General features: G+C 70.8%; 384 protein-coding genes, 4 tRNA genes and 1 pseudogene (2 of these 389 running past the window's edge). 222 read left to right on the top strand and 167 right to left on the bottom strand.

What is annotated here, in order from left to right:
• The 5 genes from OHT77_RS09445 to OHT77_RS09425 all read left to right on the top strand — a co-directional run.
• Positions 1 to 934, top strand: partial view of a DEAD/DEAH box helicase gene (locus tag OHT77_RS09445; RefSeq protein WP_328827686.1) — the 3' portion only. Its footprint begins 1,904 nt before the window's first position; the window shows 934 of its 2,838 coding nt (coding positions 1,905-2,838); the start codon falls outside the window, past its left edge; the stop codon is at positions 932 to 934.
• Positions 931 to 3,162, top strand: coding sequence for an SWIM zinc finger family protein (locus tag OHT77_RS09440; RefSeq protein ID WP_443047967.1), 2,232 nt, complete (start codon positions 931 to 933; stop codon positions 3,160 to 3,162). Before OHT77_RS09445 ends, OHT77_RS09440 begins: the two co-directional genes overlap by 4 nt.
• A 236-nt stretch (positions 3,163 to 3,398) precedes the next feature.
• A complete protein-coding gene (pcaDC, locus tag OHT77_RS09435) occupies positions 3,399 to 4,688 on the top strand; it encodes a bifunctional 3-oxoadipate enol-lactonase/4-carboxymuconolactone decarboxylase PcaDC (protein ID WP_328834195.1) in 1,290 nt (429 codons plus the stop codon).
• Positions 4,689 to 4,782: 94 nt separating this feature from the next.
• Positions 4,783 to 5,418, top strand: coding sequence for an MBL fold metallo-hydrolase (locus OHT77_RS09430; RefSeq protein WP_328827682.1), 636 nt, complete (start codon positions 4,783 to 4,785; stop codon positions 5,416 to 5,418).
• A gap of 30 nt (positions 5,419 to 5,448) precedes the next feature.
• Positions 5,449 to 6,228 carry an exodeoxyribonuclease III gene (locus OHT77_RS09425; RefSeq protein WP_328827680.1) on the top strand — a complete coding sequence of 260 codons (780 nt, stop codon included), beginning with the start codon at positions 5,449 to 5,451 and terminating at the stop codon, positions 6,226 to 6,228.
• A gap of 32 nt (positions 6,229 to 6,260) precedes the next feature.
• On the opposite strand, the gene OHT77_RS09420 is transcribed toward OHT77_RS09425, so the two are convergent.
• Complete coding sequence (locus OHT77_RS09420) at positions 6,261 to 7,526, bottom strand: alpha/beta hydrolase family protein (protein WP_328827679.1); 1,266 nt, start codon at positions 7,524 to 7,526, stop codon at positions 6,261 to 6,263.
• Positions 7,527 to 7,673: 147 nt separating this feature from the next.
• On the opposite strand from OHT77_RS09420, the gene OHT77_RS09415 reads away from it, so the two are divergent.
• From OHT77_RS09415 to OHT77_RS09395, 5 genes are all read left to right on the top strand, one after another.
• Positions 7,674 to 8,081, top strand: coding sequence for a DUF6278 family protein (locus OHT77_RS09415; protein WP_328827678.1), 408 nt, complete (start codon positions 7,674 to 7,676; stop codon positions 8,079 to 8,081).
• A gap of 113 nt (positions 8,082 to 8,194) precedes the next feature.
• On the top strand, positions 8,195 to 8,938 hold the full coding sequence (locus OHT77_RS09410) for an amino acid ABC transporter ATP-binding protein (RefSeq protein ID WP_328827676.1): 744 nt from the start codon (positions 8,195 to 8,197) through the stop codon (positions 8,936 to 8,938).
• A 17-nt stretch (positions 8,939 to 8,955) separates the two neighbouring features.
• Complete coding sequence (locus OHT77_RS09405) at positions 8,956 to 9,867, top strand: glutamate ABC transporter substrate-binding protein (protein ID WP_328827675.1); 912 nt, start codon at positions 8,956 to 8,958, stop codon at positions 9,865 to 9,867.
• Positions 9,868 to 9,878: 11 nt separating this feature from the next.
• Positions 9,879 to 10,523, top strand: coding sequence for an amino acid ABC transporter permease (locus OHT77_RS09400; protein WP_328827674.1), 645 nt, complete (start codon positions 9,879 to 9,881; stop codon positions 10,521 to 10,523).
• A complete protein-coding gene (locus OHT77_RS09395; protein ID WP_328827673.1) occupies positions 10,520 to 11,377 on the top strand; it encodes an amino acid ABC transporter permease in 858 nt (285 codons plus the stop codon). The genes OHT77_RS09400 and OHT77_RS09395 overlap by 4 nt, the downstream gene beginning before the upstream one ends.
• Positions 11,378 to 11,414: 37 nt before the next feature.
• Here OHT77_RS09395 and OHT77_RS09390 read toward each other — a convergent pair whose 3' ends face one another.
• A complete protein-coding gene (locus OHT77_RS09390) occupies positions 11,415 to 12,983 on the bottom strand; it encodes a CocE/NonD family hydrolase (protein ID WP_328827672.1) in 1,569 nt (522 codons plus the stop codon).
• Positions 12,984 to 13,099: 116 nt separating this feature from the next.
• A complete protein-coding gene (locus OHT77_RS09385; protein WP_328827670.1) occupies positions 13,100 to 13,855 on the bottom strand; it encodes a hypothetical protein in 756 nt (251 codons plus the stop codon).
• A 142-nt stretch (positions 13,856 to 13,997) separates the two neighbouring features.
• Here OHT77_RS09385 and ggt point away from each other — a divergent pair, with 142 nt between their 5' ends.
• Entirely contained in the window at positions 13,998 to 15,797 is a 1,800-nt protein-coding gene (gene ggt / locus OHT77_RS09380) for a gamma-glutamyltransferase (RefSeq protein ID WP_328827669.1), read from the top strand.
• A gap of 62 nt (positions 15,798 to 15,859) precedes the next feature.
• Here the strand turns inward: ggt and OHT77_RS09375 are convergent, their stop codons facing one another.
• A complete protein-coding gene (locus OHT77_RS09375) occupies positions 15,860 to 18,409 on the bottom strand; it encodes an ATP-dependent Clp protease ATP-binding subunit (protein ID WP_328827668.1) in 2,550 nt (849 codons plus the stop codon).
• A gap of 343 nt (positions 18,410 to 18,752) precedes the next feature.
• A complete protein-coding gene (gene map, locus OHT77_RS09370; protein ID WP_328827666.1) occupies positions 18,753 to 19,523 on the bottom strand; it encodes a type I methionyl aminopeptidase in 771 nt (256 codons plus the stop codon).
• Between the two features lie 32 nt (positions 19,524 to 19,555).
• Between map and OHT77_RS09365 the strand changes: the two genes are divergently transcribed.
• The 10 genes from OHT77_RS09365 to OHT77_RS09320 all read left to right on the top strand — a co-directional run bounded on the left by OHT77_RS09365 (position 19,556) and on the right by OHT77_RS09320 (position 32,008).
• Entirely contained in the window at positions 19,556 to 19,807 is a 252-nt protein-coding gene (locus tag OHT77_RS09365; protein ID WP_328827664.1) for a helix-turn-helix domain-containing protein, read from the top strand.
• A gap of 34 nt (positions 19,808 to 19,841) precedes the next feature.
• Positions 19,842 to 21,035 (top strand): MFS transporter, encoded by a 1,194-nt coding sequence (locus tag OHT77_RS09360; RefSeq protein WP_328827663.1) that lies wholly within the window; start codon positions 19,842 to 19,844, stop codon positions 21,033 to 21,035.
• A 136-nt stretch (positions 21,036 to 21,171) separates the two neighbouring features.
• The gene (locus OHT77_RS09355) at positions 21,172 to 22,830 is read left to right on the top strand and encodes a hypothetical protein (protein ID WP_328827662.1); all 1,659 of its coding nucleotides are present in this window, start codon (positions 21,172 to 21,174) and stop codon (positions 22,828 to 22,830) included.
• Positions 22,831 to 23,069: 239 nt separating this feature from the next.
• Positions 23,070 to 23,912, top strand: coding sequence for a nitrilase-related carbon-nitrogen hydrolase (locus tag OHT77_RS09350; RefSeq protein WP_328827661.1), 843 nt, complete (start codon positions 23,070 to 23,072; stop codon positions 23,910 to 23,912).
• Positions 23,909 to 25,195, top strand: a complete 1,287-nt coding sequence (locus OHT77_RS09345; RefSeq protein ID WP_328827660.1) for an aspartate aminotransferase family protein — start codon at positions 23,909 to 23,911, stop codon at positions 25,193 to 25,195. Before OHT77_RS09350 ends, OHT77_RS09345 begins: the two co-directional genes overlap by 4 nt.
• Positions 25,196 to 25,223: 28 nt before the next feature.
• The gene (locus OHT77_RS09340) at positions 25,224 to 26,804 is read left to right on the top strand and encodes a PucR family transcriptional regulator (protein ID WP_328827658.1); all 1,581 of its coding nucleotides are present in this window, start codon (positions 25,224 to 25,226) and stop codon (positions 26,802 to 26,804) included.
• Between the two features lie 155 nt (positions 26,805 to 26,959).
• On the top strand, positions 26,960 to 27,802 hold the full coding sequence (locus OHT77_RS09335) for a nitrilase-related carbon-nitrogen hydrolase (protein WP_328827657.1): 843 nt from the start codon (positions 26,960 to 26,962) through the stop codon (positions 27,800 to 27,802).
• A gap of 111 nt (positions 27,803 to 27,913) precedes the next feature.
• Positions 27,914 to 29,317, top strand: a complete 1,404-nt coding sequence (hydA, locus tag OHT77_RS09330) for a dihydropyrimidinase (protein ID WP_328827656.1) — start codon at positions 27,914 to 27,916, stop codon at positions 29,315 to 29,317.
• 11 nt (positions 29,318 to 29,328) lie between these two features.
• A complete protein-coding gene (locus OHT77_RS09325) occupies positions 29,329 to 30,348 on the top strand; it encodes a TIGR03842 family LLM class F420-dependent oxidoreductase (RefSeq protein ID WP_328827655.1) in 1,020 nt (339 codons plus the stop codon).
• Positions 30,349 to 30,475: 127 nt separating this feature from the next.
• Positions 30,476 to 32,008 carry an NCS1 family nucleobase:cation symporter-1 gene (locus tag OHT77_RS09320; RefSeq protein WP_328827654.1) on the top strand — a complete coding sequence of 511 codons (1,533 nt, stop codon included), beginning with the start codon at positions 30,476 to 30,478 and terminating at the stop codon, positions 32,006 to 32,008.
• Between the two features lie 25 nt (positions 32,009 to 32,033).
• On the opposite strand, the gene OHT77_RS09315 is transcribed toward OHT77_RS09320, so the two are convergent.
• Together OHT77_RS09315 and OHT77_RS09310 are read right to left on the bottom strand one after the other, a co-directional pair.
• Positions 32,034 to 32,705 carry a hypothetical protein gene (locus tag OHT77_RS09315; protein WP_328827653.1) on the bottom strand — a complete coding sequence of 224 codons (672 nt, stop codon included), beginning with the start codon at positions 32,703 to 32,705 and terminating at the stop codon, positions 32,034 to 32,036.
• A 163-nt stretch (positions 32,706 to 32,868) separates the two neighbouring features.
• On the bottom strand, positions 32,869 to 33,864 hold the full coding sequence (locus tag OHT77_RS09310; RefSeq protein WP_328827652.1) for a carboxymuconolactone decarboxylase family protein: 996 nt from the start codon (positions 33,862 to 33,864) through the stop codon (positions 32,869 to 32,871).
• Between the two features lie 165 nt (positions 33,865 to 34,029).
• Here OHT77_RS09310 and OHT77_RS09305 point away from each other — a divergent pair, with 165 nt between their 5' ends.
• From OHT77_RS09305 to OHT77_RS09270, 8 genes are all read left to right on the top strand, one after another.
• Positions 34,030 to 35,145: a sensor histidine kinase gene (locus tag OHT77_RS09305; RefSeq protein ID WP_328827650.1), complete on the top strand. Its 1,116-nt coding sequence runs from the start codon at positions 34,030 to 34,032 to the stop codon at positions 35,143 to 35,145.
• A complete protein-coding gene (locus tag OHT77_RS09300; protein WP_328827648.1) occupies positions 35,142 to 35,849 on the top strand; it encodes a response regulator transcription factor in 708 nt (235 codons plus the stop codon). Before OHT77_RS09305 ends, OHT77_RS09300 begins: the two co-directional genes overlap by 4 nt.
• Entirely contained in the window at positions 35,846 to 36,673 is an 828-nt protein-coding gene (locus tag OHT77_RS09295; RefSeq protein ID WP_328827647.1) for a class I SAM-dependent methyltransferase, read from the top strand. The genes OHT77_RS09300 and OHT77_RS09295 overlap by 4 nt, the downstream gene beginning before the upstream one ends.
• Positions 36,674 to 36,787: 114 nt before the next feature.
• Entirely contained in the window at positions 36,788 to 38,785 is a 1,998-nt protein-coding gene (locus OHT77_RS09290; protein ID WP_328827644.1) for a LamG-like jellyroll fold domain-containing protein, read from the top strand.
• Positions 38,786 to 38,820: 35 nt separating this feature from the next.
• A complete protein-coding gene (locus OHT77_RS09285; RefSeq protein WP_328827642.1) occupies positions 38,821 to 40,614 on the top strand; it encodes a gamma-glutamyltransferase family protein in 1,794 nt (597 codons plus the stop codon).
• 125 nt (positions 40,615 to 40,739) lie between these two features.
• Positions 40,740 to 41,582, top strand: a complete 843-nt coding sequence (locus OHT77_RS09280) for an inositol monophosphatase family protein (protein WP_328827641.1) — start codon at positions 40,740 to 40,742, stop codon at positions 41,580 to 41,582.
• 110 nt (positions 41,583 to 41,692) lie between these two features.
• Complete coding sequence (locus tag OHT77_RS09275; RefSeq protein ID WP_328827640.1) at positions 41,693 to 43,102, top strand: phytoene desaturase family protein; 1,410 nt, start codon at positions 41,693 to 41,695, stop codon at positions 43,100 to 43,102.
• Positions 43,099 to 43,608 carry an O-acetyl-ADP-ribose deacetylase gene (locus OHT77_RS09270; protein WP_328827637.1) on the top strand — a complete coding sequence of 170 codons (510 nt, stop codon included), beginning with the start codon at positions 43,099 to 43,101 and terminating at the stop codon, positions 43,606 to 43,608. Before OHT77_RS09275 ends, OHT77_RS09270 begins: the two co-directional genes overlap by 4 nt.
• Positions 43,609 to 43,748: 140 nt before the next feature.
• Here the strand turns inward: OHT77_RS09270 and OHT77_RS09265 are convergent, their stop codons facing one another.
• Entirely contained in the window at positions 43,749 to 45,608 is a 1,860-nt protein-coding gene (locus OHT77_RS09265) for a M1 family aminopeptidase (protein ID WP_328827636.1), read from the bottom strand.
• 290 nt (positions 45,609 to 45,898) lie between these two features.
• On the opposite strand from OHT77_RS09265, the gene OHT77_RS09260 reads away from it, so the two are divergent.
• The 3 genes from OHT77_RS09260 to ppk2 are packed head-to-tail and all read left to right on the top strand — an operon-like array spanning position 45,899 to position 48,245.
• Positions 45,899 to 47,053 (top strand): inorganic phosphate transporter, encoded by a 1,155-nt coding sequence (locus tag OHT77_RS09260; protein WP_328827635.1) that lies wholly within the window; start codon positions 45,899 to 45,901, stop codon positions 47,051 to 47,053.
• A gap of 17 nt (positions 47,054 to 47,070) precedes the next feature.
• Positions 47,071 to 47,304, top strand: coding sequence for a hypothetical protein (locus tag OHT77_RS09255; RefSeq protein ID WP_328827633.1), 234 nt, complete (start codon positions 47,071 to 47,073; stop codon positions 47,302 to 47,304).
• 50 nt (positions 47,305 to 47,354) lie between these two features.
• Positions 47,355 to 48,245 carry a polyphosphate kinase 2 gene (gene ppk2, locus OHT77_RS09250; protein ID WP_266774042.1) on the top strand — a complete coding sequence of 297 codons (891 nt, stop codon included), beginning with the start codon at positions 47,355 to 47,357 and terminating at the stop codon, positions 48,243 to 48,245.
• A gap of 21 nt (positions 48,246 to 48,266) precedes the next feature.
• On the opposite strand, the gene OHT77_RS09245 is transcribed toward ppk2, so the two are convergent.
• Complete coding sequence (locus OHT77_RS09245) at positions 48,267 to 48,653, bottom strand: luciferase domain-containing protein (RefSeq protein WP_328827632.1); 387 nt, start codon at positions 48,651 to 48,653, stop codon at positions 48,267 to 48,269.
• A 112-nt stretch (positions 48,654 to 48,765) separates the two neighbouring features.
• Positions 48,766 to 50,055 carry an aminotransferase class I/II-fold pyridoxal phosphate-dependent enzyme gene (locus OHT77_RS09240; protein WP_328827631.1) on the bottom strand — a complete coding sequence of 430 codons (1,290 nt, stop codon included), beginning with the start codon at positions 50,053 to 50,055 and terminating at the stop codon, positions 48,766 to 48,768.
• A 139-nt stretch (positions 50,056 to 50,194) separates the two neighbouring features.
• Between OHT77_RS09240 and OHT77_RS09235 the strand changes: the two genes are divergently transcribed.
• Positions 50,195 to 51,673, top strand: a complete 1,479-nt coding sequence (locus OHT77_RS09235; protein WP_328827629.1) for an AlkA N-terminal domain-containing protein — start codon at positions 50,195 to 50,197, stop codon at positions 51,671 to 51,673.
• Between the two features lie 16 nt (positions 51,674 to 51,689).
• Positions 51,690 to 52,175: a methylated-DNA--[protein]-cysteine S-methyltransferase gene (locus OHT77_RS09230; RefSeq protein WP_328827627.1), complete on the top strand. Its 486-nt coding sequence runs from the start codon at positions 51,690 to 51,692 to the stop codon at positions 52,173 to 52,175.
• A gap of 54 nt (positions 52,176 to 52,229) precedes the next feature.
• Here OHT77_RS09230 and OHT77_RS09225 read toward each other — a convergent pair whose 3' ends face one another.
• Positions 52,230 to 52,964 (bottom strand): SIR2 family NAD-dependent protein deacylase, encoded by a 735-nt coding sequence (locus OHT77_RS09225; RefSeq protein WP_328827626.1) that lies wholly within the window; start codon positions 52,962 to 52,964, stop codon positions 52,230 to 52,232.
• Positions 52,965 to 53,091: 127 nt separating this feature from the next.
• Between OHT77_RS09225 and OHT77_RS09220 the strand changes: the two genes are divergently transcribed.
• Complete coding sequence (locus OHT77_RS09220) at positions 53,092 to 53,292, top strand: type II toxin-antitoxin system VapB family antitoxin (protein ID WP_019062937.1); 201 nt, start codon at positions 53,092 to 53,094, stop codon at positions 53,290 to 53,292.
• A gap of 120 nt (positions 53,293 to 53,412) precedes the next feature.
• On the opposite strand, the gene OHT77_RS09215 is transcribed toward OHT77_RS09220, so the two are convergent.
• Positions 53,413 to 53,910: an NUDIX hydrolase gene (locus OHT77_RS09215; protein ID WP_328827624.1), complete on the bottom strand. Its 498-nt coding sequence runs from the start codon at positions 53,908 to 53,910 to the stop codon at positions 53,413 to 53,415.
• A 492-nt stretch (positions 53,911 to 54,402) separates the two neighbouring features.
• Here OHT77_RS09215 and OHT77_RS09210 point away from each other — a divergent pair, with 492 nt between their 5' ends.
• Positions 54,403 to 55,521 (top strand): glycerate kinase, encoded by a 1,119-nt coding sequence (locus OHT77_RS09210; RefSeq protein ID WP_328834194.1) that lies wholly within the window; start codon positions 54,403 to 54,405, stop codon positions 55,519 to 55,521.
• 72 nt (positions 55,522 to 55,593) lie between these two features.
• Here OHT77_RS09210 and pssA read toward each other — a convergent pair whose 3' ends face one another.
• From pssA to OHT77_RS09165, 9 genes are all read right to left on the bottom strand, one after another.
• Entirely contained in the window at positions 55,594 to 56,412 is an 819-nt protein-coding gene (pssA, locus tag OHT77_RS09205) for a CDP-diacylglycerol--serine O-phosphatidyltransferase (protein ID WP_266776869.1), read from the bottom strand.
• A gap of 22 nt (positions 56,413 to 56,434) precedes the next feature.
• Positions 56,435 to 57,091, bottom strand: coding sequence for a phosphatidylserine decarboxylase (locus tag OHT77_RS09200; protein WP_266774051.1), 657 nt, complete (start codon positions 57,089 to 57,091; stop codon positions 56,435 to 56,437).
• A gap of 169 nt (positions 57,092 to 57,260) precedes the next feature.
• On the bottom strand, positions 57,261 to 58,466 hold the full coding sequence (locus OHT77_RS09195; RefSeq protein WP_328827623.1) for an acyl-CoA dehydrogenase family protein: 1,206 nt from the start codon (positions 58,464 to 58,466) through the stop codon (positions 57,261 to 57,263).
• Positions 58,467 to 58,468: 2 nt separating this feature from the next.
• A complete protein-coding gene (locus OHT77_RS09190; RefSeq protein ID WP_328827622.1) occupies positions 58,469 to 58,981 on the bottom strand; it encodes a MaoC family dehydratase in 513 nt (170 codons plus the stop codon).
• A 4-nt stretch (positions 58,982 to 58,985) separates the two neighbouring features.
• Complete coding sequence (locus tag OHT77_RS09185; protein ID WP_328827620.1) at positions 58,986 to 59,957, bottom strand: HpcH/HpaI aldolase/citrate lyase family protein; 972 nt, start codon at positions 59,955 to 59,957, stop codon at positions 58,986 to 58,988.
• Positions 59,954 to 61,993 carry a protein meaA gene (locus tag OHT77_RS09180; RefSeq protein ID WP_328827619.1) on the bottom strand — a complete coding sequence of 680 codons (2,040 nt, stop codon included), beginning with the start codon at positions 61,991 to 61,993 and terminating at the stop codon, positions 59,954 to 59,956. The genes OHT77_RS09185 and OHT77_RS09180 overlap by 4 nt, the downstream gene beginning before the upstream one ends.
• 10 nt (positions 61,994 to 62,003) lie before the next feature.
• Positions 62,004 to 63,341, bottom strand: a complete 1,338-nt coding sequence (gene ccrA, locus OHT77_RS09175; protein WP_328834193.1) for a crotonyl-CoA carboxylase/reductase — start codon at positions 63,339 to 63,341, stop codon at positions 62,004 to 62,006.
• A gap of 421 nt (positions 63,342 to 63,762) precedes the next feature.
• A complete protein-coding gene (locus OHT77_RS09170; protein WP_266774057.1) occupies positions 63,763 to 64,590 on the bottom strand; it encodes a TetR family transcriptional regulator in 828 nt (275 codons plus the stop codon).
• 118 nt (positions 64,591 to 64,708) lie between these two features.
• Positions 64,709 to 66,514 carry a 3-hydroxyacyl-CoA dehydrogenase family protein gene (locus OHT77_RS09165; RefSeq protein ID WP_328827618.1) on the bottom strand — a complete coding sequence of 602 codons (1,806 nt, stop codon included), beginning with the start codon at positions 66,512 to 66,514 and terminating at the stop codon, positions 64,709 to 64,711.
• A gap of 338 nt (positions 66,515 to 66,852) precedes the next feature.
• On the opposite strand from OHT77_RS09165, the gene OHT77_RS09160 reads away from it, so the two are divergent.
• Positions 66,853 to 67,428 (top strand): adenylosuccinate lyase, encoded by a 576-nt coding sequence (locus tag OHT77_RS09160; RefSeq protein ID WP_328827617.1) that lies wholly within the window; start codon positions 66,853 to 66,855, stop codon positions 67,426 to 67,428.
• A 71-nt stretch (positions 67,429 to 67,499) separates the two neighbouring features.
• On the opposite strand, the gene OHT77_RS09155 is transcribed toward OHT77_RS09160, so the two are convergent.
• From OHT77_RS09155 to OHT77_RS09140, 4 genes are all read right to left on the bottom strand, one after another.
• Positions 67,500 to 68,033, bottom strand: a complete 534-nt coding sequence (locus OHT77_RS09155; protein WP_328827616.1) for a GNAT family N-acetyltransferase — start codon at positions 68,031 to 68,033, stop codon at positions 67,500 to 67,502.
• A gap of 41 nt (positions 68,034 to 68,074) precedes the next feature.
• Positions 68,075 to 68,503 (bottom strand): RidA family protein, encoded by a 429-nt coding sequence (locus OHT77_RS09150; RefSeq protein WP_328827615.1) that lies wholly within the window; start codon positions 68,501 to 68,503, stop codon positions 68,075 to 68,077.
• Between the two features lie 67 nt (positions 68,504 to 68,570).
• Positions 68,571 to 70,154, bottom strand: coding sequence for an alpha/beta hydrolase (locus tag OHT77_RS09145; RefSeq protein ID WP_328827614.1), 1,584 nt, complete (start codon positions 70,152 to 70,154; stop codon positions 68,571 to 68,573).
• Between the two features lie 147 nt (positions 70,155 to 70,301).
• Entirely contained in the window at positions 70,302 to 71,348 is a 1,047-nt protein-coding gene (locus tag OHT77_RS09140; RefSeq protein WP_328827613.1) for an Rv2578c family radical SAM protein, read from the bottom strand.
• A 168-nt stretch (positions 71,349 to 71,516) separates the two neighbouring features.
• Here OHT77_RS09140 and OHT77_RS09135 point away from each other — a divergent pair, with 168 nt between their 5' ends.
• From OHT77_RS09135 to OHT77_RS09115, 5 genes are all read left to right on the top strand, one after another.
• The gene (locus OHT77_RS09135) at positions 71,517 to 71,960 is read left to right on the top strand and encodes an SRPBCC family protein (RefSeq protein WP_328827612.1); all 444 of its coding nucleotides are present in this window, start codon (positions 71,517 to 71,519) and stop codon (positions 71,958 to 71,960) included.
• Between the two features lie 183 nt (positions 71,961 to 72,143).
• The gene (locus OHT77_RS09130) at positions 72,144 to 74,540 is read left to right on the top strand and encodes an MFS transporter (RefSeq protein ID WP_328827611.1); all 2,397 of its coding nucleotides are present in this window, start codon (positions 72,144 to 72,146) and stop codon (positions 74,538 to 74,540) included.
• A gap of 138 nt (positions 74,541 to 74,678) precedes the next feature.
• Complete coding sequence (locus OHT77_RS09125) at positions 74,679 to 77,141, top strand: ATP-binding SpoIIE family protein phosphatase (protein ID WP_328827610.1); 2,463 nt, start codon at positions 74,679 to 74,681, stop codon at positions 77,139 to 77,141.
• Between the two features lie 162 nt (positions 77,142 to 77,303).
• The gene (locus OHT77_RS09120; protein WP_328827608.1) at positions 77,304 to 78,029 is read left to right on the top strand and encodes a class I SAM-dependent methyltransferase; all 726 of its coding nucleotides are present in this window, start codon (positions 77,304 to 77,306) and stop codon (positions 78,027 to 78,029) included.
• A gap of 136 nt (positions 78,030 to 78,165) precedes the next feature.
• Positions 78,166 to 78,876: a TetR/AcrR family transcriptional regulator gene (locus OHT77_RS09115; protein WP_328827607.1), complete on the top strand. Its 711-nt coding sequence runs from the start codon at positions 78,166 to 78,168 to the stop codon at positions 78,874 to 78,876.
• 15 nt (positions 78,877 to 78,891) lie between these two features.
• Here the strand turns inward: OHT77_RS09115 and OHT77_RS09110 are convergent, their stop codons facing one another.
• The gene (locus OHT77_RS09110) at positions 78,892 to 79,701 is read right to left on the bottom strand and encodes a thioesterase family protein (protein ID WP_328827606.1); all 810 of its coding nucleotides are present in this window, start codon (positions 79,699 to 79,701) and stop codon (positions 78,892 to 78,894) included.
• Positions 79,702 to 79,971: 270 nt separating this feature from the next.
• Between OHT77_RS09110 and OHT77_RS09105 the strand changes: the two genes are divergently transcribed.
• Positions 79,972 to 81,312: a beta-1,3-glucanase family protein gene (locus OHT77_RS09105; protein ID WP_328827604.1), complete on the top strand. Its 1,341-nt coding sequence runs from the start codon at positions 79,972 to 79,974 to the stop codon at positions 81,310 to 81,312.
• A 73-nt stretch (positions 81,313 to 81,385) separates the two neighbouring features.
• Here the strand turns inward: OHT77_RS09105 and OHT77_RS09100 are convergent, their stop codons facing one another.
• The gene (locus tag OHT77_RS09100) at positions 81,386 to 85,666 is read right to left on the bottom strand and encodes a discoidin domain-containing protein (protein WP_328827603.1); all 4,281 of its coding nucleotides are present in this window, start codon (positions 85,664 to 85,666) and stop codon (positions 81,386 to 81,388) included.
• Positions 85,667 to 86,032: 366 nt separating this feature from the next.
• Between OHT77_RS09100 and OHT77_RS09095 the strand changes: the two genes are divergently transcribed.
• The 7 genes from OHT77_RS09095 (at position 86,033) to OHT77_RS09065 (ending at position 93,914) form a co-directional block, all read left to right on the top strand.
• Entirely contained in the window at positions 86,033 to 86,866 is an 834-nt protein-coding gene (locus OHT77_RS09095; protein WP_266774072.1) for a M55 family metallopeptidase, read from the top strand.
• Entirely contained in the window at positions 86,859 to 88,169 is a 1,311-nt protein-coding gene (locus OHT77_RS09090; RefSeq protein WP_328827601.1) for a M20/M25/M40 family metallo-hydrolase, read from the top strand. The genes OHT77_RS09095 and OHT77_RS09090 overlap by 8 nt, the downstream gene beginning before the upstream one ends.
• 15 nt (positions 88,170 to 88,184) lie before the next feature.
• On the top strand, positions 88,185 to 90,137 hold the full coding sequence (locus tag OHT77_RS09085; RefSeq protein ID WP_328834192.1) for a prolyl oligopeptidase family serine peptidase: 1,953 nt from the start codon (positions 88,185 to 88,187) through the stop codon (positions 90,135 to 90,137).
• Entirely contained in the window at positions 90,134 to 91,066 is a 933-nt protein-coding gene (locus OHT77_RS09080) for a S66 peptidase family protein (protein WP_328827600.1), read from the top strand. The genes OHT77_RS09085 and OHT77_RS09080 overlap by 4 nt, the downstream gene beginning before the upstream one ends.
• 148 nt (positions 91,067 to 91,214) lie before the next feature.
• Entirely contained in the window at positions 91,215 to 93,008 is a 1,794-nt protein-coding gene (locus tag OHT77_RS09075) for a CocE/NonD family hydrolase (protein ID WP_328827599.1), read from the top strand.
• Positions 93,009 to 93,099: 91 nt separating this feature from the next.
• Positions 93,100 to 93,342, top strand: coding sequence for a LapA family protein (locus tag OHT77_RS09070; RefSeq protein WP_266774077.1), 243 nt, complete (start codon positions 93,100 to 93,102; stop codon positions 93,340 to 93,342).
• A gap of 20 nt (positions 93,343 to 93,362) precedes the next feature.
• Positions 93,363 to 93,914, top strand: coding sequence for a GNAT family N-acetyltransferase (locus OHT77_RS09065; protein ID WP_328827598.1), 552 nt, complete (start codon positions 93,363 to 93,365; stop codon positions 93,912 to 93,914).
• On the opposite strand, the gene OHT77_RS09060 is transcribed toward OHT77_RS09065, so the two are convergent.
• Entirely contained in the window at positions 93,886 to 94,233 is a 348-nt protein-coding gene (locus tag OHT77_RS09060; RefSeq protein ID WP_328827597.1) for a DUF6204 family protein, read from the bottom strand. The two genes, OHT77_RS09065 and OHT77_RS09060, sit on opposite strands and share 29 nt — an antisense overlap.
• 146 nt (positions 94,234 to 94,379) lie before the next feature.
• Here OHT77_RS09060 and OHT77_RS09055 point away from each other — a divergent pair, with 146 nt between their 5' ends.
• The gene (locus OHT77_RS09055; protein WP_328827595.1) at positions 94,380 to 96,341 is read left to right on the top strand and encodes a DUF5107 domain-containing protein; all 1,962 of its coding nucleotides are present in this window, start codon (positions 94,380 to 94,382) and stop codon (positions 96,339 to 96,341) included.
• A gap of 21 nt (positions 96,342 to 96,362) precedes the next feature.
• On the opposite strand, the gene OHT77_RS09050 is transcribed toward OHT77_RS09055, so the two are convergent.
• The gene (locus OHT77_RS09050) at positions 96,363 to 96,710 is read right to left on the bottom strand and encodes a VOC family protein (protein WP_328827594.1); all 348 of its coding nucleotides are present in this window, start codon (positions 96,708 to 96,710) and stop codon (positions 96,363 to 96,365) included.
• Between the two features lie 141 nt (positions 96,711 to 96,851).
• Between OHT77_RS09050 and OHT77_RS09045 the strand changes: the two genes are divergently transcribed.
• Entirely contained in the window at positions 96,852 to 98,699 is a 1,848-nt protein-coding gene (locus OHT77_RS09045; RefSeq protein WP_328827592.1) for a transketolase, read from the top strand.
• Between the two features lie 87 nt (positions 98,700 to 98,786).
• Here OHT77_RS09045 and OHT77_RS09040 read toward each other — a convergent pair whose 3' ends face one another.
• The 3 genes from OHT77_RS09040 to OHT77_RS09030 form a co-directional block, all read right to left on the bottom strand.
• Entirely contained in the window at positions 98,787 to 98,957 is a 171-nt protein-coding gene (locus OHT77_RS09040) for a hydrophobic protein (protein ID WP_328827591.1), read from the bottom strand.
• Positions 98,958 to 99,000: 43 nt separating this feature from the next.
• A complete protein-coding gene (locus tag OHT77_RS09035; protein WP_328827590.1) occupies positions 99,001 to 99,822 on the bottom strand; it encodes a methyltransferase domain-containing protein in 822 nt (273 codons plus the stop codon).
• A 78-nt stretch (positions 99,823 to 99,900) separates the two neighbouring features.
• Positions 99,901 to 101,418 carry a bifunctional phosphatase PAP2/diacylglycerol kinase family protein gene (locus tag OHT77_RS09030; RefSeq protein ID WP_328827589.1) on the bottom strand — a complete coding sequence of 506 codons (1,518 nt, stop codon included), beginning with the start codon at positions 101,416 to 101,418 and terminating at the stop codon, positions 99,901 to 99,903.
• Between the two features lie 157 nt (positions 101,419 to 101,575).
• On the opposite strand from OHT77_RS09030, the gene OHT77_RS09025 reads away from it, so the two are divergent.
• The 7 genes from OHT77_RS09025 (at position 101,576) to OHT77_RS08995 (ending at position 108,343) form a co-directional block, all read left to right on the top strand.
• Positions 101,576 to 102,247, top strand: a complete 672-nt coding sequence (locus OHT77_RS09025; RefSeq protein ID WP_328827587.1) for a histidine phosphatase family protein — start codon at positions 101,576 to 101,578, stop codon at positions 102,245 to 102,247.
• A gap of 65 nt (positions 102,248 to 102,312) precedes the next feature.
• The gene (locus tag OHT77_RS09020; protein ID WP_328827586.1) at positions 102,313 to 103,932 is read left to right on the top strand and encodes an ABC-F family ATP-binding cassette domain-containing protein; all 1,620 of its coding nucleotides are present in this window, start codon (positions 102,313 to 102,315) and stop codon (positions 103,930 to 103,932) included.
• A 111-nt stretch (positions 103,933 to 104,043) separates the two neighbouring features.
• Positions 104,044 to 104,265 (top strand): DUF6158 family protein, encoded by a 222-nt coding sequence (locus OHT77_RS09015; RefSeq protein WP_328827585.1) that lies wholly within the window; start codon positions 104,044 to 104,046, stop codon positions 104,263 to 104,265.
• Between the two features lie 129 nt (positions 104,266 to 104,394).
• Positions 104,395 to 105,198 carry an RNA polymerase sigma factor SigF gene (locus OHT77_RS09010; RefSeq protein ID WP_328827584.1) on the top strand — a complete coding sequence of 268 codons (804 nt, stop codon included), beginning with the start codon at positions 104,395 to 104,397 and terminating at the stop codon, positions 105,196 to 105,198.
• Between the two features lie 207 nt (positions 105,199 to 105,405).
• Entirely contained in the window at positions 105,406 to 105,993 is a 588-nt protein-coding gene (locus OHT77_RS09005; protein WP_328827583.1) for a hypothetical protein, read from the top strand.
• A gap of 53 nt (positions 105,994 to 106,046) precedes the next feature.
• A complete protein-coding gene (locus OHT77_RS09000; RefSeq protein ID WP_328827580.1) occupies positions 106,047 to 107,294 on the top strand; it encodes an aminotransferase class I/II-fold pyridoxal phosphate-dependent enzyme in 1,248 nt (415 codons plus the stop codon).
• On the top strand, positions 107,291 to 108,343 hold the full coding sequence (locus OHT77_RS08995) for an MBL fold metallo-hydrolase (RefSeq protein ID WP_328827579.1): 1,053 nt from the start codon (positions 107,291 to 107,293) through the stop codon (positions 108,341 to 108,343). The genes OHT77_RS09000 and OHT77_RS08995 overlap by 4 nt, the downstream gene beginning before the upstream one ends.
• 41 nt (positions 108,344 to 108,384) lie before the next feature.
• Here OHT77_RS08995 and OHT77_RS08990 read toward each other — a convergent pair whose 3' ends face one another.
• Together OHT77_RS08990 and OHT77_RS08985 are read right to left on the bottom strand one after the other, a co-directional pair.
• Entirely contained in the window at positions 108,385 to 109,014 is a 630-nt protein-coding gene (locus OHT77_RS08990) for a DedA family protein (RefSeq protein ID WP_328827577.1), read from the bottom strand.
• Entirely contained in the window at positions 109,011 to 109,784 is a 774-nt protein-coding gene (locus tag OHT77_RS08985) for an MBL fold metallo-hydrolase (RefSeq protein ID WP_328827576.1), read from the bottom strand. Before OHT77_RS08985 ends, OHT77_RS08990 begins: the two co-directional genes overlap by 4 nt.
• 85 nt (positions 109,785 to 109,869) lie before the next feature.
• On the opposite strand from OHT77_RS08985, the gene OHT77_RS08980 reads away from it, so the two are divergent.
• From OHT77_RS08980 to dnaK, 6 genes are all read left to right on the top strand, one after another.
• A complete protein-coding gene (locus OHT77_RS08980) occupies positions 109,870 to 110,301 on the top strand; it encodes a hypothetical protein (protein WP_328827575.1) in 432 nt (143 codons plus the stop codon).
• 81 nt (positions 110,302 to 110,382) lie between these two features.
• On the top strand, positions 110,383 to 112,458 hold the full coding sequence (locus OHT77_RS08975) for a phage holin family protein (RefSeq protein ID WP_328827573.1): 2,076 nt from the start codon (positions 110,383 to 110,385) through the stop codon (positions 112,456 to 112,458).
• A gap of 91 nt (positions 112,459 to 112,549) precedes the next feature.
• Positions 112,550 to 113,611, top strand: a complete 1,062-nt coding sequence (locus OHT77_RS08970; RefSeq protein ID WP_328827572.1) for an ATP-binding protein — start codon at positions 112,550 to 112,552, stop codon at positions 113,609 to 113,611.
• Positions 113,608 to 115,413 (top strand): vWA domain-containing protein, encoded by a 1,806-nt coding sequence (locus OHT77_RS08965; protein WP_328827571.1) that lies wholly within the window; start codon positions 113,608 to 113,610, stop codon positions 115,411 to 115,413. Before OHT77_RS08970 ends, OHT77_RS08965 begins: the two co-directional genes overlap by 4 nt.
• Before the next feature lie 54 nt (positions 115,414 to 115,467).
• Positions 115,468 to 115,893, top strand: coding sequence for an OsmC family protein (locus OHT77_RS08960; RefSeq protein ID WP_266774099.1), 426 nt, complete (start codon positions 115,468 to 115,470; stop codon positions 115,891 to 115,893).
• 115 nt (positions 115,894 to 116,008) lie between these two features.
• Entirely contained in the window at positions 116,009 to 117,889 is a 1,881-nt protein-coding gene (gene dnaK, locus OHT77_RS08955) for a molecular chaperone DnaK (RefSeq protein WP_328827569.1), read from the top strand.
• Here the strand turns inward: dnaK and narI are convergent.
• The 7 genes from narI to OHT77_RS08920 form a co-directional block, all read right to left on the bottom strand.
• Positions 117,886 to 118,608 carry a respiratory nitrate reductase subunit gamma gene (gene narI / locus OHT77_RS08950; protein ID WP_328827568.1) on the bottom strand — a complete coding sequence of 241 codons (723 nt, stop codon included), beginning with the start codon at positions 118,606 to 118,608 and terminating at the stop codon, positions 117,886 to 117,888. The two genes, dnaK and narI, sit on opposite strands and share 4 nt — an antisense overlap.
• Positions 118,605 to 119,099 carry a nitrate reductase molybdenum cofactor assembly chaperone gene (gene narJ, locus OHT77_RS08945; RefSeq protein ID WP_328827566.1) on the bottom strand — a complete coding sequence of 165 codons (495 nt, stop codon included), beginning with the start codon at positions 119,097 to 119,099 and terminating at the stop codon, positions 118,605 to 118,607. Before narJ ends, narI begins: the two co-directional genes overlap by 4 nt.
• Positions 119,099 to 120,706 (bottom strand): nitrate reductase subunit beta, encoded by a 1,608-nt coding sequence (gene narH, locus OHT77_RS08940; protein WP_328827565.1) that lies wholly within the window; start codon positions 120,704 to 120,706, stop codon positions 119,099 to 119,101. The genes narJ and narH overlap by 1 nt, the downstream gene beginning before the upstream one ends.
• On the bottom strand, positions 120,706 to 124,389 hold the full coding sequence (locus OHT77_RS08935; protein WP_328827564.1) for a nitrate reductase subunit alpha: 3,684 nt from the start codon (positions 124,387 to 124,389) through the stop codon (positions 120,706 to 120,708). Before OHT77_RS08935 ends, narH begins: the two co-directional genes overlap by 1 nt.
• A gap of 78 nt (positions 124,390 to 124,467) precedes the next feature.
• The gene (locus OHT77_RS08930) at positions 124,468 to 125,283 is read right to left on the bottom strand and encodes an SAM-dependent methyltransferase (RefSeq protein ID WP_328827562.1); all 816 of its coding nucleotides are present in this window, start codon (positions 125,281 to 125,283) and stop codon (positions 124,468 to 124,470) included.
• A 47-nt stretch (positions 125,284 to 125,330) separates the two neighbouring features.
• On the bottom strand, positions 125,331 to 126,194 hold the full coding sequence (locus OHT77_RS08925) for a helix-turn-helix domain-containing protein (RefSeq protein ID WP_328827560.1): 864 nt from the start codon (positions 126,192 to 126,194) through the stop codon (positions 125,331 to 125,333).
• An 86-nt stretch (positions 126,195 to 126,280) separates the two neighbouring features.
• The gene (locus tag OHT77_RS08920; RefSeq protein ID WP_328827559.1) at positions 126,281 to 127,114 is read right to left on the bottom strand and encodes a helix-turn-helix domain-containing protein; all 834 of its coding nucleotides are present in this window, start codon (positions 127,112 to 127,114) and stop codon (positions 126,281 to 126,283) included.
• Positions 127,115 to 127,207: 93 nt separating this feature from the next.
• Between OHT77_RS08920 and OHT77_RS08915 the strand changes: the two genes are divergently transcribed.
• The 3 genes from OHT77_RS08915 to OHT77_RS08905 all read left to right on the top strand — a co-directional run bounded on the left by OHT77_RS08915 (position 127,208) and on the right by OHT77_RS08905 (position 129,445).
• The gene (locus OHT77_RS08915) at positions 127,208 to 128,236 is read left to right on the top strand and encodes an ADP-ribosylglycohydrolase family protein (protein ID WP_328834191.1); all 1,029 of its coding nucleotides are present in this window, start codon (positions 127,208 to 127,210) and stop codon (positions 128,234 to 128,236) included.
• A gap of 110 nt (positions 128,237 to 128,346) precedes the next feature.
• On the top strand, positions 128,347 to 128,652 hold the full coding sequence (locus tag OHT77_RS08910; protein ID WP_328827557.1) for a 4a-hydroxytetrahydrobiopterin dehydratase: 306 nt from the start codon (positions 128,347 to 128,349) through the stop codon (positions 128,650 to 128,652).
• A 43-nt stretch (positions 128,653 to 128,695) separates the two neighbouring features.
• Positions 128,696 to 129,445: a class I SAM-dependent methyltransferase gene (locus tag OHT77_RS08905; protein WP_328827555.1), complete on the top strand. Its 750-nt coding sequence runs from the start codon at positions 128,696 to 128,698 to the stop codon at positions 129,443 to 129,445.
• On the opposite strand, the gene OHT77_RS08900 is transcribed toward OHT77_RS08905, so the two are convergent.
• Positions 129,423 to 129,890 (bottom strand): hypothetical protein, encoded by a 468-nt coding sequence (locus OHT77_RS08900; protein WP_328827554.1) that lies wholly within the window; start codon positions 129,888 to 129,890, stop codon positions 129,423 to 129,425. The two genes, OHT77_RS08905 and OHT77_RS08900, sit on opposite strands and share 23 nt — an antisense overlap.
• The gene (locus tag OHT77_RS08895) at positions 129,887 to 130,390 is read right to left on the bottom strand and encodes a hypothetical protein (RefSeq protein ID WP_328827553.1); all 504 of its coding nucleotides are present in this window, start codon (positions 130,388 to 130,390) and stop codon (positions 129,887 to 129,889) included. Before OHT77_RS08895 ends, OHT77_RS08900 begins: the two co-directional genes overlap by 4 nt.
• 40 nt (positions 130,391 to 130,430) lie before the next feature.
• On the opposite strand from OHT77_RS08895, the gene OHT77_RS08890 reads away from it, so the two are divergent.
• From OHT77_RS08890 to OHT77_RS08880, 3 genes are all read left to right on the top strand, one after another.
• Positions 130,431 to 131,432, top strand: a complete 1,002-nt coding sequence (locus OHT77_RS08890; protein WP_328827552.1) for a helix-turn-helix transcriptional regulator — start codon at positions 130,431 to 130,433, stop codon at positions 131,430 to 131,432.
• Positions 131,433 to 131,471: 39 nt separating this feature from the next.
• Positions 131,472 to 133,370: a rhamnogalacturonan lyase gene (locus OHT77_RS08885; RefSeq protein WP_328827551.1), complete on the top strand. Its 1,899-nt coding sequence runs from the start codon at positions 131,472 to 131,474 to the stop codon at positions 133,368 to 133,370.
• Between the two features lie 122 nt (positions 133,371 to 133,492).
• Positions 133,493 to 133,924, top strand: coding sequence for a hypothetical protein (locus OHT77_RS08880; RefSeq protein WP_328834190.1), 432 nt, complete (start codon positions 133,493 to 133,495; stop codon positions 133,922 to 133,924).
• Between the two features lie 68 nt (positions 133,925 to 133,992).
• Here OHT77_RS08880 and OHT77_RS08875 read toward each other — a convergent pair whose 3' ends face one another.
• The gene (locus tag OHT77_RS08875; RefSeq protein WP_328827550.1) at positions 133,993 to 136,686 is read right to left on the bottom strand and encodes a cellulose binding domain-containing protein; all 2,694 of its coding nucleotides are present in this window, start codon (positions 136,684 to 136,686) and stop codon (positions 133,993 to 133,995) included.
• Positions 136,687 to 136,931: 245 nt separating this feature from the next.
• Complete coding sequence (locus OHT77_RS08870) at positions 136,932 to 139,850, bottom strand: glycoside hydrolase family 48 protein (RefSeq protein WP_328827549.1); 2,919 nt, start codon at positions 139,848 to 139,850, stop codon at positions 136,932 to 136,934.
• Positions 139,851 to 140,127: 277 nt separating this feature from the next.
• On the opposite strand from OHT77_RS08870, the gene OHT77_RS08865 reads away from it, so the two are divergent.
• Together OHT77_RS08865 and OHT77_RS08860 are read left to right on the top strand one after the other, a co-directional pair.
• Positions 140,128 to 141,609 carry a cellulase family glycosylhydrolase gene (locus OHT77_RS08865; RefSeq protein ID WP_328827547.1) on the top strand — a complete coding sequence of 494 codons (1,482 nt, stop codon included), beginning with the start codon at positions 140,128 to 140,130 and terminating at the stop codon, positions 141,607 to 141,609.
• Between the two features lie 82 nt (positions 141,610 to 141,691).
• Positions 141,692 to 143,407: a glycoside hydrolase family 6 protein gene (locus OHT77_RS08860; protein WP_328827546.1), complete on the top strand. Its 1,716-nt coding sequence runs from the start codon at positions 141,692 to 141,694 to the stop codon at positions 143,405 to 143,407.
• Between the two features lie 99 nt (positions 143,408 to 143,506).
• On the opposite strand, the gene OHT77_RS08855 is transcribed toward OHT77_RS08860, so the two are convergent.
• Positions 143,507 to 144,283: a phytanoyl-CoA dioxygenase family protein gene (locus tag OHT77_RS08855; protein ID WP_328827545.1), complete on the bottom strand. Its 777-nt coding sequence runs from the start codon at positions 144,281 to 144,283 to the stop codon at positions 143,507 to 143,509.
• Between the two features lie 150 nt (positions 144,284 to 144,433).
• On the opposite strand from OHT77_RS08855, the gene OHT77_RS08850 reads away from it, so the two are divergent.
• The gene (locus tag OHT77_RS08850; protein ID WP_328827544.1) at positions 144,434 to 145,396 is read left to right on the top strand and encodes a class I SAM-dependent methyltransferase; all 963 of its coding nucleotides are present in this window, start codon (positions 144,434 to 144,436) and stop codon (positions 145,394 to 145,396) included.
• A gap of 127 nt (positions 145,397 to 145,523) precedes the next feature.
• Positions 145,524 to 146,228, top strand: a complete 705-nt coding sequence (locus OHT77_RS08845) for an SDR family oxidoreductase (RefSeq protein WP_328827543.1) — start codon at positions 145,524 to 145,526, stop codon at positions 146,226 to 146,228.
• 95 nt (positions 146,229 to 146,323) lie between these two features.
• Here OHT77_RS08845 and OHT77_RS08840 read toward each other — a convergent pair whose 3' ends face one another.
• The 4 genes from OHT77_RS08840 to OHT77_RS08825 all read right to left on the bottom strand — a co-directional run bounded on the left by OHT77_RS08840 (position 146,324) and on the right by OHT77_RS08825 (position 151,297).
• A complete protein-coding gene (locus OHT77_RS08840) occupies positions 146,324 to 147,016 on the bottom strand; it encodes a glycoside hydrolase family 75 protein (RefSeq protein ID WP_328827542.1) in 693 nt (230 codons plus the stop codon).
• A gap of 188 nt (positions 147,017 to 147,204) precedes the next feature.
• Positions 147,205 to 148,041, bottom strand: a complete 837-nt coding sequence (locus OHT77_RS08835) for an aldo/keto reductase (RefSeq protein WP_328827540.1) — start codon at positions 148,039 to 148,041, stop codon at positions 147,205 to 147,207.
• A gap of 114 nt (positions 148,042 to 148,155) precedes the next feature.
• Positions 148,156 to 149,982 (bottom strand): AMP-dependent synthetase/ligase, encoded by a 1,827-nt coding sequence (locus OHT77_RS08830; RefSeq protein ID WP_328827539.1) that lies wholly within the window; start codon positions 149,980 to 149,982, stop codon positions 148,156 to 148,158.
• A gap of 448 nt (positions 149,983 to 150,430) precedes the next feature.
• Positions 150,431 to 151,297 (bottom strand): LysR substrate-binding domain-containing protein, encoded by an 867-nt coding sequence (locus OHT77_RS08825; RefSeq protein WP_328827537.1) that lies wholly within the window; start codon positions 151,295 to 151,297, stop codon positions 150,431 to 150,433.
• Positions 151,298 to 151,470: 173 nt separating this feature from the next.
• Between OHT77_RS08825 and OHT77_RS08820 the strand changes: the two genes are divergently transcribed.
• Positions 151,471 to 152,487, top strand: coding sequence for a bile acid:sodium symporter family protein (locus tag OHT77_RS08820; protein WP_328834189.1), 1,017 nt, complete (start codon positions 151,471 to 151,473; stop codon positions 152,485 to 152,487).
• Here OHT77_RS08820 and OHT77_RS08815 read toward each other — a convergent pair.
• The 3 genes from OHT77_RS08815 to OHT77_RS08805 form a co-directional block, all read right to left on the bottom strand.
• Positions 152,420 to 153,658, bottom strand: coding sequence for a hypothetical protein (locus tag OHT77_RS08815; RefSeq protein WP_328827535.1), 1,239 nt, complete (start codon positions 153,656 to 153,658; stop codon positions 152,420 to 152,422). The two genes, OHT77_RS08820 and OHT77_RS08815, sit on opposite strands and share 68 nt — an antisense overlap.
• 10 nt (positions 153,659 to 153,668) lie before the next feature.
• On the bottom strand, positions 153,669 to 155,540 hold the full coding sequence (locus OHT77_RS08810) for a sialidase family protein (RefSeq protein ID WP_328827534.1): 1,872 nt from the start codon (positions 155,538 to 155,540) through the stop codon (positions 153,669 to 153,671).
• 172 nt (positions 155,541 to 155,712) lie between these two features.
• The gene (locus tag OHT77_RS08805) at positions 155,713 to 156,639 is read right to left on the bottom strand and encodes a quinone oxidoreductase family protein (protein ID WP_328827533.1); all 927 of its coding nucleotides are present in this window, start codon (positions 156,637 to 156,639) and stop codon (positions 155,713 to 155,715) included.
• Positions 156,640 to 156,722: 83 nt separating this feature from the next.
• Here OHT77_RS08805 and OHT77_RS08800 point away from each other — a divergent pair, with 83 nt between their 5' ends.
• Positions 156,723 to 157,160 (top strand): MarR family winged helix-turn-helix transcriptional regulator, encoded by a 438-nt coding sequence (locus OHT77_RS08800; RefSeq protein ID WP_328827531.1) that lies wholly within the window; start codon positions 156,723 to 156,725, stop codon positions 157,158 to 157,160.
• 19 nt (positions 157,161 to 157,179) lie between these two features.
• Complete coding sequence (locus OHT77_RS08795) at positions 157,180 to 157,728, top strand: isochorismatase family protein (RefSeq protein WP_328827530.1); 549 nt, start codon at positions 157,180 to 157,182, stop codon at positions 157,726 to 157,728.
• Between the two features lie 33 nt (positions 157,729 to 157,761).
• On the opposite strand, the gene OHT77_RS08790 is transcribed toward OHT77_RS08795, so the two are convergent.
• The gene (locus tag OHT77_RS08790; protein WP_328827529.1) at positions 157,762 to 158,481 is read right to left on the bottom strand and encodes an SDR family oxidoreductase; all 720 of its coding nucleotides are present in this window, start codon (positions 158,479 to 158,481) and stop codon (positions 157,762 to 157,764) included.
• Positions 158,482 to 158,609: 128 nt separating this feature from the next.
• Between OHT77_RS08790 and OHT77_RS08785 the strand changes: the two genes are divergently transcribed.
• The gene (locus OHT77_RS08785) at positions 158,610 to 159,419 is read left to right on the top strand and encodes a LysR family transcriptional regulator (protein ID WP_328827528.1); all 810 of its coding nucleotides are present in this window, start codon (positions 158,610 to 158,612) and stop codon (positions 159,417 to 159,419) included.
• A 114-nt stretch (positions 159,420 to 159,533) separates the two neighbouring features.
• Here OHT77_RS08785 and fdhD read toward each other — a convergent pair whose 3' ends face one another.
• Together fdhD and OHT77_RS08770 are read right to left on the bottom strand one after the other, a co-directional pair.
• The gene (gene fdhD / locus OHT77_RS08780) at positions 159,534 to 160,382 is read right to left on the bottom strand and encodes a formate dehydrogenase accessory sulfurtransferase FdhD (RefSeq protein ID WP_328827526.1); all 849 of its coding nucleotides are present in this window, start codon (positions 160,380 to 160,382) and stop codon (positions 159,534 to 159,536) included.
• A gap of 149 nt (positions 160,383 to 160,531) precedes the next feature.
• Positions 160,532 to 161,503 carry a 2-dehydropantoate 2-reductase gene (locus OHT77_RS08770; RefSeq protein ID WP_328827524.1) on the bottom strand — a complete coding sequence of 324 codons (972 nt, stop codon included), beginning with the start codon at positions 161,501 to 161,503 and terminating at the stop codon, positions 160,532 to 160,534.
• Between the two features lie 197 nt (positions 161,504 to 161,700).
• Here OHT77_RS08770 and OHT77_RS08765 point away from each other — a divergent pair, with 197 nt between their 5' ends.
• The 5 genes from OHT77_RS08765 to OHT77_RS08745 all read left to right on the top strand — a co-directional run bounded on the left by OHT77_RS08765 (position 161,701) and on the right by OHT77_RS08745 (position 165,832).
• Entirely contained in the window at positions 161,701 to 162,225 is a 525-nt protein-coding gene (locus tag OHT77_RS08765) for an AAA family ATPase (RefSeq protein ID WP_328827523.1), read from the top strand.
• Between the two features lie 215 nt (positions 162,226 to 162,440).
• Positions 162,441 to 163,772, top strand: a complete 1,332-nt coding sequence (locus tag OHT77_RS08760; RefSeq protein ID WP_328827522.1) for an OFA family MFS transporter — start codon at positions 162,441 to 162,443, stop codon at positions 163,770 to 163,772.
• On the top strand, positions 163,741 to 163,875 hold the full coding sequence (locus tag OHT77_RS08755; protein ID WP_266774135.1) for an MFS transporter small subunit: 135 nt from the start codon (positions 163,741 to 163,743) through the stop codon (positions 163,873 to 163,875). The genes OHT77_RS08760 and OHT77_RS08755 overlap by 32 nt, the downstream gene beginning before the upstream one ends.
• Before the next feature lie 149 nt (positions 163,876 to 164,024).
• Entirely contained in the window at positions 164,025 to 164,963 is a 939-nt protein-coding gene (locus OHT77_RS08750) for a beta-ketoacyl-ACP synthase III (RefSeq protein WP_266774136.1), read from the top strand.
• Positions 164,964 to 165,154: 191 nt separating this feature from the next.
• A complete protein-coding gene (locus tag OHT77_RS08745; RefSeq protein ID WP_328827520.1) occupies positions 165,155 to 165,832 on the top strand; it encodes a GntR family transcriptional regulator in 678 nt (225 codons plus the stop codon).
• 116 nt (positions 165,833 to 165,948) lie between these two features.
• Here OHT77_RS08745 and OHT77_RS08740 read toward each other — a convergent pair whose 3' ends face one another.
• The 5 genes from OHT77_RS08740 to OHT77_RS08720 all read right to left on the bottom strand — a co-directional run bounded on the left by OHT77_RS08740 (position 165,949) and on the right by OHT77_RS08720 (position 173,932).
• On the bottom strand, positions 165,949 to 167,346 hold the full coding sequence (locus tag OHT77_RS08740) for an OFA family MFS transporter (protein WP_328827518.1): 1,398 nt from the start codon (positions 167,344 to 167,346) through the stop codon (positions 165,949 to 165,951).
• 1 nt (position 167,347) lies between these two features.
• Complete coding sequence (locus tag OHT77_RS08735) at positions 167,348 to 168,736, bottom strand: OFA family MFS transporter (RefSeq protein ID WP_328827516.1); 1,389 nt, start codon at positions 168,734 to 168,736, stop codon at positions 167,348 to 167,350.
• A 120-nt stretch (positions 168,737 to 168,856) separates the two neighbouring features.
• A complete protein-coding gene (locus OHT77_RS08730) occupies positions 168,857 to 171,001 on the bottom strand; it encodes an acetate--CoA ligase family protein (protein WP_328827515.1) in 2,145 nt (714 codons plus the stop codon).
• A 4-nt stretch (positions 171,002 to 171,005) separates the two neighbouring features.
• On the bottom strand, positions 171,006 to 172,238 hold the full coding sequence (frc, locus tag OHT77_RS08725; RefSeq protein WP_328827513.1) for a formyl-CoA transferase: 1,233 nt from the start codon (positions 172,236 to 172,238) through the stop codon (positions 171,006 to 171,008).
• 11 nt (positions 172,239 to 172,249) lie between these two features.
• Positions 172,250 to 173,932, bottom strand: a complete 1,683-nt coding sequence (locus OHT77_RS08720; protein ID WP_328827512.1) for a thiamine pyrophosphate-binding protein — start codon at positions 173,930 to 173,932, stop codon at positions 172,250 to 172,252.
• A 144-nt stretch (positions 173,933 to 174,076) separates the two neighbouring features.
• Between OHT77_RS08720 and sucC the strand changes: the two genes are divergently transcribed.
• The 6 genes from sucC (at position 174,077) to OHT77_RS08690 (ending at position 180,450) form a co-directional block, all read left to right on the top strand.
• Positions 174,077 to 175,207: an ADP-forming succinate--CoA ligase subunit beta gene (gene sucC, locus OHT77_RS08715; protein WP_328827510.1), complete on the top strand. Its 1,131-nt coding sequence runs from the start codon at positions 174,077 to 174,079 to the stop codon at positions 175,205 to 175,207.
• Positions 175,208 to 175,218: 11 nt separating this feature from the next.
• Entirely contained in the window at positions 175,219 to 176,127 is a 909-nt protein-coding gene (gene sucD / locus OHT77_RS08710; RefSeq protein ID WP_328827509.1) for a succinate--CoA ligase subunit alpha, read from the top strand.
• Between the two features lie 150 nt (positions 176,128 to 176,277).
• Entirely contained in the window at positions 176,278 to 177,864 is a 1,587-nt protein-coding gene (locus OHT77_RS08705) for an aldehyde dehydrogenase family protein (protein WP_328827508.1), read from the top strand.
• 159 nt (positions 177,865 to 178,023) lie between these two features.
• Complete coding sequence (locus OHT77_RS08700) at positions 178,024 to 178,467, top strand: MarR family winged helix-turn-helix transcriptional regulator (RefSeq protein WP_328827506.1); 444 nt, start codon at positions 178,024 to 178,026, stop codon at positions 178,465 to 178,467.
• Positions 178,468 to 178,651: 184 nt separating this feature from the next.
• A tRNA-Leu gene (locus OHT77_RS08695) sits at positions 178,652 to 178,739 on the top strand.
• A gap of 229 nt (positions 178,740 to 178,968) precedes the next feature.
• Positions 178,969 to 180,450, top strand: a complete 1,482-nt coding sequence (locus OHT77_RS08690) for an HNH endonuclease (protein ID WP_328827505.1) — start codon at positions 178,969 to 178,971, stop codon at positions 180,448 to 180,450.
• 177 nt (positions 180,451 to 180,627) lie between these two features.
• Here OHT77_RS08690 and OHT77_RS08685 read toward each other — a convergent pair whose 3' ends face one another.
• Positions 180,628 to 182,337 carry a carbohydrate binding domain-containing protein gene (locus OHT77_RS08685; protein ID WP_328827503.1) on the bottom strand — a complete coding sequence of 570 codons (1,710 nt, stop codon included), beginning with the start codon at positions 182,335 to 182,337 and terminating at the stop codon, positions 180,628 to 180,630.
• Between the two features lie 673 nt (positions 182,338 to 183,010).
• On the opposite strand from OHT77_RS08685, the gene OHT77_RS08680 reads away from it, so the two are divergent.
• The gene (locus tag OHT77_RS08680) at positions 183,011 to 186,298 is read left to right on the top strand and encodes a lectin (protein WP_328827502.1); all 3,288 of its coding nucleotides are present in this window, start codon (positions 183,011 to 183,013) and stop codon (positions 186,296 to 186,298) included.
• A gap of 96 nt (positions 186,299 to 186,394) precedes the next feature.
• On the opposite strand, the gene OHT77_RS08675 is transcribed toward OHT77_RS08680, so the two are convergent.
• Complete coding sequence (locus OHT77_RS08675) at positions 186,395 to 186,646, bottom strand: Smr/MutS family protein (RefSeq protein WP_266774148.1); 252 nt, start codon at positions 186,644 to 186,646, stop codon at positions 186,395 to 186,397.
• Between the two features lie 263 nt (positions 186,647 to 186,909).
• On the opposite strand from OHT77_RS08675, the gene OHT77_RS08670 reads away from it, so the two are divergent.
• The 3 genes from OHT77_RS08670 (at position 186,910) to OHT77_RS08660 (ending at position 191,291) form a co-directional block, all read left to right on the top strand.
• A complete protein-coding gene (locus tag OHT77_RS08670) occupies positions 186,910 to 189,261 on the top strand; it encodes a penicillin acylase family protein (protein ID WP_328827501.1) in 2,352 nt (783 codons plus the stop codon).
• Between the two features lie 229 nt (positions 189,262 to 189,490).
• A complete protein-coding gene (locus tag OHT77_RS08665) occupies positions 189,491 to 190,381 on the top strand; it encodes a glycoside hydrolase family 19 protein (RefSeq protein WP_328827500.1) in 891 nt (296 codons plus the stop codon).
• A gap of 238 nt (positions 190,382 to 190,619) precedes the next feature.
• Positions 190,620 to 191,291, top strand: coding sequence for a DUF4232 domain-containing protein (locus OHT77_RS08660; protein ID WP_328827499.1), 672 nt, complete (start codon positions 190,620 to 190,622; stop codon positions 191,289 to 191,291).
• 297 nt (positions 191,292 to 191,588) lie between these two features.
• On the opposite strand, the gene OHT77_RS08655 is transcribed toward OHT77_RS08660, so the two are convergent.
• Both OHT77_RS08655 and OHT77_RS08650 read right to left on the bottom strand, forming a co-directional pair.
• On the bottom strand, positions 191,589 to 193,910 hold the full coding sequence (locus tag OHT77_RS08655; protein WP_328827498.1) for a helix-turn-helix transcriptional regulator: 2,322 nt from the start codon (positions 193,908 to 193,910) through the stop codon (positions 191,589 to 191,591).
• 142 nt (positions 193,911 to 194,052) lie between these two features.
• Entirely contained in the window at positions 194,053 to 195,207 is a 1,155-nt protein-coding gene (locus OHT77_RS08650; protein ID WP_328827497.1) for a Gfo/Idh/MocA family protein, read from the bottom strand.
• A gap of 231 nt (positions 195,208 to 195,438) precedes the next feature.
• On the opposite strand from OHT77_RS08650, the gene OHT77_RS08645 reads away from it, so the two are divergent.
• From OHT77_RS08645 to OHT77_RS08625, 5 genes are all read left to right on the top strand, one after another.
• Entirely contained in the window at positions 195,439 to 196,821 is a 1,383-nt protein-coding gene (locus OHT77_RS08645) for an MATE family efflux transporter (RefSeq protein ID WP_328827495.1), read from the top strand.
• A 192-nt stretch (positions 196,822 to 197,013) separates the two neighbouring features.
• Positions 197,014 to 197,982, top strand: coding sequence for an RNA polymerase sigma factor (locus tag OHT77_RS08640; RefSeq protein WP_328827494.1), 969 nt, complete (start codon positions 197,014 to 197,016; stop codon positions 197,980 to 197,982).
• Positions 197,983 to 198,076: 94 nt separating this feature from the next.
• Positions 198,077 to 199,003: an alpha/beta fold hydrolase gene (locus OHT77_RS08635; RefSeq protein WP_328827493.1), complete on the top strand. Its 927-nt coding sequence runs from the start codon at positions 198,077 to 198,079 to the stop codon at positions 199,001 to 199,003.
• A gap of 82 nt (positions 199,004 to 199,085) precedes the next feature.
• Positions 199,086 to 199,769 (top strand): alpha/beta fold hydrolase, encoded by a 684-nt coding sequence (locus tag OHT77_RS08630; protein WP_328827492.1) that lies wholly within the window; start codon positions 199,086 to 199,088, stop codon positions 199,767 to 199,769.
• Positions 199,770 to 199,869: 100 nt separating this feature from the next.
• Positions 199,870 to 200,721, top strand: a complete 852-nt coding sequence (locus tag OHT77_RS08625) for a GNAT family N-acetyltransferase (RefSeq protein ID WP_328827491.1) — start codon at positions 199,870 to 199,872, stop codon at positions 200,719 to 200,721.
• 10 nt (positions 200,722 to 200,731) lie between these two features.
• Here the strand turns inward: OHT77_RS08625 and OHT77_RS08620 are convergent, their stop codons facing one another.
• Complete coding sequence (locus OHT77_RS08620; RefSeq protein ID WP_328827490.1) at positions 200,732 to 203,530, bottom strand: helix-turn-helix transcriptional regulator; 2,799 nt, start codon at positions 203,528 to 203,530, stop codon at positions 200,732 to 200,734.
• Between the two features lie 428 nt (positions 203,531 to 203,958).
• Entirely contained in the window at positions 203,959 to 204,702 is a 744-nt protein-coding gene (locus OHT77_RS08615; protein ID WP_328827489.1) for an aminoglycoside phosphotransferase family protein, read from the bottom strand.
• A 286-nt stretch (positions 204,703 to 204,988) separates the two neighbouring features.
• Between OHT77_RS08615 and OHT77_RS08610 the strand changes: the two genes are divergently transcribed.
• Entirely contained in the window at positions 204,989 to 206,020 is a 1,032-nt protein-coding gene (locus tag OHT77_RS08610) for a glycoside hydrolase family 26 protein (protein ID WP_328827487.1), read from the top strand.
• Positions 206,021 to 206,087: 67 nt separating this feature from the next.
• Here OHT77_RS08610 and OHT77_RS08605 read toward each other — a convergent pair whose 3' ends face one another.
• Positions 206,088 to 207,167: a glycoside hydrolase family 53 protein gene (locus tag OHT77_RS08605; protein WP_328827485.1), complete on the bottom strand. Its 1,080-nt coding sequence runs from the start codon at positions 207,165 to 207,167 to the stop codon at positions 206,088 to 206,090.
• A gap of 337 nt (positions 207,168 to 207,504) precedes the next feature.
• On the opposite strand from OHT77_RS08605, the gene OHT77_RS08600 reads away from it, so the two are divergent.
• From OHT77_RS08600 to fusA, 7 genes are all read left to right on the top strand, one after another.
• Positions 207,505 to 208,440, top strand: a complete 936-nt coding sequence (locus OHT77_RS08600; RefSeq protein ID WP_328827484.1) for an ABC transporter ATP-binding protein — start codon at positions 207,505 to 207,507, stop codon at positions 208,438 to 208,440.
• Positions 208,437 to 209,282 (top strand): ABC transporter permease, encoded by an 846-nt coding sequence (locus OHT77_RS08595; RefSeq protein ID WP_328827483.1) that lies wholly within the window; start codon positions 208,437 to 208,439, stop codon positions 209,280 to 209,282. The genes OHT77_RS08600 and OHT77_RS08595 overlap by 4 nt, the downstream gene beginning before the upstream one ends.
• 92 nt (positions 209,283 to 209,374) lie before the next feature.
• Positions 209,375 to 210,694 (top strand): sensor histidine kinase, encoded by a 1,320-nt coding sequence (locus OHT77_RS08590; protein WP_328827482.1) that lies wholly within the window; start codon positions 209,375 to 209,377, stop codon positions 210,692 to 210,694.
• Positions 210,691 to 211,383, top strand: a complete 693-nt coding sequence (locus OHT77_RS08585; protein ID WP_328827481.1) for a response regulator transcription factor — start codon at positions 210,691 to 210,693, stop codon at positions 211,381 to 211,383. The genes OHT77_RS08590 and OHT77_RS08585 overlap by 4 nt, the downstream gene beginning before the upstream one ends.
• Before the next feature lie 153 nt (positions 211,384 to 211,536).
• Positions 211,537 to 215,403 carry an nSTAND1 domain-containing NTPase gene (locus OHT77_RS08580; protein ID WP_443047956.1) on the top strand — a complete coding sequence of 1,289 codons (3,867 nt, stop codon included), beginning with the start codon at positions 211,537 to 211,539 and terminating at the stop codon, positions 215,401 to 215,403.
• A gap of 155 nt (positions 215,404 to 215,558) precedes the next feature.
• The gene (locus tag OHT77_RS08575; RefSeq protein WP_328827480.1) at positions 215,559 to 216,410 is read left to right on the top strand and encodes an NlpC/P60 family protein; all 852 of its coding nucleotides are present in this window, start codon (positions 215,559 to 215,561) and stop codon (positions 216,408 to 216,410) included.
• A 269-nt stretch (positions 216,411 to 216,679) separates the two neighbouring features.
• Entirely contained in the window at positions 216,680 to 218,734 is a 2,055-nt protein-coding gene (gene fusA / locus OHT77_RS08570) for an elongation factor G (RefSeq protein ID WP_328827479.1), read from the top strand.
• Between the two features lie 87 nt (positions 218,735 to 218,821).
• Here the strand turns inward: fusA and OHT77_RS08565 are convergent, their stop codons facing one another.
• Positions 218,822 to 220,597, bottom strand: coding sequence for a coagulation factor 5/8 type domain-containing protein (locus OHT77_RS08565; protein ID WP_328827477.1), 1,776 nt, complete (start codon positions 220,595 to 220,597; stop codon positions 218,822 to 218,824).
• 210 nt (positions 220,598 to 220,807) lie between these two features.
• On the opposite strand from OHT77_RS08565, the gene OHT77_RS08560 reads away from it, so the two are divergent.
• From OHT77_RS08560 to OHT77_RS08535, 6 genes are all read left to right on the top strand, one after another.
• Positions 220,808 to 222,124 (top strand): ABC transporter substrate-binding protein, encoded by a 1,317-nt coding sequence (locus OHT77_RS08560; protein WP_328827475.1) that lies wholly within the window; start codon positions 220,808 to 220,810, stop codon positions 222,122 to 222,124.
• A gap of 7 nt (positions 222,125 to 222,131) precedes the next feature.
• The gene (locus OHT77_RS08555; RefSeq protein ID WP_266774172.1) at positions 222,132 to 223,127 is read left to right on the top strand and encodes a carbohydrate ABC transporter permease; all 996 of its coding nucleotides are present in this window, start codon (positions 222,132 to 222,134) and stop codon (positions 223,125 to 223,127) included.
• Positions 223,120 to 223,989: a carbohydrate ABC transporter permease gene (locus OHT77_RS08550; RefSeq protein ID WP_266774173.1), complete on the top strand. Its 870-nt coding sequence runs from the start codon at positions 223,120 to 223,122 to the stop codon at positions 223,987 to 223,989. Before OHT77_RS08555 ends, OHT77_RS08550 begins: the two co-directional genes overlap by 8 nt.
• 38 nt (positions 223,990 to 224,027) lie before the next feature.
• The gene (locus OHT77_RS08545; RefSeq protein WP_328827473.1) at positions 224,028 to 225,386 is read left to right on the top strand and encodes a GH1 family beta-glucosidase; all 1,359 of its coding nucleotides are present in this window, start codon (positions 224,028 to 224,030) and stop codon (positions 225,384 to 225,386) included.
• 172 nt (positions 225,387 to 225,558) lie between these two features.
• On the top strand, positions 225,559 to 227,433 hold the full coding sequence (locus OHT77_RS08540; RefSeq protein ID WP_328827472.1) for a discoidin domain-containing protein: 1,875 nt from the start codon (positions 225,559 to 225,561) through the stop codon (positions 227,431 to 227,433).
• A 151-nt stretch (positions 227,434 to 227,584) separates the two neighbouring features.
• Positions 227,585 to 227,986, top strand: a complete 402-nt coding sequence (locus OHT77_RS08535) for a hypothetical protein (RefSeq protein WP_328827470.1) — start codon at positions 227,585 to 227,587, stop codon at positions 227,984 to 227,986.
• A gap of 14 nt (positions 227,987 to 228,000) precedes the next feature.
• Here the strand turns inward: OHT77_RS08535 and OHT77_RS08530 are convergent, their stop codons facing one another.
• The 3 genes from OHT77_RS08530 to OHT77_RS08520 form a co-directional block, all read right to left on the bottom strand.
• Positions 228,001 to 231,195 (bottom strand): type ISP restriction/modification enzyme, encoded by a 3,195-nt coding sequence (locus tag OHT77_RS08530; protein ID WP_328827469.1) that lies wholly within the window; start codon positions 231,193 to 231,195, stop codon positions 228,001 to 228,003.
• Between the two features lie 334 nt (positions 231,196 to 231,529).
• Entirely contained in the window at positions 231,530 to 231,922 is a 393-nt protein-coding gene (locus tag OHT77_RS08525) for an SCO5389 family protein (protein ID WP_328827467.1), read from the bottom strand.
• A 54-nt stretch (positions 231,923 to 231,976) separates the two neighbouring features.
• The gene (locus tag OHT77_RS08520) at positions 231,977 to 232,924 is read right to left on the bottom strand and encodes an ATP-binding protein (RefSeq protein ID WP_328827466.1); all 948 of its coding nucleotides are present in this window, start codon (positions 232,922 to 232,924) and stop codon (positions 231,977 to 231,979) included.
• Between the two features lie 156 nt (positions 232,925 to 233,080).
• Between OHT77_RS08520 and OHT77_RS08515 the strand changes: the two genes are divergently transcribed.
• The 6 genes from OHT77_RS08515 to OHT77_RS08490 all read left to right on the top strand — a co-directional run bounded on the left by OHT77_RS08515 (position 233,081) and on the right by OHT77_RS08490 (position 239,947).
• Positions 233,081 to 233,617, top strand: a complete 537-nt coding sequence (locus tag OHT77_RS08515) for a GNAT family N-acetyltransferase (RefSeq protein ID WP_328827464.1) — start codon at positions 233,081 to 233,083, stop codon at positions 233,615 to 233,617.
• Between the two features lie 5 nt (positions 233,618 to 233,622).
• On the top strand, positions 233,623 to 235,179 hold the full coding sequence (locus OHT77_RS08510) for an ABC transporter substrate-binding protein (RefSeq protein WP_328827463.1): 1,557 nt from the start codon (positions 233,623 to 233,625) through the stop codon (positions 235,177 to 235,179).
• Positions 235,180 to 235,182: 3 nt separating this feature from the next.
• Positions 235,183 to 237,153 (top strand): ABC transporter permease subunit, encoded by a 1,971-nt coding sequence (locus OHT77_RS08505; RefSeq protein ID WP_328827462.1) that lies wholly within the window; start codon positions 235,183 to 235,185, stop codon positions 237,151 to 237,153.
• Positions 237,150 to 238,439, top strand: a complete 1,290-nt coding sequence (locus OHT77_RS08500) for an MDR family MFS transporter (RefSeq protein WP_328827461.1) — start codon at positions 237,150 to 237,152, stop codon at positions 238,437 to 238,439. The genes OHT77_RS08505 and OHT77_RS08500 overlap by 4 nt, the downstream gene beginning before the upstream one ends.
• 107 nt (positions 238,440 to 238,546) lie before the next feature.
• Positions 238,547 to 239,155 carry a hypothetical protein gene (locus OHT77_RS08495; RefSeq protein WP_328827459.1) on the top strand — a complete coding sequence of 203 codons (609 nt, stop codon included), beginning with the start codon at positions 238,547 to 238,549 and terminating at the stop codon, positions 239,153 to 239,155.
• 39 nt (positions 239,156 to 239,194) lie between these two features.
• The gene (locus OHT77_RS08490; protein WP_328827458.1) at positions 239,195 to 239,947 is read left to right on the top strand and encodes a YcnI family copper-binding membrane protein; all 753 of its coding nucleotides are present in this window, start codon (positions 239,195 to 239,197) and stop codon (positions 239,945 to 239,947) included.
• 107 nt (positions 239,948 to 240,054) lie between these two features.
• Here the strand turns inward: OHT77_RS08490 and OHT77_RS08485 are convergent, their stop codons facing one another.
• On the bottom strand, positions 240,055 to 240,825 hold the full coding sequence (locus OHT77_RS08485; RefSeq protein WP_328827457.1) for a CDP-alcohol phosphatidyltransferase family protein: 771 nt from the start codon (positions 240,823 to 240,825) through the stop codon (positions 240,055 to 240,057).
• 105 nt (positions 240,826 to 240,930) lie between these two features.
• Here OHT77_RS08485 and OHT77_RS08480 point away from each other — a divergent pair, with 105 nt between their 5' ends.
• From OHT77_RS08480 to OHT77_RS08460, 5 genes and pseudogenes are all read left to right on the top strand, one after another.
• Positions 240,931 to 241,911 (top strand): zinc-dependent alcohol dehydrogenase, encoded by a 981-nt coding sequence (locus OHT77_RS08480; RefSeq protein WP_328827456.1) that lies wholly within the window; start codon positions 240,931 to 240,933, stop codon positions 241,909 to 241,911.
• Between the two features lie 151 nt (positions 241,912 to 242,062).
• Complete coding sequence (locus tag OHT77_RS08475; protein WP_033285811.1) at positions 242,063 to 242,461, top strand: 6-pyruvoyl trahydropterin synthase family protein; 399 nt, start codon at positions 242,063 to 242,065, stop codon at positions 242,459 to 242,461.
• A 5-nt stretch (positions 242,462 to 242,466) separates the two neighbouring features.
• Positions 242,467 to 243,645: a glycosyltransferase family 4 protein gene (locus tag OHT77_RS08470; RefSeq protein ID WP_443047955.1), complete on the top strand. Its 1,179-nt coding sequence runs from the start codon at positions 242,467 to 242,469 to the stop codon at positions 243,643 to 243,645.
• A gap of 140 nt (positions 243,646 to 243,785) precedes the next feature.
• Positions 243,786 to 244,742 carry a trans-aconitate methyltransferase gene (locus OHT77_RS08465; protein ID WP_401324677.1) on the top strand — a complete coding sequence of 319 codons (957 nt, stop codon included), beginning with the start codon at positions 243,786 to 243,788 and terminating at the stop codon, positions 244,740 to 244,742.
• Positions 244,739 to 245,827, top strand: a pseudogene (locus tag OHT77_RS08460) (lysylphosphatidylglycerol synthase transmembrane domain-containing protein); the annotation flags it as partial. The gene OHT77_RS08465 and the pseudogene OHT77_RS08460, both read left to right, overlap by 4 nt.
• A gap of 140 nt (positions 245,828 to 245,967) precedes the next feature.
• Here the strand turns inward: OHT77_RS08460 and OHT77_RS08455 are convergent.
• Positions 245,968 to 246,723, bottom strand: a complete 756-nt coding sequence (locus OHT77_RS08455; protein ID WP_328827452.1) for a creatininase family protein — start codon at positions 246,721 to 246,723, stop codon at positions 245,968 to 245,970.
• Between the two features lie 38 nt (positions 246,724 to 246,761).
• Here OHT77_RS08455 and ribA point away from each other — a divergent pair, with 38 nt between their 5' ends.
• Genes ribA through OHT77_RS08430 form a run of 5 tightly spaced genes read left to right on the top strand, consistent with a single transcriptional unit; the run spans position 246,762 to position 251,776 of the window.
• Positions 246,762 to 247,424 (top strand): GTP cyclohydrolase II, encoded by a 663-nt coding sequence (gene ribA / locus OHT77_RS08450; RefSeq protein ID WP_266774191.1) that lies wholly within the window; start codon positions 246,762 to 246,764, stop codon positions 247,422 to 247,424.
• A gap of 33 nt (positions 247,425 to 247,457) precedes the next feature.
• Positions 247,458 to 248,429: an ornithine cyclodeaminase family protein gene (locus tag OHT77_RS08445; RefSeq protein WP_328827451.1), complete on the top strand. Its 972-nt coding sequence runs from the start codon at positions 247,458 to 247,460 to the stop codon at positions 248,427 to 248,429.
• A complete protein-coding gene (locus tag OHT77_RS08440) occupies positions 248,426 to 249,571 on the top strand; it encodes an NAD(P)/FAD-dependent oxidoreductase (RefSeq protein WP_328827449.1) in 1,146 nt (381 codons plus the stop codon). Before OHT77_RS08445 ends, OHT77_RS08440 begins: the two co-directional genes overlap by 4 nt.
• Complete coding sequence (locus OHT77_RS08435; RefSeq protein ID WP_328827447.1) at positions 249,568 to 250,635, top strand: saccharopine dehydrogenase; 1,068 nt, start codon at positions 249,568 to 249,570, stop codon at positions 250,633 to 250,635. Before OHT77_RS08440 ends, OHT77_RS08435 begins: the two co-directional genes overlap by 4 nt.
• Entirely contained in the window at positions 250,628 to 251,776 is a 1,149-nt protein-coding gene (locus OHT77_RS08430; RefSeq protein WP_328827446.1) for a saccharopine dehydrogenase family protein, read from the top strand. The genes OHT77_RS08435 and OHT77_RS08430 overlap by 8 nt, the downstream gene beginning before the upstream one ends.
• Positions 251,777 to 251,856: 80 nt before the next feature.
• Here OHT77_RS08430 and OHT77_RS08425 read toward each other — a convergent pair whose 3' ends face one another.
• The 3 genes from OHT77_RS08425 to OHT77_RS08415 all read right to left on the bottom strand — a co-directional run bounded on the left by OHT77_RS08425 (position 251,857) and on the right by OHT77_RS08415 (position 255,100).
• Positions 251,857 to 253,086, bottom strand: a complete 1,230-nt coding sequence (locus OHT77_RS08425) for a serine hydrolase domain-containing protein (RefSeq protein ID WP_328827445.1) — start codon at positions 253,084 to 253,086, stop codon at positions 251,857 to 251,859.
• A 65-nt stretch (positions 253,087 to 253,151) separates the two neighbouring features.
• A complete protein-coding gene (locus OHT77_RS08420; RefSeq protein ID WP_328827444.1) occupies positions 253,152 to 254,510 on the bottom strand; it encodes an MFS transporter in 1,359 nt (452 codons plus the stop codon).
• Positions 254,507 to 255,100, bottom strand: a complete 594-nt coding sequence (locus OHT77_RS08415) for a TetR/AcrR family transcriptional regulator (protein ID WP_328827443.1) — start codon at positions 255,098 to 255,100, stop codon at positions 254,507 to 254,509. Before OHT77_RS08415 ends, OHT77_RS08420 begins: the two co-directional genes overlap by 4 nt.
• A gap of 85 nt (positions 255,101 to 255,185) precedes the next feature.
• Between OHT77_RS08415 and OHT77_RS08410 the strand changes: the two genes are divergently transcribed.
• The gene (locus tag OHT77_RS08410) at positions 255,186 to 255,641 is read left to right on the top strand and encodes a PPOX class F420-dependent oxidoreductase (RefSeq protein ID WP_328827442.1); all 456 of its coding nucleotides are present in this window, start codon (positions 255,186 to 255,188) and stop codon (positions 255,639 to 255,641) included.
• Positions 255,642 to 255,747: 106 nt separating this feature from the next.
• Here OHT77_RS08410 and OHT77_RS08405 read toward each other — a convergent pair whose 3' ends face one another.
• Entirely contained in the window at positions 255,748 to 257,829 is a 2,082-nt protein-coding gene (locus OHT77_RS08405; RefSeq protein ID WP_328827441.1) for a glycoside hydrolase family 31 protein, read from the bottom strand.
• A 124-nt stretch (positions 257,830 to 257,953) separates the two neighbouring features.
• Between OHT77_RS08405 and OHT77_RS08400 the strand changes: the two genes are divergently transcribed.
• Positions 257,954 to 259,099 carry an FAD-dependent oxidoreductase gene (locus tag OHT77_RS08400; RefSeq protein WP_328827440.1) on the top strand — a complete coding sequence of 382 codons (1,146 nt, stop codon included), beginning with the start codon at positions 257,954 to 257,956 and terminating at the stop codon, positions 259,097 to 259,099.
• Positions 259,100 to 259,172: 73 nt separating this feature from the next.
• On the opposite strand, the gene OHT77_RS08395 is transcribed toward OHT77_RS08400, so the two are convergent.
• Entirely contained in the window at positions 259,173 to 260,513 is a 1,341-nt protein-coding gene (locus tag OHT77_RS08395; protein WP_328827438.1) for an MFS transporter, read from the bottom strand.
• A 199-nt stretch (positions 260,514 to 260,712) separates the two neighbouring features.
• Positions 260,713 to 261,378 carry a TetR/AcrR family transcriptional regulator gene (locus tag OHT77_RS08390; protein WP_266774203.1) on the bottom strand — a complete coding sequence of 222 codons (666 nt, stop codon included), beginning with the start codon at positions 261,376 to 261,378 and terminating at the stop codon, positions 260,713 to 260,715.
• 157 nt (positions 261,379 to 261,535) lie between these two features.
• Here OHT77_RS08390 and OHT77_RS08385 point away from each other — a divergent pair, with 157 nt between their 5' ends.
• Positions 261,536 to 262,507 carry a shikimate dehydrogenase gene (locus OHT77_RS08385; RefSeq protein WP_328827437.1) on the top strand — a complete coding sequence of 324 codons (972 nt, stop codon included), beginning with the start codon at positions 261,536 to 261,538 and terminating at the stop codon, positions 262,505 to 262,507.
• A gap of 82 nt (positions 262,508 to 262,589) precedes the next feature.
• Positions 262,590 to 264,431, top strand: coding sequence for a bifunctional sugar phosphate isomerase/epimerase/4-hydroxyphenylpyruvate dioxygenase family protein (locus tag OHT77_RS08380; protein ID WP_328827436.1), 1,842 nt, complete (start codon positions 262,590 to 262,592; stop codon positions 264,429 to 264,431).
• Here the strand turns inward: OHT77_RS08380 and OHT77_RS08375 are convergent.
• The 8 genes from OHT77_RS08375 to tkt form a co-directional block, all read right to left on the bottom strand.
• Complete coding sequence (locus OHT77_RS08375) at positions 264,418 to 265,881, bottom strand: membrane-associated oxidoreductase (protein WP_328827435.1); 1,464 nt, start codon at positions 265,879 to 265,881, stop codon at positions 264,418 to 264,420. The two genes, OHT77_RS08380 and OHT77_RS08375, sit on opposite strands and share 14 nt — an antisense overlap.
• A 100-nt stretch (positions 265,882 to 265,981) precedes the next feature.
• Positions 265,982 to 266,569, bottom strand: coding sequence for a histidine phosphatase family protein (locus tag OHT77_RS08370; protein WP_328827434.1), 588 nt, complete (start codon positions 266,567 to 266,569; stop codon positions 265,982 to 265,984).
• A gap of 7 nt (positions 266,570 to 266,576) precedes the next feature.
• A complete protein-coding gene (gene gnd, locus OHT77_RS08365) occupies positions 266,577 to 267,452 on the bottom strand; it encodes a phosphogluconate dehydrogenase (NAD(+)-dependent, decarboxylating) (RefSeq protein WP_328827433.1) in 876 nt (291 codons plus the stop codon).
• Between the two features lies 1 nt (position 267,453).
• On the bottom strand, positions 267,454 to 269,121 hold the full coding sequence (gene pgi / locus OHT77_RS08360; protein ID WP_328827432.1) for a glucose-6-phosphate isomerase: 1,668 nt from the start codon (positions 269,119 to 269,121) through the stop codon (positions 267,454 to 267,456).
• Positions 269,114 to 270,049, bottom strand: coding sequence for a glucose-6-phosphate dehydrogenase assembly protein OpcA (gene opcA, locus OHT77_RS08355; RefSeq protein WP_328827431.1), 936 nt, complete (start codon positions 270,047 to 270,049; stop codon positions 269,114 to 269,116). The genes pgi and opcA overlap by 8 nt, the downstream gene beginning before the upstream one ends.
• A complete protein-coding gene (zwf, locus tag OHT77_RS08350; RefSeq protein WP_328827430.1) occupies positions 270,046 to 271,644 on the bottom strand; it encodes a glucose-6-phosphate dehydrogenase in 1,599 nt (532 codons plus the stop codon). The genes opcA and zwf overlap by 4 nt, the downstream gene beginning before the upstream one ends.
• The gene (gene tal, locus OHT77_RS08345) at positions 271,641 to 272,786 is read right to left on the bottom strand and encodes a transaldolase (RefSeq protein WP_328827428.1); all 1,146 of its coding nucleotides are present in this window, start codon (positions 272,784 to 272,786) and stop codon (positions 271,641 to 271,643) included. The genes zwf and tal overlap by 4 nt, the downstream gene beginning before the upstream one ends.
• Positions 272,787 to 272,805: 19 nt before the next feature.
• Positions 272,806 to 274,881, bottom strand: a complete 2,076-nt coding sequence (gene tkt / locus OHT77_RS08340) for a transketolase (protein WP_328827427.1) — start codon at positions 274,879 to 274,881, stop codon at positions 272,806 to 272,808.
• 146 nt (positions 274,882 to 275,027) lie between these two features.
• On the opposite strand from tkt, the gene OHT77_RS08335 reads away from it, so the two are divergent.
• From OHT77_RS08335 to OHT77_RS08325, 3 genes are all read left to right on the top strand, one after another.
• Positions 275,028 to 275,927 (top strand): helix-turn-helix domain-containing protein, encoded by a 900-nt coding sequence (locus tag OHT77_RS08335; RefSeq protein WP_328827426.1) that lies wholly within the window; start codon positions 275,028 to 275,030, stop codon positions 275,925 to 275,927.
• A 382-nt stretch (positions 275,928 to 276,309) separates the two neighbouring features.
• On the top strand, positions 276,310 to 276,474 hold the full coding sequence (locus OHT77_RS08330) for a hypothetical protein (RefSeq protein ID WP_328827424.1): 165 nt from the start codon (positions 276,310 to 276,312) through the stop codon (positions 276,472 to 276,474).
• Between the two features lie 12 nt (positions 276,475 to 276,486).
• Positions 276,487 to 276,894: a hypothetical protein gene (locus OHT77_RS08325; RefSeq protein WP_328827423.1), complete on the top strand. Its 408-nt coding sequence runs from the start codon at positions 276,487 to 276,489 to the stop codon at positions 276,892 to 276,894.
• Between the two features lie 79 nt (positions 276,895 to 276,973).
• Here the strand turns inward: OHT77_RS08325 and OHT77_RS08320 are convergent, their stop codons facing one another.
• Together OHT77_RS08320 and OHT77_RS08315 are read right to left on the bottom strand one after the other, a co-directional pair.
• Positions 276,974 to 278,377 carry a glycoside hydrolase family 16 protein gene (locus tag OHT77_RS08320; protein ID WP_328827422.1) on the bottom strand — a complete coding sequence of 468 codons (1,404 nt, stop codon included), beginning with the start codon at positions 278,375 to 278,377 and terminating at the stop codon, positions 276,974 to 276,976.
• Between the two features lie 209 nt (positions 278,378 to 278,586).
• Entirely contained in the window at positions 278,587 to 279,831 is a 1,245-nt protein-coding gene (locus OHT77_RS08315) for a L,D-transpeptidase (protein WP_328827421.1), read from the bottom strand.
• Positions 279,832 to 280,172: 341 nt separating this feature from the next.
• Here OHT77_RS08315 and OHT77_RS08310 point away from each other — a divergent pair, with 341 nt between their 5' ends.
• Positions 280,173 to 282,833: an FAD/NAD(P)-binding protein gene (locus OHT77_RS08310; RefSeq protein ID WP_328827420.1), complete on the top strand. Its 2,661-nt coding sequence runs from the start codon at positions 280,173 to 280,175 to the stop codon at positions 282,831 to 282,833.
• A gap of 182 nt (positions 282,834 to 283,015) precedes the next feature.
• On the opposite strand, the gene OHT77_RS08305 is transcribed toward OHT77_RS08310, so the two are convergent.
• Together OHT77_RS08305 and OHT77_RS08300 are read right to left on the bottom strand one after the other, a co-directional pair.
• On the bottom strand, positions 283,016 to 283,807 hold the full coding sequence (locus OHT77_RS08305) for an IclR family transcriptional regulator (RefSeq protein ID WP_328827419.1): 792 nt from the start codon (positions 283,805 to 283,807) through the stop codon (positions 283,016 to 283,018).
• A 20-nt stretch (positions 283,808 to 283,827) separates the two neighbouring features.
• Complete coding sequence (locus tag OHT77_RS08300; RefSeq protein ID WP_266774218.1) at positions 283,828 to 284,253, bottom strand: MarR family winged helix-turn-helix transcriptional regulator; 426 nt, start codon at positions 284,251 to 284,253, stop codon at positions 283,828 to 283,830.
• Positions 284,254 to 284,461: 208 nt separating this feature from the next.
• Here OHT77_RS08300 and OHT77_RS08295 point away from each other — a divergent pair, with 208 nt between their 5' ends.
• Genes OHT77_RS08295 through OHT77_RS08280 form a run of 4 tightly spaced genes read left to right on the top strand, consistent with a single transcriptional unit; the run spans position 284,462 to position 288,294 of the window.
• Positions 284,462 to 285,379, top strand: coding sequence for an SDR family NAD(P)-dependent oxidoreductase (locus OHT77_RS08295; RefSeq protein ID WP_328827418.1), 918 nt, complete (start codon positions 284,462 to 284,464; stop codon positions 285,377 to 285,379).
• Between the two features lie 11 nt (positions 285,380 to 285,390).
• Complete coding sequence (locus tag OHT77_RS08290; RefSeq protein WP_328834187.1) at positions 285,391 to 286,260, top strand: amidohydrolase family protein; 870 nt, start codon at positions 285,391 to 285,393, stop codon at positions 286,258 to 286,260.
• Between the two features lie 10 nt (positions 286,261 to 286,270).
• The gene (locus tag OHT77_RS08285; protein ID WP_328827416.1) at positions 286,271 to 287,824 is read left to right on the top strand and encodes an acyl-CoA synthetase; all 1,554 of its coding nucleotides are present in this window, start codon (positions 286,271 to 286,273) and stop codon (positions 287,822 to 287,824) included.
• 14 nt (positions 287,825 to 287,838) lie between these two features.
• Positions 287,839 to 288,294, top strand: coding sequence for a MaoC family dehydratase (locus OHT77_RS08280; protein ID WP_328827415.1), 456 nt, complete (start codon positions 287,839 to 287,841; stop codon positions 288,292 to 288,294).
• Between the two features lie 49 nt (positions 288,295 to 288,343).
• On the opposite strand, the gene OHT77_RS08275 is transcribed toward OHT77_RS08280, so the two are convergent.
• The 8 genes from OHT77_RS08275 to OHT77_RS08240 form a co-directional block, all read right to left on the bottom strand.
• The gene (locus tag OHT77_RS08275) at positions 288,344 to 289,186 is read right to left on the bottom strand and encodes a hypothetical protein (RefSeq protein WP_328827413.1); all 843 of its coding nucleotides are present in this window, start codon (positions 289,184 to 289,186) and stop codon (positions 288,344 to 288,346) included.
• A complete protein-coding gene (locus OHT77_RS08270) occupies positions 289,186 to 290,859 on the bottom strand; it encodes a histidinol-phosphatase (RefSeq protein ID WP_328827412.1) in 1,674 nt (557 codons plus the stop codon). The genes OHT77_RS08275 and OHT77_RS08270 overlap by 1 nt, the downstream gene beginning before the upstream one ends.
• A gap of 27 nt (positions 290,860 to 290,886) precedes the next feature.
• The gene (locus tag OHT77_RS08265) at positions 290,887 to 292,740 is read right to left on the bottom strand and encodes a LamG-like jellyroll fold domain-containing protein (protein ID WP_328827411.1); all 1,854 of its coding nucleotides are present in this window, start codon (positions 292,738 to 292,740) and stop codon (positions 290,887 to 290,889) included.
• A 71-nt stretch (positions 292,741 to 292,811) separates the two neighbouring features.
• Entirely contained in the window at positions 292,812 to 295,733 is a 2,922-nt protein-coding gene (locus OHT77_RS08260; protein WP_328827409.1) for a glycoside hydrolase family 2 TIM barrel-domain containing protein, read from the bottom strand.
• Complete coding sequence (locus OHT77_RS08255; protein WP_328827408.1) at positions 295,733 to 296,596, bottom strand: carbohydrate ABC transporter permease; 864 nt, start codon at positions 296,594 to 296,596, stop codon at positions 295,733 to 295,735. The genes OHT77_RS08260 and OHT77_RS08255 overlap by 1 nt, the downstream gene beginning before the upstream one ends.
• Before the next feature lie 13 nt (positions 296,597 to 296,609).
• Positions 296,610 to 297,569: a carbohydrate ABC transporter permease gene (locus OHT77_RS08250; protein ID WP_328827406.1), complete on the bottom strand. Its 960-nt coding sequence runs from the start codon at positions 297,567 to 297,569 to the stop codon at positions 296,610 to 296,612.
• Complete coding sequence (locus OHT77_RS08245; RefSeq protein ID WP_328827405.1) at positions 297,569 to 298,855, bottom strand: ABC transporter substrate-binding protein; 1,287 nt, start codon at positions 298,853 to 298,855, stop codon at positions 297,569 to 297,571. The genes OHT77_RS08250 and OHT77_RS08245 overlap by 1 nt, the downstream gene beginning before the upstream one ends.
• A 92-nt stretch (positions 298,856 to 298,947) precedes the next feature.
• A complete protein-coding gene (locus tag OHT77_RS08240; RefSeq protein WP_328827404.1) occupies positions 298,948 to 300,000 on the bottom strand; it encodes a carbohydrate kinase family protein in 1,053 nt (350 codons plus the stop codon).
• A 151-nt stretch (positions 300,001 to 300,151) separates the two neighbouring features.
• Here OHT77_RS08240 and OHT77_RS08235 point away from each other — a divergent pair, with 151 nt between their 5' ends.
• The 3 genes from OHT77_RS08235 (at position 300,152) to OHT77_RS08225 (ending at position 305,420) form a co-directional block, all read left to right on the top strand.
• The gene (locus tag OHT77_RS08235; protein ID WP_328827403.1) at positions 300,152 to 300,916 is read left to right on the top strand and encodes a DeoR/GlpR family DNA-binding transcription regulator; all 765 of its coding nucleotides are present in this window, start codon (positions 300,152 to 300,154) and stop codon (positions 300,914 to 300,916) included.
• The gene (locus OHT77_RS08230) at positions 300,913 to 302,250 is read left to right on the top strand and encodes a 6-phospho-beta-glucosidase (RefSeq protein WP_328827402.1); all 1,338 of its coding nucleotides are present in this window, start codon (positions 300,913 to 300,915) and stop codon (positions 302,248 to 302,250) included. Before OHT77_RS08235 ends, OHT77_RS08230 begins: the two co-directional genes overlap by 4 nt.
• A 110-nt stretch (positions 302,251 to 302,360) precedes the next feature.
• Positions 302,361 to 305,420 carry an alpha-mannosidase gene (locus OHT77_RS08225; RefSeq protein ID WP_328827400.1) on the top strand — a complete coding sequence of 1,020 codons (3,060 nt, stop codon included), beginning with the start codon at positions 302,361 to 302,363 and terminating at the stop codon, positions 305,418 to 305,420.
• A 54-nt stretch (positions 305,421 to 305,474) separates the two neighbouring features.
• Here OHT77_RS08225 and OHT77_RS08220 read toward each other — a convergent pair whose 3' ends face one another.
• Together OHT77_RS08220 and OHT77_RS08215 are read right to left on the bottom strand one after the other, a co-directional pair.
• Positions 305,475 to 307,160 carry a carbohydrate binding domain-containing protein gene (locus OHT77_RS08220; protein WP_328827398.1) on the bottom strand — a complete coding sequence of 562 codons (1,686 nt, stop codon included), beginning with the start codon at positions 307,158 to 307,160 and terminating at the stop codon, positions 305,475 to 305,477.
• 135 nt (positions 307,161 to 307,295) lie between these two features.
• On the bottom strand, positions 307,296 to 308,447 hold the full coding sequence (locus OHT77_RS08215; RefSeq protein WP_328827396.1) for an ATP-grasp domain-containing protein: 1,152 nt from the start codon (positions 308,445 to 308,447) through the stop codon (positions 307,296 to 307,298).
• Between the two features lie 336 nt (positions 308,448 to 308,783).
• On the opposite strand from OHT77_RS08215, the gene OHT77_RS08210 reads away from it, so the two are divergent.
• Positions 308,784 to 309,692, top strand: coding sequence for a metallophosphoesterase family protein (locus OHT77_RS08210; protein ID WP_328827394.1), 909 nt, complete (start codon positions 308,784 to 308,786; stop codon positions 309,690 to 309,692).
• Positions 309,640 to 310,320 (top strand): 4'-phosphopantetheinyl transferase family protein, encoded by a 681-nt coding sequence (locus OHT77_RS08205; RefSeq protein ID WP_328827393.1) that lies wholly within the window; start codon positions 309,640 to 309,642, stop codon positions 310,318 to 310,320. Before OHT77_RS08210 ends, OHT77_RS08205 begins: the two co-directional genes overlap by 53 nt.
• A 43-nt stretch (positions 310,321 to 310,363) precedes the next feature.
• On the opposite strand, the gene OHT77_RS08200 is transcribed toward OHT77_RS08205, so the two are convergent.
• The gene (locus OHT77_RS08200) at positions 310,364 to 310,588 is read right to left on the bottom strand and encodes a hypothetical protein (RefSeq protein ID WP_328827392.1); all 225 of its coding nucleotides are present in this window, start codon (positions 310,586 to 310,588) and stop codon (positions 310,364 to 310,366) included.
• 218 nt (positions 310,589 to 310,806) lie between these two features.
• On the opposite strand from OHT77_RS08200, the gene OHT77_RS08195 reads away from it, so the two are divergent.
• Positions 310,807 to 311,829: an alpha/beta fold hydrolase gene (locus tag OHT77_RS08195; RefSeq protein ID WP_328827391.1), complete on the top strand. Its 1,023-nt coding sequence runs from the start codon at positions 310,807 to 310,809 to the stop codon at positions 311,827 to 311,829.
• A gap of 58 nt (positions 311,830 to 311,887) precedes the next feature.
• On the opposite strand, the gene OHT77_RS08190 is transcribed toward OHT77_RS08195, so the two are convergent.
• Entirely contained in the window at positions 311,888 to 312,430 is a 543-nt protein-coding gene (locus OHT77_RS08190; protein WP_328834186.1) for a toxin-antitoxin system, toxin component, read from the bottom strand.
• A gap of 32 nt (positions 312,431 to 312,462) precedes the next feature.
• Positions 312,463 to 313,119 carry a helix-turn-helix domain-containing protein gene (locus OHT77_RS08185; RefSeq protein ID WP_266774238.1) on the bottom strand — a complete coding sequence of 219 codons (657 nt, stop codon included), beginning with the start codon at positions 313,117 to 313,119 and terminating at the stop codon, positions 312,463 to 312,465.
• 225 nt (positions 313,120 to 313,344) lie between these two features.
• Here OHT77_RS08185 and OHT77_RS08180 point away from each other — a divergent pair, with 225 nt between their 5' ends.
• On the top strand, positions 313,345 to 314,007 hold the full coding sequence (locus OHT77_RS08180; protein WP_328827390.1) for an MmyB family transcriptional regulator: 663 nt from the start codon (positions 313,345 to 313,347) through the stop codon (positions 314,005 to 314,007).
• Between the two features lie 90 nt (positions 314,008 to 314,097).
• Here OHT77_RS08180 and OHT77_RS08175 read toward each other — a convergent pair whose 3' ends face one another.
• Together OHT77_RS08175 and OHT77_RS08170 are read right to left on the bottom strand one after the other, a co-directional pair.
• A complete protein-coding gene (locus tag OHT77_RS08175; protein ID WP_328827389.1) occupies positions 314,098 to 314,859 on the bottom strand; it encodes a cache domain-containing protein in 762 nt (253 codons plus the stop codon).
• A 39-nt stretch (positions 314,860 to 314,898) separates the two neighbouring features.
• Positions 314,899 to 315,642 carry a FadR/GntR family transcriptional regulator gene (locus tag OHT77_RS08170; RefSeq protein ID WP_266774241.1) on the bottom strand — a complete coding sequence of 248 codons (744 nt, stop codon included), beginning with the start codon at positions 315,640 to 315,642 and terminating at the stop codon, positions 314,899 to 314,901.
• A 113-nt stretch (positions 315,643 to 315,755) separates the two neighbouring features.
• Between OHT77_RS08170 and OHT77_RS08165 the strand changes: the two genes are divergently transcribed.
• The 4 genes from OHT77_RS08165 to OHT77_RS08150 are packed head-to-tail and all read left to right on the top strand — an operon-like array spanning position 315,756 to position 319,782.
• Positions 315,756 to 316,793: an ABC transporter ATP-binding protein gene (locus OHT77_RS08165; protein ID WP_328827387.1), complete on the top strand. Its 1,038-nt coding sequence runs from the start codon at positions 315,756 to 315,758 to the stop codon at positions 316,791 to 316,793.
• Positions 316,794 to 316,849: 56 nt separating this feature from the next.
• The gene (locus OHT77_RS08160) at positions 316,850 to 318,043 is read left to right on the top strand and encodes an ABC transporter substrate-binding protein (protein WP_328827385.1); all 1,194 of its coding nucleotides are present in this window, start codon (positions 316,850 to 316,852) and stop codon (positions 318,041 to 318,043) included.
• A 3-nt stretch (positions 318,044 to 318,046) separates the two neighbouring features.
• Positions 318,047 to 318,910, top strand: coding sequence for an ABC transporter permease (locus tag OHT77_RS08155; RefSeq protein ID WP_328827384.1), 864 nt, complete (start codon positions 318,047 to 318,049; stop codon positions 318,908 to 318,910).
• Positions 318,911 to 318,966: 56 nt separating this feature from the next.
• Complete coding sequence (locus tag OHT77_RS08150) at positions 318,967 to 319,782, top strand: ABC transporter permease (RefSeq protein ID WP_328827382.1); 816 nt, start codon at positions 318,967 to 318,969, stop codon at positions 319,780 to 319,782.
• A 13-nt stretch (positions 319,783 to 319,795) separates the two neighbouring features.
• Here the strand turns inward: OHT77_RS08150 and OHT77_RS08145 are convergent, their stop codons facing one another.
• Positions 319,796 to 321,208, bottom strand: a complete 1,413-nt coding sequence (locus OHT77_RS08145; RefSeq protein ID WP_328827381.1) for an aminopeptidase P family protein — start codon at positions 321,206 to 321,208, stop codon at positions 319,796 to 319,798.
• A gap of 92 nt (positions 321,209 to 321,300) precedes the next feature.
• Between OHT77_RS08145 and OHT77_RS08140 the strand changes: the two genes are divergently transcribed.
• The 12 genes from OHT77_RS08140 to OHT77_RS08085 all read left to right on the top strand — a co-directional run bounded on the left by OHT77_RS08140 (position 321,301) and on the right by OHT77_RS08085 (position 335,186).
• Positions 321,301 to 322,455, top strand: coding sequence for an NAD(P)/FAD-dependent oxidoreductase (locus tag OHT77_RS08140; protein ID WP_328827380.1), 1,155 nt, complete (start codon positions 321,301 to 321,303; stop codon positions 322,453 to 322,455).
• Positions 322,452 to 322,754 carry a (2Fe-2S)-binding protein gene (locus OHT77_RS08135; RefSeq protein ID WP_328827378.1) on the top strand — a complete coding sequence of 101 codons (303 nt, stop codon included), beginning with the start codon at positions 322,452 to 322,454 and terminating at the stop codon, positions 322,752 to 322,754. The genes OHT77_RS08140 and OHT77_RS08135 overlap by 4 nt, the downstream gene beginning before the upstream one ends.
• Positions 322,747 to 324,189, top strand: coding sequence for an FAD-dependent oxidoreductase (locus OHT77_RS08130; RefSeq protein WP_328827377.1), 1,443 nt, complete (start codon positions 322,747 to 322,749; stop codon positions 324,187 to 324,189). The genes OHT77_RS08135 and OHT77_RS08130 overlap by 8 nt, the downstream gene beginning before the upstream one ends.
• A 31-nt stretch (positions 324,190 to 324,220) precedes the next feature.
• On the top strand, positions 324,221 to 325,138 hold the full coding sequence (locus OHT77_RS08125; RefSeq protein WP_328827376.1) for a dihydrodipicolinate synthase family protein: 918 nt from the start codon (positions 324,221 to 324,223) through the stop codon (positions 325,136 to 325,138).
• Positions 325,139 to 325,178: 40 nt separating this feature from the next.
• Entirely contained in the window at positions 325,179 to 326,180 is a 1,002-nt protein-coding gene (locus tag OHT77_RS08120; RefSeq protein WP_328827375.1) for a proline racemase family protein, read from the top strand.
• A gap of 50 nt (positions 326,181 to 326,230) precedes the next feature.
• The gene (locus tag OHT77_RS08115) at positions 326,231 to 326,926 is read left to right on the top strand and encodes a GntR family transcriptional regulator (RefSeq protein ID WP_328827374.1); all 696 of its coding nucleotides are present in this window, start codon (positions 326,231 to 326,233) and stop codon (positions 326,924 to 326,926) included.
• Between the two features lie 82 nt (positions 326,927 to 327,008).
• Positions 327,009 to 328,007 carry a LacI family DNA-binding transcriptional regulator gene (locus OHT77_RS08110; RefSeq protein WP_266774253.1) on the top strand — a complete coding sequence of 333 codons (999 nt, stop codon included), beginning with the start codon at positions 327,009 to 327,011 and terminating at the stop codon, positions 328,005 to 328,007.
• A gap of 110 nt (positions 328,008 to 328,117) precedes the next feature.
• Positions 328,118 to 329,464: an ABC transporter substrate-binding protein gene (locus OHT77_RS08105; RefSeq protein WP_328827371.1), complete on the top strand. Its 1,347-nt coding sequence runs from the start codon at positions 328,118 to 328,120 to the stop codon at positions 329,462 to 329,464.
• Between the two features lie 4 nt (positions 329,465 to 329,468).
• Positions 329,469 to 330,428 carry a carbohydrate ABC transporter permease gene (locus OHT77_RS08100; protein ID WP_328827369.1) on the top strand — a complete coding sequence of 320 codons (960 nt, stop codon included), beginning with the start codon at positions 329,469 to 329,471 and terminating at the stop codon, positions 330,426 to 330,428.
• On the top strand, positions 330,425 to 331,300 hold the full coding sequence (locus OHT77_RS08095; protein ID WP_328827368.1) for a carbohydrate ABC transporter permease: 876 nt from the start codon (positions 330,425 to 330,427) through the stop codon (positions 331,298 to 331,300). Before OHT77_RS08100 ends, OHT77_RS08095 begins: the two co-directional genes overlap by 4 nt.
• Positions 331,301 to 331,340: 40 nt before the next feature.
• Positions 331,341 to 332,942 (top strand): glycoside hydrolase family 13 protein, encoded by a 1,602-nt coding sequence (locus OHT77_RS08090; RefSeq protein WP_328827366.1) that lies wholly within the window; start codon positions 331,341 to 331,343, stop codon positions 332,940 to 332,942.
• Between the two features lie 66 nt (positions 332,943 to 333,008).
• Positions 333,009 to 335,186, top strand: coding sequence for a discoidin domain-containing protein (locus OHT77_RS08085; RefSeq protein WP_328827364.1), 2,178 nt, complete (start codon positions 333,009 to 333,011; stop codon positions 335,184 to 335,186).
• Here OHT77_RS08085 and OHT77_RS08080 read toward each other — a convergent pair.
• From OHT77_RS08080 to OHT77_RS08065, 4 genes are read right to left on the bottom strand one after another with little or no spacing between them, the layout of a single operon-like run.
• A complete protein-coding gene (locus OHT77_RS08080; protein ID WP_328827362.1) occupies positions 335,176 to 335,982 on the bottom strand; it encodes an ABC transporter ATP-binding protein in 807 nt (268 codons plus the stop codon). The two genes, OHT77_RS08085 and OHT77_RS08080, sit on opposite strands and share 11 nt — an antisense overlap.
• A gap of 20 nt (positions 335,983 to 336,002) precedes the next feature.
• Positions 336,003 to 336,782, bottom strand: coding sequence for an ABC transporter permease (locus OHT77_RS08075; RefSeq protein WP_328827361.1), 780 nt, complete (start codon positions 336,780 to 336,782; stop codon positions 336,003 to 336,005).
• Positions 336,779 to 337,552 (bottom strand): ABC transporter permease, encoded by a 774-nt coding sequence (locus tag OHT77_RS08070; RefSeq protein ID WP_328827360.1) that lies wholly within the window; start codon positions 337,550 to 337,552, stop codon positions 336,779 to 336,781. The genes OHT77_RS08075 and OHT77_RS08070 overlap by 4 nt, the downstream gene beginning before the upstream one ends.
• Complete coding sequence (locus tag OHT77_RS08065; protein WP_328827358.1) at positions 337,549 to 338,517, bottom strand: ABC transporter substrate-binding protein; 969 nt, start codon at positions 338,515 to 338,517, stop codon at positions 337,549 to 337,551. The genes OHT77_RS08070 and OHT77_RS08065 overlap by 4 nt, the downstream gene beginning before the upstream one ends.
• A 200-nt stretch (positions 338,518 to 338,717) precedes the next feature.
• Here OHT77_RS08065 and OHT77_RS08060 point away from each other — a divergent pair, with 200 nt between their 5' ends.
• The gene (locus OHT77_RS08060) at positions 338,718 to 339,491 is read left to right on the top strand and encodes an IclR family transcriptional regulator domain-containing protein (RefSeq protein ID WP_328827357.1); all 774 of its coding nucleotides are present in this window, start codon (positions 338,718 to 338,720) and stop codon (positions 339,489 to 339,491) included.
• On the opposite strand, the gene OHT77_RS08055 is transcribed toward OHT77_RS08060, so the two are convergent.
• The 3 genes from OHT77_RS08055 to OHT77_RS08045 are packed head-to-tail and all read right to left on the bottom strand — an operon-like array spanning position 339,442 to position 341,614.
• Positions 339,442 to 340,377 (bottom strand): PDR/VanB family oxidoreductase, encoded by a 936-nt coding sequence (locus tag OHT77_RS08055; protein WP_328827356.1) that lies wholly within the window; start codon positions 340,375 to 340,377, stop codon positions 339,442 to 339,444. The genes OHT77_RS08060 and OHT77_RS08055 overlap by 50 nt on opposite strands.
• The gene (locus OHT77_RS08050; protein WP_328827355.1) at positions 340,374 to 340,553 is read right to left on the bottom strand and encodes a hypothetical protein; all 180 of its coding nucleotides are present in this window, start codon (positions 340,551 to 340,553) and stop codon (positions 340,374 to 340,376) included. The genes OHT77_RS08055 and OHT77_RS08050 overlap by 4 nt, the downstream gene beginning before the upstream one ends.
• Positions 340,550 to 341,614 carry an aromatic ring-hydroxylating dioxygenase subunit alpha gene (locus OHT77_RS08045; protein ID WP_328827354.1) on the bottom strand — a complete coding sequence of 355 codons (1,065 nt, stop codon included), beginning with the start codon at positions 341,612 to 341,614 and terminating at the stop codon, positions 340,550 to 340,552. Before OHT77_RS08045 ends, OHT77_RS08050 begins: the two co-directional genes overlap by 4 nt.
• A 225-nt stretch (positions 341,615 to 341,839) precedes the next feature.
• Here OHT77_RS08045 and OHT77_RS08040 point away from each other — a divergent pair, with 225 nt between their 5' ends.
• Positions 341,840 to 342,493: a hypothetical protein gene (locus OHT77_RS08040; RefSeq protein WP_328827353.1), complete on the top strand. Its 654-nt coding sequence runs from the start codon at positions 341,840 to 341,842 to the stop codon at positions 342,491 to 342,493.
• 404 nt (positions 342,494 to 342,897) lie between these two features.
• On the opposite strand, the gene OHT77_RS08035 is transcribed toward OHT77_RS08040, so the two are convergent.
• Both OHT77_RS08035 and OHT77_RS08030 read right to left on the bottom strand, forming a co-directional pair.
• Complete coding sequence (locus tag OHT77_RS08035) at positions 342,898 to 343,635, bottom strand: YoaK family protein (protein WP_328827352.1); 738 nt, start codon at positions 343,633 to 343,635, stop codon at positions 342,898 to 342,900.
• A gap of 157 nt (positions 343,636 to 343,792) precedes the next feature.
• Complete coding sequence (locus OHT77_RS08030; RefSeq protein WP_328827351.1) at positions 343,793 to 344,794, bottom strand: LysR family transcriptional regulator; 1,002 nt, start codon at positions 344,792 to 344,794, stop codon at positions 343,793 to 343,795.
• A 378-nt stretch (positions 344,795 to 345,172) separates the two neighbouring features.
• Here OHT77_RS08030 and OHT77_RS08025 point away from each other — a divergent pair, with 378 nt between their 5' ends.
• From OHT77_RS08025 to OHT77_RS08010, 4 genes are all read left to right on the top strand, one after another.
• The gene (locus OHT77_RS08025) at positions 345,173 to 346,816 is read left to right on the top strand and encodes an MFS transporter (protein ID WP_328827350.1); all 1,644 of its coding nucleotides are present in this window, start codon (positions 345,173 to 345,175) and stop codon (positions 346,814 to 346,816) included.
• Positions 346,817 to 346,893: 77 nt separating this feature from the next.
• On the top strand, positions 346,894 to 347,163 hold the full coding sequence (locus OHT77_RS08020; protein ID WP_328827349.1) for an Atu4866 domain-containing protein: 270 nt from the start codon (positions 346,894 to 346,896) through the stop codon (positions 347,161 to 347,163).
• 5 nt (positions 347,164 to 347,168) lie between these two features.
• A complete protein-coding gene (locus OHT77_RS08015) occupies positions 347,169 to 348,716 on the top strand; it encodes a Na+/H+ antiporter (protein ID WP_328827348.1) in 1,548 nt (515 codons plus the stop codon).
• Positions 348,717 to 348,873: 157 nt separating this feature from the next.
• The gene (locus OHT77_RS08010; RefSeq protein ID WP_328827347.1) at positions 348,874 to 350,265 is read left to right on the top strand and encodes an amidohydrolase family protein; all 1,392 of its coding nucleotides are present in this window, start codon (positions 348,874 to 348,876) and stop codon (positions 350,263 to 350,265) included.
• Positions 350,266 to 350,337: 72 nt separating this feature from the next.
• On the opposite strand, the gene OHT77_RS08005 is transcribed toward OHT77_RS08010, so the two are convergent.
• Together OHT77_RS08005 and OHT77_RS08000 are read right to left on the bottom strand one after the other, a co-directional pair.
• Entirely contained in the window at positions 350,338 to 351,411 is a 1,074-nt protein-coding gene (locus OHT77_RS08005; protein WP_328827346.1) for a glycosyl hydrolase family 18 protein, read from the bottom strand.
• 109 nt (positions 351,412 to 351,520) lie between these two features.
• Positions 351,521 to 352,351: a GntR family transcriptional regulator gene (locus OHT77_RS08000; protein ID WP_328827345.1), complete on the bottom strand. Its 831-nt coding sequence runs from the start codon at positions 352,349 to 352,351 to the stop codon at positions 351,521 to 351,523.
• Between the two features lie 134 nt (positions 352,352 to 352,485).
• Between OHT77_RS08000 and OHT77_RS07995 the strand changes: the two genes are divergently transcribed.
• From OHT77_RS07995 to OHT77_RS07975, 5 genes are all read left to right on the top strand, one after another.
• On the top strand, positions 352,486 to 353,832 hold the full coding sequence (locus tag OHT77_RS07995) for an ABC transporter substrate-binding protein (RefSeq protein WP_328827344.1): 1,347 nt from the start codon (positions 352,486 to 352,488) through the stop codon (positions 353,830 to 353,832).
• A 4-nt stretch (positions 353,833 to 353,836) separates the two neighbouring features.
• The gene (locus OHT77_RS07990) at positions 353,837 to 354,799 is read left to right on the top strand and encodes a carbohydrate ABC transporter permease (RefSeq protein ID WP_328827342.1); all 963 of its coding nucleotides are present in this window, start codon (positions 353,837 to 353,839) and stop codon (positions 354,797 to 354,799) included.
• Positions 354,800 to 354,866: 67 nt separating this feature from the next.
• The gene (locus OHT77_RS07985; RefSeq protein ID WP_328827340.1) at positions 354,867 to 355,769 is read left to right on the top strand and encodes a carbohydrate ABC transporter permease; all 903 of its coding nucleotides are present in this window, start codon (positions 354,867 to 354,869) and stop codon (positions 355,767 to 355,769) included.
• Complete coding sequence (locus OHT77_RS07980; RefSeq protein ID WP_328827338.1) at positions 355,766 to 357,013, top strand: 6-phospho-beta-glucosidase; 1,248 nt, start codon at positions 355,766 to 355,768, stop codon at positions 357,011 to 357,013. The genes OHT77_RS07985 and OHT77_RS07980 overlap by 4 nt, the downstream gene beginning before the upstream one ends.
• A complete protein-coding gene (locus OHT77_RS07975; RefSeq protein WP_328827337.1) occupies positions 357,013 to 358,011 on the top strand; it encodes an N-acetylglucosamine kinase in 999 nt (332 codons plus the stop codon). Before OHT77_RS07980 ends, OHT77_RS07975 begins: the two co-directional genes overlap by 1 nt.
• Before the next feature lie 84 nt (positions 358,012 to 358,095).
• On the opposite strand, the gene OHT77_RS07970 is transcribed toward OHT77_RS07975, so the two are convergent.
• Positions 358,096 to 359,958: a glycoside hydrolase family 76 protein gene (locus OHT77_RS07970; RefSeq protein ID WP_328827335.1), complete on the bottom strand. Its 1,863-nt coding sequence runs from the start codon at positions 359,956 to 359,958 to the stop codon at positions 358,096 to 358,098.
• Positions 359,959 to 360,355: 397 nt separating this feature from the next.
• Between OHT77_RS07970 and OHT77_RS07965 the strand changes: the two genes are divergently transcribed.
• Positions 360,356 to 363,238, top strand: a complete 2,883-nt coding sequence (locus tag OHT77_RS07965) for an alpha-L-rhamnosidase-related protein (protein ID WP_328827334.1) — start codon at positions 360,356 to 360,358, stop codon at positions 363,236 to 363,238.
• Between the two features lie 54 nt (positions 363,239 to 363,292).
• Here OHT77_RS07965 and OHT77_RS07960 read toward each other — a convergent pair whose 3' ends face one another.
• The 9 genes from OHT77_RS07960 to OHT77_RS07920 all read right to left on the bottom strand — a co-directional run bounded on the left by OHT77_RS07960 (position 363,293) and on the right by OHT77_RS07920 (position 373,881).
• Positions 363,293 to 363,628: a hypothetical protein gene (locus OHT77_RS07960; RefSeq protein WP_266766608.1), complete on the bottom strand. Its 336-nt coding sequence runs from the start codon at positions 363,626 to 363,628 to the stop codon at positions 363,293 to 363,295.
• Between the two features lie 67 nt (positions 363,629 to 363,695).
• Positions 363,696 to 365,621, bottom strand: a complete 1,926-nt coding sequence (locus OHT77_RS07955) for a glycoside hydrolase family 9 protein (RefSeq protein WP_328827332.1) — start codon at positions 365,619 to 365,621, stop codon at positions 363,696 to 363,698.
• Positions 365,618 to 366,904, bottom strand: coding sequence for a sensor histidine kinase (locus OHT77_RS07950; RefSeq protein WP_328827331.1), 1,287 nt, complete (start codon positions 366,902 to 366,904; stop codon positions 365,618 to 365,620). The genes OHT77_RS07955 and OHT77_RS07950 overlap by 4 nt, the downstream gene beginning before the upstream one ends.
• Positions 366,901 to 367,566, bottom strand: a complete 666-nt coding sequence (locus OHT77_RS07945; RefSeq protein WP_328827329.1) for a response regulator transcription factor — start codon at positions 367,564 to 367,566, stop codon at positions 366,901 to 366,903. The genes OHT77_RS07950 and OHT77_RS07945 overlap by 4 nt, the downstream gene beginning before the upstream one ends.
• A 76-nt stretch (positions 367,567 to 367,642) precedes the next feature.
• Positions 367,643 to 369,070: a cellulose binding domain-containing protein gene (locus tag OHT77_RS07940; RefSeq protein ID WP_328827328.1), complete on the bottom strand. Its 1,428-nt coding sequence runs from the start codon at positions 369,068 to 369,070 to the stop codon at positions 367,643 to 367,645.
• A gap of 100 nt (positions 369,071 to 369,170) precedes the next feature.
• Positions 369,171 to 370,703 (bottom strand): beta-N-acetylhexosaminidase, encoded by a 1,533-nt coding sequence (locus tag OHT77_RS07935; protein ID WP_328827326.1) that lies wholly within the window; start codon positions 370,701 to 370,703, stop codon positions 369,171 to 369,173.
• Positions 370,704 to 370,747: 44 nt separating this feature from the next.
• Positions 370,748 to 371,587, bottom strand: coding sequence for a carbohydrate ABC transporter permease (locus OHT77_RS07930; protein ID WP_328827325.1), 840 nt, complete (start codon positions 371,585 to 371,587; stop codon positions 370,748 to 370,750).
• Positions 371,584 to 372,573 carry a carbohydrate ABC transporter permease gene (locus tag OHT77_RS07925; RefSeq protein ID WP_328827324.1) on the bottom strand — a complete coding sequence of 330 codons (990 nt, stop codon included), beginning with the start codon at positions 372,571 to 372,573 and terminating at the stop codon, positions 371,584 to 371,586. The genes OHT77_RS07930 and OHT77_RS07925 overlap by 4 nt, the downstream gene beginning before the upstream one ends.
• A gap of 33 nt (positions 372,574 to 372,606) precedes the next feature.
• Positions 372,607 to 373,881 carry an extracellular solute-binding protein gene (locus OHT77_RS07920; RefSeq protein WP_328827322.1) on the bottom strand — a complete coding sequence of 425 codons (1,275 nt, stop codon included), beginning with the start codon at positions 373,879 to 373,881 and terminating at the stop codon, positions 372,607 to 372,609.
• Between the two features lie 268 nt (positions 373,882 to 374,149).
• On the opposite strand from OHT77_RS07920, the gene OHT77_RS07915 reads away from it, so the two are divergent.
• Positions 374,150 to 374,989, top strand: coding sequence for a GntR family transcriptional regulator (locus tag OHT77_RS07915; RefSeq protein WP_328827321.1), 840 nt, complete (start codon positions 374,150 to 374,152; stop codon positions 374,987 to 374,989).
• A 76-nt stretch (positions 374,990 to 375,065) separates the two neighbouring features.
• Here OHT77_RS07915 and OHT77_RS07910 read toward each other — a convergent pair whose 3' ends face one another.
• From OHT77_RS07910 to OHT77_RS07900, 3 genes are all read right to left on the bottom strand, one after another.
• On the bottom strand, positions 375,066 to 375,617 hold the full coding sequence (locus OHT77_RS07910) for a dinucleotide-binding protein (protein WP_266766599.1): 552 nt from the start codon (positions 375,615 to 375,617) through the stop codon (positions 375,066 to 375,068).
• A 142-nt stretch (positions 375,618 to 375,759) separates the two neighbouring features.
• A complete protein-coding gene (locus tag OHT77_RS07905) occupies positions 375,760 to 376,542 on the bottom strand; it encodes an SDR family oxidoreductase (RefSeq protein WP_328827320.1) in 783 nt (260 codons plus the stop codon).
• A gap of 157 nt (positions 376,543 to 376,699) precedes the next feature.
• Complete coding sequence (locus tag OHT77_RS07900; protein WP_328827319.1) at positions 376,700 to 377,539, bottom strand: SDR family NAD(P)-dependent oxidoreductase; 840 nt, start codon at positions 377,537 to 377,539, stop codon at positions 376,700 to 376,702.
• A gap of 174 nt (positions 377,540 to 377,713) precedes the next feature.
• Here OHT77_RS07900 and OHT77_RS07895 point away from each other — a divergent pair, with 174 nt between their 5' ends.
• Entirely contained in the window at positions 377,714 to 378,178 is a 465-nt protein-coding gene (locus OHT77_RS07895) for a MarR family winged helix-turn-helix transcriptional regulator (protein ID WP_328827318.1), read from the top strand.
• 38 nt (positions 378,179 to 378,216) lie between these two features.
• Here the strand turns inward: OHT77_RS07895 and OHT77_RS07890 are convergent, their stop codons facing one another.
• The gene (locus tag OHT77_RS07890; protein WP_328827316.1) at positions 378,217 to 379,098 is read right to left on the bottom strand and encodes a helix-turn-helix transcriptional regulator; all 882 of its coding nucleotides are present in this window, start codon (positions 379,096 to 379,098) and stop codon (positions 378,217 to 378,219) included.
• Between the two features lie 173 nt (positions 379,099 to 379,271).
• Here OHT77_RS07890 and OHT77_RS07885 point away from each other — a divergent pair, with 173 nt between their 5' ends.
• The 6 genes from OHT77_RS07885 (at position 379,272) to OHT77_RS07860 (ending at position 386,094) form a co-directional block, all read left to right on the top strand.
• Positions 379,272 to 380,123: a helix-turn-helix transcriptional regulator gene (locus OHT77_RS07885; RefSeq protein WP_328827315.1), complete on the top strand. Its 852-nt coding sequence runs from the start codon at positions 379,272 to 379,274 to the stop codon at positions 380,121 to 380,123.
• Positions 380,124 to 380,265: 142 nt separating this feature from the next.
• A complete protein-coding gene (locus OHT77_RS07880) occupies positions 380,266 to 380,832 on the top strand; it encodes a flavin reductase family protein (RefSeq protein WP_328827314.1) in 567 nt (188 codons plus the stop codon).
• A gap of 35 nt (positions 380,833 to 380,867) precedes the next feature.
• Positions 380,868 to 381,830, top strand: a complete 963-nt coding sequence (locus OHT77_RS07875; protein ID WP_328827313.1) for an NADP-dependent oxidoreductase — start codon at positions 380,868 to 380,870, stop codon at positions 381,828 to 381,830.
• A 35-nt stretch (positions 381,831 to 381,865) separates the two neighbouring features.
• A complete protein-coding gene (locus tag OHT77_RS07870) occupies positions 381,866 to 382,924 on the top strand; it encodes an NAD(+)/NADH kinase (protein WP_266766591.1) in 1,059 nt (352 codons plus the stop codon).
• Positions 382,925 to 383,143: 219 nt separating this feature from the next.
• The gene (locus OHT77_RS07865; RefSeq protein ID WP_328827311.1) at positions 383,144 to 385,198 is read left to right on the top strand and encodes a phosphocholine-specific phospholipase C; all 2,055 of its coding nucleotides are present in this window, start codon (positions 383,144 to 383,146) and stop codon (positions 385,196 to 385,198) included.
• Positions 385,199 to 385,251: 53 nt separating this feature from the next.
• Entirely contained in the window at positions 385,252 to 386,094 is an 843-nt protein-coding gene (locus OHT77_RS07860) for a phospholipid scramblase-related protein (RefSeq protein ID WP_328827310.1), read from the top strand.
• Between the two features lie 6 nt (positions 386,095 to 386,100).
• Here OHT77_RS07860 and OHT77_RS07855 read toward each other — a convergent pair whose 3' ends face one another.
• On the bottom strand, positions 386,101 to 387,063 hold the full coding sequence (locus OHT77_RS07855; RefSeq protein ID WP_328827309.1) for a hypothetical protein: 963 nt from the start codon (positions 387,061 to 387,063) through the stop codon (positions 386,101 to 386,103).
• Entirely contained in the window at positions 387,060 to 387,854 is a 795-nt protein-coding gene (locus tag OHT77_RS07850) for a phosphatase PAP2 family protein (protein WP_328827308.1), read from the bottom strand. The genes OHT77_RS07855 and OHT77_RS07850 overlap by 4 nt, the downstream gene beginning before the upstream one ends.
• Positions 387,855 to 388,078: 224 nt before the next feature.
• Between OHT77_RS07850 and OHT77_RS07845 the strand changes: the two genes are divergently transcribed.
• A complete protein-coding gene (locus OHT77_RS07845; protein WP_266766586.1) occupies positions 388,079 to 388,693 on the top strand; it encodes a TetR/AcrR family transcriptional regulator in 615 nt (204 codons plus the stop codon).
• Between the two features lie 147 nt (positions 388,694 to 388,840).
• On the opposite strand, the gene OHT77_RS07840 is transcribed toward OHT77_RS07845, so the two are convergent.
• From OHT77_RS07840 to OHT77_RS07830, 3 genes are all read right to left on the bottom strand, one after another.
• A complete protein-coding gene (locus tag OHT77_RS07840) occupies positions 388,841 to 389,872 on the bottom strand; it encodes a DUF2510 domain-containing protein (protein WP_328827306.1) in 1,032 nt (343 codons plus the stop codon).
• 175 nt (positions 389,873 to 390,047) lie between these two features.
• Complete coding sequence (locus tag OHT77_RS07835; protein ID WP_328827304.1) at positions 390,048 to 391,202, bottom strand: anhydro-N-acetylmuramic acid kinase; 1,155 nt, start codon at positions 391,200 to 391,202, stop codon at positions 390,048 to 390,050.
• The gene (locus tag OHT77_RS07830; protein ID WP_328827303.1) at positions 391,123 to 392,499 is read right to left on the bottom strand and encodes an MFS transporter; all 1,377 of its coding nucleotides are present in this window, start codon (positions 392,497 to 392,499) and stop codon (positions 391,123 to 391,125) included. Before OHT77_RS07830 ends, OHT77_RS07835 begins: the two co-directional genes overlap by 80 nt.
• A 157-nt stretch (positions 392,500 to 392,656) precedes the next feature.
• Here OHT77_RS07830 and OHT77_RS07825 point away from each other — a divergent pair, with 157 nt between their 5' ends.
• Positions 392,657 to 395,341 carry an ATP-binding protein gene (locus OHT77_RS07825; protein ID WP_328827302.1) on the top strand — a complete coding sequence of 895 codons (2,685 nt, stop codon included), beginning with the start codon at positions 392,657 to 392,659 and terminating at the stop codon, positions 395,339 to 395,341.
• A gap of 153 nt (positions 395,342 to 395,494) precedes the next feature.
• Here the strand turns inward: OHT77_RS07825 and pcaDC (OHT77_RS07820) are convergent, their stop codons facing one another.
• The 7 genes from pcaDC (OHT77_RS07820) to OHT77_RS07790 are packed head-to-tail and all read right to left on the bottom strand — an operon-like array spanning position 395,495 to position 401,963.
• The gene (pcaDC, locus tag OHT77_RS07820; protein ID WP_328827300.1) at positions 395,495 to 396,613 is read right to left on the bottom strand and encodes a bifunctional 3-oxoadipate enol-lactonase/4-carboxymuconolactone decarboxylase PcaDC; all 1,119 of its coding nucleotides are present in this window, start codon (positions 396,611 to 396,613) and stop codon (positions 395,495 to 395,497) included.
• Positions 396,610 to 397,944, bottom strand: a complete 1,335-nt coding sequence (gene pcaB / locus OHT77_RS07815) for a 3-carboxy-cis,cis-muconate cycloisomerase (protein ID WP_328827299.1) — start codon at positions 397,942 to 397,944, stop codon at positions 396,610 to 396,612. Before pcaB ends, pcaDC (OHT77_RS07820) begins: the two co-directional genes overlap by 4 nt.
• Entirely contained in the window at positions 397,941 to 398,546 is a 606-nt protein-coding gene (gene pcaG / locus OHT77_RS07810) for a protocatechuate 3,4-dioxygenase subunit alpha (RefSeq protein WP_328827298.1), read from the bottom strand. Before pcaG ends, pcaB begins: the two co-directional genes overlap by 4 nt.
• Positions 398,547 to 398,552: 6 nt before the next feature.
• Positions 398,553 to 399,326 carry a protocatechuate 3,4-dioxygenase subunit beta gene (pcaH, locus tag OHT77_RS07805; RefSeq protein WP_266766578.1) on the bottom strand — a complete coding sequence of 258 codons (774 nt, stop codon included), beginning with the start codon at positions 399,324 to 399,326 and terminating at the stop codon, positions 398,553 to 398,555.
• Between the two features lie 38 nt (positions 399,327 to 399,364).
• Complete coding sequence (locus tag OHT77_RS07800) at positions 399,365 to 400,567, bottom strand: thiolase family protein (RefSeq protein WP_328827297.1); 1,203 nt, start codon at positions 400,565 to 400,567, stop codon at positions 399,365 to 399,367.
• Positions 400,564 to 401,208, bottom strand: coding sequence for a CoA transferase subunit B (locus OHT77_RS07795; protein WP_328827295.1), 645 nt, complete (start codon positions 401,206 to 401,208; stop codon positions 400,564 to 400,566). Before OHT77_RS07795 ends, OHT77_RS07800 begins: the two co-directional genes overlap by 4 nt.
• Positions 401,208 to 401,963: a CoA transferase subunit A gene (locus OHT77_RS07790; RefSeq protein ID WP_328827294.1), complete on the bottom strand. Its 756-nt coding sequence runs from the start codon at positions 401,961 to 401,963 to the stop codon at positions 401,208 to 401,210. Before OHT77_RS07790 ends, OHT77_RS07795 begins: the two co-directional genes overlap by 1 nt.
• A gap of 210 nt (positions 401,964 to 402,173) precedes the next feature.
• Between OHT77_RS07790 and OHT77_RS07785 the strand changes: the two genes are divergently transcribed.
• Positions 402,174 to 402,638, top strand: coding sequence for a MarR family winged helix-turn-helix transcriptional regulator (locus OHT77_RS07785; protein WP_328827293.1), 465 nt, complete (start codon positions 402,174 to 402,176; stop codon positions 402,636 to 402,638).
• An 88-nt stretch (positions 402,639 to 402,726) separates the two neighbouring features.
• Here the strand turns inward: OHT77_RS07785 and OHT77_RS07780 are convergent, their stop codons facing one another.
• Both OHT77_RS07780 and OHT77_RS07775 read right to left on the bottom strand, forming a co-directional pair.
• The gene (locus OHT77_RS07780; RefSeq protein ID WP_328827292.1) at positions 402,727 to 403,725 is read right to left on the bottom strand and encodes a DUF3048 domain-containing protein; all 999 of its coding nucleotides are present in this window, start codon (positions 403,723 to 403,725) and stop codon (positions 402,727 to 402,729) included.
• A 127-nt stretch (positions 403,726 to 403,852) separates the two neighbouring features.
• Positions 403,853 to 404,932, bottom strand: coding sequence for an ATP-dependent DNA ligase (locus OHT77_RS07775; RefSeq protein WP_328827291.1), 1,080 nt, complete (start codon positions 404,930 to 404,932; stop codon positions 403,853 to 403,855).
• A gap of 75 nt (positions 404,933 to 405,007) precedes the next feature.
• Between OHT77_RS07775 and ligD the strand changes: the two genes are divergently transcribed.
• The 3 genes from ligD (at position 405,008) to OHT77_RS07760 (ending at position 408,239) form a co-directional block, all read left to right on the top strand.
• Complete coding sequence (gene ligD, locus OHT77_RS07770) at positions 405,008 to 406,120, top strand: non-homologous end-joining DNA ligase (RefSeq protein ID WP_328827289.1); 1,113 nt, start codon at positions 405,008 to 405,010, stop codon at positions 406,118 to 406,120.
• 4 nt (positions 406,121 to 406,124) lie between these two features.
• A complete protein-coding gene (locus OHT77_RS07765) occupies positions 406,125 to 407,054 on the top strand; it encodes an ornithine cyclodeaminase family protein (RefSeq protein WP_328827288.1) in 930 nt (309 codons plus the stop codon).
• A 138-nt stretch (positions 407,055 to 407,192) separates the two neighbouring features.
• Entirely contained in the window at positions 407,193 to 408,239 is a 1,047-nt protein-coding gene (locus OHT77_RS07760) for a LacI family DNA-binding transcriptional regulator (RefSeq protein ID WP_328827287.1), read from the top strand.
• Positions 408,240 to 408,521: 282 nt separating this feature from the next.
• Here OHT77_RS07760 and OHT77_RS07755 read toward each other — a convergent pair whose 3' ends face one another.
• Entirely contained in the window at positions 408,522 to 409,313 is a 792-nt protein-coding gene (locus tag OHT77_RS07755) for a VOC family protein (RefSeq protein WP_328827286.1), read from the bottom strand.
• A gap of 287 nt (positions 409,314 to 409,600) precedes the next feature.
• Between OHT77_RS07755 and OHT77_RS07750 the strand changes: the two genes are divergently transcribed.
• The 5 genes from OHT77_RS07750 (at position 409,601) to OHT77_RS07730 (ending at position 412,775) form a co-directional block, all read left to right on the top strand.
• Complete coding sequence (locus OHT77_RS07750; protein WP_266766567.1) at positions 409,601 to 409,849, top strand: WhiB family transcriptional regulator; 249 nt, start codon at positions 409,601 to 409,603, stop codon at positions 409,847 to 409,849.
• Between the two features lie 60 nt (positions 409,850 to 409,909).
• Positions 409,910 to 409,982 (top strand) — tRNA-Gly (locus tag OHT77_RS07745).
• Between the two features lie 10 nt (positions 409,983 to 409,992).
• A tRNA-Asp gene (locus tag OHT77_RS07740) sits at positions 409,993 to 410,064 on the top strand.
• Between the two features lie 30 nt (positions 410,065 to 410,094).
• A complete protein-coding gene (locus OHT77_RS07735) occupies positions 410,095 to 411,450 on the top strand; it encodes an SDR family NAD(P)-dependent oxidoreductase (RefSeq protein WP_328827285.1) in 1,356 nt (451 codons plus the stop codon).
• Between the two features lie 8 nt (positions 411,451 to 411,458).
• Positions 411,459 to 412,775, top strand: a complete 1,317-nt coding sequence (locus tag OHT77_RS07730) for a ribonuclease inhibitor (protein ID WP_328827284.1) — start codon at positions 411,459 to 411,461, stop codon at positions 412,773 to 412,775.
• Here the strand turns inward: OHT77_RS07730 and OHT77_RS07725 are convergent.
• Both OHT77_RS07725 and OHT77_RS07720 read right to left on the bottom strand, forming a co-directional pair.
• Positions 412,753 to 414,579, bottom strand: a complete 1,827-nt coding sequence (locus OHT77_RS07725; RefSeq protein WP_328827283.1) for an AAA family ATPase — start codon at positions 414,577 to 414,579, stop codon at positions 412,753 to 412,755. The genes OHT77_RS07730 and OHT77_RS07725 overlap by 23 nt on opposite strands.
• The gene (locus OHT77_RS07720) at positions 414,580 to 415,983 is read right to left on the bottom strand and encodes a DUF2201 family putative metallopeptidase (protein ID WP_328827282.1); all 1,404 of its coding nucleotides are present in this window, start codon (positions 415,981 to 415,983) and stop codon (positions 414,580 to 414,582) included.
• Between the two features lie 92 nt (positions 415,984 to 416,075).
• Here OHT77_RS07720 and OHT77_RS07715 point away from each other — a divergent pair.
• Positions 416,076 to 416,151: transfer RNA gene (locus OHT77_RS07715), tRNA-Trp, on the top strand.
• A 24-nt stretch (positions 416,152 to 416,175) separates the two neighbouring features.
• Here the strand turns inward: OHT77_RS07715 and OHT77_RS07710 are convergent.
• The 4 genes from OHT77_RS07710 to OHT77_RS07695 all read right to left on the bottom strand — a co-directional run bounded on the left by OHT77_RS07710 (position 416,176) and on the right by OHT77_RS07695 (position 420,817).
• Positions 416,176 to 417,024, bottom strand: coding sequence for a hypothetical protein (locus OHT77_RS07710; RefSeq protein ID WP_328827280.1), 849 nt, complete (start codon positions 417,022 to 417,024; stop codon positions 416,176 to 416,178).
• 73 nt (positions 417,025 to 417,097) lie between these two features.
• Complete coding sequence (locus tag OHT77_RS07705; protein ID WP_200678007.1) at positions 417,098 to 418,072, bottom strand: acyl-ACP desaturase; 975 nt, start codon at positions 418,070 to 418,072, stop codon at positions 417,098 to 417,100.
• 215 nt (positions 418,073 to 418,287) lie between these two features.
• Positions 418,288 to 419,064 (bottom strand): dimethylargininase, encoded by a 777-nt coding sequence (ddaH, locus tag OHT77_RS07700; RefSeq protein WP_328827279.1) that lies wholly within the window; start codon positions 419,062 to 419,064, stop codon positions 418,288 to 418,290.
• A gap of 133 nt (positions 419,065 to 419,197) precedes the next feature.
• The gene (locus OHT77_RS07695) at positions 419,198 to 420,817 is read right to left on the bottom strand and encodes an ABC-F family ATP-binding cassette domain-containing protein (RefSeq protein ID WP_328827278.1); all 1,620 of its coding nucleotides are present in this window, start codon (positions 420,815 to 420,817) and stop codon (positions 419,198 to 419,200) included.
• A 360-nt stretch (positions 420,818 to 421,177) separates the two neighbouring features.
• Here OHT77_RS07695 and OHT77_RS07690 point away from each other — a divergent pair, with 360 nt between their 5' ends.
• Positions 421,178 to 422,011 (top strand): isocitrate lyase/PEP mutase family protein, encoded by an 834-nt coding sequence (locus OHT77_RS07690; protein ID WP_328827277.1) that lies wholly within the window; start codon positions 421,178 to 421,180, stop codon positions 422,009 to 422,011.
• Position 422,012: 1 nt separating this feature from the next.
• Here the strand turns inward: OHT77_RS07690 and OHT77_RS07685 are convergent, their stop codons facing one another.
• Entirely contained in the window at positions 422,013 to 422,429 is a 417-nt protein-coding gene (locus OHT77_RS07685; RefSeq protein WP_328827276.1) for an SsgA family sporulation/cell division regulator, read from the bottom strand.
• Positions 422,430 to 422,708: 279 nt separating this feature from the next.
• Here OHT77_RS07685 and OHT77_RS07680 point away from each other — a divergent pair, with 279 nt between their 5' ends.
• The 3 genes from OHT77_RS07680 to mmpA all read left to right on the top strand — a co-directional run bounded on the left by OHT77_RS07680 (position 422,709) and on the right by mmpA (position 424,749).
• Entirely contained in the window at positions 422,709 to 423,764 is a 1,056-nt protein-coding gene (locus OHT77_RS07680) for a WD40/YVTN/BNR-like repeat-containing protein (protein ID WP_328834185.1), read from the top strand.
• Between the two features lie 80 nt (positions 423,765 to 423,844).
• Positions 423,845 to 424,534 (top strand): endonuclease V, encoded by a 690-nt coding sequence (locus OHT77_RS07675; RefSeq protein WP_328827275.1) that lies wholly within the window; start codon positions 423,845 to 423,847, stop codon positions 424,532 to 424,534.
• A 77-nt stretch (positions 424,535 to 424,611) separates the two neighbouring features.
• On the top strand, positions 424,612 to 424,749 hold the full coding sequence (gene mmpA, locus OHT77_RS07670) for a morphogenic membrane protein MmpA (RefSeq protein WP_200709604.1): 138 nt from the start codon (positions 424,612 to 424,614) through the stop codon (positions 424,747 to 424,749).
• Between the two features lie 201 nt (positions 424,750 to 424,950).
• On the opposite strand, the gene OHT77_RS07665 is transcribed toward mmpA, so the two are convergent.
• From OHT77_RS07665 to OHT77_RS07655, 3 genes are read right to left on the bottom strand one after another with little or no spacing between them, the layout of a single operon-like run.
• Positions 424,951 to 425,184, bottom strand: coding sequence for a hypothetical protein (locus OHT77_RS07665; RefSeq protein ID WP_328827274.1), 234 nt, complete (start codon positions 425,182 to 425,184; stop codon positions 424,951 to 424,953).
• Between the two features lie 24 nt (positions 425,185 to 425,208).
• Positions 425,209 to 425,334, bottom strand: coding sequence for a hypothetical protein (locus OHT77_RS07660; protein ID WP_328827273.1), 126 nt, complete (start codon positions 425,332 to 425,334; stop codon positions 425,209 to 425,211).
• The gene (locus tag OHT77_RS07655; RefSeq protein ID WP_328827272.1) at positions 425,331 to 426,509 is read right to left on the bottom strand and encodes a saccharopine dehydrogenase family protein; all 1,179 of its coding nucleotides are present in this window, start codon (positions 426,507 to 426,509) and stop codon (positions 425,331 to 425,333) included. Before OHT77_RS07655 ends, OHT77_RS07660 begins: the two co-directional genes overlap by 4 nt.
• A gap of 89 nt (positions 426,510 to 426,598) precedes the next feature.
• On the opposite strand from OHT77_RS07655, the gene OHT77_RS07650 reads away from it, so the two are divergent.
• The 4 genes from OHT77_RS07650 to OHT77_RS07635 all read left to right on the top strand — a co-directional run bounded on the left by OHT77_RS07650 (position 426,599) and on the right by OHT77_RS07635 (position 431,721).
• Entirely contained in the window at positions 426,599 to 426,988 is a 390-nt protein-coding gene (locus tag OHT77_RS07650) for an MmcQ/YjbR family DNA-binding protein (RefSeq protein WP_328827271.1), read from the top strand.
• A 107-nt stretch (positions 426,989 to 427,095) separates the two neighbouring features.
• Positions 427,096 to 428,262 carry a CaiB/BaiF CoA transferase family protein gene (locus tag OHT77_RS07645; protein ID WP_328827270.1) on the top strand — a complete coding sequence of 389 codons (1,167 nt, stop codon included), beginning with the start codon at positions 427,096 to 427,098 and terminating at the stop codon, positions 428,260 to 428,262.
• Positions 428,263 to 428,273: 11 nt separating this feature from the next.
• A complete protein-coding gene (locus tag OHT77_RS07640) occupies positions 428,274 to 429,488 on the top strand; it encodes an acetyl-CoA C-acetyltransferase (RefSeq protein WP_328827268.1) in 1,215 nt (404 codons plus the stop codon).
• A 40-nt stretch (positions 429,489 to 429,528) separates the two neighbouring features.
• On the top strand, positions 429,529 to 431,721 hold the full coding sequence (locus tag OHT77_RS07635) for a 3-hydroxyacyl-CoA dehydrogenase NAD-binding domain-containing protein (protein WP_328827267.1): 2,193 nt from the start codon (positions 429,529 to 429,531) through the stop codon (positions 431,719 to 431,721).
• Positions 431,722 to 431,740: 19 nt separating this feature from the next.
• On the opposite strand, the gene OHT77_RS07630 is transcribed toward OHT77_RS07635, so the two are convergent.
• On the bottom strand, positions 431,741 to 432,454 hold the full coding sequence (locus OHT77_RS07630; protein ID WP_328827265.1) for a MerR family transcriptional regulator: 714 nt from the start codon (positions 432,452 to 432,454) through the stop codon (positions 431,741 to 431,743).
• A gap of 80 nt (positions 432,455 to 432,534) precedes the next feature.
• Here OHT77_RS07630 and OHT77_RS07625 point away from each other — a divergent pair, with 80 nt between their 5' ends.
• Positions 432,535 to 433,014, top strand: coding sequence for a macro domain-containing protein (locus OHT77_RS07625; RefSeq protein WP_328827264.1), 480 nt, complete (start codon positions 432,535 to 432,537; stop codon positions 433,012 to 433,014).
• A 147-nt stretch (positions 433,015 to 433,161) separates the two neighbouring features.
• A complete protein-coding gene (locus OHT77_RS07620; RefSeq protein WP_328827263.1) occupies positions 433,162 to 434,091 on the top strand; it encodes a PfkB family carbohydrate kinase in 930 nt (309 codons plus the stop codon).
• A 94-nt stretch (positions 434,092 to 434,185) separates the two neighbouring features.
• Here OHT77_RS07620 and OHT77_RS07615 read toward each other — a convergent pair whose 3' ends face one another.
• Positions 434,186 to 435,673 carry a M1 family metallopeptidase gene (locus OHT77_RS07615; RefSeq protein ID WP_328827262.1) on the bottom strand — a complete coding sequence of 496 codons (1,488 nt, stop codon included), beginning with the start codon at positions 435,671 to 435,673 and terminating at the stop codon, positions 434,186 to 434,188.
• A 222-nt stretch (positions 435,674 to 435,895) separates the two neighbouring features.
• Between OHT77_RS07615 and OHT77_RS07610 the strand changes: the two genes are divergently transcribed.
• The gene (locus OHT77_RS07610; protein ID WP_328827261.1) at positions 435,896 to 437,845 is read left to right on the top strand and encodes a Xaa-Pro dipeptidyl-peptidase; all 1,950 of its coding nucleotides are present in this window, start codon (positions 435,896 to 435,898) and stop codon (positions 437,843 to 437,845) included.
• Positions 437,846 to 437,981: 136 nt separating this feature from the next.
• On the opposite strand, the gene OHT77_RS07605 is transcribed toward OHT77_RS07610, so the two are convergent.
• Positions 437,982 to 438,953 carry an FAD-dependent oxidoreductase gene (locus OHT77_RS07605; protein WP_328827260.1) on the bottom strand — a complete coding sequence of 324 codons (972 nt, stop codon included), beginning with the start codon at positions 438,951 to 438,953 and terminating at the stop codon, positions 437,982 to 437,984.
• Positions 438,954 to 439,097: 144 nt separating this feature from the next.
• On the opposite strand from OHT77_RS07605, the gene OHT77_RS07600 reads away from it, so the two are divergent.
• A complete protein-coding gene (locus tag OHT77_RS07600) occupies positions 439,098 to 440,741 on the top strand; it encodes an ABC-F family ATP-binding cassette domain-containing protein (RefSeq protein WP_328827259.1) in 1,644 nt (547 codons plus the stop codon).
• A gap of 180 nt (positions 440,742 to 440,921) precedes the next feature.
• On the opposite strand, the gene OHT77_RS07595 is transcribed toward OHT77_RS07600, so the two are convergent.
• Positions 440,922 to 443,318 carry a Tex family protein gene (locus OHT77_RS07595; RefSeq protein WP_328827258.1) on the bottom strand — a complete coding sequence of 799 codons (2,397 nt, stop codon included), beginning with the start codon at positions 443,316 to 443,318 and terminating at the stop codon, positions 440,922 to 440,924.
• A 93-nt stretch (positions 443,319 to 443,411) separates the two neighbouring features.
• A complete protein-coding gene (locus OHT77_RS07590; RefSeq protein WP_328827257.1) occupies positions 443,412 to 444,281 on the bottom strand; it encodes an SCO6745 family protein in 870 nt (289 codons plus the stop codon).
• A gap of 113 nt (positions 444,282 to 444,394) precedes the next feature.
• Here OHT77_RS07590 and OHT77_RS07585 point away from each other — a divergent pair, with 113 nt between their 5' ends.
• Both OHT77_RS07585 and OHT77_RS07580 read left to right on the top strand, forming a co-directional pair.
• Positions 444,395 to 445,366 (top strand): GlxA family transcriptional regulator, encoded by a 972-nt coding sequence (locus OHT77_RS07585; RefSeq protein WP_328827256.1) that lies wholly within the window; start codon positions 444,395 to 444,397, stop codon positions 445,364 to 445,366.
• A 129-nt stretch (positions 445,367 to 445,495) separates the two neighbouring features.
• Complete coding sequence (locus OHT77_RS07580) at positions 445,496 to 446,131, top strand: DJ-1/PfpI family protein (RefSeq protein WP_328827255.1); 636 nt, start codon at positions 445,496 to 445,498, stop codon at positions 446,129 to 446,131.
• On the opposite strand, the gene OHT77_RS07575 is transcribed toward OHT77_RS07580, so the two are convergent.
• Positions 446,121 to 446,879: an enoyl-CoA hydratase/isomerase family protein gene (locus OHT77_RS07575; RefSeq protein WP_328827254.1), complete on the bottom strand. Its 759-nt coding sequence runs from the start codon at positions 446,877 to 446,879 to the stop codon at positions 446,121 to 446,123. The genes OHT77_RS07580 and OHT77_RS07575 overlap by 11 nt on opposite strands.
• A 204-nt stretch (positions 446,880 to 447,083) precedes the next feature.
• On the opposite strand from OHT77_RS07575, the gene OHT77_RS07570 reads away from it, so the two are divergent.
• Complete coding sequence (locus tag OHT77_RS07570) at positions 447,084 to 447,629, top strand: ATP-binding protein (RefSeq protein WP_266776210.1); 546 nt, start codon at positions 447,084 to 447,086, stop codon at positions 447,627 to 447,629.
• Positions 447,630 to 447,635: 6 nt separating this feature from the next.
• Here the strand turns inward: OHT77_RS07570 and idi are convergent, their stop codons facing one another.
• The 3 genes from idi to galE form a co-directional block, all read right to left on the bottom strand.
• On the bottom strand, positions 447,636 to 448,229 hold the full coding sequence (gene idi, locus OHT77_RS07565) for an isopentenyl-diphosphate Delta-isomerase (protein ID WP_266766537.1): 594 nt from the start codon (positions 448,227 to 448,229) through the stop codon (positions 447,636 to 447,638).
• Positions 448,230 to 448,436: 207 nt separating this feature from the next.
• The gene (locus tag OHT77_RS07560) at positions 448,437 to 449,375 is read right to left on the bottom strand and encodes a cation diffusion facilitator family transporter (protein WP_328827253.1); all 939 of its coding nucleotides are present in this window, start codon (positions 449,373 to 449,375) and stop codon (positions 448,437 to 448,439) included.
• A 136-nt stretch (positions 449,376 to 449,511) separates the two neighbouring features.
• Positions 449,512 to 450,483 (bottom strand): UDP-glucose 4-epimerase GalE, encoded by a 972-nt coding sequence (gene galE / locus OHT77_RS07555; protein WP_328827251.1) that lies wholly within the window; start codon positions 450,481 to 450,483, stop codon positions 449,512 to 449,514.
• A 277-nt stretch (positions 450,484 to 450,760) separates the two neighbouring features.
• Between galE and OHT77_RS07550 the strand changes: the two genes are divergently transcribed.
• From OHT77_RS07550 to hpnE, 11 genes are all read left to right on the top strand, one after another.
• Positions 450,761 to 452,545: a DUF5941 domain-containing protein gene (locus tag OHT77_RS07550; RefSeq protein WP_328827250.1), complete on the top strand. Its 1,785-nt coding sequence runs from the start codon at positions 450,761 to 450,763 to the stop codon at positions 452,543 to 452,545.
• Positions 452,542 to 453,294 carry a phosphocholine cytidylyltransferase family protein gene (locus tag OHT77_RS07545; RefSeq protein WP_328827249.1) on the top strand — a complete coding sequence of 251 codons (753 nt, stop codon included), beginning with the start codon at positions 452,542 to 452,544 and terminating at the stop codon, positions 453,292 to 453,294. Before OHT77_RS07550 ends, OHT77_RS07545 begins: the two co-directional genes overlap by 4 nt.
• Entirely contained in the window at positions 453,282 to 454,343 is a 1,062-nt protein-coding gene (locus OHT77_RS07540; protein WP_328827248.1) for an iron-containing alcohol dehydrogenase family protein, read from the top strand. Before OHT77_RS07545 ends, OHT77_RS07540 begins: the two co-directional genes overlap by 13 nt.
• A complete protein-coding gene (locus tag OHT77_RS07535) occupies positions 454,321 to 455,100 on the top strand; it encodes a CDP-alcohol phosphatidyltransferase family protein (protein ID WP_328827247.1) in 780 nt (259 codons plus the stop codon). The genes OHT77_RS07540 and OHT77_RS07535 overlap by 23 nt, the downstream gene beginning before the upstream one ends.
• Positions 455,101 to 455,105: 5 nt before the next feature.
• Entirely contained in the window at positions 455,106 to 455,978 is an 873-nt protein-coding gene (locus OHT77_RS07530; RefSeq protein WP_328834184.1) for a glycosyltransferase family 2 protein, read from the top strand.
• Between the two features lie 151 nt (positions 455,979 to 456,129).
• On the top strand, positions 456,130 to 457,059 hold the full coding sequence (locus tag OHT77_RS07525; RefSeq protein ID WP_328827246.1) for an ABC transporter permease: 930 nt from the start codon (positions 456,130 to 456,132) through the stop codon (positions 457,057 to 457,059).
• Positions 457,052 to 457,858, top strand: coding sequence for an ABC transporter ATP-binding protein (locus OHT77_RS07520; protein WP_390917635.1), 807 nt, complete (start codon positions 457,052 to 457,054; stop codon positions 457,856 to 457,858). Before OHT77_RS07525 ends, OHT77_RS07520 begins: the two co-directional genes overlap by 8 nt.
• Before the next feature lie 357 nt (positions 457,859 to 458,215).
• Positions 458,216 to 459,148 (top strand): squalene synthase HpnC, encoded by a 933-nt coding sequence (hpnC, locus tag OHT77_RS07515; protein WP_405881241.1) that lies wholly within the window; start codon positions 458,216 to 458,218, stop codon positions 459,146 to 459,148.
• Positions 459,145 to 460,095: a presqualene diphosphate synthase HpnD gene (gene hpnD / locus OHT77_RS07510; RefSeq protein WP_266766528.1), complete on the top strand. Its 951-nt coding sequence runs from the start codon at positions 459,145 to 459,147 to the stop codon at positions 460,093 to 460,095. The genes hpnC and hpnD overlap by 4 nt, the downstream gene beginning before the upstream one ends.
• The gene (locus OHT77_RS44995; protein WP_390917633.1) at positions 460,095 to 460,235 is read left to right on the top strand and encodes a DUF6380 family protein; all 141 of its coding nucleotides are present in this window, start codon (positions 460,095 to 460,097) and stop codon (positions 460,233 to 460,235) included. Before hpnD ends, OHT77_RS44995 begins: the two co-directional genes overlap by 1 nt.
• Positions 460,232 to 461,373: the 5' portion of a hydroxysqualene dehydroxylase HpnE gene (gene hpnE, locus OHT77_RS07505; protein ID WP_328827243.1), read on the top strand. The gene runs 289 nt beyond the window's last position; the window shows 1,142 of its 1,431 coding nt (coding positions 1-1,142); its start codon is at positions 460,232 to 460,234; its stop codon lies beyond the right edge, outside the window. Before OHT77_RS44995 ends, hpnE begins: the two co-directional genes overlap by 4 nt.

The raw sequence follows: 461,373 nt of genomic DNA, 5'->3' as shown, positions 1-461,373 counted from the left end.
GCTCGACTGGACCACCCCCGGCCTCCTCGGCCCCCTGAAGTCCTTCCGCGCCCGGCACGCGCGTGCCGTGGAGAACGGCGAGGACGAGGAGGCGGTGACCCGGCTCGCCCGCCTGGTCCGCCCGTTCCTCCTGCGGCGCAAGAAGTCCGACCCGGGTATCGTCCCCGAACTGCCGCCGAAGACGGAGACGGACCACCCGGTCCCGCTCACCCGCGAACAGGCCTCGCTGTACGAGGCGGTGGTGCGGGAGTCGATGCTCGCGATCGAGACGACGCAGGGCATCGCCCGCCGCGGCCTGGTCCTGAAGCTCCTCACCTCCCTCAAGCAGATCTGCGACCACCCCGCGCTGTATCTGAAGGAGGACCACGCGGCAGCACAGGCCACCGCCGACCGGCTGACCGCCCGCTCCGGCAAACTCGCCCTGCTGGACGAGCTGTTGGACACGCTGCTGTCGGAGGACGGTTCCGCGATCGTCTTCACCCAGTACGTCGGCATGGCCCGCCTCATCACCGCCCACCTGTCGGCCCGCGCGGTCCCGGTCGAACTGCTCCACGGCGGCACACCGGTGCCGGAACGCGAGCGCATGGTGGACCGCTTCCAGGCGGGCGCGACCCCGGTCCTGGTCCTCTCCTTGAAGGCGGCGGGCACCGGCCTCAACCTCACCCGCGCGGGCCACGTCATCCACTTCGACCGCTGGTGGAACCCGGCGGTCGAGGAACAGGCCACGGACCGCGCGTACCGCATCGGCCAGACCCAGCCGGTCCAGGTCCACCGCCTCATCACCGAGGGCACGGTCGAGGACCGCATCGCCGAAATGCTGGAATCCAAGCGGGCGTTGGCCGACGCGATCCTCGGCTCCGGGGAGTCCTCGCTGACCGAGCTGTCGGACCGGGACCTGTCCGACCTGGTGTCGTTGCGGAGGCCTTCGTCATGAGGAGTGTGGGACGGGAGCCGGCGGAGGCACGGGAGGCCTCCGTGGAGGAATCCCCGGAGGAGGAGCGGTCCTCGACGGAGGAGAGCCCTGCGGATGTGGTGCGGCGGGCGTTGCAGGCGGCCCGTGAGCGGGAGAGCCAGGGGGTGGATGCGGAGGTCGCGGGGGCCTCGGGGGCTTCGCATGCACCGGGTGCTTCTCGCGTAACGGGCTCGGACAGTAAGGCAGTTGACGAAGAACCGGAGCCTCAGTCCCGGCCGGGTGACGTGGCGCGGGCCGCACTGCGACGGGCCGTTGCCGAGCGGCGCGCCGCTGGTGCCTCGGCGGAGGATGCCGGTGCGCCGGGGGACGGCTCGGCTAAGGGCGCGTCGGAGAGTGGTCCGGGTGGTGGCGCGGGAGAAGGGTCAACGGACCTTTCGGATACCGAAGTTGGCGAAGCTGCCGACACAGAGCAGTCCGGGCATGCACTGGGGGATGCGCCGGCGGACCTCTCCGTACGGGAAGTGGCATCCGCTTCCGTACAAGAAGTGGCATCCGCTCCGGAGTCCGACACCGCCGCCGGCGAGGCGTCCGCTCGCCCCGCGGATGCGGCGCGCGAGGCATTGCGGGCAGCTCGCGGCGCGGCGCGGAAGGCCAGGGAAGACGTCGAGGCCGGGGGAGTGGCGTCGGTACGTCGGCCCGAGCGACGTGCGAGCGTCGGTTCGGGTGGGGCCGGGGGACGCGGCGGTGTGCGTGGACGTACGAGTGAGGCCGGGGCCCGTGACCTACGGGAGTTCCTCGCGGGCGCCTTCCAACTGCCGGCCGATCTGAACTCGCCCGCCGAGGAGACCGCACCGGACAACGACCTTTCGGCGCAGGGCAGTTCACACCCCGAGGACTCCACCCCGACGGCTGCCCCCACCCTTGACCCCGACCTCATCCCCGCCATCCCCCAAACCCCCAGTTCCATGGCCTCCCCCTCCCGAGACAGCGACCTGCGCCGCACCTTCCCGGCCTTCGCACCCCGCAGCGGTGATCACGCCGATGAGGCCCCCCAATTCGCCGAAACCTGGTGGGGCAACGCATGGGTCACCGCGCTGGAAGAAGGCGCCCTGGACCCCAAGCGGCTGCTGCGGGGCCGGAGTTACGCGGAGAAGGGGCACGTCGACGCGATCACCGTGACGCCGGGACTCGTGCTCGCGTACGTGAAGGGCAGCCGCGCGCGCCCGTACCGCGTGCAGGTCAGGTTGCGGACGCTGGCCGACGCCGACTGGGAGCGGTTCCTGGACGCCGCCGCCGACCGGCCCGGGGACATCGCCGCGCTGCTCGACAAGGAGATGCCCAAGTCCCTTGCCGAGTGCGGAGTTCCGTTGCTGCCGGGGCCCGGCGACCTCGCCCCGCAGTGCAGTTGCCCCGACTCGGGTCACCCCTGCAAGCACGCCGCCGCCCTCTGCTACCAGACCGCCCGCCTCCTGGACGCCGACCCCTTCGTCCTGCTCCTCCTCCGCGGCCGGGGCGAACGCCCCCTGCTGGACGCCCTGTCCCGCCGTAACGCCGCCCGCGCGGCCCGCGCCGCCCAGGAGCAGGAACCGGCGCCCCTCCCCGGCGTACGAGCCACGGACGTCCTCGCGGCGCAGGGGGAGCGCAGGCTGCCCCCGCTGCCACTCCCGTTGCCCATCCCCCCGCACCCTGAGCAGCCGCCGGTGTATCCCGCCGCGCCCGGCGGCCCGGACCCCTTCGCGCTCGACCAGCTGGCGACCGACGCCGCCGCCCGCGCGCACGCCCTGCTCAGCACCGGCCGGGACCCGGTCGGAGACCTGACGCTGTGGCAGGACGCGGTACGGCTCGCCGCGGCCCGCCCCGGTTCGGGCCTGACCGTCACCACCCGCGCCCTCTACGCCTCCCTGGCCAAGGCCACCGGGCGCAGCACGGGTGAGCTGGCGCGCGCGGTCGCCGCCTGGCGGCAGGGCGGCATCGAGGGGCTCGCGGTGCTCGAAGAACCCTGGGACCCGCCCGCCGGCCGCTTCGACCGGGCCCGCCCGCTCCTCCTCGCCGCCGACCTCCCGGCCTTCCGCCCCTGGCACAACCACCTCACCCACCCCCATGGGCATGTCCAACTCCGCCTGGGCCGCGATGGCTTGTGGTACGCCTACGAGTCGGAACCGGGCGACGAGGACTGGTGGCCCAGAGGCACCCCCGACCTGGACCCGGTCGGCGCACTCACGGGCCTGGGCGCACCCGGCGACCTCTGAACCACCGACAGCCACCGATCACCGCCGACAATCACCGAGCACCGCCAAGATCTCCGGAGTGTCCTTCGACACAGCCCGACCCGTCCCCACCTCGCCCCACCCGTCCCACGAGGTCCCCGGCATCCGGTGAAGGCCCTGTGAGGGTTCCCCACGGATGTGTGCGAGCAGCGTGCGGAGACCGGGGGCCCCACAGCCGGGTCGTTAGAAACGGCGGTTACGTTGGAGCGGTGAGCGACATGAAGACCCCCGCACTCCAGTACCGCTTCGACGGCCCCGAAGACGCGCCCGTTCTCATCCTGGGCCCGTCCCTCGGGACGACGTGGCACATGTGGGACCGCCAGGTCCCCGAGCTGATGAAGCAGTGGCGGGTCTTCCGGTTCGACCTGCCAGGGCACGGCGGCTCGCCCGCGCACCCGACCGGCTCGGTCTCCGACCTGGCCGACCGGCTGCTGGCCACGCTCGACGCCCTCGGCGTGCAGCGCTTTGGCTACGCGGGCTGCGCGCTCGGCGGCGCCGTCGGCCTCGAACTGGTCCTGCGCCACCCCGAGCGGGTCGCCTCGCTGGCGCTGATCGCCACCTCGCCCCGCTTCGGCACGGCGGACGAGTTCCGTCAGCGCGGGGTGATCGTGCGCACGAACGGCCTCGACCCCATCGCCCGCACCTCGCCGGACCGCTGGTTCACCAGCGGGTTCGCCGCGTCGCAGCCCGCGATCACCGAGTGGGCCGTCCAGATGGTCCGCACCACCGACCCCGGCTGCTACATCGCCGCGTGCGAGGCCCTGGCCGCCTTCGACGTACGGTCCGAACTCGCCCGCATTGGCGTGCCGACCCTCGTCCTCGTCGGCTCGGACGACCAGGTCACCGGGCCCGCGGAGGCCCGCACCCTGGTCGCCGGCATCCCGGACGCCCGCCTCGCGGTCGTACCCGGCGCCTCGCACCTGGTCCCCGTCGAGCAGCCCGCCGCCGTCACGGACCTCCTGCTCCGGCACTTCTCCACCGCCTGGCAGCCCGCCTACGAGCACTCCACCGGGCAGTTCGCCATCGCGGCGACCCCGGTCAAGCCGGTCCTCGCCCCGCCGCAGCAGGTCGCGCCCATCGCCGAGATCGCCCCGCCGCCCCCGGTGCCGCCGCAGGTCATGGGCCGTCCGGACCCCTACGACGCCGGGATCAAGGTCCGCAGGGAGGTGCTCGGGGACGCCCATGTGGACCGGGCGCTGGGGCAGGCGGACGAGTTCTCCGGGGACTTCCAGGACTTCATCACCCGGTACGCGTGGGGCGAGATCTGGGACCGGCCCGGCCTCGACCGGCGCTCGCGCAGCTGTGTCACCCTCACCGCGCTGGTCGCGGGCGGCCACCTGGACGAGCTGGCCTTCCACACCCGGGCGGCCCTGCGCAACGGCCTCACCCCGGTCGAGATCAAGGAAGTCCTGATGCAGGCCGCCGTGTACTGCGGGGTGCCCGCGGCGAACAGCGCCTTCAAGGTCGCCCAGCAGGTCATCCGCGAGGAGACCACCCCCACCGAGTGACCCCGCCGGCGACCCGTCGAGTGATCGTCCGCCTGGTACCAGAAGCACCAGCCTCACCTGCCCGTCCCCGCCTCCGGCGCGGCAGGATGGACTCATGAAGCTGACGAAGAATTCGCACGCCTGCATCCGTCTGGAGAAGGACGGCCGGTCGCTCGTCATCGACCCGGGGACCTTCACCGAGGAGGACGCCGCGGTCGGCGCGGAGGCGATCCTGGTCACCCACGAGCACCTCGACCACTTCAACGAGGACCGGCTGCGGGCGGGCCTCGACGCCAACCCGGCGGCCGAGATCTGGACCCTGAAGTCGGTCGCCGACCAGCTCTCCGCCGCGTTCCCCGGCCGGGTGCACACGGTCGGCCACGGGGACACCTTCACGGCGGCCGGCTTCGACGTCCAGGTGCACGGCGAACTGCACGCCGTGATCCACCCCGACATCCCGCGCATCACCAACGTCGGCTTCCTCGTCGACGGCGGCCGCGTCTTCCACCCCGGCGACGCCCTCACCGTCCCCGACCACGCCGTGGAGACGCTGATGCTCCCGGTCATGGCCCCCTGGAGCAAGATCTCCGAGGTCATCGACTACGTCCGCGAGGTCAAGCCGCAGCGCGCCTACGACATCCACGACGCCCTCCTCACCGACCTCGCCCGCCCGATCTACGACATGCAGATCGGCACGCTCGGCGGCGCGGAGCACCTTCGGCTGGCGCCGGGCGAGGCAGCGGACCTGTGACTGTCAGACCCGTTCGGTAGGTTGTGGGGCATGCGCATCGCGACCTGGAACGTGAACTCGATCACCGCCCGTCTGCCGAGGCTCCTGGCCTGGCTGGAGAGCAGCGGCACCGACGTGCTGTGCCTCCAGGAGGCCAAGCTCGCCGAGGCCCAGTTCCCGTTCGACGCGCTGCGCGAGGCGGGCTACGAGGCGGCGGTCAACGCGACCGGGCGGTGGAACGGAGTGGCGGTGCTCTCCCGTGTAGGCCTCGAAGACGTGGTCAAGGGCCTCCCCGGGGACCCCGGTTACGACGGCACGCAGGAGCCCCGCGCCGTCTCCGCGACCTGCGGCCCGGTCCGCGTCTGGTCGGTGTACGTGCCGAACGGCCGCGAGGTGGACCACCCCCACTACGCGTACAAGCTCCAGTGGTTCGAGGCACTCAAGGCGGCCGTCGCCGCCGACGCGCAGGGCAGCCGCCCCTTCGCGGTGCTGGGGGACTACAACGTGGCGCCGACGGACGACGACGTCTTCGACGTGGCCGCCTTCGAGGGCCTCACCCATGTCACCCCCGCCGAGCGCGCCGCTCTGTCCGCCCTGCGCGACACGGGCCTCTCGGACGTGGTCCCCCGCCCCCTCAAGTACGACCACCCGTACACGTATTGGGACTACCGCCAGCTCGCCTTCCCGAAGAACCGCGGCATGCGCATCGACCTGGTCTACGGCAACGAACCGTTCGCGAAGGCCGTCACCGACTCCTACGTCGACCGCGAGGAGCGCAAGGGCAAGGGCGCCTCGGACCACGCGCCCGTGGTCGTCGACCTGGACGTCTGACCCGAGGCGCCTTCAAGGCACCGGCCCACCCCTCAGCGCAGCGACGTGAACCACCGCACGATCGCCGCTGTCGCCGCCCGCTGGGAGCCCAGGTGGCGGGAGCCGCCGTAGTCCGGAGTGCCGAGGTCGATCAGCGGCACCTCGACACCCCGGGCGCGGAACGACGCCTGGCAGTGCTCGCTGTTCCCGTTCACGGCCTGTTCGTCGCCCTCGGCGTAGTAGAGCCGCACCGGAGCGTGGGGCGTCCAGCCGGTGCACACCCCGTCGGTGATCCGCAGCGCGGCGGCCAGTCCGCCCGTCGGATGCGCGAGCAGTGCCCGTCCGCGCGCGGTGAGCAGTTCGTCCACGGTGTCCGGGGTCCTGGCCATGACTTCCTGCCCGGTGTGCGTGCCGTCCAACAGGCCCTCGATCGTGCGGGAGTACGGTGCCCGGAAGACCTCGCCGGGGCTGTCGTAGACGTGGTGGAGCCGGTTGAAGGAGACGAGGGCCAGCGCGGTGTAGATCACGCCGTCCTTCGGGTCCGCGCGCCCGTCCAGCAGGGCGGGCAGCGCCACGTCCCGGAAGGCGTACGCGCCGCTGACCGGAGCCGACGCCCGGACCCGGAACTGCGGATCGGCCCCCTCCTGCAGCGCCCGCGCCAGTCCGAGCGCCGCCGAAGCCCCTTGTGAGAAGCCGGTGATGAGCACGTCCCGCCCCAACTGCCGCCCCACAGCGGGCGCGTAGGAGTCCGCGGCGCGCAGCAGATCCAGCGCGGTGGTCGTCTCGGACGGCACGTCCATCCACTGCTGCCGACCCGGGCCGAGGCCGAGACCGAGGTAGTCCGGGAGGACGACGGCGAAGCCCGCCGACGCGTACGTGAGGGCGGGTGCCTGGCTCCACACCTCGGTCGACACCGAGCCGACGTCGCCCTTGTAGAGCTCGGTGCCGTGCGCGAACGAGACGGTGCGCAACCGGCGTTCACCGTTGCGCGGGAACGCGAGCAGCCCGCTGGCGGTCGTGGGCCGGCCCTTCGGATCGACCGTGCGGTACACCACGCGGTAGGTGTCGACGCCGTGGCGGACGACTCCGGCGTCCCACGCCCCGTCCTCGTCGCTCCTCAGCTCGGCGGCCACCTGCGGCGCGGACAGTGTCCGCAGGTGCACCACCGACACCAGTCGCCCCCGTGCCGTGTCGGGCACCCCGTGCACGGCCGCCGCCGGAGCGGCCCCCGCCCCCACGGCCCCCGCGGACACCGAACCGCTCACCACCAGGGCGACGGTCACCGACGACAGCGCCATCATCTTGCCTGTCCGATTCATACTGCGACGGTACGAACGGGACATCGCAGCCACCATCCGGTCAACCCGCCCTCGGCAGAAGGGTTTTCCCCCTGCGCGGAGGGGTGCTGACACGCCACCGGCGACGCCCTGTGGTGCGTACGGCGGTGCGAATGTCACGCTGGGCGTATGAACATCCCTTTCCTGGGCGACCGGGGCGAGAAGCACGCGGCGCACGACCCCGAAGGCATCGCCGAGTTGCTGTCCGAGTGCGAACTGCTCCGCGCCCAAGCGGCCCGGGAGGGCGTCCAACTGGACGACTCCGTCGACTCGTTGGAGGCGGTCGACCAGTTGGTACCGCGCTGGCGCGACGACGAGGAGACGCTGCCCCGGCTCGGCAACGACGCGGGTCTCTATCTCGGCACGGTGATCGTCCGCACGGTCCCGGGCGCCGCCTGGGAGATCCGCGCGGACGGCCAGCCCGTCGTACGGCTGGACTCCGGGCGTGAGTTCGACGTCGTGGCCTCCGGGCACGAGTGGGCCGCCAGCGGTGTGCCGGAGCTGTCGCAGCTCTACGCGGAGGTCGCGGAAGAGTAACGGCGGCCGTAAATACGGCTAATGCCCGAAAAGTGCGTGTCGTGCCTTAACTACACTCTTGTCTGGATAGTTTGCGGCAACCACGACACAGCTGAGAGTGAGTAGGGCTGGGCATGGCCGTCGATCCGTTGATCGAACTGCGTGACGTCAACAAGTACTACGGGGAGCTGCATGTCCTGCAGGACATCAACCTCACCGTCGGCAAGGGGGAGGTGGTCGTGGTCATCGGCCCGTCGGGGTCGGGAAAGTCGACGCTGTGCCGGGCGATCAACCGGCTGGAGACCATCGAGTCCGGGACGATCGAGCTCGACGGGCAGCCACTGCCCGAGGAGGGCAAGGCCCTCGCGAAGCTCCGCGCCGAAGTCGGCATGGTCTTCCAGTCCTTCAACCTGTTCGCCCACAAGACGGTCCTGCAGAACGTCTCGCTGGCCCAGGTGAAAGTCCGCAGGCGCAAGCGCGACGACGCGGACAAGCGGTCGCTCGAACTCCTGGACCGGGTGGGCCTCGCCGCCCAGGCGCCCAAGTTCCCCGCGCAGCTCTCCGGCGGCCAGCAGCAGCGCGTGGCCATCGCCCGCGCCCTCGCCATGGACCCCAAGGCACTCCTCTTCGACGAGCCGACCTCGGCCCTCGACCCGGAGATGATCAACGAGGTCCTCGAGGTCATGCGCCAACTCGCCCACGACGGCATGACCATGGTCGTCGTCACCCACGAGATGGGCTTCGCCCGCTCCGCCGCCAACCGCGTCGTGTTCATGGCCGACGGCCGCATCGTCGAGGACCGCACCCCCGAGGAGTTCTTCACCAACCCGCGCAGCGACCGGGCCAAGGACTTCCTGTCCAAGATCCTCAAGCACTGAGCGGGGGAGTGCGATCCATGTTCCGTACCACCCGTGCGTCCCTCGCCGTCGCCGTGCTCGCCGTGCTGTGCGCGAGCGGCTGCGGCAAGGAGGGCAGCCCGCCCGTCAAGGGCCCGGCCGCCGACAGACTCCCCAACTATCAAGTGGCGCAAGGCTTTCAGCTCCCGGACTCGAAGACCTGGAAGCGGGCGAAGAAGCGCGGCTACTTCACCGTCGGTGCCAAGGAGGACCAGCCCTACCTCGGTGAGAAGGACCCCGCGACGGGCACCTACTCCGGCTTCGACATCGAGATCGCCAAGATGATGTCGGCCTCCCTCGGCTTCGCCCCGAAGACGATCCACTTCAGGACGATCGCCTCCGCCAACCGCGAGACCGCCCTGCAGAACGGCCAGATCGACTACTACGTCGGCACCTACACCATCAACGACATGCGCAAGAAGCTCGTCGGCTTCGCCGGTCCCTACTACATGGCCGGACAGTCGCTCCTCGTCCGCACCGACGAGCACGACATCAACGGCCCGCAGGACCTCGCCGGCAAACGCGTCTGCTCGGCGGCCGGCTCCACGCCGTACCAGCGCATCAAGGACGACTACCCGAAGGCCCAACTCGTCGCCTACGACACGTACTCGGTCTGTGTCGACAACCTGCTCACCTATCAGGTCGACGCCGTCACCACCGACGACGCGATCCTCATCGGCTACGCGGCGAAGGTCCCCGACCAGCTCAAGGTCGTCGGCAAGCCCTTCTCGAAGGAGCCGTACGGCATCGGTGTCCCGCACGGCGACAACGCCCTGCGGTTCGCCCTCGACGACGCGTTGGAGGCCCGTGAGAAGAACGGCGACTGGAAGAAGGCGTACGAGGCGACGCTCGGCCTGTCCGGAGTGCCCGCGCCCACCCCGCCCGCGATCGACCGCTACCCGGCGAGCTGAGGGAGGCAGACGTGAACGTACTGACCGACAACTTCTCCACCTTCGCCGACGGCTTCCTCGGCACCGTCGAACTGACCGTCTACGCCTCGGTGTTGGCGCTTCTCCTCGGTTTCCTCATGGCCTCCTTCCGGGTCGCCCCGGTCGGCTCCCTGCGGGTGTTCGGCACGGTGTGGGTGACCGTGCTGCGCAACACCCCGCTGACCCTGCTGTTCTTCGCGGTGCTGCTCGGCCTGCCGCGCTTCGGACTCGTGCTGCCCTTCAAGGTGTTCGCGGTCCTCGCGCTCGGCTGCTACACCTCGGCGTTCATCTGCGAGGCGCTGCGCTCCGGCATCAACACCGTGCCCAGGGGCCAGGGAGAGGCGGCCCGCAGCCTCGGGATGTCCTTCGGGCAGAGCCTGGGCCTGGTCGTCCTGCCGCAGGCGTTCCGCTCGGTGATCCCGCCGGTCGGCTCCACGCTCATCGCCCTCGCCAAGAACTCGGCGATCGCCGGCGCGTTCAGCGTCACCGAACTCCTCGGCACCTACCGGACGTTGAGCGAACTCGGCTACAACATCGTCTGGACGTTCGTCTGGATCGCCGTCGGCTACCTGATCATCACGCTCGCCATCAGCGCGCTGTTCAACGCGCTGGAGAGGAAATGGGGAGTCGCCCGATGACCACCGCCAACGCCCTCTACGACGTCCCGGGCCCCAGGACCCGCAAACGGCACCGCCTCTACGGCATCGCCTCCACCGTCGTCATCCTCGCGCTGATCGGCTGGATCCTCTATCTCCTGTTCGACACCGACCAGTTCACGTACACGAAGTGGATGCCCTTCGAGTACAAGGGAATTCAGGAACTGCTGCTGCGCGGCCTCGGCAACACGCTCAAGGCCTTCGGGCTTGCGGCCGTACTCTCACTGGCACTTGGCACCCTGCTCGCCGTGGGGCGCCTCTCGGACCACCGGCCCGTGCGCTGGCTGTCGACGGTCGTCGTGGAGTTCTTCCGCGCCATGCCCGTCCTCGTGATGATCTTCTTCATCTTCGTGGCGCTCAAGGTGCAGCCGCTGCCCGCACTCGTCGCCGGCCTGACGCTCTACAACGGCTCGGTGCTCGCCGAGGTCTTCCGCTCCGGCGTCAACAGCGTCGAACGCGGCCAGCCGGAGGCCGCGTTCGCACTCGGCATGCGCAAGGTCCACGTCATGTCGTACGTCCTCGTGCCGCAGGCCGTACGGGCCATGCTGCCCGCGATCATCAGCCAGTTGGTGGTCGCGCTGAAGGACACCTCGCTGGGCTATCTGATCACCTATGAGGAGTTTCTCCATGCCGGGAAGCTGATCGCGTCGAACCTCGACTACGATTTGCCGTTCATCCCCGTGGTGATGGTGATCTCGCCGATCTACATCGGGATGTGCATGCTGCTCTCCTGGTTCGCCGGTTGGGTGTCCCGCCGGGAGCAGCGCAGTCCCAAGACCGGGGCCGTGGATGTGGCCCCGGCGGAACCAGGGACGCTGCTGCCGCGGGTGCAGTAGTAGAGAGGGCACGTGCCCGCCCGGCAGCAGCCGGAGATCACTGCTCGCGCAGCGGGATCGACACGTACGACGGGTCGTTCGCGGGCGAGGAGAAGGTCAGCTGCGCGCCGGTCGGGTTGTGCTCGACATAGAGCGGGTCGACCGTGTCGACGACCAGGGCGAGACGATGCCCTGCCGGGACGTCGTAGGCCGTGGAGCCCAACTCCAGGTCCACACCGAACGGTTGGCCGGGCGTCTGCCCGTGCCAGGTGTACGGCGCGTCGGTGACCAGCTTGCCGAGGCCGAGCGGGCCCACGTCGTAGAGGTAGGCGACGAGGGTGCCGCTCTCCTTGGTGTCCGTGACCGTGGTGTGCAACGTGACGGTGCCGCGCACCTGTTGGACGCTCCCGTAATTCCCCGACTGCCAGACCGCGGCCCAACGGCGGGGCAGCAGCGGGACGTACGCGACCGGGGGCACCTGCGCGACCTGGTCGAGGATGCTGGACAGGAAGACGATTCCGCCGTCCGCTCCCGAGTCCACGTTGGTGTGGATGGTGGTCGTGCCAGCGAGGTCGATCTTCTTGCGGGTCGCGCCGACCGACTTCCAGTCCGGATAGCCCTCGTAGCCGCCCCCGGTACGGGACTTGAGCTCCACCGGCTGCTCGCGGTCGATGCCGTTGGTCGCGCCCTTGAGGTAGTGGTCGAACCAGCGCTCGGTGTCCGTCCACACGTCGTTGGGCAGCCCGAACAGTCCGGTCAGCTCGGCGGTGGCGTGGTCGCCGGGGCGGAGTTCAAGACGCTTCGGGCCGGTCAACTTGCCGTAGAAGTCGGCGATCTGGTTGGGCGGGAAGATCGTGTCGCCCCAGCCGTTGGCGAGCATGACCGCCGCGCCGTTCCTGTTGAGCTGATCCAGATACGTCGAGGCCGAACGTACCTTCCCCCAGTCGATCAACTCCTGTTCCCTGGACAGGTTCGAGGCGAAGAAGTCCTTGAAGACCTGGCTGGTCTCCGTGCTCGGGCGGCCGGTGACGAGGCCCACGCCGTTCAGCAGGGCCGCCGCCTGGACGTGCTCGGTGCGGCCCGAGTAGATCGAGCCGATCAGGTCGGCCCAGCCGCTCAACGAGGCAACTGCCTTGATCCGCTTGTCGTGTGCGGCAGCAAGGAGACTGATGCCGGCGCCGTAGGACACGCCCGCCATGCCGATGTGCCCCGCGTCGGACGGGGTGTTGGCGAGCGCCCAGTCGATCACCTTGGAGGCGTCGGCCACGTCCTTCGGGCCCGCCACCTCGATCCCGCCGCCGGACTGCCAGAAGCCGCGAACGTTGTAACTCACCACGACATAGCCGGAGTTCGCGAGCTTCTCGGCCTGGGCCAGGTACTGGACCTGGGGGAAGCCCCAGCTGGTGGGCAGCACGAGGAGCGGGTAGTCGCGCGAGCCGTCGGCGCCCGCGGGCGTGACGACGTTCGCCGCGAGCTTCGTACCGCCGTCGCCGGTGATGTCGACGTAGCGGACGCCGCTCGTGGCGGCCTGGGCGGTGGGGGCGAGCCCGAGGACGCCTCCGGCGATCAGGGTCGCGGAGACGGCGCCCGCGGCGGTCGTCCGCAGGGCCTGGCGATGGGTTCGCACGGGGTGCTCCTCACACGTGTCACGGCAAAGTGACCCGACGGTAACCGCACCCCTCCACCCGAAGTAACCCGTCGGTAAGTTACGTGCCAGTAAAGATTGTTGACGAGTGTCCGACCTCAGGAGGCGCGGTGCGAACTCCGTGGCGCCGGTGCGGGCAGTGGCGTCTCGGCGACCCGCGTGACATCCGCGACCAGCTCCACCACATCCGGGCCGTACGCCTGCGAGTTGACCACCTTCAGCAGCAGGACGAAGGTGTTGGCGCCGTGTTTGCGGGCCAGCTTCTCGTGGTTGCGGGCGAGATAGCGGGACGCCGCCTGGTTGGTGATCGCCCGCTGGCCGCAGAAGAGGAACACCGGCCGCGCGCCGCCCAGTTGACCCGCGGTGAGGCGGGCGAGGAGCACGTACTCGCCCTTGCCGGGCTCAAGTCGGTAGCGCTCGCTGCCTATTTGGAACGCGCCCCGGTCGGGCCCCGGTTCAGGGTCGACGTTGACACGGATGCCCGGGAGCAGGGACGCCAGATGCGCGGCCATACGGCGGTTGGAGGCCGGGCCGCCCACGCAGAACTCGGTGCGTTCGCCGAAGCCCTGCTGGGCCGCGTCGTGCGCGACGACCTGGGCGTGCGCGTTGCAGTCCTTGATCAGGGCCGCGAGTTCGAGCAGCGCGAACACGTCGTGCCGCATCACCGTGAGTTCGGGGCCGCCCGCCTCGCGGTTGACCACGAGCAGCGACTCGGAGTTGTCGGGGAGCCCGAAGAACGCCTGCTTGCGCCGGAGTTTGCGCTTCCACAGATAGGTGCGGGCGAGCCAGCCGAGCGCGGCGCTGATGCCGGCGGCGGCCACGCCCAGAACGATGTTGCGCACGTCGTCATTCATGGGCGCGCATGTTAGCGGCCCGAAGCGGCTGGTACGTACCGGTGTTCGACGTGTGGCACTCGTGTGACAGTGACGCGAGGTGGTCTGTTGGGGTCATGGCAATGTGGCTACGCTGCGCGGACGGTCCCGACTGGAGGTACGGATGCGTCGCCCTGTGACACGGAAACTGTCGGTCCTGGCGGTGTCGGCCGCCGTCGTGTCGGTCGGGGCAGCGGCCCCACCGGCCGCGACGAGCAGCACACCGGCGAAGGTTCCGGTCGCCGTCGGCTACGGCGGTGCCGTGGCGAGCGTCGACGCGGACGCCACCGCCGCCGGTATCGAGGTGCTGAAGAAGGGCGGCAACGCGGTCGACGCGGCCGTCGCCACCGCCGCCGCGCTCGGCGTCACCGAGCCCTACTCCTCCGGCATCGGCGGAGGCGGCTACTTCGTCTACTACGACGCCAAGTCCCGTACCGTGCACACCATCGACGGCCGCGAGACGGCACCCCTGAGCGCCGACTCCAACCTCTTCGTCGAGAACGGCAAGCCACTCTCCTTCGCCGACGCCGTCACCAGCGGCCTCAGCGTCGGCACCCCGGGCTCGCCCGCCACCTGGCAGACGGCGCTCGACCAGTGGGGCAACGAGAAGCTCGGCACGGTCCTCAAGCCCGCCGAACGCATCGCGAGCAACGGCTTCACGGTCGACGACACCTTCCGCAGCCAGACGGCGTCCAACGAGACCCGCTTCCGCTACTTCCCCGACACCGCCAAGCTGTTCCTGCCCGGCGGACAGCTCCCCGTGGTCGGCTCCACCTTCAAGAACCCCGAACTCGCCAAGACCTACAAGGAACTGGGCAAGAAGGGCATCGGCGCGATCTACCACGGCGACCTCGGCAAGGACATCCTCGCCACGGTCAACAAGCCGAAGGCGGACCCGAGTTCGGGCTACAACGCCCGCCCCGGCAAACTGACCGCCAAGGACCTCGCGGTGTACCGCGCCAAGCTCCAGGCGCCCACGAAGACCTCGTACCGCGGACTCGGCGTCTACTCCATCGCGCCCTCCTCCTCCGGCGGCACGACCGTCGGCGAGGCCCTCAACATCCTTGAGAAGACGGACCTTTCGAAGGCCAGCGAGGTCCAGTACCTGCACCACTACATCGAGGCCAGCCGGATCGCGTTCGCGGACCGGGGGCGCTGGGTCGGCGACCCCGCCTTCGAGGACGTACCGACGAAGGAACTCCTCTCGCAGAAGTTCGCCGACTCCCGCGCCTGCCTCATCAAGGACGACGCGGTCCTCACCAGCCCACTCGCGCCTGCCGACCCGCGCCACCCGACGCCCTGCACCGCCAGGGGAACGGCCGCACCGACGACGTACGAGGGCGAGAACACCACGCACCTCACCGTCGCCGACAAGTGGGGCAACGTCGTCTCCTACACGCTCACCATCGAGCAGACCGGCGGCAGCGCGATGACCGTGCCCGGCCGGGGCTTCCTGCTCAACAACGAGCTGACCGACTTCTCCTTCACCCCGGCCAACCCGGCCGTCCACGACCCGAACCTGCCAGGACCGGGCAAGCGCCCGCGCTCCTCGATCTCCCCGACGATCGTCCTCGACCGCCACAACAAGCCCGTCGTGGCGCTCGGTTCACCCGGTGGCGCGACCATCATCACCACCGTGCTCCAGGCCCTCACCGAGTTCCTCGACCGGGGGCTCCCGCTCGTCGACGCGATCGCCGCGCCCCGCGCCAGCCAGCGCAACGCGGCCACGACGGAGCTCGAACCCGCGCTCTACAACAGCGACCTGAAGAAGCAGCTGGAGGCGATCGGGCACGCGTTCACTCTGAACCCGGAGATCGGGGCGGCGACGGGGGTGCAGCGGCTGCCTGGTGGGAAGTGGCTGGCGGCCGCGGAAAAGGTGCGACGCGGGGGCGGGTCCGCGCAGGTGGTGGATCCGGCTCCGTAGTTTCGCGGTCTGCGGGGGTGTGGGGGCTGGTCGCGCAGTTCCCCGCGCCCCTGAAGGGCGCCTCAGGCAGGGGCGCTTGACCCGTTTCGCTTGTTGAACACCAAGCGGTTGCCCTCTACGTCCACGGTCACCTGATCTCCCTCCGCGACCGTGCCGTCAAGAAGCAGTCGCGACAGCCGGTTGTCGACCTCGCGCTGGATCGTGCGGCGCAGCGGGCGGGCGCCGTACTCGGGTTGGTAGCCCTGGCGGGAGAGCCAGTCGACGGCCGGGTCCGTGAACTCGACCGTGATGCCCTGGGCGTGCAGGAGACGGCGGGTGTGTTCCAGCAACAGGCCGGTGATCAGCCGCAGTTGCTCGGCGGTCAGCTGGCGGAAGACGACGATCTCGTCGATGCGGTTGAGGAACTCCGGGCGGAAGTGCTCCCGCAGGGGCCGCAGGATCTGCTCGCGCCGGGCCTCCTCGTCCGCGTCCGCGCCGCCGGGGCCGAAGCCGATACCGGCACCGCGCCGGGTGATCGCCTCGGAACCGAGGTTGCTCGTCATCACGATCACCGTGTTGGTGAAGTCGACCGTGCGGCCCTGGGAGTCGGTCAACCGGCCGTCGTCCAGCACCTGGAGAAGAATGTTGAACACGTCCGGGTGCGCCTTCTCGACCTCGTCGAGGAGCAGCAGCGAGTACGGGTGGCGGCGCACGACCTCGGTGAGCTGACCCGCCTCCTCGTGGCCGACGTAGCCGGGCGGGGCGCCGACGAGCCGGCTCACCGTGTGCCGCTCCTGGTACTCGCTCATGTCCAGCCGGACCATCCGGTCCTCACTGCCGAACAACGCCTCGGCGAGCGCACGGGCAAGTTCCGTCTTCCCGACGCCTGTCGGGCCCAGGAACAGGAAGCTGCCGATCGGCCGGTCCGGGCTCGCCAGTCCGGCGCGGGAGCGCAGCACCGCGTCCGACACGACCCGTACCGCCTCCTCCTGACCGACGACCCGCCGGTGCAGATGCTCCTCGAGTCCGAGCAGCCGGTCCTTCTCCTCCGCCGTGAGACTGCTCACCGGGATGCCGGTCTGCCGCGACACCACCTCGGCGATCGCCTCCCCGGTGACCTCCAGGTTCTGTCCTTCGTCGCCCGTGTCCGCACCACCGGCGTCGGCCAGCCGCACCTTCAACTCGGCTATCCGGTCCCGCAGTTGCGTCGCCTTCTCGTAGTCCTCGTCGGCCGCCGCCTGGTCCTTGTCCCGGGCCAGCTGCTCCATCTCGCGCTCCAGGGCCCGTACGTCCGTGCCCTTCGTGCGCGCCCGCAGCCGTACCCGCGCACCCGCCTGGTCGATCAGGTCGATCGCCTTGTCGGGGAGCCTGCGGTCGGTGAGATAGCGGTCGGACAGCTCCACGGCCGCCACCAACGCCTCGTCCGTGTAACGGACTTGGTGGTGCGCCTCGTAGCGGTCGCGCAGCCCGCGCAGGATCTCGATCGCGTCCGCGACGGACGGTTCCGGCACCAGGATCGGCTGGAACCTGCGGGCCAGCGCCGCGTCCTTCTCGATCCGGCGGTACTCCTCCAGGGTCGTGGCGCCCACGATGTGCAACTCGCCGCGGGCCAGGGCCGGTTTGAGGATGTTGCCGGCGTCCATCGAACCGCCCTCGCCGCCACCGCCCGCGCCGACCACGGTGTGCAACTCGTCGATGAACACGATCAGTTCGTCCGAGTGGGCGCGGATCTCGCCGACGATGTTCGTCAGGCGTTCCTCGAAGTCGCCGCGGAAACGGGTGCCGGCCACCACGCCGGTGAGGTCGAGGGCGACGACCCGCCGCCCGGTCAGCACGTCCGGGACGTCGCCGTCCGTGATGCGCTGCGCGAGGCCCTCCACGATCGCGGTCTTGCCGACGCCCGCGTCGCCGATCAGCACGGGGTTGTTCTTGCCGCGCCGGGACAGCACCTCGATGGTCTGCTCGATCTCCTCGTCGCGGCCGATCACCGGGTCGATACGGCCGTGCCGGGCCAGGTCGGTGAGGTCGCGGCTGTACTTGTCGAGCGTGGGGGTGGTGCTGGGGCGGGGTCCGTCGGTGCGGGTGGTCGGGACGCCGTCCGGGGACTCGGGAGGCAGGCCTGTCGGGGCGTAGCGGGCCGCGTTCAGGATGTGACCGGCGGCGGAGTCCGGGTTCGCGGCGAGGGCGCCCAGGACGTGTTCGGGGCCGATGTAGCCGGTGCCGCCCGCCCGTGCCAGGTCGTGGGCGTCCAGGAGGGCGCGTTTCACGGCCGGGGTGAGGGCGAGGGACGTGCCGTCCGGAGTGTGGGCGGGGCCCGAGCGCTCGTCGATCTCCGCGGCGAGGGAGTCCGGGTCCGCGCCCGCGCGGGTGAGGAGTCCGCGGGTCGGCTCCGCCGCGAGGGCGGCGCGGAGGAGGTGCTGGGTGTCCAGGTCGTGGCTGCCGTGTTCCGCGGCGTACTGCGCTGCGCCTCGGACGAGGTCCCTGGCCGGTTGGCTGAGCAGGCGGCCTATGTCTATCTGGCGTGGATCGGGGCGGGGGGCTCCGCCCGTACCTCCGCCTGTGGCTCCGCCGAAGAACCGGGCCAGGAACTCGCCGAGGGGGTCGTCATCCGGGTCTGTGTAGCCGCTGGTCATCAATCCACCATGGCACGGGGCGCTGCGCGGGGCATGTCCAGGTTTGGGGTGGTTTCTGTTTGCCTTCGGATGCAGGTCCGTTGTGGCTGGTCGCGCAGTTCCCCGCGCCCCTGGGGTGGGTGGTCTTGACGTTGCTTGGTGAGGGCCCTTGGTCCGCGGTTGGGCGGTGCCGGTTGATCTTCGGGCGCGGGTCTGTTGTGGCTGGTCGCGCAGTTCCCCGCGCCCCTGGGGTGGGTGGTCTGGACGTTGCTTGGTGAGGGCCCTTGATCTTCAGGCGCGGGTCCGATGTGGCTGGTCGCACGGTTCCCCGCGCCGCTGGGGTGCGAGCCCTGGGCGGGGTGTGTCAGTGGCGCTCGGTGAGGATTCTTGGGCCGGTTTCCGTGATGGCCACCGTGTGTTCCACGTGGGCCGCGCGGGAGCCGTCGTTTGTCTTGAGGGTCCAGCCGTCCTTGGCCGCGTGGTAGTCGTCGCGGCCGCTGGCGATCAGCATCGGCTCGATGGCGATGACCATGCCGTGGCGGAGGGGGAGGCCGCGGCCGGGGCGGCCCTCGTTCGGGACCCCGGGGTCCTCGTGCATCTGGCGGCCGATGCCGTGGCCGCCGAAGTCCTCCATGATGCCGTACCCGGCGCCGCGGCACACCGTGCCGATCGCGTGGGCGATGTCGCCGATGCGGTTGCCGACGACGGCCGCCTCGATGCCCGCCGCGAGGGCGCGCTCGGCGGCGTCGATCAGGCGGACGTCCTCGGGGCGGGGCGTGCCGACGATGAAGCTGATCGCCGAGTCGCCGGCCCAGCCGCCCAGCTTGGCGCCGAAGTCCATCGAGACCAGGTCGCCGTCGCGCAGCCGGTAGCCGTCCGGGATGCCGTGAACGATCGCGTCGTTCACGGAGGCGCAGATGACCGCGGGGAACGCGGTGGGCGCGAAGGCGGGACGGTACCCGAGGAAGGGGGAGGTCGCGCCGGCCTCGCGCAGCACGCCGTGCGCCAGCTCGTCCAGTTCCAGCAGGGATACGCCCACGTCGGCGGCCTCCCGTACGGCCGTGAGGGCACGGGCCACGACCTGGCCCGCCTCGTACATCGCATCGATAGACGTGTCCGTCTTGAGTTCCACCATGCCAATTACTATACCGGTATTAGAATGACGGCATGGTACGCACCCCTCTCACTCCCGAAGAGCACGAACGCGGCGAACGGCTCGGCCGGCTGATCCGTGAGGCGCGGGCCGGCCGCAGCATGACCGAGGTGGCGGCGCGGGCGGGCATCTCGGCAGAGACCCTCCGCAAGATCGAGACGGGCCGGGCTCCCACGCCGGCCTTCTTCACCGTCGCCGCCCTCGCCGAGGCGCTGGGACTCTCCATGGACCAACTCGTCGTCAGGTGCGCGCCGTTGGCGGCCTGAGCCCGAGTCCGCGATCGCGCCCGACGGGGGACGAGTGCCGTATCTGACCCTGCTCCGGCGCCCCTTCGTCGTGCGCCTGCTCGCCGGTTCCCTGGTCGGCCGCATGCCCAGCGCCATGGCCGCCCTCGCCATCGCCCTCACCCTCCGCGAGGCGGGCGCGGGCTACCGCCTCGTCGGCCTCGCCACCGGCGTCTTCGCCGTGGCCGGGGCGATCGGCGGCCCCCTGCTCGGCCGCCTGGTCGACCGCGCCGGCCAGCCACGCGTACTCATCGCCTCCGCCGTGGTGTCCGGCCTGGGCTACGTCCTCCTCGCACTCGCCCCCGGATCGCTCTACGGCAGTCTCGGCGGGGCCGTCGTCGCGGGTGCGGCCGCGCCGCCGCTGGAGCCGTGCCTGCGGGCGCTGTGGCCCGAGCTGGTGCCCGAGGGGGAGGTGCAGTCGGCGTACGCCGTGGACGCCGGGGCACAGGAAGTCGTGTTCATCGCGGGGCCGTTGGCCGTCGCCGGTGCCGCCGCGCTCGGCCCCGCGCCGCTCGCCCTGTGGCTGGCGGCCGGGCTGGGGCTGCTCGGCTCCCTGGTGATGGCCACCGCCCGGCCCTCCCGGGACTGGCGGACCCGGACCCGCGACGCGCACTGGCTCGGCCCGCTGCGCAGCCCCGCGCTGCTCCTCCTGCTCGTCGCCCTGTTCGGGGCCGGCTGGGCGCTCGGCGGCTTCAACGTCTTCAGCGTCGCCTACGCCGAACAGCGCGAAGTGCCAGGTGGAGCGGGCCTGTTGATGTCCCTGTCGGCCTTCGGCGCGCTGCTGGGGGCCGTCGCCTACGGCGCCCTGCGCTGGACCGCCGACGCACCACTGCAGGCCGTGGCGCTGTGTGCCGGGATGGCCGGGGCGTACTGGCTGGTGGCGCTCGTGCCAGGGCCCGCCGGCGCCTGCCTCGTCGCGGTCGGCACCGGTGTCTTCTTCGCGCCCCTGCTCACCGTGTCCTTCGGGCTGGTCGGCGAACTCGCCCCGAACGGCACGGTGACCGAGGCCTTCGCCTGGCTGGTGACCCTGATCGGCGCCGGGGTCGCCGCCGGATCGGCCGCCACGGGCCTGCTCCTCGCCGACGGGACCCTGCCGGCCGCCGCCGCGCTCGGGGCCTGCGGGGTGACCGGCGGCGCGCTGGTCCTGGCCCTGTCCCGGGGGCGGCTCGCCCTGCCCGCGACCGTACGGGAAACGACGGATACGGCATGAAACCCGGCGGGGGCACGGTCCGGAGGCGTAGGCTCCCAGACCTCTGCGCCCGGCTCGAAAAGGTTCCGTAGCCGCGTCGTAACACAAATGGTGTTTTCTACGGATCGGAGCATTCCGGTCTGGCGGGAGTTGGGGCATGGCTGTGGATCAACTCCCCGGACAGGTGCGGGAGTTCGCGAACTACCTCGATGGACTGCTGGCGCGCCTCGACCAGGGCGGCGGCTGGTGCGGGGTGTTCTGGCAGCGCGATCCCGACGGCATGCAGGCCTGTCTGAGCGGGCGTGAAGTACCGCCCTGGGACGTGGTGGAGGCCCTCCTCCAGGACCTCGCGGCGGAGTACGGCCCCGGTGCCGTGGCCCAGGAGAAGGACCGCGCCCGCGCCCTGCACATGGCCGCGCTCGCCGCGTTCGACGCCCGTCCCGGCAGCCGGGACGCCCTCGGCGACCGGCTCGACGTGATGCTCCGTGAGCAGAAGTACGCGGCCGAACGGCAGCTGAAACTGGGCCAGTTGCTCAACTCCGCCACCACCCAGGACGCGGCCGACGCCCTCCGCCTCGACCTCGCCTGGGCCCACGACGACCACGAGCGCGCCACCGCCCGCTGCGCCGAACTCCGGGCCCGTATCGAGGAGTTGGACAGCCTCGCCCGTACCCGGGGCGCCGGGACCGTCCAACGCGACCGCCACGGCAACGTGTTCCGCGTCGACGACGTACCCGCCGCCCACCGACTCCCGCGCCAGCGTGACCCGGAGGACGGGCGACACGGCTACGACCCGGCCGGCGCCGACCACCAGGGCGGCGAACCCCGGCGCCGCGACAACCGCCGGGGCTACGAGGAGTTCGAGCGCGCGAACCCCGGCTTCGACGGCCAGCACGCCACACCGGACTTCGGCAGGCCCGAGCCCACCTCCGGCCGCGGCACCCCGGACCCGACGGGCGGCGGTTTCGGCAGCCCCGAGACCGCCTCCGGCTTCGGTGCCCCGGAGCCCATGGACGAGGAGTCCACGGGCCACGCGCCCGCCCCGGACCAGGCCGCCCCCGCGGACCCCCCGACCTCCAAGCAACGCAAGCGCCGCAGGGGCAGCGCCCGCTTCGCCGGTATGGCCGAGGGCGACGCCGCCGCCCCCGCCCCGGACCCCGCAGCCGTCGTACCGGAACTGCCCGCGCCCGCGCCCACCGCTAGGCGCAGCCCGCGCGGGGCGCGTTTCGCCGGGGCCGCCGCCCGGCCGGTGGAGCGGCCTCAGCCGCAGCGGGAGCCGCTGGACGCCGACGCGCGGCAGGGGACCGTGGAGGCCGTGCAGCGGCTGGTGGGGCTGCGGCGGGAGGGCCGTAGCGGCGAGGCGCACGCGCTGCTCGTCGAGGCCGCGTACTGGCCCGCCGCCCGCTTCCCGCTGCTCGCGGCCGAGCTGCAGCGCGCCGGGCTCGGCGCGGACTGGGCGACGCTGCTGTGGGAGGCCGCCTCGCTCCCCGCCGACCGGCTGGTCGGCGCGGCGGACGCGCTCGTCGCGGCGGGCCGCACGGCGGACGGCGAGCAGATCCTGCGGCAGGGCGTGGCCCGCCCCGCCGCCGAGATCGGCGCGGCCGTCCTTGCGCTGGCCGCGGAGGGGCGCCGCCGGGAGATCCGGGCCCTGCTCGACGCGTACGTCAGGGTCCGCACCCCCGAAGAAGCCGCCCGCAGTGTCGCCGCCGACCCGCAGCAGCTTGTTCCGCTCCTGCTGGAGGCCGCGCAGGGCGCGTCGGACGAGTGTCACTGGGACCTGGTGCACGCCCTGCGGGTGGCGGGCTTCAGCGCGTGAGCGCTGCGCTGGCCGCGCCCGCGCGGCGGAGCCGCACATCGATACACCCCCGCGCGCCTTTCGGGGTGCTCGACCCGGCTACCCGGCGCAGCGGGTCACCCACCGGAGGGTGAAACAGGATCGACTCCGCGGGTTAACGACGATGGTCTTGGCAAGGCTCCTCCGGAGGCTTACGTTCATCCCTCTACGGCCTTGTCTACGGGCGTAGAGGCTCTGGCGTCCCGTCGAAGGAGCAGCTCATGGCCAACGTCGTACGCGCCGCTCTGGTCCAGGCCACCTGGACCGGCGACACCGAGTCCATGGTGGCGAAACACGAGGAACACGCCCGCGAGGCGGCCCGCCAGGGCGCGCAGATCATCGGGTTCCAGGAGGTGTTCAACGCCCCCTATTTCTGCCAGGTCCAGGAACCCGAGCACTACAGCTGGGCCGAGCCGGTGCCCGACGGGCCGACCGTGCGTCGTATGCAACAGCTCGCGCGCGAGACCGGCATGGTGATCGTCGTCCCCGTCTTCGAGATCGAGCAGGACGGCTTCTACTACAACACCGCGGCCGTGATCGACGCCGACGGCACCTTCCTCGGCAAGTACCGCAAGCACCACATCCCGCAGGTCAAGGGCTTCTGGGAGAAGTACTACTTCAGGCCGGGCAACGCGGGCTGGCCCGTCTTCGACACGGCCGTCGGCAAGGTCGGCGTCTACATCTGCTACGACCGCCACTTCCCCGAGGGCTGGCGTCAACTCGGGCTCAACGGAGCCCAGTTGGTCTACAACCCGTCCGCCACCTCGCGCGGCCTCTCCGCCTACCTCTGGCAGCTGGAGCAGCCGGCCGCCGCCGTCGCCAACGAGTACTTCATCGCCGCGATCAACCGTGTGGGACAGGAGGAGTACGGGGACAACGACTTTTACGGGACGTCGTACTTCGTCAACCCGCGAGGCCAGTTCGTCGGCGAGGTCGCCAGCGACAAGGACGAGGAACTCGTCGTCCGCGACCTGGACTTCGGGCTGATCGAGGAAGTGCGCCAGCAATGGGCGTTCTACCGCGACCGGCGTCCCGACGCCTACGAAGGGTTGGTGCAGCCGTGACCAAGGATCTGCTGGGACGCCACCGGGACGTACTCCCCGACTGGCTGGCCCTGTACTACCAGGACCCGCTGGAGATCACGCACGGAGAGGGCCGGCACGTCTGGGACGCCGAGGGCAACAAGTACCTCGACTTCTTCGGCGGCATCCTCACCACGATGACCGCGCACGCGCTCCCCGAGGTCACCAAGGCGGTGAGCGAGCAGGCCGGGCGGATCAACCACTCGTCCACGCTCTACCTCAACCGGCCGATGGTCGAACTCGCCGAGCGCGTCGCCCAGTTGTCCGGCATCCCGGACGCCCGGGTCTTCTTCACCACCTCGGGCACCGAGGCCAACGACACCGCGCTGATGCTCGCCACGACCTACCGGCGCAGCAACCAGATCCTGGCGATGCGCAACAGCTACCACGGCCGCTCCTTCAGCACGGTCGGCATCACCGGCAACCGCGGCTGGTCCCCGACCTCCCTCTCCCCGCTCCAGACGCTCTACGTCCACGGCGGCGTGCGCACGCGCGGTCCCTACGCCGACCTGACCGACGCCGAGTTCATCGCGGCCTGCGTCGAGGACCTCAAGGACCTGCTCGGCCATGTCCGGCCGCCCGCCGCGCTGATCGCCGAACCGATCCAGGGCGTCGGCGGGTTCACCTCACCGCCCGACGGCCTGTACGCCGCGTTCCGCGAAGTCCTTGCCGAACACGGGGTGTTGTGGATCGCCGACGAGGTGCAGACCGGCTGGGGCCGCACCGGCGACCACTTCTGGGGCTGGCAGGCACACGCGGAGAACGGCCCGCCGGACATCCTCACCTTCGCCAAGGGCATCGGCAACGGCATGTCCATCGGCGGTGTCGTCGCCCGCGCCGACATCATGAACTGCCTCGACTCCAACAGCATTTCGACCTTCGGCGGCACCCAGGTCACCATGGCGGCGGGCCTCGCCAACCTCACCTACCTGCTGGAGCACGACCTCCAGGGCAACGCCCGCCGCGTCGGCGGCCTTCTCATCGAACGGCTGCGGGCCGTCGCCGCCCAGCATCCCGGCGTACGGGAAGTGCGCGGGCGCGGGCTGATGATCGGCGTCGAGCTGGTCAAGCCGGGCACCGACGAGGCCGACCCGCAGGCCGCGTCCGCCGTACTCGAAGCGGCCCGCGAGGGCGGTCTGTTGATCGGCAAGGGCGGCGGCCACAACACCAGCGCCCTGCGCGTCGCCCCGCCGCTGTCCCTGACCGTCGCGGAGGCCGAGGAGGGCGCCGCGATCCTCGAACAGGCTCTGAGGAGCACGCAGTAGAGCACACGCTGAACAAGGGAAGACCGTGATGACCACCACCTTGGGAACCCTCGGAACCCTGGACGCCCTGGAGCCCGCGCTGTCGGTGCGCCAGGTCCTCGCCCTGGAGCGGGTCCTCGCCGGGGAACCCGAGGTGGTGGCCGGCGCGGGCCAACTCGACCGGCCCGTACGGTGGGTGCACGTGGCCGAGGCCGCCGACGTCGGCGTGATGCTCACCGGCGGCGAGATGGTCCTCACCACCGGCGTGCTCCTCGCCGACGACGAGGCGGCCCAGGCCGAGTACATCCAGTCCCTGCACCGCGCGGAGGCGTCCGCCGTGGTGCTGGGGCTCGGCCGGGCGTTTCCCGCGCCGCCGGACGTCATGCGCCGCGCGGCCGAGCGGTGCGGGCTGCCCATGGTCGTGCTCCACCGGCCGTTCCCCTTCGCGGAGCTGACGGAAGAGGTCCAATCCCGGCTGGTACGACGGAAGTTCGCCGCCGTCAGTCTCTCCGAGGCCGTACGGACCGCGCTCACCGGGCTCATCACCGGCGGCGCCCCGCTGCAGAGCCTGCTCGACGAGGTCGCCGCGCACAGCGCCTGCCCCGTCGTCGTCACCAACCTCGCGCACCGCGTCCTCGCCACGGCGGGGGAGCGGTCGGCGGTGGACGACGTGCTGCGCGACTGGGAGCGCATCGCCCGGCAGGCGGGCGGCAGCGAGGGCGACGGCTGGATCCGCGCCGAGCTGGGCGGACGCGGCGAGCGCTGGGGCCAGATCATGCTGTGCGGCTACCGCGGCGACACCGCCACCGGCCGCCTCCTCGCCGACCGCGCCGCCGAGGCCCTCGTCCTGCACCGCATGCTCGGCGGCTCCGCCCACACCTGGGAGGAACAGTCCGCGCAGAGCCTGCTCACCGACCTGGTGAGCGGTGTCGTAACGGCCCGCCACCTCCTGCCCCGCGCCCGCGCGGCCGGACTCCCCGTCAACCGACGCACCTTCGTCCCGATGGTCGTCCGCGACGGCGACACAGCCCAACTCGACAGAGTTCTACGGCTGTTGGGGCTCTCGGGACTCGTCGCGGAACTCGCCGACGGGGTCACGGCCGTCCTCCTCAGCCTGCCCCGCGACCAGGACGCGGACGCCCTCGCCGCGCACTTCGCGAGCCGACTGCGCACGGAATCAGGGGCGTTGAAGGCGGTGGTGGCCGCCGCCGGGCAGCGCACCGCCTGGGACGACGTCCCCGCAGGCCTCCGCGAGGCACAGCACGTCGCCGACGCCGTGGCCGACTCCAGCGACGCCCTCGAACTCCCCGCCGTCGTACGCCTCAAGGACGTCCATCTGCGCGGCCTGATCCGGCTGCTGCGGGACGACCCGCAGGTGCAGTCCTTCGCGGAGCGGGAGTTGGACGGCCTGCTGTGCGCGGCCGACGAGGACCTCCTCGCCGTCCTGCGCACCTACCTGGCCACCGGCCGCAACAAGTCGCGCACCGCCCAGCTCCACCACGTCTCGCGGCCCGCGCTGTACCGCCGGCTGGAGGCGATAGAGGGGCGGCTCGGGGTGGACCTCGACGACTTCGAGCAGGCCGCATCGGTGCACATCGCGCTCCTCGCGCACGACGCGCAACAGGGGTGAAACATGGGACTACCTGGGAAAACGGCGGTGAAACATGCGCCCGAGCGAGGGTGACACCGTGGAACGCCGCACGCCCGCAGACGTGACACCGTGCACCTCAAAGACGCCTACCGGACTTCCTAGGCTCCTCGCACACCTAGCGACCGGAGGTCCCGATGAGCACCGTGATTCGTGCCGCTCTCTTCCAGACGGCCTGGACGGGCGACAAGGAGTCCATGATCCAGGTCCACGAGCAGGCGGTCCGCGACGCGGCCGCACAGGGTGCTCAAGTCCTGTGCTTCCAGGAGCTGTTCTACGGACCGTACTTCTGCCAGGTCCAGGACAAGGCGTTCTACGAGTACGCCGAGGCGATCCCGGACGGCCCGATCGTCAAGCGCTTCCAGGCGCTCGCCAAGGAACACGGCATCGTCCTGATCCTGCCGATGTACGAGGAGGAGCAGCCGGGCGTCCTCTACAACACGGCCGCCGTGATCGACGCGGACGGGTCCTACCTCGGCAAGTACCGCAAGCACCACATCCCCCAAGTCCCGGGATTCTGGGAGAAGTTCTACTTCCGCCCGGGCAACAGCGGCTGGCCCGTCTTCGACACCAAGGTCGGCAGGATCGGCGTCTACATCTGCTACGACCGCCACTTCCCCGAGGGGTGGCGCGCGTTGGGTCTCGCCGGTGCGGAGATCGTCTTCAACCCGTCGGCGACCTCACGCGGCCTCTCCGCCTACCTCTGGCAGCTGGAGCAGCCCGCTGCCGCCGCGGCCAACGAGTACTTCGTCGGCGCCATCAACCGTGTCGGCGTGGAGGAGCTGGGCGACAACGACTTCTACGGCACGACGTACTTCGTCGACCCGGAAGCCCAGTTCGTCGGCGAGGTGGCCAGCGACAAGGAGCCCGAACTGGTCGTCAGGGACCTGGACTTGGCCAAGCTGCGCGAAGTCCGCGACCGCTGGCAGTTCTACCGCGACCGCCGCCCGGACGCGTACGGCCCCCTGACCGCACCGTAAAACACGCAGGCCTTCGCGCCCCGGGGAGGGCAGCTCCCCTAGGGGCGCGGGGAACTGCGCGCCCAGCCCCCACAGACCCGCACCAGACCACAATCCAGCGGAGTCAAAACAATGAGCACCCGTACCGTCATCCGCGGCGGCCTAGTGATCACCGCGTCCGACGAACTCCACGCCGACGTCCTGATCGAGGACGGCCGCATCGCAGCCCTAGCCACCTCCGGTACGCCGACGGCCGACGCCTGGACCGCCGAGCGGGTCATCGACGCCACCGGGAAGTACGTCATCCCGGGCGGAGTCGACGCCCACACCCACATGGAGATGCCGTTCGGCGGCACGAAGGCGGCCGACACCTTCGAGACCGGCACCCGGGCCGCCGCCTGGGGCGGTACGACGACCATCGTCGACTTCGCGATCCAGAGCGTCGGCGGAGCCCTCCGCGAGGGCCTCGACGCCTGGCACGCCAAGGCCGAGGGCAACTGCGCCATCGACTACGGCTTCCACATGATCGTCTCCGACGTCAACGAGGACACCCTCAAGGAGATGGACCTGCTGGTGCAGGAGGGCGTCACCTCCTTCAAGCAGTTCATGGCCTACCCGGGCGTCTTCTACAGCGACGACGGCCAGATCCTCCGCGCCATGCAACGCGCCGCCGACAACGGCGGGCTGATCATGATGCACGCCGAGAACGGCATCGCGATCGACGTCCTCGTGGAGCAGGCGCTCGCCCGCGGCGAGACCGACCCCCGCTACCACGGCGAGGTCCGCAAGGCCCTCCTCGAAGCCGAGGCCACCCACCGCGCGATCAAGCTCGCCCAGGTCGCCGGCGCCCCGCTCTACGTCGTGCACGTCTCCGCGATGGAGGCCGTCGCCGAGCTGGCCCGGGCGCGCGACGAGGGGCTGAACGTCTTCGGCGAGACCTGTCCGCAGTACCTGTTCCTGTCCACGGACAACCTCGCCGAGCCCGACTTCGAGGGCGCGAAGTACGTGTGCAGCACGCCGCTGCGCCCCAAGCAGCACCAGGCCAAGCTGTGGCAGGGCCTGCGCACCAACGACCTCCAGGTGGTCTCCACCGACCACTGCCCCTTCTGCTTCGTGGGCCAGAAGGAGCTGGGCCGGGGCGACTTCTCGAAGATCCCGAACGGCATGCCGGGCGTCGAGAACCGCATGGACCTGCTCCACCAGGGCGTCGTCGACGGCCACATCAGCCGCCGCCGCTGGATCGAGATCGCCTGCGCCACCCCGGCGCGGATGTTCGGCCTCTACCCGAAGAAGGGCACCATCGCCCCGGGCGCCGACGCCGACGTCGTCATCTACGACCCGACGGCCGAGCAGACCGTCTCCGCGGAGACCCACCACATGAACGTCGACTACTCGGCGTACGAGGGCAAGCGCCTCACCGGCCGTGTCGAGACGGTGCTCTCGCGCGGCGAACTCGTCATCACCGAGCGGGAGTACACCGGGCGCGCGGGCCACGGCGTCTACACCCCGCGTTCCACCTGTCAGTACCTCAACTAGGAGTGGCGCCCATGGACTTCGGACTCGTCCTGCAGACCGACCCGCCGGCCTCGCGGGTCATCAGCCTGATGAAGCGCGCCGAGCGCAACGGCTTCACCTATGGCTGGACCTTCGACTCCGCCGTGCTGTGGCAGGAGCCGTTCGTGATCTACAGTCAGATCCTGGCCAACACCACGAAGTTGACGGTCGGCCCGATGGTCACCAACCCGGGCACCCGCACCTGGGAGGTCACCGCCTCCACCTTCGCGACCCTGAACGACATGTTCGGCAACCGCACGGTCTGCGGCATCGGCCGCGGCGACTCCGCGATGCGGGTGGCGGGCCGCACTCCCAACACGCTGGCCCGCATCAGCGAGGCCATGAAGGTCATCAGGGCGCTCGGCTCCGGCCAGGAGGCCGACCTCGGCGGCACGGTCGTCAAGTTCCCCTGGGCCAAGGAGGACGCCCAACTCCCGGTCTGGATGGCCGCGTACGGCCCCAAGGCGCTCAAGATGACCGGCGAGGAGGCCGACGGCTTCATCCTCCAGCTCTCGGACCTCTACCTCACCGAGTACATGGTCAAGGCGGTGAAGGACGCGGCCGTCGCCGCCGGGCGTGACCCGTCCGAGGTCAAGATCTGTGTCGCCGCGCCCGCCTACGTCACCGAGGACGACTCGCCCGAGGCGCTCGCCCACGCGCGCGACCAGTGCCGCTGGTTCGGCGGCATGGTCGGCAACCACGTCGCCGACCTCGTCTCCAAGTACGGCGCGCACTCCGCCGCCGTACCCGAGGAACTCACGGACTACATCAAGGCCCGTGAGGGGTACGACTATTCGCACCACGGTCGCTCCGACAACCCCGACACGGCCTTCGTGCCCGACGAGATCGTCGACCGGTTCTGCGTCATCGGTTCGGCCGAGAAGCAGATCGAGAAGCTCAACGCCCTGAAGGAGCTGGGCGTCGACCAGTTCGCCGTCTACGACATGCACGACGCGCAGGAAGCGACGATCGACGCCTACGGGGCGAAGATCATCCCGGCGGTCAACGCCTAGCCTGCACACCCCCGTTGGTCTCCCCCTTCCCGCCGTCCCGGGAAGGGGGTCAAGGGCGCTCCCCACGCGCACCCCCCGGCTCGCCCGCACGGCCTCTCCCGTCCCACCTCATCCGATTGGCCTGCCCATGACCGACACCGCTCCCACGGCCATACCGCCGACCTCTCAAGTCACCCTCACCGACGGGCGGGTGGAGCTCGCCCCGGGGTCCCCGCCGCCCAGCGGGCCGTACGCCAACGACGATCTGCTGCCGGTTCCCGTCGAGAAGCGCACCTGGACCACGTACAACTTCTCCGCGCTGTGGGTCGGCATGGCCCACAACACGGCTTCCTGGACGCTCGCTTCGGGTCTCATCGCCGTCGGCATGGACTGGAAGCAGGCGGTGTTCACCATCGCCCTGGCCAACCTGATCGTGCTCGTGCCGATGCTGCTCACCGGGCACGCGGGACCGAAGTACGGCATCCCCTTCCCGGTCTTCGCGCGTGCCTCGTTCGGCGTGCGCGGCGCCAACCTCCCCGCCGTCGTACGGGCGTTGGTGGCCTGCGGCTGGTTCGGCATCCAGACCTGGATCGGCGGTGAGGCGATCTACTTCCTGGCCGGCAAGCTGATCGGTGACAGCTGGGCCGACGCCTCGCACATCGGCGGGTACGCCTGGACGATGTGGCTGTCGTTCGCGCTGTTCTGGGTGCTCCAAGTCGCCATCATCTACCGGGGGATGGAGACGATCCGCCGCTTCGAGAACTGGGCGGCGCCCTTCGTGCTCGTCGGCGCGTTCGTCATGCTGTGGTGGATGAGCAGCAAGGCCGGCGGCTTCGGCCCGCTCTTCGACCAGCCCTCCAAGCTCGGCTGGGGCGGCAGCTTCTGGAAGCTGTTCTGGCCCTCGCTCATGGGCATGATCGGCTTCTGGTCCACGCTGTCGCTGAACATCCCGGACTTCACCCGCTACGGCAAGAGCCAGAAGGCCCAGACGTGGGGCCAGGCCCTCGGACTGCCCACCACCATGACGCTGTTCGCGTTCCTGTCGGTGCTGGTCACCTCCGGTTCGCAGGCGGTCTACGGCACGGCGATCTGGGACCCGGTGCAGCTGGCCGCGAAGACCGACAACGTCGTAGGGCTGCTCTACGCGCTGGTGACCGTGCTGGTCGCGACCCTGTCCGTGAACATCGCGGCCAACCTGGTCTCGCCCGCCTTCGACTTCTCCAACATCGCGCCCCGGAAGATCAGTTTCCGCACCGGCGCCCTCATCACCAGCGTCCTCGCGGTGCTGATCTTCCCGTGGAAGCTGTACTCCGACCCGCAGGGCTACATCTTCACCTGGCTCGGTCTGGTCGGCGGTCTGCTCGGCACGGTCGCCGGCATCCTCATCGCCGACTACTGGATCCTGCGCCGCGGCAAGCTCGACCTCACCGACCTGTACCGCGCGGGCGGCCGCTACTGGTACGACGGCGGCTGGAACTGGCGGGCCGTCGTCGCCTTCGTGGTCGGTGGCGTCCTCGCGGTCGGCGGCGCCGACTTCCACCCGCTCATCGACGGCCGGCCCATCCCGGCGCTGTCCTCGCTCGCCGACTACGGCTGGGCCGTGGGCCTGGGCACGTCGATGGTGCTCTACGTGGTGCTCACCCTGCTGACCGGCAGGAGGACGGCACCGGTCGAGGCGTAGGACCTGAGCGGGAGGGTGGCGGGGCCTACGCGGCCTTGCCGCCCTCCAGCGCGGTGACCGCCTCCTTGGCGGCCTTGATCGCACCCTTGTTGATGACGTCCGTGCTCGGTGCCTTCTTGTTCTCGAAGTCGCTGCCGTTGTACGTGATGGTCACCAGCGCGTTGCCCGCGCGGACGACGACCGTGCCCTCACGCGTCTGCTGCTTGTCCTCGGTGGTGAGGTTCACGATCGAGTACGCCGAGTCGCCGAGCCCGGGAACCGCGCCGCCGCCGCTCTTCTCCGTGGTCGTCTCGGTGTACGACTTCTGCGCCGCCGCGTCCGATTCCGTGATCTCGTACGACACGTCGAGCCAGCGGTAGTCGTACCCCTTGAGCGCGTTCCACGAGCAGGTGCGGCGGACCTTCGTGTCCGTCGACGGGATCTCCTTGCCGGCCGTCTTCGCCCCCGGCACCAGCGACTTGAGGGTCGCCACCGACACGCTTCCGCACGGGGCGGGGGAGGTGGAGTACGCCTTGGCCGCGGTCGGCGCCGTCGGCGCCGAGGCCTCGGGCGAGGCCCCGGACTCGGGCGTCGACTTGTGCTCGGCGGTCGTCGTCGGGGCGAACGGCCCGGACGTCAGGGCCCAGCCCATCGTGGCGAGCACGACGACCGGCGACAGACGTGCGGTGAGAGCGAGCGGCAGAGGAAGAGAACGCAAGTCGCACTTCTCGTGGGGGAAGGGTGCGGAGCGGGTCCGCACTGCGGACGGGGACGCCAGTCTCACATGACTCCCTGTGAGGCGGAAGTGTGAACTCGCTGCGTGCCTGTGCGGTGACACAGCCTCACCACAGACGGGTCGTGTGTCCCCTTATGTCCGCGTGTCAGGTGCGGGCGGAGGTCACCCGCATCGTCGTCTCGATCCGCTCGACGGCAGCGAACGCCCCGTACGCGACGAGCCGCACCAGACCCGCGTCGTCGCGCCCCGGCCCGCGCCAGGCGGCCACGTCGTCCTCCGTGATCCGGTACGGCGCGAGCGCGGCCAGCACCGCGAGCCGCGCCGCGGGCCGCTCCCGCCGGTTCGGGAAGCCCCGCAGCACGACCGGCGGATGCGACCCGTCCCAGGCCCACAGCGTCTCCCGTACGAGCGTCCGGTCGTCCGCGTCGAGCAGCTCGCCACCCGCGAGCGCGGCCGTCCGCAGCGCGTCGTAGGCCGGGCCCACGGGGGTCCCCGCGGCCCAGTCCGGTCCTGGTCCCGGCGTGTCGAGCAGGGGGAGGGCCGCTCCCGGTACGGCGGTCCGGCGCACGGTGCGGGCGACGGACCGCCCCACGAGGCGGCGTACCGCGCGGAACCGCTGGGCGTTGCCCGGCAGGAGCTGCTCGACCAGCAGGGCCGACACGACGCGGTTGATGAAGTGGAAGGAGAGGGCGGTGCCCAGGTAGGCGGCCGCCTCCTCGCGCGGGAACGGGTACGGCGTCAGGGCCGCGCCCGGGACCCGCGTCAGGCGCCCCCAGTCGAGCACGCGCGCGTGGACCTCGTTCTCCGGTGTGCCGCCCCGGGCCAGGCGCTCGGCGAGGGCGTGGTCGCCGGTGGCGTGCAGCAGGACGGTGTGCGCGTCCGCGCAGAACGGGCACTTGTTGGCGAGCGAGACCCCGAGCGCGGCCAGCTCCTTGCCGGTGCGGCTGCCGTCGCCGGCGATCAGCGACTCCCGCATCAACGCCCAGGCGGGCGCCAGGAGTTCGGGTGCGGAGGACAGGACCACGAAGGTCGGGGGCCGCTCGATGCCGAAGTCGACGGCGATCTGCTCGAGGACCTCGGCGGTGCGGCCCGTGGCGGACTTGGGCGACGGGGGCCGGGTGTACCGGAAGGGTGTGGACATGGCAGCAGCGTGCGCGCCGGGGGCGGGCCGGGTCGTCGTACGGGCGAAGGCAGTCGGGGCTACGACGGGGAGGGCCCGGGCGGCGCGGACTACTGCGGGGGGAGTAGTCCAGGAGTTGTCCACAGGGCTGACGCCCGTGTCGGCGCGGCGGTCTACCGTGCAGACATGAGCGGGTTCCCGGTCGATGTGACCCCACGCAGGCGGCTCGCCGACGCGTCCCTCGCGGTCGTGATCGGCGCCCTCGTCGTGACCGTCGCGGCCTTCGACTCGGACACCACCGCCCTCGACTACGTGCTGATGGCCCTTGCGGCGGCGGCCCTTGCCTTCTACCAGACGGCGCCGAGGGCGGTCCTCGCGGTGACCGCGGCGTCCGAGGCGGCCTACGTGCTGCACGCCCATCCGGGGCCCGTCGCCGGTCTGCCCGTCTTCGCGGCCATGCACACGGCGGCCCGCGCGGGACACCGCGGCACGGCGGCCGTGGGCGGCGGGGTGTTCCTGTTGGCGTACTTCGCGACCGGGCCGACGACCCAGCAGGTGGTCGAGCGGACCGCGCTGCTGGCCGGCTGGTTCCTGTGCGCGGTGGTCACCGGCCTCGCCGACCGCAACTGGCAGGCGTATCTGCGCCAGACCGAACAGCGCGCCCTGGAGGCCGAACGCACCCGCGAGGAGGCCGCGTTGCGCCGCGCGGGCGAGGAACGCCTGCGCATAGCGCGGGAGTTGCACGACTCCCTCACCCACAGCATCTCGATCGTCAAGCTCCAGGCGGGCGTTGCGGTCCACCTCGCTCGCAAGCGCGGCGAGGAGGTGCCGCCCGCGCTGCTCGCCATCCAGGAGGCGGGCGGCGAGGCGATGCGCGAACTGCGGGCCACCCTGGAGATCCTGCGCACCACCGAGGAGCCCACCGGCACCCCCGCGCTGCTCGTCGAACGGGCCTGCGCGGCGGGCCTCGCCGTCGAACTCGCGGTGACCGGCGAGGAACGCCCCCTCGCCGCGACGGTCGACCGCGCGGTGTACCGCATCGTCCAGGAGGCCCTCACCAACGCGGCCCGGCACGCGGGCCCGGCGAAGATACGCGTCCAACTGGACTACGGGGACGAGGACTTGACGATACGGGTCGAGGACGACGGAGCGGCCGACCCCGACCGCCCGCCGAAGCCCGGCATCGGTCTCACCGGGATGCGCGAGCGCGTCGCGGCCCTCGGCGGCACCCTTCACACCGCCCCGCGCGCGGAGGGCGGCTTCGCCGTCCGGGCCGAACTGCCGCTGGGGGAGGCGGGATGATCCGGGTCGCGGTCGTCGACGACCAGGCGCTGATGCGCGCGGGCTTCCGCGCCCTCCTCGACGCCGAGGACGGCATCGAGGTGGTCGGCGAGGCGGCCGACGGCCAACAGGGCCTGGCGCTGGTCCGCGCCCAACTCCCCGACATCGCGCTGATCGACGTCCAGATGCCGGTGATGACGGGCATCGAGGCCACCCGCCGCATCGCCGCCGACCCCGACCTCGCCCCGGTCCGGGTCGTCATCCTCACCAACTACGGCCTCGACGAGTACGTCTTCGAGGCGCTCCGCGCGGGCGCCAGCGGCTTCCTCCTCAAGGACACCGACCCGGCCGACCTCCTCCAGGCGATCGGGATCGTCGCGGGCGGCGAGGCCCTGCTCTCGCCGGCCGTCACCCGCACCCTCATCGGCGAGTTCGTCTCCCGGCCCCCTGACCGCGCCACCCCGCCCGGCCTGGAGCACCTCACCCGCCGCGAACGCGAGGTCACCGCGCTGGCCGCGCGCGGCCTCACCAACGAGGAGATCGCCGCGCACATGGTCATCAGCCCGTTCACGGCGAAGACCCACATCAGCCGCGCGATGACCAAGCTCGCGGCCCGGGACCGGGCCCAACTCGTCGTGTTCGCCTACGAGTCGGGGCTCGTGACGGCTCGCGCGCCGGAATCCCGTTGCGCCCCGGACGCCCCGGATCACACCCTGGGGCGATGACCGAGACGACACGCCCCCAGGACCCGGCCGTCCGTGTGCGCGAGGAGATTCTCGCCTACTACGCCCAGGGCAAGGAGGACGGCCGCCTCCGACAGGGCTCCGACCGGCTGGAGTTCTGGCGCACCCAGGACGTCCTGCGGCGCCTGCTGCCGACCGCGCCCGCGCGGGTGCTGGACGTCGGCGGCGGCAGCGGCATCCACGCCGAGTGGCTCGCCCGGGACGGCCACGAGGTCCACCTCCTCGACCCCGTACCGCTGCACGTGGAGCAGGCGGCCCGACTGCCGGGCGTGGAAGCCCGCGTGGGGGACGCGAGGGAACTGCCCGGCCAGGACGCGTCGTACGACGTCGTGCTGCTGCTCGGACCGCTGTACCACCTGCCCGAACGGGCCGACCGGGTACGGGCGTTGAGCGAGGCCCGTCGCGTGGTGCGACCGGGTGGACCGGTCGTCGCGGCGACGATCAACCGGTTCGCGGGACTGCACGACATGCTCAGGCAGGAGCTGTACTTCACCGCCGGGCACCGCGCGCGGGTCGACCGCGAGAGGGAGGAGGGGCGGCACGACTCCGAGGACGGCGGCCTCTTCACGACCGCCTACTTCGCCCAACCGCACGAAGCCCCCGAGGAGTTCACGGACGCGGACCTCACCGTCACGGGCCAGTACGGCCTGGAGGGCGTCGCCTGGCTGATGGGCGGCATCGAGGACTGGCTGGACGACCCGGACCGCCGCGAGGCCGTCCTCGCGGCCACCCGCCGGATCGAGTCCGAGCCGACGCTGCTCGGCACCAGCGGCCATCTGCTCACGGCGGGGCGGCGCGGCGCCTAGTGGGGCGGGTGGTGTTGGGGGAGCGTTCGGCAGCCGGTACCCGGCACGCAAGCCCGCCGTACCGCAGCCGTCCGTAGCGTGACGCCGTTCTTCACCTCGGCATTTGGAGCGGACATGGACAGCTCACCCACGGCCGGCAGAGGCCTCGACGACCACGAGCGGCACACGGCGGGCTGCGAGTGCCCCCGCACCGCGGACCTCGACGGCGACGGCATCGCAGCGTCGAGCCGCCGTACGTTCCTGCACCGGGCCGGCGCGCTCGGCGCGGGCACGGCCGCCGCGGGGCTGCTGGGCGCGGCGCCCGCGTACGCGGCCAAGGGCGACAGCGACCCGTACGGTCAGACAACGATGTCACCGGCGCCGCGCGGGACGTGGGACCCCGATCCGGACAACCCGCGGTTCACCGTGGTCGTGATGCCGGACACGCAGTACATGTTCGACCAGGACCGCATCCACCCCGTCCCGATGGAGGCGTCGTTCCGCTGGGTCCTCGACCCGAAGCGGCGTGCGGGCGGCAACGACGAGAACATCGTGTTCCTCGCGCACCTCGGTGACGTGACGCAGAACGGGCTCGCCGGGGAGTACGCGGCGGTCACCAAGGTGTTCGACATGCTGGACCGCGCGGGAGCCTCGTACGGCGTGCTGGCCGGCAACCACGACGTGTCCGCCGACGACCAGCGGGGCCGTACCCCCTACCTGGACACCTTCGGCCCGGCCCGCGCGAAGCGGACGCCCGGCTATCACTCCTCCAGCCCCGACGGCTACAACACCGCGCACATCTTCCGCGCGGGCGGCCGGAGGTGGATGCTGCTGTCGCTCGACTGGCGCCTGTCCGCGAAGGGGTTCGCGTGGGCCAACGCGGTCATCGCGGAGAACCCGACGCTGCCGGTGATCGTCACCACCCACGAGATCGTCGGCGCCGACGACGACGGCGTCGCCGAACTCTCCGACTACGGACAGCAGTTGTGGGACGGCCTGATCAAGGACAACGACCAGATCTTCCTCACCCTCAACGGCCACTACTGGCCGCCCGGCAGCACCGTGCTGAAGAACAGCGCCGGGAACGACGTCCACCTGCACATCACCAACTACCAGGACCGCTACTACGGCGGCGCGGGCATGATCCGCTCCTACCGCTTCGACCTCGACCGCGGCATGATCGACATCGCCACGTTCTCGCCGTGGATCCGCGAACTGGCGGAGAAGGGCGAGGCGAACGCCCTCGCGGCGAAGGAACTCGAACTGACCTCCAAGGTCGACTACTTCTCGATGGAGATCGACTTCGAGAAGCGCTTCGCCGGGTTCGCGCCGGTCCCGCCGCGCAGGTCCCGTCCCGCGCGCCGGATGCTGCTGCCGGGCACGCTGGCCTACTGGCGGTTCGACGAGGGCGGCACGGCCGGCGCCGACGTCGCCTCCGGCACGGTCGTCAAGGACCAGGCGGGCCACGGCAACGACCTCGTCCTCAAGACCGTCCCCGGCACCCCGGCGCACGCGCTCACCTGGACCGGCGACCACCACCCGGACCAACCCGCCCACGCGGGGCTGGTGTTCGCGGGCCAGGGCAACCCGGTCAGCGGCGCGTACCTCCAGACCGTCGACAAGGCACCGCTCAACCGCGAGACCTTCGCGCGGGGCTTCACCTTCGAGGTCTTCTTCAAGGTCCCCGCCGACTGGGACGGCGGCCGCAATGGCTGGTCCTCGATGCTCAGCCGCGCGGGCACGGCGGCACAGGCGGGCAAGAACGGCCCCTCCGCGACCGCCGACGAACCCGTCCTGACCATCAGCCTCTCCAGCTCCATCGAGCTGCAGTGGAACGCCTACCCGCTCAACCAGGACGGCGCCACCACCGCCTGGAGCCACCTCCTCCAGCAGGAGGAGTGGTGGCACGTCGCCGTCACCAACGACGGCCGCGTCAGCAAGCTCTACGTCAACGGCTGCGAGGAGGGCCGCAACCCGACCAGCACGGCCGTCGGCCTGACCACCCTCAACATGCCGTTCCTGCTTGGCGGTTACCAGTGGGCGGGCGCGGTCAGCCAGGTCTTCCACGGCACCATCGGCGACGTCCGGATCAGCGACCGGGCACTGAAGCCGGGGCAGTTCATGAACGCCTAGGGTCCCTGGATTCCGCCGTTCTGTAGATTTTCCGTATGTTCACCACCCGACCCACGCTCCAGGGCACCTTCGGCATGGTGTCCTCCACCCACTGGCTGGCCTCGCAGTCGGCGATGGCCGTCCTGGAGGACGGCGGCAACGCGTACGACGCCGCCGTCGCCGGGGCGTTCGTGCTGCACGTCGTGGAACCGCACCTCAACGGACCCGCCGGTGAGGTGCCGATCCTGCTGGCCCCGGCGGGCGGCGAGGTGCGCGTCCTGTGCGGACAGGGCGTCGCACCCGCCGGAGCGACGATCGAGCACTACAGGGGACTCGGTCTGGATCTCGTGCCTGGTACGGGCCCCCTCGCGGCGGCCGTCCCCGGCGCCTTCGACGCCTGGATGCTCCTCCTCAGGGACCACGGCACGAAGTCCCTGGCCGACGTCCTGAAGTACGCCATCGGGTACGCCGAGGACGGGCACGCGTGCGTGGAGAACGTCGGGGCGACCGTCGAGACCGTACGGGAGCTGTTCGAGACGGAGTGGACCACGTCGGCGGACGTGTACCTGCCCGACGGGAGATCGCCCCGCCCGGGTGAGCTGTTCCGCAACCCCGCCCTCGCCGCCACCTGGCAGCGGCTCCTCGCCGAGGTCGCCGGGGCGGGCGACCGGGAGGCCCAGATCGAGGCCGCGCGCGAGGTGTGGCGCTCCGGCTTCATCGCCGAGGCCCTCGTACGGCAGGCCGGGCGCCCCACCATGGACACCAGCGGCGAGCGCCACACCGGCACCCTCACGGCCGCCGACCTCGCCTCCTGGTCCGCGTCCTACGAGGCTCCCGCGACCTACGACTGGAACGGCTGGACGCTCTGCAAGGCCGGCCCCTGGAGCCAGGGCCCGGTCCTCCTCCAGCAACTCGCCCTGCTCCCGACCGAGTTGCCCGCCTACGGATCCGCCGACTACGTCCATCTCCTGATCGAGGGCTGCAAGCTCGCGATGGCCGACCGCGAGGCCTGGTACGGGGACGCGGACGCCGTACCCCTGGATGATCTGCTGTCGGCGGAGTACAACGCGGCACGACGGCGGCTGATCGACGGGAAGGCGTCGTACGAGCTGCGGCCCGGCAGCCCCGGAGGGCGCGATCCTCGACTGTGCGAGCACGCGCGCGTGGTCGCTCCCGCGGAGCCCGGCTTCGACCCGATGGGCGCGGGGGAGCCGACCGTCGCCCGTCTGACGGCCGACGGCGGCACGCGCGGCGACACCTGCCACCTCGACGTCGTCGACCGCTGGGGCAACATGATCGCGGCCACGCCCAGCGGCGGCTGGCTCCAGTCCAACCCCGTGGTGCCCGAACTGGGCTTCCCCCTCGGCACCCGGCTCCAGATGACCTGGCTGGAGGCAGGACTGCCCAACTCCCTTGCCCCCGGCCGCCGTCCGCGCACCACACTCACCCCGTCGATCGCCCTGCGCGGCGGAGTCCCGGTCCTGGCGTTCGGCACACCCGGCGGGGACCAGCAGGACCAGTGGCAGCTGCACTTCTTCCTCGCGGTCGCCACGCGCGCGAAGGCACGCGGCGGACTCGACCTCCAGGGCGCGATCGACGCCCCGAACTGGCACAACGACAGCTTCCCCGGCTCCTTCTACCCGCGCGGCATGCGACCGGGCAGCGTGACGGTCGAGTCCCGCATGGACGAGGCGGTGGTGGAGGAGCTGCGGCGGCGCGGACACGACGTGACCGTCGGGGACGCCTGGTCCGAAGGGCGGCTGTGCGCGGTCGCGCGGGACCCGGAGGCGGGCATCCTGTCGGCGGCGGCGAACCCTCGGGGGATGCAGGGGTACGCGGTGGGCCGCTGAGCATCCCGCCGCTCACCCGCCGACACCCGGTCTTGGTGATCTCCAGCGCCCGGTATTCATGGTGAATCCACCCGGTGTGCACCGGGCAGGTAGGGATTGTCAGTGACCCGTGCTCTCATGGAGGCATGATCCAAGACACCGAAACCATCGACGAGTTTCTCGCACAGCACTCCGCCGACGTCGAAGAGGCCGTCCGCAAGGCCGCCGCGACCGAGATCATGCCCCGCTTCCGGCAGCTCGCCGCGCACGAGATCGACCAGAAGGCCGGCCCGCACGACCTGGTCACGGACGCCGACCGCAACGCCGAGCTGTATCTGACGGAGGTCCTCGGCGCCCTGCTGCCCGGCTCCGTCGTGGTCGGCGAGGAAGCGGTGCACGCGGACCCGTACACGTACGAGGCGCTCCAGGGCGACGCCCCCGTCTGGATAGTCGACCCGGTCGACGGCACCCGCCAGTTCGTGAACGGCGACACCGGCTTCTGCACCCTCGTCGCGCTCGCCCGCCAGGGAGTCCTGCTGGCGTCCTGGACCTATGCCCCCGCCCGCGACCAGCTCGCCACGGCGGTGAAGGGCGGCGGCGCCTTCCTGAACGGCGCACGGCTGCGCTCCGGCGCCCCGGACCCCGCCCGGGACCTGGACGTGGCCACCTCCCACCCGGACTACACGACGGACGCCCAGAAGCGCGCCCTGCTCGGCCTGTGGACGGACGGCGTGCGCACCCGCCCGTGCGGGTCGGCCGGCCTCGAGTACCTCGCGATCGCCCGGGGCGAGTTGGACGCCACGGCCTTCTCCTGGGAGGCCGCCTGGGACCACGCGGCGGGCCTGCTCCTCGTCGAGGAGGCGGGCGGCGCCCACCTCACGCTCACCGGTGAGCCCTTCCGCATCACCGGGGGCAACGCGCTGCCGTTCACGACAGCCCGCGACGCGGCCACCGCCCGCCGCGTGATCGACCTGCTCAGCGGGTCGTAGGGTCACGGGTTCCGCACACTGGACGGGCTGGCCCCGGCGTTGTCAGTCCCGCGGCATATCCTGGGCCCGAGTTTGCCATCGGCTGACGAAGGGGTCCGAAGGTGCCGTCGATGCTCGATGCGGTCGTGGTGGGTGCGGGGCCGAACGGACTGACGGCTGCCGTGGAGCTGGCCCGGCGCGGTTTCTCCGTGGCCGTGTTCGAGGCGCGGGACACCGTGGGCGGCGGCGCCCGCACCGAGGAGCTGACCCTCCCCGGCTTCCGGCACGACCCGTGCGCGGCGGCGCACCCGCTCGGGGTCAACTCCCCGGCGTTCCGCGCCCTGCCCCTGGAGCGCTATGGCCTGGAGTGGCTGCACCCCGAGCTGCCCATGGCGCACCCGTTCACCGACGGCAGCGCGGCCGTGCTGTCCCGCTCGGTCGCGGAGACGGCCGCGTCGTTCGGACCGCGTGACGCGGGGGCGTACCGCAGGCTGGTCGAGCCCTTCCTGCCCAAGTGGGACACCCTGGTCCGCGACTTCATGTCCCTGCCGGGCACCGCGCTGCCGCGCGACCCGGTCACCCTCGCCCGCTTCGGCCTGGCCGGCCTGCCCCCGTCGACGTGGCTCACCAGCCGCTTCCGGGACGAGCGCGCCAAGACCCTGTTCGCCGGACTCGTCGGCCATGTGATGGCCCCGCTCAGCGGGTTCGCGACCGGCGCGATCGGCCTGGTCTTCGCGCTGGCGGCACACGCGCGTGGCTGGCCGGTGGCCCGCGGCGGCTCCCAGACCATCTCGGACGCCCTCGCCGCCTACCTCAAGGACCTCGGCGGCGAGATCCACACCGACTACGAGGTCAAGCGCCTCGACGACCTCCCCCCGGCCCGCGCCTACGTCTTCGACACCTCGCCCACCGCCCTCGCGAAGATCGCGGGCTTCGGCGACCACTACGCCAACTACCGTTACGGCCCGGGCGTGTTCAAGGTCGACTACGCGCTGGACGGCCCGGTCCCCTGGACCGCCGAGGAGGCGCGCACCGCCGGCACGGTCCAGATCGGCGCCGACAGCACGGAGATCAACACCGCCCTGCGCGCTGCGTCCCGCGAGAACCGCGCCCCCGACCGGCCGTTCATGATCACCGTGCAGCCCAGCGTCGTCGACCCCACCCGCGCCCCGGCCGGCAAGCACGTCTTCTGGGCCTACGGCCATGTCCCCAGCGGCTGGACCGGCGACCTCACGGACGCCCTGGAGCGTCAACTGGAGCGCTTCGCCCCGGGGTTCCGCGACCGCGTGCTCGCCCGCGCGACCGCCGGCCCACCCGAACTCGCGGCCCGCAACGCGAACTACGTGGGCGGCGACATCGGCTCCGGCGCGGTCTCGGGCCTCCAGATCCTGCTGCGCCCCAAGCTCTCGCTCTCCCCGTACGGCACCCCGCACCCGGCCGTGTTCATCTGCTCCTCCTCGACCCCGCCCGGCCCCGGGGTGCACGGCATGTCGGGACACAACGCGGCGAAGGCCGTCTGGCGCAGACTGAGGCAGGCATGACCACCATCACCCTCGTCCGGGGCGACATCACCCGGCAGACCGCCGACGCGATCGTCAACGCGGCCAACTCCTCACTCCTGAGCGGCGGGGGAGTCGACGGCGCGATCCACCGCCGGGGCGGCCCCGCGATCCTGGAGGACTGCCGCAGGCTCCGCGCCTCGCACTACGGCAAGGGCCTGTCGACGGGCCAGGCGGTCGCGACGACGGCGGGCGAGCTGGACGCGCGGTGGGTGATCCACACGGTGGGCCCGGTGTACTCCCGTGAGGAGGACCGCTCGGCCCAACTCGCCTCCTGCTACCGGGAGTCCCTCCGCGTCGCCGACGAACTCGGCGCCCGCACGGTCGCGTTCCCCGCCGTGTCCGCCGGGATCTTCGGCTGGCCGATGGACGACGCGGCACGCATCGCGGTGGAGACGGTGCGGGCGACTCCGTCGGCTGTCGAGGAGGTCACGTTCGTGCTCTTCGACGAGACGGCGTACGAGGCGTTCGGCCGCCAGGTCGGCTGAGGGGCGGGCCGGGTCCGGCCGCCGATTCGCCGGGGTTCCCGCGGCCCAACTCCCGTGATGTCCGGGTTGGTTGACCACGAAGGGGATCGCCGTGCCGTCGGCCGACAGCACGGCGAACCCCCCGTTCTTCCGTGCCGGTGTCAGCCGACGATGCGGTGCGTCGTCCAGAACGACGTCAGGTCCGTGGTCGTCGCCGCCTGGGCCGCCGCCTTGAACTCGGCGGTGGTCGAGACGCCGTACCAGTGCGAAGTGGCGTAGTCCTTCAGGAGTTTGGCCATCGCGGTGTCACCGAGGATGCGGCGCAGGTCGTGCAGGGCGCACTTGCCGTAGCCGTAGACGACGGTGGAGTAGCGGGACGAGTGGGCGTCCCAGTAGGCCATCGAGTTGGTGATGTTCTCCGCCGAGGAGGCCCAGGAGACGCTGTTCCAGCAGTTGGTGCCGGTCAGGCCCTGGGCGAGGTCGGTCGCGTAGTCGGTGAACGCCTCGTCCAGCCACGGGCTGTTGTACTCGTCGTCGCCGACGATGCCGTAGAACCACTGGTGGCCGATCTCGTGGGTGAGGGCCGTGGTGCTGACCAGGTCGAGGACGAAGCCGGGGTACTCCATGCCGCCGAACCAGAAGTTGTTGTCGATGACGGCGTCCAACTCGCCGTACGGGTAGGCCCCGAAGCGGCCCGCGTGGGCGTCGACTGCCGACTTGGCGGTGGTGAGCATCGACTGGGCGTTGGCGGAGCTGATGCCCGAGACCGAGTAGATGTTGATCGCGGTGCCCGCCGCCGACGTACCGGAGATCTTGGTGAACGGGCCCGCCGCCCACGCGAAGTCACGGACCTTGGACGCGGTGGCCGTGGTCACCGTACGGCCGCTGGTGCCGGGGGTGTCCACCGAGGTGCCCGTGGCCGGGACCGACAGGGAAGTCGGGTGGTCCAGGGTGACCTTGAAGTCGGCGGCCAGGGAGTAGAAGGACTCGCCGTTGTTCGTGTACGGGTCCAGGTGCCAGCCCGAGCCGTCCTTGACCGCGAGGACCGGCAGCGCGTTGCCGATCATGTTGAACGCGCCGTCGTGGCCGAACCGGTCCGCGCCGCTCGGGACGGTGATGCCCAAGTCGAAGCCGATCGTGGTGGATTGACCCTGCGTCAGGGGGGTGGGGAGGGCTATGCGCAGGGCCGTGCAGGCGACCGAGAGGGCGCCCGCGGTGCCGCCGGTGACGTTGGTGACGGTGATCGGCGGCGCGGTGCAGGTGCCGTGGTAGTTGTCCCACAGCCGGAGGTACACCTCGGTGAGCGGGGTGGCCGAGGCGTTGGTGAAGGTCGTGCTCTCGTGGCCGGTCCAGACCGTGCCTGCGGTGTTGCTGCTCAGGCTGACGGTGTACGCCGGGGCGGCCGGTGTGCGCGTCGAGTCGGCCGGCGGGGCGGTGTCGCCCGAGGTGTTCAGCGCGATGTCGTCGAGGACGAAGCTCGTCTGGAGGCTGGAGTCCTCGGTGCCGCTGAAGGCGAGGCTCACGGTCTGGCCCGCGAACGAGGAGACGTCGAACGACTTCTGGACGTAGCCGGTGGCCTTGTTCAGGTTCGAGTACGTCGCCAGGGTCGTGCTGCCGATCTTCGCCGTGAGCTTGTCGTACGCGGTCGACGAGGTCGTCTCGGCGGTGTCGATGTGCAGCCAGAAGGTGAGCGTGGCGCTGCTGCAACCCGACGGGATCGTGACGCTCTGGCTCAGGCTGTCGGTGTGCGTGCCGCCGGTGCCGTCCAGCCAGGCGAAGCTGGAGCCGCCGTGGGCGGACTGGCCGGTGCGGCTGGTGATGACGCTCGTCGAGGACGGGGTCCAGGACGAGGTGCCGCTCTCGAAGTCACCGCCCGAGACCACCTGCGCCGGGGTGCAGGCGGCGGCGAGCGGGGCCCCGGCGGGCGCGGCGGCGGCCGGGGTGACGGGGAGCGAGAGGGCGGCCACCGCGGCGACGGCGAACACACCGGCGGCGAGGGCCTTGTGGGGGGTCGATCTCACACGGAACTCCTTCTACGGCGGCCGGGATTCCGGCCTGCTCGGTGCCGCCCGGCCGGACTGGGTGTGCCGGTGGGCGGCGCTGGGGTGCGCGTAGCGATTGCGTGATCGCGGGGGAAGCTTCGCAGATTTGACCGGGCCATGCCATAAGGAGAGGAAAGTGTGTGCGCGAAGTGGAGGATGGGGTGAGCGAGGGGCGCAGCGGGGCGTGCACACGGCGGCGTTGCACGGGCCATGCCTCGATTTGGCCTCCGGTTGGCCGAATGTACGCCTTCGATTGCTTCCATCGAACGATGGACCACATCACGTTCCTCGTGGCGGTCGTCATCGTCACGGCCTTGGCCTTCGACTTCACCAACGGATTCCACGACACTGCCAACGCGATGGCGACGTCCATCGCCACGGGGGCGCTGAAGCCCCGTACGGCGGTTCTGATCAGTGGAGCTCTCAACATCGTCGGCGCCTTCCTGTCCACGGAAGTCGCGAAGACGATCTCCGGCGGCATCGTCGACGACACCCTGGTCACGCCGGGGATGATCTTCGCGGGGCTCGTCGGAGCGATCCTCTGGAACCTCATGACCTGGCTGGTGGGCCTCCCGTCGAGCTCCTCCCACGCCCTGTTCGGCGGTCTGATCGGCGCCGTCTGGGTCGGAGCGGGCTCCGACGGAGTGCACTTCGACAAGGTTGTCGAGAAGATCCTGATCCCCGCGGTGGCCTCGCCGCTGGTGGCCGGGATCGCCGCTCTCCTCGCCACCTACCTCGCCTACAAGATCACCGCCCGGGCCCGCAAGGACTCGGTCACCAAGGGCTTCCGCATCGGCCAGATCGCCTCGGCCTCGCTGGTCTCTCTCGCACACGGCACGAACGACGCCCAGAAGACGATGGGCGTCATCACCCTGACCCTGATCTCGGTGGGCGCGCTCGGCCACGACGCCGGTCCGCCGATCTGGGTGATCGCCTCCGCCGGACTCGCGATCGGCCTGGGCACCTACATCGGCGGCTGGCGCATCATCCGCACGATGGGCAAGGGCCTCACCGACATCGAGTCCCCGCAGGGCTTCGCGGCCGAGGCCGCCTCCACCACCGTCATCCTCACCTCCGCCCACCTGGGCTTCGCGCTCTCCACCACCCAGGTCTGCTCCGGCGGCATCCTGGGCGCGGGCCTCGGCCGACGGCTGGCCGAGGTGCGCTGGGGCACCGCGGGCCGCATGGTCATCGCCTGGCTGGTCACCCTGCCGGCCGCGGCCCTGGTCGGCGGTCTGTCCGCGAGCGTCGTCAAGCACGGCGGCAACCTCGGTACGGCCCTGATCGCCCTGGTCGCCGCCGCCGTGGCCGGATTCATCGTGATCGCCTCGCGCCGCAACCCCGTGCACGCGGACAACGTGAACGAGACCCACGAGGTCACCATCCGCACCGAGGCGTCCTCCGACGTCCGTACGGCCGCCTGAGCCAAGGGAGTTGAGCTATGAGTCTGGACTGGAACGCCCTCGGCGAGGTCTTCGCGGTGAGCGTCGGCGTGACCGTCGGCGTGGTCGTCATCTTCGCGCTGGGCATCCTGGGCCTCGCCCGGGTCGAGGCCGCCCGTGAGGTGGACGGCGGCACGCATGCACTCGGTCTGACGCAGGCGGGGTTGTGCTTTCTCGCGTGTGCGGCTGTCGTGGCGTACGGCATTTATTTGATCGTGCCGCAGTTCCACTGATGACGGCCGCGTACCGCTGAGCTACTGAACCCCCTTGAGAGGAGGCCGGGATGACTGAACTGCTGACCGGGCTGCGGGTCGACTACACCGACCAGGACGACCCCGTGCTGATCCGGCCCGACGGCAGTCCGGTGGACACCTGGCGGGAGAACTACCCGTACGAACAGCGCATGGAGCGCAAGGAGTACGACTGGCACAAGCGGCTCCAGCAGATAGAACTGCTGAAGCTGCAGCGCTGGGTCAAGGACACCGGCCGCCGGCTCGTCATCGTCTGCGAGGGGCGTGACGCGGCCGGCAAGGGCGGCACCATCAAGCGGTTCACCGAGCACCTGAACCCGCGTGGCGCCCGCGTGGTCGCCCTGGAGAAGCCGAGTGAGCGCGAGAGCGGTCAGTGGTACTTCCAGCGCTACGTCCAGCACCTGCCGACCGCGGGCGAGATCGTGCTGTTCGACCGGTCCTGGTACAACCGGGCGGGCGTCGAGCGCGTGATGGGCTTCTGCTCGGACGACGAGTACCGCCGCTTCATGCGCCAGGCCCCGCTGTTCGAGCGGATGCTGGCGGACGACGGCATCGACCTGATCAAGTTCTGGTTCTCCGTCTCACAAGGTGAACAGCGCACCCGTTTCACGATCCGCCAGGTGGATCCCGTACGGCAGTGGAAGCTCAGCGCGATGGACCTGGAGTCCCTGGACCGCTGGGACGACTACACCGCCGCGAAGGTCGCCATGTTCCGGGAGACCGACACGGAACACGCACCCTGGACCGTGGTGAAGAGTAACGACAAGAAACGGGCCCGCGTCGAGGCCATGCGCAGCGTGCTGGCCCGCTTCGACTACGCCGACAAGGACGAGGAGGTCGTCGGCAGCCCCGATCCGCGCATCGTCGGCGAGGCGGCCACCCTGCTGGAGGCGGGCGAGGACGACACGGCGGCGGTGTTCTAGGACCGAGCCCTCAGGCCGGACCTAGTCGCCGTCGCGCGGCACGAGTGTCACCCGGTGGAAGTTGCAGCCGGTCATGGGCGGGCTCCCGGCAGGGGGCCCGCCCGCGTGTGCCTTGAGGGCGACGCTGACCAGGCTCAGCAGCAGGTCGACGTCCGTCTCGCAGTCCAGGTGGACGGTCACCCAGCGCGAACCCGGGATGATCCGGATCGCCGTCGACTCACTGAGATCGTGGTGGAACCGGAGAATGGCCCCGACCGTGAGATGCAGGTCCACATCGTGGTCGGAGTGGAAGTGCACGATCTCGCTGTGAGCGGACCGCAGCGCCCGCCCCGTGCCACAGCTCGCGGGGACCGCGCTGAGGTCGCGCCAGTCTTCCAGTCGCTGCATGGCTCGCTCGGCCAGGGTCATGTCCCCATCGTGGACCGCGCACCGCTTCGCAACCAGAGGTTGAGCGATTTGTAACCGGGGCGTGAGGTACCGCACACCTCGGGCGCGTCAGGTGTGCGGAGCGCGAACCGGGTCAACTCCCGCCGGACACAAGCTTTTCGTACCCCACAAGACGGACGCAGGTGGCCACCCCGTCGATGATCTCCGCGATCTCCGACGAGTCCGGGAAGGAGGGCGCGATCCGGATCGTACGATCCCTCGGATCGTCGCCGTACGGATGGGTTGCGCCCGCCGGAGTCAGCGCGAGACCGGCGTCCGCCGCCCGGCGCACCACCTCGCGGGCACAGCCGTCCGGCACGTCCAGGGTGATGAAGTAGCCGCCCCGGGGCGTCGACCAGGTGGCGAGGCCGGTGCCGCCGAGCCGCTCGTCCAGGACCCGCAGCACGGTGTCGAACTTCGGCCGCAGCAGCTCACGGTGGTTCCGCATGTGCTCGCGCACCCCGTCGGGATCGCGCAGGAACATGACGTGCCGCAGCTGGTTGATCTTGTCGGGCCCGATGGACCGCTTGGCGCTGTTCCCGCGCAGCCAGGCCACGTTGGCCGGGGACGAGCCGAAGAACGCCACGCCCGCGCCGGCCAGCGTGATCTTCGAGGTGGACCCGAAGACGAGGACCCGGTCGGGATGCCCGCTCGCGGCACAGGCCGCCAGGACGTCGGCGATCTCCACCTCCTCGTCGGTGAGGTGGTGCACGGCGTAGGCGTTGTCCCAGAAGATCCGGAAGTCGGGCGCGGCCGTGGGCATCGCGGCGAGCCGTCGTACGGTCTCGTCGCTGTAGCAAGTCCCGTCAGGATTGCTGTACTTGGGCACGCACCAGATGCCCTTCACCGCCGGGTCCCCGGCGACCAGCCGCTCCACCGCGTCCATGTCGGGACCCTCGGCGGTCATCGGCACGGGGATCATCTCGATGCCGAAGCGCTCGCACAGCGCGAAGTGCCGGTCGTAGCCGGGGACCGGGCACAGGAACGCGATCCGCTCCTCGTCCGCCCAGCGGCGGGCCGCGCCGGGCACCGTGCCGAGCAGCGCGTGCACGAGGCTGTCGTGCATCAGCTCCAGGCTGGAGTTGCCCGCGGCGAGCAGCTGCCCGGCCGGTACCTGGAGGAACCCGGAGAAGATCTCCCGGAGCTCCGGCAGGCCGTCCGCGGCACCGTAGTTGCGGCAGTCCGTGCCGTCGGCGGAGGTGTGGCGGTCGCCGGGCAGCGAGAGCAGTGCGGTGGACAGGTCGAGCTGCCGGGCGGAGGGCTTGCCGCGGGTCAGGTCGAGCGAGAGTCCCTTCGCGCGCAGGGCTTCATAGTCGCTCCGGGCCGCGTCGAGAAGGGCCGGGAGGGAATCGGCGGTGTTCGCCGAGGGGGGAGTCGGGGTCACGGAAGCCGACGTTACAAAGCCGGGCGCGTCTCCACCAATGGTTAAGCCGCGGGTATGGTTCTCGCCCGGCAGCAGGCCACGCGACGTCGATGTCGGATTCCCGCCAGCCCCGGCCCACCGCGTATCGGATGCTGGACACATGCAGAACGGGATGCACACCGACACGGAGCGCTGTGTACGCGCGGTCCAGTCCAAGGACGCGCGCTTCGACGGCTGGTTCTTCACGGCCGTCCTGACCACCCGCATCTACTGCCGCCCCAGCTGCCCGGTCGTCCCGCCCAAGCCGGAGAACATGACGTTCTACCCGAGCGCGGCGGCCTGCCAGCAGGCGGGATTCCGGGCCTGCAAACGCTGCCGCCCGGACACCAGCCCCGGCTCACCCGAGTGGAACCAGCGGGCCGACCTGGTGGCCCGCGCGATGCGCCTGATCGCCGACGGAACCGTGGACCGCGAGGGCGTCCCCGGCCTCGCCGCCCGCCTCGGCTACAGCACCCGGCAGGTCGAACGCCAGCTCCTCGCCGAGCTGGGCGCGGGACCCCTCGCCCTGGCCCGCGCCCAACGCGCCCAGACGGCACGGCTGTTGATCGAGACGACCGCCCTCCCCATGGCGGAGATCGCCTTCGCCGCCGGCTTCTCCTCGATCCGCACCTTCAACGACACCGTGCGCGACGTCTTCGCCCTCTCCCCGACCGAACTGCGCAACAGGCGCCCGAAGACAACCGTGTTGACCCCCGGCACCCTCACCCTCCGGCTGCCGTTCCGCGCGCCCCTCAACCCCGACAACCTCTTCGGCCACCTCGCGGCGACCGCGGTGCCGGGCGTGGAGGAGTGGCGCGCCGGCGCGTACCGCCGCACCCTCCGTCTCCCCTACGGCCACGGCATCGCGTCCCTGACGCCCACGTCCGACCACATCGCCTGCCGCCTCACGCTCAGCGACCTGCGCGATCTGCCGGTGGCGATCAGCCGGTGCCGCCGCATGCTCGACCTGGACGCCGATCCGGTCGCGGTGGACGACCAGTTGAGGACCGACCCGGTCCTGGCGCCGCTGGTCGACAAGGCACCCGGGCGACGCGTCCCGCGCACGGTCGACGAGGCGGAGTTCGCCGTGCGGGCCGTCCTCGGCCAGCAGGTCTCCACGGCGGCGGCCCGCACCCACGCGGCCCGCCTGGTCACCGCGCACGGCGAACCGGTCGACGACCCCGAGGGCGGCCTGACCCACCTCTTCCCGTCCGCGGAGTCACTGGCGGCGCTGGACCCGGAATCACTGGCGATGCCGCAGTCCCGCCGGCGCACCTTCACCACCCTGGTAGCCCAACTGGCAAACAACACCCTCCACTTGGGAGTGGAGAGCGACTGGGCGCAAACCCGCGCACAACTCCTCGCCCTCCCCGGCTTCGGCCCCTGGACGGTCGACGCCATCGCCATGCGCGCCCTCGGTGATCCCGACGCCTTCCTCCCCACCGACCTCGGAGTCCGGCGCGCCGCCCAGGAGTTGGGTCTCCCGTCGACCCCGGCCGCGCTCACCGCACGCGCGGCGGCCTGGCGGCCCTGGCGGGCGTACGCGGTCCAGTACCTGTGGGCGACGGACAGCCACCCGATCAACTTCCTTCCCGCGTAAGGAGATTGCAGACCGCATGAAGCACCACACGCTGATCGACAGCCCGTACGGCCCGCTGACCCTCGTCGCCGACGACGACGGCGCCCTCTGCGGCCTCTACATGGTCGACCAACGCCACCGCCCCCCGGAGGAGAACTTCGGCAGCCCCGACGACACCCCCTTCGCCGAACCGAAAGCCCAGCTACAGGCCTACTTCGCCGGCGAGTTGAAGGAGTTCACTCTCCAACTCCGCCTGCACGGAACCCCGTTCCAGCAGCGAGTCTGGGACCAGCTCTGCCGCATCCCCTACGGCGAGACCCGCTCCTACGGCGCCCTCGCCGACGCCCTCGGCAACCCGGGCGCCTCCCGCGCGGTAGGCCTCGCCAACGGCAAGAACCCCATCGGGATCATCGTCCCCTGCCATCGGGTGGTCGGCGCGAACGGCAGTCTCACGGGGTACGGCGGCGGGCTGGAACGCAAGCAGCGGCTGTTGGATTTCGAGAGCGGGGCGGCGCTGTTCTGACGCGCATGGCATCGCGTGCAGGTGAACTCCCGCACGGCCGGCCCGAACTCCGCGTCACCCGCTGAGCTCACCGAGTCCGCGCAGCAGCGCGGGCAACGCCGTCCCGATCGGCTCCCGTACGACCTCGTCGGCGAGTTCGTCGTACGGTGTCGCCTCGGCGTTGACGATGACCAGCCGGGCGCCGTGATCGACGGCGACGCCGGCGAGCCCGGCGGCGGGGTGCACCTGCAGGGTGCTGCCGACGGCGATGAACACCTGGCAGGCCTTGGTGACGGCGGCGGCCTCGCCGAGGACGACGGGATCGAGCTGCTCGCCGAAGTAGACGGTCGCGGACTTCAGGATCCCGCCGCAGACCAGACACCCGGGATCGTCCTCCCCGGCCTCGACCCGCGCGATCGCGTCCGCCATCGGCCCGCGCGCATGGCATCGCGTGCAGGTGAACTCCCGCGCGGAGCCGTGCAGTTCGAGCACCTTCCGTGCGGGCAGCCCGGCGAGCTGATGCAGCCCGTCGACGTTCTGCGTGATGACCCGCACCGGCACACCGGACCGCTCCAGCTCCACGACGGCCCGGTGCGCGGCGTTGGGCTCGGCCCGCAGGGCCTGGGTCTGCCGCCGCAGCTGCCACGACCTGCGCCGGATCTCCGGGTCACCCATGTAGTAGTCGTAGGTCACGAGCTTCTCCGCCTCGGGATCCTTCCGCCACAGACCGTTCGGGCCGCGGTAGTCGGGGATGCCGGAGTCGGTGGAGATACCCGCGCCGGTGAGGAGGGCGACAAGAGGCTTGCTCATGGTGGCGAGGGTAGGGGGGTGGGGGCGGGGCGGCGAGTGGATATCGCGGTGTCAGGCGGCCGCCGGTCGGGGAATCCCTCGGCTCGTCCGGATGTCCGGGGCCGGGAGGCGGTGCTAGCGTCCGCCCATGGCCAAGGTGACCGTCTCGCTCGATGCCGCGCTCGTCGTGGAAGTCATGGTGCTCGCGGGCGTGGGCAACCCGCAGGACGCCGTCGAACTCGTGGTCCGTGACTACATCGAGCGGGGCCACCGCACGGAGGCCAGGGCCGAGGCGCGCGACGACGCGCTACGTGAGGTGGATGTGAAACCTCGGGACGTCGAGGGCTGAACTCCGGCCCAGGGATTAGGTGTTGAAGGCTGACGCCCGCGCGGCAGGGCGGCTGATGCCGAGGCCGATGTCGGTGTCGGTCAACTGGCCCGGCCGCGCCCGGTGTTGGACCCGGAGCCGTCAGCCCACCCGCTGGCCGTTCTCCAACTCCGCCGTGCCCGAACCCTCTTCCAGTACGTCCAGCCCGACCAGGACCCGCAGCCCCAGCGAACCCGACAGGTACTCCGGGATGTCCTCGCGCGGGACGAGGCGCCAGGACAGGAGTTCCTCCTCCTGGAGTCGGATCGAGGCGAGGTCGTTCGCGGTGAGGACGCCGCCGTCGTAGAGGTAGGCGACCAACGGCGGGTACTCCGGACCGTGGTAGACCCAGTCGACGGCGAGCAGGCGGCCGAGTTCGACGTCGAGGCCGATCTCCTCCAGCGTCTCGCGGCGCGCGCCCTGGCGCGGGGTCTCACCGTCGTCCGACTCGATCGTGCCGCCCGGAAGCGCCCAGCCCTCACGGTAGTTGGGCTCGACGAGCAGGACGTTTCCGTCGGCGTCGCGGAAGAGGGCGGCGGCCCCGGCGAGGATGCGGGGGAGACCCGCGAGGTACGTGGCGAAGTCTTGCGTGGTGGTCATTCAGGAAGGGTAACCAGCCCGCGCAGTCACCTCGCAGACTCACCGCCCGGCACGGAGAAGCGGCAGCGGGGCCGCGCTCGACCAGGGCCTTCCTGCACCGCGAGTCGTACCGCGGCGCCGCCCAGGCCTTCACCCACGCAATCCCTACGACCCCGCTACGACCCCGCCCGCAACCCGTCCACGATCAGCCCGAGGACGTCGATGGCGGCGACGAAGGGCGCGGTCCAGGCGTCGGTCGGCCCGGCCCCCGGGGATGCGGTTCGCGAGCGTCGGCTCAGTGCCCGCGGAGGTCATACGCCCCGGTGGACCGATTCCGGGTCCCGCAACGTCACAGCGTGTGCTCGGCCCGGTCCCAGCGTTCGGTCGGGGCATGACGGCGGGGGTGTCCGCCGGTTAAGGTCACAGCGGCGCGACTGGCCCCTGAACGCGCGGGGGCCCGTAGAGCAAGGGGATCGCAAGGTGGCGAACGCTGCACAGAGGGGCACCCACAGGGTGCTCATCGCCGCGGACAAGTTCAAGGGGTCGCTGACGGCCGTGCAGGTCGCCGAGCGGGTGACGGCCGGGCTGCGCCGGGTCGTACCCGATCTGGAGGTCACCGCCATGCCGGTCGCCGACGGCGGCGACGGCACGGTGGACGCGGCCGTGGCGGCGGGCTTCGAGCGGCGGGAGATACGGGTCGCCGGGCCCCTCGGTGACGAGGTCACCGCGGCCTTCGCGGTCCGCGGCGACACGGCCGTCGTGGAGATGGCCGAGGCGAGCGGGCTGCAACGCCTGCCCAAGGGAGTCTTCGCCCCGCTGACCTCCTCGACGTACGGCTCCGGCGAACTGCTGCGGGCCGCGCTCGACGCGGGCGCCCGCACGATCGTGTTCGGCGTCGGCGGCAGCGCCACGACCGACGGCGGCGCGGGCATGCTCTCCGCCCTCGGCGCCCGCTTCCTGGACGCGGAGGGCGAACCGGTGCCCCCGGGCGGCGGCGGCCTCACCGATCTCGCCTCGGCCGACCTCACCGGCCTCGACCCGCGCCTCACCTCCGTCGACCTGATCCTCGCGAGCGACGTCGACAACCCCCTCACAGGGCCCAAGGGCGCCCCCGCGGTCTACGGCCCCCAGAAGGGCGCCGCACCGGACGACGTGGACGCCCTCGACGCGGCCCTCGGGCACTACGCGAAGGTCCTGGAGGAGTCGATCGGCGGGAAGGCCGCCGAGTACGCCGCCGCCCCCGGCGCGGGCGCGGCAGGCGGCATCGGCTACGGCGCCCTTCTCCTCGGCGCCCGCTTCCGCCCCGGCATCGACGTCATGCTCGACGTCCTCGGCTTCGCCTCCGCCCTGGAGGGCGCCACCCTCGTCATCACCGGCGAGGGCTCCCTGGACGAGCAGACCCTCCACGGCAAGGCCCCGGCAGGCGTGGCCGCGGCGGCCCGCGCCGAGGGCAAGGAGGTCGTCGCCGTCTGCGGCCGCCTCTCCCTCCCGCCCCAGTCCCTCGGCCACGCGGGCATTCGCCGCGCGTATCCCCTCACGTCCGTCGAACCGGACGTGGCGAAGTGCATCGCGGATGCCGGTCCGATCCTGGAGCGGGTGGCGGAGAACATCGCGCGGGACTTCCTGGTCTGAGTCCCACCCCGAGGAACGTCGAAGGGCCCCGAACCGTGAACCGGTCCGGGGCCCTTCTTCAGTTCTTCCGGCCTACGGCTGGGCAGCCCGCGCCTCGCGCCGGTTGTCGCGGAAGTTGTTCACGCGGCGGGCCGTCGCGAACAGGGGGATCACCGCGCCCATGACCAGCTGGAGCGCACAGCCCGTCTGCAGGAGCAGCTGACCGCTCGGGGCGTCGAACGCCCAGGCCGCCAGCAGACCCATGGACAGGACGATCCAGGCGAGCATGGCCACCGCGAGGCGACCGCGCGGCTTCGGGTACTCGACCCGGCTCACCATCAGCCAGGCGGTGCCGAGGATCGCGAGCAGCGTCGCCACGAACGGCAGCTCGAGGAGCACGATCGAGACCACGGTCAGCGCGCCGAACGGCGAGGGCATGCCCTGGAACATGCCGTTCGGCGGTGTCACGCACGAGAACCGCGCGAGCCGCAGCACCACCGCCAGCAGCACGACGATCGCCCCGACCGCGGCCACTCTCTGGTGCGCGTCGTCGGCGACCATGCCGTAGACGAGGACGAAGTACGCCGGCGCGAGGCCGAAGCTGATGAGGTCCGACAGGTTGTCCAGCTCCGCGCCCATGGGGGAGGAGCGCAGTTTGCGGGCGACGAGGCCGTCGAAGAGGTCGAAGACCGCCGCGCACAGCATCAGGATGACCGCGGTGGCCGCGCTGTGGCGGGCCATGCCGGTCGACTCGTCGTTGCCCGTCAGGTGCGGGATCAGGATGCCGGTGGTGGTGAAGTACACCGCCATGAAGCCGCAGGTGGCGTTGCCGAGGGTGAGGGTGTCCGCTATTGAGAGGCGGAGAGAAAGAGGCATCTCCTCCTCGTCGTCCACGTCATCCGCCTCGGGCACCCAGCCCGCCTGTGTCTCCGGATCAATCACGGTCAATGCGAGTCACCCCAGCCACCGTCTTCTGACCGACCTCCACGTCCACCTCGACACCCTCGGGGAGGTAGATGTCGACGCGCGAGCCGAAGCGGATCAGTCCGATGCGCTCGCCCTGCTCGACCTTCGTGCCCTGCGGGACGTAGGGGACGATCCGGCGGGCGACGGCGCCGGCGATCTGGATCATCTCGATGTCACCGAGCTCGGTGTCGAAGTGCCAGACGACCCGCTCGTTGTTCTCGCTCTCCTTGTTGAACGCGGGAACGAAACCACCGGGGATGTGCTCGACCGACGTCACCGTGCCGGAGAGCGGCGCGCGGTTGACGTGGACGTTGAGCGGGCTCATGAAGATGGCGACGCGGGTGCGACCGTCCTTCCACGGCATGATGCTCTGCACCACACCGTCGGCGGGCGAGATGACCCGGCCCGGGGTGATCTCGCGCTCGGGGTCGCGGAAGAACCACAGCATGCCCGCCGCAAGCGCGGTGGCGGGTACGGCCACGACCTTGGCGGCGCCGGACTTGCGTGCGCGTACCAGGCTGAGGGCTGCGGTGGCGACAGTCGGCAGGAGCCACGGCGATGCTCCGCGCGCGAGGCGTACGCCTGCCAGGCTGTCGCGTGGTGCAGAGGTTTGGCTGTGGGGCATGGATGACCTTCGTAGCGGATGATGCCGCGCTGTAACGGGGGACGGCGGCTTTCCCGGGATCGTACCGGTCGTGGGCCACAACTGGGTAAGCCAGGAAGCCGAGTCGGCGGCTGAGGAGCGTTGACGGGGTGTGATCTTCTTCTCGGAGAAAACACCCCGAAACGGACAATCAGCCCTGGAATCGATACTCTTCGAGCAACCTGCGCCCGATGATCATTTTCTGGATTTCGGCGGTACCTTCGCCGATCAACAGCATCGGCGCCTCGCGGTAAAGGCGTTCGATCTCGTACTCCTTGGAGAAGCCGTACCCGCCGTGGATCCGGAAGGCGTCCTCGACGACCTCCTTGCAGTACTCGGAGGCGAGGTACTTCGCCATCCCTGCCTCGAGGTCGTTTCGCTCCCCGGAGTCCTTTTTGCGTGCCGCATTGACCATCATCGCATGGGCGGCCTCGACCTTGGTAGCCATCTCCGCCAGCTTGAACTGGATCGCCTGGTGCTGGGCGATGGGCTTTCCGAAGGTGTGCCGCTGCTGCGCGTAGGAGACGCCCAGCTCGAAGGCACGCTGAGCGACCCCGCAGCCACGCGCCGCGACATTGACGCGGCCGACCTCGACTCCGTCCATCATTTGGTAAAAACCTCGGCCGGTCTCCCCGCCGAGCACGCGGTCGGCCGGAATCCGCAGGCCGTCCATGATCAACTCGGTGGTGTCGACGCCCTTGTAGCCCATCTTGTCGATCTTCCCGGGGATGGTGAGACCGGGCCGGACCTCGCCGAAGCCGGGCTCCTTCTCGACCAGGAAGGTCGTCATCGACTTGTGGGGCGCGGTGCCCTCCGGGTGTCCTTCGTCACTTCGTACGAGAACGGCGACGAGAGACGACGTACCGCCGTTCGTCAGCCACATCTTCTGGCCGTTCAGGACGTACTCGTCGCCGTCCTTCACCGCCTTCGACGAGATCGCCGAGACGTCCGAACCGAGCGCCGGCTCCGACATCGAGAACGCGCCCCGGATGTCGCCCGCCGCCATGCGCGGCAGGAAGTGGTCCTTCTGCTCCTGGGTGCCGTGCTGCTTGAGCATGTAGGCCACGATGAAATGGGTGTTGATGATGCCGGACACCGACATCCACCCGCGCGCGATCTCCTCCACGCACAGGGCGTACGTCAGCAACGACTCGCCCAGGCCGCCGTACTCCTCCGGGATCATCAGGCCGAAGAGGCCCAACTCCTTGAGCCCGTCGACGATGTGCTGCGGATACTCGTCGCGGTGCTCCAGCTCGGTGGCGACCGGGAGGATCTCCTTGTCCACGAAGTCGCGGACGGTGGACAGGATCTCCCGCTGGATGTCGGTGAGACCGGCGGTCTGGGCGAGTCGCGCCATGGCTACTTCTCCGTCTGCTTCAGCTGGGGGCGGCCGGGCTGCTCGCCGCCGCGCTCCTTGATGTACGTCTCGGTCGGCACCATCACCTTGCGGCGGAACACGCAGACCAGCGTGCCGTCCTGCTTGTAGCCCTTGGTCTCGACGTACACGATCCCGCGGTCGTTCTTCGACCTGGACGGCGTCTTGTCGAGGACCGTCGTCTCGCCGTAGATCGTGTCGCCGTGGAAGGTCGGCGCCACGTGCTTCAGCGACTCGACCTCCAGGTTGGCGATCGCCTTGCCCGACACGTCCGGCACCGACATGCCCAGCAGCAGCGAGTAGATGTAGTTCCCGACGACCACGTTCTTGCCGAAGTCCGTCGTGTTCTCGGCGTAGTTGGCGTCCATGTGGAGCGGGTGGTGGTTCATCGTCAGGAGACAGAAGAGGTGGTCGTCGTACTCCGTGACGGTCTTTCCGGGCCAGTGCTTGTAGACCGCGCCGACCTCGAACTCCTCGTAGGTGCGTCCGAATTGCATGGGCTCAGGCCTCCGGGGCTTCGAACGTGGACGTGCGCTCCATGCCCGCGGCCCGGCCCTTGCCGGAGATGACGAGCGCCATCTTGCGGCTGGCCTCGTCGATCATCTCGTCGCCGAGCATCGCGGAGCCCTTCTTGCCGCCGGCCTCGGACGTGTAGTAGTCGTACGCGTCCAGGATCAACTCGGCGTGGTCGAAGTCCTCCTGGGACGGCGAGAAGATCTCGTTGGACGCCTCGACCTGGCCCGGGTGCAGCACCCACTTGCCGTCGAAGCCGAGCGCGGCGGCACGCTGGGCGACCGCGCGGTAGCCGTCGACGTTGCGGATCTGGAGGTAAGGGCCGTCGATCGCCTGGAGGTTGTTGGCGCGGGCGGCCATCAGGATCTTCATCAGGATGTAGTGGTAGGCGTCCGCCGGGTAGCCGGGCGGCTGTTCGCCCACGACGAGGGACTTCATGTTGATCGACGCCATGAAGTCGGCGGGACCGAAGATGATCGTCTCGACGCGCTGCGAGGCCTGGGCGATCTCGTTGACGTTGTTGAGCCCCTGCGCGTTCTCGATCTGCGCCTCGATGCCGATCTTGCCGACCTCGAAGCCCATCGTCTTCTCGATCTGCGTCAGCAACAGGTCCAGCGCCACGACCTGTTGGGCGTCCTGCACCTTCGGCAGCATGATGCAGTCGAGGTTCGGACCCGCGCCCTCGACGACCGTGACGACATCGCGGTACGTCCACTCGGTCGTCCAGTCGTTGACGCGCACGACCCGTGTCTTGCCCGTCCAGTCGCCCTCGTTGAGGAACTTGACGATGGTGTGCCGCGCCTCGGGCTTGGCGAGCGGCGCGCACGCGTCCTCCAGGTCCAGGAAGACCTGGTCGGCCGGGAGGCCCTGCGCCTTCTCCAGGAAGCGCGGGTTGCTTCCCGGGACCGCGAGACAGGAGCGCCGCGGGCGAAGCCGGTTGACGGGGGCGGGCGTGGTCATGCGGGGACCTCCAAGGGGTCGAGCAGAGGGTCGAGCTTGTTCGCTTTCCGGATCTCGTCGACGATGCGGCCGATGATTCCGGTGATGTCGAAGTCCTTCGGGGTGAAGACCGCCGCGACTCCGGCGGCCCGCAGCGTGTCGGCGTCACCATTGGGGATGATCCCACCGGCGATGACAGGTATGTCTGTGGCACCGGCCACACGGAGCCGTTCGAGGACGTCCGGCACCAGCTGGGCGTGCGAGCCGGACAGGATGGACAGCCCGACCGCGTGCACGTCCTCCGCGAGGGCCGCGTCCACGATCTGCTCCGGGGTCAGCCGGATGCCCTGGTACACCACCTCGAAGCCGGCGTCACGCGCGCGTACGGCGATCTGCTCGGCGCCGTTGGAGTGCCCGTCCAGGCCCGGCTTGCCGACCAGGAACCGCAGCTTGCCGACGCCCATGTCGCGAGCCGTCGCATCCACCTTGCGGCGTACGCCGGCCATCGCCGAGCCCTCCTCGGCGGGCACCGCGACCGGCGCCGACGAGACGCCCGTGGGCGCCCGGAACTCGCCGAACACCTCCCGCAGGGCCCCGGCCCACTCACCGGTCGTGACACCGGCGCGTGCGCACTCCAGGGTGGCCTCCATGAGGTTGCCGGTGCCCTTCGCGGCCTCCTTCAGCCGCTCCAGCGCCTTGCACGGGCGCGGGTGGTTGAACGGCGGCTGATAGCGCGTGTCCCGCCACCGCTGCAACGACGCGATGACGCGGGCCTCTACGGCCGGGTCGACCGTCTGGATCGCCGTGTCGAGGTCGGCGGTGAGGGGATTGGGCTCGGTCGTGTTGAAGATGTTGACGCCGACGATCTTCTCCTGACCGGACTCGATCCGGCCCCTGCGCTCCGCGTGCGAGGACACGAGCTGCGACTTGAGATAGCCGGACTCGACGGCGGCCATCGCGCCGCCCATCTCCTCGATGCGGTCGATCTCCGCGAGGGACTCCTCCACCAGGGAGGCCACCTTCGCCTCGATGACATGGGAGCCGTCGAAGATGTCCGCGTACTCCAGCAGGTCGCTCTCGTGCGCCAGCACCTGCTGGATGCGCAGCGACCACTGCTGGTCCCACGGGCGCGGCAGCCCCAACGCCTCGTTCCATGCCGGGAGTTGCACGGCACGCGCGCGTGCGTCCTTCGACAGCGTCACCGCCAGCATCTCCAGCACGATCCGCTGGACGTTGTTCTCCGGCTGCGCCTCCGTCAGGCCCAGGGAGTTGACCTGGACGCCGTAGCGGAAGCGGCGCTGCTTCGGGTTCTCGATGCCGTAGCGCTCGCGGGTGACCTGGTCCCAGATGCGGCCGAAGGCGCGCATCTTGCACATCTCCTCGATGAAGCGGACGCCCGCGTTCACGAAGAAGGAGATGCGGGCGACGACGTCGCCCCTGCGGTCCTCCGGGATCTGACCGGACGCGAACACCGCGTCCAGGACGGCGATCGCGGTGGACATGGCGTACGCGATCTCCTGGACCGGGGTGGCCCCGGCCTCCTGGAGGTGGTAGCTGCAGATGTTGATCGGGTTCCACTTGGGGATGTGGTTGACCGTGTAGCAGATCATGTCGGTGGTCAGCCGCAGCGAGGGCACCGGCGGGAACACGTGCGTGCCCCGCGACAGGTACTCCTTGACGATGTCGTTCTGGGTCGTGCCCTGGAGCTGGGTGATGTCCACACCCTGCTCCTCGGCGACGACCTGATAGAGCGCCAGCAGCCACATGGCGGTGGCGTTGATCGTCATCGAGGTGTTCATCTGGTCCAGGGGGATGTCCTGGAACAGCCGGCGCATGTCACCGAGGTGCGCGATCGGAACACCGACCCGGCCGACCTCGCCGCGGGCGAGGATGTGGTCGGAGTCGTAGCCGGTCTGCGTCGGCAGGTCGAACGCGACCGACAGACCGGTCTGGCCCTTGGCGAGGTTGCGCCGGTACAGCTCGTTGGACGCCTCTGCCGTGGAGTGACCGGCGTACGTGCGCATGAGCCACGGCCGGTCTTTCTGGCGCTCAGTCATCTACGTGACCTCAGATGTTCCGGAAGCGGTTGATGGCGTCGATGTGCTGGGCGCGCTTCTCCCCGTCACGCACGCCGAGGCCTTCCTCGGGGGCGAGGCACAGGACGCCGACCTTGCCCTGGTGCAGGTTGCGATGGACGTCGTAGGCGGCCTGGCCGGTCTCCTCCAGGGGGTAGACCCGGGAGAGCGTGGGGTGGATCTTGCCCTTCGCGACCAGCCGGTTGGCCTCCCAGGCCTCGCGGTAGTTGGCGAAGTGCGAGCCGATGATCTTCTTCAGGGACATCCACAGGTAGCGGTTGTCGTACTCGTGGTTGTACCCGGAAGTCGACGCGCAGGTGACGATCGTGCCGCCCTTACGGGTGACGTAGACGCTTGCGCCGAAGGTCTCGCGGCCCGGGTGCTCGAAGACGATGTCCACGTCCTCGCCGCCGGTGAGTTCACGGATGCGCTTGCCGAACCGCTTCCACTCGCGCGGGTCCTGGTTGTGCTCGTCGGCCCAGAACTTGTAGTCCTCGGCGGTGCGGTCGATGATCGCCTCGGCGCCCATCGCGCGGCAGATGTCGGCCTTCTCGGGCGAGGACACGACGCAGATGGGGTTGGCGCCGCCCGCGAGCGCGAACTGCGTGGCGTACGAGCCGAGTCCGCCGCTCGCGCCCCAGATGAGGACGTTGTCGCCCTGCTTCATGCCGGCGCCGTTGCGCGAGACCAGCTGCCGGTACGCGGTGGAGTTCACCAGGCCCGGGGCGGCGGCCTCCTCCCATGACAGGTGGTCCGGCTTGGGCATCAGCTGGTTGGACTTGACGAGCGCGATCTCGGCGAGCCCGCCGAAGTTGGTCTCGAAGCCCCAGATGCGCTGCTCGGGGTCGAGCATCGTGTCGTTGTGCCCGTCGGAGGACTCCAGCTCGACGGACAGGCAGTGCGCCACGACCTCGTCACCGGGCTTCCAGGCGTTGACGCCCGGGCCGGTGCGCAGGACGACGCCCGCGAGGTCGGAGCCGATGACGTGGTACGGCAGGTCGTGCCGCTTCGTCAGCTCGCTGAGCTTGCCGTAGCGCTCCAGGAAGCCGAACGTCGACAGCGGCTCGAAGATCGAGGTCCACACGGAGTTGTAGTTGACGCTCGACGCCATGACGGCCACCAGGGCTTCGCCCGGGCCGAGTTCGGGCACCGGGACGTCGTCCAGGTGGATCGACTTGCGGGGGTCCTTGTCGCGGGTGGCGAGGCCCGCGAACATGTCCGTCTCGTCCTTGTGCACGGTGATCGCGCGGTACGACTCGGGGAGCGGCAGGGCGGCGAAATCGGCCGGAGTCGAGTCCGGCGACTGGATCGCGTCCAGGATGTCCTTCACGGTCACGGTGTTGCCTCCGGCGAAGTGCGCCCCGAGGGAGGGGCGCCGATGGATACGTCGGTGCTGCTGCTGAGGGTGGGTGCTGAGGTGCCGTCGGTTCGGCGGGGTGGTGCTTCGGCAGCGCTTTGTGGCGCGGGAGGTTGCCTGTGACGCAGGCGTCCGGGCGCGTGGGCCAGTGGCCTACGGGGACAGCCGACGTACGAAAGGTCTCTGCACGCCGGCCGCCCGGACATCTTCAACGTATGACACTGCGTGTCACCTCGCAAGGCACCGAGTGCCATGAGTTGCTCTCAGGTGAAATCTTTACGTAACAAATGAGCGATGATCGATCGAACGGGGTCGGAAAGCTGCGCGAAAAGGGGCTCTGACATGCCAAAACGGCCACCCCGAGGGGTGGCCGTCATCACATGGTGCCGGGGGCTCAGCGGTCCCGGAGTGCCTCTTCGATGGTCCGCATGACCTCGTCCAGCGGGGCGTCGGTGCGCGCGACCGTCACCAGGACCTCGCCGTGCCGGTGCACCGCGGTGCCGGCCGGCTTGGGGGTCGCGGTACGGCCGGCGCCGATGCCGGTGCCGAACGTCTTCCGTACGATCCCGAAGGCGTGGTCGAGCTGTGCCTCGACGTCGCCCTGACCGCCGGCCCGCAGCCAGCGCCGCAGCACGTGGTTGTGGGCGGTGACCACGGCGGAGGCGGCGACCTCGGCGAGCAGCGGGTCGTCGTTGGCGTCGTCGTCGTGCGCGTGCTCGTCGAAGTGGCCCAGGAGATAGCGCGTGAACAGCCGCTCGTAGCGGGCCACCGACGCGATCTCGGCCTCGCGCAGGGTGGGCACCTCGCGCGTCAGCTTGTAGCGGGCGACCGAGATCTCCGGTCGGGCCGCGTACATGCGCATGACTTCCTTGATGCCCCGGCACACCGTGTCGAGCGGGTGCTCGTGCGCGGGAGCCGCGTTGAGCACCGCCTCGGCCCGGATCAAGGTGTCGTCGTGGTCGGGGAAGATCGCCTCTTCCTTGGAGCGGAAGTGGCGGAAGAACGTCCGGCGCGCGACCCCGGCCGCGGCAGCGATCTCGTCGACGGTGGTCGCCTCGTACCCCTTCGTCGCGAACAGCTCCATCGCGGCCGCCGCCAGTTCGCGCCGCATCTTGAGGCGCTGGGCGGCGGCACGACCGCCCGCGGCACTCTCCGGTGCGTCGGGCGTGGCTGGTGTACGGGAGGGCTTGGCGGGCTGGGGCATGACCCGAACGTACTGCATGTGCGCAGCTTGGCGTGCACGTCGGGGGTTTCCCCCGCCCAGCGCGGGCAGGGGTCCTCCGGTGGGGTCGAGCAGCCCGCCCCAGTCCGCGTCGATCCCGGACGGGTCCTCCGGTTGCTCAGCGGCGGGCATATTCGCGGAAGCCGCGGCCCGTCTTGCGGCCGAGGCAGCCCGCGGCCACCAGGTGCTCCAGGAGCGGCGCCGGAGCCAGGCCCGGGTCACGGAACTCGCGGTGCAGGACCTTCTCGATCGCCAGGGACACGTCCAGCCCGACGACGTCCAGCAGCTCGAAGGGGCCCATCGGGTAGCCGCCGCCCAGCTTCATCGCCGCGTCGATGTCGTCGAGGGACGCGTAGTGCTCCTCGACCATCTTGATCGCGTTGTTGAGGTACGGGAACAGCAGGGCGTTGACGATGAATCCGGCCCGGTCACCGCAGTCGACCGCGTGTTTCTTGATCTTGACGCAGACCTCGTGAACGGTCGACCGGACGTCAGGACCCGTCAACACCGTACGGACGACCTCGACCAGCTTCATCGCCGGTGCGGGGTTGAAGAAGTGCATGCCGATCACGTCCTGCGGACGCGAGGTGGCACGGGCGCACGCGACGACGGGGAGCGACGAGGTCGTGGTGGCCAGGACCGCGCCCGGCTTGCAGACCTTGTCCAGCGTCGCGAACAGCTGCTGCTTGACCTCCAGGTCCTCGGCGACCGCCTCGACGGCCAGGTCGACGTCCGCGAAGGAGTCGTAGGAACCCGCCGGAGTGATCCGCTCCAGGGTCTGCGCGGCGGCCTCAGCGGTCATCCGGCCCCGGTCGACCGAGCGCGAAAGCGACGTGCCGATACGGGACTTGGCGACCTGCGCCTTCTCCTCGCTGCGCGCGGCGAGCACGACCTCGTACCCGGCCTTGGCGAAGACCTCGGCGATCCCGGACGCCATGGTCCCGGAACCGGCGACCCCGACCGACCGGACCGGACGGCCCGGCGTGAGCCCCGCGCCCTCGGCCGGGGTCAGCGCGTCCCGCACGACGGTCGCGCTGCCCGGAGTCTCGTAGGAGTAGAAGCCGCGGCCCGTCTTGCGGCCGGTGAGGCCCGCCTCGCTGAGCTGCTTCAGGATCGGCGCGGGGGCGTGCAGACGGTCGTGGGACTCGGCGTACATGGCCTCCAGGACCGTGCGCGCGGTGTCGATGCCGATCAGGTCGAGGAGCGCGAGCGGGCCCATCGGCAGTCCGCAGCCGAGCCGCATCGCCGCGTCGATGTCCTCGCGGGAGGCGTACTTCGCCTCGTACATCGCGGCGGCCTGGTTGAGGTAGCCGAACAGCAGGCCGTCCGCGACGAACCCGGGCCGGTCGCCGACGGCGACGGGCTCCTTGCCGAGTTCGAGCGCGAGGTCCGTGACGGCGGCGACGGCGGCGGGCGCGGTCAGCACCGAGGAGACGACCTCGACCAGCTTCATCGCGGGCGCCGGGTTGAAGAAGTGCAGCCCCAACACCCGCTCGGGGCGCGCCGAGTCGGCCGCGAGCCGGGTCACGGAGAGCGCGTTCGTACCGGTCGCGAGGATGGTGTCGGGGCGCACGATCCCGTCCAGCTCACGGAAGATCTGGTGCTTGATCTCGTACGACTCCGGGGCCACCTCGATGACCAGGTCGGCGTCGGCCGCGGCGGCCAGGTCGGTTGAGGTGCGGACGCGGGCGAGGGCGTCGGTGCGCTCCTGCTCGGTCAGCCTGCCGCGGCGCACGGCGTGGGCGGTCGCGGCTTCCAGGGCGGCGACGGCGTGGGCGGTCGCGGCCTCGTTGACGTCGATGCCGACGACCTCGCGGCCGGCCCGGGCGAGGACCTCGGTGATACCGGTGCCCATCGTGCCGAGACCGACGACGGCAATGGTCTTGAACGGGGACAGAGGGGCGTCGGACAGGGGAGCTGCCATCGCGGGACTCCTGGAATGAGGGTGACGACTGGGAGCGCACTCCGTACGCCGACGGGCGCACGGAGTGCGGGAAGGAGTGCGGGTGGTGCCGGGCAACGAGCGCACACGCCCGGCGGGAAGAGAGAGTTCCGACCGGCCCTGTCCCAGGCCTGGTCGTACTGCGGCACACGAGGCACCGAACCGACTGCACTCACGGCGGCTGCGTCACCAGGCCACCGTGAGGAGATGCGAGTGGGTAACTCGCTCGTCTGAGCTTAACCCGTGAGTAACGAGCGCGCCAGCCCCCGAGTTGGAGATGTGGGTCCCGGGTGTCCGACGACACCCATAGGCTCGGTTTCATGGACGAAGAGTTGCGATCACTCACGGAGCGCTTACGGCGGGAGTCGGGAGGGGCGGTGCCGTACGAGCGTCTCGTGGGGACCGGCGACCTTGACGAACTCGCGGAGGTCCTCACCGCCCCCGGTCATCCGCTCTGGGCACGGGAGTTGGCCGCGTTCCGGCTGGGCCTCGCGGGCGACCGGCGTGCCTTCGAGTCCCTGGTCCTTCTCCTCAACCACCGCGAGCCGCAGCGCTGCGCCTCCGCCGCGTACGCGCTGGCCCGCCTCGACGACCCCCGCACCGCCCGCGCGGCCGCCGCCCTCGCCACCAACGAACTCCGCGTCGCCTACGCCCTGCACCCCGTCCGCCTCCTGGCCGACCTCCGGGCCCCCGAGTCCGTCCCCGCCCTCATCACCACCCTCCAGCGCCGCCTCCGCCCGCACGACCCGTACCGCCGCGTGGCCCTCGCCTGCGTGGAGGGCCTCGGCGAACTGGCAGACCCGCGCGCACGACCGGTCCTGAACGACGCCCTGGCTCATCCGGCGCTGGCGGAGGCGGCGGTGCACGCGTTGGGGAGGATTCCGAGGCAGCGGTGAGCGGGGTGGGCAGGTGCGTGGCGCGGAGGCTCTGGTGTTCCGGGTTCGCGAGCGGTCGGCGCGACGGCCTCTCACCCCCTCAACTCCCTGACGTACCGCAGCTCGGGCACCAGCACCCCCGCGACCTCGTACGGCTCCTCCGCGCCGTCCGCCCAGAAGCCCGCGCGCTCGTAGAAGCGGCGGGCGCGGGCGTTGCCCCGGACGACCCAGAGGTAGATGCGCTTGTGGCCGAGGGCCGCGCACCGCCGTAGCCCCTCCCGCATCAGAGCCCGTCCGGCGCCGGTGCCCACGTGCTCCGGGTCGAGGTAGATCGCGTACAACTCGGCGTCCGCCGCGCGGAGTTCGTCGTCGCGGTACGGACCGAGCGCGGCCCAGCCGACGATCTCGTCGTCCACCGTGGCGACCAGGTTCAGGACGCTGCCGTCGCCCTCCAGGAAACGGGCCCGGCGGCGTTCGGCGTCGGCCTTCGCGCTGAGGGCGTCCAGGAAGGGCTGCGGCATGAGGCCCCGGTACGCGAACTGCCAGCCCAGGACGCGGATTTCGGAGACGCGGTCGCAGTCGGCGAGGGTCATCGGGCGGATCTGCACGGGCTCGGCGTCGCTCATGGCGGCACCCTAGGGAGGTGCCGACCGGGCCCGCCTCCGAATTACCTGCCTCGGCCCACTCGCTGCTCGCCCTGTTCGGCGATCACCGCGTACGCCTCGATCTCCATCAGGAACTCGGGTCGCACCAGCGCGGCGACCTGCACCGCCGACGCGGCGGGGAGCCGGTCGTCGGGTATGTGGGCCGCGCGGGCCGTGCGAATGGCCGGCATGTGGGCCATGTCCGTGACGAAGTAGGTCAGTTTGACCACGTCGTCGAAGCCGGCCCCTGCCGAGGCGAGGCAGCGGCGGAGGTTCTCGAAGACCTGGCGGGCCTGGGCCGCCGCGTCGTCCTCGCCGACGAGCTTTCCGTCCTCGTCCAGGGCGAGTTGACCGGAGACCGCGACGAAACGGCCGGTGCCCATGACGACGTGCGTGTAGGCCGCCGCCGGGGCGACGCCGTCGGGGGCGGGAATCCTCGTCAGATCACTCATGCGTCCATGGTGGACCACGGGTCCGACAACGAGGATTCCCGCCCCCGGGGAGGCCGGCGGGCCGGTCTCAGCCGCGGAAGCCCAGCAGGCCGTGCAGCGTCGAACCGTGTGCCGTGCTGGTCGCCGACTTCGCCGACGTCAGCGGCTTCGGGTCGGGCGTCTTCTGGCACACCGCGTCGACCTCACGGCCACCGCGCGGCATTTTGCCGTCGCTCAGATACGTCGACAGGTACTTGTCCAGACAGGCGTTCCCGCTCAGCGTGATGCCGTGGTTCCCGCCGCCCTCCTCGACCACGAGACTCGACCCGGCCAGCATCCGGTGGACCGTCGCGCCGCCCTCGTAGGGAGTGGCCGCGTCGTTCGTCGCCTGGAACAGCAGCACCGGCGGCAGCTTGCCGTTGGCGATGTTGACCGGCTCCTTCGTCCGCGTCGGCCAGAACGCGCACGGCGCGTTGTACCAGGCGTTGTTCCAGACCATGAACGGCGCCTTGTCGTAGGCCGCCCAGTTGTCCCTGCGCCACTGGTTCCAGTCGCGCGGCCAGGACGCGTCACGGCACTGCACCGACGTGTAGACGCTGTACCCGTTGTCCCCGGAGGCGTCGATCGCGGCGTAGTTCTCATAGGCCTCGACCAGCGGATCGGCGTTCTTGTCGTTCACGTAGGCCGCGAACGCCTCGGCGAGATACGGCCAGTAGCCGTTGTAGTACCCGCCCGGGATGAAGGTGTCCTCCAGCTCGGAGGCCCCCACCTTGCCGTCGGCCGGCTTCTTGGTCAGGGCCGCGCGCATCGCGTACCACTTGGCCTCGATCCTGGCCGGGTCGGTGCCGAGCTTGTAGGTGGAGTCGTACTTGGCGATCCACGCCATGAGCGCCTGCTGGCGGTCGTTGAAGGCGTAGTCCTGCCCGAGGTTGTCGTCGTACCAGACCCCGGTGGGATCGACGATGGAGTCCAGCACCAGGCGGCGGACGCGCTCCGGGTAGAGCTTGGCGTACACGGCGCCCAGGTAGGTGCCGTACGAGTAGCCGAAGTAGTTGATCTTCCGGGCGCCGAGTGCGGCCCGGATCGAGTCCATGTCGCGTACGGCGCTGACCGTGTCGATGTACGGCAGCAGGTTCGCGTACTTCTTGCCGCAGGCGGCCGTGTAGGCCTTCACGCGCGCGAGGTTGGCCTTTTCCAGCGCCGGGGTGCTCGGCACGGAGTCGGGGCGCACCGGGTTGAAGTAGCCCGGCTTGCAGTCGAGGGCCGGGGTGCTCTTGCCGACGCCGCGCGGGTCGAAGCCGATGACGTCGTACTGGGAGGCGACCGCCTTGGGCAGCGAGGACGCGACGAAGCCCGCGAGGGTCAGTCCGCTGCCGCCGGGGCCGCCGGGGTTGACCAGCAGCGGGCCCTGGTAGGTCTTCGCGGTGTGCGGGACGCGGGACAGGGCGAGCGTGATCTGCTTCCCGTGCGGGTTCGTGTGGTCGAGGGGCACCTGGACGCTCGAGCACTGGAGCGTCGGATAGTTGGTGGTGGCGCACTTCTTCCAGGTGGGCTTCGCCGGCTGCACGGTCGTCGTGGTGGGGTGCGCGGTGCTCGCGTCGGCGGGAAGAGCGGTGACCGTCCCGGCCACGACGACGGCGGCACCGCACAGTACGGCTGCGCGTTTTCTCATACGTCCTCCCAGGACGGAGGGGAGAGGACCGTGAGTCCACGGTCCCTGCCGCATCGTCCCGGAGTGGGCACCCGGAAGAACCTGTTCCGCCGATACTTGACCCGATTGGGCCGCCGGATGCCCTCGAACGCCGTGAGCCGGACGCCTTCAGATCAGCGACAGCTGCGTCGGCTCGGACACCGGCGAATCCGCTGCCTCGGCCGGCTCGGAGATCCGGCGCGGCATCCCCGCGCGCGCGGGACCGATGCCGTACTCCTGCGCCAGGTCGTGCACCTGACGGGTGATCCGGCGCTGGTACCACTTCGGGGCGTACGACCCCTCCGCGTACAGCCGCTCGTACCGCCGCACCAGATGCGGGTGGTGCTGACCGAGCCAGGCCATGAACCACTCGCGGGCACCGGGCCGCAGATGCAGCACCAGGGGCGTCACCGAGGTCGCCCCGGAGGCCGCTATCGCCCTTACCGTGGCGCGCAGTTGGGCCGGGTGGTCGCTCAGGAAGGGGATCACCGGGGCCATCAGGACCCCGACCCCGATGCCGTGCTCGGTCAGGGTCCGTACGACGTCCAGGCGCCGCTCCGGGGAGGGCGTCCCGGGCTCCACCGTGCGCCACAGCGCGGGGTCGGTGAAGCCGACGGAGACGGAGATGCCGACGTCGGTGACCTCGGAGGCCTGCACCAGGAGGTCCAGGTCGCGCAGGATCAGCGTGCCCTTCGTCAGGATCGAGAAGGGGTTCGCGTGGTCGCGCAGGGCGCCGATGATGCCCGGCATCAGCCGGTAGCGGCCCTCCGCGCGCTGGTAGCAGTCGACGTTCGTGCCCATCGCGATGTGGTCGCCGAGCCAGCGCCGTGAGCCGAGCTGGCGGCGCAGCAGGTCCGGCGCGTTCACCTTGACCACGATCTGCGAGTCGAAGCCGAGGCCGGTGTCGAGGTCCAGATAGCTGTGGGTCTTGCGGGCGAAGCAGTAGACGCACGCGTGCGAGCAGCCCCGGTACGGGTTGACCGTCCACTCGAAGGGCATGCGGGAGGCCCCCGGCACCCGGTTGATGATCGAGCGGGCCCGCACCTCGTGGAAGGTGATCCCGCGGAACTCGGGTGTGTCGAAGGTACGGCTGACCACGGCGTCCGCGCCGAACAGCGCGGCATCGGCCGCCCGGCTGTGGCCGCCGGACTCCGCGGTGAGGTTCTCCCAGCGCATGACGCCTCCTAAGTAGGCCTGCCACCCGAGTGAAACACTTGTTCGAATTACTGTGCAAGGGGCATTCCCGATCCCTTCCGTCACGCTGGGGCACCCCGATTTGGGCGGCCGTGGGCGGGGGTGGTTGGCTTGCCCCCACCCCGAGAACTCATGTCCTGGAGGAAACCGATGGCGCAGGTCGAGGCGACTACCGAGCGGGTCGTCGCAGCCGACGCGGAGGCGGTCTTCGACGCCCTCGCCGACTACAGCGGCACGCGCGCGAAGGTGCTGCCCGAGCAGTTCAGCGAGTACGAGGTCCGCGAGGGCGGCGACGGCGAGGGCACCCTCGTCCACTGGAAGCTCCAGGCCACCAGCAAGCGCGTCCGCGACTGCCTCCTGGAGGTCACCGAGCCGACCGACGGCGAACTGGTCGAGAAGGACCGCAACTCCACCATGGTCACCACCTGGCGGGTCACCCCGGCGGGCGAGGGCGCGTCCCGCGTCGTCGTGACCAGCACGTGGAACGGCGCCGGAGGCATCGGCGGCTTCTTCGAGCGGACCTTCGCCCCCAAGGGCCTCGGCCGGATCTACGACCTGGTCCTCGCCCGGCTCGCCGCCGAGGTGGAGAAGTAGGTCGATCAAAGGGAGCGGGCGTCAAAGCCCAACTCCCCAGGGCGTGTTGACCCTGTCACGCGCCCCTCACCGGTTCGAGTGGATCTCCGTTCGAGCCGGGCGTACGCCGTAACTCGTCGCGCTTGCTCGCAGTTGTCGCCTAAAGCGGGAATTGTGCGGCAGGCGCGACGAGGGGAGCGGTACGTGGGCGGGACGACTCTGGTGCAGGACGAGCGGGTCCCGGCGCCCCCGGAGACACCGGTCCCCGTCCCCGTCGAGAAGGCCGAACTCGGCCCGCGCCGCGTGCGGTTGGTGTTCCTCGGCCTGATGCTCGCGCTGCTGCTGGCCGCCCTCGACCAGATGATCGTCGCCACCGCGCTCCCGAAGATCGTCGGCGAACTGCACGGCCTGGACAAGATGTCCTGGGCGATCACCGCCTACCTCCTCACCTCCACGGTCGGCCTCCCGGTCTACGGCAAACTCGGCGACCTCGTCGGCCGCAAGAGCGTGTTCCAGTTCGCGATCGGCGTCTTCGTCATCGGCTCCGCGCTCTCCGGCCGCGCCCAGTCCATGGACCAACTCATCGCGTTCCGCGCGGTGCAGGGCATCGGCGCCGGCGGACTCATGATCGGCGTGCAGGCGATCATCGCGGACATCGTGCCGCCCCGGGAGCGCGGCCGGTTCATGGGCCTGATCGGCGCCACCTTCGGACTCGCCTCCGTGGCGGGCCCGTTGCTCGGCGGCTACTTCACGGACCACCTCTCCTGGCGCTGGTGCTTCTACATCAACGTGCCGTTCGGCGTGGTCACGTTCGCCGTCGTGACGGTCGTACTGAAACTGCCGAAGCCCACCGTCAAGGCGCGCCTCGACTTCCTCGGCGCTCCGCTGCTCGCCGCCGCCTCGACATGCCTGGTGCTGCTGACCAGTTGGGGCGGGACCGAGTACGCGTGGGGCTCGCGCGTCATCCTCGGGCTGGGCGCGGGAGCGGTGGCCGCCGCGGTCCTCTTCCTCGTCGCCGAGCGCTTCGCGCCCGAACCCCTCATCCCGCTACGGCTGTTCAAGGACGCCGTCTTCAACATCACCGCCCTCGTGGGCCTGGTGATCGGCGTCGCGCTGTTCGGGGCGGCCAGTTATCTGCCGACGTTCCTGCAGATGGTCGACGGGGCCAGCGCCACCGAGTCGGGACTGCTGATGCTGCCGATGATGGGCGGGATCGTCGGCGCGTCCATCATCTCCGGCCAACTCATCAGCCACACCGGCCGGTACAAGATCTACCCCGTCCTCGGCAGCGCCCTCGCCACCCTCGGCATGTGGCTGCTGTCCCGGCTGGAGGTCGACACCTCCCGGCTGCAGTACAGCATCTGGATGGCCGTCCTCGGCGCCGGCATCGGCATGGTGATGCCCGTCCTCGTCCTCGCCGTGCAGAACTCCGTACGGCCCGCCGACCTCGGCACCGCCACCAGCGCCAACAACTACTTCCGGCAGATCGGCGGCAGCGTCGGCGCCGCCATCTTCGGCACCCTGTTCGCCGACCGGCTCACCGACGCGCTGCGCGTCCGCATCCCCGCGGGCAGCGGCCTCCCCGACCCCGAGTCCATCACCCCGCAGCTCGTCCACACGCTGCCCCCCGCCCTGCGCGACGCCTACATCCAGGCGTACGCCGACGCCATGCCGCGGATCTTCCTCTACCTGGTGCCGGTGCTCGCCCTTGGGCTGGCTATCGCGATCTTTCTCAAGGAGACCCCCCTGTTGAAAGCTGCAGAGTCCCACAACGCCCCCGCCGAGACGTCCGAGGCCGCGCCCCTCAACTCCCCGATCCCGCAGGCCCGTTCGTCGTACGCCGCCGGCATTCCCGTCTGCGGCACGGTGCAGCACCCCGACGGGACCGTCGTGCCCCGGGCCGCGCTGACCCTCATCGACGTCTCAGGACAGCAGATCGGGCGCGGCGCCAGCGGCGCGGACGGACGGTACGCGCTGTCGACGCCCGGCTCCGGGTCGTACGTGCTGATCGCGGCGGCCGGCGGCCACCAGCCGCAGGCGGTGTCCGTGACCGTCGGCGAGCGGCCCGTCGAGCTCGACGTCGTCCTCGGCGGCGCCGGACGCCTCGCCGGGAGCGTGCTGACCGCCGACGGCACCCCGGTGCGGGAGGCCGCCGTGACGCTCACCAACGTGCACGGCGAGGTCGTCGCCAGCACCCGCAGCGGGCGCGAAGGGGGCTATGTCATCAGCGAGTTGGTGGCCGGCGAGTACACCCTCGCCGCCAGCGCGCCCGCGTTCCGCCCGGCCGCGCTCCCCGTCAGCGTCCAGGCGTCCCGTGAGACCCGCCAGGACGTCGAACTCGCGGGCGGTGCCGTGCTGCGCGGCACGGTCAGGGCGAGCGGCGGGCGGCCCGTCGAGGACGCGCGCGTGACGCTCCTCGACGCGGCGGGGAACGTCGTCGACACCCTCACCACGGGCCCGGACGGCACGTTCCGGTTCGTCGACCTGTCCTCCGGCGAGTACACGGTGATCGCCGCCGGGTACCCGCCCGTGGCCACCGTGCTCCAAGTGGCGGGCGGGGGACGCACCGAGCGCGATCTCCAGCTCGGCCACGAGGACTGAGCCCCGCGCGGGGGCGCGCGCCGGTGCGACGGATCGGGACCAATTCCGGGATTGCCACACATCGCCACCGGCCGCCCCCGTAGCGTGGTCGGTGGCGGCACAGATCTTCCGGAGCCGTGGGGAGAGAGGGCCTGGGCCATGGACCGTGGCACCGAGCGGGAGACACTTCCCGGCCGCGGGGCCGGGGACGACGTGGTGCTCGAACACACCGCGGCGGGCCGGGTCCCGCTGGCCGTGATCCTGGTCGACCGCGCCGGACTCGTCTCCCACTGGAGCCGGGGCGCCCGGCGCCTCTTCGGCGTCACCAAGGAAGAGGCCATCGGCCAGACCGCGGTCGACCTGCTTCCCGTCTCCGGCGCGCTGCCCGACGACGAGGACACCGGCTCCCAGGGCGCGTTCGCCCACTACGACGGCCTCGGACCCGACCTGGAGTCCTCCCTCGACGGACGCCTGTCCTACCCCGCCGCGGGCCGCGCCCGCCTCACCGTGCCCGAGCGGGACCGCGTGGACGTCCTGTGGTGGGCCTACCCCCTGGTCGGCCCCGGGCAGGAGCGGCTCCTCGTGCTCGCCGCCGACGCGGGCGGCCTGCGCCAGGACCTTCCCGGCACGGACGGCGCCTTCGAGCGCATCGCCCCCGGCTTCGCCCTGCACACCGACTTCCCCGGTGCCGACGAACTCGCCCGCAGGCTCCCCGAGATCCTGCCCAGCATGAGCGTCGGCGAGAGCGCCCGCATCGTCGGGCAGGTCCTCGAACTCGGCTATCCCGTCCTGGAGTTCAGCCAGAACGAACGGGTGCCGGTGACCCCCGACTGGGGCGTCGCCCGCCGCGCAGAGCGCAGGGCCCGCCGCGAGCGCGCCGCCCTCGCCGCCGCCGAAGGGCTTCCCCTCCCGGACGACGCCGCGGACGAGGGCGAGGACCTCGAATACGTCGCCGTACGCGAGCGGTTGGAGTTCCTGAACGAGGTCAGCGGACGCATCGGCACCTCGCTCGACCTCGCGCAGACCATCATCGAGGTCAGCAAGGCCGTCGTCCCCAAGTTCACGGACGTCGCGGGCACTTACCTCCGCGAACAGGTCGTCGCCGGTGAGGGGTTCCCGGACGGCGTGCCCGACACGACCACCATGTGGCACCGGGTCGCGCTGGAACACACCGACGAACCCGGCCGCTGGGACGACGTCGTCCCCGTCGGCGAGGCCATGCCGTTCCCCGCGCACACCCCGTTCTTCCAGTGCATGACCAGCGGCGACCCCGTCCTCGTGCCGCGCATCAGCGAGCAGATGGGGCACATGATCGCCTCGCAGTTCGAGAAGCGCGACATCCGGCCGCTGATCACCGGCCGCTCCATGCTCGTCGTCCCGCTCAAGGCCCGCAACGTCGTCCTCGGCTTCATGATCCTGCTGCGCCACCCGGAGCGCGTCGAGTTCAACGACATGGACCGCGTCACCGGCGCCGAACTCGCCGCCCGCGCGGGCCTGGTGCTCGACAACGCGCGCATGTACACCTACCAGGAGTCCGTCGCCGAGACCCTCCAGGACAGCATGCTGCCGCACATCCCGCCGCGCATGGCGGGCTGCGACATCGCCACCCGCTATCTGCCGGGCACCCTGCTCGGCCGGGTCGGCGGCGACTGGTTCGACTCGGTGAAACTGCCCGGCGCCCGCACCGCGCTCGTCGTCGGCGACGTCATGGGCCACGGCCTCAACTCGGCCGCGATGATGGGCCAGTTGCGCACCGCCGTGCAGACCATGGCCGCCATGGACCTCCCGCCCGCCCAACTCCTGCGCAACCTCGACGACCTGGCCCAGCGCCTCGGCGACTCGTACCTCGCGACCTGCCTCTACGTCGTCTACGACCCGATCGCCGGCGAGCTCCACCTCGCCAACGCGGGCCACATCCCGCCGGTGATCGTGCACGCCGGGGACGGCCGCAGCGAGCTGCTCGACCTGCCCACGGGCGCGCCCATCGGCGTCGGCGGGGTGCCCTTCGAGGCGATCCGGGTCCGGGTGGAGCCCGGCGACCGGCTCGTGATGTGCACCGACGGTCTCGTCGAGGTGCGCGGCGAGGACATCGGCGTAGGACTCGCGACCCTGTCCGAGTCGGCCGCGCATCCGGCCGCGTCCATGGACGACGCCTGCGACACGATCATCCGCTCCCTCAACACGCGCGGCGGCCGCAAGGACGACGTCGCCCTCCTGATGGCCCGCCTCAACGGCATCGAGCCGGACGACGTCGCCGAGTGGCGGCTCACCCCCGACCCGGCCGAGGCGGGCCGGGCCCGCGCGGCGGTCGGCGAACAGCTCCACGAGTGGGGACTCGCCCGACTCGCCGACACCACCGCCCTGTTGGCGGGCGAGCTGGTCACCAACGCCGTACGGCACTCCGGCAGCCGGGGGATCACCCTGCGTCTGGTGCGCGGCGACACCCTGCTGTGCGAGGTGGACGACGACGACCCCACCCTGCCGTCCCTGCTCGCCGCCGGCCCCGACGCCGAGTTCGGCCGGGGCCTGCACGTCGTCGGCGTCCTCGCCCGCGAATGGGGCGCCAGCCGTACCACCACGGGCAAGACCGTGTGGTTCGAACTGACGTTGCCCCGCCGCTGAATCGCAGGTGGCCCCGGGGGCGTACGGGGCGCACACCGGCGTACACGGATCGAATGAGCGGTGAAGGTATGCGCCGTGTCCTTGTGAGCGGGACCGGGGCGCGATAGACCGTACTGGCCCGTCACTTACGGCGGAACGGCCTCGCAACCTGGGGAGTTGGGCATGAGCGTGTCGAGTCGGTACCGGGAGGCCTGGGAAGGTTTCTGGCGCGAGGCGCCCGACGGGCAGGGGGCCGTCTTCTGGGACGCGGCCCCGGCGCAGACCGTGGCGCTCCATCTCGCCCTGTTCGAACCGAAGTTGCGTGACCCCGGCCTCCAGATGGTCGACCTCGGCTGCGGCAACGGTACGCAGACCCGCTTCCTCGCCGACCGGTTCACCCATGTCGTCGGCGCCGACCTGTCCGCCGCGGCCGTCGACCACGCCCGGCAGGCCGACCCGGCAGGGCAGGCCACGTACCGGGTGCTGGACGCCACCGACAAGACCGACGTGGAGGCGCTGCACGCCGAACTCGGCGACGCCAACGTCTACATGAGGGGCGTCCTGCACCAGGCCGACCCCGACGACCGGCAGCCGCTGATCGACGGAGTCGCCACGCTGGTGGGGGAGCGCGGCCATGTCTTCCTCGTCGAACTCGCGGAGGCCGCCCGCCCGCTCCTCGGCGCACTCGCCCAGGACCCGGCGGGACCGCCGCCGAAACTCGCCCCGGTCTTCCGCCACGGCATCGCGCCCGGCGAGGTCGCCGACGACGCGGTGCCCGAATACCTCCGCGCGGCCGGTCTCACCATTCTCGCGAGCGGCGAACTCCCGCTGCTCACAACCGAGTTCAGGGCCGACGGCGCACGCATCGAACTGCCGTCGAAGTGGCACATCGCGAGCCGCGCGAGCTGAGGGCGGCACATCTCCCGGCGCGGGTCCCTTGCGCGGAGCCCGTGCCGGTGTGGTGCGATGCCCTGGGCGTGCCACCAACCGGCGCCCGCGCGGGTCCGGGACGGCCCGCACGCCGTCACCGTCAGGGGGAACAGACATGCCACGACCGCCGAGTCGTCATGGGCCGGGCTTCGAGATCAGGCGCCAGAAGATCATCGACACCGCCGCGTCCCTGTTCGCGCGCCAGGGCTACGCGGCGACCTCCATCAACGACCTGGGCCGTGCGGTCGGACTCGCCAAGGGCGCCCTGTACTACTACATCGGCTCCAAGGAGAACCTCCTCATCGAGATCCAGTCCCGGGTCCTCGACCCGCTGCTGGCCCGCGCCCAGGAGATCGCGGCCCTCGACGAGCCACCGCTGCTGCGGCTGCGCCTGCTCTCCGAGTCGCTGCTGACGACGATCTTCCGCAGGCTCGACCACATCCGGGTCTACGAGCACGACCACCGCAGCCTCAGCGGCGCCGAGTTGGAGACGGTGCTGGGCCAACGCGCCGACTTCGAGCTGCTGATCACCGGCCTGCTCACGGAGGCGGTCGAGGCGGGCACCTTCCGCGCGGTCGAACCGCACCTGGCCACCCGCCAGTTCCTCAACCTGCACCACCACACCTACCAGTGGGTGCGGCCCGACGGCAGCTGGGACGCCGCGTTCCTGTCGGGGGAGTACTGCTCGACCCTGTTCCGCGGATTCGCCGCGTCCGTCGCCCAACTCCCGGACGTCGAGGCCCTGGCCGCCGAGTTCAAGCGGTCCAGGCCCGACCTGCCCCTCGACCCCGAGACGGCCTGGCAAGCGCTCCCCGTGGCGGGCTGAGGGGCCCGAGCACGCTCAACGGGGCGGCGCGGGCCGCACCGTGAGGATCTGCAGCGCGTGCCCGACCGGGCCGTGGACGTCGTGCAGCACGGTGCTGGTCAGCCCCTGCCCGGTGGGTCCGAAGGTGACCGTCGTGTCCAACCCGGTCCAGTCGCCCTCGGGTTGGCGGTGCAGGTGCACGGTGAGGTCGACGTTCGGGTAGATCCACGCGGTCGGCGGCTGCCGTACGGCGATGCCGTTCGCGGTGTCGACGAGCGCGAGATAGGACGCGAGCGGGCTGCTGGGCTCACCGGCGACCAGGGCGTGCCGGGTGGAGACCCAGGCGGTCGTACGGCCCGGCCGGGGCGGCGCGAGCGGCCGTACGTCCAGGGAGGCGATGTAGCCCCCTGGCCACAGCGCGCTCATCTCCCAGGGGGCCAACTCCGCTGGCGGGGTCAGGAGTTCGCCGGTGCCGCCCGCGACGGCGGCGGTGTCGACCGCGGCGAGGAACCAGGCGCGGGCCCGCACCACCGGCCGGTCGGCGACCAGCACCACGGCCTCGACCAGCTCGATCGTGCGGCCGGCCCGGACGACGTCCACCCGGATCTCGCACTCGTCGAGGGCGAGCCGCCCCAGGATGTCGTAGCCGACCCGCGCCATCACCAGCCCCTCGCCCGGCCGCTGCGCCGCCACCTGGCGCTCGATGGCGTGGACGACGAGCCCGCCGAGCGGGCTGAAGTGCAGCTCGTCCGGGTCCCAGGCGCCGCCCGCGTGGGCCGTGGGCTTGTAGCGGTGCTCGTCGATGCGTTCGTAGTAGCTGTCGGGGACCGGGGTTCCGGTGTTCAACGGACTTCTCTCCCAAGGCTGTTTCCGCCGCGTGCGCGGTGTTCCGGTGACCACTCTGCCACCGTACGGAAAGGTCCATACCGGACGCGTCAAGTGATGGAGGAACGTGGCGGGTCGCGATCGGGCTTGTGGTCGGGTCCTGAACGGATGCTCCGTCGTGAGGGTCGGCAGTGCCGAACTGCCGCTGATTCGGCTTCAGTTGTTGACGGCGGGCAGGGGCGGGACTACAACCCGGGGAGAGCGCTCCCGACCCCGCTGAGGAGACCCTCCATGCAGTTGTCCGCCAGACCTCCGGCCGCGGCCGTACGCCCGCGTACCGCACTCGGTCTCGTCGTCGTCCTGATCCTCGCCTGCTTCGCCGCCCTGAGCCCCACGCCCGCCCGAGCCGCCGACCAGCTCCTGTCCCAGGGACGGCCCGCGGCCGCGTCCTCGACCGAGAGCGGGGCCTTCCCCGCGAGCGCGGCCGTCGACGGCGACACCGGCACCCGCTGGTCCTCCGCCTTCGCCGACCCGCAGTGGCTGCGCGTCGACCTCGGCTCGGTCCAGCAGATCTCCCGCGTCACACTGAACTGGGAGGCCGCGTACGCCAGCGGCTACCAGATCCAGACCTCCACCGACGCGACCAACTGGACCACCGTCTACTCCACCACGACCGCCACCGGCGGCACCCAGAACCTCACCGTCACCGGCAGCGGCCGCTACGTCCGCGTCTACGGCACCGCCCGCGCCACCCAATGGGGCTACTCCCTCTGGGAGTTCCAGGTCTACGGCCCCGGCAGCACCACCCCGCCCGACTCCTTCTGGGGCAGCACCAGTGACATCCCGGCGGCCAACAACGCCGTGGAGGTGAAGATCCTCAACCGCACCAACGGCAAGTACCCGGACAGCCAGGTGTACTGGAGTTTCAACGGGCAGACGCACTCCATCGCCGAGCAGCCCTACCTCGACATGCCCGCCAACTCCGCGGGCCGCATGTACTTCTACCTGGGCTCGCCCACCAGCTCCTACTACGACTTCATCGAGTTCACGGTCGGCAACAACGTCTTCAACGGCAACACCACCCGCGTCGACGCCTTCGGCCTCAAACTCGCCATGCGCCTGCACAGCAAGGACGGGTACGACACCGAGGTCGGCGAGAACCGGGCGACCTTCGCCGAGGACCGCGCGACCACCTTCCAGCGGTTCACCGACGCGGTGCCGAGCCAGTTCAAGGTGCTGGCCCAGACCCAGGCGCCGTACCGGATCATCGCGCCCGGCAGCGACCCGAGCTTCCGCGCGGGCGGCGCCAACGCCAACTACTTCACGTCGTACGCCCAGTCGGTGGGCGTGAACGCGGCGACCTCCGACATCTTCGGGTGCGCGGGCTCGCTGGCCGCCGACCCCACCATGTGCGCCGCCCTCAACCGCCATGTGGCCACCCTGCCGGCGTCGCAGCAGTCCGACCCGGCGCAGTTCTACAAGGCCGCCCCCGCCAACTACTACGCCAAGTTCTGGCACGACAACGCCATCAACCAGCTTGCCTACGGCTTCCCCTACGACGATGTCGCGGGCCAGTCCTCGTTCATCTCGCACGCCAACCCGCAGTGGCTCCTGGTCGCCGTCGGCTGGTAGGCACGGAAGCACAGGGAAACGGGGCCGCCCCTGTCAGGTGGGGCGGCCCCGCTTCATGGGGTGATGGTCTGCGCTACTGCACGTTGATCGTGAAGGTGGACGTGGTGTTGCGGATGTCCTGAGCGTTGCCGCTCATCCGCAGGTTGACGAAGGTCGCGGAACCCACGGCGGGTCCCTGACCGGGCTCGGGCAGCTCGTTGGCCCAGATGCCCCAGCCGGACTTGGCGTCGAACGCGTCTCCGCTCTTCTTGGAGTTGGTGATGGAGATGTCGGTGAAGATCGTGTCCTTCACCGGGAACTGCGGTTGCCCGCCGACGTAGTTGGTCTGGAACATCACTCCGCCGTACGTGGAGTTGTCGATGTCGACGTCGTTGACCCGGATGCCCTGGAAGACCTTCGAGGCGGAGAACGCCCAGATGGCGGGGAAGACCTGGGAGCCCCAGAAGTGGCCGCCCGTTCTGTCCAGGGAGACGTTCTCGATCGTCGTCGGATCGGTCCCGAAGCCGTTCATCGGGTAGCCGAAGTCCAGCGAGGAGATCGTGATGCCGGAGTAGACCAGGGTGTCGGCGACCCGGATGTTGCGGAAGGTGTTGTCGAAGCCGCCGTAGACGGCGATACCGGCCGCACGCCAGGTGAGTGTCGACGTCAGGTTCTCGTACAGGTTGTTCTTCTCGTCGGAGCCGCCCGCGTCGATCGCCGAGAAGAGCGCGAAGCTGTCGTCGCCCGTGGCGCGGGCGTCGTTGTTGACGACGTGGTTGTCCGTGGAGCCGTTCGTCATGTTGATGCCGTCGGCGAACGTGTCACGGATGCGGGAGTTCTTGATGGTCACGCTGTCGGTGTTGGCGCCCCAGTACATGCACACCATGTGCTCGACCCAGATGTTGTCGATGGTGATGTTGGAGACGTTGGAGAAGTCGAAGACCTTGCCGGGGCCGTCGATGCGGGACGTGTAGTTGCCGAAGTAGGCGAAGCCGGTGAACGAGGAGCCGTTGGCGGTGGCTTCGGCCCGGATGCCGATGTCGGTGTTCTCCTGCGAGGCGGGGGCGTGGAAGCGGGTGAACCACGGCCCGGCTCCGACGACCTTGACCGCCTTGCCGTAGACCTGCAGCTTGCTGGAGGTCTCGTAGTCACCGGCGGGCAGGTAGACACCGACGAGCTTGCCCGTGGTGTCCATGCGGACCGCGTCGAGCGCGTTCTGCACGTCCTGCTGGGAGAAGCCGGCCGGGACCGCGTAGGCGGCCGGGTCCGGGTTCGGAGTCGCCGTCGCCTGCTCGGTGTTGATGAAGTCGATGGCGTACGTCGAGGAGTTGGCGGCGTCCTTCTGCAGCCGGATCTTGGAACCCGCCGGAACCGTCTTGCCCAGCAGGAGGTTCGCCTCGTCGTAGATGTGGCGCTGGGCTCCGGCGCTCGGCGAGTTGCCGGGCGCGGTCTCGTTGCCGTACAGCCAGGCGTACTTGGAGGTCAGGTCGATGGCCTTGAGGAACTGGCCGTCGACGTAGACGTCGAGCGTCGAGTCGGTGCCGTCGGGGATGGAGAAGCGGGTGACGAGGGTGTTCGTCGCCGCGCGGGTGGTCCACTCGACGTACTGGCCGGTCGAGTTGAGGGTCACGGCCTTGCGGCCGCTCGCCTCACCGGCGATGTCGCCGACGGTGCGGTTCGGGCCGACGACCTGGGCGCCGCCGCCCACCGTGCCGTCCTCGGCCTCGTACATGTCGTACGGCATGTCGGCGCCGCGGCCGACGAACAGGGGTTGTGTGGTGGTGTTGTTGGTCCGCTTGACCGGGAGTTCGTTGGTGTCGTCGGCGATGACCGTCTTGACGCTGAACTTGCCGTTGACGGCCGTCCAGGTGCCGAGGCTCACCGGTGCGGTCGTCTGGCCGGCCGCGATGGTGCCGTTGTAGGAGCCGGTGAGGGTCTTGACGGTGTTGCCGCTGCCGTCCAGGACGGTGAGCGTGACGCCGTGGGCGCCGGAGGCCGAGGCGACCGTGCCCTGGTTCTTGATCGCCACGGTGAAGGTGACGTTGTCGCCCGCCGAGGGGCTGGACGGGGTCCAGGCGACCGGTGCGGCGACCAGGTCGGAGCTGGAGACCGGCTTGACCACGAGCGCGTCGGGGGCGGTGTAGACGTTGTTGCCCTCGTTCTGCTCGATGACCTTGTTCGACGGGTCCACCTCGGCGCCGAGCGGGTAACTGCCAGCGTCCCGCGCGCCGATGCTCGCCGTGACCGTCGCCGACGCGCCCGCCGCGAGGGCCGGGACGTCCGCCGTGGCGGCCTTGGTGCCCCCGAGCGTGAAGTTCAGGTCGGTGGCCTTGGACGCCTTGCTGCCGCTGTTCGTGACGGTCGCCGTGAGGCTGATGGCGTCCGACTCGACCGGGGCCGCGGGCGTGTGCGTGATGCCGGTGACCTTGAGGTCCGGGTTGGCGGCCGGGGTGCCGATCACCTGGAACTCGGCGACCTGCGCGCCCGGGGCACCGCTGTTGGAGGCGAACTTGAGCTGGATGTCGGCGGCGGCGCCGGAGACCGGGATGGTCACCGTGTTGCCGCTCGACGGGTTGAACGTGTAGTCCTTCGCGGCCGCCAGGCTCGTGAACGCGGTCGCGTCCTGGTCACGCCCGAGTACCTGGATGTTCTGGGTGCGCGTCGACCACGCGGCGTCCGGGTTCAGCTTCACGACGACCTGACTGAGGTCGGCGTTGGCTCCCAGCTTGGTGGTGAGGGTGGCCGGGTACGCGCCGCCCCCGCTCTCCCAATACGTGCTCACCTGACCGTCGTTGGCGTTCGCCGCGACATAGGTGAAGGTGTACGACGAGGCGTCGATCGGCTTGCCCTGAGCGAGGTCGGAGCCACCGCCGGAACCGGCCCGGGTGACGCTGTTGCTCGCCACCGACACGTTCCCCGCGGCGTCCTTCGCCTTCACGTAGTAGGTGACCGTCGCCGTCGCCGACGGGGTGTCCGTGTACGAAGTGACCGTGCCGGCGAGGGACTTGATCACCTGGTTGTTGGCGTAGACGTCGTACCCGGTGACCTGGACGTTGTCGCTCGACGCCTGCCAGGTCAGCTTCACGTCGCTGCCGGACTGCGTGTAGGCGAGGTTGCCGGGAGCCGTCGGCGCCTGGGTGTCGCCGCCCGCGCCCTTGCGCGTCACGCTGTTGCTGTTGGCGGAGACGTTGCCCGCCGCGTCCTTGGCCCGCACGAAGTACGTGATGTCGCTGCCGGCCGGCTGGGTGTCCGTGTACGTCAGCACGTTCCCGGCGACGCTCGACCTCAACTGCCCGTTGGCGTAGACGTCGTAGCCCGTCACGGCGGTGTCGTCGGTGGCCGCGCTCCAGGTCAGCTTGATCTGCCCGGTGGCCGGTTCGGTGTAGCTCAGGTTCGTCGGCGCGGTGGGCGCCTGGGTGTCACCGGTGGCCGGACCGTAGACCTCCAGCTCCGACAACTGCCCTGCGGGCCAGCCGGTGTTCGCCGTGATCAGCACGCGTACGTAGCGTGTGGTCGTCGCGTCGAAGGAGATGGTCGTCGACTGGTCGGTGGAGCTGTCGAAGGTGTACGCCTTCGACGCCGTCAGGTCGCCGAAGTTCTGGTTGTCGGTCGAGCCCTGGATCTTGAGCGTCTGGCTGCGGCTCGGCCAGTTGCCCGGGAGCCTGAGCGTCACCTGGTTGACCTTGACCGACGAGCCCAGGTCGACCTGGATCCATTGCGGGAAGGCGTTGTTGGTGCTCTCCCAGTACGTGTCGCGGTTGCCGTCACCGGCGTTGGCCGCGCCGTACACATCGGCGTGCCCGCTCTCGCTGAAGGGCTTGCCCTGCGCGAGGTTGGGGGTCGAGGCGGTGGTGGTGAGGACCTGCATCTCGCCCAACTGGGCCGTTCCGGCGACCGAGTTGGCGCTGAAGTCGGCCCGCACGTACCGGGCGAGGGTCGAGGGCACCGAGATCTTCACGGTGTTGTCGTCGCCGGGGCTGAAGACGTACTGCGCCGAGGACTTGAGCGTGGCGAAGCTCTTGCCGTCGTCGCTGCCCTGGAGCGCCAGCGTCTGCTTGCGGGTCTGCCAGCCCTCGGGCAGCCGCAGCACGACCTGCCGGACGCGCTTGCTCCTGCCGAGGTCGGTCTGCACCCACTGGGCCGACTTCTTCCCGGCCTGCCAGTAGGTGTCGGTGTCGCCGTCGGTGATGTTGGTGGCCTTGTGCGCGCCGCGGGTGCTGCCCGCCGTGGTCCTGGCGTCCGCGGCGACGTTGGGGCCGCCGGCCGCGTGGGCGCTCACGGCGGGCAGCCCCAGCACCATCACGGCGGAGGCGAGCGCGGCGATCGCCGTGCTCCGTCCCGGGGATCTCTGCTTGTGTCGTGCCGGTCTGTTCATACGGGGTCACTTCCTGCGGAGGCTCGCGCACCGGTGGGGCGGCGAGGGCGGCTCGTTCCTGGGGGAGTGGTGCAGGAGCAGAAAGGTGCGAGGTGACGTGGTGCGTGCTGCCTCTGAGAGGCAGGTTTTTGCGTTGTTTCATCGAAATATTGCAGAGCGATGGGAGAGGGTCTACAGCTGGAACAGCGCAATATTCACCAGAAGCGCTCATCATCCCGCAGTGACACCCGGGTTGGCTTGCGCGTACTTGCGGTCGCTGAACGAAAGTGAACGCAAGACACGCAAATTCTTGCGCGATCCAACGTCGTTCAATTCCGTACCGCTTCTTCCTGGCGGATTCGCCGTCGACGCGTAACGTGATGCCCCATGAAGATCCTCATCAGCGCCGACATGGAGGGTGCGACCGGCGTCACCTGGCCGGCCGACGTGTTGCCGGGGACACCGCAGTGGGAGCGGTGCCGTGCGATGTTCACCTCGGACGTGAACGCGGCCGTCCTCGGTTTCTACGACGGCGGCGCCGACGAGGTGCTCGTCAACGAGGCCCACTGGACGATGCGCAACCTCCTGCTCGAACGGCTCGACGAGCGCACCGAGATGCTCACCGGACGCCACAAGTCCCTCTCGATGGTGGAGGGCGTGCAGCACGGCGACGTCGACGGCATCGCGTTCGTCGGCTACCACGCGGGCGCCGGCATGGAGGGCGTCCTCGCCCACACCTACCTCGCCAACTCCATCACCGGCGTGTGGCTGAACGACGTCCGCGCCAGCGAGGGCCTCCTCAACGCGCATGTCGTCGCCGAGTACGGGGTACCGGTGGTCCTTGTCACGGGTGACGACGTGGCCTGCGAGGACGCCCTCGGGTACGCGCCCGGGGCGCTGAAGGTGGCCGTCAAGGACCATGTGTCGCGCTACGCGGCCGTGTGCCGGACCCCGGCCAGGACGGCCGCCGACATCCGCGGGGCGGCGAAGGAGGCGGCGAAACTGGCGGTCCGTCAGGAACCGGTGCGGGGCGGCCCGTTCACCGTCGCCCTGGAGTTCGACGCCGAGCACCTGGCGATGGCCGCCACCGTCGTCCCCGGCGTCGCGCGGGTCGGGGAGCGGAAGGTGGCGTACACCCACGACACCATGTACGACGGCATCCGGACCTTCAAGGCGGTCACCACGATCGTCTCGGCCGCGGTGGAGGAGCAGTATGGCTGACATCGACGAGCGGGCCCTGGCCGAGGTCGTGACGTTCACCTCGGACCTGATCCGCATCGACACGACCAACCGGGGCGGCGGCGACTGCCGGGAGAGACCCGCGGCCGAGTACGCCGCCGAACAACTGGCCGGTGCCGGGCTCGAACCCACCCTCCTGGAACGGACCGAGGGCCGCACCAACGTCGTCGCCCGCATCGAGGGCACCGACCCCTCGGCGGACGCGCTGCTCGTGCACGGTCACCTCGACGTCGTGCCGGCCCAGGCCGACGAGTGGAGCGTGCACCCCTTCTCCGGGGAGGTCCGCGACGGCGTCGTCTGGGGGCGCGGCGCGGTCGACATGAAGAACATGGACGCGATGATCCTCGCCGTCGTCCGCGCCTGGGCCCGCCTGGGCGTACGACCGCGACGCGACCTCGTGATCGCGTTCACCGCCGACGAAGAGGCCAGCGCCGAGGACGGCTCCGGATTCCTCGCCGACCGGCACGCCGGGCTCTTCGAGGGCTGCACCGAAGGCATCAGCGAATCAGGCGCGTTCACCTTCCACGACGGCTCCGGCCGCGAGATCTACCCCATCGCCGCCGGTGAACGCGGCACCGGGTGGCTGAAGTTGACCGCGCACGGCCGCGCGGGCCACGGCTCCAAGGTCAACCACGAGAACGCCGTCACACGCCTCGCCGCCGCCATCACCCGCATCGGCGAACACGAGTGGCCGCTGCGGCTCACCCCGACCGTCCGCGCGGCCCTCACCGAACTCGCCGCCCTCTACGGCATCGACGCCGACCTCGACGACGTCGACGGACTCCTCACCAAGCTCGGCCCGGCGGCGAAACTCGTCGAGCCCACGGTCCGCAACAGCGCCAACCCGACGATGCTGAACGCCGGTTACAAGGTCAACGTGATCCCGGGCGAGGCCGTGGCCTTCGTCGACGGACGCTATCTGCCGGGCGGCGAGGACGAGTTCCGCACCACCCTGGACCGGCTCACCGGACCGGACGTCGACTGGGAGTTCCACCACCGCGAAGCGGCCCTCCAGGCACCGCTCGACTCCCCGGCCTACGCCCGGATGCGGGCCGCCGTCGAGGAGTTCGCACCCGAGGGACATGTGGTGCCGTACTGCATGTCCGGCGGCACCGACGCCAAGCAGTTCTCGCGGCTCGGCATCACCGGCTACGGCTTCGCACCGCTGAAGCTCCCCGAGGGCTTCGACTACCAGGCGCTGTTCCACGGAGTCGACGAACGCGTCCCCGTCGAGGCACTCCATTTCGGCGTCCGCGTTCTGGACCGCTTCCTGAGGACGGCCTAGCAAGTGGGGGAGAACGTGCAGACCTTGGCCTACGGTTCGTGGCCCTCGCCCATCGACGCGGCCCTCGCCGCCGCGCACGACGGACACCCCGAGTACGTCGGCTTCGTCGGCGACGAGGCCTGGTGGACCGAACCACGCCCCACCGAGGGCGGCCGCCGCACCCTGGTGCGCCGCCACGCGGACGGTTCCGAGGAATCGGTTCTGCCCGCGCCGTGGAACGTCCGCAGCCGCGTCATCGAGTACGGCGGACAGCCCTGGGCCGGCACGGTCCAGGACGGTCAACCCCTCGTGGTCTTCGTGAACTTCACCGACCAGCGCCTGTACCGCCACGACCCCGGGAGCGAACCGCGCCCGCTCACCCCCGTGTCCCGCGTGGGCGGCGGACTCCGCTGGGCGGAACCGCAGGTGCGCCCGGACCTGGGTGAAGTGTGGTGCGTGCTGGAGGAGTTCACCGGCGAGGCCCCCGGCGATGTGCGGCGCGTCCTGGCCGCCGTACCGCTGGACGGGTCCGCCGCCGAGGACCGCCGGGCCGTACGCGAACTCACCGACGACCGGCACCGGTTCGTGTCCGGGCCGCGTGTCTCGCCCGACGGGCGGAAGGCGGCGTGGCTCGCCTGGGAGCATCCCCGGATGCCGTGGGACGGCACCGAGCTGCTGCTCGCCGAGATCGCGGACGACGGCAGCTTCGGGACGCCCCGGACCGTCGCCGGCGGGCCCGACGAGTCGATCGCCCAGGTCGACTGGGCCTTCGACGGCTCGCTGCTCTACGCGAGCGACCGCACCGGCTGGTGGAACCTCTACCGTGATCACCGGCCGCTGTGCGCCCGCGAGGAGGAGTTCGGCGGACCGCTGTGGAAGCTCGGCCAGCGCTGGTTCGCGCCCCTGGAAGGCGGGTTGATCGCCGTCGTGCACGGCCGGGGCGCCACCGCCCTCGGCGTACTGGACCCCGAGACCGGCGAAGTCGTCGACGCGGCAGGGCCCTGGACCGAGTTCTCGTCCACCCTCGCGGTGAACGGCGAGCGGATCGTCGGCGTCGGGGCAAGCCCGCGCAGCGCCTTCGAGGTCGTCGAACTCGACACCCGCACCGGCAGAGCCCGGGTGATCGGCGCCGCCCACGACGACCCGGTGGACCCCGCGCACTACCCCGAACCGCAGATCCGCGTCTTCACCGGTCCCGCCGGACGGGACATCCACGCCCACATCTACCCACCGCACAACCCGAGTTGGGCCGCACCCGGCGACGAACTGCCGCCGTACGTGGTCTGGGCGCACGGCGGACCCACCAGCCGGTCCCCGCTCGTCCTCGACCTGGAGATCGCCTACTTCACCTCACGCGGCATCGGTGTCGCCGAGGTCAACTACGGCGGTTCGACCGGGTACGGCCGCGCGTACCGCAACCGGCTGCGCGAGCAGTGGGGCGTCGTCGACGTCGAGGACTGCGCGGCCGTCGCGCAGGCCCTCGCCGACGAGGGCACCGCCGACCGCGCCCGGCTCGCCATCCGGGGCGGCAGCGCGGGCGGCTGGACCAGCGCCGCGTCCCTCGTCGCCACCGACGTCTACGCCTGCGGCACGATCATCTATCCCGTCCTGGACCTCGCCAACTGGGCCACGGGGGAGACCCACGACTTCGAGTCCCGGTACCTGGAGAGCCTGGTCGGCCCCCTCGCCGAGGTGCCCGCCCGCTATGTCGAGCGCTCACCCGTCGAGCACGCCGACCGGGTCACCGCCCCCTTCCTGCTGATGCAGGGCCTGGCCGACGTGATCTGCCCGCCCGTCCAGTGCGAACGCTTCCTGGAGCGGATGCGCGGACGCCACGTCCCGCACGCCTACCTCGCGTTCGAGGGCGAGGGTCACGGCTTCCGCCGCGCCGACACCATGATCCGCGCCCTGGAGGCCGAACTCTCCCTCTACGCCCAGGTCTTCGGCATCGAACCGCCCGGCGTCCCCACCCTGGAGCTCACCAAGTGACCACGCTCGTCCGCCCGTTCCGACTCGCCCCCGGCGCCCGCGTGGCCGTCGTCGCACCCAGCGGACCGGTGTCCGAGGACCGGCTGCAGGCAGGACTCGACATCCTGCGCGGCTGGGACCTCGACCCGGTCGTGGCACCCCATGTGCTCGACCGGCAGGGCGAGTTGAGCTATCTCGCGGGCACGGACGCCGACCGCGCCGCCGATCTCCAGAACGCCTGGTGCGACCCGACCGTGTCCGCCGTCCTGTGCGCCCGCGGCGGCTACGGCGTCCAGCGCATGGTCGACCTGCTCGACTGGGACGCGATGCGGGCCGCCGGACCGAAGGTGTTCGTCGGCTTCAGCGACCCCACCGTGCTCCAGCAGGCGTTCGCCACCCGGCTGGGACTGGTCACGCTGTACGGGCCCGTCGCCTCGGGTGCCGACTTCGTCAAGAACGCCCGCGCACAGGAGCACTTGAGGGCGACCCTCTTCGACCCGGAGTCCGTACGGACCATCCGGGCGGTCCCCGGCGGGGGCGGCGCGCTGGTGCCGGGACGGGCCCGCGGCGTCACGCTCGGCGGGTGCCTGGCCCTGCTCGCCTCCGACCTCGGCACCCCGCACGCGGCGGCCGGTGCGCGGGGCGGACTGCTGATGATCGAGGACGTCGGTGAACAGGCGTTCCGCGTCGACCGGATGCTGACCCAACTCCTGCGCAGCGGCTGGCTCGACGGCGTCGCGGGCATCGTCCTCGGATCGTGGGACCGCTGCGGACCGTACGAGCAGCTGCGCCCGGTGCTCGTCGACCGGCTCGGCGGACTCGGCGTCCCAGTCGTGGAGGAGTTCGGGTTCGGGCACTGCGACGGGGCGCTGACGATACCGCTCGGTGTGAGCGCCGAACTCGACGCGGAGGAAGGCACGTTGACGCTGGACGAGCCCGCGCTGCGCTAGCCGCCCGCTTGTTGAATTCCTGTCAGGAAACACCCTTCACGGTGATTGACCTGGCCTGACACGTGTCACACCATGGGCGTGGGCCGGTACTTACCGGTCGGTAAGTCGCTGTTCCCTCAGTCGGGTTGTCCTCAGTGTGGAGGTCCCTGTGTCCCGTCGTGTGCCCGGAATCCGCGCCGCGCTGGCTCTCACTCTCACCGCCCCGCTCACCCTCGCCGCCCCGTTCGCCCTCGGCACCCCCGCCTCGGGCGCCGGCCAGTACACCGTCACCGCACTGAAGTTCACCGTCCCCGCGGGCGGCCGTGACTGCACGGTCGACGCCGATCTGTACCGGCCCGCGGGCGTCGACCACGCCCACCCGGCACCCGCCGTCCTGGCCACCAACGGCTTCGGCGGCAGCAAGTCGGACGGCTCCACCGACTCCATCGGCAAGGCCTTCGCCCAGCGCGGCTACGTCGGACTCGTCTACTCCGGGCTCGGCTTCGGCAAGTCCGGCTGTCTCGTCTCGCTCGACGACCCGGGCATCGACGGCCAGGCCGCGTCCGGGCTGATCGACTTCCTGGCGGGGACCCGGGCCGCCGACGACGGCACCAGGGCCGACTTCGTGACGCTCGACGCGAAGGGCGACCCGCGCGTCGGGATGATCGGCGGCTCCTACGGCGGCGCGATCCAGCTCGCCACGGCCGCCGTGGACCACCGGGTGGACGCTCTCGTCCCCATGATCACCTGGCACGACCTGGCGTACTCCCTCGACCCCAACAACGCGGTGGGCCAAGGGAGCCGGGACGTGCCCGGCGCCTTCAAATGGCAGTGGACCAACGCCTTCTACCTCATCGGCGAGACCCAGCCCCTGACCGTGCCGGGCCTCGACCCGACCCGCGTCAACTCCCTGTCCTGCGTGCACTTCGTCAGCAGGGCCTGCGCCATAATCCGCACCCTGAACTCCGGGAGCTATCCGCCCGCGGCGACGGCGGACCTCCTCGCGTACGCGCGCGGCGTCTCACCGGTGACGTATCTGAAGCAGGTCAAGGCGCCGACCCTCCTCGTCCAGGGGCAGGCCGACACCCTGTTCAACCTCAACGAGGCGACAGCGACGTACAAGACACTGACCGCGCAGGGCACGACCACCAAGATGATCTGGCAGTCCTGGGGGCACAGCGGCGGGATGACCGACCCGGCCGCCGGTGAACTCGACCTCACCAAGGGCGACTTGGAGTCGAGCTACGTCGGCCGGCGCATCCTGTCCTGGTTCGACCGCTATCTGCTCAAGCGGACGGGCACCGACACGGGACCGGCCTTCGCCTACTACCGCGACTGGATCACGGACCCCGCCGACACCTACGCCACGACCGGCCAACTCCCCGCGCTCGACGAGAAGTTCTACCTCTCCGGCGACGGCAAGCTGGTCGACAACCGCACGAAGGTGACGAGCGGCAGCCGCGGTTACGCCAACTGGCTTGTCCCCACGAGCCATTCGGAGAGTTCACTGAGCGGCACGATCGGCCTCCCGGACCCGGCACCGTACGACACGGCGGGCACCTACCTCGGCTGGACCAGCGCACCCCTGACCCGCACCACGGACGTCGTCGGCGCCCCGAAGGCGACGCTCAAGGTCGACTCCCCGAAGGCACGGCAGAGCCAGAACTCCGGCGACGCCGCCGACCGCCTCGTCCTCTTCGCCAAGCTCTACGACGTCGCCCCCGACGGCAGCAAGACCCTGGTCCACCGGTTGGTCGCCCCTGTCCGCGTGCCGGACGTCACGAAGAGCTTCACGGTGACGCTGCCGGGGATCGTGCACCGGTACGAGAAGGGGCACCGGCTGCGGTTCGTGATCGCGGCGAGCGACGACGCGTACACCGGGAACCGGGGGATCAAGCCGGTCACCGTGGTCACCTCGCCCCGAGACACCGGGATGCTGGAGCTGCCCGTCGTCGGGGACTGAGCCGGCCGGGGCGCACCGGCCGCCGCCCCCCGACCACCCGGGGGCACCCCTTCACCGTGCGTGATGGTGGATTCGGGCTCACCCTGGAGACATGAGCCCGAAGACCACCGAGAGCGGCGGCAGGACCGGCCAGCGGGAACGTGTGCTGACACCCGCCCGGATCACGGTTCTGCTGCTCGCCGTCCTGGCCCTGATCTTCATCTTCGAGAACACCCGCGCCACCAAGATCCGCCTGCTGATCCCCGAGGTCACCATGCCGCTCTGGATGGCCCTGCTGGGCACGGCGGTCATCGGCGCCCTGTGCGGGTGGTATTTCATGCGACGCCGCCGTTAGGCCGGAACTAAGGTGACGGGATGCCGCACACCGCATCCCGCTACCTCGCCGAGAGCCCCCGCGTGGGCATCCGTCACTTCACCTACGACGACGGAGCCGAGTTCACCGAGCGGGCCAGGGAGAGCAAGGACCTGCACCAGCCCTGGCTGTTCCCGCCCGTCAGTGCGGACGCTTACACCGCCTACGCGCGGCGGCTGATCCAGGACCCGACCAAGGCCGGGTTCCTCGTCTGCGAGCTGGACGGCGGCGGCATCGCCGGGTTCATCAACATCAACAACATCGTCGAGGGCGGCTTCCAGTGCGGTGCGCTGGGCTACGGCGCCTTCGCGCACGCGGCCGGGCGCGGGCTGATGCGCGAGGGCATGAACCTCGTGGTGGGACACGCCTTCGGGCCGATGCGGCTGCACCGCCTGGAGATCAACGTGCAGCCCACCAACCTCCCCTCGATCGCCCTCGCGCGCAGCTGCGGCTTCCGCCTCGAAGGGTTCTCGCCGAACATGATCTACATCGACGGGGCATGGCGGGACCACGAGCGCTGGGCGATCACCGCCGAGATGCGGACTTCCGGTTGACCTTCATCGTGTCCAGGTCCGTGACCGTCGACCTCAGATCGCGGAAGCCGTAGCCGAGGCCCTTCAGCGCGGTCTCGGCGCGGTCCTCCGCGAGCGCCGCGGCCATCTCGTCGCCGTCCGCCGCGTCCGAGACCACCACGTACCGCCACGAGAAGTGCTTGAGCGGCGACGGCTCGTAACTGAGCGAGCCCTCCTCGGTGAAGCGCATGCTCAGCATGCCGTGCTCCGCCGCCTCACCGAGCAGCCGCTCCCGCGCCTCGTCCGTCAGCGCGTCCCAGGTGCCCCGGACGATCACCCGGTACGTGTGCTGCTCGCTCATCGGCCGTTCCACTTCTCGGTCCATGTCGTCGGACGGCCGACTCTACGTCGACCGGGACGAACCGCACCGGGAATTTCCGGGCGCCCCCGTCTTTGCGGAATCCTGACTGGCAATGCCCCTGGCCACCGCACCCGTTGCCGGGTTCCATGGTGATCGTGACGACGATCCGACGTGAGGTACTGACGCTGCCCGCCGCGGAGTTGGGCCCCGACAACCCGCTGCCCCCACTGCGTCCGCTCGACGAGGCACACCGCATAGACGACCGGGACCGCGAGGAACTGCCCCGCGACATGGCCCGCCAGGTCGGCTACGAACCGCTCCGCAGCCTGCTGCCCACCCGCGTCCGGGACGGCTACGACAGAGACCGCGCACCCCGCCGCGTCGACGCCCTCGTGATCGAGAACGACCGGCTGCGCGCCACCGTGCTCCCCGCCCTCGGCGGCCGTGTCGCCTCCCTCGTCCACAAGCCCACGAACCGTGAACTCCTGTACCGCAACCCGGTGTTGCAGCCCGCCAACTTCGCCCTCAACGGCGCCTGGTTCTCCGGCGGCATCGAGTGGAACATCGGCGCCACCGGCCACACCACCCTCTCCTGCGCCCCCGTGCACGCGGCCCGCGTCCCCGCCCCCGACGGCGGCGAGATGCTCCGCCTCTGGGAGTGGGAACGCCTCCGCGACCTCCCCTTCCAGGTCGACCTCTGGCTCCCGGACGGCTCCGACTTCCTCTACGTCGGCGTCCGCGTCCGCAACCCGCACGAGCGGCCCGCGCCCGCCTACTGGTGGTCCAACATCGCCGTGCCGGAGGAACGCCGGGTCCTCGCACCGGCCTCGGAGGCCTGGCACTTCGGGTACGAGCGGCGACTGCGCAGGGTGCCCGTCCCGTCGTACGACGGAGTGGACCGGTCGTACCCCCTCAACAGCCCTTACGCCGCCGACTACTTCTACGAGGTCGAGGACGGGCGGCGGCGCTGGATCGCCGCGCTCGACGCGGACGGGCACGGCCTGGTGCAGACGTCCACCGACGTGCTGCGCGGGCGCAAACTGTTCGTGTGGGGCACCGGCAGCGGCGGCCGGCGCTGGCAGGAGTGGCTCACCGAACCGGGCACCGGCGGCTACTGCGAGATCCAAGCGGGCCTGGCCCGCACCCAGTTGGAGCATGTCCGCCTGGACCCGGAGAGCGAGGTGTCCTGGCTGGAGGCGTACGGCCCGCTCGACGCCGAGGCGGACGGGGAATGGTCCGCCGTGGTGGAGGGCGCGGAAGCGCGGCTCGAAGCCGTGCTGCCGCGCGCCGACGTCGACGCCGCCTACACCGCGTGGAAGCCGTACGCCGACACCGAACCCGGCGCGCTCCTCGCCACCGGCTCCGGCTGGGGCGCGCTCGAAGTCCTGCGCGCCGACTGGAAGTTGCCCGGCACGCCCTTCGACGAGAGCACGCTCGGCGAGGACCAGGCGCCCTGGGCCGAACTGCTGCGCAGCGGGGTGCTGCCCGAGCCGCGCCGGGTCCGCCCGCCCGGCGAGACGCTCGTCGCCTCGCACTGGCGGGACATGCTGGAGACCGCGCCCGCGACCCCGCTCACCGAGTACCACCTCGGCATCGCGCAGTGGCATGCAGGCGATCGGGCTCAGGCGGTGCGGAGTTGGGAGCGGGCCCTCGAACTCGCCCCGTCGCTCTGGCCGTTGCTGCGCTGTCTCGCCGTGGCCGATCAGGAGGCGGGCAACCACGAGCGGGCCGCCGACCGGTACAACGAGGCCTTCGCCGACCTGTGCCACGAGCGGCGGGACGCGGGGGAGCGGTGGACCGCCGCGACGGCCGCGCTCGGGCGGGAGGCCGTCGAGGCGCTGCTGCGGGTGCGGCGGACGGCGGACGCGCGCGCCGTGTGGGAGATGCTGCACCCCGGCACTCGTGAACGCGGCCGATTCCTGCTGCTCCAGGCGGAGTTGCTGCTCGCCGAAGGCCGGCGCGACGACGCGTGGGCCGTCTTCGCCGAGGGCTTCGAGGTCGCCGACCTGCGCGAGGGCGCCGAGTCGATCGGCCGGCTGTGGTCCCGGCTCACCGACGAACCACTGCCGGCGCGCTACGACTTCAGGATGCGGCCGGACACGCCCTGAGGCGCCACGTGGACCGGCCGGTCAGCCCCGCCGGTCCACGTACTCGTAGACCATCCCGTCCGGATGCATCGCGATGAGGTTGCGGCCCGCCGGGGACGCGATGGGGCCCGCGACGATGTGGGCGCCCAGCTCGGTCAGGACCGCCTGGGTCTCGTCGACGTCCTTGACGGCGATGGTGGCGGCGACCTTGCGCAACACCTCCAGCTCCGTGGGCGGTCCGCTCATCAGCAGGAAACAGCCGACCGCGGCCACCGACACCCCACCGCGCTCGAAGCGGAGCGCGGTGCCACCCGCGAGCCGTTCGTAGAAGGGGACGGCGGTCTCCAGGTCGTCGACGCAGATACGCAGCGTGGCTCCCAGAATCTCCATACGGACGAGCCTAGTTGGGGAGAGCGGGCGGTGGTGATCCTTTCGGGCGATCCCGGTGGGCGTTCGGCACGTGTTGTTTGGGCCGCTTGATCAGGGGGACGCGGAATGCCCCGCATGACCACCCCCCCCAGAAGGAGTCCCATGGACACCGGTGAACTCGTCGAACTCGGACAGCAACTGCGCGTGGACAGTGTGCGGGCCGCCGACGCTGCGGGCTCCGGACACCCCACTTCCTCCATGTCCGCCGCCGACCTGATGGCCGTCCTGCTCGCCCACCACCTCCACTACGACTTCGACCGCCCCACCGACCCCGGCAACGACCGTTTCGTCCTGTCCAAGGGACACGCCTCGCCCCTGCTCTACTCCGCCTACAAGGCCGCGGGAGCCGTCGACGACGCCGAGCTGCTCACCTTCCGCATGCTGGACAGCCGTCTCGAAGGGCATCCCACCCCGCAGCGGCTCCCGTGGGTCGAGACCGCCACCGGCTCGCTCGGCCAGGGCCTGCCGGTCGGGGTCGGCATCGCCCTGTCCGGCATGCGGCTCGAGCGCGCTGGCTACCGCGTATGGGTGCTGTGCGGGGACAGCGAGCTGGCCGAAGGCTCGGTGTGGGAGGCCGCCGAGCACGCGGCGTACGAACACCTCGACAACCTCACCCTGATCGTCGACGTCAACCGGCTCGGCCAGCGCGGACCCACCCGGCACGGGCACGACCTCGACGCGTACGCCCGCCGGTTCCGGGCCTTCGGCTGGCACACGGTCGAGATCGACGGCCACGACGTGGACGCGATCGACCGCGCCTACGGCGAGGCCGCGTCCACCGGCGGCCGGCCGACCGTGGTCCTCGCCCGCACCCTCAAGGGCAAGGGCGTCACCTCCGTCCAGGACCGCGAGGGCCTGCACGGCAAACCCCTGCCCGACGCGGCCGCGGCCATCGCCGAACTCGGCGGCGTACGCGACCTCCGCGTCCACGTCCAGGCACCCCCGGCGGCCATCGCACCGCACTCCGTGCGCGCCGACCACCTGGAACTCCCGCGCTACGAACCGGGCGACGACGTCCCCACCCGCGACGCCTTCGGCCAGGCCCTCGCCGCCCTCGGCTCCGCGCGCGGGGACGTCGTGGCGCTCGACGGGGAGGTCGGGGACTCCACGCGCGCCGAGTTCTTCGCCAAGGAACACCCCGACCGGTACTTCGAGTGCTACATCGCCGAGCAGCAACTCGTCGGCGCGGCCGTGGGGTTGGCGGCGCGCGGCTGGGTGCCGTACGCCTCCACGTTCGCGGCGTTCCTCACGCGCGCCTACGACTTCATCCGCATGGCCGCCGTCAGCGGCGCGGGGATCAACCTCGTCGGCTCGCACGCCGGGGTGTCCATCGGGCAGGACGGCCCCTCGCAGATGGGGCTGGAGGACCTGGCGATGATGCGGGCGGTGCACGGCTCGACCGTGCTGTACCCGTGCGACGCCCACCAGACCGCACGGCTGGTCGCCACGATGGCCGGCCTCGACGGCGTGCGCTATCTGCGGACCTCGCGCGGCGACGCCCCGGTCGTCTACGGCGCCGACGACGAGTTCCCGGTCGGCGGCAGCAAGGTGCTGCGGTTCTCCAGCCGGGACCGGCTGACCGTCGTGGCCGCCGGGGTGACCGTGCAGGAGGCGCTGGCCGCCGCCGACACGCTGGACCGCGAGGGCATCCAGGTGCGGGTGATCGACCTGTACTCGGTCAAGCCCGTCGACGTCGAGACCCTGAGGCAGGCTGCCGAGGACACCGGCTGTCTGCTCACCGTCGAGGACCACCACCCCGAGGGCGGTCTCGGGGACGCGGTCCTGGACGCCTTCCTCGACGGCCGGCCGGTGCCGCGTCTGGTCCGGCTCGCCGTGCGCACCATGCCCGGCTCGGCGAGTCCGGCCGAGCAGCTGCACGCGGCCGGGATCGACGCGGAGTCGATCGCCGTTGCCGCGCGGCTGCTGGTGGAGACGGCCGTCGTGCGCTGAACGGCCGCCGCATGCCAAGAGCCCGTGTCACCCCGATTGCTCGGGGTGACACGGGCTCGATGTCTGTGGGGGTGGGGGGACGCGCCGCTACCAGCGGTACCAGCGACCCCTGCCGCCGCCGGCCGTGGTGCCGCGCACCAGGAAGCCGAGCAGCCATACGGCGAGGACGATCAGCGCCACCCACCAGAGGATCTTCACGGCGAATCCGGCACCGAACAGGACCAGTGCCAGCAGCAGGACGATCAGGATCGGAACCATAGTGTGTTACCTCCTGACGCCCGCATGCCCCCGATCCCGCGGCTCAGACGTCCTTGCGGGCCAGGATCTCCCCGTGCAGCACGGCGAACCAGCCGTCGTCCCGCTTGCCCCACTCCCGCCACGCCTCGGCCACGGCCTCCAGCTCCCCGGTGGTCGCGTGGCCGCCCTCGGTGGCGACCCCGGCGTACGAGGAGGCGACGGTGCGGTCCGCCCACAGGCCGCTCCACCAGGCCCGCTCGTCCGGAGTCTGGAACGTCCAGGTGCTCGACGTGGCCGTGACGTCCGTCAGCCCCGCCTGCTGTGCCCACGACTTGAGACGGCGTCCCGCGTCCGGCTCGCCGCCGTTGGCGCGGGCCACCCGGCGGTACAGGTCCAGCCAGCCGTCCAGCCCCGGCACCTCCGGGTACCAGGTCATCGCCGCGTAGTCCGCGTCCCGGGCGGCGATGAAGCCGCCGGGCTTGGTGACCCGCTTCATCTCCCTCAGCGCCTGCACCGGGTCGCCCACGTGCTGGAGCACCTGATGGGCGTGGACCACACAGAACGTGTCGTCCGGATAGTCCAGCGCGTGGACGTCGGCGACCGCGAAGTCCACGTTGTCCAGGCCGCGTTGGGCCGCCGTCGCGCGGGCCTGGTCCAGGATGCCCGGCGCGTGGTCGACCCCGGTGACATGCCCGTCCGGGACCAGTGCCGCCAGGTCCGCGGTGATGGTGCCCGGGCCGCAGCCGATGTCCAGGATCCGCATGTGCGGCTTGAGCGAACCGAGCAGGTAGGCCGCGGAGTTGGCGGCGGTCCTCTGGGTGTGCGAACGCAGTACGGACTCGTGGTGCCCGTGCGTGTAGACAGCGGTCTCCTGCGGCTTCGGCATGGCTCTACCTACCCCTTCGCGGCGGCTTCTTCGTAGTCCTGAAGGTACGCGCGCATGCCGAATGATGAGACCCACGTTTTACGATATGGACTGACGAGTGATCAGGGACTCCGTCAGCGGGCGGTACACCGTCAGCGCCTCGGGCTGCTCCTCCAGCGTCAAGTCCCCTTCCACGTCGGTGACTTCACCGTCGAAGGCGAGCAGCGTGCCCGAGGTCAGGCCGCTCAGGCGCAGACGGTGCACCTGGGCCGCCGCGTGGGCCGGGGAGCGGGTGAACGGGCCCGTGACCGCCGCCGCCAGCAGCCGTAGCGCGGGCCTGCGGCCGCCGTGCACGATCCGGATGTCGAGACGCCCGTCCGCCAGGTCGACGCGGCGGCCGGAGGCGATCCCCATCCGGTGGTAGGTGCCGTTCCCGGCGAACAGCAGCCACAACGGCCGGGTGCGGCCGTTCACCTCGGCCTCCAGCGGATGCCGGTCGGCGCGCAGCACCCGCAGGGCCGCCAGCACCCCCGCCGACCAGCCGCCGATCCGGGGCGCCCAGTGCTCCCGCTCCCGCACCAGCTCCGGATAGACGCCCAGGCTCAGGGTGTTGAGGAAGATGCCCCGGGTGGCCCCGGACCTGAACCGGCCGACGTCCACGCGGACGGCGTCGCCCTGCTTGACCGCCCTGCTCAGATCGCGCGGACCCTCCACCCCGAGGTCGTACGCGAAGTGGTTGAGGGTGCCGCCCGGGAGGACGGCGAGGGGCAGGCCGTGGCGCAGGGCGACCGCCGCCCCCGCGTTCACCGAGCCGTCGCCGCCGCACACCCCGAGCACCCGGGCGCGGGCCGCCGCCTTCTCCAACTCGACGTGGAGGTCCGCCGGTTCACAGACGACGACCTCCGCGCCCGGCAGGAAGTCCGTCAGCGCGTCCGCCCGGTCCGAGGTGCCCGACGCCGCGTTGACCACCATGACCAGACCCTCGCCGTCCGGCAGCGCGGGGACCTCGGCGCGGGCCCGGGCCGGCGGCACGATCCGCCCCCGCGTCGGCACCATGCCGCGCACCGCGAAGGCCGCGCACGCGCCCAGCGCGGCACCCGCCACCACATCGCTCGGGAAGTGGACACCGGTGTAGACCCGGGACGCCGCGACCGACACCGCGATCGGCGCCACCACCGCGCCCCACGCCGGGGACTCCAGGGCCACACCGGTCGCGAAGGCCGCCGCCGACGCCGCGTGACCGGACGGGAACGAGGTGGTGATCGGCTGCCGCTTCAGCTGCCGGCTCAACGGGACCGGGTCAAGGGCGGGCCGGTGACGGCGCACGGTCCGCTTGCCGACCGTGTTGATCGCGAAGGACGCCAGGGACAGCGAGGCGATGCCCCGGGCGGCGGCCCGGCGGGCCCGCGGCGTCCGGCTCGCGGCCACCGCGGCGGCCGTCGCGAACCACAGCACGCCGTGATTGGCACTGCGACTCAGCCGCGGCAGCACGGGCTGGGCCGCGGGCCACTTCCGCTCCGCCGCCGCCTCGAAGAGCCGGCTGTCCAGGGAGAGCAGCCAGTCGCGCAGGGCGTGGCGGCCGGGCAGGGGGACCGTGAGGTCGACGTCAGGGCTCATGCCCTGCCGGGTACCCTGAAATGGCCGTTTGCCGCCCGGCGGACCCGCTCCACCGGCGGCTGACCCCTCGGCTCCGGCCGTCGGCGGACCGTTCCCACCGTCGACCGGCCGTTTCGTTCCGACCTCCCGGCGGACCGTTTCATCGGAGGACCCCCGCATGCGCCTGATCCTCATCCGCCACGGCCAGACCACGGCCAACGTGGCCTTCCGCCTCGACACGGCCATACCCGGCGCCGAGCTGACCGACCTCGGCCGCCGCCAGGCCGCCGCGCTCCCCGAGGCCCTCGCCGACGAGGACATCGAGGCCCTCTACGCCTCCACCCTGGTCCGCACCCAGCACACCGCCGCCCCGCTGGCCGCAGCCCGCGGCCTCGACGTACGCATCCGGGACGGCATCCGCGAGCTGACCGCGGGCGACCTGGAGATGCTCCCCGGCGACCAGGAACCCGGCCACGAGTACATGCGGATCGTCTTCGCGTGGGCCGCCGGCGACACGGAGCTGCGGATGCCGGGCGGCGAGAGCGGAGCCGAGGCCCTCGCCCGCTACGACGCCGTGGTCGCGGAGGCCGTCGACAGCGGCGCCCGCACGGTCGCCATGGTCAGCCACGGCGCCGCGATCCGGATGTGGACCTCCGCCCGCGCGGGCAACGTCGACGTGGACTTCGCCGCCGCCCGCCCCCTCGACAACACCGGCATCGTCATCCTGGAGGGCTCCCCGGCCGACGGCTGGAAGGCGCTGTCCTGGGAGGGCGCCCTGGTGGAGACGGCGGCACCGGACACGGACGGCGGCCCGGCGGGCCAGCCGCTCGACGAGGACCAGAAGCCCTAGCGAGGCCCTGACGGGCACAATAAGCGTTTGCCCGGCCGCGAGGCCGCCCCACAGAATGCGTGGTCATGGGACATCTGGAAGCCGCACACCTCGAGTACTACCTCCCCGACGGGAGGCCGCTCCTCGGCGATGTGTCCTTCCGGGTCGGCGAAGGCTCCGTGGTCGCCCTGGTCGGGCCCAACGGCGCCGGCAAGACGACCCTGCTGCGGCTGATCTCAGGCGAGCTGAAACCGCACGGCGGCACGGTCACCGTGAGCGGCGGCCTCGGCGTGATGCGCCAGTTCGTGGGCTCCGTACGCGACGAGACGACCGTACGCGACCTGCTCGTGTCGGTCGCCCCGCCGCGCATCCGCGAGGTCGCGGCCGAGGTCGACAAGGCCGAGCACGGCATCATGACCGTCGACGACGAGGCGGCCCAACTCGCCTACGCCCAGGCCCTGTCGGACTGGGCCGAGGTGCACGGCTACGAGTTCGAGACCCTGTGGGACATGTGCACCATGGCCGCGCTCGGAGTGCCGTACGACAAGGCGCAGTTCCGGCAGGTGAGCACGCTCTCCGGCGGTGAGCAGAAGCGGCTCGTGCTGGAGGCACTGCTGCGCGGCAGCGAAGAGGTCCTGCTGCTCGACGAGCCGGACAACTACCTCGACGTACCCGGCAAGCGATGGCTGGAGGAGCGCCTCAAGGAGACCCGCAAGACGGTCCTGTTCGTCTCCCACGACCGTGAACTCCTCGCCCGCGCCGCCGAGAAGATCGTCTCCGTGGAGCCCTCACCGACCGGCGCCGACGCCTGGGTGCACGGCGGCGGCTTCGCCACGTACCACGAGGCCCGGCGTGAACGCTTCGCCCGCTTCGAGGAGTTGCGCCGCCGCTGGGACGAGAAGCACGCCCAGCTGAAGAAGCTCGTCCTGAACCTCCGTCAGGCGGCCTCCATCAGCCACGAGTTGGCGTCCCGCTACGCCGCCGCCCAGACCCGCCTGCGCAAGTTCGAGGAGGCGGGCCCGCCGCCCGAGCCGCCGCGCGAGCAGGACATCACCATGCGCATCAAGGGCGGCCGCACCGGCGTAAGGGCCGTCACCTGCAAGGGACTTGAGCTCACCGGCCTGATGAAGCCCTTCGACCTGGAGGTCTTCTACGGCGAACGCGTCGCCGTCCTCGGCTCGAACGGCTCGGGCAAGTCCCACTTCCTGCGCCTCCTCGCCGGCGAGGACGTGAAGCACACGGGGGAGTGGAAGCTCGGCGCGCGCGTCGTGCCCGGCCACTTCGCGCAGACCCACGCCCACCCCGAGCTCCAGGGCCGCACCCTCCTCGACATCCTGTGGAAGGAGCACGCGCAGGCCCAGGGCCCCGCGATGTCCCGGCTGCGGCGCTACGAGCTGACCGGCCAGGCCGAGCAGAGCTTCGACCGGCTCTCCGGCGGCCAGCAGGCCCGCTTCCAGATCCTGCTGCTGGAACTCCAGGGCGTCACGGCCCTCCTCCTCGACGAGCCGACCGACAACCTCGACCTCGAGTCCGCCGAGGCCCTGCAGGAAGGGCTGGAGGCGTTCGACGGGACCGTGCTGTCCGTCACGCACGACCGCTGGTTCGCCCGCGCCTTCGACCGCTACCTGGTCTTCGGCAGCGACGGCAAGGTCCGCGAGACGACCGAGCCCGTGTGGGACGAGCGGCGGGTGGAGCGCGCGCGGTAGGCCGTGCCCGCCGGGCGCCCGCCACCTTGGTACAGAGGCCGCGGGGCCGGAATGCCGGAATGTTCGTAGAGTGGGTCCAAGGACCGTGAGACTCGACGAGCGGGGCACACCATGACCGGAGTCGACCCTGCGCGCCTGGACGATTCCCAGCTCATGAAGGAGCTGGAGACCATCCACCGCACGCGCCACGACACCCTGCTGTACGGCTCGAACGACGCGCTGCGCGCCCACAACGACCGTATGGCCGGACTGGAGGGCGAGTACCTGCGCCGCCATCCGCGTCGCCTCGTCGCCCACGGCCGGACCCGGGAGGGGGCGCGCGAGCGCGACTGAGGGATGACCGGGGGAGTGTTTGCCCCCAGGGGTCGGGGGCACGCGAACTCCCAGCGCTGGACCGCACACGCGATCCCACCGACGGTGACCGTCCAACCCGGAGCATGCTCAAGGGAGTTGTGACGCACCATGCCCACTCGGTCTGCCCGCACGAGCATCAAACGCCCCGCGCACCGCGACGCCCCGGACACCGCGGAGGCCTTCCGCACGCTCGCCGCGCTGCCGCCCGGCCCGCAGCACGACACCGTCCGCGAACGCATCGTCGAGGACTGGCTCCCCATGGCCGACCGGCTCGCGGGACGGTTCCGCAACCGGGGCGAGAACACCGAGGACCTGCGTCAGGTCGCCGCCCTCGGTCTGGTCAAGGCCGTCGACCGGTACGACCCCGAGCGGGGCAGCGCGTTCGAGAGCTACGCGGTGCCCACGATCACCGGGGAGATCAAGCGGCACTTCCGGGACCACCTGTGGACGCTGCACGTGCCTCGGCGGGTGCAGGATCTGCGGAACCGGGTGCGGGTCGCCGGCCTTGAGCTGGCCCACACGACGCCGGGGCGGCGGCCCACCGTGGGCGAGATCGCCGGGCACGCGTGTCTCTCCGAGGAGGAAGTGCGGGTGGGGCTCGAGGCGTTGGAGAGCTTCCGCGCGCTGTCGTTGGACGCGGTGGCCTCCGGCGGTTCTGACGGGTTCTCGCTCGGGGACGTTCTCGGCGGTGTTGATCCGGCGCTGGATGTCGTCGTCGACCGGGAGGCGGTGCGGCCCCGGCTGGCCGCGTTGCCCGAGCGGGATCGCGAGATCTTGTACCTGCGGTTCTTCGCGGACATGACGCAGAGCCGGATCGCCGAGCGGTTCGGGATATCGCAGATGCATGTGTCCCGGTTGATCAGCCGGTGCTGTCGGCGGATTCGGGAGCAGGTGCTGGAGGGGGCGGCCTAGTCGCGGGGTGCGGGCCGCCGTGGCTCGCCGCGCCCGCGCGGCGGAGCCGCACATCGATACGGCCCCGCGCCCCTGAAAGCCCCGGCCGGCCCGAATTTCACTCGCTCGGCCCCTCGCGTCCCGCTAATGGGGCTTGGCCGCGCGCGGTGGTGAACAGTCCGGGCTTCGATGGTGTTGCCGTCGTCCTCGGTCTAAGGAGACCCGCTCATGCGTCGCACCGCCCTTGCTCTGGCCGTCGTCGGCCTTGTCGGCGCCGCCGGGCCCGCCGTGGCCGCCGATCCGGGGGCCGAGGTCAGTCCGAGCAGTGTGCGGGCGGGCGGGAGTGTCACCGTCTCCGTCACGTGCGAGGGGCTCGGGGGGACCGTGGCCGAGACCATCGACGCGACGTCCCAGGGGTTCGACGACGGGACCGTGCAGCTGCAGCGTGTGCCCGGCAACGACGACCGGGCGGCCGCAACCGCCTACCGGGGCACCGCGCGGATCTCCACGGACGGGGTCGAGCGGGACTCCGCGTGGACCGTGGACGGGACCTGTCCGGCACCGCCCGGGGGACAGGGCAGGCCCTGGAGCGCGACCTTCAGCATCGAGCGCGGGGGCGGACGGCCGCCGTGCCAGGAGCCCCGGGGCGAGGCCTGCGGCGGTGACGTGCCCGCCGCGGTGCAGCGCGGGGTGCAGGCGGGGGAGGGCGGTACCTTCACCGACTCCGTTCCGGCTCTGGTCGCCGGTGGTGTACTGATCGCGGCTGCCTTCGGAGGGGCCGTGTACCGGCTGCGCAGGCGGACGCCGGGCCACTGAGGGCGCGACCGGGACACGGCACGGCACTGCACGAGGGACTGCGCGGAGGCACCATGCGGCAGGCGGACGCGGTAGGCCAGGGGCCTGTGCGCTACGGCCCCGTGTTTCCCGACGACGGCCTGCCCGTACTGCCCGAACTGGCCGATGTGCTCGCCGCCGCCGCGTCCCGCACCGAGGAACAGCCCGTCGGCGGCGCCCCCGCCCTGCTCGACGCGGCGAGCGGCTACTTCGAACGCCGGGGCCTGCCCGCCGACCTCGCCCGCGTGGCCGCGGCCCCGGGCGCCCCCGCACTGCTGGTCGCGCTGACCGCCGCGCTCGGCGGTGATGTCCTGGTGCCCAGACCCTGCGCCGCCTGGTGGGCGCCGTACGCCCGCCTGTTGGGCAGATCCGTGTTCCATGTGGGCACCCCGGCCGAGTGCGGCGGGGTGCCCGATCCGTACGCCCTGCTGGAGACCGTGCGCCGGGTCCGGGACGAGGGCGGCGACCCGCGGCTGCTCGTCCTCTCGGTGGCCGACGACCCGACCGCGACCGTGGCGCCGCCTGAGGTCATGCACGAGACCGTCGAGGCCGCCGCCGCCGAAGGCCTGCACCTGGTCAGCGACGAGACCTGGCGCGACACCGCGCACGCACCTCAGGGCACCATGCTGCTCAGCCCCGCCGAGATGCTGCCCGACCGGGTCACCGTCGTCACCGACCTGGCCGGCGCGCTCCTCCCGTCCGGCTGGCCCGCCGCCGTCGCCCGCTTCCCCGCAGGACGCGCGGGACAGGCCCTCCGCGCGCGCGTGCTCGACGTCCTCACCGCCCTCGGCGCCCGCGTCGCCGCCCCGGTCGCCGCCGCGGCAGGCCACGCCCTCGGCGAACCCCCGCCCGTCCTCGACCGCCGCGACACCGCCGTACGCCTCCATGCGCGCGTGGCCGCCGCCGCGCACGCCGCCGTCACCGGGGCGGGCGCCTTCTCCCGGCCGCCGCAGGCGGGACGTCATCTCTACGTCGATCTCGGTCCGTTGCGCCACGCCCTCACCCCGCAGGGCGTGGGCGACGCGCAGGACCTGGAGGAGTTCCTCACCGCCCGCCTCGGCATGCCCGCACCCGGCGGCCACCGGTTCGGCGACGACCTCGGCGCGCTGCGGGTACGGCTGTCCACCGGGCCACTGCTGGGCCGTACGGACGCGGAACGCGCGGAATGTCTCACGTCACCCTTGCCGTTGGAACTGCCACACGTGCAACGCGCGTTGATGTCCTTGAGGTCGATCTTCGACGATCTCCGCGACGACGCTCAGCGATGGGAGCCTCCTCGATGACGCAGCAGTCCGAGTCGACCACCAGCGGTACGACCACACGGCAACCCGCAGACCCGACGCCCCCGTTGATCCCCTCGTCCCCGCCCCTCGCCGAAACCCGCCCGCTCGGCGAGCGCCGCGTCTGGCCCCGCGCCTTCCACGACCGGCTCACCGCCCCGCTCCCCGGCCTCAAGGCCTTCGCCCGCTTCGCCCGCGAGGGCTCCGTGCGCCCCCGCCCCGAGGGCCTCGCCGACATCCCCCAACTCCCGTTCGCCCCCGAGCCGTTGCCCCAGGTGGACGCCCTGACCGTCGCCGTCACCTGGGCGGGCCACGCCAGTTGGGTGATCCAGCTCGGCGGCCTGACGATCCTCACCGACCCCGTCTGGTCCCGCCGTATCCTCGGCACCCCGGCCCGGATCACCCCCGTGGGCGTCGCCTGGGAAGCACTCCCGCCCATCGACGCTGTCGTCATCAGCCACAACCACTACGACCACCTCGACGCCCCCACCCTGCGCCGACTCCCGCGCCACACCCCGGTGTTCGCCCCCGCGGGCCTCGGCAACTGGTTCAGACGCCGCAGATTCACCCACGTCACCGAGCTCGACTGGTGGGAAGCGGCCCAACTCGACGGCGTCCGCCTCGACTTCGTCCCCGCCCACCACTGGTCCAAGCGCAGCCTCACCGACACCTGCCGCTCCCTGTGGGGCGGTTGGGTCCTGACCGCCCCCGACGGCCAACGCGTCTACTTCGCCGGCGACACAGGCTACGGCCACTGGTTCACCCGAATCGGCCATCGCTACCCGGGAATCGACCTGGCCCTCCTCCCCATCGGCGCCTACGATCCCCGCTGGTGGCTGAGCGATGTCCACTGCGACCCCGAGGAAGCGGTCCAGGCCGCACAGGACCTGGGCGCGAAGCGAATGGCCCCCATGCACTGGGGCACCTTCGTCCTCTCGGCGGAACCGGTCCTGGAACCCCTGACGCGAGTCACCGCAGCATGGGAAAAAGCGGAGCTGGCCCGAGAAGACCTGTGGGACCTGGCGGTGGGAGCCTCAAGAGTGCTGGAGTAAATGCCCTTCTTCAGGGGCGCGGGGCTGTGTCGATTTGCGGCTCAACCGGCAGCCCGAACCCGCTTCCACAAGCTGGGCACCACACTGATCACCACAGTCAACGCAACAGCCGCCACCACACCCTCCCAGGGCTCGGGGAACAGCGAGCCCCCCAGGATGCCGATCAACTGATACGTCACGGCCCACGCCAGACACGCGGGCGCATTCCCCCGCGCAAACCGCCGGATCGGCCACTCCGCCATAAGACAGGCCAACATCACCGGAATCCGCCCGGCAGGCACCAACCGGGACAGCACCAGCACAGCCACCCCGTGATCGGCCAGCTTCGCCTGCGCCTGCTCCAGCCGCTCCTCCGGCGCCCGCGCCCGAATAGCCTCCAGCCACCGCGACCCGTTCTTCGACCCCATCCCCCGCCGCCCCAGCCAGTACAGGGCGACATCCCCGAGAAACGCGGCCAGCGAAGCCGTGACGAACACCAGCGCCAACGCGAACGGCGCCGTCTGATGAAACGCGACCACGGCCGCCGAACTCACCAGCGCCCCGGTCGGAATCACCGGCACCAGCGCCCCGAACAGCACCAGCAGGAACAACGACGGGTACCCGATGGCCTGTTGGGTGGACTCGGGCGAGGTCGTCGCGGTCGCCGACACCGCCTCCGTTATCCAGCTCACCGGGCGACCTCCGGCCGCACGCTCTCCCCGTGCCCGAGCCGGTGCACCGACACCGACGGCGCGAGCTGCGCGGCGATCCGCACGAACTCGTCGCCCGGCGTGTGGAATTCGTGCGGGCGCACCGCGTCCATCCCGATCGGCCAGTACGTGCCGTAGTGTACCGGCACCGCGCTGCGCGGCGCGAGCCGGGCGAGGGCCTGGGCCGCGCGGCCCGCGTCGAGATGCCCCTCGCCGAGATACGGGCCCCAGCCGCCCACCGGCAGCAGCGCCACGTCGACCGGCCCGACCTCCTTGGCCATGTCGTCGAACAGCCCGGTGTCCCCGGCGAAGTAGGTCCGCGCCTCGCCCTCGACGACGTAGCCCAGCGCGGGGGACCGGTGCGGTCCGACCGGCAGCCGGCGGCCGTCGTGCCGGGCGGGGACGGTCCGTACGACCAGGTCACCGACCCGTGTCTGGTCGCCGGGGGCCACTTCCTCGATCCGCAGCTGCCGGAGCCGGCGCAGTCCGGGCACCGCGCGGAGTGCGCCCCGGGGCACGAGCAGGCGCGTGCCCGGCGCGAGACCGGCCAGCGAGGGAAGGTGCAGGTGGTCGGCGTGGAGGTGGGAGACGAGCGCCAGGTCCGCGCGCCGGGCCCCGGCCGGAGGCACCGCGCCCCTCCGGCGCCGCAGATGCGCGAGGCGGCGCGCGAACAGGGGGTCGGTGAGGACGCGTACGTCCGAGTCCTCGATCGTGCAGGTGGCGTGACCCCACCAGGTGATCTCCACCGGCACCTTCTTTGCCTCCTTCGCGCGACTCCCCCGAAGCCTACGGGCAGGAGTAGGGTCGGCGGCGAAACCCGGAGGTGAGGGGGACGCCATGGGACAGGTACGCGGTGCCTCCGGTATGCCCGTGCCGGTGCGGGTCACGGCGATCGCCAGCCTGACGCCGCTGGAGGAGCTGGACGAGGACCCCTTCCTGGTCGACTCCCGCAGCCAGCACGCGATGTGTGCCCGCTGGGCCGCCGACCACGGCTATGTGATCGCCCGCGAGCTTCTGGTGCGCGGTCTGCGCCCCGACCACTGCGCCCTGTGGGACGGCGTCCGCCCCGGCCTCGACCTGTTCGTCGCCCCCAGCCGCCGGGTCCTGGAGAGCGCGCTGTCGTCCGTCGAGGAGTTCACCGACGAGTGCGCGCGCCGCGGGGTCCGCATCGAGACGGTCGGCAGCGCGGAACCCTCCTACGACGCCCAGGCGAAGGCCCGCGTGCACCGCCGTCTGTCGATGCCGACGGCGGGCTACGACGGCCGCTAGCACCGGGGGCCGTCCGTCCCGCATGACAGGCTGGGGGAGGCCCGCCAGGTCGACGGGCCAGGGACGTGAGGTGTTCGGGGCGTGGGTCGAGTGCGTTGGCGGCGGCTCGTCAGTCAGATCGGGCGCAGTGTCGCGGTGTGGGCGGTCTCCACGGTCACCATGCTGGTGCTCGCCGGGATCCTGCCGGACTTCCAGCTCCAGTCGGCGGACGGTGACAGCGCGACCCGGATCGCGGTCACGGCCGCGTTCGGCGCCGGCGCCTTCGGTCTCCTGTCGGCCCTGGTCTGGCCGCTGCTGGTGCGACTGCTGCTGCTGGTGCCCGCGCTCGTCCTCGGCCTCCTCGTGTTCGTGCTCAACGGGTCGCTGCTGCTGATCGCGCTGCGCATCAACCCGGACGGCGGGCTGCGCGGCCAGGTCGCGCCCGAGACAGCCGTCGTGGTGGCCGCCGTGATGTCCGCCGTCGCCTCCGCCACCGGCGGTGCCCTCGCCGTGCGCGACGACGACGCCTACCGCCGCCGTCTCTACCGCCTCGCCGACCGCCGCCGAAGAACCCTGCCGCCCGGCCCGTCCAGCCCCGGCACCGTCTTCCTCCAGCTCGACGGCGTCGGCCACGACGTCCTGCTGGGCGCGGTCGCCAGGGGCCTGATGCCGACGGTCGCGAAACTCCTCGGCGGCGACCGCCCCAGCCACCGCCTCACCCCCTGGCGCACCGACTGGTCCAGCCAGACCGGCGCCAGCCAGCTCGGCATCCTGCACGGCTCGAACCACGACATCCCCGCGTTCCGCTGGTACGAGAAGGACACCGGCGAGGTGATGGTCTGCAACCGCCCGACCAGCGCCGCCGAACTCCAGCGCCGCGCCATCGAGTACACCGGCGACGGCGGCCTGCTCACCGTGGACGGCGCGAGCCGCGGCAACCTGTTCAGCGGCGGCGCCGACGAACAGGCCCTCGTGCTGTCGATCGCGACCCGTCGCCGGAACCGGGAGAACCGTTCCCGCGCCGGCTACTTCGCCTACTTCTCCGACCCCGCCAACGCCGTCCGCACCGCGATGTCCTTCGTCGCCGAGGTCGGCCGCGAGATCGGCCAGTCGACCCGCGCCCGCCTCACCAAGCAGCGCCCCCGGATCAAGCGCGGCGGCCTCTACCCCCTCGTCCGCGCCTTCGCCACGGTCGTCGAGCGGGACGTCGTCGTCGCGGCCGTCATGGGCGACATGCTCGCCGGCCGCACCGCCGTCTACGCCGACCTCGTGGCCTACGACGAGGTCGCCCACCACTCCGGACCGCGCAGCCGCGACGCCGCCAAGGTCCTCCAACGCCTCGACCGCGCCCTCGCGTTGATCGAGAACGTCGCCGAGCACGCCCCCCGCCCCTATCGCATCGTCGTCCTCTCCGACCACGGCCAGAGCCCCGGCGAGACCTTCCAGGGCCGCTACGGCCTCACCCTCGGCGACCTGGTGCGCGCGGGCTGCGGGCTGCCCGTGCCGCGCCGGGCCCGCCGCACCCACAGCGGCGCCGAGGCGCGCGCCGCCGTCCGCGCGGCACTGCGCCGGCCGGTCGAGAAGGGCGACGGGCTCCACCGCCAGCCCGGCCGCCACTCCGAGCCGGTCGTGCTGGCCTCCGGCAACCTCGGCCTGGTCTCCTTCCCGGACGTGCCGCACCGCATGACCAAGGAGGAGATCGACGCCCGTCATCCGGCGCTGCTGACGACCCTCGCCAACCACCCCGGCGTCGGCTTCGTCCTCGTCCGCAGCGAGGAGCACGGCGGGGTCGTCCTCGGCGCGCACGGCGCGGAGCTCCCGGTGGCCGAACTCGACGACAAACAGGCCCCGTTGGCGGACTTCGGCCCCGGCGTCGCGGACGCCGTCCGGCGCACCCACTCCTTCCCGCACACCGCCGACATCATGGTCAACTCCTGGTACGACCCGGCCGAGGGCGAAGTCCTCGCCTTCGAGGAGCAGATCGGCTCCCACGGCGGCCTCGGCGGCTCCCAGGCCAAGCCGTTCCTGCTGTCGCCGTACACCTTCTCCGCGCTGGTCGAGGACGGCGAGGACCTCGTCGGCGCCGAGCACGTCCACCGGGTGCTGCGGCGCTGGCTGCGCGAGTGCAACGGGCCCCAAGTCCCGCTGGCGGCCGAGCCGGAGGAGCACGCCGCCTGAAAATCGGCTGCGCCGGGTGGGCCGCAGGCACACACTGGGGGCACCGGAGCGCGCTCGCGCCCTTGTCGAACCCCCTTGAGGAGAGCCTCCTTTGCAGGCTGCTGTCACCGTCACCCCTGCCCGGATACCGGAGCTGCTGCTCGGCCTCGCGACCGTCCGCCCGGTGTTCATCTGGGGTGCGCCCGGCATCGGAAAGTCGTCCCTGGTAAGGGAGTTCGCCCAGTCTCTCGGCCTGGAGTGCGTCAGCCTGCTCGGTACGCAGCTCGCCCCCGAGGACCTCATCGGCGTCCCGCAGATCCGGGACGGGCGCTCGGTGTTCTGCCCGCCGGAGTCGATCGCGCGGGACGAGCCGTACTGCCTGTTCCTCGACGAACTCAACGCGGCCACACCGGATGTGCAGAAGGCGTTCTACTCGCTGATCCTGGACCGCCGCATCGGCACCTACGAACTCCCCAAGGGCTCCATCGTGATCGGCGCCGGCAACCGCGCGACCGACAACGCGCTGGCCCGGCCGATCTCGTCCGCGCTGATCAACCGGCTCACCCACGTCCACCTGGAGGCGTCCCCGAAGGACTGGCTCAACTGGGCCGCCGCCAACGGGATTCACCCGTGGGTCCTGGACCACCTCACCGACCGGCCCGACCACCTGTGGTCCAAGCCGCCGAAGACCGAGGAGGCCTTCTCCACACCCCGGTCCTGGCACATGCTCTCCGACGCCCTGGGCTCCTTCGGGCCCGACCTCGACGAGAACACCCTGAAGGTCATCGCGCACGGCACGCTGACCCCGGCGCACGCGGTCGCGTTCTGCGGCTACGTCAAGATCGTGCGCAGCCGGTTCGGCATCGAGGCCGTCCTCAAGGGCGACGCCCGCTGGCCCAACCGGACCGAGGACCGCGACCTGCTGTACTACCTCGCCGAGTCCTTCCGGGGCCGTCTGATCAAGGAACTCCCGGCCAGCAAGGAGCACTTGTCGGCCAACGGCCGCCAGACCGCCTACCGCGCCAAGTCCCTGCTCGTCCAACTCGCCGAGATCTCCGTCGAGGTGGCCCAGAGCGTCATCGCGTCGGACGAGGACGGCAACCCGGTCCTGCCCGCCTGGTTCCTCGTCGAGGCGGCCCGGGACATGCCCCGGCTGGTGGAGGCGCGGCGGTGACCCGTACCCGCGGGAAGGACCCCGGGAAGAAGAAGCCCGACCCGGCGACCGAGGCCTTCGCCGCGGGGCTGAAGCTCGTGTGGGCCAACCCCGCGCTCGCCGCGATCGACTTCGAGCTGTGCCGGGAAGAGGAGTGCCGGGCCGCGCCCGAGGACGGCCTCGTGCTCGTCAACTCGAACGGGTACCTCCACGCGCACGCCACCCGGCTCGCCGAACCCGCCGAATGGGCCTGGGCCATCGCGCACGCGCTCCTCCACCTCGGCTTCGGACACGTCCCCGGCGCGCCCGGCGAGCGCGAACAGCCCGACCGCTTCGACCTCGCCGCCCGCTGCGTCGTCGTCAACCGGTTCCTGCTCACCTTCCCGGTCGGCCGCACCCCCGACGACCTGCCCGCCGCCTACCCCGCGGGCGACGAGGAGCGGCTCGCGGCCCACTGGCGCCAGGACGGCATCCCGGCCGCCTACGAGCACTGCGGTACGGCCGGCGGCGCGCCCGACCAGCGGCTCGTGCCGTGGCACGGCTGGCCCGGCAAGCCCGTGGACTGGCAGCTCGCCTTCGCGAGCGCGCTGACCCGGACCATGTCCGTCGCGATGGACATGGCCGGCGGCCGCCGCGACTCGATGTACGGCGGCCCCACCCGACTCCAGCCCTGGGAACGGGCGTTGAGCTGGTTCGTGTCCTCCTACCCGCTCCTCGGCGGCATCGCCGCCGGCATCAAGGTCGTCGCCGACGCCGAACTCGCCCGCGCCCACGGCATCTCCGTCGCCGCCGTCGACACCGAGGCGGCCGAGATCTACATCAACCCGCTGCGCCGGTTCGGCGACGAGGAATGGCGGTTCGTCCTCGCCCACGAGATGCTGCACGCCGCCCTGCGCCACGGCGACCGCTGCGGCACCCGCGACCCGCTCCTCTTCAACATCGCCGCCGACTACGTCATCAACGGCTGGCTGCGCGAGATGGACGTCGGCACGATGCCCGAAGGCCTGCTGTACGACCCGGAACTGAAGGACCTCTCCGCCGAGGAGGTCTACGACCGGATCGCCGGCGACCTGCGCCGGATGCGCCGCCTGGCCACCCTGCGCGGCAAGGGCGCGGGCGACATCCTCGGCGGCCCGCTCGGCAGTCCGCGCGACTACGTGGACCTCGACGAGTTCTACCGGCGCGGCCTCGCCCGCGGCCTCGACCTGCACCAGCAGCACGAACGGGGCTTCCTGCCCGGCGGGTTGATCGAGGAGATCCGCACGCTGAGCCATCCGCCGCTGCCGTGGGACGCCCAACTCGCCCGCTGGTTCGACGAGTTCGTGCCACGCCCCGAGCCCGTCCGGTCGTACGCCCGCCCCTCGCGCCGCCAGTCGTCCACGCCCGACATCCCGCGCGCGGGCCACTGGTTCCCGCCGGAGGAGATCGCCCGCTGCACCTTCGGGGTCGTCCTCGACACCTCCGGCTCGATGGACCGCACCCTCCTGGGCAAGGCGCTGGGCGCGATCGCCTCGTACGCCGAGGCCCGGGACGTACCGGCGGCCCGGGTCGTGTTCTGCGACGCGGCCCCGCACGACGCGGGCTATGTGGCGGTCACCGACATCGCGGGCCGGGTCCGCGTGCACGGGCGCGGCGGCACGGTCCTGCAGCCCGGCATCGACCTGTTGCAGCGCGCCGACGACTTCCCGCCGGGCGCGCCCGTCCTCGTCATCACGGACGGCTGGTGCGACGTGCTGCGAGTGCGGCGCGAACACGCCTATCTGATACCGCAGAACGCCCGTCTGCCGTTCACCGCCCGTGGGCCGGTCTTCCGCGTGCGCTGAACAGGAATGTGATCGGATGGGCCCCGAACGACATCCGCATCGAAAGGAATCACCGTGGCAACCACGCGCACCGCACACACCGTCTGGGAAGGCAACCTCCTCCAGGGCAGCGGAGACGTCACCTTCGACTCGTCAGGCATCGGCGTACAGCCCGTGTCATGGGCGTCGCGCGCCGAGCAGGCCAACGGCAAGACCAGCCCCGAGGAACTGATCGCCGCCGCGCACTCCAGCTGCTTCTCCATGGCGCTCTCGCACGGCCTGGCCGGCGCGGGCACCCCGCCCACCCGCCTGGAGACCAAGGCCGACGTCACCTTCCAGCCCGGCGAGGGCATCACCGGCATCCACCTCACCGTCCGCGGCGAGGTCCCCGGCCTGGACGCGGACGGCTTCAAGGCCGCCGCCGAGGACGCCAAGAAGAACTGCCCGGTCAGCCAGGCGCTCGCCGGGACGACGATCACGCTGACGGTGGAATCCGCCTGACCCCCGCCACCGCTCCCGCTCGATGCCGCGCCCGGAAAAACGGGTGCGGCATTGACATTCCCGCACTCAAGTTTTGTGCTGGAGATCGGGCAGCGCCTGGCGGAAGGGGACGGCGATGGGACGTGCGGTCGGAATCGATCTGGGGACCACGAACTCGGTGGTCGCGGTGCTGGAGGGCGGGGAGGCCACGGTGGTGGCCAACGCCGAGGGGGCGAGGACCACTCCCTCGGTCGTGGCCTTCGCGAAGAACGGCGAGGTGCTTGTCGGCGAGGTCGCCAAACGGCAGGCCGTGACGAACATCGAGCGCACCGCGCGCTCGGTGAAACGCCACATGGGAGACACCGCATGGCGGTTCCCCGATACGGGTGCTATCGACGGAACGCGGTACCGCGCCCAGGAGTTGTCGGCGCGCGTGCTGCAGAAACTGAAGCGGGACGCGGAGGCCTATCTCGGCGAGGACGTCACCGACGCCGTGATCACCGTCCCCGCCTACTTCGACGACTCCCAGCGCCAGGCCACCAAGGAGGCCGGCGAGATCGCGGGCCTCAAGGTGCTGCGGATCATCAACGAACCGACCGCCGCCGCCCTCGCCTACGGCCTGGACCGGGGCGAGGAGCAGACCGTGCTGGTCTTCGACCTCGGCGGCGGCACCTTCGACGTGTCACTGCTGGAGATCGGCGACGGCGTCATCGAGGTCAAGGCGACCAACGGCGACACGCATCTCGGCGGCGACGACTGGGACCAGCGGGTCGTCGACCACCTCGTGAAGAAGTTCAAAGGGCAGTACGGCGTCGACCTCGGCAAGGACAAGATGGCGCTCCAACGCCTGCGCGAGGGCGCGGAGAAGGCGAAGATCGAGCTGTCCTCGTCCTCCGAGACGACGATCAACCTGCCCTACATCACCGCCTCCGCAGACGGCCCGCTGCACCTCGACGAGAAGCTGACCCGCGCCGGGTTCCAGGAACTCACCGCCGATCTGCTGGACCGCTGCAAGACGCCCTTCCACCAGGCGGTCAAGGACGCCGGCATCAAGCTGTCCGCCGTCGACCACGTCATCCTCGTCGGCGGCTCGACCCGGATGCCCGCCGTCACCGACCTCGTCAAGGAACTCACCGGCAAGGACCCGCACAAGGGCGTCAACCCGGACGAGGTCGTGGCGGTCGGCGCGGCGCTCCAGGCCGGGGTCATCCGCGGCGACGTGAAGGACGTCCTGCTGCTCGACGTCACCCCGCTGTCCCTGGGCATCGAGACCAAGGGCGGCATCATGACGACGCTCATCGAGCGCAACACGACCATTCCCACCCGGCGTTCGGAGATCTTCACCACCGCCACCGACAACCAGCCCTCGGTCGGCATCCAGGTGTATCAGGGCGAGCGTGAGCTCGCCGCGTACAACAAGAAGCTGGGCGTCTTCGACCTCACGGGCCTGCCGCCCGCCCCGCGCGGGGTCCCGCAGATCGAGGTCGCCTTCGACATCGATGCGAACGGCATCATGCACGTCTCGGCGAAGGACCTGGCCACCGCCCGCGAGCAGAAGATGACCGTCACCGGCGGCTCGGCGCTGGCCAAGGACGACATCGACCGGATGATGCGGGAGGCCGAGCAGTACGCCGACGAGGACCGCAGGCGCCGCGAGGCCGCCGAGACCCGCAACCAGGCCGAGCAACTCGTCTACCAGACCGAGAAGTTCATCCAGGAGAACGAGGAACGCGTCCCGGGAGACATCAGGACCGAGGTCGAGGCGGCGGCCGCGGAGGTGAAGTCCCTGCTGGAACACACCGCCGACACCGCCGAGTTGCGCGCCTCCGTCGAGAAACTCGCCACCGTCAGCCAGCGCATGGGCCAGGCGATGTACGCGCAGGCCGCCCAGCAGGCGCCCACGGAACAGGCGCAGGACACCGACGAGCCCGACCCCGCGCACCAGCAGGAGGAGGAAGGCGTCGTCGACGCGGAGATCGTCGACGACGAACGCGACACGAAGGGCCCCGCGGCCTAACTCCCGGTCCGCTCCCACCCCCGCCGCTCCGGCCGCGGCCCCAGCTCCCTGGGGTCGCGGCTGCGGTAGATCACGTACGGGCGGAACAGGTACTGCACCGGCGCGCTGAACATGTGGACCAGGCGGGTGTACGGCACCAGGGCGATGAGCACCATGCCGATCACCGCGTGGACCTGGTACAGCACCGGCACACCCGTCATCAGCTCGGTCTTCGGCTGGAGGGTGAAGAGGCTCCGGGCCCAAGGGGCGATGGAATCCCGGTAGTTGTAGCCGTTCCCGGAGGCGTGGGTCAGCTTCGCCACCATGCCCATCACGATCGCCGCGAGCAGCACGACGTACATCAGCTTGTCGTTGACGGTGGTCGCCCGGAACACGGGTGCGTTCGTGCGGCGGCGGTAGAGGAGGAGCAGGATGCCGGTGACCGTGAGGACGCCGGCCGCGGTGCCGCCGTAGAGGGAGAACAGGTGGTACGTGTGCTCGCTGACGCCGGCCGTGCGGGTCCAGGACTCCGGGACGAACAGGCCGACCAGGTGGCCCGCGAGGACGAAGAGGATGCCGTAATGGAAGGCCGGGGAGGCGATGTTGAGGAGTCTCGACTCGTAGACCTGGGAGGAACGTGTCGTCCAGCCGAACTTGTCGTAGCGGTGGCGCCAGAAGAGGCCGGCGACCAGGAGGACCAGGGCAAGGTAGGGCAGGGCGCCCCACAGGAAGGTGCTCATCGGCGTGCCTCGGCGGGGGCGGGGGGCAGGGTGGCGCAGACGGCGTCCAGGACGGTCGCGTACGGCGTGCCGAAGTCGGCCAGCCGGGAGCGGAGTTGGTCCAGGGCGGCGCGGTACTCGGAGAGGAGGTCGAGGTTGCCGGTGCGGGATGTGAACTCCAGGACCGCGGGGAGGAAGTCGGGCAGCTCCTCGCCGGTGAACTCCAGCCCGTGGGCCCGGTACAGGTCCTTGAAGCGGACCAGGGACATGCCGCGCCGCCGGGTGTCGCCGTCGTGCCACCAACTCAGGTACAGGCTGTGCCGGTTCTTGAAGTCGAAGACCTGGACGTAGTGCGCGGCCAGGTCCTGGGGCGGGGTGAGGGCCGCGTGGTCGACGAACTCCCGTAGTTGCGGGGCGGCTTCGCGCAGCAGGGGGAGCCGGGCGCGGAAGTCGTCGTCGGGGTAGGTCAGGCAGAGCGCGGCCGCCTGGTACAGCACAGCGTCCGAGGGCATCAGGCATCCTTCGTGTCGTGGTCCGGGTGGTCCGCGGTCTGCCGGTCGCGCAGCGCGTGGAAGTTCTCCACGGACACGATCGGCAGCAGCTTGCGCCCCGAGTCCCGGCCGAACGGCCCGTCGCCGCCCGCACCGGGTTCGTCGTGGTGGCCGACGCTGCACTCGTCGGGCAGCGCGGACTCCTCCAGCCGGCGCGCGTCCCCGACCGCCGCCGTCGGAATCACGTACCGGTCCTCGTACTTGGCGATCGCCAGCAGCCGGTACATCGCCTCGATCTCCTCGGGCGTCATCCCGATCGCGGCGGCGGTCGCCGGGTCGGGCTCCTCGCCGAGGTTGATCGCCCGCATGTGGGAGCGCATCGCGGCGAGCTTCTCCAACGAGGCCCGGACCGGGGCGACATCACCGGCGGTGAAGAGCTCCGCGAGGTACTCCAGAGGGATGCGGAGCGTGTCGATCGCGCCGAACAGATTGCCCGCGTCCTCGCCGTCGTGCCCGGTCTCCGTCAGCGCGTCGACCACCGGCGACAGCGGCGGGATGTACCAGACCATCGGCATCGTGCGGTACTCGGGATGCAGGGGCAGCGCCACCCGGTACTCGCTGATCAGCGTCCGCACGGGGGAGCGGCGGGCCGCCTCCATCCAGTCGTACGGGATGTCGGCCTCCTCGCACGCCCGCTGCACCTCGGGGTCGTGCGGGTCGAGGAACACCCCCAACTGGGCCTCGTACAGCGCCTTCTCGTCCCGTACCTCGGCCGCCTCGGTCACCTTGTCGGCGTCGTACAGCATCACCCCGAGATACCGCAGCCGCCCCACGCAGGTCTCCGAACACACGGTGGGCAGGCCCACTTCGAGGCGCGGATAGCAGAGCGTGCACTTCTCGGCCTTGCCGGTGCGGTGGTTGAAGTACACCTTCTTGTACGGGCATCCCGTCACGCACATCCGCCAGCCCCGGCAGCGGTCCTGGTCGACCAGGACGATGCCGTCCTCGGCCCGCTTGTACATCGCGCCGGACGGACAGGACGCCACACACGCCGGGTTGAGGCAGTGCTCGCAGATGCGTGGCAGATAGAACATGAAGGCCTGCTCGAACTCGAACTTCACCTTGTCCGAGGCCTGTTGGCGGGTCCGCTCGACCATCGGGTCGAAGTCGCCGTAGGCCGGGGCGCCCGCGAGGTTGTCGTCCCAGTTCGCCGACCACTCGATCTTCATCGGCTTGCCGTCGAGCTGCGAGATCGGCTGCGCGACCGGGTAGTCGTCGCCGAGCGGGGCGTCGGTGAGGTTCTTGTAGTCGTAGGTCCAGGGCTCGTAGTAGTCCTTGATCTCCGGGAGCTCGGGGTTGGAGAAGATCCCCGCGAGCTTCCTGAACCGGCCGCCCGCCTTCAGCTTGAGGGCGCCGCGCCGGTTCAGCTCCCAGCCGCCGCGCCAGCGTTCCTGGTCCTCGTAGCGGCGCGGATAGCCCTGCCCGGGGCGGGTCTCGACGTTGTTGAACCACACGTACTCCATGCCACGCCGGTTGGTCCACGCCTGCTTGCAGGTGACCGAACACGTATGGCAGCCGATGCACTTGTCGAGGTTCATGACCATGGCGATCTGGGCCATCGGACGCATCAGTACTCGACCTCCTGGCTGCGGCGGCGGATGACCGTCACCTCGTCACGCTGGTTGCCCGTCGGGCCCAGGTAGTTGAAGGCCCAGCTCAACTGGGCGTAGCCGCCGATGAGATGGGACGGTTTGAGGATGAGCCGGGTGAGCGAGTTGTGGATGCCGCCGCGCCTGCCGGTGGTCTCCGTGACGGGGACGTTGACCGTGCGCTCCTGCGCGTGGTGCATGTAGACCGTGCCGGGCGGCATCCGGTGCGAGACGACCGCGCGGGCCACGACCACGCCGTTGCGGTTGACCGCTTCGATCCAGTCGTTGTCGACGACGCCGATCGCCTCCGCGTCCTGCGGCGACATCCAGATGTTCTGACCGCCCCGGGACAGCGCCAGCATGAACAGGTTGTCCTGGTACTCGGAGTGGATGGACCACTTGTTGTGCGGAGTGAGGTAACGGACCGTCACCTCCCGTTGCCCGTCGGGCCCGAGGACCGGTTCGCCGAACAGCCGGTGCATGTCGAGCGGCGGCCGGTACACCGGCAGCGCCTCGCCCAGTTCGTGGATCCAGTCGTGGTCCAGGAAGAAGTGCTGGCGCCCGGTGAGCGTGTGCCACGGCTTGAGCTGCTCGAGGTTCTGCGTGAACGCCGTGTAGCGCCGCCCGCCGGACTCGCTGCCCGACCACTCCGGCGAGGTGATCACCGGGACCGGCGCCGCCTGGGTGTCGGCGTACGTGACCCGCTTGCCCTCGTGCTCGGCGGCCAGGTGCGCCATCGGCTGTCCGGTGCGCTCCTCCAGGGTGCGGAATCCCTGCGTGGAGAGACGGCCGTTGGTGGTGCCGGAGAGGGCGAGGATGGTGTTGGCGGCCTTCACCGCCGTGTCGAGGGAGGGGCGGCCCTGGTAGCCGACGCCGTTCAACTCCCGCAGCTGCTGGACCTCTTGGTCCGGCTTCAGGGCGATGCCCTTGGCGGGCAAACCGAGTTGTTCCACCAGCGGGCCGAGCGCGGCGAACTTCGCGCCGATCGCCGTGTAGTCGCGCTCCACGACCGTGAGCGTGGGCATCGTCTTCCCCGGGATCGGCTCGCACTCCCCGCGCCGCCAGTCCAGGACGACCCCGCCCGGCTGGGCGACCTCGCCCGGGGTGTCGTGCTGGAGCGGGGTGGCCACCAGATCCTTGCGGACCCCGAGATGGTCCACGGCCAGCTCGCTCAGCCGCTCGGCCAGCGCCTTGAACGTGTCGAAGTCGGTCCGCGCCTGCCACGGCGGATCCACGGCCGGGGTGAACGAGTGGACGTAGGGGTGCATGTCCGTGCTGGACAGGTCGTGCTTCTCGTACCAGGTCGCGGCGGGCAGCACCACGTCCGACAGCAGCGTCGACGACGTCTGCCGGAAGTCCAGCGACAGCAGCAGGTCGACCTTCCCCTCCGGCGCCTCCTCGCGCCAGGTCACGTCCCGCGGCCGGACGTCCTCCGGCGCCTCCTCGGCCCGCAACGACGAGTGTGTGCCCAGGAGATGCTTGGTGAAGTACTCGGCGCCCTTCGCCGACGAGCCCAGCAGATTGGCCCGCCACAGGGTCAGCACACGCGGCCAGTTCTCCGGCGCGTCCGGGTCCTCGCACGCGAACTTCAGCTCACCGGAACGAAGTTGGGCGACCGTGTTGGCGACCGGGTCACCGAACGCCTCCCCGAGTTCGAGAGGGTTGCGGTCGAACGTCGGATACGACGGCATCCACCCCGTGCGCGCCGACAGGGCCAGGCAGTCGGCGCCCGTCATCCCCGTGAACCGGCCCTCGCCCAGCGGTGAGGCGAGGACGTCGGCGGCGAAGCGGTCGTAGCGCCACTGGTCGGTGTTGAGGAACCAGTACGCGGTGCCGATCATCTGGCGGGGCGGGCGGGACCAGTCGGAGGCGGCGGCGAGGGTGGCCCAGCCGGTGGAGGGGCGGCACTTCTCCTGGCCGACGTAGTGCGCCCAGCCGCCGCCGTTGCGGCCCTGGCAGCCGGTGAGCTGGAGGAGAGCGAGGAAGGCGCGGTAGATCGTCTCCGAGTGGAACCAGTGGTTGGTGCCGGCGCCCATCAGGATCATGCAGCGGCCCTTGGACCGCTCCGCCGTGCGCGCGAACTCCCGCGCGATCTTCACGCACTTGGCGGCCGGGACGGAGGTGTGCGCCTCCTGCCAGGCGGGGGTGCCCGGGGTGCGCGCGTCGTCGTAGGAGGCGGGCCAGCTGCCCGGCAGGCCGTGCCGGAAGACGCCGTACTGTGCCAGCAGGAGATCGTGGACAGTGGTCACGAGCGGGCCGTCGGGGCCGCCGAGCCGGGTCGCGGGCACGCCTCGGCTGAGGACCTCGCCGCGTCCCTGGCCGTGGGGCCCGCCCTCGGTGTCGAATCGCGGGAGGAGCACCTCCACAGCGGCCGAGACCTTGCTGCCGTAGAGGCTCAACTGCGGCTTGATCTGGCCGAGTTCGAGGTTCCAGCTGCCCTTGCCGGACTCGGTCCAGCGGAAGCCGAGGGAGCCGTTCGGGACGACCGCGCGGCCGGTCTCCGTGTCGAGGACGACCGTCTTCCAGTCGGAGCCCTCGTCCGACTGGCCGAGGTCGGCGGCGCGCAGGAACTTGCCCGGGACGTACGCGCCGTCGCGTTCGGTGAGGGTCACCAGGAAGGGGAGGTCGGTGAACTGCCGTACGTAGTCCGCGAAGAAGGGGGTCTCGCGGTCGACGAAGAACTCCTTCAGGATGACGTGCCCCATCGCGAGGGCCAGCGCGCCGTCCGTGCCGGGGTGCGGGTGCAGCCACTCGTCGGCGAACTTGGCGTTGTCCGCGTAGTCGGGGGCGACCACCACGACCTTCTGGCCGCGATAGCGGGCCTCCGCCATCCAGTGCGCGTCCGGGGTGCGGGTCACCGGGACGTTGGAGCCCCACATCATCAGATACGCGGCGTCCCACCAGTCGCCCGACTCCGGCACGTCCGTCTGGTCGCCGAAGACCTGCGGGGAGGCGACGGGGAGGTCCGCGTACCAGTCGTAGAACGACAGCATCGGGGCGCCGATGAGGGAGTGGAAGCGGGCGCCCGCCGCGTGCGACACCATCGACATGGCCGGGATGGGGGAGAAACCGGCGATGCGGTCGGGGCCGTAGGTCTTGATGGTGTGGACGTGCGCGGCGGCGACGATCTCGACCGCCTCGTCCCAACTCGCCCTGACCAGACCGCCCTTGCCGCGGGCCTGCTGGTAGCGGCGGCGGCGTTCGGGGTCGTTCTGGATGTCGGCCCAGGCGTCGACGGGATCCTGGACACGGCTTTTCGCCTCCCGGTACATCTCCAGCAGGACGCCCCGGACGTACGGGTAGCGCACGCGGGTGGGGGAGTACGTGTACCAGGAGAACGCGGCGCCGCGCGGGCAGCCGCGGGGCTCGTACTCGGGGCGGTCCGGGCCCACCGACGGGTAGTCCGTCTGCTGGGTCTCCCAGGTGATGATGCCGTCCTTGACATACACCTTCCACCGGCACGAACCCGTGCAGTTCACGCCGTGGGTGGAGTTCACGACCTTGTCGTGGCTCCACCGGTCCCGGTAGAAGGCGTCCGCCTCCCGGCCGCCCGCCAGCCCGATGCTGTGCAGATCGGCCGCCGCCGTGCCCGGGCGGAAGAACCGTCCGGCCCGCAGCAGCGCCGCTCCCGGCTCGGTGGGCGGTGTCCGCGTGTCCGTCACCTGCGCTCCCTTGCTCGCCCGTGGTGTCGAACCTAGGGCGGGGCGGGGGAGCGCACCTGTTCACAGCGCCCGTACGGGTCAGGGTTTGCGGGCGACCGCGCCGTAGACCGGGACGATGCCCTCCGCCTGGGCCGTCACGTCCTCCGGTGCCGGGCGCCAGCCGTAGACCGCGATGACCCCTGGGCCGAGCAGGTCCAGACCGTCGAAGAAGCGGGAGAACTCGGCCAGCGTGCGCGGGTAGAAGGGGGTGCCGCCGCGCCGGAAGTGCTCGGCGGCCTTCGCGATCGCGGCGGGGCTGAGGTCGGGGGTGACCTGCGACATCACCAGATAGCTGCCCGGGGCGAGCACGTCGACGTACCGCTCGATCAGGCCGTACACGTCGTCGCCGTCGGGCTCCGCGCCCAGGTAGTGGGTGAGCGCGACCAGCGACAGCGCGACCGGCTGGGTGAAGTCGAGGGTCTCGCCGGCCAGCCGCAGGATCGTGTCGGGGTCACGGACATCGGCGTGCACGTACTCCGTGCCGCCCTCGGCCGAACCGCGCAGCAGCGCCTCCGCGTGCCGCAGCACGATCGGGTCGTTGTCCGCGTACACGACCCTCGCGTCCGGGGCGACGCCCTGCGCCACCTGGTGGAGGTTCGGCTCGGTGGGTATGCCGGTGCCGATGTCGAGGAACTGGCGGATCCCGGCCTCGGCCGCGGTCCGGGTCGCCCGGTGCATGAACCGGCGGTTGGCCCGCGCCCCGCGCACCGCCGTGTCGTCCGCCGCGAGGATCCGGCGGGCCAGCTCCTCGTCCACCGGGTAGTTGTCCTTGCCGCCGAGCCACCAGTCGTACACCCGCGCCGGATGCGGTCTGCTGGTGTCGATCCGGGTGTGCGCGGCGTCGGATCCGGTCATGCGGTCTCGTCTCCTCGGGAGTTCGCCTGAAGGTGCCCGGGACGTGCTCAGAAGGTCTCGCGGTAGTCCCGCAGGATCTTCTTGGTGCGCTGTGCGGACGCGGCGTGCGCCGTCATGTGGTCGAGGACCTCCAGATGCGTGGAGACCTCCGTGCGGGAGTCCAGGTACAGGGCGCCGGTCAGGTACTCCGTGAACACCATGTCGGGCAGCTCCGGTTCGGTGAAACGGAACAGCGAGAAGGGCGCGTACGTCCCCGGGTGCGGGCCGTTGTCGAACTCCGCGACCTGGAGCGTGACCCGGTCCCGCTCCGCGAACTCCAGGAGTTTGTCGAGCTGTTCGCGCATGACCTCACCGCGGATGCTCACCGGCCGCCGCAGCACGGTCTCGTCCATGATGACCCACAGGTGCGGCGGACTGTCCCGTTCCAACAGCCCCTGCCGGGCCATCCGCAGGGACACGTGCCGCTCGATCGTCTCCGGCCCGGTCTGCCCGATCGTCCCGGCCTCCAGGACGGCGCGCGCGTACTCCTCGGTCTGCAACAGGCCCGGCACGAAGTGCGGTTCGTACGAACGGATCAGCCCGGCCGCGCCCTCCAGACTCACGTACAGGCTGAACCACTCGGGCAGCACGTCGTGGAACCGCTGCCACCAACCTGGCTGGTTCGCCTCCTCGGTGAGCGCGACGAACGCGTCCGCCTCCTCCTCGGCGACCCCGTACGTGGTCAACAGGACCTGGACGTACGGCACTTTGAGCGCGACCTCGGCCATCTCCATCCGCCGTACGGTCGCCGGAGCCACCCGCAGGACCTGCGCGGCCTCCTCGCGCTTGATGCCGGCCGCCTCACGCAACTCCTGCAGCCTTCTGCCCAGCACCACTTGGCCCACGGTGGGCGCAGGCCGTCGTTCACTCACAGCCACGCCTCCCCATACGCGCCGAAGTCTGGGGGCAGTGTGCCATGTTCCGGCCACTCTCTCAGCGGTTCGGAGGTGATCATTCGTCAGCCCCCCAACGAGTGCAGGTACTTGGCGGTCGCCGGATCGGCCGGCAGGAACGTCTCGATCGCCAGCTCCGAGACCGTCACGTCCATCGGGGTGTTGAACGTGGAGATCGAGGAGACGAACGACAGCACCCGACCGTCGTGCTCGATCCGCATCGGCAGCGCGAAGTACGGTACGGAGTCGGCCGGTTGCTCTCCGTCGTCGACCGCCTCGGGCGCCGGGTACGCGGCGACCTCCTCGTACAGCGCCCGCAGCGGCTCGGACCGGTGCAGGGCGATCTGCCGCTCCATCTGCGTGAGGAGATGCCCGCGCCATTCACCCAGATTGCGGATGCGCGGCGCTATGCCCTCGGGGTGCAGCGTCAACCGCATCGCGTTGAGCGGCGGTTGGAGGAGCGACTCCGGTACGCCGTCCAGAAGCATCGTGATGCCCCGGTTCGCCGCGACCACGGTGTACGTGGCGTCGACCACCAGCGCCGGATACGGCTCGTAGCCCTGGATCAGCCGCTCCAGACCCTCGCGCAACGCGCCCAACGCCGGGTCGTCCAACGGGGTCTCCGGATAGCGCGGGGCGTAACCGGCCGCCAGCAGCAGGGAGTTGCGCTCCCGCACCGGCACGTCCAGGTGCTCGGCGAGGCGCAGCACCATCTCCTCGCTCGGCCGGGACCGCCCCGTCTCGACGAAGCTGATGTGCCGCGCCGAGGAGTCGGCCCGCAGCGCCAGCTCCAGCTGACTGACCCGCCGCCGCTCCCGCCAGGCACGCAGCAACGGGCCGACGCCCTGGCCGGCCGGGGTGGCGGCAGCGCTGTCGGTGCCGGTCGAGACAATGGTCATACGCATGACGGTAGTCGAAGGAGCGCGCAGGTGAACGAGGCGAGGAACCCGTACGAGCAGGCCAGGAGGGACTCCGGCGGGGAGGCCACCGCGATGTACCGGTCCAGAGTCCGCGGCTGCCTCCTCGGCGGCGCGGTCGGCGACGCCCTCGGCTACCCGATCGAGTTCACCTCCCTGGACCGCATCCGCGCGACCCACGGACCGCGCGGGGTGACGGGCTACCCGCCCGGCGGCCCCGGCGCCGTAGGCCTGATCAGCGACGACACCCAGATGACCCTGTTCACCGTCGAGGCCCTCATCACGGCCCACGCGCGCGAACGGGAGAAGGGCATCGGCGGCGCCTGGTCCATCCTCCTGCGGGAGGCCTACGAGCGGTGGCTGGAGACCCAGTCCCGGCCCGCACCGGCCGACAGCGCCACGACCGGCCTGCTCGCCGAGCCCTGGCTCTACGACCGCCGCGCCCCCGGAAACGCCTGCCTGTCCGGGGTGGCCCAGAAGTACGCGCCCGACCCGTGGACCCCCGTCGACGGCAGCCCCGGCCCCGTCAACCCCGACTCCAAGGGCTGCGGCACGGTGATGCGCTCGGCCCCCTTCGGCCTGCTCAACACCCCCGACGGCGCCTTCGCCATGGCGGCCCGCGGCGCCCAGATCACCCACGGCCACCCCACCGGCTACTACGCGGCGGGCGCCCTCGCCGCCATCGTCGCGCACCTCGTCGCGGGGGAGTCCCTGGAAGGCGCGACCCTGCGCGCGCTACGACTCCTGGAGCGCCACCCCGGCCACCAGGAGACGTCGACCGCCCTGCGCGTGGCGCTCGACCTGGCCGCGGAGGGCTCGCCCACCGCCGAGAAGGTCGAGTCCCTCGGCGCGGGCTGGGTCGCCGAGGAGGCCCTCGCGATCGGCGTCTACAGCGCGCTCGCGGCGAGCGACGTCAAGGCCGCGCTGCTCCTCGCCGTCAACCACTCGGGCGACAGCGACTCCACCGGCTCCATCTGCGGCAACCTCCTCGGCACCCGCTACGGCGACCACGGCCTCCCGCACACCTGGGTGCGGGGTGTCGAGGGCCGCGCCACGATCGCCGCCCTCGCCGACGACCTCGCCGCGGAGTGCGTACCGGGCTGACCTCCGGGCACCCGTCCGACCAGGGAAGCGAGCCCGCCCGGGACGCGCCGCCTGTGCCACGCTGAAGTGCAGACCCACCCGAAGCCCCAGCTTGAGGAAGGAGTGCGGCCATGCCCGTCGCACCGCTGTCGCAGAAGGAGATCGAGGGCCGCCTCGCGGACCTCCCGGGCTGGTCCGTCGACACCGACCGCCTCACCCGCACCTACCGCCTCGCCTCGCACTTCGCGGCCACCGCGATGGTCGTCCACATCGCCCAGGTCCAGGAGGAACTGGACCACCACTCCGACCTCACCCTCGGCTACAACACCGTCTCCCTCACGGTGAACACCCACAGCGTGGGCGGCGCGATCACCGAGCTGGACTTCCAACTCGCCCGCAGAGTCGAGGACTTGGCTCCGGGACACGGCGCGAGCTGACCGGCGGGCCCGACCACGACAGCGAAGGCCAGGAAGGAGAGGCGTGCTCGACTACGACAAGGAAGCCGACGCCTACGACGAGACCCGCGGCGGTGAGCCCCGCGCCGCCGCGGCCGCGGAGGCCGTACTCGGCCTGGTCCCGCGCAACGCCGGACGCCTCTTGGACGTGGCCTGCGGCACGGGCATCGTCACCCGCCGCCTGGCTGCGGCCCGCCCCGGCCTGCAGGTGACGGGCCTTGACGCCGCCCCCGCCATGACCCGCACGGCGGCGGCACGATTACCCGGCGCGATCCTCCTCGCGGACAGCCGCCAACTCCCTTTCCCCGACGAGGTGTTCGACGCGGTGACGACCGTGTGGCTGCTGCATCTGGCGGAGGGTCCGGCGGACGTCAGGGCGATCATCGCGGAGTGCGCGCGGGTCCTCCGCCCCGGCGGTGTGTACGTCACCACGGTCGACAAGGCCGCCGCCCACGACGTCGGCAGCGACATCGACGATCTCCTCGCACCCCGCCCGCGCCGCCCGGCCCAGGACCGCCCCGACCACGTCCGCACCTACGCCGCCGAGCACGGCCTCCACCTCGCCGGCACCGCCCGCTTCCGGGGCCACGGCCAGGGCCGCAGCCCCCGCAGCACCGTCGCGGATCTCCGGCGCGGCTGGTTCACGATGCTCCCGCCCGGCGAACCGCTCACCGAACGGTTCGCCGCCCGGCTGGAGTCGTTGCCGGACCAGGAACGGCCGCGCCCGGACCCGGAGTTCACGGTCCTGGCCTTCAGGAAGCAGACGGACGGGTGAAGTCCATCGTCCAGTTGGTCACCCAGCTCGCCCCGTCGTCCACCGAGAACGCCTGCTCCCAGCGCGCGCCGCTCACGGAGACCCCCGACCACACGAACCGCACCCGCACGTCCTTGCCGTCGTGCGTGTCGTCGCCGTAGAACTCGCCCCGGCCGCCTGTGAAGTGCCCGGTCACCGGCGGGAACAGCTTTCCGGTGCCGCTCGACGACCAGTTCAGGGACCACTGTGCGGTCTCCCGGTCGAAGAGCCGCAGGGTCAGGCCCTTCGAGCCCAGGTACGGCATGTCGATCTCGTCGACGTTCGCGGCGCCGTCGAAGAAAGGGAAGCAACGGCTCGTGCCCTCGAACTCCACCCAGCCGCCGGCGGGTTGGAGGAAGTCGGTGAGCCGACGGTTCGCGACCGTCCAGTCGCCGTGGAGGAAGTCGAAGTCGTGCGGGCTGCTCATGAACGGTCTCCGGTGGTTCCGGCGGGCAGGGAGTCGGCCAAGTAGGCGTCCAGGTCGGGGACTTCGGGCGCGAGCAAGTGCCGTACCCAGGCGTCCCGTTCGTGCAGGATCGGCGGCAGCTCCCAGACGCAGCCGATCCACGGCAGGTCCGGCCGGATGAAGTGCGTGGGGTCGCGGTCGGGGCACCCGAGCACCGGCTGGCCCGCCGACGCGCCCCGGAAGTGCAGGACGTTGTCCCACACCCAGCTGTACGCGTTCAGATAGGCGCCGTCGTCACCGCCCCGGTGCAGCACGACGAACGTCGCCGGGGGAGTGCCGTCCCCCGAAGGTCCGTCGCCGGGGCGCGGCGCCGGCAGCAGTTCCGGCAGGATCGCGTACGCGGCCTCCTGCACCTCGGGTGCGATCCCGGCCGGGTCGGCGGTGACGTGGTAGCGCTTGATGTACCGCCCGGCCACCTCGATCGGCGGTGGCACGGTCAGCAGTTTCTCCGTGAAGGGCATGGGCGGGACGCTAAGACCGCTTCACTGACATCCTGTGTCAGTGAAGTCCAGCCGACTCGTCTCGATCCTCCTGCTGCTCCAGACCCGCGGCCGGATGACCGCCGCCCAGCTCGCCGAGGCCCTGGAGGTCTCCGTCCGCACGGTCTACCGGGACGTCGAGGCACTGGGCGCGGCGGGCGTCCCGCTCTACGGCGACGCGGGGCACGCCGGGGGCTACCGCCTCCTCGACGGCTACCGCACCCGCCTCACCGGCCTCACCACGGACGAGGCCGAGGCCCTGTTCCTCGCGGGCGCGCCGGGGCCGGCCGCCGAGCTGGGCCTCGGCCCGGTGCTCGCCGCCGCCCAGCTGAAGGTGCGGGCGGCGCTGCCCGCCGAACTGCGCGAGCACGTCGACCGGATCAGCGGGCGGTTCCATCTGGACGCGCCGGGGTGGTACGCGGATGCCGACCAGACACCGTTCCTGCATACAGTCGCCGACGCCGTATGGAACAACCGTGTGCTGTATGCCATGTACCGGCGCTGGCGCGAACCGACCGACGTGCGGCGCCGGTTGGAGCCGTACGGGCTCGTGCTGAAGGCGGGCCGCTGGTATGTCGTCGCCGGACCGGGGCCGCGTACCTTCCGGGTCGACCAGATCCTCGAACTCACCACCGCCGACCCCACCATCGCCGACCCCACCTCCACCGGCGCCGCCGACACCGTTGAGGAGTTCGTCCGCCCGGAGGACTTCGACCTGGCCGCGTACTGGACGGCTCACCAACGGGACTTCCACGACCGCCTGTACCGGGGCGAGGCCGTGGTCCGGCTGGCACCCGGGGCGACCCTGGCCAGGGCGGTGCCCGTCAACGGCCGCCCAGAGTCGGACGGTTGGACGCTGATGTCGGTGCCGATCGAGTCGGTCGAGCACGCGCACGGCGAGTTCCTGCGGCTGGGCACGGAGATCGAGGTCCTGGCACCGCCCGAGCTGCGCGACCGGATCGCCCGCACGGTGGCCCAACTGGCCGAAAGGTACGGCAACTTGCTCACCGACGGCGGCGACTGAGGGGACGCAACCCGTCCGTCCTCTCAGGAGGTACGCCACGTGAGCCACCCGCACCCGCACGCACACCCGCACCGACACGTCCGTGGAAGAAGGGCCGTACTCTCCGCCCTGACCACGGTCGCGGCCCTGATCGCCGCCGGACTCACCACCCTCACCACCGGCACACCCGCCGAGGCCGCCACCGCCCGCCAGGTCGAAGCCCTCGACCGGGGCGTCGTCAGCGTCCACACGGACAGCGGCAACCTGGTCAGCTGGCGCTGGCTCGGAACCGACCCCGACAACGTCTCCTTCAACGTCTACCGCGCCGGTACGAAGGTCAACTCGGCCCCGATCACCGGCTCCACGAACTATTTCCACGCCGGCGCCCCCGCCCAGGCCGACTACACGGTCCGCGCGGTCGTCGGCGGTGTGGAACAGGCCGACTCCGTCCACGCGCTCCAGTTCCGCACCGGCTACCTGGACGTGCCGATCAGCCCGCCCGCCGGGGGCACGACCCCCGACGGCGTCGCCTACACCTACGAGGCCAACGACGCCTCCGTGGGCGACCTCGACGGCGACGGCCGCCTCGACTTCGTCCTCAAGTGGCAGCCCACGAACGCCAAGGACAACTCCCAGTCCGGCTACACCGGCGACACGATCCTCGACGGGATCACCCTGGACGGCACCCGGCTGTGGCGCATCGACCTGGGCCGCAACATCCGCTCCGGCGCGCACTACACCCAGTTCCAGGTGTACGACTACGACGGCGACGGCAAGGCCGAGGTCGCCATGAAGACCGCCGACGGCACGGTCGACGGAGCGGGCACGGTCATCGGCAACTCGGCGGCGGACTACCGCAATTCGAGCGGCTACGTCCTGTCCGGCCCCGAGTACCTGACCATGTTCAACGGCTGGACCGGCAAGGCGATGAGCACCGTCGACTACGTCCCGGCCCGCGGCACGGTCTCCTCCTGGGGCGACTCGTACGGCAACCGTGTCGACCGATTCCTCGCCGGCACCGCCTACTTGGACGGTTCCCGCCCCTCCCTGATCATGGCGCGCGGCTACTACACCCGCACCGTGATCGCCGCCTGGGACTGGCGCAACGGCGCCTTCACCCGCCGCTGGACCTTCGACACCGACTCCTCCACCAACACCGGCAAGGGCTACGACGCCCAGGGGAACCACCAGTTGGCGGTGGCGGACGTCGACGGGGACGGCAAGGACGAGATCGTCTACGGCTCGATGGCCGTCGACGACAACGGCTCCGGCCTGTGGACCACGAAGAACGGCCACGGCGACGCGATGCATGTGGGCGACCTGGACCCGTCCCGCCCGGGCCTGGAGGAGTTCAAGGTCGACGAGGACGCGTCGAAACCGTCGTCATGGATGGCCGACGCGAAGACCGGCGCGGTCATCTGGTCGACACCGGCCAACGGCGACAACGGCCGCGGTGTCTCCGGCGACATCTGGGCGGGCAGCGCGGGCGCCGAGTCGTGGTCGGCGTCGGAGAGCGGCGTCCGCAACCCGATGGGCACGGTGGTGTCGACCCGCAAGCCCTCCAGCACCAACTTCCTCTCCTGGTGGGACGGCGACCCGGTACGCGAACTCCTCGACGCCACCCACATCGACAAGTACGGCACCACCGCCGACACCCGCCTCCTGACCGCGTCCGGCGTCCACTCCAACAACAGCACCAAGGCGACCCCGACCCTCTCCGGCGACATCCTCGGCGACTGGCGCGAAGAGGCCGTCTGGCCCACCACGGCCAACACGGCCCTACGGATCTACTCGACCCCGTACGAGACACCCACCAGAATCACGACCCTGCTCCACGACACCCAGTACCGCACGGCCCTGGCCTGGCAAAACACCGCGTACAACCAGCCACCCCACCCGAGCTTCTACATCGGAGACGGGATGGCGACGGCGCCCCGGCCGACGGTGTACACGCCGTAAGCGAGGAGGAGAGCGTGTGCCGCACCCGGCGCGCGCCCAACTCTCCTTGCGAGCCAGCGGCGTGACGGGTCGGCACAGATTTTGTTCGGGCCAAATCTATGAAGTATTCCTGCGTGTCGAATATGATGTACAACATCAGTGAATGTAATGCCGCAGGGGGGATTATGTCCGGTCCGTTGTCGCAGGCCTATGCCGATGCCGAAGTCTCAGGGGGACTCACCCGCACGACTCTCGGAGCCCTTCGGGAGGAACTCGGCTACCGCAAGCTCGGGAAATGGATCCTCGAAGAGATCTCGGAGAGTCTGGCTCAGCAGAACCTGGGGTACTTCCCCCGTGAGGTGCTAGACGCCCGCTGCAACGTCGAACCACGGCAGTGGCAGGACATCTGGATCTACGTTCGCGACAACAGCACGAGGGCTCGGGTTCTCGATGCGGTCCTTGAACCCTCTAAGAACAATGTCCAGAGCATCCTGGACGGGCTTGCCGGAGGCGATCTGTCTGCGCTGACGCCAGAGGAGAAACTGAAGCGGATCAAGGAGATCGTCGACGCCTGATCCGTAGGCATCTGTGGACGGCGTGGTGGGTGCACATCAATCCGGTACGCACCCGCCACGCCGCTGCTTCAGACGACCGCGCAACTCTGATCGCCCACCTTGAACGCCCCCGGCTTCGTGTTCACCCCCGTCCAGCTCCCCGTGAACCCGAAGCCCGCCGAACTCCCCGCTGCCACCGTGGCGTTCCAGGTCACGTTCTTTGCTGTGACCGTCGCGCCCGACTGGGTGTAGTCGGCGTTCCACAGTTGGCTGATCTGCTGGCCGTCCGTGAAGGACCAGCCAAGTGACCATCCGTTCCAGGGGGTTGAGCCGGTGTTCGTGATCTGGACGTCCGCCTGGAAGCCGCCTGTCCATTGGTTCGTGATGCGGTACGTCACCGTGCAGGCGCCCGTGGGGGTCGGGGTGCCGCCGTCTCCGCCGCCCCCGGTGCCTCCGTCGCCGGCGTCGGAGGAGTCGCCGTAGATGATTCCTCGGCCGTTCGTCGAGATGTACACGCGGCCGTAGATCCTCGGGTCGCCGGTGATGGCCGCGCCCGTCCAACCCCATTGGTGCACAGGGTCGTTGATGCGGGTCCAGGTCGCGCCCTTGTCGGTCGAGCGGAAGATGCCGCGGACGCCGCCGATCTTCGCGCTGGTGAAGAGCGTCTGGTACGAGGCGCCGGTCGCCGCCTTGCCGAAGCCGATGGTGTCGGCCTGGTCGACGTTCGCGAGCCTGGTGAAGGTGGCGCCGGAGTCCGTGGAGTGCCACAGCCCGTACGCGCCGTCGCTCGCGCCGCCCGCGAGCCACACGTCGCCCTTCGTGCCGGGCAGCGCCTTGAAGCGCACGCTGTCACCGGCGGGCAGGCCCGCTGCCGCAGACGCGGTGAAGGTCGCGCCGCCGTCCGAACTGACGTAGAAATTGCCGGACTTGAAGCCGTAGAAGGTCTTCGGGTCGGCCCGGTCCGACTCGACGATCGCGCCCGCCGGAATGCCGTTCGACGCCGACCAGGACGAGCCGAAGCCCGTCGTGTACTGCACACCGGCGCCCGCAGGACTCCACACGAACCGGCTCCCGTCGGACGCCGCCGCCACGGTCCCGCCGCCGCTCACGCCCGAAGGGTCCGTCCCCGCGAACCAGTTGGCGCCGTTGTCCGTCGAGAACGCGATGTGCGCCCCCGAGTCCGCATTGCCCACGCGCACCACGGTGTTGGGGTTGCTCTCCGCGAAGTCGAGGCTCGTGGTCGTCGTGAAGTTCGGCGAAGTGAACATCATCGAGGGGACCTTGGTCAGATCCGTGTGCCGGAACCCGCCGATGTCGCCCAGGGCGCTGAGGAGTTGGGCCCCGCCGGACGGGGGAGCGGCGAGGTCGTTGACGGAGGTCTCCTCCAGCCCCCGCACCATCGGCTTCACGGTGAACTGGCCGCCGCTGTCCCAGTTCGTCAGGTTCTCCGTGCCGTAGAGCGTCGCGCCCGTCCCGTACATCATCCGGTTCGAGTCGAACGGGTCGATCTCCAGTGACTCCGTCATCCACCCCAGTTTGGGGGCCTGTTCGGGCGGCGACGGGTTCGCGCCGAAGGTCAGCCAGGGCGAGGACGACACGTCCATGGTGTAGCGGTTCGCACGGTTGGGATACGACGTGTAGTCCCACGCCTTCGTCCAGGTGCCGCCGCTGTCCGTGGAACGGAAGATCTGCGTGTCGGGCCACCACGAGCTGGACGCCGTCGCCATCACGGTCCCGGGATGCTGCCGGTCGACGGTCAGCCCGCTGAAGCCGTAATAGGTGTCGGCCTCCGCGACCGGGCTGATGTCCGTCCACGTGCCGGTCGCGGTCGCGTACCGCCACAGCTGCCCCCTGCCGCCGTCGTACGGACCGCCCTTGTCGCTGTATGCGATGTACAGATAGCCGTTGACCGCATCCAGTACACCCTTGTGCGCCAGATATCCCGTGGGCTGCCCGGCCACCCGGCTCCAGGTCGCGCCCGCGTCCGTCGACCGGTAGACGGCGTTGGCCTGGTCGGCGACACCCACGTAGATCGTTCTGGTCGCGGTGCCGGCCGTGCCCGTCGACTCGTCGAAGGTGACCCACACGATGCCCTGGTTGTCGTTGGCGTAGCCGCTCGTGTCGGTCGGATCCTGGACGTAGGTGCCGACGTCGGGGAAGTTCGTCACCTGCGACCAGGTGACCCCGGAGTCCGTGGACCGCCACAACCCCTTCCCGCTCGGCGCCCCGAGATACAGCACGCTGTCCTTGTTGGGATCGACGGCCAGCCGCTCACCCATACCGCGCCCCGGCATGTTCCCGCCGAGCTTGAACGGCAGGTCGGTCTTCTGCCAACTCCCGCCCCGGTCGGCCGATCTGAGCACCGCCCCGTTCGTCGGATCCCAGCTGTTCGTGTACGTCCCGACCGCCGCGTACACCTTGTCCGGAGCGACCGGGTCCGACGCCAGACTCACCACCCCGGTGTGCCCCCACTCGTCCCATCCGACCGAGTCGAGCAACGGCGTCCACGTCTTCGTCGACTCCTGCCAGCGATAGGCACCGCCGATGTCGGTGCGGGCGTATGCGAGGTTCTTCTCCTTCCGGTTGAACACGATGCCGGGCACGAACCCGCCACCGTCGATCCGGGCGTTGTGCCATGTGTACGTGTCGGCCGCGACGGTCACCTTCGCCGGTTTCGGGTTCGGGTCCGCGTTCGCGTTCGCGGCAAGGGCGGACGGACCACCACCCACCAACAGCCCGGCGGCCAGAGCGAGTACGGCCGTGAGAATGCGAGTTCTTCGCACGGGAGGTCCTCTCATGAAGAGGGGTTCACAACACGAGCGCCGGGCGACCCCCAGTGCGGGTGGGGGCCGCCCGGCCGGTAGGCCCCGCCGTCAGGTGACGGGGCCACGCACGCGGAACTTCGGGCACTCTCCGAGAAAGGGCACTGTCCAACGCCCCTGTCTTCCAGGGGCGTTGGGAACTGCGCGACCAGCCACAACGGACCCGCAGTCAAAGAACGACCCAACCCGCGGAGCACCCGGCGGGGCTATTCGAGAAGCTCCGCGTACGACCCCATGGCCAAGGCGACATCCGCCTGGGCCCAGAACCGGTGATACGTGAAGACCGGCGCGGCCCCACCCGCCAGATAACTCTGGATCTTCGACCAGGCCGGGTCGTTCTTGTAGAAGGACCGCAACGAGGCGAACGTGGAGGCCGAGTTGATCGCGTCCCCGTTCGGCATCGTCCCGCTGAACCCGCTCGGCACGTACACGCTGTCGTCGAACCGGTTGTAGTCCGCCCGGGTCTCCGGAACGGCGACACCCAGGCTGTCCTGGTAGTTGCCCCACATTCCGTCGAGAAGCGCCTTCGCGGTCGTCTTGGCAGCCGCGTTGCCGGACTTGGCGCCGTAGTACGTCAGGGTCTTGGCGTACGCGGCGGCCACACCGACGTCATTGGTGTAGTCGGCGACGGTGACGTGAAGTCCCGTATTGGCGCCGGGACTTGACGCGTTCCACGTGTCCGGCTGTCCCGACCACTGCAGCGTCGAGGGAATCAGGTACGTTCCGTCGGGATTGACCGTGGTCTTGGACAGTGCCCACGCGACCCACTTGTCGAGGACCGCCTTCGCGCTCGCGTTTCCCGTCTGCTGGTAGTACTCGGCGACCCGTTCCATGGACCATGCCTGGAAGCCGAACCACTGGTTGGACGGCGGGTCGTGGTAGACGGGCTGCGGGTCGTAGTACATGCCGTAGAACGTCGACGTCCCGGTCGGCGGAGTCGCGTACCGGCCCTGCCAACTGTTCGTCGCCCCACCGGCGATGGCGCCCTCGCTCGACTGCAGCCAGCGGTAGAACTCCAGCTGCCGCGACAGCGAGGTGCTCCAATCCGCCGCACCCGTCGCCGACTTGGGCTTCAGGTCCGCGTACGAGCTCAACGCGTAGGCGGCCAGCGGGTTCTGGTAACCCCCGTGCACATGGCTGGACCCGATGCGCCAGGCCCAACCCGCACTGGTGTCATTGGCGCCGCCCCATGCGTAGTACCAGGACAGCAGGTAGTCCGAGGCGTCCTTGCCGGTCCCGGCCGGGCAGGTCGAGGGTCCGACGCAGTTGCCGATTTTCTTGAAGTACTTGTCGTACATGGCGTACCGGAGATAGTCGCCCATCTTCGCCGCCTTGCCGACGGTCGCGGAGACGTCGGAGCCCTTGCCCTGCTCCTTGGCCCACACATCGGCCCAGTACGCGGCCTGCACGGCCCGCGCGTCGGCGTCGGGAGCGTCGGTGTACTTCCACTGCTTGGCGTACGAGGAGTCACCCGTGAACAGGTCCAAGTACCCGTTCTTTCCGCCGTACTTGAAGGCGTCGCAGGTCGGCTGCGGCACCGTCTCCCACACCGACTCCTGCGCTCCGCGCTGGAAGGTGTTGATGTACGACGGCCCGCTCGCCGTCGGCCCCGCCTCGCACCCGCCGCCCGGCGTGTCGCCGTAGCCGTAGGTGTTGTCGACGTCCTCCAGCCAGTGCATACCGTAGACGTCGTCCGTACCGTATGCGGTCTTCAGTTCACCGGCGATGGGATCCGATCCCACCGGCACCGAGGGGTCGAGCTTCGCCGGATACTCGTTCGGAGTGTCCAGCTCGGGCGCGTAGGTCGCGGGTTTCGAGGCGTTGTAGAAGGAGTTGGTCGGCTGGTCGGCGTGGGTGGGGATCATGTATTTCTCCATGAGGGCCCAGGCGCCGTTGAACTTCGACCAGTCGCCCGTCACCTTGCCGTACATCGCCTGCAGCCACAGCAGATAGCTGTAGGCCTCCGACGTGGTCTCGTGCCCCTGGTCGGGAGCCTCGACGATCAGGGTCTCCACCGAGTGGTAGGGGATGCCCTGGGGTGAGAAGTAGCCGTTCGCCGGGTTGGTGATCCTGCCGTACAGGTCCAGGAAGCGCGCGTCGTACGCGTTCGCCGCCGCCAGCTCCGTCACCGTGACCGTGGCCTTGGTGAACCCCGTCGCCGTCGACTCGAAGGACGCCGAACCGGTGCCCGACGCGTCCGCCGTGAGGGTCACCGTCTGCGCGGTGCTCCAGTTCGACGGCGTGAAGGTGAGCGACGCGCCGCCGGTGACCGACAGACCCGTGTTGCCACTCGCGCGAGCCGTCGTCACCGTCACGTTCGACGCCGGCTGCGAGGACAACGACACCGCGTAGGTGCCCGTCTTGCCCTGCTGGACGCCGAGTTGGGCCGGTGAGGCCACCACCGCGGGCCCCGACGTCACCGTGATGCCGACCGGGGTCGACTCCCCGGACGCGCCGAGACTGTCGTAGGCCTTCGCCACCAGCGAATGACTGCCCACGGTCAAACCGGAGGCCGAAAAAGTGTACGGCGAGGTCGTGTCCGTGCCGAGCAGCGTGGTGTCGTCGTAGAACTCCACCTTGCTGATCGTCGCGTTGTCGGCCGCCGCAGCGGTCGCCGCGAGCGGGACCGCGGCCCCCTGTGTGTAGATCGCGCCCGCGTTCGGGCTGGTCAGCACCGTGATCGGCGGCTGGTGCGCGCCGGCGCAGGTGGTGCCGTTGACCGCGAACGAGGTGGGCGCGGTGTTGGTGCCGCTGTAGCTGAACTGCGCGCCGGTCGAGACGGCGGCGCCCGCGGCGATCGTCCCGTTGTACGACGCGTTCGTCACCGAGACCGTGGAGCCGGACTGGGACCAGGTGCCGTTCCAGCCGTTGCTGAGCTTCTGGTTGCCGGTGTAGCCGTACGTCAGGGTCCAGCCGTTGATCGCGTCCGTACCCCGGTTGGTGAGGGTCAGATCCGCGGTGAAGCCGGAGCCCCAGTCATTGGCCTTGTAGTCCACGCTGCACTGAACTGTCGCCGCCTGAGCGGGAGTTGTACCGGTCGCGAGCAGCGACAACGGAAGGGCGAGAGCCGCCACGACGGCGGTCCAGAGTCTCCGCGTGACGCGGCGTCTCCTTCTGGGGTGCATGTGCTGGTTCCTCCTTGCGGCTCGGAGAAGTGGGGGCGGAGCAGCAACAAGCCTTGAACCAGTGGGAGCGCTCCCATAGTGGGGACGGGGGTGTGGGCGGTCAAGGTGCTTACAGAGTCGAAAAGATTCGACGACCGCGGGTTGGGGGAAAGTCAGCGAAAGTCTGTGACTCCCCTGTCCTTTACCGTCACTTGGCGCTACCTTCCTGGACACCAGTGGGAGCGATTCCGTCAGTCGACGCGTCCTTGCGACGCGCCCGAGCTGCAAGGAGTCGCTCATGCGACACCCCCCGCGTTCAGTACTTTTAGCCGTGGCCGGCGCGACCGCCCTTGTCGGGGCATTGGTCGTTCCGGTGGTCACGGCGTCCGGCGCCACTCCCGCGTGCACGGTGGAGTACTCGGTCACCAGCCAGTGGGACTCCGGATTCCAAGGTGCAGTGCAGATCACCAACAACAGGGCACCGGTGAGCAGTTGGAGCCTGAGCTTCGACTTCGCCGGCGGCCAGAAAGTCACCCAGGGCTGGAACGCCAAGTGGTCCCAGTCCGGCACGACGGTCACCGCGACCAACGAGAGCTGGAACGGCGCCCTCGGCACCGGCGCGAGCGTCAGCGCCGGGTTCCTCGCCAACTGGGCGGGGAGCAACGCCGTACCGACCGCGTTCAAGCTCAACGGCACGGCCTGCAACGTCGATGCGGAGCCGACGCCGCCCACGTCGCCGCCTCCGACCTCACCACCGGCCGACGGCACCGTGCCCGCGCTGCACGTCGCCGGGAACAAGCTCGTGGACGCCGACGGCACCAACCGCCGTCTGCTCGGCGTCAATCGCTCCGGCGGCGAGTTCATGTGCGTGCAGGGCTACGGCATCTGGGACGGCCCGGTGGACGACGCGGCCGTCGCGGCGATCGCCGACTGGAAGGCGAACACGGTCCGCATTCCGCTCAACGAGGAGTGCTGGCTGGGGCTTTCGAACATCAAGCCCGAGTACGGGGGCGCCAACTACATCGCCGCCGTCAAGGACCTGGTGGCGAAGGTCGAGGCACACGGCATGACCCCGATCGTCGAACTGCACTGGACCTACGGCCAGTACACCGGCAACTCGGCGGGCTGCTCCGACGTGCACGCCACCTGCCAGAAGCCGATGCCGGACGCGCAGTACACGCCGTCGTTCTGGTCCTCGGTCGCGAGCACCTTCAAGGGCGACCAGGCCGTCGCGTTCGACCTGTTCAACGAGCCCTACCCGGACCGCGCGACCTCCACGACCACCCAGGCGTGGCAGTGCTGGCGCGACGGCGGGACCTGCCCCGGCATCGGGTACGAGGTCGCCGGTATGCAGGATCTCGTCGACGCCGTACGGTCCACCGGCGCCACCAACGTGATCATGGCCGGCGGGCTCGCGTACTCGAACGACCTCAGCCAGTGGCTGGCCTACAAACCCACTGACCCGACCGGCAATCTCGTCGCCGCGTACCACGTGTACAACTTCAACACCTGCGCGACCGAGAGCTGCTGGAACACCACACTCGCCCCCGTCGCGGCCCAAGTGCCGCTGGTGGCAGGGGAGATCGGCGAGAACACCTGCTCGCACGCCTTCGTCGACCAGGTCATGAAGTGGTTCGACGACCGCGGGCTCTCGTATCTCGGCTGGACCTGGAACACCTGGGACTGTTCCGCGGGTCCGTCACTGATCTCCGACTACGACGGTACGCCGACGGCGTACGGCATCGGGCTGCGCGACCACCTGCGTGCCCTCGACGGATAGGCGCCCCCGCACACAGAACAGCGCACTCCGCACAGCGCAGCACGGCACTCAACTTCCTTCACAGACAAGGAAACCCGCACTCATGAGCCGTACCAGAACAGCGTTGCTCGCTGCCTTGGTGCTCGTCGCCGGGGCCTCGGGGACGGCGGTCGCCGCCGCTCCCTCGGCGGACACCGGCATCGCCGCGATCCCCTGCAGCGTCGACTACAAGGTGCAGAGCCAGTGGGACACCGGCTTCACCGCCGCCGTCACGATCACCAACAACGGCGCCGCGAAGTCCAGTTGGGCCGCGAAGTGGTCGTACGCCGGCAACCAGAAGGTGACCAGCGGCTGGAACGCGAAGATCAGCCAGAGCGGGACCGCCGTCACGGCGGCCAACGAGACCTACAACGGGAGCCTGGCGACCGGGAGTTCGGTCAGCTTCGGCTTCAACGCCTCCTACAGCGGCACCAACGCGCTGCCGACCACGTTCACCCTCGACGGGGTGACCTGCAACGTCGACGACGGCAGCGGCGGGGGAGGGGGCGGTGGCACCACCGATCCCAGCGGGCGGGTCGACAACCCGTACGCCGGCGCCAAGGTGTACGTGAACCCGGAGTGGTCCGCGAAGGCCGCCGCCGAGCCGGGTGGCAGCCGGGTCTCCAACCAGCCCACCGGCGTCTGGCTCGACCGCATCGCCGCGATCAACGGCGTCAACGGCGGGATGGGCCTGCGTGACCACCTCGACGCGGCGCTCGCCCAGAAGGGCACCGGCGAAGAGGTCGTCCAGCTCGTCGTCTACGACCTCCCCGGGCGCGACTGCGCTGCCCTCGCCTCCAACGGTGAACTCGGCCCGACCGAGATCGGCCGCTACGAGAGCGAGTTCATCGACCCGATCGCCTCGATCCTCGCCGACAGCAAGTACGCCTCGCTGCGGATCGTCACCACGATCGAGATCGACTCGCTGCCCAACCTCGTGACCAACACCGGCAGCAAGGCCACCGCCACCCCGCAGTGCGACACGATGCTCGCCAACGGCAACTACGTGAAGGGCGTGGGCTACGCGCTGAACAAGCTCGGCGCGATCCCCAACGTCTACAACTACATCGACGCCGGACACCACGGCTGGCTCGGCTGGGACGACAACTTCGTCCCCTCCGCGAACCTCTTCTACCAGGCCGCGAACGCCGAGGGCGCGACCGTCGACGACGTGGCCGGGTTCATCACCAACACGGCCAACTACAGCGCCCTGAAGGAGAACAACTTCACCATCAACGACAGCGTCAACGGTGTCTCCGTACGCCAGTCCAAGTGGGTCGACTGGAACCGCTACGTGGACGAGCAGTCGTACGCCCAGGCATTCCGCAATGAGTTGGTGTCCGTGGGCTTCAACTCCGGTATCGGCATGCTGATCGACACGTCGCGGAACGGATGGGGTGGCTCCGCCCGTCCCGCCGGGCCGGGTGCGACCACCAGCGTGGACACGTACGTCGACGGTGGGCGGTACGACCGGCGGATCCACATCGGGAACTGGTGCAACCAGTCCGGTGCGGGGCTGGGTGAGCGGCCGAAGGCCGCTCCTGCCGCCGGGATCGACGCGTATGTGTGGATGAAGCCGCCGGGGGAGTCGGACGGGTCCAGTACTGCCATCGCCAATGACGAGGGCAAGGGGTTCGACCGGATGTGCGACCCGACGTACACGGGGAATGCGCGTAACGGGAACAGCCTGTCCGGGGCGTTGCCGAATGCGCCGTTGTCCGGGCACTGGTTCTCGGCTCAGTTTCAGCAGCTGATGGCGAATGCGTATCCGCCGCTGTAGGTCTGTTCTTGGCTGACGGCCGGTGGGGGCTGGTCGAGCCCCGCGACGGTGGCCGCATACAGGCACAGCCCCGCGCCCCTGAAAGCAGGGGCGCGGGGGTCAGGCCTTGTTCGACAGGCCCCGGCGTATTGCCGACTCCACCGGCGAATATGTGCCGCCGGGGCGGTCCAACTCGTAGGGCGCTGCCGGCATCAGGGGCGGTTGGCCCATGAAGCGGGGGCGGGTGCCGTGATGGGGCTGGGCCGCGTGGACCAGGAAGGGGTGGCAGAGGTAGACGTCGCCGGGGTTGCCGGTGGCGTGTGCGAGGGGGCGCCCGGCGGACGCCTCGGCCACCTGCGGGCCGAGTGCGAGCGACGAGGCGCCCTTCTCGCCGTACGGTGCGAGGACGCGGGGCACGTCGAGGTGGGAGCCGACCCGGATGCGCGTCGGGGCGTCCTCCTCGGTGACCTCGGAGTAGAGCATCAGCATCAGCAGCGCCCGGCCCCGCGAGACCAGATTCGCGTACGGCCACTCGTGCTCCGCGCCCTCCGCCGGATAACTGCCCTCGATGTGCCAGCCCGCGTCGTCCGGTTCCGTCGCGTGCGGGAAACGCAGCGGGAAACTGCCCACCGAGTACCGGGACTGCCACCGCCCCGGGCCCACCAGCGCGTCGAACGCCTCATGCAGCACAGGGGAGTTGACCGACGCGGCGAAGGGTCCCTGGGCCATGTCGCCCACCCACACCACGGGGTCCTTCCACGTGCCGGGGTCCTCCGCGTCGTAGCCCGTCTCCCGCCACAGCAGTCGCGCGCAGTGCTCCGCGACCCGGGGCGGGAAGGCGCCCTCGATCTTCACGAAGCCGTCCTCGAGGAAGCGTTGCGCCATCGCGTCGTCCATACGGGCATGCTCGGGGACCGGTGGCCTCCGGCGCATCCGAATTTCCGGCGCCTCTTTTTGCCGCGATTTTTTGCCGCTTCGGCAACGTCACTGGCCGCCGCGCGGTGCGCCGGCGCAGGCTGACGGCACGCGGACGAGAGGCTGACCACCATGGCGCACGAGCACAAGCACGACCACGAGCAGAAGCAGGACGGCCGGCACGACCACGGGCATGAGCACGGTCCCGGGTGCGAGCAGAAGGCCGGCGGGGGCCGTCACCAGCACGACCACACCGCGCTCGACTGGGCTGTCATGGGCCCCCTGCTGGAGACCCAGGCGGAGTTGTTCGCGCCGCTGTACGAGCGGGCCATGGCGTGGCTCGCGAAGGAGCGGACCGACCCGGGGCTGATCGTCGACGTCGGCAGCGGACCCGGGGTGGTCGCGTGTCTGTTCGCGGAGACGTTCCCGGGTGCCCGGGTCGTCGCCGTGGACGGTTCCGAACCCCTCCTGGAGCGGGCCCGCGCCCGCGCCGACCGGCAGGGCTTCGGCGACCGCTTCGGCACGCTGACCGGTGAACTGCCCGAGGTCCTGGGCGAGTTGGAGTACCCGGCGGACCTGCTGTGGGCCAGCCGCAGCCTGCACCACCTCGGTGACCAGCGCGCCGGGCTCGCCGCGTTCGCGGAGCGGCTCGCGCCCGGCGGCACCCTCGCGATCATGGAGGGCGGCCTGCCCTCCCGGTTCCTGCCCCGCGACTTCGGCATCGGCCGCCCGGGCCTGGAGGCGCGGATCGACGCGATCGAGGCCGAGTGGTTCGCGCAGATGCGCGAGGAGCTGCCCGACGCCGTCACCGAGACCGAGAACTGGCCCGCCCTGATGGAGTCGGCCGGCCTCAAGCACACCGGCACCCGCAGCTTCCTCCTCGACCTGCCCGCCCCGGCCCCCGACCGCGTCCGCGCGTACGTCGCCACCTGGCTGACCCGGGTCCGTGACATCTACGGCGAGGCCCTGGGCGCCGAGGACCGGGCCGCCCTCGACCGGCTCGTCGACCCGCAGGACGAGGCGAGCGTGCACCGGCGCGCCGACGTGTTCGTGCTCGCGGCGCACACCGTGTACACGGCGGTGCGGACCGGCTGAGCCGGCCCGTGGTCCGGCCGGGCGGAAAGGGCCCGTGATCTCGGCGGCTTGACTTCGAGCCTGCTCAAGGTGATGAACTGCCCCTCCAACTGCGCGGAGTTCACCGATACACGGGGGGACCACCACCATGAACGACAACTCTCACGTCGCGCTCATCACCGGCGGCGGCAGCGGGATCGGCGCCGCCGTCGCCCGTCAACTCCTGGGCGCCGGGGGCCGGGTGGCGGTCACCGGCCGAAGCGAGCAGCGGCTGTACGACTTCGCCGCCCGGCTCGGGCACCCCGAGGGCCTGTTGACGATACCGGGCAGTGCCGCCGAGTACGACGAGGTGCAGGCCGCCGTCGAGACGACGCTGAAACGCTTCGGGCGGCTCGACGCGGTCGTCGCCAACGCCGGGGTCGCCACGCACGACGCGGTGGCCGACGGGGACCCGGCCGGGTGGACCGAGATGGTGCTGACCAACGTCCTCGGTCCCGCCCTGCTCATCCGGGCGTCCGTCGACGCGCTGAAGCAGACGCACGGCCGGATCGTGCTGATCGGCAGCGTCGCCGGGTTCGTGCACACCCCCGGCAACATCTACGGCGCCACCAAGTGGGCGATGACCGGCCTCGCCGAGAACACCCGGCGCCAGGTCACGGAGTTCGGGATCGGGGTGACGCTGGTCGCGCCCGGCCGGGTGGAGACCCCGTTCTGGGACGGCAACGGCAGTCTGCCGCCCGGTCATCTCCTCACCGCCGACCAGATCGCCGACACGATCCTGTGGTCGATCCGCCAGCCCGCCGGGGTCGACATCAACACCGTCGTCGTACGGCCCATCGGGCAGCCGAACTGACCCGCCGGTTCAACTGACCGACGAGCAGGGCCCGTTGCCGCGAACGGTCGCGGCAACGGGCCCCACGTGTCTCTGAAGTCAGCTGTTCCGGGGCCTCAGTTGTTCGCCAGGAACTGCTTCGCGAGCTGGTCGCCCAGGGAGACCGCCGCGCTGTGGCTCTCGATGGGGGAGACCGTCGAGTTCTTGAACAGGATGTACGTCACGCCGGAGTCGGCGCCGCCGGTCGCCGGGTCGGGGTCGATGCCGAGCGCGCTGGCCGTGGCGTACGAGGCCTCGCCGATGATGTTGGTGGGGCCGGTGTCGCCGACGACGGCGTACTCGACCTTGTTGTTGTAGATCACGGCGACCACACCGCCGCCCTTGATGCCGTAACTGGAGTACTTCCAGATGCTGCTGGAGCTGGGCACCACGATGTACGGGAGTGAATCCGCCTTCAGGGGCTGGCCGTTGGACTGGTGGAACGCCGTGTCGTCCTGGTACCAGGGGTCGGCGTTCTCGTTGCACTTCGTGGTGCGCTGGCCGTCGCAGTCGATGTCCATGTCGGCCTTCCAGAACACGGCGCCGTTCTTGCCGCAGACCGGGATGGTGGCCGAGGTCTCGTCGTCGGTGCGGTACTTGCCGTTCGATATCTGCGAGCAGGACGTCACCTTGGAGAGCAGGTCGGCCGCGCTGACCGAGCCCTCCTGTGCGGACTTGGGGGTGGCGCCGGAGGCGCTCGCGGGGAGCACTCCGGCGGCGAGCAGGGCGGCACCTGAGGCCGCGGCGAGGGTCAGTGTTCGGATGCGCACTGTGGGGGACCCTTCTGTTAGGAAAGTTTCCTGACCGGGTGCGCAACAAGGTGGCCCCACGGGCATGCTCGCGTCAAGACCCTGGTACGAACCAAGTGGGCCGGCGGCACGAAAAAACGATGCGCCCCGGAGCCGGAAGGCTCCGGGGCGCATCGCGCCACCTGGGGATCAGGCCAAGTGCCCTGGAATCAGGCCGCGTTGAACGTCGACGGGTCCGGACCCAGCCGACGGTCCTCGTTCAGCGCGCTGATCGCCGCGAGGTCCTCGGGGTCCAGGCTGAAGTCGAAGACCTCGATGTTCTCCTTGATCCGCGACGGCGTCACGGACTTGGGGATCACCACGTTGCCCAGCTGGATGTGCCAGCGCAGCACGACCTGCGCCGGGGTGCGGCCGTGCTTCTGGGCGATGGCCACGATCGCCGGGACCTCCAGGAGGCCCTTGCCCGAGCCGAGCGGCGACCAGGCCTCGGTCGCGATGCCCTGCTCCGCGTGGTACTCGCGCGCCGCGAGCTGCTGGAGCTGGGGGTGCAGCTCGATCTGGTCGACCGCCGGGATGACCGAGGTCTCCGCGATCAGCCGGGCCAGGTGGTCGGGCTCGAAGTTGGAGACGCCGATGGCGCGGATCCGGCCGTCCGCGTACAGCTTCTCGAACGCCTTGTAGCTGTCGAGGTACTTGTCCCGGGCCGGGGTCGGCCAGTGGATCAGATACAGGTCGAGGTACTCCAGGCCGAGCTTCTCCAACGAGACGTCGAAGGCGCGCAGCGTGGCGTCGTACCCCTGGTCGCTGTTCCAGAGCTTGGTGGTGACGAAGAGGTCCTCGCGCGGGACGCCGGACGCGGCGATGGCCTTTCCGGTGCCCTCTTCGTTGCCGTAGATCGCAGCGGTGTCGATGCTGCGGTACCCGGCCTCGAGCGCGGTGGCGACCGCCCGCTCCGCCTCGTCGTCCGGCACCTGCCAGACACCGAAGCCCAGCTGGGGCATCTCGACACCGTTGTTGAGGATGATCGGGGGGACCTTGCTGCTCACGAGCTCTCGATCCTTCAGTCGTCGGGTGGTACGCCTATGGTCAACGATCACGGGCCGTACCGCATTCCTGACCGCGAGATCCGGCCGTGCCCGCTCCCGGAAGGGTCTACCCGCTCAGGCGCGGTACAGCGCCTCGACCTCGTTCGCGTACGTGTTCTCGATGGCCTTGCGCTTCAGCTTCAGCGAGGGGGTCAGCAGACCGTGCTCCTCGGTGAAGGGCTGGGCCAGTATCCGGAAGGTGCGGATGGACTCGGCCTGCGAGACAAGGGTGTTGGCGGCGACCACCGCGCGCCGCACCTCGGTCTCCAGATCGGCGTCCCGCACCAGCTCGGCCGGCGACATCTGCGGCTTGCCGCGCATCGTCAGCCAGTGCTCGACGGCCTCGTGGTCGAGGGTGACGAGGGCGGCGATGTAGGGGCGGTCGTTGCCGACGACGATGCACTGCGAGACCAGCGGATGGTCCCGCACCCGCTCCTCCAGGAGCCCGGGCGCGACGCTCTTGCCGCCGGAGGTCACCAGGATCTCCTTCTTGCGCCCGGTGATCGTGAGATAGCCGTCCTCGTCGAGGGACCCCAGGTCGCCGGTGGCGAGCCAGCCGTCGTGCAGGGTCTCGTCGGTCGCCTTCTGGTTGTTGAGGTACCCCTGGAAGACGTTCTGGCCGTTGAGCCAGATCTCGCCGTCGTCCGCGATGTGCACGGTGACACCGGGGATGGCCTGGCCGACCGTGCCGTAGCGGGTGCGCTCGGGCGGGTTGGCGGTCGCGGCGGCCGTCGACTCGGTGAGGCCGTAGCCCTCGTAGATCTGGACGCCCGCGCCCGCGAAGAACAGTCCGAGGCGACGGTCCATGGCCGACCCGCCGGACATGGCGTTGCGGATACGGCCGCCCATGGCGGCCCGCACCTTGGAGTAGACGAGTTTGTCGAAGAGCTGGTGCTGCATGCGCAGGGCCGCCGACGGGCCCGGGCCGATGCCCCACGCCTTCGCCTCGACGGCGTCCGCGTACTTCACCGCGACCTCGACGGCTTTCTCGAACGGACCGGACTTGCCGTCCTTCTCGGCCTTGCGGCGGGCCGCGTTGAAGACCTTCTCGAAGATGTACGGCACGGCGAGGATGAACGTCGGTTTGAAGGCGACGAGGTCCGGCAGCAGGGCGGCGGCGTTCAGCTGCGGCTGGTGGCCGAAACGGACCCCGCCGCGGATCGCCGCGACCTCCACCATCCGCCCGAAGACGTGCGCCAGCGGCAGGAACAACAAGGTCGCCACCTCGTCGCCCCGCTTCGAGTGGAAGACGGACTCCCAGGAGTCGATGACCGTGTCCGCCTCGTACATGAAGTTGCCGTGCGAGATGACACAGCCCTTGGGTCTGCCCGTGGTGCCCGAGGTGTAGATGATCGTCGCGGTCGAGTCCGGGGTGACGGCCTGGCGGTGCCGGTGCACCACCTCGTCCTCGATGTGCGCGCCGGCCTCGTACAGCTCCTGCACGGCGCCCGTGTCGAGCTGCCACAGCTGGTGCAGTGCGGGGAGCCGGTCGATGACGGTGGCGATGGTCATCGCGTGGTCCTCGTGCTCGACCATGGCCGCCGAGACCTGCGCGTCGTGCAGCATCCAGAAGCACTGCTCGGCCGAGGAGGTCGGGTAGATCGGCACCACCTGGGCGCCGATCGTCCACAGCGCGAAGTCGAACAGCGTCCACTCGTAGCGGGTGCGGGACATGATCGCGACCCGGTCGCCGAAGCGGACGCCCCGCGCGAGCAGTCCCTTGGCGAGCGCGAGAACCTCGTCACGGAACTCGGCGGCGGTCACGTCCCGCCACTCGTCCTGCTCGTCCTTGCGGCCGAGGGAGACATGGAGGGGGTCGTCCTGGGCACGCTCGAAGACGACGTCGGCCAGACCGCCCACCGGCGGTGCCAACGCCAACGGAGGGTTGTTGAACTCGCGCAAACCCCGCTCCCCGATCCTGTTGGCACTCCCCTACAGCGCGGTGAAAGCTACCCCACGGGACAGAAGGGCGGGAGGGGGTGGGAATCCCGGGGGTTCGCGCGTCCGCACAGGTCAGCGGTGGAAAATGCCCGCACAAGGGGAAGGGCCGGACAGAAATCCTTACGGTTCCGTAGGTTTCGGGCCCGTAATCTCCACCGAATCTGTACGACCCGATTACCCCTGGCGTCCGGTCACCCGCCGTCACCCGCGCGACGCCGTCTCCTCCCGCATCCGGGAGGTGAGTGCGGTCCCGGACACGGCGACGCCGGGTGCATACCCCAACTGGCGTACGGTATTCACGGCTTCGCCCGGCATCCCCGCGCGCTCCGCGAGGGCCGCCCCCGCGATCCCGGGCGCCACGAGCCCCACGACGGCGCGGTACCCAAAACGCACCCCCCGCACCCCACCCTCAACCCCGCAGATGCAACCGATCCCCACCCGCGAGGATCGCCCCGGCCAACGCATCCGCCGCCCCCTGCGCGGAAACCCGCCGCCGCCCGTGCACCAACACGAAGTCCACCTCCCCGAGCTCCGGCAGCCCCACCCGCTCGGGCACCCGCACCAGCCCCGGCGGCACCATCCCCCGGGAGTGCGCCATCACCCCCAGCCCGGCCCGTGCCGCGGCGATCAGCCCATTGAGACTCCCGCTGGTGCACGCGATCCGCCAAGCCCGCCCCTGCCGCTCCAGCGCCTCCAACGCCAACGCCCGGGTAATCCCCGGCGGCGGATAAACGATCAGCGGCACAGGGCGATCCGTATCAAGACGAAGCCGTTCCGCCCCGATCCACACCAACTTGTCGTGCCAGACCAGCTCGCCCCGGGAATCCTCGGCCCGGCGCTTGGCCAGCACCAGGTCCAGCTTCCCCGCGTCCAGTTGCTCGTGCAGCGTCCCGGACAACTCGACCGTCAGCTCAAGGTCGACCTCGGGATGGTCGGAGCGGAACCCCTCCAGAATCTCCGGCAACCGGGTCAGTACGAAGTCCTCGGACGCCCCGAACCGCAGCCGCCCCCGCAACCGCGTCCCGGTGAAGAACGCCGACGCCTGCTCCTGCACCTCCAGCATCCGACGCGCGAACCCGAGCATCGCCTCGCCGTCCTCGGTCAGCTCCACGGAATGCGTGTCCCGGGTGAACAGCTGCCGTCCCGTCGCGTCCTCCAGCCGCCGCACATGCTGGCTCACGGTGGACTGCCGCAGCCCGAGCCGCCGCGCGGCCTGCGTGAAACTCAGCGTTTGGGACACCGCGAGGAAGGTACGCAGGTGGGAGAGGTCGTACATGCCCCCACGGTAACCGCTTATCGCGAAACGCGATGGCAGTCAGAGCGGTATGACGGATTCCCGATCAAGAGGCCGGAGAGGAGGATGGGGAGGGCACGAGTCCGCCCGGACGACGGGACGGACGTACAGCGAGGTAGTGGAGCACAGTGAAACGCCTGCGACGGCCGAGCCGGATGCCGATCGACCCCTACATCCTGCTGCTGCTCGGAACAGTGGGCGTAGCCGCGCTCCTCCCGGCCAGAGGCACCGGCGCCGACATCGCCTCGGGCGCCTCCACCGCCGCGATCGCCTTCCTCTTCTTCCTCTACGGCACCCGGCTCTCGACGCGCGAGGCCGTGGAGGGCTTCAAGCACTGGCGGCTGCACACCACCGTCCTGGCGTGCACCTTCGTGGTCTTCCCGTTGCTCGGCCTGGCCGCCCGCGGGCTCGTCCCGGTGCTGCTGACGCACCCCCTCTACCAGGGGCTGCTGTTCCTCACCCTCGTCCCGTCGACCGTCCAGTCGTCGATCGCGTTCACCTCCATCGCGCGCGGCAACGTGCCCGCCGCGATCTGCGCGGGCTCCTTCTCCTCGCTCGCCGGCATCGTCATCACCCCGCTCCTCGCGGCGGCGCTGCTCGGCAGCAACGCGGGCGGCTTCTCCGCCGACTCGCTCCTCAAGATCGTGCTGCAGCTCCTTGTGCCGTTCCTGGCCGGGCAGTTGCTGCGGCGCTGGATCGGCGGGTTCGTCACCCGGCACAAGAAGGTCCTCGGCTACGTCGACCGCGGATCGATCCTCCTCGTCGTCTACACGGCGTTCAGCGAGGGCATGGTCCAGGGCATCTGGCACCAGGTCAGCGCGGTCCGGCTGGCCGGACTGCTCGCCGTCGAGGCCGTCCTGCTCGCGGTGATGCTCGCCCTGACCTGGTACGGCGGCAAGGCGCTGCGTTTCGACCGGGAGGACCGGATCGCCATCCAGTTCGCCGGGTCGAAGAAGTCCCTCGCGTCCGGACTGCCCATGGCCAGCGTCCTGTTCGGCGCGCACGCCTCCCTCGCCGTGCTGCCGCTGATGCTCTTCCACCAGATGCAGCTGATGGTGTGCGCGGTCATCGCCAAGCGCCGCTCCCACGATCCGCTCCCCGAGGTCAGCGGGGCGGCGGCCCCAACCGCAGGGTCACGAACCGCGGTCGGTACAGCGACACGTTCCGGCTGAGGTTCAGGGCGGCCGAAGTGGCGGTCGCGTCCAGCCAGTTGACGTCGTAGCTGAGGACGAGCCGGTCGCCGTCGCCCAACTCCGGGTGCGCCTGTGGGTTGTAGGCGGCGACCTGGCCCGGCGGCAGCGGCGGGCCGAAGCTCCGGGTCGGTCCGTGCCAGGGTCCGGCGGGCGAACAGGCCCAGTACGAGGTCACGGTGGTGAGGCCCCGGCTGCCCGCCGCCATCGTGAACAGGACGTACGTCCCGCCGTCCCGCACCACCGAGAACGCGCTGCCCACACCGGTGTGCTGACCATCGCCGAGCACCGGTCGCGGCCCGGCCCGGGCGGTCCACGCCGAGCCGTCCCAGAACTCCCAGGCGTCCGGCTCCGCGAGCCGTCCCACCGGCACCCGGGCCACATACGCCGAGGAGGTCGGCCGGGCCGCGGCCTGCGCGTCGTTCCCGCCGAAGACGTACGTCCAGTCGCCCACCACGGCCGACGTCGTCCCGAACTGCACCCGCTGGGACGGGTCTTGGACCAGTTCCTGCCCGAAGACCTTCACGATCGACTCCACCCGCAGGTCGGGCAGCGACAGCGTGGCCACCTCGGTCGCGGCCGGCACCCCGTAGATCCACGGGTACGGCCCCGCCGTCCGCGTCCACAGCAGCACCCGTACGACCGACTCGGCCGAGCCGGGGGACCGGGGCTCGACGCGGGCCGCGACCGGCCAGCGCCAGGCGTTCGGGCCGGGATCGGGGAACAGCGGGGCGGGGAGCGTGAGGTGGGGGTGTCCGTCGCGCATCACGACCGCCGAATTGCGGACCAGCGGCGCGGCGGTGTCGCGCCAGGCGTACGACTCGCCGACCGGGTTGGGCGGGGCGTACACCCGGCCGAGGTAGGTGTCGGAGAACAGCCACAGCACCCTGCCGTCCGGCAGCCGCACCGAGTGGGTGCCGTCGCCGCCGGTCCAGTCGTCGGTACGGGTCTCGTCGTCGCCGTACGCGGCGAAGGAGTCGGTGAGTCTCGCGTCCGGCGACCACTCGCGGACCGTACGGGCCGTGCACGTGCCGCCGCCCTCCCCGTGGTGGTCCCGGGGGAGGGCGGTGAGCAGCACGGCCGCGAGAGCCAGGGTCAGCAGCAGGCCGACCCCGGCTCCCGTGCGCTGTCGTGCTCGTCGGTCGTCGGGCACGCCCGGGACGTTAGTGGCTGCCGCTCACATGGTCCATGGGCAGCCACAGCACGGTTCCGGCGGGAGAAGGGTGCCGCGCGGCGAGTTCGCCGTCCGTCAACAGCCGGTCCCAGACGTGGACTTCGTCGATCGACCCGGTGAAGTACTGCAGGCTGTCCATGCGTTGGCCGACGTGCACACCGAACGGCGAGTTGCGGCTCACGGAGCCCACGACGTCGGCCGTGCTCACCGTCGTCCCGTCGACGGACAGCGTCAACTGCCCGCCGCCGCGCCGCAGTACGGCCTGGTGCCACTGGCCGTCGTTGTAGGCGCCGGCGGTGACCACGGAGGTGGTGTGGACGGCTGTCGCACCGTCGCGGGTGGTGATGAGCGCCCGGACGTGGTTGCCCGCGGGCTCACCGCGCAGCCAGACCTGCGGCTGGGTGGTGCCGACCCCGCCCATCCACAGGAACGGCTGATCACCGGTCGTCGCGGTGTAGCGGAACCAGAGCGACACCGTGAAGTCCTTCGTCCCCAGCGGGAGTCGGTCGCTGTACGGCAGCCGCACGGCGTCGTCGACGCCGTCGAAGGACAGGGCGCCGCCGGACACGCCGTCGGTCTCCTGGGCGCCGCCGAGGACCGCCGCGCGTCGCGCGTGCGGGGCGAGGTCGGCGGTCGTCGGGTCCGGGCCCCGACGCGGTCGCAGCCAGGCCTCGTTGAAGCGGGCGAAGCGGATCTCGTCGGTCGCGCTCACCGCGCCGCCCTCGTAGAGCAGGCCCACGCTGTCGCCGTCGATGCGCGCCATGTCGGAGTAGCCCGACCAGTCCTTCGTCACGACCGTGCCGCGGTCCACGCTGTCCCAGGTGCGGCCGCCGTCGTAGGAGGAGCGGATCATCATCGTGCGGCGGCGGTCGGGGTCGGCGTCGCAGGACAGCAGGATGCGGGTGCCGACGCCGAGCGTCGAGCACTGGACCTGCGGGGCGTACAGGTCGGGCAGGTCGCGGAAGGGCGCGGTGAAGCTGTCGCCGCCGTCGCGGCTGACCGCCTGGGTGCGGTGGCCGAGGTCGGTGCCGTCCTGCTCGCGGCCGCTCACCAGGATCGAGCCGTCGGTGCGCTCGGTCAGCGTCACCTCGGACGGCTTCTGCCGCCAGGTCCCGTCGGCCGCTATCGGGTACGAGTCGGTCGCGCCGATCTTCCAGTGGTCGCCGCCGTCGTCGCTCACGATCAGCGCCGCGTTGTTCGCGGTGACCCGACTCCCGTCCCACGTCTCGGTGTTGACACCGAACACGAGCCGTCCCTTGTGCCGGCCGCGGGTGAGCTGGATGCCGTGCACGGGGCCCGTGGCGTACCAGGAGTTCCAGTTCGGGGGCAGGATCTCGTCGCTCAGGTCACGCGGCTGCGACCAGGTCAGACCGTCGTCGTCGCTGTACTGCAGGTGCGGGGTGCGGTCGCAGGGGACCGAGCAACTGGCGCTGTCCGTACGGCCCGTGTTGTACGTCTCGGCGAGCAGGATGCGGCCTGTCCTCCGGTCCACGACGGGGGCCGGGTTGCCGTGCGTGTCGCCGCCGCCGTGGTTGACGACCTGCAGCGGGCTCCAGGTGACGCCGTCGTCCGTGGAGCGCTTGACGACGATGTCGATGTCGGCGGCGTCACCGCAGTTGAGGACGCGGCCCTCGGCGAACGCGAGCAGGGTGCCGTCGTCGGTCCTCACCATGGCCGGGATTCGGAAGCAGGCGTAGCCCGCGTCCTGGGGAGCCTTGAAGAGGACCTGTTGGTCGAACTCGGGGGTGGGGGCGGTGGTCTGGGCGGTGGCGTGCGCGTGGCTCGGGAGCATGAGGAGCGCGGCCAAGGTGAGTGCGGCGGTGAGGGTGGATCTCAGACGTGCGCGAAGACTCGACGGCATGGTGCTTCCTGCCCTTCATTCGTCTGGACATCCGGACATCCCACGTCCAACGGGCGCGTCACAGACGTTAGTTGGGGCCTCCGGCGCCTCACAAGAAGCGTGCAGCGCTCGTCACCCCATAACTTCGCCATGCGGGACACGTGGTGAGGGAGCGTCAGGTGGGGCGGTGTTCTCAGGGGCGCAGCACGACCTTGCCGAGGTTGCTCCGCGACTCGATCACCCGGTGCGCCTCCGCCGCCTCCGCGAGCGCGAACTCCCCGTGCACGGCCGGTTCCAGGGCCCCGTCGGCGAACAGCCGCCACAACTCCTGCCGCCACCGCTCGTACAGCTCCGGCTTCCCGCGCGCGATCCGTGCCATCTGGAACCCGATCACCGACTTGGCGCCCACGAGCAGGTCGTACGCCTGGATCGTCCCGCCACCCGAGCTGTACGCCACGAGCCGACCACCCGGGACGAGCGCCGCGACGGCCGGGGTGAGCAACTCGCCGCCCACCGCGTCGAGCACGTAGTCGACGGGGTCGCCCCAGCCCGGCCGGTCCAGACGGCCGTAGGTGATCACCTCGTCGGCGCCCAGTCCGCCCACGAAGGCCGCCTTCGCCGGATCGGACACCGCGCCGACGACCCGTGCGGCACCCCGCACCCTCGCCACCTGCACGGCGAGATGGCCGACCCCGCTCGCCGCCGCCGTGATGAGCGCGGCCTCGCCGGGCTCGGGACGGGCCGCGTCCAGCGCGCCCAGGGCCACCAGCCCGCTGCGGACGAGCGCCACCGCGTCGACGGCGGAGGCGGTGTCCGGCACGGGGGAGGCCATCGCCTCGTGCAGGACCGCGAAGTCGGCGTACCCGTGCCCGAAGCACAGCCCCGTCACCCGCTCGCCCACCCGGAACCGGGTCACGTCCTGTCCTACGGCGGCCACCTCGCCCGCGATCTCGCCGCCCAGCGGGATCGGCTCGGCGGCCTCGGTCACCTTGCGGACGACGGGCAGGGTGACCCCGATCGCCTCGGTGCGGACGAGGAGTTCACCCGGGCCCGGGGCGGGGGCGGGGGCCTCCTCCAGGAACAGCGGGCCGCCGGTGGACTCGTACCGGACGCGACGCATCGCACCTCCATGGATCGTTGGGAGGTCCAATGATATTCACGATTTCATTGGGAAGTCCAACGACTTTTGGCTAGACTGCCCGCATGGCCGAAGCACCCCTCCCCGCGATCCGCTCCCTCCCCAGCTGGCTCCTCGGCCGGGCCGCCGCCCGCGGCCGGGCCCTGGTCGCCGACGCGCTGGCCGCCGAGGGGCTGAAGATGTGGCACCACGTGGTGCTCTCCGCCGTCCGCGACCTCGCGCCCGTCGCCCAGGCCGACCTCGGCCGCAGTGTCGGGCTCGACCCCAAGGACCTGGTCGGCGTTCTGAACGACCTCCAGGCCGCGGGCTCGGTCGTACGGAAGCCGGACGCGAAGGACCGCCGCAAGAACGCGGTGTCGCTCACGCCGGAGGGCGCACGGCTGCTCAAGCGGTGCGAGAAGGTGGCCCGCGCCGCCAACGACGAGCTTCTCGCGCCGCTGTCGGAGGCCGAACGCGACCAGTTCATGGGCCTGTTGATCCGGATTTCCGGTACGGACGGCTGACGGGGGCTAACGTTCCGTCATGACTCCACCCCGGACACCCGATCCCCGGCTCGCCCTCGACCCCGCGCGCACCGCCCTGGTCCTCGTCGACCTGATGGACCGCATCGTCGCGCTGCCGCTCGAACCGTACAAGGGAACCGAAGTCCTCTTCGTGGCGGAGGAGTTGGCCGCCACCTTCCGCTCCGCCGGCGCGCTCGTCGTGCTGATCCGGGTCGAACGCCCCGGCATAGCCGAACAGCCCGCCGGCAGTGGACTCGCCGACGGGCTGTACCGGGAAGGGGACCTGGAGATCGTGAAGCGGACGATAGGAGGCTTCCAGGGCACGGGACTCGACGAGCGACTGCGTGAACGGGGCATCACCACCCTGGTGTTCGGCGGGATCGCCACCAACCTCGGCGTGGAGTCCACCGCCCGTGCCGCCGGCGACCTCGGCCACCAACTCGTCTTCGTCGAGGACGCGATGAGCGCCCTCACCGCCGCCGAGCACCAGGCGTCGGTGAAGCTCGACTTCCCCCGACTGGGGTCCGTGGTGACGGCGGGGGAGGTGCGGTTCGCGGCGGGCGGCTGAACTCGTCGCCCCTGGCGTGGGGCGGCCGTCCCGTCAGGCGAGGAGCGTGCCGCCGTCCACGACCACCGTCGAACCGGTGCTGAAGCCGCCGCGCATCAGATACAGATACGCCTCGGCGACGTCCGCCGGCTCACCGATCCGCCCGACCGGCAGCGAACCGGCGACGGACTCGAACAACGCGTCCCGGTCCTCGGTGTCCATCTCCCGCCACAACTCGGTCCGGACCACACCGGGCATCACGATGTTGACCCGCAGCGGGGCCAGCTCCAGGGCCAGCGCACGGGTCAGCGACTCCATCGCCCCGCACAGCGCGGCGGCGACGGTCGTGCCGGGGAGCGGCCTGCGCGCCACGGTGCCCGTCGTCAGGACCACGGAACCCCCCTCCCGGATCGACGGAGCGCCGTACTTCACCGCCGTACAGGCACCCCAGAGCCGGATGTCCAGGAAGGCGCGGGCCCGCCCGAGGTCGGACTCCGCGAGGCTCTCCATCAGCAGCGCCTCACCGGCCGTGTAGACGAGGTGGTCGTAGCCGCCGAGCTCCGCGAAGAAGTCCCGTACGGCGTCCTCGTCGCTCGCGTCGAGCACCCGGCCCTCGGCGTCCTCCGGGAGCCGCTTCAGCGCCGCGTCCACGCTCTCCTGCCGGCGCGAGGCGACCACCACCCGGGCACCCTCCTGTCCGGCCGCCTCCGCGACGGCGAGCCCGATGCCCGCCGTACCGCCGATGACGACGATCCGCTGTCCCTGCAGTCCCATGTCCTGCCCCTTTCGCGTTGCTGTGACGGGATCCAGCCTGCGGTCGGGGGCGTCTCGCCGTCCAAGACCTCTTCCGGCGGTGGCGATACCCTGAAGGCATCGCCGACGGCGTACGGAAGGGCGGCACCATGGACCTCGACCTGCGGAAGGTCCGCTACTTCGTGGCGGTCGCCGAGCTGTTGCACTTCGGGCGCGCGGCCGAGCAGCTGCACATCGCACAGCCGGTGTTGAGCCGTCAGATCAGGGCGCTGGAGAAGGACTTGGACACCACGCTCTTCGAACGCGACAGCCACGGCGTGACGTTGACGACGGGCGGACTGCAACTCCTGGACGACGGACGGGCGTTGCTGGCCTCTGCGGACGCCACACGGCGCAGGGTGCAACGGTCCGCGCGCGGTCCGCACCGGCTCGTCGTCGGCTTCCGGGCCGGGATCGTGGTCACCCCCACCGTGCGCGCGTACGGCGCCGCCCACCCCGGCATCGAGGTCAGGGCCCGCCGGGTCGAGTGGGACGACCAGGAGCGGCTGATCCTCGACGGCACCGTCGACCTCGCCTATCTGCGCCGCCCGATCCGCGAGGAGGGCCTCACGCTGCTGCCGCTGTTCGCCGAGACCCGGGTCGCGATGCTGCCCGGCGACCACCGCCTCGCCGGCAAGCAGGACCTCGTGCGGGCGGACCTCGACGGCGAGACCTGGCTGCGGTACGCGGACCAGGGCCCGGACGACGTGCCGATCCGCAGCATCGAGGAGAAGTTCGAGGCCGTGGCCTCCGGCGCGGGCATCACCCTGGTCCCCGTCTCCGTGGCCGAGCAGTACTCGCGCCCCGACATCACCTACGTGCCCGTCACCGACGCCGAGCCCGACGAGGTGGTGCTGGCGTGGGAGACGGCCCGGCGCTCGGCCCTGGTCGCGGGGTTCGTGGAGAGCGTGCGGGGCTGAGGGGACCGGCCTTCACGGCGGTGAGGTGAGGGACGGGCTGAGGCGGGGCCCCTGCGGCGCAGGGGGCGCTCCCCGCCGGTCGGGGCCCCGCCGCCGTGACGCGGGGCGCGGGCCTCAGCCCTGGGTGGCCGTGGCCTGCAGGGCGATGCGGTCCTCGCCCGCGTACACGTTCATGTTGCTGCCGCGCAGGAAGCCCACCAGGGTCAGGCCCGTCTCCGCCGCCAGGTCCACGGCGAGCGACGAGGGCGCCGACACCGCCGCCAGCACCGGGATGCCCGCCATCACGGCCTTCTGGGCCAGCTCGAACGAGGCCCGGCCCGACACCAGCAGGATCACCCGGGACAGCGGCAGGTCGCCGTTCTGCAGGGCGCGGCCCACCAGCTTGTCGACCGCGTTGTGCCGGCCCACGTCCTCCCGTATGTCCAGCAGGTCGCCCGCCTCGCTGAACAGCGCCGCCGCGTGCAGACCCCCGGTCCGGTCGAAGACCCGCTGGGCCGCGCGGAGCCGGTCGGGGAGGCTCGCGAGCAGCGCGGGTTCGACACGGACCGGGGGAGTGTCGGCGATGGGCCAGCGTGCCGTCGTACGGACCGCGTCGAGGCTCGCCTTGCCGCACAGGCCGCACGAGGACGTCGTGTACACGTTGCGTTCCAGCGTGATGTCCGGAATGACGACCTCGGGAGACGTCCGTACGTCCACCACGTTGTACGAGTTCGAACCGTCTACGGTCGCCCCCGCGCAGTACACGATGTTCTGCAGATCGTATGCATTCGCCAGTACACCTTCGCTGACCAGGAACCCGGCCGCGAGCGCGAAGTCGTCGCCCGGGGTGCGCATGGTGATCGCGAGCGGCTTGCCGTTGAGCCGGATCTCCAGCGGTTCCTCGGCGACCAGGGTGTCGGGGCGGCTGGAGACCGCGCCGTCCCGGATCCGGATCACCTTGCGTCGTTCCGTGACTCGTCCCATGTCCTGATCAGCCCCGGTTCTGTACGTACTGGTGGCCGGAACGGCCCTTGCTGCGGAGGTCGCCGCGGGTCACCGGGCGGTCGTGCGCGGAGGCGACCTTCGCCGTCCCATTGTCCTGCACGTGCCGTCCCGCAGACGCGGGCGGCTCCTCACGCGGCGCTCCGCAGCGCGAGGAGGTCCGAGATGGCGTGCACGGTGCGCAGGGTGGGGACCTCCACGCCGGTGATCTCCGCCAGTTCGACCACGGCCGCGAGGAGTACGTCGAGTTCCAGCGGCTTGCCGCGCTCCAGGTCCTGGAGCGTCGAGGTGCGGTGGTCGCCGACGCGCTCCGCGCCCGCGAGCCGCCGTTCGATGGAGACGCCGACCTCGCAGCCCAGGGCCTCGGCGACGGACAGCGTCTCGGCCATCATCGTCTCGATGACCTTGCGGGTGCCGCCGTGCAGACACATCTGCCGCATGGTGGCGCGGGACAGCGCGCTGATCGGGTTGAAGGAGATGTTGCCGAGCAGCTTGAGCCAGATGTCGTTGCGCAGGTCCGGTTCGACCGGGCACTTGAGCCCGCCGGCCCGCATCGCCTCGCTCAGCGCCAGACAGCGCGCCGAGACGCTCCGGTCGGGTTCGCCGATCGAGAACCGGGTGCCTTCGAGATGCCGGACAACTCCCGGTCCCGCCAGCTCCGTCGCCGCGTAGACGACACAGCCGACGGCCCGTTCGGGCGCGAGCACCGCACTGACCGCGCCGTCCGGGTCCACGCTCTGGATGCGCTGGCCGTCGTAGGGGCCGCCGTGCGCGTGGAAGTACCACCAGGGGATGCCGTTCTGGGCGGCGACGACCGCCGTGTTCTCGTGCAGCAGGGGCTCGATCAGCGGCCCGCACGCCGCGTACGAGTTGGCCTTCAGGCCGAGGAGGACGAAGTCGACCGGGCCGATCTCGGCCGGGTCGTCGGTGGCGTGGGCGCGGGCCGTGAAGTCACCGCGCGGGCTGAGCACCTGGACACCGTGCTGCCTCATGGCCGCGAGATGCGGTCCACGGGCGACGAGATGCACATCGGCGCCCGCACGATGGAGCGCGGCACCGACATAGGCGCCGATCGCACCGGCGCCGAGGACTGCGACTTTCACCGGAGACTCTCCGTTCGGTCGAGGGAGTACCGCGGAGGTGGCTGCCGCCGTGCCCGGCACCCGGCGGAGCCGGAGGCGAACACTGTCGACGAAATATTGTCTACAGTATGGAGGATGGGGCGGCAAGGGTTCCGGCAGGGACTGGAACCAGGGGAAGGGCGGGAGGAGCGACCCCGCGCCGCGCTAGCGTCGGATCCATGATCGTATGGCTCAACGGCACCCACGGCGCGGGCAAGACGACGACCAGCTCCCTCGTGCAGCAACTGCTCCCGGAATCAAGGGTGTTCGACGCCGAGAAGGTCGGCGAGACGCTCATGGACATCACACCCGGACTGCCCGCGACGGACAACTTCCAGCACTGGCCGCCCTGGCGCCCACTCGTCGTCGAGACCGCCCGCCACGTCCTCGACTACACCGGCGGCACGCTGGTGGTCCCCATGACGGTCCTGGTCGAGCGGTACTGGCGCGAGATCAGCGCGGGTCTCGCCCAACACGCCATCCCGGTACGGCACTTCGTCCTCCATGCCGACCAGGACACCCTCCGCGCCCGCATCGCGAGTGACACCGTCCTCGGCCCCGACTCCCCGTTCCGCCTCCGGTACCTTGAGCCTTACGCCGAAGCGGCCCGCACCTGGCTGCATCGCGAGGCCGAGGTCGTCGACACCACCCACCTCACCCCCGCCGAGGCCGCCCGGCGGATCGCGGAGTCCGTGCGGGGCTGAGGCGCGGCCGGTGCACGAGAAGCGGCGCGGGAACAAGTGCGGGAACAAGAGCGGGAACAGGCTTTGCGGGCGGGCGAGTTCAGGTCCGCGGACCGGTGCGAGAGCGGCCGTGGGAACGCGGCGGCGACCGTTCGGCGCAGTCTGCATACCGTTCATCGCATACGGTCGACCCGCCGCCTTCTCAACTCCCTTGCCGCTCCCTACCGTCCGGGATCATGAGTCCCCCCGTCGCACCCCCGGCGTGGAGCCGCTGGCTGGTTCCCCCCGCCGCCCTCTCGGTACACCTCTCCATCGGCCAGGCCTACGCCTGGAGCGTGTTCAAGCCGCCGCTCGAATCCTCGCTCAACCTCAGCGGCACCCAGAGCGCGCTGCCCTTCCAGCTCGCCATCGTCATGCTCGGTCTGTCGGCCGCGTTCGGCGGCACCCTCGTCGAGCGCAACGGGCCGCGCTGGGCGATGACCGTCGCCCTGATCTGCTTCTCCTCCGGCTTCCTGATCTCCGCGCTCGGTGCGGAGACGAAGCAGTTCTGGCTGATCGTCCTCGGCTACGGCTTCGTCGGCGGGATCGGCCTCGGCATCGGCTACATCTCGCCGGTCTCGACCCTGATCAAGTGGTTCCCCGACCGGCCCGGCATGGCCACCGGCATCGCCATCATGGGCTTCGGCGGCGGCGCGCTCATCGCGTCCCCGTGGTCGGCCCAGATGCTGAAGTCGTTCGGCGCCGACAACACCGGCATCGCGCAGTCGTTTCTCGTCCTCGGTCTTTCGTATGCGGTCTTCATGACGCTCGGCGTCCTGCTCGTGCGGGTGCCGCGCACCGAGAAGCCCGTCGCCGACGCGCCCAGCGTCCTCTCGGGCGTCCAGGTCTCGGCCAACACGGCCGTCCGCACACCGCAGTTCTGGTGCCTGTGGGTCGTCCTGTGCATGAACGTGACCGCGGGCATCGGCATCCTGGAGAAGGCCGCCCCGATGATCACGGACTTCTTCGCGGACACCTCCACCCCCGTCTCCGCGTCGGCCGCCGCCGGCTTCGTCGCGCTGCTCTCCGCGGCCAACATGGCGGGCCGTATCGGCTGGTCGTCCACCTCCGACCTCATCGGCCGCAAGAACATCTACCGCGTCTACCTCGGCGTCGGCGCGGTCATGTACGCGCTCATCGCCCTGTTCGGCGACTCCTCGAAGCCGCTGTTCATCCTGTGCGCGCTGGTGATCCTCTCCTTCTACGGCGGCGGCTTCGCGACCGTACCCGCGTACCTCAAGGACCTCTTCGGGACCTACCAGGTCGGCGCGATCCACGGCCGGCTGCTCACCGCCTGGTCCCTGGCCGGTGTCCTCGGACCGCTGATCGTCAACTGGATCGCCGACCACCAGAAGGACGCCGGCAAACACGGCGCGTCCCTCTACGACACGTCCTTCATCATCATGATCGGGCTGCTCGTCGTCGGGTTCGTCGCCAACGAGCTCGTCCGGCCCGTCAACGCCCGCCACCACATCCCCGCCCCGAGGGAGGCCGCCGATGTCGAACGACAGCAGTCAGAGTCCGCCTGACCGGAGGCCGCTCATCGCCTTCGCCTGGCTCTGGGTGGGCGCCCCGCTCGTGTACGGCGTGTACGAACTCGTCCTCAAGGCGAAGCAGCTGTTCACCGGCTGAATGTTCGGGCGACACCGTCCATCACAGGATGGATGACAGAAGCCGACAACCCGGACGGCAGTTTCCTGTGGCATCACCTGCCGCCGTACCCGCGAGTCACTGGCAAGACTGGTGGATCCCGCTACCCAAGGCAACGAGGGGAACCACCCATGAACGGCACGCGGATCGCCGCCGTCGGCCACTACCAGCCCGCCAAGGTGCTCACCAACAAGGACCTGGCGGGCCTGGTCGACACCAGTGACGAGTGGATCACCTCCCGGGTCGGCATCCGGACCCGTCACATCGCCGGGCCCGACGAGCCCGTCGACGAGCTGGCCGCGCACGCCGCCGCCAAGGCCCTCGCCGCCGCGGGCCTGACGCCCGGCGACATCGACCTGGTCCTCGTCGCCACCTCCACGGCCATCGACCGCTCCCCGAACATGGCCGCCCGCGTCGCCAACCGCCTGGGCATCCCGTCGCCTGCCGCCATGGACATCAACGTCGTGTGCGCCGGGTTCACCCACGCCCTGGCCACCGCCGACCACGCCGTCCGCGCGGGAGCGGCCACCCGCGCCCTGGTCATCGGCGCCGACAAGATGTCCGAGGTCACCGACTGGAGCGACCGTACGACGTGTGTCCTCGTCGGTGACGGAGCGGGCGCCGCCGTCGTCGAGGCCGCGGACGAACCCGGCATCGGCCCGGTGCTGTGGGGCTCCGTGCCCGAGATGGGCAACGCGGTACGGATCGAGGGCACGCCCCCGCGGTTCGCGCAGGAGGGCCAGAGCGTCTACCGCTGGGCCACCACCCAGCTCCCGCCCATCGCCCGCAAGGCCTGCGAGAAGGCCGGCCTGACGCCCGCGGACCTCGCCGGAGTCGTCCTGCACCAGGCGAACCTGCGCATCATCGAGCCCCTCGCGGAGAAGATCGGCGCCGTCAACGCGGTCGTCGCCCGCGACGTCGTCCAATCGGGCAACACCTCGGCCGCCAGCATCCCGCTCGCGTTCTCGAAACTCGTCGAACAGGGTGCTATCCGGACCGGCGACCCGGTCCTGCTGTTCGGTTTCGGCGGAAATCTGTCCTACGCCGGCCAGGTCGTCCGCTGCCCGTGACCTGCGCCTCCGAGCGACGCGGCACCGGATGTGACGAGGCCGACTCCCGTGTTCTCTGGCCAGTGCGCGCCGTAGACTGTAGACGATAGACAATCGATACTGGGTGGTACGGCTCCGGCCGTCCGTCCACTGTCCGCCGTCCGCTGTCTACTGTCTGCACCATGCCGATGCTGCCCAGGAGGGGGACCGCGATGTTGTCGCAAGGACTGCCGCAGGGGGCGGTGCCCAAGCTCGAACGTCCGGGCCCGCTGCGCGACCGCGTCTACGAAGCGCTGCTCGAACTCATCACCACCCGCGCCCTGCAGCCCGGCCAGCACCTCGTCGAGAGCGAACTCGCCGGGCACCTCGGGGTGTCCCGGCAGCCCGTGCGGGAGGCGCTCCAGCGGCTCAACACCGAGGGCTGGGTCGATCTGCGGCCCGCCCAGGGCGCGTTCGTGCACGAGCCCACGGAGGAGGAGGCCGACCAACTCCTCACCGTACGCACGCTGTTGGAGGCCGAGGCCGCCCGGCTCGCCGCCGTCAACGCGGGCAAGGCGGGCATCGCCGTCCTGGAGGAGCTGTGCGCGGAGGGCGAGCGCGCGGTCGACGCCGACGACGTGGACGCCGCCGTCGCCATGAACGCCCGCTTCCACGCGAAGATCATGGAGCTGGCCGGGAACGCCGTCCTCGGCGAACTCGCCGCGCAGGTCGACCGCCGGGTCCGCTGGTACTACACACCGGTGGCCCGCCAGCGCGGCCTGACGTCCTGGATCGAGCACCGCCGCCTGATCGACGCGATCGCGGCCCGCGACGAGCTGCGCGCCGGCCTTCTGATGCGTGAACACACCGAGCACACCCGCCGGTCGTACCACGAGCGCCCCAAGTCCTGACCCCGGGACGGGTGTCGGCGCGGGGGCGGCCCGCTGTGTCGGTGCCGACGCGGCGCGATGGCCCTCCCGACCGGGGAGGGCCACCAGCTGGTCCGACGACCGTGACGTACGAACTGTCAGGCCGCGGGCTGTGGTTGGGGAGCCTTTGTCAACTCCCTGTCTCCGCGCCCTGGTTGGCGTAGCAGCAGGGCGATGGCCGCCGCCACCATCGAGATGCCTCCCGCCAGTGCGTACGCGCCGTTGTAGCCCCAGGCTGCCACGACCATCGAGCCGAGGCCGCCGCCGAACAGACCGCTGACGAGCTTTCCGCTGTACACCAGACCGTAGTTGGTGGCGTTGAAGTTCTCGCCGAAGTAGTCCGGGGTCAGGGCGGCGAACATCGGGTAGAACGCGCCGCCGCCGAAGCCGGAGAGGAAGGCGAAGAACAGGAACAGCCACTCACTGCGCAGATGGCCGGCCCAGATCACGCCGAACTGGGCGAGGCCCAGCACCAGAATGACGAAGACCAGGGTGAGTTTGCGCCCCCACAGGTCGGACAGCCAGCCGACGACGGCGCGGCCGATGCCGTTGATGACGGCCATGATGCCCATCGACGACGCCGCCACCAGCGGGCCGAAACCGACGTCCTTGGCGAAGTCGACCTGGAAGGAGATCCCGAAGATCGACACCCCGGCGGTCAGTACGATCGACAGCCACATCAGGGGCAGCATGCCGGTCCGGATGGCCTCCTTCGGGGTGAACTGCTTCACGGCGGGCGGGTTCTTGGCCAGGGTCATCGCGCTCTTGTCGTTGCCGCCGTAGGTCAGCGGGTCGATGTCGGCGGGCCACCAGTTCTGCGGCGGGTCCTTGAAGAAGAACGCGCAGCCGAACACCACGATCAGGATGTAGCACCCGATCAGATCCAGGACCCGGTGGTAATTCCCGGTGTCGAAGGCGTAGTTGAAGATGAAGATGAACGGCAGCGAGCCGTACGCGAAGCCGCCGTTGACGAACCCCGTGCGGGCGCCCCGCCGTTCGGGGAACCACTTGCCGACCATGTTGATGCAGGTCGCGTAGACGAGCCCGGCACCGACACCGCCGATCACGCCGAAGCCGACGATCGCCAGCCACACATTGCTCAGGTGCGACAGGGCCAGGAAGCCGATGACGCACAGCACCGAGCCGATGAACATCGCCCGGCGCGCCGTCAGGATGCCCTTCTCGCGCATCCAGCCCGCCGGGAAGGCGATACCGGCCTGGAAGAAGACCCAAATGCTCAGGATCCAGAAGGTGTTGCTCTGCGTCCAGCCGTGCGCGCTGGACAGGGTGTCCTCCGCGGAGCCGTACGCGTACTCGAAGACACTGATCGCCATCATGGCGATCCACGGCAGATAGATCATGATCTTGCGCGAGTGACCGAGGATGTCCCGGTCGGTCTCGCCGACGCGGTAGACACGGCCGTGGGCGTCGGTCACTTCACGATAGGGACGGTTCGCGGCGCCGGAATCGTTCGTGGTGATGGGATCTACGGTCATGTCACGCCATCTCCTCGCCGAGCGGGTGCGGATTGGGCACGATGCGCCGGGCGTCTGGCCTGCCCGGAGCCTTGAGGAAGAGCGCCAGCACAGCGGAGGCCAGGCCCACCGAACCGGCCAGGACGAACGCGCCGTGGTAGTCCCACTCACCCACGACGACCGCGCCCAGACCGGAGCCGACGAGCCCCGAGATCAGCTTCGAGCTGTAGACCATCCCGTAGTTGCTGGCGTTGTTGTTCTCACCGAAGTAGTCGGCCGTCATGGCGGCGAACAGCGGGAAGATCGCCCCGCCGCCGAAACCCGAGACCATGGAACAGAACAGGAAGAACGGCATGCTGCCCATCTGGCCCGAGACCAGCACACCGAACTGGGCCGTCCCGAGCACGAGACACACGATGATCAGCGTGTGGCGGCGGCCGTAGCGGTCGGAGATCCAGCCGATGACCCCGCGCCCGGTGCCGTTCACGATCGCCTTGAGGGACATCGCCGTGGCCACGATCCCGCCCGCGAAGCCCATGTCCTTGCCGAACGGCACCTGGAAGGCGATGCCGAAGATGTTGATACCGGCCGTGCACAGCAGACAGAACCACATCATCCAGAGCACGGGGGTACGGGCGGCCTCCTTGGGTGTGTACTGCTTGACCGCCGGCGGGTTCTTCTCCAACGCCCGCCGGATCCTGGGGTCTTGGGCCGCCTTCAGCGGATCGACGTGCGCGGGCCACCAGTTCTTCGGCGGATCGCGGAAGAACCAGCCGGCCGACGCCACCACCAGACAGAGTCCTACGCCGACCAGGCTCAGCAGCACCTTGTAGTTGCCGAGGTCGAGCACGGAGGTGAAGAGGAACACGAACGGCACGGAGCCGTAGGCGAATCCGCCGTTGACGAAGCCGGTCTTGCCGCCCTTGCGCTCCGGATACCACTTGCCGACCATGTTCACGCAGGTCGCGTACACCAGCCCGGCGCCGATCCCGCTGCACATGCCGAAGCCGAAGTAGGCGACGAGCACGTTCGGCGCGAACGCCAGCGCCAGATAGCCCAGCAGCGTGCCGAGCGCGCCGAGCAACATGGCGGTACGCGCCGGGAGTCGACCACTCTCACGAAGCCGCCCGGCCGGGAAGGCCACGGCCGCCTGGAAGAACACCCAGACGCCCATCAGCCAGAAGATGTGCCCACTGCTCCACAGATGCGCGTCGTGGAGCGTGTCCTCCGCCGACGTGAACGCGTACTCGGCGGAACTGATGCCCATCATGCCCACCCAGGGCAGGACGACCATCCACTTGCGCGCCCGGCCCATGATGTCGGCATCGGACTCCCCGATGCGGTACACGCGGCCGTGACGGTCCGTCACTTCCCTGTAGGGGACGGACGTCTCGCAGTCCGTTGTTGCCATTGCTCAGTGCCCCTCGCGTCGAAAGTTCTGGCCAGCGCCCCCTGTCCATCGCCTTTCGCGTGCGCACGGGTCCCCGGGGCCGGCCGACCGCACTGTCGGCCGGCCCCGCGTCGGCTCACGTCATGAACCACCGCCCAACAGCCCTGCCGCGCGCGCCCATTGATACTTCGCGCCGAGCACCGCCACCGGCTTCTCCGTCGTGTACGGGTACGCCACCACCCCGCGCTCGTACAGGTACTGGCACGCCTCCTCGACCTCCACGTCACCCGCGAGCGACGCCACCACCGGCTTCTCGATCCCGCGTTCCCTGAACTCCGCGACCACCCGCGCGGTCAGCTCCGCGAAGACCATCGGGGGAGTGACGATGGTGTGCCAGTAGCCCAGGACCAGCGCGTGGATGCGCGGGTCCTCCAGACCGAGCCGGATCGTCGCCTCGTACGTCGACGGCGGCTCGCCCCCGGTGATGTCGACCGGGTTGCCCGCGGCCCCGAAGGGCGGGATGAACTTCCGGAACGACGCGTCCAGATCGGCCGGAATCTCCATCAGGGAAAGGCCGTTGTCGGTCACCGCGTCCGAGAGCAGCACCCCGCTGCCGCCGGCGCCGGTGATGATGACGACGTTGTCCCCCCGGGGAGTGGGGAGCACCGGCAGCCCGCGCGCGTACTCCAGCATGTCGTTGAGCCCGGGGGCCCGGATGACACCGGCCTGCCTGAGGATGTCGCTGTACACCGCGTCGTCACCGGCCAGCGCGCCCGTGTGCGAACCGGCGGCCTTCGCACCCGCCGCCGTACGACCCGCCTTGAGCACCACAACCGGCTTGCGGGGCACGGTCTTCCGGGCCGCCTCGACGAACGCGCGGCCGTCCTTGAGGTCCTCCAGGTGCATCGCGATGCACTCGGTGTGCGGGTCCTCGCCGAACCAGGTCAGCAGGTCGTCCTCGTCCAGGTCCGACTTGTTGCCGAGCCCGACGATCGCCGACACCCCCGTCTTCGTGGTCCGCGCGAAGCCGAGGATCGCCATCCCGATGCCACCGGACTGCGAGGTCAGCGCCACCCCGCCCTTCACGTCGTACGGCGTGCAGAACGTGGCGCACAGGTCCTGCCACGTCGAGTAGTAGCCGTAGATGTTCGGGCCGAGGAGACGGACGCCGTAGCGCTCGGCGATCGCCACGATCTCTTCCTGGAGGGCGACTTCACCGGTCTCCGCGAACCCGGAGGGGATGAGGACGGCGTTGGGGATGTTCTTGCGTCCCACCTCCTCCAGTGCCGCTGCCACGAACTTGGCGGGAATGGCGAAGACGGCCACATCCACCTCACCGGGAACGTCCGTGACACTCTTGTACGCCTTGCGGCCCAGAATGTCATCGGCCTTGGGGTTCACCGGATGGATCTCCCCGGCGAAGCCGCCGTCGACGAGATTGCGCATCACCGAGTTGCCGATCTTGCCCTGCTCGTTCGAGGCACCGATCACGGCGACCGAGGCCGGCTCCATGAGACGGCGCATCGACGTCAGGATCTCGTCGCGTGTATACCGTCGACGGGCCACCGGCTGCGATTCCGCGAGGATCACCCGGATGTCCGCCGCGACCGCGCCCTCCGGAGTCGCGATCACCGGATTGAGGTCCACCTCGGCGATCTCCGGGAAGTCCGCGACCAGTTGGGACACCCGGCGGATCTGCTCGGCGATGGCCCAGCGGTCGACCGCCGCCTGTCCGCGCACCCCCCGCAGGATCTCCGCCGCCCGGATCGAGTCCAGCATCGACAGCGCCTCGTCCGGGGTCACGGGTGCGAGCCGGAACGTCACGTCCTTGAGGACTTCGACCAGCACCCCGCCGAGCCCGAACGCGACGACCTTCCCGAACGTCGGGTCGGTCACCGCGCCGACGATCACCTCCTGCCCCTGCGGCAGCAACTCCTGCACCTGGACGCCCTCGATGCGGGCCCGCGCGTCGTAGGCCCGAGCGTTGTCGACGATCGTGTGGAACGCGGTCCGTACGTCCGCCGCGCCCTCGACCCCGACGATCACTCCGCCGGCGTCGGTCTTGTGCAGGATGTCGGGCGAGACGATCTTCATCACGACGGGGCCGCCGAACCGCGCCGCGTACGCCACCGCCTCGTCGACGTCCGTCGCCAACTCCTCGCCCGGTACGGCGATCCCGTACGCGTCGGCGATCACCTTGCCCTCGGGCGCGGTGAGCGCGAACCGTCCTTCGGCCCGCACGGAGTCGAGGAGCGCGCGTACCCTCAGGGTCCGGTCCTCTGCCATCACGTCAGATCACCCCGTTCGACTTGAGGAGGCGCAACTCTTCGTCGCCGAGACCGAGTTCGCCGATGTAGACCTCTTCGTTGTGCTCGCCGAGCAGCGGTGAACTGGTCACGTCCACAGGGGAGTCGGAGAGCTTCAGCGGGCTGCCGACGGTGACGAACTCGCCGCGCTCGGGGTGCGGCACCGTCACCACCATCTCGTTGGCGACCAGCGACTCGTCCTCGATGATCTCCTTGGTCGACAGGATCGGCCCGCACGGGATGTTGTGGGCGTTGAGCCGCTCCAGCACCTCCCACTTGGGCAGCGTGGACGACCACTCCTCGATCAGCTGGAACATCTTGGAGAGCTGCGGCAACCGGGCCTCGGGCGTGGCCCACTCGGGATCGTCGGCCAGCTCGGGCCGGCCGATCAGCTCGGTCAGCGGCTTCCAGCCGACGGGCTGCACGATCACGTACACGTAGTCGTTCGGGCCGCCCGGCGCGCACTTGACCGCCCAGCCGGGCTGCCCGCCGCCGGACGCGTTGCCCGAGCGGGGCACCTCGTCGCCGAAGTCGTCGTTCGGGTACTCGGCGAGCGGCCCGTGCGCCAGGCGCTGCTGGTCGCGGAGCTTCACCCGGCACAGGTTGAGCACGGCATGCTGCATGGCCACGTTGACGCGCTGGCCCCGGCCGGTGTGCTCACGCTGGAAGAGTGCCGCCAGTATCCCGGCTACTGTATGCACTCCGGTGCCTGAGTCACCGATCTGAGCGCCCGTGGCCAGCGGCGGCCCGTCCTCGAAGCCCGTGGTCGCCATCGACCCGCCCATCGCCTGCGCGACGACCTCGTACGCCTTGAAGTTGGTGTACGGGCCGTCCCCGAAGCCCTTGATGGACGCATACACGATGCGGGGATTGATCTCTTGTATGCGATCCCAGGTGAACCCCATACGGTCGACCGCGCCCGGCCCGAAGTTCTCGACCATGACGTCGGAGCGCCGGATCAGCTCGGTGAGGATCTCCTTGCCGCGCTCGGACTTGGTGTTGAGGGTGATGCTCCGCTTGTTGCAGTTGAGCATCGTGAAGTAGAGCGAGTCGACGTCCGGGAGGTCGCGCAGCTGCTTGCGCGTGATGTCACCGGTCGGCGCCTCCAGCTTGACGACGTCGGCGCCGAGCCAGGCGAGGAGTTGGGTCGCGGAGGGGCCGGACTGGACGTGCGTCATGTCGAGGACGCGGATGCCCTCAAGTGCCCTGGCGGTCATGGGCGTTCACCTCACTTGTACATCGTCTGGTTCATGGTTCCGGGGGCGTACGCGTCCGGGTCGACCCAGACGTTGATCAGCGACGGCTTGCCCGACTCCCGGGCCCGTTGCAGCGCGGGGCCGATGTCGGCGGGGTCGCGGACCTCCTCGCCGTAACCGCCCAGCATCTGGGCGAACTTGTCGTAGTGGACGTCGCCGAGGGTGTTGCCGACCCGCTCGCGCTCCAGGCCGTACTTGGCGGCCTGGCCGTAACGGATCTGGTTCATCGAGGAGTTGTTGCCGACGATGCCGACGAACGGGAGGTCGTAGCGGACGAGGGTCTCGAAGTCCCAGCCGGTCAGGGAGAACGCGCCGTCGCCGAAGAGCGCGACGACCTCCTTGTCGGGGCGGGCCTGCTTCGCCGCGAGGACGAACGGGACGCCGACGCCGAGGGTGCCGAGCGGGCCCGGATCCATCCAGTGGCCGGGCGACTTGGGCTGCACGACCTGCCCGGAGAAGGTGACGATGTCGCCGCCGTCGCCGATGTAGATGGAGTCCTCGGTGAGGAAGTCGTTGATCTCGCTGACGAGCCGGTACGGGTGGATCGGCGACGCGTCCGACCTGAGGCTCGGCAACCGCTTCTCGATCGCGGCCTGTTCGACGGCCCGCAGCTCGTCGAGCCACTCCTTGCGCCGGGACGCACCGCCGTTGAGACGTCCCGAGGCGGCCTCGCCGACCGACTTCAGGACGAGTCCCGCGTCGCCGACGATGCCGAGGTCGATGTCGCGGTTCTTGCCGACGGTGCGGTAGTCGAGGTCGATCTGCACGACGGTCGCGTCGGGGGAGAGGCGCTTGCCGTAGCCCATGCGGAAGTCGAAGGGCGTGCCGACGATGACGATGACGTCGGCGTGGGAGAAGGCGTAGCGCCGGGAGAGCTGGAAGTGGTGCGCGTCGCCGGGCGGGAGGGTGCCGCGGCCCGCGCCGTTCATGTACGCGGGGATGTTGAGGGTGCGGGCGAGGTCGATGGCCGACTCGGTGCCGCGCGTCGTCCACACCTGGCTGCCCAGCAGGATCGCCGGCTTCTCGGCGTGGACCAGTAGGTCGGCGAGCTTCTCGATCGCCTCGGGGTCGCCGGCCGAGCGGGTCGAGGCGCGGTAGGCGCCGGGCCTGGGCACGCGGGCCTTGTCCACCGGCACCTTCGCGTCGAGGACGTCGCGGGGGATCTCCAGGAAGGCGGGGCCCGGCGCGCCGTGGTAGCACTCGCGGAACGCCATCGACACCATGTCGGCGGCGCGCGCAGTGTCCGGGACGGTCGCCGCGAACTTGGTGATCGGAGTCATCATGTCGACGTGCGGCAGGTCCTGGAGGGACCCCATCTTGTGCTGGGTGAGGGCCCCTTGGCCGCCGATCAGCAGCATCGGCGACTCGGCGCGGAAGGCGTTGGCGACACCGGTGACGGCGTCGGTCGTACCGGGACCCGCGGTGACCACGGCGCAGCCGGGCCTGCCGGTGATCCGCGCGTAACCGTCCGCCGCGTGGGCCGCCACCTGCTCGTGGCGTACGTCGACGACTTCTATGCCCTCGTCGACGCAGCCGTCGTAGATGTCGATGATGTGGCCGCCGCACAGGGTGTAGATGCGGTCGACCCCCTCGGCCTTCAGGGCTTTGGCGACGAGATGACCACCGGAAATCACGTCCTGGGTGTCGTCGGGCATGGCGAAGTCCTGTCCCTTCGTAGGGGGTTGGAACGCTCTCGCGGTACATTGCATACAGTCGACGAATACTGTATGAAACTTGTTATCCCGCATCCGGTGGGTGGTGTCCAGGGGGCGTGCGGCACTTTTAGGCGAGGAGCCCGAATGGATCTGTACGAGCATCAGGCAAGGCAACTCTTCGAGGACCACGGCATCCTGGTGCCCCGGGCCGAGGTCACCGCCTCGTCCAAGGAGGCACGGGAGATCGCCCGCAGGCTGGGCGGACGCGTCGTGGTGAAGGCGCAGGTCAAGACCGGTGGGCGAGGCAAGGCGGGCGGGGTCAAATTCGCCGCCGACCCGGCCGCCGCCGAGCTGACGGCGCGCCAGATCCTCGGCATGGACATCAAGGGGCACACGGTCGGCACGGTCATGCTGGCCCAACCCGTGGACATCGAGGCCGAGTTCTACGTCTCCTACGTCCTCGACCGCGCGGCGGGGCGTTTCCTCGCCATCGCGTCGGCGGAGGGCGGCATGGAGATCGAGGAGGTCGCCGCCCGTCGACCGGAGGCGGTGGCCCGTATCCACATCGACCCCGCCGAGGGCGTCACCTCGGCGAAGGCATCCGAGATCGCCGAGGCGGCCGGCCTGCCGCCGCAGACCGTCGACGTCCTCGTACGGCTGTGGGAGGTGCTGGTCCGCGAGGACGCTGTCCTCGTCGAGGTCAACCCGCTCGTACGGACCCGGCAGGGGCAGATCCTCGCCCTCGACGGCAAGGTGACACTCGACGACAACGCCCGCTTCCGGCAGGCGCGTTGGGGAGGAGAGGGGTCGGCGCACGACGATCCGCTGGAGGCCGTCGCCGCCGCGAAGGGGCTCAACTACGTCAAACTCGACGGCGAGGTCGGCATCATCGGCAACGGCGCGGGCCTGGTCATGTCGACGCTCGACGTGGTCGCCGGCTGCGGCGCCCGCCCCGCCGACTTCCTCGACATCGGCGGCGGGGCGTCGGCCCAGATCATGGCCGACGGACTGTCCGTCATCCTCTCCGACCCGGCCGTGAAATCCGTGTTCGTCAACGTCTTCGGCGGGATCACCGCGTGCGACGCGGTGGCCGACGGCATCGTACGGGCCCTGGAAACCGTCCGGCTGACCAAGCCGCTGGTCGTCCGGCTCGACGGCAACAACGCGGTCAGGGGCCGGGCCATCCTCGACGGACACGCGCATCCGCTGGTCGAGCAGGCCACCACCATGGACGGCGCCGCCCGCCGCGCCGCCGACCTCGCCAACGCACGCTAAGGAGCCGGGACATGGCGATCTACCTCACCAAGGAGAGCAAGGTCCTCGTCCAGGGCATGACCGGCGGCGAGGGCATGAAGCACACCCGCCGGATGCTCGCGGCCGGCACGGACATCGTCGGCGGCGTCAACCCGCGCAAGGCCGGCCGCACCGTCGACTTCGACGACCGTGCCGTGCCGGTCTTCGGGTCGGTCGCCGACGGTATGCGGTCGACGGGAGCCGATGTCAGCGTTGTGTTCGTGCCGCCCGCCTTCGCCAGGGCGGCCGTGATCGAGGCCGCCGACGCGGGCATCGGCCTCGCCGTCGTCATCACCGAAGGCATCCCGGTCCACGACTCGGTCGCCTTCACGGCGTACGCCGCGTCGAAGGGCACCCGGGTCATCGGCCCCAACTGCCCCGGCCTGATCACCCCCGGCCAGGCCAACGCGGGCATCATCCCCGCCGACATCACCAAGCCGGGCCGCATCGGACTGGTCTCCAAGTCCGGCACCCTCACCTACCAACTCATGTACGAACTGCGGGACATCGGCTTCTCCACCTGCGTCGGCATCGGCGGAGACCCCGTCGTCGGCACCAGCCACATCGACTGCCTCGCCGCGTTCCAGGACGACCCCGACACCGAACTCGTCGTCCTCATCGGGGAGATCGGCGGCGACGCAGAGGAACGCGCCGCCGCCTACATCCGCGACCACGTCACCAAGCCGGTCGTCGGCTACATCGCCGGCTTCACCGCCCCCGAGGGCAAGACGATGGGCCACGCCGGCGCGATCGTGTCCGGCTCCTCCGGCACGGCGGCGGCGAAGAAGGCGGCGCTGGAGGCCGTGGGAGTCGCCGTCGGAAGCACGCCGACGGAGACGGCACGGCTGGTACTGGACCGGCTCGGCGCCCGGGAGGCGGCAAGTGACGTCACTCATAGGTGAGGTGACGTGACTGTTGCGCTCCTTCGAGCACAACTAGCTTCATTCGTACGGCGGTTCAGCCGTACTGCGGTTCAGCCGTACTGCGGTTCGCCCGCCGGACCGTTCCTGTTTCACCCCGCCCCGACTGTGCACCGAGAGCGGAGCAGAAGCATGGCATCAACCCTCACACCCGGCACCACCCCCACCCCCACAGCCTCCCTCCGTCCCCCGACCCTCAAAGCGGGCACGTCCTGGAGCGACGCCTGGCGGCGGTGTCTCGCCGTCGCACCCGAGGCGTTCCAGGACGACCGTGTCCTCAACCTCTGGAACGCGGCCTGGCAGCGGGACGGCCGGGCCCTGCCCGCCACCACCCCCGTCGACGGCAGCCCCATCGCCGGGCCGCCCCGGCTGGACCGCGCCACCGCCCACCAGGCCGTACGCGCCTCCCTCGACCAGCACCGCGCCTGGCGCCATGTCCCGCTCGACGAACGGCGCGCTCGCGTCGCCGCCACGCTGGACGCGCTGACCGAACACCGCGAGCTCCTCGCGCTGCTGCTGGTCTGGGAGATCGGCAAGCCCTGGCGGCTCGCGCAGGCCGACGTGGACCGGTCCATCGACGGTGTGCGCTGGTACGTCGACGGCATCGAGCCGATGCTCGCCGGCCGCAGCCCGCTGGACGGTCCGGTGTCCAACATCGCGAGCTGGAACTACCCGATGAGCGTGCTCGTCCACGCGATGCTCGTGCAGGCGCTGGCCGGGAACGCGGTCATCGCCAAGACCCCGACCGACGGGGGCGTCGCCTGCCTCACCCTGGCCGCCGCGCTGGCCGCCCGCGAGGGGATTCCCGTCACCCTCGTGAGCGGCAGCGGGGGCGAGTTGTCGGAGGCGCTGGTCCGCGCCCCCGAGATCGGCTGCGTCTCCTTCGTCGGCGGGCGCGACACCGGAGCCGCGGTGGCGACGGCCGTGGCCGACCTCGGCAAGCGGCACATCCTCGAACAGGAAGGACTCAACACCTGGGGCATCTGGAACCACACCGACTGGGACGCGCTCACCGCCGTCGTCCCCAAGCTCTTCGACTACGGCAAGCAGCGCTGCACCGCGTACCCGCGCTTCGTCGTCCAGCGCGAGCTGTTCGACGACTTCCTCACGGCCTACCTCCCGGCCGTCCGCACCCTGCGCGTCGGCCACCCGCTGGCCGTGCAGGACGCCCAAGACCCGTACCCGGCGCTGGACTTCGGCCCGTTGATCAACGCGGCCAAGGCCAAGGAACTCCACGACCAGGTGGCCGAGGCGATCGACCGCGGCGCCGTACCGCTGCACCGCGGCAAGCTGTCCGACGCCGACTTCCTTCCAGGGCAGGACACTTCGGCGTACGTCCGTCCCGTCACGCTCCTCAACCCGCCGCCCTCGTCTCCGCTGCACCACGCGGAGCCGTTCGGACCGGTCGACACCATCGTCCTGGTCGACACGGAGGCGGAACTGCTCGCCGCGATGAACGCGTCCAACGGCGCGCTGGTCGCCACCCTGTCCACCGACGACCGGGCGACGTACGACCGACTCGCCCCGCAGATAAGGGCGTTCAAGGTCGGCCACGGCACACCCCGCTCACGCGGCGACCGTGACGAACTGTTCGGCGGCTTCGGCGCGTCCTGGCGCGGAGCGTTCGTCGGCGGCGAACTCCTGGTCCGCGCGGTGACCTACGGGCCGGTGGGGGAGCGGTTGCCCGGCAACTTCCCGGAGTACCAGCTGATGCCGTGATCCGAGGCCGGGCGGTGCTCGTGTCCGACGGGTGCCGCCCGGGCCGGCGTACGGCGGTGTGCGGGGTCCGGGAACGTTTCCGTCGTAGGCCGTCAGCCTGTCAGGTGATCAGGGGCGCTGACGATCAGGTCGAGGAGCCGGCGGGAATACAGTCGGCGCATGGCCCACGACGAGCGCCCCGCGCCCCTGGAGTCCCGGCTCGGGTACCTCCTCAAGCAGGCCCAGGCCCGGCTGGCGCGGGCGTCGGCCGAGGCGTTGGTGCCGCACGGGGTGGACGGGCATGAGCTGGGCGTGCTGGTGGTGCTGTCGGCGGGGGAGGCCTTGTCGCAGGTCGAGGCCGCCGGGCGGCTCGGGGTGGACCGCACCACGATGGTGTCGTTGATCGACGGCCTGGAGGACCACGGCCTGGTCGAGCGCCGGCGCAGTCCGTACGACCGCCGGAAGAACATCGTCGAGCTGACCCCGGAGGGCCGCGACTGCCTGCGTCTGGCCGAACAGGCCCGGCGCGCGGCCGAGCGCCGCTTCCTCGCGCCGCTCGACGAGGAGGCGGCCGAGTCCCTCGTCCGGGCACTGCAGACGCTGGTGATCGCCGAGCGCGAGTGACCGGCGGAAACCGGCCGCCGGCCGTAGTCGATCGTTCACCCGCGGTGGCGGCTTCCCGCAGGTCGCGGGGTGTCCGCGAGCGGCTCCCGCGGGGACGGATATGCAGGTGAAAGGCGCTCCGAAAGCTTGGTATTGTTGTCCATGTCGCCGCGGGGAACACCCCCGGCCAGGCGGCAGACACCTAGTCCGGGTGGCGGAATGGCAGACGCGCTAGCTTGAGGTGCTAGTGCCCTTTATCGGGCGTGGGGGTTCAAGTCCCCCCTCGGACACCAGTAGAGACCCCAGTTGAGCTGGGGTTTTTCTGTTTCCCGGGCTGCAGCGTGACCGACCGTGTGATCAACATCCAAGCGAAACCCCAGATCCCCAGGTCAGACCGGGCATGACAGGCCGATACGGCTGGTGCTTCATGGCGGTCGGTTCTTTTACTCCTTCAGCGCGACGCCTGCTGTTGAGTTCCGCTGCTCCACCGACTGTCAGTGGCGGCGGTTAGCGTGCGCTCCCATGAACGATGACCAGCAGAAGCCGATGACGGCTCAACCTTCTCGCCCCGAGGCCACGCAGAATGAGGCTCCTCCCGAGCAGCCGGGACCCGACGCGAAGCCGAAGGGCATCGCGCTGTATCACGACATGCGGGTCGAAGAGGACTTCACCAAGTGCGCCACCCGCCTCTTCTCGATCCTCAGATTGGCCGCAGAGAAAAGCCCTGGCGCCCCGCGGTACGTGTACCTCGACGTCCAAGGGCACCGCAACGCCGCCGGTGGCTATGACGCCGATGCCTTGGAGATCATCCATGAGTTCTTACTGGGATTCCTCGGCCCGTATTTCACGGAGATCAGTACACCGCTCTACCACGCGAGGAACCCCGAGCCGCAACGCGAGGACATCCCTCACATCCTCAACGTACGGGACCCCGACCGTGAACACTCTTACGACCACCGCGAGTTGCCCGTCCGAAGCCGGGACACCATTCCTGACGGGCGCCGGTCCAGGCCTCCGGTCCGGGCCATCGCCGACTACCTCGGTCTCGATGAGCCGATCTGCCTGATCTGCTGGCAGGCGCCGGTGGAGAGGGCTCATGTGGTGCCGGAGTCACTCGGCGGCTCCAACGATGTGCGCAACTTCGCCCTCCTCTGCCCGCGTCATCACCGTGAGGCACCCGATGTCGCGGACGCGGAAGCATTCTGGTCCTGGGTCGACTACGCCTGTGAACGCGACGGCCATATGAAATGGGAGGGCGTGGACCCGGAAACGCTGGCGAAGGCGGAACACGTCGGCCTCCACATCGACACGCGCGGACCGGTGCGGAAGAGCGTGCGCCATTTCGACCGGGTCCGTGACGAACTCGTGCGCCACTACGGCTGGTCCCCGGAGGAATTCGCCGGCGGCCACCATTGGGGAGCGCTGATGGAAGAGTTCCACACGGTGATGGACTCGGCGACCAGCACTCACTTCAACGTTTCCAAGAAGGCATCCACCGAGGCATGGGCCTTCGAAGTGGCCCGCAGACGTCTGAAGGACGAAACCGCGCAGGACGAGGCCGACAGCGACCGGTCGGCGGTGTCGAGTCGCCCGGCGGTCGACCTGGCGGAACGGACGGTACGCAAGTCACCGCTCAACAATGGCGCGCAGAGCCTGGTCGATGCCGCACGGCGGGCCGACATCGCAATCGAGGCGGCGGCACTTGTCCGCGACATCATCAGCTCGGCGGGGGTGTCCAGCGCCGAGGAGGTATTGCGGTGTATCAAAGAGGAGGTGGCGGACCGCACCGCGCAATTCGACCGGTTGGACGGTGAGTTGATGGGGCACGCGGTCTGCCGATACTGCGGCCACGCCATAGCCCGGATCGGGAACAGCACTTGGCGCCACAGCGCGGCGGCACCTATGTCCCGTGGCTGCCGTGCCGCGAGTTTCGACCGTGACGGTAACTGGGACGATTCCCTCGACCGGGCATGGAAGGCGAGTCCGCCCAAGACGTATCGATGAGCTGGCCGCGGCTGTGGGCAGGGCCGCGGCGTGGGCGCAATTGGCCAGCTGCGGGGCGCTAGTGACGCTGCGTCATTTCAGGCCGCCCGGCGCTCGTTTCGGCGTCCGCCTGTGCGGAGGACGGTGAACGTGGTGGTGCCGGGCGGCCTGGTCGACGAAATGCGGGCGCCGACGTCCTCAGCCCAGAGTGAAGTCGTCCGCCGTGACCGCCGACTGGCCGTACCAGCCGTGGACGTAGACCGTGACGGCTCCGGAGCTGCCGGTGGTGAAGGTGACCTTGAGCTGGTTCCAGGTCGAGCTGTTGGACCAGGTGCTCGCGGTGGCGCCGCCCGATACTCCGAGGTAGGCGTACGGGCCCTGTGCCCAGGCGGTGAGGGTATAGCTCTTGTTGGGGGACAGGGTGACCGTCTGGTCGCACTCGCCGGTGCTGCCGGCGGTGGGCGTGACCTGGAGGCTGTGGCTGCCGCTGTGGACCGGGCTGGAGACCACCGCGCCGCCCGCCGCGCACGTCCAGGGACTGAGACTCCCGGTCTCGAAACCGGCGTTGGTCAGTGAACCGCCCCCGCCGCCCCCGCCGCCGGTCGTCGTGACCGTGAGTGTGTAGGTCGCGCTGTGGCTGCCGGACGCGGCGCTGCCCTTGACGGTGATCGGGTAGCTGCCCGCCGCCACGGACGAGCCGACCGTCGCCGTCAGCGTCGAGCTTCCGCCCGAGGTCACGGACGTAGGACTGAAGGCGACCGTGACGCCGGACGGTGCGCCGGAGGCGGTGAGGGCGACGGACTCGGCGCTGCCGGAGGTGACGGCGGTGGAGACGGTCGCCGTGGCCGAACCACCCTGCGTGACCGACGCCGAGCCCGACGACAGGGACAGGGAGAAGTCCGTGGTGGTGCCTCCGCCACCGCCGCCGCCCGTGCCCTCGTACGGTACGAACGCGTCGGTGAACGCGAGGCTGTTCTGGCTGATCTCACTGCATGTGGGCAGGGAGTTGGCGCTTCCGCCGCACGCCTGGTCCCGGGTGACCGCCCAGAAGGCCAGCCGTCCGACACCGCTCTGCGCGGCGAAGCTCTCCACCGTCTGCGCGTCGGCCAGTGTGAAGGTGGAACCGTCGTCGTTCTTGCCGATCATCGGCGTGATGCCGAGGTTGGCGTAGGTATAACTGGGATCGACCGACTGCATCTGCGCCAGCGTCGCCTTCGCCGCCGAGATCGCGCCCTGGCCCATCTCCGTGCCGGTGCCGGCGTAGTAGTCCATGGCCATCACGTTGACCACGTCGATCTTGACGCCCGCGTTCTTCGCGGCCTTGAGGATGTTGACGCCGTCGTTCGTCAGCCCGCTCGTCAGCACCGGCAGGGTCATGGAGAACTGCAGGCCCGGGTTGGACGCCTTCAGGTCCTTCATCGCCTGCATCTGGCGGGCCGCGGCCGCGGTGTCCGCGATGGCGGCGCCCTCGATGTCGAAGTCGAGCTGGGTGACGCCGTAGTCGTTGATGATGGCCTGGTAGCCGGCGTCGATGCTGCTCTGCGTGGAGCAGGTCCAGGCGAGCGGTTCGCCGCTGGCCCCGCCGGAGGACACGATGACGGAGGCGCCTTCGGACTTGGCCCTGGCGATCTCGGGGTCCGTGTAGGAGTCGTTGCCGATGGGGAGCGTGTCGCCCCAGATCTGCGTGCAGCCCACGCCGAGCACGAAGGCCGCGGTGTACGCCTTGAGGTGATGGCCGGTGATGGCGGTGTCGAGCAGGCCTTCCTGACCGTTCGACATGTCGACGTAGGGAGCGACGGAGTAGACGCTGCTTCCTGCTGCGCTGCTTGCGGGGGCCAGGGCGACGGTGACGCCGGTGACCGAGAGCGCGAGGGCGGAAACGGACGCCGCCAGTCTTGCCAAGTGCATGACAGTACCCCTTTCGGGGGCGCCCATCGGGGCGGGGTGATGAGGGAGGGGTGAGAGGGGGCGGTGCGGGGGTGCCGTGCGTGGGTGAGGCGTGGGGGTGCGTCGCGCGAGTTATTGGTACATACCAAACAACTCGCGGAGTCCTCCGTCAAGAGGACTAGACCAACTTGGTTCGGCTGCACCGAAATGCGTCAACTCCGGCCGGCGGCCGGGGCTGACGGCAGTGCAGCGGGAAGCGTCAACTCCGGTGCGGAGCAGGGTCGTAGAGGTCGTACGTCCCTGTCGCGCCCGTCGTGATGCCGGTGCTCCGAGGTCTCCGCCAGGGAAGACGTGATGGGTCGGCCGCCCCGCCGCTCGCATGTCAACTCGGCCCAGCGGCCCCGCGGCTGACTTCTTATGAACTTCACACCCAGAAAGTCATGCCCGCCTCGTTGACACATCCTCAGCACTGGGGATTCACTCGACACTCGTGCATGGCAACGTTGTCAGGCCGTGGGAGCGACCAGGAACTGTTGCCTGTAGCCGGCGTTCCGGTGCATTCCGGCGCGCCGCCACCTGATGTGCGAAGCACGAACCGCTGCGGAGGCGACCGATGGTGAGACCCCGACGTCCAGCCGTGCCACGTGACCGAAACAGATTCCGCCAACGCCTCGCCGTCGTCTGTGTGTTGGGCATGACGGCCCTCACGCTTCCGGCGATCGGGAGCGCCTACGCCGCGAGCACCGCGACGCCGACCCTGGTGACGGACCCCGCGTCCCTCGTCAATCCGCTCATCGGCACCTCCGGTGCGGTGGACACCTTCCCGGGACCCGCCATGCCCGCCGGGATGGTGCAGTGGGGGCCCGACACCACGCCCAACCGTCCCGACGGCGGCGGCTACGAGTACCAGGACAAGAAGCTCTCCGGCTTCAGCCTCACCCACATCTCGGGGCCCGGCTGTCCCGTCGCGGGCGATCTGCCGATCCTGCCGGTGACCGGTGCGCTGTCGGGTGACCTCGGCAGTACGTCCGTTGGCTTCAGTCACGCCGATGAGCAGGCCGGCATCGGGAGTTACAAGGTCACCGACGCGAACGGCGTCAAGACTGAACTGACCGACACGACCCGCGCCGGGCTCGGCAGCTTCACCTTCCCGACGGGTCAACAGGCCAACCTGCTCTTCAAGTTGAGCGGTGGCGCAACGCAGGTCGACGGGACCCGCGTCCAGGTGATCAGCAACAAGGAGATCAGCGGGGCGATCGACAGCGGGCATTTCTGCGGTGCCGGCAACCGGTACACGCTGCACTTCGACATCAAGTTCGACCGGCCGTTCACCGCGAGCGGCACCTGGGTCGGCGGCACCATCAACCCCGACGCGAAGTCGCTGAAGGCCGGGAAGGCCCCACTCGCCCCGCAGGCTCCCAAGTCGGCGCGGCTGAAGGAGAAGCACTTCACCGTCCCGACCAAACCGGCCCCGACGATCCACGCGACCGGTGCGAAGGGCACGTCGTCCGCCACGGCCAAGGCCGCCCAGCCGCCCACCACCGGCGCCAACGGCATGTACCTCACCTTCGACACCGCCGCGAACCCCACGGTCAGCGCGAAGGTCGGCGTCTCGTACACGAGTGACGCGGGCGCCGCGAACAACCTCGCCAGTGAGATCAAGAACTGGAACCTCGGCGCCGTGGAACGGTCCAACCACGACGCCTGGAACGCCGTACTCAACAAGGTCCAGGTGGGCGGTGGATCCGCCGACCAGCAGACGCAGTTCTACACCGCGCTCTACCACGCGCTGCTGCACCCCAACGTCTTCTCGGACGACGACGGCCAGTACATGGGCATGGACAACCAGGTCCACAAACTCGCCAAGGGGCAGAAGGCGCAGTACGCCAACTACTCGGGCTGGGACACCTATCGCTCCCAGACGCAGCTGATGGCGATGGTCGAGCCCAAGGTGGCCTCCGACGTCGTCACCTCGATGCTCAACGGCTATGACCAGACAGGTCTGTTGCCCAAGTGGGCCTCGAACAACGGCGAGAGCTACGTCATGGTCGGCGACCCGGCCGCCGGCATCATCGCCGACGCGTACGCCTTCGGCGCCACGGGCTTCGACACCGCCAAGGCCCTCGCCGCGCTGCAGCACGAGGCCACCGTCCCGAACAACGACCGCCCCGGCGAGTCCGTGCGGGACGCGAAGGGCTATCTCCCGCTCGACGAGAACGACTACAACTGCTGCAACTTCTACGGCCCGGTCTCCACTCAACTCGAGTACGACTCCGCCGACTACGCCATCGCGGCCTTCGCGAAGTCGCTGGGCAAGACGTCCGTCTACGAGAAGTTCGCCACCCGCGCCCAGGACTGGATGAACGTCTTCAACCCGCAGACCGGCTACATGCAGGCCAAGAACAAGGACGGCCAGTTCGCGAGCGGCTTCACGCCCGGCACCTCCAATGGCTTCGTGGAGGGCACCTCCGCGCAGTACACGCCGATGGTGCCGTTCAACCTCCAGCAGCTGATCCAGGCACGCGGCGGCGCGAAGGAGTACTCGTCGTACCTGGACAGCCTGCTCGACGACATCACGAGCCCCGGCAACACCGACGCCGACCTGAGCAACGAGCCCAGTGTGGAGATCCCTTGGGAGTACGACTACACGGGCCAGCCCTGGAAGACGCAGGCGGCCGTCCGTGAGGCGCAGCAGAAGCTGTACTTCAACGCTCCGGTCGGCTCGTTCGGCAACGACGACCTCGGCGCGATGAGTTCCTGGTACGTCTGGTCCGAGCTGGGCATGTACCCGGAGACCCCGGGCACGGACACGCTCGCGCTCGGCAGCCCGGTGTTCCCGGCGGCCAAGGTGACCTTCGGCAACGGAAAGACGGTGCGGATCAACGCGCCGCAGGCCGCGACCGACGCGCCGTACGTGCAGTCGCTCGCGGTCAAGGGGCGGGCGTGGAACGCCCCATGGCTGACCTACCAGAAGTTCCAGGGGGCCGGCTCCCTCGACTTCACGCTCGGCGCGCAGCCCAACACGGCCTGGGCGTCGGCCCCTTCGGCGGCGCCGCCGTCGGACACCACGGGCGGCGGACGGGTACTGGCCGCGACCGGTCCCGCCAACGGCCTTGTCCTGCAGCCGGGTTCGGCCGGTGACGGCACGCTCGACCTGACCAACCTCGGCAGCACGGCCGTCACCGTCGACTGGAAGGCGACGGCGCCCTCCGGTGTCACGCTGGACACCGCGTCCGGGTCGCTGACGGTGCCCGCGGCGGGCAGTGCCGAGGCCAAGGTCCAGGTGACGGCGGGCGCGAACGAGGGGCTGTTCCCGGTCACGTTCGCGCTCACCGACCACAGCACCGGCGCGGCGCTGGCCGGGGCGACCCTCCGGGTGGCGGTGGCCAAGGCCGGTGCCCTGTGGCCGTACAACACGAACGAGGGCATCTATCCCGACGGCGCCACCTTCTCGGGCGGGTTCGACGGCGGGGGCTGGGCCTTCTCGCAGAACGCGCTCGCGGCGGCCGGTGTCACGAGCGGTGCGCCTCTCACGGTCGACGGGATCAACTACACCTGGCCGACGGTGACTTCGGGTCAGCTCGACAACCTGGAGATGGCCGGCCAGACCATCTCGATGCCGGCCGGTACGTCGGGGGCGTCGCTGGGGCTGCTGGGCACGGCGACCAACGCGCCGACCGACGGCAGCGGGGTCTCCGGCGCGGTGACCGTCACGTACACCGACGGCACCACCTCGCAGGGGACGGTCACCTTCCCGGACTGGACCCTCAACGGCGGTTCCAGCAAGCCGCTGCCGGGTGACACGACGGCCGCGACGACGGCCTACCGGAACACCGGGAGCGGTGGCCGGGACGGCGTGAAGACCTATGTCTTCGCCGCGAAGGTCGCGCTGGACGCGTCCAAGCAGGTCGCGTCGATCACGCTGCCGGTGACGGGCTCGACGGGCACCGACCATCTGTTCTCCTACGGCTTCGGCCAGTAGGCAGGACCGAGGGCAGGGAGCGGGCCGGTCCCCGGGTTCACGCCCGGGGGCCGGCCTTCGCCGTGGCGGGGGCGCCGGCGGAGCAGTCCCGGCTGGTCACCGGAGGTGGAGCAGGATCCGGCCCGCGTTGGTCGGATCCGTCTCCACCCGGGCGTAGAGCTTCCTGAGGTGCTTCTGCGCCAGCACGGCCAGCACGCGCTTCTTCAGCTGGCCCGTCCCCTTGCCCGGGATGATCTGGACGACGTCGACCCCGGTGGCGGCGGCCTTGAAGAGGGTCTGCCGCAGGGCCGTGTCGATGTCGCGGTCGCTGCGGAACATCGGGTGCAGATCGAGGGTGAGCAGGGTCATCGCCTCCGGGAAGTCGGCTTACGGTCGAAGGGTATGCGAGACGGCTCAGGGGGCGGGCCTGTCCAGGGTGTTTCCCGTCTTCGGTTCCACGCCGCTCGCCCCGAATCCAGGCTCGACCGCAAGGTGTACGTCCCTGGGCTGACAAGCCGCCCGGAAATCCACCGGAGGCCCGATGACGGTGCCCCGGTTCCGGCAGCAGGGTGGCGGCCATGGGTGAACCCAGAGAACTGACGAAGCGTCAAAGACGTTCCTTAGTACGCAGGTTGGCGGCGGCAGCGGCCACGCTCTGCCTTGCCTCGGCCACCGTCGCCACGCTGCCCGCGACCTCGTCCGCCGTGACGGGGCAGGGCGGCGAGACGGTGACCGAGGCCGGGCACACGGTGCGGATCAGCCGGACCGAGTACGGCGTACCGCACATCCTGGCCCAGGACTTCGACGGGCTCGGCTACGGGTACGGATACGCCTTCGCGCAGGACAACGTGTGTGAACTCGCCGACCACATAGTGACCTTGAGGGGTGAGCGGTCCCGGTTCTTCGGGGCCGACGGACAGTCCGGCGAGGGCGATTCGGACCGTACCAACCTCGCGAGCGACACGTACTACGGCGGACAGCTGCGCGCGGGCACCGTCCGCCGACTACTCGCCCGGAAGGCGCCGTTGGGACCGACCACCGAACTGCGCCGCATGGTCGAGGGATACGCCGCCGGGTACAACCGCTACCTCCGCGACACCGGCGTCGACCACCTCCCGGACCCCACCTGCAAGGGCAAGCCCTGGGTACGGCCGATCACCGCGCTCGACCTGTGGAGCGTCGTCTACGACGTCAACAGGGTGACCGCGACTGTGCCGTTGGTCCCGGACATCGGCGACGCGAAGCCCCCGACGGGTTCCACCGCATCCGGGACCCGCACCGCAGCCACCGCCCCCGCCCTCACGACCGCCGCCCCCGACATCGGCAGCAACGGCTGGGCCCTCGGCCGGGACGCCACCCGCACCGGCGACGCGATGGTCCTCGCCAACCCGCATCTGCCCTGGGCGGTCGGCTACTTCCGGTTCTACCAAGTGCAGTTGACGATCCCGGGCACCCTGGACGTGTCCGGCGCCGGTCTCTACGGCACCCCGCTGGTCGAGATCGGCCACAACAGCACCCTCGCCTGGACGCACACCGCGACCGACGCCCAGCACGCCTCCGTCTACGCGTTGAAACTGGCGCCCGGCGATCCGACCAGCTACGTGCTCGACGGCAGGACCGTGCCCATGGAGCGCCGTACGGTCCCGGTCACCGTCCGGGACGCGGACGGCGGGCTGTCGACCGTCCAACGGACCCTGTATTCCTCGAAGTTCGGGCCCGTGCTGTCCACCGGCTGGACCACGACGACCGCCTACACGATCCGGGACGCCAACACCGGCAACCTGCGCTCCATGAACACCTGGCTGGCCATGGGCAAGGCCCACGACCTGAGCCGGCTCCGCGCCGCCCAGGACAGCTCCCAGGGCGTCCCCTGGACCTACACCCTCGCGGCGGACACCAGCGGGGGCACCTACTTCACCGACTCCTCCGCCGTCCCGCACCTCACCGACGCCCAACTCCGGCGCTGCACCCTCCCGGAGGGCGAGGGGCCCACCGCCCTGGACGGTTCCACCTCGGCCTGCGCCTGGGGGAGCGACCCCGACGCGCTGGTGCCGGGCCTCTACGGACCCTCCCACCAGCCGAAGTCGACCCGCACCGACTACGTCGCCAACTCCAACAACGGCCCCCAGTACGTCAATCCGGAGGCGCCGATCACCGGCCTCCCGGGGGTGTACGACACCGACGCCCGGCTCGACGAGCGGGCCCAGCTCGGGCTGCGCATGATCGCCCAACGCCGGGACGGTACCGACGGGTTGGGGGCTCCGGGCTTCACCGAGAGCACGCTGCGCGCGTCGATGCTCGGCAACCGCGTCCTGTCCGCGGAGACGGGCCGCGACGACGTCGTCGCCCTGTGCCGCGCCCGCCCGGCCCTGACCGCCACGGACGGCACGCTGGTCGACGTGTCGCAGGCGTGCGCGACGCTCGCCCGCTGGGACACCCGGGCCGACACCACCAGCCGGGGCATCGTGCTCTGGAGCACGTTCCACAACCTTCTCGCGGCCGACGGCCCGTTCGACACCTGGCACCGCGTCCCCTACGACCCGGCACACCCCCTCACCACGCCACGGGGCATCAACGGCGACGACCCGCGTGTCCGACACGCCCTGGCCGACGCGGTCCAGGAGCTCGCCGCCGACGGCCTCCCGGTGGACGTCGCGCTCGGCGCCGTACAGAAATGGGACGGCATTCCGCTGCCCGGCTGTGACGTGGGCTGTTTCGACGTCGTGGAGGCGGGCCCCGACTCGGGCACCGGCACCCCCACCGCGGGCGCCTTCGGCAGCAGCTTCCTGATGACCGTCGAACTGACCCCCGACGGCCCCCGCGCCCGCACACTCCTCACCTACGGCGAGTCCGCGAATCCGGCGTCGCCCCACTTCTCGGACCAGACCCGGCTGTTCTCACGCAAGCAGTGGGTCACGGAGCGGTTCACTCCGGCGCAGATCGCGGGCGACCCGGCGCTGGAGGTGACGACTCTGCGCAGGTGAGAGGGGTCGGCGCGGCGCGGGCCGGTCGTAACTCGGGTGCCCGGGTGGTGGGTTGACTGGTCTATACCCTTGACTGGTACAGACCAATACGGTTCAGTGAGTGGGTCATCCCCCACCACGGCCGCCCCCCACGCCGTATCCGGTCCGACCGGCCCGTGCGCACAAAGGCTCCGCTCCGCCCTGCCCTTCTGCGGGGGAACGGCCGTGCTCCACAGAGGAGTTGAACCCTGTGTCGAGACGCCGCATCGCCGCAGTGCTGACCGCACTCGTCCTCGGTAGCCTGACGCCCGTGGTCCTACCCGCAGCCGGCGCGTCCGCCGCCTCCTGTTCGAGCTATCCCAACTGGGTGGCCGGCCAGTCGTACGTCACCGGCAACATCGTGCGCTACACCGATGGAAACGCATATATCGCCGAGCACGACAACCCGGGCTACGACCCGGTCATCAGCACCTGGTTCTGGGAGCCGTACGCCTGCGACGGCGGTTCCGGCACGCCCGTCGGCAACTTCGTGGTGAGCGAGGCCCAGTTCAACCAGATGTTCCCGAGCCGGAACTCCTTCTACTCGTACAGCGGTCTCACCGCCGCCCTCAGCGCCTACCCGGGCTTCGCGAACACCGGCAGCGACACCACGAAGAAGCAGGAGGCCGCCGCCTTCCTCGCCAACGTCAGCCATGAGACGGGCGGGTTGGTGTACGTAGTCGAGCAGAACACCGCCAACTACCCGACGTACTGCGACTGGAGCCAGTCGTACGGCTGCCCGGCCGGTCAGGCCGCCTACTACGGGCGCGGGCCGCTGCAGCTCAGCTGGAACTTCAACTACAAGGCCGCAGGGGACGCGTTGGGCATCGACCTGCTGGGCAACCCGTGGCTGGTGCAGAACGACTCGGCCGTGGCCTGGAAGACCGCTCTCTGGTACTGGAACACCCAGAGCGGCCCCGGCTCCATGACCCCGCACAACGCGATCGTCAACGGCGCCGGCTTCGGCCAGACCATCCGCAGCATCAACGGCTCGATCGAGTGCGACGGCAAGAGCCCCGCACAGGTGCAGAGCCGCGTGGACGCCTACACGCGGTTCACCTCGATCCTCGGGACCAGCACCGGGGCCAACCTCTACTGCTGATCGTGCGGTACGGGCACCGGTCGGACCGCTCCGACGGCCGGTGCCCGTCCCACCCGCGCGTTCCAGGGACCTCACATTCCCGCAGGTCAGCCCCTGCGCGAGCGTTCCAGCTTCCCGTTTCCCCCGTCGGTCGTAGCCGCTGGGACGGATCGCCGCGCAAGCTGCGGTTGTTCGACAGCGAGGCCCACCACGACCCGGTGGCCCGCCTTCCGGCACCGCATCCAGGGGGAACCCGATCATGTCCAGCACGCTCTTCCGCCGCCGTACCGCGCTCCTCACCGCCGGCTTCGCCGCGGCCGCCTCACTCGCGCTGACCGCCTGTGGAACGGGTGAGAACACCGGCGCCCGGCACACCCCGAACACCGCCGCCGACACCCGGGCCGCGGCCTCCGGTACGGACTCGGTCGTGACGGTCGCGAAGTCCCACCGGAGCACCACCACCTCGAAGACGGCCACGGGGTCCAAGGGGACCAAAGCCTCCTCGGCCGCTGTCACCTGCACCGGCGCCAACACCAAGGTCACCGCCCAGACCGTGACGCGTCCGCTGAACCACATGCTGCTGACCGTCAAGAACACCGGCTCCAAGACCTGCTACCTGTACGGCTACCCGGCCCTCCGCTTCCAGGACGCCCAGGCCGTGCCGCCGGTCGTCGAGGACTCGCAGCCGCAGGCGGTCACCACCCTCGGCCCCGGCCAGTCGGGCTACGCCGGCGTCAACCTCTCCAGCGCCGACGGCAGCGGCACCGGCGGCTACACCGCGAAGACCCTCTCGGTGATCTTCCAGAACCGCGACCTCGACTTCATCGGCTCCGGCGTCAAGGTCCCGCTGCCGAGCAAGGGCACCTACATCGACAGCTCGCTGCGCACCACCTACTGGCTGAGCGACCCCCAGGACGCCATCAGCTGGTAGCCCGTGCCGCACGGAGACGACATAGGTGCGTCGCCCGCTCGCGCGAGGGCTGCCCCCGCCGACAGGGGCAGCCCCGTGCGAGTACCGCCAGGGGAGGTGCGGTGACGGGCGCCTTGCCATGACAGCCGTGGGGTTGACCAACACTGCCGGCACCCGGGACCTCCGTTCCCCTGGCGGTGGGAACAGCCTGGGGCGCCGTGCGGGTGCGGGGGGCGCGAACTCCCGTAGTTCGGTGGGGATATCGGTGCACGGAGGCGTCGGCGGGGGACGCGGAGGGGCTACGTAGGTACCGGGTACCTACGCCGACTCGGTGCCTCCGGGGTGTGCCGCGGCCAGGATCTCGGTACGCGAGGTGATGCCCAGCTTGGCGAGGATGTGCTCGACATGGGCGTCCACGGTGCGTTTGGAGATGACGAGCCGTTCGGCGATCTCCCGGTTGGACAGGCCCTGGGTGACGAGCGCGGCGACCTCGCGTTCCCGGCGGGTGAGGGAGTCGGCGGGGCGGTTGTCGGGTGCCGCGGTGCGGGCCGCTGGGATGCCGGGCGGTTCGTCCGCGTCCGACCGTACGGCGTCCAGGAGTTCACGGCCCGACATGCGGGCGCCGGCCTCCCGCCACCGCTCGTACTGTTCGTCGCCCAACGCCGCCCGTACCGCCCGCTGTTGGGACTCCTGCTCCTCCAGCAGCCGGGGCAGCATGCCGACCGGGTCGCCGCCCAGCCGTCGCGCGTGCTCCGCGTACCCCGACAGCCAGCAGGCCCGGACGTACCGCTTCTGCCCGGCCGCGTGCCAGGCCAGGCCCAGCGACGCGAGCGCGGCGACCAGCACCTCGCCGATCTCGCTCGCCGCCTCCAGGCCCCGGCGCAAGGCCGTGGCGCTCTCCACGGGGCGGCCGACGAGCCAGAGGATGACGCCCTGGACGGTGAGCGTGGAACCGTACAACTGGCGCTCGCCGCGCCCTTCCAGATACGTCAGGCCCGTCTCGCACCACTCCAGCGCGCGGTCCGTGAAGCCCAACGCCGCGTACAGCAGGGCCCCTTCGTAGTGGACGACGCCGATGCCCAGCGCGTCGTCGGCCGCGATCATCCGTACGCGGACCGCCTCGAGCGCCGCCGATCCCTCCTCCACGGCTCCGCCGAGCAGGGTCAGGGCGCCCAAGTAGCCCTCGCTGAACAGCTCGACGCGGCTCTCGCCGATCCTGCGGGATACGTCGAGGGCCTGCGGGAACCGGTCCAACGCCGTTTCCAGATCGGCCGTCCACACCCCGAACACGCCGGTCATGAAGAGCCCCCAGGCCCGCACCGCGGAGTCCTGCGGGGCGAGTCCGAGGCCCTTGTCGATCCAGTACCGGCCCTCGGACAGCGTCCCGGCCGCCCGCCAGTACGCGCCGAGCCGGGTCGCCAGCCAGAGCGCGTCCGCCGCCCGTCCCTCGGTGGCGCAGCCGTACTCCAGGGCGGCCCGTACGTCGGCGATCTCCGCGCGCACGGCGTGGTGCAGCCGGACCTGGCCCCGGCCCATCAGACCGTTCCAGAAACGGTCGACGAGGTCGTCGTAGTGCGCGAAGTGCCGTTGCCGTACGGCCTCGGCGTCCGCCGTGTCGGCCAGGCGCGCGGTGCCGTACTCGCGGATGGTGTCCAGGAGCCGGTAGCGGCCGCCGTCCTCGCCGATGCGCTGGACGACCGACTTGTCGACCAGTCCGATGAGCGCCTCGACGACCTGCTCGCCGTCGAGCGGGACCGTGCCGACCGGGTCGGTGCCCGCGCACACCCGCTCGGCGGCGGAGAGTTCGAAGGACCCGGCGAACACCGACAGCCGGGCCCAGAGGAGTTGCTCCTGCGGTGTGCACAGGTCGTAGGACCAGTCGATGGCCGCGCGCAGCGTCTGGTGGCGGGTGAGCGCCGTACGGCGCCCGCCGGTGAGGACCTCGCAGTGGCGGTCCAGCCGGGCGACGAGTTCCGCGAGGGGCACGGCCCGCAGGCGGACGGCGGCGAGTTCGAGGGCCAGGGGGATGCCGTCGAGGCGGTCGACGAGGGCGAGGGTGCTCTCGCGGTCGGCGCCGTCGAGGGCGGGGCCGCCGGTGACGCCCGCGGCGCGCTGCACGAACAGGTCGACGGCGTCGGCGCGGGCCAGTGGGGCGATCGGCAGACAGCGCTCACCGGGCACGTCCAGCGGCTGCCTGCTGGTGGCGAGGACGCTCAGGCCCGGGGCCTCGCGCAGCAGGATGTCGCAGAGCATCGCGCACGCGTCGACCAGATGTTCGCAGGTGTCGAGGACGATCAACATCCGCCGCCCGCGCAGATGTTCCACGATGGCGTCCAGCGGCGTCATGCCCGACTGCTCGGGCAGTTCCAGCACGCCCGCGAGGGTCGGCGGCACCAACTCCGGGTCGTGCAGGGCCGACAGCTCCACCAGCCGCACCCCGTCGGCGAACCGGTCCGCGACCGCGCGGGCCGCCCGCAGCGCCGTACGGCTCTTGCCGACGCCGCCGGGACCGACCAGCGTGACCAGCCGGGACCGCGCCAACTCGCGCTGGAGCACCGCGAGTTCCTCGACGCGTCCGACGAAGCTGGTCAACTCCACCGGGAGTTGACCGCCCCGCCGCTGTCCGAAGCCGTATCCCATGCCGCCCCCATACCCGTCCGCCAACCGGTCACCACAGCGTAGGCGAGTGACTCCCGAGGGTGAACGGTAGTCGAGTCCGGTGGGTGGGCGCGAGATCGCGCGGGCGCCCGGCGGCGCTCCGGTCAGGTCACGCGTGCGCCGTTCACGCCGGGCTCACCCAGGTGCCGGTCTCCACGGAACGCACCATGGCGTCCACAACTGCCGCGCTGCGTACGGCGTCCGTGAGCGTCGCGCCGTACGGCACGCCCTCGGCGACGGAGCGCAGGAAGCGGTACGCCTCGATCACCTTGAGGTCGTCGTAGCCCATCGCGTTCGCCGCGCCGGGCTGGAACGCTCCGAACTCGCCGTCGCCCGGGCCGACATACACGGTGGTGACGGGCTGGTCCTGGTAGCTCGTGCCGCGGCTGACCGCCAGCTCGTTCATTCGGCGGAAGTCCCAGAACACCGCGCCCTTGGTGCCGTGCACCTCGAAGCCGTAGTTGTTCTGCTCGCCGACCGAGACCCGGCTGGCCTCCAGGACACCCCGGGCGCCGGAGGCGAACCGCAGCAGGCAGTTGACGTAGTCCTCGTTCTCCACCGGGCCCAACTCCCCGCCGGTGGCCAGCGCGTGGCCCGCCGTCGCACCGGTGGGGCGGGCCCGCTGGGGCAGGAAGATCGCGGTGTCGGCGGCGAGGGACGCGATGTCGCCGAGGAGGTGGCGGGCCAGGTCCGCGCCGTGCGAGGCGAGGTCGCCCAGGACGCCGTGGCCGCCGCGCTCCAGTTCGTAGCGCCAGGTCAGGGCGCCGTCCGGGTGGGCGGCGTAGTCGCTGAAGAGGCGGACGCGGATGTGGGTGACCGTGCCCAGTTCGCCGGAGGCGATCAGGTCGCGGGCGGCCTCCACGGCGGGCGCGTTGCGGTAGTTGAAGCCGACCGCGCCCTGGACGCCGGCCTTCGAGACCGCGTCGGCCACGGCGGAGGCGTCCGCCGTCGACAGGCCCACCGGCTTCTCGATCCAGATGTGCTTGCCGGCCTCCGCCATCGCGACGCCGATCTCCCGGTGCAGGAAGTTCGGCGCGGTGATGCTCACCGCCTGCACACGCGGGTCCTCGACCACCTCGCGCCAGTCACGGGTGGTAGAAGCGAAGCCGAACTGCTCGGCGGCCTGCTCGGCCCGCCCGGGCACCTCCTCGGCGACCGTCACGAGCCGCGGCCGCACGGTCAGCTGCGGAAAGTGGTGCGGGACACGGGCGTACGCCTGGGTGTGCACCCGCCCCATCCACCCGAAGCCCACGACGGCAACACCGAGCGAGGTCACCATGACTGCCCTTCTTTGGACCGGTCCATAAACTGTCCCGGCCACACTCGAACTCATTCGTCCTAATGTCAATACGTGACCCTCTGTATCGGTTTTCAACGCCGGGTGACCGCGCCTTTGAGCAGGGCGCGCGACCGTGTGGAACGGCGGGGGGGTGCGGGGCTGCGCCCGAGAACGCGGTGCTGTGGCAACTCACCCGCATCGCCAGGTAGTTGACTGGCAGGATGGGTGGGCGTGAGTGAACGCACCGCCTTCATGACCATCGCCAGGGCCGCCGCGCCGCTGTACGTGACCACCCTCGCCGCGTCGGCCGGATCGCTCGTCGACACCGCGTTGCTCGGGCGGCACGCCACCGTCTCGCTGGCCGCGTTCGCCGTGACGATCGCCGTGTTCAGTCCGGCGACGGCCACCGTGGCGGGCGCGCTGCGCGGGGTCATGCCGTTCGTCGCACCCCATCGGGACGACCCCGGGGGGCTGTTGCCGTTGGTGCGGAGCGGGATGTGGCTGGCGTTCGCGGTGGGCGGGGTCTGTGCGGCGGCGGTGGCCGGAGTGCCGTTGCTCGGTGGGTTGTTCGGGGTTCCGGACCGCATCCTGGACCAACTGGGCGTGTTCCCCTGGCTGTTGGCGGCCAGTGTCCTGCTGATCGCCGTCAACTCCTCCGCCACGTCCGTGCTCGTCGCGGTGGGGCGGTCGGCGCGGGTGATGCGGTCCGGGCTCGTGGCGACCGCCGTGTCCGTGACCCTGTCGGTGGTGTTGGTCGCCGGACCGGGACCCTTGCCGAGCTTCGGACTGACGGGCGCAGGCGTGGCCATGCTCGCCTCCAGCCTGGTCGGGGCGGCGCTCAACCAGTACGCGCTGCGCCGCCGTACGGTGCTCGCCGGGCGGCCGATCCGGCCCGGCAGGCCCGATCCGCGCGAGGTGCTGCGGCTGGCCCGCGTCGGGCTGCCGCTCGGCGGGACCGTGCTGGTGAAGTTCTCCGTGCTCGGCGTGCTGACCTTCGCCGCCGCCCGCATCGGCACCGACAGCGCCGCCGTGCACAGCGTCTCCGAGTCCCTGGTGAACATCGTCTTCACCGCCGCAGTGGCGGTCGGGCAGGCCACGGTGCCGTTGATCGCCGGATACGCCGAGGAACGCGACCTCGGCCGGATCCGGCGGAGCGTGGACGCCGGGTTCGGGGTCGCCCTGTGCGCGGTCGTCGCCCTCGGGGCCGTGCTGGTCGTGCTGCGGGACCCGGTGATCGACCTGTTCACCAGGAGCCCGGGCCTCGCGGACCAGGTGACACGGCTGCTGCCGCTGGTCCTCGCCGTGGTCGTCACCGACGCCCTCCAGGCCGTGGCGGGCTTCGGTCTCGTCGGACTCAAGCGCACCATGCCGAGCCTGGTGTCCACGGCGGTCTGGTTCGGCGTCCTCGCCGCCCTCGCCGTACCGATCGCCGACAGGTCCGGCCTGGCCGGCCTGTGGACCGCTCTGGCCTGCGCGAACCTGCTCCAGGCCGTGACCAAGTTCGTGTCCTTTCGGCGGCACAGTGCCCGGATCGTCGGCGCCCTTCCCGCGGTGGCCGTGCGGGAGGGGAGCGGTGGCGCGGTGCGCGACCCGGGGCGGCCGCGGCGGTCGTAGGGACCGGTCCGTGGAGGGTGAACAGGCGCCGAACTCCTCTGGTTCAGGGCGTGTTGGCGGTGTGCGGGAGTCGGGGTTCCGCGACGGGCGCCTGGTCTGATGCCGGGTCCGCCCCGCGTCCGTGCGATGTGACGTCACGCTGTGCGCCCCTTACGGTCGTAGGGACGTTCGAGGTGTCGGAAGAGGGGCAGCATGAGCAGCCGGGACGTGGGTGAGATCGCGCGGGTCGAGGACGCGGCGCTCACCCTGGCCGCGCAGGCCGGGGACGTCGCCTCGCTGGGGCTGCTGCTGGAACGGCACCGGGCCGGGATGCGGGCCGTCGCCGTGAGCGTGCTGGGGCCGGGGCCCGACGTCGACGATGTCGTGCAGGACGCGGCGCTGGCCGCGCTGCGGCGCGTGGGGGACGTGTGGGATCCGGAGGCGGTGGGGGCGTGGCTGCGGATGATCGTGCGCAATCACGCGCGCTCGCTGCTGCGGGGGTCGGTCGACGTCCGGCCGCTCGACGAGCACCATGTGCCCGCCGTGGACTCCGGACCGGAGCGCTGGCTGGAGCAGCACACCATGCGGGACTGGATCTGGGCGGCCATCGAGGAACTCTCGCCCGCCCTCCGACTCCCGCTCGTGCTACGGCACTTCAGCGTCGGAGTCACCTCCTACGAGCAGATCGCCGCGGCCTGCGGGGTCCCCGTCGGCACGGTCCGGAGTCGGCTCAGCCAGGGGCGGGCCAAGCTCGCGCCGGCCCTCGCCGCCACGGCCGACGCCCCGCACGGCGACGTCGGACGTCGTACCCGCGCCAGCCGGATCGAGGCGCGCGAGACGCTGCACGCGGCCGAGAGCGGGCACTTCGGGAAGCTGCTCACCGAGCGCTGGTCGCCCGAGGCCGCGCTGGTCAGGGGCGACCGGCCGGTGGGCGACCGGGACCTGCTGGTGCGCGGGATGGAGTGCGATCTGGAGGCCGGCGTACGCCAGCACCTCGTGCACGCCGTGGCCGGGCGCTCGCTGGTCGTCTGGGAGATGGACATCAGCAACCCCGACGACGACCCCGAACACTGCCCGCCCGCCGTGGCGTGGCTGATGAGCCTGGACGGCGCCGGGCGGGTGCACCGGCTGCGTCTCGTCCACCCCCGGCCGGTGCCCGTCCCGCAGACCCTGTTCGTGTGACCGGCGTCACATCGTCCATTTCGAACTTCGCCCTTCCTCCCGCGTCCTGTCCCTGTCATCGCCACCCGCAGGACAGGCAGAACAGGGAGATCTCATGAGCGACACCATCGGTTCCAACGACCCGCTCGCCACCGGAACGCACACCGTCGAGATCGACGGGGTCCCGCAGAGCTACCACGTGTACGGGACCGGTCCCGTGTGCATCGCCCACTCCGGCGGGCCGGGCATCTTCTGGGAGTACCTGCGCATGCCCGCGCTGGAGGAGCACCTCACGGTCGTCTACCCGGAGCCCATCGGCACCGGCGCCTCCGGCCGCCTGCCCTCCCACCCGAACGGCTACACCCGCGCCCGCTACAGCCGCTTCCTCTCCGCCCTGATCGAGCACCTCGGCGTCCCCCGGGTCCACCTGCTCGGGCACTCGCACGGCGGTTTCGTCGCCCAGTACCACGCCCTGCACCACCCCGACCGCATCGCCGGAGTGATCCTCTACGACAGCGCCCCCGTGACCGGCCCCGAGCACGGCGCCGAGGCGATGCGCAAGGTCCAGGAGTTCGCCGCCCGGCACGCGGACAACCCGGAACTCCCCGAGGTGGTGGGAGCGTTCCAGAGCATCCCCACCATCTCCGACGACACGCAGATGACCGCCGTGGCGCGGGGCATCTTCCCCGCGTACTTCGCCGACTTCTGGGGCCGGGAGGCGGAGTTCGGCCCCGCGCGCGCCGCGGTGACCGCCACCCACATCTCCGGCCTGGACGCGGACCTCACCCCGGACGTCGTCGACGACCGCGCCGACCTCGGCTCGCTCACCGTGCCGGCCCTCGTCGTCGTCGGCCGGTACGACGTCATCTGCGGGGTGCGCTGGGCCGAGGAACTCCACCGGCTCATCCCCGGCTCGGAGTTGGTGATCCTGGAGAACAGCGGGCACTTCGGGCACCTGGAGGAACCGGAGGTCTTCGCGAAGGCCGTGACGGCGTTCGTCGGGACCCCCACCGCCCCCGTCGGGACCTCCGCCGTCAACTAGGTCATTTGGTCGAAGCCCCACCGGACGGCCCGGCCTAGTTTGGACGCGTCCGCAGGGTTTCCGACAGACAAGGAGCAACGGCATGAGCGCCGTGAAGAACATCGTTCTCGTGCATGGCGGATTCGTCGACGGTTCCGGCTGGCAGTCCGTGCACCGCCTGCTCACCCAGGACGGCTTCCACGTCAGCGTCGTACAGAACCCGACCGTGTCCCTCGTCGACGACGTGGCGGTCACCCAGCGGGCCATCGACGCCCTGGACGGCCCGGCGGTCCTCGTCGGCCACTCCTACGGCGGCGCCGTGATCACCGAGGCCGGCCGCCACGACGGTGTCGCCGCGCTCGTCTACATCGCGGCCTTCGCGCCCGACAAGGACGAGTCGGTCGGCACGCTGGTCGCCGACCCGGCGCCGGGCGCGCCCGTCCCGCCGATCCTGCCGCCGGTCGACGGATTCCTCTTCCTCGACCGGGACAAGTTCGCCGCCTCGTTCGCGGGCGACCTGCCCGCCGAGGACGCGGCGTTCCTCGCCGACGCGCAGGTCCCGTGGGGCCTCGACGCGCTCAACGGCCCGATCACGGAGCCGGCCTGGCGGGCCAAGCCCAGCTGGTACCTGGTCGCGACCGACGACCACATGATCCCGCCGCCGGTCCAGCACCAGATGGCCGAGCGCGCCGGGGCCACCGTCGCCGAGGCCGCCGGCAGCCACGCCATCTACGTCTCCCGGCCCCAGGCGGTGGCGGACCTGATCAAGCAGGCCGCCGGTCGGTGACCGACCGTCAACTCCCCACCGCAGCCCGCCTGTTCACAGGCGGGCTGTCCGCGTCGCTTCCCGAGGGAAGGCGGCACGACCCGAGAAGGAACAGCACCCCATGACGACCGTCGTCCAGCCGTCCGTCGCCGAGCAGTCCGAGGCGGAGGCCCTCTACCGGTTCCAGACGGAGGCCCCCGACACCGTCCGCGCCGCGCTGGCCATCACCGCCACCCGGATCGGCGGGGGAGTGGTGCTGTCGATGCGCGACGACACCACCCGCTTCTGGAGCAAGGCCCTCGGCTTCGGCATCAGCGCCCCTGTCACCGCCCGACTCGTCGCGGACGTCTGCGACTTCTACCGGGCGGCGGGCACCCCGCAGGCCGCCTTCCAGATAGCGCCCGCCTTCCTCCCCGAGGACTGGGCGGAGATCTGCGCCCGCGAGGGCATCGTCCGCGGCTCCACCTGGGCGAAGCTCGTCTGCGCGACCGACGAGGCCGTCGCCCGCGCCGACGCCTCCGACGTACCGCCGGACGGCATCCGCGTGGCCCCGCTGGAGTCCCGACACGCCCTGGAATGGGGCACGGTGATGATGCGGGCCTTCGGAACACCGGTCGAGCACTACGCCGAGATGGGCGCCGCGACCGTGCACCGCCCGGGCTGGCACGCCTTCGCGGCCTGGCTGGACGGGGAGTTGGTCGGCACCGGCACCCTGTGCGTCCGCGGCGACACGGCACAGCTGTTCGCCGGCGCCGTACTGCCCCACGCGCGCGGGCGCGGCGGACAGACCGCGCTGCTCGCCGCCCGGGCGCGCGCCGCACGGGAGTTGGGGTGCCGGGTCCTCATAGCCGAGACCGGCGCCGAACAGCCCGGCACCCACAACAGCTCCCTGCACAACATGCTCCGCCTCGGCTTCGAGGTGGCCTACGAACGCCCCAACTGGACCTGGAACCCGGAGCCCGGGGTGAGCTGAGCGGGCGGCGTCACCGGACGGGGCCGGTCAGCGCGTCGCGCAGGCCGCCCCGTGAGGTGACGTTCAACTTCCGGAAGACACTGCGGAGATGGGCCGCCACCGTGCGCGGCGACAGGAAGAGCCGCGCGGCGATCTGCTTGTTCGTCAGCCCGGTGGCGGCCAGTTGGGCGGCCACCCGCTCCTGCGGCGTCAACAGGGCGTGCCGGGCCAGGAGTTCGGACCCGGCGGGTTCGAGATGCCGGACGGGGATCCCGCTCGCCCGCAGCTCGTCGGCCGCCCGCGCACTCCACGGCACGGCGCCCAGCCGCTCGAACGTGCCGAGCGCCGCGTCCAGATGGACCCGGGCCGCACCGCCCGCCTTGGCGCGGCGCAGCCGCTCGCCGTAGGCCAGACAGATCCGCGCCCAGTCGAACGGCCAGCGCTCGGCACCGGGCGTGGCGATGGCCGCCTCGAACAGGTCGTGGTCGATGGAGTCCGGGACCGACATCGCCTCGGCAGCGTCCGTCACCATGGCCAACCGGGGCGAGATCGACGGGATGCCGGGCCTACGGATCGCCGCCACGTGCGCCGCCGCCTCCTCGTGGCGGTCGGTGCGGGCGGCGGCCTCGGTAAAGTCCAGCAGCAGCCACAGGGCCTGGGGCGCGAAGTGCGGCACCTCACCGGGGGTGCCGAGCGCGCGCAGCAGACGGTGGGCGGCGTCGAAGTCGGCGTCGCCCAGCGCCGACAGGGCCCGGATCTGCGCGGCGTAGACCCGCAGCGCCCCCAGCCCGCGCGGGTTGCCCCACGACACGAGCCGGTCCGCGATCTCGCGCGCCGTGGCGGCATCACCCCGCGCGGCGGCCACAAGTCCCCGCTGGAAGTGGCCTGTTGAGGCGGCCAGCCGGTAGTCGTGCGTCTCGCACCAGTCGAGCCCCTCCGCGGTGATCTCCAGCAGCTCGTCCCACTGGCCGCTCGCGTAGGCGTCGTTGGCGAGCAGGAACTGCGCCTGGATCGCCAGGGCCACCGCCCCGCCGTCGCGGCCGTCGTCCACGACCCGGCGCAGCGCGCTGCGGCAGCCGGGCAGGCGGTCGGTGTAGGAGGCGGAGAGGCCGAGGCCGAAGACCCGTACGGGATCGGTCTGTTGGTGCAGGCCCGAGATGAGGTGGTCGAGCCGGTCCAGGAAGGGCAGCGCGCCGTACGCCGGGTCGGCGAAGGTGCCGAGGATCAGCGGCAGCAGACGGCGCGACGTGGGCGGGCGCCGGCGCCGCACGACCTCCTCGAAGGAGCGCCACAGCTCCGGGCGGCCGCCGTAGAAGCACACCAGGAGAAGGGTGTTGAGGGCTTCGCGGAAGATGTCCTCGACCGTCTCGCCGTCCTCCGGCCACACATGGGTGTTGATGGCGCCCAGCAGCAGTCGGTGGGCGGTGTCCACATCGCCCTCGCCGTTGAGGAGTTCACTGGCCGCGGCGGTGGCGGCGGCGAGGGAGCCGAGGCCGGTCGGGTCGGCGTGGCCCGCGTTGTCCAGCAGCGCGCGGACGTTGCGCAGATCGCCGGTGATGTTCGCACCGAGGCAGGCCGCCTCCGCGAGCCGTCGCGCCTTGGCCGTGCCCGAACCGCTCAACTCCGAGGCGCGCAGCAGGGTGCTGATCGCGCCGACCGCGTCACCGCGGCGCAGGGTGCTGTACGCCACCTCGTGCAGCAGGGCGGCCACCTGGTCGTCGGGCCCCAGGGCCGCGTCGGCGAGGTGCCGGGCCCGGTGCTCGGAGCCCTCGGGGAACTCGGCGGCCAGCGTCCGGTGCGCCCACCGGCGCTCCTCGCTGGTCGACAGCTCCATCACCGCGGAACGGGTCAGCGGGTGCCGGAACTCCAGCCTGCCGGTGCCGCCGCGGACCTGGACGAGCCCGGCACGCTCGGCGGGGGACAGCGCGGCGAGGCCGCCCGGTGCGCCCAACGCCCGCTGGAGGATGTGCAGTTCACCCGAACCGTCGAGCACGGCGAGCAGCAGCAGCTTCCGGGTCGCGTCCGGGAGCGCGGCCACCCGGGTGGAGAAGATCCCCTTCAGCCGCTCGGTCAACGGCAGGGCGGCGGGCAGCGTGCCCCGCTCCGTCCGCTGCAGGGAGTTGAGGGGGACGGGCAGTTCGAGCAGGGCCAGGGGGTTGCCCCGGGCCTCCGCGACCAGCCGCCGCCGGACCCTGGCCGTCATCGCCGGGAACCGCTCGGAGACCAACTCGTTGGCCGCGACGTCGTCCAGGGGCTGGACCTCGTACTCGGTGATCCCGATGCTGCTCAGGAAGGACTCGTCGCCGGTGCGCGACGCACCCAGCACGGTGATCGGTCCGACGCGCAGGGACCGGGCGAGGGTGCCCAGGACCGTGGCGCTCGACCGGTCCACCCAGGCCACGTCGTCGACGATCAGGGCGACCGGGCCGTCCTCGGCGGCGGCCCGGGCCAGCAGGGCGTGCACGGAGTTCGCGATGGCGAGCAGCTCGGTCGGCTGTTCCTCGGACAGCCCGCGCACCGCCTGAAGTGTCTCCGCCTGCCGTGCGGGCAGGGCGGGGATCCCCTCGGCCAGCGGTTGCAGCAGCTGGTTCAACGCCGAGAAACCGACGCCCCGTTGGAACGGGCAGCCGGAGATCCGCAGCACCTGGAAACCGGCCGCCGCCGTGCGTACCGCCGCCGCGTCCAGCAGCGCGCTCTTGCCGACCCCGGCCTCCCCGGTCAGCATCAGCGCGGCTCCCGACGCGAGAGCGGTGTCGAAGTGCCGGTCCAGGAAGGCCAGTTCGGCCGAACGTCCGATGAGGGCAGGTGGAGTGTGAGCTGCCGATGCCATGACGCCTCCCGTGGGTCGGGCGGGAACGGGAACGGTCCGACGCCGTACCGCGGCCGGCTCCCCTCCGGTGCGCGGTGCCGACGCGGACAAGATGCGGGAACGGTCCGGAAGTTCGATCCGGACGTCGTGAGCCCGGTCACAGGGCGGGTCCGCGGCGCGCTCTCCTGTCATGGGCATCGCCGGTTTCGGGTGAAGAGGACGAGGTGTGTCTTCCTGGAGCCAGACTCTGACCGCCCCTGGCCGGGACACCTGGAGCGGCAGCGGTCGAAGACGTACAGTCTCGCGCTGTGCGCCGGCGGTGAGGAAGTGGTGGACGGGGACAACTGGCACATCCGCACCGATCCCCGCGGCACCTACGGCACTCCTCGTCCCGGCGTTCATGCCGACCACCGGGTTCTACGGAGCAGGTTCCGTCAGGCCGCTCCGCCTCACATCCGAGACCTCAGCACATCGACCTCGCACCCCGGCGCGAACGGGTCGAACCCGTGCTCGGCCAACCAGCGAATGATCAGCAGGCTGCGCAACGACCACCACGCGCGGATCACATCGAGGTCGACGTCGTTGCCGTAGCCGACGAGGACGTCAGCGAGGCGTTCCTCGTGTCCGAGCGTGAGGGTGGCGAGGTCGAACATGGCGTCGCCCGGGCCCGCCTCGGACCAGTCGATGATGCCCGTGACCTCGTCGCCGTCGACGAACACGTGCGCGATCTGCAGGTCGCCGTGCGTGAACAGCGGCGTCCACGGCCTGAGCGCGGCCTCGGCGACCTGGCGGTTGCGGGTGACCAGGTCGGCGGGCAGGACACCGTTCGTCACGAGTTGTTCGCACTCGCCGTCGAGGTCCGCCGCCAGCTCGTCGGGGCTCTTGCCCCGGCGGGGCCAGGGCGGCAACGGCGCGTCGTGCACCTTCCGGATGGCCGCACCCGCCGCGGCCCACGCCGCCGGGGACGCGGTCGACGGCTCGCCGAGCCGACCGAGCGCCGTACCCGATACCGCGGCGATCGCCAGCACGGGCGGCTTGCGCCACAGGACCTCCGGGGTCGGCACCGGCACCAGGCCCATCGCCTCGACCTCGACGTCCAGGCGCGCCTGATCGGAGTCCACCTTCAGGAACACGTCGCCGACGCGCAGGGTCGCGCGCTCGGAGTGGGCGACGACAACTTCGACCTCATCCATGGGCGCCCAGTATCCAGGCGATGACCATCCGCGTCGCCGGGTTTATAACTTACGACCGCGAGGTCGACCGCGCCCTGCCACCGACGCGATCCCGGCGGACCTCAGTCCCACGCCCCGCGGTCGGCCGGAATTATCCACCCACCCTATGACCATGTCGCCCATAACCCGTTACGTCACCTTCTTCCAACCCGCGCTGATACGTTGCTCGAACGTCGCCCCCCGCACCACAGACGGCACCCAGCACCCCAACCCACACACCCCACCCCGGCCCCCGAAAAGGAGCTCCGTGGCCCCGCACGGGACGCGCCCCAGCCTGCCGGCCCTCCTCGCCCTCGCCGCAGCCCTCGCGTTCGCCCTGCTGGCCGGACCGGCCTGCGTACCCGGTGCCGAAACACCACCCCCGCCCGCGCAGGCGACCCCGGTGCGACCGGCCGTCCCGTCGACCACCCCGCCGACCGACTACGGCGCCTACGTCGGCTACGGCGCCCAAGCAGTCCGCCGCGTCGCGGAGTTCGGCGCCTGGCTCGGCCGCCCCGAACCCCTCGTCGGGCACGCGTACCTCCCCGGCGACAACTGGAGCGACATCGAGGGCGCCTCCGACGACCTCCCCCTGTGGGCGGACTGGCGCCAGGCCCGGCAGGACCGCCTGCTCGTCCTCAACGTGCCGATGCTGGACCGCAACGAGGCCCACCTCCCCGACAGCGTGGTCCGCACCGAACTCGCCCAGGGCGCGGACGGACGCTACGACGACCACTTCCGCGTCCTCGCCGGCCGCCTGGTCCAACTCGGCGTCCCCGACACGGAGATCGTCCTCGGCTGGGAGATGAACGGCACCACCTACACCCACCGCTGCGCTCCCGACCCCACCTCCTGGAAGGGCTACTGGACCCGCATCGTCACCGCGATGCGTTCCGTCCCAGGCCAGCACTTCCGCTTCGACTTCACCCCCACCCGCGGCCGCGACGCGATCCCCTGGACCGACTGCTACCCCGGCGACCGCTACGTCGACGTCATCGGCATGGACGCCTACGACGCCCCCCAGGGCCTGTCCTTCGCCCGCCAACTCAGCGAGCCGTACGGCCTGTTGGCGCAGGTCGACTTCGCCCGCGCGCACCACAGACCCGTCGCCTACCCCGAGTGGGGTCTGTACGAGAACGGCGACAATCCCACCTACATGCGCGGCATGCTCACCTGGATGGCCGCCCAGCACCCGCTCTATCAGACCATCAGCGACTACTGCCCCCACGGCGTCTGGCGCTGCCGGGCCAACCCCAAGTCCTCGGCCGTATACCGTTCTCTGACAGGCGGCCAGCAGTAGACGAAGGGGCCGGAGAACGGCACCGCCGTCCTCCGCCCCCCTGTGTCACCGAACCCGAACTACCGCCCTACGGCGTCCACTTCACGTTCGGATTGACCTGCCCGGTCCAGTTGAAGATCGCCATGTTGTCCCAACCGTCCCCGCTCCCTGAGATGTTGGCCGGGTCCCAGCCGTTGCCGGTGACGGCGTACCAGGTCGGCTCCCAGTAGAAGACGCCGATCGCCCCCGCGCTGCGGGCCGTGTTCTGCACGGCGGTGAACTCCGCGCCCTGGCCCGCCCAGGTGAGCGGATAGCCCGTGCAGCCCGAAGTGACCGAGTTCGCCGTGCCGTCCGCGTCGGACGTGGTGAACGGGTAGGCCGTCTCGGCGATGATGACGTCCTTGCCGTAGCGCGACTTCATGTCCGAGACGACGCTGCCCATGTTGGCGAGCGTGCCGTGCCACATGCAGTAGTAACTCAGCCCGGTGATGTCCCAGTTGACGCCCTGCGCCTTGATGCCGTCGTAGAACCAGCGGGCGTTGGAGTCGCTGTCCGCGTCGGCGGTGTGGATGATCACCTGGGTGGAGCTGTTGCACGCCTTGGTCGCGTTGTAGCCCGACTTCAGCAGCAGCCCGAGGTTGGTGAAGTTGTTGCTGACGACCTTGCCGTCGTCCCACAGCATGCCGACGTTGATCTCGTTGCCGATCTGCACGCTGTCCGGGGTGGTGCCCTGGGACTTGAGGCTGTTGCAGACGTCGTAGGTGTAGTTGTAGACGTCGGTCTGCAGCGCGCTGATGCCGTGGCTCGCCCAGGCCGCCGGCTTGTACTGCTTGCCCGGGTCGGCCCAGGTGTCGGAGTAGTGGAAGTCGATCAGCAGCTTGAGGCCCTTGGCCTTCACCTGCTTCGCGTACGCCAGCACCTTCGCCTTGTTGTTGTAGCCGCTGGCGGGGTTGTTCCAGATCCGCAGGCGGACGTAGTTGACGCCGGCGCCCTTGAGGATGTCGAGCGGGTCCTTGGCGACGCCGTTCGCGTCGTAGTACTTGGCGCCGAGGTCGATGGCGCGCTGTGCGGACGAGACGTCGGCGCCGAGCATGGTGAGCGAGTTCGCGGCGCTGGCGTTCGTGGGGGTGAGCAGCGCCGCCGGCAGGGCGACTGCGGCCAGGAGCAAGGCGACTTTGACTATGCGGCCCGGGCTTCTCACGGGGATCCCGACCTCCTTGGGTCGACTGACATGCGCATGCGGGTTGGGTCTGAGAACGTTCACAGTAGGAGAGGTAACAGGGGCTGTAAATATGTGTGCCGTCGGTATTTCCCGCAGTTGGTGGACGTGGTGTGACTACGCGTGGAGTGGGAACGTACACAATCCGGCACATGCAGTGGTACCGCGGTACTACGGCCGCGCCCTCAATGACCCCGCGGTACGACGGTTTCGGAGCCCCGCGCTCCTAGCGTTTCCGGTGGGACGGCCCAGTGGGGGCGGTGGCACGTGAGCGTGAGGGAAACCGATGATCGAGGCACACCAACTGACCAAGCGGTACGGGGAGAAGACGGCCGTCGACCGGCTGGACTTCGTCGTCCGGCCCGGCACGGTCACCGGCTTCCTGGGCCCGAACGGCGCCGGCAAGTCCACCACGATGCGCATGATCGTCGGCCTGGACGCGCCCACCGCCGGCACGGTCACGGTCAACGGCAGGCCCTACGCCGAGCACAGCGCACCGCTCCAGGAGGTCGGCGCGCTCCTCGAGGCCAAGTCGATCCACCCGGGCCGCTCCGCGTTCGACCACCTGATGGCGCAGGCCCACACGCACGGCATCCCGCGCCGCCGGGTCGACGAGGTCATCGAGATGACCGGGCTGCGGTCCGTGGCGAAGAAGCGGGCCGGGGCCTTCTCCCTCGGCATGGGCCAACGGCTGGGTATCGCGGCCGCGTTGCTCGGCGACCCGGCGACCGTGATGCTCGACGAGCCCGTCAACGGCCTCGACCCCGAAGGCGTGCTGTGGATCCGCAACCTGCTGACCGGGCTCGCCGCGGAGGGTCGTACCGTCTTCGTCTCCTCGCACCTGATGAGTGAGATGGCCCTGGTGGCCGACCACTTGATCGTCGTCGGACGGGGTCGGCTGCTGGCCGACACCACCGTGCAGGACCTGGTCCGGCACGCGGGCGGGGACACCGTCACCGTCGCCTCCGAGCAGCCCGCCCGACTCCGTGAGGTCCTCGCGGGACCCGGCGTCGAGATCACCGGCGAGGTCGGCTCCGAGGAGCTGCACGTCACCGGGCTCACCGCGCGGGCCATCGGGCTCAAGGCCGCCGAGCACGGCATCCCGCTCTTCGAACTCAGCGCGCGCACCGTCTCGTTGGAGCAGGCGTTCATGGATCTGACCCGGGACGCCGTCGAGTACCACGGCTCCACCACCGCCGACACCACCGGGAGGGCCGCATGAGCACCATCACCGCGACCGACAGCGCCGCACCCGCACCGGCGAAAGCGGCCCGTCCGCCGTACAAGGTCACCGGCCGCCGCGTCCTGCGCTCCGAGTGGGCCAAGCTGTGGTCCCTGCGCTCCACCTGGATCACCCTCGGGCTCGGCCTGCTGTTCCTGATCGCGTTCGGCCTGATCGCGGCCGCGCACTACAAGTCCTCCTACGGATCAGGGCACTTGCGGCCGGACGACGTGAACTCCACCGCGCTCGACATCTCCCTCTTCGGCACGAACTTCGCGCAGCTCGCGCTCGGTGTGCTGGGCGTCCTGGTCACCGCGGGCGAGTACTCGACCGGCATGATCCGCTCCACGCTCGCCGCCGTACCGCGCCGCCTGCCCGTGCTCTGGTCGAAGGCCCTCGTGTTCGGCGTGGTCGCGCTCGGTGTCTCCCTCGTCGGGGTGTTCGTCGCGTTCCCGATCGTGAGCGGCATCGTCTCCGGCACGCCCGCGGCCCTCACGTTCTCCCACTCCGGAGTCGTACGCAGTCTGCTCGGCGCCGGTCTCTACCTCGGCCTGGTCGCTGTGATCGGCACCGCGCTGGGCGCCCTGCTGCGTTCGGTCGCCGGCGGCATCTCGGTGCTGGTCGCCTCGCTGATGCTGGTGCCGGGCCTCATCTCGCTGCTGCCCAGCTCGTGGCAGGACGACATCAGCCCGTATCTGCCGAGCAACGCGGGTCAGGCGATGTTCGCCCTGACCCACGACGCGACGACCCTCTCACCGGGCGCCGGACTCCTGGTCTTCCTGGGCTGGACCGCGCTCGCGCTCGCGGGGGCCGCCTACAGGCTGGTACGCACCGACGCCTGAGGCCCTGGGGGCCGAGTGTCCGACGCCCGAACGTCTCGCACCCGGCCCCACAATGAACAGGTGACCTCGATGAACCCGGACCAGTGACACCGATGAGCCTCGACGATCCCGCCCAAGGGCTGTCCGCGGAGACCGACCTCCCGTGGAACCACCCCCTGGCCGGCGGACTGTCCCGGCTCGGCCGCCGGGTCAAGCAGGGCGACCGGCGCCACCCCTGGATGCTGGACACGGCCCTGGTGGTCGTGGTGGCACTGATGTTCTGCCTGCCGGACCTGGTGGACGACGACGACGGCAGACGGCGCGGCTTCGACAACAGCTTCATCCATCTGCCCTGGCCCGCGACCGTCGCCCTCCAGGCCGGCCTGGTGCTGCCGCTGCTGTGGCGGCGCCGCAGACCGACCCTGGCCTTCGCGCTGATCGCCGCGGTGTTCTTCGTCCAGGCCGGGCTGGGCGTCTGGCTGCGTGCCGACGTCGCCCTGCTGATCTCCCTCTACAGTCTCGTCCTGCATGGCCAGCTGAAGCGGCTGCCCGTCGCCTGCGCCGTCACCCTCACCGCGCTGGGGCTGTTCGCGCTGCGGCTGCCGTCCCAAGTGCCGGTTCTGGACGCGCTGTTCGTCCTGTTCAGCACCATCACGGCGGCGGTCGCGCTCGGCTTCGTCGTCCGCATCCGGCGCGCCCAGCTCGCCGTACTGCGCGACCGCGCCGCCCGGCTGGAGATCGAGCGCGACCAGCGCAGCCGACTCGCCGCCGCCGCCGAACGCACCCGTGTGGCACGGGAGATGCACGACATCATCGGGCACAACCTCTCCGTCATCATCACCCTCGCCGACGGCGGCGCCTACGCCACCGACCTCGCCCCCGAGCGCGGCAAGCAGGCACTGCTCCTCATCGGCGACACCGGCCGCCAGGCGCTCGGTGAACTCCGGCGCATGCTGGGCGTGCTGCGCGTGCAGACCCCCGCGCCGGACGCCCCCGAACTCAGCCCGCAGCCGGGCGTCGCCGACCTCGACGCCCTGTGCGCCCGCATCCGCGCGGCCGGTCCGCAGGTCGTGTACCGCACCGGCGGTGAGCCCGCCGCCCTCGACCGGGGGGTCCAGCTCACCGTGTACCGCATCGTGCAGGAGGCCCTCACCAACGCCCTCAAGCACGCCGGCCACGACACCCGCGTCGAACTCGCCGTGAACGTCGAGGAGTCGAGGGTGCACATCGACTGCCACGACACCGGCCCGGGCAGCGCCACCAGCGGACCCGCACCGAGCCACGACGAAGGACACGGACTCGCCGGCATGAGAGAACGCGCCGCGCTGTACCACGGCACCGTCACCGCGGGCCCCGCCCCGGGCGGCGGCTGGACGGTACGGGCCACCCTCGACACCACCCCGCTCACCGGGACGACCGGGGGAGCGGCATGACGACCGTGCTCATCGTGGACGACCAGCCGCTCCAACGCCTCGGTTTCCGCATGCTGTTGGAGGCCACCCCCGACACCGAGGTGGTCGGCGAGGCGGGCCACGGCGGCGAGGCGGTGCGGATGGCCGCCGAACTGCGCCCCGACGTGATCCTGATGGACGTACGGATGCCCGGCATGGACGGCATCGAGGCCACCCGCCGGGTCGTCGCCGCCGGAGACCGCTCCCGTGTCCTCATCCTGACCACCTTCGACCTCGACGAGTACGCCCACGAGGCACTGCGCGCGGGAGCCAGCGGTTTCCTCCTCAAGGACGCCCACCCCGAGGAACTCCTCGCCGGCATCCGCGCGGTGGCCTCCGGCGACGCGGTCATCGCGCCCGCGCTCACCCGCCGCCTGCTCGACGCCTACGCCCAGCACCTGCCGAGGAGTTCACCGCAGGGACCCGCGACCCTGCCCGCGACGGACGACCCCCGCATCCGCTCCCTCACCGAACGCGAACGCGAGATCCTCGTCGCCATCGGCCAGGGCTGGACCAACGGCGAGATCGCCGAACGCCTCTTCCTCTCCGAGTCCACCGTCAAGACCCACGTGGGCCGCGTCCTCGCGAAGGTCGGCGCCCGCGACCGCATCCAGGCGGTGATCCTGGCCTACGACTTGGGCCTGGCCCGCCCCAACGTGCCCGACCAGTGAGCCGGTCGGGCCCACCGGGGACCGCCCCCCCACCGGTCCCGGCAGTCCCGTTTTCGCCACTCCGGGTGAAAGTCCTGTCTCCGAGTCCGACCCCCGCAGTAACCTGGGCATCCGCCGTCTCACGATCCGGACAGGCCATGCCAGGGGGACGCCTTGGGGGATCAGCAGTACGACCACGTGGGCGCCGACCGGTCCGACCAACCGGCAGGCACCGCACAGGCCACGACATCCTTTCCCGCACAGCTGAGACGGCTGCGCCGGGAGCGCGGACTGTCGCTGGCCGATCTCGCACGTCAGACGCACTACAGCAAGGGCTATCTCAGCAAGATCGAGACCGGCGTCAAGCGGGCCACCGTCGACGTCGCCCGCCAGTGCGACCACATTCTGCGCGCCGACGGCGCGTTGCTCCGCCTGGTGCGGGAGGCGGGACCGGCCGAGCGCGGCACCGGTGCGGCCACCGACACCGCCGCGCCCGCCTGTCCGTATCGCGGACTGTCCGCCTTCACCCCGCAGGACGCGGCCTGGTTCTTCGGGCGGGAGAGGTCCACGGCCGCGCTCGTCGAGCGGGTCTTCCAACGCGTCGGCGGCGGACCGCTGTTACTGGTCGCCCCGTCCGGCGCCGGCAAGTCCTCGCTCCTGAACGCCGGGCTCGTCCCGGCACTGCGGCGCCCCGGCGGCTTCCCGATGCCCGGCGCCGAGCGCTGGCCGGTGGTCGCGCTGACCCCCACCGTCCATCCGCTGGACGAACTCCTCGAACGGACGGCGAAGGCCCTCGGCAGCGATCTCCACCTCAGCGCACAGGAGTTGACCGACCGCCCCGAGGCCCTGCTGGAGGCGGTCCGCTCCCGCTCCGAAGGCGCCCCGCCCGGCCCCGACGGGCGCCGCCCGCCGCCGGTCCGGCCGGTGCTGCTGGTCGACCAGTTCGAGGAACTCTTCACCCTCTGCTCCGACGAGAGCGAGAGACGGGCCTTCGTCCGGGTGCTGCGCGCGCTGTCCACCGGCGGCCCCGACCCCGCCGTCGTCGTGCTCGGCGTACGCGCCGACTTCACCGGCCGCTGCCTCGAACTCCCCGAACTGGCACCGGTGTTCACCGACGGACTGTTCGTCCTGCTGCCCATGTCCGTGGCGGAGCTGCGCGAGTCCATCACCCGCCCCGCCGAACTCGCCGGCGTCACCCTCGAACCCGGCCTGGTCCCCCTCCTCCTGCGCGACGCCGGCCTGCGCGACGAACCCGGCACCGGACCGCACACCGCCACCGCCGACACCACCCCGTCCGGCGCCCTGCCCCTCGTCTCGCACGCCCTCCTCGCCACCTGGCAGCAGCGCGAGGACACCACCCTCACCGTCGCCGGGTACGAGCGCACCGGCGGCATCCAGGGCGCCATCGCCCGCACCGCCGAGACCGTGTTCGCCCAGCTGTATCCGGCCGAACAGCGCACCATCCGGCGGGTGTTGTCCCGCCTCGTCCACGTCTCGGACGAGGGCACCGCCGCGACCCGCCGCCGCGCAAGCCGCAGCGCTCTGATGGAACAGCTCGCCGACGCGGACGCCGCCTCGGCCGCCCTCGACGTCTTCGTCCGGGCCCGCCTCATCACCGTGGACCAGGACACCGTCGAGATCACCCACGAGGCGCTGCTGCACGCCTGGCCCCGGCTGCGCGACTGGATCCACGCCGACCGTGCCGGACTCCTCATCCACCAGCAACTCGCCCACGCCGCCGCCGAATGGGAGCGTGAGGACCACGATCCGTCCGCCCTCTACCGCGGCACCCGCCTCGACACCGTCCGCTCCTGGGCCGACGACCTCGACGGCCGCAGCCGCCTCGGCCCCCGCGAGGAGGCCTTCCTCAAGGCCAGCCAGGCCGAGGAGGACGCCCGCCAGCAGCTGGCGAGACGTCAGATCCGTTTACGCCAGGCCCTGTTCGCGACCCTCGCCGTCCTCCTCGGACTCGCGGTCACCGCCGGCGCCCTCGCCTACCAGCAACGCGCGAGCGCCCTCGACCAGGAGCGGGTCGCCCGCTCCCAGGCCCTCGCCGTGCAGTCCACCTCCCTGGCCGGCGGCCAGCCGGAGGCCTCGATGCTGCTCGCCGAGGAGGCCTACCGCGCCGACCGCACCCCCGAGGCCCGCGGCGCCCTGCTGAGCACCCAGGCCCAGGCGTTCGCCGCCCGCCTCGTCGGCCGGCACGGGCCGGTCAACGCCGTCGCCTTCACACCCGACGGCCGCCTCCTCGCGACCGGCGGTTCCTACGGCGCCGTACAACTGCGCCGTACCGCCGACCGCCGGACGACCGCCACGCTCCCCGTGCCCGGACGGGTCCGCTCGGTCGCCTTCAGCCCCGACGGATCGACCCTCGCGGCGACCTCCTCGGACGGGCCGGTCCGGATCTGGGGCACCACCGACCACCGGCTGCGGACCCTGCTGCCCGCGGCGACCACCGGCGCCCGCGCCCTCGCCTTCGACCCGCGCGGCCGTACCCTCGCGGTCGCCGCGGTCGACGGAACGGTCCAACTCTGGGGCCTCGACGGCGATCACCCCACCGCGGTGCGGCTCGTCGGGCACACCGGCCGGGTCAACACGCTGTCCTACGCCCCGGACGGCCGGACCCTGGCGTCGGGCGGCTCCGACCGGACCGTACGCCTGTGGGACACCGGCCGGGGACGGCCGCTCGCCGTGCTCAAGGGGCACACCGACGAAGTGCTCGGGGTGGCGTTCGCGCCGGACGGGCGGAGCGTGGCCTCCGGAGGCGTCGACCGGACCGTACGCCTGTGGGACGTGGCCTCGCACCGGTCCACGGCGACACTGACCGGGCACAGCGACGACGTCAACGCGGTCACCTTCACCCCCGACGGCACGACGGTCGTCAGCGCAGGGGGTGACGGCACGACCCGGCTGTGGGACGTGCGGACGGGCCGGCCGGTCGCGGTCCTCGCCGGGCACACCGACTACGTGATGTCCGTGGCCGTGGACTCCACCGGGACGACCCTCGCCACCGGCGGCTTCGACCAGTCGGTGGTGCTGTGGGACCTGCGCGGCCCGGTGCTGACGGCCCGTCCCTTCACCGAGGTCTCGCAGTCCGCCTACAGCCCGGACGGGAAACTCCTCGCGACCGCCGACGCCGACCACACCGTACGACTGTGGGACGCGACCCGGCGCCGGCTCGTGACCACGTTCACCGGCCATCGCGAGAGCGTGTTCTCGGTGGCCTTCTCACCGGACGGGCGGACCCTCGCGTCGGCGGGCTCGGACGGCACCATCCGGCTGTGGGACGTCCGCTCGCACCGCGCGCTCGCGACCCTCACCGGCCACACCGGCGACGTGTTCTCGGTCGCGTTCGCGCCCGACGGCAGCACCCTCGCCTCGGCCGGCGCCGACCGCACGGTCCGCCTCTGGGACGTCGCCGGCCGCCGTCAACTCGCCGTCCTCGACGGCCATACGGACTCCGCCAACGATGTCACGTTCAGCCCCGACGGCCGCACCCTCGCCAGCGCGGGCGACGATCTGACCGTCCGCCTGTGGGACACCGCGACCCACCGCCTGCTCGCGACCCTCACCGGCCACACCGGCGCGGTGCGGGGCGTGGCCTTCAGCCCGGACGGCCGCACCCTCGCGAGCAGCGGCAACGACGGCACCGTCCGCCTGTGGGACGTCCGCCACCGCCGCTTCGAGGCCTCCCTCACCGGCCACACCGGCTCCGTGCGCGGCCTCGCCTTCTCCCCGGACGGCACGCTCCTCGCGAGCAGCGGCAGCGACCGTACGGTACGGCTCTGGGACGTGGCCGGGCGGCGGCCCTGGGCCACCCTCACCGGGCACACGAACGCGGTGTGGGGCGTCGCGTTCGCCCCCGGCGGGCGGACCCTCGCGAGCAGCAGCAACGACGGGACCGTACGCCTGTGGGACCTCGACCCGGCCGCCCAGCTCACCCGAATCTGCCGGCTGCGCAAGGCGATCGGTCCCCAGGAGCGCAGGACGCTGATGCCGGGGCTGCCGGTGTCCCTCACCCCCGCGTGCGTGAAGCCCTGACAGGCAATGGCCGACTCCCGCTGGTGGGAGGGGGTTTCCCAAGGGTTTCCCGTTGCCCTTCGGGGTGGGGTGACCCCGGGTCCTCGACCGGCCGGGCCGAGATCGGCAGGCTGGTGCACGACCACTTACGGACCACAGAAATCGGGGGTCCCGGCATGCTCCGGCGGACCGGAATCATCGGCACACTCATCGGACTACTCGCCCTCGTCCTCTGGGCACCCTCGGCCGTCGCGGCCCCGGCCGCACCGGCCGGCGGCTGCGGTGTCCTCGCACCCGGCGCCTCGGCTGCCGCCCAGAGCGCCATCGCCGCGGCCTGCGCCCAGGTCGACGCGGGCACCTGGTACACGTGGGGCGGCGGCCACGGCGCACAGCCCGGCGCCACCTACGGCCAGGTCGACCCCACCGACCCGGCCAGCAACCAGGACCCCGAGCGGCTCGGCTTCGACTGCTCGGGCCTGGTGCGCTACGCCTACGCGCAGGCCGCCGGCTCCGACATCCTCAACGGCGACGCGAGCCAGCAGTACTACACCACCCGCGCCGCCGCCCGCTTCACCGCGGCCCAGGGCCTCGCCCCGCTGCTCCCCGGCGACCTGCTCGCCTACGGCAACTCGGCGGACCTGCACCACATCGCGATCTACCTCGGCGCGGGCAAGATGGTCGAGGCCAGGCAGTCCGGCACGCATCTGATGGTCAGTGATGTGCGCCTGGGCGGCGACTACTTCGGGGCCGTCCGCGTCAACACCGGCGCGGTCACCGGCCATGTCTTCCGGACCTGGGGCACCGGCGTCTGGACGAAGACCGCACCCTCCGTCAGCGCCACGCGCGTCTACGCCTTCCCCGGCCCGACCAGCATCCGCGTCGAGTGCCAGAAGCACGCCGAGACCGTCACCTCCGACGGCTACACCAACGACGCCTGGGCCTACCTGCCCGACTACAAGGCCTGGATGACCAACATCTACATCCAGGGTCCGGCCTGGCTGGACGGCGTCCCCACCTGCACCACCTGATAAATACCGTGCTCCGCACCCCGGGCTTCCCTACACTCGCCACATCCGTTGACGAGTGAGGGGAGCCCGGCCGTGTGTCACATCACCGCTGCCGTCGCTCCCCGCTCCCGGTACGAGGTGATCCTCGTGTCCTCGGCCCTCCGGTGCCCGCCGCGCGGCCGGTACCGGACACCCGTGACGTGACAGCCTTCTGACGTATTGTCAATTGCCCTGCTCCGCACGGGAATCGCGCTGCCCTGCACGGAATCACTTTCGAAAGGCCACGGGCCGTGCGCACCGAACTCCCTCTCACCACACCGCTCTCCGCCGTCCGCAACCTGGGCATCCTCGCCCACGTCGACGCCGGCAAGACCACCGTCACCGAGCGGTTCCTCTACCTCACCGGCAGCACCCACAAGCGCGGTGAGGTCCACGACGGCACCACCGTCACCGACTTCGACCCCCAGGAGCGCGACCGTGGCATCACCATCTTCGCCGCGGCCGTCACCTGCGCCTGGGACGGTCACCGCATCAACCTGATCGACACCCCGGGCCACGTCGACTTCGCCGACGAGGTGGAGCGGTCCCTGCGGGTGCTCGACGGCGCGATCGCGGTGTTCGACGCGGTCGCGGGCGTCGAGCCGCAGAGCGAGTCGGTGTGGCGCCAGGCCGACCGGTACGGCGTCCCGCGCATCGCCTTCGTCAACAAGCTGGACCGCACGGGCGCCGACCTCGACACGGCCGTCGCCTCCATCCGCGAGCGGCTCCATCCGGCGCCGCTGGTGGTACAGCTGCCGATCGGCACGGAGGCCGGCTTCACGGGTGTCGTCGACCTGCTGCGGATGCGGGCCCTCGTGTGGACCGACGGCGACGACACGGCGGAGGAACTCCCGGTGCCGGAGGGCCTGTTGGAGGAGGCCCGCAGGCGCAGACGGCTGCTGGAGGAGGCGGTCGCGGAACTGCATCAGGGCGCGCTGGAGGAGTTCTACGACGGATCGGCCCTGTCCGCCGAGACGTTGAGGACCGCCCTGCGCGACCTCACCCGCACTAGCGAGGGCGTCGTCGTGCTGTGCGGCTCGGCCTACCGCAACCGCGGCATCGAACCGCTGCTGGACGCCGTGGTCGCGTATCTGCCGTCACCGTCGGACGTACCGGCGGTGCGGGGCACGTACGACGGCGGTGAGCAGGAGCGGGCGGCCGATCCGCAACTGCCGTTCGCGGCACTGGCGTTCAAGGTGAGCGCGACCGCGACCGGGCGGCTGACGTATCTGCGGATCTATTCGGGCACGATCGAGAAGGGGGACACGGTGTGGGACCCGGGCGCGCGGCGCACCGAGCGGATCGGGCGCATCCTGCGGGTGCAGGCCGACCGGCACGAGCGGCTGGACCGTGCGGTCGCCGGGGACATCGTCGCGGTGATCGGACTCAAGTCGGCCCGCGCGGGCTCGACTCTGTGCGCGCCGGACGCCCCGCTCGTCCTCGAACCGCCCACGGTCGCCGACCCGGTGGTCTCGGTGGCGGTCGAGGCCCGCAGGAGCACCGACACCGACCGGCTGACCTCGGCGCTGGCCCGACTGGCCGAGGAGGACCCGTCGTTGACCGTGCGCACGGACGGCGAGACCGGGCAGACGGTCCTGTCCGGCATGGGCGAACTGCACCTGGAGGTCGCGGTGGAGAAGATCCGCCGGGCCACCGGTGTGGAGGTCAACGTCGGCCGCCCCAGGGTGGCTTACCGCGAAACCGTCGTGCGCGGGGTGTCCGGGATGGTCTTCCGGCACGTCAAACAGGACGGCGGAGCAGGGCAGTTCGCGCACATCGTGCTCGATGTCGAACCGCTGGACGGGCCCGGTTTCGAGTTCCGGTCGGCGGTCGTCGGCGGGCGGGTGCCGCAGGAGTACGTCCGCTCGGTGGAGGCCGGATGCCGTGACGCCCTCACCGAGGGGCCGATCGGCGGCTTCCCGGTGACCGGGCTGCGCGTGACGCTGACCGACGGGGCGACCCATGTGAAGGACTCCTCCGAGCAGGCGTTCCGCACAGCGGGCCGCCTGGGCCTGCGGGAAGCCCTGCGCGCCTGTACGACGGTGCTGCTCGAACCGGTCGTCGAGGTCACCGTCACCGTGCCCGAGGACGCGGTCGGCGGAGTGCTCGGCGATCTCGCCGCCCGGCGCGGCAGGGTCACCGGCTCGACGGCCCGGACGGGTTCGGCGACCGTCACGGCGACCGTGCCGCTGGCCGAACTCTTCGGCTACGCGACGCGGTTGAGGAGCCGGACGCAGGGCCGGGGCACGTTCACCGCCCGGCCGACGGGCTACGCGCCCGCACCGGGAGCGGTGACCGTCCGGTGACGGTGGCGGGTGCGGACCGAAGGGGGAGCTTCGGCCCGCACCCGCCACGTACTCAGGGCTCCGGGGGTCTCAGGGACTCCCGGAGTCTCAGGGGTACGAGACCACCGTGGACGGCACGGTCGACGTGCCCGAGGTCGGCGCGCCCGTCTCGTTGATGACGTGTTCGTACTGGCCCTGGCCGCCGAGCGAGACGACCAGCAGGTCGTGGAACTTCACGCCCGAACGGTTCGGCGCCGCGAAGCCGTTGTGCTGCACGATCGACGGGTTGACGTTGTAGTAGCAGTAGCTGCCCAGACCCCAGCCCTCGTGCACGGTCACGTTGTCGGCGACCTTGTAGGCGGCGTAGCCCTTGACCGAACCGTTCTGGATCGCGGCCTGGTTGGGCGCGTCGTACGCCTTCTCGTTCTGGAAGAAGATCGTGCGCCCGCGCTCGCCGTTCCACTGCACGTCGTACTTGTTGAAGTGCTCCACGAACAGGCCGGTGGCCAGCACGTCCGCGCCGTTGACGACGAGGCCGTAGTCGGCCCGGTTGGTGTCCCAGCCGATGCCCGAGCCGTGGTCGGCGCGCCACAGCCAGGTGTGGTCGACGATGGTGTGCCGGTTGTTGATGACCATGCTGGTGGTCGCCTTGCCCGCGCCCGCGCCGCCGATGCGGACGAAGACGTCCTGCACGGTGGTCGGGTTGGCGGAGTGGTCCGTCGTCGTCCCGGCGGGACCGACTTCCAGCAGGGTGGTCGAGTTGACCGTGCCCGCGTCGATCAGGAAGCCCGCGAGGCGTACGCCGTCTACGTCGGCGGTCTTCACGGCCGTGACTCCGTTGTCAGGGACCAGAGTCGCGTAACCCAGGCCCAGGACCACGGTGTTGGCGCGGTTCACCTGGATCGGCTGGTTCAGGTGGTAGATGCCCGGGGTCAGCAGGAGGTGAAGTCCCTGCGTGAGCGCCTGGTTGAGGGTCGCGGCCGTGACGCCCGGCTTCGCGACGTAGAACTGCGACAGCGACAGCGAGGTGCCGCGCGGGGTGCCGTTGCCCCAGGTCACCCCGCTCGCGTTGGTCCGCTTCTCCGGGAGGAAGACGCGGTACTCGGAGCCGTTCAGGTACAGGAAGGGCTTCTCGCGGGAGACCGGGGTGGTGCCGAGGGTGGTGTACACCGGGTTCGGGAAGCCCTGCGCCGGAGCACCCTGGACGCCGGAGAAGACCATGTTCCAGACGCCGTTGAGCCAGCCGCCGATCGCGCTGTCCCGGGTGTACCACTGCTGCTGCGAGTACGGCTGCACCTGGCCGTCGATCCGGCTGTCGGCGATGTAGCCGCCGGAGGCCCAACCATAGCCGTTCGGGGCGAGGTTGAGGTTTCCGCGCACGTGCATCCGGCGGAACGGGGCCGCCTGAGCCACGGCCCACCTGTTCGTGCCGCTCACGGGGACCAGCGCGAGGTTCTCGGCCGAACGCCAGAAGTTCTGGGTGGCGTTGCCGTTGAACCAGCCGGCGTCGACCGTGACGTCACCGTTGATCGTGGTGTCGTCGGGGGAGAGCCCGAGACCCGCGATCGAGGTGTAGAAGCCGAGTTGGGCGTTGAGCCCGGAGTAGGTGCCGGGCTTGAAGAAGACGGCGTAGCGGCCGGTGCCGAACTGGGCCGTCTCCTGCTGGGCGAAGATCTGGTCCAGCCTCGCCTGGATGCCCGACGTCGACGGGTCGAAGACGATGACGTTCGGGCCGAGGTCGCCGCCGCCGGGCAGCGCGCGCGGGGCCACAGCGGTGGGGGTCGCGGGGGCGGCGGAAGCGGCGGAGGCGGTCGTCGGCAGCGCGGCCAGGGCGGACGCCGCGGCGGCGGCACCGAGGACGGCTCTGCGGGGAACTGAGGACATATGGCGGCTCTCCTTGTTCATGAAATGAACGCGGGTGGGGATGGGAGCGCTCTCTCGCGGGGGAATGCTTCAGGCCCGTGAACGCGGTCGTCAAGAGCTACGACCGAGTTCGACGAGTGGCGTCCAAACTCTTGACGCGTCTGGCTTCCGAGGTTTAACTCACGTCCTAAATTAAGTCGTGAGTGCATTCCCTGAAGGGACACCCGGAGTATGCGCAGCATCCGAGCCGCGGCCGTAGGCGCCGTCACCATGTCACTCGCCCTAGCGGCCACGGCCTGCGGAGGCGGTTCGTCCACGGGTGGGGGATCCAACGACTCACCCAAGACGCTCACCTACTGGGCCTCCAACCAGGGCGCCAGCATCGCCATCGACAAGAAGGTCCTGCAGCCCGAACTCGACAAGTTCAAGAAGCAGACCGGCATCACGGTGAAGCTGGAGGTCGTGCCCTGGTCCGACCTCCTCAACCGCATCCTCACCGCCACCACGTCAGGACAGGGCCCCGACGTCCTGAACATCGGCAACACGTGGAGCGCCTCCCTCCAGGCCACCGGCGCCTTCCTGCCGTGGAACACGGCCAACTTCGCGAAGATCGGCGGCAAGGACCGCTTCGTCGACTCCGCGCTCGGCTCCACCGGCGCCACCGGCAAGGACCCGGCCGCCGTCCCGCTGTACTCGATGGCGTACGCGCTCTACTACAACAAGCAGATCTTCGCCGACGCCGGCATCTCCCAACCGCCCGCCACCTGGGACGAGCTGGTCGCCGACGGGAAGAAGATCCAGGCGAAGGGCAAGCAGGTCATCGGCGCCGAGGGCGCCAACGTCTCCGAGAACATCCACCACGCCTTCGTCTTCGCCAAGCAGCACGGCGCCGAGTTCTTCACCGCCGATGGCAAGCCGGACTTCACCAACGACGGCATCGTGGCGGCCGTGAAGCAGTACGTCGACCTGATGGCCAAGGACAAGGTCATCCCGGTCGGCAACGCCGAGTACGCGCAGAACCAGTCCGTCAGCGACTTCGCCAAGGGCAAGACGGCGATGCTGATGTGGCAGTCGGCGTCCGCGAACCTCAAGTCCCAGGGCATGAGCGAGAGTTCGTACGGCATCGCCCCGATCCCCGTGCAGTCCGGCACCCCGGGGACCGGCGCGCAGACCAACTCGATGGTGGCCGGCATCAACCTGGCCGTCTTCAAGAACTCGAACAACCTCGACGGTTCCACCAAGTTCGTGAAGTTCATGACGAGCGACGCCGAGCAGAAGATCCTCAACACGGCGTACAGCTCCATCCCGCCGGTGAAGACCGCGCAGGAGGACACCGCGTTCAACACCCCGGCGAACGCCGTCCTGAAGGACACCCTCGCCAAGAGCGCCGCCGCGCTCCCGCAGGTCGCCGACGAGTCCCAGTTCGAGACGGCGGTGGGCACGGCCGTCAAGGACCTGTTCGCCGACGTCGCCGCGGGACGGGCGGTCACCACCGCGTCCGTCAAGGCGGAGCTCCAGAAGGCCCAGCAGCAGATGCCGGCGAAGTGAGTCGACTGTGACGAGCACTGTCACCCCGGAGGCCGCCGTGCGGAAGGACACTTCCGCCACGGCGGCCCCCGGCCCGCGCCGCCGCCGTACCGACCGGATCCGCCGCATCGGACTGCCGTACCTGCTTCTCCTGCCCGCGCTGATCCTCGAACTCCTGGTCCACCTGGTGCCGATGGTCATCGGCATCGTCATGAGCTTCAAGGAGCTGACGCAGTTCTACATCCGTGACTGGGGCACCGCGCCCTGGTCGGGCTTCGACAACTACAAGGTCTCGGTGGACTTCAGCGCCCCCGTGGGCAAGGCGCTGCTGCACTCCTTCTTCGTCACCGTGGTCTTCACCCTGCTGTCGGTCGCCTTCTGCTGGCTGCTCGGCACGGTCACCGCGATCTACATGCAGGACAACTTCCGCGGCCGGGGCTTCTTGAGAGCGCTCTTCCTCATCCCGTACGCGCTGCCGGTCTACGCGGCCGTCATCACCTGGGTCTTCATGTTCCAGCACGACAACGGCCTGGTGAACCACGTCCTGCACGACCAGCTGCACATCACCAGCAAGCCGTCGTTCTGGCTGATCGGCGACAACAGCTTCTACGCGCTGCTCATCGTGCACGTGTGGAAGGGCTGGCCGTTCGCGTTCCTCATCGTCATGGCCGGTCTGCAGAACATCCCCAGGGAGCTGTACGAGGCCGCGTCCATCGACGGCGCGGGCATGCTGCAGCAGATCCGCCGCATCACCCTGCCGTCGCTGCGCCCGGTCAACCAGGTCCTTGTCCTCGTCCTGTTCCTGTGGACGTTCAACGACTTCAACACGCCGTACGTCCTGTTCGGCAGGTCGGCACCCGAGGCCGCGGACCTCATCTCGGTGCACATCTACCAAGCCTCGTTCGTGACCTGGAACTTCGGCACCGGCTCGGCGATGTCGGTCCTGCTGCTGCTGTTCCTGCTCGTCGTCACCGGCGTGTACCTGGTGGTCACCTCACGCGGAAGGAAGGCGGCCAATGGCTAGCTCCTCGCTCTCCAGGTCGCCGATGGCGCCGCCCCGCTCCTTCCTCTGGTCGCGGCGGATCTTCCTCACCCTGCTCGCCGGCTTCGTCCTGGTGCCGGTGTACGTCATGCTCTCCAGCTCCCTGAAACCGCTCTCGGACGTCACGGGCAAGTTCCGCTGGCTGCCGAGCGGTCTCACGATCCGCCCGTACATCGACATCTGGTCGACGGTCCCGCTCGCGAAGTACTTCATGAACTCGCTGATCGTGTCCGTCTCGGCCACGCTCTGCTCGGTGGTCATCGCGGTCTTCGCCGCGTACGGCGTCAGCCGCTACGAGTTCCGCGGCAAGCGCGTCTTCACCGTCACCGTCCTGTCCACCCAGATGTTCCCGGGCATCCTGTTCCTCCTCCCGCTGTTCCTCCTCTACGTCAACATCGGCAACGCGACGGGCATCGCCCTGTTCGGCTCGCGCGGCGGCCTGATCCTGACGTATCTCACCTTCTCGCTCCCCTTCTCCATCTGGATGCTGATCGGCTACTTCGACTCCGTGCCAAGGGACTTGGACGAAGCCGCGCTGGTCGACGGCTGCGGACCGCTCGGCGCGCTGCTGCGCGTCGTCGTCCCCGCAGCGATCCCCGGCATCGTCGCGGTCGCCGTGTACGCCTTCATGACCGCGTGGGGAGAAGTCCTCTTCGCCTCCGTCATGACGAACGACTCGACCCGCACACTCGCCGTCGGACTCCAGGGCTACTCCACGCTCAACGACGTGTACTGGAACCAGATCATGGCCGCCTCGCTGGTCGTCAGCGTGCCCGTGGTCGCCGGCTTCCTGCTGCTGCAGCGCTATCTCGTCGCCGGGCTGACGGCGGGCGCCGTCAAGTGACCGACCCGACCAACTCAGCTGACTGTGAAGGAACTTCAGTGACCATCGATTTCGCCGCACTCCCGCACGACTTCCTGTGGGGCACGGCCACCGCGGCGTACCAGATCGAGGGAGCCGTCACCGAGGACGGGCGTTCGCCGTCGATCTGGGACACCTTCTCGCACACCCCCGGAAAGATCGCGAACGACGACAACGGCGACGTCGCCTGCGACCACTACCACCGCTGGCGCGAGGACATCGGCCTGATGCGCCAACTCGGCGCCAACGCCTACCGGTTGTCCGTCGCCTGGCCCCGGGTGCTCCCCGGCGGCGACGGCCCGGTCAACCCCAAGGGCCTCGCGTTCTACGACGAGTTGGTGGACGGCCTCCTGGAGGCGGGCATCACCCCCTCCGTCACCCTCTACCACTGGGACCTGCCCCAGGCACTCCAGGACCGCGGCGGCTGGCCCGAGCGCGAGACGGCCGAGCACTTCGCCGCGTACGCCTCGGTCGTGGCCGAACGCCTCGGCGACCGCGTCACCCACTGGACCACCCTCAACGAGCCGTCCTGCTCGGCCTGGATAGGCCACCTCGAAGGCAAGATGGCCCCGGGCTGGACCGATCTGACGGCCGCCGTCCGCGCCTCGTACCACCTGCTGCTGGGCCACGGCCTGGCCGCGCAGGCGATCCGCGCCGCGGCCCCCGACGCCCAGGTCGGCATCGTCAACAACCTCTCCACGGTGTACCCGGCCTCCGACCGCGACGAGGACGTCCGGGCGGCCCGCCGGCAGGACGGCCACGTCAACCGCTGGTGGCTCGACCCGACCCACGGCCGCGGCTTCCCGGCCGACATGGTCGAGACGTACGGCGTCGAACTCCCGGAAAAGCCGGGCGACTTGGCGACCATCGCCGCCCCGCTGGACTGGCTCGGCCTGAACTACTACTTCCCGGCGACCGTCGCCGACGACCCCGACGGCCCCGCCCCCTACACCCGCGCCGTGCGCCGCCTCGGCGTCCCGCGCACCGGCATGGACTGGGAGATCGACGCCTCCGGCATCGAGACCCTGCTGCTCCGCCTCACCGAGGAGTACGGCCCCCGCCGGATCTACGTCACCGAGAACGGCTCCTCGTTCCCCGACGTCGTACGCCCCGACGGCACCGTCGACGACCCCGAGCGCCAGGACTACCTGGTCCAGCACCTCGCCGCGTGCGCCTCGGCGGCCCGCAAGGGCGCCCCGCTGGCGGGCTACTTCGCGTGGTCGCTGCTCGACAACTTCGAGTGGGCGTACGGCTACGACAAGCGGTTCGGACTGGTCCACGTCGACTACGACACCCAGGTCCGCACGATCAAGGGCTCCGGCCACCGGTACGCGGACATCATCCGCGACCACCGCAGCCGGGCGCAGCGCGCGGCCTGACCGAGACCGTCCCGGTGGGCGCGGGCGGGGGAGCCCGCACCCACCGGGGCACCACCAGCTCTCTCGTCCCAGCAGTCCCCTTCGCTTCCGCCAGCCCCAAGTGTGTCATGCGCACGTCAACAAGATCGGTACGTCCAACGCTCCTTTCGCCACCTCCTTCAAGGAGACCCGCATGCCGTCCCGCACCCTGCTCACCGCACTCGCCACGCTCACCACCGCGGCCCTGCTGTCCACGGGCCCCGCCCTCGCCGCCCCCGCCCCGCAGGCCGCGGCCGCCGCGACATGGGACACCGACCGCGCGGCCGGCGCCTACGCCGCGAACCCGGCCGCCGTCACCGCCTCCGGCAGCGAGAACGCCGGCACCGCCCCCGGCCTCGCCTTCGACGGCAACGGCGCGACCCGCTGGTCCAGCAATTTCGCCGACGACGCCTGGATCCGCCTCGACCTCGGCACCACCCTCCGCGTCGACCGCGTCACCCTCGACTGGGAAGCGGCCTACGGCAAGAGATACGTCCTGGAGATCTCCAAGAACGGCACCGACTGGACTCCGTTCTACACGGAGACCGCGGGCACCGGCGGCTCGGTCACCACGAGCACGTACCCGCAGGAGGTGACGGGCCGCTACGTCCGCCTGCGCGGCCTGGAACGTGCCACGCCCTACGGCTACTCGCTCTACTCCTTCAAGGTCTACGGCGGCGAACCGGCCCCCGCGTCCACCACCCGCACCAACCTCGCCCTGAACCACCCGGCGTACTCCAACTACTACCAGCACAACGGCAATTCACCGGCGTACGTCACCGACGGCGGCTGGCCCGCCAACCTCAAGGACGACGCGAGCCGCTGGTCGAGCGACTGGAACGCCGACCGCTGGGTCTCGGTCGACCTGGGCGCGACCTCGACGATCTCCACGGTCGACCTCTACTGGGAATCGGCCTACGCCGTCGACTACCTGCTCCAGGTCTCGGACGACAACTCCACCTGGCGCACGGTCTACGAACCCTCGGCCGCCGACATCGCCGCCCGCCGCGCCAACGTCCAGGCACCCGCCGACGCCACGGGCCGCCACGACACGGTGACCCTGCCCCAGGCGGCCACCGGCCGTTACGTCCGCATGCTCGGCAAGGAACGCCGCTCCTTCTACAACCCGGCCCCCTCCACGGCCCAATTCGGTTACTCCCTCTACGAGTTCCAGGTCTGGGGCACCGGCGGCAGCGCGGCGGCGGCCTACCCCGCGCTCCCCGGCGACCAGTCGGGCACGTACCAGACGACGTTCTTCGACGACTTCACGTCCGCCGCGCTGGACCGTTCCAAGTGGCGGGTGGTCAGGACCGGCACCGAGATGGGCTCCGTCAACGGCGAGTCCCAGGCGTACGTCGACTCCACGAACAACGTCCGTACCCAGAACGGTGAGTTGATCCTCGCGGCGAAGTACTGCAAGGGCTGCACCCAGGCAGGCGGCGGCACCTACGACTTCACCTCCGGCCGCATAGACACCCACACGCACTACGACTTCACCTACGGCAGGGTCAGCGCGCGGATGAAGCTGCCGGTCGGCGACGGCTTCTGGCCCGCCTTCTGGCTGCTCGGCAGCAACGTCGACGACCCGTCCGTCTCCTGGCCCGCCTCCGGCGAGACCGACATCATGGAGAACATCGGCTACCCGACCTGGACCAGCACGGCCCTCCACGGCCCCGGCTACTCCGCCGACGGCAACATCGGCGCCCGCCAGACCTACCCCAACGGCGGCACCGCCGACCAGTGGCACACCTATGCCGTCGAATGGACCCCGACCGCGATGCGCTTCTACGTCGACGACAGCCTCGTCCAGGAGACCACCCGCAACAAACTCGAATCCACCCGCGGCGCCTGGGTCTTCGACCACAACCAGTACGTCATCCTCAACCTCGCCCTCGGCGGCGCGTACCCCGCCGGCTGGAACCAGGCGACGACTCCGTACTGGGGTCTGCCCCAGTCGAGCGTGGACAAGGTGGCCGGCGGGGGAGTGCAGGCTGAGGTGGATTGGGTTCGGGTGGAGCAGAAGCGGTGACAGGGGGCCGGCCCGGGCGCCGACCCGGGCCGGTCTGTTCGCCGCCGTGACGGGGTGATGCCGGACGGGTGAGCCAAATGCCCCTGGCCGAGGCTGATTTGGTGCGGACCGCGCGGCTGCGGAGAGTCCGGGTGGGCGGTGTGCTAGGCATGTGACCATGCCGCTTCCGCATTTCGAGCTGACCAGTTCCCAGTACCGGATCCTGGCTGAAGCGTCGCTCCGATCCTTGCCGGACCCCGCGAACGACGAGGCATCCCAACAGGAGTGGTTCGTAAGGGATTTGGATCCGGAGGAGGCTCGGTCCGAGATCCCGGAGCTGGTCTTCCTCGGGCTCGTCGTGAGGGAGGGCCGCACTGTGGCCCTGACCGCTCTGGGCTCGGCCGTGCATCACCGAGCCGGTCAAGAGGCCGCCGAGGAACGACTTGCAGCCGTGGCCCGGCTCGCCGACGCGCTGGAGGATACGGCTCCTCGGCTGGCCCGTACGGTTCGACAGCTGGCGCAGGGAAGCATCTCGCTCGGAGAGGCGCTCGCCGAAGCGGCCGAGGGAGACTGACTGACGCCCGGACGTCAGGCAAGTCCGGATCCCGGTGCGAACAGGGTGTCTTCCTGGTGGTGCCGGGCCTTCCGCGCTCCCGGCGGGACGGGTAGAACTCCGGCCGTGGTCAGATCGGCGACGCTCACCACCTCGCCGGCAAGAATGTCGGAGAGCAACTCGCCCTGCGCAGGCGCCAGATCGGTGAGACGGCGCAGAGCCGAGAGCAGCTCGATCAGTTCGGTCGTCCACTCCTCCGGCCAGCTCTCGACATGGATGTCGTCCAGCGGACTGGTCTTCTTGCTGGTGGGAGAGGCCTTGCGGTAGCCGAACCACTTGTTCACAACACCCATACCGCCGACGTCATAACTCCAGACGGCCTCGGGTACCGGCGCGAAGGCTGCCCTGCCGACGTACAGGGTCTGGGCCTCGGCGTCGTAGCGCATCCTGGCGGGGAGGTCCTCACCGATGTGGCTCAGATACTTCACCTGTCGCTCATCCCCAGGCGCGAACTCGACATTCCGGGGCCGCACGGGCGACGGAGCCGCACCGCACTCTCCGTACGTGGAGGCCCAGAGCACCGCGCGGCCGAGCGAGACGGCCCGCTCCCACAGCTCCCGCTCCCGAGTGAGGGGGAGACGTACTCCCGGGGTGAGCAGTTCCTCGGTGAAATGCTCGGTGAAACCCCTGTGCCCGGCTACGGCAACCGTGTACGCCGCGAGGTCCTGGACAGTGACCCGTTCCACGTCGAGCACGCGGGCGAGGTACGGCAAGAGCCCGGCGGGAGTGTTCCCGGAGCCGTCCGGATGGAGAATCGGCAGAACCCGGCCGCCACGGCCGTTGAAGTGGTGTGTGTCGGGGAGCAGATGAGTCGCCACCACCGCCGGCCCGGAGTCGATGGCGTGGGACGACTGCTGGTTGAGGAAGATCTGCCCGGACTGGACGGCCGCCCACAGATCGGGCCGAGGGTAGTCGAGGACTCGATTGTCGGCGATGAGGTACTGGCGGTCGAAGCTGCGCTGCGCGATGCGTACGACTTCCGGAGTGGTGACAGTCTCCTGCCCCATGGGTAGCGCCGAACAGGTACGGCCCGGCAAGGGGTCCCTTCTGTCCGTCAGCGTCCGGTCGCGCGTCTCCTTGAACAGTCTGGCCTTCTCCGCGGGGTCGGTTTCCCGGACCATCCGGGCCCATCGGCGCCGTAGGGTCTCGGCGGACGGGGAGCTGACCCAGGAGCGGTTCGCCTTCGAACCGGGGCTGCCCCAGGGAAACAGGTCGGTCAGTTCCGGGAACGCGTCCCAACCCGAGTGCGTGGCCGGTGTGAACGGGCGAGGGCTCTCCGCATGGGTGTCGCGCCATCCGTCGTCGTCGAGGCGGACGTCCTTGATCTGGCGGAACTTGTCGGCTCGTCGCCCTGTCACCTCGCGGTAGTGGACGAGGGCCTGATGCCTCGGTCCACGTGCCGCGTCCGCCCTGCGGATGAAGATGTGGATCGCGAGGGGCTGGGCGACTCCCGGGAAGACCCGGTTCGGCACCGGGGCCCGCAGCCCCTCGGGCGAAAGGTTGATGATCCACCCTTCGTCGCAAGTACGCCGCAGATAGTCCCGCATACCTCGACCGCCGGGTCCTGTGGCCCATCCCGACGGGGTGATCAGGCAGACCACGCCGTGCCGGTCCTCTGGGTGGGCGTCGAAGACCTTCCAGGTCGCCCACCGCCAGAAGTACACGTACATGTTCTTGAGCACGTGCTCGTAGCGCCCGTTGCCCGGGTATCGGAAGGCGTCGAGAAGCGGTGGTTCCTGGCCGGCCGGGCGCTTCTCCACCCAGCCGCCACGGTCCTCCGCCCTGTCGTCGTAGGGAGGGTTGGTGACCACTGCGGTCACGGGTGTGCGCGCCTTGATGCGGTTGGCCCGTCGGCGGGAGTCGGCGAGAGCGTCGTAGGTGGAGGCCAGGTACTCCTCCTCCACGAACGGGTTGTCCAGGGTGTCCGTGACGAAGAAGCTCAGGCCGCTCCGTGGAAGGGGTGCCCCGTACCGTTTGAGCAGGTCGGACGCACGGAGTTCGGCGACCGCGAAGGGACCCATCTGGAGCTCGAACCCGAACAGCCTGGTGGCGAGCCGGGAGATGGCGTCGCGGGCCATCGCCTGCCCGTGACGGCGGGTCGCCTGCTCGGCGACCCGCTCGATGACGGTGTGGAGGAAGGTGCCGGTTCCCATGGCGGGGTCGATGATCTTCACCTCGTCCGCGCCGAATCCGTCCTCCTGGCCGAGTCGGGTACGGACGACATCCTCGGTGAGGCGGACCATCTCCTCCACGATCTCGTGAGGCGTGTAATAGGAGCCGCTCTGCTGGCGCAGCGCCGGGTCGTAGACCGTGAGGAAGTGCTCGTAGAGGTGGAGGTACGCGTCGCGGTTGCCTGATCGAATGACCTCCCAGTCCACCTTGGCGATACTGCGGGTCAACAGGTCGAGGGTGACGGTGAAGCGTTCGTTGATGTTGTCCGTGAGCAGTTGGAGTGCTTTGCCGATGAGGGCGTGGTCGGCGTCGAGACGACGGCCGATCTCGTGGAAGGAGTTGAGCTCCAGCTCGATGCCCTCGGTGTGGGCCAACAGGAGCGCGAAGGTGATGCTCTGGGCGTATCCGTCGGCGAAGGTCGCATCGTCGGCGGTCGGGAAGAGCAGCCGCCGCCAGTCGTTCCTGAGTCCGGTGAACGGGCGGGCCCGTATGTCGTCGTCGGGTGCCGAAGACCGTGCCTCGAAGCCGAGTTGCTCCACGACAGTGGCACGCAGCAGTCGGCACAGCGGTGCGATGTGCTGCACGAGGCGCGATACCTGCGCGATCCGTGGAGGGCTCCAGCGCAGGAACTGTTTCAGCAGGGCGTCGAACGCGGTGGGGTTGTCGACAGCGAGCTTTTCGCCGGCGCTGCTGAGCGCTCCGCGGAAGAAGACGGGGTCCCCGACCTGTTCGCCGTGGCGGAACAATCGCCACTCGGTCCCGTTCGAATAGAGGAGATTGGGCAGATCCCGGAGCTTCTCCCACTGCTCGCGGTTGTGCCGGGAAAACGTCTCCGGGTCCACGGACAGCCCGGGTCTCTTCAGTTCGATGTAGCCCGTGATGTCGTTGTTCGCCCGCACCGCGTAGTCGGGACGTACTCCCAAATCGGGCAGGCGATATTCGTCGTGCCAGGTCACATCGTGGAACTGGTGACGCTCGCCCACGGTCTTCAGCAACACCTCGAGTGGAGCACGTATGGCCGACTCCTGGCCGCCTCCGCCGGACAGTTTCCGTCGGCACTCCCGACCGAAAACCGCCACGGCGCTGTGTAACCAGCCGTACTCGTCATCAGGCATGTTCCCCCCGAATGAGAATCGCCCCGGGTCGACTGGATCCGGGGCATGCCACATGCAAGTCGGTGCGCCAAATGCGCTGCGCCTGACTGATCGTGACGGACCGTATCCGCCATGTCCATCCCCCGGGCCGAGAGTTGCCCGCTGGGCCCCCGGGAATCCGGTCCGTCTGCTCGATGCCGTGTGGGTCGAGTAGACGGACCGGCGGGAGGCTGACGTGTCAGCAGTCCCTGAACTCCGGTGACTGATTGAGTACTTGGGCCCGCACCGACGTGAACCGCGCATACGTCTCGCCGCCCAGCGCCCCCGGCCGGAACGCCGCCACCCGGTGGCAGTTCTGGAAAGCGAGGGCTACGCCGAAGTGGCGTTCCAGGCTGCCGCGGATCGCGTCGCTGGCCAGGGCGCGGAGGAGTTGGCCGCGTTCCTGTTCGGACGGGGGCGGGGTCTGGTTGTCGGTGAAGTCGCTTGCGCTGTCGGTGAGGTCGGTGGCGAGGCTCGCGATGAGGTTGTACGCGTACGGGAGGGACGTGCGGACCGTGTCCACGAAGTCCGCCTCGCGGATGTCACCGTGTTCGGCCTCGGCGAGGAGATTCGGGGAGACGTCGAGAGACATGAGATGAGGTGTCCTGTCCGGTAGGTGGGGGTGGGGGTGCGGAGTGGGTTGGTGTCAGGGGTGTGGTGTCCGGCCCGGTACGTAGTCCGGGTCCACCTGGGCCGACAGGTTCAGGCCCGTTGCCTTGTCCGCCCAGGCCTGGGCGTTGCGTAGGTGGAACTCGACCGCGTGGCGGTGGAGGGTCGGCCAGTCGCGGGGGTGGGTGTCGATCTCCTCGCGGATGACCGTCAGGGCGTGGTGGTTGTGTGGCTCCAACTCGCCCTGTGCGCGGCCCTGTTCGGCGGCGCGGACCCAGGGGGACTGGACCAGGTGGGTCAGGAGGTCGTCGCCCACTTCCTCCTTGAGGAAGAGGAGGTCGTCCTCGCCGGTGATCTTGTTGCCGATCACCGCGAGGCGGATGCCGAACTCCCGGGCGTGGTCGCGGTACTGGCGGTAGACGGAGACGCCCTTGCGGGTGGGTTCGGCCACCAGGAACGTGATGTCGAAGCGGGTGAACAGGCCGGAGGCAAAGGCGTCGGCGCCTGCTGTCATGTCGACCACGACGTATTCGCCGGGGGTGTCGACGAGGTGGTTCAAGTACAGCTCCACCGCGCCGAGTTTGGAGTGGTAGCAGGCCACCCCGAGGTCGCTCTCCTCGAACGCGCCCGTCACCATCAGCGGAACATCACCCGCCCGGCCCACATGGCGGGCGTGCACCTCGTCGTCGCCGAGCAGGCGCAGAAGGCGTGAGCCGCGCCCCGGTGGTGTGGTCTTGATCATGGCCTCGGGGGAGGCGATGCGCGGGTTGGTGCCGCGCAGGAAGTCCTTCAGGTCCGTGAGGTGGGCGGCCAGGGGTGGGGCGACGGCCGGTTCCGTCTGGGGGGACAGGGCCTCGGCCAGGTGCTGGTTGATGTCGCCGTCGATGGCGAGCACGGGGGCGCCGGAACGGTTCACGTGGCGGGCGAAGAGCGCCGACAGCGTGGTCTTTCCGCTGCCGCCCTTGCCGACGAACGCGACGCGCACTACCGGTCCGCCGCGATCGCAGTTTTGAAAATGAATGTCATGTGGCTAGGTTTTAGGGGGTGGCCGCGAGGCTGTCAAATCCAGTGGATCAAGGGCGATCCGGGGGTGATTCAAGGGTGATCAAGGCCTGGGAGTCTTAATGCATATGATGTGCAAGTGCTTGACTACTGCATCAGGGCGGCAGGCCCGGACGATATCGACGGTGCGCGTGCCGTGATGCTCGACACCGTCTACCGCGACTTCCGGACCGGCTACGTGCCCCGCTGGCACGGCGACATCATCGACCCGGCCGCCGCCTATCTCGACCCCGCTCGCCACACCCTGCTCGTGGCGCTCGACCCCGCCGACGGCGCGGTCGTGGCGACCGCCGCCCTCGATGCCCGTGGACCGGTCCACCCGCCGAACCCCCGCGAACTCGCCGCGCGCTACCCCTCCGGCGAGACCGCACAGCTGCGCCGCGTCTACGTCCGCCCCGCGCACCGCCGTCGCGGCCTCGCCCGGCACCTCGTCGCCGACCTCCTCGCGTTCGCCGCGGCCGACGGCGGCTACCGCGCCGTATATCTGCACACCGATCCCGCCGTGCCCGGCGCGGAGGCGTTCTGGCGGTCGCTCGGGAAGGTCGTGCACGACGAGCGCGACGATCCCGGGGGCGGGCAGGGGATCGTGCACTTCGAACTGGCGATGGGGCGATGACCGCGATGCGATTTCGACGTGTGAACGTCAGGGCAAGTAGTGCTCTCCGGGCGCCTGTTGGGCCTGTGCGGCGGTCTCGGCTGCTTCTCGCCCTCGTGCTCGCTCCGGTGCTTACTGGCTGTTTCGCCTCTGCCGGTGAGGAAGCCGGGGAAGGTGCCGGGGGTGCGACGTCCGGTTCGCGGTTGCGGGTGGCGCTCGCGTTTCCGCCCGCCGAGAGTCTCTCCCCGTACGGCGCCGACGCCACGATCCTCAGTCGTCTCGGGGTCACCGAGGGGCTGACCTCGCTGGACGCCAACGGTTCCGCCGCGCCCGCGCTGGCCCGGTCCTGGCAGCGGGAGAGTGACCGGAGTTGGCTGTTCACCCTGCGCGAGGCGACGTTCCAGGACGGCACCGATGTCACCCCGGGCCGGGTGGCCGCCGCCCTCGCGCATGCCACCGAGGCGAAGCCCGCGCCCGCCGCGCTGTCCGGCGTCACCCTCACCGCCGAGTCCGCGGGCGCCGACCGCCTGCGCATCACCACCAACTCACCCGACCCGGTACTCCCGTTGAGGCTGGCCGGACCTGCCCTCGCCGTGCTCTCCCCGAAGGCGTACGAGGCGAACGGGCGCGTCGATCCGGTCGGCACCGGCACCGGTCCCTTCGAGTTGACCAAGGTCACCGGTTCCACGGCCGCCACCCTCGACCGCTTCGACGACTACTGGGGCGGTCTCGCCCAAGCGCCCGGAATCGACGCACGGTTCATCGCGGACGGCACCGCCCGCACCAACGCGCTGCGCACCGGGCAGGTCGACATCGCCGAGGCGATACCCGTCGCGCAGGCCGCCACCCTCGACGCGGGCACCCGTCGCGAGACCGCCACCACCCGCACCACGAGCCTTCAACTCAACACGAGGACAGGCGTGTTCAAGGACCCCAGGCTCCGGGCCGCCGCCCGCGCGGCCGTCGACACCTCCGCACTCGCCAAGGGTGTCTACGAGGGGCATGCCGACGCCGGTGCGGGTATCTACGGCCCCGCCGTCACCTGGGCCGCGGGCAAGCGTGAGCAACCGGTCGGGCGGGCGAAGGCCGTAGTGGCCGGCGGGCGGACCGTCACTGTCGCGACGTACGACAACCGGCCCGAACTCCCCGAAGTTGCGCAGGTGTTGAAGCAGCAGCTCGAACAGGCCGGATTCAAGGTCGAGTTGGAGGTGCGCGAGTACTCGCGGATCGAGAGCGACGCGCTGGCCGGAAAGTTCGACGCGTTCGTCGTCGCCCGCAACACGCTGGTGGACACGGGGGATCCGGTGGCCGTGCTCGCCAGCGACTACACCTGCGACGGCGGATACAACCTCGCCCTGCTGTGCGACACGGACGTCGACCGTGCCGTCGCGAAGGCCGAGGGCACCGCCGACACCTCCGCACGGCAGAACGCGGCGATGGTGGCCGAGGCCGAGATCCTGGGCGCCGACGCCGTCGTGCCGCTCGTGCACCAACGGGTCGTGACCGGCGTCGGTTCGTCCGTCGAGGGCGTGCTCCTCGACCCGTACGAGCGCACCCTCGTCGGCCCCGGAACGCGGCGCTGAACCATGCCGCACCGCACGGCCACGCTCCTGTGGCGCGCCTTCCTCGCGGCCGCCCTGGTGTGTGCCGTGGGGCTGCTGCCCTGGCTCTCCCGCACCGACCCCGCACTCACCGTCCTGAAGGCACGGTCGGCGGAACGCGACCCCGACCCCGAGGTGCTCGCCGCCGTCCGGGCCCAACTCGGCCTTGACGACGGCCCGTTGCACCTCCTCGGCCAGTGGCTCGCCGGTCTGCCCCGCGGCGACGCCGGACGCTCCTGGATCTCCGGCGCCGAGGTCATGCCCGGCCTGCTCCAAGCGCTGGGCGCGTCCCTGCTGTTGATGAGCGCGGCGGCGCTCGTGGCCGTCGTCACCGCCGGGTCGGTGTGTGCCCGGACGCTGCGGCGGGGTGGGCGCGCGATCGAAGGGTCGGGTGGGGGTGGGGCCGGACTCCTGGGCGTGCAGAGGGAGTTCATCGCGCGGCGGCATCGCGGTCGGCCGGCGGAGTTGCCCAGCGGAAGCCGGTCCGCCGAGCCCGCCGTGCGGCCGTGGCGCTTCGCCCGCCGCCCGGTCGAGCGCGCCGGAGGCACTGGCTCCGCCGTCCTCCCCGCGCGGCCGGAACTCCCCACCCGCCGCCGATCACCTCGCCCCGTCGATCACGCCGGAGGCACCCGCTCTGCCGTGCTCGCCGCGCTTCCCGAGTTCCTCATCGCCTCCGTGCTCGCCACCGTCGTCGGGGTGCAGCTCGGGTGGTTGCCTGCGCTCGGGTGGTACGGGCCGCGGTGGGTGGTGTTGCCGGCGCTTGCGCTCGGGTTGCCTGCCGGGGCCGTGCTCGGGCGGTTGCTGGATGATCTGTTGCCGGGGGCGTTCGGGGAGCCGTGGGTGCGGGCCGCGGCCGCGCGGGGGCTCTCCGGGCGGCGGATCGCCCGGCAGGCCGTACGGCGGTGTCTGCCCGGGCTGCTGCCCAACATGGGCTTGTTCGTGGTGGGGTTGACCGGCGGGGCCGTCGCCGTCGAGCAGATCTTCGACATACCGGGGCTCGGGCGGACGACCCTCCAGGCAGCCCTGGCCCAGGACCTGCCCGTTCTGCAGGCCGGCACCCTCGCTCTCCTTCTCCTCGCCGCAGTCGCCGCCGGACTCACCCGGCTCGCGGCACGGCTCCTCATCGGCCCCGCACTCGGCGCCGACGCGCTCCCCTCCCTGCACGGCCCCTTCACCTCAACTGGCCGACGCACACTGCCCGTTGTGTACGGCGTCCTCCTCCTCGGTGTCGTCGCGCTCGGCCTGCCCCGCGATCCGCTCGCCCTCGACATCGGACTGCGGCTCCAACACCCCACCCGGGCCCACCCGTTCGGCACCGACGCGCTCGGCCGGGATCTGCTCGCGAGGGTCGCCCACGGTGCCGTCGACACCCTGCTGCTCGCCCTCGCGATCAGCGCCGTCGCGCTCGGAGTCGGCGTACTGCTCGGCTTGTTGCCCCGGGTCTCCGGGCCGCTCGTCGACACAGTGAACGCCGTACCGCCGGTCCTGGCCGCGCTGTTGGTCACCGCCGTCGCGGGCAGCGGAGCGGCGACACCCGCCCTCGCCGTCGCCGCGCTCGCCTGGACGCCCCTCGCGGCACACACCTCCGCGCTGCTGCGTCAGGAACGTTCCACCCTGCATGTGACCGCCACCCGGGGTCTGGGCGCGGGCCGTTGGTACATCCTGCGCAACGCACTCCTGCCCGCCGTGCTGCCGCCCGTCACCCGGCACGCGCTGCTCCGCCTGCCCGGAGTCGCCCTCGCACTCGCCTCGCTCGGCTTCCTCGGCCTCGGCGCGCAACCGCCCTCCCCGGAATGGGGTCTGCTCCTCGCCGAGAACCAGCCCTACGCCGAACGCGCACCCTGGGCCGTCCTCGCCCCCGCCGCGGTCCTCGCCCTCCTCGGCGCGCTGGCGGTCACGGCGGCGAGAGGCGCGGGACAAGAGGACTCGCCGTCAAGGGAGTTGGCCGCCCGGTGACCTCCGTGGCCCTTGCGCGGACCTCGCTCTCGCCCTTGCTTCGGCTGCTGATCCTCACCCAACTCGCCTTCAACATCGGGTTCTTCGCCGTCCTGCCGTTCCTCGCCGAGCACCTGGCGGATGTGATCGGCATGGCGGGTTGGCTGGTTGGGCTCGTGCTCGGGCTCAGGACCTTCAGCCAGCAGGGGCTGTTCGTGGTGGGCGGGGCCCTCGCCGACCGGTACGGCGTACGGCCCGTGGTGCTCGCGGGGTGCGCCCTGCGGATCGCCGGGTTCGGCTGGCTCGGCTACGCGGCGAACACCTGGTCCGTCGTCGGGGCCGTACTCCTCATCGGGTTCGCCGCCGCCCTGTTCTCGCCGGCGGTGGAGTCGGAGGTGGCGCGGCAGGCCGTCGAGTGGGAGGCGGCGGGCGGGGGTTCACGCACCCGGGTGCTCGCGCTGTTCACCGTCTCCGGTCAAGTCGGCGCGTTCGCGGTGCCGTTGCTCGGGGCGCTGCTGCTCGCGGTGGACTTCCGGGTGGCGTGTCTGGCCGGGGCCGGGGTCTTCGTGCTCGTGCTCGCCGGGCATGCGTGGCTGCTGCCGCAGCACATTCCCGGGCGGACGCGTATCAAGGAGAGGGGTGGCGCACGGGCCTTGGTGCGCAACCGGCCCTTCCTGGCGCTCTGTTGTGCCTATGGCGCCTATCTCCTCGCCTACAACCAGCTCTACCTGGCGCTCCCCGAGGAGGTGGAGCGCGCGGCGGGCTCGCAGACGCCGCTGGCCTGGCTGTTCGCGCTGTCCTCGGTGCTCGTGGTGACCGCGCAGCTGCCCGTCACCCGGTGGGCGGGGGAGCGGCTCGACCCGCGCCGGGCCATGACGGCCGGGCTGTCGCTGATCGCGGCGGGGTTCGCGCTCGTGGCGGTCGCCCGGCCCGCCGAACTCACCGGTACCGCAGGGGTGTTGCCCGCCACCGGCTTTGTCGTCCTGCTCACCCTCGGCCAGATGCTCGTCGCCCCCGTCGCCCGCGCCTGGGTCCCCGACCTCGCCGAACCCGGCCGCCTCGGCCTCTACACCGGCGCCCTGTCCTCCGTCTCCGGGCTGATCGTCCTCGTCGGCAGCGCGGCCACCGGCACCCTCCTCGACACGGGGCTGCCCGCGGCCGTTCCTTGGCTGGTGCTGGCCGCCGTACCGATGGCGGCGGTCGGGCTGCTGCCGCGCTCGCCACAGAACCCGGCATCCTCCCCACCCCTCTCACTTCCTGAACACCCAACCCCTGAACACCCACCCCCTGAACAAGGCACCCTCTGAACACCCCGCCCCCCACCCCCGTACCAACCCATGAACCAGATATGAGCTGCCCCCGAAACCGCCATCGGCGACAACGGCGGCAGCGGCGCGTGGGAGGATCCGTCACCATGAGCGCTTCCCCGGCGGTTCGGAGTCTGCGCGCCGCGGTGTTCGCCGCGGTGTGTGTGCTGCTGGCTGCCGCCGGGCACGGGCTCGCGACCGGGGCGACGCCGCCGTGGTGGGCGGACGGTGCCGGGTTCCTCGTCGTGTTCGTGATGGCGTGGCTGCTCGGCGCGCGGGAACGGTCCCTGCCCGGGATCGGGGCCGCGATGCTCGCCACCCAGGCCGGACTCCACCTCGGGTTCGACGTCGCCCGGCCGCGCAACGGCGGTATGGCGATGGCCGGGATGGCGCACATGTCGGGGCACGCCATGGCGCCCATGCGGCAGTCGCAGGCGATGACCCCGCACGCCGTGGCCGCTCACCTCGTCGCCGCGCTCGTCGCGGCCTGGTGGCTGCGGCGCGGGGAGGCCGCCCTGTGGTCGCTGCTGCGCTGGGCCGTCGCGTTCGTACCGGGCCTCGTCGCCTGGTGGCGCGACGTCCCCGCCCTCCAGCCCGCCCGCACCGCCGGCCGCCCCGGACGCACCGCCGCCGGCGCGGCCCCCCTGCGGCAGCTTCTCCTCCGGCACGCGGTCAGCCGTAGAGGACCACCGATCGCGATCCCGTACCCGGTCTGATCACCCAACTCCCTTTTCCCGTACGGAGATCGCCTCACCATGTCCGCTCACCGCACCACCCTGCGCCGCGCAGGCACCGTCGCCGCGCTCGCCACCGCCGGAGTCCTGGCCGCCGCCGGGGTCGCCTCCGCGCACGTCACCGTGCACCCCGAGAGTTACGCCAAGGGAGCCACGGACGGCGTCCTCACCTTCCGTGTCCCCAACGAGGAGGACAAGGCCAGCACCACCAAGGTCCAGGTCTATCTGCCCACCGACCACCCCGTCCTCGGCGTTCTGGTCACCCCGCAGAACGGCTGGACCGCGAAGGTCACCACCAGCAAGCTGAAGACGCCGGTCAAGACCGACGACGGCACCATCACCGACGCGGTCTCGCAGATCACCTGGACCGGCGGGAAGATCGGGGCCGGGCAGTACGAGGACTTCAACGTCGCGTTCGGTCAACTGCCCGACGACACCGACCAGTTGGCGTTCAAGACGCTCCAGACGTACTCGGACGGCAATGTCGTGCGCTGGATCGAGGAGGCCGCGGCGGGCGACGACGAGCCGGAGAACCCGGCGCCCGTCCTCAAGCTCACCGCGAAGGAGAGCGAGGACGGCGACGCGACCCCGGCCGCCTCGGCCTCGGCGGCGGCCGGCTCCGCGAAGTCCGGCTCCGACGCCTCCTCGTCGAGCAGCGCGTCGGACAGCGACTCGACCGCCCGCGGGCTCGGCATCGCCGGGCTGATCGTCGGCGTCCTCGGCCTCGCGGCCGGCGCGTTCGCGATCGTACGCAGCCGGACCCCGCGGTCGTAGAACAGAGGCCGTAGAGCCACAGAGGCCGTAGAAGAGGCCGTAGCACTCACGTAGGACGCCAAAAGGCCCGGATCAGCAGTGATCCGGGCCCTTCGGCGCGACCGTCCCTACTGCGAGACGAGTTCCAGCAGCTTCTCCTCCGCCGGAAGCTCCTCGACGAGGGAGGTGCGCGAGGTGCGCCGGAGCCACAGGATGTCGCGGCCGAAGGACCAGACGAGCGTGCCGAGCGCGAGGGCCACCACGGCGATGTTGGCCGCGTACGGCAGCAGGTTCGCGCCCGCGAGGAGAAGCAGGATGCCCTGCGTGGCGGCGACCGTCTTGCGGGCCGTGCTCGGCGGCAGCGGGGCGTTGAGCCACAGCCAGACGCGGGCCGCGGCGACGAACGCGTAGCGCATCGCGCCGATCAGCAGGACCCACGGGCCGAGCTGGGTGGAGACGTAGACGCTGAGCACCAGGATGAGGAACGCGTCGACCTCCATGTCGAAGCGCGCGCCCAGTGCGGTGGAGGTACCCGTGCGCCGGGCGACCTTGCCGTCGACGCCGTCCAGGATCAGGGCCACCGCCGTCAGACCGACGAACAGGGTGACCGGCGGCGAGCTCTCGAAGGAGTCCGCGACCAGCGCGGTCACCCCGCCGACCAGGATCGCCCGGCCCAGGGTGACCCGGTTGGCCGGGCCGAAGGAACGCGTCCGGGTCCGGTGCAGGGCCTTGGAGAGCACGGCCCAGGTGGCGATCGCGAACGCCAGGCCGGTCAGCCAGCCCGCCGGGCCCATCCCGATCGCCGTGCCGAGCAACGCCAGCAACAGGATCTGAACGCCCGCTCCCACAGCGGTCTCCTGCTGGACCAGCCTTGCTTCGTATGTGTTGTTCAGGGCCACCGCACACCCTCCGGCCGTATGACAGAGTCGATCAACGCCGCGTACTGTGCGCGGCCTGTGGTTACCCGTACGTGAACAGCTTCCCGATCGTTCAGGAGGATCCCGATGAAGCGCACCGCGAGGGCGTTTTGGACCGGTCCACCCGGTCACGGCGAGATACGCGACGTCGTCCTGCCCGACCCCGTCGAGGGCGAGGTGGTGGTCCGTTCCCTGTGGTCGGGCGTGAGCCGCGGCACCGAGACCCTGGTCTTCCGCGGGGGCGTCCCCGAGAACCAGCGCACGACCATGCGGGCGCCCTTCCAGGAGGGCGACTTCCCGGGCCCGGTGAAGTACGGCTACCTCAATGTGGGGGTGGTGGAGGAGGGACCGGACGCGTTGGCCGGCCGCACCGTCTTCTGCCTCTATCCGCATCAGACGCGCTACGTCGTCCCCGCGAGCGCGGTGACACCGGTGCCGGAGTCGGTGCCCGCCGGGCGGGCCGTGCTCGCCGGGACCGTGGAGACCGCCGTGAACGCGCTGTGGGACGCGGCGCCGCTGGTCGGTGACCGGATCGCGGTGGTCGGCGGCGGGATGGTCGGCTGCTCGGTGGCCGCGCTGCTGGCCCGCTTCCCGGGCGTACGCGTCCAGTTGGTGGACGCCGACCCGGCGCGCGCGAAGACCGCCGAGGCGCTCGGTGTCGGCTTCGCGCTGCCGGCGGACGCGCTCGGGGACTGCGACCTCGTCGTGCACGCCAGCGCCACCGAGCAGGGCCTCGCCCGCGCGCTGGAACTCCTCACCGCCGAGGGCACCGTCCTCGAACTCAGCTGGTACGGCGACCGGAAGGTCAGCCTCCCGCTCGGCGAGGCGTTCCACTCGCGGCGCCTGGTGATCCGCAGCAGCCAGGTCGGGACCGTGTCCCCGGCGCGTGCCAGTCGCAGCTACGCCGACCGGCTCGCGCTCGCCCTGGACCTCCTCGCCGACCCCGCGCTGGACGCGCTCGTCACCGGCGAGAGCGACTTCGAAGAACTGCCCGAGCTGCTGCCGAAGCTGGCCTCGGGGGAGATCCCGGCGCTGTGCCACCGGGTCCGTTACGCCGACATCGGCTGAGAACCGTTCAATTCCGTACGAGCAAGCGCGTCTGACCTGAGAAAAGAGTGAGAGAGGGCTGAACAGGGGGAGGCGTGGAGCCGTACTACACGGCATCCCCCGGCAGGGATCAGCCGGAGGACCAGACGCGCCGCACCTGGAGGGTCGTCCGTTGTTCAGCATCACCGTCCGCGATCACATCATGATCGCCCACAGCTTCCACGGCGAAGTGTTCGGTCCCGCGCAGCGGTTGCACGGAGCCACGTTCCTGGTGGACGCCACCTTCCGGCGCGAGCAGCTGGACGACGACAACATCGTCGTCGACATCGGACTGGCCACCCAGGAGCTCGGTGCCGTCGTCAGCGAGCTGAACTACAGAAACCTCGACAACGAGCCAGACTTCGCCGGCGTCAACACCTCGACGGAGTTCCTCGCGAAGGTCATCGCCGACCGGCTCGCCGAGCGGATCCAGAAGGGCGCGCTCGGCGAGGGCGCCCGGGGTCTGACCGGCCTCCAGGTCACCCTGCACGAGTCGCATGTCGCCTGGGCGAGTTACGAGCGTGCCCTGTGAGCGACATGACCATCGACCGTGCCACCCCCTCGCTGGGATTCCTGCCCGCGCAGCGCGCGGCCTCCCGGAATGCCGAGATCATCCCCATGTCCCTGCGCACCGTGCACTTCGTGATGCCGGGCGGTGTCGACGACCCGGCCACGCCGAGCGGCGGCAACGCCTACGACCGCCGCGTCAGCCTGGACCTGCCCGGCTTCGGCTGGCAGGTCCACAAGCACGCCGTGGACGGCGAGTGGCCCCGGCCCGGCGCGGACGCCCGCGCCGAACTCGCCCGGGTACTGCGCGAGTTGCCGGACGGCGCCGCCGTCCTCATGGACGGGATCGTGGCCTGCGGGGTCCCCGAGATCATCGTCCCGGAGGCCGACCGCCTGAGCCTGGCCGTCCTCGTCCACCTCCCGCTCGGCGACGAGACCGGCCTCGATGCCGCCGTCGCCGCCGAGTTGGACGCCAAGGAGCGCGCGGTCCTCCGCGCGGTGTCCGCGGTCATCGGCACCAGCGAATGGGCGGTCCGCCGCCTCGTCTCGCACCACGGCCTCGCCCCCGACCGGGTCCATGTCGCCACCCCGGGCGCCGACATCGCGCCCCTCGCCTCCGGCACCGACGGAGTCTCCCGCCTCCTGTGCGTGGCCACGCTGACCCCGCGCAAGGGCCAGCACCGGCTGATCGAGGCCCTCGCCGCCGCGGCCGACCTGCCGTGGACCTGCGTCTGCGTCGGCGGCTTCGGCAACGATCCGGAGTACATCGACCACCTGCGCGGCCTCATCGAGCGCCACGGCCTCCAGGACCGGCTGCACCTCGCCGGCCCGCGGGCCGGCGCCGCACTCGACGCCACCTACGCCTCCGCCGACCTCATGGTCCTCATGTCGTACGCCGAGACGTACGGCATGGCCGTCACCGAGGCCCTCGCCCGGGGCATCCCGGTGCTGGCCACGGACGTCGGCGGGCTGCCCGAGGCGGTCGGCCGCGCCCCCGACGGAGGCGTGCCCGGCATCCTCGTCCCGCCGGAGGACCCCGCGGCGCTCGCCGCCGAACTGCGCGGCTGGTTCGGCGAGGCCGACGTACGGCGGCGTCTCAAGGCGGCGGCCCGGGGCCGGCGCGCGGCCCTCGACGGGTGGGCCACCACGGCCCGCAGCCTGGCCGGTGTCCTCACCCGCCTCCCCAGCGAACCCCGGAGGGCGGCATGAGGAAGACGGCCACCACGGCACAAGCTGCACGGATCCCGGCGCAGCCGGGGCCCAGGGGCGTACCGCTGGGCATGCTGGTCGCCCCGGCGCAGGCCGACGCGAAGGACCTGACGGCTGGACAGCCGGGGCCGGAGGACATCATGGGTGGAACGGTCCGAGCGGACGCCGGCGAGCAGGCGGAGCCGGGTTCCGTGATCCCCGGCGCCGGACCCGCGAACGCGCCCGGCGAGCGGGCGACCGTACGGCTGCGGGACGTCGGACCCGACGACCCGCCGCGCTACGCGCCCGAGTGGCTGGAGCTGCGGGAGGGCGCCGACGCCGTCGCGCGGGCGGGAGACCTGCTCGACCCGCTGCGCATCCGGCTCGCCAACCTGCCGGGCCGCTCTGGGGTCGTCATCCACGACCTGGGCTGCGGCACCGGTTCGATGGGACGCTGGCTCGCGCCCCGCCTGGACGGCCCCCAGCACTGGATCCTGCACGACCGCGACCCCTACCTCCTCCACTTCGCCGCCGTGGCCTCGCCGCGCGCCGCCGCCGACGGCAGCCGCGTCACGGTCGAGACCCGGCGCGGCGACGTGGCCCGGCTGACCCCGGACGCGCTGGTCGGCGCCTCGCTGGTGACGGCCTCCGCGCTCCTGGACGTCCTCACCCGCGAGGAGGTCGACGCCCTCGTCACCGCGTGCGTCGGCGCCGGGTGCCCGGCGCTGCTCACGCTGTCGGTGGCGGGCCGGGTCGAGATCACCCCGGCCGACCCGATGGACGAGGAGATCGCCGACGCGTTCAACGCCCACCAGCGGCGCGACGGCCTCCTCGGCCCGGACGCGGTCACCGTCACCTGCGAGGCCTTCGCCGCGCACGGCGCCACGGTCCGCGTCCACCCCAGCGCCTGGCGGCTCGGCCCCGACGAGGCCCCGCTGACCGCCGAGTGGCTGCGCGGCTGGGTCGGCGCCGCCGTCGAGGAGCGCCCCGAGCTGAAGGACCGCGCCGACCGCTATCTCCGGGACCGCCTGGAGGCGTGCGCGGCAGGGGAGTTGAGCGTGCTCGTCCACCACAGCGATCTGCTGGCACTGGCCCGGCCGACGGGGGGCACACGATGAGCGTGGAGACGATGAGGACGGTCGCACCGAGGCCCGGCACCCGGACCCGCAGGGTGCGCGTGGAACGGTCCGCGCCGGTCGCGCTCGAACCGCGCACCGAGACCGCCGTGGAGGAGGTGCGGCTACGACCCGGGCACGCCCCGGCGCTGCACAGCTCGGCCGTCTCCGGCGACCGTATCGGGGTGATCGTCGCCGCCCCGCGCCCCGGCACCGACCGCGCCTCCGGCGCCCGCCGTGTGCTGCGCGCGATCCTGAACCGGGTGAACTCCCGCGCCGTGCGCACCCACTTCGGCACCGTCGCCGGCATCACCATCCTCGGCGTCCTCCTCTGGCGCCTCGGCACCGGCGTCTTCCTGGACGGCCTGCGCCGCATCGACGCGCCGACCCTGCTGATCGGGCTCGCGATCGGCGTGGTCACCACGGTGTTCAGCGCCTGGCGCTGGGCCCTGGTCGCGCGCGGCCTGCGCATCAAGCTGCCGCTCGGCCCGGCCGTCGCCGACTACTACCGCGCCCTGTTCCTCAACGCGGCCCTGCCCGGCGGCATCCTCGGCGACGTGCACCGCGCGGTACGCCACGGACAGAGCGCCGGTGACATGGGCCGCGCCGTCCGCGCCGTCGTCCTGGAGCGCGTCGCGGGCCAGATCGCGCTGGCCGTCGTCGGGGTGGCGATCCTGCTCGGTCTCGACTCCCCGGTGATGTCCGAGGTCCGCGGCATCGCCCCGCTCGTTCTGCTCGCCGCCCTCGGAGCACTGGCCGTCGTGGCCGCCGTACGCATGAACCGCCCGGCCGCGGCCACCCGCAGGGGCCGCGCCCTGCGCACCACCCTCGACGAGGCCCGCGCCGGACTGTTCTCCCGCGCCAACTGGCCCGGCGTCACGGTCTCTTCGCTGATCATCCTCGCCGGCCACCTCGCGATGTTCGTGGTCGCCGCCCGCGCCGCCGGGTCCGCCGCCACCGTGGCCCAGCTGCTGCCGATCGCGGTCCTCGCGCTGGTCGCCATGGGCCTGCCGCTGAACGTCGGCGGCTGGGGACCCCGCGAGGGCGTCACCGCCTGGGCGTTCGGCGCCGCGGGCCTCGGCGCGAGCAGCGGCCTGTCCGTCTCGGTGATCTACGGCGTCCTCAGCTTCGTCGCCGCGCTGCCCGGCCTGGCCGTGCTGATCGTCCGCTGGGGCGCGCAACTGCGCACCGGCGGATCCGGCACCGGTGTACCGGACCCGGCGCCCGCTCAGTCCTCCGCGGTCAGCACCGAGAAATACGCGCCGAAGGAATCGGCGAGGCTCGCCAGCAGCGCCTTCCCCTTTTCCGCCGAGCCGAGGGACGGGCGCCCGATGACGCCCGACTCGGTATAGCCGGACATACCGAGCGTCAGGAGATGGCGACGGTCGTCGGCGACGAAATCGGAGGTCTCATATCCGGGACGGATCAATTCGGGATGAGCGTGCAGAAGAATGGAGGTCTCGATTTCCCCCGCGTGCATATCGGTGAGCAGCGAGGTCAGCACCCCGGCCCGCTCCAGCGCCGTCTCCCAGTCCTCGGCGGCCGGGAACAGCGCCATCCGCTCACCGCGCGCGGAGGACTCCTGAACGACGTTGCCCAGGACGTAGTTACCGCCGTGACCGTTGACCACCACCAGGGTCTCGACCCCCGACCGGCGGAGCGAGTCCGCGATGTCCCGCACCACCGCATGAAGGGTCACGGAAGAGATGCTGACGGTCCCCGGCCAGGCCGCGTGCTCGTGCGAGCAGGCCATCGTCACCGGAGGGAGGAGATGCACCGGGTATGCCGCGGCGATCTCCCGGGCCACGGCACAGGCGACCAACGTGTCGGTCGCCAGCGGGAGATACGGGCCGTGCTGCTCGAAACTGCCGACCGGAAGGACAGCTACCTGTGTTGAGACATCCGCCCCCCTGACCCTCACGTCCTCCGTGGTGTCCGCCGGCACCAGTCCGTATGCCGCCGTCCGTGAGCCCGAACCATTCATTGTTTCACGGCCTTTCGTCTCTGCTTAGGAACCAGATCATGACAGAAAACATTGGCGTACTCGGCAAGAAGAAGTCTCCACAGCCCACCGGCGTGGAACGCGTCGTGAATGCTCCCTTGCCCACCGTGTACGGCAAATTCCAGGCGATCGGTTACCTGGACCACGACCGCGGTGACGAGCAAGTGGCCCTGGTCTACGGCGAGATCGGCACGGACGAGGTGCTCACCCGGCTGCACTCCGAGTGCCTGACGGGCGATGCCTTCGGCTCCCAGCACTGCGAGTGCGGCGACCAGCTGGACGCCGCGATGCGGGCTGTGGTCGCCGAAGGGCGGGGCATCGTCGTCTACTTGAGAGGCCACGAGGGCCGAGGGATAGGCCTGCTCGCCAAGTTGCGCGCGATGGCCCTCCAGGCGGAGGGCCTCGACACCGTCGAGGCGAACCTCGCCCTCGGCCTGCCGGTCGACGCCCGCGACTACGGCGTGGCCGCCGAGATCTTGCACGACCTGGGCGTCGCGAGCGTCCGCCTTATGTCCAACAACCCGCGCAAACGCGAGGCGTTGATCGACCACGGCATCCAAGTCGTCGAAGAGGTACCGCTGTTGATCCCGCCGTGCGAGAACAACATCACCTATCTCCGCACCAAGCGGGAGCGCCTCGACCACCGCCTGCCCCATTTGGACGCGGTGGCGCACTGGTCCTGATTCCGGTGAGCGGAGTCCGGATAGGAAGAGGGAATGACCGACGACGTCCTCTTCCTCTCCGGCGACCGGGTCACGGACCTGCTCGACGCCGACGCGGCCATCGCCTCGCAGCGCGCGGCCTTCACCGCGCTCGGTGACGGCACCGCCGACCTGCCCGGCAAGATCATGCACCCGAGCCGCTTCGACGACAGCGTCGTCTTCGCCTACGTCTCCCGGCTGTCGGCGGACACCGGGGCGGTGGCGAAGTTCGGCAGCGTCAACCCGGCCAACGCGCGGGCCGGACTGCCCACGATCCACGCGGTGATCAGCGCCCTGGACCCGGTCACCGGGCAGCTGGTCGCGGTCATGGACGGCACGGCGGTGACGACCCTGCGCACGGCCGCTGGCAGTGCCGTCGCCGTCGACGTCCTGGCCGCCCCGGACGCCACCCGCCTCGCCGTCCTCGGCTCCGGCACCCAGGCCCTCGCCCATGTCCGCGCGATCGCCCGGGTCCGGGACCTGACCTCCGTACACCTGTGGAGCCCGGACCCCGGGCGCCGCACCCGGGCCGCCGAGACCCTGGCCGCCGAACTGCCGTTCCCCGTCGAGCCGTCGGCCACCGCGAGGGAAGCCGTCACCGGCGCCTCCGTCGTGGCGGCCTGCACGCTCAGCACCACCCCCGTGGTGCACGGCGAATGGCTCGCCCCCGGCTGCACTGTCGTCAGCGTCGGCTCCTTCGAACCCACCCGCAGCGAGGTCGGCCCGGACGTCCTACGGCGTTCCGCGGCCGTCGTGGCCGACGACCCGGAGACGGCCGCCGAGCACGCGGGACCGATCGTCGGCGCCCTGCGCGAGGGCCTGTTGACCCCCGACGACCTGATCCCGCTCGGCGCCGTCCTCACCGGCCGCCGCGCCGCCCGTACCCGATCCGACGACATCGTCTACTACAACAGCGTCGGCCTCGGCATCCAGGACGCGGCCGCGGCCTGGGCCGTCATCGACGCGGCCAAGAAGGAGCGCCCGTGAACCGTCAGGCAGAGGTCGTCGTCATAGGCGGCGGGGTCATCGGCACCAGCATCGCCTACCACCTGGCCCGCGCCGGCGTCCGGGACGTCGTCCTCGTCGAACGGGACGAACTCGCCGCCGGATCCACATCCAAGGCGGCAGGGGGAGTCCGGGCCCAGTTCTCCGACGTCCTCAACGTGCAGCTCGGCGCCCGCAGTCTGGAGGCCTTCGCCCGCTTCGAGGAGGACACCGGGTACGACATCGGGTTACACCGCGTCGGCTACCTCTTCCTCCTCTCCACCCCCGAGGACGTCGCGTCCTTCGAGGCGGGCGTCCGGCTGCAGAACTCCCTCGACGTGCCCAGCCGCATGATCGACCCCGCCGAGGCCCGCCGCCTCTCCCCGCTGATCAGCACCGACGGCCTCCTCGCCGCCGCCTACTCGCCCGACGACGGCCACTGCACCCCCGAGGCCGTCGTCCACGGCTACGCCTCCGCCGCCCGCAACCACGGCGCGACGATCCTGCGCCACACCGACGTCACCGGCATCGAGACCCACGGCGACACCATCACGGCGGTGGTCACGACCCTCGGCCGCATCGACACCCGCACGGTGATCTGCGCGGCCGGCGCCTGGTCCAGGGCGATCGGCGCGATGGCGGGCGTGGACCTCCCCGTGCAGCCGCTGCGCCGCCAGATCGCGGTCACGGAGCCGGTGTCAGGTCTCCCGCCGACGCTCCCCATGACGATCGACTTCAGCACCAGCCTCTACTTCCACACCGAGGGCCCCGGCCTCCTCGTCGGCATGTCCGACCCCGACGAGCGGCCCGGCTACGCCACCGACACCCACGACCGCTGGATCCCCCGCCTCGCCGAGGCCATGCGCCACCGCGCCCCCGACCTCCTGGCGCTGCGCCGCACCGGCGGCTGGGCGGGCCTGTACGAGAACACGCCGGACCACAACGCCCTGATCGGCGAGGCGACTTCGGTCTCGCGCTTCCTCTACGCCACCGGCTTCTCCGGCCACGGTTTCCTCCAGGGACCGGCCGTCGGCGAGGTCGTCCGCGACCTGTACCTCGGCCACGTACCCTTCGTGGACGTCAGCCCCCTGAGCGCCGGCCGGTTCGCGGCCGACGCCCCGCGTCCGGAGGTCAACCTGGTATGACCGAGCTCCAGCTGTGGCTCCGCCACGAGGCCCGCACGACCGAACGCCGCACCCCGGTCGTCCCCTCCGACGCCCGCCGCCTCGTCGAGCACGGGGTGACCCTCACGGTCGAGGAGTCCCCGCAGCGGATCTTCCCGATCGAGGACTACGAGGCGATCGGCGCCCGTGTGGCCCCCGCGGGCTCGTGGGTGTCGGCGCCGGAGGGCACGGTGATCCTCGGCCTGAAGGAACTCCCGGACGATCCGGCCGAGTTGACCCACCGGCACATCTTCTTCGGGCACGCCTACAAGGGCCAGCCCGGTGCGGGCGACCTGCTGGGCCGGTTCGCGGCCGGAGGGGGAGCACTGCTCGACCTCGAATACCTGGTGGACGACAAGGGCCGCCGCCTCGCCGCGTTCGGCTTCTGGGCGGGCTACCTGGGCGCGGCGCTCGCCGTCCTCCAGCACCGGGGCCGCCTGGTCGCGCCGTTGACACCCACGTCGAAGGAAGAGCTGGACAGCACGCTCCAACCCGCCGACGGCGACCAGGAGTTCAGCGCCCTGGTGATCGGCGCTCTGGGCCGCAGCGGACGCGGAGCACGCGTCGCGTTCTCCACGGCCGGGATCGACCCGACCTGCTGGGACCTCGCCGAGACCCAGAACCTCGACCGCCCGGCCCTGTTGGCCCACGACGTCCTGGTCAACTGCGTCCTGGCCACGACCCCGGTCCCGCCCTTCCTCCGGGAGCCGGACCTCGACGACCCGGCTCGCCGCCTCCGCACGGTCTCCGACGTCACCTGCGACGTCGGCTCCCCCCTCAACGTCCTGCCGGTCTACGACCGCACGACCGAATGGGACGCCCCGGTACGGCAGTTGCACGCGCGTCCGCCGCTCGACCTCATCGCCATCGACAACCTGCCGTCCCTCCTCCCGAAGGAGTCCAGCACCGACTTCTCGGCCGCGCTGCTGCCCCACCTCCTCGACTTCGGGAGAGCCGAGGCGTGGCGACGCGACCTGGACCTGTTCCGTACGAAGTCCCGTGAACTCGGAATCGCCGTGGCGGAAGGGGAGTTGGGCCATGTCTGACGTGGTGCGCGCGAGCGGTACCGTCCACTGGATCGGCGCCGGGCTGTCCACGGGCAGCGGTCTCGCCCTGCTGTGCGACACGGCCGAGCGGGTACGGCTGTGGCACCGCACCGAGGAGCGCGCGGCACAGGCCCTCGATCACCTGGGCCTGACGGGACGTGCCGAGCCCCGGGCGTTCGGACTCGCCGCGCTCACGGCCGAGTTGGCGCCCGGCGACGTCGTCGTCTCCATGCTGCCCGCGCCCGAGCACGCGGCGCTGCTGGCCGTCTGCGTGCGGCGGCGGGCGCACTTCGCCTGCTCCAGCTATGTGTCGGAGGCCGTCCTGGAACAGGTACCGGCGGCGGAGAAGGCCGGGATCGTCGTCCTCACCGAGGCCGGTCTCGACCCCGGCATCGACCACCTCTTCGCCCACAGCCTCGTCGCCCGCGCCCGCGAGGCGATCGGCGACGAGGCCTCGTACAGCCTCACCTCGTACTGCGGCGGGGTGCCCGCGGTGCCCAACGACTTCCGGTACCGGTTCAGTTGGGCCCCGGCCGGGGTGCTGGGCGCGCTGCGCTCACCGGCGCGGTACCTGGAGGACGGCGAGGAGACCACGGCCGAACGCCCGTGGGAGGTCACCCGGCCGCATGTCGTCGACGGGGAGACCTTCGAGGTCTATCCGAACCGGGACAGCGTGCCGTTCATCGAGCAGTACGGCCTGCCGACGGGCTGGCGGCCCCGGACCTTCGTGCGCGGCACGCTGCGGCTCGAAGGCTGGCTGCGGGCCTGGGACGCGGTGTTCGAGGAGCTGAAGGCAGGCGACGACGCCCGGATCGCCGCGCTGGCACGGGAGTTGGCGGCCACCTACCCCACCACGGACGCCGACCACGACCGGGTCGTCCTCGCGGTGTCCCTCGATGTCGCGGGCGCCAAGGGCGAGACCTGGTCCGGCAGTTACCTCCTCGACCTGGTCGGTGACGAGGAGGAGAGCGCGATGGCCCGCTGTGTCTCCCGTCCCCTCTCCCTCGCCGTCCGCCACATCCTGTCCGACGACCTGCCGTCCGGGCTGAACCGGGCGGCGGAGACGGCGGAACGGTCACGGGAGTGGCTGAGCGAACTGGCGGGGGAGGGACTGGAGTTCACGCTGAGGGTCGATCAGTAGGTAGCGGTGCCGGGGCCGGGCCCCGGCCGGTGACGGACTCGGCGCCCTCGGCCCGTGCCCACCCCGTCGCACCGCTCGCCTCAGCCCGTGATCGCCTCGTGCACCAGCTGCTTCAGCTCGGGGATGATCTTCAGTGAGTGCTTCGGCCGCAGCTGGGTCATGAACTGCACGGTGAGGTCGCGGCCCGGGTCCACCCAGAACGTCGTCGTCGCCGCCCCGCTCCACCCGAACGCGCCCAGTCCCATGGGGGATTGGGTGCGCTCGGGATCGATGACCACGGAGACGCTGAGGCCGAAGCCCATCCCGTCGTTGCCGGGTTCCTGGTGCGCGGGGCTGCCGAAGGCGCGCATGTCGGCGCCGCCGGGAAGCTGGTTGCTGGCCATGAGGTCGACCGTCTCGGGTGCGAGGAGCCGCGTGCCGTCGAGTTCGCCCCGGCGGCGCAGGAACTCCGCGAACCGGTGCACGTCGTACGGGCTCGCCGCCATTCCGCCGCTCCCCGACAGGAACCGCGGCCGGCCGCCCCGCAGCGGCAGCCCGGCGATCGGCTCGATCCCGCCGCCGTCGGCGTCGCCGTACAACTCCGAGAGCCGGTCGGCCTTGTCGTCCGGGACCTGGAAACCGGCGTCCGGCATCCCGAGCGGGCGGAAGATCCGCTCGGCGAAGAACTCGTCGAGCCGCTGCCCCGAGACCACTTCGATGACGCGGCCGAGCACGTTCGAGGCGACGGAGTAGTTCCACTGCGTGCCCGGCTCGAACTGCAGCGGCAGGCTCGCGTAGATGTCGATGGCCTCGGCGAGGTTCGCGCCGGGCGGCACGGACGACTCCAGGTGCGCGTCCCGGTACAGGGCGTCGACCGGGTGCGAGTGGTAGAACGCGAACGTCATGCCCGAGGTGTGGGTCATCAGGTGGCGGATCAGCATCGGCTGCTCCACCGGCCGCGTCTTCACATCGGCGCCGGAGCCGCTGTCGTAGACCCGCATGTCCGCGAAGGCCGGCAGGTGGTCGCCGACCGGGTCGTCCAGGGAGAGCTTGCCCTCCTCCATCAGGATCAGCGCGGCGACCGCCGTGACCGGCTTGGTCATCGAGTAGATCCGGTACAACGTGTCCGACGTGACCGGGAGTCGGGCCGCGACATCGCGGTGCCCGTGCGCGGTGAGGTGGGCGACGCGACCGCCGCGGGCCACGGACACCAGGAAGCCCGGCAGGCGCTCCACGTCGACGTAGTGGGCGAAGTGCTGGTCCAGGCGGTCCAGCGCCTTGTGATCCAGTCCGACCTCGTCCGGGTCGACCTCTTGTCGCAGCTGTGCCATGGCTCTCCTCCGAATTGCGTTCACGAGGTGGGGTCCCGCATACCCGGCCCCGGACACCTCGGAACTCATCGTCCCGCAGGAACACCTGCGCGGTCTCCTGTAACGGGGGGATGTGTGAGCGACGCGACTGTCCGCCCGGGCAGCACGAGACAGGCGAGAGAGCCGGTCAGAGCCACCGCGGCGAGCATGACGAGGGCCGACTCCCGGCCGCTTCCGGCCATCAGCGCACTTCCCGCCGCGACCCCCAGCGTCGGCCCCACGTTCACCGCGGTCTGCTTCAGCCCGCCCGCCACCCCGGCCGACCGCACCTCCGCTTCCCGCACCACGACGTGGGTCCCCGCCACCATCACCGCCCCGAACCCGGCCCCGAGCAGGGCGAAACCCGCGCATACCGCGAAGGTGCCGGAAGCCCGGGACAGCACGAGAACGGCCAGGGCCACGACCACCATCGCCGCGGCGGCCGTACGACGTGCCCCGGCCCGGCGCAGCAGCACGGCGGTCGCGGGGGCCGCGAGCACCATGGCGGCGGCCAACGGCAGCCCCCGGAGGGCGCTTTGGAACGGTCCGAGTCCCATCGTGTCCTGAAGGAAATAGGTGACGACGAACAGCGTCCCGGAGAACGCGGCCGACGCGGCGAGCAGCATCCCGAGCGCACCGCGGATCGCCGCCGAGCCGACGACGTCCGGCGGCAGGAGGGGATGCGCGGTACGACGCTCATGCCGTACGAAGGCGAGACCGGCCAGTGCCGACAGGGCCAACCCGGCGGCCGAACCGGGGAGATCCACCAGCGCCTGGACGAGCGAGGCGAGGGAGAGCGCGAGCAGCAGGGCACCCAGCAGATCGAACCGGACCGCTGACGTCCTTTCCCGGTGAGGCTCCCGCGCGATCAGGGCGAGCAAACCGAACACCAGCGAAGGTACGACGTTGAGGAAGAACACGGCCCGCCAGCCCACCGCGCCCACCAACGCCCCGCCCACCAGAGGACCGGCGGCGCCCGCCACTCCGATCACGCCGGTCCGTACGGCGATCGGCATGCCCAGCCGGTCGGGCGGGAACGCGGCGCGCAGCATGCCGAGCGTGGCCGGTTGCAGCAGGGCCCCGAACACCCCCTGGACGACCCGGAGTCCGATCACCCACCCCACACCGGGCGCCAGCCCGATCCCGGCCGAGGCGACTCCGAAGCCGAGCATCCCGACCCCGAACACCCGTTGATGCCCGTACCGGTCCCCGATCCGCCCGGCCGACACCAACACACTCGCCACGGCGACGAGATAGGCGGTGCTGGTCCACTGGACCTGGGCGAGAGAAGCCCCCAACTCCCTTTGCAAGGTGGGCTGTACGACGGTGAGCACGGTCCCGTCCAGCGCGACGATCGCGGCCCCCGCCACACTGCTCGCCAGCACGATCCGCCGGTGCGCTGTCATACGGCGGCCTCCGGGCCGAGGTGGGCGTCGAGGGCCGAGCGCAGCAGGGGGGTGAAGTCGTCGGTGCCGGTGGCGAGTTGGAGGCTGCCCCAGCGCCAGAGCTGGGCGATGCCGTGCAGGTTCGCCCACAGCGCGCCCGCGACCGGGCGGGCTTCCACGTCGGGACGGGCCCGGCCGACCAGCTCCACCAGGATCCCGAACAACGGCAGGCTGGTGTCCCGCAGCCCCAAGTGCCCGCTCTCCAGCACATCGTGACGGAACATCAACTCGTACATGCCGGGGTTGTCGAGCGCGAAGTCCAGGTAGACGCGGCCCAGTGCCGTGAGTTGCGCACGCGGGCTCGCCCCGGCATCCGCCAGGTTCTCCGTCGCCCGCTCGCCCAGCTGGGCGAAACCGCGCCGCGCGATGGCGGACAGCAGTTCCAGGTGGGTGGGGAAGTGGCGGCGGGGCGCGCCGTGCGAGACCCCGGCCCGCCGGGCGATCTCACGCAGGGTGAGGGCCTGCGCGCCTTCCCTCGCGACCAGGTCGACGCCGACGTCGACGAGGCGGTCGCGGAGTCCTGCGGCTTCCGATGCTTCCGAATCAGGCATAGACACTGTCTACCAGGTGGTCGTAGACAGTGTCTACCGCCTGTCTGCCGGGGAATGGCGGATGCGCCGAGCCCGTTGAACAGTCATGACCGAGAACACGGCACAAGACGACGCTGCACTTCTCCGGCTGCTCTCCGAGGGCCACGGCGGGGTTCTGGTGACCCTCAAGAGCGACGGCCGCCCCCAGCTGTCGAACGTGAGCCACGCCTACTACCCCGACGAGCGGATCATCCGGGTGTCCATCACCGACGACCGCGCCAAGACCCGCAACCTGCGCCGTGACCCGCGCGCCTCGTACCACGTGACCAGCGCCGACCGCTGGGCCTACACGGTCGCCGAGGGCACCGCCGACCTCACCCCGGTCGCCGCCGACCCGGACGACGACACGGTCGAGGAACTCATCCGCCTCTACCGCGACGTCCTCGGTGAGCATCCCGACTGGGACGACTATCGCCAGGCGATGGTGCGGGACCGGCGGCTGGTGCTGCGGCTGCGGGTGGAGCGGGCGTACGGGATTCCGGTGGCGGACAAGCGGAGTTGAGCGCACCGCTCGACCGCCTTGCGCCCGTGTGATCGGGCGATGACAGCCGGCCCCGGGCCCGCGTGCACCGGCCGCCCCTGAAATCGGCCGGGGCACGCGGAGACCCCTACTGGCGGCGCAGGGCGGTGAGCGCCTTGGTGGCACCCTGCGCACGCAGGTTCACGAAGGCCGGTGTCACCGTCAGTGGTGTCGCGTAGGACTTCAGTGTCACCGGGCCCCTGACCGTCCTACCCCGGTTGACGTCGTACCACGTGCCCGCCGGGAGATGGATGTCCCGTGACGCCGACGCGGTCAGATTCGGCGCCGCGAGGACCGCCGGGCCCAGCATCCATTCGTCGCTGATCGTGTAACTCGCCCCGTCCTGCGGGAAGTCGAAGAACAGCGGCCGCACGATCGGGTCCCCGGTCTTCAACGTGCGGCGCACCTGGTCCCAGATGTACGGCGCGAGCCGCTCGTGCCGGGCGATCGCCTCGCGGTACAGGGCGACCGTCTGGTCGTCGTACGGCACCTGCTGACCGGTCGTCACATCCGTGGTGCCCGCAGGGGACGTCGACGCGTACATCAGCGGCATGTACGACGACGACTGCGCCCAGCGCACCAACACGTCCTTCGTCGGGGCGGGTTGGCCCAGGGAGCCGCCGATCATGTCGGTCTCGACGAAGGGGTAGCCGATGGTGGACAGGGCGAGGTTCTGGGAGACGGACGCCTGGAGCGAGTTCCAGTCGGTGCCCTTGTCTATCTGACGGACCACGAACCCGGCCTCGTGCGCCGCGCTGCCCCAGTGGACGCGGATGCCGGCGCCCTGGAGGTCGTAGGAGTCGGCGAGTTGGGAGCCGAGGCGCTGGTAGTCGGAGCCGGTGTACCCGGCGCGCGGGGCGCACTGGTCGTCGAAGAAGCGGGTGTCGAACTTCAGGCCGTCGACGCCGTACGTGTCCATCAGGGTCTTCAGGTTGCCCTGGTACCAGGCCTTGGCGGCAGGGTTGCCGAGGTCGACGATGCCGGCGGTGCCGTTCCACCAGGTGACCGTGCACGGTTTCGTCGGGTCGGCCGCGTCGTGCAGGAGGTAGTCGTGGTCGGCCGCGTACTGGTAGTTGGTGGAGTCGAGGTTGATCCAGAGGGTGACCCAGAGGCCGAAGTCGTAACCCAGGCTGTGGATTTGGGCGGACATCGCCTTGGGGTCGGGGTAGGCCTTCGGGTCGAAGGTCATGTTGCCGTAGTTGGACTCCCACTTGTCGTCGAGCTGGACGGTGTGGCCGCCAAGTCCCTTGTCGTGCAGGGCGGTTGCGTAGGCGAGAAGTTTCTCCTGGCTCACGTTCGTGTAGAACTGCGCCCACGAGTTCCACAGCGGCTTCTCGTACTGCTCGTATGTCGCGTCGCTCTGGCGCGGTGTGCCGACGATGCCGATGTAGTCGTCGTAGACCGCGCGCGGTGTCGACTCGACGAACACCGTGGCCTGGTAGGTGCTGCCCGAGTCGACGCCGAAGCGGCCCAGGCCGTCCTGGCCGGCGTTGAGGGAGACGTCCATCGTGTCGTCGGTGTCGACGTACAGCCCGGCCGAACTCTCCGTGTACCAGAAGGGATCGACCATCTGGTACGACGCCGGTCCGAAGTCCGGCTGCTCGACCTGCCCGGCGTCCAGCGGCCACGGCTGGTCGGTGTACGGGCCACCGGACGGGGTGGTGGTCTCGCCGTGGCCGTACCAGTGACCGGAGGCGGAGAGGCCGTAGACGAGGCTCAGTTCCGCCGCGTCGACTCCCTTGACGTCCCAGTCGAGTTGGTAACGGTCGGCGGTGGGGGTGAGGCGGGCCTCGACGCTCGCGCCCGGGAGGGTCGTGTCGGCCGTCAGGGTGAGGATGCCCGCGTGCCAGCGCCAGCCGGTGAGCGTGGTCGCGTGCTGCCAGGCGGAGCCCGAACCGGCCCTGAAACGGAGGGAGTCGGCGGCGGTGGCGAGGACCGTGCGGCCCGATCTTGTTGTGGTCAGGGCGAGTTGGCCGTGGGTCGGCACGGTGACGGAGTAGCCGGGGGAGCCGGACGACGGCGGGACCTTCAGCGACAGCCCGGCCTGGGAGGCGGAGACCGTTGGGCGGACCGGGGTGTTCGCCGGGGTGCCGTGGGCCGTCGACGGCAGGAACGCCAGGGTCAAGGCGGTCGCGAGGAGGCAGCCGAACTTACGGGAAAAGATGCGCACCACTCATGTCCTTCTGCGGGGGACGGGAGAGTCATGGGGTTGCCGTGCAACAGCGCTGTTCTTTTCTGCTCGTTTCGGCCGATGTTCTTGCGCGAAACGTCATCTGTCAACGGGCGCGCCCCCTGTGCACGGTCTGATCATCGGCGGCGGTACCGGCGGGATGTGCCTGGCGCACGGACTGAAGAAGGCCGGTGTCTCGGTCGCCGTGTACGAGCGCTACGGCTCCCGCCGGGACGGCCTCTACGGCTACCGCGTCGGCATCGACCCCACCGGCAACCGCGCCCTCAAGGAGTGCCTGCCGCCCGAGCTCTTCGACACCTTCGTCGCCACCTGCGCCCGGGACCCGCGCCACTTCAACGTGCTCACCCAGTCGCTGCGCACCACCGCCACCGGCGATGTCCTGGTCGCGGCGGACGGCACCCGCTCGGCCGTGCGCCGCCAGTTCCTGCCGCACGCGGAGATCAAGGACGCCGGCATCACCGCCATCGCCACCAAGACCGCCCTCACACCGGAGACCCGCGCCCTGCTGTCGGACGAGGTGCTCAACGGGCTCTCCCTGATCTTCGGGACGAAGGGCATGATCGGCATGCTCCACGTCATGGAGTTCAAGTGGGACGAGCAGGGCAGGCCCAAGAACCCTGCCGACAAAGCTCTGTTGGACAGCTGGTCGGGCCTGCAGTTCGACAACACGCGCGACTACATCAACTTGTCGGTCTGGAGCGCCCACGACCACTTCCCCGAGGACACGCACCGGCAGCGCGGCAGGCAACTCCTCGACACCGTCCTGGAGTCGACCCGTAACTGGCATCCCGACCTGCGCCGGATCGTCGAACTCTCCGACTCCGACGCCGCGTTCCCCCTGCGGATCGCCACCTCGGTCCCCGTCGACCCCTGGCCCACCACGACCATCACCCTGCTCGGCGACGCCATCCACACCATGACCCCGGGCCAGGGCGTCGGCGCCAACACCGCACTGCGCGACGCCTCTCTCCTCTGCCGCGAACCGACCGGCGCGGCAAGGGAGTCGAAGCCGCTGCTCACCGCGATCGGCGCCTACGAAGCCGAGATGATCCCCTACGGCTTCACCCGCGTCGCCGAGTCCCTCGACAACAACGGCACCAGCGGCGACGACCCCCTCTACCGCTCCGTCACCGGCCGCCTCGCGCTCTTCGCCGCCCGCAGCTTCTTCAGCGTGACCAGCAAAGTCCCGGCGCTGCGGCGGAAGTTCCTCGCCGGCATGTACGCGTACCGCGGCTCGGAGTCGGTCTGATCGAGGCGGAAGCCGGAACCCCCGGGCGGCGTCGTCAACGGAGCCCGGGGGAGCGGAAGGTGGGCAGCGACGGTCAGGCCGTCACCGTCTCCGGCTGCGACGCCTCGCGGGGCGACCGGGTGCCGAGCAGCTCCGTCGGGACCGTGTGGGTCTCGCGCGCCGAGATCGCGGCGATCACCGGCGGGACGCACAGGGCCGCAGTGAACAGCGCCACCGACGACCAGTCCGTGCCGTCAGGACCCGCGATCTGCGCGGCGAACGTCACCGCGAACCCGGCCACGGCGAAGCCGATCTGGGTGCCGATCGCCATGCCCGACAGCCGGACCCGGGTCGAGAACATCTCGCCGTAGAAGGAGGGCCAGACGCCGTTCGCGGCGCTGTAGACCACGCCGAAGGCGACGATGCCGAGGACCAGGGTGAGGGCGTAGGAGCCGGTCGAGATCGCCCAGAGGTAGAGGAACATCGTGATCGCGCTGCCGACCGCGCCGATCAGATACACCGGGCGCCTGCCGATGCGGTCGGACAGCGTGGCCCACAGGGGGATCGCGGCGAGGGCGACGAGGTTGGCGAGCGCGCCCACCCACAGCATCGACGAGCGGGACATGCCGACGGAGTCACTGGTCGCGTAGGCGAGCGCCCACACCGTGAAGATCGTGGAGACCGAGGCGATGAGCGCGCCCGCGATCACCCGCAGGACGTCCGCCCAGTGCTCGCGCAGCAGGACCACGAGCGGCAGCTTCACGACACCCTCGGTCGCGGCCTGCTCGGCGAAGGCCGGGGTCTCCTGGAGGTTACGGCGGATGAGGTACCCCGCGACCGCGACCAGCACGCTGGCCCAGAACGGAACGCGCCAACCCCACGACAGCAGCTGGCTGTCCGGGAGTTGGGCCACGGCGAGGAACACGAGCGTCGCGATGAGCTGGCCGCCCTGGGTGCCGCCCAGCGTGAAACTGGTGAAGAAACCACGCCGGTCCGGCGGCGCGTGCTCCAACGTCATCGAACTCGCACTGGCCTGCTCGCCCGCCGCGGATATCCCCTGGAGGACCCGGCACAGCACGAGCAACACCGGTGCCAGACCGCCGACTTGGGCGCGGGAGGGCAGACAGCCGATGAGGAACGTCGACAGGCCCATCAGTAGCAGCGTGAAGATCATGATCTTCTTGCGGCCGACCCGGTCGCCGAAGTGCCCGAGGAACAGCGCGCCGACCGGCCGGGCCGCGTAGGCGACACCGAAGGTCGCCAGCGAGAGCAGGGTCGCGGTCGCCGGGTCCGAGTCGTCGAAGAAGACCTTCGGGAAGATCAGGGCGGCGGCACTGCCGTAGATGAAGAAGTCGTAGTACTCCAAGGCGCTGCCGATCCAGGCGGCAGTGGCCGCCTTTTTCGGCTGCCCGACGGCTTTGGCGGGGACGGACACGGCTTGCTCCTTCGGGGGAACTCCACCGTGGGCGGAGTGAGCGGAGACGGGGAGTGTGCGGGGTGAGGCCACGGTGAGCGGCGAGTGGGGAGACGGGGGCGCCGGGTCGCGGCTAATTAACCCACTGGATAGTTAGTCTCGGTGGGTAGGGATGTTGCGCTCACGTTTCCCGGGTGTCAAGAGGGGGCGTACGGCGACTTCAGTCGGTCGCGCGCTCCGCCGTGAGGTAGGCGATCACCATGTCGCCCAGCATGGTCCGGTAGTGCTCGCGCTGCGCCGGGGCCACCAGGTCGCGGCCGAACAGGGCGCCGAAGGTGTGCCGGTTGGCGACCCGGAAGAAGCAGAAGGAACTGATCATCGCGTGCAGGTCGACGGCGTCCACGTCGGCCGTGAACAGGCCGGACTTCTGCCCCGCCTCCAGGATGCGGCGGATCACGTCGAGGGCGGGCGAGCCGATCTTGCCGAGCTTCTCGGAGGCGGCGATGTGCTCGGCGCCGTGGATGTTCTCGATGGACACCAGGCGGATGAAGTCCGGGTGCTGCTCGTGGTGGTCGAAGGTCAGCTCGGCGAGCCGGCGGATGGCGGCGACCGGGTCCAGGTGCTCGACGTCCAGGCCGCGTTCGGCCTCGCGGATCACACCGTAGGAGCGCTCCAGGACGGCGGTGAAGAGCTGTTCCTTGCCGCCGAAGTAGTAGTAGATCATCCGCTTGGTGGTGCGGGTGCGGGCGGCGATCTCGTCGACGCGGGCGCCGTCGTAGCCGGCCCGGGCGAACTCGTCGGTCGCCACGTCGAGGATCTCGGCCTTGGTGCGGGCGGCGTCGCGGATCCGCCCGTTCGGTCGTGCCGGTTCTTCGACGCTGGTCATCGGGTTCCTTCGGGCGAGGGGCCAGTGCCGGTGATTGTAGAAGCCGGGTCCCCGCGGGGGGACGCCGAGTCGGTCGCCGGGGCTTCCCGTGGGGCGTCGATGCTGATATAGCTAACGTACTAGTTCGTACATTAGTGAGCCAGTCAGGAGGGCCGCCGTGGCCGATGTCTTCAAGGACTCGTGTGAGGTCGAGGGCGGGGACGGGTTCGGGTCGGCGGGCGCGGGCGTCTCCGGGTTCGACGGCTCGGGCGGGTCCGGGCGGTCGTATCTCGTCGGGCTGATCGGTTCCGGGATCGGGCCCTCCCTCAGTCCGGCCCTGCACGAACGCGAGGCCGATCGGCAGGGGCTGCGCTACGTGTACCGGCTCATCGACATCGACGTGCTCGGTGCGGGCCCCGAGGCGGTGGGCGAGCTGGTGCGCGCCGCCCGCGACTTGGGCTTCGACGGGCTCAACATCACGCACCCGTGCAAGCAACTCGTCATCGAGCACCTGGACGGACTCGCCCCGCAGGCCGAGGCGTTGGGTGCGGTCAACACCGTGGTCTTCGAGGCGGACGGCCGGGCGATCGGCCACAACACGGATGTCACCGGCTTCGCCGCGTCCTTCGCGCGCGGGCTGCCGGACGCGCCCATGGAACGTGTCGTCCAGCTGGGCGCGGGCGGCGCGGGCGCGGCCGTCGCGCATGCCACGCTCACCTTGGGCGCCGGGCGCGTCACCGTCGTGGACGCGCTGCCCGAACGCGCCAGGGCCCTCGCCGACTCCCTGAACCGCCACTTCGGCCCGGACCGTGCGACCGGCGCCACCCCCGACCGGCTCCCCGAACTGCTCGCCGCCGCCGACGGCGTCGTCCACGCCACACCCACCGGCATGGCCGCCCACCCCGGACTCCCGTTCCCCGCGGGGCTGTTGCACCCCGGACTGTGGATCGCCGAGGTGGTCTACCGGCCACTGGAGACCCAACTCCTGCGCACCGCTCGCGCGTTGGGCTGCGCCACCCTCGACGGCGGCGGCATGGCGGTCTTCCAGGCGGCGGACGCGTTCCGTCTGTTCACCGGCCGGGAACCCGACACCGCGCGGATGCTCGCGGATATCGCGGGCCTGGCCGGCGCGGTGCCTGCGCCCAAGTAGGGCCGCGCCCGCACCACATCAGAGCCGAGCCCCCCCCGACAACCCCCCACCCGTGCCCGCCCCGATTCAGCGAGGTACTCCGATGCGTACGTCCATCGCCACCGTCTCCCTCAGCGGCTCCCTCACCGAGAAGCTCACCGCGGCCTCGCGGGCCGGATTCGACGGCGTCGAGATCTTCGAGAACGACCTCCTCGCCAGCCCGCTCCCGCCCGAGGAGATCCGCGCCCGGTGTGCCGACCTCGGCCTGGCCATCGAGCTGTACCAGCCGATGCGGGACATCGAGGCCGTGCCCGAGGCCGAGTTCGCGCGGAATCTGCGGCGGGCCCGGCACAAGTTCGAGGTGATGCGCAGGCTCGGTGCCGACACCGTGCTCGTCTGCTCCAGCGTGTCCCCGCTCGCCGAGGACGACGACGCGCTCGCCGCCGCTCAGCTGAGCCAACTCGCGGATCTCGCGCAGGAGTTCGGGGTCCGCGTCGCGTACGAGGCGCTGGCCTGGGGGCGGCACGTCAGCACGTACGACCACGCGTGGCGGATTGTCGAGGCGGCCGGGCATCCCGCGCTCGGTACCTGTCTCGACAGCTTCCACATCCTGTCCCGGGGGTCCGACCCGAAGGGCATCGCCGACATCCCCGGCGAGAAGATCTTCTTCCTCCAGCTCGCCGACGCCCCGCTGCTCGCGATGGACGTCCTGCAGTGGAGCCGCCATTACCGCTGCTTCCCGGGGCAGGGCGGCTTCGACGTCGCCGGACTCGTGCGGCACGTCCTGAGCACCGGGTACGACGGGCCGCTCTCGCTGGAGATCTTCAACGACGTGTTCCGGCAGGCGGAGGCGGGCCCGACGGCGGTCGACGCGCAGCGCTCCTTGCTGGTCCTGCAGGAGACGGTCGGCCTGTCGGAGCCGCCCGCGCCGGTCGTCCCCACGGGCATCGCCTTCGCCGAACTCGTCACGCCCGACGCGGAACCCGTCACCGCCCTGCTCACCGCCCTCGGCTTCACCCGCACGGCCCGCCACCGCGGCAAACCGGTGGACCTGTGGCAGCAGGGCGAGGCCCGCATCCTGGTCAACACCGGCCCCGCCCTGCGCAGGGACGGCACCGCCCTCGCCGCGATCGGCCTGGAGTCACCGGACCCGGAGGGCGCCGCCCGCCGCGCCGAGGCCCTCCTCGCACCGGTCCTGCCCCGCCGTCGTACCCCCGAGGACGCCCGACTCGACGCCGTGGCCGCACCGGACGGCACGGAACTCTTCTTCTGCGCACCGGACACCCCCGAACTCCCCGGCTGGCGCGCCGACTTCGCCGACACCTCCGGTCAACTCCCGCAGGGGATCGGCGCCGAGGACCCCACCCCCGGTCAACTGCCCACCGCCACAGGCGTCCACCGCATCGACCACCTCGCCCTCACCCAGCCCTGGCACCACTTCGACGAGGCGACTCTCTTCCACCGCAGCGTCCTCGGGCTCCAGGCACAGGAGAGCGTCGACGTCGCCGACCCCTACGGCCTGTTGCGCAGCCGTGCCGTCACCACCCCCGACGGCAGCGTCCGGATCGCGCTGAGCGTCGGCGCGGCCCCGGGCGAGGACGGCGCCCACGCCCAGCACATCGCCCTCGCGACCGACGACGTGGTCGCCGCGGCCCGCCGCTTCCGTGACTCCGGTGGCCGGCTGCTGCGCATCCCCGCGAACTACTACGACGACCTCGCGGCCCGATTCGACTTTTCCGAGGGCGAGTTGGTGACGTACCAGGACCTCGGCATCCTCTACGACCGGGACGCCGGCGGCGCGTTCCGGCACTGCTACACGCGGACCGTCGGCAGGGTCTTCTTCGAACTCGTCCAGCGTGAACCGGGCTACCGGGGTTACGGCGCCCAGAACGCGCCGGTGCGCCTCGCCGCCCAGCACACGGCGAAGCGACTCACTGGCGGCTGACGGTCCTGGTCACGCCGGTGACGACCGTCGTGGCGAGGATCCAGCCGGTGATGATCAGGCCGTAGGCGAGGTACTGGTACCAGCCCTCCGGCGCGAACGCCTCCTCCTGCCCGAAGGAGATCACCGGCAGCAGCAGGTCGAGCGTGTAGAACACCGGGTTGAAGTGCGGGGCCTCGGACGCCTTGAGGGCGTGCGGGTGGTGCAGGCCGTAGGCGAGGGAGCCGATCGCCAGCAGCGACAGCAGCCAGGCGCAGGCGCGCAGCGGGCGGAAGCCGTAGCCGACGGTGGCGTCCTGGACGTAGCCCCACACGCGGCCGTACCAGGGGCGGGTGCCGCGGACCCGGCGCTGCTTGGCGAGTTGGACCCGGCGGGCGGCCTGGTCGTCGCCGACGCGGCGGTAGGCGGCGGCCAACTCCTCGTAGGCGTGCGGGACATAGCCGTCGCCGTCGCGTTCCAGCATGGTCAGCCGGCGCTCGGCGGTCTCGTGCGGGATGAGTGATGTGTAGGCGAGGCTGGTCAGGAAGACCTGCTCCGGCAGCACCTCCGGCTCCAGGAGCAGGACGTCGATCTGGGCGTTGCGCAGCACGACTCCGCCCTGGACGGGCGGGCTCTCGCGCAGCCAGAGTTCGCCCATGGTGGTGCTGGAAGCCAGCAGTGCGGGACCGCCGGGGTTGGCCAGGCTCGTGTACGACAGGTCGAGCCGGCCCGCGATGCGTGCGCCGCGCAGTCCGACCCAGCCCTCCACCCGGGCCTCCCGCAACAGGAAGTTGCCCTCCACGGCGAGGACTTCGGCGTCGACGGCGGAGTCCCCGGGGTTGCGGAAGTCCACCGTGTTGAAGTTGACCGACCCGGCGACGCTCGCGCCGCTGAGCCGTATCTGCCCCCGGGTGCGCAGCCCCGCAGCCCGCAGATCGTCCCCCACGGCGGCCTGGTTGAGCTGGAGCACCGGCTCCTCGGCGTCCGGGGCGATGATCTCCGAGCCCTCCATGAACAGGCTCCCGGCGATCTTCGCCCCGGCCAGCCGCACCACCCCGCGGAACCGCGACCGGGTCAGCCGCAGCACGCCGTCGACGCGCATCGCGTGGGCGGTGAGACCGGGCAACACCGAGTCGCCGAAGTTGAGTTCACGCAGTCGGGAGGCGTAGAAGCGGGGCACGTCGTCGAAGTGGCAGTACCGCAGCCGGACGGGCTGGTCGACCGTCGCGTACTGCAGGTCGAGCCTGCCGGTGATCCGGGCGCCCGCCAGGCTCAGCGACGCTATCTCCCCTGCTTCCTGCGGCCCGTTGAGCAGCAGGGCCCGCAACACATGGGCGCGGACGGTCCGTTCGGGACCCCAGCCGGCGCCGAGGGCCACGTCCTCGTCGTCCGCCGTGCGGAAGTCCACGGACTCGCCCAACGGGAAGGCCCGCCACACCTGTTCCTCGGCCGGTGTCAGATCGTTGATCTCCATCAGGCGGGACTCTAGCCGGGGCGGGCGCGCGGGCACAGGGGACGGCGACGGCCCGGACCGCACGTCAACGTGTGGTCCGGGCCGTGGAGTTGCGCCGTTGCTACGGCCGGGTGTTCCACTCCGCGATCACCGGGCGGTCGTGCTCGGTGGACAGCCGGCTGACCGTGCCGGTCGCCAGCTGGAACAGGCGGCCGTCCGCCGCGGGCAGTCCCAGCCGCCGGGCGGTGAGGACCCGCAGGAAGTGGGCGTGGGCCACGAGGATCACGTCACCGTCCCCCAGCGAGGCGTCCACCCGCTTCAGGACCCGGTCGGCGCGGGCGCCGACCTCGTCCGGGGACTCGCCGGGGTGTCCCGCAGGACCCGGCGGCACCCCGTCGGTCCACAGGTACCAGTCGGGGCGGGTGCGGTGGATGTCGACGGTGGTGACGCCCTCGTAGGCGCCGTAGTCCCACTCGTGCAGCTCGGGGTCGGGTACGGCCCCGGTGATGCCCGCGAGTTCGGCGGTGCGTATCGCGCGGCCGAGCGGGCTGGTCAGTGCGAGAGCGAAGGCCCGGTCCGAGAGGAGCAGAGCGAGAGACCTGGCCTGTTCCTCGCCGTGCTCGGTGAGGGGCAGGTCGGTCCAGCTGGTGTGCTGGCCCGACACGCTCCACTCCGTCTCGCCGTGGCGGACCAGCAGAAGATCCCCCACGGCGCGCCTACTTGGACTCGACGGCGTGACCGCCGAACTGGTTGCGCAGCGCGGCGACCATCTTCATCTGTGGCGAGTCGTCCTGACGCGAGGCGAACCGCGCGAACAGGGAGGCCGTGATCGCGGGCAGCGGCACGGCGTTGTCGATGGCCGCCTCGACGGTCCAGCGGCCCTCGCCGGAGTCCTCCGCGTAGCCCTTGAGCTTGTCCAAGTGCTCGTCGCCGTCAAGGGCGTTGACCGCGAGGTCCAGCAGCCACGAGCGGATGACGGTGCCCTCCTGCCAGGAGCGGAAGACCTCGCGCACGTCGGTGACGGAGTGGACCTTCTCCAGCAGCTCCCAGCCCTCGGCGTAGGCCTGCATCATGGCGTACTCGATGCCGTTGTGGACCATCTTCGAGAAGTGTCCGGCACCCACCTTGCCCGCGTGGACGAAGCCGAACTCGCCCTCGGGCTTGAGGGCGTCGAAGACCGGCTGGACCTTGGCGATGTTCTCGGCGTCGCCGCCGACCATCAGGGCGTAGCCGTTCTTCAGGCCCCAGACGCCGCCTGAGACGCCCGCGTCGACGAAGCCGATGCCCTTGGCGCCCAGCTCCTCGGCGTGCTTCTCGTCGTCCGTCCAGCGGGAGTTGCCGCCGTCCACGATGACGTCACCGGGCTGGAGCAGGTCGCCCAGCTCGTCGACGACCGACTGGGTCGCGGCACCGGCCGGCACCATCACCCAGACCGTGCGCGGTGCTTCGAGCTTGTCGACCAGTTCGGCGAGGCTCTTCACGTCGGTCACGTCGGGGTTGCGGTCGTAGCCGATGACGGTGTGGCCCGCGCGGCGGATGCGCTCGCGCATGTTGCCGCCCATCTTGCCGAGGCCGATCAGTCCGAGCTGCATGTCAGTTCACTTCCTGAGAATCCTGGGAATTACGGAGCGTCCGGTACGTGGCCACGAGCGCGGCGGTGGAGGGGTCGAGCCCGGGGACGTCGGCGCCTTCGGTGAGGGCGGGTTCGACGCGCTTGGCGAGGACCTTGCCGAGCTCGACGCCCCACTGGTCGAAGGAGTCGATGTTCCAGATCGCGCCCTGGACGAACACCTTGTGCTCGTAGAGGGCGATCAACTGCCCGAGGACCGACGGGGTCAGCTCGCGGGCCAGGATCGTCGTCGTGGGGTGGTTGCCCTTGAACGTCTTGTGCGGCACCAGTTCCTCGGGCACGCCCTCCGCGCGCACCTCGTCCGGTGTCTTGCCGAAGGCCAACGCCTGTGTCTGGGCGAAGAAGTTGGCCATCAGCAGGTCGTGCTGAGCCTTGAGCCCGTCACTCAGCTCACCGACCGGGTTGACGAAACCGATGAAGTCCGCCGGGATCAACTTCGTGCCCTGGTGGATGAGTTGGTAGTAGGCGTGCTGGCCGTTGGTGCCGGGCGTGCCCCACACCACGGGGCCGGTCTGCCACTCCACCGGATTCCCGTCCCGGTCCACGGACTTGCCGTTCGACTCCATGTCCAGCTGCTGCAAGTAGGCGGTGAACTTGGAGAGGTAGTGGCTGTACGGCAGCACCGCGTGCGACTGGGCGTCGTGGAAGTTGCCGTACCAGACGCCCAACAGGCCGAGCAGCACAGGGGCGTTGGACTCGGCGGGCGCGGTGCGGAAGTGCTCGTCGACGAGGTGGAAGCCGTCGAGCATCTCGCGGAAGCGGTCCGGGCCGATGGCGATCATCAGCGAGAGGCCGATGGCCGAGTCGAAGGAGTAGCGGCCGCCGACCCAGTCCCAGAACTCGAACATGTTGTCCGTGTCGATGCCGAAGTCCGACACCTTCCCGGCGTTCGTCGACAGCGCCACGAAGTGCTTCGCGACCGCCTTGTCGTCCCCTCCGAGACCCTCAAGGAGCCACGTCCGGGCGGAGGTCGCGTTGGTGATCGTCTCGATCGTCGTGAACGTCTTCGAGGCGATGATGAACAGCGTCTCCGCCGGGTCGAGGTCACGGGTGGCCTCGTGCAGGTCGGCGCCGTCCACGTTCGACACGAACCGGACCGTCAACGAGCGGTCCGTGAACGCGCGGAGCGCCTCGTACGCCATCGCGGGACCGAGGTCGGAGCCGCCGATGCCGATGTTGACGACATTGCGGATCCTGCGGCCGGTGTGGCCGGTCCACTCGCCGGAACGGACGCGGTCCGCGAAAGCGGCCATCTTGTCGAGCACGGCGTGGACCTGGGGCACCACGTTCTCGCCGTCGACCTCGACCACCGCGTCGCGCGGGGCGCGCAAGGCGGTGTGCAGGACCGCGCGGTCCTCGGTGACGTTGATCTTGTCGCCGCGGAACATGGCGTCGCGCAGGTCGAACACACCGGTGGCGGTGGCGAGTTCCTGGAGCAGGGCGAGGGTCTCGTCCGTGATCAGGTGCTTGGAGTAGTCGATGCGCAGGTCGCCGACGGTGACGACGTACCGCTCCGCGCGCTCCGGGTCCGCGGCGAACAACTCACGCAGCTGCGGGCTCAGTTCGGCCGCGCGGTGGTCCTCCAGGGCGGCCCACTCCGGCCGCCGGGTGAGCTTGGGGGAGTCAGGCATGACGGGCGGTCTCCTTGGTGCCCTCGGCCCGGAGGGCGATGGCGTACATCTCGTCGGCGTCGAGGCGCCGCAGCTCCTCGGCGATCAGTTCGGAGGTGGTGCGGACCTTCAGCGCGAGGGTGCGGGAGGGCTGACCGGGCAGGGTCAGCGTGGCCAGCGGGCCCTCGGGGCGGTCGATGACGACCTCGCCGGCCGCGGTGCCCAGCCGGACGGCCGTGATGACCGGTCCCGCCGTGACCACACGGTCGATCTTCACCTTGAGGCGGGCCTCCAGCCAGCGGGCCAGCAGCTCGGCGGCCGGGTTGTCGGCCTCGCTCTCCACGGCACCCGAGGTGATCTTGGACTTGGCCTGGTCGAGGGCCGCCGCCAGCATCGAGCGCCACGGCGTCAGCCGGGTCCAGGCGAGGTCCGTGTCGCCGGGCGCGTAGGAACGGGACCGGGAGTCCAGCGCCACCAGCGGGTCCGCCGCCGCGTACAGGTCGGTGATCCGGCGCTGCGCGAGGGCGCCCAGCGGGTCCTTCGCCGGGACCTCGGGGGCGTCCCCGGGCCACCAGACGACGACCGGCGCGTCCGGCAGCAGCAGCGGGAGCACCACGGAGTCGGCGTGGTCGGACACCTCGCCGTAGGTCCGCAGCACGACCGTCTCGCCGGTGCCGGCGTCGGCGCCCACCCGGACCTCGGCGTCGAGGTGCGAGTTGGTGCGGTCGCGCGGGGTGCGCGCGTGCCGCTTGATGACGACCAGGGTGCGCGAGGGGTGCTCGTGCGAGGCCTCCTCGGCCGCCTTGATCGAGTCGTAGGCGTTCTCCTCGTCCGTGACGATGACCATCGTCAGGACCATGCCCACGGCAGGGGTGCCGATGTCGCGGCGACCCTGCACCAGCGCCTTGTTGATCTTGCTTGCCGTGGTGTCGCTCAGGTCGATCTTCATGGCCTGCGCCAGCTCCGTCCGTCTCGTGCGAGCATCTCGTCCGCCTCCTCGGGACCCCAGCTGCCCGAGGAGTACTGCGCGGGCCTGCCGTTCTGTGCCCAGTACTCCTCGATCGGGTCGAGGATCTTCCAGGACTCTTCCACTTCCTGGTGGCGCGGGAACAGGTTGGCGTCGCCGAGCAGCACATCCAGGATGAGCCGCTCGTACGCCTCCGGGCTCGACTCCGTGAACGACTCGCCGTAGGCGAAGTCCATGGACACGTCCCGGATCTCCATCGACGTGCCCGGCACCTTCGAGCCGAACCGGACCGTCATGCCCTCGTCGGGCTGCACGCGGATGACGATCGCGTTCTGGCCCAGCTCCTCGGTGGCACTGGAGTCGAAGGGGGAGTGCGGGGCGCGCTTGAAGACGACCGCGATCTCCGTGACACGGCGGCCGAGCCGCTTGCCGGTGCGCAGGTAGAACGGGATGCCCGCCCAGCGGCGGTTGTCGACCTCCAGCTTGACGGCCGCGTAGGTGTCGGTCTTCGACTGCGGGTCGATGCCGTCCTCCTGGAGGTAGCCGACGACCTTCTCGCCGCCCTGCCAGCCCTCCGCGTACTGCCCGAACACCGTGTGCTCGCCCAGCTTCTCCGGCAGCCGCACCGACTTCAGCACCTTGAGCTTCTCGGTGAGCAGCGCCTCCTCGTCGAAGGCGATCGGCTCCTCCATGGCGGTGAGCGCCATCAGCTGCAGCAGGTGGTTCTGGATGACGTCACGGGCCGAACCGATGCCGTCGTAGTACCCGGCGCGCCCGCCGATGCCGATGTCCTCGGCCATCGTGATCTGGATGTGGTCGACGTAGGACCGGTTCCAGATGGGCTCGTACATCTGGTTGGCGAAGCGCAGCGCCAGGATGTTCTGGACGGTCTCCTTGCCGAGGTAGTGGTCGATGCGGAACACCTGGTCCGGGTCGAACACCTCGTGCACGATCTTGTTCAGCTCACGTGCGCTCTTCAGGTCGCGGCCGAACGGCTTCTCGATGACCGCACGCCGCCAGGAACCCTCCGGCGCGTCCGCGAGCCCGTGCTTCTTCAGCTGCTGGACGACCTTCGGGAAGAACTTCGGCGGTACGGAGAGATAGAACGCGTAGTTGCCGCTGGTGCCGCGGGAGGTGTCCAACTCGTCGACGGCCGCCCGCAGTTGCTTGAACGCGGTGTCGTCGTCGAAGTCGCCGGGGATGAACCGCATGCCCTCGGCGAGCTGCTGCCAGACCTCCTCGCGGAACTCGGTCCGCGCGTGCTCGCGCACCGAGTCGTGGACCACCTGGGCGAAGTCCTGGTCCTCCCAGTCGCGCCGGGCGAACCCGACGAGGGAGAAGCCCGGCGGCAGCATCCCGCGGTTGGCCAGGTCGTAGACGGCCGGCATCAGCTTCTTGCGGGACAGGTCACCGGTGACACCGAAGATGACCAGCCCGGACGGGCCCGCGATCCGGGGGAGCCGGCGGTCGCGCTCGTCCCGCAGCGGGTTGTCCCACTCGGCGGTCAGCGCGTCGGTGATCTCCTCGACGGTCAGGTCGTGCCCGGCCGGTTTCGTGGTGGGAAGTTCCTCGCTCATTCCCCGTCGACCCCCTTGCTGCTCAGCGACTTCGCGACGGCGTCCAGCAGGTCCTGCCAGGCCACCTCGAACTTGGCGACGCCCTCGTCCTCCAGCTGCTTGACGACGACGTCGTACGAAATGCCCAGCCGCTCCACGGCGTCCAGGTCGGCGCGGGCCTGCGCGTAGCCGCCGGTCACCGTGTCGCCGTGGATGTCACCGTGGTCGGCGGTGGCGTTCAGCGTCGCCTCCGGCATGGTGTTGACCGTGCCGGGCGCGACCAGCTCGTCGACGTACAGGGTGTCCTTGTACGACGGGTCCTTCACGCCGGTCGAGGCCCACAGGGGGCGCTGCTTGGTGGCCTTCGCGCCCGCGAGAGCGGTCCAGCGGTCACCGGAGAAGACCTCCTCGTAGGCCTGGTACGCGAGCCGCGCGTTGGCGAGGGCGGCCTTGCCCTTGAGAGCGAGGGCGTCGTCCGTGCCGAGCGCCGTGAGGCGCTTGTCGATCTCGGAGTCGACGCGGGAGACGAAGAAGGACGCCACGGAGTGGATGGTCGCCAGGTCGATGCCCGCCGCGCGGGCCTTCTCCAGGCCGGCCAGGTAGGCGTCCATGACCTCGCGGTAGCGCTCCAGGGAGAAGATCAGCGTGACGTTGACGCTGATGCCCCGGCCGATGACCTCGGTGATGGCCGGGAGACCTGCCTGCGTCGCCGGGATCTTGATCATCACGTTGGGACGGTCCACGAGCCAGGCCAGCTGCTTGGCCTCGGCGATCGTCGCCTCGGTGTGGTGGGCGAGCCGCGGGTCGACCTCGATGGAGACCCGGCCGTCCCGGCCGCCGGTCGCGTCGTACACCGGGCGCAGGATGTCGGCGGCGGCGCGGACGTCGGCGGTGGTCATCATCCGTACGGCCTCTTCGACCGTCACCTTGCGCACGGCCAGGTCGGCCAGCTGCTCCTCGTAGCCCTCGCCGGAGCCGATGGCGGCCTGGAAGATCGAGGGGTTGGTGGTGACACCGACGACGTTCCTGGTGTCGACGAGCTCGGCGAGGTTGCCGGACTCGATCCGCTTGCGCGACAGGTCGTCCAGCCAGATGGAGACGCCCTCGTCGGACAGGCGCTTGAGAGCTCCCGCGGTCGCGGTCACTTCGGTCACTGTGATCATCTTCTTTCTGGCGATCGGATCAACCGCGCGCGGCGGCAAGGGATTCCCTGGCCGCAGCGGCGACGTTCTCGGCGGTGAAGCCGAACTCGGCGAACAGGGTCTTGGCATCGGCGGAGGCGCCGAAGTGTTCGAGGGAGACGATGCGTCCTGCGTCACCCACGAACCGGTACCACGTGAGACCGATCCCGGCCTCGACCGCAACGCGGGCCTTCACGGACGGCGGAAGAACACGGTCGCGGTACTCGCGCGGCTGCTCCTCGAACCACTCCACGGACGGCATCGACACCACGCGGGTACCCACGCCCTCGGCTTCCAGCTGCTCCCGCGCCTCGACGGCGAGGTGCACCTCGGAACCGGTCGCGATCAGCACAACGTCCGGGGTCTCGGTGGAGGAGTCCTTGAGGACGTAACCGCCGCGTGCCGCATCGGAGTTCGGCGCGTAGGTCGGCACACCCTGACGGGTCAGCGCGAAGCCGTGCGGGGCGGGCTTCGTGGCGTGCCGCTTGAGGATCTCGGCCCAGGCGATCGCCGTCTCGTTGGCGTCGGCGGGGCGCACGATGTTCAGGCCCGGGATGGCGCGCAGCGAGGCGAGGTGCTCGACCGGCTGGTGGGTGGGGCCGTCCTCGCCGAGACCGATCGAGTCGTGCGTCCAGACGTAGGTCACCGGGAGCTGCATCAGTGCGGAGAGGCGCACGGCGTTGCGCATGTAGTCGGAGAACACCAGGAAGGTGCCGCCGTAGACACGGGTGTTGCCGTGCAGGGCGATCCCGTTCATCTCGGCCGCCATCGAGTGCTCGCGAATACCGAAGTGGATCGTACGGCCGTACGGGTCGGCCTCCGGCAGCGGGTTGCCCTTCGGGAGGAAGGACGACGTCTTGTCGATGGTGGTGTTGTTCGAGCCGGCCAGGTCGGCGGAACCGCCCCACAGCTCGGGCAGGACCGCGCCGAGTGACTGGAGGACCTTGCCGGAGGCGGCGCGGGTCGCGACGGAGGAGCCCTCCTCGAAGACCGGCAGGGACTGCTCCCAGCCCTCGGGGAGCTGACCGGCGACGATCCGGTCGAAGAGCTTCGCGCGCTCGGGCTGGGCGCCGCGCCACTTGTCGATCCGCTTGTCCCAGGCGGAGTGCGCCTCGGCGCCCCGGTCCAGGGCCTTGCGGCTGTGCGCGATGACCTCGTCGGCGACCTCGAAGGACTGCTCCGGGTCGAAGCCGAGGACGCGCTTGGTGGCGGCGATCTCGTCGGCGCCGAGCGCGGAGCCGTGCGCTGCCTCGGTGTTCTGGGCGTTCGGGGCGGGCCAGGCGATGATCGTGCGCATCGCGATGATCGAGGGGCGCTCGGTCTCGGCCTGCGCCGTCCTGAGCGCCGTGTACAGCGCGTGGGGGTCGATGTCGCCGTCGGCGGCGGGCTCGATGCGCTGGGTGTGCCAGCCGTAGGCCTCGTAGCGCTTGAGGACGTCCTCGGAGAAGGCGGTCGCGGTGTCGCCCTCGATGGAGATGTGGTTGTCGTCGTAGACGAAGACGAGGTTGCCGAGCTTCTGGTGGCCGGCGAGCGAGGAGGCCTCGGCGGAGATGCCCTCCTCCAGGTCGCCGTCGGAGACGATCGCCCAGATGGTGTGGTCGAAGGGCGACTCGCCCTCGGGGGCCTCGGGGTCGAAGAGGCCGCGCTCGTAGCGGGCGGCCATGGCCATGCCCACCGCGTTCGCGACACCCTGGCCGAGCGGGCCCGTCGTGGTCTCCACACCGGCCGTGTGCCCGTACTCGGGGTGACCAGGCGTCTTCGACCCGTGCGTCCGGAACGCCTTCAGGTCGTCCAGCTCCAGCTCGTACCCGGCGAGGTACAGCTGCGTGTACAGCGTCAGCGAGGTGTGGCCGGGGGAGAGGACGAAGCGGTCACGGCCGGTCCACTCGGGATCCGCGGGGTCGTGACGCATCACCTTCTGAAAGATCGTGTACGCGGCAGGAGCCAGTGCCATCGCCGTGCCCGGGTGCCCGTTGCCGACCTTCTGGACCGCGTCAGCGGCCAGGACACGGGCGGTGTCGACGGCGCGACGGTCGAGGTCGGTCCACTCGAAGCTGTCAGGTGTGTGCGCGTTCATCTTCAAGAAGTCCTCGGTAAGAGCGGCAGAACTGCTCGGACGCCTTCAAATCTAAAAGTCTGACTTTTACGGGGGAAGGTGCCGGTGTGCCAGCCTGTGGTGAAAGTGGGACACCGGGATGAGCGTCGAGGCGGCACGAGAAGGACATGACGGACAGAACTATCCAAGACGTCGGCGGTGACGGCGACGTGATCAGAACGTTTCCCTTCCCCGTCGACCTGAGTGTCTGCGGCGTCGGCATGCAGGTCGGCCCGATGGGCACCGGCCGCACCTGGCACGCCGACGCACCCCTGCACCGCGTCCACCGCATCGACTTCCATGTGGTGATGCTCTTCTCCGGCGGCCCGGTCCGCCACATGATCGACTTCGCCGAGTACGAGGCGACCGCCGGCGACGTCCTGTGGATCCGCCCCGGCCAGGTCCACCGCTTCTCCCCGACCAGCGAGTACCGCGGCACCGTCCTGACCATGCAGCCCGGCTTCCTCCCGCGCGCCACGGTCGAGGCGACCGGCCTCTACCGCTACGACCTCCCCCCGCTCCTGCACCCCGACGAGCCCCGCCTCGCCGCGCTGCGCGCCTCCCTGGACCAGCTCCAGCGCGAGTACGAGGACACCGAGACCCTCCCGCTCAGCCTGCACACCTCGGTCCTACGGCACTCCCTGACGGCCTTCCTGCTCCGGCTCGCGCATCTCGCCGCCAGCTCCGCCGAGGACGCCGCCCGCCAGGCCGACACGACGTTCACCCTCTTCCGCAACGCCGTGGAGAAGGGCTTCGCCACCAACCACAGCGTCAGCGCCTACGCCGACGCCCTCGGCTACTCCCGCCGCACCCTGGTCCGCGCGGTCCGCGCCGCGACCGGCGAGACCCCGAAGGGCTTCATCGACAAGCGGGTCGTCCTGGAGGCGAAACGGCTGTTGGCCCACACGGACCTGCCGATCGGCCGGGTGGGCGCGGCAGTCGGCTTCCCCGACGCGGCCAACTTCTCCAAGTTCTTCCAGCAGCACACGGATGTGACTCCCGCGGGGTTCCGGGCGGAGTTGCGCTGACGGTGTGCCGACGGATGGGGGAGGGGGACGTATGGGTGAGTCTGGTCCGCGTCGACCGAGGCGCTCGGCCCAACGCGCGTGTCGCCGGCGGGTGGTTGACGGGGCCGGGGTTGCACCGGGCCGCTCCGGCGGAGACGCTCGTCCGTCTCCTCCATGCCGACGAGGCGCATGTCCTGTACCGCACGGATCTTCCGGCCGGTGTTCCGGACGCGGCCGTCGCTCATCCGTCGAGACGTGTCCGGGGGATGGCGGCCGAGAGCGGGAATCTCTCGCGCGACCAGTGGGACAGGCTGCTGGCCCACCGCCGGGCGGGCCCTTCGTGAGGTGCCGGCCGAGATGGCGGAGGACCAGATCGACAGCCGACACCGTCCCCCGCGTCGGCGTGGACCGGGCGCCGTCCCCCGAGTCCCGCCCGCCCGGCACGCCGGCCGAGATCGCCGCCATGGCCGACACCGTCCCCGATATCGAGGCGAGTCACCGCAGTTACGCCCTGTGGTGGATCGCGGCCCTGCACGACGACCCGGCCGCCATGCGGCAACTCGCCTAGTCCGAAAAGCTGTTGATCCGCCGCAGCGTGGCCCGCGCCGTGCACCTTCCCCCGGACGTCGTGCAGTTGCCGGCCCACGACGAGGACCGCGTCGTACGGCTCTTCCTCGCCGAGTCCTGCGACGACGCCCCCGCCGACCTGCTCCTCGACGTGTGGACCTGGTGGCCCGGCAGCCTCTCGTTCCCCGGCCGCCCCCGCAACCACCCCAACTTCCCCCGCGACGGCCTGCTGCGCCTCGCGGACGACCCGGAGCCGCGCCTGCGGCTTCTCGCGCTCGACGATCCCGCGTCGGACGCCGACCTCGTCGAGCGGTTCAGCCGCGATCCCGACAGTGAGGTGCGAGGGCGGGCGGCGGAGGACCCGCGGCTGTCCCCCGAGGCCGCGGTCGGGCCGGCCCAGGACCCCGCCGGGCGGCCGTGATGCATTGCATATCGCTCTCACGGGCAAGGGGCCCCACGCACCGGCGTGAAGCCCCTCGTTCCCGTGGGGGGGGGGCGGGTCAGTGACCGAAGTCGAACCAGTTGACGTTCACGAAGTCCGCCGGCTGGCCGCTGCTGAAGGTGAGGTAGACGTCATGGGTGCCGGTGACCGAGCTGATGTTGGCCGGGACCGTTCGCCATGACTGCCAGCCCCCGGTGCCGGCCAGCGCGAAGCTGCCGACCGGGGTCGCGGTGGGGCTGTCGAGGCGCACCTGCACCAGACCGCTGATCCCGCTCGCGGCGCCGCTCGCGACCCGGGCGTTGAACTGGGTGGCCGCCGTGGAGCCGAAGGTGACGCCCTTGTAGAGCGCCCAGTCGCCGTTGGCTATCGACCCGATGTCCTGGCCGCCGCCCGTGTCCGTGGTGGTCTCCGCGATCGTGCCTGCCTGGCTGTCGTAGGACTCGGCCTGGATCGCGCTGTACGCGTCCCGGTTGCCGGTCGGCGGGGGTGTGGTGCCGCCCCCACCGCCCGTGGAGGAGAGCACCTGGACGTAGTCCACCGTCATCGGGTGGTTCGGGTCGGTGGCGCTGGTGGGGCCGCCGCCGAACGCGTCCGGGAAGCCGCCGCCCATCGCCACGTTCAGGATGATGAAGAAACCGTGGTTCGTCGCGTTGGCCCACGTCGTCGCGTCGACCTGACTCGAGTTCACCGTCTCGAAGTTGACGCCGTCGAGGTAGTAGCGGATCTGCTCGGGACTGGTGGACCGGTCCCATTCCATCGCGTACGTGTGGAAACCCGCCTGGCACGTCGTGCCCGTGCACGCGGTCGAACCGCCGATGCCCGTCGTCTCGTTGCACGGACCGCCCGGGCTGGTGCCGCAGTGCACCGTGGACCAGTCGGTGTTGAGACCCTGGACGTTCTCCATGATGTCCAACTCGCCCACGCCGGGCCAGTTCTGATAGTTGCCCCGGTACGGCGCCCCCAGCATCCAGAACGCGGGCCAGTAGCCGAGCGCCGACGAGCCGGTGACGTTGGGGAGTTGGATACGGGCCTGGACCCGCAGCTTGCCCCCGGCCGGCGGCTGGAAGTCGGTGCGGTTGGTCTCGATACGGCCCGAGGTCCAGTGGCCGGACGCGTCCCGGCGCGGGGTGATCAGCAGGTTGCCGTTGCCGTCGAGCGCCACGTTGTTGGTGGAGGAGGTCATCGTCTCGACCTCGCCCGTGCCCCAGTTGGCCGCGCCGCCCGGGTACGAAGTCCCGGTGTCGTACTGCCAGTTGGCGGTCGACACACCGGTGCCCGCGGCGCCGTTGAAGTCGTCGAGGAACACCTGCGTCCAGCCCGAGGGCGGGGTGGGCGCGGAGGCGTTCGCGGGCAGCGTGAAGGCCGTGGCGGTGGCGGCGGCCAGACCGAGGGTGCTGAGGACGGCGATCAGGACACGCCGTAAGGGACGGGGTCTGCGCTGCCTGCCGGAGGTGTCACTCATGGGTGCCTCTCGGATACGGAGTGGGGTGCGAGTGCGATTGCCCGCGCCTGTCTGAGAGCGCTCTCAGGCAGTGGGTGCGCGGTCAATGTGCTCTCAGCCACTCCGGACGTCAAGAGGTGAAGCCGGGAAAGTCCTTTCGGCGGGCCGGGGTTCAGGGGGTGAATGCGGTGAAAGAGGAGGTTTCCGGTCCGCCTGCCGGGCTGACGGCCCTAGACCGCGCTCCCCGCCTTCCACTCCGCCCACGACAGGTTCCAGCCGTTGAGGCCGTTGTCCGCGGCCACCGTCTTCTCGCCGGAGTTCTTCACGATGACGACATCGCCGAGCATCGAGCTGTCGTAGAACTTGTAGCCCGCCACCGACGTGTCGTTCGCGCCCTTCGCGTCGTGCAGGCCGACGCAGCCGTGGCTGGTGTTCTCGTTGCCGAACACCGATGTGGACGCCCAGTAGTTGCCGTGCACGAAGGTGCCGGAGGTGGTGAGGCGCTGGGCGTGCGGGACGTCGTCGATGTCGTACTCGTCGCCGAGGCCGACCGTCGAGGACTCCATGCGGGTCTGCTTGAACCGCTCGCTGATCACCATGATCCCGGACCAGGTGGTGTGCTGGGCGTTGCCGCCGCTCACCGGGTAGGTCGCCAGCGTCGTGCCGTCGCGCTTGACGACCATCTCCTTGCTGGACAGGTCCACCGTGCTGATCTGCTCGCGGCCGATGTCGAAGGTGACGTCCTTGGACTGGACGCCGTAGACGCCGTCCTGGCCCTCGACATCCTTCAGGCGGAGGCTGAGCGTGATCTTCGTGCCGGCCGCCCAGTAGGTCTCGGGCCGGAAGTCGAGCCGGGTGTCGCTGAACCAGTGGCCGACGATCTCGACGGCGGGCTCGGCGGTGACGGTGATCGCCTTCTGGACGGCGGACCGGTCCTTGACCGCGTGCGTGAAGTTGATCGAGACGGGCATGCCGACGCCGGAGGTGGAGTTCGCCTCGGGGGTGAAGTAGCCGACGAAGGTCTCGCCGGGGGATTTCGTGGTGAAGGTCAGCGTCTTCGCGGCGGCGCCCTGTGCCTGCGCGGCGACCGTGTACTTCGTGCCCGAGTACGGGTTCTTCGCGGACGTCCACTTCGTCCTGGCGTCGTTGAAGGTCCCGGCCAGCGTGGAACCGTCGTTGCCGGTCACCTTCACCGCGGCGAGCGTGCCGTCGGCCACCGTCACCGTGACCGGGGCCGTGAAATCTGCCTTCTTCGTGCCGTCGGCGGGCGTGACCGTGACGGTCGGCGCCTTCGCGGCCTTCACGGACGCGGTCACCGACGAACCGCCGGACGGCGAACCCTCCGCGGCCCCCGCCGAACTGCTGCAACCGGTCAGGACGGCGGCCGGCACCACCCCGAGCACGGTGAGGACCCCACGACGGGACCACCTCTCCGACTGCTTCTCGGACCGGTTGGATATGTGCGACACGCCCACGGCAGGCCTTCCTCCGCATGTCGCGCACACCCCCTGGCCGTACGCGACGAGATCACCAGTGCCGTTGCATCCTGCGTCACTTCCCTGGGTTGAATCTTTGAATCCCAGGGGCTGCATCTGAGATTCCTGTGAAGAGAGCCTGAAAGAAGGCCTGAAACCACGGTTGCCGGTCGCTTCCCGAGTGTGAACAGAGTATGAAGGCGCCGACCGGTGCCCTGAGTATCCGGTGAGATCCCCGTCCCGCCATGGCTTCCCCACCCGACCGGTCGGAATAGTGAGAAAGGACCTGAAGGCGGAGTTCCGTTTCGGCGACTCCGCGGCAGACCACGCCGGAGGTATTCGTGACCGAAGTCCGCAAGCGGCCCACCGTGGCGATCGTCGGAGCGGGCGCGGCAGGCACCCTGACCGCCGTCCAGCTCTGCGAGACCGCCACCCGCCGCCGGACCCCCCTCGACCTGGTGCTGGTCGACCCGGCCCCGGAAGCCGGCCGCGGCACGGCCTACGCCACCCCCGATCCACGCCACCGGCTCAACGTCCCCGCGGGCGGCATGAGTTGCTACCCGGACGACCCCGGCCACTTCACCCGCTGGCTGTGCCGCCACGGTGAACCCACCGTCAGGGGCGCCGACTTCGCCACCCGCTACCGCTACGGCGCCTATCTCGCCGACACCCTCGCCCAAGCCGTCGTCCGCTCCCACGGCATGGTCGCCGTACGCCGGCTGCGCACCCGCGCCGAGAGCTGTACCGGCACCCCCCGAGGCCCGGTGGAACTCCACCTCGCCGACGGGGGACTCCTCACCGCCGACAGCGCCGTTCTCGCCACCGGCCCCGCCGCCCCTGCGGCCGCCTGGGCCCCGCCCGCGCTGCGCATATCGCCCCGCTTCATCAACTCGCCCTGGAAACCCGGTGTGTTGGAGTCCGTACGCGAGGACACCACCGACGTCCTCCTCGTCGGCACCGGCCTCACCGCCATGGACCTCGCGCTCACCCTGGACCGTCCCGAGCGCACGATCCACGCCGTCTCCCGCAGCGGACTCCTGCCCCAGCCCCACGCGTTGGGCCCGGCCGGCGCGATGGAGGCGCCGAGCTGGCCCCGCGACCTGACCCTGAGCGGACTGCGCCGGACCGTCTACCGGCACATCAGCCGCTCCGTCCGCACCCACGGCGACTGGCGCCCCGCCCTGGACAGCCTCCGCCCGCACACCGCACGCCTGTGGCACAGCCTCACCCCCGAGGAACGCGGCGAGTTCCTCGGGGACGAGGGCGCCCTCTGGAACACCCACCGCCACCGCATGGCCCCCACCACCGCCGAGTCCCTCACCCGCGCCCGCACCGCCCGCCGCCTCCAGGTCCACACGGGCACGATCACCGACGTGGTCGATTTCGGCGACCAGTTGGTGGTCACGCTCTCCAACGGCCGTACGGTGCGCGCCGGTTGGGTGATCGACTGCACCGGACCGGGACAACGGCTCGAAGACCCGCTGTGGCGAAGCCTGTTCGAGTCAGGTACGGCCGTGCCCGGACCGCTCGGCATGGGGGCCGCCACCCGCGACGGACGCCTCCTCGACGCCCAAGGCCGGTGCGTACGACCGCTGTTCACGCTCGGCGCCCCCCGGCGCGGCGAACTCTGGGAGACCACCGCGATCCCCGAGATCCGAGTCCAGGCCGCCGCCCTCGCCCGGCAGTTGCTCGCCCCACCGGCCCGCCGCGCCCGCCGCAGGCCCGTCGACGGACTCGGACTCCCGCTGTCCACCCACGCCGAGGCCGCCACCGCCTACCGCAACGGACTCGACCGGGTCCTCAAAGTACGCGCGGGAGCCGAGGACGCCTTCGCCCGCGCGGTCGCCCTCGACCCCGGATTCGCCCTGGGACACGCCGCGTTGGCCCTCCTCGGCCACGAGTGCGGAGCCGCCGTCGACGTCCCCCGGGCACTCGCCGACGCCCAGCGCAGCGCACACGAACGCGCCGACGAACGCGAGCGGTCCTTCGTCGACGTGATCACCCGGCGGGTCCAGTCCACCGACGGGGACCGCGCGCTGATCCGCCATCTCGACACCCACCCCGCCGACGCGCTGGCCCTCGCCACCGCCGTCCCCACCATCGCCTTCTCCGGCGTCATCGACCTGTACGACGACTACGCCCTACGGCTCGTCGAGCGCACGTCCCCGGCCTACGACGGACACTGGTTCCACACCTCGCTGCTCGCGTTCCTCCGCCAGGAGCAGGGCCGGCTGCACGAGGCGGGCGAACTCGCCCACCGCGCCCTGGCGGTGGAGCCCGCCTCCGGCCATGCCGTGCACGCGCTGGCCCACGTCCACTACGAGTCCGGCGCCCACGAGGCGGGCCGCGACTGGCTCGACCGCTGGGTCTCCGGACAGGGCCGGGGTGCCGTGCACCGGGCCCACTTCTCCTGGCACATCGCCCTGCACGAACTGGCGTTGGACGACCCGGCCGCCGTACGCAGGCGCTGGTTCGCCCAGTTGGCGCCGGGGCGGGTGACCGGGGTGCGGGCGCTGGTCGACTCGGGGTCCCTGCTGTGGCGGGCCCGGCTCAGTGGCAACTGGCAGGGGGAGCTGCCGACTTCGGACGTCCTGGACTCGGTGACGTGCGAGGTGCTGGAGCGACCCGCGACGGCGTTCACGGCCCTGCACGCGGCGGTGGCCCTGACGGCGGCCGGAGACCTCCCTGCCCTTCGCCGTCTGCGCGACCACGCGGCGGGCGCCGACCCGGTGCAGCGCGAGGTCATCGCCCCGCTCTGCGACGCCTTCACCGCCCTCGCCGAACAGCGCTTCCACGAAGCCGCCCACGGCCTCGACGCGTTGCTTCCGGTGCTCCGCAAGGTGGGCGGCAGCGCGGCCCAACGCGAGGTCGTGGAGGAGACGTTGCTGTACGCGCTGGTGTCGGCGGGGCGGTGCGACGCGGCACGACGGCTGCTGGACGCGAGGCTGGACCGCAAGCCGGCACCGCGGGACCGGCGGATGCTGGCGGGACTGCCCGGGTGAGATGAGCGGGGGACGCGGGAAGACCGAGGGATGCCTCCAGGCCTCCCTCGGGACCTGCACCGGGGTGGGACGTGCCGTGGTGGACTACGGTTTACGACGGCCGGACCTGGGCCTTCGGTCCACGACGGCCAGAGCTGGGCCTTCGGTCTACGACGGCCGGACCCGGGCCGAGGCCGAAGCCGTCACGGCTCAGGCCGCCATCCGAGGGCCCGCGATATCCCGCGCGCCGCGAGCCGCACCGCCGGGACCAACGCCGGTACCTGCGCGTCCACTTGAGGCACGACCACCGACACCGCGGCGACCACCGCACCGCCAGGACCACGCACCGGCGCGGCCACCGACAACGCGTCGTCGGTGATCTGACGGCTGCTCACCGCGACGCCGGTGTGCCGTACTTCGGCCAGCACCCGGCGCAGCCGTACCGGATCGGTGATCGTGTACGGCGTGAAGGACGCCAACGGGCTTGCGCAGTAGGCCTCTTGGCCGTCCGAGTCGTCGTGGGCCAGCAGGGCGAGGCCCACTCCGGTGGCGTGCAGGGGCCAGCGGGAGCCGACCCGGATGTGCACGCCGACCGCCGAACGGCCCGAGATCCACTCGGTGTAGACGACCTCCGCACCGTCCCGCACCGCCAACTGCACGTTCTCGTGCGTCGCTTCGTACAGGTCCTCCAGGTACGGCAGGGCCACCTGGCGCAGGGCGAGGCCGCGCGGTGCGAGCGCCGCGATCTCCCACAGCCGTAGACCCACGTGGTACGTGCCCGACGTGTCCCGTTCCAGGGCGCCCCATTCGGTGAGGGCGCCCGCGAGCCGGTGGGTGGTCGTCAGGGTGAGGCCGGCGCGGCGGCTGATGTCGGAGAGGGACAGGGCCGTGTGCGTGTGGTCGAAGGCGGCGAGCACCGCGAGCAGCCGGTCGGGCGCGGAACGCGTGACGGGGGCCGTCGACCGGGGGATCCGCGAGGGCCGCGTGGTGGGCATGGCCGGGCCTCCGTCCGGGGTCAGGCGAGTCCGTCCTCGGCGACCCGTTGCAGCAGGGTGTGCAGGGTCGCGCGCTCGGTCGCGTCGAGCGGGCCCAGCAGTTCGTTCGTGACGCGCAGGCCCGCCTCGTCCGTGTCGCGGAGGAAGCCGCGGCCGTCCGCCGTCAGGACCACGATGCGGCTGCGCCGGTCGTCGGGGGAAGGGCGGCGCTCGGCGAATCCCAGTTTCTCCAGGTCGTCCACCAGGCCGACGATCGCGCTCGGGTCGTAGCCGAGGCGGGTGCTCAGTTCGCGCTGGAGGGCGCCCTCGGACGTGGCCAGGAAGCGGAGCAGCGCGTAGTGGCGCAGGCGCAGGCCCGACTCCTGGAGGAACGTGTTGAAGAGCTGACCGGAGCGCAGGCCCAGCCGGTACATGAGGTAGCCCGTGTCCGCGTGCAGCCCGCGCATCCACGGCTCGTGCGCGTCGATCGGCGGGTTCGCGGCGTGCGGCTGACGGGCGATGGCGGGCTCCCTGGGTCGAGGCCCCGGGCGGGGCGTGCGGTGGTTCGGGGCCAGTCTGGCCTACCTGGTCCATCGGTAACAACTATTGACGTCAACAATTATTGCTCTTAGCTTCGATCTCGTAGCCGCATCTCGTCTTGTGAAGGGACCGCTCGTGCCCAGCATCGATCTGACCGGCAAGGTCGCCGTCGTCACCGGCAGTGGCCGGGGCCTCGGCCTCGCCTACGCGCACGCCCTGGCCGCCCACGGCGCGTCCGTGGTCGTCAACGACATCGACGAGACGGTGGCCGAGCAGGCCGTGAAGTCGATCACCGAGGCGGGCGGCACCGCCGTCGCCGAGGTGGTCCCGGTCGGCACGACGGAGGCCGCCGAACGCCTCGTGAACAGGGCCGTCGAGGAGTTCGGGCGGCTCGACATCCTGGTCACCAACGCGGGCATCCTGCGCGACAGGGTGCTGTGGAAGATGACCGACGACGACTTCGACGCGGTGATCACCACCCATCTCAAGGGCACCTTCACCTGCGCCCGCGCCGCCGCCGTACGGATGCGCGAGCAGGGCGAGGGCGGCAGCCTGATCCTGGTCGGCTCGCCGGCGGGCCAGCGCGGCAACTTCGGTCAGACGAACTACGCGGCGGCCAAGGCGGGCATCGCCGCGATGGCCCGCACCTGGTCGATGGAGCTGGGCCGCGCGGGCATCACCGTCAACGCGATCGTGCCGGTCGCCGCGACCGCGATGACCGAGACGATCCCCGCGTTCGCGCCCTACGTGGAGGCGATGAAGAACGGCGAGCCCCTCCCCGACGTCCTCCGCAAGGGCGAGGGCTTCGGCACCCCCGAGGACTGCGCGGCACTCGTCCCGTTCCTCGCCTCCGAGGCCGCGCGCGGGATCACCGGTCAGGCCATCGGCATCGGCGGCGACAAGGTGGCACTCTGGTCCCACCCGCAGGAGATCAGCGCGGCCTACGCCGACGGCGGCTGGACCCCCGACACCCTGGCCGACGCCTTCCCCACCTCGGTCGGCGCCGAACTCCAGTCGGTCGGCATCCCCGCACCGAAGCTCCCGGAGGCGTGATGACACCCCCGATGGACCTCGACGGACTCGTCGCGATCGACGTCCACACCCATGCGGAGGTGTCCTCCAAGGGCCACTCCTCCCTGGACGACGACCTGCACGACGCCTCCTCCGCCTACTTCAAGGTCGAGGGCAAGCGGAAACCGACCCTGGAGGAGACCGCCGCGTACTACCGCGAGCGGAAGATGGCCGCCGTCATCTTCACGGTCGACGCCGAGTCCGCGACCGGCACCGAACCCGTCCCGAACGAAGAGGTCGCCGAAGCGGCCGCCGCCAACGCCGACGTCCTCATCCCCTTCGCCTCCATCGACCCCTTCCGCGGCAAGGCGGGCGTACGCCAGGCCCGCCGCCTGGTCGAGGAGTACGGGGTGAAGGGCTTCAAGTTCCACCCCAGCATCCAGGGCTTCTTCCCCAACGACCGTGCGGTGGCCTACGAGTTGTACGAGGTCATCCAGGAGACGGGCACCATCGCCCTCTTCCACACGGGCCAGACGGGCATCGGCGCGGGCGTCCCGGGCGGCGGCGGCATCCGTCTCAAGTACTCCAACCCCCTGCACGTGGACGACGTCGCCGCCGACTTCCCGCACCTCAAGATCATTCTGGCGCACCCGTCCTTCCCCTGGCAGGACGAGGCCCTCGCCGTCGCCACCCACAAACCGGGCGTCCACATCGACCTCTCCGGCTGGTCCCCGAAGTACTTCCCGCCGCAGCTCGTGCAGTACGCCAACACCCTCCTCAAGGACAAGGTCCTCTTCGGCTCCGACTACCCCGTCCTCACCCCGGACCGCTGGCTCGCCGACTTCGAGAAGCTGCCCATCAAGGACGAGGTCAGGCCGAAGATCCTCAAGGAGAACGCCGCCCGCCTGCTCGGTCTGACGTAAGGGACACCGGATGCGCAACGAGGGACTGGGGTCTTGGCCCGCCCGCCGGGCCCGCAAGACCCCGCGTCGTACGGCACTGGTGTACGGCGGATCGTCGACGGACGACGGCGGTCCGCCGACAGTCCGCGGCAGTACGTCGACCGACTACGGCACATTGCATACCAGAACCACCCGCCTCGCCCACGCCCTCCGCACCCGGGGCCTCCGCCGCGGCGACCGCATCGCCTACCTCGGCCCGAACCACCCCGCCTACCTGGAGACCCTGTTCGCGGCCGGCATCCTCGGCGCGGTCTTCGTCCCCCTCAACACCCGCCTCGCGGGCCCCGAGATCGCCCACCAGCTCACCGACTCCGGCGCCAGGATCCTCGTCTACGGCCCCACGCACGCCGGGCTCGTCGCGGGACTGCCGGGCAGCACCGACGTCCGCGTCTACCTCGAAGTCGGCCCGGAGTACGAGGAGTTGGTCGCCGCCGCGTCGGACGAGCCGATCGACGAACCCGTCACCGCCGACGACACCTGCATCATCATGTACACCTCGGGCACGACCGGCCGCCCCAAGGGCGCCATGCTCACCCACGGCAACCTGGCCTGGAACGCGATCAACGTCCTCGTCGACACCGACCTGATCGCCGACGAACGCGCCCTGGTCTCCGCCCCGTTGTTCCACACGGCCGGCCTCAACATGCTCACCCTGCCGGTGCTGCTCAAGGGCGGCAGCTGCGTCCTGGTCGAGGCCTTCGACCCGGCCGCCACCTTCGACCTCGTCGAACGGCACCGGATCACCTTCATGTTCGGGGTCCCGACGATGTTCGACCAACTCGCCCGGCACCCCCGCTGGGCCGACGCCGACCTCTCCTCGCTGCGCATCCTCACCTGCGGCGGCTCCCCGGTCCCGTCCCCGCTCATCGCCGCCTACCAGGAGCGCGGGCTGACCTTCCTCCAGGGCTACGGCATGACGGAGGCCGCGCCCGGCACCCTGTTCCTGGACGCCGAACACGCGGTCGGCAAGGCGGGTTCGGCGGGCGTGCCGCACTTCTTCAGCGACGTACGGGTCGTCCGGCCCGACCTCACCCCCGCCGACGTCGGAGAGACCGGCGAGATCGTGGTGCGCGGGCCCCATGTCATGCCCGGCTACTGGGGGTTGCCCGAGGAGACGGCCGCGGTCTTCGCCGACGGCTGGTTCCGCAGCGGGGACGCGGCACGCACCGACGAGGACGGCTACGTGTACATCGTCGACCGTATGAAGGACATGATCATCTCCGGTGGGGAGAACATCTACCCCGCCGAGATCGAGGACCTGCTGCTGGCCCACCCCGGCATCGTGGAGTGCGCGGTGATCGGGGTCGCGGACGACAAGTGGGGCGAGGTGCCGCGCGCGGTCGTCGTCCCGCGCGAGGGCGTCTCGCTCGACCCCGACGAGGTGCTCGCGTCGCTGGCGGGCCGGCTCGCCAAGTACAAGATCCCCAAGTCGATGGTGGTCGCGGACGAACTCCCGCGCACCGCCTCCGGAAAACTCCTCAAGTCCCGGGTGCGCAAGCGCTTCGGCGACCGCCGACTCCCGTAAGGAACAGGCTACTCATGAGCATCACCGTCAACGGCCTCGACGAACTCAAGAAGCTCGCAGGCAGCGACCTCGGCACCAGCGAGTGGATCGAGGTCACCCAGGAGCGGATCGACACCTTCGCCGACGCGACGGGCGACCACCAGTGGATCCACGTCGACCCGGAGAGGGCAGCGGCCGGACCGTTCGGCGCGCCCATCGCGCACGGCTATCTGACCCTGTCCCTCTTCATCCCGCTCTTCACCGAACTGCTGGACGTCGAGGGCGTCTCCACGAAGGTCAACTACGGCCTGAACAAGGTCCGTTTCCCCGCACCGGTGAAGGCCGGCTCACGAATCCGGCTCGTCGCGAAGCTCGCGTCCGTCGAGGACGTGCCGGGCGGGGTGCAGATCGCCGTCGAGGGCACGATGGAGATCGACGGCGGGCCGAAGCCCGCCGCCGTCCTGCAGAGCCTCTCGCGGTTCTACGCCTGACCGGCGGCCACGGTCGACTGTCCACCGTCGTGCGTATACCGCCGACCGCCTACTGCTGCTTGTACGAGTACACGCTCGTCGACACCTGGCACACGCCCGGCTGGACGACCTCGGCCCGCAGCGTGCCGCTGTTCACGTCGTAGTCGATGCCCTCGGCCTCGAACGTGCCGGTGCAGATGCTGCGTTGGGGCAGCGCGAACAGGCTGGTGACCGTGCCGGTGATCGGCCGGCCGTCCAGCTTGTGCGGCAGGTCGACCTGGAGGAGCGGGCGGATCTCGGGGAACTTGCTCCCCGACGCGTCGTCCGAGACGCACACCAGGCGGGTGTCCGTCACGAAGTCGCAGCCCTGGATGTCGTTCACCGTCCTGTCCAGGGTGATCTGCCCGGCCTGCGGCAGCGCCCCGCCCGTCTTCGGGGTGGACGCGTTGAGCAGGGGAGTGGGGAAGACCTGGAGTCTGGACTGGTCGCCCCACTCGCCCGACACCATCCACTGCGTGTCCGGCGAGATCGCGTCGAAGGAGTTGTTGATCTTCTCGCCCGGGTCGAGCGTGTGGACGTACGTGTAGCGCGTCCCGGACGGCGTGGTGACCGCGAACATCTTGGACGTGCCGGTGTCGGCGCCCTGGTAGGCGTCGAAGACGTAGCCGTTCGCGATGTCCGGGTCACCGATGTGGTTCCAGCCCTGGATGCGCAGATCCAGCGGGATGGACGCCAGCCCGCGGTACAGCAGCGAGCCGTCCGCCTGGCTGGCGACGCCCTCACCGCCGCCGAGACTGCCGGTGTAGGCCGTGCCGGTCTCCGCCCAGGTGGTGGAGGCGGCTGCGGAGGAGGTGCTCACGCCGAGCGTGAGAGCACCCAATAAGGCGGCGAGGACAGTCAGTTGACGCTTCATCAGATACCTGCCAGGTCGACGAAGATGGGGTTGGAATAGAACCATGTGTCGGCCCACGGGTCACCGTTGCCGGGCTCGTGGGGGATCGGGCCGTGCGGGTCCACCGAGGCGCCGAGGTAGCCCGCACCGTGTCGCCTGCCGTCGCTGCCGCGCAGCCGGAGATAGAAGGACTCGTCCCCTGCGGTCACCGGGACGCGCAGCGTGTACGTCCCCTTGCGGCCGCCGACGTCCGCCGTGCGGACGACCTTCGTGTCCGGCGCCCGCCACACGTCCCGGTCGGACACCGCGCCGTGCACCGCGCCCCGGATCACGTCCACGTGCGCCAACTCGGGCAGGACTCCCTGGGCGTTGGGCCGCGAGGCGGTCGTCACGGTGATGTTCAGGGTGAGCCGGTCGCCCTTGCGGACCCGCAGTCGGCCGCCCAGGGTGACGCCCCGACCGTGGTCGCAGTCCCGCTTCAGGCGGACGTCGAGCCCGTCCAGCAGGTGCCCGTGGTCGACCCAGACCCGGCCCGCGCGCAGGCCCGCCATGACCTCGCGGTAGCCGTAGCGGGTCACGCCCACGTGGGTGCGGCTGAACTCGCCGGGCCAGAAGTCGCTGCCGGGCTGCGGGGAGTCGGTCCGCACCGGGTCGGGGAGCTTGCCGGTGTTGTCGAAGTTCTGCCCGTCGGGCCAGGCGCCGTTGGCCCAGGTGTCGTAGACCGTACGGTGGTTGTCGGAGTTGGTGGTGATCGAGAAGAGCCGCCCCTCGGCCAGCATCGAGTCCCACAGCCCGCCGACGGTCGCCGTCGCCCAGTCGAATCCGCCGTACGTCACATACGCGTCCGCCGGATATCCCGACCAGGACTGCGCCGAGGGCTTGTTCTCGTACTCGCCGCGGATCGACGTCGCACCGCGCCAGCCGGGCAGGGCCGCGCCCTGGGCGCCGGGTGCGCCCTCCATGCCGATCATGATCTCCGGGGCCGCGTCCCGCCAGGCGCGCATCTCGTGCGGGGAGTCGATACCCAGGCGCAGCGGGTGGTTGGCGAGGACGAGGACGTCGTCGACGTAGCCCGAACGGCGCTGCTCCGCCAGCCACTTGACGGCCTTCACCGCGTGGGCCTCGTTGCGGGCGGTGTCCGCGTCGGCGACGCCGCCCTTGTCGTAGCCCAACAGCTTGCCGTCGTAGGCGAGTTCGAACCGGGTGAGCAGATCCACTTCGTGCCGGCCCGGCGCGGCGAAGACCGTGCAGTGCTCGGCGGCCGGGATGTACCACTCCAGGCCCTGGAAGATCAGCTGACGGGGGTTCGCGGCCCGCGCCTTCAGGATCTCCGCGTGCTCCAACTCGGCGCCGTAGGAGGCGTGTCCGAAGTTGGAGTGCTCGTTGAAGACCATCCAGTCGAGGCCGTACCTCGCGGCGGCCCGCGCCTGCTGGGAGAACGTGTACTTCGCGTCGTGGCTGTACACGGAGTGCACGTGGTGGTCGCCGACGAGGTACGCGAGGCGCGGGTCGTTGCCGCCGTAGCCCCGGCCTGCCGCCGCCGCGGGGGTGGCGAGCGGGCCCGCGCCGAGGGTGAACGCGGCACCGAACAGGCCCGCGCGGCACAGGAGTTGGCGTCGGGAGACACCCTGCGCGTCGAGGTCGGCGGGGGAGACGGACGGATCGGCCCAGGTGGGCAGCTGCTGCTCGGTCATGATGTTCGGGAGTCCTCTGGAGGGCTGTCAGTGGGTCATGAAGGAGGTCACGGGCAGCGCCCGGGAGACGATCCGGACGTCACCGAGGCGGCCGTGCAGGATCTGGTCGATCCTGTCCGCGTACTCGTAGCCGCCGAGCAGCCACGGCTGTCCGGAGGACGCGATGCCGATCGCGGGGGCGTGCGGGTTGCGGGCCACCGGGCAGCCCTGGACGTACATCGTGGTGTGCCGTCCGTCGTTGACGACGGCGAGGTGCCACCAGATCTCGGGGTCGGTCTCGTCACCCCAGTTGGTCGCCAACTGCTGCTGGTTCAGGGGATGTACCGCCCACTGCGGGCCCGGCCCGTCGGAGAGGGAGAGGGTGGCGAGCGGCTCGTCGGGGTCGTCCGTCACCGTGCCGACCGAGCCGTTGCGGCCGGTCCGGCTGACGAGACCGGCCCAGGCGTTGTGCGAGGCGTTCCAGTCGGCGGGCAGCCAGTAGAACGCCTCGATGGTGTAACCGTCCTTGAACGTCGCCGAGTTGAGCGGCGCACCGTCGACGGTCCGCAGGTAGGCGCCCTTCAGCGGGGACTTGTAGCCCGTGAACTCCAGGCTTCCGTGGCCCGGTTGGTCCGGGTGGTGGTCGGCGGACCAGCCGAGGGTGCCGCCGTTCACGGAGACCACGGTGAGGTCGTTGCCGCGGCCGGACAGGTCACGGACGGTGCCGGAGACGGGAGACTCGAAGCGCCAGTAGGCGGCCGTGCCCGGGATCAGCATCTTCGACGCGGGGCGTGCCGAGCGGACCGGCACCGGGTCGAAGCCGGCGAAGCGGTCCGCGAAGTCGATGCCGACGGAGAACCGGTCGGTGTCGCCGCTGAGTTCGATCTCCTGGCGCTCCAGCTCGTTGAGGCCCTTCGCCGCCCGGCCGAGGATCCACGGCGACACCGTCTCCACGTCGATGACGTCGCGGTCCAGGTCGAAGTGGTAGAGACGGATCATCGCCGCGCCGCCGAAGTAGCGGTTCTGATAGTTCGTCAGGTGAAGGTGGACGTCATGGCCCGCCGTGTTCTTACGAGTTGCCCGGCGAGCCGGCCAGTAGTGGCCGTTCAGGGTCAGGAAGATCTGGTCGTGGTCGGTGATCAGCTGGTCCCACAGCTGCTGCCCGTAGTCCGACAACGTGTCGTCGTCCACGACCAGTTCGTGTGTGGTGAGGATGACCGGCGTCTTCGGGTGCCGCGCGATGACGTCCTTCGCCCACGCGTAGCCCTTCGCCGACAGCCGCCAGTCGAGCGCCAGCACGAGCCACTCCCGTCCGGCGGCCTTGAACACGTGGTACGTGTTGTAGCCGTCCGAAGAGGCGCCGCCGAACGTGGACTTGTTCTTGAAGCGCGGCGGGCCGAACGTGTCCAGGTACGGCGACGAGCCGCGCTGGTCGTCCGTCGACGAGCTGATGTCGTGGTTCCCGGCCAGCACGCTGTAGCCGACGCCCCGCCGGTCCAGCAGCCCGAACGCCTCCCCGATCGCGGCGAATTCGGGCTTCGCGCCGTTCTGTGTCAGGTCGCCCAGGTGGGACAGGAACACGATGTTCTCGTCCTTGCCGTGCTCCAGGAGATAGCGCAGCGAGGCCTCGATCGGCGCCTTGTCGATGCTCGGCCCGTCGAAGAGGTACTGGGTGTCCGGCATCACCGCGAGCGTGAAGCGGCGACTGGCGGTGTCGGGCCGCCAACTCGCCTTTCCGGCCGCCGAGATGGGGGCCGCCTCGGCGACACCCGGCAGCGCGACACCGGCCGCGGCGGCGGCACCGAGCAGCGCCGTCGCCCGCAGGAAACCGCGCCGCCCTGCGCCGGCCTGGGCCGCCTCGCACCGCTCGGCCTCGTACTCGTTCTCATGCGAAGTGCACACGGGTGCTCCGTACCGGGTAAGTGCTCGTGAAAGCTGGGGAGTTGCAAGCGGGGGAGGTGGAAGCCGGGGCTTCAGAGAACGCGCAGGGTCCAGCTCCAGCGATGGACACCCGGTGCGACGAGATACCCCGCCGACGTGTCGGGGCCGCACGACGCCGTGCCCAACCCCCGGTGCGCCGCGTCGAGTTGCACCACGCAGGACGCGCGCGGCACCAGCTCGTCGTGGTGCCGTACGGCGGTCAGGTCGTCGGCGCGATGGCGGGTCACCGAGACCTGGCGGGGCTCGTCGAGGTCGACTTCGAGACCGGTGGCGTCCGGTGCCGACAGCGTGAACCGCCGTACCCCGTGCCGGCCACCGCTCTCCTGCGGCCGCAGATACGGAGTGAACAGCGCGTCGACGGGGACCGAGTGGTGGCCCACGGGCGCGCCCGTGCTGCGGTCGGGGTACGACTCCCAGGGACCCCGGCCGAACCACTCCAGCAGATCGAGCCCCGGCACCGTCTCGAACACGGTGCCGACCCGGGCCACGTCGTCGAACTCGTCGGGCAGTGCGGCCGATTCCTCGATCCGGACCCCGCCCTCCACCGGCGTGAACACCTGACAGTGCCGGACCACACCCGTGGCACCGGCGTACTCGGCGACCGTCGTCACCCGCTCGCCGTCACGCCGTACCGAAACGACCTTGCGGACCAGGGAGTCGAGCCCCCACCTCCGCCAGCGCGCGGCCATGCCGCCCAACTCGTCGTTGTCGGTGGGCGCCCGCCACAGGGACAGCGTCGGGGCGGCCGTCAACAACGGGTGGAGCAGCAGACCTTCCCCGTCGACCTCCACCCTGCCGCCGCCGACCACCGGTGCCGCCAGGGGTGTTGCGGCCCGCAGCCGCACCTGCGGCGCGCACACGTCCGTGCCGCGCGGTGCCCACGGCTGGTCATCGGCCGTCGTCACGCGCAGCGTCAGCCAGGCCTCGCCGCCGTCCTCCGGCAGCGCGAACGGCAGCGGCACGGCCACCGTCTCGCCCGGGCACAGCGCCGGCAGCTCGGCCGGCGCGGTCAGTGTGCGGCCGTCCGCGAGGGCCAACTCCCATGTCCCGGCGAGCCAGTCGAGGCCGCGGAAGTGCTGGTGGTTGCCGAGGACGACGCCCTCGTGCCGGAAACACTCGATACGCACCGGCGCCGCGATCTCCCGGTGCTCGAACATCACCGGCTTGGGGGTGCGGTCGGGGAACACCACGCCGTCCGCGATGAACGCGCCGTCGTGGATCGCCTCGCCGAAGTCACCGCCGTACGCCCAGCGTTGACCGGGCGCGGCGACACCATTGTCGTACAGCCCGGCGCCCGCGCGGCCGGTGGGTCTTCCGTCGCTCACACGCTGCAGGATTCCGTGGTCCCAGAACTCCCAGATGAAGCCGCCCTGAAGACCCGGGGTTGACTCGATGGCAGCCCAGTGGTCCGCGAGGGTTCCGTTGCTGTTGCCCATCGCGTGCGAGTACTCGCACTGGATCAACGGCTTGGTCTGCTCACCGGACAGCGCGTGCGCGACACAGTCCTCCAGCGGCGCGTACATCGGGCACGCGATGTCGGAGGCGAGGTCCGGGTCGGCCCAGCCGCGCTTGGCCGCGCCCTCGTACTGGATCGGCCTGGTGGGGTCGTGGCGCCGGACCCAGCCGGCGGCCGCGTCGTGGTTCGCGCCGTAGTCGGACTCGTTGCCGAGCGACCAGACGATCACCGAGGGGTGGTTCTTGTCGCGCAGCACCATCCGCGCCACGCGGTCCACGAACGCGTTCAGATAGCGCGGGTCGTCCGCGATCTCGTGCGCGTGGTCGTGCGACTCGATGTCCGCCTCGTCGACGACGTAGAGACCCAGCTCGTCGGCGAGGTCGTAGAGCGCCGGGTCGTCCGGGTAGTGCGCGGTGCGGATCGCGTTGAAGCCGAACCGCTTGAGCAGCACCAGGTCCGCGCGCATGTCGTCGTACGACACGGTGCGGCCGGTCAGTGGATGGAAGTCGTGCCTGTTGACGCCCCGGATGTACACGCGCTCGCCGTTGACGAGCAGGTCCCGGCCCACGATCTCCACGTCCCGGAACCCGATGCGCCGGTACGACGCGTCGGCGACCGTCCCGTCGGCGCGGTGCAGCCGGACCGTGAGGCCGTACAGCTCGGGTGTCTCGGCGTTCCAGGTGCGCACCTCGGAGACGGCGGCGCGCATGCGGGCCTCGCCGAGGAAGTCGGAGACTCGGTCGTCCTCGGTGTTGAACCGGTCGAACTCCTCGTCCTGGGTGAGGAGTTGACCGTCGAGATCGCCGGAGACGTACCACCCGCCGGGCAGCGCGCCGGCCGCGTCCCGCACCTGGCAGTCGACCCGCAGGGTGCCGTCGTAGGACGCCCGCACGGTCACGTCCGCGAGATGCAGCGGATCGGTGGCGTACAGCAGCACGGACCGTGTGATGCCGCCGTGCCACCACTGGTCCTGGTCCTCGAGGTGCGAGGCGTCCGACCACTTCACCACGGTCAGCCGTACGGTGGCCCGCCCGCCGGGGCGTACGACGTCCGTGAGGTCGAAGTCGGCGGCGAGGTGGGAGTCCTTGGAGATGCCGACGGGCCGCCCGTCCACGTGCACCAGCAGCACGCTCTCGGCGGCCCCGACCTGGAGCACGATCCGCCGCCCGGTCCAGTCGGCCGGGATGTCCACCGCACGCTCGTAGACCCCCGTCGGATTGTCGACCGGCGACAGCGGAGGGAATTGTGCATACGGCATACGGACGTTCGTGTACTGCGGACGGTCGTCCGTGTCCTGCATGGTCCATGCACCCGGCACGTACGACGACGACCAGGTCTCCGCGAGCGGCGCGTCCGGCGCGGGCAGCAGCTGGAAGCGCCAGTCGCCGTCGAGGGAGACGGCCCCCGTCCGTCGGTCGACGGCGGACATGGGCAACCGCCCCCAGGAGGTCACCTCGGGTGACTCCCAGGGGCGGAGCGCGAGCAGCGGGTCGGTCATCAGCGGATGGCTCCCTTGCCGAGGTCGCCGATGATCTGCTTGGCGCCGACCGCGAACACGATCAGCAGGGGGACGAGAGCCAGGAGCGCGCCGGTCATGACCATTCCGTAGTCGGTGGTGCCGTGGGTGCCGTTGAGCTGGGACAGGGCCACCTGGAGCGTGACGTTGTCCGGGTTGGTGAGGGCGATCAGGGGCCAGGCGTAGTCGTTCCACTGGCCCATGAAGGTGAAGATGCCGAGGAACGCGAGGCCCGGGCGGACCACCGGGAGGGCCACGTGCCAGTACTGGCGCAGGAAGTTCGCGCCGTCGATACGGGAGGCGTCGAGGAGTTCGTCGTGGATCGCGCTCTTCATGTACTGGCGCATCCAGAAGATGCCGAACGCGTTGGCCGCCGCCGGGACGATCAGCGCGGTCATCGAGCCGATCCAGCCGAGCTTCGCCATGATGACGAACTGCGGGATGGCCGCGAGCTGCGCGGGCACCATGAAGATGACCATCAGCAGCGCGAACAGCACGTTCTTGCCCGGGAACCGGAACTTGGCGAAGACGAACGCGGCGAGCGAGTCGAAGAGCAGGACCAGGAAGGTCACCGACCCCGCGACCAGCACCGAGTTGAACATCGAGCCGAAGAAGTCGATGTTGTCGAAGAGGCTGCGCAGGTTCTCCAGGAAGTGCGAGCCCGGCAGCAGCTTCGGCGGGTAGGAGAAGATCTCCGACGAGGTGTGCGTCGACATGATCACGGCCCAGTAGAACGGGAAGGCCGAGAGCAACACGCCCAGGATCAGGGAGACATGGAGACCGATGCCGCGGCTCCGGGTGCCCCGGATGCCCTTCGGTCGCCGTGTGCCGTGGAGGAATGCCATGGTGACCGACTCCCTAGTCTTCGCCCCGGCGCTGCACCAGGCGCCAGTTGACGATGGAGAAGAGGATGACGACGAGGAAGATGCCCCAGGCCACGGCGGCGCCGTAACCGAAGTCGTTGTTGTCGAAGGTCTGTTGGAAGAAGTACAGGACCATCGTCTGGCCGGAGTGGCCCGGACCGCCCGCGAACGTCGAGTCGTTCGACGTGTTCTGCAGCAGTACCTGGGGTTCGGAGAAGCTCTGCAGACCGGTGACCGTCGAGATGACGAGCACGAACAGCAGCACCGGGCGCAGCATCGGCAGCGTGATGCGGAAGAACGTCTGGACCGGTCCGGCGCCGTCCATCCGTGCCGCTTCGTAGAGTTCGCCCGGGATGGTCTGCAGACCGGCGAGGAAGATGATCGCGTTGTAGCCGGTCCACTGCCAGGTCATCAGTGTCGCGATGGCGATCTTGATGCCCCACGGGGTGTTCAGCCAGGCGATCTGGTCGAAGCCCACGGCCTGCAACAGGGCGTTCACCAGGCCGAAGTTGGTGGAGAACACCGAGCCGAAGACGATCGCGATCGCCACCACCGAGGTGACGTTCGGCAGGAAGTAGGCGAAGCGGTACACGTTCTTGAAGCGCACCGCGGAGTTGAGCATCACGGCCGTGACCATGGCGAGGAAGATCATGGGGAACGTCGCCAGCGCCCAGATGATCAGGGTGTTGCCGATCGAGTTCCAGAAGTCGGTGTCGCTCAGCAGGTACTTGTACTGCGACAGGCCCGCCCACTCCATGGAGCCGAGGCCGTCCCAGCGGTGCAGCGAGAGGTAGAACGAGAACCCGACGGGGATCAGCCCGAAGCAGAGGAACAGCAGATAGAACGGGGAGATCGCGGCATACAGATGCCAGTACTTGCGGAAGCCGCTCCTGGGCCGCGAGGGGGCGGCCGAACTGCCCACGGCGGCGGGGGGCTTGTCCAGTGCGGTGGCCATCAGTAGCTCACCCCCAGGTGGTCCGCGATGCGCCGGCACTTGCTCATGGCGTCACTCCAGGCCTTCTTGGGGTCCTTGCCGAGGACACCGACGTTCTTGATCTCGTCCTTGAGGGGCTGCCCGAGCGCGATGTCGAACGGGCTGTTGTAGGCGACCGTGATCTTCTGCGCGGCGGGCCCGAAGATCTCCATCGTGTCCTGCCCGCCGAAGAACGGGTCCGGCACCCGCACCGTCTTCAGGTCGTACGAGGCCGGGGTGGAGGGGAACAGACCCGCGTCGACGAAACCCTGGGCCTGGTTGGCCGCGTCGAGCATCCAGCTGATGACCGCGAAGGCCTGCTCGGGTTCGCGGCACGCCTTGGTGATCGAAAGGAACGAACCGCCGATGTTGGCCGGCCGCACCGGCATCTGGGCAACTCGCCAGCGCCCCTTGGTCTTTGGCACACCGGTCTTGATGTCACTGGTCGCCCAGGAGGCGTTGAGCTGGCTCGGCAGCTTGCCGTCCTGTACGGCCGAGAGCTGGTCCGGGGTGCCGCTGACCAGATCCGAGACGATCCCGCGCTGCTTGGTCTCCACCGCCAACGCCCAGGCCTGGCGCACGTGTTCCTGGCCGCCGATGAAGTGCCGGTCCTTGTCGACGTACCGCTCGGAGCCCTGGTTCACCACGTTCTCGAAGATGCTGTTGACGTCGGTGACCAGATACGTCCCCGGGATCCGCTTCCTGAGCTGCTCGCCCGCCGCGAAGAACTTGTCCCAGGTGTCCAACTCCCGTGACACGTCGGCGGGTTCGTACGGCAGCCCGGCCTTGCGGAACACGGCGTACTGGTAATAGTGCGCCACCGGGCCGCAGTCGATGGGGAAGCCGACCATCGTGCCGTCGTCGGCGATGCCCTGCCGCCACTTCCAGTCCAGGTACTGGCTCTTGTACTTGTCCGCGCCGAGCGTCCTGAGGTCCACGAACTGGTCGGCGTTGGGCAGATAGGACGCCATGTCCTCGCCCTTGAGGCCGGCGATGTCGGGGATGTGGGCCCGGCCCGCCATCGTGGTGATCAGCTTGGACCGGTAGTAGCCGCCGATCTTGATCGCCTGGAGGTCGACCGTACGGTCGTACCGCGCCTTGGCGTTCTTGACGACCGTGTCGCCGAGGCCGCCGTCCCAGTACCACAGGACCATGTTCCGGCCGGTGGAACCGGTCGGTACGGCGCAGCCGGACGCCAGGCCGCCGAGCGCCGTGGCGGCCGTACCGGCCAGGCCCGCACGGAGCAGGCCTCTTCGTGAGAGCCGCACAGCTCCCACCGCCTTTCGGATCTGTTCGATCTGTTCGGGTCGTGCATACGAGGGGCTGAAGTGGGGGGACTTTCAAGGGACTTCGTGGGGTGCTACTCCCGTGCGGGGGGAGTGACAGGTGCGTACCTGACGGGCGGGCCGGGGTCCGCCGGGATCCTGTCGACGAGAAAGCCGTATGCACGCCGCAGTTCCGGATCGCGGACCGTATGCAGCCAACGGTCGACGCCGTACCAGCCGGGCGCCGCCAGCGCGCCGCCGTGGTGCTGGACGGAGAGCCCGGCGGCGAGCACCGCGAACCGCAGGCGTTCCTCCAGCGGCCAGCCGCCGAGCGAGGCCGCGACGAAGCTCGCGCCGAACACGTCACCGGCGCCCGTCGCGTCCAGGACGTCCACGGCCAGGGCCGGGACCTCCGCGTACTCGCCGGTCGTCTGGTCGACGGCGATCGCCCCGTCGCCGCCCCGCGTGATCACCGCGACCGGCACCAGCTCGGTGAGCGTGCCGAGCGCCGCGACCGCGCTGTCGGTGCGGGTGTAGGCCATCGCCTCGGCCTCGTTGGGGAGGAAGGCGTGGCACAGGGCGAGCTGGTCGAGCAGATCGCGGGACCACTGCTCGGTGGGGTCCCAGCCGACGTCGGCGTAGATCTGCGTGCCGTTCGCGGCGGCCTTGGCGAGCCATGCGCGCGGTTCGGCCTCCAGGTGCACCAGCGCGGTGCGTGCGTCGGGCGGGTCGCCCATCAACACGTCCTGGGAGTACGGCGGTTCCTGGCCGTGGGTGACCAGGGCCCGGTCGGTGACGGGGGTCCCGCCGCTCGAGCGGAGGTGAGCGTGGGGGAGGGCGAGCGAGACGGTGACGGGGGTGTGCCAGCCGTCCGCGGTGCGGGACAGGGAGAGGTCGACGCCCTCCTGGCCGGCGAGGACCTCACGGCAGTAGGCGCCGTAGAAGTCGTCGCCGAAGACCGTGGCGAGGGACGTGCGCAGACCGAAGCGGGACGCGGAGACCGCGAGGTTCGCGATGCCGCCCGGGCCGCAGCCCATGCCGCCGGTCCAGATCTCCTCGCCCGGTGTCGGCGGCTGCCGCAGACCGGTGAGGACGAGGTCGTAGAAGAGCAGCCCGGTCAGCAGCACATCGGCCCGGTCGTCGTCCACGCGCAGATCCTCTCGTCGGCACGTCAGCTGGAGAGCTCGTCAAAACTCTTCATTTCGGTGACCGGAATCGTGCGCTGTTCGACGAGATTGGTCAATACCCGAGCAGAACTGAGCATAGAAATGATTGAAGATGACGAGTAGTGTTCACGGCGTGCTGGCAGAACGACGACATCAACTCATCCTGCGGGCCCTGCGCTCCGGTGGCCCCGCGGCCGTGACCGATCTCTCCGAGCAGCTGGGGGTGAGCCCCGCCACGATCAGGCGCGATCTGCTCAAACTCGAGGAGGACGGACTCCTCACGCGTGTCCACGGCGGCGCCGTGGCCGACGAGGGCGACCAGCCCTTCGCCGAGGTCGCCGAGGTGCGGGTGGCCGAGAAGGACGCGATAGCCGCACGCGCGGCGGCGATGGTCGCGGACGGCCAGTCGGTCCTCCTCGACATCGGCACCACCGCCTACCGGCTGGCCCGGCAGCTGCACGGCCGCCGGCTCACCGTGATCACCAGCAACCTCGTGGTCTACGAGGAGCTGGCCGACGACGAGGGCATCGAACTGGTGCTGCTCGGCGGCATGGTGCGGCGCGAGTACCGCTCCCTGGTGGGCTTCCTCACCGAGGACAACCTGCGCCAGCTGCACGCCGACTGGCTCTTCCTCGGCACCAGTGGAGTGCGCCCCGGTGGGCAGGTGATGGACACGACGGTCGTCGAGGTGCCGGTCAAACGGGCCATGATCAAGGCCGCCGACAAGGTCGTCCTGCTCGCGGACGCGCAGAAGTTCCCGGGTACGGGGATGGCGAAGGTGTGCGGTCCCGAGGACCTGGACGCGGTGGTGACGAACGCCCCGGTCGACCCGGCGACCCGCTCCTCCCTGGAGGAAGCGGGCGTCGAGGTCGTCGTGGCAGGAAAGGTGAAAGCGTGAAGCTGACGATTCTAGGCGGCGGCGGGTTCCGGGTGCCGCTCGTCTACGGGGCACTCCTCACGGACCGCGGCGAGGGCCGGGTCACCGAGGTGGTGCTGCACGACCTCGACGACAGTCGACTGCATGCGGTCGCCCGTGTACTGGCCGAACAGGCCGCCACCGTCCCCGAGGCCCCCACCGTCACCGCCACCACCGACCTCGACGAGGCCCTGCGCGGCGCCGACTTCGTCTTCTCCGCGATCCGCGTCGGCGGCCTTGAGGGCCGCGCCGACGACGAGCGGGTGGCCCTCGCGCAAGGCGTCCTCGGCCAGGAGACGGTCGGCGCCGGCGGTATCGCCTACGGTCTGCGCACCGTCCCGGTCGCCGTCGACATCGCCCGGCGCGTGGCCCGCCTCGCCCCCGACGCCTGGGTCATCAACTTCACCAACCCGGCCGGCCTGGTCACCGAGGCCATGTCCCGGCACCTCGGCGACCGCGTCATCGGCATCTGCGACTCCCCGGTCGGCCTCGGCCGCCGTATCGCCAAGGTGCTCGGCGCGAACCCGCGCGAGGCCTTCATCGACTACGTCGGCCTCAACCACCTCGGCTGGGTCCGCGGCCTGCGCGTCGCCGGCCGCGACGAACTCCCGCGCCTGCTCGCCGACCCGGACCTGCTCGGCTCCTTCGAGGAGGGCAAGCTCTTCGGCACCGACTGGCTCCAGTCGCTCGGCGCGATCCCGAACGAGTACCTGCACTACTACTACTTCAACCGCGAGACCGTTCGCGCCTACACCGAGGTCGAGAAGACCCGCGGCGCGTTCCTCCGCGACCAGCAGGCGCAGTTCTACGACGAGATGAAGCGCCCGGACACCTCGGCACTGACCGCCTGGGACCGCACCCGCGCCGAGCGCGAGGCGACCTACATGGCGGAGAACCGCGAGACCGCAGGTGCCGGCGAACGCGACGAGGACGACCTGTCCGGCGGCTACGAGAAGGTCGCCCTCGCCCTGATGCGGGCCATCGCCCGTGACGAGCGCACCACCCTCATCCTCAACGTCCGCAACCAGGGCGCGCTGTCCGTCCTCGACACCGACGCGGTCATCGAGGTGCCGTGCCTGGTCGACGCCAACGGCGCCCACCCCGTTGCCGTCGCCCCGCTGCCCGACCACGCCACCGGCCTGGTCTGCGCGGTCAAGGGTGTCGAGCGCGAGGTCCTCACGGCGGCCGAGAACGGCTCCCGTACGACGGCGGTGAAGGCCTTCGCGCTGCACCCGCTGGTCGACTCGGTGAACGTCGCACGCCGGCTGGTCGAGGGCTATACCGAGGTCCACCCGGGCCTGGCGTACCTTAAGTAGGCATCGATTCAGTAAGCGCTTTCCCCCGAGTCGTCCGCGACGGTCACCCCGCAGCGGCTCTCGGCGGCTCCCCAGTACTCAGCAGCTCCCTGGTTCCCTGGAGACTTCCCATGCACGACGAACGCCGCCGGATCGAGGAGCGCGTCGAGCGCGCCCACAACCAGCGCATCAAGCCCGCGATCTACGCGGCCACCGCGCCCTTCACGGTCGAGGCCTGGCAGGCCCCCGGTGAGCCGGTCTCCTTCGACGAGGCCGCGGCGGCGCCGTACACGCCGTTCGCGATGGACACCCCGTGGGGACCGCCCTGGGGCACGACCTGGTTCCGGATGCACGGGCAGGTGCCGGCGGAGTGGGCCGGGAGGCGCGTCGAGGCCGTCATCGACCTCGGCTTCACCGGCGACTGGCCCGGCAACCAGGCCGAGGCCCTGGTCCACCTGACGGACGGGACACCGCTGAAGGCGGTCAACCCGCTCAACCAGTACGTGGCGATCGCCAACCCGGCCGAGGGCGGCGAGGTGATCGACTACCTGGTCGAGGCGGCCTCCAACCCCGACATCCTCGCCAACGACTTCTCGGAGCCCACCCCGCTCGGTGATGTACTGACGGCGGGCGACCGTCCACTGTATACATTCCGCCGGGCCGACCTCGCCGTCCTCGACGAGGAGGTCTTCCACCTCGACCTCGATGTCCAGGTGCTGCGCGAACTGATGCTGGAACTGGGCGAGCACGACCCCCGCCGCCACGAGATCATGCACGCGCTGGACCGCGCCCTGGACCTGCTCGACCTCGACGACGTCGCCGGTTCGGCCGCCGACGTACGGGCCGCGCTCAAGCCGGTGCTGGCCAAGCCCGCCAACGCCAGCGCGCACATCGTCTCCGGCGTCGGGCACGCGCACATCGACTCGGCGTGGCTGTGGCCGATCCGCGAGACCAAGCGCAAGACGTCCCGCACCTTCTCGAACGTGACGTCCCTCGCGGACGAGTACGAGGACTTCATCTTCGCCTGCTCGCAGGCCCAGCAGTACGAGTGGGTGCGTGACAACTACCCGCAGGTGTGGGCCAGGATCCAGGAGTCCGTCAAGCGCGGCCAGTGGGCACCGGTCGGCGGCATGTGGGTCGAGTCCGACGGCAACCTGCCCGGCGGCGAGGCCATCGCCCGCCAACTCGTCCACGGCAAGCGGTTCTTCATCGAGCACTTCGGCATCGAGACCAAGGGCGTCTGGCTGCCCGACTCCTTCGGCTACAACGCGGCCTACCCGCAGCTCGCCAAGCTCGCCGGCAACGAGTGGTTCCTCACCCAGAAGATCTCCTGGAACCAGACCAACACGTTCCCCCACCACACCTTCTGGTGGGAGGGCATCGACGGCACCCGTATCTTCACGCACTTCCCGCCGGTCGACACCTACAACGCCCGCTTCAGCGGCGAGGAGATGTCCCGCGCGGTCCGCAACTACCAGGAGAAGGGCAACGCCACCCGCTCACTTGCCCCCTTCGGCTGGGGCGACGGCGGTGGCGGCCCCACCCGCGAGATCATGGAACGGGCGCGCAGGCTCGCCGACTTGGAGGGTTCACCGAAGGTCGTCGTCGAGCACCCGGACGAGTTCTTCGCCAAGGCCCGCGCCGAGTACCCGGACGCCCCCGTCTGGGTCGGCGAGCTGTACCTCGAACTCCACCGCGCCACCTACACCTCCCAGGCCCGCACCAAGCAGGGCAACCGGCGCAGCGAACACAGGCTCCGCGAGGCCGAGTTGTGGGCGACGACGGCCGCGCTGCACGCACCGGGCTACGCGTACCCGTACGAGAAGCTCGACAAGCTGTGGAAGACGGTGCTGCTGCACCAGTTCCACGACATCCTGCCGGGCTCCTCGATCGCCTGGGTGCACCGCGAGGCCGAGGCCGAATACGCGCGGGTGGCAACGGAGTTGGAGGAGCTGACGACGGCGGCCGTGGCCGCGCTGGGCGGCGGCGGTACCCGGGTCTTCAACACCAGCCCCTTCGACCGCGCCGAGGTCATCCGCACCGCGACCGGCGTCCCGATGTACGCGACGGTCCCCGCGAACGGCAGCGCCCCGCTGGCCGCCGAGTACGTCCCGCAGGCGGTGACCGTCACCGACCGCGTCCTCGACAACGGCCTCGTCCGCGTCGAACTCGCCGACGACGGCACCCTCGCCTCCGTGCGCGACCTGCGCCACGGCGGCCGTGAAGTCCTCGCCGACCAGGGCAACTTGCTGCGTCTGCACACCGACCTCCCGAACTACTGGGACGCCTGGGACGTCGACAAGCACTACAAGAACCGCTTCACCGACCTCCTCGACGCCGACTCCATCACCGTCGTCGACCAGGACCCGCTGCTCGGCGCGATCCGGGTGGAGCGGTCCTTCGGCAAGGGCTCGAAGATCGTGCAGACGATCACCGTCCGCGCGGGCAGCCCCCGCATCGACTTCGAGACCGACATCGACTGGCACGAGGCCGAGAAGTTCCTCAAGGCCGGCTTCCCCGTGGACATCCGGGCCGCGCACTCCTCCGCCGAGATCCAGTTCGGCCACATCCAGCGGCCCACGCACACCAACACCAGCTGGGAGGCGGCCCGTTTCGAGGTCTCCGGCCACCGCTGGGTGCACCTCGCCGAGCCCGGCTACGGCGTCGCCGTCATCAACGACTCGACGTACGGCCACGACGTCTCCCGCACGGTCCGCGAGGACGGCGGTACGACGACGACGGTCCGCCTGAGCCTGGTGCGCGCCCCGCGCATCCCCGACCCCGGGGCCGACCAGGGCAAGCACCGGCTCACGTACTCACTGCTGCCCGGCGCGAGCATCGAGGACGCGGTCGCCGAGGGCTACGCCCTCAACCTCCCGCTGCGGGTGGCCGATTCGGGCGGCGCCCCGGACCCCGTCGTCTCCGTGGAGGGCGACGGCATCACGGTCGAGGCGGTCAAGCTCGCCGACGACGAGTCCGGCGACGTCGTCGTGCGCCTCTACGAGTCGAACGGCGGGCGCGCCGAGGGCGTCCTGCGCACCGGCTTCGCGCTCGCGGGCGCCCGGATCACCGACCTGCTGGAGCGGCCGCTGGCGGACGAGGTCTCCGCCGACGGCGACTCGGTGGCCGTGTCCCTGCGGCCGTTCCAGATCCTGACGCTCCGTCTGGAGCGGGCGGGCGCAGGCGAGTAGACACACCGAGGCGGCCGGCCCACACGGGGGACCGGCCGCCAGGGGTGGGGGTCGTCAGCCGGTGAAACCGGCCGTGATCGAGGTGAACTGCCAGGTGTTCTGACTGATGCCGGAGCAGTTGCTCACCACTCCGCCGCCGGCGCACCCGCGGTCACGGTTGACCGCCCAGAACGCGAGCCGTGCGATGTGGTGTGAGTTGGACCAGTCGCGAATCTGCGTCCAGATGGCCGGAGTTGTCGTCTCCGACTGGTCCGACAGACCGTTCATGCCCGAGATGCCGATGTGCGAGTAGGCCGTCGCGTCGTCCCACCCGAAGGTGGACTTCAGCTTGGTCTTGAGGCCCTCGGCCGCGGCGACCGTGTTGCCGTACATGTCGGAGCCGCCGCCGAAGTCGAACGGCATGATGGTGAAGACGTCGATGCCGGCGTTGAGCGACTGCGCCTGCTCGATGAGCCGGTTGCCGTAGTACGTCGGGCCGGTCGTCGAGGTGCCGAAGGTGACGATCGTGCGCAGGCCCGGGTTGTTGGCCTTGACGGTCTTCAGCGCGGTCAGGATCTTCGCCTGCACGGCCTCGTTCTCGAACTCGTCCGTGTTCTCGATGTCCATGTCGATCGCCTTGAGCCCGTAGGCGCTGATCACCTTCTGCAGGGCTCCGGCGAGCGCGCTCGCGGAGGAGCAGTTGGCGCCGAGCTTGCTGCCCTGCCAGCCGCCGAAGGACGGCACGACGTCACCGCCGGCCGCGCGGATCTGGTTGATGGCGGTCTGGTCGACGCCACCGGTCAGGGGCCGGCTGCCGTCCCAACTCGGGTTGCAGCCACCGGAGTCGAGCACGAACGCCATCGTGAACCACTTGATGCCGGTCGCGCTCATCACCGTGCTCGGGGCCGGCGGATCGCCCCAGCCCTCGTAGAGATACGGCGCGGCCTGGGTGAACCCGGTGCCGCCACCGGTACCGGCGCTTGTCGTGACGCTCACCGCGTTCGAGGCCGGCGAGGTGTTTCCGGCCGCGTCCCGCGCCTTCACGGTGAACGTGTAGGCGGTACTGGCCGAGAGCCCGCTGACCGTCCCGCTCGTACCGGAGACGCTCAGGACCTGGTTCGCCCCGCTGTAGATGTCGTACGACGTGACACCCACGTTGTCCGTCGCGGCGCCCCACGACAGCGACACGCTGGAGGAGGTCTTGCCGGTCGAGGTCAGGCCGGTCGGCGCGGTCGGGGCCTGGGTGTCGCCACCGCCGCCACCGCCCGGACCGTCGAGGCTGATGTCGTCCGCGTAGTAGGTGCCCTGCGCGTACCAGCCGTGCACATAGATGGTGGCGCTGGTCTGCGAGGCGCCGGTGGTGAAGGACGTCGTCAGCTGGCTGTACGCCGACGGGGACGAGGTCCACGTCGAGGAACCGCCGTTGACACCGAGGTAGACATAGCTGCCGCGCACCCAGCCGCTGAGCGAGTACGCCGTGTTCGGCTGCACGGCGACCGTCTGGGAGCACTGTGCGGTGTCACTCGAACTCACCGCACCGGCAAGGGACTTGGAACCGCCGTGCACGGGCGAGGAGACGACCGAGCCGAGGTTCCCCGAGCAGGACCAGGGGGAGAGGCTGCCCGACTCGAAGCCGGGGTTGGTCAGGACGTTGGCCGCCTGTGCCGTACCGGGCAGTGCGATGGCCCCGGCCATGGCCAGGGCGGCGGTGCCGAGCAGGGCGAGGAGCCGGTGTCTGGAGCGTCTGAGTCTGTTGCGCACGCGATCTCCCTGAAGGAATGGGGGTTCGGGAGTACAGGAAGGTGCGCAACCAAGTTGGTATGGACCAATCACGGTGTCAAGATGCGCCGCCATGATTGGTCCAGACCGGTGTGAAGGTGTCAGGAGGGGCGGGAGTCAGGCGCGGGCCGCGGCCCGGCTGCCCGTCTCCGAGGTCTCCGTCGCCGTCTCCACCTCGTCCTGCGCCGGTGCGGGCGCCGCCGGGAGCAGCGGCTCCGACTCCTCCGCGCGCTGGTGCGGGAGCGTCACCGGACGCAGCTGACGCGGCCCCGAGACGACCGCGTAGTCCGCGCCCAGGAACGGCGGCTCCATCGTGCCCGGGTCCTCACCGAGCGCCAACTGCACTGCCGCCCAAGGGGCGTTGACCCCGCACAGCGACAGCTGGTGCAGGCCGCCCGCGGGCCGGGTGTTGACGTCCATCAGCACGGGTCGGTCGCCGAACATGCGGAACTGGATGTTGGACAGGTAGTGCAGCCCGAAGCCCTCGGCGATCCGGCGGGCCGGCTCCAGCCACTGCTCGTGCAGGGTGAAACCGCGACGGCGGCCGTTCTTGGTGCGGCCCACCGCGAGGCGGACCAGGTTGTCGGGGCCGGTCAGGCAGTCCACCGACACCTCCGGCTCCTCAAGACGCGGCATGACCAGCCAGTCGACCTGCTCGTCGGCCTGCTCCAGCGCCTCGACGACCGTGTCGAGCGGGACGTAGGGGCTCGGGAAGCCGTTGAGGTGCATGAGCGAGAAGGGGGCGCGCGTGATCACACGGAAGCCCACCCCGCCCGCGCCGGACGCCGGTTTGAAGCACGCCTTGTGCCCGGCGGCCTCCAACTCCTCGACGGCGGCGACGAGTTCAGGAGCGGTGCGGACCCGCCACCACGGCGGAACGGGCACGCCGATCGCCTGCACGGCCTCGTACGCGATCACCTTGTCGTGGAAGACGGCGACGGCCTCGGGGGTCGGCGCCAGCAGCGCCGTGCCCACCGCCGCGAAGTCCGCGCGGTGCGCCACGATCTCCGACTGGTGCAGCCGGGGCACGAACACGTCGATACCGCGACGGGCGCACTGGTCGAGCGCGAACTCGACGTACGCGGCCGGGGACAGGCCCTCGGGCTCCAGGTCGGCGGTGTCGGCGGCGGCCAGCACGGGGGAGTCCGCGTCGCCGTGCGTCGCATGGATCTCGACGGCCCGGTCGCTGGGATTTCTCCGCAGCTGATCCATGAAGAACACGTTCTCCGCGTACGTGCGGTTGAGCCAGACGCGTACGCGAGAGACCATGCAGGGCCGTCCTTTCGGGTTCGCGGGCACGGCGGAGCAGGGCCGTGCCCGGCCAGGGTGGTTGGAGGTACACCAAACCGCCCTCGGCGAAGAGGCGTTCGTGGCGGTGGTGTTGGGGCGATCATACGGCTTTCAAAGGGTGCCGCGTGCAACGCCCGTGTTACGGATTTCCCGATGGTGCCCACCCGGCACATGAGCTCCTGTCGCGGCACCGCCCCGACCTCCCCGTTTCCCGCCGCCCGCCGCACCGGCGGCCCCTCGTGCCGCCCGCCGTCTTGTCGCGGAACGGCGGGATGTGATCTCGTGGGCTGCATCGTGCGCGCGGAGGGGGCGAGGGTGGATTCGACGGCCGGCGGTGCCGGACAGCTGCTGGCCATCAGCGACCTGCACATCGGGTACGCCGAGAACCGCGCCCTGGTCGAGAACATGCGGCCCGTCACGGACGACGACTGGCTCGTCGTGGCCGGCGACATCGCCGAGACCGTGGCCGACATCCGCTGGGTCCTCGAACTCCTCGCCGGCCGCTTCCGCAAGGTCCTCTGGGCCCCCGGCAACCACGAACTGTGGACCCACCCCAAGGACCCCGTCACCCTGCGCGGAGTCGCCCGCTACGACCATCTCGTCGCCCTGTGCCGGGAGTTGGGCGTCGTCACCCCCGAGGACCCCTACCCCGTCTGGGAGGGCGCGGGCGGCCCCGTCGTCGTGGCACCGCTCTTCCTGCTCTACGACTACTCGTTCCTCCCGGCGGGCTGCGCCACCAAGGACGAGGGACTGACGTACGCGCACGGCACCGGCATCGTCTGCAACGACGAGTTCCTCCTGCACCCCGACCCCTACCCCAGCCGCGAGGCCTGGTGCCGGGCCCGGGTCACCGAGACCGAACGCCGGCTCACCGAGATCCCCGACACCCTCCCCACGGTGCTGATCAACCACTACCCCCTGGACCGGCACCCCACCGAGGTCCTCTGGTACCCCGAGTTCGCCATGTGGTGCGGCACCACCCTCACCGCCGACTGGCACCGCAGATTCCGCGTGGACACCATGGTCTACGGCCATCTCCACATCCCGCGGACCACCCATCACGAGGGGGTCCGCTTCGAAGAGGTGTCCGTGGGATACCCCCGCGAGTGGCAGAAACGCCCCGAACCCCCGGGCCGACTGCGCCGCATCCTGCCGATGGAGGTCGGAACCGGTGATCGAGGAACTGCTTCCGGACTCCGTGGTGACCGTGGAGACACACGGTGACGAAGGGCTCCGCGACGCCCCGCTGTACCCCGAGGAAGAGGCCCGCGTGGCCCGCGCGGTGCCCAAGCGCCGCCATGAGTTCGCCGCCGTACGCGCCTGCGCCCGGCGCGCCATGGAGAAGCTCGGCGTGCCCCCGCAGCCGATCCTGCCCGGCGCCCACGGCGCACCGACCTGGCCCGCCGGAGTCATCGGCAGCATGACCCACTGCGACGGCTACCGCGCCGCCGCACTGGCCCGCGCCGGCGACCTCGCCTCCCTCGGCATCGACGCCGAACCCCACGCCCCGCTCCCGGACGGCATCCTCCCCAGCGTCTCCCTGCCCGCCGAACAGGAGCGCCTGGCACGCCTGACGGCGGAGCAGCCGGGCGTGCACTGGGACCGGCTCCTGTTCAGCGCCAAGGAGTCCGTCTACAAGGCGTGGTTCCCCCTCACCGGGAAGTGGCTCGACTTCTCCGAGGCCGACATCGAGGTCTTCACCGACCCGGGCGAGGAGGCACGCGGCGGTCTGCGCGCCCGTCTCCTCGTCCCCGGCCCGGTCGTCGACGGCGTACGCCTCGACGTCTTCGAGGGCCGCTGGACCGTCGGCCACGGACTCGTCGCCACGGCGATCACCGTCCCGCACCGGTGAACGGCCCGGACGCGCACGGCATCTGACGCCCCGCCCCCTCGGCTCATCCCTCCGGGCACCAGCTCTCCAGCAGCCGGAAGAACCCCTCCTCGTTTCCCGCGAGCCCCGCGTCCGTCAGGGCCTGGTCCGCCTCGGCCAGCACCGAGGGCGGGACGAGCACCGGGCGTGCGCCCGGAGGCGCGTCGAAGGCTGCTCGGACCGTGTGCAGCAGCCGGAGATACGCCTGGACGGCGGCGCGTTCGCGGTCGGTCATCACTGCGGTCTGCATAGGACGGCTCTCCCCTGGTCGGCGTCAGGTGCCTCCGCAGAGCGGTGGCACGACTCCAGCTTGCCGGGTGCCACTGACAATCCGGTTTCGGCGGGCGCCGGTTCGCCCGCTTAGCGGAGGTGAAACGTCCCCGAAATCCCCGGTGGGACAGCGGCCCTACGCTGGAGGGAGGGGCTTTCGGCCGCCCGCGGGCGGCCCGGTGAACGGGAGGCGAGTGCGTGGAGGACGTCCCGGTACGGCGCCCGGCGCGCGCACGACTGCGCTCGGTCGGCGCCGGAGAACTCGCCCTGCAGTACCGCGTCGTGCACGGATACCGCCGCGCCTTCCGCATGGCAGGCAAGGGCCCGGTCCTGGTCCTCATCCACGGCATCGGCGACTCCTCGGCGACCTGGACCGACCTGATCCCCGACCTCGCCCGCACCCACACGGTCATCGCCCCCGACCTCCTCGGCCACGGCGCCTCCGACAAACCGCGCGCCGACTACTCGGTCGCCGCCTACGCCAACGGCGTCCGCGATCTGCTCACCACCCTCGGCATCGAGTCGGCGACCCTGCTCGGACACTCGCTGGGCGGGGGAGTGGCCATGCAGTTCGCCTACCAGTTCCCCGAGCGCACCGAACGCCTCGTCCTCGTCAGCGCGGGCGGCGTGGGCCGCGAGGTCAATCCGGTGCTACGGCTCGTCACGCTTCCGGGCGCCCATCTCGCCCTGTCCGCGCTGCGGTTGCCCGGCATGCGCCTTCAAGTCGGCCTCACCGTCGGCCTGATGAGGCTCCTCGACACCGACCTCGGCCGGGACGCCCCCGAACTCCTAACCCTCGTCGACGCGTTGCCCGACGAGACCGCCCGCAACGCCTTCATCCGCACCCTGCGCGCGGTCGTCGACTGGCGGGGCCAGGTGGTGACCATGCTCGACCGCTGCTACCTCACCGAGGGCATGCCGACCATGCTGCTGTGGGGCGACCGGGACAGCGTGGTGCCGGTCCGCCACGCGTACGGCGCCCACGAGGCCATGCCCGGCAGCCGGCTGGAGATCTTCGAGGGCGCGGGCCACTTCCCGTTCCACACCGACCCGGCCCGATTCCTCAGCCTGGTCGCGGAGTTCACCGCCACCACCACCCCGGCGCACTGGAGCCGCGAGCACTGGCGCGACCTCCTGTGCGAGGGCCGCCCGGGTGTCACGGCCGAGGGCGGAGCGAGGGAACGGGACCTGCGGGAGGCGAGCGAACGCAGCGCCACCTGACGGCGGGCCGGTGCATGTGACGGTACGTCAGTCGCCTGGAGGGGTGACGAACCGTCAACTACTGTCCGCGCGGCCCCGGATACCCCAGCGACGCCTCGATCCGCCCCGCCAGATGATCGTGCCGGGCGGGCTCCCGCAGGGACGAACCGGCCAGCCACGTACGGCACTTGCTGGCGAGCAGCAGACCGAAGCTCTCGGCCTCCCGCTCCTCCGCGAGTTCGAACCGGCTGCGGGCGGCCACCGTGAGGACGGTCGCGCGCAGCGCCGCCTCGTCGACGGCCTCGCCGAGCAGCCGGGAGGCCACCGCGACGCCCTCCACCTGCGGGCCGCAGTGACCCGCCTTCATGTGCCACAGCTCATGACCCAGGATCACCAACTGGTGGTCCGGCGCGGTGCGTTCCTCGATCACGACGAGATCCTGGTCCGCCATGTCGAGCCACAGCCCGCTCGCCGTACAGGCAGGGAAGACGGCTGTACGGAACTGGACCGGGCGGCCCCTGCGGCGGCTCATCGCGTCACACAGCGCGGTGTACAGGTCGTGCGGGCGTGCGGGTGCGCCGAGGCTCAACTCCGCGACCAGCTCGCCGCACAGGCGGCGCATCTGCCTGCCGATGCCCACAGTTCTCCCCCGGGTCACGACTCGGGCCGCTTCACGCTCTCCAAAAGCATGTCCAGCCACTCGGCGACCTTGTCGCGGTGCTGGTCGGTGGGCAACTGCGCGGCCCGCCAGGCGATTCCGCGCACTCCGTGATCCTGGAGCAGCCGCTCCAGCGGGTCCTCCGCCGCCTCGGCCGCCGCGCGCTCACGGTCGGCGAGCTTCTGCAACAGCTCCTGCTCGGTGCGCTGGAGCGCACCCGCGAGGGCTTCGGGGTCCTCGGCGGTGAGGAAGCCGGCGTGCACCCGGAAGAAGCGCTGCAGCGCGTCGCAGTGCTCCATGGTGGGACGCCGGTCGCCGTTGATGAGCGCACCCGCCTGCTGCCGGGACATGCCCGCGCCGTCGGCTATCTCCTGCTGGGTGTATCTGCGCCCGTTGGGCTTGAGTCTGGTGCGGCGCAGCAGCCCGAGGCGCTGCAGGAACCGTGCCTGCACATCGGGTTCGCCCGCGGGACGGCCGCTCAGCAGGGCTCTGACCACGGACTCCGGGACACCGCAGGCGACGGAGATCCGGCCGATGTGGAAGACCTCGGCCCGGGGGACGTCGAGCCGTTCGGCGAGCGCGGTGACGCGGTCGACGACGCCGGGCAGCAGAGCGGTCGCCGTCGTGCCCGGTACCTCGAAGCCATCCGACACCGACAGATCTCCTATACGTATTCCACAGGCTTCTCACAAACGGGGGCCGTGAACATCCCGGAGAGTAGCGGTTCGTTCGAACTCGCATCCAGGTCTCGCCACAACTGTGGCCAATTTCAGCCGTCAACCAGCATGAAATGCCACGATAGTTGACACGACTCGCGTCGGGGCACCAGGATCAAGGCGCCGCGAGAAGGCCGCATAGGCAAGAGGGGTGACCTCCCGATGGCGTATCAGGCAGGTGGGCAGCGGTCCGCACCGCGACCCGCCCCCGAGAGTCCCGAGGCCCAGGCGTATCTCCTGGACTACGCCACGCTGTTGGAGGCCGTCCCCTTTCCGTCCGTCGTCGTGGACCACCGCTGGGACGTGGTGTTGACCAACGGCGCCTTCAAGTCACTTTTCCGGGCGGTCGGCCCGCATCCGACGGCGATGCCGGGCGACAACTTCCTTCGTTTCGTGCTCTTCCACCCCGACGCGAGCAGCGTTCTCGGTGCACACGAGTCGAGCTGGTGCCTGCCGATGCTGGCGCACTTCGCCGCCGCCGTGGAGAGCCACGGCCACGACCACGGCCTCCAGGCGATCCGCCGCGACATCGCCCAGGACCCCATCATGGAAGCCGCGTACCGGCAGGGCCTGCCGCACTGGATCCGCGCGGTCGGCGAGGAGGCCGTGGAGCACGACGGCGCGGTCCGCCCGCTGCTGCACCCCGACCCCCGCTGGGGCGCCACCGACTGCCGCGTCGTCTGCGAGACCCCCAAGACCCTTGAGAACATGGGCTACACGCGCCTGACGCTGATCCTCCGCGAGGCCCGCCGCACACCTCCGGCGAAGGTCCGCAGGGCGGGCCGCGGCGCCGGTCACCTGAGGGTGGTCACGGCGTCGGAGTGAGCGCCGGCTGCGCGTGGACGCGCCAACTCGGCGCATGGACAGGTGAGTTCCGCCACCGCTCCAACTCCCCTCCCACACCGGCGAGTTCCGTCACCCCTCCGCAACGACCAACACCAACGGCACCCCGTCGCACGGCACCAGCCGCGATCCGCGGGCGAACCCCGGCCGCCCCGCCGCGAGGGCCTCGGCGAAGTCCGGTCCCTTGCTGAGTGAACCCACCAGATGCCCGGGATCGGTCGAAGCGGCCACCCGGCCACGGGCGTTGACCAGTCGGGCCGGTCCCGGCAGCCGGTGCAGCATCGGCATCACGGCCGCCTCGAAGTGCCGTAGGTACACGTCCGCCGCGGCGACTCCGGCGAACCGGCCCTCCGTCAGGACCGGCGCGGACAGGGTGAGGCTGTACTCGTCCGAGCAGAGGTAGTCCACGTACGGCCCGGCGACCGCCCGCTCGCCGGTGTCGCGGGGAAGGGCGAACCAGTCCCAGTGCGTGTAGTCCGCGTACGCCGAGTGCTCGGGATCGAGGTCGGGCAGCAACGGCCGTATGCCACCGTCCGAGGTGGTCTGCCACCACTCCAGCCATGCGGGTACGTCGCCCAGCAGTCCCGGCGCCGCGACGAAACCGACGCCCGACACCAACTCGTGGCGGGCGAGCCGGAGATGGAGGCCCGGGCGGAGCGCCGCGAGGTCCGCGGTCGCCGGGCGGCGGCCCTGTGCGGCCACCTTGGCGAGCAGCGCCGTCGTGTCGGCGCGGGTCGCGGCCACGGCGTCGAACACGGACTCCAGAGCCGAGCGGACCCCGGCCGCGACGGACTGCTCGGGTGCCGTGGCCGGTGTTGCCGTCGCGAGGCTCATGCGTGCCCTCCAGCAGACGGGGAGCGGACGCGGTGGCGGCTACAGGGCCAGCCGCCGGGCGATGAGCCGGGCCGTCGATTCCTGTACGCACCGCTCGGCCAACTCCCTGGCCGAATCGTGGGCCCCATCTTGCACGGCCGAGATTACGGAGCGGTGACGGTCTGCGGCTTCTTCACGATATTCGTCGCTCCCGAGCACGAGACACAGCAGCGCGCCGACCTCGGTCTGCAGCGCGACCTGCTCACGGGTCAGCCGGGCCGACTGCGCGGCGGCGGCCAGCTCGACATGGAAGCGGCCGTACATCCTGCCGCGCGCCGCCGCGTCCTCGGCCTTCGTCAACTCATCGGCCGTACGCCGGAGTTGGAGCAGGTCCTCGGGCTCGGTGCGCTGTGCGGCGAGCCGGGCCGCGGTGCCGGAGAGGGCGGCCCAGTGGTCGCCGAGGTCGCGCAGCTCCTCGGTGCTCCAGCCGCGCAGCCGGACCATCAGCCGTTCCTCGCCCGGGACTTCGGGCAAGGACACGAAGCTGCCGCCGCCGCGCCCCCGCCGGGTGGTGACCAGACCCTGCTGGCGCAGCGCCATCAGCGCCTCCCGCAGGGTCACCGTGGACACCCCGAGCTGCCCGGCGAGCTCGCTCTCGCCCGGCAGCTGCTCGCCGTCGGCGAGCAGTCCCAGCTCGATGGCGTCGCCGAGCCGGCTGACGACGGCGTCGACCCGCGCCCGGTTGTCGACCGGGGCGAAGACGGCTTTTCGGGCGCCGCCGTTGATGTGCTGCTCCTGGTTCACAGCCACCACCTTGCACGTTGACTCAAGCTTTACCCTAAGGGGGCCTTGAGATTTGAACTATGACTTCATATGTTTCCGTGCAACGTTACGGAGCACCAGAAAGGTTCCCGCCCATGGAGGGGATTGCGATCCGGCTGCGGGATCTGCGGAAATCGTTCGGGGAGACGACCGCGGTGGCCGGCGTCGACCTGGAGATCAAGGACGGCGAGTTCTTCTCGATGCTCGGCCCGTCCGGCTCGGGCAAGACGACCGTGCTCCGCATGATCGCCGGCTTCGAGAGCCCCACCGGGGGCACCATCGAACTCGCCGGCCAGGAGGTCACCGGCCTCGCCCCCTTCGAACGGGACGTCCACACCGTCTTCCAGGACTACGCCCTCTTCCCGCACATGACGGTCGAGGAAAACGTCGCTTACGGCCTCAGGGTCCGCAAGGTCGCGAAGTCCGAACGCCTCGTCCGCGCCCGAAAAGCCCTTACAGAGGTACGACTTGAGGGCTACGGCAAGCGCCGCCCGGCCCAGCTCTCCGGCGGCCAGCGCCAGCGCGTCGCCCTCGCCCGCGCCCTCGTCGGCCGCCCCGGTGTCCTGCTCCTCGACGAACCGCTCGGCGCCCTCGACCTCAAACTGCGCGAGCAGATGCAGGTGGAACTCAAGGCGCTCCAGCGGGAGGTGGGCATCACCTTCGTCTTCGTCACCCACGACCAGGAGGAGGCCCTGACGATGAGCGACCGCATCGCCGTCTTCAACGAGGGCCGCATCGAACAGGTCGGCACCCCCGCCGAGGTCTACGAGCGTCCCGCGACCCCCTTCGTCGCCTCCTTCGTCGGCACCTCCAACCTGCTGGCCGGCGAGTCCGCCCAGCGGGTCGTCGGCACCCTGGGCACCTACAGCATCCGGCCCGAGAAGATCCGCGTCCTCAAGGACTCCGCCGAACCCGGTACCCCGGACCACGAGAGCGCCTCCGGCACCGTCGCCGAGGTCGTCTACCTCGGGGACTCCACCCGCTTCCTCGTCGACCTCGACGCAGGCGGCCGGCTCACCGCGCTCCAGCAGAACCTCGAGACCTCCGCCGAGGACGTCGCCGCCTACCGCGGCAGCCGGGTGCGACTGCAATGGCACCGACGCCACACCGTGCACGTGCCCGACCCCCGCTGACCCGCCCGCCCCTGCCCCCAGCTCGTCATCCATCTCCTCCACCCATGGAGAACGCCGTGCGTCTCACCCGAACCCTCCAGGTCACGGCCTGCGCCGCCGTCCTGCTCGCCGCCACCGCCTGCGGCTCCTCCGACAGCGGTTCGTCGGGCGGCGGCCTCAACCCCCCTGATCTGAAAGCCCAGTCGAAGCTCGGCAAGAGCGAGGGCGAGGTCAACCTGATCGCGTGGGCCGGCTATGTCGAGGACGGCTCCAACGACCCCAAGGTCAACTGGGTCGGCGACTTCGAGAAGCAGACGGGCTGCAAGGTCAACTCCAAGGTCGCCGCCAGCTCCGACGAGATGGTCAAGCTGATGAAGACCGGCGAGTACGACGCCGTCTCCGCCTCAGGCGACGCCTCCCTGCGCCTCATCGCCTCCGGTGACGCGGCCCCCGTCAACACGAACCTGGTCCCCAACTACAAGGACGTCTTCCCCGACTTGAAGCTCCAGGCCTGGAACTCGGTCAAGGGCAAGGCCTACGGCATCCCGCACGGCCGCGGCGCCAACCTCCTGATGTACAACACCCAGAAGGTCACCCCCGCCCCGACCTCCTGGGCCGCGGTCTTCGACGACGCCCCGAAGTACAAGGGCCATGTCACCGCGTACGACTCACCGATCTACATCGCCGACGCGGCCCTCTATCTCAAGGCCACCAAGCCCGAGTTGAAGATCAAGGACCCCTACGCGCTCGACCAGAAGCAGTTCGACGCCGCCGTCGCGCTGCTGAAGAAGCAGAACGCGGACGTCGGCGAGTACTGGAGCGACTACCTCAAGGAGATCTCCGCCTTCAAGAGCGGTGACTCCGTCGTCGGCACCACCTGGCAGGTCATCGCCAACCTCACCGCGGGCGAGGGAGCCAAGGTCAAGGCCTTCGTGCCCAAGGAGGGTTCGACCGGCTGGTCGGACACCTGGATGATCTCCGCCAAGGCCAAGCACCCCAACTGCGCCTACCAGTGGCTCAACTGGATCGTCTCCCCGAAGGTCAACGCCCAGGTCGCCGAGTACTTCGGCGAGGCCCCCGCCAACGCCAAGGCCTGCGCCGAGACCAGCGACAAGAGCTTCTGCACCACCTACCACGCCGCCGACACCGCGTACTGGAAGAACATCGCGTTCTGGAACACGCCCATCGAGCAGTGCCTCGACGGCCGTACCGACGTCAAGTGCGTGCCGTACGCGAAGTGGGTGCAGGCCTGGACCGAGATCAAGGGCTGACCCATGTCCTTGCTGAACCGGACCGCGGGGGCGCTCTACCGGCGCCCCCGGCTGCGGCTCTCCCTGCTGCTCACCGCGCCGCTGCTGTGGCTCGCCGTGCTCTATCTCGGCTCGCTCAGCGTGCTGTTCGTCTCCGCGTTCTGGACGACGGACTCCTTCACCTCCGAGGTGGTGAAGGTCTGGTCGACCGACAACTTCCACGAGCTGTTCACGGTGCCCGTGTACCGGCAGGTCGTCCTGCGCAGCATCGGCGTCGCGCTCAGCGTCACGGTCCTGTGCGCGGTGATCGCGTTCCCGGTCGCCTTCTACACGGCCCGCGTCGCGAAGCCGCGGTGGCGCCCGCTGCTGGTGGTCGCCATCCTCACCCCGCTGTGGGCCAGTTACCTCGTCAAGGTGTACGCGTGGCGGCTCATCCTGTCCCAAGGCGGCCTGGCCGACTGGGCGTTGAAGCCGTTCGGGCTGAGCGGGCCGGGGTTCGGACTGCCCGCCACCGTGCTCACCCTCACCTACCTCTGGCTGCCCTACATGATCCTGCCGATCCACACCGCGCTGGAGCAGCTGCCCGCCAACCTCCTCGACGCGTCGGCGGACCTGGGCGCGCGGGCCGGGCGGACCTTCCGGTCGGTCGTGCTGCCGATGGTGCTGCCGTCCGTCGCCGCCGGCTCGATCTTCACCTTCTCGCTCAGTCTCGGCGACTACATCACCGTCCAGATCGTCGGCGGCAAGACCCAGCTCATCGGCAACCTCGTCTACTCCAACATCGAACTCAACCTGCCCATGGCCGCAGCCCTCGGCACCGTCCCCGTCGTCGTCATCGTGGTGTACCTGCTCGCGATGCGCCGCACGGGCGCGCTCAGCAGCCTGTAGAAGACCCTCGGAACCCTTCAGAACTCCTCGACAGCCTCCGAAGGGGGTGACATGTCATGCAGCTCTCCCGTTCCGCGCGTATCGCCCTGCGCGTGGCCGCCGGGCTCGGCTTCGCGGTGATCTACGTCCCGCTCCTGCTCGTCCTGGTCAACTCCCTCAACCCGGACCGCAGCGCGAGCTGGCCACCGTCCACCCTGACCTCCCACTGGTGGTCGGTCGCCTGGCAGAACTCCGGTGCCCGCGCGGCCCTTTGGGTCTCCGTGAAGGCCGGACTCGGCGCCACCGCCATCGCCCTCGTGCTCGGCACGCTGATCGCCTTCGCCGTGGCCCGGTACCGCTTCTTCGGCCGCGACGCCATCTCCTTCGTGGTCGTCCTGCCGATCGCGCTGCCCGGCATCGTCACGGGCATCGCCCTCAACTCGGCGTTCAGCACGGTACTCGAGCCGCTCGGCGTCGGCCTCGGTCTCTTCACGGTGATCGTCGGGCACGCGACCTTCTGCATCGTCGTCGTCTTCAACAACGTCGTCGCCCGTCTGAGGCGCACCTCCGGGTCGTACGAGGAAGCCGCGATGGACCTGGGTGCCGACAGCTTCCGCGCTTTCGTGGACGTGACCTTCCCGCTGGTGCGCTCGGCGCTCCTCGCGGGCGGACTGCTCGCGTTCGCGCTGTCCTTCGACGAGATCGTGGTCACCACGTTCACCGCCGGGCCAGGCATCGAGACCCTCCCGATCTGGATCTTCAACAACATGACCCGGCCCCAACAGGCCCCCGTCGTCAACGTGGTGGCCGCCGTGCTCGTCCTGCTCTCCGTCCTCCCGATCTATGTCGCCCAGCGACTGTCCGCCGACACGGCCACGGCGAGCCGCGTCTGACGAGTCGACCCGCTCAGCCCGCGAACTCCCGCATCCACGCCTCGACTTCGTCGGCCGAGCGCGGCAGTCCCGCCGACAGGTTCTCGTAGCCGTCGTCGGTCACCAGCAGATCGTCCTCGATCCGGACGCCGATGCCCCGCCACTCCTCCGGCACCGTCAGGTCGTCGGGCTGGAAGTACAGGCCCGGCTCGACGGTGAGCACCATGCCGGGTTCGAGGACCCCGTCCACGTACTCCTCGCTCCGCGCCTGCGCGCAGTCGTGCACGTCGAGCCCGAGCATGTGCCCGGTGCCGGCCATCGTGAACCGCCGCTGCAGCGCCAGCTCGTAGGCCCGCTCGGCCGGTCCCTCGATGAAGCCCCACTCCACCAGCCGTTCCACCAGGGACCGTTGGGCCGCCTCGTGGAAGTCCCGGTACTGCGCGCCCGGCTTCACCGCGGCCATGCCGGCCTCCTGGGCCTCGAACACGGCGTCGTAGACCGTGCGTTGGACCGGGGTGAACGTACCGTTGATCGGGAGGGTGCGGGTGACGTCGGCGGTGTAGAGGCTGTGCGTCTCGACCCCCGCGTCCAGCAGCAGGAGTTCACCCGGGCGGACCGGGCCGTCGTTGTCGGTCCAGTGCATGATCGTGGCGTGCTCACCGGCGGCGCAGATCGAGCCGTAGCCGACGTGGTTGCCCTCGACGCGGGCCCGGCGGAAGAACGTGCCCTCGATCCAGCGCTCCGAGGTGGCGACCGCCTGTGACAACTCCCGTACGACATCGGTGAATCCGCGCACCGTGGAGTCGACGGCGCGGCGCATCTCGCCGATCTCCCACGCGTCCTTGACCAGCCGCAGTCCGGAGACGGCCGTCTCGAACTCGTCGTCGCGGTCCTCGTCGGTGTCGAGTGCCGCGTCCAGGTCCGGGGCGACGCCGCGCACGATGCGGGTGGGGGTCCCGGAGGTCTTCGCGAGGTCGTCGGCGATCGTGCGGATGTCACGGCAGGGCAGGCCGAGCACGCGCGTCGACTCGGCCAGGGTGCGGCGGCGGCCCATCCACAGCTCGGCGGTGTAGCCCGTCCAGAACTCGTCGCTGTCCCGGCTGTCGCGGGGGAGCTGGTAGCAGTGCGCGTCATGGCCGCCGTCGGGGCGGGGCTCCAGGACGAGGGCGCCGTCGCGCGCCTGGTCGCCGGTCAGATGCACATAGCCGGAGTACGGGCGGAACGGGTGGTGGTCGTCGTTCGAGCGGATCGCGAGACCTCCGGAGGGCACGACCAGCCGCTCGCCCGGGAACAGCGCGGACAGCGCGGCCCGGCGGCGGGCCGCGTGCGGCGCCTGCTCGGTCGGCTCCAGGTCCGTGCGCTCGGTGTCGGCCCAGCCGGTCCGCATCAGGGCGGACAGCTCGTCGGAGATTCCTCGGTACAGACCGTTCTTTCGGCCCTTGGCCACGACGGGCACCTCTTCCGTGTGTGGTGATTCCGGGTGGGTGACATTCGTATCGGAACATACCCAGCTAGAGAGACATGTGACATAGTACTGCCGTGAGCAAGCGACTGACCTGCGATGTCGTGGTCGTCGGAGCCGGAATGGTGGGCGCGGCCTGCGCCTTCTACGCGGCCCGGGCGGGCCTGGACGTGATCGTCGTGGACCGCGGCCCCGTCGCCGGCGGCACGACCGGCGCCGGCGAGGGCAACCTCCTCGTCTCCGACAAGGAACCCGGCCCCGAACTCGACCTCGCCCTCCTCTCCGGCCGACTGTGGACCCAACTGGCCGAGGAGATCGGGGAGTTCGTCGAGTACGAGGCGAAGGGCGGCCTCGTCGTCGCCTCCACCCCCGACGGACTCACCGCGCTGGAGCGCTTCGCCGAGGAACAGCGCGCCGCCGGGGTCGAGGCCGGACCGGTCCGGGGCGACGCCCTGTACGACATCGAACCCCACCTCGCCCCCGGCCTCCCGGGCGGCGTGTACTACCCGCAGGACTCCCAGGTGATGCCCGCCCTGGCCGCCGCCCACCTCGTCCGTATCTCGCGCGCCCGCCTGCTCACCGGCCGCACGGTGACGGACGTACTCCTCAGACCGGACGGCACGGTCGACGGCGTCCGCACGGACCGGGGCGACATCCTCGCCCCCACGGTCGTCAACGCGGCCGGCACCTGGGGCGGTGAACTCGCCGCCCTCGCCGGAGTCGGCCTCCCCGTCCTCCCGCGCCGCGGCTTCGTCCTCGTCACCGAACCGCTCCCGCGCCTGGTCCGCCACAAGGTGTACGCCGCCGACTACGTGGCCGACGTGGCCAGCGACTCGGCCGCCCTGCAGACCTCACCGGTCGTGGAGGGCACCGCCGCCGGACCGGTCCTGATCGGCGCCAGCCGTGAACGGGTGGGCTTCGACCGGGAGTTCTCCCTGCCGGTCGTCCGGGCGCTCGCCGCGGGCGCGACCAGGCTGTTCCCGTTCCTGTCCGACGTCCACGCGATGCGCTCCTACCTCGGCTTCCGCCCCTACATGCCGGACCACCTCCCCGCCATCGGCCCCGACCCCCGCGTCCCCGGTCTCGTCCACGCCTGCGGCCACGAGGGCGCCGGCATCGGACTCGCCACCGGCACAGGGCACTTGATCGCCCAGCTGCTCGGCGGCAGGACCCCGGACCTCGACCCGGCGCCCTTCCGGCCCGACCGCTTCCCCGAGGAGGAGCCCGCGTGAACTCCCCACTGCACCTGGCCGACGCCCACCCCGGCCCGCCCTTCACGGTCACCCTCGACGGCCGCGACATCGAGGCCCTCCCCGGCCAGACCGTCGCAGCCGCACTCTGGACGGCTGGGGTCACGTCCTGGCGCACCACCCGGGGCGAGGGCCGCCCGCGCGGCATCTTCTGCGGGATCGGGGTCTGTTACGACTGCCTCGTCACCGTCAACGACCGCCCGAACCAACGGGCTTGCCTGCTGCCCCTGCACCCGGGAGACGCCATCCGCACGCAGGAGGGGACGGGCCACGATGACTGACGACCGACCACGCCTCGCCGTCATCGGCGCGGGCCCGGCGGGACTCGCCGCGACCGTCGCCGCCGCGGCCCACGGTGTCCGCGTCACCCTGATCGACTCGGCAGCGCAGGCGGGCGGCCAGTTCTACCGCCGGCCTGCCGACGCACTCAACGCCCGCCGCCCGCAGGCCCTGCACCACCAGTGGCGGACATGGGAGCGACTGAACGACGCCCTCGCGCACCACGTGGAGACGGGCCACGTGACACACTTGACGGATCATCATGTCTGGCTCGTGGAGCGGGGGTTGAACGACCGGTCCGGAGCCGCCGGCCGCACCGCCTTCACCGTGCACGCCCTCCTCGGTCCCTGCCAGGAGTCCCCGGTCGAGGTCCGCGCGGACGCCGTCCTCCTCGCCACCGGCGGCTACGAGAAGGTCCTCCCGTTCCCCGGCTGGACCCTCCCGGGAGTCCTCACCGCGGGCGGCGCCCAGGCCATGCTCAAGGGCGCCCTCGCCGTCTCCGGACGCACCGCCGTGGTCGCCGGCACCGGCCCGCTCCTCCTCCCCGTGGCGACCGGCCTCGCGGCCGCGGGCGTCGAGGTGGCCGCACTCGTCGAGTCCACCGACCCCAAGGCCTTCGTACGACGGACCCGCGCGCTCGCCGCCCAGCCGGGCAAGATCGCCGAGGGCGCCCAGTACGCGGCTCAACTCCTGCGCCACCGCGTCACGTTGCTCACCCGACACGCGGTCGTCGAGGCACACGGCGGCGAACGGCTGAAGGCGGTGACCGTCGCCGCGCTCGACACCGACGGACGGGTAAGGCCCGGCACCGAACGCCGGATCGCCTGCGACACCCTCGCCGTCGGCCACGGCATGCTCCCGCACACCGACCTCGCCGAGACCCTCGGCTGCCGCCTCGACGGGACCGGCGTCCACGTCGACGACGAGCAGCGCACCGACGTCCCCGGCGTCTGGGCGGCCGGCGAGACCACCGGCATCGGCGGCGCCGCCCTCTCCCTCGCCGAGGGCCACATCGCGGGTCGGTCCGCCGCGGCCCGCCTCAACGGCACCGAACCCGACCCGAGTTCGTGGGCGCCCGCCGCCAAGTCCCGCAGAGGATTGCGGGAGTTCTTCGCCGCACTCGACACCGTGTACGCGCCGCCCGCCCATTGGGCCGATCTCGTCACCGACGACACCGTCGTCTGCCGCTGCGAGGAGGTCACCGGGGGAGCGATCCGCGAGGCCGTGGACGGGCTCGGCGCCGGTGACGTCCGTACGGTGAAGCTGCTCACGCGGGCCGGGATGGGCTGGTGCCAGGGGCGGATGTGCGGGCCCGCCGTCGCGGGGTTGGCCGGGTGTGCGTTCGCTCCGTCCCGGCGGCCGTTCGCACGTCCCGTGCCGCTCGGGGTGCTGGCCCGTGCCGGAGAGGCCCGGGACCCCGGAGAGGTCCAACCGTAAAATGTCACACCCCATTGAGAGGGGACACCTCATGAACTCCACGACCACCACCCCCGACACCACCGCGAACCGCCCCTGGCGCGGCGTGCTCGTCGCCACCGCGCTCCCGCTGACCGACGAACTCGCCGTGGATTACGACAAGTTCGCCGAGCACTGCGCCTGGCTGGTCGAGAACGGCTGTGACGGTGTCGTCCCGAACGGCTCGCTGGGCGAGTACCAGGTACTCACTCCCGAGGAGCGTGCCAAGGTCGTCGAGACGGCCGTCGCCGCGATCGGCGGCGCGCGGGTGATGCCCGGGGTCGCCGCCTACGGTTCCGCCGAGTCCCGCCGCTGGGCCGAGCAGGCCCGCGACGCCGGCTGCGCCTCCGTGATGCTGCTGCCGCCCAACGCCTATCGCGCCGACGAGCGTTCGGTCCTCGCGCACTACGCGGAGGTCGCGAAGGCGGGCGTGCCGATCGTGGCGTACAACAACCCCATCGACACCAAGGTCGACCTGGTGCCGGAACTGCTCGCCAAGCTGCACGGCGAGGGGCACATCCACGCCGTGAAGGAGTTCTCAGGCGATGTCCGCCGGGCGTACCAGCTCGCCGAACTCGCCCCGGAACTGGACCTGTTGATCGGCGCCGACGACGTCCTGCTGGAGCTGGCGCTCGCAGGTGCGAAGGGCTGGGTGGCGGGTTACCCGAACGCGCTGCCCGCCGCGAGCGTCGAGCTGTACCACGCGGCCGTCGGCGGCGACCTGGCCACCGCCAAGAAGCTGTACGAGCAGCTGCACCCGCTGCTGCGCTGGGACTCCAAGGTGGAGTTCGTGCAGGCCATCAAGCTGTCCATGGACATCGTCGGCCGGCACGGCGGCCCGGTGCGCCCGCCGCGCGTCCCGCTGCTGCCCGAACAGGACGCGGCCGTGCGGGCGGCCACCGAGAAGGCGGTCGCGGCGGGACTCGCGTAGTCAACGGCACCATGGTCCACCGGCATTCACCAGGAGCGTCATGCGCAGCAAACTCGTCCTGCACGCCGTCGACTCGCACACCGAGGGCATGCCCACCCGTGTGATCACCGGCGGGATCGGCACCATCCCCGGCGCGACCATGAACGAGCGTCGGCTGTATTTCCGCGAACACCGCGACCACATCCGGCAGTTCCTGATGAACGAACCGCGCGGCCACTCCGCGATGAGTGGTGCCGTCCTGCAGCCACCGACCCGCCCCGACTGCGACTGGGGCGTCGTCTACATCGAGGTCTCCGGCTATCTGCCGATGTGCGGGCACGGCACGATCGGCGTCGCCACCGTGCTCGTCGAGACGGGCATGGTCGAGGTCGTCGAACCGGTCACCACCATCCGGCTCGACACCCCGGCCGGGCTCGTCGTCGCCGAGGTCGCCGTGGAGAACGGCGCCGCGCGGCACGTCACCCTCAAGAACGTCCCGTCGTTCTCCGTCGGCCTGGACCGCGAGATCACCCTCGCCGACGGACGGACGGTGACATACGACATGGCATACGGCGGCAACTTCTACGCGATCCTGCCGCTGGACGTGTTCGGGCTGCCCTTCGACCGTGCCCGCAAGGACGACATCCTCAAGGCGGGCCTGTCCCTCATGGAGGCGATCAACGCCAAGGACGAGCCCGTCCACCCCGAGGACCCCTCGATCCGCGGCTGCCACCACGTCCACCTGTACGCACCCGGCGCGAACGCCCGGCACTCCCGGCACGCGATGGCGATCCACCCGGGCTGGTTCGACCGCTCGCCCTGCGGCACGGGCACCAGCGCCCGCATGGCGCAGCTCCACGCGCGCGGTGAACTCCCGCTGCACACCGAGTTCGTGAACGAGTCCTTCATCGGCACCCGGTTCACCGGACGGCTCCTCGACACCACCGAGGTCGCCGGTGTCCCGGCCGTCCTGCCCAGCTTCACCGGCCGCGCCTGGATCACCGGCACCGCCCAGTACCTGCTCGACCCCACCGACCCGTTCCCGGGCGGATTCGTCCTCTAGGTCGGGGATAATGGCGGGTCACGCGTGACATTGCACCACGAGGAGATTCGATGGCCGTCCAGCGCGCCAGCGCCCCGCCCACCACTGCTCCGGACCTGCCCACGCTGGGCGGCAGGAAGAGCAGCTACCGCGAGCGGGTCGTCGACGCGCTGCGGGCCGCGATGATCGCGGGGGAGCTGCGGCCCGGCGAGGTGTACTCCGCGCCGACGCTCGCCGCCCGCTTCGGCGTCTCGGCGACCCCGGTGCGCGAGGCCATGCTGGACCTGGCCAAGGAGGGACTGGTCGACACGGTCCCGAACAAGGGATTCCGGGTCACCGCCGTCTCCGAGAAGCAGCTCGACGAGTACACGCAGATCCGCGCGCTGATCGAGATCCCCACGGTGGTGGGGCTGGCCGGGAGCGCGGACCCCGTCTCGCTGGAGGCGCTGCGCCCGGCCGCCCGGGAGATCGTCCACGCGGCCGTGGCCGGCGACCTCATCGCGTATGTCGAGGCCGACACCCGCTTCCATCTCGGACTGCTCGCCCTCGCGGGCAACGCCCACCTCGTGGAGGTCGTCGGTGATCTGCGGGGGCGCTCGCGCCTCTACGGGCTGACCGCGCTCGTCGAGGCCGGACGTCTACTGGCGTCCGCCCAGGAGCACTTGGAGCTGCTGGACGCGCTGGTGGACCAGGACAAGCGGGCCGTGCGTGAGATCATGACCCGGCATCTCGGGCACGTCCGCGGACTGTGGGCCGCGCACGACTGACCGGCGGCGGGAGCCGGAATCGGCTTGATCCGACCGTCCCATAACGCAAACCACTTGCGTATCTTGCGCTATTCTTGCGCACATGACGCGACGACTTGCTGAGGTGGCGAAGAAGGTCGGGGTCAGCGAGGCCACGGTCAGCCGGGTGCTCAACGGCAAACCCGGTGTCTCCGAGCCCACCCGGCAGGCGGTGCTGTCGGCCCTCGACGTTCTCGGCTACGAACGGCCCACGCAACTGCGCGGTGAACGCGCGAGGCTCGTGGGCCTGGTGCTGCCCGAGCTGCAGAACCCCATCTTCCCCGCCTTCGCCGAGGTGATCGGCGGCGCACTCGCCCAACTCGGCCTCACCCCGGTGCTCTGCACCCAGACCAAGGGCGGGGTCTCGGAGGCCGACTACGTGACCCTGCTGCTCCAGCAGCAGGTGTCCGGCGTCGTGTTCGCCGGTGGGCTCTACGCGCAGGCCGACGCCCCGCACGACCACTACCGGCTGCTCGCCGAGCGGAACATCCCGGTCGTCCTGGTCAACGCGGCCATCGATCACCTCGGTTTCCCCGCCGTGTCCTGCGACGACGCGGTCGCCGTCGAGCAGGCCTGGCGGCACCTCGCCTCCCTCGGCCACGAGCGCATCGGGCTCGTGCTGGGCCCCGCCGACCACATGCCGTCCGCTCGGAAGCTGACCGCAGCGCGGGCCATCGCGGCGGACCTGCCGGACGAGTTCGTCGCCCGCGCGATCTTCTCCATCGAGGGCGGCCACGCCGCCGCCTCCCGGCTCATCGACCGGGGTGTCACCGGCATCATCTGCGCGAGCGACCCCCTCGCGCTGGGTGCGGTAAGAGCCGCGCGACGCAAGGGACTTGACGTCCCATCAGAAATTTCCGTCGTCGGTTACGACGACTCCGCCTTCATGAACTGCACCGAGCCCCCGCTGACCACCGTCCGCCAGCCCATCGAGGCCATGGGCCGGGCCGCCGTGGAGCTCCTGAACTCACAGGTCGGCGGCACCGCCGTACCGGCCGAGGAGTTGCTCTTCGAACCGGAACTGGTAGTGCGTGGTTCCACCGCGCAAGCCCCGCGCGGCTGACCGACACTCTGCTGTCGAATAATTACAAATTCTGCGCGACATCTTGCGGACGGATGTCGGCGGTGCTTGAGTGTGCGGCGCCCACCGCTCCTGCCCAGAGGGGTCCACCGATGAGAAGCACCGGGTTCCGCCGCACCTTCGCCGCGATCGGCGTCTGTTCTCTCGCGCTCACTGCCTCCGCCTGCGGGTCCGGCGACGACTCGGCGAGTGGCAAGACACGCATCACGGTCAACTGCGAGCCGCCCAAGAGCGCCAAAGTCGACCGCAAGTTCTTCGACTCCGATGTCGCGGCCTTCGAGAAGAAGAACCCGACCATCGACGTCGTCACCCACGACGCGTTTCCCTGCCAGGATCCGAAGACCTTCGACGCCAAGCTCGCCGGCGGCCAGATGGAGGACGTGTTCTACACGTACTTCACCGACGCCAAGCACGTCGTCGACATCAACCAGGCGGCCGATCTCACGCCGTACATCAAGGAGTTGAAGAGCTACGACACGCTGCAGAAGCAGCTGCGGGACATCTACACCGTGGACGGCAAGATCTACGGGATTCCGCGCACCGGCTACTCGATGGGCCTGATCTACAACCGCAAGCTCTTCCAGCAGGCCGGTCTCGACCCGGACAAGGCGCCGACGACCTGGGCCGAGGTCCGGGCCGACGCCAAGAAGATCGCCGCGCTCGGCAACGGCACCGTCGGCTACGCCGACTACAGCGCCCAGAACCAGGGCGGTTGGCACTTCACCGCCGAGATGTACTCCCAGGGCGGCGACGTCGTCAGCGCCGACGGCAAGAAGGCCACCATCGACACGCCCCAGGGCCACGCCGTGCTGCAGAACCTGCACGACATGCGCTGGACCGACAACTCGATGGGAAGCAAGCAGCTCCTCGTCATCAACGACGTGCAGCAGCTGATGGGTTCGGGCAAGCTCGGCATGTACCTCTCCGCCCCGGACAACATCCCGATCCTGGTCAAGGAGAAGGGCGGCAACTACGACGACCTCGCCCTCGGCCCGATGCCTGGTGGTCAGGGCACGCTCATCGGCGGCGACGGCTACATGTTCAACAAGCACGACACACCCGCCCAGATCCGCGCCGGCCTCAAGTGGCTCGACAGCATGTTCCTCACCCCGGGCAGCGGCTTCCTCGGCGACTACGCCCGCGCGAAGAAGTCCAACGCACCCGTCGGACTGCCCGAGCCGCGACTGTTCACCGGCGCCGCCGACGCCAAGGACCAGCAGGTCAAGAAGGCCAACGCCAACGTCCCGGTGCAGAACTACCAGGCCTTCCTCGACGGCAACCAGTCGCTCCAGATGAAGATCGAGCCGCCGGACGCCCAGCAGATCTACTCCGTCCTCGACGGGGCCGTCTCCGCCGTCCTCACCAAGAAGGACGCGAACATCGACCAACTCCTCAAGGACGCCTCCGGAAAGATCGACGGCATCCTGGCCCGGGGCTGACCCGATGACCCGAACGGCCACCAGGCGACCCGTCGAGACGACCGACGTACGGCAGGTCAAGGCGCCGCCCCCGGCAGGGGGCCAGGGGCGGCGCCGCCTCCTTCTCGACCAGGCCCGCGCCTACGCCTTCCTCATCGGCGGCCTGATCTGCTTCGCCCTGTTCTCCTGGTACCCGGCGATCCGCGCGGTCGTGATCGCCTTCCAGAAGTACACGCCCGGCTCCTCTCCCGAGTGGGTCGGCACCGCCAACTTCACCCAGGTCTGGCACGACCCCGAGTTCGCCGACGCGTGGCGCAACACCCTCGTCTTCACGGTGCTCGCCCTGCTCATCGGCTTCGCGATCCCGTTCGTACTCGCCCTGGTCCTCAACGAGTTGAGGCACTGGAAGGCGTTCTTCAGGGTCGTCGTCTACCTCCCGGTGATGATCCCCCCGGTGGTCACCGCCCTGCTGTGGAAGTGGTTCTACGACCCGGGAGCCGGCCTCGCCAACGAGACGCTGCGCTTCCTGCACCTGCCGACCTCGAACTGGTCCAACGGCACCGACACCGCGCTCGTCTCCCTGGTGATCGTGGCCACCTGGGCCAACCTGGGCGGCACCGTCCTGATCTACCTGGCCGCGCTCCAGTCCATCCCGGGCGAGCTGTACGAGGCGGCCGAACTGGACGGCGCGAGCCTGCTGCAACGGGTCCGGCATGTGACGATCCCTCAGACCCGGTTCGTCATCCTGATGCTGATGCTCCTTCAGATCATCGCCACGATGCAGGTGTTCACCGAACCCTTCGTCATCACCGGCGGCGGACCGGAGAGCGCCACCGTCACCGTCCTCTACCTGATCTACAAATACGCCTTCCTCTACAACGACTTCGGCGGCGCCTGCGCGCTCAGCGTGATGCTCCTCGTGCTGCTCGGTGTCTTCTCGGCCCTCTATCTGCGGCTGACCCGATCCGGAGAGGACGACCTGTGACCACCCGCACGCTGCTCTCCCCGGCGAGCCTCGCGCGACCGCGCGGCAGGGCCGTCTACTGGACCGTGTTCACCGGCGTCGTCGTGCTCTTCGCCCTCGCCTTCCTCTTCCCGGTCTACTGGATGGTGACCGGCGCGATGAAGTCGCCGGACGAGATCGCGCAGACCCCGCCCACGATCGTGCCCCACCACCTGCACATCAGCGGCTACACCGACGCCTGGGACCTGATGCAGCTCCCGGAGCACCTGTGGAACACGGTGGTCCAGGCCGCCGGCGCCTGGGCGTTCCAGCTGGTCCTGTGCACGGCCGCCGCCTACGCCCTGTCCAAACTGAAGCCCGCCTTCGGCAAGGTCATCCTCGGCGGCATCCTGGCGACGCTGATGGTTCCGGCGCAGGCCCTGGTCGTACCCAAGTACCTGACCGCGGCCGACCTCCCGCTGATCCACACCAGCCTGCTCAACAGCCCGCTCGGCATCTGGCTCCCGGCCGTCGCCAACGCCTTCAACCTGTATCTCCTCAAGCGGTTCTTCGACCAGCTCCCGCGCGACGTCATGGAGGCCGCCGAGATCGACGGCGCCGGGAAACTCCGCATCCTGTGGTCCATCGTGCTGCCCATGTCCCGGCCGGTGCTCGGCGTCGTGTCGATCTTCGCGCTCGTGGCCGTCTGGCAGGACTTCCTGTGGCCGCTGATGGTCTTCTCCGACACCGACAAGCAACCGATCAGCGTGGCACTCGTCCAGCTGTCCCAGAACATCCAACTGACCGTGCTCATCGCGGCGATGGTGATCGCGAGCATCCCCATGGTCGCGATGTTCCTGGTCTTCCAGCGGCACATCATCGCCGGGATCAGCGCGGGCAGCACGAAGGGCTGACCCCGCCCCCTTCGACGCCCCCGACAGAAAGGCCAGCACCGTGGGACAGCCCACCCCTGCCCAGAGCCACGACGCATGGTGGCGCACCGCCGTCATCTACCAGGTCTACGTCCGCAGCTTCGCGGACGGTGACGGCGACGGCACCGGCGACCTCGCGGGCGTCCGCTCCCGGCTGCCGTATCTCGCCGAACTCGGCGTGGACGCCCTGTGGTTCAACCCCTGGTACCTGTCACCGATGAAGGACGGCGGCTACGACGTCGCCGACTACCGCACCATCGACCCGGCCTTCGGATCGCTCGCCGAGGCGGAGAAACTCATCGCCGAGGCACGGGAGTTGGGGATCCGCACGATCGTCGACATCGTGCCCAACCACGTCTCCGACCAGCACCCGTGGTTCCGCGCCGCCCTCGCCGGCGGGCCCGAGCGCGAGCTGTTCCACTTCCGTCCGGGACGCGGCGAGCACGGCGAACTCCCGCCCAACGACTGGCCGTCGCAGTTCGCCGGCTCCACCGAACCCGTGTGGACCCGGCTGCCCGACGGCGACTGGTACCTCCACCTGTTCACCCCTGAGCAGCCCGACCTCAACTGGGCCCACCCGGCGGTGCGTCAGGAGCACGAGGACATCCTGCGCTTCTGGTTCGAGCGCGGCGTCGAAGGCGTCCGCATCGACTCGGCGGCGCTGCTCGCCAAGGACCCGGAGCTGCCCGACTTCGTCGAGGGCCGCGACCCGAACCCCTTCGTGGACCGCGACGAACTCCACGACATCTACCGCTCCTGGCGGGCCGTCGCCGACGAGTACGACGGCGTCTTCGTCGGCGAGGTCTGGCTCCCCGACACCGAGCGCTTCGCCCGCTACCTACGCCCCGACGAACTGCACACCGCGTTCAACTTCTCGTTCCTGTCCTGCCCCTGGGACCCGGCCCGGCTGCGCGCCTCGATCGACGAGACCCTCGCCGAGCACGCCCCGATCGGCGCCCCCGCCACCTGGGTGCTGTGCAACCACGACGTGACCCGCACGGTCACCCGCTACGGCCGCGAGGACACCGGTTTCGACTTCGCGACCAAGGCGTTCGGCACCCCGACCGACCTCGACCTCGGCACCCGGCGCGCCCGGGCCGCCGCCCTGCTGTCGCTGGCGCTGCCCGGGGTCGTCTACCTCTACCAGGGGGAGGAACTGGGGCTGCCCGAGGTCGAGCTGCCCGCCGACCGCATACAGGATCCGATGTACTTCCGGTCCGGTGGCACCGACCCCGGCCGTGACGGCTGCCGGGTGCCGCTGCCCTGGGTCGAGGAAGCCCCGTACGCGGGCTTCGGTTCGCGCGGGGAGCCGTGGCTGCCGCAGCCGGCCGGCTGGGCATCGTATGCGGTCGACCGTCAGCAGCGGACCGTCGACTCCATGCTCAACCTGTACCGCGACGCGATCCGCCTCCGGCCGGTCTTCGGCGACGGCCCCCTCACCTGGCTGCCCGCCCCCGACGGTGTGCTCGCCTTCGCCCGCGCGGAGGGCGTGATCTGCGTGGTCAACCTCGCCGAGGCGCCCGCCGACCTCCCCGCGCACACCCGGCTCCTGCTGACCAGCGGCCCCCTGGACGACCAGGGCAGGCTGCCGCGGGACACGGCGGCCTGGCTGCACACCGCGTAGCCGCCGGCCTCCGGCCGCCACCCCGCATCCGCTATCCCCGCACCCCCACCTCGAAGGGATCAGCACATGCACAGCACCATCCCGTATGTCAGGCGCATGCCAATCATCGGTACGGCCGTCGCGCTCGCCGCCGGCACGCTCGTCGCCCTGGCCCCCGGTGCCGCCCACGCGGCCTCGGGCGCCTCCCTCCCCTTCACCTCCGTCGAGGCCGAGTCGGCCGCCACCACCGGCACGAAGATCGGCCCCGACTACACCCAGGGGACCATCGCCTCCGAGGCGTCCGGGCGGCAGGCCGTACGGCTCGGGTCCGGGCAGCGGGTCGAGTTCACCGTGCCGCGCGCGGCCAACGCCGTGAACGTGTCCTACAACGTCCCGGACGGCCAGAGCGGCAGCCTCGACGTGTACGTCAACGGCGTCAAGATCAGCAGAACGCTCCCCGTGACGTCCAAGTACTCGTACGTGGACACCAGTTGGATCGCCGGCGCCAAGACGCACCACTTCTTCGACAACGCGCGCCTGCTCCTCGGCCAGAACGTGCAGCAGGGCGACAAGGTCGCGCTGGTGGCCACGGGGGTTCAAGTCACCGTCGACGTGGCCGACTTCGAGCAGGTCGCCGGGGCCGCCGTGCAGCCCGCCGGTTCGGTGTCCGTGGTCTCCAAGGGCGCCGACCCCAGCGGCGCGGGCGACTCCACCCAGGCCTTCCGGGACGCCATCTCCGCCGCGCAGGGCGGAGTGGTGTGGATCCCGCCGGGCGACTACCGGCTCACCTCCTCGCTCAGCGGCGTGCAGAATGTGACGCTGCAGGGCGCCGGTCAGTGGTACTCGGTCGTGCACACCTCGCGCTTCATCGACCAGAGCAGCTCTTCCGGCGGTGTCCACATCAAGGACTTCGGGGTCATCGGCGAGGTCACCGAACGCGTCGACTCCAACCCGGACAACTTCGTCAACGGATCGCTGGGACCGGGCAGTTCGGTCTCCGGGATGTGGATCCAGCACCTCAAGGTCGGCCTCTGGCTGACCGGCAACAACGACAACCTCGTCGTGGAGAACAACCGCATCCTTGACACCACCGCCGACGGCCTCAACCTCAACGGCAACGCCCACGGCGTCATCGTCCGCAACAACTTCCTCCGCAACCAGGGTGACGACTCCCTGGCCATGTGGTCGCTCAACTCCCCGGACACCAACAGCAGTTTCGAGAACAACACCATCTCGCAGCCGAACCTCGCCAACGGCATCGCGATCTACGGCGGCACGAACATCGCCGTCCGCAACAACCTGGTCTCCGACACCAACGCCCTCGGCAGCGGCATCGCGATCTCCAACCAGAAGTTCCTCGACCCCTTCTCCCCGCTCGCCGGAACGATCACGGTCGACGGCAACACCCTCGTCCGCACCGGCGCGATCAACCCCAACTGGGGCCATCCCATGGGCGCGTTGCGCGTCGACTCCTACGACAGCGCGGTCAACGCCACCGTCAACATCACCAACACGACGATCACCAACAGCCCGTACAGCGCCTTCGAGTTCGTGTCCGGCGGCGGGCACGGCTACTCCACCGGCAACGTCACCGTCAGCGGCGCGAGCGTGCAGAACACCGGCACGGTCGTCGTCCAGGCCGAGGCGCAGGGCGCGGCCAAGTTCAGCAACGTACAGGCCACCGGCGTAGGCGTCGCCGGCATCTACAACTGCCCCTACCCGTCCGGCTCCGGGGCCTTCACCCTCACCGACGGCGGCGGCAACTCCGGCTGGAGCAGCACCTGGTCGGACTGCTCGACCTGGCCGCAGCCCGGCCAGGGCAACCCGCCCCCGGACCAGAACACCAACCTCGCCAAGGGCCGCCCGGCCACCGCGACCGGCTCGCAGGACGTCTACACGCCCGGCAAGGCGGTCGACGGCGACGCGAACTCGTACTGGGAGTCCACCAACAACTCCTTCCCGCAGGCGCTGACGGTCGACCTCGGCTCCAGCCAGGCTGTGCGCAGGCTGGTGCTGAAGCTGCCGCCGTCGTCCGCGTGGGGCGCGCGCACGCAGACGCTGTCCGTGCTGGGCAGCACCGACGGCTCGGCCTACTCGACCGTCGTCGGCTCCACCGGCTACCGCTTCGACCCGGCGTCCGGGAACACCGTGACGGTCGCTCTGCCCAGCGGCACGAACCTGCGCTACGTGCGGCTCAACGTCACCGCCAACACCGGCTGGCCGGCCGCCCAGTTGAGCGAGGTGGAGGCGTACCTCACTTCGTGAGCCGGTCCTGCACCGGGAGAGTCCCGCGCTTCGCCGCCTGGATCTGCTCGTAGACATGGGTCCGCAGTTCGGCGAAGCGCGGGGCGACCCGGGTGTGCAACTGGTCGCGATCCAGGGGGAGATCGACCTTGAGCTGCTCCTGGACGACGGTCGGGGACGCGGACAGCACGACCACGCGCTCGCCCAGGTACACGGCCTCGTCGATGTCGTGCGTGACGAACAGGATCGTGATGCCGCGCTCCCGCCACAACCCCCGTACCAGGTCCTCCAGATCGGCCCGGGTCTGCGCGTCGACCGCCGCGAACGGCTCGTCCATCAGCAGGACCTCGGGCTCGTAGGCGAGCGCGCGGGCGATGGCGACCCGCTGCTGCATCCCGCCGGACAGCTGCCACGGATACGCGCCCGCGGCCTCCGTCAGACCGACCGACTCCAGCGCGTCCGCGACCAGTTCACGCCGCCGCGCCTTCGACAAGTCCTTCTGTTTCAAGGGGAGTTCGACATTCTCGCCGACCCGCATCCAGGGGAAGAGGCTGCGCCCGTACTCCTGGAACACGAACGCCATCCCGGGCGGCGGTCCTGTCACCCTCTGTCCGCCCAGGAGGACGTGGCCCGCGGTGGGCGTGAGCAGGCCGCCCATGCACTTCAGCAGTGTCGTCTTGCCGCAGCCCGACGGGCCGACGAGACAGACCAGTTCACCGGCGTCGACGGTGAAGGTGAGGTCCCGCACCGCCTCCACCCGGCGACCGGAACCCTCGTAGACCTTCTGCAGGCCGGATACGTCGAGTTGCGCGTGCATGGACCGCCCTTTCATGAGCGTCACGAGGACCGGCGGGTGGCGGCGCGCAGGCCGTGGTACCAGCCGAGCACCCGCCGCTCGACCACCTGGAAGACGACGGAGAGCAGGAATCCCAGGATCCCGAGGACGAGGATGCCCGTCCACATGTCCGGTATGGCGAAGCTGCGTTGGAACTGGACGATGGTGAAACCGAGGCCGTCGGTGGCCGCGAACATCTCGCTGATGACCATGAGGATGATCCCGATGGACAGCGCCTGGCGCAGCCCCGCAAAGATCTGCGGGCTCGCCGAGCGCAGCACCAGCGAGCGCAGCCGGGCGACGCCCGTCACGCCGTAGGAGAGGGCTGTCTCCTTCATGACCGGGTCGACCGCGCGGACGCCCTCGACGGTGTTGAGGAGGACGGGCCAGACGCAGCCGCTGGCGATGACGACGATCTTCATCGTGTCGCCGATGCCCGCGAACAGCATGATGACCGGGACCAGCACCGGTGGCGGCACGGCCCGCAGGAACTCCAGGACCGGTTCGCACACCGCGCGGACCCGGCGGTAGGAGCCGATCAGCGTGCCGAGTGCGACGCCGACGACGGCCGCGGTGGCGTAACCGGCCGCCAGGCGCAGGATGCTGGGCAGGACGTCCGTCCTGAGGCGGTCGCCGGTCCACACATCGGGGAAGGTCTTCAGGATCGTGCGCAGGGGCGGCCAGTACACGTTGGTGCTGCCGTCCGAGGCCAGCCACCACAGAACGATCAGGACGGCCGGGAGCGCGACGACGAAGAGCAGCCGGACCAGGGTGCGCCTCACACCGCCACCTCCCCGCGCACCGACTGGTGCCAGGCCAGTGCCCGCCGTTCCACGGTGCGCGCGCCCACGTTGATGAGGAGGCCCAGCAGACCGGTCACCACGATCAGCGCGTACATCTCGGGCACGGCCTGCGAGCTCTGGGCGACCGCGATCGTCGCGCCCAACCCCGGTGCGCCGATGACCAGTTCGGCCGTGATGGTGAGGATCAGCGCGACGGCCGCCGCCAGCCGCACGCCCGTCATGACGTACGGCAGCGCGCTCGGCCACAGCACGTGCCGGACCCGGGCCCAGGTACCGAGACCGTACGACCGTGCCGTCTCCTCGGCGACCGGGTCGACGTCCTGGACGCCGTAGAGGACCTGGATCAGGATCTGCCAGAAGGAGGCGTAGACGACGAGCAGCAGCACCGACTTGAGTTCCGTGCCGTACAACAGCACCGCCAGCGGGATGAGGGCGACGGACGGGATCGGGCGGAGGAACTCGATCGTGGAGGCCGTGGCCTCACGGAGGTGGGGGACCACCGACAGCAGGACGCCTACGACGATGCCCGCGCCGACGGCGATCGCGAGGCCCAGGGCCCAGCCGGTCAGGGTGTCGCCGAGCGCGGACCAGAACGTGCCGTCCCTGAGCTCGTCCCAGAACGCGGAGGCGATGCGGCTGGTCGGCGGGAAATAGGCCTGCTTGACGATGCCGACGCGCGGCACGACCTCGCCGAGGGCGAGGAAGGCCGCGAGTCCGGCCGCACCGAGTGCGGTGTTCAGTCCCTTCACGGGAGCAGCTTGTCCAGGTCGGGGGCCGTCTTGAAGAGGCCGTCCGTCACACTCAGCTGCTTCAGCGCCTCGATCGACGAACGGTTCGGGTCCGCGGGCCACTTGGGCAGGATCACCTTGGCCAGCACGCTGGAGGGGACCTTCGTGTAGGTGGCGACGATCTGCCGGACCTCGTCCGGGTGGGCGTCGGCGTAGGCCAAGGACTCGGCGGTGGCCTCCTGGAACTTCTTCACGGTGTCCGGGTTCTTCGCCGCGTACGCCTGCGAGGTGAAGTACATGGCGACGGTGAGGTCCTTCGCCACGTCGACCATCGGCCAGGCGATCTGCTGCGCGCCTTGGTCGAGCATGGTGGTGAGCGCGGGTTCGACGGCCATGGCGGCGTCGATCTGGCCCTTGTCGAGCGCGGCCGGCATCTGGTCGAAGGCGAGCTCGACGAACTTCACCTTGTCCGGGTCGCCGCCGGCCTTGCGGACGGATGCGCGGACGGCCGTCTCGTTGATGTTCTTCAGCGTGTTGACCGCGACCTTCTTGCCCTCCAGCTCCTTCGCCGACTTCAGGCTGCTGCCCTTCTTGACGACGAGGGCCCCAAAGTCCTTGCCGGACACGCCTGTTGAGGCGACGCCGTTGGCGATGGCCTTCACCGGGACGTTCTGCGACTCGGCGAGCATCAGCGAGGTCATGTTGGAGAACCCGAACTGGAACTGGCCGCTGACCACACCCGGCACGATGGCCGCGCCGCCCTGCGCGAGGGTCATCGACAGCTTCAGGCCGTGCTTGCTGAAGAAGCCCTCCTTCTGGCCGAGGTAGAGCGGGGCGACGTCGACGATGGGGATGACTCCCACCTTGACGGTCGTGGTGCCCCCGGACGACGTGCTCTTCGACGAACCCGACCCGCCGGACGAGCCACAGGCCGCGGTGGCGAACAGAAAGGTGCCGACCGTGAGACCGGCGAGCAGACGACGCATGGCTCCTCCTGTGCAGACAACGGTGTTCCGACAGGCTGTGCGCACAGCGCACAGGGGTGCTCTTCTTGGTGTTCAGCGGGAACGTAGAACCCGGCGTCCGACCGGGTCAATGGTTTGGCTAACAAAATTGTTGACAGTTATCGAAATGCGCTTCTACCGTGCTCCCGGGACGCACCCCGTGCGCCCGACGGGAGGCGACGATGCCTGCGGCAGTCCGCGCACCGCACTTCGTGAGGTCCTTCGAGCGCGGCCTCGCCGTCATCCGCTCCTTCGACGCCGAACACCCCGCGCGCACGCTCAGCGAGGTGGCCCGCGCCTGTGAACTGACCCGCGCGGCGGCCCGCCGACTCCTGCTGACCCTGGCCGACCTCGGCTACGTCCGCTCCGACGGGCGGCTCTTCCGGCTCACCCCGCGCGTCCTGGAACTCGGCTACGCCTACCTCGCCGGCTCCACACTGCCGCAGACCGTGACCCCGCATCTGGAGCAACTCGTCGCCCACACAGGGGAGTCGGCGTCCCTGTGCGTCCTCGACGGCGACGACGCCGTCCACGTCGCCTGTCAGCCGGCCCGCCGCGTCCTGGCCGTCACCATCGCCGTGGGCACCCGCCAGCCCGCCCGTGCCACCGCCGCGGGCCGGGTGCTCCTCGCCCATCTGCCCGCCGGGGAACTCGACACCCGTCGCCCAACCGGCGCGCTGCGCAGGGAACTTGACCGCATCCGGCACGAGGGGCACGCACTCGTGGACCCGGAGCTCGAGGAAGGCCTGCGCGCGGTCGCCGCCCCGGTGCGGGACCGGGACGGCGCGGTGGTGGCCGGCGTGAGCATCGCGATGCCCGCAGGACGGTGCTCCGTCGACGCCGTACGACGGGACCTGCTGCCTCAACTCCTCGCCGCCGCGGCCCTGATCGACGACGACCTGAGGATCACAGATCCAGCACGAGCCGCTTCCCCCGGCAGCGCGAGACGCAGATGAGCATCGTCTCCCCGGCCGCCCGCTCGTCCTCGCTCAGCACCGAGTCCCGGTGGTCCGGTACGCCGTCCAGGACATCCGTCTCGCAGGTCCCGCAGGTGCCCTCGGTGCAGGAGAACAGCACCTCGACACCGGCGGCGCGCACGGTGTCGAGCACGGACACACCCACCGGGACGGTCAACGTCTTGCCGCTCTGCTCCAGCACCACCTCGAACTCGCCGTCGGCGTCCACCACGTGGACCTTCGGCTGGAACCGCTCCACGCGCAGGACGTCGCCGGGACACCGTGCCTCGACCGCGTCGAGCAGCGGCCCGGGACCGCAGCAGTAGACGAGGGTGCCGTCCGGGACGTCGTCGAGCACGGACGGCAGGTCGAGCAGCCCGGCCTCGTCCTGCGGGGCGACGGTGACGCGGTCGCCGTACCGCTCCAACTCCTCGGTGAACGCGAGGGAGTTGCGGGTGCGACCGCCGTAGAGCAGGCTCCACTCGGCGCCCGCCGCCTCGGCGGCGGCCAGCATCGGGAGCAGGGGTGTGATGCCGATGCCGCCCGCGACGAAGCGGTAGCGGGGGGCGGGCTCCAGACGGAAGTGGTTGCGCGGGCCGCGCACCCGTACCTTGTCGCCCTGCTCCAACTGCCCGTGCACATAAGCCGATCCGCCCCGCCCGTCCGGCTCCCGCAGCACCGCGATCCGCCATGACGTACGGTCCGCCGGGTCGCCGCACAGCGAGTACTGCCGCTCCAGGCCGGGGCCGAGCAGGACGTCGATGTGGGCGCCCGGTTCCCAGGCGGGGAGTTGCTCGCCGAGCGGATGGCGCAGAGTGAGAGCGAGGACGCCATCGGCGGCGAACTCCTTTGTTTCCACGATGAGTTCGGCTTCGTGATCGGTCATGCGCCGGCTCCCTGCGGATCGTCGACCGCGTGGCCGCGGGGGTGGGCGAGCATCCATTCCCACATCTCGACCGGGTCCTGGGAGGTGTGCTCGCGGCCGCAGTGGCAGGTGCCGTGCAGGACGTCGGTGCCCGGCAGCCAGTCGATGCGGTAGACCTCGCCGGTCGGAGCGGTCACTGGACCCTCTCCACGGGCTTGGCGCCCTCCTCGACGAGACGGGCGAGGATACGGCGGGCGGCGAGACCGCCGGTGTCGATGTTGATGCTCAGCTCCTGATAGCCGGTGCGCTCCGAACCCAGCGTCTTCTGAAGGAGGTTGAGGGCGTCGACGTCCTGCATGACCACGGTGTGGTTGTTGCTCCGCAGGAACTCGGTGACCTCGGCGTCGGCCGTGGCCCAGTCGCGGGAGACCGCCCAGAAGTCGTACACCTTGCCGTCCGAGGAGGGTGTGATGGCGTAGGTGATCTCGGTGTGGAAGCCGTTCGGGTCGCTGCCGTCCTCGTCGGGGACCACGCCCACGGGTGCGATGCGGCTGTGCAGCAGATACAGGCAGGGCGCGTGGTACTCGATGTCCTGCCAGCGGGTGATCCGCCCTTGTATTCCGGTGGACTTGGCGTAGAACGGCGGGCACTCGGCGTCGTCCATGTGCCGGCTCACCCGTACGACGCCCGCGCCCTCGTCGACCTCCGTGGTGATCGGGGTCTCCGCGACCTCGGGGGAGCCGATGTAACCGCCGTGCAGATACGTCTCGTGGGACAGGTCGAGGAGGTTGTCGACGAGGAGGCCGTAGTCGGCGTCGATCGGCTCCATGCCGCTGACGGTGACCCAGTCGGGGGAGGCGAGATGCGGGGCGCGGGGGATGATCTGCCGGTCCGCGAGCGCCGGATCGCCGATCCACACCCAGATCAGCGCGTCTTGCTCGACCACCGGGTAGGAGGCGACGCGGGCGGTGCGGGGGATGCGTTTCTGCCCCGGCACGTACACGCAGGCGCCGGACGTGTCGTAGGTGAAGCCGTGATAGCCGCACACGACACGGTCCCCGTCGAGCCGGCTCTCGGAGAGCGGGAACCTGCGGTGCACACACCGGTCGTGCAGCGCTACGGCGGTGCCGTCGTCCTCGGTGCGGTAGAAGACCAGGGGCTCACCGAGGATCGTCCGGCCGAGCAGGTCGCGGCCGACCTCGTGGCTGTAGGCGGCGACGTACCACTGGTTCCTGGCGAAGGCGGTCATGTGCGGCATGGGTGATCCCGTCCCTGTCGGCGGGGCTTCGTCGCCCCGCGTGCCGTGGTTGGAATCAGGGTCGTGACGGGGGCGGGGGCACGGCAAGGCGGCTTCTGTCAGGCGGAAGGGTTTCGGGGGAGGGGGCGGGGCTGTCACCGGGGCCTGGGCGGACACGTACCGTGATGGCGCGTCCGCCCCGCCCTTGTTCGGAAGGTGCATTCCTTGTCCTCAACGCTCTATCGAGTGCGCGAGCCCTTTGCCGACGCCCCCAGTGCGCTGGCCGGGGCGCGGGCGATCATGCGCGACCTGGCCGAATGGAGCACAGCCCCCTGGCCCCGGCTGGAACCGATCAGGACCGCCGAGCAGTATGCGCACGCCCTGCGTTTCTTCAACACCGCCCGCATGGTCGCGGACCGGGACCCCGTCGTCGTCTTCCCCTTCCTGGACGAACTCGAGCACCGTGATGCCATCGAGTTCCACGTGGAGCAGCGGAAGTCCTGTCTCACGGCGGATCTACGGCTCAGCCCCGGCCTGGCCGACCTCTGGCCGCTTCCCGAGGGCGTGATGGTGTCCGTGGACACGACCCCGCCGTTCGGTACTCCCGACAGTGAGGCCGAGGACGACTGCACCGAGGAGGAACTGGACCGGATGGTCTCCGTGCTCGGGCCACTGAGTCTGAGCGCCTTCTGGGACTGCGCCTGGCGCGGCCTTCCGGAGCCCAAGGACTGCGGTGTGCTGCTCTGCATGAACAGTGCTTTTGAGTCACAGCATGGCGAGCCGTCCCCGGGTGAGTTCGGTGTCTGGGTCTCCCTCGGCGCCCGTGTCGCGTGGACGCCCGCGGGGCAGGCCTGGATCCGCGACTGCGGACTCCCACTGGGTGAGCCCCAGCAGGGTTGATGACCGGGGCGCAGACGGCCCACTCCACTCGGGTGCTTCGGTCGCCGGTGGGTGCCTGAGCGGACGTCACGGCAGGCAGGAACCGGGAGAGGCTTGCGGGGTGTGGGGCCGGTCCGGGTGTTTCCGGGTCGGTGGTGGGACGGGGGTCTGGGTGTGCGGCCAGGTGCCGAACTGGGCTGCTGTGGTGAGGAGTTGGCGTAGGCGGGCGACGTAGCGTGGTACGACGATGCGCGCCGAGCAGTTCCATGACCCGGGCCAGGGGGCGTCCGCCGCTCTCGGTCAGGAACGGCAGCGGACGATCCTGTCGTCGTCGGCGGTCAGGGCGTCGGCTCCGGCTTCGACGGTCAGGGCGAGTTCGAGAAGCGCGGGCCGGAAGCCGCTCCCTCACTGGGGCCAGGACGGCGTCACAGCGGCTTCGTCCACGAGGCGTCGGAGTGGGTCAGGGCGAACGCGGTGACGGAGGCCGTCACCAGCAGGGCCGCGGCGAAGAGCAGGGGCAGTGCCCGGCCGCCGTGCTCGACTGCCACGGCACCGGCGAGACCGCCGGCGAACATCGCTCCGGCCGACAGCAGCCGGCGGCCGACCTTGCTGCCCTTGCCGCCCGCGAGACGGCTGTCGGCGGCGATGCCGGTGATGGTGAGCGTCAGCACGGTCGTGGTCAGGTCGGGCACGGCCAGGGCGCGGGCGGTGGCGTTCTGCACGCCCATCGCGAGACCGAGGAGCACGATCAGGGAGTACTGGACGGCCGTGGTCACGTGCGAGGTGTCCGTGACCTGGGCGACGACATACGCGGCCAGGACCAGGGTCGTCTCCAGCAGCAGGGCGAGGTGCAGCACCCGGCCGCGGTGGGCGCCGGCCCCGTGCGCGAGCCGCCCGCCGATCAGGGCGCCCGCGGCGAACGCGGCCAGCGCCGCGAGCGAGGCCGCCAGCGAGAAACCCGCCGCACCGGCGATCGCGAAGCCGGAGAAGACGACGTTGCCGGTCATGTTCGCGACGAAGACATGGCCCAGGACGAGATAGCTGAAGGCGTCCACGAGCCCGGTCACCACCGTCAGCGCGAGCATCAGCGGAGGGAGCGGGCCGTGCCGGTCCTCCATGTCGGGCACGACCGTGGTCCACGCGTCCCGCAGTACGGCAGACATGGCATTGCTCCCCTTCGCGGCGGGTTCCCGGGGGTCCGGCCTCGCGGTGTCCCGTTGGGCAGGTCCACCGGGTCGCCGGGCTCTCGACTTCCTCCTCCGAGCCTCGCGCCGCGGGAGCGTTTCGTCCAACATATGGATGCGGGTGCAGCAATCGGCGTCAGCGATCGATCGCCGGTGACCCGCCGTCCCGGTATCTGGCCGCGTGCCGCTCCACCACGTCGAGGAACGCGGCGGCGGCCGGTGCCAGCCGCTTGCTGTCGTGGACCACGCAGATGGTGTGCGTCGCCGCCTCGTCGGCGATACGGAGCGCGCGGGCCCCGTAGGGGAGCGCGTACCCGGGGGCCGCGCCGGGTGGTGTGTCGGGACCGGAGACGGGTGACCGCTCGCCCGGCAGCGGGTCACCGCCGAGCACCGACGATCGCGGTACGACCGTCACGCCGATCCCCCGAGCCGCCAGCCGGACCATGTCCTGGATCTGGCCGACCTGGAAGTGCTGGCCCGGTTCCACTCCCGCGCGGGCGAACGCGGCCTCGACCTGCCGGCGCAGTCCGCTGCCCCGGGTGAACTGGATGAGCTGGTGGGTGTCCGGCAGGTCGGCGAGGTCGACGACGTCACCGCCGTCGGCCAGCGCGTGGTCGGCGGGTACGACGAGGACGAGCGGGTCGCTGTCCAGGACGAAGTGGTCCAGCCCGTCCGGGACTTGGCGCGGTCCGAGGCCCACCACGGCGATGTCGAGCTCCCCGGCGAGGACCGCGGCGGCCATCTCCGCGCTGGGCGCGTTGGTCACATGGAAGTCGATGCCGGGGTGGCGGGCGTGGTAGTCGGCCATCACCTCGACGAGGTCCACCGAGGAGGCCCGCGTCTGCAGCAGCCCTAGGCGCAGTCGCCCGCGCCGCAGTCCGGACAGGGCGTCGAGGGCGGCCTGCGCGTTGTCGACGTCGGCGAGGATGCGGCGGGCGAGCGGTTCGAGGAGTTCCCCGGCGGCCGTCAGCCGGACCGAACGGCTGGTGCGGCTGAAGAGCTGGGCGCCCACGTCCTTCTCCAGGCGGGCGATCTGCTGGCTGAGCGCGGACTGCGCGACGTAGCAACTGGCCGCCGCCTGCGTGAAGTTGCGGGTCTCGGCGACCGCGAGGAAGTACTTCAGGTGCCTCAGGTCCATGGCCGCCTCCCGTGTCCGTGCCTGTCCGCCGCGATCCGGTGGCCGGCCTTGTCCGGCCTTGTTCCGCCCTTGCCCGTCGTCCGTGACTGTCCTTGCCCGCGATCTGTGAAGGCGATTGATTCGAGCAGAACTATGTGTTGGACCGATCCATTGTCGCAGACCTACCGTCAGCGGTGTCGTCGGACGACCTGACCCCCGCCCCGACCCGCCCCGCACAAGGCCGACGGCACGCTCGCCCCGCTCTACGGCTGCTTCTGACCGACCGTCGGACCGGTCCCACGGCGGGCCCGGTTTTACGGCGGCTTGGTGGCCCGACCCGCACTGAGCTGCCGTACCTTCTTCTCGAACGACCGCACACCTCGCCCCGGGAGCAGCAGCATGAGCGCGCGTACGACGACGGGGAAGGGCGCGGAGTCCGGCTCGGCCTGGGCGCCGTTGGGGCGGCCGGTGTTCCGGGCGCTGTGGATCGCCCAGTTCGTGTCGAACATCGGTACCTGGATGCAGACGGTCGGCGCTCAGTGGCTGTTGCTCGGGCACGGGGCGACCATGGTGACGCTGGTGCAGACGGCGTCGAGTCTGCCGATCGTGCTGCTGGCGCTGCCCTCGGGCGTGCTTGCGGACCGGTTCGACCGGCGCGGGCTGCTGGTCGTCGCGCAGGTCGCGATGTTCGCCGTGTCGGCGGTGCTGACCGTGCTGGCCTTCGCGGACGCGCTGTCCGCCGTACCCCTGCTGGTCCTGACGTTCCTCCTCGGCTGCGGGACCGCGCTGATGGGGCCGTCGTGGCAGGCCATCCAGCCGGAGCTGGTGGAGCGGGAGCAGCTGGGGCAGGCGTCGGCGCTGGGCGCGGTGAACATGAACCTGGCGCGGGCGGTCGGTCCCGCGCTCGGCGGTGTCGTCGTCGCGGCGGCCGGCGCGGGCTGGGTGTTCGGCTTCAACGCGCTGTCGTTCCTCGGGATCGCCGCCGTACTGGTGCTGTGGCACCGCCCGAAGACCGCCGTCCCGGCCGGGCAGCAGGAACGGCTCCTGACCGCGCTGCACGCGGGCCGCCGCTATGTCTGGAACGCTCCGGGCGTCCGCCGGGTCCTGCTCCGCACCGCCCTGTTCATCCCCGGTGCGGCGGCTCTGTGGTCGCTGCTTCCGCTGATCGCCGCCGACTCGCTCGGGATGGGCTCGGGCGGCTACGGCCTGCTGCTCGGCGCGGTCGGGGTCGGCGCGGTGGGGGGCGCGTTCGCGCTGCCGTGGCTGCGCCAACACCTGGGTATCAACGGCATCCTGGCCGCCGGTGCCGTCATGTTCGCCGTCGTCCTGCTGGTCCTCGCGACCGTGCACATCGTCTGGATCGCGGTCCTCGCGCTGCTGCCCGCCGGGGTCGCCTGGATCGGCGTGCTGTCCACCCTGAACGCGGCGATCCAGACCCGCCTCCCCGGCTGGGTCCGGGCCCGCGGTCTCGCCGTCTACCTGCTGGTCTTCCAGGGCGGCCAGGCTGTCGCCGCCCCCGTCTGGGGCGCCCTGGTCCAATGGCTGGGCCTGACCACCGCCCTCCTCGTCGGCACCGTGGTCATGCTGCTCAGCGCGCTCACCCTCTACCGGTGGAAGCTCTACAGCATGGAGGGCATCGACCCCTCCCTCTCCGACCACTGGCCGACCCCGCCCCTGGTCTTCGAGCCCGGCCTCGCGGACGGCCCGGTGCTGGTCTCCGTCGTCTACCACGTGGCACCGGACGACTGCGCCGCGTTCATCGACGCCATGGACCGCGTCGCCCACTCCCGCCGCCGTACCGGAGCCCTGACCTGGGGACTCTTCCAGGACGGCAACGAAGCAGGCCGGTTCATCGAGAACTACCTCGTCGGCTCCTGGGCCGAGCACCTCGCCCAGCACCACAACCGGCTCACCACCACCGACCGGGGCTTCGAGGACCGCGTCCGCGCGCTGCTCCTGCCCGGCGTCGAGCCCGAGGTGACCCACGCCTTCGACGCCACCGTAGGACCCGTGGTCCCCAGGACGGAGACCCCCTCCGTCTGAAGGGCTCAGGGTGGGTGCCGGACACCCAGGAGAGGTGTGGCCTGGTTACCCGTGCGCGGGAACGCGAGCGTGGAGCCATGAACACGAACGCAGCACCGCACCCCTTCGTCGGCATGTGGGTCACCGCCGACGGGCACATCCGGCAGGAGCTCCTCCCGAACGGCCGCTACGACGAGGCCCGAGGAAACCGCCGGAGCGCCTACACCGGCAGCTACACCGTGACCGGCGACCACATCGACTACGTCGACGACACCGGGTTCACCGCCACCGGTGACGTCCGCGACGGCGTGCTCTTCCACGAGCACCTCGTCCTGTACCGGGAGGGCACCGGCCCCCGGCCGAGGTGACCGACGTGGACAGCCTGGAACTGACCGTCGTCGTCGCGCTCGCCGTCCTGCTCATGGGCTGGCTCTCGCGTCGTACGGGCCTGAGCGAACCCCTGCTGCTGCTCGCCGTGGGCACGCTCGTGGGACTGACACCGAACTTCTCGTCGTTCGCGCTCTCCCCGGACGTCGTCCTGTTCCTCTTCCTGCCCGCGCTGCTGTACTGGGAGGCGCTGACCTCCTCGGTGCGGGAGATCCGCAACAACTTCCGCAGCATCGCGCTCCAGTCCACCGGGCTGGTCCTCGCCACCGCCGTCGCGGTCGCCGCCGTGGCCCACGCGCTGGGCTACGGCTGGCCGATCGCCTTCGTCCTCGGCGCGGTGCTCGCCCCGACGGACGCGGCGGCCGTCGCCGCGGTCGCCAAGGCGATGCCGCGCCGCATCCTGACCGTGCTGCGCACCGAGAGCCTCCTGAACGACGGGACCGCGCTGGTCCTGCTCGCCGTGACCATCGACGTCGTCACCGACGAGCACCCCTTCTCCTGGTCCGGCACCGCGCTCGCCTTCGTGGCGTCCTACGGCGGCGGCATCCTGATCGGCGCGGCCGTCGCGCTGCTCATCATCCCGGTCAGGTGCCGGCTGCCCGAGCCGCTGCTGCACAGCGTGCTGAGCGTCGCGACCCCCTTCCTCGCCTATCTGCCCGCCGAACTCCTGCATGTCTCCGGGGTGTTGGCGGTCGTCGTCTGCGGTCTGGTGTCGGCGTGGTTCGGGCCACGGGTCATCGGGTCCGAGGCACGTATCCAGGCCATCGCCTTCTGGGAGGTGGCGAGTTATCTGCTGAACGGCGCCCTGTTCGTACTCGTCGGCATCCAACTGCCAGCCGCTGTCCGAGCGTTGACGTCCGTGTCACTGTTGCAGGCGACGGTCGCCGCGCTCGCGGTGAGTGTCGCGGTGCTCGGCACCCGGCTGCTCTGGTTCTACTCGGTGCCCTACCTGGTACGGCTCCTGGACCGGCGCCCGCAGCAGCGGGACCGCCGGATCACCGCCCCGCAGCGGCTCCCGCTGGCCTGGGCGGGGATGCGCGGCGCCATCTCGCTGGCCGCCGCGCTGACCGTGCCCGCGACCACCGCCGAGGGGCGGATCGTCGGGCAGCGGGACGCCGTCGTCTTCATCACCGCGGTCGTCATCGTCGTCACCCTCGCGTTCCTCGGGCCCACCCTGCCGGCCATGGTCCGCCGGGCCCGCTTCCCGGCCGACGCGGACAAGAGCGCCGAACTCACCCTCGCCCGCTGCCGGTTGAGCGGCGCCGCGCTCGCCGCCCTGCCGGAACTCGCCGAGCGGTACGGGGTGGCCGAGGAGGACACCCGGCGCATGGTCCAGGACATCGAGGACCGCACGGCCCCGCGACCCGGCTCCGCACAGCGCCGCGAGAGCGTACGACACCTCCAACTCGCCCTGCTCCAGGTCAAACGCGACGCCCTCACCGACCTGCGCGACAGCGGCCGTATCGACGACATCGTGCTGCGGTCCGTGCAGGAGGTCCTCGACGTGGAGGAGATCCGGCTCGGGCGGCCGTAGCCGGCCGGGGGGCCGCGGCGGTGGGCGAGGGCCGTCCTGGGTGCGGCGCACCTAGGGAAACGGCGGCCTGGTTGCCGTACGGACGCGGATCGAATCCTGGACCACAGCTCACCCGACGTCGCCCGACGTCATCCGACGACATCCGAAAAGGGCTCTCATGAACGCCGACGACACCACCAGCGCCGCTCTCCTCGACCGACTGCGCCGTCAGTCCGCCGACCCGAGCCGCCGCATCCTCTTCACCGGCGCGACCATCGTCACGATGGACCCCGAACTGCGCACCGTGCACGGCGACTTGCTCGTCGAGGGCGACACCATCGCCGCGATCGGGCCGAACCTCACGGCCGACGGCGCGGTGGTCGTCGACGCCTCCGGCACCCTCCTCGCGCCCGGCCTCGTCGACACCCACCGGCACGCCTGGGAAGCCCAGTTGCGCCGGATCATGCCCGACGTCGACGACCTCGGCGGCTATGTGATGACCACCCTCGCCGGGTACGCCACCGTGTACCGGCCCGAGGACATGTACATCGGCACCAGACTCGCGGCGCTCACCGCGCTCGACAGCGGCATCACCACGATGCTCGACTTCTCGCACAACTCCCGTACCCGCGAGCACTCCGAGGCCGCGATCGAGGCCCTCCGCGACACCGGCATCCGCGGCGTCCACGCCTCCATGGGCCCGCACTTCGGCGACTGGGACCACCAGTGGCCGGCCGACCTGAGCCGCCTCAAGGACCGCTACTTCAGCAGCACCGACCAGCTCCTCACCCTCCGCCTGGCGACCCTGGCCACCGACGAGATCGCCGGACCCGCCCTCGCCTACGGCCCCGAACTCGCCCGTACGGCAGCCGACCTGGCCGTCGGTGTCAGCGTCGACGCGGTCTTCGGCGCCTCCGGTTCGCGGGCCGTGCTGTCCTGGGCCGAGCACGGCATCCTCGGCCCCGACGTCACGCTGATCCACTCCACAGGGCTCAGCACCGAGGCGTGGAAGGCGATGGGGGAGTCCGGTACGACGGTCGCGCTGGCCCCCACCTCCGACGCGCAGATCGGCCTGGAGACGGCGATCCCGGCGGTGGACGAGGCACTCGCCGTCGGCATCCGCCCCGGACTGAGCGTCGACGTCGAAGTCGCCCTCGCCAGCGACCTGTTCACCCAGATGCGGGCCCTGCTCGCGATCCAGCGGATGCGCGCCGTCAACGCCGCCTACGGCACCGGCGGCGACCTCTCCCGCATCACCACGCACGACGTCCTCGACTTCGCCACCCTCCAGGGCGCCCGGACCAACGGGCTCGGCGACGTCACCGGTTCGCTCACCGTCGGCAAGAAGGCCGACCTGCTGGTCGTGCAGGCCGAGGACATCAACAACATGCCGCTCAACGACCCGATCGGCACACTGGTGTCGGGCTCCGACGCCCGCAACATCACCGCTGTGTTCGTCGGCGGGCAGCCGCGCAAGTGGGACGGTCAGGTGCTCGACGTGAACCTCCCGCAACTGCGCGCCGAGGTCGGCGCGTCCCGCGACCACGTGCTCAACACACCCTCGAAGTAAGAGGAGTCGGTGCGGCGGGCGCCCCGGTCTCGGGGTGCCCGCCACATCAGTGCAACTGGCGCATCAGGCAGGTCAGTTGGAGAACCAGGGGTTGCCGCCGCCCAGCGACCACACCGAGACCTTGGTGACGCCGAGGCCCTTGAGGACGGCGAGCTTGCGGTTCATCGCCACGCTGTCGACGTAGTCGTAGAGGACACCGCCGGAGACCCAGCGGATCTCGCCGGAGGAGGCGTCCCGGCGGCTCTCTGTGGTGGTCGGGTTCGAAGAGAAGCCGGGGCTCTTATTCATGTCGCTGAACTGTATGTTGCCCGTCACGGAGTCGAGGTCGCACGGGTCGGGCGCGCTGTAGCCGTAGGACGGCAGGCCGATGATCAGGCGGCTGGGGTCGGTGACCTTGCTCTGCGCGTACGTGGTGACCTTCTTCAGCCAGTCGTAGGGGCTGATGGGCAGGCAGCGGGCGCCCGGCGCGGTGTCGAACTCCTCGTCGTACGCCATGATCACGACGTCGTCGGCGCCGGTGGCCGCCACGGCGGCGTAGTCGTAGAACGAGGCGTCCTCGGTCATCGCCGGGGCGTCGACCTGGAGGCGCTTGCCCTTGGCGTGCAGGGCGGTGGCCAACTGCTTGAGGAACGTCTTGTAGTTGGTGAAGTCGGCGGCGCTCCAGGACCAGTAGTCCTCCAGGTCGACGTCGACGCCGCTGAGTCCGGCGTCGCTGACCAGGGAGGTGACCTTGGTGACGGCCGCCGTGCGCGTGCTGTTGCTGCTGACCAGGGCGTGGACGTCGGCGGTGGTCATACCGGAGAGGGTCGGGTACTGGTACGCGGAGTGCGCCTTGAGGTCGGCGACGTTGGCCGCGCTGTAGGTGTTGCAGCTGCCGTCGGCCGTCGTCTCCAGGGTCACCGCGCCGTTGCCGCCGACCGACCAGTACTCGGGGTTGAGGGCGCCGTTCTTGACCCTGTTGTCCGCGTACTCGCTCTTGGCGGTGCAGGTGGAGTCGCCGGTCGAGCCGGGGTAGAGCCAGGTCTGCAGCTGGACGCCCGAGGCGGCGGAGGGGGAGGCGCCGGCCGGGACCGAGGCCGTACAGGCGAGCAGGGTGGTGACCGTGGCGGCCACGACGCCGGTCACGGTGACTGCGTGACGGAACATGAGCGGTCCTTTCTGGTGGGGGAGGGGCGTGACTTCCGGGTGGGGAAGGGCGTGCGGGATCGCCGCGTCGGCCGGCGGACCGGCGCGGTGAACTGGTGGGCGGAGGTGCCTAGTTGGTCCAGTAGGGGTCGAAGACCAGGGTGTCGGCGCCGGGGACGGTGGTGGCCGCCGACCAGGAGCCGTCGACGACGCGTCCGCCGTCGGGCCGGGCGGCCAGGGACAGCCTGGTGAAGATGCGGTAGCGGTCGCCTCGGTAGACGGACCGGGTGAACTCGACGACCCGGCCGTCGGCGTCCCTGGCCGCCCGTTCGAAGAGCAGGGCCGGGGTGTGCACGGAGACGCCGAGGACCTCGGCCTCCCATTCGTCGACCACCGTCGGCTCGATGCTCTGCGCGGCGTCGGTCAGCAGGATCTCGTAGCGCCGGCCGAGCAGTCGGTAGAAGGAGTCGGTCTCCAGGTCGCGGGCGGACAGTCCGGGGACCAGCGCGTGCGGGATGTGCAGGGTCTCCACACACATCGGGTCGCCGTCGACCGTGCGCAGCCGGGTGATCCGCAGGATCTGCTCGCTGGGCGCGATGCCCAGCCGGCGGCCGATCCGGGGTCCCGCGGCGACGGTCTTGAAGTCCAGGGTGCGGCTCGCCCACGTGCCGTCGACACCGCCGACGCCCAGCCCCTGGGCCTGCCCGGGGGCGGCGCCGCTGAGGTGCTGGGCGACCTTGGCGCGGGCGACGAAGACGCCGCGCCCGTGCTCCCGCACCAGCAGACCGTCGCGGACGAAGTCGTCGACCACCGCGCGCAGGGTGGGGCGGGAGACTCCGAGTTCCCCGCACAGCTGCCGCTCGCCCGGGAGGGGACGTCCGGGGCCGGTCTCCTCGACCAGGTCGAGGAGGTGGGTGCGGATGCGTTCCCGCTTCTCCCAACGGCTCTCACCGCTGACCATTCCTACCAACTTTCCATACCGGTGGTCATTTTTCTTGCGGTCCACTTCCGAAATGCTTGCTTGACAGTGCCCAAATGGTGCCTCAACATGTGCCCACTGGTCAATAAGTGGTAAGCAAAGTTGCCGGAGGTTCCATGTCCGAGTCCCGTACCGCCCGCCGTACCGTCGCCGCGTCGCTGCTCGCGGTAACGGCGCTGCTGGCCGCAGCATGCACCACCGGCGGCGCCACGTCGAAGGCGGACACCGGCGCCGACGACACCACCCCGGTCACCATCACCTTCTGGCACGGCCTCAGCTCCCCGCACGAGATCGCCTCGGTCGACGCGGTGCTGGCCAAGTTCCACAAGAAATACCCGTACATCACGGTCAAGGCCGTCGCCGCGCAGACCGACGACAAGGTCAACCAGGCGATCCGCGGCGGCACCGCGCCCGACGTGGCGTCCTCGTTCAACGCCGCGAACGTCGGCGGCTGGTGTTCCAGCGGGGCCTTCCAGGACCTCACCCCGGACATCAAGGCCGACCACGTCGACATGAGCCAGATCCCGAAGGCCGTCCAGTCCTACACCGCCTTCGATGGCAAGCGCTGCACGATGCCGTGGCTCGCCGACACCTTCGGCCTGTACTACAACAAGAAGCTCTTCGCGAAGGCCGGGATAGCCTCCCCGCCCAGGACGATGTCCGAACTGACGGCGGACGCCAAGAAGTTGACCACCTTCAACGCCGACGGCTCGATCAAGACCGCCGGGTTCATGCCCTACCTCGGCGCCTACGAGATGCTCACCGAGCACCTGGTCCCCAGCTGGGGCGGCAAGTGGCTCACCGCCGACGGCAAGTCCAACGTCGGCGCCGACCCCGCCTTCGCCCAGGCACTGACCTGGCAGAAGAGCCTCGTCGACTGGTTCGGCGCCAAGAAGCTCGTCACCTTCAAGGCGGGCATGGGCGACGAGTTCTCCGCCCAGAACGCCTTCGAGACCGGCAAGTTGGCCATGATGGTCGACGGCGAGTGGCGCAACGCCTTCATCAAGAACGACAAGGCGAACGTCGAGTACGGCACCGCCGCGGTACCCGCCGCCGACGGCAAGTCCGACCTGTACGGCGCCGGTTACGTCGGCGGCAACGTGATCGGCATGCCGCGCGGTGCCCAACACCCCGGCGCCGCCTGGAAGTTGATCAAGTTTCTCACCACCGACACCGACGCGCTGACCATGCTGGCCGACGCGATCGGCAACGTCCCCACCACCAAGGCCGCGCTCGACTCGCCCGCGCTCGGCCTCTCCAAGGACCCCGACTTCGCGCCGTTCCTGGAGGTCTACAAGAACCCGCTCACCACCACCACGCCGGCCAGCGCCGACGGCGGCGCGTACCTCACCAACTTCGGTCACTTCGTGGAGAAGTGGCAGAGCGGCGGCGTGGCCGACCTGAAGGCCGGGCTGACCGCCGTCGACAAGCAGAACAACGCCGCGCTCAAGCTGGGGCAGTGACGGCATGGCCACCCACCAGCTCACGCAACTCCCGCTCGCCACAGCGCCGTTGAAGGCACGCCTGCGCCGCAACCGGCTGCGCGTCCTGTTCTTCCTGGCCCCCGGCCTGGTCGGCTTCGCCGTCTTCCTGGTCTACCCGCTGGTGATGACGGTCTGGCTGTCCTTCACCAACTCGAACATGATCTCCCAGGCCCAGTTCGTCGGGCTGCGCAACTACCGCTATCTGCTGGACGGCGACCCGCTGATCTGGCACGCGGTCCGCAACACCGCCTGGCTGGTGGTCATCATGGTCCCGGCGCAGGTGCTCTTCGCCCTCGGCGTGGCCATGGTCACCGCCCGCCTCAAGGCCGGGGCGAGCCTGTTCCGTACCCTGTTCTATCTGCCCGCGCTGGCCCCGCCGGTCGCCGCGACCGTCGCCTTCGTCTGCATGTTCAACCCCAACTCCGGCCCGGTGAACCGGATCCTGGGCCTGCTCGGCATCCACGGACCACTCTGGTTCAACTCGCCGGACTGGTCCAAACCGGCCCTGACCCTGCTCGCCCTGTGGGGCAGCGGCACGATGATGGTCATCTTCCTCGCTGCCCTGCTGGAAGTCCCCGCCGAACTCTACGAAGCCGCCGAGCTGGACGGCGCCGGCCCCTGGCACCGCTTCCGCTTCGTCACGCTGCCCACGATCTCCCCGGTCGTCCTGTTCGCGACCGTCACCGGAGTCATCGCAGGACTCCAGTACTTCACCCAGGCGATGGTCGCCTCCCAGGTCGCCAACGGCAACATCCAGGCCGCGCCCGGCTATCCGGACGGCTCCACCCTCACGTTCCCCCAACAGCTCTACATCGCCGGCTTCAACCAGTTCCACGCGGGCTACGCCTGCGCGCTGGCCGTGGTGCTCTTCGTGGTCGCGATGGCCTTCACCGTCGTCCTTCTCCGCCGCGCCTCCGGCTTCGACATCGAGGAGTCACCGCGATGACCAACCGCTTCACCCATCGGAAAGCTGCCACGCCCGCACGGGACTCGGCCACCGAGGAGTCACCGCGATGACCACGACCTACGCCCCCGCACCCACCCGGCAGACCCGCGCGGCCTCCCCCCACCGTGCCGCGCGCGGCCGGGCCGGCCGCCGCCAGACCCTGATCTGGATCGCCGAACACGCCATCGCCGTCGGCCTGGCCTGCGCCTTCATCGGCCCGATCGTGTTCATCTTCCTGACCTCGCTGATGACCGACGGCCAGTCCCTCACCACCAGCCTGTGGCCCCACCACTGGCAGTGGTCCAACTACCGCACGGTCTTCAGCACCGCCCCGATCGGCACCTGGCTCGCCAACACCGTGCTCTACGCCGTCGCCGCGACCGCCGCCACCCTGCTGTCCAGCGTCCCCATCGCCTACGCGCTGGCCCGGCTCCGCTTCAAGGGCCGCAACGTGGCCTTCCTCTGCGTCATCACCATGATGATGCTGCCGCCCCAAGTCCTCGTCATCCCCATGTACTTGATGTGGGCCAGGTTCCATCTCACCGGCACCATCTGGCCGTTGGTGCTCCCCTCCCTCTTCGGCGACGCCTTCTCGGTGTTCCTGCTCCGGCAGTTCCTGCTCACCGTCCCCGAGGACTACCTCAACGCGGCCCGCATCGACGGCTGCGGCGAACTCCGCGTCCTCACCCGGGTGGTGCTGCCGATGATGCGCCCCGCCCTCGTCGCGGTCGGCCTCTTCTCCTTCTTCAACGCCTGGAACGACTACTACGGCCCGCTCATCTACACCGGCGAGACGCCCGCCCACTGGACCCTCGCCCTGGGCCTGGCGACCTTCAAGACCTCCCACGCGGTGCAGTGGAACCTCACCATGGCGGCCACCCTCATCGCGATGGCGCCGGTGATCATCGTCTTCTTCTTCGCACAAAAGGCCTTCATCGAGGGCGTCACACTGACAGGAGTCAAAGGTTGAAGATCACCGTTGTCGGTGGCGGATCCACGTACACCCCCGAACTCATCGACGGATTCGCCCGGTTGGGCCTGCCCGTCACCGAGATCGCCCTGGTCGACCCGGACCCGGACCGGCTCGACGTCATCGCCCCGTTCGGCCGCCGCATCCTGGCCCGCCAGGGCAGCTCCGCGAAGATCACCACCACCGCCGACCCGGACGAGGGCATCGACGGCACCGACGCCGTCCTCCTCCAGCTCCGCATCGGCGGCCAGGCCGCCCGGCACGTGGACGAGACCTTCCCGCACGAGTGCGGCTGCATCGGCCAGGAGACCACCGGAGCAGGCGGGTTGGCCAAGGCGCTGCGCACCGTCCCGGTCGTCCTCGACCTCGCCGAACGGGTCGCCAAGCGTGCCCCGAACGCCTGGATCGTCGACTTCACCAACCCCGTCGGCATCGTCACCCGCGCCCTCCTGGACGCCGGACACAAGGCGGTCGGCCTCTGCAACGTCGCCATCGGCTTCCAGCGCACCTTCGCCGACTGGCTCGGCGTCGACCACGAGCGCGTCGCCCTGGACCACGTCGGCCTCAACCACCTCACCTGGGAACGGGCGGTGCGGCTCGACGGCGTCGACGTCCTGCCGCGCATCTTCGACGAACACGGCCAGGCCCTCGCCGACCGACTGCGCATGCCGCTGGACGTGGTCCGTCGCCTGGGCGTGGTCCCGTCGTACTACCTGCGCTACTACTACGCCCACGACGAGGTCCTCCGCGAGCAGCTCGCCGAGCCCTCCCGCGCCCAGCAAGTCGCCCAGATGGAGGGCGATTTGCTGAAGATGTACGCCGACCCGGCCCTGACCGAGAAGCCCGCCCTGCTCGACAAGCGCGGCGGCGCCTACTACTCCGAGGCCGCCGTGCAGCTGGTGCACGCCCTCACCGCCGACACCGGTGACGTCCGCGTCGCCAACGTCCGCAACAACGGCACGCTGCCCTTCCTCCCCGACGACGCCGTCATCGAGGTGCCCTCCCGCATCGACGCACAGGGTGCGACTCCCTTGCCCGTCACGGCCGTGGAGCCGCTGTTCGCCGGACTCATCGCGCATGTGACGGCGTACGAGGAACTTGCCCTGGAAGCGGCCCTGCACGGCGGTGTCGACCGGGTCGCGACCGCGTTGCTGGCGCATCCGCTCGTCGGACAGGTCAAGGTGGCCGAGGAGTTGGCGGCCAAGCTCGTCGCCGCCAACCGCGAACACCTGTGGTGGGCCTGATGAACACAACAGGTCTGCTGCTCGCCGTCGACGGCGGCAACTCCAAGACCGATGTTGCCGTGTTGAGGACGGACGGCACGATCCTGGGCCGTGCGCGGGGCGGCGGGTTCCGTCCGCAGGCGGTCGGTGTCGGCGCGGCGATGGAGGTGCTCGCCGCGTTGCGCGCGGAGGCGATGGCGTCGGCGGGCGTGGCGGACGACGTCGTGGTGGACGGGATCACGGCGTTCCTCGCCGGGGCCGATCTGCCGTACGAGATCAAGGCGTTGCGCGAGGCGGTCGGTGCCCGGCGGTGGGCGGTCACCCAGCGCGTCGACAACGACTCCTACGCCGTCCTGCGCGCCGGTGCCAGCCGCCCATGGGGTGTCGGCGTGGTCTGCGGCACCGGCATCAACTGCGTCGGCGTCGCCCCCGACGGCCGTACCACCGGCTTCGCAGCGCTGGGCCGGATCTCCGGGGACTGGGGCGGTGGCATCGACGTAGGGACGTCGGCGCTGTGGCACGCGGCGCGCGCTGAGGACGGCCGCGGCCCGCGAACAGCCCTGCGTACGGCGGTGATCGAGCACTTCGGCCTCGCCTCGGTCGCCGACGTCACCACCGCCCTCCACCACGGCGACCTCCCCGCGCTCCGCCTCAGCGAACTCTGCCCGGCCGTCTTCGCGGCCCGCGACGAGGGCGACGAGATCGCGGCCGAACTGGTCGAACGGCTCGCCTCGGAGATCGCGAGAATGGCGCTGACCGTCCTGTGCCGCCTCCAGCTCGCCACCGCCCCGGACCCCGAAGTGATCCTGGGCGGCAGCGTGTTGGCCGCCGGCCACCAGGCCCTCCTCGACGACGTCGAACTCCGCCTGCGGACTGCCGTGCCGAACGTCCGCCCGGTGGTGTGCGCCGAACCCCCTTTGCTCGGCGCGGCGTTGGCGGCCCTGGACCTGCATCCGGACCCGGCCGCCGATGCCGAGGCACGGTTGCGCGCGGGGTTCCGGGGGAGCGGCACCCCATGATCGGCTCCGTGCACGGAACAGCCTGGCCGCGTCCGAAGATCGCGACCAGGCTGTCCTTCACCCAGGCGTCACGCACCCTGCAGCTCAGCCCGCGGCCGCCGTGAGCGCCCCGAGAGCGCTGGCCTGCGTGCGCCAGTCGGTCTGGTTCGGGCTGGTGCCCGCCCAGCGTTCACCGAGGGCGTTGAGCGTGGACCGGTCCGACGCCCACAGGGTGTCGGCCTGCTTCTGGATGTAGGCCCGGTAGGTGCTGGAACCGGTCGCCTTCGCGAGGTCGGCGAAGTTCCGCATGAAGATGCCCTTGAACTGCTTCTGGTTGTCGTCGCAGGACGCCGAACCGACATCGCAGGACTCCGTGAGCACCCCGCCGGACGTCAGCGTCGGACTGCTGATCGCCGCGTCCGCCAGCGTGCGCGCCGTGGTGAGCAGCGAGCTGTCGCCGGTCGTCCTCCACAGCTCCGTGAAGGCGCCGATGGCCAGGCCCTGGTTGTAACTCCACACGGTGGAACCGTTGTTGGCGCACGACGAGGACAGTCCGTCGTTCACCAGGCCCGAGGAGTTGATCATCCCGCTGGCCTTGTACCAGGCGGCCGACGTCTTCGCCCGCTGCAACCACACCTTGTCACCGGCGATCCGCTGGTGCAGCGCGGTGGTCAGCCACAGGTACTGCCCGTTCGTCACCGCGTTCTTGTAGGTCCGCTCGCGGTCCCACCACACACCGCCGCCGCAGGTGCCGGTGTCCCAGTACTGCTGGACGTAGGTGGCGATGGTGACCGCCTCGTTGAGGTACCGCGCGTCGTGCGTGTAGTCGTAGGCGTCGATCCACGCGATGGCCCACCACCCCGAGTCGTCGATCGCCCGGCTGATGAAGTCGCCCTCGATCGCGTCCGAACTGCGCGTCCCGGCCGGGAAGACGCCCTTGTTCCGGTCGAAGGTGCGGGCGATGATCCAGTCGTAGTCGTGCGTCCCGGTCGTCTTCGCGAAGTCGATCACCGAGGTGAGGGTAGCCGCCGAGTTCCACCAACTGCTGGGCCACCAGCCGTTGTAGGGGTCGTACGACGTCATCAGCGCGTCCGCCGCAGCCCGCGGCCTGGTCGGCGCGGGCCGGTACCACGCGGTGCAGCTGCCCTCGTTGTGGCTGGCCTCCCGGCCGCAGGCCCGGACTGCTCCGCCGTAGAGAAGGCCGCGCGGATCGCGGGTCGCGTACATCGCGGTGCGGGTCGTGGTCGCCCCGGACGGGGTGCTCGTACGGCCGAGGGAGGAGCCGTCGGGCCAGGACGAGCCGCCGTCCCAGGAACGGTCCAACCAGATCTCGTCACCCGCGCCACCGGTGTCGATGCTTCCCCAGGCCATGGAGTTCTTCTGGTCCACGTGCAGCCGAATCGTCCGGCCGTACAAGGTGGTTGAGGGGATCGGCTGGTCGTCGCCCGCCGCCTGGGCCGCGCTGGTGCCGTCGCAGACGGTGTCGCAGACCGTGGGGTAGACCCAGTTCGTGCAGCCGACACCGGCCGCGTCTCCGCAGGCCCGGACCAGGCCTCGCTTGTGGTTGCGCGGGTCGGTGATGTTGTACATCAGCGTCCTCGTACCGGTCCAGGTGCTCGGGATGCTCGCCTTGCCGAGCAGGCCGTCCCAGGTGGCGCCGCCGTCCCAGGACCGGTCGAGCCACACCGCGTCGCCGGTCGTGCCGCCGTCGATGCTGGCCCACGCCATGTCGTCCGCGTCGGACACATGGAGCCGGACGACCCGGCCGTTGAGCGTCCTGTCCGGTACGGGAAACGTTTCCTGCCGTGCCTGCGACGGGTCCAGCGTGTCGCAGGCCAGGACGCACACCTGGGTGGCGGCGGACGCCGGCGACGCGATCGGGACCAGAGCCACGAACGCGAGGGCGGCCGTCAGGAGAAAGCTGAGGAACCGTGGTCTGACAACGATGTCGAAACGACGTGGGGACACCGGAACTCGCCTCGATTTCACGATGGGGGGACGCCGGTCGGCGGGCGCGGCTCGGGCCCTCGGCTCGGAGCGGGGCGAGCCGGGCGTGAATGGATTCAGTACTGGATCAATGGTCCAAACCTGTACCCGTCTCCGAGGCAGTGAACCGGCTTGGTGCGACCCTGTCAATCCAACAAGGGCCGGTTGTTGCAGCGGAGTTGAGGTGGTCGTCGAGGGCCGACGCGATGGGTTGACACCTGCTTTTCGGGCGCCCATCATCGGTGCGAACTTCGGCGAGTCATCTCGCACCCCCGTTGCCGCTCCCGCTCCAGGCTCCCGCGGTCGATCGTATTGAATCGATTCACCATCTGGTAAGGCGAGTTGAACAGCGGGTTCCCCACCGATCCGGGAGGTACTGATGCGCCGTCGACGACCACCGCTGAACCGAAAGCCCGGACCGGGACGCCTCATTGGGCTCACCGCGGTGGTGGCCGCCGCGCTGGCGCTGACGCCCGCGCTGTCCGCAGGGGCGGCGCCGGCGACGTCAACGCCCGCCCCCAAGGCGGCACTTGACGCGGCGAACTACTCGCCGACCTCCCGTACCCTCAAGCCGACCGCCGTCTACCGCACCTCCGGCAGCGTGGCGAACCCGACGAACGTGCTCAACGGCCAGGCGACCCGGGTCTCCGGCTCGCAGTCGGCCGTCACGCTCGACTTCGGGAAGGAAGTCGGCGGGTTGGTAACGTTGTCATTCGGCAGCACCAGCTCAACCGGTCAACGCGTCGGCCTGGCCTTCAGCGAGTCCTCCCTCTACGTCGGCAACAACAGCGACCGCAGCAGCGGCCGCGACGGCGAGGACGGCGCCCTCTACACGACACCCGCCGCCAACGGCACGTACACCGTGCCGACCGCGCAACTCCGGGGCGGCTTCCGCTACGTGACCGTCTTCCTCGACAGCTCGGGCTGGGTGGACCTCAAGGGCGTCAGCCTCGACTTCACCGCGGCGCCGGGGAAGACGAACCCGGCGGACTACGCCAACTACTTCACCTCCAGCGACGACCTGCTCAACCGCATCTGGTACGCCGGGGCCTACACCGTGCAGTTGAACACCATCGCCTCCAACCAGGGCCGCGCCTGGCCGCCGCCCTCCTCGGCCTGGGACAACAGCGCCACCGTCGGCGTCGGCGACTCCGTCCTGGTCGACGGCGCGAAGCGCGACCGCACGGTGTGGCCCGGCGACATGGGCATCGCCGTCCCCACGCAGTACGCGTACTCGAACGACCTCACCTCGACCCGCAACGCGCTCACCACGATGTACAACGCGCAGTCCTCGGCGGGTGAAATCCCTTGGTCCGGGCCGCCGTTCAACCTCACCGGCTCGGACACCTACCACACGTGGACCCTGCTGGGGACGTCCACGTACTACACGTACACCGCCGACCGGTCGTGGCTGGACTCCGAATGGTCCAACTACAAGCGCGGGATGGCCTTCATCACCAACAAGATCGACGGCAACAACCTCCTCAACGTGACCCGCACCCAGGACTGGGCTCGCGTCGGCCAGGGCGGCGAGAACATCTCCGCCAACGCCCTGCTGTACGGCGCCCTCAAGGGCGGCGCCACCCTCGCCGCGGTGGAGGGCGACAGCGCGCTCGCCGCGAGCTGGAACAGCAAGGCCGCCGCGATCAGGACCGCCGCCAACTCCCTTCTCTGGGACGCCTCCAAGGGCATGTACAAGGACAACCCGAGCAGCGGCCTGTACCCGCAGGACGGCAACTCCCTCGCCGTCTGGTACGGGTTGAGCGACTCCACCGCCAAGTCGAAGAGCATCATCACCGGGCTCGGCAGGAACTGGGGCATCTACGGCCCGACCACGCCCGAATGGGGCGGCAACGTCTCGCCGTTCGCCGGCGGCATGGAGCTGAACGCCCGCTTCACCGCCAACGACGACTTCACCGCCCTGGACCAGATCCGCCGCACCTGGGGCCACATGCTCGACAGCGACATCGGCACCAAGAGCACGTTCTGGGAGGGCATCCAGTCCGACGGCGGCCTGGCGTACGGCGGTTCGTTCATGAGCCTCGCGCACGGCTGGTCCACGGCGCCCACCTCCACGCTCACCTTCGACGTGCTCGGCACCGCGCCCGAGTCGGCGACCGGCGCCTACCGCTTCGTCCCGCACCCCGGCGACCTGACCAGCGCCCAGGGCCGCATCACCATGCCGCAGGGCGCCATCAACGCGTCCTGGTCGCGCAACCCGTCGGCCGGCACCTACGCGGCCACCCTCACCAGCCCGTCCGGCAGCAGCGGCCGTATCGGCGTCCCGAAGCTCGGCGGCGACATCACGGTCACCGTGAACGGCACCGTCGTATGGAAGAACGGCGCCTTCACCCCGACCTCGGGCATCACCGGCGGCAGCCAGGACGACACCTACGTCTACCTCACCGGTGTCGCCCCCGGCAGCTACACCGTCTCCGCCACCGGCCTCGGCAACCCGTCGGCGCCCACCCAGCCCGGCACCGGCGCCCTGCGCGCCGGCTACACCCGATGCGCGGGCGAGAGCGGCACCTGCTCCTTCAGCGGCACCCGCTCGGTGGCCTACGGCGCCGGGACCTACACCTACAAGACGGTGACCGGCAGCACCGCCTGCTCGAACGACTCCTTCGGCGGCGACCCGGCGGCCAACCTCGTCAAGTCCTGCTACGTCGCCGACGTGGGCGGCCCGCCGGGATACACCGCCTGCGCGGCCGAGAACGGGACGTGCGCCGTGCCCGGCTACAACCGTGACGTCGCCTACGGCGCCAACGGCAACTTCGTCCACCAGGTCACCAACGGCTCCGTCGCCTGCTCCAACGCCCACTTCGGCGATCCCGTCGACGGTGTGGCGAAGAACTGCTACCTGCCGCCCGCGGGCGCTCCGGCCGGAGGCTGGACCAAGTGCGCCGACCAGAACGGCACGTGTGCGGCGGCGGCCGGACAGCCGGTGATGTACGGCGCCTACGGGGCGTTCGCCACGGCCACCGCCACCGGGGACACCGCGTGCACCGACGCCACGTTCGGCGACCCCATCTACGGTGAGTCGAAGAGCTGTTACACCGCGACCGGCGGCCCGGCCGGCTATGCCACCAACTGCTCGGCGGAAGGCGGCACTTGTGGCTTCAGCGGGCAGCAGACCGTCGCCTACGGAGCCCGGGGCCGCTTCCTCTACAAGGCGTTCACCGGCGGCGCCGCCTGCACGACGGCCGCCTTCGGGACCGATCCGCTGCCCGGCGTGAGCAAGTCCTGCTACCTCACGTCCTGAGCGGTCACTCGCATCCGGCAGCCTCCCACTCCCCGCGTGCCGGGGGCTGCCGGATCACTCCGGATGGGCCACTGCCTCCTTCTGCAGATGCACAGCGGCCAACAGGCTCAGCTTCGGCTCCGCCTGACGCAGCGCCCGCACCGCCGTGACCGAGGCGATGTCCCCGGTGAAGCCGACGGCAGCCAGCCGGGACCTGACCCAACGGGCCTGCAGCAGGCTCTCGTTGGCGGCGGCGCTGGACTCGACGAGAGCGGCGGCGCGCTCCAGGCCGGGACGCTCCTCGGGAGACGCCCCGGCCAGAGCCTCGCGGAGGGCCGCCGCCACCACGTCCGAGTCCCGGACGGTCAACACGAAGGTGTTCTTCTTGCTCAGTCCCGTGATTCCTGTCATGCGGCTCAGCCTGACTGTCGTGCCCGGTGTGTGCAAAGCGACTTGAGGAGGCTCAGAGGGTCGGCTGCTACGCGCCCTCGTCCCGCGCCGTCAGGGCGAAGGCCAGCAGGGCCGTCGTGGTGAAGTCCAGCGAGGGCTCCACCGTCTGCCAGGCGCCCACGTCGTCCACGTACCGGGAGCCCTTGCCGTCGAAGTCGGTCCAGGCTCCCGACGGCGGGGCGGCGGTGCACTTCCTCATCGTGGAGAACCCGTTCAAGTCGGCCAGTTCGTCAGCCGCGTTGGGGCCGTTGACCACCGCGCCGCGCAGGATCGCGCCCTTCCCGTCGAGGCTGCCCCGCAGGTTGGCCACCTGGTGTTCCGGGCAGTGCGGGTAGACCTCACCGGCGCCGATCATGAAGCTCGTGCCCCAGGGGTTGGCGCCGAGCGCCCAGCCCCGCTGCCGTCCGGCGAACGCGTCGTAGCGCGTGTCCCCGGTGGCCTCGGCGTAGAGGCGGGCGGTGGCCACCAGGCCGAACGTGTGCGGTACGGCGTCGAAGTCGTCGTAGACCGCACCGGCCCCGAACGGATCGTGCTCGGCGCGGTCGACCCCGTCCTCCAACTGGCGCCGCAGGTCCTTGTTCAGGTCCGCTGCCCCGACTCCGTGGCTGCGGGCGCCGTCCAGGGCGGTGGTCAGGTCGACGTGGGCGAGGGCGCTGACGTCCGCGACGTCGAGGGTGCCCTTCACGTCGGAGTCCAGGTAGGCCTTGGCCCAGTGGGCCGCCTCGCCGGTCCAGCCGGCCTCCCGGTCGTCGCCCAACGCCCGTGCCGCCAGCGCGAGTTCGGCACCGGCGAACTCCATGTCGTCCTGCCAGGAGTCCTCCGGGTAGAAGGCGCTCGGGAAGGCGGTGACGAGCGGCTTGTCGGGGTCGTGGCCGGTGTCGGCGAGGTCGTGGACGGCGGCGGCCTTGTCCAGCCACTCCCGCGCCCGGTCCGGGTCGGAGTCGGCGGTGCGCTGCGCGGCGAGGGCGAACACCGCGGCCACCCGCCCCGCGAGACTCGGCGTGATCGGCTCGCCCGGCCTGTTGGCGCGGAACACCGGCCGGTGCTTGATCGTGTAGTCCGGGTCGCCGGGCTCCACATCGAGCCGGTCGTCGGCCTCCGGTAGCCGCCACACGTCGTGATCGGTACGTACGGCGTCGTTGCCCGCGCCGATGCCGACCTGCGCGTACAGCGTCTCGGTGTCGCCGTCCCACATCTTGTCCAGCCACTCCAGGCCGTGCTCGGCCTCCGCGGACAGTGAGTCCATCTCGGGCAAGTCCCGTTCGGCGAGCAGGAGTTCGGCGGTCGAGTAGGAGGTGGTGCCGGTGAACTTGAGGAAGTCGCCCGCGTCGAACCAGCCGCCCGAGACGTCGGTCCTGACGCCGGTCGGGGTCAGGTGCTCGTCGAGGAGTTCCTCGCCCGCCTCGTCGTAGTGCGGGTCGGCGTAGACGGTCGCGTCCTCGTCGGCGAGATGGGACGGGCCGTGGGACAGCCCGCCGGACACCACGTCGGCGCCGTCGCGCTGGGCCTGCAGGAAGCGGACGTTGTCGCGGACGAGCGGGGTCAGCAGCGCGCCCGCGTCGGCGATGCGGAAGGCGGGGGAGCGGCCGGCCGCGCTGCCGGACAGCACGATGCGGTAGGTGCCGGGCCTGTCCAGCGCGGAGAGGTCGACGGTCCGCACGGACGGGAACTTCGCGTTCCAGTGACCGGTGACGGCACCGAGCCGGCCCGCCGTGACCACCTTGTCCTTCGCGTCCACGACCTTGAAGCGCGCCCCCGCGAGCGCCTTCGTGGGCCCCATCACGTACGCCTGCTTCGTCTCGCCGCGCACATAGCCGACCTGGTCGACGCGGACGGCCACGTTCGTCGCGGCCGGGGTGGTGGCCTCGCCGTAGACATTGAGGCCGACGAGGACGGCGCCGATGGTCACGGCGGTGGTGGTGACCAGCAGGGCCGGTCTGCGCGATGCGTTCATGCGCCCACGGTGCCGGGACCTTCATGAGATGACGATGAGGACGCCGGGGGCGCGTCCGTGGGGAGGCGGAGTTCGGCGAGCAGGCCGCCGCCGGGTGCGTCCGTGAGGCGGGCGGTGCCGTGGTGCAGACCGGCTACCCACCGGACGATGGCGAGGCCCGCGCCCGTGCCCGGACCGGTCCCGGTGACCCCGCGCGCGAACACGCGCTCCCGGTCCGCGAGCGGTACGCCGTCCCCGTGGTCGCGGACCGTGACAAGCCCCGGCGTGACAGCGACCTCCACCGGCGAACCGGCCGGGCCGCCGTGCCGCTGCGCGTTCTCCACCAGGTTCCGCACCGCCTGCGCCAGCAGATCCGGGTCCCCGCGCACCACCACCGGCTCCGCCGCCACCGTCACGCTCTCGTGGTCCGGCAGCTCCTCGACCGTGGTCTCCACCAATTGGTCGAGCCGCAACGGCACCAGCTCCACCCGCTGCGCCCCCGACTCCAGCCGCGCCCTCGCGAGCAGCCCGGTGACCAGCCGGCTCAACCGGTCCACGAGCCGCAGCGCCTCGTCGGACGGCCCGTTCCGCTCCACCACCAGCCGCAGCGTCGCCAGCGGCGTCCGCAGCTCGTGCGCGGCCTCGGCCAGGAACTGCTCCTGCTGCCCGAGCGCCCGCAGCGCGGGCCGCATGGCCCGACCGGACAGCAGATGCCCTACGGCCGCCGCGCAGCACACCAGCGCCGTGCAGCCGAGGGCGAGCCAGCGCACGAGGAGGTCGTGGTCGTGTTCGCTGCGCGCCAGCTCGGTGCCCACCAGGACGGCCGCCCCGATCCGGTCGTCGTCCCAGACCGGCGCCGCCGCCCACCGCAGCCGGCCGCCCTTGGCGGCGGAGGCGCTGACCTGGACCGTTTCCTGCTCGTTCAGGACCCGGTGCCAGACCTCGTCCAGCTTGTCCGCGTCGGGCAGCGACGACCGCCCGGGTACGACGTTCCGCACCGTCGGCGTCTTCCCGGGCGCGGCCTGCAGAACCGCCAACACCTGGGCGCCCTGGGCGAGTTCGTCCTCGCGCAGCGGCTCCAGGTGCAGGACGCCGGCGTCGAACCAGACCGCCCGCGACAGCCCGGCCGCACGGCTGCCGACCTCGTGGTCGAGGCCGGAGCGGCGGGACGCGGAGTCGATACGGATCGCGACCACGGCGAGGACGACGAGACAGGCGGCGGTCGTCGAGGCGAACAGGAGGGTCATCAGGCGCCGGGTGCGCCGCAGCCGGGCCACGGCGGGTGACGTGTCGGTGCGGTTCACGCGTCGCCGCCCAGGCGGTAGCCGACCCCGCGCACGGTCGCGATCGGGTCGGGCGGACCGAGCCGTCTGCGCACCTGCCCGATCAGGACGTCCACCACGTTGGACATCGGCTCGCTCGCCTCGTCCCAGCAGCTCTCGATCAGCTCGCTGCGGGTCACCACCTCGCCCGCGCGCAGCATGAGCAGTTCGAGCACCGCGAACTCCTTCGCGGAGAGGCTGAGCAGCACCCCGGCGCGGGTCACCCGGCGTCGGGGGAGGTCGAGTTCCAGGTCGCCGGTGCGCAGGACCGACGGGCGCGCGGGCTGCTCCCTGCGGCACAACGCCCTTACCCGGACGACCAGTTCGGCGAAGGCGAACGGCTTGACCAGATAGTCGTCCGCGCCGTGCTCGAACCCGGCCACCCGGTCGCTCACCGCGTCCAAGGCCGTCAGCAGCAGGAAGGGCAGCACCGATCCCGCGCGCCGGTGTGCGGCGAGCAGCGCGAGGGAGTCGCCGTCCGGGACCGAACGGTCGGCCACCACACAGTCGTAGCGATGGACGGACAGTTTGAGATCCGCCTCGGCCAGAGTGCGCGCGAGGTCCACCGCGAACCCCGCGTCACGTAGCCGAGCGGCGACGACGGGCCCCAGCTCGGGGTCGTCCTCCAAGACCATGACGCGCATGGCCCGGAGCTTAGGCGACGGCGGTCCGCGCACCCGGAGGCGCTGCGCCGTGTGCGCGGACCGCCGCCCTGAGCGGTCAACTGCTGGGCACGGTGTCCTCGAACGTGGTGCCCGCACCCCGGTACGCCGTCACCTTCGCGGCGACCTGCGCCGGGGTGAGGACCTGGTCCTTGACGTGCAGGACGTAGTCGACCTGCTCGTCGTAGGCCCGCGGGGTGGAACTGGTCAGGCCGCCGAAGTCGATCAGCCACTGGTTGAAGTTGATCGACATCGGCCGCTCCGGCAGGTACGCGGCGTCATGGGTGCCGAAGAGCTGGCCGTCGATGTAGTACTTGATGGTGTTGTTGTCGATGGTCAGCACCAGGTCGTGCCAGCCGTTGTAGCTCTGCCGGCCCTCGGTGTGCTGGTTGACGGCCACCCACGGGTCGGCCTGGTAGGTCTCCCAGGACGTCGTGTAGAGGATGTTCGACGTCTCGCCCCAGCCGCCGTTGGGGAGGTACTCGAAGTCGTACTCGGAGTAGTCGTCCGCCATCGGGGCCGTGAGGTCGTTGATGGTGAAGAACGTCTGCACGAGGTGGTCGCCGTCCGGGCCCGACTTGGGCGCGTCGTTGAACTTGACCCGGGCCGCGTAGGTGCCGTTCTTGAACTTCCGTGAGTTGGTGACGACTTCGGTCTGCTTGGTGCTCTCACCGGTGCCGGCGGTCGACGTCTCCAGGTTCATCACGGAGTTGCCGCTGCTGCCGGCGAACGTGACGTTCTCGGGCGCCCAGGTGGCACCGGAGACACCGGGACCGCCGGAGCTGGAGCGCACACTCCAGCCGTGCGCCGAGATCTTCGGGTCGTTGTAGCCGCTGTAGTTGAAGTCGTCGAACAGCGTGGCGCCGGTGGCCGGGGGGTCGGTCGGCGGGTCGGTGGGCGGGTCCGTCGGGTCGTTGCCCGCGGGCGCCTGGCCCCACAGGGTGGTGCCCGCCAGCTGCGCGGTGACCCTCGACCAGTCGGCGTACGACGTCTGCGAGGCGCCGAAGGAGTAGTCGTCGCTCTGGGTCAGCGTCTGCCACGTCGACTGGTAGAAACGCAGCTGCATGTCACCGGTGTCGGCGCCGGGCGCGAGGGTGCCCGCGCCGGAGGTGAAGCCGATCTCCAGGTAACGGTCCGCCGTGGCCGTCGGGTTGGCGAGCGTGCCGAAGGTGCCGGTGACGTTGGCGCAGCCCTTGACGGCCCAGGAACACGCGAAGCGGTAACTCGCGCTCGCCGAGTCCGCCTTGAAGTAGTAGCGCAGCTTGACGTTCGCCAACTGCACTGTGCTGGAGCCGGTGTTGCGCACCTTGAACCACGGCTCCGACTGGTCGGCGGTGGCTCCCGTGGCGCTCGTGCGGTACTGCACGCTCAGCCCGTCGCCCGCCGCGCTCGCGGTGGACGGCATGGCGGTGAGCGCGGCGGCACCCAGGGCCACCGCGACGGCGGCGGACGCGGCGGCGCGCACTCTGGTCTTCGCGTATCTCATGGTGGGGCCTCTCCAGAAGGTGGGGTGATTCCGGAACGGACAGGTGCGGGGCGGTACGTGAGCGGGGGGTGGGTCGGGGTCGTAGGGGGAGGGGCGTGTCTCAGGGGCGGTACGCGACGCCCAGCGCGTCGAGCCGGTCGGTGTGCGCGTCGAGCCGGGTGCGGAAGTCCTCCCAGTCGGTCGCGCCGCTCCAGGCGCGGTCGGCCAGGGCGCACAGACGGGGATAGGTGAGGTACTCGATGCGCTCGGGCGTCTTCACGAACTCGGTCCACAGCTGTGCCTGGGTCCCCAACACCCGCTCGGCGGCGCCGCGTTCGGCGTCCTCGGGCACCGGATCGTGGTCGTGCACGGCGCGCAGATCGACGACGCCGCCGGGCTGGGCCGGGGGCTCGCCCGGGTCCTCGGACTGGGCGTAGTCGAGATAGGTCGCCCGGTGATAGGTGCTCACCACGGGCTGGCCGCGACGGGCCGCCGCCAGGGTGTGGGCCGGGTCCCGCCAGGTCATCACCGTGAAGTCCAGGGGGAGTTCGGCGCCGGTCTCGGCCCAGCCGACCGGCCGCCGTCCGTGCCGCACGAGGAAGTCGCCGATCCGCCCGAGGAACCAGCCCTGCAGTGCCGCCGGGGTCGACAGGCCCTGCGCCAGGGCCCGTTCGCGTGCTGCGGCACTGTGCGTCCACTCGGAGGTGGGGCACTCCTCGCCGCCGATGTGGATGTACGGCGAGGGGAAGACGTCCATGACCTCGTCGAGGACCGTGCGGCAGAAGTCTAGGACCTCGTCGTGGACGCCGAGGACGGTGTCGCACACGCCCCAGCGGGTCCAGACGTCGAGGGTGCGCTCGGGGTGGTTGCCCAGTTCGGGATAGGCGGCGAGGGCGGCCCGTACATGGCCGGGCATCTCTATCTCCGGCATGACGGTGACACCGCGATCCGCCGCGTAGCTCACCAGATCGGCGAGTTCGGCCCGGGTGTACGAGCCTTCGTGCGGGACGCCGTCGTACAAGTCGCTCCCGGCCGGGCCGATTTGGGACTCGGCGCGATGGCCGCCGATCTCGGTGAGCTTCGGGTAGGCGGAGACCGGCATGCGCCAGCCCTGGTCGTCGGTGAGGTGGAGGTGGAACACGCCGATCTTGTGCAGCGCCAGCAGGTCGACGTACCGGCGCAGAGAGGAGACGGGCTGGAAGTGCCGGGCCACGTCCAGCATCGCGCCGCGCCACGGGTGCCGGGGCAGGTCGGTGATCTCCACGCACGGCAGCTCCCACCGGGTGTCGGGCTGCGGGGACGCCGACAGGGCTTGTGCAGGCAGGAGTTGACGGATCGTCTGGATGCCGCGCAGCAGGCCGGTGAGGTGCGCCGCGCGCAGGAGTACGGCGTGCGGGGCGACGGTGAGGCCGTAGCCCTCGCCGCCGAGGCCGGCCAGGCCGGGGTCGAGGGTGAGGGTCAACTGCCCCTCGGGGGAGGCGGGCAGGGGCAGTCCGGTGGCCGGGGCGAGCAGGGTGCGCAGCAGGTCGGCGGCCGGTTCGGCGCCCGCGCCGATGTGCAGGGCGGTGCCGGTGTCGAGAGTGAACCGCCCCGGCCGGACCGTGGACTTGGTGGGACGGGGGACGAGGGTGAGCACGGAACGCTGTGCGGGCATGGGCGTCTCCGGGACGGGGGCGTGTGGGGGAGTGGTGCGGCGGCTCAGCCCTTGACGGCGCCGGCCGCGAAGCCGGAGGTGACATGGCGCTGGAGGACCAGGAACACCACAAGTGCGGGCGCCGCGAAGAGAGTCGAGGCCGCCATGGTGGCGCCCCAGTCGGTGCCGAAGACGTTCTGGAAGGAGGACAGCCACACAGGCAGCGTGCGCTGGTCCTGCTGCTTGATGATCAGGAAGTTGGCGTACGCGAACTCGTTCCACGCCGTGATGTAGCCGAACAGCGAGGTCGCCATCAGGCCGGGTGCGAGCAGCGGGAACGCCACTCTGCGGAACGCGCCGAAGCGGGTGCAGCCGTCGACCTGCGCCGACTCCTCCAGCTCCGGGGGGATGGTGCCGATGAAGCCGCGCAGCACGATGATGGTGAACGGCAGCGTCATCATGAAGTAGACGAGCGTCAGTGTCGGCAGCCGGTCCAGCATGTCGGTGTCCCGCGAGATGATGTACACCGGGATGATCAGCGACTCCCAGGGCGCCATCTGCGCGATGAACACCATCAGCATGAACTGCCGGCGGCCCTTCCACTTCATCCGGGCGACCGCGTAGGCCGCGCCCAGCGCGATGACGAGAGCGAGCAGGACGGCGCTCAGCGTGACGAGGAGACTGTTGCGCCAGAACAGACCGAACCCGGCGGCACCGACGGCCGTACGGAAATGGTCGAGGGTCCAACTCTCAGGCACGATGCGGGGGTTGTCGGACTGGATGTCCCGGGTAGGGGTGAACGCGGTGGCGACCATCCAGTACACCGGGAAGAGACAGACCACGACCGTGAGGACGGCGGCGGCGTTCAGGGGCAGGCGGCGGATGCGGGGCCGGGTCGTGCTCATGCGAGCTCGTCCTCCTGGCGGAACATCTGGCGGAAGTAGAAGACCAACACGCCCGACATCAGCACGACGGTGACCATGGAGGCCGCCGAACCGAGGTCGTAGCGCTGGCTCGACAGGGCGGTCTGCACCGCGTACACGGGCAGGATCGTGGTGGCGTCGCCGGGCCCGCCGTTGGTCATCACCCAGATCTGCACGAACGCCCGGAACGTCCAGATCACTTCGAGCGAGAACACCAGCAGGAAGATCGGCCGGACCATCGGGAACGTGATCGACCGGAAGATCCGCGGCCCCGATGCGCCGTCGAGGCGGGCCGACTCGTACAGCTCGGCGGGGACGGTGGTGAGCGCCGAGTACAGGGTGATCGCCGCGAACGGCACCGACTGCCACACCACGAGGGCGACCACGATCGAGAACGCGGCCGGACCGTGCGCGAACCACGGATAGCGGTCGAAGGACTCGAACCCCAGCCTCGTCAGCACCGCGTTGACGATCCCGAACTCCGAGTGGAACAGCCACTGGAATACGGTGGTCGCCGAGATCACCGGCATCGCCCAGGTCAGCACCAGCGCGCTGAGCACCGCGGTCCGGCCGAACCGGCCGAGCCGCTCGACCATCAGCGCGACCAGCGTCGACAACGTCATGATCAGGACGACGTTGATCCCCATGAAGAGGAACGTGCGCCGGACGACCTCCCAGAAGTGCGGGTCGCCCAGCAGCGTCCCGTAGTTCTTGAGCCCGACGAACCGCGCGTGCCCTACGATGAGTTGGCGCAGCCCGAAGTCCTGGAGCGAGATCACCACGGCCCGGATCAGCGGATACACGAGCAGATAGAGCGTGCCGAGCACGGCGGGCGCGATCAGGGCGTACGGCCAGAAGCCGCGGCCGACGGACCGCGCCGGGCGGCCCGGTTCCGGGCCGGGGGAGCGCCGGGACGGGCCGGTGCCGAGCGGGGGACGTGGGGCGGTCTGTTCTCGGACGGCCGACACGGCGTTCCTCCTTCCGATGGGTCAACGGGCGGCTCAGGAACCGGAGTTCATCGCCTCGGTGATCGCGTCCGACGCGGTGGCGGCCTTCTTGGCGATGTCCCCTCCGGTGAGGACGGCCGTCATGTAGTCCTTGATCGGGTTCTTCGCCTCCACGGCCGCCCAGCCCGGAGTGTTGGGCGTCGCATGGCCCTCGGCGGCACCCACCGCCATCGCCGCGGCACCCGGGTCGGAGGCGACCGCGGAGGCCAGGCTCGTCCTGTTCGGGACGTAGCTCATCGCGAGCGCGAGCTTCTTCTGCCAGGCGTCGCCGGTGAGTTCCTTGACGAAGGTGTAGGCCGCGCCCTGCTTGGTGGACGCGGTGGGGATGACCAGGTCGGAGCCCCCGGTGAAGACCGCGCCGGGGGTGGCGGCCGTCTTGCCCGGGACCGGGAAGAAGCCCAGCTTGCCCTTGAGCGCCGGGTTGTCCTGGACAACGACGTTGGCGCCGCCGGGAGTCGAGATGACCTGGGCGACCTTCCCCTTGGCCATGACGTCGGCCTGCGGCGGATTGGCCTCGTCGGAGTCCTTCGGGCCCTTGCCGAGAGCCTGGAGCTGCCCGTAGAAGCGCATGCCGGCGATCGCCTCGGGCGTGTCCAGCGCGCCCTTCCATTTGCCGCCCGACTGGGTGGCCAGGTCGCCGCCCTCGTCCCAGACGAAGCCCGCGAGGGCGTACCAGCTCTGCCCCGGCAGATAAATGCCCTGTGTGCCACCGGTGTTGAGCTTCTTGGTGGCGGCGATCCACTGGTCGCGTGTCTTGATCGCGGACGCGTCGATGCCCGCCTGCTTGAAGAGGTCGGTGCGGTAGATGACGACGCGGTTGGCGGCGTAGTACGGGATGCCGTACTGCTTGCCGTCGTAGGCGCCCGGTTCGGCGAGGCCCTTGAGCCAGGTCTTGCCGCCGAGGTCGTCCACCTTGTCGCTGAGGTCGAGCAGCCCCCCGCTCTGCGCGAACTGGGCGACCTGGGTGTTGCCGGTCTCGATGACGTCCGGCGCGTCGTTGCTGGCCAGGGCGGCGGTGACCTTCTCACCGATGCCGTCCCACTCCTGGATCTGCACCTTGACCTTGATGTCGGGGTGGGCGGACTCGAAGCCCTTGACGAACTCGTTCTGGAACTGGGCCGAGACGCTGTCGCGCATCAGCCACACGTCGATCGTGGTGCTTCCGCCGGATCCCGAGCCGGAATCCGCGGTGTCGGAGGAACTGCTGCAGGCACTCAGTCCGGCCGTCATCACGAGCACGGAGACGCCGGCGAAGAAGCGGAGCTTCACGGTTCACCTCTGGAGGACATGAACTGACCACCTGACCAGTGAAGCCCACTGGACAGCTCACCTCTCGATGTGGGGACGAAGGTGGCATAGACCAATGCGGGCGTCAACCCCTTCTGCCGGAAGGGGACTTGGCGTGCACGGCCACAGGGATCGGAAGGATCACCGGCCGGAGGTGGTTACACTGCCCAGGTCAACAGGGCGACTGCGGGCCGCCGTTGGCCAACTGGTCAAGTGGTCAACCGGGGGCTCCGTGCATGAGGAGTGCGACATGAAGGCCGACGCGCCAGGTGCGGTGCTCAAGCGGGAACGGGTCCGTGACTTCATCCTCGACCTCGTCGAGTCGCACCAGCCGGGGGACGCGATCCCCTCCGAGCGCGTCCTCTGCGCCCAACTCGGGGTGTCCCGGCCGACGTTGAGGGCCGCGGTGGACGAACTCGTCGGCGCCGGTCTGCTGGTGCGGGAGCACGGGCGGGGCATGTTCGTGGCGCCCGAGAAGATCACCCAGGAACTCGTCTCCAGCGAACGGGCCATGACGGCGCCCCAGGCCTCCGGCGCCTGGACCAGTCGGCTGCTGGAGTTCACCACCATCCCGGCGGGCGCCCGCGTGGGACGCCGGCTGCGGCTCTCGCCGGCGGCCGAGATCGTGTACGTGGCGCGGCTGCGCCTGGTCGACGGCGCACCGATGGCCATCGAGCATCTGCACATCAGGGCGGACCTGGTACCCACCCTGTCCGCACAGGAGTTGGAGGCCGGTGACCTGTACGAACACCTCCGGCAACACCACGGAGTCCACGTCCAGGAAGCGGTCCAGGCGATCGAGCCGACGGTCGTCACCCGCGCCGAGGCCGAACTCCTCGACGTCCCGGAACTCTCCCCCGCCCTCCTCTTCGAACGCCTCACCACGGACACGACGGGCCAACCGGTCGAGTACGTCCACTCCGTCTACCGGGGCGACCGCTACCGCATCGTGTCCCGCCTCACCCTCGGCCCCGCCCTCACGTCCCCGTCGACCCCGCTCGGCCACCACCCGGGCATTCCGCCGGGCGACTTCGCCCACCGGGACACGACCGCGGCTTCCACCCGGGGGGACATCCAGGCGGGGAGTTGAGCAGGGCGCCGGCGCGGGGGGAGCCGATCGGACCGGCGCGTCGGGGCGCCGCCAACTCCCCTCGCCCGCACCGGACTTACAGCTCGCCGGGGCGCCCGTACCGGTAGAAGAACGGGCCACCGAGCTGCCCCGCCAGCGCACGCGTCAGACCCGAGCTGTCCTCCAGCAGGCGCGCGCCCGGGTCGATGTCGCCGACGTAGAGCGGGTCGAAGCCCGCGTCCGTGATGAGCTGCGCGGTGATGTCCTTCGCGGCCGGTTCGGCGGCGTACAGGTTGCTCGGGGTCACTCGCTGGGTGCCGATCTGGTCGTACGCGGCGGCGAAGACGGTGTTGAACGACTTCGCGGTCGGGCCACCGATGATCGACTTGACCTGGTGCGTGAGGGACGGGAAAGCGGTGTCGCGCTCCGAGTACAGGTTGGTCGCGTCGATGGTCACCTGGCCGTCCAGCCCGGTGACGCCCTGCAGCGCGGCGGCGATCTGGTTGCCGGGGACGGCCACGACCACCACGTCCGCGTCCGACGCGTCACCCCCGTCACGGCCGAGCGCCTTCACCTCGTGACCGGCCTTCTCCCAGAGGCCGGCCAGGCCGCCACCCACGTGTCCTCGTCCGATCACCGTGATCTTCATGTCGGGCCCTCCGGCCTGCCGGGAGTGAAATTTACGTGACGCGTCAACAAAACCGTATGCATGTTGTCGTGTCAACCAACGGCGGCGGGGCGGGGGAGGGACAGCGCCGGGCTGTTCCTCCCCCGCCCCGCCGGACCGGATCTCAGACGGCCTGCGCGGTGGGCAGGATGGTGATCTCCGTGAGGTTGACGTGGCGCGGCACGGAGGCCATGAAGGCGATGGTCTCGGCGATGTCGGCGCCCTGAAGGACGTCGATGTCGTGGATGAGATCGGCCATGAGCTGGGACGCGTCGGGGTCGGTGACGTGGTCGGGCAGCTCGGTGTCGACCATGCCGGGCTCGATGGTGGCCACGCGGACCATCTTCGGGCCGAGCTCTACGCGCAGCAGCCGGGTGAGGTGGCTGATGTACGCCTTGGTGCCGGAGTAGATCGAGAACTTCGTCAGGATGCGGGTGGCCGCGATCGACGAGGTGTTGATCAGGTCGGCCGGCTTGCCCGCGGCGGCGGACTCCGTCAGGTGCGGGAGGAACGCGGCGATCACGTTCATCAGCCCGCTGATGTTGAGGTCGATCTGGCGCTGCCAGTCGTCGACCTTCAACTCCTCGATGCCGGAGATGAGTTGGACACCGGCGTTGTTGAACACGAGGTCGGCCTTGCCGAAGCGCTCGGACACCTGGTCGGCGGCGGCCTGGACGGCGGCGCGGTCCGTGACGTCGACGGCCAGGGCGAGCGCGGTGCCGCCGGCGGCCTCGATGTTCTTGACCAGGCTGTCGAGACGCTCCTTGCGACGGGCCAGCACGACCACGGTGGCGCCGAGTTCGGCGAGCCGTTCGGCGGTGACGGCACCCATGCCGCTGGAGGCGCCGGAGACCACGGCGACACGGCCGGACAGGGGGGTACCGGTGAGCAGGGCGGAAGCAGACATCACAGAACCTCAATCACTCTGGTGGGGAAGAACTTTGACGGTGAGTCAGGTGCAGGGGGATGTGTTGTCGGGGTGCGGAGATGTGGAGGTGTGGGGGCAGGTGTGTGGGGTGGTGGCCGGCGCGGGCGCCCGGATCCGTCGGGCGCCCGGAGTCGTGTCAGGCGGCGTCGTCGTGCCCGGTGGCCGCGGACTTCTCGCGCCACGGAGCCAGGTCGTCCTGCACCTGCCGGTACTTGACCTCCAGCCGCTCCAGGGTGTCGCGGCCGAGGTAGAGGTGCGTGGGCAGTTTCTCCGTGCCGGTGACCTCGACGATCAGGGCCGCGCCCAGAACGGGGTCGCCGAGCTGCGCGTGGTTGGCGCGGTCGATCCAGTCGAGCGTCACGTGCGCGGGGGTGTCGTCGTAGTCGGCGATGCGGTGCGCGGCCACCGACAGGGAGCTGGAGTCGAGGAAGCCGGTGCGGAAGACGCCCGGTTCGACCACCATCGACTGGATGCCGAACGGCGCCATCTCGGCGGAGAGCGCCTCACTGATACCGGCGACCGCGAACTTCGACGCGGAGTACAGGCTGACACCGGGCTCGCCCTCGAAGCCCGAGCGGGAGCCGATGTGCACCAGCTTGCCCGAGCCCTGCCCGCGCATCACCGGCAGGACGGCGCGGGTGACGTTGATCAGGCCGAAGACGTTGAGGTCGAACAGCGACCGCGCCTCCTCGTCGGTGATCTCCTCCAGCGCGCCGAGGAGGCCGCGGCCGGCGTTGTTCACGAGGACGTCGATACCGCCGAACCGCGCCACCGCCGCGTCGACCGCCCGCGGGATGCTGCCGTTGTCCGTGACGTCCAGCGCGACCGAGAAGACGTTGTCGGACTTCTTCAGGTCGTCGGGCACCCGCTCCGGATTCCGCACGGCGACCACGACATTGTTACCGCCCGCCAGTGCGGCCCGGGCGATTTCCGCGCCGATTCCGCGGGAGGCGCCGGTGACAAACCACGTAGCCATGGGGAAAACCTCTTTCGTCGTTTCCCTTTGTGGGGGATTTCTTGCTGACGAGAACGAGTCTGTCCCCTGGTGACGGGGCTATGAAGGCAGCGGTTTTCCTGGGAGTCCCACACCCAGGAACGGACGGTGACCGACGAAGTCGGTGACATGTCAACAACCTGGTACGGTGAGGCCATGTCCGAACCGCGATGGCTCACCCCGGACCAGTCCGAGGTCTGGGCGAAGTACCGCCGACTCCGCCGCGAGCTGCAGCGGGCCCAGGACCAGCAACTTCAGCGGGATTCGGGCCTGTCGGCGGCGGACTACGCCCTCCTCGCACCCCTGTCGGAATCGGCCGGCGGTGTGCTGCGCGCACGGGAGCTGGGCGCCGAGGTCGACTGGGAGCGCAGCCGGCTGTCCCATCAGATCAGCCGCATGGAGAAGCGCGGGCTCGTCACGCGCGAGCCCTGCGCGGACGACGCCCGGGGCTCGATGGTGCGGCTCACGGGCAAGGGCAGGGAAGCGATCGAAGCCGCCGCCCCCACGCATGTGGACACTGTGCGACGGCTTTTCTTCGACCCGCTGACATCGGACGAGGTGCGACTTTTCGGCGATTTCCTCGACCGAATACTGGGTGCGGTCGAGCAGGAATCCCGATAAGCGCCCTCGGCCTCGGAAGCCCCGTTTATCCGTGGCCTCTACTGCGCGTCGCGCGCCGGATTCTGCTGGTGCGGGACGTCGGGCGCGCCGAGCGAACCCAGCAGGGCGAGACCGTCCGCCGAGGCGGAGTCCGGTTCCGCCTGGAGGATGATGAGCTGCTGCCCCGGAGCGCTGCGGATGGTGAGCGCTTCGTGCCGCAGTTCCAGGTCCCCGACGACGGAGTGCCGCAACTGCTTGATCTCGTAGGGCGGGACGCGGGTGTACTCGCGGGCCCACAGTGAGCGGAACTCGGCGCTGCGCACGGACAGTTCGCCGACGAGCTCCAGGATGCGGGGATCCTCGGGCGTGCTCGCGGCGGTCTGCTGGAGGTCGGCGACCGCGCGGTTCCTGGCCCGCTCCGGGCTGCGGTAGAACGTCTTCGCCGCCGGGTCCAGGAAGAGCATCCGCAGCACGTTGTCGCGTGCGGCGAAGTCCTGGTAGAGGGTGTCGGCCAGGGCGTTGGTCGCCAGCAGGTCCTGGGCGTGGCCGATGATGAACGCCGGGGTCCTGGTCCAGCTCTGGATCAGCTGTCGGAGATGCGGGCGCACCCGCTCGACTCGGGACGGCGACTTCGTGCGCCGGGACGTGGGCCGGGCCAGCCGGAACAGCTCGAGCCGGTCCTCCTCCGGCAGCCGCAGCACCCGGGCCATGGCCTCCAACACCCGGACGGACGGGCTCAGTTCACGGCCCTGCTCGAGTCTGCTGTAGTAGCTCGGACTGACTCCCGCGAGCGCGGCGACCTCGTCGCGGCGCAGCCCGGGCACGCGCCTGCGGCCGGCGGTGGGCAGGCCCGCGTCGGCGGGGCTGACGCGCTCCCGGCGGGAGCGGAGGAACCGGCCCAGCCCTTCAACCGGGTCGGGGCACGCGTCGTCGTTGTACATACCGTCGAGGCTAGGCGGAAAGCGCCCGGAGAAGCGGGGCCGACCGTGGGTGCGTTACACCCAGGATCACGGCTCCCCGGGTGGCGAATCACTGTGTGTGAAGAGTGTGGAACCTGGTGCATCTGTGCACGAGCGGCCCTTCTCATCGGCCGAAAAGCATCTAGTCTGGCCGCATGAGCAATGGGACCCCTTTGGGTGATTTCCTCCGGGCCCGCCGCGAGGCTCTCAAACCCCAGGACGTCGGTCTGCCCGAGTACGGGCGACGCCGGGTGCCCGGACTGCGCAGGGAGGAAGTCGCGCTGCTCGCCGGAGTCAGCTCCGACTACTACATCCGGCTGGAGCAGGGCCGCGAGAACAGCCCCTCGCCGCAGGTCCTGGAAGCCGTGGCGCAGGCGCTGAAGCTGGACGCGGAGTCCACCGACCACCTCAACCGCCTCTGCCTGACGCCCTCCCAGCGCCCGCACGACTGGGGCGAGGCGGACGTCAGCCCGCAGTTGCTGCAGCTGATGGACGGCTGGGAGCACCAGCCGGCGTTCGTCCTCGGCCCGGCCCTCGACATCCTCGCGGGCAACTCCCTCGCCACGGCGCTGCACAGCGGGTTCGAGGCCTTCGACAACCTCGCCCGCAATGTGTTCGTGGACCCGGCGGGGCGCGAGTTCTACCAGGAGTGGGACCGGGCCGCGCACTCCTGCGTCGCCGAACTCCGGGCCGCCTACGGCCACGACCCCGAGTCGGCGCGTATCGCCGAGGTGGTCGCGGAACTGAGCGCGGACAGTGAGGAGTTCGCCGGTCTCTGGCAGCTGCACGACGTCAAGAGCAAGTCGCAGGAGGGCAAGCACCTCAAGCACCCGGACGTCGGCGACCTGCACATCGGCTTCGCCGCGTTCACCGTCAACGGCGCCCCGCACCAGCAACTGGTCGTTTACCAGGCCGAACCGGCGAGCCCCACCGCCGCCGCCTTCGAGACGCTGCGCTCACTGGCCACCGAGCCGAAGAAGGCCCAGGCCCGGGCCGCGAAGGGCTAGCTCCGGGGCGGCCGAGGCTGGTCCTGGCGCACCCAGGAACCACACGGCCTTCATACCAGTGCGCCTTCTGTCGAGACTCGATACGGAAGACAGCGCGCCGGTTCCGTGCCGGGACGCGCTCCGTACGGCGTCAGGAGCGGACATGACCACCGTGAAGGACCTTCAGCCCCATCCCCTGGACCAGGTGCACCGGCTGATCGAACCCGGTCCCGTCGTCCTGGTCACCACCCGGCACCGGGGCGTCCCGAACGTGATGACCAGCGGGTTCAACATGATGGTGCGCCACGCCCCGCCGCTGATCGCGTGCACCATCGGCCCCTGGGACCACAGTTACGAGGCGCTCGTCGAGACCGGTGAGTGCGTCGTCTCGGTCCCGACGGCGGACATGGCGGCCACCGTCGTCGACATCGGCAACTGCTCGGGCGCGGACGTCGACAAGTTCGCGGAGTTCGACCTGACCGCCGTCGACGGCGAGAAGGTCAAGGCGCCCCTCGTCGCGGAGTGCTTCGCCAACATCGAGTGCCGGGTCGCCGACAGCAGCCTCGTCGCCCCCTACAGCCTGTTCGTCCTGGAACCGGTCCGGGCCTGGACCGACCCGTCGCAGCCGTCCCCGCGCCTGTTCCACCACCGCGGCGACGGCACCTTCACGCTCGACGGCCCGACCGTCGATCTCCAGGACCGCATGACCAAGTGGCAGTACCTTCTGTAAGCCGACGGATCCCCCCGGACACTGGAGAGCCGACCATGCCCCGAGCAGTGAAGTTCTCCCACTACGGCGGCCCGGAGGTGCTGGAGGTCGTCGAGGTGCCGCGACCCAAGCCGGGCCCGGGTGAAGTCCTGGTCCGTGTGGTCGTCGCCGGGGTCAACCCCGGCGAGGCCGGTATCCGGCAGGGCGTCTTCGCCGACATGTGGCCTGCCGTCTTCCCCGAGGGGCAGGGCAACGACTTCGCGGGCTGGGTCGCCGAACTCGGCGACGGCGTACGCGAGTTCACCGTCGGCGACGAGGTCATCGGCTATCTGCCCCGAAGGGCGCAGGCCGACTGCGTCGTCTCGCCCGCCGACGTCCTCGCCCCCAAGCCCGCCGGCATCAGCTGGGAAGCCGCGGCGCCCCTGTCCGCGGTCGGCGTCACCGCGTGGGCCGCCGTCGACGCCGTGGAACCGAAGGCCGGGGACACCGTCGTGGTGTCCGGCGCGGCCGGCGGGGTCGGCTCCCTCGCCGTGCAGCTCGCCCGGCTGCGGGGCGCGAGCGTCATCGGCACCGCGGGACCGCACAACGCCGACTTCCTGCGCTCGCTCGGGGTCGTCCCCGTCGAGCACGGCCCCGGCCTCGCCGACCGGCTGAAGGCCGCCGCACCCGACGGGATCGACGCGTTCGTCGACACCTTCGGCCAGGGCAACGTCGACATCGCCATCGAACTCGGCGTGTCCCCGCAGCGCGTCAACACCCTTGCCGACGGCCGTGCCGTGGCCCGCTACGGCGTCCGCAGCCGGGCCCAGGAGGACGTCTTCACCCCCCAACTGGTCGCCGAACTGGCCGAACTGGTCGCCGAGGGCCGGCTCACCGTCCCCATCAGCACGGTGTACCCGCTGGAACAGGTCCAGGAGGCCTACCGCCAGGTGCAGCAACGGCACACGCGCGGGAAGATCGTGCTCAGCCTGGTCCCGCCCGACGAACGCCCCGCACTGGCCGCCGCACTCCGCGCCTGACACCCGCGCCCCGACCGCTCTCCACGGAGGACCCCATGCCCGTACGCCGTATCGGCCTCGTCGTCCACCAGGGGCGCGAGACCGCCCGGGACGCGGCGGCCGCCGTGCACGCCTGGAGCGAGGCCCACGGCGTCCGCTGCACCGAGATCGACGTGTGGGCCAAGGACCACCACCGGCGTGCCGGACGCGAGGAGGCCGAGGCCGCGGGCAACCCCGACCTCGTCGTCACCCTCGGCGGCGACGGCACCTTCCTGCGCGGCGCCCGCATCGCCGTCAAGAGCGGAGCCGAGGTCCTCGGCGTCGACCTCGGCAAGGTCGGCTTCCTCACCGAGGTCCCGGCCCGTGACATCGACGAGGCCCTCGACGCCGTCCACGAGGAGCGGGCGATCGTAGAGGAACGCATGACCCTGACCATGCGGGCCTCGCGCCCCCTCGACATCCCCGAGGAGATGGAGGCCCTGCTGCGGTACGGCCGCGGTCCCGCGCTGCCGCCGCCGCAGGTGCGGCCCGAGACCACGGAGGGCGGCGGCTGGGGCTGTGCGCTGGACGTCACCGCGCTCAACGACGTCGTCCTGGAGAAGCTCGCCCGCGACCGGCAGGTCGGCGTCGGCGTCTACCTCGCGGGACGCCTGCTCGCGACCTACTCCGCCGACGCGCTCGCCGTCGCGACCCCGACCGGGTCCACGGCGTACAGCTTCGCCGCCGGCGGACCCGTCCTCTCGCCGCACATGGACGCGCTCGTCTTCACGCCGATCGCCCCGCACATGACGTTCAACCGCAGTGTCGTCGCCGCCCCCGACGAACCCATCGGCCTGCGCGTCCTGCCGCACTCCGGCCAGGCCGCCGTCAGCGTCGACGGCCAGCTCCGCGGCGTCCTCGACCCTGGCGACTGGATCGGCGTCTTCCGCGCCCCGCAACGCGTCCGCCTCGTCCGCCTCCGCCCCACCGACTTCTACGGCCGCCTGCGCGACCGGTTCCGGCTCACCGACGCCCCCGCCAACGCCCAGGACGGACCCTCGGAACCCTTCTTCCGCCCGGACACCCCGGTCCCGCCGGACCTCGTCGGGATGCGCCTGCCGCCGCCCGGCGTGTAGGTCGCGCGGGGAGAGCGGACACGAGCGTGACGGCGGCCTGACGGATTCTCAGGTCCTGGCCGGCCGCGCTCCCGCTGGTCCGCCCCCGCACGTACGGACGAGTTTCACATGGGCGCCACCAGACCCTTCCCTGACGTTTGTTGCTCTTGGAACACTCGCACCGCGCGCATTTCGCCATGTTCCGGCCGGCCGCGCGTCAGGATGAGAGGTGCCTCACCCATGTCCGAAGTCAATCGGCGTCGCTTTCTCCAGCTCGCGGGTGCCACGACGGCGTTCACGGCGCTGTCGAACAGCATCGAGCGGGCCGCCGCGCTCCCGGCCAACCACCGGTCCGGGAGTATCGAGGACGTCGAGCACATCGTCGTCCTGATGCAGGAGAACCGTTCGTTCGACCACTACTTCGGGTCGCTCAGAGGCGTCCGCGGCTTCGGCGACCCGCGTCCGGTCGTGACCCGGCAGGACGGGAAACCGGTCTGGTACCAGTCGGACGGCACGAAGGACATCCTTCCGTTCCGCCCCGACGCCGACGACCTGGGCCTGCAGTTCATCCAGGACCTCCCGCACAGCTGGAACGACGGACACGCCGCGTTCGACGGCGGCAAGTACGACAAGTGGGTGCCGTCCAAGGGCTCCACGACGATGGCGTACCTGACCCGCGAGGACATCCCGTTCCACTACGCGCTCGCCGACTCCTTCACCATCTGCGACGCGTACCACTGCTCGTTCATCGGCTCGACCGACCCGAACCGCTACTACATGTGGACGGGTTACACCGGCAACGACGGCGTCGGCGGCGGCCCGGTCCTCGGCAACGATGAGGCCGGCTACAGCTGGACGACGTACCCCGAGCGCCTGGAGAAGGCCGGGGTCTCCTGGAAGATCTACCAGGACGTCGGCGACGGCCTCGACGCGAGCGGCGGCTGGGGCTGGATCCAGGACGCCTACCGCGGCAACTACGGCGACAACTCGCTCCTGTACTTCAAGCAGTTCCAGAACGCCCAGCCTGGCGACCCGCTGTACGACAAGGCCCGGACCGGCACCGACGCCACCAAGGGCGAGGGCTTCTTCGACCAGCTGAAGGCCGACGTCAAGGGCGGCAAGCTGCCGAAGATCTCCTGGGTCGTCGCCCCCGAGGCGTTCACCGAGCACCCCAACTGGCCCGCGAACTACGGTGCCTGGTACGTCTCGCAGGTCCTGGACGCGCTGACCTCGGACCCGAAGGTCTGGGCGAAGACGGCCCTGTTCATCACCTACGACGAGAACGACGGCTTCTTCGACCACGTGGTCCCGCCGTTCGCGCCGGGCTCGGCCGCGCAGGGCAAGTCGACCGTCGACGTCGGCCCCGACCTCTTCAAGGGCAACGCCACCAACCCGGCGGGTCCCTACGGCCTGGGTCAGCGCGTGCCGATGCTGGTCGTCTCGCCCTGGAGCAAGGGCGGTTACGTCTGCTCGGAGACCTTCGACCACACCTCGGTGATCCGGTTCATGGAGGCCCGCTTCGGTGTCCACGAGCCCAACATCTCGCCGTGGCGCCGCGCGATCTGCGGCGACCTGACCACCGCGTTCGACTTCTCCCGGAAGGACGTCAAGAAGGTCCCGCTGCCGGCCACCGACGGCTACCAGCCGCCGGACAAGAACCGTCACCCCGACTACAAGCCGACCCCGCCCGCCAACCCCGTGCTGCCCAAGCAGGAGCGCGGACTGCGCCCGGCCCGGCCGCTCAAGTACGCGCCGACGGTGGACGGTTCGGCCGACACGGCGGCCGGGAAGTTCACGCTCACCTTCACCTCCGGCGCGAAGGCCGGCGCCGGCTTCCTCGTCACCTCCGCCAACCGCACGGACGGGCCCTGGAGTTACACCACCGAGGCCGGCAAGTCCGTCTCGGACGCCTGGAACTCGGCGTACTCGAACGGCTCGTACGACCTGACCGTGCACGGCCCGAACGGCTTCCTGCGCGTCTTCAAGGGCCCCGGCAAGAAGGCGGGTCCCGAGGTCACCGCCCGCACCCGCGGCGACGACATCGAGCTGACCTTCACCAACAAGGGCTCCGGGACAGTGCAGTTGAAGGTCGCCAACGGCTACGGCGGCCGCGCCCAGACCGTCAAGGTGCGGGCGGGCGCCACCGTACGGCACACCTTCGACCTCGGCGCGAGCAAGCGGTGGTACGACCTGACGGTCACCTCCGACGGCGACGCGACGTTCCAGCGGCGATTCGCCGGACATGTCGAGAACGGTCGTCCGGGGGTCAGCGACCCGGCGTTCGGGACCGTCTGAGGGGCTTCCCGGGAGCCGGTTGTTTTCCGGGGCACTCGCGGTAGTGTGCCCCGGTGACCACGCATTCGAACACACCTGCAGGCTGGTACCCGGATCCGCACGGAGCGCCCCAGACCCTCCGGTACTGGGACGGCGCGAAGTGGACCGAGCACACCAACGCGGACCAGCAGGGCCAGGCCGCCCAGCAGCGGCCGCAGACCGTGCCGCAGCAGCAGGCGGGGCCGGATCCGCGCGCCCAGCAGCAGGTCAAGCAGCAGGTGCAGCAGCAGGCCGGGGTCGCCGGGGGCGGCCCCGGCGGCAGCCTGTTCAGCGAGCCGGTGCTCGTGGTGAACCAGAAGGCCAAGCTGATCGAGCTGACCAACGAGTACAAGGTCATGGATCAGAACGGCAATCTGATCGGCTCGGTCACCGAGATCGGCCAGAGCACGCTGAAGAAGGCGCTGCGCTTCGTCTCCAGCATCGACCAGTTCATGACCCACCGGCTGGAGATCCGCGACGCCTACGGGCAGCCGCAGTTGGTGCTGACCCGGCCGGCGAAGATCATGAAGTCCAGGGTGATCGTGTCCCGCCCGGACGGCTCGACCGTGGGCGAGATCGTCCAGCAGAACATGATCGGGAAGATCAACTTCGCGCTGAACGTCGACGGCCGACAGATCGGCGCGATCAAGGCCGAGAACTGGCGGGCCTGGAACTTCGCCATCGTCGACCACGCGGACAACGAGGTCGCCCGGATCACCAAGACCTGGGAAGGCCTCGCCAAGACGATGTTCACCACTGCGGACAACTACGTCCTGCAGATCCACTACCAGCTGCCCGAACCCCTGTTGAGCCTGGTGGTGGCGACGGCGCTGACCGTCGACACCGCGCTCAAGCAGGACTCGCGCGGCCTCGGCTGAGCCCGCTCAGAGCGCGGTGAGGTGCCCCGGCGCGGACTTCCGGTCCGGCTGCCGGGGCAGCAACGCCGGTTCGGCGGACGCCGATCGGGATTCCAGCGCCAGGACGGCGGCCACGGGGTGGTCGTCGTCGTACGCGTGCGTCAGCGGTACGGCCGGGGTGACCCGGGTCAGCAGCACCACACCCCACGACGCGAGTCCGGCTCCCGCCAGCGCGAGGAGGATTCCGGCCGCGCCGCCCTGGAGGCGTTCGCCCAGCAGCGCGAGGCCGATCGCCGCGGCGGCCACCGGGTTCGCCAGGGTCACCACCGCGAGCGGGGCGCCGAGGCCGCCCCGGTAGGCGGTCTGCGAGAGCAGCAGCCCGCCCGCCGCGAACACGGCGACCAGCAGGGCCACTCCGACCACCTGCATGCTCAGCACCGGACCCGAACGGTCCGTCGCCGCGACCGTCACGGTCTGCGTGAGCGCGGAGGCCACACCCGAGGCGACACCGGACGCCGAGGCATGCCGTAGACCGGGCTTCGCGCCGCGGCGGGCGAGCAGGCCGATCAGGGCGGAGGTCGCGCCCGCGACCGCCAACGCCTGGGGAACGCTGAGAACCTGGTCCGGCTGCGGGCCGGACGCCGTGACCAGCAGGGCCGACAGGCCGAGCAGGGTGAGCGCGGTGCCGCGCCACTCGACCATGGTGACCCGCCGCCCGGCCACGCGTGCGCCCATGGGCACGGCGGCGACGAGGGTGAGGGCTCCCAGCGGTTGTACGACGGTCAGCGGGCCGTACTTGAGGGCGACGACGTGCAGCAGCGCGGCCGACGCGTTCAGGACGACCGTCCACCACCAGGAACCGTTGGCGAGCAGACGCAGCATGCCGGCGTCGGAGTTGCGGGAGGCCAGCCGCTCCTGGGCCACGGCCGCCGCCGCGTAGGCGACCGCCGAGAACAGGGACAGGACGACGGCGACCAGGGTGGCGTTCATCGGCCGGCTCCGACGAGAACCGGCTCTTCCACGGCGAGCTGGGGCCGGCCGCGGCCCGCCGTCGTCGCCGTGCGCCGCGGGGGATGGATCAGCGCGAGGGCGATGCCGAGCATGGCGGCGGCCACGATCGCGTCGAGCCAGTAGTGGTTCGCCGTGCCCACGATCACCGTCAGCGTGAGCAGCGGATGCAGCAGCCACAGCCAGCGCCAGCGCGAGCGGGTCGCGACGATCAGGCCGATCGCCACCATCAGCGCCCAGCCGAAGTGCAGTGAGGGCATCGCCGCGAACTGGTTCGAGAGGTGGTCGCTGGTCGGCGGGCCGTACACGGAGGGGCCGTAGACCTTGGCGGTGTCGACCAGGCCCGTCGCGGCCAGCATGCGCGGGGGTGCGAGGGGGAACACGAACGGCAGCACCAGGGCGGCGGAGGTGACCGTCGCCAGGACGCGGCGGGCCCAGACGTAGTGCGCGGGGCGCCGCAGGTACAGCCAGACCAGGAAGGCGACGGTGGCCGGGAAGTGGACGGTCGCGTAGAAGGTGTTCGCGATGTGCACGAGGGTGTCGCTGTGCAGCAGCACCGACTGCACCGAGCCCTCGCCGGGAAGATGCAGGGTCCGCTCCAGGTCCCACACGCGCCGGGCGTTGTGCAGGGCCTCACCGGTGTGGCCCGTCGCCAGCTGGCGGCCGAACTTGTAGACGAGGAAGAGTCCTGCGACGAGCAGGAGCTCACGGACGAGCGGGGGCCGCGCTATCGCGCTGGTCCCCTTCTCTGCAGGCTCGGTGCGGGCATTCATCCCCCGGCCCCTTCGCTGACGGTGGTGCGTGTGGTGGTGCAGGCAGGGCTTGTGACCCCGCTAGCGGCCCGAACTCATCGGTACGAGTTCGTTCCGATACGCCAGTGTACCGATACGAGCGTGTACCGATACGGCGGAGTACCGGTACACTGGCGTATCGATAGCGAAACGAGACACACTGGAGAGCGGACCTCGAGTCCGTGGACCGAGCGAGGAGACGAGCCATGACGTCGCAGGCTGAGGACGCACCGGACACGGTCGCCGCCTCGCGCCGCTCCAAGATCACGCCCGAGCGTGAGCGGGAGTTCTTCGACGCCGTGCTCGAACAGATCCGGGAATGCGGGTACGACTCCGTCAGCATGGAGGGCGTCGCCACCAGCACCCGGTGCAGCAAGTCCACGCTCTACCGGCAGTGGGGCACCAAGCCCCAGTTCGTCGCCGCCGCGCTGCGGGCCAACCGCCGGGTGCACTTCACCGGCATCGACACCGGGTCCCTCGCGGAGGACCTGCGCCAGGCCGCGCGGGCCGCGGGCGCCTGGTCGGCGAAGGACACCAAGCTCGTCTCGGCGCTCGGTCACGCCGTCATCCAGGACAGCGAACTCGCCCAGGCGGTGCGGGAGGCGCTCGTGCATCCCGAGATCGCCGCGCTGGAGGACATCCTGCGCCGCGGTGTCGAGCGCGGCGAGATCGCGGCCGACCACCCCGCCCTGCAGTACGTCCCCGCCCAGATCTTCGGCGTCCTGCGGGCCCGCCCGGTCCTGGAGGGCTGTTACGCCGACCCCGACTACCTGGTCAAGTTCGTGGAGGCCGCGGTGCTGCCCGCACTCGGACTTACCTGAGAACCAGGCCGCCGTCCATGGGATGACTGGACGGTGACCTGCTCGCGCCGCACCGTGGGGACGGGGGCGGCGCGCACCCCCCGGCCGGGTGGGGTTCCTCTTGAGCGGAGAGGCGCCCCACCCGGCCGACTGGTGTGCGGCGGGGGGTCAGATCTTCTGGCCGTCGCCGCCGGTGCCCGAGGACACCTTGATGCCCGAGGTGATCTCGTCGATGACGGACTGCTTCTGGCCGACGTCGACCCCGAAGCGGACCACGACGATCTGGCCGGTGCTCGCGGGCGAGGGGAACGCGAGCGACTCGACATAGCCGTCGGAACCCTTGCTGGTGACCGCCTTCCAGCGGACCAGGTAGCCCTTCTGCCCGGCCACGGTCACGGCCTTGGACGCCAGCACCTCGTGCGACGTGATGCTGCCGTAGGTCGTGCCGCCGTAGGACTCCTTCGCGTTGGCCGCGATGTCCGCCTTCGCGACCGCCTCGGCCGTGCTGCCCTTGGTGCCCAGCACCACCGCGGGCGCGGAGTACGCCCCGCCGTTGGTGCAGGTCTGGGAGGTGTTCCCGGGGCACTTGTACGAGGTGTTCGACGTCACCTGCGCGCCGACCTCGATGACCTGGCCGTACCAGTCGGACGGGACGGGAAGGCTGATGCCGTCGAGGGAGTCGGTCACGTTGCCGCCGGCCGGGACCTTCGGCTGCGCGGACTGGCTGGGCGCGGGCGTCGCACCGCCGGACCCGCCGGACCCGCCGGAGCCACCCGTCCCGCCGGACCCGCCGAAGGGATCGTTCTGGCCGCCGGAACCGCCCTGGCCTTCGGGACCGCCCTGGCCGCCGGTGCCGCCCTGCCCGTTCGGCGCCTGCTGCGGGTTGGCCCGGGTGCCGTTCCCGCTGCCGTTGTCGGACAGCGCGTACGCGCCGACGCCGATGGCGGCCAGGACCGCCACCGCGACGGCCACGGCTATGCCCGTGCGCAGATTGCGGCGCGGCGCGGGCGGGGGCACGGCGGGATACGCCGGGTACGCCCCGCCGTACGGCGGCTCCGTCGGGGGACCCCATTCGCCGGCCGACCCGGCCGGGCGGGTCCGGTCCGTCCATGCCTTGCCGTCCCACCAGCGCTCGGTGGCGGGACCGTCATTCGTCTGCCCGGGATCGGGGTACCACCCGGGGGGAGTCACCTGCGTCATGCCCCTACCGTATGAGGCGTCGGTGAAAGCGGGATGAGAGGATCCGGGTCGAATCCCGCGGAGTGGGGGCCGGGGGGCTCTTCCCGGGCCCCGACCTGGGGTGGACCGGCCTCCGGCGCGGGGACTTCCGTACGGTTCACGGCCGCACTCCGTCACCGTCGCCGAGTACGCCCCCTCACCCCAACACCAGCCGCACAGGCCCCCGTTCGGCCGGCGCGGGCAACTCCAGCCCCCGTCGCCCGGGTGTCACGGACCCGAGGACGCTCGGGTGCCGGGCGCCCGTGCTCGCCGGGACCGTGCCCGGGAGGCCGTGGGCTGTCAGGAAGCCGAGGACCGCGAAGGCGTAGGCCTCCTTCGCGGGGGAGGGGAGGCCCAGCTCGTCGGAGGTGCGGAGCGGGACGCCGGGCAGCTCTTCGGCGAGGAGGGTCATCAGGACCGGGTTGCGGGTGCCGCCGCCCGAGGCGATGACCTCCGTCGCGGCCACCGAGCGGACCGCGTCCGCGACCGTGCGGGCCGTGAGGAGGGTGAGCGTCGCGATGACGTCCTCGGCGGGCAGCGTGCCCAGACCGGCGAGCGCGTCCCGGAGGTAGCCGAGGTGAAACAGCTCCTTGCCGGTCGTCTTCGGGGCGGGGAGCGCGTAGTACGGCTCGCTCGACAGCCTTTCCAGCAGCGGCTCGTGGACCGTTCCGCGGGCCGCGAGGGCGCCCTCCGCGTCGTAGGCGAGCCGTCCGCCGCTGAAGCCGCTCGCCGCCGCGTCGATCAGGGCGCAGGCCGGTCCCGTGTCGAAGGCCGTGCCGTCGGGGGCGGTGAGGTTGGCGATCCCGCCGAGGTTGAGGGCGACCGGGGTGCCCGGACGGCCGCGCAGCCACAGCAGGTCGACCAGGCTGACGAGCGGTGCGCCCTGGCCGCCCGCGGCGATGTCACGTGGCCGGAAGTCGGCGACCACAGGCAGCCCGGTCGCCTCCGCGATCCAGGCTGGCTGCCCCAGTTGCAGCGTGCCGCGCACCGAGCCGCCCGCCACCCAGTGGTAGACGGTCTGCCCGTGCGAGGCCACCAACTCGGCCCGGCCGTCGCACAGTTCATCGTTCGCGCGGACCGCCGCCGCGGCGAAGGCCTGCCCGATCAGGGTGTCCAGCCGGCACACCTCGGCCAGCGTCGTCGCGGCCGGTGGCAGCGCCGTCGCGAGCGCCTCCCGCAGTTCCTCGTCGTACGGCTCGCTCACCATCCCGAGCGGCTTCAGTACGACGCTGTCACCGACGAGGTCCAGGTCGGCCGCCGCCGCGTCGATCGCGTCGTACGACGTCCCGGACATCAGCCCGATCACCCGCATCCGCTTCCTCCCAACCAGCCGTTCCCGCAGGGCTCTTGGCGACGGCGAGCGCGAGCACGCTCATCGCGCAGGCCGCCGCGGCGTAGTAGGCCGGGATGTCCACGTTCCCGGTCCGTCGCACGCTCTCGGTGATGATGAGCCCGGCACACCCCGAGAAGACGGCATTGGACAGGGCGTAGGCGAGTCCCAGACCGGTGTACCGCACGCTCGTCGGGAACATCTCCGAGAGCATCGCCGGACCCGGTCCCGCCATCAGCCCCACCACCGCACCCGCCCCGAACACCCACGCACCCTTCACCGTGTTCGACGTCCCGTCGTTCTGCAGGAGGTTGAGCAACGGCACCGACAGGACCACCACCAGTGCCGCCCCCGTCAGCATCACCGGACGCCGCCCCAGCCGGTCGCTCAGCAGTCCCGCCGGGAGGATCGTGACCGCGAACCCCACGTTGGCCAACACCGTGGCCAGCAGGGCCTGTTGGAAGCTCGCGTCCAGCGTGTTCTGCAGATACGACGGCAGCACGACCAGGAAGGTGTAACCGGCCGCCGCCCACCCCATCACCCGTCCGGCGCCCAGCGCGACGGCCCGGCGGACCTCGCGCGCGGGCGGCGCCTCCCGTGCCGCCTCCCTCCGGAACGCCGGTGTCTCGTCGAGCCGCAGCCGGAGCCACAGCGCGCCGAGCCCCATCGGCAGCGTCAGCAGGAACGCCAACCGCCAGCCCCAGTCGGCCAGTTGACCGGCGTCGAGCACGGTCGCCAGCAGCGCCGCCACCCCCGCCCCGCCCAACAGCCCCAGCGCCACGGTGAACGACTGCCACGCCCCGTACAGCCCCCGCCGCCCCGGTGGCGCGAACTCCGTCAGCAGCGACACCGCGCCCCCGAACTCGCCACCGGCGGACAGCCCCTGAAGGACCCTCAGAAACGTGAGCAGCCAGGGCGCGAGGGTGCCGACGGTCGCATACGTGGGCAGGACGCCGATCAGTGTGGTCGCGCCGGTCATCAGCGTGATCACCAGAACCAGCACCGGCCGCCGCCCCACCCGGTCGCCGAGCCGGCCGAACAGGGCGGCGCCGACCGGCCGGAAGAAGAACGCCAGGGCGAACGAGGCGTACGTCCGCACCAGCCCCTCGGCGGCGCCCGCGCCCTCCGGGGTGAAGAACCGCGCCGCGATCACCGTGGCGAAATAGCCGTAGACCCCGAACTCGTACCACTCGATGAAATTTCCGACCGACCCGGCGACCAGAGCCCGGGCGGCGGGCCTGTCCGAGAGCGGTCGGGAATGATCGGAAAACACCTTCATTTCAACGCCTCTTGACCGTTCGTCACGCACTTGAGCACTGCTGACAGACCTCCGTCACCCGTTGTGGCAACAGCTGCCCGGACCGGCCTCCACTTCGGCATCCGGACGGCTACGCTCAAGGGCTGTACGTCGTTCGGGCTACTGGGGAGGTAACGGGATGACGGAGGAACGGCCTCCGAAGGCCTCCTCGGCCTCCCTGTGGGAGCGCGAGGACGCGGTCGCCGGTGTGGCGGAGGCGCTCGACGCGCTCTGCGTGGACCGGTCCTCCTCGGGCAGCCTGCTGGTGGTCCGCGGCGAGGCCGGCTTCGGCAAGACCGCCCTCCTCGCCGAGACCCGCCGCATGGCGGAGGCACGCGAGTGCGTGGTCTGGCAGGCCCGCGGCGGCGAGACCCTCAAGTCCGTCCCCTTCAACGTCGTACGGCAGTTGCTGCAGCCCGCCCTCATCTCCCTGATGCCCGAGGAGACCCGCGAGTACCTCGGCGACTGGTACGACATCGCGGGCCCCGCCCTCGGCGTCACCGAACCCGGCGAGCGGCAGGCCGACCCGCAGGGCGTGTGCGACGGACTGGTCGCCGCGGTGCGCCGACTCGCCAAGCGGGACTGGCCGTTGGTCCTGCTGATCGACGACGCCCACTGGGCCGACCAGGAGACGCTGCGCTGGCTCGCCGCGTTCGCCGAACGCCTCGACGACCTGTCCGTGCTGATCGTGGTCGCCCGCAGGCCCGGCGAGGTCAGCGGGGAGAGCGCCCGCTACCTGGACGCGATCGCCGCCGCCGCGGGTCCGCCGATCACCGTCCTGGAGTCCCTCACCCCGAAGGCCACCGCGGGGCTCACCCGCGCCACCCTCGGCCCGCACGCCGACGGCGCGTTCTGCCGCGAGGTGTGGGCGGTCACCGACGGCAACCCGTACGAGACCGTCGAACTCCTCGCCAAGGTGAAGGACAGCGGCCTCGCGCCCGTCGAGGACTCGGCCGCCGAACTGCGCGAGCTCAACCGCTCCGCACGCGGCGGCGGCCTCGTCGCCCGCCTCGACGACCTGGGCTTCGAAGCCACCCGGTTCGCCTGGGCCGCCGCCATCCTCAGCACCGGCATCTCGGTGAGCCTGGTCGCCAAGCTGGCCACCATGAGCCGCGAGGAGGCGGCACGCTGCGCCGAACTCCTGCGCACCGCCCGTATCCTCACCGCACCCGACCCCGCCGCCTCCCAAGCCGGCGCGGGCGAGCTGGAGTTCGTCCACCCGCTGATCGCCACCGCCGTCTACGACTCCATCCCGGGCGGCGTGCGCACGGCCATGCACGGCATCGCGGCCCAGGTCGTCACCGACTCCGGACTCGGCGCGGCCTCCGCGTCACGGCACCTCCTCCAGGTGCACCCGGACGACGACCAGGAACTCGTCGAGCAGCTCCGCGAGGCGGCCCGCGAACACCTGTCCATCGGCGCCCCGGACGCCGCCCGCCGCTGCCTTGAGCGCGCCCTCCTGGAGCCGCCGCTCGCCGAGACCCACGCGCGCGTGCTCTACGAACTGGGCTGTGCCACCCTCCTCACCGCACCCGCCACCACCATCGGTCACCTCCAGACCGCCCTCGGCATGCCCGGACTCGACGGCCACGCGCGCGTGGACGCCGTTTTCCGTCTCTCCCAGGCGCTGACCCACAACGACCAACTGGAGGAAGCCGTCCGCACCGTGGAAGCGGAGGCCGCACGGCACGAACCGGGCGCCGCCCGGATGCGGCTCCAGGCCGTCCAGTTCATGTGGGAGGGCATCTACGCGGGCGAGGGCACCTCCCCGGGACGCTCCGAACGGCTCGCCGCACTCGCCGCCACCTGCGCCGGCCGGGACAACTCCGAGCGCGCCCTGCTCATCCTGCGCGGCTTCGACGCCATGACCCACGGCGAGAACGCCGAGGAGGTCGTCGAGCTGTGCGACCGCGCCCTCGTCAACGGACGGCTCGCGCCGGGACTCGGCTGGACCGACACCGAGTGGGGCCTCGAGATCCTCATGATGCTGGCCAGCTCGTACGCCTACACCGACCGCCTGGACCGCGCCGAGAGCCTGTACAACGAAGCCCTGCGCGCCTACGTCTCCGCGGGCTGGAGCGGCGGGCATCTCTCCCTGGCGCACGCCTACATCGGCCTCGGCCACCGTCGGCGCGGCCGTCTCCGCGAGGCCGAGATCTCGCTGCGCGAGTCCCTGCGCCTCGCCGAGCGTGTCGGCCGCGGGCTGCCCCTGTACTGGTCGGCGACCTGCAACCTCGTCGACACGCTGCTCGCCCGCGGCCACGTCGACGAGGCCTGGTCGATCGCCGAGCAGTACGGCTTCGCACCGCCGTACCCGTCCACCATCGTGCTGCCCGATCCGCGGTGCGTGCGGGGGCGGCTGCTGCTCGCCGTCGGCCGTACGAAGGACGGCATCAACGAACTGGAACAGGCCGCGAAGGCGGCGACGGTTCGCGGGCACCACAACCCGGTGCTCGTCCCCTGGGCCGTGGACCTCGCCCGCGCGCTCGCCGTCGAGGACCCGACCCGTGCGGCCCAGCTCGCCTCCGACGCGCGGCGTCAGGCCGAGCACTTCGGGACGGACACGGCGATCGGGGAGGCGCTTCGGTGCGCGGCGTCCCTGGAGACCGGGCAGCGGGCGGTACGGCTTGCTGCGCAGGCTGTTGCGTATCTGGAGTCCTCGCCGTGTCAGTACGAGCATGCGGCGGCGCGGGTCGAGTACGGGATCGCTGCGCGGTCCGTGGCCGAGATCAACCGGGGTCTGACGCTTGCGCGTTCGTGCGGGGCGGATGGTCTGGTGACTCAGGCGCGGGAGGTGTTGGAGACGGGGAGGGGGTTGCGGTGAGTTGTCGTTCGGCTGCGGCCCGGTGGGGGCTGGCCGCGCAGTTCCCCGCGCCCCTAAAAGCGCCGACTCGCTGTGTCTTTCAAGGGGCGCGGGGAACTGCGCGACCAGCCACGGCGTAGTCGCGGACGACGTACAACAGGCGCCCCCACCCCCTTAGTCGGTCTCTTCGGCCAATACTCGCTGGGCCACAGCGAAAGCCGAGTTGGCCGCAGGCACCCCCACGTACACCGCACTCTGGAGGAGAACCGCGCCGATCTCGTCCGGCGTGAGCCCGTTGCGGCGGGCCGCGCGGACGTGCATGGCCAGTTCGTCGTAGTGGCCGTGGGCGATCAGCGCGGTGAGTGTGATCATGCTCCGCTCGCGCCGCGACAAGGTCGGATCGGTCCAGATCTCCCCCCACGCGTACCGCGAGATGAAGTCCTGGAAGCGGGCGGTGAACGGCGTCTGCCGAGCCTGGGACCCGTCCACGTGGGTGTCGCCGAGGACCTCACGGCGGACCTCCATGCCCCGCTTGGCACCACCGCCGAGGTGGGCCCGCAGCGCGGTGAGAACGGCCTCCGGGCACTGTGCGGGCGCCAGGTGAGATGCCCCCGGGATCTCCACGAGGCCCGCGCCAGGCACCGCGTCCGCGATCTCCCGCAGATGCGCGGGCGGCGTCGCCGGATCCTCGCGCCCGGCGACCGCCAGGGTCCGCGCACCGATCCCGGGCAGCCGCTCGCGCAGATCGAACGCGGCCAGCGCGTCACAGCACGCGGCATACGCGGCCGGGTCGGCGTCACGCTGGTCGGCGACCAGCTCCGGGACGGTGAACCCGGGCGTGAACCAACGGGAGTCGGCACTCTCCACCAGCCAGCCCAGACCCTCGCTCCGCACCCGCGCGGCCCGTTCCTCCCAGGGCTTGGCCCCGTTGAAGTGCGCCGAGGAGCAGATGACGGCGAGCGATGTGACCCGCTCCGGGTGGTGCACGGCGAGATGCAGACCCACCGCACCGCCCAACGAGACGCCCGCGTAGGCGAATTGCTCGATACCGAGGGAGTCGGCCAGCGCGAGTACCAAGTCGGCGAGGTCCCCTGCCGTCGCCCCGGGACCGATCAGCCCGGCCGCCGAACCGCCGTGTCCGGGCAGGTCCCAGCGGATCACCCGGTGGGTGACGGACAGTTCGGGCGCGACCTTGTCCCACAGGGCGTACGACGTGCCCAGTGAGGGCCCGAGGAGGAGTGGGGGAGCGGAATCGGAGCCCTCGGCACGGAAATTGAGGAGTTTCTCGGTCAACGTCGCTCCAGTGCACGGTCGGTGAGGGCTCCTGCGGAACCCGTGTAGCGGGCGGGGTCGGTGAGGACAGCGAGGTCGAGGTCCTTCAACTCCGGCTCCCTGGCGAGCAGTTCGGCCAGCGGGCGACCCTCGGCGTACGTCCGCCGGGCGACCTCCGTGAGCAGCTCCTTCGCCCGGGTCCTGCCCAGCAGCGGCGCCAGCTCGGCGGACAGCCGCTCGGAGACGATCAACCCGTGGGTGAGATCCAGGTGTTCACGCATCACGCCCGGATGCGCTCGCAGCCCCTCGGTCAGCTCGACGGCATCGCGCGCCGCACCGCCGACCAGCCGCAGCAGTTCCCGCAACGGCTCCCACTCGGCGTGCCAGGCCCCGGCCGGCCGCTCGTCCTCGGCGACCAACGAGCCGTAGAGAACGGCCGCTAGCTGTGGTGCCCGGCGTGCGGCGGCGGCGATCAGCGTGGACCGTACGGGGTTCGCCTTGTGCGGCATGGCCGACGAACCGCCGCCGCCGGCCTCGGAGACCTCGGCGATCTCCGTCCGGCCGAGGACGAGTACGTCGGCGGCCACCTTGCCCAGTGCTCCCGCCGCGAAGGCCAGGCACCCGGCGAGGTCCGCGATCGGTGTCCGGAGTGTGTGCCAGGGCAACCGCGGTGCCGTCAGGCCGAGTTCGCGGGCGTACGCGTCCGGCAGCGCGAGCGCGTCCTCGGCGCCGTAGGCCGTGAAGGCGGCCAACGTGCCTGCCGCGCCGCCGAGTTGGACGGGCAGCGTGTCACGAACGGCCCGTACCCGATCCCGCGCGTCCAGTACCAGCGACCGCCACCCCGCCGCCTTCAGCCCGAACGTCGTCGGTACGGCGTGCTGGGTGAGGGTGCGGCCCGGCATCGCGGTGTCCCGGTGGGCGGCGGCCAGTCGGGCGAGCGCCTGTTCCGTGCGGGTCAGGTCGGTCAGGACCAGGTCCAGGGTGCGGGACGCGACCAGCATCGTGGCCGTGTCCATGATGTCCTGGCTCGTCGCACCCCGGTGGACGTACGGGCCGTACTCCTCGCCGACCTCCTTCGTCAGGTCCGCGACCAGCGGGATCACCGGGTTGCCGCCGGCCCTGGACCGTTCCGCGAGGGACCGTACGCCGAAGCGGCCGGGGTCGGCCGCGGCCGTCACCGCCGTCGCCGCCCCGGTGGGGGCGAGACCCAGGGCGGCCTGGGCGCGGGTGAGGGCGGACTCCGCGTCGAGCAGGGCCCGTAGATACGCGGTGTCGCTCGTCGCGGACGCGGCGGGGGAGCCGGTCCACCCGGGGGCGAGCAGGCCGGTGTCCGACGGGTCGTCAACTGTCACTGGAACTCCAGGAATACCGTCTCGCCTTCGCCCTGAAGGCGGATGTCGAAACGGTATGTGCCCCTGCCCTCGTCCCGCGCGATCAGCGTGTCGCGCCGCGCCGGGTCCAGCCCGGACAGCAGCGGGTCCGCGGTGAGCGCGGGCTCGTCGCCCGGGAGGTAGATGCGGGTGAAGAGGTGCACCAGCAGTCCGCGCGCGAAAACGCACGCGCTCAGGTACGGGGCGCTTTGGCCGCGCGCTCCCGGTCGTAGCGTCCGTGCGTACCAGTGGCCGTTGGCGTCCGTCTGGATGCGGCCCCAGCCGGTGAACTCGACGCCGTTGCGGCCGAGATACCCGCCGCTGGCCGGGTCGCGCCGGATCGAGCCGTCGGTCGTGGAGAGGTTGCCCTCGGGGTCGGGGCCCCAGAGTTCCACGAAGGCGTCGGGGAGCGGGTTTCCCTCGCCGTCGTAGATGTGGCCCTGGACGGTGATCGTGTCCGGGTGGCCGACCGGGGCGATGTCGCCGCCGCCGGGGAAGGGCAGCGCGTAGCCGTAGAAGGGGCCGACCGTGTGCGACGGAGTCGGCAGCACGGACTCCGGGCGGCTCGTGTCGATGGTCGTCATGGCGGGTCAGCGTCCTTCTTCGATCCAGGTGGCGTGCGGGCCGTCGAGCACGATGTCCCAGCGGTAGCCCATCGAGAACTCGGGCACCGACAGGCTGTGGTCGTACGTCGCGACGAGCCGTTGGCGGGCCGCGTCGTCCGTCACCGACTGGATGATCGGGTCGTACGGGAACAGCGGGTCGCTCGGGAAGTACATCTGCGTGACGAGCCGTTGCGTGAACGCCGAGCCGAACATCGAGAAGTGGATGTGCGCCGGGCGCCACGCGTTGACGTGGTTGCGCCAGGGGTAGGGGCCCGGCTGGACGGTCGTGAAGCGGTACCCGCCCTCGTCGTCGGTCAACGTGCGCCCCACGCCGGTGAAGTTGGGGTCCAGTGGAGCGTCGTGCTGCTCGCGCTGGTGGGCGTAGCGGCCGGCCGAGTTGGCCTGCCAGATCTCGACCAGCTGGCCGCGGATCGGGCGCCCGTCGCGGTCCAGCAGCCGCCCGGAGACGGTGATCCGCTCCCCGATCGGCTCACCGTTGTGCTGCCGGGTCAGGTCGTTGTCGATCTCCGTGATGTCCCGCTCGCCGAACGCGGGCGAGGCCAGCTCCACCAGTTCGGGGTCCTTGGAGACGTCGATGGTGACCGGCGGCTGTTTCGGGTGGCGGAGCGTGGAGGAGCGGTAGGGGGCGTAGTCGCGGCGCGGGTGGTGCTCGACCGGCGCGCCGTCGGCGACCCGCTTCTCGTACGTCGCGTGCTCGGCCGCTATTTCGAGGTCGATGTCGTGCTGGGTGAGAGTCATGGGGGTTCCTGCCGTTCGGGTTCCTACCGTTCGGGTTCCTACCGTTCGAGGACGAGGGCCAGGCCCTGGCCCACGCCGATGCAGAGGGTGGCGACGCCGACTCCCGTGCCCTTGCGGGCGAGTTGGTGCGCGACGGTGCCCGCGAGCCGGGCACCGGAGGCGCCGAGCGGGTGGCCGAGGGCGATGGCGCCGCCCTGCGGGTTGAGGATCGCGGAGTCGAACTCCGGCCACTCGGCGACACATCCGAGCACCTGCGCGGCGAACGCCTCGTTCAGTTCGAGGACTGACAGGTCGTCAAATCCCTTGCCCGCCTTGGTCAGTGCGCGGTTGACCGCTTCGACGGGGGCGAGTCCGAAGTACTGCGGGTCGATCGCGGAGACACCGGTCGCGGAGACACGGGCGAGGGGCTGGCGGCCGGTGGCCTTCAGCCCCTCCTCGTCCACCAGGAGAAGGGCGGCGGCGCCGTCGTTGAGGGGGGACGCGTTGCCCGCGGTCACCGTGCCGTTCCCGGGACGGAAGGACGGCTTGAGCTTGGCCATGGCGGCGAGGGAGGCGTCCGCGCGCACGGACTCGTCGGCGGCGAAGAGGACCGGGTCGCCCTTGCGCCGCGGGATGGCGACGGGGGTGATCTCGTCGTCGAAGAGCCCGGCCGCCTGCGCGTCCGCCGCCTTCCGGTGACTGGCGAGCGCGAACTCGTCCTGCTGCTCGCGGCTGATCTTGTGCTTGTCGGCGATCAGCTCCGCGCTCTCGCCGAGCGGGATGGTCCACTCCGGGTTCATCGCCGGGTTGACCATGCGCCAGCCGAGCGTGGTCGAGTACAGCTCGGTGTGCCCGGCGGGGAACGGCCGGTCCGACTTCGGCAGCACATAAGGCGCGCGGGTCATCGACTCCACCCCGCCCGCGACGGCGATGGAGGCGTCGCCGACCGCGATGGCGCGGGCCGCCTGGATGACCGCTTCGAGGCCTGAGGCGCAGAGCCGGTTGACCGTGACGCCCGGCACGGAGGTGGGCAGGCCCGCGAGGAGGGTGGCCATGCGGCCGACGTTGCGGTTCTCCTCGCCGGCGCCGTTCGCGTTGCCGAAGTAGACGTCCTCGATGCGGGAGGGGTCCAGGTCCGGGGTGCGGGCGAGGAGTTCGCGCAGGGCGTGGGCGGCGAGGTCGTCGGGGCGGACGGAGGCGAGGCCTCCGCTGTACCTGCCGATGGGGGTGCGGACGGCGTCGACGATGTAAACCGGGTTCACAGCAGGCCTTCCGTGACGGTGAGTTTCGCGTCGGTCTTGGCGACGATCTCCTCGGCGCTCACACCGGGCGCGGTCTCGATCAACACGAGACCGTCGGGTGACACGTCGATCACGCCGAGATCGGTGATGACTCGGTTCACACACGCTTTGCCTGTGAGCGGCAGCGCGCACTCCGCGAGGATCTTCGGGGAGCCGTCCTTGGCCACATGGGTCATGACGACGATGACGGTCCGGGCGCCGTGGACGAGGTCCATCGCCCCGCCGATGCCGGTGATCATCTTGCCGGGGATCGCCCAGTTCGCCAGGTCACCGCCCGCGGACACCTGCATGGCGCCAAGCACGGCGACGTCGATGTGCCCGCCCCGGATCATCCCGAAGGAGAGCGCGGAGTCGAAGAAGGAGGCGCCCGGCAGGACCGTCACGGTCTCCTTGCCGGCGTTGATGAGATCCGGGTCGACCTGGTCCTCGGTCGGATACGGGCCGGTGCCGAGGATGCCGTTCTCGGATTCCAGGATCACCTCGACGCCCGGCGGGAGGTAGTTGGGGATCAGGGTCGGCAGGCCGATGCCGAGGTTGACGTACTGCCCGTCCTCGAGTTCGCGTGCCGCGCGGGCCGCCATCTGCTCGCGTGTCCAGGGCATCAGCTGCTCACCGTCCGCTGCTCGATCCGCTTGTCGGCGGCCTGCTCGGGGGTGAGGGCCACCACCCGCTGCACGAAGATCCCGGGCAGGTGCACCGCGTCCGGGTCGATGGCGCCGGGCTCGACCAGCTTCTCCACCTCGGCGATCGTCACCTTGCCCGCCATCGCCGCGAGGGGGTTGAAGTTCCGGGTGGACTTGTTGAAGACGAGGTTGCCGTGCCGGTCGCCCTTCGCGGCGCGGACCAGGGCGAAGTCGGTGCGGATGCCGCGCTCCAGGACGTACTCGGTGCCGTCGAACTCCCGCACCTCCTTCGCCGGGGAGGCGAGCGTGACGCCGCCCGAGCCGTCGTAGCGCCACGGCAGTCCGCCCTCGGCGACCTGGGTGCCGACGCCGGCGGGGGTGTAGAAGGCGGGGATGCCCGCGCCGCCCGCGCGCAGGCGCTCCGCGAGGGTGCCCTGGGGGATCATCTCGACCTCCAGCTCCCCGGCGAGGTACTGGCGGGCGAACTCCTTGTTGGCGCCGATGTAGGAGCCGGTCACCCGGGCGATGCGGCCCGCCGACAGCAGGACCGCGAGGCCGGACTCCATCGCCCCGCAGTTGTTGGAGACCACGCCGAGGCCGCCGACGCCGCGCTCGAAGAGGGCCTGGATCAGTACGTTCGGCACACCGCTCAGCCCGAAGCCGCCGACCGCGAGCGTCGCCCCGTCCGGCACATCGGCCACGGCCTCGTCGGCCGTGGCGACCACCTTGTCCATCCGTGAAGCTCCGTCCCGTTCGAGCGCCCGGTCAGCAGATAGTCAGGGCACTGAGCATTTCGGTGAAGTTTCCTTCACGCTGTCACTGTGGGGGCTTGCCGTCAAGAGCTGGGAGAAGTGCCGGTTCAGGTCGGTGCAGGAGGCTGGACTCGCTCCCGGTGTCCCCGGGTATCGTTCAGTGCACAGACGAATCCGACAGCGGGAGGGCACATGGCCGCGGTGGACCTCACCACCCACCCCGGGCACCTCGCCCGGCGGCTCCAGCAGGCGCACTATCTGCTGTGGAACACGATGGTCTCCGAGGAGATCACCTCGCCGCAGTTCGCGGTCCTCAACGCGCTCGCAGACGAACCGGGGCTCGATCAGCGCACGGTGGGGGAGCGGGTGGGGCTCGACCGCTCGACCATCGCGGAGGTGGTCAGCCGGCTGAGTGGGCGCGGGCTGCTCGACAAGGTGCGGGACGCGCAGGACGGGCGGCGGTTTCTGCTGCGGCTCACGGGGGACGGTGCGCGGGTTCATCGGAAGCTGGTCGTGCGGACGGCTCGGATGAATCAGGTGTTCTTGGCGCCGCTCACTCCTGATGAGCAGGGGGTTTTCTTCGATCTCATTCAGCGGGTGTCGGATGCGGCTGAGGGGCTCCGGAATCCTGGGGAGCCCCTTGTCGCGCAGCGGTAGGTGAGTGGGCCGTCTTTTTCGTCGCGGTCGGTGGGGGCTGGTCGCGCAGTTCCCCGCGCCTCTTCAGGGCGCTTCCGTCCCGCGTGTGTCACGACTTCGCGAAGATCACCCAGACCTGGCCCTTCGCGAAGTTCATGGGTTTGCCGTCGGGAGTGGTGAACTGGGTTCCGTCCGTGGCCTTTTGGCGTTTCCAGTCGGCGCTGTAGGTGCGGCCGTCCCGGAGGACGTCTGCCTTTCCGGAGCAGACGGTCACCGTGTACGGCGTGTTGTTGCCGAGGACGTCGTGGTAGGCGGACTTGCGGATCTTGACGTACTGGACGACGACGGTCGCCGGGGCGAGGCGCTTGCCGTCGGTCGTCACGGTGGGGGTGCCGTCCTCGGTGACCAGCCAGCGGTGCTTGTCACCGGACCAGGTGAAGGTGAAGCGGGCCGACGGGTAGCGGACGGTGCGGGAGGCGGTGGGCTTGCCGCCCGCGGGGGCCGTGCCGTAGACGAAGCCGGTCGTCAGGGCAGCCGCGCCGGGGGCGGAGGGCATCAGCTGCTTGGGGTGCAGGTAGAGGTTGTGCGGGGCGGGCTTGTCGCCGCCCCGGTAGTAGGCGCGGCCCTCCTCGTCGGGCGACGCGGACCGCAGCGGGGCCTTGTCGATCAGTGGCAGGAGCTTGTGCTGCGCGCCGGAGAAGGCGAGCGTCGGCTCATTGAACTGACGCAGCAGGTCCAGGTCGGACACCCGGGCACTGCGCACGGGCCCGACGGACTGCGGGAACTTGGTGGCGAACACCGCCATCAGCCTGCTCAGGCCGCCCTCGACCTGCTCCGCGTACACGATGTCCGCCGCGTCAAGGCCCGTCTGCGGGCGGGCCGCGGGCACGTTGTCGATCTTCACCGCGAGCACCGGACCGGCGGCGGGCGCGGTCGATCCGCTCGCGCTCGGGCTCTGCGCCGGGGACTGGCTCGGTGTGCGTCCGCGCCCGTCGTCGGCGGACCCGCCGTGATGTGCCGTGCAGCCCACCGCCAGGGAGGCCGTCATCGTGGCGGCCAGCAGCGCCGCTCTCTTCGTGCCGCGCCGCCGGGGTGCTGTCTGTCCCATGCCCACCGTTGCCACCAAGTCTGTGTTTTCGATTGTGCGCTTATAAGTTCATTGGTGGCCTTACCCGCTTGGTTGTGATTGTGCGCGCTGATTGCGCCGATCGGCCCACTACAAGATGCGGAAGGGGTCAGTCCGGCGGATCCTGCGCGCCCAGGATCTCCCCGAGGTCGTAGCGGACGGGCTCCTCCAGCTGTGCGTAGGTGCAGCTCTCGGGCGTGCGGTCCGGGCGCCAGCGGCGGAAGCGCGCCGTGTGCCGGAAGCGCGCGCCGTTCTCCATGTGCTCGTACGCCACCTCGGCCACCCGTTCCGGCCGCAGCGGGATCCACGAGAGGTCCTTCTTGCCCGACCAGCGGCTCGGCGCCCCCGGCAACCGGGCCGACTCGTGCGCGGCCTCCTCCGCCCAGGCCGCCCAGGGATGCCCCGCCGTGTCGTCCATGCGCAGCGGCGCCAGCTCCTCGATCAGCTCGGCCCGCCGTTTCATGGTGAAGGAGGCGGCGACGCCCACATGCTGGAGGGCGCCCTGATCGTCGTAGAGCCCGAGGAGCAGCGAACCCACGACCGGGCCGCTCTTGTGGAGGCGGTAGCCGGCGACGACGACGTCCGCGGTCCGCTCGTGCTTGATCTTGAACATGGCGCGCTCGTCCTGGCGATAGCCCAGGGTCGGCGGTTTGGCCACGACACCATCGAGCCCGGCGCCCTCGTACTGCTCGAACCACCGTTGCGCCACCTCGATGTCGGTGGTCGCGGGCGCCAGATGCACGGGCGCGGTCACGCCGGACAGGGCCCGTTCGAGCAGCGCCCGTCGGTCGCCGAGCGGCACGTCGAGCAGCGACTCGTCGGCCAGGGCCAGCACGTCGAAGGCGACGAAGGACGCCGGGGTCCGCTCGGCCAGCGTCCGCACCCGCGAGTCGGCCGGGTGGATGCGCTCGGACAGCGCGTCGAAGTCGAGCCGCCCGTCCCGCGCGATCACGATCTCGCCGTCCAGCACACAGCGTTCCGGGACCCGCTCCTTCAGCGCCTCCACCAGTTCGGGAAAATACCTGGTCAGCGGCTTTCCGTTACGGCTGCCCAGCTCGACCTCTGCGCCGTCGCGGAACACGATCGCCCGGAAGCCGTCCCACTTCGCCTCGTAGTGCATGCCCGGCGGAATCCTCGCGACCGACTTGGCGAGCATGGGCTTCACGGGTGGCATCACCGGCAGATCCATGGTTCCGATTCTGCTCCCGTCCGTCGCTCGCCGCCCGGTATGCGATGTCCGTGCGTCGGGCCTACGGTGTCTCGCATGGGCGAAGCGGTGGAACTGGAAGCGGGCGGCCGGACCGTACGGCTGTCCAGCCCCGGCAAGATCTTCTTCCCGGAGCGGGGCTTCACCAAGCTGGACCTCGCCCGGTACTACATCGCGGTCGGCCCCGGGATCCTCCGGGCGCTGCGCGACCGCCCCACCACCCTGGAGCGCTACCCGGACGGGGTCGAGGGCGAGAACTTCTTCCAGAAGCGGGCGCCCAAGAACATGCCCGACTGGATCCCGACCGCCCACATCACCTTCCCCAGCGGACGCAGCGCCGACGAGATGTGCCCCACCGAACAGGCCGCCGTCCTGTGGGCCGCCCAGTACGGCACGCTCACCTTCCACCCCTGGCCCGTACGCCGCGACGACGTCGACAGCCCCGACGAACTCCGCATCGACCTCGACCCGCAGCCCGGCACCGACTACGACGACGCGGTCCGCGCCGCCCACGAACTGCGCGCCGTGCTCGACGAGTTCGGCGGTCTGAAGGGCTTCCCCAAGACCTCCGGCGGACGCGGCCTGCACGTCTTCGTCCCGATCGAACCGCGCTGGACCTTCACCCAGGTCCGCCGCGCGGCCATCGCGGTCGGCCGCGAGCTGGCCCGCCGCATGCCCGACCAGGTCACGGTCAAGTGGTGGAAGGAGGAGCGCGGCGAACGCATCTTCGTCGACTACAACCAGACCGCCCGCGACCGCACCATCGCCTCCGCCTACTCCGTACGACCCCGCCCGCACGCCCCCGTCTCGGCGCCCCTCCGCTGGGACGAGGTGGGCACCGCGCACCCCCGCGACTTCGACCTCGCGACGATGCCGGCGCGTTTCGCCGAACTCGGCGACGTGCACGCGGACATGGACGACCACCGCTACTCCCTGGACGCCCTCCTCGAACTCGCCCGCCGGGACGAACACGACCACGGGCTGGGGGATCTGCCGTATCCGCCGGAGTATCCGAAGATGCCGGGGGAGCCGAAGCGGGTGCAGCCGAGCAGGGCGAAGAAGGGGAGTGGGGCGGGGGCCGATCCCGGGGCCGGTGCGGACGCCGGTTCTGACTCCGGCTCCGCATCCGGTGCGGGTGCAGCCTCCGGCTCCGCCCCTGACGGATCATGAGCGTATGACTCGCCTGCTGACCCGGAGCGATCTCGGATCGCTGTTGGAGCCCTCGGCCTGCCTCGCCGCGTTGCGCGCCGGCTTCCTCGCGGTGGGGGCCGCGGCGGCGATCCCGGGTCAACGGGTGCGTACCGACCTGCCGTTCGACGGTACGGCGACCGCTCTGCTCCCGGGACTGCTGCCCGGCATCGAGGCCTACACCGTGAAGGTCAACTCCAAGTTCCCCGGTGCGCGGCCCGCGTTGAAGGGCGTGCTGTGTCTGCACAGCGGCGGGGACGGGGAGTTGCTCGCCCTGCTGGACTCGGCGACGGTGACCGCGTGGCGGACGGGACTCGCGGCCGCGCTGGGCACGGACACGCTCGCGCGGGCGGGGGAGGACGCGGTGGTGGGGGTGATCGGGGCGGGGGCACAGGCCGAGTTGATGGTGAGGGGGCTGGGCACGCTGCGGTCGTACGGTCAACTCGTCGTCCACGACGCGGACTTCGAGCGGGCCGGTGAGTTCGCCGTACGGCACGGTGGCCGGGTGCTCGGTTCGGCGAAGGAGATCGCCTCGGCCGCCGACATCGTCCTGCTGTCCACCTGGTCCCGCACACCCCTGCTGTCCCTCGCGGACACCCGGCGGGGCCAGCACCTCACGAGCCTGGGCGCCGACGAACCGGGCAAGCGGGAACTCGCCCCCGATCTGCTCGACGAGGCGCTCGTGGTCGTCGACGACCGTCAACTGGTCGAGGCTGTCGGTGTGTTGGCCGCTACGGACATCGACACCACGCTCGGCGATGTGCTGCGCGGCGACCATCCGGGACGGGTCGACGCCGGGGCACGTTCCGTCTACGCCCCCGTCGGAATGCCGTGGCAGGATCTGGCCCTCGCCTGGCTGGCCTACGAGCGGGCTGAACGGGACGGGGTGGGGCGGCGGGTGGACCTGCTGGGATGAGGGACGGATGGGGCGACGGGTGTGTGAGTGTCGTGAAGTGAGTGGCGGGGGCGGTGGGGCGCCCGGTACTGGGAGCGCTCTCACCGTCCGGTTCGGCCGCGGCTATCCTGATCCGCATCATCGAGGAGGGGTCCAGACGTGACCGAGACAGCACCGCGTCCCACGCTGGAGGCCGTGGCCGCGCGGGCGGGGGTGTCGCGGGCCACCGTTTCGCGCGTGGTCAATGGCGGGGACGGCGTGCGGGAAACGCTCGTCGAGCGGGTCCGGCAGGCGGTGGACGAACTCGGCTACGTCCCCAACCAGGCCGCCCGGAGCCTGGTGACGAGGCGGCACGACGCCATCGCCGTGGTGATCGCGGAGCCGGAGACCCGTGTCTTCGCGGACCCTTTCTTCGCGATGCAACTCCGGGGTATCAGCAAGGAGTTGACCGCGCACGACTCCCAGCTCGTGCTGCTCCTCACGGAAGGGCGGGACGATCACGCCCGCGTCGGCCGTTATCTCGCCGGCGGACATGTGGACGGCGCGCTCGTCTTCTCCCTGCACCTCGAGGACCCGCTGCCCGGGCTGATCCAACGGGCCGGTGTCCCCACGGTGTTCGGCGGCCGTCCCGGCTGGAGCGAGGGATCGCGGGCGTCCGGGCCCACGGTGTACGTCGACTGCGACAACCGGGGCGGCGCGCGCGAGGCCGTACGGCATCTCGTCGGGCTCGGCCGCACCCGGATCGCGCACATCACCGGCGCGCTCGACCAGACCTCCGCGGTGGACCGGCTCGACGGATTCCGGGACGTCATGGTCGACGTCGATCCGCGGCTGATCGTGGAGAGCGACTTCACCCCGGGTGGCGGTGAACGCGCGATGCGGCAGCTGCTCGACAACTGCCCCGACGTGGACGCCGTGTTCGCCGCCAACGACCTCACCGCCTACGGCGCCATGAAGGTGCTGCGCGAGGAGGGGCTGCGGGTGCCCGAGGACGTGGCGGTGATCGGCTTCGACGACATGCTGCGGGTCGCCGAACAGACCGAGCCCCCGCTCACCACCGTCCGCCAGGACATAGAGGAGATGGGCCGGCTGATGGCCCGCCTGTTGCTGCGCGGGCTTGACCGGCGGGGCTCCCATGACGGCGTCGGAGGGGCACCGTCCAGCGTGATCCTGCCGACGACGCTGGTTCGTCGGGAGTCGGCGTGAAGGGTGGGGGTGGGTGCGTGTAGGCGGGGCCTTCGGGCGAGCGGTGCCCAAGCCGGGGCCGCGCCCGCGCCTCCGCACGAGCTATGCCCGCGCACGGCCCCCGCCCGCGCCTCCGCACGAGCTGTGCCCCCGCACGGCCCCCGCCCGCGCCTCCGCACGAGCTGTGCCCCTCACGGCCCCCGCCCAAGCCGACCCCCGCTCAGACCCCGCCCCACGTGCGCCGTGCGCCGTGCCCCGCGCACCCGCGCGGGACCCGGCACCCGTGCCCGTCCCCATGCCCCGTCAGCCCTGCGGCGCCTCGCTCTTGATGACGGCGAAGCGCGCGCCGTGCGGGTCGGTGAGTTGGGCGATGCGGCCGACGCCCTCCAGGTCGGTGGCCGGCGCCGTGACCGCGCCGCCCGACTCCTGCGCCTTCGCCACGGTCGCGTCGACGTCCGTGACCTCGAAGTAGGCGAGCCAGCAGGCCCCGGACGTCGCGCCGTCCGGGTCGAAGTCGAGGGGGACGATGCCGCCGAACATCGCGTCCTCACCGGCACCGGACGGGTTGATGCAGGTGTAGTCGACGCCCGCCATGGGGGCGGCCGAGGTCTCCAGGCCCAGCGAGGTGTTGTAGAACGCCGCCGCCGCGGCCACGTCCGGTGTGTACAACTCGACCCAGGTCAGCGACCCGGGATCGCCCGCGACGTCAACCCCCTTGAGCTGTCCCGGCTGCCAGATGCCGAACGCCGCGCCCGCCGGGTCCCTGAGGATCGCCATGTGGCCCTGGCCCATCACGTCCATGGGCTGGAACAGGACCGCGCCGTGCGCCTGTTCCACCGTCTTGGCCGTGGCTTCCGCGTCCGGGCTCTGGAAGTACACGGTCCAGGCGGACGAGGTGTGCTCCGCGGGCAGCGGCATCCCGCCCGCGACCGTCCTGCCGTCGAGCTGGAAGAAGCCGTAGCCGCCGGCCTCGGGTCCCGCCGACTGGAACTGCCAGCCGAAGAGACCGCCGTAGAAGGAGATGGCGCTGTCGATGTCGGGGGAACCGACGTCCAGCCAGTTCGGAGCGCCGTTGACGAAACGGGTGGTGAGCATCATTGCCCTCCTGATTGAAGGGTCCCGTCGGGAAGGGCCCGTTCTCTGCAACCCCGAGTCTTGCACCGCCCACTGACAATCGCTGCCGGAGTGACACAGCGGGTCGCGGATACGAGGCTGGTCACCCTCGGTGACCGCAGAAGTTCTCCCTGTTTTCATACCGGCTCCGCGCGCCGCCGTGCGCCGGTGCGGGCGCGGGGCCATCATCGGGTCGGCCGGAGGCCTCGGAGCGTGGCGTTGATCCCGCGTTGATGGAACGTTTTTCACGGGGCGGCACGATCCTGGCCATGCACATCGACACGATCACCTCGCCCGACCTGGACTGGCAGCAGGAGGCGTTGTGCGCGCAGACCGGGGCGGACTTCTTCTTCCCCGAGCCCGGCAGCTCCGTCAGGGAGGCCAAGCGGATCTGCGGCATGTGCCCGATCCGCACCGCCTGCCTGGAGTACGCCCTCGACAACGACGAACGCTTCGGAGTGTGGGGCGGCCTCTCCGAGAAGGAACGCCTCGAGATTCGCCGCACCGGCTCCCGCTGAACGAGGCCGTTTATCCGGTGCGGTGTGCGCGGGGGCGTGCGGTTAGGATCCGGGGGCGCACCCGGGCGTAGCGCAGAGGCAGACGCACGTCTTGCCAGGACGAGATACATCGGTTCGAATCCGATCCCCGGGCTGCGTTCGGGGGCCCTGTAGAGCAGAGGCAGACTCGCCGCCTTGTCAGGGCGGATACGCCGGTTCGAATCCGGCCGGGGCCCCACCTCATGGCACGGCCGGGGCGGGGAACGATGACTGACGAGGGCGGGATCACCGAGGCGGAACTGGCCGCCTTCCACCGGACGGTGGGCAGGCTGCGGGAGCTGCCCGTCGACGATCCGGTGCGCCTGCGGGCGGAACAGGTCGCCGCGTCCTTCGCCCGCGACGGCCGGCTGCGCCGCCGCAAGGCCCGCGGCGCCGACCTCTCCGCTGCCGACGCGGCGACGATGGAGGCGACCGCGACCGGCGCGGCGGACCGCCGCGAGGACGCCCCGCTGGCAGCCGTAGGCGAGTTGGCGGAGCGGGCGGACGCTGGTGGCGCCTACCGCAAGCCGCGCGGCTGCTACGTCTGCAAGTCGCCCTATCGACAGGTGGATTCCTTCTACCACCGGCTGTGTCCCGCGTGCGCCGCCGACAACTCCGCCCGCAGGGCGCTGAGTACGGACTTGAGCGGGCGCCGGGTGCTGCTCACCGGCGGGCGGGTGAAGATCGGTTTCCAGCTGGCGCTGATGATGCTGCGGGACGGCGCGGAGGTGCTGGTCACGTCCCGGTTCCCGCACGACGCCGTGCGCCGCTTCCGTGCCGAGCCGGGCAGCGAGAAGTGGCTCGACCGGCTGACGGTCCTCGCCGTGGACCTGCGCGACCCGCGCCAAGTGCTGGGCCTGTGCGAGGAGTTGCGGCAGACGGGCGAGCCCCTCGACATCCTCGTCAACAACGCCGCGCAGACAGTGCGACGCCCTCCGCAGTCGTACGCCCTGCTGGCCGCCGGGGAGCGGGACGCGCTGCCGGAGGGGGCGCGGCAGGCGCCCGGCTTCACGCCGATGCGGATGATCGAAGGCGGGGCCTCGGCGCTGCCCGTCGTGCTGCGCGAGGCCGACGAGGCGGGACTGCTGCCCGATCCGTCCCCGGAGAACTCCTGGTCGGCCAGGCTCGGCGCCCTCGACCCGGCCGAGGTCCTGGAGACCCAGCTGGTCAACGCCCTTGCCCCCGCGCTCCTTTGCGACCGGCTGCTGCCCCTGCTGCTCGCCTCGCCGCGCCCGCGCCGGTACGTCGTCAACGTCACCGCCGTAGAGGGCCGGTTCGCCGTGCGCAACAAGATGGCCGGCCACCCGCACACCAACATGGCCAAGGCCGCGCTCAACATGCTCACCCGCACCAGCGCCGCCGAACTCGCCGACCAGGGCGTCCACATGTGCGCCGTCGACACGGGTTGGATCACGGACGAGAACCCCGCCCCCAAGAAGGGCCGCATGGCCCGGGCGGGCTTCCGCACCCCCCTCGACATCGTCGACGGCGCGGCCCGCGTCTACGACCCGATCGTGCGCGGCGAGGCCGGCGACCCGGTGTCCGGGGTGTTCCTCAAGGACTACCAGGAGGCGGCGTGGTGAGCGGGGGCGTGGACGACACGGGAGGTTCTGCTGTGGCGGGATCGGCGGAGGGCGCGGGAGCCACCGAACCCCTGTCGCCCGGCTCGGGCGAGGCGCGCCCGGGAGCTGCGCCGGCCGGCTCTGAGGCGCCGGTGGCCTTCGCCGGTGTCCCGTACGTCAGGCCGCGACCGGTCGCCGAACTCGCCCCGCTGCTCGACTGGTTGCGGGCGGGACGCCCGGCCGGAGAGCGTCTCGACTTCGCGGTCGGTACGGCGTTGCCGGACGGCAGACTCGACCTGTGCAAGCAGGAGTTGGGGGCCGAGGGTGCCGCGCTGGTCTCGGCGGCGCTGGCCCAAGGGCCGTCTCCTGTACGGCACTTGTTGCTCGGCACCGACGGGCTCGGGGACGAGGGGGCCGAGGTCGTGGCCGGGGGCAGCGGTGAGGTCGAGACCCTCTACCTCGGCTGCAACGGGATCACGGCCGGTGGTGCCTGCCGGATCGCCGACCAGTTGCGTGCCTCGCCGCAGGTGGTCACCGGGGTGTGGCTCAAGCGCAACCCGCTGGGCAGTGGGGGAGGGCGGGCGGCGGCCGAACTCATCGCGTCCGCGCGGTCGTTGCGCACCCTCGACCTCGTGCAGACCGGGCTCGACCCGGCCGGGGTGACCGTCCTCGCCGACGCGCTGCTCGCCGCCGCCGACAACGGACGCCGTATCGAGCGCCTCTTCATCGGCGGCAACCCGCTCGGCGCGGAGGGTGCCGTGCCGCTCGCCGCCGTCGTCACGACGGGCGCGATCGACGAACTCTACGTATCCGCGGCGCAGTTGGAGGACACGGGCGCCCTCCTCCTGGCCGACGCCCTGGAACGCGCGCCGTACGGACGGCTCGTACGGCTGTCCGTCGCCAGCAACGGCATCGGTCCGCAGGCCGCGGCGCGGCTGGTGACGGCGGCCACCGCGGCCGGGGTCGCGCTGCTGGACCTCGGCCGGGTGCGGGCGGCGGCCGTGCTGGGCGCGGCCGACAACCACGTCGATCTGCCCGGCGCCGAAGCCATCGCCGAGGCTCTTGTCGGCGCCGAGCACCGCCTCAGCCACCTCGTCCTGTCCCACACCGGGATGCGCAGCCGCGAGGCCCACCGGCTCCTCGACACCGCACCCCGCGCGCTCACCCCCACCCGCTTCGTCCTCGGCCAGGGCATCGCCGCCAGCATCAAACGCCGACTGGAGACCCTCACCGCCCACGTCCCCCGACCGGCGCTCGCCCCCGACGTCGCCGCCGTGCGCAGCGTGCACCGCACGGCGCGGCCGGGGGAGGGCGAGCACGGGGTCAGCGACGGGCCAGCCCGGTGAATATGTCGGTCCAGAACCGCTGTTGCTGAGCCGACGCCCCCACCAGATACGTCGCCCGGAGCTTCGCCGGCAGCAGCGCCACCATGCGGGACACCACCGCGCGGTGCTTCTTCAACTGGGACAACTCGGCGTTGGCGAGGATCTGGTGGACCACGTCGCTGTCGTCGCCGCCCTCGTCAGTGTGCTCGGCGGCGCGGCGCAGCCGGGCCTCCCAGGCGTCCGCGTCACGCGCCAGTTCGCGCAGGCCGGTGACCGGGCGGCCCCTGAAGCGGTCGATCAGGGCGGTGAGCGGCACGGGCGCGTACTCGCCGTCGCCGAGATAGACCGTCGCCATCTCCAGCGGCAGCCCCCGCCGGTGCAGCTTGATGAGCCGCTCCAGCGTGCGCTTGGTGATCCAGGCGCGGCCGTCGTCGTCGATGTCGTGCTTCCACCACTCCAGCACCGTCTCCGCGTCCGCGCCGTAGCGCGCGAGCAGCCACTCGTTGGCCGGGATGTCGTCCGGCTCCACCGTCAGTGAGGCCGTGAACCGTGTCGCCTGTGCGATGTTGTTCCGCGAGACCAGGAGCTTGCGGCCGAGGTGGTAGGGCGGGTTCTGGACGGCGATCTGCGCCCGCAGGTTCTCGATGCGCTGCCCGGCGAGCGACCACTCCTGGGTGATCTCCATGAGCTTGGCGAACGCGGCCTTGTCCTTGGGGCGGTTGTACTCGTCCCACACGATCGCCTTCGGCCCGGGCCCGGTGAAGTTCGCGGCCAGCAGGTTGTCCAGGGTGCCGTCCGCCGACGGGATCGGCGCGCACAGGTCCTCGACGTTCGTCACTGGCAGCGAGAAGTACAGCGGCTCCCGGCCCAGGCCCGCGCGCACGGTCTCCCGGACCAGCTCCGTCTTGCCGCACCCGGGCGGCCCTTGCAGCAGCACCGTCCAGCGGTTGCGCAGCGCGGCCCGGACCACCTGCCGTACCGGGTCGGGGATCGTGGCCGGGTTGGGCACGCCCAGGGTCCCGGCGACGCGGTCCAGGATCTCGGCCGTGCGGTTCTGCCCGGGTTTTCCGTCCGGGCCGGGCTCGGCGAGGCGCAGTCGCTCGCCGTCGATCAGGGGCAGGCCCCAGCGGAGCGGGAAGCCCTCCTTCGCGTTGGCCAGGACGTGGTCCAGCGTGCGCGGGGACAGCAGCTCGCGCAGTGCGGGCGAGAGGGAGGCCCAGACACCGAACACCGGACCGAGGTCCCAGGGGCGGTACTTGGCGGCCAGGTGCTTGCGCCAGGACGTGTCGTTGGCCGTGATCCGCATCGTGACCATGCGGTCCAGCAGCGCGAGGTCGCCGCGCCTGGCCGAGGTCTCGGACAGCGACTCGTTGTCCGTGAGGAAGACGCCGACGCAGCCCAGGGCGCGCAGATCGTGCTCGCCGAGCGTCCAGTTGCAGGCGATCTGCATCAGCTGCGACTGGATCGTGTCGCCCGCCTGCAGCGAGTCGTCGATGAGCAGCACGAACGGCGTGCCCGGCTTCAACTGGTTCATCACCAGCTGCCGCAGCACCAGTTCACCGGTCTCCGGGTCCCGCACCGGCGCGTTCACCAGCAAATCGTCCGGCGTCAGATTCGCCGCCGGGACGTACACCAGCGCGGTGCCCGGGTGGGCCCTGCCGATGTGTGAGAAGAACGTCGCCGTCTTGCCGATGCCGTGCTCACCGAAGATCTGCCCGGTCTGCCCCATGTCGATCATCGCGTCGATGAAGGACTCCAGACGCGACGGCTCACCCCGGCCGCGCCCGGTCGCCGGGGTCGTCAACTGCCCTGTCTCCGTGGTCATCTACCGCGATCCTGTCGTGACGCGATGGCAGTCCATCGCGGGGTTGTGCGTCTCGGGCCACTCGCTGCCGCCCTCGGTGATCAGCCAGATCCACTTGTCCGGCTCGGCGGGCGTGATCGGCGGGGCGTATCCGTCCGTGAGGACGACGACCGCGTCCGGGGTCACGTCGAACCGCCGGCCGCTCACCTCCGTGCGCCCCTCCACATGGTCCGCGACCACCTGGAAACTCGTGCCGCCACCGCCGTAGACCCGCTCGCCCGGTCGGAACGGCATCACCACGGCGTCGAAGGACAGCCAGTGCGCCTCGACGCCGTCGATGCGGCCGACGAGTTCGGTGAGCCAGGTGATCACCTGGTGGGGCATGGAGCCTGACGTGTCGTAGGCGATGACGAGGACCTTGTCGCGGACCGGGCCGCGGCGGGAGAGCATCGGGTCCTGGCCGAGGGCCGCGAGGAGGGCACCGCGCTTCTTCGGGTACACCAGCCGCTCGCCGTCGCGCAGTTTCGAGCCGAGGACGTCGACCAACCAGCGCTGCCACCAGTGGACCGTACGCGTGCGTGCCGTCTCGCCGCGCAGGACGCCCGCGCCGAGGTTCCCCCAGATCCGGCCGGCCCGCGCCGAGCCGTCCTCCGTACGGCCCATGAGGTCGAGCAACTCCCGCTCCGCGCCCGCGTGTCCGCGCCGGGCCGCCAGCAGGGAGTTCAGCAGCGCGGACGACGTCACCGCGTCCACCGTCTCCTGGTCGGCCGGTACCAGGCCGTCCACCAGGTGCACGCACAGGTGCCGCTCCGGAACAGGAGGGTGCCGCATGCGCTTCAGCTCGCCGTACACCTTCAGGTCGGTCGCGACGAACTCCTCGTACGCCACCGGCTCCAGGCCGTGCGCGGTGAGGTCCTCGCGGTACAGCTCGTGGATCTTCCGTGGGTCGATGCCCGTCGGCCGGCCGTCCAGGAGGGGCAGGTCGGTGCGGCCGAGGCGGACCAGGGCGACATGGTTGATGGAGACCTCGGCGGCCAGCTCGAAGACGGGGTCGTCGCGCAGTTCCAGGTCGGCGAACAGATGGCGCTGCACCAGGTGCCGGGCCTCGTGGAAGAGCACGAACTTCACGCCGTCCAGGCCGAGTTCGACGAAGAAGTCCGGGTTGAAGAGCAGCAGGCAGGAGCCGTCGCCCGAGGCGACCACGGCCGCCGTGTCCACCGCCGTGGTCGGGATCTGGTGATGGCACTTCGCGTACAGCCAGGACGCCACCGCCGACTCCGTCAGCCCGAAGTCCAGCAGCGCGGCCTCCTTCAGCCGCCGTGCCTCGGCGACCGTCGCCGGGTCCGCGGGGCGGTACCGCTCCAGCGCCCTGCGGTCGGCCAGATCCACCACAGGGGTACGCCGACCCCGCTCTCCGTACGCCATGTCGCGCCCCCCGAACCGCAGTTCCCCCAGTGCCTCCATTGGTACCAGGCCGCACTGACATCGGGCCAAGGCATTACGCTCTGGCCCCAAGGGCGGGGTCGTAGCGCAGAGGCAGGCGCACCGGTCTCCAGAACCGGGGCACGCTGGTTCGAATCCAGCCACCCCGCCCCCCTGCCGGTTCCTGGGCCCGGCTCAGGCCACCGCGCCCGCCGTCACCACCAGCTCCACCGCGTTCCCGTGGAACGTGTCGATCAGCTGCGCCAGCACCGACCAGGCGTCCTCACTGCCGGCCAAGTGCTCGCGCACGAGCGGCCGCAGGGCGTCCTCGGCCTCGGACACGCGCGTGGGGAACAGCAGTTGGCCGGAGGACAGCACCTTCAGGACGTGTGACGCGGGGCCCCAGGCGGTCGCGTAGTCGGCGGGGCTGTCCAGAACACCGGCCTCATCCACCCGGTGGGTGAACTTGCGGTGCGTGCCGAACCGCGCGCGTAGTTCCGGCGGGCAGTCCGGGCGTACGGACAGCGCCCAGCGCGCGTAACCGGGCAGCGGGCGGTCCCCGTCCGCCTCCATGACGGCCTGCCAGTCGGAGCGCTCCAGGACCATCGACGCGGCCGTCCGCGCGGACTGCATGGAGGTGCCCTCGCGCAGGGCGCCGACCAGGCCGAAGCGGGTGTAGTTCTCGGGGACCGGAGGTTCCAGTTCCATGCCCAGGCCCTTGACCACGGTCAACGGCCCCTCGCGGCCGGGACCGAACGGCACACCCCGCAGAATGGCCCGCCGCATCGCATTGTCCGCCGACATGTGCCGCCAGACGCTGAGGTTCAGATCCGGGTCGTCCTCCTCCAGGACCCACAGCAGCACGGAGGCCGGCACCGGGATCCTCGTCCAGGACCACATCTCGGCGTTGCGCCGGGCCTCGGGGGTCCGCTCGGGATCCGGCTCCGGGAGTCCGATCCGCCCTCGTATCCGCGCGGCGTCCCCGCTGTCGATCAGGCCGAGCAGAAAGCCGACCGCCGCCCCCGACGTGCTGTTGTCATGCATGGCGGCATGATGCCGCAGGCCGGGCGTTCTCCGCACCGGCGATTCGGTCGCCGGTGCGGAGGGCCGGGGTGGGTCAGGCGCTCGCGCGGGCCGCCATACGGGCCTTGCGGATCGCGAGCTTCTCGTCGAACTTGGACGCCTCGGAGTCCAGGCCGCCCATGTAGAGGCCGATCTCCTCCTGCGCCTGCTGGCCCTCGGGGCCAAGACCGTCGATGTCCATGACCTTGAGGAAGCGCAGCACGGGCTGGATGACGTCGTCGTGGTGGATGCGCAGGTTGTAGACCTCGCCGATGGCCATCTGCGCGGCGAAGCGCTCGAAGCCGGGCATGCCGTGACCGGGCATCCGGAAGTTGACCAGGACGTCGCGCACGGCCTGCATCGTGAGGTCGGGGGCCAGCTCGAACGCGGCCTTCAGGAGGTTGCGGTAGAAGACCATGTGGAGGTTCTCGTCGGTCGCGATGCGGGCCAGCATGCGGTCGCAGACCGGGTCGCCCGACTGGTGGCCGGTGTTGCGGTGCGAGACGCGGGTGGCCAGCTCCTGGAAGGCGACGTAGGCCACGGAGTGCAGCATCGAGTGCCGGTTGTCCGACTCGAAGCCCTCGCTCATGTGCTGCATGCGGAAGGCTTCCAGCTTGTCCGGGTCGACCGCGCGGGAGGCGAGCAGGTAGTCCCGCATGACGATGCCGTGCCGGCCCTCCTCCGCCGTCCAGCGGTGCACCCAGGTGCCCCAGGCGCCGTCGCGGCCGAAGAGGGAGGCGATCTCGTGGTGGTAGCTGGGGAGGTTGTCCTCGGTAAGGAGGTTCACGACGAGGGCGATGCGGCCGATCTCGGTGACCTTGGACTGCTCCTTGCCCCAGGCCTCGCCGTCCTCGAAGAAGCCGGGGAAGTTACGGGCGTCGCTCCACGGGACGTACTCGTGCGGCATCCAGTCCTTGGTGACCTTGAGGTGCCGGTTGAGTTCGGTCTCGACGACTTCTTCCAACGCGTACAGCAGCTTGGCGTCGGTCCAGACTGCGGGGCTGCCGAGGTGCGGGGAAGTGATCGTCACGGGGACTCCAGGGGGACGCGGTACAAAACTGAACAAACCGGCGAGCGGTGCCGACTGTTGCGCAACTTACGGAATCGTAGGCTACGAAACCGTAGGTTACGTGACCGTAGGTTAAGGGTGTCGTAAAGATCGCTGTTCAGGTCGCATCCCCGGGGAATCCCGGGCGACCGCAGGACCCCAGGTCCCGGCGCCGAACGGGCGGTTCGATCACCCGGTCAGGCGTACAGGTCCCGGAGCCGGACCGAGAGGCACGTCACACATCCTTCGAGCTTCTCGAACTCGCTGATGTCCACCACGACCGGCTCGTGGCCGAGATCGCTGAGCAGGTCGGCCGTCTTGGGCGCGCTCGCCGCCATCAGCAGTTTGTCGCCGCCGAGCAGCACCACATGGGCGCCGGCCTCCTCGGGCACCGACAGGAAACGCGGGAACAGCGAGGGCCGGTCCACCTTCGGGATGTGTCCGAGCACCGTCCCGTCGGGGAGCGCGGTGACCGCCGACTTCAGGTGCAGCACCTTGCTCACGGGCACGCTGACCACCCGCGCCCCGAGCGGCTCGAACACGGCCCGCAGCTGCTGCACGCCGGCCGCGTTCGTCCGGCCGCCCCGGCCGACGTAGATCGTGTCGTCGACCTTGAGGACGTCACCGCCCTCCAGGGTGCCCGGCTCCCAGACCCAGTTCACCGAGCAGCCGAGCCGGGCCACCGCCTCCTCGACCCCGCCGGTCTCCTCGCGCCGGGACTCGGCGCCGGGCCGGGCGATCAGCGCCACGTTCTTGTACATGACCACCGCGTCCTCGACGAACACGGAGTCGGGGCAGTCGTCGGCCGGGTCCACCTCGACCGTCTCCCAGCCGTGCACCCGCAGGGCGTGCGCGTACGCCTCCCACTGCTCGACGGCCTGCTCGACGTCGACCTTCTCCCGCTCGATGTGCGTGACCAGCCCTTCGGCCAGGCGCGGGCTGGGGCGGCGGACGAGGGCCTTCTTGCTGGGCACGAGCGGGACTCCGTATCGGCGGGATCGTTTCGGCGCCGTTGTCGCGGCACCGGTTGGCCATCATGCGTCACCCGTCCGTGCCGACAAAAGCCCTCACGTGAGGCTGTGGCCCTCCTGAGATGCGCGGGGGACCTCAGGCCGGGTCCGCCACCTCCTCCGGCGTGACCGTCCGCAGCTCCCCGTCCAGCAGCAGCCAGCGGGTGATGCCGATCGACTCCAGGAACGGCAGATCGTGACTGGCCACGATCAACGCCCCCTCGTACGACTCCAGCGCCGAGGTCAGCTGCCGCACGCTCGCCATGTCCAGGTTGTTCGTCGGCTCGTCCAGCATCAGCAGCTGCGGGGCGGGCTCCGCGAGCATCAGCGCGGCCAGTGCGGCCCGGAAGCGTTCGCCGCCGGACAGGGTCGCCGCCTGCTGGTCGGCGCGGGCGCCCCGGAACAGGAAGCGGGCCAGCCGCGCCCGGACCCGGTTGTTGGTGGCGCCCGGCGCGAACCGGGCCACGTTCTCGGCCACGGTCAGCGCGTCGTCGAGGACGTCGAGCCGCTGCGGCAGGAAACGCAGCGGCACATGGGTCACCGCCTCGCCCGCCACCGGCTCCAGCTCCCCGGCGATCGTGCGCAGCAGGGTCGTCTTGCCCGCGCCGTTGCGCCCGATCAGCGCGATCCGCTCCGGCCCGCGCAGATCGAGCCCGCCCGCCCGGGCGCCGTAGGCGAGTTCGAGGTCCATGAGGGTCAGGACCTGACGGCCCGGCGGTACGGCCGTGTACGGCAGGTCGACGCGGATCTCGTCGTCGTCCCGTACGGCCTCGACCGCCTCGTCGAGCCGTTCCTTCGCGTCGGCGAGCCGCTCCTCGTGCAGGATGCGGTGCTTGCCCGCGGACTCCTGCGCGGCCCGCCTGCGCGCCCCCATGACGATCTTCGGCTCGCGCTTCTGCTCGAACATCTTCTGTCCGTACTTCTTGCGCCGGGCCAACTTGACCTGGGCGTCGGACAGTTCGCGCTTCTGCTTGCGGAAGTCGGCCTCGGCGACGCGCACCATCCGTTCGGCGGCGTCCTGTTCGGTGCTGAGCGCCTCCTCGTAGGCGGAGAAGTTGCCGCCGTACCAGGTGATCTCCCCGGCACGCAGATCGGCGATCTGGTCGACCAGGTCGAGGAGTTCACGGTCGTGGCTGACCACGATCATCACCCCCGGCCAGGACGCGACGGCCGCGTACAGCCGCTTGCGCGCGTACAGGTCGAGGTTGTTGGTCGGCTCGTCCAGCAGCAGGACGTCCGGCCGGCCGAGCAGCAGCGCGGCCAGCCGCAGGAGGACCGACTCGCCGCCCGAGACCTCGCCGATGGTGCGGTCCAAGTCGATGTGCCCGAGGCCGAGTTCACCGAGCGTGGCGAGCGCCCTTTCCTGCACGTCCCAGTCGTCGCCGAGCGTCTCGAAGTGCTCCTCGGCCGCGTCACCGGCCTCGATGGCGTGCAGGGCGGCGCGCCGTGCGGCGATGCCGAGGGTCTCGTCGACGCGCAGGGCGGTGTCGAGAGTGACGTTCTGGGGGAGATAGCCGACCTCGCCCGCGATCCGCAACGTGCCGTCGGCAGGCGTGAGTTGACCGGCGATCAGCTTCAACAGAGTCGATTTACCTGATCCGTTGACGCCGACGAGACCCGTCCTGCCAGGGCCGAAGGCGACGTCCAGGTCCTCGAAGACGGAGGTGCCGTCGGGCCAGGCGAAGGAGAGGGACGTACAGGTGACAGAGGTATGCATGAGGGCCTCGCGGTGCTTGATGCGGTCGATGGCAGGCGCGTAGCGAGACACCGCGAGGCGGGAGACTGGTCCCGGGGGCAGAGAGAAAGGCCCTGTTCCGGAGGACGGCTCGGACGCCGAGGTCGTACACGGCGGACACACCTCAGGGGTGTGTGACGCGGTGTCTCAGAACCTCAGACGAGCAACGTCCTACTCCTATCGACGGCAACAGAACCGAGAGCAACGTTACGAACGCCCCCGGAGGCCTGTCAACGCATTAAACGGGAGTCCGCGCCCCGCCCGACAGCGGCCCGGTCCCCGACACGTCGACGTCGCATTCCTGCCAGCCAGGGCCCGCCGGCGGCTGCTTGAGTGGGCCGTATGACGAACCAGAACACCCTTCGCGACCGGGCCCTCGCCTTCCGTGCGCTGCATGTGCCGGGTCGACCGCTCGTCCTGCCGAACGCGTGGGACGCCGCGAGCGCCCGCATCGTCGAGGACACCGGCGCGGCAGCCGTGGCGACCACCAGCGCGGGCGTGGCCTGGGCGCTCGGCGTCCCGGACGGCGACCTGCTGGGCCGGGAGCGGGCCGTCGCGGCGGTCGCCCGGATCGCCGGGAGCGTCGCCGTACCGGTGAGCGCCGACATCGAGAGCGGCTTCGCCGAGGACCCGGCGGGCGTCGCCGACACGGTCCGCGCGGTGCTCGCCGCGGGTGCGGTGGGAGTGAACATCGAGGACGCGCTCTACGGCGGTGAGGGCGTCCTGCGGCCCGTCGCCGAGCAGGCCGAGCGCATCGCCGCCGCCCGCGAGGCCGCCGACGCGGAGGGCGTGCCGCTGTTCGTCAACGCGCGCATCGACACGTTTCTGCGGGGCGCCGGGGGAGTGGACGCCACCCTGGAGCGGGCCGCCGCGTTCCGGGCCGCGGGCGCCGACGGGATCTTCGTCCCCGGGACCGTCGAACCGGGCACGGTCAAGGAACTCGCCGACGGGATCGACGCGCCGCTCAATGTGCTGGTCGGCCCCGGCGCGCCGCCGGTCGCCGAACTGGCCGCGCTGGGCGTCGCCCGGGTGAGCGCGGGCTCCAGCGTCGCGCTGGCCGCGTACGCCGTGGTGCGCCGTGCCGCGCGGGAGCTGCTGGACACGGGAACCTACGGCGAACAGACCGGGGGGCTCGGCTACGGCGAGCTGAACTCGCTGCTGGAGCAGGGGCGTTAGCTCAGCAGGCGTCCCGCATCAGCTCGGCGAGGTCGTGGTCCAGGTCGAGCTGGAGGTGTTCGAGACCGGCGGGCACCAGCTCGCCGGTGGCGTGCAGGAACCGGCGCACCTCGGACGAGTGGATGTGCACGACGGCGGTGCCCTCGGGGGCGTGGAACTCCAGGACGGTGCGGTCGAAGCCGTAGGGCCGCGCCCGGACGTCGCCGTGGCCCTCGGGGCGGTGCAGGCCGGCCGCGAGGAGTTCCCGGGCGAAGGTCCAGCAGACCTCGACGCCCTCCAGGGTGGCCGGTGCCGGGAAGGTCATCCGGACGGCGAACGGGTCCCGCGGGTCGTAGTGCAAGGTGGCGGGGATGCTCGGCATCCGCGGTGCTGCGGCGACGAGACGGGCCTCTACGGGCTGCTCGATGACGATGGACAACGCCTTGCTCCCTTGTGTGACGGCGGTGCTACTGCGGTGAAGGCCGGACGGTCTCCCGAAAAGATTCCGGAACGGACCCCCGAATGGATTGGTCCGCACTGGAAGAGACGCCGGAACGAGCCGATCCGTGCACATGAATTCCGAGTGACCTCTGTCACCGCCGCCCATATGCGCCCAAGGCGGACGCGGGCATCTGGACGGCCCCCGGGGAGTGGGCTAGCTTCGCCCGCCATGAGGCGCATGGGGACGACGCGACGGATGGGACGTACGTACCGGAGCATGGCGGTGGCCATGGCGTGCGGGGCGGCACTGGCCGCGCTGACCGCCGTACCGGCGCAGGCGCGGGACACGGCGCACCGGGCTCCGCACTGGGAGCTCAAGGACAGCGGGGCCGCCGACGTGCGGTTCCGGGGGCTGTCGGCGGTCAGCGGGAACACCGCGTGGGTGGCCGGTACGGCCGGCACGGTGCTGCGCACGACCGACGGCGGGGCGAGCTGGCGGAACGTCTCGCCGCCCGGCGCGGCCGACCTCCAGTTCCGGGACATCGAGGCGTTCGACGCGCGGCACGCGGTCGTCCTGGCGATCGGCGAGGGCGAGGCGTCCCGCGTCTACCGCACCGACGACGCCGGAGCGACCTGGACGGAGTCCTTCCGCAACACCGACGCGAAGGCCTTCTACGACTGCATGACCTTCTTCGACAGCCGACACGGCCTCGCGATGAGCGACCCGGTGGACGGCACGTTCCGCATCCTGTCCACCGGCGACGGCGGCCGCTCCTGGAAGGTGCTGCCGAACGCCGGGATGCCGGCCGCGCTCGACGACGAGGCGGGCTTCGCGGCGAGCGGGCAGTGCCTGGTGAGTTCGGGGCCCCGTGATGTGTGGCTGGCCACCGGCGGGGGTGCACGCGCGCGTGTCCTGCACTCCGCCGACCGCGGCCACACCTGGAAGGCGTCCGACACGCCGATCCCTGCCGGTGACCCCGCGCGCGGGGTGTTCGCCCTCGCCTTCCGCGACCGTACGCACGGCCTTGTGGTCGGCGGCGACTTCAACGCGGGCGCGCCGTCACCGCGGGCGGCGGCCGTCACCGGCGACGGAGGCCGCACCTGGCGTCCCGCCACCACCCCGCCGCCCGCCTACCGCTCCGGCGTCGCCTGGCTGCCCCACAGCCGCACCACGGCCCTCGCGGTCGGCCCCACGGGCACGGACCTCACGACCGACGCCGGCCGCACCTGGAAGACGGTCGACACCGGCTCGTACGACACCGTGGACTGCGCGGCCGACCGGGGCTGCTGGGCGGCGGGGGAGCTGGGACGCGTGGCGCGGCTGGAGAACTGAGGAGCCGGGGTCCGGGCGGGGTCACCACGGACCCCGCCGCTTCTTCGCGCCCCCAGGGCCCCCGTACGCTCGGCACCACCATGACGACCGTAGACATTCCCGCGGGCTGGCCCGCGACCGAGGAGCAAGCCCGCGCCGTGCAGGACGAGTTGCGGGAGCGGGTGGTGACCGGCGAACCCGGGCCGCCGCCAAGTACCGGGCACGTCACGGGAGTCGACGTCGCCTACGACGACGAGCGGGACGTGGTGGTGGCCGCGGCCGTCGTGCTGGACGCGGCGAGTCTCGCCGTCGTCGCCGAGGCCACGGCCGTGGGCCGGGTCTCCTTCCCTTACGTGCCGGGGCTGTTGGCCTTCCGCGAGATCCCCACGGTGCTGGCCGCTCTGGAGGCGCTGCCCTGCCCGCCCGGCCTGGTCGTGTGCGACGGCTACGGCCTCGCCCACCCCCGCCGCTTCGGCCTCGCCAGCCACCTCGGCGTCCTCACCGGCCTGCCCACGATCGGCGTCGCCAAGAACCCGTTCACCTTCACGTACGACGACCCGGGCACCGCGCGCGGCTCCTCGTCGCCGCTCCGCGCGGACGCCGACGAGGTGGGCCGTGCCCTGCGCACCCGGGACGGCGTGAAGCCGGTGTTCGTCTCCGTCGGCCACCGCGTGACCCTCGACAACGCCTGCGCGCACACCCTCGCGCTCACTCCGGAGTACCGCCTCCCGGAGACGACCCGCAGGGCGGACGCGCTGTGCCGGCGGGCGCTGCGGGAGGCGACCGCGTGAGCATCCGGGTCTCTGAGTACGTCATCTGAGTACCTGTACGGATGCGACCGCGTCCGCATGATCGGCAGGCTGTCCGCATGACAACCCACCGTTCCCCGAAGCCCGTTGCCCACCCGAGCCAGCCCATCGAGCGCGCCGTGACCATCGCGCTCGTCCTGTCCGTGGCGGCGGGCCTCGCCTGGATCGGCGGCATGATCTACACGCTGTGGCCGTGAAGTCGGCGTCTATGCGCGCAGGAAACACTCGAGCCCCACACCGTAACGAACGGTGTGGGGCTCGGACTTGAGCGCCGGGCAGGCCTTGCACCTGCATTTCCCCGCGGGAAGCGGGGCGTCTTTCCTTGGACCACCGACGCACGACCAGACCCCGGGTATTCCGGCGACCGGCTCATGATCCAGCATATCCCATGCCGGAGGTCACTTCGAACTCCCTTGTGCGAGCGGCCAGTACAGAGCCCGGCGCTCCGCCGCGGCATGCCACCAGCCGGGCGGCGAAGGGCCGGTGACCTCGGCGGTGGGCTGGTCCGGGTGCAGTCCGAGGCGTCGTAGCGCCTCGGCGTGGACCTGGACGTCGAACCAGCCGTGCCAGTGGCCGTCGGGACCGATGCCGCAGGCGAGGCCCCAGCCCACCTCCCACTCGGCGAACGGCATCCAGTCGATGCCGCGCTCGCGCAGTCAAGCGCGGGTGGCCGACTGGGGCGCGGGGCGGCCGGGCAGGTTCTCGTAGGCCGCGACGGTGATCCACTCGGTGTGCGGTGTCTCCATGTCGTCCATCGTGGCACGGGGGTCCGACAGTCTCATCGGGTCGCGGCCACCCGGAACGTGATGCCGGCGCCGCGGAGCCGTTCGATGAGGGTGTTGCCCATGGCCGCCGCTGTCGTCACCTGGCCTGCTGTGGGCGGGAGTTCGTCGAGGGCGAGGGAGAGGGCCGACTCGGCGAACATCTTGGCCGTCTCGTCGTAGCCGGGGTCGCCGCCCGCGACCTCGGTGAAGACCCGTCGGCCGCCGCCCTCGCCGACGAACTTCACGGAGAACCAGCTCTTGGCGCGCTTCTCCGGGCTCGGTCCGTCGCCGGGCTTCAGGCGGTCCGACAACCAGCGCCGGGCGGGCGGGAGTTGGGCCGCGGTGAACAGAACGCCGGCCGCCGTGACCCCGCCGAGCGCCATCGGGAGGTGCCGCGAGGCCGCGTAGTGGCGGTAGCGGAAGTCGGGGCCGTAGCGGGGCAGCGCCTTCGCGGATCGTTGAACGATCTGCGGGTCGATGGTCGGCAGGGGCACTGCCCAGGAGTCGATCTCCCCGGCGAACCGCGGTGCCCCCATGGGCGCTTCGGCCCGGCGGCCCACCAGGCGCGGCTCGTGGCGGCGCCGCTCCCGGGCCGCGGCCAGCACCTGCCGGCCGCGCGCGAACTGCGTCAGGGCGCTGGCGAACGTGCCCCCGGAGAACATCGCGTCGGCGGTCACGAAGCCGTCCACCGTCAGGGGCACCCCCTCCGGCAGCTGCTGGACCGTGAAGTACGCCCCCAGGTCGTGCGGGATCGAGTCGAAGCCCGCGCAGTGCACCAGCCGGGCCCCGGTCTCCCGCGCGCGTGCGTCGTGGCGGACGTACGTCAGGTCGACGAACTCCGGCTCACCGCTGAGGTCGAGATAGTCGGTGCCGGTGTCCGCGCAGGCGGCGACGAGGTCCTCGCCGTAGGTGACGTAGGGGCCGACCGTCGTGGCCACCACGCGCGCGTGCTCGGCGAGTTCGCGCAGCGAGGACGGGTCGGAGACGTCGGCGCGCAGGACGCCCACCGCCGTGCCCCGGGGCAGCCGTTCGCGCAGCCGCTTCAGTTTCAGCTCGTCCCGGCCGGCGATCGCCCAGCGCAGGCCCTCGGGCGCGTGCGCGGCGAGGTACTCCGCGGTGAGCGCGCCGACGAAGCCCGTGGCTCCGAAGAGCACGATGTCGTAGGGACGGTCCGTCCTGTTCAGCCTGCTCATGACACTCCTGTCCCGCAGCCCGTGCCGCTGTCGGTGGCTGAGGCTAGCGTGAAGAGTGCGGAGCCCGACGACGAGCCCGGAGGTATCAGGTGGCCGTGGACAGGAACGCCCTGAAGAAGCGGGCGAAAGTACGCGAGTTCGCCCTCGGGCTGCCGGGCGCCGTGGAGGAGTTCCCCTGGGGTGAGACCGTCGCCAAGGTCAACAGGAAGGTGTTCGTCTTCCTCGGCGTCGACGACGGCAGCCACCCGCCGGGCATGACGGTCAAGCTCACGGACGAGGCGGCCCACGCCCACGCGCTCACCGCACCCGGCGCCGAACCCGCGGGCTACGGCCTCGGCAAGGCCGGCTGGGTGCGCATCCCGCTCGCCGAACAGGACGCCCCCGCCGCCGAGTTGCTGTGCGACTGGGTCGAGGAGAGCTACCGCGCGACAGCCCCGAAACGCCTGACGGCCGAACTCGACGCGGCCGGTCGCGGGTGACGCCGGGTACGGTGTCTAAGCGCTTGCTCGCCCAGGCCTTGTGCCGAGTGGAACACGTTCTTTAGCATCATCGGTGTTACATCAGTTGTGTCACAGCTGGGGGCTGGATGACAGCGGCAACGACGCCCGGGCACGGCCCGCTCTCCGGCGTGCGCGTCGTCGAGCTGGCCGGGATCGGCCCAGGCCCCTTCGCGGCCATGCTCCTCGCCGACCTGGGCGCCGACGTCGTCCGCGTCGACCGGCCAGGCGGCCCCGTGCTCGGCGTGGCTCCCGAGTACGACATCACCAACCGCAACAAGCGTTCGGTCCTCGTCGACCTGAAGTCACCCGAGGGCCCCGCGCGCGTCCTCGACCTCGTGGAACGCGCCGACATCCTCATCGAGGGCAACCGCCCGGGCGTCACCGAACGCCTCGGCGTCGGCCCCGAGCCCTGCCTCGCCCGCAACCCCCGGCTCGTCTACGGCCGGATGACCGGCTGGGGCCAGGACGGCCCCCTCGCCGAGCGCGCCGGGCACGACATCGCGTACATCGCGCTCACCGGCACCCTCGGCATGATCGGCAGCCCCGGGGAGCCCCCTCCCGCACCCGCCAACCTCCTCGGCGACTACGCGGGCGGCGCGCTCTACCTCGTCGTCGGCGTCCTCGCCGCCCTGCACCACGCGCGCGTGACCGGCACCGGTCAGGTCGTCGACGCGGCCATCGTCGACGGCACCGCCCACCTCTCCGCGATGATCCACGGCATGCTCGCGGCCGGCAGCTGGCAGGACCGGCGCGCCGCCAACCTCCTCGACGGCGGCTGCCCGTACTACGGCACCTACGAGACCGCCGACGGCAAGCACATGGCGGTCGGCTCCCTTGAGCCCCAGTTCTACGACCGGTTCGTCGACCTGCTCGGCCTCGCCGACTTCTCCGACGCCCGCCGGGACTGGACCCGCTGGGGCGAGCTGCGCGAGGCGGTCGCGGCCCGCTTCAAGAGCCGCACGCGGGACGAGTGGACGGACGTCTTCGCGGGCACGGACGCGTGCGTGGCGCCCGTGCTGTCGCTGCGCGAGGCCCCGCACCACCCGCACCTCGCCGCCCGCGGCACCTTCACCGAGCACGGCGGGATCACCCAGCCCGCCCCCGCGCCCCGGTTCTCCGCGACACCCACCTCGGTGCGCGGCGGTCCCGCCCTGCCGGGCGCCGACACCTCCGGCGTGGCCCGCGACTGGGACGTCCCCGGACTCGTCGACGCCGTGGAAGATCTTCACCGAGCCGTCGAAAACCCTCATTGAAAGGCTTGTCAGTGAGCACCGAAGCGTATGTCTACGACGCGATCCGCACCCCGCGCGGGCGCGGCAAGGCGAACGGATCCCTGCACGGCACGAAGCCCATCGACCTGGTCGTCGGACTCATCCACGAACTCCGCGACCGCTTCCCGGACCTGGACCCGGCCGCGATCGACGACATCGTCCTCGGGGTCGTCGGCCCGGTCGGCGACCAGGGATCCGACATCGCCCGCATCGCCGCCGTCGCCGCGGGACTGCCGGACACGGTGGCCGGCGTCCAGGAGAACCGCTTCTGTGCCTCGGGCCTCGAAGCCGTCAACATGGCCGCCGCCAAGGTGCGTTCGGGCTGGGAGGACCTCATCCTCGCCGGTGGCGTCGAGTCGATGTCCCGGGTGCCGATGGCCTCGGACGGCGGCGCCTGGTTCAACGACCCGATGACGAACCTCGCCGTCAACTTCGTGCCCCAGGGCATCGGCGCCGACCTGATCGCCACCATCGAGGGATTCTCCCGGCGCGACGTCGACGAGTACGCGGCGCTCTCGCAGGAGCGCGCGGCCACCGCCTGGAAGGAGGGCCGCTTCGACCGGTCCGTCGTCCCGGTCCTGGACCGCAGCGGCCTCGTCGTCCTCGACCAGGACGAGCACCTGCGCCCCGGCACCACCGCCGACTCCCTCGCCAGGCTGAAGCCGTCCTTCGCGGACATCGGCGAACTCGGCGGCTTCGACGCCGTGGCCCTGCAGAAGTACCACTGGGTCGAGAAGATCGACCACGTCCACCACGCGGGCAACTCCTCCGGCATCGTCGACGGCGCCTCCCTCGTCGCCATCGGCTCGAAGGAGGTCGGCGAGCGCCACGGCCTCACCCCGCGCGCGCGGATCGTCTCCGCGGCCGTCTCCGGCTCCGAGCCGACCATCATGCTCACCGGGCCCGCGCCCGCCACCCGCAAGGCCCTCGCCAAGGCAGGCCTGACCATCGACGACATCGACCTCGTCGAGATCAACGAGGCCTTCGCCGCCGTGGTCCTGCGCTTCGTACGCGACATGGGCCTGTCCCTGGACAAGGTCAACGTCAACGGCGGCGCCATCGCGCTCGGCCACCCGCTCGGCGCCACCGGAGCGATCATCCTGGGCACCCTCGTCGACGAACTGGAGCGCCAGGACAAGCGCTACGGCCTCGCCACGCTGTGCGTCGGCGGCGGCATGGGCATCGCCACGATCGTCGAACGCGTCTGAACACCCCAGCGGCAGCAGAGACTTCTACGGAGAACCCCTCATGACCGAGAGCACCACCATCCGCTGGGAACAGGACGACACCGGCGTCGTCACCCTCGTCCTCGACGACCCGAACCAGTCCGCGAACACCATGAACGCGGCCTTCCGCGAGTCCCTCACAGCGATCACCGACCGCCTGGAGGCCGAGCGGGACTCCATCCGCGGCATCATCGTCACCTCCGCCAAGAAGACCTTCTTCGCCGGCGGCGACCTTCGCGACCTCATCCGTGTCACCCCGGACACCGCCCAGGAGTTCTTCGACGGCGGCCTCGCCATCAAGAGGAACCTGCGCCGCATCGAGACCCTCGGCAAGCCGGTCGTCGCCGCGATGAACGGCGCGGCCCTGGGCGGCGGTTACGAACTCGCCCTCGCCTGCCACCACCGCATCGCCCTCGACGCGCCCGGCTCCAAGATCGGCTGCCCCGAAGTCACCCTCGGCCTCCTCCCCGGAGGCGGCGGAGTCGTCCGTACGGTACGGCTGTTGGGCATCGCCGACGCCCTGCTGAAGGTGCTCCTCCAGGGCACCCAGTACAGCCCGCGACGCGCCCAGGAGAACGGCCTCGTCCACGAAGTGGCCACCACCCCGGACGAGTTGCTCGCCAAGGCCCGCGCCTTCATCGACGCCAACCCCGAGTCGCAGCAGCCCTGGGACAAGCCCGGCTACCGCATCCCGGGCGGCACCCCCGCCAACCCCAAGTTCGCGGCCAACCTGCCCGCCTTCCCCGCCACCCTGCGCAAGCAGACCAACGGCGCGCCCTACCCGGCGCCGCGCAACATCCTCGCCGCCGCCGTCGAGGGCGCCCAGGTCGACTTCGAGACCGCCCAGGTCATCGAGACCCGCTACTTCGTCGAGCTGGCGGTCGGCCAGACCTCGAAGAACATGATCCAGGCGTTCTTCTTCGACCTTCAGGCCGTCAACTCCGGCGCCAACCGCCCCCAGGGCATCCCCTCCCGCCCGGTCCGCAAGGCCGCCGTCCTCGGCGCCGGGATGATGGGCGCGGGCATCGCGTACTCGTGCGCCCGCGCGGGCATCGACGTCGTCCTCAAGGACGTCACTCCGGAGGCGGCGGCCAAGGGCAAGGCCTACTCCGAGAAGCTCTGCGCCAAGGCCGTCTCCCGCGGTCGTACGACACAGGAGAAGGCGGACGAGCTGCTCGCCCGCATCACGCCCACCGCCGACCCGCAGGACCTCGCGGGCTGCGACGCGGTGATCGAGGCCGTCTTCGAGGACACCTCGCTCAAGCACAAGGTGTTCCAGGAGATCCAGCACATCGTCGAGCCCGACGCGCTGCTCTGCTCCAACACCTCCACCCTCCCGATCACCGCCCTCGCCGAAGGCGTCGAGCGGCAAGGCGACTTCATCGGGCTGCACTTCTTCTCGCCGGTCGACAAGATGCCCCTCGTCGAGATCATCAAGGGTGAGCGCACCGGCGACGAGGCGCTCGCGCGCGCCTTCGACCTGGTCCGGCAGATCAAGAAGACCCCGATCGTCGTCAACGACTCGCGCGGCTTCTTCACCTCACGGGTGATCGGCCAGTTCATCAACGAGGGCGTCGCGATGGTCGGCGAGGGCATCGAGCCCGCGTCGATCGAGCAGGCCGCCGCCCAGGCCGGCTACCCGGCCAAGGTCCTCTCCCTGATGGACGAGCTGACGCTCACGCTCCCCCGCAAGATCCGCAACGAGTCCAAGCGGGCCGTCGAGGAGGCGGGCGGCACCTGGCCCGGCCACCCCGCGGAGGCCGTCATCGACCGCATGGTCGACGAGTTCGGCCGCACCGGACGCAGCGGCGGCGCGGGCTTCTACGACTACGACGAGAACGGCAAGCGCGCCGGGCTGTGGCCGGGCCTGCGCGAGCACTTCACCCGTGAGGGCGCGGAGATCCCCTCCCAGACCGTGCCTTTTGAAGACATGCAGGAACGCATGCTGTTCTCCGAGGCGCTCGACACGGTCAAGCTCCTGGAGGAAGGTGTCCTGACGTCCGTCGCGGACGCCAACATCGGGTCCATTTTCGGCATCGGCTTCCCCGGCTGGACCGGCGGTGTCCTCCAGTACATCAACGGCTACGAGGGCGGCCTGCCCGGATTCGTGGCACGCGCGCGTGCGCTCGCCGAGCGCTACGGGGAGCGGTTCACGCCGCCCGCGCTGCTCGTGGAGAAGGCCGAGAAGGGGGAGCGCTTCAGCGACGCGCGCTGACGCACCTGCCGCGAGTGGCTCAGTCGTCCCGGTCCTCCGGTGACTCCTTGAGCCACTCGCGGAGTTCCTCGCGCAACGACCGCTGAAAGGTCGTCAGAAGGGCCTGTACGACCAGCGGTTGCATGTGCGCGGACAGGGACTTCACGTCCTGCGCGGCCCGTTGGGAGACCTCCCCGCGGAACACCTGCGACAACGCGTGGGCCGCCGCCCGGGAATGCTCGATCAGCACGCTCCGGGACGCGAGGATCGCCTCCTGGGACACCGGTACGTCGAGCAGCCGCACCCCGAGCCGCAGCAGTCCGGAGTCGACGCGGTACGAGTCCCCGTCGAGCACGACCACACCCATCGCGACGAGCCGCTCCACGTCCTCCTCGTCCAGCGCCCGCCCCGCCCGTCGCTCCAACTCCCGCCGGTCCAGGGTCTCCGTGCCCTCCGGCGCCCACGACGCGACCACCGCGCGGTGGATCGCGAGGTCGTGCGCGGTGAGATCCGGCGGCAGTTGCGCCACGTAGCGCTCGATCGCGGCCAGCGTCATGCCCTGCTGCTGCAACTCCTCGATCAGCGCGAGCCGCGACAGGTGTTCCTGCCCGTAGTGCCCGACCCGCCGCGCCCCGATCACCGGCGGCGGGAGCAGCCCCTTGGTGCTGTAGAACCGGACGGTGCGGACCGTGGTACCGGCCCGCGCGGCCAGTTCGTCGATCGTGAGCGTCGGCTCCTCGGTGTCGGTCGTCATGTGCAGCAGTATCGCTGTCTCACCAACACTGTGAAACCACGCACAGGCCGTTGTCAGTGGTGCCGTCTACGGTGGTCGGCATGGGGGAGATCAACTACGTACGGGGTGACGCGACCGTTCCGTCGGTCAAGGGCGTCAAGGTGATCGCGCACGTCTGCAACGACATCGGGGGCTGGGGAAAGGGCTTCGTGCTGGCCCTGTCCCGCCGCTGGCCGGAACCGGAGAAGGCGTACCGGGCATGGCACCGGGACCGCGCGGCCAACGACTTCGGCCTGGGCGCGGTGCAACTCGTCCAGGTGGAACGCCACGTGTGGGTGGCGAACATGATCGGCCAGCGCGGGATACGCACGGGCAGCAAGGGCGTCCCCGTCCGCTACGACGCGATCGACACCGCCCTGACACGCCTCGCCGAGAGGGCCGCTGAACTCGACGCGTCCGTCCACATGCCCCGCATCGGGTGCGGGCTGGCGGGCGGCACGTGGTCACGGGTCGAACCGCTGATCACCGAGCGGCTGGTGGGGCGAGGGATCGCGGTGAGTGTGTACGACCACGGGGACTGAGGGGGCCCACGGGGGCCGGCAGCGGCCCAACTGGCGCCTCGCTGCAAGGAGTTGCACGGGCTTGCGAAACTCATTGCGGTGATCGTCGGCGACTGCTTGACTCACTGCCCGCAGCTGACCCACTGCCCGTGTCCGAGAGGGAGAGCCGTGAGCCGCGACATCGACGTCCTCGTCCTCGGCGGAGCCGGAGTCGACACCATCGTCCACGTCCCCCAGCTACCGCTCCCGTACGCCGACAGCTACATGATCGACCCCGGCATCCGCACCCGCGCCGGGCAGACCGGCGACTTCATGGCCCTGGGCCTGAGCGCGCTGGGCCTGCGCACCCACCACCTGGACATGCTGGGCGCCGACCCCGAGGGCGACCTGGTCCGCGCCCTGCACCGCGACCACGCCATCCCGCTCACCGAGATCCCGCAACCGGCCGGCACCAAGCGCGCGGTCAACCTCGTGGGCCCCGACGGCCGACGCCTCTCCCTCTACGACGCGACCCGCACCCACCCCGACGACCGCCTCCCGGAACCCACGGTCCGCGCCCTCGCCACGCGAAGCCGCCACGCCCACGTCTCCATCACCCAGCCCTGCGCCCACGCCCTCCCACTGCTGCGCGAGTCCGGCGCGACGATCTCGACGGACCTGCACAACTGGGACGGCAAGGACCCGTACCAGGAGGAGTTCGCCCACGCGGCGGACATCGTCTTCCTCTCCACCACCGCGTTGACCGGCACCCCCGAGCGCACGATGCGAGCCATCGCGGAGAACGGCCGCGCCGAACTGGTCATCGCCACCGCCGGAGCGGAGGGCGCGTACCTCTTCGCCGACGACGAGCTGACCCACATCCCGACCGTCACGCCCCACGGACCGGTGATCGACTCGAACGGCGCGGGCGACGCCTTCGCCGCGGCCTTCCTCTACGGCTGGCTCAACAGGGAGACGCCACAACGCGCCGCCCTCTACGGCTCGATCGCGGGGGCGCATGCGTGCACGGTGCCGTCCACGGAGACAGCCCCGATACACCGGAACCAACTGCTGTCGAGGGCGGCCGGTCTCGACACGGCCAGGGGAGCGCCCCTTTAGAGGCGCGGGGCTGTATCAATCCGCGGTTCCGCCGCGTGGGCGCGACCAGCCGTACCCGGCCCGCAGCGCCCACACCGCAGAACCACGCAGACGCTCAGTGCACGTCGTTGGTAGCCGCGATCTTCTTCCAGGACTTCGGCTGCACCGGAGCCACACCCACCCCGGCGATCGAAGCGCTCCGCGCGGCAGGCGCCGCGGGCTTGGTCGGCTGGAACAGCCACGTGTCGAAGAGCGCGGACAACGGCTTCCCGGAGACCTGCTCGGCGTAAGTCCGGAAGTCCGCCACGGACGCGTTGCCGTAAGCGTGCTCCTTCGGCCACCCCTTCAGAATGGCGAAGAACGCATCGTCGCCGACCTCGTTGCGCAACGCCTGAATGGCCAACGCCCCCCGGTCGTAGACGGGCAGTTCGAACTGGTCCTCCGGCCCGGGGTCACCCGGCGCGATCGTCCAGAACGCGTCGCCCGCCGGATGCGAGGCGTACACGTAGTCGGCGAGCTGCTGCGCCGTCCCCTCACCCTCGTGCTCCGACCACAGCCACTGCGCGTACCGGGCGAACCCCTCGTTGATCCAGATGTCCTTCCAGCCCTTCAGCGACACGTCGTCGCCGTACCACTGATGCGCCAACTCGTGCACGACGACAGAGGTGTTGGCGCCGTTCGCGAACTGCTTGGGGCTGTAGTAGACGCGGGTCTGGGTCTCCAGCGCGTACCCGGTGGTCGTGTTGGGCACGTACCCGCCGGCGCTGCTGAACGGATACGGCCCGAAGTAGCCGCTCAGCCAGTCGACGATCTCCCCGGTCCGCTCGACGCTCGCCCGCGCGGACCCGTCGTTGTCGCCGAGGTCCTTGCTGTAGGCGTTGATGACGGGGACGCCGCCGTCCGAGGTGCTGGTCGTGATGTCGAACTTGCCGAGAGCGAGTGTGGCGAGATACGTCGCCTGCGGCTTGTTCTGGCGCCAGTTGTAGCGGGTCCAGCCGAGCTGTGAACTCGTCGACTGGAGCGTGCCGTTGGAGATCGCCTGGGTGCCGTCCGGCACCGCCACCGACACGTCGTAGGTCGCCTTGTCGCTGGGGTGGTCGTTGCTCGGGAACCACCACCACGCGGACTCGGGCTCGTCGGCCGCGACCGCGCCGTCCGGCGTGCGGTGCCACGTGTTGAAGCCGTACGCGCTCTTCGTGGACGGCACCCCGCTGTAGCGGACGACGACCGTGATCGGCGTGCCCTTGGGCAGCGGGGTCTTCGGGGTGATCTCCAGCTCGTGCTGCCCGGAGGTCGCGAAGGTCGCCTTCGCGCCGTTCACCCGGATCTCGCTGACGTCGAGCAGGAAGTCCAGGTTGAACCGCGACAGGTCCTGCGTGGTCTTCGCGAGGATCGTCGCCGTACCCGCCAACTCGTCGGTCGCGGGCTGGTATTGGAGCCTCAGGTCGTAGTGCGAGACGTCGTAGCCGCCGTTGCCGTAGTACGGGTAATAGGGGTCGCCGATGCCCGGAGCGCCGGGGGAGTAGCTTGCCGCCGATGCCGGGATCGCCAGCATGAGGGAGGCCGCCGCGAGGGCGCCCGGCGCGATGATTCTGCGGTGCACGAGAACTCCAAGTCGTAGGGCTCCACAAGAAGGTGAGGAGCCATGGGGGTCCACGAAGGTCGAAGTGCCGTAGGTGTCGGTCCAGCGAGTCTGTTCAAAGGCTATTCACTCCCTGTGCCACGGCGCCTGTCCACGGCCCCTCCTGTCACACGATCGCCATTCGGCCGTCACGACCCCGAGTGCCTCTTCCTGCGCGGGAGTTGACCGATGTACCGTCCGCGCATGCCGAAACGCACGAGCTTCACGATCTGGAGATCGCTCGCGACGGCGGCGATCGCCGCCCTCCTGGCCGCCTTCCTCACCCCGGCGACGGCCCAGAGCGCCCCGCAGGAGAGCCGGCCCGTCTACTCCTACGCGCACGCGGTCCGCGAGGCCGTCTGGGTGGACACCGGACTCGACGGCGACGGCGACGGGAAGACCGACCGGGTCGCCGTCGACATCGTCCGGCCGAGCGAACCCGCCCGCCAGGGCCACAAGGTCCCCGTCATCATGGACGCCAGCCCCTACTACTCCTGCTGCGGACGCGGCAACGAGAGCCAGCTGAAGACCTACGACGCCCGCGGCAACGTTGTCCAGATGCCGCTGTTCTACGACAACTACTTCGTGCCCCGCGGCTACGCCTTCGTCGGCGTCGACCTCGCCGGCACCAACCGCTCCGACGGCTGCGTCGACGTCGGCGGCCGCTCCGACATCCAGTCCGCGAAAGCCGTCGTCGACTGGCTCAACGGCCGCGCCAAGGCGTACACCACACGCACCGGAACCGTGCGCACCCAGGCCAGTTGGACCAACGGCAAGACCGGCATGATCGGCAAGAGCTGGGACGGCACCATCGCCAACGGCGTCGCCGCCACCGGCGTCAAGGGCCTGAAGACGATCGTCCCGATCAGCTCCATCTCCTCCTGGTACGACTACTACTTCGCCCAGGGCGCCCCGCTCTACGACTCCGGCCCCGACTGGCTGTCCGACGCCGTCGAGAGCCCCGACGCGCAGGCCAAGTGCGCGGCCGTACAGCAGAAACTCGTCGACGGCGCCCCGCGCAACGGCGACTGGACCCCGCTGTGGACCGAGCGCGACTACGTGAAGGACGCGAGCAAGGTCAAGGCCAGCGTGTTCCTCGTGCACGGCATGCAGGACCTCAACGTCCGCACGAAGAACTTCGGCCAGTGGTGGGACGCCCTCGCCAAGAACGGCGTCGAGCGCAAGATCTGGCTCTCCCAGACCGGCCACGTCGACCCCTTCGACTACCGTCGCGCCGACTTCGTGGACACCCTGCACCGCTGGTTCGACCACGAACTCCTCGGCTACGACAACGGGATCGACCGTCAGCCGATGGCCGACGTCGAGCGCCACCCGGACCAGTGGGTGACGTCGGCGACCTGGCCGCCGAGCGGCACCGCGAAGACCACCCTCCACCCGGCGCAGGGCACCCAGCCGGGCGTCGGCACGCTCGGCCTCCGCACCGGCTCGGGCACCGAGACGTTCACCGACAACCCGCAGGAGAGCGAGACCGATTGGGCGGCGGCGATCGATACGTCGACGTCGGACAAGGCGGGTTTCGTCACCGGTCCCCTCATGAAGGACCTGCGCCTGTCGGGCTCCTCGAAGGTGACCGTCACCACGACGCCCACCACCTCAACGGCCCATCTCTCGGCCGTACTTGTGGACGTCGGACCCGACACCATCCGGGACTACGCCGACTCGGCCGAGGGCATCACCACGCTCACCAACCGCACCTGCTGGGGTGAGAGCACGGCCGGCGACAGCGCCTGCTTCCTCGCGACCCAGGCCAAGACGAAGGCCGTCGACTACAACGTCGTCAGCCGCGGCTGGGCCGACCTCGGCCACTACGCCTCCGCCACGAAGGGCGTACCGCTCACCCCGGGCAAGGCGTACACCATCACCCTCGACCTCGCGGCGACCGACCACGTCGTCCCCGCGGGACACCGCCTCGCCCTGATCGTCGCGGGCACGGACAAGGACCTCATAGACCCCCCGTCCACCACCCCGACCCTCGCCCTCGACCTGTCCCGCACCTCGGCCCAACTCCCGCTCGTCGGCGGCGCGTCGGCGTTCAGGAAGGCCACGGCGGGGACCCGTTCCACGACCCCCACGTCCAGCGACCTGGACGGGGTACTGGCACCGCGCTCCGCCCAGCGGATCCCGGGCAACTGACCACCGATCCAAGGCACTACGGCTAGACGGGAACGGCGGAGCGAAGGAGCTCCGCCGTTCCCGTCGGGCAGGCGGGCGCATCGGCCGGACTCCTCAACTGCCTCGTCGCGCAGGCGAGTTGACGCGGCCGGACTCCTCAGGCCGCCCCCACACCCACCAAGTCCGCCGCCTCCCGCGCACACCCCCACGCCACGGTGATCCCCGCCCCGCCGTGACCGTAGTTGTGCACCAACACCCTTCCCCCGCGCAGTACTTCACGCTCCAGCCGTACCGCGGGCCGCGTCGGCCGCAACCCCACCCGGTGTTCCAGGACGCGAGCCTCGGCGATCTCCGGGCGGAAGGCCGCGCAGCGGGCGATGATCGCCTCGGCGGTCGCGGGGTCGGGGGTCATCGACCAGGCGTTCTCCTCGGCGGTGCCGCCCAGGATGAGGCCGCCCGGCTGCGGGAAGAAGTACGTGGAGGTGTCGGCCGAGTGGTCGACCGACGTCAGCCAGGTGGTGATCCCCGGGTTCTCCACGACGACCAGCTGCCCGCGCACCGGCCGCACCGAGCGATCGGGCACGAGGTCCAGGGAGTCCAGCCCGGTGCAGTTGACCACGACGGACGCCGGCACCTCGGAGAGATCGGCCACCGACGCCTCCTCGACGGTGCCGCCCAGTTCCACGAACCGGTTCCGCAGCCAGGGGAGATGGACCGACATGTCGATCAGCGGCAGCCGGGCCCACAGCCCGCCGCCCGCGAACTCCTCGGCCCGCGCCTCCCGCAGCCCCGGCACCCGGGCCGCCCACGACCCCAGCTCGTCCAGCCGGGTCTCACCCTGTACGCCGTCGACCATGCGGACACCCGTCTCCTCGGGCCGCGCCGCCAACTCCTCGTACACGACGAGCGATTGGAGCGCCCACTCCCCGACGAGCGGCTCCGGCTCGATCCGGTACGGCCACCACAGCGCGCCCGCGACCGCCGAGGTCGTCAGCTCGACCGGCTCCCGCGTCCACACCCGCACCCGCGCCCCGCGCTCCGCCAGCACGACGGCCGTCGTCAGTCCGATGACGCCGCCGCCGACCACGATCACATCGCCACTTATGCCGCCACTCACGCCGCTCTCCATGCGCGGACGGTAGCGGACCAGGCCCTGCGGTGCCGAGCCCCCATCCCTCCGCGGACGGGGACGCTCGCGGCATGCCTGACGAATACGCGGCCATCGGCCTGGACGCGAGGGCGGTGAAGGGGACCGATTAGGATCGGCACCCTGATGACTGCCACTCTCGTCGCCAAGAATCTCGCCGCCGGACACGGCGACCGCGCCCTCTTCACCGGGCTCGACCTCGTCGTCGCCCCCGGCGATGTGATCGGTCTGGTCGGTGCCAACGGCGCGGGCAAGTCCACCCTGCTCAGGATGCTCGCCGGGCTGCTCGCGCCGGAGGAGGGCGAACTGCGCCTCTCCCCGCCGGCCGCGACCGTAGGGCACCTCCCGCAGGAGCCGGAGCGGCGCCCGGGCGAGAGCGTGCGGGCCTTCCTCGCGCGCCGCACGGGGGTCGCCGAGGCCCAGCGGACCATGGACGAGGCCACGCAGGCGCTGGTGGACGGCGCACCCGGCGCCGACGACGCGTACTCGTCGAGCCTGGAGCGCTGGCTCGACCTCGGCGGCGCGGACCTCGACGAACGCGCCGAGGAGATCGCCGACACCCTGGGCCTCGCCATCGACCTGGACCAGCCGATGACGTCCCTGTCGGGCGGCCAGGCGGCACGGGCGGGCCTGGCCTCGCTCCTGCTGTCCCGCTACGACATCTTCCTGCTCGACGAACCCACCAACGACCTGGACCTCGACGGCCTGGAGCGCCTCGAACGCTTCGTCTCCGGCCTCCGCGCGGGCACGGTCGTCGTCTCGCACGACCGTGAGTTCCTCACCCGCACGGTCACCAAGGTCCTGGAACTCGACCTCGCCCAGAACCAGATCAACCTCTACGGCGGCGGCTACGAGGCGTACCTGGAGGAGCGGGATGTCGCGCGCCGGCACGCCCGCGACGACTTCGAGGAGTACGCCGACAAGCGCTCCGCGCTCCAGGACCGGGCGCAGATGCAGCGCGGGTGGATGGACAAGGGCGTCAAGAACGCCCGGCGCAAGGCGAGCAACGACAACGACAAGCTCGGCCGCAAGTTCCGCAGCGAGGCGAGCGAGAAGCAGGCGGCGAAGGCCCGGCAGACCCAGCGCATGATCGAACGCCTCGATGTCGTCGAGGAGCCCCGCAAGGAGTGGGAGCTGCGCATGGAGATCGCGTCCGCGCCCCGCTCGGGCTCGGTCGTGGCCACCCTGCGGGATGCCGAGGTACGGCGCGGTGACTTCAGCTTCGGTCCGGTGTCCCTGCAGATCGACTGGGCGGACCGGGTCGCGGTGACCGGCGCGAACGGCGCGGGCAAGTCGACCCTCCTCGGTGCGCTGCTCGGCCGGATCCCGCTGGACGCCGGGCACGCGACGCTCGGCTCGGGCGTCCTGGTCGGCGAGGTCGATCAGGCCCGCCAGCTGTTCCACGGCACGGAGTCCCTGCTCGACGCGTTCTGCGCGGCCGTGCCGGACACCGAACCGGCCGAAGTCCGCACCCTGCTCGCCAAGTTCGGCCTCAAGGCCCACCACGTGATGCGTCCCGCCGGGACGCTGTCACCGGGTGAGCGGACCCGTTCCGCCCTTGCCCTGCTCCAAGGCCGAGGGGTGAATCTCCTGGTCCTGGACGAGCCCACGAACCATCTCGACCTGCCGGCGATCGAGCAGCTGGAGTCGGCGCTCGATGCGTACGAGGGGACGCTGCTTCTGGTCACTCATGATCGGCGGATGCTGGATGCGGTGCAGGTGACGCGGCGGTTGGAGGTCGCGGACGGGAAGGTGACGGAGGCGCGGTAGCGGTCTCGGTCGTCTGCGGCGGCGTCGTGGCTGGTCGCGCAGTTCCCCGCGCCCCTGAAAAAAGGGCGCTGCCCGCAGGGTGTCGTAATTCCGACCGCGCCTCTTTGTCGCCGCCGAGGGGAACTGCGCGACCAGCCACGACGGACCCGCAGCTCCCCACCACCTGACCGGCACGAACCGTCAGCGCTTGCCCTTCTTGCCCTGGTCCAGCAGCCCGGCCTTCCGGAGGGCGTCGGCCATCGCGCTGTTGGCCGGCGGAGCAGCCGCCTGCCGCGAACCGCCGCCACCTTGACCACCCTGGCGCCCCTGCTGGCGCTGCTGCGGCGGACGCCCACCGCCCTGCTGCCGACGCTCGCCGCCCCCGCCCTGCTGACGCCGCTCCCCGCCGGAGGCCCCCGCCTCGTCGTCCAGGCGCAGGGTCAGGGAGATCCGCTTGCGCGGGATGTCGATGTCGAGGACCTTCACCTTGACGATGTCGCCGGGCTTGACCACGTCGCGCGGGTCCTTGACGAACGTCTTGGACAGGGCGGACACGTGCGCCAGACCGTCCTGGTGGACGCCGATGTCGATGAACGCCCCGAACGCGGCGACGTTGGTGACGACGCCCTCCAGGACCATCCCGGAGGTCAGGTCGGAGATCTTCTCGACGCCGTCCTTGAACGTGGCCGTCTTGAAGGCGGGCCGCGGGTCGCGCCCCGGCTTCTCCAGCTCCTTGAGGATGTCGGTCACGGTGGGCAGACCGAACGTCTCGTCCACGAACTCCGTCGGCTTCAGCGAGCGCAGCACCGACGTGTTGCCGATCAGCGACGCCACCTCGCTGCCCGCGCTCTTCACCATCCGCCGGACGACCGGGTACGCCTCGGGGTGCACGCTGGACGCGTCGAGCGGGTCGGCGCCACCGCGGATGCGGAGGAAGCCCGCGCACTGCTCGTACGCCTTCGGGCCGAGCCGTGCCACGTTCTTCAGCTGCGTACGCGACGTGAACGGGCCGTTGGCGTCGCGGTGCGACACGATGTTCTCGGCGAGGCCGGAGGTGATGCCGGAGACGCGTGAAAGGAGCGGCGCGGAGGCCGTGTTGACGTCCACGCCGACGCCGTTCACACAGTCCTCGACCACCGCGTCCAGCGAGCGCGACAGCTTCACCTCGGACAGGTCGTGCTGGTACTGGCCGACGCCGATCGACTTGGGGTCGATCTTCACCAACTCGGCCAGGGGGTCCTGGAGTCGGCGCGCGATGGAGACCGCGCCGCGCAACGACACGTCCATGTCCGGCAGTTCCTGCGAGGCGAACGCGGACGCCGAGTACACGGACGCGCCGGCCTCGGAGACCATCACCTTGGTGAGGTTCAACTCCGGGTGCTTGGTGATGAGTTCACCGGCGAGCTTGTCGGTCTCGCGGGACGCCGTGCCGTTGCCGATCGCGATCAGGTCGACCGAATGCTGCGCGGAGAGCCGCGCCAGCTTGGCGAGGGCGTCGTCCCACTTGTTGGCCGGGACGTGCGGGTAGATCACGTCCGTGGCCACGACCTTGCCGGTGGCGTCGACGACGGCCACCTTCACGCCCGTACGGAAACCGGGGTCCAGACCCAGCGTCGCGCGCGTGCCGGCCGGGGCGGCGAGCAGCAGGTCCCGCAGGTTCGAGGCGAAGACGTTGACCGCCTCGTCCTCGGCGGCCGTGCGCAGCCGGAGCCGCAGGTCGATGCCGAGGTGCACGAGGATGCGGGTGCGCCAGGCCCAACGGACCGTGTCCTGGAGCCACTTGTCGCCGGGACGGCCCCGGTCGAAGACCTGGAAGCGATGGGCGACCATCCCCTCGTAGGACGAGGGTCCCTCGGTGGCCTCCTCGGGCTCCAGGACGAGGTCGAGGACCTCCTCCTTCTCGCCGCGCAGCATCGCGAGGATGCGGTGCGAGGGCAGCGCGGTGAAGGGCTCCGAGAAGTCGAAGTAGTCGGAGAACTTGGCACCCGCCTCCTCCTTGCCGTCCCGCACCTTCGCGGCGAGCCGCCCGCGTCCCCACATCCGCTCACGCAGCTCGCCGATGAGGTCGGCGTCCTCCGAGAACCGCTCGGTGAGGATCGCGCGGGCGCCGTCCAGGGCGGCCTGCGGATCGGCGACACCCTTGTCGGCGTCGACGAACGCGGCGGCAGCGGCCAGTGGTTCCACGCTCGGGTCGCCCAACAGGCCGTCCGCGAGCGGCTCCAGGCCGGCCTCGCGCGCGATCTGCGCCTTGGTGCGCCGCTTGGGCTTGTACGGGAGGTAGATGTCCTCGAGGCGCGCCTTGGTCTCGGCGGCCCGGATCCGCGCCTCCAGCTCCTCCGTGAGCTTGCCCTGCTCGCGCACCGATTCGAGGATGGCGGTCCGCCGCTCCTCCAGCTCCCGCAGATAGCGCAGCCGCTCCTCGAGCGTGCGCAGCTGCGCGTCGTCGAGCATCTCGGTCGCTTCCTTGCGGTAGCGGGCGATGAAGGGCACCGTCGATCCGCCGTCGAGCAGCTCGACGGCGGCCTTCACCTGCCGCTCCCGTACGCCGAGCTCCTCGGCGATCCTGCCTTCGATGGACCCTACGAGGGGTGTCGTCACGCCCGTACCGCCTTCTCCACTGAGGTTGCGCGGCAATTGTGGCAGGTGGCACTGACAACCGGGGATCAGGGCGCTGTCCTGCGGGTCCCGTCTCTAGCTCTTGCCGAGCAGATCCCGGGGAAACGCCCCGGCGGCGAGCGCGCCCCGCGCGAATCCGGTGGCCAACTCGGTCAGACGTACGACCCCTTCGGCGCCCAGGTGTTCGTACGGCGCCCGGTCCAGCCGGTCGGTCTCCGACTCGATCCCGGCGCGCAGCGCGACCCCGGCCTCGGTCAACTCGCCCTCCCCGTCGAGCAGTCCGCGCTCGCGGAGCCGCTCCGACGTGGCGTCCCATTCCTCCTGGTTCCAGCCGCGGGTGCGGAACACCCACTTCGGGGTGGTGCCCCTGCCGGTCGCGGTGTGGGTGACCACGGCCTCCAGGCCGTCGAGTCCGGCGGAGAGCAGGGCGGTCAGATGACCGTCGCCGCGGTGTTCGCGCAGCAGGGTGGCCGCGTGGAAGTAGGCGAGGTGCGGCTCCTCGGGGACCGGCAGGTCGGCGTACGCCGCGTACAGGGGGCGGGCCGGGCGCGTGCACGCCTCGGCGGCCCGCAGCGCCAGCCGGGCGGCCTCCGCCATCTCCTCCGACGCCACGACGTCCTCGCCGAGCAGCCGCCGCAGGGTCGCGTCGACGGCACGCGTGCGTGCGTGAAGGCACTGCTCCGGGGAGGCGGTTTCCCAGACGGCGGGCACGTGCCGGGCCACGAGGTCGTACTTGTAGTTGTAGAAGGTCGACGTCACCGTGCCGGGGCCGACCGCGCCCATCGCCGCCGCGCGCACGGCGAAATTGACGGCCCCGGGGTGGGTGATTCCGAGCGCGCCGAATTCCTTCCCCAGGTCGGGCGAGAAGTAGAGCGTGGCGTGCAGGGAGTTGAGCGCGTTGTGGCAGCGGCGCCCGGCACGGGGATCTACGGCGGCAGTAGTCATGACGCTCACGTTACCGACTGGTCGGTACGACGCGAAAGCGCCGGTACGGCATGGCAGGAAAGGTGGGGTATCCGTCGTTGCGGCCATCGTCCGGGGCGCGAAGAATCGACGGTATGCGAACCGTCCTGGTGGTCCTCTTCGACGATGTCCAGAGCCTCGACGTCACCGGTCCCGCGGAGGTCTTCGCGGGCGCCGAGGCGCAGGTCCCGGGGACCTATCGCGTCCGCACGGCCTCCCTGGACGGCGGCCCGGTGCGCACCTCCAGCGGCCTGACCGTCGTACCGGACTCGTCCCTGGACGACGCGCCCGCCCCGCACACCCTCCTCGTCCCCGGCGGCCCCGGCACACGCGGTCCGGACCCGCGCGTGACCGACTGGCTGCGCGCGCACGGGCCGCGCGCCGAGCGGCTGGTCTCCGTGTGCACCGGGGCGATCCTGCTCGCCGAGGCGGGCCTCCTGGACGGCCGCCGGGCCACCACGCACTGGGCGTACTGCGCGAAACTAGCCCGCGACCACCCCGCCGTGGAGGTCGACCCCGACCCGATCTACGTCCGCGACGGCCGCGTCTCGACGTCCGCCGGTGTCACCTCGGGCATCGACCTCGCCCTCGCGTTGGTCGAGGAGGACCTGGGCCGCGACACGGCACTGACCATCGCCCGCCACTTGGTCGTGTTCCTCCGCCGCCCCGGGAACCAGGCCCAGTTCAGCGCCCAGCTGGCCGCCCAGACGGCCCACCGGGAACCCCTCCGCGAGGTCCAGCAGTGGATCACCGAGCACCCCGGCGCCGACCTGAGCGTCGAGACCCTGGCCGCCCGCGCCCGACTCTCGCCCCGCCATTTCGCCCGCGCCTTCCAGTTGGAGACCGGCATGCCCCCCGGCCGCTACGTCGACCGTGTCCGCCTCGAACACGCCCGCCGCCTCCTGGAGGACACCGCCGACGGCATCGAGGAGATCTCCCGGGCCAGCGGCTACGGCACCCCCGAATCCATGCGCCGGGCCTTCCTCAAGGCCCTCGGCACACCCCCGGCGGAATACCGCCGCCGCTTCCACCCCACACAGAGCACAAGGGCAGCACCCACTCGATGAACGCGGCATGCGGACAGCGCCCTTCAGGGGCGCGGGGAACTGCGCGACCGGCCCCCACCGCCCCGCAGCGAACGAACCACCTGCCCCCACAAACCCCACCCCGCCGAGCACCGAACACGAAAGGCCCCGATGCAGATCGCCATCGTCCTCTTCGACCGCTTCACCGCCCTCGACGCCATCGGCCCCTACGAAACCCTCGGCCGCCTCCCCGGCGCCGAGACCGTCTTCGTCGCCGAAGCGGCCGGCCCGGTCCGCAACGAGAGCGGCAACCTGGCGCTTGTCGCCGACCGCACCCTCGCCGACGTGCCGACCCCCGACATCGTGGTCGTCCCGGGCGGCCCGGGTCAGACCCCGCAGATGGACAACGCGACCCTCCTGGACTGGCTGCGCACCGCCGACGCCACCAGCACCTGGACGACCTCGGTGTGCACGGGCTCCCTGCTGCTGGCCGCGGCCGGGCTGCTGGAGGGGCGCAGGGCGACCTCCCACTGGCTGGCGCTGGAGCAGCTGAAGCGGTTCGGCGTCGAGCCGACGGGGGAGCGGGTCGTGACCGACGGGAAGTACGTCACCGCGGCCGGGGTCTCCTCCGGCATCGACATGGGGCTCGCCCTGCTCGGCAGGATCGCCGGGGACGAACACGCCCAGGCCGTACAGCTGTTGACCGAGTACGACCCGCAGCCGCCCTACGACGCGGGGTCCCCGCAGAAGGCGCCCGCGCACCTCGTGGAGAAGTTCCGGGCGAACAGCCGGTTCATCACGACGTAGTCCCGGATGCGGTCCAGGTGAAGCGCGGCTCCCTGCGCTCCAGGAACGCGGTGACGCCCTCCGCGGTGTCGCCGCTGCCGCGCGCCTGGTCCGCCCAGTAACCGTCCCTGTCCGTGCGGCCGTTGGCGAACTCCTTCGCCGACGCCTGGGTCAGCTGCGAGCGGGACACCAGCACCCGGGTGAACTCCGCGACCCGCTTGGCGAGTTCGCCCTCGGGCAGCAGCTCGTCGACGAACCCCGTGCGCAGCGCCCGCTCCGCGTCGATCAACTCGCCGGAGAACAGCAGGTACTTGGCGGTCCCGGGGCCGACCAGCGACACCAGCCGCCGTGTCGCGGACGCCGGATACACGATCCCGAGCTTCGCGGGAGTCACCCCGAACAGCGCCCCCTCCTCCGCGAACCGCAGATCGCACGCAGCCGCCAACTGCGCCCCGCCGCCCACACAATGCCCCCGCACCGTCGCCACCGTGGGCTTCGGGAATGCCGCGAGCGCCTCCTCCGCGAGCACCGAAAGCGCCTGTGCCGCACTCGGTTCCGCACGCAGCGTCGAGATGTCGGCCCCGGCGCAGAAGGTCCCGCCCTCGCCGGTCAGCACGAGCGCCCGTACGGCCGGATCGGCGGCGAGCGTGTCGAGCAGCGGCGGCAGCGCCCGCCACATCTCGGCGGTCATCGCGTTGCGCTTGCCGGGGTGGTGGATGACGACGGTGGCGACGGAGTCGGTGACGTCGTGCAGCAGGCGGGGCTCCATGGGCCGGATGCTACGTACAACCCGAAGAGTTCGCGAAGTCGGTACGAGTGGGACACGGGCGGTCCTGGAGTCGATCGATCCCCGCAGCAACGATCAGAAAGCGTCCGATAACTGCTGACTTCTGTTCAGTCATCCGGGGTGGCGGGGGTCGATGCCAACACTCGTCGTGTGGTGACAATCGAGCGCAAGGGTGGCGACCGGACGATGGAGAACCGCGGGCGTGGGTCGGCCCCACGTCCAGAAGGTGGCAGAGACGATCCCCCGGATCCCGGATCGGATCCCGCTCCCGCCCCGGATCCCGCCTCCGCCCCGCCGGGCCCGCTGCCGTACGAGGGAGTCTGGCGGTTCACCGCCTCCGCCGTCGACGTCTCCGTCCCGCAGGCGCGGCATGCCGTACGGGACCTGCTCCACCGGCAGGGCGTGCCCCTCTCGGACGAGGTGCTGCAGGGGCTGCTGCTGATCGTCTCCGAGCTGGTCACCAACGCGGTCCGGCACGCGGCGCTGCTGTCGCCGACCCTCGCCGTGGAGGTCGCCGTCGGGGCCGAGTGGGTGCGGGTGTCCGTCGAGGACAACCACCCCTACCGTCCGACCGCCCTGGTGGCCGACCACGACGAGACCGGCGGCCGGGGACTGCTGCTGGTGCGCGAGGTGACCCGGGAGGCGGGCGGGGTGTGCGACGTCGAGCACACCGCGAGCGGCGGCAAGGTGATCTGGGCCGCCCTGCCGCTCACCCGCGCGCAGCTGCCGTAGCGCCGCTCACCAGCCCGCGGACGGGCCCGTCAGCTCCCTGACCGCCGGACGGGCCGCGTCCAGCACCGTCATGAACCAGGACGAGAACGGGTCCTTCGCGTGCCGCTCCGCCAGCTCGGCGGGGGTCACGAACGCGGTCGTGCCCACCTCCTCCGGGTCCGGCCGCAGCGTGGACTGCACCATGCCGACGAAGAGGTGGTTGTACTCCTGCTCCACCAGGCCCGAGTCCGGGTCCGGGTGGTTGTAGCGGACCGTGCCCGCCTCGGCGAGCAGCGTCGGGGACACGCCCAGCTCCTCGAACGTCCGCCGGGCGGCCGCCGCGAAGGGGGCCTCGCCGGGGTAGGGGTGGCCGCAGCACGTGTTGGACCACACACCGGGGGAGTGGTACTTGCCGAGCGCCCGCTGCTGGAGCAGGAGCCGGCCCTGCTCGTCGAAGAGGAAGACGGAGAAGGCGCGGTGCAGCTGCCCCGGCGGCTGATGGGCGGCGAGCTTCTCGGCGGTGCCGATCGTCACGCCGTTCTCGTCGACCAGTTCGAGCAAGATCGCTTCAGCGGTGCCGTTCGACGAGCTGTGCGTCGCGGTGGCAGGTGTGGTCGGCATACCCATCCTTCACATCGGTCCTCGAGCCAAGTCTGCCGTACGAATCAGGCACTCCCGGCAGTTCATCGTGCCCGGCGCGGCGACAGGAGAACCGTCCGGGGGTCGGTCCGAGGCAGTACGGACAGGGGTGTGCGCCAGGCGGGCGCACTCCGTCGGAACCGGTCGGATCCTGTCAGCTCGGGGTCCCGGACGAGCAGCGCGCGGGTGTCAGTGGCAGAGCTTCGCCTCGTGCTCCGCGTGGCCGCGGGGCTCCAGTTGGAAGGTGCAGTGCTCCACGTCGAAGTGGTCGCCGAGGCAGCCCTGGAGTTCGTGGAGCATCTTCTCGTTGCCGATGGCGTTCAGCACGTCCGAGCGGACGACGACGTGCGCGGACAGCACCGGCATGCCCGAGGTGATCGTCCACGCGTGCAGGTCGTGGACGTCCTCGACGCCGTCCAGCGCCAGGATGTGCGAGCGCACGTCCTGCATGTCGACGTCCTTGGGAGCCGACTCCAAAAGGACGTCCAGGGTCTCGCGCAGCAGCTTCAGGGTGCGGGGCACGATCATCAGGCCGATGACGAGGGAGGCGATCGGGTCGGCGGCCTGCCAGCCCGTGGTCAGGATCACCACGGCCGCGATGATCACCGCGAGGGAGCCCAGCGCGTCCGCGGCGACCTCCAGGAACGCGCCCCGCACGTTCAGGCTCTCCTTCTGGCCGCGGACCAGCAGCGTGAGGGAGATCATGTTCGCGACCAGGCCGATCAGGCCGAACACGATGGTCAGCCCGCCCTCGGTGTCGGCGGGCGTGAGGAACCGCTGGATCGCCTCGTACAGGACGTAGCCGCCGACGCCGAGCAGCAGCAGGCAGTTGGCGAGCGCGGCCAGGATCTCCGCGCGGGCGTAGCCGAAGGTGCGGTTGCCGGTCGCCGGGCGGTTCGCGAAGTGGATCGCGAGGAGCGCCATGCCGAGGCCCAGGGCGTCCGTCGCCATGTGGGCCGCGTCCGCGATGAGCGCGAGGGAGTCCGCGAGCAGTCCGCCGACGACCTCGACCACCATCACGGTGATCGTGATCCCCAGCGCGACACGCAGCCGGCCTCGGTACGCGGCCGCCGCCGTACCGGTGACGGGAGCACCGTGAGAATGCCCGTGGTCGTGCCCTGCCCCCATGGGAAGCCGCCCTCCTGATTACTGCTCCGGATCACAGTGAACTACGGGTGGGGGGTATCGGGCAACGCGGCACTGAACACCGTTGTCATGTGCCCTGACCTGCGCAAACGAACCGCAGGTCAGGGTAGTGCGGACATCAGCGGCCGTGGTGCAACTGCCACCCGCGCCACGCGGAGTCGACCATCTCCCGCACCCCACGCCGAGCAGTCCACCCCAGCTCTGCGGCGGCCCGCCCGGCGGACGCGACCGCGCGCGGGGCGTCACCGGGACGCCGTCCCTCCACGAGGGCAGGGCGCCGGTCCCCGGTGACCTCGCCGATCACCGTGACCAGCTCGCGGACCGAAACCCCTTCCCCGCGGCCGATGTTGACCGTCAGGTCGCCGCCCGCGCCCCCGTCGGCCAGACGCCGGGCCGCCGCCAAGTGGGCCTCGGCGAGATCGGCCACGTGGATGTAGTCGCGGATGCAGGTGCCGTCCGGGGTCGGATAGTCGTCGCCGAAGATCCGCGGGGCCTCGTCGCGGGTGAGCCGGTCGAAGACCATGGGGACGATGTTGAAGACCCCGGTGTCGGCCAGTTCAGGCGCCGCCGCCCCCGCCACGTTGAAGTAGCGCAGGCACACCGTGTCGATGCCGTGCGCCGCGCCCGCCGCCCGGACCAGCCACTCGCCGGTGAGCTTGGTCTCGCCGTAGGGGTTCACCGGCGCGCACGGGGTGTCCTCGGTGATCAGGTCCGTGCCCGGGTCGCCGTAGACCGCCGCCGAGGACGAGAACACGAACCGCCGGATGCCGGCCTCGGCGACCGCGTCGAGGAGGGTCGCCAGGCCGCCCACGTTCTCGCGGTAGTAGTACGTCGGCCGTGCCACCGACTCGGCGACCTGCTTGCGTGCCGCGAGGTGCACGACCCCCGTCACCCCGTGCTCGGCGAACACGTGCTTCAGGAGGTCGCCGTCGAGGGAGGAACCGTGGACGAGCGGGACGGTCGTAGGAAGGCGTGTGGAGTTTCCCGCCGAGAGGTCGTCCAGGGCGACGACACGTTCTCCGGCGCCCGCCATCGCCCGTGCCACATGCGCCCCGATGTATCCGGCTCCGCCGGTGATCAGCCATGTCATGGGCATTCACCCTATGCCGATACGGAGAGGGCCTCCGCTATGTCCCGCGATGCCCGGTCTGGCAGGTGCGGTTTGTCGGCCGGGCCCCGAATCCCTGATGATGATCTCGGCGGAGGCGCCTGCAGACCCTGTTGATCAGGCCATGAACGGCCGGTGAACACGGGCTTGAGAGCATCCGATAGCCTCTGCCGACATGCCGCCCGGGTGTCACCCGATGGGCGCCACCACCATGCACATGACCGGCGCCCGAGCGTCGGCACCCAGGGAGTGAGTTCGGTTGTCGACCGCCATCCTCACCGGTCAGCCGGTCCCCGGATCGTCGATCGAGGCCGATCTGAGGTCGCTCGGCTTCGACGTCCGGACCGCCGCCGACACCACCGAGGCGGAGACGCTCCTCGCGGCCGTCCCCGGTGACCGGCGCGTCGCCGTCGTGGACGCCCGCTTCGTCGGCCACCTGCACGCGTTGCGCCTCGGCCTCACCGACCCCCGCTTCCCGCTCGCCGCGGTACCGGGCGCCGTCACCGCACAGCCCGGCGGCCGTCAGGCGCTGACCCGCGCGGTCGCCCGCGAGCACTCGGCCGGCGGCGGCACGGCCCTCCTCGACGACCTCGCCGACCGCGTCGTCACCGCCCTCGACGCCGACGGCTGCGACGTGCACCGCCCCGAGCTGGGCAGCCTCGTCGCCACGGTCCCCACCGACCCGCAGGCCCGCAACGAGGCACGCCAGGCCGTCGCCGCCGTCGACGACGAGGCCGTACGCCTGAAGTCGGCCGTGAAGTCCCGCGACGGCTTCTTCACCACGCACTTCATCAGCCCGTACTCCCGTTACATCGCCCGCTGGTGCGCCCGCCGCGGCCTCACCCCGAACCAGGTCACCACCGCGTCCCTGCTCACCGCGCTGATCGCGGCGGCCTGCGCGGCCACCGGCACCCGGCCCGGGTTCGTCGCGGCCGGCGTCCTGCTGATCGCGTCCTTCGTCCTGGACTGCGTCGACGGCCAGATCGCCCGCTACGCCCTGAAGTACTCGACGCTCGGCGCCTGGCTCGACGCCACCTTCGACCGCGCCAAGGAGTACGCCTACTACGCGGGCCTCGCCCTGGGCGCGGCCCGGGGCGGCGACGACGTCTGGGCGCTCGCGCTCGGCGCGATGATCCTGCAGACCTGCCGGCACGTCGTGGACTTCTCCTTCAACGAGGCCAACCACGACGCCACCGCCAACACCAGCCCCACCGCCGCCCTCTCCGACAAGCTCGACAGCGTCGGCTGGACGGTCTGGGTGCGCCGGATGATAGTCCTGCCCATCGGCGAACGATGGGCGATGATCGCCGTCCTCACGGCCGCGACGACCCCCCGCATCACCTTCTACGTTCTCCTCGTCGGCTGCGCCTTCGCCGCGACGTACACGACGGCCGGCCGGGTGCTGCGCTCCCTGACCCGCAAGGCACGGCGCACGGACCGCGCGGCCCAGGCGCTGGCTGACCTCGCGGACAACGGGCCGCTGGCGTCGTTCGTGGCCCGCGTGAACCCCGGCCGCCTCGGTGCGCCGCTCCTCCTCGCGCTCGTCGGCACCGCGGTCCTCGTCGCGTCCCTCTTCTCCGGCGTCACCTGGGCCCCCGTGGCGGGCGCCCTGGTCTACGCCGTCGCCGCCGGTCAGGCGCTCTCCCGCCCCCTCAAGGGCACCCTCGACTGGCTGGTGCCCCCGGTCTTCCGGGCCGCCGAGTACTGCACCGTGCTGATCCTCGCGGCTGAAGCGGAGGTGAACGGAGCGCTTCCGGCGGCTTTCGGCCTGGTGGCCGCCGTCGCCTACCATCACTACGACACGGTGTACCGCATCCGCGGCAACGCCGGGGCGTCCCCGGCCTGGCTGGTGCGCGCCATCGGGGGGCACGAGGGGCGGACGCTGCTCGTCACCGTTCTCGCCGCCGCACTCACCGCGTCGCAGTTCACGGTCGCGCTCACGGTCCTCGCCGTGGCCGTGGCCCTGCTGGTGCTCTTCGAGAGCATCCGCTTCTGGGTGTCCGCAGGGGCGCCCGCCGTACACGATGAAGGAGAACCCGCATGATCGGCCTCGTGCTGGCGGCCGGCGCCGGACGGCGTCTGCGCCCCTACACCGACAGCCTTCCCAAGGCTCTGGTGCCGGTGGGCCCCGCGGGCATAGAGGGCGAACCGACGGTCCTGGACCTCACCCTCGGCAACTTCGCCGAGATCGGTCTGACCGAGGTCGCGATCATCGTCGGCTACCGCAAGGAAGCCGTCTACGAGCGCAAGGCGGCCCTCGAGGCGAAGTACGGCCTCAAGCTCACCCTCATCGACAACGACAAGGCCGAGGAGTGGAACAACGCCTACTCCCTCTGGTGCGGACGTGACGCCCTCAAGGACGGCGTGATCCTCGCCAACGGCGACACCGTCCACCCGGTCTCCGTCGAGCGCACGCTGCTGGCCGCGCGCGGCGACGGCAAGAAGATCATCCTCGCGCTGGACACCGTCAAGTCCCTTGCGGACGAGGAGATGAAGGTCGTCGTCGACCCCGCCAAGGGCATGACGAAGATCACCAAGCTGATGGACCCGGCCGAGGCGACCGGCGAGTACATCGGCGTCACCCTCATCGAGGGCGACGCCACCGCCGACCTGGCCGACGCGCTCAAGACCGTGTGGGAGACCGACCCCCAGCAGTTCTACGAGCACGGCTACCAGGAACTGGTCAACCGCGGCTTCCGGATCGACGTCGCCCCGATCGGCGACGTCAAGTGGGTCGAGATCGACAACCACGAGGATCTGGCCAAGGGGCGGGAGATCGCGTGCCTGTACTGACCAGGCTGATCCCCTCGCCCGTCGTCGTCGACATCCGCCCGGGTGCCCTCGACGACCTGGCCTGCGTCCTCGCCGACCAGCGCATCTCGCATTCCGGCCGGCTCGCGATCGCCGTCAGCGGCGGCTCGGGTGCCCGGCTGCGCGCGCGCCTGGAGCCGAGCCTGCCCGGCGCCACCTGGTACGAGGTCGGCGGCGGCACCCTGGACGACGCGATCCGGCTGGCCGGCGACATGAAGGCCGGTCACTACGACGCGGTCGTGGGCCTCGGCGGCGGCAAGATCATCGACTGCGCCAAGTTCGCCGCGGCACGCGTCGGCCTGCCCCTGGTCGCCGTACCGACGAACCTCGCGCACGACGGCCTGTGCTCGCCGGTCGCCACCCTCGACAACGACGCGGGCCGCGGCTCCTACGGCGTGCCCAACCCGATCGCCGTGGTGATCGACCTCGACGTGATCCGCGAGGCACCGGTCCGCTTCGTGCGGGCGGGCATCGGGGACGCGATCTCCAACATCTCCGCGATCGCGGACTGGGAACTGGCCAACCGCGTCAAGGGCGAGAAGATCGACGGACTCGCCGCGGCCATGGCCCGGCAGGCCGGCGAGGCCGTGCTGCGGCACCCCGGCGGGGTCGGCGACAACGCCTTCCTCCAGGTGCTCGCCGAGGCGCTGGTCCTCACCGGTGTCGCCATGTCGATCTCCGGCGACTCCCGTCCGGCCTCCGGCGCCTGCCACGAGATCAACCACGCCTTCGACCTGCTCTTCCCCAAACGCGCTGCCGCACACGGCGAGCAGTGCGGACTGGGCGCGGCCTTCGCGATGTACCTCCGCGGGGCCCACGAGGAATCGGCCCACATGGCCGAGGTGCTGCGCCGGCACGGACTGCCGGTCCTGCCGGAGGAGATCGGCTTCACGGTGGACGAGTTCGTCCGCGCCGTGGAGTTCGCTCCGGAGACCCGCCCCGGGCGCTACACCATCCTCGAACACCTCGACCTGAAAACCGACCAGATCAAGGACATCTACGCCGACTATGTCAAGGCCATCGGTAGCTGAACTCCGTCCCGTCGTCCACCCCGCAGGGGTGAAGGACCGGCGCAGCGGTGAGCACTGGATGGGACGCCTCTACATGCGTGAGGTGTCTCTGCGGGTCGACCGCTACCTGGTGAACACCAGGGTCTCGCCCAACCAGCTCACGTACCTGATGACCGTCTTCGGCGTGCTCGCCGCCCCGGCGCTGCTGGTGCCGGGGATCACGGGCGCGGTGCTGGGCGTGGTGTGCGTCCAGATGTACCTCCTGCTGGACTGCGTCGACGGCGAGATCGCCCGCTGGCGCAAGCAGTACTCGCTCGCCGGGGTCTACCTCGACCGGGTCGGCGCCTATCTGACCGACGCCGCCGTGCTGGTGGGCTTCGGGCTGCGCGCGGCCGACCTGTTCGGCAGCGGCCGTATCGACTGGCTGTGGGCGTTCCTCGGGACGCTCGCCGCGCTCGGCGCGATCCTGATCAAGGCCGAGACCGACCTGGTCGGGGTGGCCCGCCACCAGACCGGCAAGGCTCCCGTCCAGGAGGCCGCGGCCGAGATGCGCTCCTCCGGGATGGCGCTGGCCCGCCGGGCCGCCGCCGCCTTCAAGTTCCACCGGCTCATCCTCGGCATCGAGGCGACCCTGCTGATCCTGGTCCTCGCGATCGTCGACCAGGTCCGCGGCGACCTGTACTTCTCGCGGCTCGGTGTCGCCTTACTGGCCGGCATCGCGCTGCTGCAGACCCTGCTGCACCTGGTGTCGATCCTCGCGTCGAGCAGGCTGAAGTGAGCGGCATGAAGGTCGGCGCGGTGATCATCACCATGGGCAACCGCCCCGACGAACTGCGGGCGTTGCTCGACTCGGTCGCCAAGCAGGACGGCGACCGGGTCGAGGCGGTCGTCGTCGGCAACGGCTCGCCCGTCCCCGACGTCCCCGAGGGCGTCCGGACCATAGAGCTGCCCGAGAACCTCGGCATCCCCGGCGGCCGCAACGTCGGCCTGGAGGCCTTCGGGCCCGCCGGTCGCGATGTCGACATAGTGATGTTCCTCGACGACGACGGGCTCCTCGCCCAGCACGACACCGCCGAGCTGTGCCGGGAGGCCTTCGCCGCCGACCCCCGCCTCGGCATCATCAGCTTCCGCATCGCCGACCCGGAGACGGGCGTCACCCAGCGCCGGCACGTCCCGCGCCTGCGCGCCTCCGACCCGATGCGCTCCTCCCGGGTCACCACCTTCCTCGGCGGCGCCAACGCCGTCCGCACGAAGGTCTTCGCCGAGGTCGGCGGCCTCCCGGACGAGTTCTTCTACGCCCATGAGGAGACCGACCTCGCCTGGCGGGCCCTCGACGCGGGCTGGATGATCGACTACCGGGCGGACATGGTGCTGTTCCACCCGACCACCGCGCCCTCGCGGCACGCGGTCTACCACCGCATGGTCGCCCGCAACCGGGTCTGGCTGGCCCGCCGCAACCTCCCCGCGCTCCTCGTCCCCGTCTACCTCGGGGTATGGCTGCTGCTCACGCTCCTGCGCCGCCCCTCGCGCCCGGCGCTGCAGGCCTGGTTCGGCGGGTTCAAGGAGGGCTGGACCACTCCGTGCGGGCCGCGCCGGCCCATCAGCTGGCGTACGGTGTGGCGGCTGACCCGGCTGGGCCGTCCTCCCGTGATCTGACACGCTCGGCGGGCGCCCGACCGCGTGCTCGGCACGCGCACGCCCCCCGGACCGTATCCCTCGTCGGATACGTGTCGCGTTCTGTAGCACAATTCCGTAAGACGAACGCAAGACGATCGTAAGACGCATCCAAAGATGAGGGCTTCCACTCTTGAGTGAGACAACGCATGACGGCGGAATCGCGGTGAGCCCGCGCCCGTCGCCCGACGCAGGCCTCACGGCGGCACAGCTCGCCGCCAAGTACGGGCTGACCGTGAGCGGTGCCCGCCCCGGACTCGTCGAGTACATCCGGCAGCTCTGGGGACGCCGGCACTTCGTCCTGGCCTTCTCCCAGGCGAAGCTGACGGCCCAGTACAGCCAGGCGAAGCTCGGGCAGCTCTGGCAGGTGGCCACTCCGCTGCTGAACGCGGCCGTGTACTTCTTCATCTTCGGCGTCATCCTGAAGGCGTCCCGGGGCATGTCCCGGGACGTGTACATCCCGTTCCTGGTCACGGGCGTGTTCGTGTTCACCTTCACGCAGAGCTCGATCATGGCGGGCGTGCGGGCGATCTCCGGGAACCTCGGCCTGGTGCGCGCGCTGCACTTCCCGCGCGCCTCGCTGCCGATCTCCTTCGCGCTCCAGCAGCTCCAGCAGCTGCTGTTCTCGATGACCGTGCTGTTCATCATCGTCATCGGCTTCGGCAGCTACCCGAGCCTGTCCTGGCTGCTGATCCTCCCGGTCCTGCTGCTGCAGTTCCTGTTCAACACCGGGCTCGCGCTGATCGTCGCGCGGATGGGCGCCAAGACCCCGGACCTCGCCCAGCTGATGCCGTTCATCCTGCGCACCTGGATGTACACGTCGGGCGTCATGTTCTCCATCAGCAAGATGATGGAGGGCCGCTCCGAGGTGTTCGTCCGCCTGCTCCAGGTGAACCCGGCGGCCATCTACATGGACCTGATGCGCTTCGCGCTCATCGACGGCTACGGCGCGTCGAACCTGCCGCCGCACGTGTGGGCCATCGCCACCTTCTGGGCCGTGGTCCTCTTCGTCGGCGGCTTCGTGTACTTCTGGAAGGCGGAGGAGAGGTACGGCCGTGGCTGAGCAGAGCATCGAGCAGAACCTGGCGGACCGGAACCCGGGGGACCTGATCCCGACCGTCGTCGCGGACGAGCTGCACATCGTCTACCGCGTGCACGGCGCCAAGACCGGCAAGGGCAGCGCCACGTCGGCCCTCAGCCGCATAGTCAAGCGCGGCGAGGAGCGCGGGGTGCGCAAGGTGCACGCCGTCAAGGGCGTCTCCTTCGTCGCCTACCGGGGCGAGGCCGTCGGCCTGATCGGGTCGAACGGCTCCGGCAAGTCGACCCTGCTGCGTGCCATCGCGGGCCTCCTCCCGGCCGAGAAGGGCAGGGTCTACACCAACGGCCAGCCCTCCCTGCTGGGCGTGAACGCGGCCCTGATGAACGACCTGACCGGCGAGCGGAACGTCATCCTGGGCGGTCTCGCCATGGGCATGTCCCGCGAGCAGGTCAGGGAGCGCTACCAGGAGATCGTCGACTTCTCCGGCATCAACGAGAAGGGCGACTTCATCACCCTCCCGATGCGCACGTACTCCTCCGGCATGGCGGCCCGGCTGCGTTTCTCCATCGCCGCCGCCAAGGACCACGACGTCCTGATGATCGACGAGGCGCTGGCCACCGGTGACCGCAAGTTCCAGGTCCGCTCCGAGGCGCGCATCCGTGAACTGAGGAAGTCCGCGGGCACGGTGTTTCTCGTCAGTCACAACAACAAGTCGATCCGCGACACCTGCGACCGTGTGCTGTGGCTGGAACGCGGCGAACTCCGGATGGACGGTCCGACCGACGAGGTTCTCAAGGAGTACGAGAAGTTCACGGGCAAGTAGTGCGCTCGCATAGGGGCCGCAAAAGCCCATAACGCTTCCCAGGGCCCCGCCGGAACTGCTCCGGCGGGGCCCTGCGTCTGCAAAGGAAACGTCAACTCGGCCTCGCCCAAGGAATCTTGACGCCAATCGGTGTGTTGTTGTGATGTGCAGGACACCCCGAGGAAGCTCGCTGCGTTGTACAACGTAAGCTGTACCGGTGCCGAATAGCGGCAAGTGGGGCGATAATGCGCGACACCCTTCTTCGGGTATCCGTGCGGACGACCGGGCGGCGTGTCCGAAATAGTGTGTATTGGGTCGGCAGTGTAGAACGGGAGATGTGACGGCAATGGCTACGGAAACTCCCCAGCTCACCGAAGCATGTGCCGTCCCCGCCCCTGGCAGCGAGCGGTGACGGGAAGCGGCATTGCCGGCACCGGCGATCCGGAGCGCGGCACACTCGACAAAGCCGCGGGTGAGAACTTCCCCGTGGCGCCTTTCTTCCTGCCCAAAGCCTGGCGCACCGATCTCATGGCGGTGTACGGATTCGCCCGTCTCGTCGACGACATCGGCGACGGCGATCTGGCCCCCGGCGGCGCCGACGCCCGCCTGCTCGGCGTTGCACCCGCGGAGGCCGAGGACCGCCTGGTCCTCCTCGACGCCTTCGAGGCCGACCTCCACCGCGTCTTCGACGGCACCCCGAGCCACCCCCTGCTGCGCCGCCTCCAGCCGACCGTCCGCCGCCGCGCGCTGACCCCCGAGCCCTTCCTCGGCCTGATCGCCGCGAACCGCCAGGACCAGCTCGTCACGCGCTACGAGACCTACGACGACCTCCTCGCCTACTGCGAGCTGTCCGCCAACCCCGTCGGCCGCCTGGTCCTCGGCGTCACCGGCACCGAGACCCCCGAGCGGGTCCGGCTGTCCGACGCGATCTGTACCGCACTTCAGATCGTCGAACACCTGCAGGACGTGACCGAGGACCTCGGCCGCGACCGCATCTACCTGCCCGCCCAGGACATGAAGCGCTTTCACGTCCAGGAAGCGGATCTCGCCACGCCCTCCGCGGGCGCATCGGTGCGCGCACTGGTTGCATACGAAGCAGAACGCGCCCGCGATCTCCTGAATGAAGGCGCCCCCCTGGTGGGTAGCGTCCACGGCAGATTGAAGCTGCTGCTCGCGGGGTTCGTGGCGGGGGGGAGGGCGGCGATCCGGGCGATCGTCGCCGCCGAATACGACGTACTTCCCGGCCCGCCGAAGCCCGGCAAGATCCAGTTGCTGCGTGAGGCGGGCGTGACTCTGCGAGGAGAGGGGTGATCCGGACCGTGGAGTCTGCACCGCACATGTCCGCGCCGGTACTCGCCGCCTACAGCTACTGCGAGGCCGTCACCGGACAACAGGCACGGAACTTCGCCTACGGCATCAGACTGCTCCCGACGCCCAAGCGTCGGGCCATGTCCGCGCTGTACGCGTTCTCCCGGCGTGTCGACGACATCGGCGACGGCACGCTGGAGACCGAGGTGAAGGCGGCGCGCCTGGAGGACACCCGGGCGCTGCTCACCCGGGTCCGCGAGGGCAAGGTCGAGGAGGACGACACCGACCCGGTCGCGGTCGCCCTCGCGCACACGGCCGAGGCCTTCCCGGTCCCGCTGGACGGCCTGGACGAGCTGATCGACGGCGTCCTGATGGACGTACGCGGCGAGACCTACGAGACGTGGGACGACCTGAAGGTCTACTGCCGGTGTGTCGCGGGCGCGATCGGGCGGCTCTCGCTCGGCGTGTTCGGCACGGAGCCCGGCGCGCGCGGGGTCGAGCGCGCCCCGGAGTACGCCGACACGCTGGGGCTCGCGCTCCAGCTCACCAACATCCTCAGAGACGTCCGCGAGGACGCCGAGGGCGGCCGGACCTATCTGCCCGCCGACGACCTCGCGAAATTCGGCTGCTCGGCCGGGTTCGACGGGCCGACGCCACCCGAGGGCTCCGACTTCGCGGGTCTCGTCCACTTCGAGGTGCGACGGGCCCGCACTCTTTTCGCCGAGGGCTACCGGCTGCTCCCCATGCTCGACCGCCGCAGCGGCGCCTGCGTCGCCGCCATGGCCGGCATCTACCGCCGCCTGCTGGACCGCATCGAGCGCGAGCCGGAGGCCGTCCTGCGCGGCCGCGTCTCCCTGCCCGGCCGCGAGAAGGCCTACGTCGCGGTGCGCGGCCTGTCCGGCCTGGACGCCCGGCACGTCTCGCGGAGGACGCTCAGGAGGCGCGCCTGATGGACAAAGTGGGCCAAGGTGATGTCACCGGAGAAATGCGGCAGGCAACCCTCCGGTGCGGTGCGGCGTCCCTGACTGCAACGGTCCGCCGTGGCTGGTTCGAGTGCCCCGGCGGGCGCGCAGGGGGGAGTGCACGATGAGCGACGGGACGCGGGCCGACGGGCTGCCCGCCGATCCGGCGACGGGACAGGCCGGCCGGCATGCCGTCGTCGTCGGCGGCGGACTCGCCGGCATCACCACCGCGCTCGCGCTGGCCGACGCCGGAGTCCGCGTCACCCTGCTCGAAGGCCGCCCGCGCCTCGGCGGACTCGCCTTCTCCTTCCAGCGCGGCGAGCTGACCGTCGACAACGGCCAGCATGTCTACCTGCGCTGCTGCACCGCCTACCGCTGGTTCCTCGACCGCATCGAGGGCGCGGCGCTCGCTCCGCTGCAGGATCGTCTCGACGTGCCCGTACTCCACGTGAACCGCCCCGAGGGACGCCGGCTCGGCAGACTCCGGCGCGACGCGCTGCCCGTGCCGCTGCATCTCGGGCGCAGCCTCGCGACGTACCCGCATCTCTCGCTCGCGGAGCGCGCCAGAGTAGGACGTGCCGCGCTCGCGCTCAAAGGGCTCGATCTGGCCGATCCGGCCCTGGACGCGCAGAACTTCGGCAGCTGGCTGACCGCGCACGGTCAGTCGGCGCGTGCCGTCGAGGCACTGTGGGACCTGGTCGGGGTCGCCACCCTCAACGCGGTCGCGGGCGACTCCTCGCTCGCCCTGGCCGCGATGGTGTTCAAGACCGGTCTGCTCTCCGACCCGGGCGCGGCCGACATCGGCTGGGCACACGTCCCGCTGGGCGAACTGCACGACCGGCTCGCCCGCAAGGCGCTCGACTCCGCGGGCGTGCGCACCGAAGTCCGTACACGCGTCACCTCCATCTCTACAGACGGGAACGGACGCTGGAGCGTTCAGTGCCCCGGCGAGACGATCGAGGCCGACAGCGTCGTGCTCGCCGTACCGCAGCGCGAGGCCCACGAACTGCTCCCCGACGGCGCCCTCGACGACCCCGGGCGACTGCTCGCCATCGACACCGCGCCGATCCTGAACGTCCATGTCGTCTACGACCGCAAGGTGCTCGCCCGCCCGTTCTTCGCGGCGCTGGGCACCCCGGTGCAGTGGGTGTTCGACCGGACCGACGCGTCCGGGCTGAAGGACGGCCAGTACCTGGCGCTGTCCCAGTCCGCCGTGCACGACGAGATCGACGAGCCCGTGGCGGCGCTGCGGGAGCGCTACCTCCC

Source organism: Streptomyces sp. NBC_00252 (genome assembly GCF_036187565.1).
In the GTDB taxonomy this organism is placed as follows: Bacteria; Actinomycetota; Actinomycetes; order Streptomycetales; family Streptomycetaceae; genus Streptomyces.
The sequence above is the reverse complement of the archived record's forward strand: the minus strand, read 5'-3'. Positions and strand labels throughout refer to the sequence as shown.

Excerpts from the sequence above, each read along its gene's own strand:
- OHT77_RS09440 (WP_443047967.1), top strand. The coding sequence starts at position 931 with ATGAGGAGTGTGGGACGGGAGCCGGCGGAGGCACGGGAGGCCTCCGTG.
- pcaDC (WP_328834195.1), top strand. The coding sequence starts at position 3,399 with ATGAAGACCCCCGCACTCCAGTACCGCTTCGACGGCCCCGAAGACGCG.
- OHT77_RS09430 (WP_328827682.1), top strand. The coding sequence starts at position 4,783 with ATGAAGCTGACGAAGAATTCGCACGCCTGCATCCGTCTGGAGAAGGAC.
- OHT77_RS09425 (WP_328827680.1), top strand. The coding sequence starts at position 5,449 with ATGCGCATCGCGACCTGGAACGTGAACTCGATCACCGCCCGTCTGCCG.
- OHT77_RS09420 (WP_328827679.1), bottom strand. The coding sequence starts at position 7,526 with ATGAATCGGACAGGCAAGATGATGGCGCTGTCGTCGGTGACCGTCGCC.
- OHT77_RS09415 (WP_328827678.1), top strand. The coding sequence starts at position 7,674 with ATGAACATCCCTTTCCTGGGCGACCGGGGCGAGAAGCACGCGGCGCAC.
- OHT77_RS09410 (WP_328827676.1), top strand. The coding sequence starts at position 8,195 with ATGGCCGTCGATCCGTTGATCGAACTGCGTGACGTCAACAAGTACTAC.
- OHT77_RS09405 (WP_328827675.1), top strand. The coding sequence starts at position 8,956 with ATGTTCCGTACCACCCGTGCGTCCCTCGCCGTCGCCGTGCTCGCCGTG.
- OHT77_RS09395 (WP_328827673.1), top strand. The coding sequence starts at position 10,520 with ATGACCACCGCCAACGCCCTCTACGACGTCCCGGGCCCCAGGACCCGC.
- OHT77_RS09385 (WP_328827670.1), bottom strand. The coding sequence starts at position 13,855 with ATGAATGACGACGTGCGCAACATCGTTCTGGGCGTGGCCGCCGCCGGC.
- ggt (WP_328827669.1), top strand. The coding sequence starts at position 13,998 with ATGCGTCGCCCTGTGACACGGAAACTGTCGGTCCTGGCGGTGTCGGCC.
- OHT77_RS09375 (WP_328827668.1), bottom strand. The coding sequence starts at position 18,409 with ATGACCAGCGGCTACACAGACCCGGATGACGACCCCCTCGGCGAGTTC.
- map (WP_328827666.1), bottom strand. The coding sequence starts at position 19,523 with ATGGTGGAACTCAAGACGGACACGTCTATCGATGCGATGTACGAGGCG.
- OHT77_RS09365 (WP_328827664.1), top strand. The coding sequence starts at position 19,556 with ATGGTACGCACCCCTCTCACTCCCGAAGAGCACGAACGCGGCGAACGG.
- OHT77_RS09355 (WP_328827662.1), top strand. The coding sequence starts at position 21,172 with ATGGCTGTGGATCAACTCCCCGGACAGGTGCGGGAGTTCGCGAACTAC.
- OHT77_RS09350 (WP_328827661.1), top strand. The coding sequence starts at position 23,070 with ATGGCCAACGTCGTACGCGCCGCTCTGGTCCAGGCCACCTGGACCGGC.
- OHT77_RS09340 (WP_328827658.1), top strand. The coding sequence starts at position 25,224 with ATGACCACCACCTTGGGAACCCTCGGAACCCTGGACGCCCTGGAGCCC.
- OHT77_RS09335 (WP_328827657.1), top strand. The coding sequence starts at position 26,960 with ATGAGCACCGTGATTCGTGCCGCTCTCTTCCAGACGGCCTGGACGGGC.
- hydA (WP_328827656.1), top strand. The coding sequence starts at position 27,914 with ATGAGCACCCGTACCGTCATCCGCGGCGGCCTAGTGATCACCGCGTCC.
- OHT77_RS09325 (WP_328827655.1), top strand. The coding sequence starts at position 29,329 with ATGGACTTCGGACTCGTCCTGCAGACCGACCCGCCGGCCTCGCGGGTC.
- OHT77_RS09320 (WP_328827654.1), top strand. The coding sequence starts at position 30,476 with ATGACCGACACCGCTCCCACGGCCATACCGCCGACCTCTCAAGTCACC.
- OHT77_RS09310 (WP_328827652.1), bottom strand. The coding sequence starts at position 33,864 with ATGTCCACACCCTTCCGGTACACCCGGCCCCCGTCGCCCAAGTCCGCC.
- OHT77_RS09305 (WP_328827650.1), top strand. The coding sequence starts at position 34,030 with ATGAGCGGGTTCCCGGTCGATGTGACCCCACGCAGGCGGCTCGCCGAC.
- OHT77_RS09300 (WP_328827648.1), top strand. The coding sequence starts at position 35,142 with ATGATCCGGGTCGCGGTCGTCGACGACCAGGCGCTGATGCGCGCGGGC.
- OHT77_RS09295 (WP_328827647.1), top strand. The coding sequence starts at position 35,846 with ATGACCGAGACGACACGCCCCCAGGACCCGGCCGTCCGTGTGCGCGAG.
- OHT77_RS09290 (WP_328827644.1), top strand. The coding sequence starts at position 36,788 with ATGGACAGCTCACCCACGGCCGGCAGAGGCCTCGACGACCACGAGCGG.
- OHT77_RS09285 (WP_328827642.1), top strand. The coding sequence starts at position 38,821 with ATGTTCACCACCCGACCCACGCTCCAGGGCACCTTCGGCATGGTGTCC.
- OHT77_RS09280 (WP_328827641.1), top strand. The coding sequence starts at position 40,740 with ATGATCCAAGACACCGAAACCATCGACGAGTTTCTCGCACAGCACTCC.
- OHT77_RS09275 (WP_328827640.1), top strand. The coding sequence starts at position 41,693 with ATGCTCGATGCGGTCGTGGTGGGTGCGGGGCCGAACGGACTGACGGCT.
- OHT77_RS09270 (WP_328827637.1), top strand. The coding sequence starts at position 43,099 with ATGACCACCATCACCCTCGTCCGGGGCGACATCACCCGGCAGACCGCC.
- OHT77_RS09260 (WP_328827635.1), top strand. The coding sequence starts at position 45,899 with ATGGACCACATCACGTTCCTCGTGGCGGTCGTCATCGTCACGGCCTTG.
- OHT77_RS09255 (WP_328827633.1), top strand. The coding sequence starts at position 47,071 with ATGAGTCTGGACTGGAACGCCCTCGGCGAGGTCTTCGCGGTGAGCGTC.
- ppk2 (WP_266774042.1), top strand. The coding sequence starts at position 47,355 with ATGACTGAACTGCTGACCGGGCTGCGGGTCGACTACACCGACCAGGAC.
- OHT77_RS09245 (WP_328827632.1), bottom strand. The coding sequence starts at position 48,653 with ATGACCCTGGCCGAGCGAGCCATGCAGCGACTGGAAGACTGGCGCGAC.
- OHT77_RS09235 (WP_328827629.1), top strand. The coding sequence starts at position 50,195 with ATGCAGAACGGGATGCACACCGACACGGAGCGCTGTGTACGCGCGGTC.
- OHT77_RS09230 (WP_328827627.1), top strand. The coding sequence starts at position 51,690 with ATGAAGCACCACACGCTGATCGACAGCCCGTACGGCCCGCTGACCCTC.
- OHT77_RS09225 (WP_328827626.1), bottom strand. The coding sequence starts at position 52,964 with ATGAGCAAGCCTCTTGTCGCCCTCCTCACCGGCGCGGGTATCTCCACC.
- OHT77_RS09220 (WP_019062937.1), top strand. The coding sequence starts at position 53,092 with ATGGCCAAGGTGACCGTCTCGCTCGATGCCGCGCTCGTCGTGGAAGTC.
- OHT77_RS09215 (WP_328827624.1), bottom strand. The coding sequence starts at position 53,910 with ATGACCACCACGCAAGACTTCGCCACGTACCTCGCGGGTCTCCCCCGC.
- OHT77_RS09200 (WP_266774051.1), bottom strand. The coding sequence starts at position 57,091 with ATGCCCCACAGCCAAACCTCTGCACCACGCGACAGCCTGGCAGGCGTA.
- OHT77_RS09195 (WP_328827623.1), bottom strand. The coding sequence starts at position 58,466 with ATGGCGCGACTCGCCCAGACCGCCGGTCTCACCGACATCCAGCGGGAG.
- OHT77_RS09190 (WP_328827622.1), bottom strand. The coding sequence starts at position 58,981 with ATGCAATTCGGACGCACCTACGAGGAGTTCGAGGTCGGCGCGGTCTAC.
- OHT77_RS09185 (WP_328827620.1), bottom strand. The coding sequence starts at position 59,957 with ATGACCACGCCCGCCCCCGTCAACCGGCTTCGCCCGCGGCGCTCCTGT.
- OHT77_RS09180 (WP_328827619.1), bottom strand. The coding sequence starts at position 61,993 with ATGACTGAGCGCCAGAAAGACCGGCCGTGGCTCATGCGCACGTACGCC.
- OHT77_RS09170 (WP_266774057.1), bottom strand. The coding sequence starts at position 64,590 with ATGCAGTACGTTCGGGTCATGCCCCAGCCCGCCAAGCCCTCCCGTACA.
- OHT77_RS09165 (WP_328827618.1), bottom strand. The coding sequence starts at position 66,514 with ATGGCAGCTCCCCTGTCCGACGCCCCTCTGTCCCCGTTCAAGACCATT.
- OHT77_RS09160 (WP_328827617.1), top strand. The coding sequence starts at position 66,853 with ATGGACGAAGAGTTGCGATCACTCACGGAGCGCTTACGGCGGGAGTCG.
- OHT77_RS09155 (WP_328827616.1), bottom strand. The coding sequence starts at position 68,033 with ATGAGCGACGCCGAGCCCGTGCAGATCCGCCCGATGACCCTCGCCGAC.
- OHT77_RS09150 (WP_328827615.1), bottom strand. The coding sequence starts at position 68,503 with ATGAGTGATCTGACGAGGATTCCCGCCCCCGACGGCGTCGCCCCGGCG.
- OHT77_RS09145 (WP_328827614.1), bottom strand. The coding sequence starts at position 70,154 with ATGAGAAAACGCGCAGCCGTACTGTGCGGTGCCGCCGTCGTCGTGGCC.
- OHT77_RS09140 (WP_328827613.1), bottom strand. The coding sequence starts at position 71,348 with ATGCGCTGGGAGAACCTCACCGCGGAGTCCGGCGGCCACAGCCGGGCG.
- OHT77_RS09135 (WP_328827612.1), top strand. The coding sequence starts at position 71,517 with ATGGCGCAGGTCGAGGCGACTACCGAGCGGGTCGTCGCAGCCGACGCG.
- OHT77_RS09125 (WP_328827610.1), top strand. The coding sequence starts at position 74,679 with ATGGACCGTGGCACCGAGCGGGAGACACTTCCCGGCCGCGGGGCCGGG.
- OHT77_RS09120 (WP_328827608.1), top strand. The coding sequence starts at position 77,304 with ATGAGCGTGTCGAGTCGGTACCGGGAGGCCTGGGAAGGTTTCTGGCGC.
- OHT77_RS09115 (WP_328827607.1), top strand. The coding sequence starts at position 78,166 with ATGCCACGACCGCCGAGTCGTCATGGGCCGGGCTTCGAGATCAGGCGC.
- OHT77_RS09105 (WP_328827604.1), top strand. The coding sequence starts at position 79,972 with ATGCAGTTGTCCGCCAGACCTCCGGCCGCGGCCGTACGCCCGCGTACC.
- OHT77_RS09100 (WP_328827603.1), bottom strand. The coding sequence starts at position 85,666 with ATGAACAGACCGGCACGACACAAGCAGAGATCCCCGGGACGGAGCACG.
- OHT77_RS09095 (WP_266774072.1), top strand. The coding sequence starts at position 86,033 with ATGAAGATCCTCATCAGCGCCGACATGGAGGGTGCGACCGGCGTCACC.
- OHT77_RS09090 (WP_328827601.1), top strand. The coding sequence starts at position 86,859 with ATGGCTGACATCGACGAGCGGGCCCTGGCCGAGGTCGTGACGTTCACC.
- OHT77_RS09070 (WP_266774077.1), top strand. The coding sequence starts at position 93,100 with ATGAGCCCGAAGACCACCGAGAGCGGCGGCAGGACCGGCCAGCGGGAA.
- OHT77_RS09065 (WP_328827598.1), top strand. The coding sequence starts at position 93,363 with ATGCCGCACACCGCATCCCGCTACCTCGCCGAGAGCCCCCGCGTGGGC.
- OHT77_RS09060 (WP_328827597.1), bottom strand. The coding sequence starts at position 94,233 with ATGAGCGAGCAGCACACGTACCGGGTGATCGTCCGGGGCACCTGGGAC.
- OHT77_RS09055 (WP_328827595.1), top strand. The coding sequence starts at position 94,380 with ATGGTGATCGTGACGACGATCCGACGTGAGGTACTGACGCTGCCCGCC.
- OHT77_RS09050 (WP_328827594.1), bottom strand. The coding sequence starts at position 96,710 with ATGGAGATTCTGGGAGCCACGCTGCGTATCTGCGTCGACGACCTGGAG.
- OHT77_RS09045 (WP_328827592.1), top strand. The coding sequence starts at position 96,852 with ATGGACACCGGTGAACTCGTCGAACTCGGACAGCAACTGCGCGTGGAC.
- OHT77_RS09040 (WP_328827591.1), bottom strand. The coding sequence starts at position 98,957 with ATGGTTCCGATCCTGATCGTCCTGCTGCTGGCACTGGTCCTGTTCGGT.
- OHT77_RS09035 (WP_328827590.1), bottom strand. The coding sequence starts at position 99,822 with ATGCCGAAGCCGCAGGAGACCGCTGTCTACACGCACGGGCACCACGAG.
- OHT77_RS09030 (WP_328827589.1), bottom strand. The coding sequence starts at position 101,418 with ATGAGCCCTGACGTCGACCTCACGGTCCCCCTGCCCGGCCGCCACGCC.
- OHT77_RS09025 (WP_328827587.1), top strand. The coding sequence starts at position 101,576 with ATGCGCCTGATCCTCATCCGCCACGGCCAGACCACGGCCAACGTGGCC.
- OHT77_RS09020 (WP_328827586.1), top strand. The coding sequence starts at position 102,313 with ATGGGACATCTGGAAGCCGCACACCTCGAGTACTACCTCCCCGACGGG.
- OHT77_RS09015 (WP_328827585.1), top strand. The coding sequence starts at position 104,044 with ATGACCGGAGTCGACCCTGCGCGCCTGGACGATTCCCAGCTCATGAAG.
- OHT77_RS09010 (WP_328827584.1), top strand. The coding sequence starts at position 104,395 with ATGCCCACTCGGTCTGCCCGCACGAGCATCAAACGCCCCGCGCACCGC.
- OHT77_RS09005 (WP_328827583.1), top strand. The coding sequence starts at position 105,406 with ATGCGTCGCACCGCCCTTGCTCTGGCCGTCGTCGGCCTTGTCGGCGCC.
- OHT77_RS09000 (WP_328827580.1), top strand. The coding sequence starts at position 106,047 with ATGCGGCAGGCGGACGCGGTAGGCCAGGGGCCTGTGCGCTACGGCCCC.
- OHT77_RS08995 (WP_328827579.1), top strand. The coding sequence starts at position 107,291 with ATGACGCAGCAGTCCGAGTCGACCACCAGCGGTACGACCACACGGCAA.
- OHT77_RS08980 (WP_328827575.1), top strand. The coding sequence starts at position 109,870 with ATGGGACAGGTACGCGGTGCCTCCGGTATGCCCGTGCCGGTGCGGGTC.
- dnaK (WP_328827569.1), top strand. The coding sequence starts at position 116,009 with ATGGGACGTGCGGTCGGAATCGATCTGGGGACCACGAACTCGGTGGTC.
- narI (WP_328827568.1), bottom strand. The coding sequence starts at position 118,608 with ATGAGCACCTTCCTGTGGGGCGCCCTGCCCTACCTTGCCCTGGTCCTC.
- narJ (WP_328827566.1), bottom strand. The coding sequence starts at position 119,099 with ATGCCCTCGGACGCTGTGCTGTACCAGGCGGCCGCGCTCTGCCTGACC.
- narH (WP_328827565.1), bottom strand. The coding sequence starts at position 120,706 with ATGCGTCCGATGGCCCAGATCGCCATGGTCATGAACCTCGACAAGTGC.
- OHT77_RS08930 (WP_328827562.1), bottom strand. The coding sequence starts at position 125,283 with ATGACCGGATCCGACGCCGCGCACACCCGGATCGACACCAGCAGACCG.
- OHT77_RS08920 (WP_328827559.1), bottom strand. The coding sequence starts at position 127,114 with ATGACCATTGTCTCGACCGGCACCGACAGCGCTGCCGCCACCCCGGCC.
- OHT77_RS08915 (WP_328834191.1), top strand. The coding sequence starts at position 127,208 with ATGTACCGGTCCAGAGTCCGCGGCTGCCTCCTCGGCGGCGCGGTCGGC.
- OHT77_RS08910 (WP_328827557.1), top strand. The coding sequence starts at position 128,347 with ATGCCCGTCGCACCGCTGTCGCAGAAGGAGATCGAGGGCCGCCTCGCG.
- OHT77_RS08900 (WP_328827554.1), bottom strand. The coding sequence starts at position 129,890 with ATGAGCAGCCCGCACGACTTCGACTTCCTCCACGGCGACTGGACGGTC.
- OHT77_RS08895 (WP_328827553.1), bottom strand. The coding sequence starts at position 130,390 with ATGCCCTTCACGGAGAAACTGCTGACCGTGCCACCGCCGATCGAGGTG.
- OHT77_RS08880 (WP_328834190.1), top strand. The coding sequence starts at position 133,493 with ATGATGTACAACATCAGTGAATGTAATGCCGCAGGGGGGATTATGTCC.
- OHT77_RS08870 (WP_328827549.1), bottom strand. The coding sequence starts at position 139,850 with ATGCACCCCAGAAGGAGACGCCGCGTCACGCGGAGACTCTGGACCGCC.
- OHT77_RS08865 (WP_328827547.1), top strand. The coding sequence starts at position 140,128 with ATGCGACACCCCCCGCGTTCAGTACTTTTAGCCGTGGCCGGCGCGACC.
- OHT77_RS08860 (WP_328827546.1), top strand. The coding sequence starts at position 141,692 with ATGAGCCGTACCAGAACAGCGTTGCTCGCTGCCTTGGTGCTCGTCGCC.
- OHT77_RS08855 (WP_328827545.1), bottom strand. The coding sequence starts at position 144,283 with ATGGACGACGCGATGGCGCAACGCTTCCTCGAGGACGGCTTCGTGAAG.
- OHT77_RS08850 (WP_328827544.1), top strand. The coding sequence starts at position 144,434 with ATGGCGCACGAGCACAAGCACGACCACGAGCAGAAGCAGGACGGCCGG.
- OHT77_RS08845 (WP_328827543.1), top strand. The coding sequence starts at position 145,524 with ATGAACGACAACTCTCACGTCGCGCTCATCACCGGCGGCGGCAGCGGG.
- OHT77_RS08825 (WP_328827537.1), bottom strand. The coding sequence starts at position 151,297 with ATGTACGACCTCTCCCACCTGCGTACCTTCCTCGCGGTGTCCCAAACG.
- OHT77_RS08820 (WP_328834189.1), top strand. The coding sequence starts at position 151,471 with ATGCCGATCGACCCCTACATCCTGCTGCTGCTCGGAACAGTGGGCGTA.
- OHT77_RS08810 (WP_328827534.1), bottom strand. The coding sequence starts at position 155,540 with ATGCCGTCGAGTCTTCGCGCACGTCTGAGATCCACCCTCACCGCCGCA.
- OHT77_RS08805 (WP_328827533.1), bottom strand. The coding sequence starts at position 156,639 with ATGCGTCGCGTCCGGTACGAGTCCACCGGCGGCCCGCTGTTCCTGGAG.
- OHT77_RS08800 (WP_328827531.1), top strand. The coding sequence starts at position 156,723 with ATGGCCGAAGCACCCCTCCCCGCGATCCGCTCCCTCCCCAGCTGGCTC.
- OHT77_RS08795 (WP_328827530.1), top strand. The coding sequence starts at position 157,180 with ATGACTCCACCCCGGACACCCGATCCCCGGCTCGCCCTCGACCCCGCG.
- OHT77_RS08790 (WP_328827529.1), bottom strand. The coding sequence starts at position 158,481 with ATGGGACTGCAGGGACAGCGGATCGTCGTCATCGGCGGTACGGCGGGC.
- OHT77_RS08785 (WP_328827528.1), top strand. The coding sequence starts at position 158,610 with ATGGACCTCGACCTGCGGAAGGTCCGCTACTTCGTGGCGGTCGCCGAG.
- fdhD (WP_328827526.1), bottom strand. The coding sequence starts at position 160,382 with ATGGGACGAGTCACGGAACGACGCAAGGTGATCCGGATCCGGGACGGC.
- OHT77_RS08765 (WP_328827523.1), top strand. The coding sequence starts at position 161,701 with ATGATCGTATGGCTCAACGGCACCCACGGCGCGGGCAAGACGACGACC.
- OHT77_RS08760 (WP_328827522.1), top strand. The coding sequence starts at position 162,441 with ATGAGTCCCCCCGTCGCACCCCCGGCGTGGAGCCGCTGGCTGGTTCCC.
- OHT77_RS08755 (WP_266774135.1), top strand. The coding sequence starts at position 163,741 with ATGTCGAACGACAGCAGTCAGAGTCCGCCTGACCGGAGGCCGCTCATC.
- OHT77_RS08750 (WP_266774136.1), top strand. The coding sequence starts at position 164,025 with ATGAACGGCACGCGGATCGCCGCCGTCGGCCACTACCAGCCCGCCAAG.
- OHT77_RS08745 (WP_328827520.1), top strand. The coding sequence starts at position 165,155 with ATGTTGTCGCAAGGACTGCCGCAGGGGGCGGTGCCCAAGCTCGAACGT.
- OHT77_RS08740 (WP_328827518.1), bottom strand. The coding sequence starts at position 167,346 with ATGACCGTAGATCCCATCACCACGAACGATTCCGGCGCCGCGAACCGT.
- OHT77_RS08735 (WP_328827516.1), bottom strand. The coding sequence starts at position 168,736 with ATGGCAACAACGGACTGCGAGACGTCCGTCCCCTACAGGGAAGTGACG.
- OHT77_RS08730 (WP_328827515.1), bottom strand. The coding sequence starts at position 171,001 with ATGGCAGAGGACCGGACCCTGAGGGTACGCGCGCTCCTCGACTCCGTG.
- frc (WP_328827513.1), bottom strand. The coding sequence starts at position 172,238 with ATGACCGCCAGGGCACTTGAGGGCATCCGCGTCCTCGACATGACGCAC.
- OHT77_RS08720 (WP_328827512.1), bottom strand. The coding sequence starts at position 173,932 with ATGCCCGACGACACCCAGGACGTGATTTCCGGTGGTCATCTCGTCGCC.
- sucC (WP_328827510.1), top strand. The coding sequence starts at position 174,077 with ATGGATCTGTACGAGCATCAGGCAAGGCAACTCTTCGAGGACCACGGC.
- sucD (WP_328827509.1), top strand. The coding sequence starts at position 175,219 with ATGGCGATCTACCTCACCAAGGAGAGCAAGGTCCTCGTCCAGGGCATG.
- OHT77_RS08705 (WP_328827508.1), top strand. The coding sequence starts at position 176,278 with ATGGCATCAACCCTCACACCCGGCACCACCCCCACCCCCACAGCCTCC.
- OHT77_RS08700 (WP_328827506.1), top strand. The coding sequence starts at position 178,024 with ATGGCCCACGACGAGCGCCCCGCGCCCCTGGAGTCCCGGCTCGGGTAC.
- OHT77_RS08690 (WP_328827505.1), top strand. The coding sequence starts at position 178,969 with ATGAACGATGACCAGCAGAAGCCGATGACGGCTCAACCTTCTCGCCCC.
- OHT77_RS08685 (WP_328827503.1), bottom strand. The coding sequence starts at position 182,337 with ATGCACTTGGCAAGACTGGCGGCGTCCGTTTCCGCCCTCGCGCTCTCG.
- OHT77_RS08680 (WP_328827502.1), top strand. The coding sequence starts at position 183,011 with ATGACGGCCCTCACGCTTCCGGCGATCGGGAGCGCCTACGCCGCGAGC.
- OHT77_RS08675 (WP_266774148.1), bottom strand. The coding sequence starts at position 186,646 with ATGACCCTGCTCACCCTCGATCTGCACCCGATGTTCCGCAGCGACCGC.
- OHT77_RS08660 (WP_328827499.1), top strand. The coding sequence starts at position 190,620 with ATGTCCAGCACGCTCTTCCGCCGCCGTACCGCGCTCCTCACCGCCGGC.
- OHT77_RS08655 (WP_328827498.1), bottom strand. The coding sequence starts at position 193,910 with ATGGGATACGGCTTCGGACAGCGGCGGGGCGGTCAACTCCCGGTGGAG.
- OHT77_RS08650 (WP_328827497.1), bottom strand. The coding sequence starts at position 195,207 with ATGGTGACCTCGCTCGGTGTTGCCGTCGTGGGCTTCGGGTGGATGGGG.
- OHT77_RS08640 (WP_328827494.1), top strand. The coding sequence starts at position 197,014 with ATGAGCAGCCGGGACGTGGGTGAGATCGCGCGGGTCGAGGACGCGGCG.
- OHT77_RS08635 (WP_328827493.1), top strand. The coding sequence starts at position 198,077 with ATGAGCGACACCATCGGTTCCAACGACCCGCTCGCCACCGGAACGCAC.
- OHT77_RS08630 (WP_328827492.1), top strand. The coding sequence starts at position 199,086 with ATGAGCGCCGTGAAGAACATCGTTCTCGTGCATGGCGGATTCGTCGAC.
- OHT77_RS08625 (WP_328827491.1), top strand. The coding sequence starts at position 199,870 with ATGACGACCGTCGTCCAGCCGTCCGTCGCCGAGCAGTCCGAGGCGGAG.
- OHT77_RS08620 (WP_328827490.1), bottom strand. The coding sequence starts at position 203,530 with ATGGCATCGGCAGCTCACACTCCACCTGCCCTCATCGGACGTTCGGCC.
- OHT77_RS08615 (WP_328827489.1), bottom strand. The coding sequence starts at position 204,702 with ATGGATGAGGTCGAAGTTGTCGTCGCCCACTCCGAGCGCGCGACCCTG.
- OHT77_RS08600 (WP_328827484.1), top strand. The coding sequence starts at position 207,505 with ATGATCGAGGCACACCAACTGACCAAGCGGTACGGGGAGAAGACGGCC.
- OHT77_RS08595 (WP_328827483.1), top strand. The coding sequence starts at position 208,437 with ATGAGCACCATCACCGCGACCGACAGCGCCGCACCCGCACCGGCGAAA.
- OHT77_RS08590 (WP_328827482.1), top strand. The coding sequence starts at position 209,375 with ATGAGCCTCGACGATCCCGCCCAAGGGCTGTCCGCGGAGACCGACCTC.
- OHT77_RS08585 (WP_328827481.1), top strand. The coding sequence starts at position 210,691 with ATGACGACCGTGCTCATCGTGGACGACCAGCCGCTCCAACGCCTCGGT.
- OHT77_RS08575 (WP_328827480.1), top strand. The coding sequence starts at position 215,559 with ATGCTCCGGCGGACCGGAATCATCGGCACACTCATCGGACTACTCGCC.
- OHT77_RS08565 (WP_328827477.1), bottom strand. The coding sequence starts at position 220,597 with ATGTCCTCAGTTCCCCGCAGAGCCGTCCTCGGTGCCGCCGCCGCGGCG.
- OHT77_RS08560 (WP_328827475.1), top strand. The coding sequence starts at position 220,808 with ATGCGCAGCATCCGAGCCGCGGCCGTAGGCGCCGTCACCATGTCACTC.
- OHT77_RS08550 (WP_266774173.1), top strand. The coding sequence starts at position 223,120 with ATGGCTAGCTCCTCGCTCTCCAGGTCGCCGATGGCGCCGCCCCGCTCC.
- OHT77_RS08540 (WP_328827472.1), top strand. The coding sequence starts at position 225,559 with ATGCCGTCCCGCACCCTGCTCACCGCACTCGCCACGCTCACCACCGCG.
- OHT77_RS08525 (WP_328827467.1), bottom strand. The coding sequence starts at position 231,922 with ATGTCTCTCGACGTCTCCCCGAATCTCCTCGCCGAGGCCGAACACGGT.
- OHT77_RS08510 (WP_328827463.1), top strand. The coding sequence starts at position 233,623 with ATGCGATTTCGACGTGTGAACGTCAGGGCAAGTAGTGCTCTCCGGGCG.
- OHT77_RS08505 (WP_328827462.1), top strand. The coding sequence starts at position 235,183 with ATGCCGCACCGCACGGCCACGCTCCTGTGGCGCGCCTTCCTCGCGGCC.
- OHT77_RS08495 (WP_328827459.1), top strand. The coding sequence starts at position 238,547 with ATGAGCGCTTCCCCGGCGGTTCGGAGTCTGCGCGCCGCGGTGTTCGCC.
- OHT77_RS08490 (WP_328827458.1), top strand. The coding sequence starts at position 239,195 with ATGTCCGCTCACCGCACCACCCTGCGCCGCGCAGGCACCGTCGCCGCG.
- OHT77_RS08480 (WP_328827456.1), top strand. The coding sequence starts at position 240,931 with ATGAAGCGCACCGCGAGGGCGTTTTGGACCGGTCCACCCGGTCACGGC.
- OHT77_RS08470 (WP_443047955.1), top strand. The coding sequence starts at position 242,467 with ATGACCATCGACCGTGCCACCCCCTCGCTGGGATTCCTGCCCGCGCAG.
- OHT77_RS08465 (WP_401324677.1), top strand. The coding sequence starts at position 243,786 with ATGGGTGGAACGGTCCGAGCGGACGCCGGCGAGCAGGCGGAGCCGGGT.
- OHT77_RS08455 (WP_328827452.1), bottom strand. The coding sequence starts at position 246,723 with ATGAATGGTTCGGGCTCACGGACGGCGGCATACGGACTGGTGCCGGCG.
- ribA (WP_266774191.1), top strand. The coding sequence starts at position 246,762 with ATGACAGAAAACATTGGCGTACTCGGCAAGAAGAAGTCTCCACAGCCC.
- OHT77_RS08445 (WP_328827451.1), top strand. The coding sequence starts at position 247,458 with ATGACCGACGACGTCCTCTTCCTCTCCGGCGACCGGGTCACGGACCTG.
- OHT77_RS08435 (WP_328827447.1), top strand. The coding sequence starts at position 249,568 with ATGACCGAGCTCCAGCTGTGGCTCCGCCACGAGGCCCGCACGACCGAA.
- OHT77_RS08430 (WP_328827446.1), top strand. The coding sequence starts at position 250,628 with ATGTCTGACGTGGTGCGCGCGAGCGGTACCGTCCACTGGATCGGCGCC.
- OHT77_RS08425 (WP_328827445.1), bottom strand. The coding sequence starts at position 253,086 with ATGGCACAGCTGCGACAAGAGGTCGACCCGGACGAGGTCGGACTGGAT.
- OHT77_RS08420 (WP_328827444.1), bottom strand. The coding sequence starts at position 254,510 with ATGACAGCGCACCGGCGGATCGTGCTGGCGAGCAGTGTGGCGGGGGCC.
- OHT77_RS08415 (WP_328827443.1), bottom strand. The coding sequence starts at position 255,100 with ATGCCTGATTCGGAAGCATCGGAAGCCGCAGGACTCCGCGACCGCCTC.
- OHT77_RS08410 (WP_328827442.1), top strand. The coding sequence starts at position 255,186 with ATGACCGAGAACACGGCACAAGACGACGCTGCACTTCTCCGGCTGCTC.
- OHT77_RS08390 (WP_266774203.1), bottom strand. The coding sequence starts at position 261,378 with ATGACCAGCGTCGAAGAACCGGCACGACCGAACGGGCGGATCCGCGAC.
- OHT77_RS08380 (WP_328827436.1), top strand. The coding sequence starts at position 262,590 with ATGCGTACGTCCATCGCCACCGTCTCCCTCAGCGGCTCCCTCACCGAG.
- OHT77_RS08375 (WP_328827435.1), bottom strand. The coding sequence starts at position 265,881 with ATGGAGATCAACGATCTGACACCGGCCGAGGAACAGGTGTGGCGGGCC.
- gnd (WP_328827433.1), bottom strand. The coding sequence starts at position 267,452 with ATGCAGCTCGGACTGATCGGCCTCGGCAAGATGGGCGGCAACATGCGC.
- pgi (WP_328827432.1), bottom strand. The coding sequence starts at position 269,121 with ATGCCTGACTCCCCCAAGCTCACCCGGCGGCCGGAGTGGGCCGCCCTG.
- opcA (WP_328827431.1), bottom strand. The coding sequence starts at position 270,049 with ATGAAGATCGACCTGAGCGACACCACGGCAAGCAAGATCAACAAGGCG.
- zwf (WP_328827430.1), bottom strand. The coding sequence starts at position 271,644 with ATGAGCGAGGAACTTCCCACCACGAAACCGGCCGGGCACGACCTGACC.
- tal (WP_328827428.1), bottom strand. The coding sequence starts at position 272,786 with ATGATCACAGTGACCGAAGTGACCGCGACCGCGGGAGCTCTCAAGCGC.
- tkt (WP_328827427.1), bottom strand. The coding sequence starts at position 274,881 with ATGAACGCGCACACACCTGACAGCTTCGAGTGGACCGACCTCGACCGT.
- OHT77_RS08335 (WP_328827426.1), top strand. The coding sequence starts at position 275,028 with ATGACGGACAGAACTATCCAAGACGTCGGCGGTGACGGCGACGTGATC.
- OHT77_RS08320 (WP_328827422.1), bottom strand. The coding sequence starts at position 278,377 with ATGAGTGACACCTCCGGCAGGCAGCGCAGACCCCGTCCCTTACGGCGT.
- OHT77_RS08305 (WP_328827419.1), bottom strand. The coding sequence starts at position 283,807 with ATGCCCACCACGCGGCCCTCGCGGATCCCCCGGTCGACGGCCCCCGTC.
- OHT77_RS08300 (WP_266774218.1), bottom strand. The coding sequence starts at position 284,253 with ATGCGCGGGCTGCACGCGGACACGGGCTACCTCATGTACCGGCTGGGC.
- OHT77_RS08290 (WP_328834187.1), top strand. The coding sequence starts at position 285,391 with ATGGACCTCGACGGACTCGTCGCGATCGACGTCCACACCCATGCGGAG.
- OHT77_RS08285 (WP_328827416.1), top strand. The coding sequence starts at position 286,271 with ATGCGCAACGAGGGACTGGGGTCTTGGCCCGCCCGCCGGGCCCGCAAG.
- OHT77_RS08280 (WP_328827415.1), top strand. The coding sequence starts at position 287,839 with ATGAGCATCACCGTCAACGGCCTCGACGAACTCAAGAAGCTCGCAGGC.
- OHT77_RS08275 (WP_328827413.1), bottom strand. The coding sequence starts at position 289,186 with ATGAAGCGTCAACTGACTGTCCTCGCCGCCTTATTGGGTGCTCTCACG.
- OHT77_RS08270 (WP_328827412.1), bottom strand. The coding sequence starts at position 290,859 with ATGACCGAGCAGCAGCTGCCCACCTGGGCCGATCCGTCCGTCTCCCCC.
- OHT77_RS08260 (WP_328827409.1), bottom strand. The coding sequence starts at position 295,733 with ATGACCGACCCGCTGCTCGCGCTCCGCCCCTGGGAGTCACCCGAGGTG.
- OHT77_RS08255 (WP_328827408.1), bottom strand. The coding sequence starts at position 296,596 with ATGGCATTCCTCCACGGCACACGGCGACCGAAGGGCATCCGGGGCACC.
- OHT77_RS08250 (WP_328827406.1), bottom strand. The coding sequence starts at position 297,569 with ATGGCCACCGCACTGGACAAGCCCCCCGCCGCCGTGGGCAGTTCGGCC.
- OHT77_RS08225 (WP_328827400.1), top strand. The coding sequence starts at position 302,361 with ATGCACGACGAACGCCGCCGGATCGAGGAGCGCGTCGAGCGCGCCCAC.
- OHT77_RS08215 (WP_328827396.1), bottom strand. The coding sequence starts at position 308,447 with ATGGTCTCTCGCGTACGCGTCTGGCTCAACCGCACGTACGCGGAGAAC.
- OHT77_RS08200 (WP_328827392.1), bottom strand. The coding sequence starts at position 310,588 with ATGCAGACCGCAGTGATGACCGACCGCGAACGCGCCGCCGTCCAGGCG.
- OHT77_RS08190 (WP_328834186.1), bottom strand. The coding sequence starts at position 312,430 with ATGCGCCGCCTGTGCGGCGAGCTGGTCGCGGAGTTGAGCCTCGGCGCA.
- OHT77_RS08180 (WP_328827390.1), top strand. The coding sequence starts at position 313,345 with ATGGCGTATCAGGCAGGTGGGCAGCGGTCCGCACCGCGACCCGCCCCC.
- OHT77_RS08175 (WP_328827389.1), bottom strand. The coding sequence starts at position 314,859 with ATGAGCCTCGCGACGGCAACACCGGCCACGGCACCCGAGCAGTCCGTC.
- OHT77_RS08165 (WP_328827387.1), top strand. The coding sequence starts at position 315,756 with ATGGAGGGGATTGCGATCCGGCTGCGGGATCTGCGGAAATCGTTCGGG.
- OHT77_RS08155 (WP_328827384.1), top strand. The coding sequence starts at position 318,047 with ATGTCCTTGCTGAACCGGACCGCGGGGGCGCTCTACCGGCGCCCCCGG.
- OHT77_RS08150 (WP_328827382.1), top strand. The coding sequence starts at position 318,967 with ATGCAGCTCTCCCGTTCCGCGCGTATCGCCCTGCGCGTGGCCGCCGGG.
- OHT77_RS08130 (WP_328827377.1), top strand. The coding sequence starts at position 322,747 with ATGACTGACGACCGACCACGCCTCGCCGTCATCGGCGCGGGCCCGGCG.
- OHT77_RS08125 (WP_328827376.1), top strand. The coding sequence starts at position 324,221 with ATGAACTCCACGACCACCACCCCCGACACCACCGCGAACCGCCCCTGG.
- OHT77_RS08120 (WP_328827375.1), top strand. The coding sequence starts at position 325,179 with ATGCGCAGCAAACTCGTCCTGCACGCCGTCGACTCGCACACCGAGGGC.
- OHT77_RS08115 (WP_328827374.1), top strand. The coding sequence starts at position 326,231 with ATGGCCGTCCAGCGCGCCAGCGCCCCGCCCACCACTGCTCCGGACCTG.
- OHT77_RS08110 (WP_266774253.1), top strand. The coding sequence starts at position 327,009 with ATGACGCGACGACTTGCTGAGGTGGCGAAGAAGGTCGGGGTCAGCGAG.
- OHT77_RS08105 (WP_328827371.1), top strand. The coding sequence starts at position 328,118 with ATGAGAAGCACCGGGTTCCGCCGCACCTTCGCCGCGATCGGCGTCTGT.
- OHT77_RS08100 (WP_328827369.1), top strand. The coding sequence starts at position 329,469 with ATGACCCGAACGGCCACCAGGCGACCCGTCGAGACGACCGACGTACGG.
- OHT77_RS08085 (WP_328827364.1), top strand. The coding sequence starts at position 333,009 with ATGCACAGCACCATCCCGTATGTCAGGCGCATGCCAATCATCGGTACG.
- OHT77_RS08080 (WP_328827362.1), bottom strand. The coding sequence starts at position 335,982 with ATGCACGCGCAACTCGACGTATCCGGCCTGCAGAAGGTCTACGAGGGT.
- OHT77_RS08065 (WP_328827358.1), bottom strand. The coding sequence starts at position 338,517 with ATGCGTCGTCTGCTCGCCGGTCTCACGGTCGGCACCTTTCTGTTCGCC.
- OHT77_RS08060 (WP_328827357.1), top strand. The coding sequence starts at position 338,718 with ATGCCTGCGGCAGTCCGCGCACCGCACTTCGTGAGGTCCTTCGAGCGC.
- OHT77_RS08055 (WP_328827356.1), bottom strand. The coding sequence starts at position 340,377 with ATGACCGATCACGAAGCCGAACTCATCGTGGAAACAAAGGAGTTCGCC.
- OHT77_RS08045 (WP_328827354.1), bottom strand. The coding sequence starts at position 341,614 with ATGCCGCACATGACCGCCTTCGCCAGGAACCAGTGGTACGTCGCCGCC.
- OHT77_RS08035 (WP_328827352.1), bottom strand. The coding sequence starts at position 343,635 with ATGTCTGCCGTACTGCGGGACGCGTGGACCACGGTCGTGCCCGACATG.
- OHT77_RS08030 (WP_328827351.1), bottom strand. The coding sequence starts at position 344,794 with ATGGACCTGAGGCACCTGAAGTACTTCCTCGCGGTCGCCGAGACCCGC.
- OHT77_RS08025 (WP_328827350.1), top strand. The coding sequence starts at position 345,173 with ATGAGCGCGCGTACGACGACGGGGAAGGGCGCGGAGTCCGGCTCGGCC.
- OHT77_RS08020 (WP_328827349.1), top strand. The coding sequence starts at position 346,894 with ATGAACACGAACGCAGCACCGCACCCCTTCGTCGGCATGTGGGTCACC.
- OHT77_RS08010 (WP_328827347.1), top strand. The coding sequence starts at position 348,874 with ATGAACGCCGACGACACCACCAGCGCCGCTCTCCTCGACCGACTGCGC.
- OHT77_RS08005 (WP_328827346.1), bottom strand. The coding sequence starts at position 351,411 with ATGTTCCGTCACGCAGTCACCGTGACCGGCGTCGTGGCCGCCACGGTC.
- OHT77_RS08000 (WP_328827345.1), bottom strand. The coding sequence starts at position 352,351 with ATGGTCAGCGGTGAGAGCCGTTGGGAGAAGCGGGAACGCATCCGCACC.
- OHT77_RS07995 (WP_328827344.1), top strand. The coding sequence starts at position 352,486 with ATGTCCGAGTCCCGTACCGCCCGCCGTACCGTCGCCGCGTCGCTGCTC.
- OHT77_RS07990 (WP_328827342.1), top strand. The coding sequence starts at position 353,837 with ATGGCCACCCACCAGCTCACGCAACTCCCGCTCGCCACAGCGCCGTTG.
- OHT77_RS07985 (WP_328827340.1), top strand. The coding sequence starts at position 354,867 with ATGACCACGACCTACGCCCCCGCACCCACCCGGCAGACCCGCGCGGCC.
- OHT77_RS07975 (WP_328827337.1), top strand. The coding sequence starts at position 357,013 with ATGAACACAACAGGTCTGCTGCTCGCCGTCGACGGCGGCAACTCCAAG.
- OHT77_RS07965 (WP_328827334.1), top strand. The coding sequence starts at position 360,356 with ATGCGCCGTCGACGACCACCGCTGAACCGAAAGCCCGGACCGGGACGC.
- OHT77_RS07960 (WP_266766608.1), bottom strand. The coding sequence starts at position 363,628 with ATGACAGGAATCACGGGACTGAGCAAGAAGAACACCTTCGTGTTGACC.
- OHT77_RS07955 (WP_328827332.1), bottom strand. The coding sequence starts at position 365,621 with ATGAACGCATCGCGCAGACCGGCCCTGCTGGTCACCACCACCGCCGTG.
- OHT77_RS07945 (WP_328827329.1), bottom strand. The coding sequence starts at position 367,566 with ATGCGCGTCATGGTCTTGGAGGACGACCCCGAGCTGGGGCCCGTCGTC.
- OHT77_RS07940 (WP_328827328.1), bottom strand. The coding sequence starts at position 369,070 with ATGAGATACGCGAAGACCAGAGTGCGCGCCGCCGCGTCCGCCGCCGTC.
- OHT77_RS07935 (WP_328827326.1), bottom strand. The coding sequence starts at position 370,703 with ATGCCCGCACAGCGTTCCGTGCTCACCCTCGTCCCCCGTCCCACCAAG.
- OHT77_RS07930 (WP_328827325.1), bottom strand. The coding sequence starts at position 371,587 with ATGAGCACGACCCGGCCCCGCATCCGCCGCCTGCCCCTGAACGCCGCC.
- OHT77_RS07915 (WP_328827321.1), top strand. The coding sequence starts at position 374,150 with ATGAAGGCCGACGCGCCAGGTGCGGTGCTCAAGCGGGAACGGGTCCGT.
- OHT77_RS07910 (WP_266766599.1), bottom strand. The coding sequence starts at position 375,617 with ATGAAGATCACGGTGATCGGACGAGGACACGTGGGTGGCGGCCTGGCC.
- OHT77_RS07905 (WP_328827320.1), bottom strand. The coding sequence starts at position 376,542 with ATGTCTGCTTCCGCCCTGCTCACCGGTACCCCCCTGTCCGGCCGTGTC.
- OHT77_RS07900 (WP_328827319.1), bottom strand. The coding sequence starts at position 377,539 with ATGGCTACGTGGTTTGTCACCGGCGCCTCCCGCGGAATCGGCGCGGAA.
- OHT77_RS07895 (WP_328827318.1), top strand. The coding sequence starts at position 377,714 with ATGTCCGAACCGCGATGGCTCACCCCGGACCAGTCCGAGGTCTGGGCG.
- OHT77_RS07890 (WP_328827316.1), bottom strand. The coding sequence starts at position 379,098 with ATGTACAACGACGACGCGTGCCCCGACCCGGTTGAAGGGCTGGGCCGG.
- OHT77_RS07885 (WP_328827315.1), top strand. The coding sequence starts at position 379,272 with ATGAGCAATGGGACCCCTTTGGGTGATTTCCTCCGGGCCCGCCGCGAG.
- OHT77_RS07880 (WP_328827314.1), top strand. The coding sequence starts at position 380,266 with ATGACCACCGTGAAGGACCTTCAGCCCCATCCCCTGGACCAGGTGCAC.
- OHT77_RS07875 (WP_328827313.1), top strand. The coding sequence starts at position 380,868 with ATGCCCCGAGCAGTGAAGTTCTCCCACTACGGCGGCCCGGAGGTGCTG.
- OHT77_RS07870 (WP_266766591.1), top strand. The coding sequence starts at position 381,866 with ATGCCCGTACGCCGTATCGGCCTCGTCGTCCACCAGGGGCGCGAGACC.
- OHT77_RS07865 (WP_328827311.1), top strand. The coding sequence starts at position 383,144 with ATGTCCGAAGTCAATCGGCGTCGCTTTCTCCAGCTCGCGGGTGCCACG.
- OHT77_RS07855 (WP_328827309.1), bottom strand. The coding sequence starts at position 387,063 with ATGAACGCCACCCTGGTCGCCGTCGTCCTGTCCCTGTTCTCGGCGGTC.
- OHT77_RS07850 (WP_328827308.1), bottom strand. The coding sequence starts at position 387,854 with ATGAATGCCCGCACCGAGCCTGCAGAGAAGGGGACCAGCGCGATAGCG.
- OHT77_RS07845 (WP_266766586.1), top strand. The coding sequence starts at position 388,079 with ATGACGTCGCAGGCTGAGGACGCACCGGACACGGTCGCCGCCTCGCGC.
- OHT77_RS07840 (WP_328827306.1), bottom strand. The coding sequence starts at position 389,872 with ATGACGCAGGTGACTCCCCCCGGGTGGTACCCCGATCCCGGGCAGACG.
- OHT77_RS07835 (WP_328827304.1), bottom strand. The coding sequence starts at position 391,202 with ATGCGGGTGATCGGGCTGATGTCCGGGACGTCGTACGACGCGATCGAC.
- OHT77_RS07830 (WP_328827303.1), bottom strand. The coding sequence starts at position 392,499 with ATGAAGGTGTTTTCCGATCATTCCCGACCGCTCTCGGACAGGCCCGCC.
- OHT77_RS07825 (WP_328827302.1), top strand. The coding sequence starts at position 392,657 with ATGACGGAGGAACGGCCTCCGAAGGCCTCCTCGGCCTCCCTGTGGGAG.
- pcaG (WP_328827298.1), bottom strand. The coding sequence starts at position 398,546 with ATGACGACCATCGACACGAGCCGCCCGGAGTCCGTGCTGCCGACTCCG.
- pcaH (WP_266766578.1), bottom strand. The coding sequence starts at position 399,326 with ATGACTCTCACCCAGCACGACATCGACCTCGAAATAGCGGCCGAGCAC.
- OHT77_RS07795 (WP_328827295.1), bottom strand. The coding sequence starts at position 401,208 with ATGCCCTGGACACGCGAGCAGATGGCGGCCCGCGCGGCACGCGAACTC.
- OHT77_RS07790 (WP_328827294.1), bottom strand. The coding sequence starts at position 401,963 with ATGGACAAGGTGGTCGCCACGGCCGACGAGGCCGTGGCCGATGTGCCG.
- OHT77_RS07785 (WP_328827293.1), top strand. The coding sequence starts at position 402,174 with ATGGCCGCGGTGGACCTCACCACCCACCCCGGGCACCTCGCCCGGCGG.
- OHT77_RS07780 (WP_328827292.1), bottom strand. The coding sequence starts at position 403,725 with ATGGGACAGACAGCACCCCGGCGGCGCGGCACGAAGAGAGCGGCGCTG.
- OHT77_RS07775 (WP_328827291.1), bottom strand. The coding sequence starts at position 404,932 with ATGGATCTGCCGGTGATGCCACCCGTGAAGCCCATGCTCGCCAAGTCG.
- ligD (WP_328827289.1), top strand. The coding sequence starts at position 405,008 with ATGGGCGAAGCGGTGGAACTGGAAGCGGGCGGCCGGACCGTACGGCTG.
- OHT77_RS07765 (WP_328827288.1), top strand. The coding sequence starts at position 406,125 with ATGACTCGCCTGCTGACCCGGAGCGATCTCGGATCGCTGTTGGAGCCC.
- OHT77_RS07755 (WP_328827286.1), bottom strand. The coding sequence starts at position 409,313 with ATGCTCACCACCCGTTTCGTCAACGGCGCTCCGAACTGGCTGGACGTC.
- OHT77_RS07750 (WP_266766567.1), top strand. The coding sequence starts at position 409,601 with ATGCACATCGACACGATCACCTCGCCCGACCTGGACTGGCAGCAGGAG.
- OHT77_RS07735 (WP_328827285.1), top strand. The coding sequence starts at position 410,095 with ATGACTGACGAGGGCGGGATCACCGAGGCGGAACTGGCCGCCTTCCAC.
- OHT77_RS07725 (WP_328827283.1), bottom strand. The coding sequence starts at position 414,579 with ATGACCACGGAGACAGGGCAGTTGACGACCCCGGCGACCGGGCGCGGC.
- OHT77_RS07720 (WP_328827282.1), bottom strand. The coding sequence starts at position 415,983 with ATGGCGTACGGAGAGCGGGGTCGGCGTACCCCTGTGGTGGATCTGGCC.
- OHT77_RS07710 (WP_328827280.1), bottom strand. The coding sequence starts at position 417,024 with ATGCATGACAACAGCACGTCGGGGGCGGCGGTCGGCTTTCTGCTCGGC.
- OHT77_RS07695 (WP_328827278.1), bottom strand. The coding sequence starts at position 420,817 with ATGCATACCTCTGTCACCTGTACGTCCCTCTCCTTCGCCTGGCCCGAC.
- OHT77_RS07690 (WP_328827277.1), top strand. The coding sequence starts at position 421,178 with ATGACGAACCAGAACACCCTTCGCGACCGGGCCCTCGCCTTCCGTGCG.
- OHT77_RS07680 (WP_328834185.1), top strand. The coding sequence starts at position 422,709 with ATGGCGGTGGCCATGGCGTGCGGGGCGGCACTGGCCGCGCTGACCGCC.
- OHT77_RS07675 (WP_328827275.1), top strand. The coding sequence starts at position 423,845 with ATGACGACCGTAGACATTCCCGCGGGCTGGCCCGCGACCGAGGAGCAA.
- mmpA (WP_200709604.1), top strand. The coding sequence starts at position 424,612 with ATGACAACCCACCGTTCCCCGAAGCCCGTTGCCCACCCGAGCCAGCCC.
- OHT77_RS07665 (WP_328827274.1), bottom strand. The coding sequence starts at position 425,184 with ATGCCGTTCGCCGAGTGGGAGGTGGGCTGGGGCCTCGCCTGCGGCATC.
- OHT77_RS07660 (WP_328827273.1), bottom strand. The coding sequence starts at position 425,334 with ATGAGACTGTCGGACCCCCGTGCCACGATGGACGACATGGAGACACCG.
- OHT77_RS07655 (WP_328827272.1), bottom strand. The coding sequence starts at position 426,509 with ATGAGCAGGCTGAACAGGACGGACCGTCCCTACGACATCGTGCTCTTC.
- OHT77_RS07645 (WP_328827270.1), top strand. The coding sequence starts at position 427,096 with ATGACAGCGGCAACGACGCCCGGGCACGGCCCGCTCTCCGGCGTGCGC.
- OHT77_RS07635 (WP_328827267.1), top strand. The coding sequence starts at position 429,529 with ATGACCGAGAGCACCACCATCCGCTGGGAACAGGACGACACCGGCGTC.
- OHT77_RS07630 (WP_328827265.1), bottom strand. The coding sequence starts at position 432,454 with ATGACGACCGACACCGAGGAGCCGACGCTCACGATCGACGAACTGGCC.
- OHT77_RS07625 (WP_328827264.1), top strand. The coding sequence starts at position 432,535 with ATGGGGGAGATCAACTACGTACGGGGTGACGCGACCGTTCCGTCGGTC.
- OHT77_RS07610 (WP_328827261.1), top strand. The coding sequence starts at position 435,896 with ATGCCGAAACGCACGAGCTTCACGATCTGGAGATCGCTCGCGACGGCG.
- OHT77_RS07605 (WP_328827260.1), bottom strand. The coding sequence starts at position 438,953 with ATGGAGAGCGGCGTGAGTGGCGGCATAAGTGGCGATGTGATCGTGGTC.
- OHT77_RS07600 (WP_328827259.1), top strand. The coding sequence starts at position 439,098 with ATGACTGCCACTCTCGTCGCCAAGAATCTCGCCGCCGGACACGGCGAC.
- OHT77_RS07590 (WP_328827257.1), bottom strand. The coding sequence starts at position 444,281 with ATGACTACTGCCGCCGTAGATCCCCGTGCCGGGCGCCGCTGCCACAAC.
- OHT77_RS07585 (WP_328827256.1), top strand. The coding sequence starts at position 444,395 with ATGCGAACCGTCCTGGTGGTCCTCTTCGACGATGTCCAGAGCCTCGAC.
- OHT77_RS07580 (WP_328827255.1), top strand. The coding sequence starts at position 445,496 with ATGCAGATCGCCATCGTCCTCTTCGACCGCTTCACCGCCCTCGACGCC.
- OHT77_RS07575 (WP_328827254.1), bottom strand. The coding sequence starts at position 446,879 with ATGGAGCCCCGCCTGCTGCACGACGTCACCGACTCCGTCGCCACCGTC.
- OHT77_RS07570 (WP_266776210.1), top strand. The coding sequence starts at position 447,084 with ATGGAGAACCGCGGGCGTGGGTCGGCCCCACGTCCAGAAGGTGGCAGA.
- idi (WP_266766537.1), bottom strand. The coding sequence starts at position 448,229 with ATGCCGACCACACCTGCCACCGCGACGCACAGCTCGTCGAACGGCACC.
- OHT77_RS07560 (WP_328827253.1), bottom strand. The coding sequence starts at position 449,375 with ATGGGGGCAGGGCACGACCACGGGCATTCTCACGGTGCTCCCGTCACC.
- galE (WP_328827251.1), bottom strand. The coding sequence starts at position 450,483 with ATGACATGGCTGATCACCGGCGGAGCCGGATACATCGGGGCGCATGTG.
- OHT77_RS07545 (WP_328827249.1), top strand. The coding sequence starts at position 452,542 with ATGATCGGCCTCGTGCTGGCGGCCGGCGCCGGACGGCGTCTGCGCCCC.
- OHT77_RS07535 (WP_328827247.1), top strand. The coding sequence starts at position 454,321 with ATGTCAAGGCCATCGGTAGCTGAACTCCGTCCCGTCGTCCACCCCGCA.
- OHT77_RS07530 (WP_328834184.1), top strand. The coding sequence starts at position 455,106 with ATGAAGGTCGGCGCGGTGATCATCACCATGGGCAACCGCCCCGACGAA.
- hpnC (WP_405881241.1), top strand. The coding sequence starts at position 458,216 with ATGTGCCGTCCCCGCCCCTGGCAGCGAGCGGTGACGGGAAGCGGCATT.
- OHT77_RS44995 (WP_390917633.1), top strand. The coding sequence starts at position 460,095 with ATGGACAAAGTGGGCCAAGGTGATGTCACCGGAGAAATGCGGCAGGCA.